Annotated in this window: 470 protein-coding genes, 9 pseudogenes, 3 riboswitches and 5 other annotated features (2 of these 487 only partly in view); of the genes and pseudogenes, 105 read left to right on the top strand and 374 right to left on the bottom strand. The window is 38.1% G+C overall.

Annotation, left to right across the window (positions count from 1 at the left end):
* Together ACH6EI_RS11620 and tlp are read right to left on the bottom strand one after the other, a co-directional pair.
* Window positions 1-1,048, bottom strand: partial view of a phospholipase D family protein gene (locus ACH6EI_RS11620; protein ID WP_098113033.1) — the 5' portion only. Its footprint begins 380 nt before the window's first position; 1,048 of the gene's 1,428 nt are visible here — the first part of the coding sequence; it begins with the start codon at window positions 1,046-1,048; its stop codon lies beyond the left edge, outside the window.
* A gap of 112 nt (window positions 1,049-1,160) precedes the next feature.
* Entirely contained in the window at window positions 1,161-1,403 is a 243-nt protein-coding gene (tlp, locus tag ACH6EI_RS11615) for a small acid-soluble spore protein Tlp (RefSeq protein WP_013057249.1), read from the bottom strand.
* Window positions 1,404-1,575: 172 nt separating this feature from the next.
* Here tlp and ACH6EI_RS11610 point away from each other — a divergent pair, with 172 nt between their 5' ends.
* Window positions 1,576-2,187 (top strand): hypothetical protein, encoded by a 612-nt coding sequence (locus ACH6EI_RS11610; RefSeq protein ID WP_108674744.1) that lies wholly within the window; start codon window positions 1,576-1,578, stop codon window positions 2,185-2,187.
* Between the two features lie 31 nt (window positions 2,188-2,218).
* Here the strand turns inward: ACH6EI_RS11610 and ACH6EI_RS11605 are convergent, their stop codons facing one another.
* The 4 genes from ACH6EI_RS11605 to acnA all read right to left on the bottom strand — a co-directional run bounded on the left by ACH6EI_RS11605 (window position 2,219) and on the right by acnA (window position 6,278).
* Window positions 2,219-2,362 (bottom strand): acid-soluble spore protein N, encoded by a 144-nt coding sequence (locus tag ACH6EI_RS11605; protein WP_014459885.1) that lies wholly within the window; start codon window positions 2,360-2,362, stop codon window positions 2,219-2,221.
* Between the two features lie 44 nt (window positions 2,363-2,406).
* Entirely contained in the window at window positions 2,407-2,550 is a 144-nt protein-coding gene (locus tag ACH6EI_RS11600; RefSeq protein ID WP_014459884.1) for an FbpB family small basic protein, read from the bottom strand.
* Between the two features lie 212 nt (window positions 2,551-2,762).
* Window positions 2,763-3,362: a TlpA disulfide reductase family protein gene (locus ACH6EI_RS11595; RefSeq protein WP_028413159.1), complete on the bottom strand. Its 600-nt coding sequence runs from the start codon at window positions 3,360-3,362 to the stop codon at window positions 2,763-2,765.
* 195 nt (window positions 3,363-3,557) lie between these two features.
* Complete coding sequence (gene acnA / locus ACH6EI_RS11590) at window positions 3,558-6,278, bottom strand: aconitate hydratase AcnA (RefSeq protein WP_033579123.1); 2,721 nt, start codon at window positions 6,276-6,278, stop codon at window positions 3,558-3,560.
* A 221-nt stretch (window positions 6,279-6,499) separates the two neighbouring features.
* Between acnA and sspO the strand changes: the two genes are divergently transcribed.
* The 4 genes from sspO (at window position 6,500) to ku (ending at window position 8,579) form a co-directional block, all read left to right on the top strand.
* Complete coding sequence (gene sspO, locus ACH6EI_RS11585; RefSeq protein WP_013083371.1) at window positions 6,500-6,649, top strand: small acid-soluble spore protein O; 150 nt, start codon at window positions 6,500-6,502, stop codon at window positions 6,647-6,649.
* Window positions 6,650-6,861: 212 nt separating this feature from the next.
* Window positions 6,862-7,002: a small acid-soluble spore protein P gene (locus ACH6EI_RS11580; protein ID WP_013057256.1), complete on the top strand. Its 141-nt coding sequence runs from the start codon at window positions 6,862-6,864 to the stop codon at window positions 7,000-7,002.
* A gap of 152 nt (window positions 7,003-7,154) precedes the next feature.
* Window positions 7,155-7,595, top strand: coding sequence for an Hsp20/alpha crystallin family protein (locus ACH6EI_RS11575; protein WP_034266496.1), 441 nt, complete (start codon window positions 7,155-7,157; stop codon window positions 7,593-7,595).
* Between the two features lie 150 nt (window positions 7,596-7,745).
* Entirely contained in the window at window positions 7,746-8,579 is an 834-nt protein-coding gene (gene ku, locus ACH6EI_RS11570; RefSeq protein WP_028413156.1) for a non-homologous end joining protein Ku, read from the top strand.
* Between the two features lie 22 nt (window positions 8,580-8,601).
* Here ku and ACH6EI_RS11565 read toward each other — a convergent pair whose 3' ends face one another.
* The 9 genes from ACH6EI_RS11565 to ACH6EI_RS11525 form a co-directional block, all read right to left on the bottom strand.
* Complete coding sequence (locus ACH6EI_RS11565; protein ID WP_014459877.1) at window positions 8,602-9,000, bottom strand: hypothetical protein; 399 nt, start codon at window positions 8,998-9,000, stop codon at window positions 8,602-8,604.
* Between the two features lie 186 nt (window positions 9,001-9,186).
* Window positions 9,187-10,899: a DUF2357 domain-containing protein gene (locus ACH6EI_RS11560; RefSeq protein ID WP_108674745.1), complete on the bottom strand. Its 1,713-nt coding sequence runs from the start codon at window positions 10,897-10,899 to the stop codon at window positions 9,187-9,189.
* Window positions 10,853-12,487 carry an MrcB family domain-containing protein gene (locus ACH6EI_RS11555; RefSeq protein ID WP_047750865.1) on the bottom strand — a complete coding sequence of 545 codons (1,635 nt, stop codon included), beginning with the start codon at window positions 12,485-12,487 and terminating at the stop codon, window positions 10,853-10,855. The genes ACH6EI_RS11560 and ACH6EI_RS11555 overlap by 47 nt, the downstream gene beginning before the upstream one ends.
* Window positions 12,488-12,917: 430 nt before the next feature.
* The gene (locus tag ACH6EI_RS11550) at window positions 12,918-13,370 is read right to left on the bottom strand and encodes a hypothetical protein (RefSeq protein WP_372454456.1); all 453 of its coding nucleotides are present in this window, start codon (window positions 13,368-13,370) and stop codon (window positions 12,918-12,920) included.
* Between the two features lie 71 nt (window positions 13,371-13,441).
* Window positions 13,442-13,921: a (2Fe-2S)-binding protein gene (locus ACH6EI_RS11545; protein ID WP_063247888.1), complete on the bottom strand. Its 480-nt coding sequence runs from the start codon at window positions 13,919-13,921 to the stop codon at window positions 13,442-13,444.
* 1 nt (window position 13,922) lies between these two features.
* Window positions 13,923-14,756 (bottom strand): FAD binding domain-containing protein, encoded by an 834-nt coding sequence (locus tag ACH6EI_RS11540; RefSeq protein ID WP_098999388.1) that lies wholly within the window; start codon window positions 14,754-14,756, stop codon window positions 13,923-13,925.
* The gene (locus ACH6EI_RS11535; RefSeq protein WP_098999389.1) at window positions 14,743-17,073 is read right to left on the bottom strand and encodes a xanthine dehydrogenase family protein molybdopterin-binding subunit; all 2,331 of its coding nucleotides are present in this window, start codon (window positions 17,071-17,073) and stop codon (window positions 14,743-14,745) included. Before ACH6EI_RS11535 ends, ACH6EI_RS11540 begins: the two co-directional genes overlap by 14 nt.
* An 18-nt stretch (window positions 17,074-17,091) precedes the next feature.
* Window positions 17,092-17,736, bottom strand: coding sequence for an NTP transferase domain-containing protein (locus ACH6EI_RS11530; protein ID WP_098999390.1), 645 nt, complete (start codon window positions 17,734-17,736; stop codon window positions 17,092-17,094).
* Window positions 17,737-17,738: 2 nt separating this feature from the next.
* Complete coding sequence (locus ACH6EI_RS11525) at window positions 17,739-18,743, bottom strand: XdhC family protein (RefSeq protein WP_098999391.1); 1,005 nt, start codon at window positions 18,741-18,743, stop codon at window positions 17,739-17,741.
* Between the two features lie 184 nt (window positions 18,744-18,927).
* Here ACH6EI_RS11525 and ACH6EI_RS11520 point away from each other — a divergent pair, with 184 nt between their 5' ends.
* Together ACH6EI_RS11520 and ACH6EI_RS11515 are read left to right on the top strand one after the other, a co-directional pair.
* A complete protein-coding gene (locus ACH6EI_RS11520; protein ID WP_098999392.1) occupies window positions 18,928-19,158 on the top strand; it encodes a hypothetical protein in 231 nt (76 codons plus the stop codon).
* Between the two features lie 12 nt (window positions 19,159-19,170).
* A complete protein-coding gene (locus tag ACH6EI_RS11515) occupies window positions 19,171-19,404 on the top strand; it encodes a hypothetical protein (protein WP_013057270.1) in 234 nt (77 codons plus the stop codon).
* A gap of 125 nt (window positions 19,405-19,529) precedes the next feature.
* Here the strand turns inward: ACH6EI_RS11515 and ACH6EI_RS11510 are convergent, their stop codons facing one another.
* Complete coding sequence (locus ACH6EI_RS11510) at window positions 19,530-19,769, bottom strand: hypothetical protein (RefSeq protein WP_033579134.1); 240 nt, start codon at window positions 19,767-19,769, stop codon at window positions 19,530-19,532.
* Window positions 19,770-19,839: 70 nt separating this feature from the next.
* On the opposite strand from ACH6EI_RS11510, the gene ACH6EI_RS11505 reads away from it, so the two are divergent.
* The 5 genes from ACH6EI_RS11505 (at window position 19,840) to ACH6EI_RS11485 (ending at window position 22,685) form a co-directional block, all read left to right on the top strand.
* Complete coding sequence (locus ACH6EI_RS11505; RefSeq protein ID WP_033579135.1) at window positions 19,840-20,313, top strand: Hsp20/alpha crystallin family protein; 474 nt, start codon at window positions 19,840-19,842, stop codon at window positions 20,311-20,313.
* A 147-nt stretch (window positions 20,314-20,460) separates the two neighbouring features.
* Complete coding sequence (locus ACH6EI_RS11500; protein ID WP_048019223.1) at window positions 20,461-21,357, top strand: dynamitin family protein; 897 nt, start codon at window positions 20,461-20,463, stop codon at window positions 21,355-21,357.
* A 92-nt stretch (window positions 21,358-21,449) separates the two neighbouring features.
* Window positions 21,450-21,581, top strand: a complete 132-nt coding sequence (locus ACH6EI_RS11495) for a hypothetical protein (protein WP_013057274.1) — start codon at window positions 21,450-21,452, stop codon at window positions 21,579-21,581.
* Window positions 21,582-21,663: 82 nt separating this feature from the next.
* Window positions 21,664-22,218: a PadR family transcriptional regulator gene (locus ACH6EI_RS11490; protein ID WP_034266508.1), complete on the top strand. Its 555-nt coding sequence runs from the start codon at window positions 21,664-21,666 to the stop codon at window positions 22,216-22,218.
* Window positions 22,215-22,685, top strand: a complete 471-nt coding sequence (locus tag ACH6EI_RS11485; protein ID WP_034266510.1) for a DUF4188 domain-containing protein — start codon at window positions 22,215-22,217, stop codon at window positions 22,683-22,685. The genes ACH6EI_RS11490 and ACH6EI_RS11485 overlap by 4 nt, the downstream gene beginning before the upstream one ends.
* On the opposite strand, the gene ACH6EI_RS11480 is transcribed toward ACH6EI_RS11485, so the two are convergent.
* From ACH6EI_RS11480 to ACH6EI_RS11465, 4 genes are all read right to left on the bottom strand, one after another.
* Window positions 22,682-22,882 (bottom strand): hypothetical protein, encoded by a 201-nt coding sequence (locus tag ACH6EI_RS11480; protein WP_108674747.1) that lies wholly within the window; start codon window positions 22,880-22,882, stop codon window positions 22,682-22,684. The genes ACH6EI_RS11485 and ACH6EI_RS11480 overlap by 4 nt on opposite strands.
* A 142-nt stretch (window positions 22,883-23,024) precedes the next feature.
* On the bottom strand, window positions 23,025-23,720 hold the full coding sequence (locus ACH6EI_RS11475; RefSeq protein WP_034269246.1) for a class I SAM-dependent methyltransferase: 696 nt from the start codon (window positions 23,718-23,720) through the stop codon (window positions 23,025-23,027).
* A gap of 67 nt (window positions 23,721-23,787) precedes the next feature.
* Window positions 23,788-24,129: a DUF3147 family protein gene (locus tag ACH6EI_RS11470; RefSeq protein WP_047750859.1), complete on the bottom strand. Its 342-nt coding sequence runs from the start codon at window positions 24,127-24,129 to the stop codon at window positions 23,788-23,790.
* Window positions 24,122-24,529: a MarR family winged helix-turn-helix transcriptional regulator gene (locus ACH6EI_RS11465; protein WP_098113042.1), complete on the bottom strand. Its 408-nt coding sequence runs from the start codon at window positions 24,527-24,529 to the stop codon at window positions 24,122-24,124. The genes ACH6EI_RS11470 and ACH6EI_RS11465 overlap by 8 nt, the downstream gene beginning before the upstream one ends.
* Window positions 24,530-24,699: 170 nt before the next feature.
* Here ACH6EI_RS11465 and pssA point away from each other — a divergent pair, with 170 nt between their 5' ends.
* Window positions 24,700-25,191: a CDP-diacylglycerol--serine O-phosphatidyltransferase gene (gene pssA / locus ACH6EI_RS11460; protein WP_176521421.1), complete on the top strand. Its 492-nt coding sequence runs from the start codon at window positions 24,700-24,702 to the stop codon at window positions 25,189-25,191.
* 32 nt (window positions 25,192-25,223) lie between these two features.
* Here pssA and ACH6EI_RS11455 read toward each other — a convergent pair whose 3' ends face one another.
* On the bottom strand, window positions 25,224-25,451 hold the full coding sequence (locus ACH6EI_RS11455) for a hypothetical protein (protein ID WP_048019218.1): 228 nt from the start codon (window positions 25,449-25,451) through the stop codon (window positions 25,224-25,226).
* A 218-nt stretch (window positions 25,452-25,669) separates the two neighbouring features.
* Here ACH6EI_RS11455 and ACH6EI_RS11450 point away from each other — a divergent pair, with 218 nt between their 5' ends.
* The 3 genes from ACH6EI_RS11450 (at window position 25,670) to ACH6EI_RS11440 (ending at window position 27,999) form a co-directional block, all read left to right on the top strand.
* On the top strand, window positions 25,670-26,428 hold the full coding sequence (locus ACH6EI_RS11450) for a TrmB family transcriptional regulator (RefSeq protein ID WP_048019217.1): 759 nt from the start codon (window positions 25,670-25,672) through the stop codon (window positions 26,426-26,428).
* Between the two features lie 104 nt (window positions 26,429-26,532).
* On the top strand, window positions 26,533-27,702 hold the full coding sequence (locus ACH6EI_RS11445) for an MFS transporter (protein ID WP_048019216.1): 1,170 nt from the start codon (window positions 26,533-26,535) through the stop codon (window positions 27,700-27,702).
* 123 nt (window positions 27,703-27,825) lie between these two features.
* Window positions 27,826-27,999 carry a hypothetical protein gene (locus tag ACH6EI_RS11440; protein ID WP_306460852.1) on the top strand — a complete coding sequence of 58 codons (174 nt, stop codon included), beginning with the start codon at window positions 27,826-27,828 and terminating at the stop codon, window positions 27,997-27,999.
* Between the two features lie 48 nt (window positions 28,000-28,047).
* Here the strand turns inward: ACH6EI_RS11440 and ACH6EI_RS11435 are convergent.
* From ACH6EI_RS11435 to ACH6EI_RS11405, 7 genes and pseudogenes are all read right to left on the bottom strand, one after another.
* Window positions 28,048-28,508: pseudogene (locus ACH6EI_RS11435) on the bottom strand (2-thiouracil desulfurase family protein).
* A gap of 83 nt (window positions 28,509-28,591) precedes the next feature.
* Window positions 28,592-29,032, bottom strand: a complete 441-nt coding sequence (locus tag ACH6EI_RS11430) for an Asp23/Gls24 family envelope stress response protein (RefSeq protein ID WP_098999393.1) — start codon at window positions 29,030-29,032, stop codon at window positions 28,592-28,594.
* 27 nt (window positions 29,033-29,059) lie between these two features.
* The gene (locus ACH6EI_RS11425; RefSeq protein ID WP_048019213.1) at window positions 29,060-29,269 is read right to left on the bottom strand and encodes a DUF2273 domain-containing protein; all 210 of its coding nucleotides are present in this window, start codon (window positions 29,267-29,269) and stop codon (window positions 29,060-29,062) included.
* Window positions 29,270-29,284: 15 nt separating this feature from the next.
* Window positions 29,285-29,827, bottom strand: a complete 543-nt coding sequence (gene amaP / locus ACH6EI_RS11420; RefSeq protein ID WP_033579150.1) for an alkaline shock response membrane anchor protein AmaP — start codon at window positions 29,825-29,827, stop codon at window positions 29,285-29,287.
* A 146-nt stretch (window positions 29,828-29,973) separates the two neighbouring features.
* A complete protein-coding gene (locus tag ACH6EI_RS11415) occupies window positions 29,974-30,804 on the bottom strand; it encodes a YihY/virulence factor BrkB family protein (protein WP_098113048.1) in 831 nt (276 codons plus the stop codon).
* A gap of 282 nt (window positions 30,805-31,086) precedes the next feature.
* The gene (locus tag ACH6EI_RS11410; protein WP_028413134.1) at window positions 31,087-31,449 is read right to left on the bottom strand and encodes a YidH family protein; all 363 of its coding nucleotides are present in this window, start codon (window positions 31,447-31,449) and stop codon (window positions 31,087-31,089) included.
* 178 nt (window positions 31,450-31,627) lie between these two features.
* Window positions 31,628-31,975, bottom strand: a complete 348-nt coding sequence (locus tag ACH6EI_RS11405; RefSeq protein WP_223546669.1) for an alanine:cation symporter family protein — start codon at window positions 31,973-31,975, stop codon at window positions 31,628-31,630.
* Window positions 31,976-32,401: 426 nt separating this feature from the next.
* On the opposite strand from ACH6EI_RS11405, the gene ACH6EI_RS11400 reads away from it, so the two are divergent.
* Entirely contained in the window at window positions 32,402-33,601 is a 1,200-nt protein-coding gene (locus tag ACH6EI_RS11400) for a multidrug efflux MFS transporter (protein WP_047751852.1), read from the top strand.
* A 32-nt stretch (window positions 33,602-33,633) separates the two neighbouring features.
* On the opposite strand, the gene ACH6EI_RS11395 is transcribed toward ACH6EI_RS11400, so the two are convergent.
* The 4 genes from ACH6EI_RS11395 to ACH6EI_RS11380 form a co-directional block, all read right to left on the bottom strand.
* On the bottom strand, window positions 33,634-33,933 hold the full coding sequence (locus ACH6EI_RS11395) for a TIGR04104 family putative zinc finger protein (protein ID WP_016764349.1): 300 nt from the start codon (window positions 33,931-33,933) through the stop codon (window positions 33,634-33,636).
* Window positions 33,934-34,086: 153 nt separating this feature from the next.
* Window positions 34,087-35,259 carry an MFS transporter gene (locus ACH6EI_RS11390; protein ID WP_098113050.1) on the bottom strand — a complete coding sequence of 391 codons (1,173 nt, stop codon included), beginning with the start codon at window positions 35,257-35,259 and terminating at the stop codon, window positions 34,087-34,089.
* Window positions 35,229-35,675 (bottom strand): MerR family transcriptional regulator, encoded by a 447-nt coding sequence (locus ACH6EI_RS11385; RefSeq protein ID WP_074680920.1) that lies wholly within the window; start codon window positions 35,673-35,675, stop codon window positions 35,229-35,231. The genes ACH6EI_RS11390 and ACH6EI_RS11385 overlap by 31 nt, the downstream gene beginning before the upstream one ends.
* Before the next feature lie 155 nt (window positions 35,676-35,830).
* The gene (locus ACH6EI_RS11380) at window positions 35,831-36,493 is read right to left on the bottom strand and encodes a hypothetical protein (RefSeq protein ID WP_108674748.1); all 663 of its coding nucleotides are present in this window, start codon (window positions 36,491-36,493) and stop codon (window positions 35,831-35,833) included.
* Window positions 36,494-36,741: 248 nt separating this feature from the next.
* On the opposite strand from ACH6EI_RS11380, the gene ACH6EI_RS11375 reads away from it, so the two are divergent.
* Together ACH6EI_RS11375 and ACH6EI_RS11370 are read left to right on the top strand one after the other, a co-directional pair.
* A complete protein-coding gene (locus ACH6EI_RS11375) occupies window positions 36,742-37,329 on the top strand; it encodes a beta-class carbonic anhydrase (protein ID WP_013057294.1) in 588 nt (195 codons plus the stop codon).
* 16 nt (window positions 37,330-37,345) lie between these two features.
* Entirely contained in the window at window positions 37,346-38,965 is a 1,620-nt protein-coding gene (locus ACH6EI_RS11370) for a SulP family inorganic anion transporter (protein ID WP_108674749.1), read from the top strand.
* A 41-nt stretch (window positions 38,966-39,006) separates the two neighbouring features.
* Here the strand turns inward: ACH6EI_RS11370 and ACH6EI_RS11365 are convergent, their stop codons facing one another.
* Both ACH6EI_RS11365 and ACH6EI_RS11360 read right to left on the bottom strand, forming a co-directional pair.
* Window positions 39,007-39,690, bottom strand: coding sequence for a response regulator transcription factor (locus ACH6EI_RS11365; protein ID WP_013057296.1), 684 nt, complete (start codon window positions 39,688-39,690; stop codon window positions 39,007-39,009).
* A complete protein-coding gene (locus tag ACH6EI_RS11360; RefSeq protein ID WP_014459843.1) occupies window positions 39,668-41,158 on the bottom strand; it encodes a sensor histidine kinase in 1,491 nt (496 codons plus the stop codon). The genes ACH6EI_RS11365 and ACH6EI_RS11360 overlap by 23 nt, the downstream gene beginning before the upstream one ends.
* Window positions 41,159-41,428: 270 nt before the next feature.
* On the opposite strand from ACH6EI_RS11360, the gene ACH6EI_RS11355 reads away from it, so the two are divergent.
* A complete protein-coding gene (locus tag ACH6EI_RS11355; RefSeq protein ID WP_014459842.1) occupies window positions 41,429-41,929 on the top strand; it encodes a GNAT family N-acetyltransferase in 501 nt (166 codons plus the stop codon).
* Between the two features lie 42 nt (window positions 41,930-41,971).
* On the opposite strand, the gene ACH6EI_RS11350 is transcribed toward ACH6EI_RS11355, so the two are convergent.
* Both ACH6EI_RS11350 and ACH6EI_RS11345 read right to left on the bottom strand, forming a co-directional pair.
* On the bottom strand, window positions 41,972-42,511 hold the full coding sequence (locus ACH6EI_RS11350; protein WP_014459841.1) for an SMI1/KNR4 family protein: 540 nt from the start codon (window positions 42,509-42,511) through the stop codon (window positions 41,972-41,974).
* 155 nt (window positions 42,512-42,666) lie between these two features.
* On the bottom strand, window positions 42,667-44,259 hold the full coding sequence (locus ACH6EI_RS11345; RefSeq protein WP_108674750.1) for an APC family permease: 1,593 nt from the start codon (window positions 44,257-44,259) through the stop codon (window positions 42,667-42,669).
* Between the two features lie 249 nt (window positions 44,260-44,508).
* On the opposite strand from ACH6EI_RS11345, the gene ACH6EI_RS11340 reads away from it, so the two are divergent.
* Together ACH6EI_RS11340 and spoIIP are read left to right on the top strand one after the other, a co-directional pair.
* Window positions 44,509-46,077 (top strand): RQC-minor-2 family DNA-binding protein, encoded by a 1,569-nt coding sequence (locus ACH6EI_RS11340; protein WP_108674751.1) that lies wholly within the window; start codon window positions 44,509-44,511, stop codon window positions 46,075-46,077.
* A 160-nt stretch (window positions 46,078-46,237) separates the two neighbouring features.
* Entirely contained in the window at window positions 46,238-47,407 is a 1,170-nt protein-coding gene (spoIIP, locus tag ACH6EI_RS11335) for a stage II sporulation protein P (protein ID WP_108674752.1), read from the top strand.
* Between the two features lie 26 nt (window positions 47,408-47,433).
* Here the strand turns inward: spoIIP and cobO are convergent, their stop codons facing one another.
* The 17 genes from cobO to ACH6EI_RS11250 all read right to left on the bottom strand — a co-directional run bounded on the left by cobO (window position 47,434) and on the right by ACH6EI_RS11250 (window position 63,672).
* Complete coding sequence (gene cobO, locus ACH6EI_RS11330; RefSeq protein ID WP_014459837.1) at window positions 47,434-47,973, bottom strand: cob(I)yrinic acid a,c-diamide adenosyltransferase; 540 nt, start codon at window positions 47,971-47,973, stop codon at window positions 47,434-47,436.
* Between the two features lie 31 nt (window positions 47,974-48,004).
* Window positions 48,005-48,574, bottom strand: coding sequence for a nitroreductase family protein (locus ACH6EI_RS11325; protein WP_014459836.1), 570 nt, complete (start codon window positions 48,572-48,574; stop codon window positions 48,005-48,007).
* 20 nt (window positions 48,575-48,594) lie between these two features.
* Window positions 48,595-49,365 (bottom strand): uroporphyrinogen-III C-methyltransferase, encoded by a 771-nt coding sequence (cobA, locus tag ACH6EI_RS11320; RefSeq protein ID WP_014459835.1) that lies wholly within the window; start codon window positions 49,363-49,365, stop codon window positions 48,595-48,597.
* On the bottom strand, window positions 49,362-50,744 hold the full coding sequence (locus ACH6EI_RS11315; protein WP_108674753.1) for a cobyrinic acid a,c-diamide synthase CobB: 1,383 nt from the start codon (window positions 50,742-50,744) through the stop codon (window positions 49,362-49,364). The genes cobA and ACH6EI_RS11315 overlap by 4 nt, the downstream gene beginning before the upstream one ends.
* Window positions 50,745-50,757: 13 nt before the next feature.
* Entirely contained in the window at window positions 50,758-51,882 is a 1,125-nt protein-coding gene (locus ACH6EI_RS11310; RefSeq protein WP_098999399.1) for a cobalt-precorrin 5A hydrolase, read from the bottom strand.
* A complete protein-coding gene (gene cobM, locus ACH6EI_RS11305; protein ID WP_033579167.1) occupies window positions 51,879-52,655 on the bottom strand; it encodes a precorrin-4 C(11)-methyltransferase in 777 nt (258 codons plus the stop codon). Before cobM ends, ACH6EI_RS11310 begins: the two co-directional genes overlap by 4 nt.
* Window positions 52,652-53,353: a precorrin-2 C(20)-methyltransferase gene (gene cobI / locus ACH6EI_RS11300; protein ID WP_033579168.1), complete on the bottom strand. Its 702-nt coding sequence runs from the start codon at window positions 53,351-53,353 to the stop codon at window positions 52,652-52,654. The genes cobM and cobI overlap by 4 nt, the downstream gene beginning before the upstream one ends.
* 2 nt (window positions 53,354-53,355) lie before the next feature.
* A complete protein-coding gene (gene cbiE / locus ACH6EI_RS11295; protein ID WP_099331065.1) occupies window positions 53,356-54,552 on the bottom strand; it encodes a precorrin-6y C5,15-methyltransferase (decarboxylating) subunit CbiE in 1,197 nt (398 codons plus the stop codon).
* Complete coding sequence (locus ACH6EI_RS11290; protein ID WP_033579170.1) at window positions 54,542-55,645, bottom strand: cobalt-precorrin-5B (C(1))-methyltransferase; 1,104 nt, start codon at window positions 55,643-55,645, stop codon at window positions 54,542-54,544. Before ACH6EI_RS11290 ends, cbiE begins: the two co-directional genes overlap by 11 nt.
* Window positions 55,646-55,648: 3 nt before the next feature.
* Window positions 55,649-56,296, bottom strand: a complete 648-nt coding sequence (locus ACH6EI_RS11285) for a precorrin-8X methylmutase (protein WP_013083415.1) — start codon at window positions 56,294-56,296, stop codon at window positions 55,649-55,651.
* 5 nt (window positions 56,297-56,301) lie between these two features.
* Entirely contained in the window at window positions 56,302-57,069 is a 768-nt protein-coding gene (gene cobK, locus ACH6EI_RS11280) for a precorrin-6A reductase (RefSeq protein WP_033579172.1), read from the bottom strand.
* Entirely contained in the window at window positions 57,066-57,986 is a 921-nt protein-coding gene (locus tag ACH6EI_RS11275; protein WP_098999417.1) for a sirohydrochlorin chelatase, read from the bottom strand. Before ACH6EI_RS11275 ends, cobK begins: the two co-directional genes overlap by 4 nt.
* A 17-nt stretch (window positions 57,987-58,003) precedes the next feature.
* On the bottom strand, window positions 58,004-59,626 hold the full coding sequence (cobJ, locus tag ACH6EI_RS11270) for a precorrin-3B C(17)-methyltransferase (protein ID WP_034269175.1): 1,623 nt from the start codon (window positions 59,624-59,626) through the stop codon (window positions 58,004-58,006).
* A 13-nt stretch (window positions 59,627-59,639) separates the two neighbouring features.
* The gene (locus ACH6EI_RS11265) at window positions 59,640-60,020 is read right to left on the bottom strand and encodes a (2Fe-2S) ferredoxin domain-containing protein (RefSeq protein WP_033579174.1); all 381 of its coding nucleotides are present in this window, start codon (window positions 60,018-60,020) and stop codon (window positions 59,640-59,642) included.
* Window positions 60,021-60,121: 101 nt separating this feature from the next.
* Window positions 60,122-60,301: riboswitch (cobalamin riboswitch) on the bottom strand.
* A 118-nt stretch (window positions 60,302-60,419) separates the two neighbouring features.
* Window positions 60,420-60,598: riboswitch (cobalamin riboswitch) on the bottom strand.
* A gap of 146 nt (window positions 60,599-60,744) precedes the next feature.
* The gene (locus tag ACH6EI_RS11260) at window positions 60,745-60,903 is read right to left on the bottom strand and encodes a hypothetical protein (RefSeq protein ID WP_014459832.1); all 159 of its coding nucleotides are present in this window, start codon (window positions 60,901-60,903) and stop codon (window positions 60,745-60,747) included.
* Window positions 60,904-61,255: 352 nt separating this feature from the next.
* Window positions 61,256-62,293, bottom strand: a complete 1,038-nt coding sequence (locus ACH6EI_RS11255) for a M42 family metallopeptidase (protein WP_047750842.1) — start codon at window positions 62,291-62,293, stop codon at window positions 61,256-61,258.
* Between the two features lie 107 nt (window positions 62,294-62,400).
* Entirely contained in the window at window positions 62,401-63,672 is a 1,272-nt protein-coding gene (locus ACH6EI_RS11250; protein ID WP_167387321.1) for a cation:dicarboxylate symporter family transporter, read from the bottom strand.
* Between the two features lie 386 nt (window positions 63,673-64,058).
* On the opposite strand from ACH6EI_RS11250, the gene brnQ reads away from it, so the two are divergent.
* On the top strand, window positions 64,059-65,414 hold the full coding sequence (gene brnQ / locus ACH6EI_RS11245; protein ID WP_099331067.1) for a branched-chain amino acid transport system II carrier protein: 1,356 nt from the start codon (window positions 64,059-64,061) through the stop codon (window positions 65,412-65,414).
* Window positions 65,415-65,453: 39 nt separating this feature from the next.
* Here brnQ and ACH6EI_RS11240 read toward each other — a convergent pair whose 3' ends face one another.
* The 4 genes from ACH6EI_RS11240 to ACH6EI_RS11225 all read right to left on the bottom strand — a co-directional run bounded on the left by ACH6EI_RS11240 (window position 65,454) and on the right by ACH6EI_RS11225 (window position 68,157).
* Window positions 65,454-65,831 (bottom strand): hypothetical protein, encoded by a 378-nt coding sequence (locus ACH6EI_RS11240; protein ID WP_047750841.1) that lies wholly within the window; start codon window positions 65,829-65,831, stop codon window positions 65,454-65,456.
* A gap of 297 nt (window positions 65,832-66,128) precedes the next feature.
* Window positions 66,129-66,326 carry an IDEAL domain-containing protein gene (locus ACH6EI_RS11235; protein WP_013057324.1) on the bottom strand — a complete coding sequence of 66 codons (198 nt, stop codon included), beginning with the start codon at window positions 66,324-66,326 and terminating at the stop codon, window positions 66,129-66,131.
* A 134-nt stretch (window positions 66,327-66,460) separates the two neighbouring features.
* A complete protein-coding gene (locus ACH6EI_RS11230) occupies window positions 66,461-67,744 on the bottom strand; it encodes an ammonium transporter (protein ID WP_099331068.1) in 1,284 nt (427 codons plus the stop codon).
* Window positions 67,741-68,157, bottom strand: a complete 417-nt coding sequence (locus ACH6EI_RS11225; RefSeq protein WP_028413111.1) for a hypothetical protein — start codon at window positions 68,155-68,157, stop codon at window positions 67,741-67,743. Before ACH6EI_RS11225 ends, ACH6EI_RS11230 begins: the two co-directional genes overlap by 4 nt.
* Window positions 68,158-68,586: 429 nt before the next feature.
* On the opposite strand from ACH6EI_RS11225, the gene ACH6EI_RS11220 reads away from it, so the two are divergent.
* Entirely contained in the window at window positions 68,587-69,039 is a 453-nt protein-coding gene (locus tag ACH6EI_RS11220; RefSeq protein WP_013057327.1) for a DUF1641 domain-containing protein, read from the top strand.
* Window positions 69,040-69,072: 33 nt separating this feature from the next.
* Window positions 69,073-70,251 carry an NAD(P)/FAD-dependent oxidoreductase gene (locus tag ACH6EI_RS11215; protein ID WP_013057328.1) on the top strand — a complete coding sequence of 393 codons (1,179 nt, stop codon included), beginning with the start codon at window positions 69,073-69,075 and terminating at the stop codon, window positions 70,249-70,251.
* 47 nt (window positions 70,252-70,298) lie between these two features.
* Here the strand turns inward: ACH6EI_RS11215 and ACH6EI_RS11210 are convergent, their stop codons facing one another.
* From ACH6EI_RS11210 to ACH6EI_RS11195, 4 genes are all read right to left on the bottom strand, one after another.
* Window positions 70,299-71,255 (bottom strand): AEC family transporter, encoded by a 957-nt coding sequence (locus tag ACH6EI_RS11210; RefSeq protein ID WP_028413110.1) that lies wholly within the window; start codon window positions 71,253-71,255, stop codon window positions 70,299-70,301.
* A 12-nt stretch (window positions 71,256-71,267) separates the two neighbouring features.
* Entirely contained in the window at window positions 71,268-72,971 is a 1,704-nt protein-coding gene (locus ACH6EI_RS11205) for an NAD-dependent malic enzyme (RefSeq protein ID WP_033579179.1), read from the bottom strand.
* Between the two features lie 238 nt (window positions 72,972-73,209).
* Window positions 73,210-74,661, bottom strand: a complete 1,452-nt coding sequence (locus ACH6EI_RS11200) for a M20 family metallopeptidase (protein ID WP_108674755.1) — start codon at window positions 74,659-74,661, stop codon at window positions 73,210-73,212.
* 23 nt (window positions 74,662-74,684) lie between these two features.
* The gene (locus ACH6EI_RS11195) at window positions 74,685-75,908 is read right to left on the bottom strand and encodes an MFS transporter (RefSeq protein ID WP_108674756.1); all 1,224 of its coding nucleotides are present in this window, start codon (window positions 75,906-75,908) and stop codon (window positions 74,685-74,687) included.
* A gap of 169 nt (window positions 75,909-76,077) precedes the next feature.
* Here ACH6EI_RS11195 and ACH6EI_RS11190 point away from each other — a divergent pair, with 169 nt between their 5' ends.
* Window positions 76,078-78,156: a helix-turn-helix domain-containing protein gene (locus ACH6EI_RS11190; RefSeq protein ID WP_108674757.1), complete on the top strand. Its 2,079-nt coding sequence runs from the start codon at window positions 76,078-76,080 to the stop codon at window positions 78,154-78,156.
* A gap of 17 nt (window positions 78,157-78,173) precedes the next feature.
* Here ACH6EI_RS11190 and ACH6EI_RS11185 read toward each other — a convergent pair whose 3' ends face one another.
* From ACH6EI_RS11185 to ACH6EI_RS11170, 4 genes are read right to left on the bottom strand one after another with little or no spacing between them, the layout of a single operon-like run.
* Window positions 78,174-78,644 carry a hypothetical protein gene (locus tag ACH6EI_RS11185; RefSeq protein WP_099331070.1) on the bottom strand — a complete coding sequence of 157 codons (471 nt, stop codon included), beginning with the start codon at window positions 78,642-78,644 and terminating at the stop codon, window positions 78,174-78,176.
* Window positions 78,645-78,665: 21 nt separating this feature from the next.
* Window positions 78,666-78,890, bottom strand: coding sequence for a non-oxidative hydroxyarylic acid decarboxylases subunit D (locus ACH6EI_RS11180; protein ID WP_028413104.1), 225 nt, complete (start codon window positions 78,888-78,890; stop codon window positions 78,666-78,668).
* 16 nt (window positions 78,891-78,906) lie between these two features.
* Window positions 78,907-80,328: a non-oxidative hydroxyarylic acid decarboxylases subunit C gene (locus tag ACH6EI_RS11175; protein WP_028413103.1), complete on the bottom strand. Its 1,422-nt coding sequence runs from the start codon at window positions 80,326-80,328 to the stop codon at window positions 78,907-78,909.
* A gap of 14 nt (window positions 80,329-80,342) precedes the next feature.
* Window positions 80,343-80,912: a non-oxidative hydroxyarylic acid decarboxylases subunit B gene (locus ACH6EI_RS11170; protein WP_033579184.1), complete on the bottom strand. Its 570-nt coding sequence runs from the start codon at window positions 80,910-80,912 to the stop codon at window positions 80,343-80,345.
* Window positions 80,913-81,025: 113 nt separating this feature from the next.
* Here ACH6EI_RS11170 and ACH6EI_RS11165 point away from each other — a divergent pair, with 113 nt between their 5' ends.
* Window positions 81,026-81,895, top strand: a complete 870-nt coding sequence (locus ACH6EI_RS11165; RefSeq protein WP_033579185.1) for a LysR family transcriptional regulator — start codon at window positions 81,026-81,028, stop codon at window positions 81,893-81,895.
* A 68-nt stretch (window positions 81,896-81,963) separates the two neighbouring features.
* Here the strand turns inward: ACH6EI_RS11165 and ACH6EI_RS11160 are convergent, their stop codons facing one another.
* The 4 genes from ACH6EI_RS11160 to ACH6EI_RS11145 form a co-directional block, all read right to left on the bottom strand.
* Window positions 81,964-82,920, bottom strand: a complete 957-nt coding sequence (locus ACH6EI_RS11160; RefSeq protein ID WP_028408284.1) for an AEC family transporter — start codon at window positions 82,918-82,920, stop codon at window positions 81,964-81,966.
* A gap of 707 nt (window positions 82,921-83,627) precedes the next feature.
* Complete coding sequence (locus ACH6EI_RS11155) at window positions 83,628-84,032, bottom strand: YkvA family protein (protein WP_028413100.1); 405 nt, start codon at window positions 84,030-84,032, stop codon at window positions 83,628-83,630.
* 99 nt (window positions 84,033-84,131) lie between these two features.
* Window positions 84,132-84,413 carry a hypothetical protein gene (locus ACH6EI_RS11150; protein ID WP_033579186.1) on the bottom strand — a complete coding sequence of 94 codons (282 nt, stop codon included), beginning with the start codon at window positions 84,411-84,413 and terminating at the stop codon, window positions 84,132-84,134.
* Between the two features lie 88 nt (window positions 84,414-84,501).
* A complete protein-coding gene (locus ACH6EI_RS11145; RefSeq protein WP_099331071.1) occupies window positions 84,502-85,137 on the bottom strand; it encodes a DUF1796 family putative cysteine peptidase in 636 nt (211 codons plus the stop codon).
* Between the two features lie 233 nt (window positions 85,138-85,370).
* Between ACH6EI_RS11145 and ACH6EI_RS11140 the strand changes: the two genes are divergently transcribed.
* Window positions 85,371-86,375, top strand: coding sequence for an LLM class flavin-dependent oxidoreductase (locus ACH6EI_RS11140; protein WP_028413099.1), 1,005 nt, complete (start codon window positions 85,371-85,373; stop codon window positions 86,373-86,375).
* A gap of 27 nt (window positions 86,376-86,402) precedes the next feature.
* On the opposite strand, the gene ACH6EI_RS11135 is transcribed toward ACH6EI_RS11140, so the two are convergent.
* The 14 genes from ACH6EI_RS11135 to ACH6EI_RS11070 form a co-directional block, all read right to left on the bottom strand.
* Complete coding sequence (locus tag ACH6EI_RS11135) at window positions 86,403-87,722, bottom strand: (Fe-S)-binding protein (protein ID WP_099331072.1); 1,320 nt, start codon at window positions 87,720-87,722, stop codon at window positions 86,403-86,405.
* Window positions 87,719-89,131: a glycolate oxidase subunit GlcD gene (glcD, locus tag ACH6EI_RS11130; RefSeq protein ID WP_048019183.1), complete on the bottom strand. Its 1,413-nt coding sequence runs from the start codon at window positions 89,129-89,131 to the stop codon at window positions 87,719-87,721. The genes ACH6EI_RS11135 and glcD overlap by 4 nt, the downstream gene beginning before the upstream one ends.
* Before the next feature lie 131 nt (window positions 89,132-89,262).
* Window positions 89,263-90,375 (bottom strand): CdaR family transcriptional regulator, encoded by a 1,113-nt coding sequence (locus tag ACH6EI_RS11125; protein WP_098113060.1) that lies wholly within the window; start codon window positions 90,373-90,375, stop codon window positions 89,263-89,265.
* Between the two features lie 71 nt (window positions 90,376-90,446).
* Window positions 90,447-91,019 carry a DJ-1/PfpI family protein gene (locus ACH6EI_RS11120; protein WP_013057347.1) on the bottom strand — a complete coding sequence of 191 codons (573 nt, stop codon included), beginning with the start codon at window positions 91,017-91,019 and terminating at the stop codon, window positions 90,447-90,449.
* Between the two features lie 119 nt (window positions 91,020-91,138).
* Window positions 91,139-91,471, bottom strand: a complete 333-nt coding sequence (locus tag ACH6EI_RS11115; protein ID WP_205689613.1) for an IDEAL domain-containing protein — start codon at window positions 91,469-91,471, stop codon at window positions 91,139-91,141.
* 207 nt (window positions 91,472-91,678) lie between these two features.
* The gene (locus ACH6EI_RS11110; protein WP_013083445.1) at window positions 91,679-93,112 is read right to left on the bottom strand and encodes a GntP family permease; all 1,434 of its coding nucleotides are present in this window, start codon (window positions 93,110-93,112) and stop codon (window positions 91,679-91,681) included.
* A gap of 34 nt (window positions 93,113-93,146) precedes the next feature.
* The gene (locus ACH6EI_RS11105) at window positions 93,147-94,337 is read right to left on the bottom strand and encodes an iron-containing alcohol dehydrogenase (protein WP_099331073.1); all 1,191 of its coding nucleotides are present in this window, start codon (window positions 94,335-94,337) and stop codon (window positions 93,147-93,149) included.
* Window positions 94,338-94,582: 245 nt separating this feature from the next.
* A complete protein-coding gene (locus tag ACH6EI_RS11100; RefSeq protein ID WP_108674758.1) occupies window positions 94,583-95,731 on the bottom strand; it encodes an ABC transporter permease in 1,149 nt (382 codons plus the stop codon).
* 1 nt (window position 95,732) lies between these two features.
* Window positions 95,733-96,839: an ABC transporter permease gene (locus ACH6EI_RS11095; protein ID WP_098999406.1), complete on the bottom strand. Its 1,107-nt coding sequence runs from the start codon at window positions 96,837-96,839 to the stop codon at window positions 95,733-95,735.
* A 19-nt stretch (window positions 96,840-96,858) separates the two neighbouring features.
* Window positions 96,859-97,797, bottom strand: a complete 939-nt coding sequence (locus tag ACH6EI_RS11090; protein ID WP_028413090.1) for an ABC transporter ATP-binding protein — start codon at window positions 97,795-97,797, stop codon at window positions 96,859-96,861.
* Between the two features lie 101 nt (window positions 97,798-97,898).
* Window positions 97,899-99,017 carry a sensor histidine kinase gene (locus ACH6EI_RS11085; RefSeq protein ID WP_048019178.1) on the bottom strand — a complete coding sequence of 373 codons (1,119 nt, stop codon included), beginning with the start codon at window positions 99,015-99,017 and terminating at the stop codon, window positions 97,899-97,901.
* Window positions 99,018-99,021: 4 nt separating this feature from the next.
* Complete coding sequence (locus ACH6EI_RS11080; RefSeq protein ID WP_028408271.1) at window positions 99,022-99,660, bottom strand: response regulator; 639 nt, start codon at window positions 99,658-99,660, stop codon at window positions 99,022-99,024.
* 167 nt (window positions 99,661-99,827) lie between these two features.
* Window positions 99,828-101,063, bottom strand: a complete 1,236-nt coding sequence (locus ACH6EI_RS11075; RefSeq protein WP_108674759.1) for a Zn-dependent hydrolase — start codon at window positions 101,061-101,063, stop codon at window positions 99,828-99,830.
* Between the two features lie 299 nt (window positions 101,064-101,362).
* Window positions 101,363-101,485, bottom strand: coding sequence for a hypothetical protein (locus tag ACH6EI_RS11070; protein ID WP_013057357.1), 123 nt, complete (start codon window positions 101,483-101,485; stop codon window positions 101,363-101,365).
* A gap of 292 nt (window positions 101,486-101,777) precedes the next feature.
* On the opposite strand from ACH6EI_RS11070, the gene ACH6EI_RS11065 reads away from it, so the two are divergent.
* Window positions 101,778-102,314, top strand: a complete 537-nt coding sequence (locus ACH6EI_RS11065; protein WP_108674760.1) for an IseA DL-endopeptidase inhibitor family protein — start codon at window positions 101,778-101,780, stop codon at window positions 102,312-102,314.
* Window positions 102,315-102,468: 154 nt separating this feature from the next.
* A complete protein-coding gene (locus ACH6EI_RS11060; RefSeq protein ID WP_108674761.1) occupies window positions 102,469-104,055 on the top strand; it encodes an MptA/MptB family glycosyltransferase in 1,587 nt (528 codons plus the stop codon).
* 40 nt (window positions 104,056-104,095) lie between these two features.
* Here the strand turns inward: ACH6EI_RS11060 and ACH6EI_RS11055 are convergent, their stop codons facing one another.
* Together ACH6EI_RS11055 and ACH6EI_RS11050 are read right to left on the bottom strand one after the other, a co-directional pair.
* Window positions 104,096-104,515 (bottom strand): GNAT family N-acetyltransferase, encoded by a 420-nt coding sequence (locus tag ACH6EI_RS11055; RefSeq protein WP_205826977.1) that lies wholly within the window; start codon window positions 104,513-104,515, stop codon window positions 104,096-104,098.
* Between the two features lie 125 nt (window positions 104,516-104,640).
* On the bottom strand, window positions 104,641-104,838 hold the full coding sequence (locus ACH6EI_RS11050) for a hypothetical protein (protein WP_034269118.1): 198 nt from the start codon (window positions 104,836-104,838) through the stop codon (window positions 104,641-104,643).
* A 92-nt stretch (window positions 104,839-104,930) separates the two neighbouring features.
* Between ACH6EI_RS11050 and ACH6EI_RS11045 the strand changes: the two genes are divergently transcribed.
* Window positions 104,931-105,848 (top strand): aminoglycoside phosphotransferase family protein, encoded by a 918-nt coding sequence (locus ACH6EI_RS11045; protein WP_034269115.1) that lies wholly within the window; start codon window positions 104,931-104,933, stop codon window positions 105,846-105,848.
* 17 nt (window positions 105,849-105,865) lie between these two features.
* Here the strand turns inward: ACH6EI_RS11045 and ACH6EI_RS11040 are convergent, their stop codons facing one another.
* From ACH6EI_RS11040 to ACH6EI_RS11025, 4 genes are all read right to left on the bottom strand, one after another.
* Entirely contained in the window at window positions 105,866-106,861 is a 996-nt protein-coding gene (locus ACH6EI_RS11040; protein WP_108674762.1) for an LLM class flavin-dependent oxidoreductase, read from the bottom strand.
* Window positions 106,862-106,875: 14 nt separating this feature from the next.
* The gene (locus tag ACH6EI_RS11035; protein ID WP_014459792.1) at window positions 106,876-107,160 is read right to left on the bottom strand and encodes a DUF3219 family protein; all 285 of its coding nucleotides are present in this window, start codon (window positions 107,158-107,160) and stop codon (window positions 106,876-106,878) included.
* Window positions 107,161-107,294: 134 nt separating this feature from the next.
* Window positions 107,295-107,888, bottom strand: coding sequence for an undecaprenyl phosphate transporter UptA (uptA, locus tag ACH6EI_RS11030; RefSeq protein WP_014459791.1), 594 nt, complete (start codon window positions 107,886-107,888; stop codon window positions 107,295-107,297).
* Between the two features lie 94 nt (window positions 107,889-107,982).
* Window positions 107,983-108,702, bottom strand: a complete 720-nt coding sequence (locus ACH6EI_RS11025; protein WP_108674763.1) for an endonuclease V — start codon at window positions 108,700-108,702, stop codon at window positions 107,983-107,985.
* Window positions 108,703-108,970: 268 nt separating this feature from the next.
* Here ACH6EI_RS11025 and ACH6EI_RS11020 point away from each other — a divergent pair, with 268 nt between their 5' ends.
* Window positions 108,971-109,846 carry a glycerophosphodiester phosphodiesterase gene (locus tag ACH6EI_RS11020; RefSeq protein WP_045291777.1) on the top strand — a complete coding sequence of 292 codons (876 nt, stop codon included), beginning with the start codon at window positions 108,971-108,973 and terminating at the stop codon, window positions 109,844-109,846.
* A gap of 34 nt (window positions 109,847-109,880) precedes the next feature.
* Here ACH6EI_RS11020 and ACH6EI_RS11015 read toward each other — a convergent pair whose 3' ends face one another.
* The 17 genes and pseudogenes from ACH6EI_RS11015 to ACH6EI_RS10935 all read right to left on the bottom strand — a co-directional run bounded on the left by ACH6EI_RS11015 (window position 109,881) and on the right by ACH6EI_RS10935 (window position 123,975).
* Window positions 109,881-110,393, bottom strand: a complete 513-nt coding sequence (locus ACH6EI_RS11015; protein ID WP_108674764.1) for a hypothetical protein — start codon at window positions 110,391-110,393, stop codon at window positions 109,881-109,883.
* A gap of 27 nt (window positions 110,394-110,420) precedes the next feature.
* Complete coding sequence (locus ACH6EI_RS11010; protein WP_108674765.1) at window positions 110,421-110,915, bottom strand: hypothetical protein; 495 nt, start codon at window positions 110,913-110,915, stop codon at window positions 110,421-110,423.
* A gap of 53 nt (window positions 110,916-110,968) precedes the next feature.
* Window positions 110,969-111,499 carry an ankyrin repeat domain-containing protein gene (locus tag ACH6EI_RS11005; protein ID WP_047750818.1) on the bottom strand — a complete coding sequence of 177 codons (531 nt, stop codon included), beginning with the start codon at window positions 111,497-111,499 and terminating at the stop codon, window positions 110,969-110,971.
* A 121-nt stretch (window positions 111,500-111,620) separates the two neighbouring features.
* A complete protein-coding gene (locus ACH6EI_RS11000; RefSeq protein WP_098600014.1) occupies window positions 111,621-112,127 on the bottom strand; it encodes an Imm6 family immunity protein in 507 nt (168 codons plus the stop codon).
* 76 nt (window positions 112,128-112,203) lie between these two features.
* Window positions 112,204-112,662, bottom strand: a complete 459-nt coding sequence (locus tag ACH6EI_RS10995; RefSeq protein ID WP_048019167.1) for an antitoxin YezG family protein — start codon at window positions 112,660-112,662, stop codon at window positions 112,204-112,206.
* On the bottom strand, window positions 112,653-113,165 hold the full coding sequence (locus tag ACH6EI_RS10990; protein WP_108674766.1) for an ankyrin repeat domain-containing protein: 513 nt from the start codon (window positions 113,163-113,165) through the stop codon (window positions 112,653-112,655). Before ACH6EI_RS10990 ends, ACH6EI_RS10995 begins: the two co-directional genes overlap by 10 nt.
* Window positions 113,166-113,271: 106 nt before the next feature.
* Window positions 113,272-113,760: pseudogene (locus tag ACH6EI_RS10985) on the bottom strand (immunity protein YezG family protein).
* A 515-nt stretch (window positions 113,761-114,275) separates the two neighbouring features.
* Window positions 114,276-114,586: pseudogene (locus ACH6EI_RS10980) on the bottom strand (DUF600 domain-containing protein); the annotation flags it as partial.
* A gap of 240 nt (window positions 114,587-114,826) precedes the next feature.
* Window positions 114,827-115,342, bottom strand: a complete 516-nt coding sequence (locus ACH6EI_RS10975) for an Imm6 family immunity protein (protein ID WP_098999559.1) — start codon at window positions 115,340-115,342, stop codon at window positions 114,827-114,829.
* Between the two features lie 11 nt (window positions 115,343-115,353).
* Complete coding sequence (locus ACH6EI_RS10970; RefSeq protein WP_224980216.1) at window positions 115,354-117,558, bottom strand: ribonuclease YeeF family protein; 2,205 nt, start codon at window positions 117,556-117,558, stop codon at window positions 115,354-115,356.
* 18 nt (window positions 117,559-117,576) lie between these two features.
* A complete protein-coding gene (locus tag ACH6EI_RS10965; protein ID WP_013083474.1) occupies window positions 117,577-117,834 on the bottom strand; it encodes a YwqI/YxiC family protein in 258 nt (85 codons plus the stop codon).
* Window positions 117,831-118,262, bottom strand: coding sequence for a YwqH-like family protein (locus ACH6EI_RS10960; RefSeq protein WP_013057382.1), 432 nt, complete (start codon window positions 118,260-118,262; stop codon window positions 117,831-117,833). The genes ACH6EI_RS10965 and ACH6EI_RS10960 overlap by 4 nt, the downstream gene beginning before the upstream one ends.
* Before the next feature lie 336 nt (window positions 118,263-118,598).
* A complete protein-coding gene (locus tag ACH6EI_RS10955) occupies window positions 118,599-119,993 on the bottom strand; it encodes an MATE family efflux transporter (RefSeq protein ID WP_099331078.1) in 1,395 nt (464 codons plus the stop codon).
* A gap of 154 nt (window positions 119,994-120,147) precedes the next feature.
* Window positions 120,148-120,780 carry an HlyD family secretion protein gene (locus tag ACH6EI_RS10950; protein ID WP_025751627.1) on the bottom strand — a complete coding sequence of 211 codons (633 nt, stop codon included), beginning with the start codon at window positions 120,778-120,780 and terminating at the stop codon, window positions 120,148-120,150.
* Window positions 120,781-120,809: 29 nt separating this feature from the next.
* Window positions 120,810-122,465, bottom strand: coding sequence for an MFS transporter (locus tag ACH6EI_RS10945; RefSeq protein WP_099331079.1), 1,656 nt, complete (start codon window positions 122,463-122,465; stop codon window positions 120,810-120,812).
* Between the two features lie 193 nt (window positions 122,466-122,658).
* Window positions 122,659-123,096, bottom strand: a complete 438-nt coding sequence (locus ACH6EI_RS10940; RefSeq protein WP_014459764.1) for a MarR family winged helix-turn-helix transcriptional regulator — start codon at window positions 123,094-123,096, stop codon at window positions 122,659-122,661.
* Between the two features lie 117 nt (window positions 123,097-123,213).
* The gene (locus tag ACH6EI_RS10935; protein WP_014459763.1) at window positions 123,214-123,975 is read right to left on the bottom strand and encodes an exodeoxyribonuclease III; all 762 of its coding nucleotides are present in this window, start codon (window positions 123,973-123,975) and stop codon (window positions 123,214-123,216) included.
* Window positions 123,976-124,144: 169 nt separating this feature from the next.
* Here ACH6EI_RS10935 and ACH6EI_RS10930 point away from each other — a divergent pair, with 169 nt between their 5' ends.
* On the top strand, window positions 124,145-124,303 hold the full coding sequence (locus ACH6EI_RS10930; RefSeq protein WP_014459762.1) for a hypothetical protein: 159 nt from the start codon (window positions 124,145-124,147) through the stop codon (window positions 124,301-124,303).
* A gap of 129 nt (window positions 124,304-124,432) precedes the next feature.
* Here ACH6EI_RS10930 and ACH6EI_RS10925 read toward each other — a convergent pair whose 3' ends face one another.
* From ACH6EI_RS10925 to ACH6EI_RS10860, 14 genes are all read right to left on the bottom strand, one after another.
* Window positions 124,433-124,906 carry a heme-degrading domain-containing protein gene (locus ACH6EI_RS10925; RefSeq protein WP_099331080.1) on the bottom strand — a complete coding sequence of 158 codons (474 nt, stop codon included), beginning with the start codon at window positions 124,904-124,906 and terminating at the stop codon, window positions 124,433-124,435.
* 13 nt (window positions 124,907-124,919) lie between these two features.
* A complete protein-coding gene (locus tag ACH6EI_RS10920; RefSeq protein WP_099331081.1) occupies window positions 124,920-125,954 on the bottom strand; it encodes an oxidoreductase in 1,035 nt (344 codons plus the stop codon).
* The gene (locus tag ACH6EI_RS10915) at window positions 125,951-126,721 is read right to left on the bottom strand and encodes a DeoR/GlpR family DNA-binding transcription regulator (protein WP_099331082.1); all 771 of its coding nucleotides are present in this window, start codon (window positions 126,719-126,721) and stop codon (window positions 125,951-125,953) included. The genes ACH6EI_RS10920 and ACH6EI_RS10915 overlap by 4 nt, the downstream gene beginning before the upstream one ends.
* A 275-nt stretch (window positions 126,722-126,996) precedes the next feature.
* Window positions 126,997-128,088: a toxic anion resistance protein gene (locus ACH6EI_RS10910; protein WP_028413052.1), complete on the bottom strand. Its 1,092-nt coding sequence runs from the start codon at window positions 128,086-128,088 to the stop codon at window positions 126,997-126,999.
* Between the two features lie 18 nt (window positions 128,089-128,106).
* A complete protein-coding gene (locus ACH6EI_RS10905) occupies window positions 128,107-129,723 on the bottom strand; it encodes a YceG family protein (protein ID WP_098627200.1) in 1,617 nt (538 codons plus the stop codon).
* 94 nt (window positions 129,724-129,817) lie between these two features.
* Window positions 129,818-130,396, bottom strand: a complete 579-nt coding sequence (locus ACH6EI_RS10900) for a TerD family protein (RefSeq protein WP_108674768.1) — start codon at window positions 130,394-130,396, stop codon at window positions 129,818-129,820.
* A 35-nt stretch (window positions 130,397-130,431) separates the two neighbouring features.
* Complete coding sequence (locus ACH6EI_RS10895) at window positions 130,432-131,010, bottom strand: TerD family protein (RefSeq protein WP_025751616.1); 579 nt, start codon at window positions 131,008-131,010, stop codon at window positions 130,432-130,434.
* A 24-nt stretch (window positions 131,011-131,034) separates the two neighbouring features.
* Window positions 131,035-131,631 carry a TerD family protein gene (locus tag ACH6EI_RS10890; protein WP_028408239.1) on the bottom strand — a complete coding sequence of 199 codons (597 nt, stop codon included), beginning with the start codon at window positions 131,629-131,631 and terminating at the stop codon, window positions 131,035-131,037.
* A 288-nt stretch (window positions 131,632-131,919) separates the two neighbouring features.
* Window positions 131,920-135,558 (bottom strand): multifunctional 2',3'-cyclic-nucleotide 2'-phosphodiesterase/3'-nucleotidase/5'-nucleotidase, encoded by a 3,639-nt coding sequence (locus ACH6EI_RS10885; protein ID WP_108674769.1) that lies wholly within the window; start codon window positions 135,556-135,558, stop codon window positions 131,920-131,922.
* A 624-nt stretch (window positions 135,559-136,182) separates the two neighbouring features.
* Window positions 136,183-136,629, bottom strand: coding sequence for a DUF6376 family protein (locus ACH6EI_RS10880; RefSeq protein WP_108674771.1), 447 nt, complete (start codon window positions 136,627-136,629; stop codon window positions 136,183-136,185).
* 397 nt (window positions 136,630-137,026) lie between these two features.
* The gene (locus ACH6EI_RS10875; RefSeq protein WP_394530324.1) at window positions 137,027-138,007 is read right to left on the bottom strand and encodes an ABC transporter permease; all 981 of its coding nucleotides are present in this window, start codon (window positions 138,005-138,007) and stop codon (window positions 137,027-137,029) included.
* Window positions 138,000-138,911, bottom strand: coding sequence for an ABC transporter ATP-binding protein (locus tag ACH6EI_RS10870; RefSeq protein ID WP_014459750.1), 912 nt, complete (start codon window positions 138,909-138,911; stop codon window positions 138,000-138,002). Before ACH6EI_RS10870 ends, ACH6EI_RS10875 begins: the two co-directional genes overlap by 8 nt.
* Before the next feature lie 13 nt (window positions 138,912-138,924).
* Entirely contained in the window at window positions 138,925-139,719 is a 795-nt protein-coding gene (locus ACH6EI_RS10865; protein WP_108674773.1) for a GDSL-type esterase/lipase family protein, read from the bottom strand.
* 23 nt (window positions 139,720-139,742) lie between these two features.
* Window positions 139,743-140,621 carry an NAD(P)-dependent oxidoreductase gene (locus ACH6EI_RS10860; RefSeq protein WP_108674774.1) on the bottom strand — a complete coding sequence of 293 codons (879 nt, stop codon included), beginning with the start codon at window positions 140,619-140,621 and terminating at the stop codon, window positions 139,743-139,745.
* 345 nt (window positions 140,622-140,966) lie between these two features.
* Here ACH6EI_RS10860 and ACH6EI_RS10855 point away from each other — a divergent pair, with 345 nt between their 5' ends.
* Window positions 140,967-141,167 carry a cold-shock protein gene (locus tag ACH6EI_RS10855; RefSeq protein WP_013057405.1) on the top strand — a complete coding sequence of 67 codons (201 nt, stop codon included), beginning with the start codon at window positions 140,967-140,969 and terminating at the stop codon, window positions 141,165-141,167.
* Between the two features lie 204 nt (window positions 141,168-141,371).
* Here ACH6EI_RS10855 and pdxR read toward each other — a convergent pair whose 3' ends face one another.
* Both pdxR and ACH6EI_RS10845 read right to left on the bottom strand, forming a co-directional pair.
* Window positions 141,372-142,805, bottom strand: coding sequence for a MocR-like pyridoxine biosynthesis transcription factor PdxR (gene pdxR / locus ACH6EI_RS10850; RefSeq protein WP_108674775.1), 1,434 nt, complete (start codon window positions 142,803-142,805; stop codon window positions 141,372-141,374).
* Window positions 142,806-143,105: 300 nt separating this feature from the next.
* Window positions 143,106-144,806 (bottom strand): pyruvate oxidase, encoded by a 1,701-nt coding sequence (locus ACH6EI_RS10845; RefSeq protein ID WP_108674776.1) that lies wholly within the window; start codon window positions 144,804-144,806, stop codon window positions 143,106-143,108.
* A gap of 282 nt (window positions 144,807-145,088) precedes the next feature.
* On the opposite strand from ACH6EI_RS10845, the gene ACH6EI_RS10840 reads away from it, so the two are divergent.
* Window positions 145,089-145,289 carry a cold-shock protein gene (locus ACH6EI_RS10840; RefSeq protein WP_013057408.1) on the top strand — a complete coding sequence of 67 codons (201 nt, stop codon included), beginning with the start codon at window positions 145,089-145,091 and terminating at the stop codon, window positions 145,287-145,289.
* Between the two features lie 196 nt (window positions 145,290-145,485).
* Here ACH6EI_RS10840 and yjcZ read toward each other — a convergent pair whose 3' ends face one another.
* The gene (gene yjcZ / locus ACH6EI_RS10835) at window positions 145,486-145,623 is read right to left on the bottom strand and encodes a sporulation protein YjcZ (RefSeq protein WP_013057409.1); all 138 of its coding nucleotides are present in this window, start codon (window positions 145,621-145,623) and stop codon (window positions 145,486-145,488) included.
* 266 nt (window positions 145,624-145,889) lie between these two features.
* On the opposite strand from yjcZ, the gene ACH6EI_RS10830 reads away from it, so the two are divergent.
* Window positions 145,890-146,126 carry a hypothetical protein gene (locus ACH6EI_RS10830; RefSeq protein WP_108674777.1) on the top strand — a complete coding sequence of 79 codons (237 nt, stop codon included), beginning with the start codon at window positions 145,890-145,892 and terminating at the stop codon, window positions 146,124-146,126.
* 28 nt (window positions 146,127-146,154) lie between these two features.
* Here ACH6EI_RS10830 and ACH6EI_RS10825 read toward each other — a convergent pair whose 3' ends face one another.
* Entirely contained in the window at window positions 146,155-146,427 is a 273-nt protein-coding gene (locus ACH6EI_RS10825) for a hypothetical protein (protein WP_045292176.1), read from the bottom strand.
* A 142-nt stretch (window positions 146,428-146,569) separates the two neighbouring features.
* On the bottom strand, window positions 146,570-146,767 hold the full coding sequence (locus tag ACH6EI_RS10820) for a hypothetical protein (protein ID WP_014459743.1): 198 nt from the start codon (window positions 146,765-146,767) through the stop codon (window positions 146,570-146,572).
* A 308-nt stretch (window positions 146,768-147,075) separates the two neighbouring features.
* On the opposite strand from ACH6EI_RS10820, the gene ACH6EI_RS10815 reads away from it, so the two are divergent.
* Entirely contained in the window at window positions 147,076-147,858 is a 783-nt protein-coding gene (locus tag ACH6EI_RS10815; RefSeq protein ID WP_048019146.1) for an SDR family oxidoreductase, read from the top strand.
* Window positions 147,859-147,874: 16 nt separating this feature from the next.
* On the opposite strand, the gene ACH6EI_RS10810 is transcribed toward ACH6EI_RS10815, so the two are convergent.
* From ACH6EI_RS10810 to ACH6EI_RS10795, 4 genes are all read right to left on the bottom strand, one after another.
* Entirely contained in the window at window positions 147,875-148,651 is a 777-nt protein-coding gene (locus tag ACH6EI_RS10810; protein WP_098999545.1) for an SDR family oxidoreductase, read from the bottom strand.
* A gap of 104 nt (window positions 148,652-148,755) precedes the next feature.
* A complete protein-coding gene (locus ACH6EI_RS10805; protein WP_098999544.1) occupies window positions 148,756-149,718 on the bottom strand; it encodes a quinone oxidoreductase family protein in 963 nt (320 codons plus the stop codon).
* A 118-nt stretch (window positions 149,719-149,836) separates the two neighbouring features.
* Complete coding sequence (gene scpC, locus ACH6EI_RS10800) at window positions 149,837-151,351, bottom strand: succinyl-CoA:acetate CoA-transferase ScpC (RefSeq protein WP_108674778.1); 1,515 nt, start codon at window positions 151,349-151,351, stop codon at window positions 149,837-149,839.
* Between the two features lie 131 nt (window positions 151,352-151,482).
* A complete protein-coding gene (locus ACH6EI_RS10795) occupies window positions 151,483-152,127 on the bottom strand; it encodes a LytTR family DNA-binding domain-containing protein (protein ID WP_014459738.1) in 645 nt (214 codons plus the stop codon).
* A 158-nt stretch (window positions 152,128-152,285) separates the two neighbouring features.
* Between ACH6EI_RS10795 and ACH6EI_RS10790 the strand changes: the two genes are divergently transcribed.
* Window positions 152,286-152,966, top strand: coding sequence for a DUF421 domain-containing protein (locus ACH6EI_RS10790; protein WP_098999542.1), 681 nt, complete (start codon window positions 152,286-152,288; stop codon window positions 152,964-152,966).
* A 33-nt stretch (window positions 152,967-152,999) separates the two neighbouring features.
* Here the strand turns inward: ACH6EI_RS10790 and ACH6EI_RS10785 are convergent, their stop codons facing one another.
* The 4 genes from ACH6EI_RS10785 to ACH6EI_RS10770 all read right to left on the bottom strand — a co-directional run bounded on the left by ACH6EI_RS10785 (window position 153,000) and on the right by ACH6EI_RS10770 (window position 157,731).
* The gene (locus ACH6EI_RS10785; protein WP_028413037.1) at window positions 153,000-154,487 is read right to left on the bottom strand and encodes a DHA2 family efflux MFS transporter permease subunit; all 1,488 of its coding nucleotides are present in this window, start codon (window positions 154,485-154,487) and stop codon (window positions 153,000-153,002) included.
* A gap of 279 nt (window positions 154,488-154,766) precedes the next feature.
* Window positions 154,767-155,324, bottom strand: a complete 558-nt coding sequence (locus ACH6EI_RS10780) for a 3D domain-containing protein (protein WP_014459735.1) — start codon at window positions 155,322-155,324, stop codon at window positions 154,767-154,769.
* Between the two features lie 552 nt (window positions 155,325-155,876).
* Window positions 155,877-156,761 carry a superoxide dismutase gene (locus ACH6EI_RS10775; protein WP_098627470.1) on the bottom strand — a complete coding sequence of 295 codons (885 nt, stop codon included), beginning with the start codon at window positions 156,759-156,761 and terminating at the stop codon, window positions 155,877-155,879.
* Window positions 156,762-156,900: 139 nt separating this feature from the next.
* A complete protein-coding gene (locus ACH6EI_RS10770; RefSeq protein WP_098999541.1) occupies window positions 156,901-157,731 on the bottom strand; it encodes a glycosyl transferase family 2 in 831 nt (276 codons plus the stop codon).
* 231 nt (window positions 157,732-157,962) lie between these two features.
* On the opposite strand from ACH6EI_RS10770, the gene ACH6EI_RS10765 reads away from it, so the two are divergent.
* Window positions 157,963-158,628, top strand: a complete 666-nt coding sequence (locus ACH6EI_RS10765) for a cupin domain-containing protein (RefSeq protein ID WP_098999540.1) — start codon at window positions 157,963-157,965, stop codon at window positions 158,626-158,628.
* Between the two features lie 57 nt (window positions 158,629-158,685).
* Here the strand turns inward: ACH6EI_RS10765 and ACH6EI_RS10760 are convergent, their stop codons facing one another.
* The 3 genes from ACH6EI_RS10760 to ACH6EI_RS10750 form a co-directional block, all read right to left on the bottom strand.
* Window positions 158,686-158,922 carry a hypothetical protein gene (locus tag ACH6EI_RS10760; protein ID WP_226313298.1) on the bottom strand — a complete coding sequence of 79 codons (237 nt, stop codon included), beginning with the start codon at window positions 158,920-158,922 and terminating at the stop codon, window positions 158,686-158,688.
* 55 nt (window positions 158,923-158,977) lie between these two features.
* Window positions 158,978-159,562 carry a hypothetical protein gene (locus ACH6EI_RS10755; RefSeq protein WP_108674779.1) on the bottom strand — a complete coding sequence of 195 codons (585 nt, stop codon included), beginning with the start codon at window positions 159,560-159,562 and terminating at the stop codon, window positions 158,978-158,980.
* Between the two features lie 84 nt (window positions 159,563-159,646).
* The gene (locus tag ACH6EI_RS10750; RefSeq protein ID WP_098999538.1) at window positions 159,647-160,354 is read right to left on the bottom strand and encodes a Type 1 glutamine amidotransferase-like domain-containing protein; all 708 of its coding nucleotides are present in this window, start codon (window positions 160,352-160,354) and stop codon (window positions 159,647-159,649) included.
* 106 nt (window positions 160,355-160,460) lie between these two features.
* Between ACH6EI_RS10750 and ACH6EI_RS10745 the strand changes: the two genes are divergently transcribed.
* The gene (locus tag ACH6EI_RS10745) at window positions 160,461-160,964 is read left to right on the top strand and encodes an immunoglobulin-like domain-containing protein (protein ID WP_098999537.1); all 504 of its coding nucleotides are present in this window, start codon (window positions 160,461-160,463) and stop codon (window positions 160,962-160,964) included.
* Window positions 160,965-161,006: 42 nt separating this feature from the next.
* Here the strand turns inward: ACH6EI_RS10745 and ileS are convergent, their stop codons facing one another.
* The 4 genes from ileS to ACH6EI_RS10725 form a co-directional block, all read right to left on the bottom strand.
* On the bottom strand, window positions 161,007-164,105 hold the full coding sequence (gene ileS / locus ACH6EI_RS10740) for an isoleucine--tRNA ligase (protein ID WP_098999536.1): 3,099 nt from the start codon (window positions 164,103-164,105) through the stop codon (window positions 161,007-161,009).
* Between the two features lie 52 nt (window positions 164,106-164,157).
* Window positions 164,158-164,399, bottom strand: a binding site (T-box leader).
* Between the two features lie 89 nt (window positions 164,400-164,488).
* Entirely contained in the window at window positions 164,489-165,475 is a 987-nt protein-coding gene (locus ACH6EI_RS10735; protein WP_098999535.1) for a GIY-YIG nuclease family protein, read from the bottom strand.
* A gap of 102 nt (window positions 165,476-165,577) precedes the next feature.
* Window positions 165,578-166,459, bottom strand: a complete 882-nt coding sequence (locus ACH6EI_RS10730) for a phosphorothioated DNA-binding restriction endonuclease (protein ID WP_014459724.1) — start codon at window positions 166,457-166,459, stop codon at window positions 165,578-165,580.
* A gap of 336 nt (window positions 166,460-166,795) precedes the next feature.
* A complete protein-coding gene (locus ACH6EI_RS10725; RefSeq protein WP_397377268.1) occupies window positions 166,796-168,142 on the bottom strand; it encodes a sunset domain-containing protein in 1,347 nt (448 codons plus the stop codon).
* A gap of 509 nt (window positions 168,143-168,651) precedes the next feature.
* Here ACH6EI_RS10725 and ACH6EI_RS10720 point away from each other — a divergent pair.
* The gene (locus tag ACH6EI_RS10720) at window positions 168,652-169,608 is read left to right on the top strand and encodes a patatin-like phospholipase family protein (RefSeq protein WP_098999534.1); all 957 of its coding nucleotides are present in this window, start codon (window positions 168,652-168,654) and stop codon (window positions 169,606-169,608) included.
* A gap of 178 nt (window positions 169,609-169,786) precedes the next feature.
* Here the strand turns inward: ACH6EI_RS10720 and ACH6EI_RS10715 are convergent, their stop codons facing one another.
* The 4 genes from ACH6EI_RS10715 to ACH6EI_RS10700 all read right to left on the bottom strand — a co-directional run bounded on the left by ACH6EI_RS10715 (window position 169,787) and on the right by ACH6EI_RS10700 (window position 174,150).
* The gene (locus ACH6EI_RS10715; RefSeq protein WP_098999533.1) at window positions 169,787-171,499 is read right to left on the bottom strand and encodes a TcaA NTF2-like domain-containing protein; all 1,713 of its coding nucleotides are present in this window, start codon (window positions 171,497-171,499) and stop codon (window positions 169,787-169,789) included.
* 79 nt (window positions 171,500-171,578) lie between these two features.
* Window positions 171,579-172,487, bottom strand: coding sequence for a phosphotransferase (locus tag ACH6EI_RS10710; protein ID WP_098999532.1), 909 nt, complete (start codon window positions 172,485-172,487; stop codon window positions 171,579-171,581).
* A 175-nt stretch (window positions 172,488-172,662) separates the two neighbouring features.
* A complete protein-coding gene (locus ACH6EI_RS10705) occupies window positions 172,663-173,169 on the bottom strand; it encodes a hypothetical protein (RefSeq protein ID WP_170836809.1) in 507 nt (168 codons plus the stop codon).
* A gap of 51 nt (window positions 173,170-173,220) precedes the next feature.
* Window positions 173,221-174,150, bottom strand: coding sequence for an ADP-ribosylglycohydrolase family protein (locus ACH6EI_RS10700; protein WP_099331093.1), 930 nt, complete (start codon window positions 174,148-174,150; stop codon window positions 173,221-173,223).
* Window positions 174,151-174,299: 149 nt separating this feature from the next.
* Between ACH6EI_RS10700 and ACH6EI_RS10695 the strand changes: the two genes are divergently transcribed.
* From ACH6EI_RS10695 to ACH6EI_RS10685, 3 genes are read left to right on the top strand one after another with little or no spacing between them, the layout of a single operon-like run.
* The gene (locus ACH6EI_RS10695) at window positions 174,300-174,812 is read left to right on the top strand and encodes a DinB family protein (RefSeq protein WP_394530328.1); all 513 of its coding nucleotides are present in this window, start codon (window positions 174,300-174,302) and stop codon (window positions 174,810-174,812) included.
* Window positions 174,813-174,834: 22 nt separating this feature from the next.
* Entirely contained in the window at window positions 174,835-175,167 is a 333-nt protein-coding gene (locus ACH6EI_RS10690; protein WP_366918758.1) for a DUF6434 domain-containing protein, read from the top strand.
* 17 nt (window positions 175,168-175,184) lie between these two features.
* A complete protein-coding gene (locus ACH6EI_RS10685) occupies window positions 175,185-175,385 on the top strand; it encodes a hypothetical protein (protein WP_265589653.1) in 201 nt (66 codons plus the stop codon).
* 114 nt (window positions 175,386-175,499) lie between these two features.
* Here ACH6EI_RS10685 and ACH6EI_RS10680 read toward each other — a convergent pair whose 3' ends face one another.
* From ACH6EI_RS10680 to ACH6EI_RS10575, 21 genes and pseudogenes are all read right to left on the bottom strand, one after another.
* Complete coding sequence (locus ACH6EI_RS10680) at window positions 175,500-177,002, bottom strand: malate:quinone oxidoreductase (protein ID WP_098999529.1); 1,503 nt, start codon at window positions 177,000-177,002, stop codon at window positions 175,500-175,502.
* 810 nt (window positions 177,003-177,812) lie between these two features.
* Entirely contained in the window at window positions 177,813-178,328 is a 516-nt protein-coding gene (locus tag ACH6EI_RS10675; RefSeq protein WP_176551726.1) for a SecY-interacting protein Syd, read from the bottom strand.
* An 87-nt stretch (window positions 178,329-178,415) separates the two neighbouring features.
* Window positions 178,416-178,798: pseudogene (locus tag ACH6EI_RS10670) on the bottom strand (SMI1/KNR4 family protein).
* A gap of 189 nt (window positions 178,799-178,987) precedes the next feature.
* On the bottom strand, window positions 178,988-179,410 hold the full coding sequence (locus ACH6EI_RS10665; RefSeq protein WP_260506539.1) for an SMI1/KNR4 family protein: 423 nt from the start codon (window positions 179,408-179,410) through the stop codon (window positions 178,988-178,990).
* A gap of 290 nt (window positions 179,411-179,700) precedes the next feature.
* Complete coding sequence (locus tag ACH6EI_RS10660; protein WP_098999526.1) at window positions 179,701-180,147, bottom strand: hypothetical protein; 447 nt, start codon at window positions 180,145-180,147, stop codon at window positions 179,701-179,703.
* 394 nt (window positions 180,148-180,541) lie between these two features.
* A complete protein-coding gene (cdiI, locus tag ACH6EI_RS10655; RefSeq protein ID WP_098999525.1) occupies window positions 180,542-180,943 on the bottom strand; it encodes a ribonuclease toxin immunity protein CdiI in 402 nt (133 codons plus the stop codon).
* A gap of 27 nt (window positions 180,944-180,970) precedes the next feature.
* On the bottom strand, window positions 180,971-181,363 hold the full coding sequence (locus ACH6EI_RS10650) for an immunity 50 family protein (protein ID WP_098999524.1): 393 nt from the start codon (window positions 181,361-181,363) through the stop codon (window positions 180,971-180,973).
* Window positions 181,364-181,489: 126 nt separating this feature from the next.
* Window positions 181,490-181,957 (bottom strand): annotated as a pseudogene (locus ACH6EI_RS10645) (DUF6985 domain-containing protein).
* An 898-nt stretch (window positions 181,958-182,855) separates the two neighbouring features.
* Window positions 182,856-183,113 carry an Imm48 family immunity protein gene (imm48, locus tag ACH6EI_RS10640; protein ID WP_108674781.1) on the bottom strand — a complete coding sequence of 86 codons (258 nt, stop codon included), beginning with the start codon at window positions 183,111-183,113 and terminating at the stop codon, window positions 182,856-182,858.
* A gap of 373 nt (window positions 183,114-183,486) precedes the next feature.
* Window positions 183,487-183,966, bottom strand: a complete 480-nt coding sequence (locus ACH6EI_RS10635; protein WP_098999522.1) for an Imm30 family immunity protein — start codon at window positions 183,964-183,966, stop codon at window positions 183,487-183,489.
* 410 nt (window positions 183,967-184,376) lie between these two features.
* The gene (locus tag ACH6EI_RS10630) at window positions 184,377-184,766 is read right to left on the bottom strand and encodes a hypothetical protein (protein WP_098113107.1); all 390 of its coding nucleotides are present in this window, start codon (window positions 184,764-184,766) and stop codon (window positions 184,377-184,379) included.
* A 381-nt stretch (window positions 184,767-185,147) separates the two neighbouring features.
* A complete protein-coding gene (locus tag ACH6EI_RS10625) occupies window positions 185,148-185,615 on the bottom strand; it encodes a DUF6985 domain-containing protein (protein WP_098999521.1) in 468 nt (155 codons plus the stop codon).
* Between the two features lie 515 nt (window positions 185,616-186,130).
* Complete coding sequence (locus ACH6EI_RS10620; protein WP_098999520.1) at window positions 186,131-186,541, bottom strand: hypothetical protein; 411 nt, start codon at window positions 186,539-186,541, stop codon at window positions 186,131-186,133.
* A gap of 13 nt (window positions 186,542-186,554) precedes the next feature.
* A complete protein-coding gene (locus ACH6EI_RS10615) occupies window positions 186,555-187,994 on the bottom strand; it encodes an EndoU domain-containing protein (RefSeq protein ID WP_141558875.1) in 1,440 nt (479 codons plus the stop codon).
* Window positions 187,995-188,547: 553 nt separating this feature from the next.
* Window positions 188,548-189,015 carry a DUF2004 domain-containing protein gene (locus ACH6EI_RS10610; RefSeq protein ID WP_098999518.1) on the bottom strand — a complete coding sequence of 156 codons (468 nt, stop codon included), beginning with the start codon at window positions 189,013-189,015 and terminating at the stop codon, window positions 188,548-188,550.
* A 212-nt stretch (window positions 189,016-189,227) separates the two neighbouring features.
* A pseudogene (locus ACH6EI_RS10605) lies at window positions 189,228-189,428 on the bottom strand (tetratricopeptide repeat protein); the annotation flags it as partial.
* Window positions 189,429-189,989: 561 nt separating this feature from the next.
* A complete protein-coding gene (locus ACH6EI_RS10595) occupies window positions 189,990-190,301 on the bottom strand; it encodes a hypothetical protein (RefSeq protein WP_098999516.1) in 312 nt (103 codons plus the stop codon).
* A gap of 269 nt (window positions 190,302-190,570) precedes the next feature.
* Window positions 190,571-190,972, bottom strand: a complete 402-nt coding sequence (gene cdiI / locus ACH6EI_RS10590) for a ribonuclease toxin immunity protein CdiI (RefSeq protein ID WP_098999515.1) — start codon at window positions 190,970-190,972, stop codon at window positions 190,571-190,573.
* A gap of 12 nt (window positions 190,973-190,984) precedes the next feature.
* On the bottom strand, window positions 190,985-193,393 hold the full coding sequence (locus ACH6EI_RS10585) for a T7SS effector LXG polymorphic toxin (RefSeq protein WP_167387323.1): 2,409 nt from the start codon (window positions 193,391-193,393) through the stop codon (window positions 190,985-190,987).
* A gap of 200 nt (window positions 193,394-193,593) precedes the next feature.
* The gene (locus ACH6EI_RS10580; RefSeq protein ID WP_028412986.1) at window positions 193,594-193,866 is read right to left on the bottom strand and encodes a DUF5344 family protein; all 273 of its coding nucleotides are present in this window, start codon (window positions 193,864-193,866) and stop codon (window positions 193,594-193,596) included.
* A gap of 6 nt (window positions 193,867-193,872) precedes the next feature.
* Window positions 193,873-194,226, bottom strand: coding sequence for a YwqH-like family protein (locus ACH6EI_RS10575; RefSeq protein WP_014459697.1), 354 nt, complete (start codon window positions 194,224-194,226; stop codon window positions 193,873-193,875).
* A gap of 336 nt (window positions 194,227-194,562) precedes the next feature.
* Between ACH6EI_RS10575 and ACH6EI_RS10570 the strand changes: the two genes are divergently transcribed.
* Window positions 194,563-196,695 (top strand): GDYXXLXY domain-containing protein, encoded by a 2,133-nt coding sequence (locus ACH6EI_RS10570; protein ID WP_098999513.1) that lies wholly within the window; start codon window positions 194,563-194,565, stop codon window positions 196,693-196,695.
* Between the two features lie 221 nt (window positions 196,696-196,916).
* Here the strand turns inward: ACH6EI_RS10570 and abc-f are convergent, their stop codons facing one another.
* The 6 genes from abc-f to ACH6EI_RS10540 all read right to left on the bottom strand — a co-directional run bounded on the left by abc-f (window position 196,917) and on the right by ACH6EI_RS10540 (window position 204,722).
* On the bottom strand, window positions 196,917-198,545 hold the full coding sequence (gene abc-f, locus ACH6EI_RS10565) for a ribosomal protection-like ABC-F family protein (protein WP_098999512.1): 1,629 nt from the start codon (window positions 198,543-198,545) through the stop codon (window positions 196,917-196,919).
* Between the two features lie 370 nt (window positions 198,546-198,915).
* Complete coding sequence (melA, locus tag ACH6EI_RS10560) at window positions 198,916-200,238, bottom strand: alpha-glucosidase/alpha-galactosidase (protein WP_014459694.1); 1,323 nt, start codon at window positions 200,236-200,238, stop codon at window positions 198,916-198,918.
* A 26-nt stretch (window positions 200,239-200,264) separates the two neighbouring features.
* A complete protein-coding gene (locus ACH6EI_RS10555; RefSeq protein WP_028412981.1) occupies window positions 200,265-201,095 on the bottom strand; it encodes a carbohydrate ABC transporter permease in 831 nt (276 codons plus the stop codon).
* The gene (locus tag ACH6EI_RS10550; RefSeq protein WP_033579310.1) at window positions 201,095-202,027 is read right to left on the bottom strand and encodes a carbohydrate ABC transporter permease; all 933 of its coding nucleotides are present in this window, start codon (window positions 202,025-202,027) and stop codon (window positions 201,095-201,097) included. Before ACH6EI_RS10550 ends, ACH6EI_RS10555 begins: the two co-directional genes overlap by 1 nt.
* A gap of 89 nt (window positions 202,028-202,116) precedes the next feature.
* On the bottom strand, window positions 202,117-203,376 hold the full coding sequence (locus tag ACH6EI_RS10545) for an ABC transporter substrate-binding protein (protein WP_025751562.1): 1,260 nt from the start codon (window positions 203,374-203,376) through the stop codon (window positions 202,117-202,119).
* A 311-nt stretch (window positions 203,377-203,687) separates the two neighbouring features.
* Window positions 203,688-204,722, bottom strand: a complete 1,035-nt coding sequence (locus ACH6EI_RS10540; protein ID WP_098999511.1) for a LacI family DNA-binding transcriptional regulator — start codon at window positions 204,720-204,722, stop codon at window positions 203,688-203,690.
* 333 nt (window positions 204,723-205,055) lie between these two features.
* On the opposite strand from ACH6EI_RS10540, the gene ACH6EI_RS10535 reads away from it, so the two are divergent.
* Window positions 205,056-205,811: a hypothetical protein gene (locus ACH6EI_RS10535; protein WP_098999510.1), complete on the top strand. Its 756-nt coding sequence runs from the start codon at window positions 205,056-205,058 to the stop codon at window positions 205,809-205,811.
* A gap of 29 nt (window positions 205,812-205,840) precedes the next feature.
* On the opposite strand, the gene ACH6EI_RS10530 is transcribed toward ACH6EI_RS10535, so the two are convergent.
* Complete coding sequence (locus ACH6EI_RS10530) at window positions 205,841-206,266, bottom strand: hypothetical protein (RefSeq protein WP_141558874.1); 426 nt, start codon at window positions 206,264-206,266, stop codon at window positions 205,841-205,843.
* Between the two features lie 117 nt (window positions 206,267-206,383).
* Between ACH6EI_RS10530 and ACH6EI_RS10525 the strand changes: the two genes are divergently transcribed.
* Window positions 206,384-207,166, top strand: a complete 783-nt coding sequence (locus tag ACH6EI_RS10525; RefSeq protein WP_098999509.1) for a class I SAM-dependent methyltransferase — start codon at window positions 206,384-206,386, stop codon at window positions 207,164-207,166.
* A 55-nt stretch (window positions 207,167-207,221) separates the two neighbouring features.
* Here the strand turns inward: ACH6EI_RS10525 and ACH6EI_RS10520 are convergent, their stop codons facing one another.
* The 8 genes from ACH6EI_RS10520 to ACH6EI_RS10485 form a co-directional block, all read right to left on the bottom strand.
* On the bottom strand, window positions 207,222-207,437 hold the full coding sequence (locus tag ACH6EI_RS10520) for a DUF3951 domain-containing protein (RefSeq protein WP_014459685.1): 216 nt from the start codon (window positions 207,435-207,437) through the stop codon (window positions 207,222-207,224).
* Window positions 207,438-207,513: 76 nt separating this feature from the next.
* Window positions 207,514-207,969, bottom strand: a complete 456-nt coding sequence (locus ACH6EI_RS10515) for a GNAT family N-acetyltransferase (protein WP_028412977.1) — start codon at window positions 207,967-207,969, stop codon at window positions 207,514-207,516.
* 16 nt (window positions 207,970-207,985) lie between these two features.
* Window positions 207,986-208,660 carry an HAD family hydrolase gene (locus tag ACH6EI_RS10510; RefSeq protein ID WP_028412976.1) on the bottom strand — a complete coding sequence of 225 codons (675 nt, stop codon included), beginning with the start codon at window positions 208,658-208,660 and terminating at the stop codon, window positions 207,986-207,988.
* A 134-nt stretch (window positions 208,661-208,794) separates the two neighbouring features.
* The gene (locus ACH6EI_RS10505; protein WP_098999508.1) at window positions 208,795-209,688 is read right to left on the bottom strand and encodes an alpha/beta fold hydrolase; all 894 of its coding nucleotides are present in this window, start codon (window positions 209,686-209,688) and stop codon (window positions 208,795-208,797) included.
* A gap of 325 nt (window positions 209,689-210,013) precedes the next feature.
* A complete protein-coding gene (locus ACH6EI_RS10500; RefSeq protein WP_098999507.1) occupies window positions 210,014-211,150 on the bottom strand; it encodes a glycerate kinase in 1,137 nt (378 codons plus the stop codon).
* 20 nt (window positions 211,151-211,170) lie between these two features.
* A complete protein-coding gene (locus ACH6EI_RS10495; RefSeq protein WP_098999506.1) occupies window positions 211,171-212,439 on the bottom strand; it encodes a GntP family permease in 1,269 nt (422 codons plus the stop codon).
* Window positions 212,440-212,565: 126 nt separating this feature from the next.
* On the bottom strand, window positions 212,566-213,663 hold the full coding sequence (locus ACH6EI_RS10490; RefSeq protein WP_098999505.1) for a sugar diacid recognition domain-containing protein: 1,098 nt from the start codon (window positions 213,661-213,663) through the stop codon (window positions 212,566-212,568).
* Window positions 213,660-215,048 (bottom strand): sigma-54 interaction domain-containing protein, encoded by a 1,389-nt coding sequence (locus tag ACH6EI_RS10485; protein ID WP_098999504.1) that lies wholly within the window; start codon window positions 215,046-215,048, stop codon window positions 213,660-213,662. Before ACH6EI_RS10485 ends, ACH6EI_RS10490 begins: the two co-directional genes overlap by 4 nt.
* Before the next feature lie 321 nt (window positions 215,049-215,369).
* Between ACH6EI_RS10485 and ahlS the strand changes: the two genes are divergently transcribed.
* The gene (ahlS, locus tag ACH6EI_RS10480; RefSeq protein WP_098999503.1) at window positions 215,370-216,218 is read left to right on the top strand and encodes an AhlS family quorum-quenching N-acyl homoserine lactonase; all 849 of its coding nucleotides are present in this window, start codon (window positions 215,370-215,372) and stop codon (window positions 216,216-216,218) included.
* Between the two features lie 54 nt (window positions 216,219-216,272).
* Window positions 216,273-217,457 carry an iron-containing alcohol dehydrogenase gene (locus ACH6EI_RS10475; RefSeq protein WP_098999502.1) on the top strand — a complete coding sequence of 395 codons (1,185 nt, stop codon included), beginning with the start codon at window positions 216,273-216,275 and terminating at the stop codon, window positions 217,455-217,457.
* Between the two features lie 32 nt (window positions 217,458-217,489).
* Here ACH6EI_RS10475 and ACH6EI_RS10470 read toward each other — a convergent pair whose 3' ends face one another.
* The 6 genes from ACH6EI_RS10470 to ACH6EI_RS10445 all read right to left on the bottom strand — a co-directional run bounded on the left by ACH6EI_RS10470 (window position 217,490) and on the right by ACH6EI_RS10445 (window position 222,511).
* A complete protein-coding gene (locus ACH6EI_RS10470; RefSeq protein ID WP_098999501.1) occupies window positions 217,490-217,837 on the bottom strand; it encodes a DUF805 domain-containing protein in 348 nt (115 codons plus the stop codon).
* A 160-nt stretch (window positions 217,838-217,997) separates the two neighbouring features.
* Window positions 217,998-218,999 (bottom strand): DUF3231 family protein, encoded by a 1,002-nt coding sequence (locus tag ACH6EI_RS10465; RefSeq protein ID WP_028412969.1) that lies wholly within the window; start codon window positions 218,997-218,999, stop codon window positions 217,998-218,000.
* A 252-nt stretch (window positions 219,000-219,251) separates the two neighbouring features.
* Window positions 219,252-219,530, bottom strand: a complete 279-nt coding sequence (locus ACH6EI_RS10460) for a hypothetical protein (protein WP_028412968.1) — start codon at window positions 219,528-219,530, stop codon at window positions 219,252-219,254.
* Window positions 219,531-219,645: 115 nt separating this feature from the next.
* Complete coding sequence (locus ACH6EI_RS10455; protein WP_028412967.1) at window positions 219,646-220,557, bottom strand: NAD(P)/FAD-dependent oxidoreductase; 912 nt, start codon at window positions 220,555-220,557, stop codon at window positions 219,646-219,648.
* Window positions 220,558-220,737: 180 nt separating this feature from the next.
* Window positions 220,738-221,547 (bottom strand): SRA domain-containing endonuclease, encoded by an 810-nt coding sequence (locus ACH6EI_RS10450; protein WP_028412966.1) that lies wholly within the window; start codon window positions 221,545-221,547, stop codon window positions 220,738-220,740.
* A 151-nt stretch (window positions 221,548-221,698) separates the two neighbouring features.
* Window positions 221,699-222,511 carry an amino acid ABC transporter substrate-binding protein gene (locus ACH6EI_RS10445; RefSeq protein WP_028412965.1) on the bottom strand — a complete coding sequence of 271 codons (813 nt, stop codon included), beginning with the start codon at window positions 222,509-222,511 and terminating at the stop codon, window positions 221,699-221,701.
* A gap of 320 nt (window positions 222,512-222,831) precedes the next feature.
* Between ACH6EI_RS10445 and ACH6EI_RS10440 the strand changes: the two genes are divergently transcribed.
* Window positions 222,832-223,902, top strand: a complete 1,071-nt coding sequence (locus tag ACH6EI_RS10440; RefSeq protein ID WP_098999500.1) for an LLM class flavin-dependent oxidoreductase — start codon at window positions 222,832-222,834, stop codon at window positions 223,900-223,902.
* 293 nt (window positions 223,903-224,195) lie between these two features.
* Here ACH6EI_RS10440 and ACH6EI_RS10435 read toward each other — a convergent pair whose 3' ends face one another.
* The 15 genes from ACH6EI_RS10435 to ACH6EI_RS10365 form a co-directional block, all read right to left on the bottom strand.
* Window positions 224,196-224,552, bottom strand: a complete 357-nt coding sequence (locus ACH6EI_RS10435; RefSeq protein WP_098999499.1) for a DUF805 domain-containing protein — start codon at window positions 224,550-224,552, stop codon at window positions 224,196-224,198.
* A gap of 51 nt (window positions 224,553-224,603) precedes the next feature.
* Window positions 224,604-224,951: a DUF805 domain-containing protein gene (locus tag ACH6EI_RS10430; RefSeq protein WP_099331098.1), complete on the bottom strand. Its 348-nt coding sequence runs from the start codon at window positions 224,949-224,951 to the stop codon at window positions 224,604-224,606.
* A gap of 273 nt (window positions 224,952-225,224) precedes the next feature.
* The gene (locus ACH6EI_RS10425) at window positions 225,225-225,641 is read right to left on the bottom strand and encodes a DUF4275 family protein (RefSeq protein ID WP_226313329.1); all 417 of its coding nucleotides are present in this window, start codon (window positions 225,639-225,641) and stop codon (window positions 225,225-225,227) included.
* Between the two features lie 84 nt (window positions 225,642-225,725).
* Window positions 225,726-226,955 carry an MFS transporter gene (locus ACH6EI_RS10420; protein ID WP_098999496.1) on the bottom strand — a complete coding sequence of 410 codons (1,230 nt, stop codon included), beginning with the start codon at window positions 226,953-226,955 and terminating at the stop codon, window positions 225,726-225,728.
* Window positions 226,956-227,022: 67 nt separating this feature from the next.
* Window positions 227,023-227,267: a binding site (T-box leader), on the bottom strand.
* A gap of 42 nt (window positions 227,268-227,309) precedes the next feature.
* Entirely contained in the window at window positions 227,310-227,924 is a 615-nt protein-coding gene (locus ACH6EI_RS10415; RefSeq protein ID WP_013057473.1) for an AmiS/UreI family transporter, read from the bottom strand.
* A 148-nt stretch (window positions 227,925-228,072) separates the two neighbouring features.
* Window positions 228,073-229,254, bottom strand: a complete 1,182-nt coding sequence (locus ACH6EI_RS10410) for a NupC/NupG family nucleoside CNT transporter (protein WP_028412960.1) — start codon at window positions 229,252-229,254, stop codon at window positions 228,073-228,075.
* A gap of 19 nt (window positions 229,255-229,273) precedes the next feature.
* Entirely contained in the window at window positions 229,274-229,672 is a 399-nt protein-coding gene (locus ACH6EI_RS10405) for a cytidine deaminase (RefSeq protein ID WP_013057475.1), read from the bottom strand.
* Between the two features lie 59 nt (window positions 229,673-229,731).
* Entirely contained in the window at window positions 229,732-230,406 is a 675-nt protein-coding gene (deoC, locus tag ACH6EI_RS10400; protein WP_014459662.1) for a deoxyribose-phosphate aldolase, read from the bottom strand.
* Between the two features lie 21 nt (window positions 230,407-230,427).
* The gene (locus tag ACH6EI_RS10395) at window positions 230,428-231,729 is read right to left on the bottom strand and encodes a pyrimidine-nucleoside phosphorylase (RefSeq protein WP_028412959.1); all 1,302 of its coding nucleotides are present in this window, start codon (window positions 231,727-231,729) and stop codon (window positions 230,428-230,430) included.
* 182 nt (window positions 231,730-231,911) lie between these two features.
* On the bottom strand, window positions 231,912-232,235 hold the full coding sequence (locus ACH6EI_RS10390) for a hypothetical protein (RefSeq protein WP_098999495.1): 324 nt from the start codon (window positions 232,233-232,235) through the stop codon (window positions 231,912-231,914).
* 5 nt (window positions 232,236-232,240) lie between these two features.
* On the bottom strand, window positions 232,241-233,191 hold the full coding sequence (locus tag ACH6EI_RS10385; RefSeq protein WP_034327688.1) for a DNA-binding transcriptional repressor DeoR: 951 nt from the start codon (window positions 233,189-233,191) through the stop codon (window positions 232,241-232,243).
* 132 nt (window positions 233,192-233,323) lie between these two features.
* Window positions 233,324-234,298 carry an HNH endonuclease gene (locus ACH6EI_RS10380; protein ID WP_028412956.1) on the bottom strand — a complete coding sequence of 325 codons (975 nt, stop codon included), beginning with the start codon at window positions 234,296-234,298 and terminating at the stop codon, window positions 233,324-233,326.
* Window positions 234,299-234,336: 38 nt separating this feature from the next.
* Entirely contained in the window at window positions 234,337-234,663 is a 327-nt protein-coding gene (locus ACH6EI_RS10375) for a nucleoside triphosphate pyrophosphohydrolase (RefSeq protein ID WP_028412955.1), read from the bottom strand.
* A 364-nt stretch (window positions 234,664-235,027) separates the two neighbouring features.
* The gene (locus tag ACH6EI_RS10370) at window positions 235,028-235,339 is read right to left on the bottom strand and encodes a hypothetical protein (RefSeq protein WP_098999494.1); all 312 of its coding nucleotides are present in this window, start codon (window positions 235,337-235,339) and stop codon (window positions 235,028-235,030) included.
* A 306-nt stretch (window positions 235,340-235,645) separates the two neighbouring features.
* Window positions 235,646-235,834 carry a hypothetical protein gene (locus tag ACH6EI_RS10365; protein ID WP_016764545.1) on the bottom strand — a complete coding sequence of 63 codons (189 nt, stop codon included), beginning with the start codon at window positions 235,832-235,834 and terminating at the stop codon, window positions 235,646-235,648.
* A 466-nt stretch (window positions 235,835-236,300) separates the two neighbouring features.
* Between ACH6EI_RS10365 and plsY the strand changes: the two genes are divergently transcribed.
* The gene (gene plsY / locus ACH6EI_RS10360; protein WP_028412953.1) at window positions 236,301-236,888 is read left to right on the top strand and encodes a glycerol-3-phosphate 1-O-acyltransferase PlsY; all 588 of its coding nucleotides are present in this window, start codon (window positions 236,301-236,303) and stop codon (window positions 236,886-236,888) included.
* Window positions 236,889-237,184: 296 nt separating this feature from the next.
* The gene (htpX, locus tag ACH6EI_RS10355; RefSeq protein ID WP_014459652.1) at window positions 237,185-238,057 is read left to right on the top strand and encodes a protease HtpX; all 873 of its coding nucleotides are present in this window, start codon (window positions 237,185-237,187) and stop codon (window positions 238,055-238,057) included.
* Between the two features lie 42 nt (window positions 238,058-238,099).
* On the opposite strand, the gene ACH6EI_RS10350 is transcribed toward htpX, so the two are convergent.
* Window positions 238,100-239,086: an MBL fold metallo-hydrolase gene (locus ACH6EI_RS10350; RefSeq protein ID WP_049165145.1), complete on the bottom strand. Its 987-nt coding sequence runs from the start codon at window positions 239,084-239,086 to the stop codon at window positions 238,100-238,102.
* Between the two features lie 307 nt (window positions 239,087-239,393).
* Between ACH6EI_RS10350 and ACH6EI_RS10345 the strand changes: the two genes are divergently transcribed.
* Window positions 239,394-239,717 (top strand): YnfA family protein, encoded by a 324-nt coding sequence (locus tag ACH6EI_RS10345; protein ID WP_014459650.1) that lies wholly within the window; start codon window positions 239,394-239,396, stop codon window positions 239,715-239,717.
* A 90-nt stretch (window positions 239,718-239,807) separates the two neighbouring features.
* Here ACH6EI_RS10345 and ACH6EI_RS10340 read toward each other — a convergent pair whose 3' ends face one another.
* From ACH6EI_RS10340 to ACH6EI_RS10325, 4 genes are all read right to left on the bottom strand, one after another.
* Complete coding sequence (locus ACH6EI_RS10340) at window positions 239,808-241,211, bottom strand: suppressor of fused domain protein (RefSeq protein WP_098999493.1); 1,404 nt, start codon at window positions 241,209-241,211, stop codon at window positions 239,808-239,810.
* Between the two features lie 219 nt (window positions 241,212-241,430).
* The gene (locus ACH6EI_RS10335) at window positions 241,431-242,714 is read right to left on the bottom strand and encodes an ABC transporter substrate-binding protein (protein WP_028412948.1); all 1,284 of its coding nucleotides are present in this window, start codon (window positions 242,712-242,714) and stop codon (window positions 241,431-241,433) included.
* Window positions 242,715-242,784: 70 nt separating this feature from the next.
* Window positions 242,785-243,612: a carbohydrate ABC transporter permease gene (locus ACH6EI_RS10330; RefSeq protein ID WP_013057493.1), complete on the bottom strand. Its 828-nt coding sequence runs from the start codon at window positions 243,610-243,612 to the stop codon at window positions 242,785-242,787.
* On the bottom strand, window positions 243,612-244,574 hold the full coding sequence (locus ACH6EI_RS10325; RefSeq protein ID WP_028412947.1) for a carbohydrate ABC transporter permease: 963 nt from the start codon (window positions 244,572-244,574) through the stop codon (window positions 243,612-243,614). Before ACH6EI_RS10325 ends, ACH6EI_RS10330 begins: the two co-directional genes overlap by 1 nt.
* Window positions 244,575-244,804: 230 nt before the next feature.
* Between ACH6EI_RS10325 and ACH6EI_RS10320 the strand changes: the two genes are divergently transcribed.
* A complete protein-coding gene (locus ACH6EI_RS10320; protein WP_098999492.1) occupies window positions 244,805-245,644 on the top strand; it encodes an SDR family oxidoreductase in 840 nt (279 codons plus the stop codon).
* A gap of 69 nt (window positions 245,645-245,713) precedes the next feature.
* Here the strand turns inward: ACH6EI_RS10320 and ACH6EI_RS10315 are convergent, their stop codons facing one another.
* From ACH6EI_RS10315 to ACH6EI_RS10285, 7 genes are all read right to left on the bottom strand, one after another.
* A complete protein-coding gene (locus ACH6EI_RS10315) occupies window positions 245,714-247,045 on the bottom strand; it encodes a TIGR00366 family protein (protein WP_014459643.1) in 1,332 nt (443 codons plus the stop codon).
* Between the two features lie 127 nt (window positions 247,046-247,172).
* Window positions 247,173-247,658: a GNAT family N-acetyltransferase gene (locus ACH6EI_RS10310; RefSeq protein ID WP_098999562.1), complete on the bottom strand. Its 486-nt coding sequence runs from the start codon at window positions 247,656-247,658 to the stop codon at window positions 247,173-247,175.
* A gap of 104 nt (window positions 247,659-247,762) precedes the next feature.
* Entirely contained in the window at window positions 247,763-247,996 is a 234-nt protein-coding gene (locus ACH6EI_RS10305) for a hypothetical protein (protein ID WP_063247778.1), read from the bottom strand.
* 100 nt (window positions 247,997-248,096) lie between these two features.
* Window positions 248,097-248,282, bottom strand: coding sequence for a DUF4083 family protein (locus ACH6EI_RS10300; RefSeq protein WP_013057499.1), 186 nt, complete (start codon window positions 248,280-248,282; stop codon window positions 248,097-248,099).
* A gap of 92 nt (window positions 248,283-248,374) precedes the next feature.
* Window positions 248,375-249,481 carry a CapA family protein gene (locus ACH6EI_RS10295; RefSeq protein WP_014459640.1) on the bottom strand — a complete coding sequence of 369 codons (1,107 nt, stop codon included), beginning with the start codon at window positions 249,479-249,481 and terminating at the stop codon, window positions 248,375-248,377.
* 313 nt (window positions 249,482-249,794) lie between these two features.
* Entirely contained in the window at window positions 249,795-251,039 is a 1,245-nt protein-coding gene (locus ACH6EI_RS10290) for a YeeE/YedE family protein (RefSeq protein ID WP_099331099.1), read from the bottom strand.
* Window positions 251,040-251,211: 172 nt separating this feature from the next.
* Window positions 251,212-252,249 (bottom strand): EAL domain-containing protein, encoded by a 1,038-nt coding sequence (locus ACH6EI_RS10285; protein WP_098999490.1) that lies wholly within the window; start codon window positions 252,247-252,249, stop codon window positions 251,212-251,214.
* Between the two features lie 199 nt (window positions 252,250-252,448).
* On the opposite strand from ACH6EI_RS10285, the gene ACH6EI_RS10280 reads away from it, so the two are divergent.
* On the top strand, window positions 252,449-252,781 hold the full coding sequence (locus tag ACH6EI_RS10280) for a hypothetical protein (protein ID WP_028412940.1): 333 nt from the start codon (window positions 252,449-252,451) through the stop codon (window positions 252,779-252,781).
* 36 nt (window positions 252,782-252,817) lie between these two features.
* Here the strand turns inward: ACH6EI_RS10280 and ACH6EI_RS10275 are convergent, their stop codons facing one another.
* Together ACH6EI_RS10275 and ACH6EI_RS10270 are read right to left on the bottom strand one after the other, a co-directional pair.
* Window positions 252,818-253,990 carry an iron-containing alcohol dehydrogenase gene (locus tag ACH6EI_RS10275; protein WP_098999489.1) on the bottom strand — a complete coding sequence of 391 codons (1,173 nt, stop codon included), beginning with the start codon at window positions 253,988-253,990 and terminating at the stop codon, window positions 252,818-252,820.
* 85 nt (window positions 253,991-254,075) lie between these two features.
* Window positions 254,076-254,966: a LysR family transcriptional regulator gene (locus ACH6EI_RS10270; RefSeq protein ID WP_098999488.1), complete on the bottom strand. Its 891-nt coding sequence runs from the start codon at window positions 254,964-254,966 to the stop codon at window positions 254,076-254,078.
* 218 nt (window positions 254,967-255,184) lie between these two features.
* On the opposite strand from ACH6EI_RS10270, the gene ACH6EI_RS10265 reads away from it, so the two are divergent.
* Complete coding sequence (locus tag ACH6EI_RS10265) at window positions 255,185-255,331, top strand: hypothetical protein (protein WP_013057506.1); 147 nt, start codon at window positions 255,185-255,187, stop codon at window positions 255,329-255,331.
* Window positions 255,332-255,498: 167 nt separating this feature from the next.
* Window positions 255,499-256,410, top strand: coding sequence for a DMT family transporter (locus tag ACH6EI_RS10260; protein ID WP_098113146.1), 912 nt, complete (start codon window positions 255,499-255,501; stop codon window positions 256,408-256,410).
* A 149-nt stretch (window positions 256,411-256,559) separates the two neighbouring features.
* On the opposite strand, the gene ACH6EI_RS10255 is transcribed toward ACH6EI_RS10260, so the two are convergent.
* From ACH6EI_RS10255 to ACH6EI_RS10245, 3 genes are all read right to left on the bottom strand, one after another.
* Entirely contained in the window at window positions 256,560-257,297 is a 738-nt protein-coding gene (locus ACH6EI_RS10255) for a hypothetical protein (protein WP_098999487.1), read from the bottom strand.
* Window positions 257,298-257,382: 85 nt separating this feature from the next.
* The gene (locus tag ACH6EI_RS10250; RefSeq protein ID WP_098999486.1) at window positions 257,383-257,832 is read right to left on the bottom strand and encodes a GNAT family N-acetyltransferase; all 450 of its coding nucleotides are present in this window, start codon (window positions 257,830-257,832) and stop codon (window positions 257,383-257,385) included.
* Window positions 257,829-259,061: an MFS transporter gene (locus ACH6EI_RS10245; RefSeq protein WP_098999485.1), complete on the bottom strand. Its 1,233-nt coding sequence runs from the start codon at window positions 259,059-259,061 to the stop codon at window positions 257,829-257,831. Before ACH6EI_RS10245 ends, ACH6EI_RS10250 begins: the two co-directional genes overlap by 4 nt.
* A gap of 128 nt (window positions 259,062-259,189) precedes the next feature.
* Here ACH6EI_RS10245 and ACH6EI_RS10240 point away from each other — a divergent pair, with 128 nt between their 5' ends.
* Both ACH6EI_RS10240 and ACH6EI_RS10235 read left to right on the top strand, forming a co-directional pair.
* The gene (locus ACH6EI_RS10240; RefSeq protein WP_098113150.1) at window positions 259,190-259,594 is read left to right on the top strand and encodes a hypothetical protein; all 405 of its coding nucleotides are present in this window, start codon (window positions 259,190-259,192) and stop codon (window positions 259,592-259,594) included.
* Between the two features lie 43 nt (window positions 259,595-259,637).
* Window positions 259,638-260,309 (top strand): glyoxalase, encoded by a 672-nt coding sequence (locus ACH6EI_RS10235; RefSeq protein WP_098113151.1) that lies wholly within the window; start codon window positions 259,638-259,640, stop codon window positions 260,307-260,309.
* Between the two features lie 77 nt (window positions 260,310-260,386).
* Here the strand turns inward: ACH6EI_RS10235 and ACH6EI_RS10230 are convergent, their stop codons facing one another.
* Window positions 260,387-260,899, bottom strand: a complete 513-nt coding sequence (locus ACH6EI_RS10230; protein WP_098113152.1) for a P-loop NTPase family protein — start codon at window positions 260,897-260,899, stop codon at window positions 260,387-260,389.
* A gap of 253 nt (window positions 260,900-261,152) precedes the next feature.
* On the opposite strand from ACH6EI_RS10230, the gene ACH6EI_RS10225 reads away from it, so the two are divergent.
* Window positions 261,153-261,383, top strand: coding sequence for a hypothetical protein (locus tag ACH6EI_RS10225; protein ID WP_013057513.1), 231 nt, complete (start codon window positions 261,153-261,155; stop codon window positions 261,381-261,383).
* Between the two features lie 42 nt (window positions 261,384-261,425).
* Here ACH6EI_RS10225 and ACH6EI_RS10220 read toward each other — a convergent pair whose 3' ends face one another.
* The 4 genes from ACH6EI_RS10220 to ACH6EI_RS10205 all read right to left on the bottom strand — a co-directional run bounded on the left by ACH6EI_RS10220 (window position 261,426) and on the right by ACH6EI_RS10205 (window position 264,351).
* Complete coding sequence (locus ACH6EI_RS10220) at window positions 261,426-261,785, bottom strand: hypothetical protein (RefSeq protein ID WP_028412931.1); 360 nt, start codon at window positions 261,783-261,785, stop codon at window positions 261,426-261,428.
* A gap of 62 nt (window positions 261,786-261,847) precedes the next feature.
* Window positions 261,848-262,609 (bottom strand): glucose 1-dehydrogenase, encoded by a 762-nt coding sequence (locus ACH6EI_RS10215; RefSeq protein WP_098113153.1) that lies wholly within the window; start codon window positions 262,607-262,609, stop codon window positions 261,848-261,850.
* Window positions 262,606-263,637: a zinc-dependent alcohol dehydrogenase gene (locus ACH6EI_RS10210; protein WP_098999484.1), complete on the bottom strand. Its 1,032-nt coding sequence runs from the start codon at window positions 263,635-263,637 to the stop codon at window positions 262,606-262,608. Before ACH6EI_RS10210 ends, ACH6EI_RS10215 begins: the two co-directional genes overlap by 4 nt.
* 81 nt (window positions 263,638-263,718) lie before the next feature.
* On the bottom strand, window positions 263,719-264,351 hold the full coding sequence (locus ACH6EI_RS10205) for a GntR family transcriptional regulator (RefSeq protein WP_223546119.1): 633 nt from the start codon (window positions 264,349-264,351) through the stop codon (window positions 263,719-263,721).
* Between the two features lie 211 nt (window positions 264,352-264,562).
* Between ACH6EI_RS10205 and ACH6EI_RS10200 the strand changes: the two genes are divergently transcribed.
* Entirely contained in the window at window positions 264,563-265,021 is a 459-nt protein-coding gene (locus ACH6EI_RS10200; RefSeq protein ID WP_033579356.1) for a hypothetical protein, read from the top strand.
* Between the two features lie 70 nt (window positions 265,022-265,091).
* On the opposite strand, the gene ACH6EI_RS10195 is transcribed toward ACH6EI_RS10200, so the two are convergent.
* Both ACH6EI_RS10195 and ACH6EI_RS10190 read right to left on the bottom strand, forming a co-directional pair.
* Entirely contained in the window at window positions 265,092-265,223 is a 132-nt protein-coding gene (locus ACH6EI_RS10195; RefSeq protein ID WP_255219796.1) for a hypothetical protein, read from the bottom strand.
* Between the two features lie 134 nt (window positions 265,224-265,357).
* A complete protein-coding gene (locus tag ACH6EI_RS10190) occupies window positions 265,358-266,239 on the bottom strand; it encodes a M23 family metallopeptidase (protein ID WP_394530333.1) in 882 nt (293 codons plus the stop codon).
* Window positions 266,240-266,502: 263 nt separating this feature from the next.
* Here ACH6EI_RS10190 and ACH6EI_RS10185 point away from each other — a divergent pair, with 263 nt between their 5' ends.
* Entirely contained in the window at window positions 266,503-267,054 is a 552-nt protein-coding gene (locus tag ACH6EI_RS10185) for a histidine phosphatase family protein (protein ID WP_028412926.1), read from the top strand.
* Window positions 267,055-267,086: 32 nt separating this feature from the next.
* On the opposite strand, the gene ACH6EI_RS10180 is transcribed toward ACH6EI_RS10185, so the two are convergent.
* Entirely contained in the window at window positions 267,087-269,120 is a 2,034-nt protein-coding gene (locus ACH6EI_RS10180; RefSeq protein WP_028412925.1) for a Na+/H+ antiporter, read from the bottom strand.
* A 269-nt stretch (window positions 269,121-269,389) separates the two neighbouring features.
* On the opposite strand from ACH6EI_RS10180, the gene ACH6EI_RS10175 reads away from it, so the two are divergent.
* A complete protein-coding gene (locus ACH6EI_RS10175) occupies window positions 269,390-270,703 on the top strand; it encodes a hemolysin family protein (protein WP_028412924.1) in 1,314 nt (437 codons plus the stop codon).
* On the opposite strand, the gene ACH6EI_RS10170 is transcribed toward ACH6EI_RS10175, so the two are convergent.
* The gene (locus tag ACH6EI_RS10170; protein WP_028412923.1) at window positions 270,704-271,150 is read right to left on the bottom strand and encodes a DUF4385 domain-containing protein; all 447 of its coding nucleotides are present in this window, start codon (window positions 271,148-271,150) and stop codon (window positions 270,704-270,706) included.
* A 104-nt stretch (window positions 271,151-271,254) separates the two neighbouring features.
* On the opposite strand from ACH6EI_RS10170, the gene ACH6EI_RS10165 reads away from it, so the two are divergent.
* Entirely contained in the window at window positions 271,255-272,643 is a 1,389-nt protein-coding gene (locus ACH6EI_RS10165; protein WP_099331101.1) for a DUF2254 domain-containing protein, read from the top strand.
* Between the two features lie 345 nt (window positions 272,644-272,988).
* Here ACH6EI_RS10165 and ACH6EI_RS10160 read toward each other — a convergent pair whose 3' ends face one another.
* Window positions 272,989-273,168: a shikimate kinase gene (locus ACH6EI_RS10160; protein ID WP_223546676.1), complete on the bottom strand. Its 180-nt coding sequence runs from the start codon at window positions 273,166-273,168 to the stop codon at window positions 272,989-272,991.
* A gap of 164 nt (window positions 273,169-273,332) precedes the next feature.
* Here ACH6EI_RS10160 and ACH6EI_RS10155 point away from each other — a divergent pair, with 164 nt between their 5' ends.
* Window positions 273,333-273,629 (top strand): hypothetical protein, encoded by a 297-nt coding sequence (locus tag ACH6EI_RS10155; RefSeq protein WP_028412920.1) that lies wholly within the window; start codon window positions 273,333-273,335, stop codon window positions 273,627-273,629.
* 65 nt (window positions 273,630-273,694) lie between these two features.
* Here the strand turns inward: ACH6EI_RS10155 and ACH6EI_RS10150 are convergent, their stop codons facing one another.
* From ACH6EI_RS10150 to ACH6EI_RS10110, 9 genes are all read right to left on the bottom strand, one after another.
* Entirely contained in the window at window positions 273,695-274,465 is a 771-nt protein-coding gene (locus ACH6EI_RS10150) for an ABC transporter ATP-binding protein (RefSeq protein WP_099331102.1), read from the bottom strand.
* A gap of 9 nt (window positions 274,466-274,474) precedes the next feature.
* Window positions 274,475-275,272, bottom strand: a complete 798-nt coding sequence (locus ACH6EI_RS10145) for an ABC transporter ATP-binding protein (RefSeq protein WP_047750653.1) — start codon at window positions 275,270-275,272, stop codon at window positions 274,475-274,477.
* A 5-nt stretch (window positions 275,273-275,277) separates the two neighbouring features.
* On the bottom strand, window positions 275,278-276,084 hold the full coding sequence (gene nikC / locus ACH6EI_RS10140) for a nickel transporter permease (RefSeq protein WP_047750651.1): 807 nt from the start codon (window positions 276,082-276,084) through the stop codon (window positions 275,278-275,280).
* The gene (gene nikB, locus ACH6EI_RS10135) at window positions 276,081-277,022 is read right to left on the bottom strand and encodes a nickel ABC transporter permease (RefSeq protein ID WP_028412916.1); all 942 of its coding nucleotides are present in this window, start codon (window positions 277,020-277,022) and stop codon (window positions 276,081-276,083) included. The genes nikC and nikB overlap by 4 nt, the downstream gene beginning before the upstream one ends.
* A 2-nt stretch (window positions 277,023-277,024) precedes the next feature.
* Window positions 277,025-278,548, bottom strand: a complete 1,524-nt coding sequence (nikA, locus tag ACH6EI_RS10130; protein WP_098113164.1) for a nickel ABC transporter substrate-binding protein — start codon at window positions 278,546-278,548, stop codon at window positions 277,025-277,027.
* Between the two features lie 242 nt (window positions 278,549-278,790).
* Entirely contained in the window at window positions 278,791-279,204 is a 414-nt protein-coding gene (locus tag ACH6EI_RS10125; protein WP_098113165.1) for a DUF4395 domain-containing protein, read from the bottom strand.
* A gap of 312 nt (window positions 279,205-279,516) precedes the next feature.
* Window positions 279,517-280,347, bottom strand: coding sequence for a YitT family protein (locus tag ACH6EI_RS10120; protein ID WP_099331103.1), 831 nt, complete (start codon window positions 280,345-280,347; stop codon window positions 279,517-279,519).
* Between the two features lie 199 nt (window positions 280,348-280,546).
* Window positions 280,547-281,107 (bottom strand): hypothetical protein, encoded by a 561-nt coding sequence (locus ACH6EI_RS10115; RefSeq protein ID WP_098113167.1) that lies wholly within the window; start codon window positions 281,105-281,107, stop codon window positions 280,547-280,549.
* A gap of 197 nt (window positions 281,108-281,304) precedes the next feature.
* Entirely contained in the window at window positions 281,305-281,859 is a 555-nt protein-coding gene (locus tag ACH6EI_RS10110; RefSeq protein ID WP_047750646.1) for a GNAT family N-acetyltransferase, read from the bottom strand.
* 159 nt (window positions 281,860-282,018) lie between these two features.
* Between ACH6EI_RS10110 and ACH6EI_RS10105 the strand changes: the two genes are divergently transcribed.
* Window positions 282,019-282,162: a hypothetical protein gene (locus ACH6EI_RS10105; protein ID WP_155017337.1), complete on the top strand. Its 144-nt coding sequence runs from the start codon at window positions 282,019-282,021 to the stop codon at window positions 282,160-282,162.
* A gap of 66 nt (window positions 282,163-282,228) precedes the next feature.
* Here the strand turns inward: ACH6EI_RS10105 and ACH6EI_RS10100 are convergent, their stop codons facing one another.
* From ACH6EI_RS10100 to ACH6EI_RS10080, 5 genes are all read right to left on the bottom strand, one after another.
* On the bottom strand, window positions 282,229-283,053 hold the full coding sequence (locus ACH6EI_RS10100) for a thermonuclease family protein (protein WP_028412910.1): 825 nt from the start codon (window positions 283,051-283,053) through the stop codon (window positions 282,229-282,231).
* Between the two features lie 400 nt (window positions 283,054-283,453).
* Window positions 283,454-284,113 (bottom strand): 2OG-Fe(II) oxygenase, encoded by a 660-nt coding sequence (locus tag ACH6EI_RS10095; RefSeq protein ID WP_028412909.1) that lies wholly within the window; start codon window positions 284,111-284,113, stop codon window positions 283,454-283,456.
* Window positions 284,114-284,364: 251 nt separating this feature from the next.
* Window positions 284,365-285,867, bottom strand: a complete 1,503-nt coding sequence (locus ACH6EI_RS10090) for a malate:quinone oxidoreductase (RefSeq protein WP_099331104.1) — start codon at window positions 285,865-285,867, stop codon at window positions 284,365-284,367.
* Window positions 285,868-285,987: 120 nt separating this feature from the next.
* Window positions 285,988-286,812, bottom strand: coding sequence for a pyruvate, water dikinase regulatory protein (locus tag ACH6EI_RS10085; protein WP_394530335.1), 825 nt, complete (start codon window positions 286,810-286,812; stop codon window positions 285,988-285,990).
* 503 nt (window positions 286,813-287,315) lie between these two features.
* Window positions 287,316-288,197 (bottom strand): HAD family hydrolase, encoded by an 882-nt coding sequence (locus ACH6EI_RS10080; protein WP_099331105.1) that lies wholly within the window; start codon window positions 288,195-288,197, stop codon window positions 287,316-287,318.
* A gap of 313 nt (window positions 288,198-288,510) precedes the next feature.
* Between ACH6EI_RS10080 and ACH6EI_RS10075 the strand changes: the two genes are divergently transcribed.
* The 3 genes from ACH6EI_RS10075 (at window position 288,511) to ACH6EI_RS10065 (ending at window position 293,406) form a co-directional block, all read left to right on the top strand.
* Window positions 288,511-289,974 (top strand): hypothetical protein, encoded by a 1,464-nt coding sequence (locus ACH6EI_RS10075; RefSeq protein ID WP_013083667.1) that lies wholly within the window; start codon window positions 288,511-288,513, stop codon window positions 289,972-289,974.
* Between the two features lie 969 nt (window positions 289,975-290,943).
* A complete protein-coding gene (locus ACH6EI_RS10070) occupies window positions 290,944-291,966 on the top strand; it encodes a hypothetical protein (protein WP_033579375.1) in 1,023 nt (340 codons plus the stop codon).
* Window positions 291,967-292,809: 843 nt separating this feature from the next.
* Window positions 292,810-293,406 (top strand): mechanosensitive ion channel family protein, encoded by a 597-nt coding sequence (locus ACH6EI_RS10065; RefSeq protein WP_028412904.1) that lies wholly within the window; start codon window positions 292,810-292,812, stop codon window positions 293,404-293,406.
* Between the two features lie 2 nt (window positions 293,407-293,408).
* Here ACH6EI_RS10065 and ACH6EI_RS10060 read toward each other — a convergent pair whose 3' ends face one another.
* From ACH6EI_RS10060 to ACH6EI_RS10050, 3 genes are all read right to left on the bottom strand, one after another.
* Window positions 293,409-293,987, bottom strand: a complete 579-nt coding sequence (locus ACH6EI_RS10060; RefSeq protein ID WP_028412903.1) for an HAD-IA family hydrolase — start codon at window positions 293,985-293,987, stop codon at window positions 293,409-293,411.
* 127 nt (window positions 293,988-294,114) lie between these two features.
* Window positions 294,115-295,128, bottom strand: a complete 1,014-nt coding sequence (locus ACH6EI_RS10055; RefSeq protein WP_028412902.1) for a glycine-rich domain-containing protein — start codon at window positions 295,126-295,128, stop codon at window positions 294,115-294,117.
* Between the two features lie 72 nt (window positions 295,129-295,200).
* Window positions 295,201-295,620: a hypothetical protein gene (locus ACH6EI_RS10050; RefSeq protein ID WP_028412901.1), complete on the bottom strand. Its 420-nt coding sequence runs from the start codon at window positions 295,618-295,620 to the stop codon at window positions 295,201-295,203.
* 407 nt (window positions 295,621-296,027) lie between these two features.
* On the opposite strand from ACH6EI_RS10050, the gene ACH6EI_RS10045 reads away from it, so the two are divergent.
* Both ACH6EI_RS10045 and ACH6EI_RS10040 read left to right on the top strand, forming a co-directional pair.
* A complete protein-coding gene (locus ACH6EI_RS10045) occupies window positions 296,028-296,519 on the top strand; it encodes a hypothetical protein (RefSeq protein WP_028409022.1) in 492 nt (163 codons plus the stop codon).
* 81 nt (window positions 296,520-296,600) lie between these two features.
* On the top strand, window positions 296,601-296,735 hold the full coding sequence (locus tag ACH6EI_RS10040) for a hypothetical protein (RefSeq protein ID WP_014459590.1): 135 nt from the start codon (window positions 296,601-296,603) through the stop codon (window positions 296,733-296,735).
* 29 nt (window positions 296,736-296,764) lie between these two features.
* On the opposite strand, the gene ACH6EI_RS10035 is transcribed toward ACH6EI_RS10040, so the two are convergent.
* The 3 genes and pseudogenes from ACH6EI_RS10035 to ACH6EI_RS10025 all read right to left on the bottom strand — a co-directional run bounded on the left by ACH6EI_RS10035 (window position 296,765) and on the right by ACH6EI_RS10025 (window position 299,051).
* The gene (locus ACH6EI_RS10035; protein WP_098999481.1) at window positions 296,765-297,601 is read right to left on the bottom strand and encodes a hypothetical protein; all 837 of its coding nucleotides are present in this window, start codon (window positions 297,599-297,601) and stop codon (window positions 296,765-296,767) included.
* A gap of 119 nt (window positions 297,602-297,720) precedes the next feature.
* A pseudogene (locus tag ACH6EI_RS10030) lies at window positions 297,721-297,837 on the bottom strand (aminopeptidase); the annotation flags it as partial.
* A gap of 134 nt (window positions 297,838-297,971) precedes the next feature.
* A complete protein-coding gene (locus tag ACH6EI_RS10025) occupies window positions 297,972-299,051 on the bottom strand; it encodes a type I restriction endonuclease (protein ID WP_397377224.1) in 1,080 nt (359 codons plus the stop codon).
* Window positions 299,052-299,091: 40 nt separating this feature from the next.
* On the opposite strand from ACH6EI_RS10025, the pseudogene ACH6EI_RS10020 reads away from it, so the two are divergent.
* A pseudogene (locus ACH6EI_RS10020) lies at window positions 299,092-299,649 on the top strand (DUF3898 domain-containing protein); the annotation flags it as partial.
* Between the two features lie 299 nt (window positions 299,650-299,948).
* On the opposite strand, the gene ACH6EI_RS10015 reads toward ACH6EI_RS10020, so the two are convergent.
* Window positions 299,949-302,690 carry an nSTAND1 domain-containing NTPase gene (locus ACH6EI_RS10015; protein WP_397377222.1) on the bottom strand — a complete coding sequence of 914 codons (2,742 nt, stop codon included), beginning with the start codon at window positions 302,688-302,690 and terminating at the stop codon, window positions 299,949-299,951.
* Between the two features lie 368 nt (window positions 302,691-303,058).
* On the opposite strand from ACH6EI_RS10015, the gene ACH6EI_RS10010 reads away from it, so the two are divergent.
* On the top strand, window positions 303,059-305,224 hold the full coding sequence (locus tag ACH6EI_RS10010; RefSeq protein ID WP_397377987.1) for a nuclease-related domain-containing DEAD/DEAH box helicase: 2,166 nt from the start codon (window positions 303,059-303,061) through the stop codon (window positions 305,222-305,224).
* A gap of 392 nt (window positions 305,225-305,616) precedes the next feature.
* On the opposite strand, the gene ACH6EI_RS10005 is transcribed toward ACH6EI_RS10010, so the two are convergent.
* The 8 genes from ACH6EI_RS10005 to ACH6EI_RS09970 all read right to left on the bottom strand — a co-directional run bounded on the left by ACH6EI_RS10005 (window position 305,617) and on the right by ACH6EI_RS09970 (window position 315,715).
* Window positions 305,617-307,518 (bottom strand): hypothetical protein, encoded by a 1,902-nt coding sequence (locus tag ACH6EI_RS10005; protein WP_397377220.1) that lies wholly within the window; start codon window positions 307,516-307,518, stop codon window positions 305,617-305,619.
* 67 nt (window positions 307,519-307,585) lie between these two features.
* Entirely contained in the window at window positions 307,586-308,380 is a 795-nt protein-coding gene (locus tag ACH6EI_RS10000; protein WP_397377218.1) for a hypothetical protein, read from the bottom strand.
* A gap of 1,122 nt (window positions 308,381-309,502) precedes the next feature.
* On the bottom strand, window positions 309,503-311,611 hold the full coding sequence (locus tag ACH6EI_RS09995) for a hypothetical protein (protein WP_397377216.1): 2,109 nt from the start codon (window positions 311,609-311,611) through the stop codon (window positions 309,503-309,505).
* 62 nt (window positions 311,612-311,673) lie between these two features.
* On the bottom strand, window positions 311,674-311,811 hold the full coding sequence (locus ACH6EI_RS09990; RefSeq protein ID WP_328575310.1) for a hypothetical protein: 138 nt from the start codon (window positions 311,809-311,811) through the stop codon (window positions 311,674-311,676).
* 390 nt (window positions 311,812-312,201) lie between these two features.
* The gene (locus ACH6EI_RS09985; protein WP_397377213.1) at window positions 312,202-312,978 is read right to left on the bottom strand and encodes a hypothetical protein; all 777 of its coding nucleotides are present in this window, start codon (window positions 312,976-312,978) and stop codon (window positions 312,202-312,204) included.
* A gap of 343 nt (window positions 312,979-313,321) precedes the next feature.
* Window positions 313,322-313,813: an HNH endonuclease gene (locus tag ACH6EI_RS09980; RefSeq protein WP_328575312.1), complete on the bottom strand. Its 492-nt coding sequence runs from the start codon at window positions 313,811-313,813 to the stop codon at window positions 313,322-313,324.
* A gap of 586 nt (window positions 313,814-314,399) precedes the next feature.
* A complete protein-coding gene (locus tag ACH6EI_RS09975) occupies window positions 314,400-314,933 on the bottom strand; it encodes a hypothetical protein (RefSeq protein WP_397377211.1) in 534 nt (177 codons plus the stop codon).
* 86 nt (window positions 314,934-315,019) lie between these two features.
* Window positions 315,020-315,715 carry a hypothetical protein gene (locus ACH6EI_RS09970; protein WP_397377209.1) on the bottom strand — a complete coding sequence of 232 codons (696 nt, stop codon included), beginning with the start codon at window positions 315,713-315,715 and terminating at the stop codon, window positions 315,020-315,022.
* Window positions 315,716-316,505: 790 nt separating this feature from the next.
* On the opposite strand from ACH6EI_RS09970, the gene ACH6EI_RS09965 reads away from it, so the two are divergent.
* Window positions 316,506-317,630 (top strand): site-specific integrase, encoded by a 1,125-nt coding sequence (locus ACH6EI_RS09965; RefSeq protein WP_098658269.1) that lies wholly within the window; start codon window positions 316,506-316,508, stop codon window positions 317,628-317,630.
* Window positions 317,631-317,690: 60 nt separating this feature from the next.
* Here the strand turns inward: ACH6EI_RS09965 and ACH6EI_RS09960 are convergent, their stop codons facing one another.
* The 7 genes from ACH6EI_RS09960 to ACH6EI_RS09930 all read right to left on the bottom strand — a co-directional run bounded on the left by ACH6EI_RS09960 (window position 317,691) and on the right by ACH6EI_RS09930 (window position 327,269).
* A complete protein-coding gene (locus ACH6EI_RS09960; RefSeq protein WP_028412899.1) occupies window positions 317,691-318,923 on the bottom strand; it encodes an aminopeptidase in 1,233 nt (410 codons plus the stop codon).
* A 143-nt stretch (window positions 318,924-319,066) separates the two neighbouring features.
* On the bottom strand, window positions 319,067-319,861 hold the full coding sequence (locus tag ACH6EI_RS09955) for an IclR family transcriptional regulator (RefSeq protein ID WP_028412898.1): 795 nt from the start codon (window positions 319,859-319,861) through the stop codon (window positions 319,067-319,069).
* Window positions 319,862-319,913: 52 nt separating this feature from the next.
* Window positions 319,914-320,690: a fumarylacetoacetate hydrolase family protein gene (locus tag ACH6EI_RS09950; protein WP_098999480.1), complete on the bottom strand. Its 777-nt coding sequence runs from the start codon at window positions 320,688-320,690 to the stop codon at window positions 319,914-319,916.
* A 107-nt stretch (window positions 320,691-320,797) separates the two neighbouring features.
* Window positions 320,798-322,975: a malate synthase G gene (locus ACH6EI_RS09945; RefSeq protein WP_098999479.1), complete on the bottom strand. Its 2,178-nt coding sequence runs from the start codon at window positions 322,973-322,975 to the stop codon at window positions 320,798-320,800.
* A gap of 171 nt (window positions 322,976-323,146) precedes the next feature.
* The gene (locus ACH6EI_RS09940; protein ID WP_098999478.1) at window positions 323,147-324,598 is read right to left on the bottom strand and encodes an FAD-linked oxidase C-terminal domain-containing protein; all 1,452 of its coding nucleotides are present in this window, start codon (window positions 324,596-324,598) and stop codon (window positions 323,147-323,149) included.
* The gene (locus tag ACH6EI_RS09935; RefSeq protein ID WP_397377205.1) at window positions 324,582-325,943 is read right to left on the bottom strand and encodes a (Fe-S)-binding protein; all 1,362 of its coding nucleotides are present in this window, start codon (window positions 325,941-325,943) and stop codon (window positions 324,582-324,584) included. Before ACH6EI_RS09935 ends, ACH6EI_RS09940 begins: the two co-directional genes overlap by 17 nt.
* On the bottom strand, window positions 325,944-327,269 hold the full coding sequence (locus ACH6EI_RS09930) for an FAD-binding oxidoreductase (protein WP_098999477.1): 1,326 nt from the start codon (window positions 327,267-327,269) through the stop codon (window positions 325,944-325,946).
* A gap of 382 nt (window positions 327,270-327,651) precedes the next feature.
* Here ACH6EI_RS09930 and ACH6EI_RS09925 point away from each other — a divergent pair, with 382 nt between their 5' ends.
* Window positions 327,652-329,352 carry an L-lactate permease gene (locus ACH6EI_RS09925; RefSeq protein ID WP_099331106.1) on the top strand — a complete coding sequence of 567 codons (1,701 nt, stop codon included), beginning with the start codon at window positions 327,652-327,654 and terminating at the stop codon, window positions 329,350-329,352.
* A gap of 57 nt (window positions 329,353-329,409) precedes the next feature.
* On the opposite strand, the gene ACH6EI_RS09920 is transcribed toward ACH6EI_RS09925, so the two are convergent.
* Together ACH6EI_RS09920 and ACH6EI_RS09915 are read right to left on the bottom strand one after the other, a co-directional pair.
* Window positions 329,410-329,682, bottom strand: a complete 273-nt coding sequence (locus ACH6EI_RS09920) for a hypothetical protein (RefSeq protein ID WP_223260190.1) — start codon at window positions 329,680-329,682, stop codon at window positions 329,410-329,412.
* Between the two features lie 135 nt (window positions 329,683-329,817).
* Complete coding sequence (locus ACH6EI_RS09915) at window positions 329,818-330,465, bottom strand: VC0807 family protein (RefSeq protein WP_013057564.1); 648 nt, start codon at window positions 330,463-330,465, stop codon at window positions 329,818-329,820.
* A 251-nt stretch (window positions 330,466-330,716) separates the two neighbouring features.
* Here ACH6EI_RS09915 and ACH6EI_RS09910 point away from each other — a divergent pair, with 251 nt between their 5' ends.
* Both ACH6EI_RS09910 and ACH6EI_RS09905 read left to right on the top strand, forming a co-directional pair.
* The gene (locus ACH6EI_RS09910; protein ID WP_014459567.1) at window positions 330,717-330,863 is read left to right on the top strand and encodes a YuzK family famiily protein; all 147 of its coding nucleotides are present in this window, start codon (window positions 330,717-330,719) and stop codon (window positions 330,861-330,863) included.
* 108 nt (window positions 330,864-330,971) lie between these two features.
* Entirely contained in the window at window positions 330,972-331,775 is an 804-nt protein-coding gene (locus ACH6EI_RS09905; RefSeq protein ID WP_098999476.1) for a lipid II flippase Amj family protein, read from the top strand.
* A 27-nt stretch (window positions 331,776-331,802) separates the two neighbouring features.
* Here ACH6EI_RS09905 and ACH6EI_RS09900 read toward each other — a convergent pair whose 3' ends face one another.
* The 15 genes from ACH6EI_RS09900 to ACH6EI_RS09830 all read right to left on the bottom strand — a co-directional run bounded on the left by ACH6EI_RS09900 (window position 331,803) and on the right by ACH6EI_RS09830 (window position 340,386).
* Window positions 331,803-332,579: an ABC transporter permease gene (locus ACH6EI_RS09900; RefSeq protein ID WP_098999475.1), complete on the bottom strand. Its 777-nt coding sequence runs from the start codon at window positions 332,577-332,579 to the stop codon at window positions 331,803-331,805.
* On the bottom strand, window positions 332,576-333,466 hold the full coding sequence (locus tag ACH6EI_RS09895; RefSeq protein WP_098999474.1) for an ABC transporter ATP-binding protein: 891 nt from the start codon (window positions 333,464-333,466) through the stop codon (window positions 332,576-332,578). The genes ACH6EI_RS09900 and ACH6EI_RS09895 overlap by 4 nt, the downstream gene beginning before the upstream one ends.
* Window positions 333,467-333,478: 12 nt before the next feature.
* The gene (locus ACH6EI_RS09890) at window positions 333,479-333,670 is read right to left on the bottom strand and encodes a PLD nuclease N-terminal domain-containing protein (protein WP_013057569.1); all 192 of its coding nucleotides are present in this window, start codon (window positions 333,668-333,670) and stop codon (window positions 333,479-333,481) included.
* Window positions 333,667-333,870 carry a transcriptional regulator gene (locus tag ACH6EI_RS09885; protein ID WP_098625794.1) on the bottom strand — a complete coding sequence of 68 codons (204 nt, stop codon included), beginning with the start codon at window positions 333,868-333,870 and terminating at the stop codon, window positions 333,667-333,669. Before ACH6EI_RS09885 ends, ACH6EI_RS09890 begins: the two co-directional genes overlap by 4 nt.
* Entirely contained in the window at window positions 333,870-334,190 is a 321-nt protein-coding gene (locus tag ACH6EI_RS09880) for a YxlC family protein (protein WP_028412884.1), read from the bottom strand. The genes ACH6EI_RS09885 and ACH6EI_RS09880 overlap by 1 nt, the downstream gene beginning before the upstream one ends.
* On the bottom strand, window positions 334,187-334,744 hold the full coding sequence (sigY, locus tag ACH6EI_RS09875) for an RNA polymerase sigma factor SigY (RefSeq protein WP_232217030.1): 558 nt from the start codon (window positions 334,742-334,744) through the stop codon (window positions 334,187-334,189). The genes ACH6EI_RS09880 and sigY overlap by 4 nt, the downstream gene beginning before the upstream one ends.
* A 70-nt stretch (window positions 334,745-334,814) precedes the next feature.
* A complete protein-coding gene (locus ACH6EI_RS09870) occupies window positions 334,815-335,156 on the bottom strand; it encodes a DUF1033 family protein (RefSeq protein ID WP_013057574.1) in 342 nt (113 codons plus the stop codon).
* Window positions 335,157-335,311: 155 nt separating this feature from the next.
* Window positions 335,312-335,545 carry a hypothetical protein gene (locus tag ACH6EI_RS09865; RefSeq protein WP_028412882.1) on the bottom strand — a complete coding sequence of 78 codons (234 nt, stop codon included), beginning with the start codon at window positions 335,543-335,545 and terminating at the stop codon, window positions 335,312-335,314.
* Window positions 335,546-335,553: 8 nt separating this feature from the next.
* The gene (locus tag ACH6EI_RS09860) at window positions 335,554-335,772 is read right to left on the bottom strand and encodes a spore germination protein (RefSeq protein WP_013083687.1); all 219 of its coding nucleotides are present in this window, start codon (window positions 335,770-335,772) and stop codon (window positions 335,554-335,556) included.
* A gap of 109 nt (window positions 335,773-335,881) precedes the next feature.
* Complete coding sequence (locus ACH6EI_RS09855; protein WP_028412881.1) at window positions 335,882-336,403, bottom strand: hypothetical protein; 522 nt, start codon at window positions 336,401-336,403, stop codon at window positions 335,882-335,884.
* Between the two features lie 124 nt (window positions 336,404-336,527).
* On the bottom strand, window positions 336,528-336,767 hold the full coding sequence (locus ACH6EI_RS09850; RefSeq protein WP_013057577.1) for a YiaA/YiaB family inner membrane protein: 240 nt from the start codon (window positions 336,765-336,767) through the stop codon (window positions 336,528-336,530).
* Window positions 336,768-337,046: 279 nt separating this feature from the next.
* Window positions 337,047-337,247, bottom strand: coding sequence for a DUF6501 family protein (locus tag ACH6EI_RS09845; protein WP_013057578.1), 201 nt, complete (start codon window positions 337,245-337,247; stop codon window positions 337,047-337,049).
* 79 nt (window positions 337,248-337,326) lie between these two features.
* Window positions 337,327-338,100 (bottom strand): alpha/beta hydrolase, encoded by a 774-nt coding sequence (locus ACH6EI_RS09840; protein WP_028412880.1) that lies wholly within the window; start codon window positions 338,098-338,100, stop codon window positions 337,327-337,329.
* Window positions 338,101-338,221: 121 nt separating this feature from the next.
* On the bottom strand, window positions 338,222-339,292 hold the full coding sequence (ssuD, locus tag ACH6EI_RS09835) for an FMNH2-dependent alkanesulfonate monooxygenase (RefSeq protein ID WP_028412879.1): 1,071 nt from the start codon (window positions 339,290-339,292) through the stop codon (window positions 338,222-338,224).
* Window positions 339,293-339,510: 218 nt separating this feature from the next.
* Window positions 339,511-340,386: an STAS domain-containing protein gene (locus tag ACH6EI_RS09830; protein WP_049165233.1), complete on the bottom strand. Its 876-nt coding sequence runs from the start codon at window positions 340,384-340,386 to the stop codon at window positions 339,511-339,513.
* A 130-nt stretch (window positions 340,387-340,516) separates the two neighbouring features.
* Between ACH6EI_RS09830 and corA the strand changes: the two genes are divergently transcribed.
* The 3 genes from corA (at window position 340,517) to ACH6EI_RS09815 (ending at window position 344,006) form a co-directional block, all read left to right on the top strand.
* The gene (gene corA, locus ACH6EI_RS09825) at window positions 340,517-341,479 is read left to right on the top strand and encodes a magnesium/cobalt transporter CorA (RefSeq protein WP_028412877.1); all 963 of its coding nucleotides are present in this window, start codon (window positions 340,517-340,519) and stop codon (window positions 341,477-341,479) included.
* Window positions 341,480-341,910: 431 nt separating this feature from the next.
* On the top strand, window positions 341,911-343,188 hold the full coding sequence (locus ACH6EI_RS09820; protein WP_028412876.1) for a polyamine aminopropyltransferase: 1,278 nt from the start codon (window positions 341,911-341,913) through the stop codon (window positions 343,186-343,188).
* An 83-nt stretch (window positions 343,189-343,271) separates the two neighbouring features.
* Complete coding sequence (locus tag ACH6EI_RS09815; protein ID WP_099000462.1) at window positions 343,272-344,006, top strand: polysaccharide deacetylase family protein; 735 nt, start codon at window positions 343,272-343,274, stop codon at window positions 344,004-344,006.
* 28 nt (window positions 344,007-344,034) lie between these two features.
* On the opposite strand, the gene ACH6EI_RS09810 is transcribed toward ACH6EI_RS09815, so the two are convergent.
* The 8 genes from ACH6EI_RS09810 to ACH6EI_RS09775 form a co-directional block, all read right to left on the bottom strand.
* A complete protein-coding gene (locus ACH6EI_RS09810) occupies window positions 344,035-344,706 on the bottom strand; it encodes a DUF421 domain-containing protein (RefSeq protein ID WP_028412875.1) in 672 nt (223 codons plus the stop codon).
* Window positions 344,707-344,821: 115 nt separating this feature from the next.
* The gene (locus tag ACH6EI_RS09805; RefSeq protein ID WP_099000463.1) at window positions 344,822-345,583 is read right to left on the bottom strand and encodes a M15 family metallopeptidase; all 762 of its coding nucleotides are present in this window, start codon (window positions 345,581-345,583) and stop codon (window positions 344,822-344,824) included.
* 156 nt (window positions 345,584-345,739) lie between these two features.
* A complete protein-coding gene (locus ACH6EI_RS09800; protein ID WP_028412873.1) occupies window positions 345,740-346,807 on the bottom strand; it encodes a TolB family protein in 1,068 nt (355 codons plus the stop codon).
* A gap of 25 nt (window positions 346,808-346,832) precedes the next feature.
* A complete protein-coding gene (locus ACH6EI_RS09795) occupies window positions 346,833-348,302 on the bottom strand; it encodes a sensor histidine kinase (protein WP_099000464.1) in 1,470 nt (489 codons plus the stop codon).
* Window positions 348,299-348,991, bottom strand: coding sequence for a response regulator transcription factor (locus tag ACH6EI_RS09790; RefSeq protein ID WP_028412871.1), 693 nt, complete (start codon window positions 348,989-348,991; stop codon window positions 348,299-348,301). Before ACH6EI_RS09790 ends, ACH6EI_RS09795 begins: the two co-directional genes overlap by 4 nt.
* Before the next feature lie 121 nt (window positions 348,992-349,112).
* Complete coding sequence (locus ACH6EI_RS09785) at window positions 349,113-349,304, bottom strand: hypothetical protein (RefSeq protein WP_167387305.1); 192 nt, start codon at window positions 349,302-349,304, stop codon at window positions 349,113-349,115.
* A 148-nt stretch (window positions 349,305-349,452) separates the two neighbouring features.
* Window positions 349,453-350,964: an FAD-dependent monooxygenase gene (locus tag ACH6EI_RS09780; protein WP_223546141.1), complete on the bottom strand. Its 1,512-nt coding sequence runs from the start codon at window positions 350,962-350,964 to the stop codon at window positions 349,453-349,455.
* A 35-nt stretch (window positions 350,965-350,999) separates the two neighbouring features.
* Window positions 351,000-352,175: a YhgE/Pip domain-containing protein gene (locus ACH6EI_RS09775; RefSeq protein WP_028412869.1), complete on the bottom strand. Its 1,176-nt coding sequence runs from the start codon at window positions 352,173-352,175 to the stop codon at window positions 351,000-351,002.
* 193 nt (window positions 352,176-352,368) lie between these two features.
* Here ACH6EI_RS09775 and ACH6EI_RS09770 point away from each other — a divergent pair, with 193 nt between their 5' ends.
* Window positions 352,369-352,977, top strand: a complete 609-nt coding sequence (locus ACH6EI_RS09770; protein WP_099331108.1) for a TetR/AcrR family transcriptional regulator — start codon at window positions 352,369-352,371, stop codon at window positions 352,975-352,977.
* 41 nt (window positions 352,978-353,018) lie between these two features.
* On the opposite strand, the gene odhB is transcribed toward ACH6EI_RS09770, so the two are convergent.
* The 6 genes from odhB to ACH6EI_RS09740 all read right to left on the bottom strand — a co-directional run bounded on the left by odhB (window position 353,019) and on the right by ACH6EI_RS09740 (window position 361,365).
* Complete coding sequence (gene odhB / locus ACH6EI_RS09765; protein WP_099000294.1) at window positions 353,019-354,320, bottom strand: 2-oxoglutarate dehydrogenase complex dihydrolipoyllysine-residue succinyltransferase; 1,302 nt, start codon at window positions 354,318-354,320, stop codon at window positions 353,019-353,021.
* Window positions 354,321-354,336: 16 nt separating this feature from the next.
* On the bottom strand, window positions 354,337-357,198 hold the full coding sequence (gene sucA / locus ACH6EI_RS09760) for a 2-oxoglutarate dehydrogenase E1 component (RefSeq protein WP_028412867.1): 2,862 nt from the start codon (window positions 357,196-357,198) through the stop codon (window positions 354,337-354,339).
* Between the two features lie 364 nt (window positions 357,199-357,562).
* Entirely contained in the window at window positions 357,563-358,150 is a 588-nt protein-coding gene (locus tag ACH6EI_RS09755; protein ID WP_099000295.1) for a PadR family transcriptional regulator, read from the bottom strand.
* 66 nt (window positions 358,151-358,216) lie between these two features.
* Window positions 358,217-359,761 (bottom strand): MDR family MFS transporter, encoded by a 1,545-nt coding sequence (locus ACH6EI_RS09750; protein WP_028412865.1) that lies wholly within the window; start codon window positions 359,759-359,761, stop codon window positions 358,217-358,219.
* Between the two features lie 139 nt (window positions 359,762-359,900).
* Window positions 359,901-360,347: an OsmC family protein gene (locus tag ACH6EI_RS09745; protein ID WP_099000296.1), complete on the bottom strand. Its 447-nt coding sequence runs from the start codon at window positions 360,345-360,347 to the stop codon at window positions 359,901-359,903.
* 121 nt (window positions 360,348-360,468) lie between these two features.
* Complete coding sequence (locus ACH6EI_RS09740) at window positions 360,469-361,365, bottom strand: NAD-dependent epimerase/dehydratase family protein (protein ID WP_028412863.1); 897 nt, start codon at window positions 361,363-361,365, stop codon at window positions 360,469-360,471.
* Between the two features lie 165 nt (window positions 361,366-361,530).
* On the opposite strand from ACH6EI_RS09740, the gene ACH6EI_RS09735 reads away from it, so the two are divergent.
* Complete coding sequence (locus ACH6EI_RS09735; protein ID WP_099000297.1) at window positions 361,531-362,751, top strand: DUF418 domain-containing protein; 1,221 nt, start codon at window positions 361,531-361,533, stop codon at window positions 362,749-362,751.
* Window positions 362,752-362,792: 41 nt separating this feature from the next.
* On the opposite strand, the gene ACH6EI_RS09730 is transcribed toward ACH6EI_RS09735, so the two are convergent.
* The 3 genes from ACH6EI_RS09730 to ACH6EI_RS09720 form a co-directional block, all read right to left on the bottom strand.
* Window positions 362,793-363,251 (bottom strand): hypothetical protein, encoded by a 459-nt coding sequence (locus ACH6EI_RS09730; protein WP_033579407.1) that lies wholly within the window; start codon window positions 363,249-363,251, stop codon window positions 362,793-362,795.
* Between the two features lie 324 nt (window positions 363,252-363,575).
* Window positions 363,576-363,866 carry a hypothetical protein gene (locus ACH6EI_RS09725; RefSeq protein ID WP_013057601.1) on the bottom strand — a complete coding sequence of 97 codons (291 nt, stop codon included), beginning with the start codon at window positions 363,864-363,866 and terminating at the stop codon, window positions 363,576-363,578.
* A 93-nt stretch (window positions 363,867-363,959) separates the two neighbouring features.
* Window positions 363,960-364,448, bottom strand: a complete 489-nt coding sequence (locus ACH6EI_RS09720) for a GyrI-like domain-containing protein (protein ID WP_028412859.1) — start codon at window positions 364,446-364,448, stop codon at window positions 363,960-363,962.
* Between the two features lie 220 nt (window positions 364,449-364,668).
* On the opposite strand from ACH6EI_RS09720, the gene ACH6EI_RS09715 reads away from it, so the two are divergent.
* The gene (locus ACH6EI_RS09715) at window positions 364,669-364,956 is read left to right on the top strand and encodes a hypothetical protein (protein WP_028412858.1); all 288 of its coding nucleotides are present in this window, start codon (window positions 364,669-364,671) and stop codon (window positions 364,954-364,956) included.
* Window positions 364,957-364,966: 10 nt separating this feature from the next.
* On the opposite strand, the gene ACH6EI_RS09710 is transcribed toward ACH6EI_RS09715, so the two are convergent.
* From ACH6EI_RS09710 to ACH6EI_RS09655, 12 genes and pseudogenes are all read right to left on the bottom strand, one after another.
* Window positions 364,967-366,241 carry an FtsW/RodA/SpoVE family cell cycle protein gene (locus tag ACH6EI_RS09710; RefSeq protein ID WP_099000298.1) on the bottom strand — a complete coding sequence of 425 codons (1,275 nt, stop codon included), beginning with the start codon at window positions 366,239-366,241 and terminating at the stop codon, window positions 364,967-364,969.
* Entirely contained in the window at window positions 366,238-366,636 is a 399-nt protein-coding gene (locus ACH6EI_RS09705; RefSeq protein ID WP_033579410.1) for a PadR family transcriptional regulator, read from the bottom strand. The genes ACH6EI_RS09710 and ACH6EI_RS09705 overlap by 4 nt, the downstream gene beginning before the upstream one ends.
* A 1-nt stretch (window position 366,637) precedes the next feature.
* Window positions 366,638-367,174, bottom strand: coding sequence for a sigma-70 family RNA polymerase sigma factor (locus ACH6EI_RS09700; RefSeq protein WP_099000299.1), 537 nt, complete (start codon window positions 367,172-367,174; stop codon window positions 366,638-366,640).
* Window positions 367,175-367,295: 121 nt separating this feature from the next.
* The gene (locus ACH6EI_RS09695) at window positions 367,296-368,393 is read right to left on the bottom strand and encodes an acyltransferase (protein ID WP_099000300.1); all 1,098 of its coding nucleotides are present in this window, start codon (window positions 368,391-368,393) and stop codon (window positions 367,296-367,298) included.
* Window positions 368,394-368,610: 217 nt separating this feature from the next.
* A complete protein-coding gene (locus ACH6EI_RS09690) occupies window positions 368,611-369,291 on the bottom strand; it encodes a hypothetical protein (protein ID WP_223546143.1) in 681 nt (226 codons plus the stop codon).
* Between the two features lie 527 nt (window positions 369,292-369,818).
* Window positions 369,819-370,007 (bottom strand): annotated as a pseudogene (locus tag ACH6EI_RS09685) (ABC transporter ATP-binding protein); the annotation flags it as partial.
* A gap of 271 nt (window positions 370,008-370,278) precedes the next feature.
* Entirely contained in the window at window positions 370,279-370,641 is a 363-nt protein-coding gene (locus ACH6EI_RS09680) for a P-II family nitrogen regulator (protein ID WP_013057611.1), read from the bottom strand.
* A 14-nt stretch (window positions 370,642-370,655) separates the two neighbouring features.
* Complete coding sequence (locus tag ACH6EI_RS09675) at window positions 370,656-371,882, bottom strand: ammonium transporter (protein ID WP_028412855.1); 1,227 nt, start codon at window positions 371,880-371,882, stop codon at window positions 370,656-370,658.
* A gap of 266 nt (window positions 371,883-372,148) precedes the next feature.
* On the bottom strand, window positions 372,149-373,687 hold the full coding sequence (locus ACH6EI_RS09670; protein WP_176551777.1) for an AbgT family transporter: 1,539 nt from the start codon (window positions 373,685-373,687) through the stop codon (window positions 372,149-372,151).
* A gap of 231 nt (window positions 373,688-373,918) precedes the next feature.
* Window positions 373,919-374,881 carry a class F sortase gene (locus ACH6EI_RS09665; RefSeq protein WP_099000301.1) on the bottom strand — a complete coding sequence of 321 codons (963 nt, stop codon included), beginning with the start codon at window positions 374,879-374,881 and terminating at the stop codon, window positions 373,919-373,921.
* Window positions 374,882-374,987: 106 nt separating this feature from the next.
* Window positions 374,988-376,331, bottom strand: coding sequence for a copper amine oxidase (locus tag ACH6EI_RS09660; RefSeq protein WP_099000302.1), 1,344 nt, complete (start codon window positions 376,329-376,331; stop codon window positions 374,988-374,990).
* A gap of 433 nt (window positions 376,332-376,764) precedes the next feature.
* Window positions 376,765-377,628 carry an alpha/beta fold hydrolase gene (locus ACH6EI_RS09655; protein WP_099000303.1) on the bottom strand — a complete coding sequence of 288 codons (864 nt, stop codon included), beginning with the start codon at window positions 377,626-377,628 and terminating at the stop codon, window positions 376,765-376,767.
* 149 nt (window positions 377,629-377,777) lie between these two features.
* Between ACH6EI_RS09655 and ACH6EI_RS09650 the strand changes: the two genes are divergently transcribed.
* Window positions 377,778-377,930: a YflJ family protein gene (locus ACH6EI_RS09650; protein ID WP_081732856.1), complete on the top strand. Its 153-nt coding sequence runs from the start codon at window positions 377,778-377,780 to the stop codon at window positions 377,928-377,930.
* 128 nt (window positions 377,931-378,058) lie between these two features.
* Here ACH6EI_RS09650 and ACH6EI_RS09645 read toward each other — a convergent pair whose 3' ends face one another.
* The 3 genes from ACH6EI_RS09645 to ACH6EI_RS09635 all read right to left on the bottom strand — a co-directional run bounded on the left by ACH6EI_RS09645 (window position 378,059) and on the right by ACH6EI_RS09635 (window position 380,797).
* Window positions 378,059-378,991: an alpha/beta hydrolase gene (locus ACH6EI_RS09645; RefSeq protein ID WP_099000304.1), complete on the bottom strand. Its 933-nt coding sequence runs from the start codon at window positions 378,989-378,991 to the stop codon at window positions 378,059-378,061.
* 15 nt (window positions 378,992-379,006) lie between these two features.
* Entirely contained in the window at window positions 379,007-379,561 is a 555-nt protein-coding gene (locus ACH6EI_RS09640) for a GrpB family protein (RefSeq protein WP_099000305.1), read from the bottom strand.
* Window positions 379,562-379,651: 90 nt separating this feature from the next.
* A complete protein-coding gene (locus tag ACH6EI_RS09635; protein WP_033579423.1) occupies window positions 379,652-380,797 on the bottom strand; it encodes an acyl-CoA dehydrogenase family protein in 1,146 nt (381 codons plus the stop codon).
* Window positions 380,798-380,995: 198 nt separating this feature from the next.
* Here ACH6EI_RS09635 and ACH6EI_RS09630 point away from each other — a divergent pair, with 198 nt between their 5' ends.
* The 7 genes from ACH6EI_RS09630 (at window position 380,996) to ACH6EI_RS09600 (ending at window position 385,832) form a co-directional block, all read left to right on the top strand.
* Entirely contained in the window at window positions 380,996-382,201 is a 1,206-nt protein-coding gene (locus ACH6EI_RS09630; RefSeq protein WP_028412847.1) for a TcaA 3rd/4th domain-containing protein, read from the top strand.
* Window positions 382,202-382,383: 182 nt separating this feature from the next.
* The gene (locus tag ACH6EI_RS09625; protein ID WP_028412846.1) at window positions 382,384-383,163 is read left to right on the top strand and encodes an STAS domain-containing protein; all 780 of its coding nucleotides are present in this window, start codon (window positions 382,384-382,386) and stop codon (window positions 383,161-383,163) included.
* Between the two features lie 143 nt (window positions 383,164-383,306).
* The gene (locus ACH6EI_RS09620; RefSeq protein WP_013057625.1) at window positions 383,307-383,549 is read left to right on the top strand and encodes a spore germination protein; all 243 of its coding nucleotides are present in this window, start codon (window positions 383,307-383,309) and stop codon (window positions 383,547-383,549) included.
* 107 nt (window positions 383,550-383,656) lie between these two features.
* Window positions 383,657-383,899: a spore germination protein gene (locus ACH6EI_RS09615; protein ID WP_013057626.1), complete on the top strand. Its 243-nt coding sequence runs from the start codon at window positions 383,657-383,659 to the stop codon at window positions 383,897-383,899.
* 51 nt (window positions 383,900-383,950) lie between these two features.
* A complete protein-coding gene (locus ACH6EI_RS09610; RefSeq protein WP_028412845.1) occupies window positions 383,951-384,454 on the top strand; it encodes an Hsp20/alpha crystallin family protein in 504 nt (167 codons plus the stop codon).
* Between the two features lie 89 nt (window positions 384,455-384,543).
* Window positions 384,544-384,969 carry an Hsp20/alpha crystallin family protein gene (locus ACH6EI_RS09605; RefSeq protein ID WP_028412844.1) on the top strand — a complete coding sequence of 142 codons (426 nt, stop codon included), beginning with the start codon at window positions 384,544-384,546 and terminating at the stop codon, window positions 384,967-384,969.
* Between the two features lie 44 nt (window positions 384,970-385,013).
* Complete coding sequence (locus tag ACH6EI_RS09600) at window positions 385,014-385,832, top strand: hypothetical protein (protein WP_028412843.1); 819 nt, start codon at window positions 385,014-385,016, stop codon at window positions 385,830-385,832.
* A gap of 17 nt (window positions 385,833-385,849) precedes the next feature.
* Here ACH6EI_RS09600 and ACH6EI_RS09595 read toward each other — a convergent pair whose 3' ends face one another.
* The 3 genes from ACH6EI_RS09595 to ACH6EI_RS09585 all read right to left on the bottom strand — a co-directional run bounded on the left by ACH6EI_RS09595 (window position 385,850) and on the right by ACH6EI_RS09585 (window position 389,920).
* On the bottom strand, window positions 385,850-387,133 hold the full coding sequence (locus ACH6EI_RS09595; protein ID WP_099000306.1) for an ABC transporter ATP-binding protein: 1,284 nt from the start codon (window positions 387,131-387,133) through the stop codon (window positions 385,850-385,852).
* The gene (locus ACH6EI_RS09590; protein ID WP_028412841.1) at window positions 387,130-388,188 is read right to left on the bottom strand and encodes a FecCD family ABC transporter permease; all 1,059 of its coding nucleotides are present in this window, start codon (window positions 388,186-388,188) and stop codon (window positions 387,130-387,132) included. The genes ACH6EI_RS09595 and ACH6EI_RS09590 overlap by 4 nt, the downstream gene beginning before the upstream one ends.
* Window positions 388,189-388,393: 205 nt before the next feature.
* Window positions 388,394-389,920 (bottom strand): cobyric acid synthase, encoded by a 1,527-nt coding sequence (locus ACH6EI_RS09585; RefSeq protein WP_098113847.1) that lies wholly within the window; start codon window positions 389,918-389,920, stop codon window positions 388,394-388,396.
* A 92-nt stretch (window positions 389,921-390,012) separates the two neighbouring features.
* Window positions 390,013-390,192, bottom strand: a riboswitch (cobalamin riboswitch).
* A 147-nt stretch (window positions 390,193-390,339) separates the two neighbouring features.
* Here ACH6EI_RS09585 and ACH6EI_RS09580 point away from each other — a divergent pair.
* On the top strand, window positions 390,340-390,903 hold the full coding sequence (locus ACH6EI_RS09580) for a YdcF family protein (RefSeq protein WP_099000307.1): 564 nt from the start codon (window positions 390,340-390,342) through the stop codon (window positions 390,901-390,903).
* A 58-nt stretch (window positions 390,904-390,961) separates the two neighbouring features.
* On the opposite strand, the gene ACH6EI_RS09575 is transcribed toward ACH6EI_RS09580, so the two are convergent.
* The 17 genes from ACH6EI_RS09575 to ACH6EI_RS09495 form a co-directional block, all read right to left on the bottom strand.
* The gene (locus ACH6EI_RS09575) at window positions 390,962-392,533 is read right to left on the bottom strand and encodes an APC family permease (RefSeq protein ID WP_014459507.1); all 1,572 of its coding nucleotides are present in this window, start codon (window positions 392,531-392,533) and stop codon (window positions 390,962-390,964) included.
* Between the two features lie 423 nt (window positions 392,534-392,956).
* Complete coding sequence (locus ACH6EI_RS09570) at window positions 392,957-393,604, bottom strand: nitroreductase family protein (protein WP_099000308.1); 648 nt, start codon at window positions 393,602-393,604, stop codon at window positions 392,957-392,959.
* A 467-nt stretch (window positions 393,605-394,071) separates the two neighbouring features.
* Window positions 394,072-394,821 (bottom strand): SDR family oxidoreductase, encoded by a 750-nt coding sequence (locus tag ACH6EI_RS09565; RefSeq protein ID WP_014459505.1) that lies wholly within the window; start codon window positions 394,819-394,821, stop codon window positions 394,072-394,074.
* Window positions 394,822-394,842: 21 nt separating this feature from the next.
* Complete coding sequence (locus ACH6EI_RS09560; protein WP_014459504.1) at window positions 394,843-395,814, bottom strand: DHH family phosphoesterase; 972 nt, start codon at window positions 395,812-395,814, stop codon at window positions 394,843-394,845.
* Window positions 395,815-396,156: 342 nt separating this feature from the next.
* Window positions 396,157-396,705 (bottom strand): 6-phospho-3-hexuloisomerase, encoded by a 549-nt coding sequence (gene hxlB / locus ACH6EI_RS09555; RefSeq protein ID WP_099000309.1) that lies wholly within the window; start codon window positions 396,703-396,705, stop codon window positions 396,157-396,159.
* Entirely contained in the window at window positions 396,705-397,340 is a 636-nt protein-coding gene (gene hxlA / locus ACH6EI_RS09550; protein WP_028412833.1) for a 3-hexulose-6-phosphate synthase, read from the bottom strand. Before hxlA ends, hxlB begins: the two co-directional genes overlap by 1 nt.
* 102 nt (window positions 397,341-397,442) lie before the next feature.
* Window positions 397,443-398,453: a LacI family DNA-binding transcriptional regulator gene (locus ACH6EI_RS09545; RefSeq protein WP_099000310.1), complete on the bottom strand. Its 1,011-nt coding sequence runs from the start codon at window positions 398,451-398,453 to the stop codon at window positions 397,443-397,445.
* A gap of 101 nt (window positions 398,454-398,554) precedes the next feature.
* Window positions 398,555-399,199, bottom strand: coding sequence for a bifunctional 4-hydroxy-2-oxoglutarate aldolase/2-dehydro-3-deoxy-phosphogluconate aldolase (locus ACH6EI_RS09540; RefSeq protein WP_014459503.1), 645 nt, complete (start codon window positions 399,197-399,199; stop codon window positions 398,555-398,557).
* A 26-nt stretch (window positions 399,200-399,225) separates the two neighbouring features.
* Complete coding sequence (locus tag ACH6EI_RS09535) at window positions 399,226-400,506, bottom strand: MFS transporter (protein WP_013083743.1); 1,281 nt, start codon at window positions 400,504-400,506, stop codon at window positions 399,226-399,228.
* Between the two features lie 2 nt (window positions 400,507-400,508).
* Window positions 400,509-401,468: a sugar kinase gene (locus ACH6EI_RS09530; RefSeq protein ID WP_099000311.1), complete on the bottom strand. Its 960-nt coding sequence runs from the start codon at window positions 401,466-401,468 to the stop codon at window positions 400,509-400,511.
* On the bottom strand, window positions 401,465-402,208 hold the full coding sequence (locus ACH6EI_RS09525; RefSeq protein ID WP_099000312.1) for a sugar phosphate isomerase/epimerase family protein: 744 nt from the start codon (window positions 402,206-402,208) through the stop codon (window positions 401,465-401,467). The genes ACH6EI_RS09530 and ACH6EI_RS09525 overlap by 4 nt, the downstream gene beginning before the upstream one ends.
* 157 nt (window positions 402,209-402,365) lie before the next feature.
* Complete coding sequence (locus ACH6EI_RS09520; protein WP_099000313.1) at window positions 402,366-403,094, bottom strand: hypothetical protein; 729 nt, start codon at window positions 403,092-403,094, stop codon at window positions 402,366-402,368.
* A gap of 132 nt (window positions 403,095-403,226) precedes the next feature.
* Window positions 403,227-404,687, bottom strand: a complete 1,461-nt coding sequence (locus ACH6EI_RS09515; RefSeq protein WP_099331109.1) for a phytoene desaturase family protein — start codon at window positions 404,685-404,687, stop codon at window positions 403,227-403,229.
* Window positions 404,684-405,790 carry a glycosyltransferase family 2 protein gene (locus ACH6EI_RS09510; RefSeq protein ID WP_048019023.1) on the bottom strand — a complete coding sequence of 369 codons (1,107 nt, stop codon included), beginning with the start codon at window positions 405,788-405,790 and terminating at the stop codon, window positions 404,684-404,686. The genes ACH6EI_RS09515 and ACH6EI_RS09510 overlap by 4 nt, the downstream gene beginning before the upstream one ends.
* A complete protein-coding gene (locus tag ACH6EI_RS09505; protein WP_034266744.1) occupies window positions 405,787-406,500 on the bottom strand; it encodes a lysophospholipid acyltransferase family protein in 714 nt (237 codons plus the stop codon). The genes ACH6EI_RS09510 and ACH6EI_RS09505 overlap by 4 nt, the downstream gene beginning before the upstream one ends.
* A complete protein-coding gene (locus ACH6EI_RS09500) occupies window positions 406,497-407,264 on the bottom strand; it encodes a carotenoid biosynthesis protein (protein ID WP_099331110.1) in 768 nt (255 codons plus the stop codon). Before ACH6EI_RS09500 ends, ACH6EI_RS09505 begins: the two co-directional genes overlap by 4 nt.
* 232 nt (window positions 407,265-407,496) lie before the next feature.
* Window positions 407,497-407,958: a hypothetical protein gene (locus ACH6EI_RS09495; RefSeq protein ID WP_033579442.1), complete on the bottom strand. Its 462-nt coding sequence runs from the start codon at window positions 407,956-407,958 to the stop codon at window positions 407,497-407,499.
* A gap of 272 nt (window positions 407,959-408,230) precedes the next feature.
* Between ACH6EI_RS09495 and ACH6EI_RS09490 the strand changes: the two genes are divergently transcribed.
* Window positions 408,231-408,869, top strand: a complete 639-nt coding sequence (locus ACH6EI_RS09490) for a HoxN/HupN/NixA family nickel/cobalt transporter (protein ID WP_033579443.1) — start codon at window positions 408,231-408,233, stop codon at window positions 408,867-408,869.
* Window positions 408,870-409,123: 254 nt separating this feature from the next.
* Here ACH6EI_RS09490 and ACH6EI_RS09485 read toward each other — a convergent pair whose 3' ends face one another.
* The 8 genes from ACH6EI_RS09485 to ACH6EI_RS09450 all read right to left on the bottom strand — a co-directional run bounded on the left by ACH6EI_RS09485 (window position 409,124) and on the right by ACH6EI_RS09450 (window position 415,275).
* The gene (locus tag ACH6EI_RS09485; protein ID WP_048019020.1) at window positions 409,124-409,933 is read right to left on the bottom strand and encodes an urease accessory protein UreD; all 810 of its coding nucleotides are present in this window, start codon (window positions 409,931-409,933) and stop codon (window positions 409,124-409,126) included.
* Window positions 409,930-410,544: an urease accessory protein UreG gene (gene ureG / locus ACH6EI_RS09480; protein ID WP_028412821.1), complete on the bottom strand. Its 615-nt coding sequence runs from the start codon at window positions 410,542-410,544 to the stop codon at window positions 409,930-409,932. Before ureG ends, ACH6EI_RS09485 begins: the two co-directional genes overlap by 4 nt.
* 39 nt (window positions 410,545-410,583) lie before the next feature.
* Window positions 410,584-411,270 carry an urease accessory protein UreF gene (locus tag ACH6EI_RS09475; RefSeq protein ID WP_099331111.1) on the bottom strand — a complete coding sequence of 229 codons (687 nt, stop codon included), beginning with the start codon at window positions 411,268-411,270 and terminating at the stop codon, window positions 410,584-410,586.
* Window positions 411,263-411,709 carry an urease accessory protein UreE gene (ureE, locus tag ACH6EI_RS09470; RefSeq protein WP_028412819.1) on the bottom strand — a complete coding sequence of 149 codons (447 nt, stop codon included), beginning with the start codon at window positions 411,707-411,709 and terminating at the stop codon, window positions 411,263-411,265. Before ureE ends, ACH6EI_RS09475 begins: the two co-directional genes overlap by 8 nt.
* Window positions 411,710-411,718: 9 nt before the next feature.
* The gene (ureC, locus tag ACH6EI_RS09465) at window positions 411,719-413,428 is read right to left on the bottom strand and encodes an urease subunit alpha (RefSeq protein WP_099331112.1); all 1,710 of its coding nucleotides are present in this window, start codon (window positions 413,426-413,428) and stop codon (window positions 411,719-411,721) included.
* Window position 413,429: 1 nt separating this feature from the next.
* Complete coding sequence (locus ACH6EI_RS09460) at window positions 413,430-413,756, bottom strand: urease subunit beta (RefSeq protein ID WP_028412817.1); 327 nt, start codon at window positions 413,754-413,756, stop codon at window positions 413,430-413,432.
* A 14-nt stretch (window positions 413,757-413,770) separates the two neighbouring features.
* Window positions 413,771-414,073 (bottom strand): urease subunit gamma, encoded by a 303-nt coding sequence (locus ACH6EI_RS09455; protein WP_013057659.1) that lies wholly within the window; start codon window positions 414,071-414,073, stop codon window positions 413,771-413,773.
* A 152-nt stretch (window positions 414,074-414,225) separates the two neighbouring features.
* Window positions 414,226-415,275: an anthranilate phosphoribosyltransferase gene (locus tag ACH6EI_RS09450; RefSeq protein WP_099000316.1), complete on the bottom strand. Its 1,050-nt coding sequence runs from the start codon at window positions 415,273-415,275 to the stop codon at window positions 414,226-414,228.
* 194 nt (window positions 415,276-415,469) lie between these two features.
* Here ACH6EI_RS09450 and ACH6EI_RS09445 point away from each other — a divergent pair, with 194 nt between their 5' ends.
* The gene (locus ACH6EI_RS09445) at window positions 415,470-416,612 is read left to right on the top strand and encodes a C40 family peptidase (protein ID WP_028412815.1); all 1,143 of its coding nucleotides are present in this window, start codon (window positions 415,470-415,472) and stop codon (window positions 416,610-416,612) included.
* Between the two features lie 80 nt (window positions 416,613-416,692).
* Here the strand turns inward: ACH6EI_RS09445 and ACH6EI_RS09440 are convergent, their stop codons facing one another.
* From ACH6EI_RS09440 to ACH6EI_RS09415, 6 genes are all read right to left on the bottom strand, one after another.
* A complete protein-coding gene (locus ACH6EI_RS09440) occupies window positions 416,693-417,697 on the bottom strand; it encodes a 3D domain-containing protein (RefSeq protein ID WP_099331113.1) in 1,005 nt (334 codons plus the stop codon).
* A gap of 429 nt (window positions 417,698-418,126) precedes the next feature.
* Complete coding sequence (gene nfsA / locus ACH6EI_RS09435) at window positions 418,127-418,876, bottom strand: oxygen-insensitive NADPH nitroreductase (RefSeq protein WP_028412813.1); 750 nt, start codon at window positions 418,874-418,876, stop codon at window positions 418,127-418,129.
* Window positions 418,877-418,968: 92 nt separating this feature from the next.
* Window positions 418,969-420,102 carry an MGDG synthase family glycosyltransferase gene (locus ACH6EI_RS09430; RefSeq protein WP_028412812.1) on the bottom strand — a complete coding sequence of 378 codons (1,134 nt, stop codon included), beginning with the start codon at window positions 420,100-420,102 and terminating at the stop codon, window positions 418,969-418,971.
* Window positions 420,099-420,692, bottom strand: coding sequence for a DedA family protein (locus ACH6EI_RS09425; RefSeq protein WP_028412811.1), 594 nt, complete (start codon window positions 420,690-420,692; stop codon window positions 420,099-420,101). Before ACH6EI_RS09425 ends, ACH6EI_RS09430 begins: the two co-directional genes overlap by 4 nt.
* 15 nt (window positions 420,693-420,707) lie before the next feature.
* Complete coding sequence (locus ACH6EI_RS09420; RefSeq protein ID WP_098625840.1) at window positions 420,708-421,418, bottom strand: polysaccharide deacetylase family protein; 711 nt, start codon at window positions 421,416-421,418, stop codon at window positions 420,708-420,710.
* A gap of 290 nt (window positions 421,419-421,708) precedes the next feature.
* Complete coding sequence (locus ACH6EI_RS09415; RefSeq protein ID WP_033579450.1) at window positions 421,709-422,311, bottom strand: alpha/beta hydrolase; 603 nt, start codon at window positions 422,309-422,311, stop codon at window positions 421,709-421,711.
* A gap of 822 nt (window positions 422,312-423,133) precedes the next feature.
* Between ACH6EI_RS09415 and ACH6EI_RS09410 the strand changes: the two genes are divergently transcribed.
* A complete protein-coding gene (locus ACH6EI_RS09410; protein WP_028412808.1) occupies window positions 423,134-424,924 on the top strand; it encodes a transglycosylase domain-containing protein in 1,791 nt (596 codons plus the stop codon).
* Between the two features lie 36 nt (window positions 424,925-424,960).
* Here the strand turns inward: ACH6EI_RS09410 and ACH6EI_RS09405 are convergent, their stop codons facing one another.
* Together ACH6EI_RS09405 and ACH6EI_RS09400 are read right to left on the bottom strand one after the other, a co-directional pair.
* On the bottom strand, window positions 424,961-426,292 hold the full coding sequence (locus tag ACH6EI_RS09405) for a polysaccharide biosynthesis protein (protein WP_013057669.1): 1,332 nt from the start codon (window positions 426,290-426,292) through the stop codon (window positions 424,961-424,963).
* 294 nt (window positions 426,293-426,586) lie between these two features.
* On the bottom strand, window positions 426,587-427,504 hold the full coding sequence (locus tag ACH6EI_RS09400; RefSeq protein ID WP_028412807.1) for a DMT family transporter: 918 nt from the start codon (window positions 427,502-427,504) through the stop codon (window positions 426,587-426,589).
* 150 nt (window positions 427,505-427,654) lie between these two features.
* Between ACH6EI_RS09400 and ACH6EI_RS09395 the strand changes: the two genes are divergently transcribed.
* Entirely contained in the window at window positions 427,655-429,031 is a 1,377-nt protein-coding gene (locus tag ACH6EI_RS09395; RefSeq protein ID WP_028412806.1) for an aminotransferase-like domain-containing protein, read from the top strand.
* A 63-nt stretch (window positions 429,032-429,094) separates the two neighbouring features.
* Here ACH6EI_RS09395 and ACH6EI_RS09390 read toward each other — a convergent pair whose 3' ends face one another.
* Window positions 429,095-429,493 (bottom strand): FixH family protein, encoded by a 399-nt coding sequence (locus tag ACH6EI_RS09390; RefSeq protein WP_028412805.1) that lies wholly within the window; start codon window positions 429,491-429,493, stop codon window positions 429,095-429,097.
* 150 nt (window positions 429,494-429,643) lie between these two features.
* On the opposite strand from ACH6EI_RS09390, the gene ACH6EI_RS09385 reads away from it, so the two are divergent.
* On the top strand, window positions 429,644-430,222 hold the full coding sequence (locus ACH6EI_RS09385; RefSeq protein ID WP_098113305.1) for a hypothetical protein: 579 nt from the start codon (window positions 429,644-429,646) through the stop codon (window positions 430,220-430,222).
* A gap of 96 nt (window positions 430,223-430,318) precedes the next feature.
* Window positions 430,319-430,984, top strand: coding sequence for a type 1 glutamine amidotransferase domain-containing protein (locus ACH6EI_RS09380; RefSeq protein ID WP_098113304.1), 666 nt, complete (start codon window positions 430,319-430,321; stop codon window positions 430,982-430,984).
* 42 nt (window positions 430,985-431,026) lie between these two features.
* Here the strand turns inward: ACH6EI_RS09380 and ACH6EI_RS09375 are convergent, their stop codons facing one another.
* Window positions 431,027-432,754: an ABC transporter ATP-binding protein gene (locus tag ACH6EI_RS09375; protein WP_099331114.1), complete on the bottom strand. Its 1,728-nt coding sequence runs from the start codon at window positions 432,752-432,754 to the stop codon at window positions 431,027-431,029.
* A gap of 219 nt (window positions 432,755-432,973) precedes the next feature.
* Here ACH6EI_RS09375 and ACH6EI_RS09370 point away from each other — a divergent pair, with 219 nt between their 5' ends.
* Complete coding sequence (locus tag ACH6EI_RS09370) at window positions 432,974-433,168, top strand: hypothetical protein (RefSeq protein ID WP_099331115.1); 195 nt, start codon at window positions 432,974-432,976, stop codon at window positions 433,166-433,168.
* A 31-nt stretch (window positions 433,169-433,199) separates the two neighbouring features.
* Here the strand turns inward: ACH6EI_RS09370 and ACH6EI_RS09365 are convergent, their stop codons facing one another.
* Complete coding sequence (locus ACH6EI_RS09365; RefSeq protein ID WP_223546155.1) at window positions 433,200-434,261, bottom strand: copper resistance D family protein; 1,062 nt, start codon at window positions 434,259-434,261, stop codon at window positions 433,200-433,202.
* A 4-nt stretch (window positions 434,262-434,265) separates the two neighbouring features.
* Complete coding sequence (locus ACH6EI_RS09360) at window positions 434,266-434,826, bottom strand: copper resistance CopC family protein (protein WP_049165347.1); 561 nt, start codon at window positions 434,824-434,826, stop codon at window positions 434,266-434,268.
* A gap of 286 nt (window positions 434,827-435,112) precedes the next feature.
* Between ACH6EI_RS09360 and ACH6EI_RS09355 the strand changes: the two genes are divergently transcribed.
* Window positions 435,113-435,382: a CPCC family cysteine-rich protein gene (locus tag ACH6EI_RS09355; RefSeq protein WP_098113301.1), complete on the top strand. Its 270-nt coding sequence runs from the start codon at window positions 435,113-435,115 to the stop codon at window positions 435,380-435,382.
* Between the two features lie 51 nt (window positions 435,383-435,433).
* On the opposite strand, the gene ACH6EI_RS09350 is transcribed toward ACH6EI_RS09355, so the two are convergent.
* The 3 genes from ACH6EI_RS09350 to ACH6EI_RS09340 form a co-directional block, all read right to left on the bottom strand.
* Window positions 435,434-436,135 carry a poly-gamma-glutamate hydrolase family protein gene (locus ACH6EI_RS09350; RefSeq protein WP_098113300.1) on the bottom strand — a complete coding sequence of 234 codons (702 nt, stop codon included), beginning with the start codon at window positions 436,133-436,135 and terminating at the stop codon, window positions 435,434-435,436.
* Between the two features lie 553 nt (window positions 436,136-436,688).
* Window positions 436,689-436,862: a hypothetical protein gene (locus tag ACH6EI_RS09345; protein WP_013057683.1), complete on the bottom strand. Its 174-nt coding sequence runs from the start codon at window positions 436,860-436,862 to the stop codon at window positions 436,689-436,691.
* A gap of 93 nt (window positions 436,863-436,955) precedes the next feature.
* The gene (locus ACH6EI_RS09340; RefSeq protein ID WP_013057684.1) at window positions 436,956-437,237 is read right to left on the bottom strand and encodes a hypothetical protein; all 282 of its coding nucleotides are present in this window, start codon (window positions 437,235-437,237) and stop codon (window positions 436,956-436,958) included.
* 192 nt (window positions 437,238-437,429) lie between these two features.
* On the opposite strand from ACH6EI_RS09340, the gene ACH6EI_RS09335 reads away from it, so the two are divergent.
* The gene (locus ACH6EI_RS09335; RefSeq protein ID WP_099331116.1) at window positions 437,430-437,882 is read left to right on the top strand and encodes a Dps family protein; all 453 of its coding nucleotides are present in this window, start codon (window positions 437,430-437,432) and stop codon (window positions 437,880-437,882) included.
* 23 nt (window positions 437,883-437,905) lie between these two features.
* On the opposite strand, the gene ACH6EI_RS09330 is transcribed toward ACH6EI_RS09335, so the two are convergent.
* A complete protein-coding gene (locus tag ACH6EI_RS09330) occupies window positions 437,906-438,457 on the bottom strand; it encodes a hypothetical protein (RefSeq protein ID WP_033579460.1) in 552 nt (183 codons plus the stop codon).
* A 208-nt stretch (window positions 438,458-438,665) separates the two neighbouring features.
* Here ACH6EI_RS09330 and ACH6EI_RS09325 point away from each other — a divergent pair, with 208 nt between their 5' ends.
* On the top strand, window positions 438,666-439,298 hold the full coding sequence (locus tag ACH6EI_RS09325; RefSeq protein ID WP_028412794.1) for a spore coat protein: 633 nt from the start codon (window positions 438,666-438,668) through the stop codon (window positions 439,296-439,298).
* A 668-nt stretch (window positions 439,299-439,966) separates the two neighbouring features.
* Window positions 439,967-441,292: a hemolysin family protein gene (locus ACH6EI_RS09320; RefSeq protein ID WP_047750563.1), complete on the top strand. Its 1,326-nt coding sequence runs from the start codon at window positions 439,967-439,969 to the stop codon at window positions 441,290-441,292.
* A gap of 29 nt (window positions 441,293-441,321) precedes the next feature.
* On the opposite strand, the gene ACH6EI_RS09315 is transcribed toward ACH6EI_RS09320, so the two are convergent.
* From ACH6EI_RS09315 to ACH6EI_RS09295, 5 genes are all read right to left on the bottom strand, one after another.
* The gene (locus ACH6EI_RS09315; RefSeq protein ID WP_099331117.1) at window positions 441,322-442,275 is read right to left on the bottom strand and encodes a sporulation protein; all 954 of its coding nucleotides are present in this window, start codon (window positions 442,273-442,275) and stop codon (window positions 441,322-441,324) included.
* Window positions 442,276-442,332: 57 nt separating this feature from the next.
* Window positions 442,333-442,701: a hypothetical protein gene (locus tag ACH6EI_RS09310; protein ID WP_167387324.1), complete on the bottom strand. Its 369-nt coding sequence runs from the start codon at window positions 442,699-442,701 to the stop codon at window positions 442,333-442,335.
* Window positions 442,702-442,964: 263 nt separating this feature from the next.
* On the bottom strand, window positions 442,965-443,384 hold the full coding sequence (locus tag ACH6EI_RS09305) for a CBS domain-containing protein (RefSeq protein ID WP_013057690.1): 420 nt from the start codon (window positions 443,382-443,384) through the stop codon (window positions 442,965-442,967).
* A 340-nt stretch (window positions 443,385-443,724) separates the two neighbouring features.
* On the bottom strand, window positions 443,725-444,696 hold the full coding sequence (locus tag ACH6EI_RS09300) for an extracellular catalytic domain type 1 short-chain-length polyhydroxyalkanoate depolymerase (protein ID WP_016764703.1): 972 nt from the start codon (window positions 444,694-444,696) through the stop codon (window positions 443,725-443,727).
* Between the two features lie 366 nt (window positions 444,697-445,062).
* Complete coding sequence (locus tag ACH6EI_RS09295; protein WP_155017373.1) at window positions 445,063-445,221, bottom strand: hypothetical protein; 159 nt, start codon at window positions 445,219-445,221, stop codon at window positions 445,063-445,065.
* Window positions 445,222-445,349: 128 nt separating this feature from the next.
* Here ACH6EI_RS09295 and ACH6EI_RS09290 point away from each other — a divergent pair, with 128 nt between their 5' ends.
* Window positions 445,350-446,894: an FAD-dependent oxidoreductase gene (locus tag ACH6EI_RS09290; protein WP_028412790.1), complete on the top strand. Its 1,545-nt coding sequence runs from the start codon at window positions 445,350-445,352 to the stop codon at window positions 446,892-446,894.
* Window positions 446,895-447,323: 429 nt separating this feature from the next.
* Here the strand turns inward: ACH6EI_RS09290 and aroA are convergent, their stop codons facing one another.
* The 10 genes from aroA to allC all read right to left on the bottom strand — a co-directional run bounded on the left by aroA (window position 447,324) and on the right by allC (window position 458,604).
* Complete coding sequence (gene aroA / locus ACH6EI_RS09285; protein ID WP_099331118.1) at window positions 447,324-448,595, bottom strand: 3-phosphoshikimate 1-carboxyvinyltransferase; 1,272 nt, start codon at window positions 448,593-448,595, stop codon at window positions 447,324-447,326.
* Window positions 448,596-448,610: 15 nt separating this feature from the next.
* Window positions 448,611-449,468, bottom strand: coding sequence for a prephenate dehydrogenase (locus tag ACH6EI_RS09280; protein ID WP_028412788.1), 858 nt, complete (start codon window positions 449,466-449,468; stop codon window positions 448,611-448,613).
* Window positions 449,469-449,488: 20 nt separating this feature from the next.
* Complete coding sequence (gene aroC, locus ACH6EI_RS09275) at window positions 449,489-450,655, bottom strand: chorismate synthase (protein ID WP_028412787.1); 1,167 nt, start codon at window positions 450,653-450,655, stop codon at window positions 449,489-449,491.
* A 48-nt stretch (window positions 450,656-450,703) separates the two neighbouring features.
* Window positions 450,704-450,904 (bottom strand) — a binding site (T-box leader).
* A 6-nt stretch (window positions 450,905-450,910) separates the two neighbouring features.
* The gene (locus ACH6EI_RS09270) at window positions 450,911-451,984 is read right to left on the bottom strand and encodes a bifunctional 3-deoxy-7-phosphoheptulonate synthase/chorismate mutase (RefSeq protein ID WP_013057698.1); all 1,074 of its coding nucleotides are present in this window, start codon (window positions 451,982-451,984) and stop codon (window positions 450,911-450,913) included.
* Between the two features lie 126 nt (window positions 451,985-452,110).
* Window positions 452,111-452,317, bottom strand: a binding site (T-box leader).
* A 70-nt stretch (window positions 452,318-452,387) separates the two neighbouring features.
* Window positions 452,388-452,593: a binding site (T-box leader), on the bottom strand.
* Between the two features lie 200 nt (window positions 452,594-452,793).
* Window positions 452,794-453,252, bottom strand: coding sequence for a GNAT family N-acetyltransferase (locus tag ACH6EI_RS09265; protein WP_028412786.1), 459 nt, complete (start codon window positions 453,250-453,252; stop codon window positions 452,794-452,796).
* Window positions 453,253-453,311: 59 nt separating this feature from the next.
* Window positions 453,312-453,842, bottom strand: a complete 531-nt coding sequence (locus tag ACH6EI_RS09260) for a chromate transporter (RefSeq protein WP_014459451.1) — start codon at window positions 453,840-453,842, stop codon at window positions 453,312-453,314.
* Window positions 453,839-454,423: a chromate transporter gene (locus ACH6EI_RS09255; protein ID WP_028412785.1), complete on the bottom strand. Its 585-nt coding sequence runs from the start codon at window positions 454,421-454,423 to the stop codon at window positions 453,839-453,841. Before ACH6EI_RS09255 ends, ACH6EI_RS09260 begins: the two co-directional genes overlap by 4 nt.
* 24 nt (window positions 454,424-454,447) lie before the next feature.
* On the bottom strand, window positions 454,448-456,058 hold the full coding sequence (gene ggt / locus ACH6EI_RS09250; protein WP_028412784.1) for a gamma-glutamyltransferase: 1,611 nt from the start codon (window positions 456,056-456,058) through the stop codon (window positions 454,448-454,450).
* A gap of 41 nt (window positions 456,059-456,099) precedes the next feature.
* A complete protein-coding gene (locus ACH6EI_RS09245) occupies window positions 456,100-457,350 on the bottom strand; it encodes a pyridoxal-phosphate-dependent aminotransferase family protein (protein ID WP_028412783.1) in 1,251 nt (416 codons plus the stop codon).
* Window positions 457,351-457,362: 12 nt separating this feature from the next.
* Window positions 457,363-458,604 carry an allantoate deiminase gene (allC, locus tag ACH6EI_RS09240; RefSeq protein ID WP_224980593.1) on the bottom strand — a complete coding sequence of 414 codons (1,242 nt, stop codon included), beginning with the start codon at window positions 458,602-458,604 and terminating at the stop codon, window positions 457,363-457,365.
* Between the two features lie 306 nt (window positions 458,605-458,910).
* Here allC and ACH6EI_RS09235 point away from each other — a divergent pair, with 306 nt between their 5' ends.
* The gene (locus tag ACH6EI_RS09235; protein ID WP_028412781.1) at window positions 458,911-460,494 is read left to right on the top strand and encodes a PucR family transcriptional regulator; all 1,584 of its coding nucleotides are present in this window, start codon (window positions 458,911-458,913) and stop codon (window positions 460,492-460,494) included.
* 64 nt (window positions 460,495-460,558) lie between these two features.
* On the opposite strand, the gene ACH6EI_RS09230 is transcribed toward ACH6EI_RS09235, so the two are convergent.
* Together ACH6EI_RS09230 and ACH6EI_RS09225 are read right to left on the bottom strand one after the other, a co-directional pair.
* Window positions 460,559-460,873 carry an MTH1187 family thiamine-binding protein gene (locus ACH6EI_RS09230; protein WP_013057706.1) on the bottom strand — a complete coding sequence of 105 codons (315 nt, stop codon included), beginning with the start codon at window positions 460,871-460,873 and terminating at the stop codon, window positions 460,559-460,561.
* A 124-nt stretch (window positions 460,874-460,997) separates the two neighbouring features.
* Window positions 460,998-461,373 carry the final stretch of a C40 family peptidase gene (locus ACH6EI_RS09225; protein WP_028412780.1) on the bottom strand. It continues 800 nt past the right edge of the window, so 376 of the gene's 1,176 nt are visible here — the last part of the coding sequence; the start codon falls outside the window, past its right edge; its stop codon occupies window positions 460,998-461,000.

Here is a 461,373-nt window from a genome sequence, read left to right as displayed (position 1 = left end):
CGAACTTTTTTCTTCCGAACGCATTTTCATTAGGGTCTAAAATTAATCGTACGTTTGCCCCTTGTTCGGAAGCTTTCAAAAGCGCCTTTATTACGTCTCGATCTCCAAGATAAAACATGCCAAGCCACACATCGTCGCCTTTTTTAGCATGACGTAAATCATGTAATACGTGCTTATAAATTTTGCCTTCTGTTAACAGCTGAACATAGAGGTCTCCCTTTTCTTTTTCTTTCTTCTTATACCGAGGTAAATCTCCTCCGTAAGAAAAATCAGACACGGCTTGTTCGCTTTTTACAACATCTCCAATGATATTCCCTTTTACTTCAAAGGCCATGTTGGAATTATAAAAGCTTGCATCATGAGGATTGGCAGAGGAGATAATAACGCTTTGATCGGTTGCTACTACTTTTCTGTGATTAGCTTTTACATTTAACAACTTAAAATAAGCACGGGCCGTCACGTTAGGCGCATTATTTCCGAAAGGATTCGTGATCCATCCAGTTCCTTTTTCACCAAACCACTGAACAAAAGTTCTCCACACTGAAGAATATAGTGGAATGGAGTCTCTGAGCTTAGATAAATTGGTTTGCACCACTTTGATTCCGTTTAGCCGCAGTGAATCTAACCACTTTGAATCATGTGAGCCGTAGGTTGTATTGATTTCATCTGTAATAAAGACGATTTCGATAGTAGGATGTTTTCGTTTCTTTTCAATCAGCTTACTTGCAAGTGTATCACTAAGGTGAGGAAACGTTTCACCTTGGTTATAGTAGCCATTAAATAGAAACATATCCATAATAATAAAAGCTTTTGCGTCATCAATCGCATTCGTAACTGCTTGAAAAATATGTTGTTCGGAAACCGACGTCTGTTGGTCTTGATACGTTAGGTCCGATAAAAGAAATACATCTTCTACTTTGTGAGGCTTACTTTCGTATGAAACTCCTTTAGGCAAGGGCTTATGCGTGTGATAAGAGCCCACAATAATCAAAACGACAAGTAAACTGACCAAAATCCTTACTATTTTCTTTTTCACGTGCTTTTTCACCTACATAAACCTCTTCGCTAGTTTATATTATTATTCACCTTACTAAAAAAATATAGAAAGAAAGCAGCTAAAACCGTTTATTTTTAGCTGCTTATTGTCGCTGTTTTACTTATTAAATCGTACCTTCGTAACCATTTTGACGAGCTTCTGATTCATCTTTTATTTCGCTGCGCATTGCTTCAATGCTTACTTCGCGATTGTGATTTTTTTGCTGAATGCGCTGACGTTCTTCTTCAGTGCTGCATGCAGCAGCTTCTTCTGCTTCTTCAATGTTTTTCATTGTATTTTGTACCATTGTTTGTAATTTTTCAACGTTATCACTGCGATCGTCTGGATTCGGTTTATTCCATGCCATTGTATCTTCCTCCTCAAAATAACTTTGTTACAATTGTAGTATGCCGGATTTGTTCATCTCTATAAGTGGAAAAAAATGATTTTAGTTTACATAATATAATTATAATTAAGTTAAAATGTATATATAAAACATACATAATATGGTAATATATACATACAAAGGGGGAATCGCTATGACCAAACGAATGATAACATTACTAAGCGTCATCTTTATTGCAGTGCTTGCCGTATTTTTTATGTCGCAAACTTCATTGGCATCCAAATTGACAATAAGTGCCTCTATCAAGCCTCACCATTACTCAAAACATGAAGAAAAAATGTTAGCCGTGACAAACTTAGACTACAAAAGTAATATCATGGCATACAATGTTAAAGCTCCTAATGGAGCAAAAGAAGCTTATGTAAAAGCTACTTATTATGAAAAGGGAAAAGCCAAACAACCTTTATTCTCAGGAGGGTTGACTGTTTCAAAAGAATTTGACATGTTTGCTATTACATATAAAATCGATGATGATACTCACAAAGTAATGTTTAATGTGGGAAGCAACGATACAAACCTAGGGATAGAAGCGGAAAAGCCAAAGAAAATGAACGGCTATTCCTTTACTGGATTAGAGAAAAAACAAAAAGTGAAAATGAATAAACCATATCCAGTTGCTGCTTTATTTGGTGACGATGGCAGTGGCATACGAGTTGCTCCGCTTTCAACCGATGACGGAGAAGTTGTTAAAGAGCTTATTTCGAGCAACCCTTACGTTTATTTATTCACAGTAGAATTCAAATAATAAAAAGTCGCTGAATTCAGCGACTTTTTATTCATTCACCTTTGGTTTGAATAACTTGAGGATGCTTGCCGGATGTATCTTGCATTTGTTTTCCGTTATTTCCACCAGCTTCTCTCGGTTGAGTGCCGATGTGATTCGGAACAAAACTTTTGCTTTGTTTTTTAGGATTTCCCATGCTTATCCCCTCCTCACCGTTACTCTAACCAACTTACTTTAAAGTTATTCAGCTCTTTCAAGCATACGATCTTCTAACCGCTTTTCAATTTCCAATTCAATGCGTTCAATTTCTGACTGATCTTTTAACAGCTGCGTTTTATTTTCTTGCACTAACTCTTCAAATGAACGTTTGCGTAATTTTCTCATGATTCCAACACCTACTTTATGTAATTTTTATGAAAAATCTGAAAAATCAAAAGAAACTGATATCATATAACTATCTATATTGTAACCAATTTGTCAGATAAGTAAACATACTTTTTGAAAAGTTGTAAGAAAGTTTGACATATTTACTGACTTATCTATATATACGATGGTAAAGTAAATAAGTTTCATTTTTAATAAAACAAGCAGCGAAGTTAATTCGCTGCTTGTTGAGCAAAGTTTTCCATTTGTTTAAGCGTCATTGGACCATTCACTCGCTGAACAATTTTCCCTTCTTCATCTATAAAGTAAGATGTCGGAATGGTGGACACCCGGTATTTTTTACTTCCCACAGTATCTTGGTCGTCCAATAATACATGAAACGTAAACTGTTTTTCTTTCAGAAACTTAGATACTGCCTGTTTACTACCTTCTGATGAAGTTAAATTAACCGCAAGCAGCTGTACGTCGTTTCCATATTTCTTATAAAACGCTTGCATATCGGGCATTTCTTTTTGACACGGCGGACACCATGTGGCCCAAAAGTTTAAAATAACTTTTTTTCCTTTAAAGTCCGATAATTGAACAGTTTTTCCGTTCGTATCTGAAAGTGTAAACGGAGGTGCTGTATCTTTTGGTTCTAACCCATAAGCTTGACCAGAAGCCTGACGAGCACTATCGCCTTTTTTAATATTTAAATCCTTGTATTCGCTTAAGTTAGAATTATCGGATGCTTCATTTGGAGAAAGCCCTTCCCAAAGTGCGTAGCTAAGAAAGCCTACTAGAAGCAAGACCGCAATTATTTTTTTAACCATATGATCGGCTCCTTTATTTCTTCTAAAAAGTGATAATCTATGTACTAATAGATATGTGCAATATCTACTAAAATAATCCTTTTATCGGGCATTTTCTTTTATAATATAGCATATTTCCCTCTCACTTTTTGTCGAAAACGGTGCGTTTGCATAAAAAAAGAGCGGCTCACGAGAACCGCTCTTTTTCTTTATACCTTACGCATGTGTTTTAGACTGTAATTTATCACGAAGCACCATTTGAAGGATACCACCGTGACGATAGTAATCAATTTCAACTTCACTATCGAAACGAACCAGTACTTCAAATTCTTTTTTGTTTCCAGCTTCATCAGTTGCTGTTACTTTTACAAGATCACGTGGTTTTACTGTTTCATCAACTGCTACTGCAATTGTTTCTTTTCCAGTTAAACCTAATGTATCCGCGCTTTCACCATCTTTAAATTGAAGAGGTAAAACACCCATTAATACTAGGTTTGAACGGTGAATACGCTCAAAGCTTTCAGCGATTACTGTTTTAATACCTAAAAGATTTGTGCCTTTTGCTGCCCAGTCACGAGAACTTCCCATGCCGTAATCTTTACCTGCAAGTACAACAAGACCTGTACCTTGCTCTTTGTATTTCATACAAGCATCATAAATGCTCATTACGTCATTTGTTGGCCAGTACGTTGTCCAGCCGCCTTCTGTACCAGGAGCTACTTGGTTTTTAATGCGGATGTTTGCAAACGTACCGCGCATCATCACTTCATGGTTACCACGACGAGAACCGTATGAGTTAAAGTCTTTTGGTTCTACACCGTTTTCTTGAAGGTAAAGACCTGCAGGTGATGTTTTTGCAATTGAACCCGCTGGTGAAATGTGATCCGTTGTCACTGAGTCACCAAATTTCGCTACTACGCGAAGATCATTTAACGGTTCTACTTCACCTGGCTCTTCTGATAAGCCTTCAAAGAACGGTGGATTTTGGATGTATGTTGAATCATTCTCCCACGTATAAAGAGCATCTTCGCTCGTTTTAATTTCATTCCAGCGCTCATTGTCATCGAATACACGCTCATACTCGTTACGGAATAATTCAGGCGTTACGGTACGGCTAACAACTTCTTTAATTTCATCTTGAGAAGGCCAGATGTCGCTAAAGAATACTTCATTGCCGTCTGTATCAATGCCGATTGGATCTTTTTGTAAATCTACATCTACCGTTCCAGCCAGTGCATATGCTACAACAAGCGGTGGAGAAGCAAGGTAGTTACCCTTTACTAATTGGTGAATACGTCCTTCAAAGTTACGGTTTCCTGAAAGAACAGACGTTACAAGCAAGTCGCTGTCTGCAATCGCTGCTTCAATTTCAGCTTCAAGTGGACCAGAGTTACCGATACAAGTCGTACAGCCATAGCCTACGATGTTAAAGCCGATTTTATCTAAATATGGAAGCAATCCTGAATTTTGAAGGTAAGCCGTTACTACTTTTGAACCTGGTGCTAAAGAAGTTTTCACGTAAGCTGGAACATCCAATCCTTTTTCTACCGCTTTTTTCGCAACTAAACCAGCTGCTACCAATACGTAAGGATTTGATGTGTTCGTACAGCTTGTGATAGCCGCAATAGCGATGGCACCTGTTTTCATTGTTGTTTCTGAACCGTCTGCAAGCTTAAACGTAACTTCTTTATCCACGTCTTTAGCATCAAGTCCGAAGCTTTGATTGCTAACAGGAGCTGTTAAAGCTTTCTTGAATTCTGTTTGCATTTGAGAAAGTGGAATTAAATCTTGCGGACGCTTTGGACCTGAAAGATTTGCTTCAATCTCAGCAAGATTAATCTCAACAACATCAGTGAAAATTGGATCTTCATTTTCTGGTGTAAAGAATAAACCGTTTGCTTTTGTATATTGTTCGACAACCTGAATGTCTTTTTCATCTCTTCCTGTTAAACGCATGTATGCTAATGCCTCTGCGTCAACTGGGAAGAACCCGCATGTTGCACCGTATTCAGGAGCCATATTAGCAATTGTTGCACGGTCAGCTAATGGAAGTTCAGCTACGCCAGGACCGAAGAATTCAACGAATTTTCCGACTACTCCTTTTTGACGAAGCACTTGCGTAACTTTTAACGCTAAGTCTGTAGCTGTAGTACCGTTTGGTAATTCACCAACAAGTTTAACACCGATTACTTCAGGAACTGGGAAATAAGAAGGTTGACCAAGCATGCCTGCTTCCGCTTCAATACCGCCAACACCCCATCCTAAAACACCGATACCATTAATCATCGTTGTATGAGAGTCAGTACCTACTAGAGAATCAGGGAAAGCTACGAATTCGCCATCTTCTTCAACAGCATGAACAACGTTTGCTAAATATTCTAAATTTACTTGATGCACGATACCAGTAGCTGGCGGAACTGCACGATAGTTATTAAATGATTTTTGAGCCCAGCTTAAGAAATTATAGCGCTCTGTATTACGTTGAAACTCAAGGTCCATATTAATTCGTAATGAGTCAGCTGTACCTGCTTTATCAACTTGTACGGAGTGGTCGACAACGAGGTCTACTGGAATTTCTGGATTGATTTTGTCAGGATCTCCTCCTAAATCAGCCATTGCTTTACGAAGTGACGCTAAGTCTACAACCGCTGGAACTCCAGTGAAATCTTGAAGAATAACACGAGATGGTTTGAAAGGAACATCGATATCTTTGATATCTTTTGTTCCCCATTTTGCAAGGTTTTCGACGTGTTCTTTTGTAATAACACGGCCATCTACCTGACGAAGAACAGATTCTAATAATACTTTAATTGAATACGGCAGCTTAGATACGTTACCTAAACCTGCTTCCTCTAAAGCTTGTAAGCGGTAATAATTATATGTGCTGCCATTAAGATCGAATGACGAACGAGCGTTAAAAACGTCTTTTTTAGTCATTGCTTTTACCCCCTTAAAATTCTATGTATAAAGGATTTACTTACCCCATCCTCTATTCCCTTCACCATCTATCTTAATATAATATTATACATAAGTAAATAAAAAGAATGTTATTAATTAACATAAGTTTCACTTATAACCTTTTTCCATCTGCCTTTTATTTTTCTAATAATTCATATTTCATTGATTTTTACGCATGCTAGAAACGGAGGTGATTCAACATGGCTAAACGCAAGTCAAACCACGTCATTCCTGGAGCTAACGCGGCTAGCGCTCAAGGAAAGGGAGCGGGTTATAATGAAGAATTTTCAAATGAACCATTAACCGAACAACAGAAACAAAATAATAAAAAACGCAAAAAAAATCAATAAAACACTCTCTTATTGGATATACTAATCACTAGTTAGAAAAGCAAAATCGTTTAACTCCATGAAATCTAACGAGAAGGCGTCATTATATATGGCGCTTTTTTTCTGTTCCCATTTCCTGTTTTTGCTAAACCTATTTTTAGAAAGGGGAATTTTTCATCGGATAAATCCCCTGTCACTATCCCACCCTAATAAATGAAAGGGAGGGTTTAACTATGAACAAAAACAGCAGCAAAGACATCAGAAGAAATGCGCCAAAAAGCAATTCTGGACAGCCCGAACCGCTAAGCGGATCTCATAAAGTAAAGAACCGTAAGCATTCTCGCCAAAAACACAATAGCGGACATGATATGTAAAACAGCGGCAAGCTCTCTACAGAGCTTGCTTTTTTATGCATAGAAAAGGCAGCTAGTACTTCAAGCTTATTCTTTGCACAGGAGTTCACTAAGTACATAAACGCGCATATGATAGTAAAGTGAAACAGTTTAAATAATGGAGGAACGTAGAAATGAAAAACAAGCGTCTGCCAGCAGACCAAATGTTTGTAAAAGGCTTTCAAGAGTTGTTAGAAGTCATGCTTTCAAATCCCTTTATGAGTTATTTAGATTATGATTCCGTTCGTATAGATTTATTTGAAACAGAACAATCATTTATTGTCGAAGCTGAATTATTAGGGTATCACCCTAAGGATATTATCGTTCAGATACAAGCTGACCACTTACAGCTCACAGCCAAAAAATACTGCCTTAGAGAATTTCATGATGAAAAGCAAGGAACGCTTGCAAGAGAACAAATGGAAGAAAGCGTTGAACGTACAATTGACTTTCCATTTTCATTGTTGAATAAAAAGATTACCGCTACATTTAGTAACGAAATCCTTGAAATTACGATTTCCAAACATGAGACAAATGAATCTAATCAGCCAATAGTTCCTATTGAGTTCCAATAAAGCTGCAGATGTTGTCTCTGCAGCTTTATTGGAACTCTTTAATTGTTTATTTAGCACATAGTTTTTTTAGAAAGTTTTCCTTTTCAAAACAATTGGATATCTCATTTGTTTTACGGCACACTACTAAAAAAGAGTAAAAGGAGAACATTTATGCTTCATACTGCTTGGAAAGGTAAAATCAGCTTTGGATTAATTGACATCCCTATTAAACTGCACGGAGCAATTGAAGAAAAAGATGTAAAGCTGCGCACACTGCACTCCGTTTGCCATACACCCATTCATCAAGAAAAACATTGCCAAACGTGTGGACGAGAAGTAGAATCCGATGAACTGGTTAAAGGATACGAAACCGCGACCGGTCAGTTTGTTGTACTTTCACAACAGGAAATTGATCGTGTCAAAGAGCCCTTTGCAGCAAACAAAGCTGTTGAATTGTTGCACTTTGTTTCGTTAGATGACATTGATCCCCTGTTTTTTGATAAGCCCTACTATATTTCTCCTGAAGAAACGAGCCTAAAAGCTTATTATACGTTATTAAATGCACTTGAAATAACGAATAAAGTCGGTATTGCCAATGTATTTTTATATTCCAAACAGCAAATCGCCATTATTCGTTCCGTGGGCGGCTCTCTCGTTCTTCACACGATGCATTTTGAAGAAGAACTTCGTTCAGTCACAGATGTGCCTAACTTATCTACTACTTCTTCTGTTAATGAAAGTGATACACAAGTGACGGTGGAATTAATTGATAAGCTATCTACTTCTTTTAATCCATCTATTTACAAAAACAACTACCGAGATGCCTTACAAAGCGTCATTCAACAAAAAATAAATCAAGGCGAAGTTACAAAAGTAAGCGGAAGCGAAGAACGAGATATTCGGCATTTAATGGAAATGTTAAAGGTGAGCATAGATCCTTCTACTTTACAGCCGACAAAATCAACAGCAGAGAAAAAAACGTCATCCTTAAAAAAGAAAGCATAAAAAAAGCTAACGAAGAAGTTCGTTAGCTTTCATTTGCAACAGAAGTCTTAGGAACAATAGCTCCATATGACGCCGGTATTTTTAAATATTGCGTTACTTGATCATTTTCCACAAAAACAATAAAGTTATCTTTTTTATCTTTTCCAATACCTTTTGCTTTTGCTTCAGACCAATTGAAGCCCAGCTTTTCATTTACCTCACTGCGGGTCGTTTCCGGTCCAAAAACATATACTTTATCCCATCTAAAATCACATAATTCATTAAAATCAAGGATGGAAGCTTCTTCTTTACTTTGATTTGTTTTTTTAATTTCATTAATTACGGTTTGCTGAAGTTGCGCTTGGTTGCGTTCGCTGTATACCCTGTCAATAAAAAAAGTTGCCAATAGCGCTACTAACGTGAATAGTAGAATCTTTTTCACTTCGTTGTCCTCCTGATACGTTCTCTGCACATGATACGACTTCTTTTCGATACGGTTTTATTCTCTACTATTCTAGAAAATTCAACAGGAAAATACAACTAAAATCTCGAAATGTCATCAAAACATAAAAAACTTAACACTATGTCAACGTATAAAAAAAGGCTTGTTCACGTTCTACCTATTTACCTAATCAGCGCTGAAAAGATTTGGTTCTTCCGTACAAATAGTTTTAATAAATTCTTCTACTAACCCTTCCTCTCCCGGCAAAAAAGGCAGCGCACCCACTCCAACACGTTCAATACTTTTATAAAAATGATGCTGCTTATAGCCTTCTGCTTTCCCTGGAAACAGCACAACCGCTGTTTGTACCGGTTTTATTCCATTTTCATCTACAATAGCGTCTCGGTAACGGTGCATGGTATTAATATCTTCTTCTCTAGGAGAGGGCGTATCGTGATTTGGTTTGATACGATACTTAGCGTCAAAAAGATATACACTTTTTTTCTCCCCTTGCTTTACTTCAAGCAGCAAGTCCGGCTTTTGGATAACAGTATGAGTATGATGGTATTCTTTTTGATACCATAGCGTTACTTCTGCTTTTCCCACCTGAAAACGATGGTAAGAGGCCTGCACCCTGACATTCAACCCTTGTTCTGTCGTTGTCATGATGTTTTGTTCTATTCGTTTGCCGTAAATTTGCAACTTCTTTAAAAGACTAACATACGTCCAGTATTCATAGAGAGTTGCGATATCTTTTAATGAAAGGTGGTAAAACTCTCCGTTAAGAGCCAACCCTCGCGTTAAGAACATAAAGTATCTGCTTGCTTCCCGGTAGCGGGGTGCCGTACGGAGTGTAGAAGGAAGAGTTGAAACTTGTATGGTCTTCACTCTTTGCCAGAACACATTGTTTAGCAGCCTTTTTAATTCGGTATGATTGGTTTCTAGAGCAGACACCGCTTCTTTTTTTACATATCTATCTTCTATCAACTTGTCAATTAGTGTAGTTAGCTTGTGATACAGCTGCGTCATCATCCATTTAACACTTTGATTTTCCAAATTATCATAGGTAGCTACATGTCTTGTGCCAATTGCTTTTGTGGGTACTACTTTTATATGCCGATTAATTTTAATTCCTCTGCTTGAAGATGCAAGATAGGTAGGGTGTGTTCGGACAAATGATATAGCCTGGCTATCTTGTTTTTTTATTTGATCTCCTCTCATGAGCTCATGTTCAAATTTTACCGATTGAAACGGCTGATTCTCAATCTGACGAACAGAATGAAGAAAGGGTTTCATATAGTGAGAGAGCACATGATAAAATTCCGTCCATGTTGCTTGTTTAGACCAAACCGATTTTGCTTCAATATACGTTTTACGGAGCATATCGTATGCCAAATCATGAATGTATCCGTTCACTTCATCAACCATGCGTACATAATCTGTCTTGTAGCTCATCTTTGATGGGAAAATTTCAAGAGTAAAAGACAGCTCTTTTTCTATTTCACTGTAGACATGAAACGTAGAATACCCTACCTCATTTTGAAAGCTTATATTTCCTGTTAAAATGTAGGGAAATCCTACGGTTTGAAAACTTTGTTCAACTGCTTTTGAGTCGTGATTAACAAACAGACTTGTTTCATTTTTTGAAACAACTGTAATTTGATAGGTTTCATTTTCAAAAAATAAAGGCTCAAGCGGCGGTTTGGAAGTCATCATGCCTTTTGTTTGATTTAGTACTTTTACATGTGTGATTCCTTTTCCCGTACAAGAAAAAAACATCACTTCTTCTGCAGATTTTATTTTTTTCTTATTCTTTCCTTTTATAACCACCGTACACGTATCGGTTTCAATTTCAACGTACGGTATTAATCCAAAATGACGTGTATCCGTATACTTCAAAACGTCTCATCATCTCCATTATTTTGCGTGCACTTTTAGGAAATCTCATCCCGTCTGCGTTGACAACAGCTGTCTCAAATTCATCATCGAGCAGCGTATTTGTACAGTAATAATAAAGATTTTTTAATAGGTCAAATGTGTAAGCATCACTTCCTGAAATACGAGGCAAAACTTTTTGCAATATCTGAAAATCAAACGCCTGATCAAATGTAAACACTCCGCTTTTCACTGCGTAAATTAGATAAAAGCATATTTCGTCGCGTACGCGGTAACCTATTTGTAAATCGACTTCTGTAAGCATCTCGTTGACGGTTAGCAGTTCATTTGTTACTTCGTGAATGAGCTCAGCATGTTCAACATACGCATCTTTTAAGTGAACGTATTGACTTTGAATTTGTACATTTTCAATACTGTGCCGAGGTGGATCTCTATCATCTAAAAAATCAAAAGAATCTAGCTGAATCTTATTCAGCTCAATCGTGTTGGTACGATCTAACAACTTTTGACTAAACCCATGAGTTGTTTCATCCATATTAATGGTACCGATAATGAGAAGGTTAGATGGCAAATAAATATCTCGGAACATCTTATGTCCAGGAAATAACGGAGCTGTTTTGATTTTCCCTTTTGACCAGCTTCTGCTTTCCATCACGCTTAAAATATCGCTAAAATAATGTTCAACTCGAGCTAAGTTCATTTCATCCAATATGGCAACATATGTGTAAGCTGGATGCTGAATGGCTTGCTGCATAATCGACAGAAACGATCCTCTGCGAAAATCTCCTCTTAAATCAATATACCCTAATAAATCTGAACTATCGTGCCAATCGGGCCGAACTGGAATAAGCACTTGTCTGCCATTTTCAATCGTGGCACCGATACTATCTGCTAAGAGCTGCGCAAGCTTTGTTTTTCCCGTCCCGCTCATTCCTGATAAAACAATAAAAGGCTTGGTCTTTAAAGCAAAGTAGGCGTTGGCTATATCTTGTCGTTCGTATGTAAATCCAGATTTCTTAATATACTCATGAATGTGGACGATGGCGTCTTTATCGCCAATCATCTCTTTGCTCATTCCGTATGTTTTTATATACTGTTCATGCATACTCAGCAGTAAATGCAAATCATCTTGAAGCTGATCATTGTTAGGTAAGTCTGCTATATTGTAAGGAAGGTAAAGAGCTACTCTATCCTCAAAGCTTTTCGCTTCCATGCTTGTACCAATGACAATATGATTATCTTTCAATACGCGGGCATGTTCAGGAGTAAAAAAACGAATGTCTTTCAGATCAGTTCCTTCCCCTGCATCTCCTTTCATCATGACTAAGTAAATGCGCTGACCGTCTTCACTGAATAAATATGCTACTATCACATCACTCTCTATATTCTTATTAGCAAGAGTCACGTAAGGAAATGTTTCAGCGTGGTGGCCCGATATACGCATTTCTTCTCGATTTATATGCTCCAATCGATAAAGAGAAATCGGAAGCCGGCGTGTAATCATATTTTCTACTTCGTGTTTTACAAGTACGTCTCCACCCATTTGTTTATAATGTTCCGCTACATAAAGCAGCCGGTCGCGCAAACTCATCGAATTCTCTCCTTTCTGCCTTCACTGCAGTTCGTAAAAATAAAAAGCATCGTCAGTTGACCACGCAAAAGTTTCGTTTCTTTTATTATAGACGCTTTCTTCGTATCGTAAGCTATTTTATAACGTTAGAAAACACTACATTATTCTTTTCTCTACTTATCTTTACGTATATATTTATGTTCATTTTAATGAAACATGACAGAAAAGAAAAGCGTTAGGGGCTTAATGAATGAAGAGGTAATGATACGAACAGAAAAATAGGCAGCTTCTGTACAAAGTGATACAATCGCCATTATGCTACATGATTATTTGATGTCTGATGCTTTTGGCTGAGTAAAGAAAAAAATAAAAATAATAAGCGGCAGCGCGATAAGAAAAATACTCGTCTCTGAAGGTCTTACTGTAGGTATATCCGTTAATGACATCTTAATCAGTCCTTTGTAAATTTTTCAACTAAGTCAGGATTTACATAAAAATGTTTTGATACGGTACGATGAAAAAACTGAGAGGATTGATTTAGTTCACTTAATGCAGGTTCTGTTTTAGGAACGCCAAAAATAGGTCCACTTACATTAATGGTAAACCTTCCAGAAGAAATAAAGGCGCCCGACACATTGATCTGGTTATTAAGCAGCAACGCCGCAAGAATCACATCAATCATATCAATAATGATATTAATTCCCGCATCTCCGTCCTTTCCTTCTATTCGGCTAGTTCCTGTAATAGGTCCCCCTACTGAAATACGAAAAGCTCCGGGTGTCACAAATACGCCTATAATTGTTATTTGGCCAGTTAATAATAATATAGCTGTTACTACATCCAGATTTCGTTGAATGGCAAAGATCAGTTCCCTTTCTTTGTCAAAGCCGCTTTTCCATTCCACATTCTCCACACCCTTAGCACATACTATTCTAAACACGTGTAAATGTTATTCTATTTTTTCTTTTTCCCGTCTCACTCCCGCTCCGAAAAGTGTAAAACAGATTTTACTGCGTCTTCAATTTCTTTATACCCTGTACATCTGCATATATTGGAAGCAAGCCACTCCTTTATAATATCGTCACTGCCTGAAGGATGGTGTTTGGAAAGCAAATGAGCATTCATGATAAAACCCGATGTGCAATAACCGCACTGAAAAGCAAAGTGTTCAATAAAAGCTTTTTGCATAGGTGAACTCTTCAGCCCTTCTATAGTCATTATTTCTTTCTCTTCTGTTTCTGCCGCTAACATGAGGCAAGATTTCATTGGCCGCTGATTTATCCCTACTGTACAAGCTCCGCAGTCCCCGTTTAAGCAGCCTGGTTTTGCTCCGGTAAGGCCCAGCTTTTCTCTTAATACGTAAAGCAACGTATCTGCTGTTCGGATATCAACCATTTTTTCTTCACCATTAACCTTTAGCTTAATTGTTATTCTATACCGTTCATCTTTTAGCATGTTACGTTCCCCCCAGCTCTGTGAAAATATCAAACAATAAATTTTTAATCACAAATTTGCGATAGCGATTCGACCCTTCCCCATCATTTAAAATTGGAGCCGGTATATAATCAAGAGCATTTTGAATTCGAGCTTCTAATGGCGTTTCTTTATGATTTAGCATTTCTTCTATTTCTGCTGAGCGAAAAGGAAACGAACAGACTCCGCTGAAAGCTACTCGAATGGCTCCTTCTATTTTTAACGCTGCTATTGTCACTAATGGATATCCTGTATCCCACTGCTGGCGTTCTTTTATACTCATATATGGCAGGGCAGCGTACTTCTTTTCAACAAACACCTGAACAAGAAGTTCTCCGTTTTCCAGCTGCAAACGCCGGTTAAAAAGGTCGTGAATCGAATAGATATTGGTTCCAGCCGGACCTGCCACTGCAAGTTGACTATCTGTTAAAAGCAGCGGCAATACCGCTTCTCGATAAAAAATATGCCCACAAATATTTCCTCCTAGCGTTATTTTATTTCGAGCCGTGTGATCAGCCACTTCGCTAGCAGACTTACTTAATAAAGGAAACAAATTTTTATCTTCCAGTTCAGTTAACGTTACTCCTGCACCAAAAATCATCCAATCTTCATTAGCTTCGGTTTGTTGAAATTCAGGTATATTTTTTATATCAATAACAGCATGGGTAACAAACAAACCCAATCTGCCTAATGTCAGAATTTCAGTGCCGCCAGCATAATACCGCGGCTGTTTGCCTTGATTCTCTAACTCTTGAAACAGGGCAACTGCTTCTGAAAAGGTAGCAGGTTTATAGTATTCAAAGTCAAACGAAATCATCAGCATTCCCTTCTTTCATTCTCCAAATCAATTCTGGAATAAGCGGAAGTTGGTTTAATTCTGTTTCTGCCGCCACCGTTAAGCTGTTTCCTAAAGAAGCCGGCATACCAAGCAGCCCGTGTTCTCCGACTCCTCTAGCTCCGTACGCCGCATCTAATTGAGGCGTATGAATAAAATCTACTACGTACTCCGGATGCTCTCCGTAGCGAAGAGGACGATATTTCCGAAGCTGAGGATTTAAAATACGGCCATTTGAATCAAACCAAAATGTTTCTCTGCCTGCAAACGATAGCCCCATACTCATCGCACCCATGACTTGCCCGCGTGCCATTTTCTCGTTTAGCACGGTTCCTATATCAATAACAGAGACAGCTTTTACAATACGATACCTATACGTTCTAGGATTATATTCCACTTCAACTCCTTCAGCTGCTACCGTCCATTCAGGCCCCGGACGCCCAGCTCCCGTTTCTTTATCCAAGTAGGTCATCCCTCTTAAAATATAGTTGCCTCTCCCTATAATTTGCCCTCCAATTGCATTTCCGTTCGGATATTTATAGCCATATACAATTTCTTTAAAGGCCAAGGATGTTTCAGGCTCATCCCGTAAAAAAACTTTTTCATTTTTTATTTCGATATCTTCCTCAGAAGCTCGAAATATACAAGAAGCTATCTTTTTTAATTGATTAATCACATCTTCAGCGGCTTCTAAAACCGCTCTTCCTGCCATAAAAGTGCCTCTGCTAGCCACCGTTTTCCAATGTTCAGGAGTCGTTTGAGTATCTACTTCCATTCGCACATGAATGCGTTCCACGCGCATCTGCAATTTTTCAGCCAGTATTTGCGCGAGCACGGTTTTCGTTCCCGTGCCTAATTCAATAACGCCAGACATTAAATTCACGCTTCCATCCGGATTGAATGTTAGAATAACACCGGAACCTGCGTTTGTTTCAATGGTAGAGGTTTTCCAGACGCAGCTAATCCCCTTAGCAGTAATAAGGCCGTTTTCATGCACCGTTCTCTGTCCTTCCTCCCATTTGATCAGCTGCTTCAAGCGACGGATACATTCTGGTAAGTTACCCACGCTGCTAGACGTTAAATGTACTTGCGTAGGCGTAGTATCGCCCGGCAAAATAGCATTTTTTTCTCTAAACTCCAAAGGATCTATACCTGCTTTTTTAGCAAGGATGTCCATCGTGCGCTCGAACGCAAATAATAGTTCTGAGTGGCTGAATCCTCGAAAAGGAGAAGCGTAAGGGTGATTTGTATATACACATAATGAATCACAAAAAATATGTTCAAGACGATAAGGTCCTGTACAGTCAGCTGCTGCAGCTTTACTCAGGTCCGTTCCTTTATCTGCATAAGCACCGCTGTCAAACAAATAAAGAATGTCAGCAGCCTGCAAGAGTCCCTCTTTAGAACAACCTAACTTGATTTTGGCATCTAGACCTATGTGAGCAGGCGAAGTGAGCATATCTTCTTCTCTTGTATTTAATATTTTAACCAGTCTTCCACCAACAGCTTTTGAAGCTATATAGGCAAGCAACTCCAGCTGGACAGCTGCTTTTCCTCCGTAGCCTCCTCCTACTAGCGGTGTTTCAACGATCACTTTTCCCGCTTCAATTTCAAAGTACTCACTGATTAATTTTTTCACCATAAAAGGAGCTTGAGAAGAAGTGATAATTTTAACTAATCCATTCGGAAGAATTTCAGCAGCGGCACTTCTTGTTTCCATTGCCGCGTGATCTGAAGGAGATAGAGAAAACGTTTCTTCAACTATTAACTCACTTTTTTGCCAACCTTCTTCCATATTGCCTTTTCGTATTTTGACTCTGTTTGCTACGTTGGTGCCGGGCTCTGGATACACCGTTTCATCATGCTTGTAGATGTGCATATGTTCATGCACTAAAGGAGAATCCGGCTCAATAGCGGCGCTAGGAGAATGAACGACAGGTAACGGCTCATATTGAATATGAACAGCACTCGCCGCACGCTCAGCGAGTGCAGGAGTCTCTGCTACTATAAGGACTACGGCTTCTCCGTGATACCGCACTTTTTCAAACGCAAGCGGTCGCCGGTCACGAACTCCCTCTCCGGTTAACGGCAAATGCTCACCCGTCACAACTGCATGAACACCGTGAGTAGCGATCGCTGCTTGAATGTCTATTGCTTGAATTCTTGCATGAGCGTAAGGACTGACTACTATTTTGGCGTGAAGGGAACCTTTAAAACTGTAATCATTCGTGTACCGAGCTGTTCCCGTCACTTTTTCTAACGCATCTTTTCGAATCACGCTTTTCCCAATAACATCCACTCTTTTCACCTCCGTCAATCAAACCCGTCTACATTTCTCTTTATATATCTTTTTAATGCGTTCATACGCTTGTTTTGTATCAACATCCATGAAAAGAGAAGCGTCGGTACATTCATAAGACATTCCATTTTCAGGTCCGTTTTGTCTTATGATTTTTCTTGCTCCTTGATCTCCTTGCAGCTTATCCAAGCTTGAAAACATTTGTTTTGAAAATAAAACCGGTGCTCTGGCAATTCCTTGATAAAAAGAAGAAATAAACGGAGCGGAGGAATGGTTCTCAAACAGAGAAACAAATGTATCTATCAGCACGATACTTATAAGAGGCTGATCTGCCAGCAGCACAATAATAGCATCAGCGCTTAATTCTTTTGCTTTTTTTAATCCGCATTTTAAAGACGCAGACTGACCTTTTAAGGCGCTACTACAAGAAGTATGACTCCACTTCTGCTGATATGCTTCTGAAAAAAGAATAGGGTCAATCCACTCAAGAGAATCTCCTTTCTTTGTGACTACTATCGTATGATTTACTTTTGAACAAACCGCTGTTCGTAAAGCTTTACTCCCTAAACATCCATTCCCTAAAGGCAGCAGCAGCTTATTGCTGCCCATCCTTTTACTAGCTCCCGCGGCAAGATAAACAGCAACAATATTTAACCCGGACATTTTCACCCCTTTTTTTCATCATACATTCGGAGGATTTCAATTAATTCAGCTACAATACTAACCGCAATTTCCTGCGGTCCTACCGCTCCTATAGAAAGTCCTACCGGGGAATGAATGCGTGAAGAAATATCAGTATTCAATAATCGAAGCGTTCGCTTTTTAGACCCTAAAACTCCTATATACTTCACAGGACTTGATTTTAATAGCGAGAGAATTTCTTGATCTCGATAAAAATTATGCGTCATAATCACAACAAAATCATCGCTTTGTATGGATAATTGTTTGTCTACTTCCTCCGGGAATCCAATCTGTATTTCCTCTGCTAGCGGAAAATGTTCCTTATTACATAAAGCCGGTCTCCAGTCGCATAAAGTAACAAAAAACCCCGTATTGGCAGCAAGTGATACTAAATATTTTGCATCAGCACCTGCTCCCCATATAATTAGACGAGGCTTCGGTTTATATAGATGAGCATATGTGAGCAGAGAGCAATTTGAAAGTTGAATACCGCTCTTTCTCCCATTCCAATCATCTGTTGCAAAAGATGATTCGTCGCTATTTGCACCAAATGTTTGGCCCGTCTTTTCTACATAAAAAGAGGTTGTTTGAATAAAGTCTTTTTCTAATTTTTTAATATGCAAAACAGGATTTCGGTTATCTAAATGGCGTTTTACCCGCAAAAGATCTTGCTTCATCTTCGCAGTTACAGGTTCTAGGAGAATATAGAGAATTCCATTGCAGCCTGCTCCTTGTCCCCACCCCGCATCACCTTCTTCTTTTAAATTGTACGTAACGGTTAATACGTGCTCAGTGTCGAACAACTCTTTTACTCGCTCAGCAAGATCTGCTTCTACACAATCAGCACTTAACATCCCAATGTTCTCCCCGTTTTCTTGAAACAGCATGGAGGTTCCTTCTTTTAAATAAGAGGATCCTTCTACATGAATAATCGTTGCCAACACGCTTTTTACTGTTGATTTTTCTACAGTATGTAAAATGTCGTGCATTTTTATTATTTCCTCCTTTTACTACTGATTTTTTAAAATCTTTTCACGTTTTGTGGAGAACTAAAATACGCTACAGTAGACTACTTCTACTCTCGGAATGAATCCATGTATTATTCATATTTTCAACGAAGCTACAATAAGCTTTTAAAGACTTAGAAGAACTGTCGTTTGAAAGGAGAATAGTATGCTATTTGACTCAACAAAAATCAACTTAGGAAAATTGAACGTTCGCAGTGCTGATCAAGCAAGCAGTATTTCTATTGGAAATACGTCACAAGTTACAAGGTATGTCACAGCAAAGAAAAATCAGGCCTTCGGACAGCAGCTCGCTGATCAATGTTTTTCAGCAGGATCTGCTTACAAAACTGTAGATAATGATTATGTGGATGCATTTGCAACAAAAAATGATAAATAAGGAGGAAACCATATGATTTTTTCACCTATGGTCATTAACTTACAAGCCTTCAAAGTGAACGTTCTGGATAATTCATCCGTTTTAAGCATAGGACCTAATCAGCAGCTTGACGTGTTCGTATCTTATAAACGTAATCAAGGACTAGGAGAATCAAACGGAGATTTTTCTCCAAACGTAACTCCGTTCTCATGGATTATAGATTCAGACGTAAACGATTCAAACTCAGTTAAAAACAGCGTAATTTAAGCTTCTACACCGCCTCTAACGAGCATGACTAGCAGCATACCTTCATCTATTCGTCTACTAGTATTCAACCTGATGCCTAATAAATATAACCTGCGTCTGAACTGGCTATATTTATTAGGCTCTTTCTATGAAATGGGTACTTTTTGAAAAGACGATGGGCTATCAATTTGATCACGATCATCAACACAGCTTCTCGTTCCTATAAACCCGCTATCATCACCGAAATTTTGCCCAAACCCCTGTGTTTTTTTATCTGAATTATTCCAGTCTGCTAGTAAATTCTGTCCGATATTTACCGCAGACGCATTTTCAAAGGAATTTATCTTTAGCATTAAAATATTAATATTTATAGATGCACCTGACATTTAAACCACCCCCTTTTCAAACTATATTCAAATTCCATCTTTTTATGATGTGTGGTAAGGAGGAAACCATATGGACTTTGATAAACTTATGCAGTGGATGGAATTCGCTAAAAAATATCAAACAAACGACTTTTGGAACGGTGTTTTTGATCAAACTGCTTTTAACGAATTTATGAAAGAAAATATGGATATGACTGCTCAGGATTCGCATCACGCTCCTCAACCTCCTAGAAGTAATTTTCCACCTATCGACATTTATGTTACTCCTCACGAGATCATTGTTATCGCTGACCTGCCTGGTTATCTAAAAGAAAACTTGCACGTTTCTGTTTCAGGCAGCCGGCTTCTATTAAAAGGCTCGCCCCACCCTCTCATTACAGGGCAGCCTGTTGTACAAGAACGACCTTCTGGAGATTTCAACCGAATTATCGAATTGCCTGAGCCTACAGATGCGCATCATCTGCGTGCAAAATTTGAAAATGGACTGCTTATTCTTTCTTATCACAGGCAGTTTTTTCAAGAAGAGCGTATTCATATTGAATAAGGTTTAGTAGTTTTACGAATGAAATGTAATGCTGCACATAAGCATTTATAAATGCAAAAAATTTAATATTAACTCCCAAACTGAATCAATATGTATTTATCTAACTGTGATTACAGAGGAAATAAGCCCAAGATGAGGAGAAGCGAAATGTCTATGAAAGGATTTTTCAACCCCAAACAGACTAACCAACATCTTCAAACTGAGCTAGCGGACTTCAAACATCAAATCAAGCGTATTAACACGCTTGAAGTTCACATGAACCGTTTTTTAAAACTCGAACCGCAAATGGGTTCTCTCATAATGTTCAAAAAAAAGCTGGAGGCTCAGCCAGTGCTTTCCAACGATTCTTCATCTTCACAAAGAGATGCTCACAAAAACACTGAACAATCATATACAAAAGACATGCAAGAGACTGCTAGGCAGCTTCATTTTTTAAAAGAAAAAGTAGCGCAATTGGAACAAATCATCTCCACGCAAAACCCTCGCGATAAAAAGAAAGAAGCTGTGCCTTATCCGGATATAGCTAGCTTAGTAGAACAATCTGTAGAGAAACAAATGGCTCCTTATCTCGAAAAAATGACCGAACTAGATAACAGAGTTTCAGCATTAGAGCGAAGCATGTCGCTTTTAACTGAAGTACAGGTGGACATGCTAAAACGAACGTCTTCTCTTCAAGAAGAAGTAAGATTGATTCATCAAAAAGCGGCACTTTTAGAAAATGCTCCTCCGCCTATTCATATTGATAAATTTTTTCTTGATAAATACGAACAAAACAACAATATTGGCCAAGTGGGCATTAAGGAGCTCGGAGGTGCTTTAAACATCGGAGCTACATACGGAAGCGGAGCTATACCAAAGGACTTCACGGACCAAATCCAAAAAGATATGGAAGAGTTAAAAAACGCTAAATCAGATATTTCTTCTGGTAAACCGAAGCCTGCACAAGAGGATAAAGAGAATTCTTCTTCCGCTTTCGAAAAAGAAGAAGCGTATACAGAAGTTCCTATTTTTGATGAAGATGATCCAAAGGAAGAGTCAGTCTAAAAAAGTTATAAAATTATATTTAGTTATGACTAGAATTTTTGCAAGCTATTCTTTACACTATAGGTAATAACTTCAAAAAAGGAGATATGCTGATGCCAAAGCTTTTATGGAGAATAGGTGCTGTCATGTTGCTAATGTGTGGAGGCTTTATCTTTTTATTTATTGCTGCTTCGCAAATGATGGTTCAGCAATACAAACCTTTTTTTAGACGCGAGAGTGCATAATTCTCGCGTTTTTTCATTGAATAATATCCTGTTTATGGTAATATATATATATATATCAAAAAGATATAGGTGAGGAAAGTAAATGAAGGAAAATCAAACAACATATGCGATTTTAGGACTGCTTACCACTGAATGCAGAACTGGTTATGAAATTAAGCGGTTAATGGATCGAAGTTTAAATCATTTTTGGAAAATTAGCTATGGTCAAATTTATCCCACTTTACAAAAGCTTGTGAATGAAGAACTAGCAACGGTAAATTCCGTTGCTCAAACTGATAAACCGGATAAAAAAGTGTACGCAATAACAACTAAAGGAAAAGAAGTTCTGCAAGATTGGCTGCGTGAACCTATTAAGCAGCTCCCCTCAGAACGAAATGAACTTTTGTTAAAACTATTTTTTAGTAGTCACCAAGAAAAGCAGCTCACAATTTCGCAGTTAAAAAACGCTCAGCAGAAACTAACTGAACGCTATCACATGTATTGCGGAATCGAAGACAGCATTTCTAAAAGCCCTTCTCCTGACAGAACGTATTGGCTTATTACCCTAGACTACGGTAAACGAACAACTCGTGCTTCGATGGAATGGTGCAAAGATACGATTAATAAATTATATGATGAGGAGGCGCAGAATTTATGATTCATTCCAATCGTGTAATGGCTAAGCCCGGTCAGGATCTGGTCGTCTTTGTTATAGGAATGCGTATTAATAAATGGACAGCCGTACACAGATGGCTCCCTGTATTTAAAGCAATGCCTCCTATGATTCGAGAGTTGTATGCAAACAAAAATCTTGGCTTTTTATCTTTGCAAGGATCGTTTAATTTAAGAACCATTACGCTGATTCAATATTGGGAGTCAGTTGATCAATTGACCTCCTATGCCAAAGGTCCTCAGCACTTAAAAGCTTGGAATTCTTTTTATAAACAGGCTTCAAAAACGAATGCAGTTGGCATTTATCATGAAACGTACGTTATTCCTGCAGGAAATTATGAATCAGTATATGTGAATATGCCTTCGTTCGGCTTAGCTAAAGCGCTTGGATGTGAAACCATAACGAAGCATACTCAAACTGCTAAAAAACGTTTGAATGTTAAAAGAGGTTAAGACATGACGAAATGAATCCAATCTAAAGACGAACAAATGGGATACATGAGCTGAACCGCTTGTGACGCCGCAGTTGATTTCCATGCAAGGCTTCGCTTTCCGGGGGCGGCCGGTGAGCCTCCTCGTCGCTTCCGCTCCTGCGGGGTCTCACCTGTTCCGCTTTTCCCGCAGGAGTCTTCGCCTTGCCCTCCAATCAACTGCTAAAAGGAATGGCGCAGATGAAACATACGTTCACCCTAACAAAAGAAAAAAAACGAACCCTTGATTAACATGTTTGATCAAGGGTTCGTTTTTCACTTGGGCTAAAATACTTTTTCCTCAGCTTCTTCATTACATTTGTTATACATATATTTTCAGCATTTGATTGGCACCTTTTTGAAATTCATACGGGACATCTGCTATTTCTGTTCCTTTTACTAGAGGCGCAATCTCTTCTAAAAGCTGCGGCAAATAGGTAGAAATCTTGCCGCTCAGGTCCGTTAAAGGAAACAAGCGCACTTCCTCTTTTGTAACGCGTATCAGTTCTTTTAAAGCCTCTAAATGAAACGTATAATCTAACCGGTCGCTGTACATAAATAAAAAGTTTGCACAAAGCGTTAAATCAAACTCGTTCTTTTGAAACGGCAAATTAGGAAGGGCTCCGTACTGATAGGCTTCCGGGTTCTTTTTCATATGAGCAATACAATCTTTTAATGCTCTTTTTCGATGTTCCGTTAAATCATCAATAGACGAAAAATACGTCCACACATATTGCTCCTGTACGTGCTGCATTTGATTCATCGTATGAATTAAATCTAAGCTTCCCTTCTTTTCAAGCTCTTCTGCCGTAAATTTATAGGCAATATCACAGCTAGTAGCCTTCGTACCTTGCTGCAAGGCATGAGCAGTAAAAGAACAGGCTCCGCTAGCACAATCTAACACTTTTTTTCCTTTTAAACGCTTGTCATTCAAATTAAACATAGCTCTATACTCTTCAAACGTTCTGCCGATAAAAACAACTCGGTCAATTCCTAACTTTTTCTCTGCTAAACTCAACTCTACTCAGCTCCTATCTTTTACTTAGACCTTTATTTTACAGAAAATTGGATTAAATTCCAATAGTTTATGTGGTAATTAGGTTAATCACCATCTTTTGAAGCACTAAAAACAAGGCCCAACACATAACTCCTATGGATAAACTCACAAACAAATGAAGGGAGTTTTTTACACAAATATAGACGACAGCAAGTAATAAAATAGTGCCTGGGAGTCCATAAAGAACGCCAAGTGTAAACTGACTGACCACTTCCTTTTTTTCTCCTTGCACTGACAACCATATAATACTTAGTAAGCTCACAATTGGAAGAGCAGCCACGATTCCACCGTATGCCGGAAATCTTTTGGCCATTTCTGTTACCCCTGCAATAATAAGAGCCGACATTAAAATTTTGATGATACTATACATGTTCTGCACGCTCGCTCAATAACTGAAAAGCCTGTTGAATCAGCTGTTTTTCAGATGCTGTCATTTCGCGTAAAATAGCTGATACTTTTTCTTCATCCAAGCTTGAATTCCGTTTTAAGATGTCTTTTCCTGCTTCTGTTAAATGCAGAATTACTTTTCTTTCATCCTGTATATCTCTATTTTTATACACATATCCTTTCTCGATGCTTCTCTTTACATGTTCAGATGCCGTATTATGTGAAATAGTTAAATAATCTGCGATTTCTCTTATTCCAACCGAAGATGATTTGTCGATATGCTGCAAAAGACGTATGGTTTGGTGCGTAATTTTCTCTTGATGCGTATAGTGCAAATGATAATAAATAGACGTCCAATAGCCGTTTAACTCCTCTACTTTCATGATCATGCTCCTTTATATCGTATTTTTAGTTATTATCGTATTATACGATATATATTACAGAAACGACAGCCAGTTTTCAATACTACCTTCTTTTTATCTTGCATCTCACATAATAATACGATTTAACAGTTACACTAATCGTACACACTGTGAAAGGCGGTTGTATGACATTGATGCTTCGACTGTTAAAATGGGTTCCGAATCTCTTTACGATTGGAAATTTGCTAAGCGGCGTATTTTCCATAGCCTTTAATATGAACAGCTACGAACGCTTAGCTGCTCTTTTTATTTTTTTAGCCGCTTTTTTCGATTTATTTGACGGAAAAATTGCCAGAAAGCTAAAAGTTAACAGTGAGTTTGGTGTAGAGCTAGATTCTTTGGCTGATATTATAAGCTTTGGCGTAGCGCCTGCAATGCTATTTCATACTCTTTCTCCCCACTCTTGGCTAACCGTACTCGCTTTTATGATTTATCCAAGCATGGGTGCATTAAGGTTAGCTAAATTTAGCGCAAATCCAACTGTAGGTTACTTTATAGGACTGCCTATTCCTTTTCCAGCTCTAATTATCGCACTGCTCGGCATGTTTTATTATGTGAATCCTTATCTTATGATTATTTTAGCCATTTTGATGGTGAGTCCTATCCGGATCATGAAAATTTAGATGCCATAAAAGACAGACAAAATGCCTGTCTTTTATAGCGCTGTCCATTCCTCACACAGCATTTTATGCTTAAATCTCAGCTCATGTTCTCTTTTTTCAAGCTGAGCTTGTAAAGAAAGCCACTCCTTATTATCAGGTGCTGAGCATAATTTTTCTTCAAGAGACAGTAAGGAATCCAGTACGTCTTCAAGCTGAGCAGCAACTTCTCTTTGCTGTTTCATGTTCATTTTTTTCAACAGTAGTTTTTCATTTTTCTTCATTTTTTTCACCTCTTTCTTTTCTTTACCCGATGATGAGTGTTTTAGTATGAAAAGCACGTGATTAAAAATAGTTTTATTGTAGTAAAGACCCTTTAATAGCCTATTTTTTATCTTTGTTGATTATTTAGAACATAGTTTAATAAGATATAGTTACAATTAGTAATACTTTTACAAACCGTGATATACTAAAAAAAAGAAAGGATGATGAATAGAGAATTATGCTGCAAAAATTTGGTTTTTCTCAGTATGAAAGTCAAGTATATGAAGCGCTGCTTGCGAATGAAGGTCCGCTGGATGCTAGTTCGATTGTCACGTATTCGCATGTTCCAAAAGCAAAGATTTATGAAGTACTTAATCGTTTAATTGATAAAGGCATTGTAGTAAATACATTGTCCGGGAAAAAGAAACTTTATTCAGCGGTAGCCCTTCAAACCGTCATTCAAAAACTTACTGCTGATTTTGAAAATGACATTAATGAATTAAAAACATATAAAATTAAAAGAACGTTTACAGATGATCATGTTTGGAGTTTAAAAGATAAATCCTCTATTTCTGCTCACATTGAACAATTGATTCACGAAGCGGAATCTTCTATTATTTTATCGGCTTGGAATGATGAGTTGGAACATTACCGCTCATTGCTAGAAGAAAAAGAGAAACAAGGCGTAAACGTCGAGGTCTTAACCATAGGAAACTTGCAGACTGCCCTCAAACATTTACATACATTAAATCCAATAGATGATCATAAAAACCTTGAGCCGTCGCAGTTGATTATTGTTGACGATGCTTACCTTTTATTTGCGGGCATTGAACATGAGACATGGAAAGCAATAAAAACCATGTCGCAGCCGCTTGTAAAAGTTTTTGCTGATTTCTTTTACCATGACGTTGCACTTACCCATATTACAAAGAAATATCAAGAGCAGCTTCTTCAGGATTCTGAGATCATGGAGCTGCTTACTCGACTGCGATATTAAAAAGGTTACTAATGAATTAGTAACCTTTTTAATATTACCTATTGAAATCCACTCTAAAAAAGGTTACTATTCTAGTTGTAACTTTTTAAAGAGGGGGTTTTTTGATGAATAAAAAAGTTTACATACTTGCGATTGCTTCTTTTGTTGTTGGAACAGTCGAATTAATTCTAGGAGGCATCTTAGACTTAATTGCCGATGCATTTCATGTATCACTAGCAAAAGCAGGTTATTTAATCTCTATTTATTCGTTTGTTTATGCCTTGTCTGCGCCGATTTTACTAAATGTGACGGCTAAGATAGAGCGTAAAAAAGTTTATATGTGGACATTATTTATTTTCTTATTGAGCAATGTATTTTCAGCCTACAGTTCGGGCTATTATATGCTATTAATCGGGCGTATCCTCGCTGCTGCGAGCGGCTCTTTTATTATTGTCCTATCTACCACAATGGCCTCTAGAATGGTAAAGCCTGAATATCAAGGCAGAGCAATTGGCGTTGTGTTTATGGGAATCAGCGGCTCACTTGTTTTGGGTATTCCTCTTGGTATTTTGATTGGAAATGCGCTTGGCTGGCGTCAAGTATTTGTTATGATTGCAATCTTAACTGCTATTATTATGATTACCGTTTGGTTTACAATGGAGCGTCTAGCTCCCGCTCCAATTGTACCGTTAAAGACTCAGATAAAAGCTTTACGCAATAAAAAAATGCTTGCTATTCACCTAGCAACATTGTTTGTACTGGCGGGCCATTTAACGCTTTATGCGTACTTCACGCCATTTTTACAAGAAACGCTAGGATTAAATACAACGATGGTAACCATTATTTATGGTATTTTCGGTCTTGCTGCAGTGGCAGGAGGAGGACTTGGAGGAGCTGTTTCTGATAGATGGAACCCTTCTTCGTCTGTTATCACCATGATTGCTCTCTTTTTTGTTAGCATGATTGCTATGCCGTTTGGCGTTCATTTGCCATTCGTTGTGTTCTTGCTTCTTATGATTATTTGGAGTGCGCTCAGCTGGGCGGTCTCACCGGCTCAAAGCAATTTAATTATTCATAGTGCACGCGACACGTCGGACATTTTAATCAGCACCAATGCAGCGATTTCACACGTAGGAATTGCGATCGGCTCCTATGTCGGAGGAATTGTCGTTAATCAATACTCTGTTATTTATAACGGCTGGGTCGGGTCTATTTTTGTATTGCTTGGTCTTTGCTTCTCTCTTTATGCGGTAACACGAACAGAAAGCACAGCAGATACGCTTCACAGTAAATAAGCTTTTACAAAAAGAGATTGGATAAAAATAATTTCATAAAAGTGAAACACGAACTATCTATCAAAAATGGATAAATAGTTCGTGTTTTTTTATAATCATGGTGAACGCAGGTACTTATAGCTGTTGGTTGGAGGACAAGGTGAAGACTCCTGCGGGAACAGCGAAACAGATGAGACCCCGCAGGAGCGAAGCGACGAGGAGGCTCATCGGCCGCCCGCGGAAAGCGAAGCCTTGCACGGAAATCAACAGCGGTCGAGCAAGCAGTCCAGATCATGCATCCAAATTGTTTGTCTTTGAGTTGGATTCATTTCGTTCTGTCCCATCCTCTTGTCATTGTGATTGCTCTTAATACATTTTAGCTGCAAATTGAGATTCGGATATAACGATAAAACCATGCTTTCTTAACAACGCAGTCGTTACCCCTTCACCGGCTATTTTAACACCTAGAAATGCTCCGTTATATATATATGTTCACTTCCGCATGAAGGACTGTTTTCTTTTAGTACAATAGCAGTAGCTTTTATTTCTTTTGCGATGTTCAGTGCCTTATAGGCCCCGTCTATGTATATATCTGTCACGTCTTTTCCCGATCGTTCAATAACTCGCGCATTTCCGTTTATTACGTCTATTCCCGTTCCTTTTATAATTTCTGCCGGTTCTCTAGGCGTGTGAAATCCACCTAACAGTTCCGGACATATCATCACCGCTTCTTTATTTTTAACGAGCGCTTCCATTTCCTTAACTAAGGCACTACTTCCATTATATCTGCAAGCTTGACCTGCTAAGCAAGAACTAACCAATATCACAGAATTCTCCCTCCCATAAAAAAACACTTCTCATTCATCATACAAAGAATATATGACGAATGGAAGTGTTTACCTTTTATATTTTATTCAAGATCACGCTTTGACTCCTGCTCTTTGTCTCGATCCGTTTTCGCTTCAAATTCAGATCGAGTCATTACGTCCTCTACATGCATATTTACTTCTACTACCTCTAATCCCGTCATATCGTGAACTGATTTTTTCACGTTATGAACAGTTTCAGAGAAAATGGATGGAACATTTTTTCCGTATTCGACAATTACTTTTAAATCAAGGGCCACTTGCTTTTCTCCTACTTCAGCGTTAATCCCTTTTGTGATATCTTCCGTGCTGCGGAAGCGATCTGTTAACCCGCTCATAAATCCGCCGCTCATTGATAAAATCCCTTTAATTTCGTTAGCTGCAATTCCAGCAATTTTTTTAATGACTTGATCTTCAAATGTTAATGTATTTTGATTTGTATTTTCCTGAGATTTTACTGCTGTATTTGTTTCATTAACTGCCATAACGAACATCTCCCTTAAAGTGATTTTCTATCTTCCTTTAGTAAAAAATCCTACCCAATTATTTAAGTCTAAATGACCATCTCGCCACTTCCCGATTACATAACCAATTCCCATAAAAGCTACAATTAGCAGCGTGGGGCCAAAACCAATTGTTAATAGTAAAATTGCCAACACTAAACCTGCCAAAATACCAAGTACTCGGCCACGGTATGGAATCAATTTATCTGGAGTACCCATTATGTCCCTCCTTCATCACACAACACGCTCTTTCTTTCGCGTTTGTGTATCTGTTAAATCGATGCGGACGGAGTGAACGGGAAGCTCAAGTAAAGCCTCTACGGCACGTTTCGTTTCAAGCTGCATCTCTTTTCCTAGTGTTGGTAGTCCATCTCGTCCAAACAGCGAACAGTTAATATATAGACTAACTCTTTCTTTACGAGAATGAATAGATGCTTGGACTTCAGGAGAGCGTATTCCCTGAAAGCCTCTAATTGCTCGCAAAGCTGTAGATTCAATCGTGGCTTTAGAAATGGTTATTTTGCCTTCGCCTGTTACAATTGCTAAATTCTTTTTAGGCGGCCTGCTAAATATGCCTGTTAAAAGAAAAATAATAAAAATAACAGCTAAAAATGCGCTTATTGACAATATTGTGTAGTAAAACCACTCCTGATGCTGCCACTTTTCTACCCAGTTCGAAAGGTGAGGAACCTTATAAACCATCAGTGCTAACATACCGGAACAAATCAGTCCTGCAATTCCAATAACTGCGATTAAAAACCGATTAAAATTATTCAATTTTCCACCTCATCTCAACGTGAACTCCTACTGTTTTTTAGTTATGTGTATAGGAAAGGCAACGAGATATTCAATAGTTACCCGCGATATTTTTTTAATAAACCTTTTAACTGTAAAACTGAATATAAAAAAACGACTAGGTTTCCCTAGTCGTTTTCCACGTCTCTATACGTTGTCTTGTGAGCTTTGATGAACTTATTACCGTTTATTAAACCGCCAATTAATAAAATAGCGGCCGTTAAATAAAACCAGACCATTAAAATAATAATACTTCCAAGCTGACCATAGATTTGCGAGTAGCTTCCAAACTGGACATAGTATCCAAATCCGGTAGATACAACTTGCCATCCTAGTGTGGAGAAAACAGCTCCTGGAAGTACATCTTTCCACGTTACTCTTGCGCTTGGCATCAGTTTGTAAAAAAGAATAAAAAAGCCTAATAAAAATAATGTCCCAATTCCCCATCTAATTGTCGTCCAGCTTTGAAACCATATGTCAGGAACATGGACTTTTGTTAACACCAAATGTCGAATGACTTCTTCAATAATTGGCACAAACAATGAAATAGCTACCACAACCATAAAGCCAAAGGTCAAAATTAAATCATTGATTAAACCGCGCAAAAACGTTTGTTTTCTTTGAATATGATACGCATCATTTAACGAGCGAACCAAAGATTGTATAGCCATAGATGCGAGCCAAAAAGTTGCTAATAAACTAAAAGACAAAACTTTTTTCCCGCTATTGTTAACTGTTTCAATTGATCTTTCAATTACGTCGTAGGCGCTTTTAGGGGTAAATGGTTCAATAAAGACGAGCAAATTGTTTGTGTCAATTGGAAAGAAACTCAGCAGTGAAAAAAGAAAAATAATAAACGGTACAAAAGATAACAAAAAATAGTAGGCTGTTTGAGCAGCCTGATCAAAGAAACGCTCCGTAAAAAAACGAGCGGCAACGGTCTTGGATGTTTGAATCATACAGCGTTCTCCTTTACTTTCGCTTCACCGTGTAGTGAAATTCATATTCAATTTTTATGTTCAACATGTATTGGATAAGTTTTGGCTTATACAGCTTTCCTTTTCCATTATCCGCGGATAACAAAGAATTTAACCTGTAAAATCACACAGCCGGTTTGTAAAAGAAGATATTATTATCATTGCCTCTGCCATTACCACCATATTAATAGATCTTCTTTTTCTTTTATAAAACCGTAAATTCTTTGGGACTGGTTTCCCTTTTTTCTTATATCTTAAACTTTTTTACGCTATGTTAAAAAAATAAAACATAAGAGCGCCGATCAGCATCAGCATAATCATTAAAACAAAAATAACCAAAGCGTGAGATGATTGATACGTTTGGCTGTTAATTTTTTTGCGGGTTGAAAAATAATGATAAGTTGAGAAAAGAAGCAACCCTGCACTTGCAGCTAAAGAAAAGATGATAACAGCAATAATAAGAGTATCGGCTGCTTCACTTAAATTTTTCCCCGAATTAAAATGCAAACCACCTGCAACAAAACCAATGCCGAGTGTAGCAATAGACGTTCGAATCCACGCTAAATACGTTCGTTCATTTGCTAAATGCTGCTGAATATAAATAGATTCATTTTCTTTTTTAGTCATGCACATACCACCGTCCTTTTATATGTCTTCTATTATAAATAAATGCTCAAACGAAAATAAATTGAGGACGCTTCATGCCACATTATACCCGAAAAAAACGAATCATTACCATTTTCAAGCGGTCGAAAAAGCTGCTTCACAAACTAAAAAAAGCCAACCCCAGTTGGCTTTTTTTAGTTTATGAAACATTTTCTTTATCTTGATTATGCTGATATTCCTCGTCCCAATAATCAGCGTTTTGAATTCCTAATTTCCCAGGAAAAAAGACAGGATCTATCCCTTGTTTTCTCTGCTCGCGATAATCTTTTAAGGTTATTAAAGCAGGCTTAGCTAAAATCAAAATTGCAATTAAATTGAACCAAACCATTATTCCAACTCCGATGTCTGCTAATGCCCATGCAGTTTCAGCTGTTCGGATAGACCCGTACAAAGTAGTGGCTAAAAGAGCTGCCTTAAGGATCATGGATACTATTTTATTTTGTTTGCCTTTCATTACGTAAGCTAAGGTCGTTTCCGCATTATGAATAATGAGAACATAGTTTTAATATAGAGTTAAAAAACAGAAAATTCACTCTTTTTGTCAGGTTGTTTTACACATTATTTGATAAATAGACAAAATTTGTGGATATAACGTATATTTTAGACAGATTATCTGACGCTTTTTTCAGTGAAGCATAAGTTCTTTACATATCCCCTACTGTTACAGCATAAGGTAATGAGTGAACTAAGGGTCACTTTATGTTCTAGGCGGAGTGTAACCGCAGCACATCTTTCTGTTTTCATTTCATGTTAATAGTTCACTAAGTGAATCATTTTATTTTTAAATATTTCTGATATGTGGTATAATTTAAGCTGATAAAAAGATGCTGCATGTATGCTAAAAGAGCAGGCCGTATGGTTTCGCTCTTTTGTTGTTTTTACGCTATGCGGCACGACGAAAGAAGGAAATAGAATGGAATTATGGAAACGAAACTTGTACATTTGCTGGTTCGGTTCTTTTTGCACCACAGCCGGGATGAGTTTAGTTATTCCGTTTTTACCGCTTTATATTGAAAAGCTGGGAGTTCACGATACAAGCTCCATCAGCAGATGGGCTGGTATTGCATTTGGAGCTACCTTTTTAATGGCCGCTATTGTTTCTCCTTTATGGGGAAGTTTGGCCGACAAATACGGTCGAAAGCTGATGCTCCTTCGCGCAAGCTTGGGTATGGCAATTGTTATGACTTCTATTGGTTTTGTACAAAATGTCTATCAGCTTGTCGGACTGCGCTTTTTAATGGGGGCCGTTTCCGGCTTCATCTCTGCAGCCATTACGTTAGTAGCGACTCAAACACCTAAAGAGCACAGCGGTAAAGCATTAGGGACGTTGTCTACAGGGGCTGTATCAGGATCTTTATTAGGACCGCTAGTAGGCGGCTACTTAGGAGATACAATTGGATTGCGTCACGTCTTTTTCGTGACAGGTGCATTTATGTTTTTGTCTTTTTTAATTGTAAATTTAATTCAAGAAGATAAAAAAGAGACGGCGAAAACCACGAAAGAATCTAACATTGGGTTACTTTCTCTTAAGAATTCAAAGGCCGTGATTGGTGTATTTGTTACAACTTTTTTACTGCAGCTTGCGGTTATGGCTATTCAGCCAATCGTTACACTGTATGTAAAACAACTGTCTACTCATACCGATCACCTTGCCCTTATTTCAGGTTTTGTCGTGGCGGCAACAGGAATATCAAATATTTTAGCTGCATCCAGACTTGGCAAAGTCAGCGATCGCGTGGGTCCTCAAAATGTGCTTCAAATATGCCTGCTCATCGTAGCGGTTATTTGCGGCTTACAGGCCTTTGTGCATAGTACTTGGCAGCTATTTTTACTACGTTTCTTACTCGGTTTTGCAATGGGAGGATTGTTACCTTCTATTAATTCTTATTTGAAGAAAATTGTGCCGGACTCGATTACAGGTAAAATGTTTGGCTATAATCAAACAGCACAATACTTCGGGAATTTAGCCGGTCCAGTTATTGGCGGACAAATTGCCGGAGCTAAAGGAATTCCTTACGTATTTTTAACAACGAGTGTTCTTCTACTGTTGAATGCTGGGTGGGTGTATTATCAGCGCCATCACAGACAGCAGCTAGACGGTAAAGCCGCATAAAAAACCTTCCGTGTTAACGGAAGGTTTTTTTATTACCACAAGGGTTCTTCTTCGCTGCTTACTTCATAAGAAAGTGGCATCATAACAACCGCTGCTATGAAGAAAATAAGCTCCGCGACAACAATGGATGGAAAGGAAAAGTCAAATAGTGAGAGAATAAGCCAAATAATAAGGGGTGCAAATGAGTAGATTGATAATCGCTTTTGGGATTTTGCAGAGATATACTGTTGTTTGTCACAGTGTGGGCATTCTAAAACGTTTCTAAATGTTAACAGTTGTTTAAAGGTTGTCCTCCAGTTCCATTTATGATTACAATTTTGACAGGTGGCCATGGGCATCACGCTCCTAAAAAGAATTTATGTACATATAAAGTATACGTACAAGTTGGTAAAGAGTTTCATTTTTATGATTAAAAACGTTTTTACTATTATAACATAAAACAAAATAAAAGGCTTTTTACAGGAAAAAGCCTTTTATTTCAACGTTTATTTAGAAACAGCTTCATTCGTTTGAGAAGTTGTTTTTACTTTTATAACCATAATAACAAAAGCGAGCAATCCAAGAATCGCTGCTACAAGAAAAGGAGCTTGAGGCGCTACGGCATTGCCGATAACTCCTGATAATAAAGGAGCAAACGCTGCGCCTAACCATCTTAAGAAATTATATCCTCCAGATGTAATTCCTCGTTCATAAGGAGATACTTCCATTACATGACTCGTAAATAATGCATTATTAAGTCCTGATACAAGACCTGCTGCCATAATTAAAACAATGCGCAACCATGTTGCATCAAAGGCAAATAAACAAATTAAAATAAGTGAAAAAACAATTAAGCTAACATGTAACACTTGTTTTGGCTGATATCTTTTTTCTAACTGATGTGCTAAAACCGCTGAGCCATAAGCTAAACATAATCCCCATCCAAAGAAAACAAAGCCAATTTGAAGAGCTCCGATCGATAGAATAAGCGGCGTATAAGCTAACACTGTAAAAAATCCGTAGTAATAAAGCATGCCTGATACAGCGCCTTGAGTAAATGGTTTTAATTTATAAAGTTTAACCATGTCTTTAAAACCTGCTGCTTTACGAGATTTAGTGCTTGTAGGCTGTTTAACAATCGTTAATACTAAAATAAAGGCGATAAAAATTAAAGCACTTGTACCGAAAAACGGCAATCTCCAAGAAGCATTTCCTAACACGCCTCCTACAAGCGGTCCTCCGGCCATCCCCAAACCAATTGCAGCTTCATATAATCCTACTGCTTTTTTCACTTCACCTGATAATGCAATAAGCAGCGTCATAGCTGTTGCAAAGAAAAACGAATTACCAAGTCCCCAACCTGCTCGGAAAATGGAAAGCTGAGGAATGTTGTTAGAAAACCCGCATAGGGCTGCAAAAATCGTCACAATGATAAGTCCTGTTACCATTAAGCGCTTGTCTCCTACACGTGACGCTAGAATGCCTGCTGGAATCATCATAATAGCCATCATCAACAAATAGGAAGTAAATAACATTTCTACTTGCCAATGAGAAGCTCCAATTTGCTTAGCAATTTCCGGTAAAATCGGATCTACTACTCCAATTCCCATAAATGCTAAAAAAGTAGCTACTACCGTAATAATTTGACCTAATCGGTTATTTGAATGCTGTCCTTCCACTCTTTCATCTCTCCTTTTGTTTTTGTTTTTTCATGTATTGCCATAGCAGATTCTCGCATTTCTTTTAATTCTGTTTTAAATGCCTGCATTTTTACGACTTTAAAATCAATCATCTTGATTTGATTTTCTAGCAAATCTTCTATTTGCGTGATCTCTTTCACTGACAATCCTTGCCGCTCACTTCTTTCTTCAATCATTCTTTTAAGCGACATAAACTGCTGCAGCTCCTGTAGAGAAAAACCGAGAACTTCTTTTGCTTCTGCTACTTTTCTTAGTTCTTTTACCTCTTCTTCGGAATAAATTCGTGCATTTCCTTTTGTGCGCTGCGGGGGTAAAATGAGTCCAATCTCTTCATAATACCGAAGAGCTCGCTTGGTCAAACCGGTCATTTTCGTCACGTCATCGATTAAATACATATGTTTCACCTCACCTCTCATTAACATTAACGTTAACGTTAATCATTTATATACTCATTATAGATTAACGTTAACGTTAATGTCAACAATATTAAGGTATTTTATGTAAATCTTAAAAATATGTGCACAAAAAAACCTATTGAAAAATCAATAGGTTACATCAATATGTCATATAGCTGCTGTGCTGTTTCTCCTGTTACTTTACCGTACACTCCTCTTTTTTTAGAAGTAAGTTCCGCACTATCGGAGGTGAATCGTACATTGTATACAGCGCCCTCATAAGTAAGCTGTACATCTGGGTCAAGAGCGACGCTGTAATCAGCTTTTTTCCATTGAATTTGTTTCATAATTGATTCTACAGTTAAAGCATCTTCTGAACTTAACGTTTTATCTCCTGCTTTTATAGGCTTGCCCTCCCTGTTTTTATTAAATTTTAGTTCCGAATGAGAAGATGAAAATTCAAGTTGGTTTTTATCATGCGCTATGAAATCTTGGGGTAGTTCTACATAGCGGACAACTTCTCCTTCGTGTACAAACACAAGCATTTGATTAGCAAAAGATATTTTTTTCATCACCTCTTCACTAATCGGTGCGTTTACAAGTCTTTCTACGTCGGCTTTCTTGCTTTTGTTTGTGAATAAATATCCTTTTTCCCATTTAAAATCACTTAACTTGGATACATCCACTGAGCTTACACCTTTTTTTGCAAATGATTCCTGAATATTTTCCGCCATTTCTTTGTCGTTGGTGACTTGGGCATTAGAACTGCACCCTACTAAACAACAGAAAATAATGCCTATTGCTATAAGAGCCTTCACTTTTGCCTTCCTCCTCTCTACCATTCTTTTAAAAAATTCCAACTTTGTACCATTTTAACATATAATTCCTATTTTTCGTGAAAACAAGCAAAGAATACGCTTACATAATTTCACGCATATAATTTCTATTTATTTATAAGTTTTTTCTGAATATTTTAAGGAAATTTTAATATTTTATTTAGTTCGTTTTTAAACTTTATCTTTAGACTAAAAAATAAGTTAAAAATAAATAACGCAGGAGGAAAACAATGACTTGTCTATCTGAAGTTTTAAAGTTTAATGAAAAATTTGTAACAAATAATCAATTTGAGGCTTTTCAAACATCTAAATTTCCTAACAAAAAAATAGTAATCTTAACTTGTATGGATACACGTTTGTTAGAATTACTTCCTAAAGCCATGGGGCTAAAAAATGGAGATGCAAAAATAGTGAAAAATGCCGGAGCTGTTATATCCCACCCCTTTGGCAGCGTCATGAGAAGTATATTAGTTGCCGTCTACGCTTTGCAAGCTGATGAAGTATGTGTCATCGGTCATCACGAATGTGGAATGACGGGCATGAAAGCTGAAGCTATTTTAGCCTCTGCTGAACAAAGAGGGATTAGCACGGAACAGATTCGTAATCTAAAATATGCTGGTATTGATTTAGAATCATGGCTGACTGGGTTTGAATGTGTAGAGGATAGTGTCGAAAACAGTGTGGATATGATTCGAAATCACCCTCTATTACCAAAAGACGTGCTTGTTTCTGGAATGGTTATTCATCCTTCAACAGGAAAACTTGACGTCGTTGTAAACGGCTATTCCCAAGACCGAGCTGAAACCGTAAGCTCATGAAGGAGGATCCTATTGAATGCTAAAAGATAACCGATTTCAAGGCTATTCAGCAGGGCATTTACAAAAAGACATTATCGCCGGTTTGGTTGTTGGGGTCGTTGCTATTCCTTTAGCGATGGCCTTTGCCATCGCTTCTGGTGTAAGACCTGAATATGGGATTTATACAACCATTATCGCAGGGATTATGGTTTCAATATTAGGCGGATCGAAATTTCAAATTGCAGGTCCAACGGGTGCATTTGTTCCGGTGCTGCTTGGAGTTGTCATGCAATATGGTTATGAGAACCTCATTATTGCCGGCTTTATGGCTGGAATTATGATTACGCTTCTCGGAGTATTTAAGCTAGGGAAATTTATAAAGTTTATTCCGCGCCCTGTGACGATTGGATTTACAGCAGGAATTGCGATTATTATTTTCTCAGGTCAGATCGCTAATTTTTTAGGATTAAAAGGAATTGCAAAACATGAGGAATTTCATTTAAATATGATTGAAATCCTACGAAAAATTGCAACGATTAACATTTACAGCGTTATCATAGCCGCTATTTGTTTAGCTATCGTGATTACAACGCCAAAGTTTTTACCTAAAATTCCAGGTGCCCTTCTAGGTCTTCTTGTCTCCACACTTGTAGCCATTACACTGTTCCCAGGAAAAGTTGCAACGATTGGCTCTACTTACGGTGCCATTCCGAGTAAACTACCATCTTTTAGCTTCCCAGATTTAACATGGGATAACATCGTGATGCTATTTCCGGCTGCCTGCGTAATCGCGATGCTTGGAGGTATTGAATCTTTACTATCGGCTGTTGTTGCTGATAATATGGCCAAAACCAAGCATAATAGCAATAAAGAACTTGTCGGTCAAGGAATTGCTAATATTGCTACCTCTCTATTTGGCGGAATTCCAGCAACTGGTGCCATTGCCAGAACAGCTACTAATATTAAAAACGGGGCGGCTTCTCCGTTATCAGGAGTCATACACGGCTTAGTTGTTTTATCGGTCCTTGTGATGCTGGCTCCTTATGCATCAAACATTCCGCTGGCAAGTATGGCACCTATTTTAATGTTTGTGGCTTGGAATATGAGTGAGCGTAAAGAATTTGCGCATATTTTAAAAACCAAGTCAGCTGATTCATTTGTACTTGTAGCTACGTTTTTATTAACAGTTTCAATCGATTTAACAACAGGTGTAGGCGTGGGTCTACTTTTAGCTATTGTCATGTTCGTGAAACGAATGAGCGGATCACTGAAGATTTCAAAGGTTTTAGCGGAAACATCTGAAAACGCTAACAAATCTGAGCTGATGGAATATACCATGCAAGGATCTCTTTTCTTTGGATCGGCTGAAGTACTGGAAGATTCTTTTGATAACATCGTCGAAGCGAAACCGAAAGTTTTATTGCTTCGAATGAGCCAAGTATCCTTTATTGATACATCTGGAGAAGCTTTACTATCAAAGGTGGTCGAACGGTTGAAAGATTCGCATAGCCAAGTCGTTATTTCTGGCTTACAGCACCAGCCGAAAGAAATGTTAAAGTCAACCGGTCTATACGATAAGATCGGTGAAAAAAATATATTTTCCTCCGAACCTCCCGTCAGTAAGATTAAAGCTCGTCATAGAATCGTTACTACGTAATAAAAAAGAGATCCGAACGATTAATCGTTCGGATCTCTTTTTTAAATATTAAACCGGTACCCCGCTCCCCAAACCGTTTCTAGGTACTGAGGATCTGCTGGGTTTTCTTCTAACTTTTCTCTTAGTTTTCGAATGTGAACTGTTACGGTTGAAATGTCTCCTGAAGAATCAAACCCCCAAATTTTTTCAAATAGATGTTCTTTACTTAATACTTGATTTGGATGAGAAACGATAAACTTCAGCAAATCGAATTCCTTCGCTGTAAAAAACACTTCTTTGTCATTCACAAATACTCTTCTAGCCAGCGTGTCAATCGCTAAGCCATGAATACGAATCATACGCTTTTCCTGCTTATCAGAGAGTCTTTCATATCTCGCTAAATGCGCTTTGACTCTTGCGACCAGCTCCCCAGGGCTGAATGGCTTGGTAATATAGTCATCTGCACCTAGCCCGAGCCCTCTAATTTTATCGATTTCTTCTTTTTTAGCTGAAACTAAAATGATTGGAATATCTTTTGCAGCTCGAATTTGCTTGCACACTTCAAATCCACTCACTTTAGGGAGCATAATATCCAAAATAACCAAATCAAAATGTTCATTTAACGCTTTTTCTAATCCCTTATCACCACTATATTGAACGTCTATTTCAAAATCGTTAATTTCTAAATAATCTCTTTGCAATTCAGCAATACTTACTTCATCTTCAATCAACAATATCTTCTTCATGTGTATCACCATTTTCATTCATTTTTTGCAAAGAAAAGAAAATACTTGTTCCTTCGCCAAGCTTACTTAGTGCCCAGATGTCTCCCCCGTGGCGTTCAACAATTTGTTTTGCAATGGCTAGTCCAAGTCCACTTCCTCCAGTATTGCTATTGCGGGACTGTTCTGCTCGATAAAACCGGTCAAAAATATGCGCTAATGCTTCCGGTGAAATACCAGAGCCGTTATCTTTCACTTCAATAATGAGTTCGCTTTCGGTAGCGGAAAGAACGATATCGATTCTTTTTCTTTCTTTATCCATAAATTTAATACTGTTGGTTGTTAAATTTATTAAAACTCTTCGCAGCTGCTCAGCATCTGCTTTTGCATACAGTGTGGTTAGAGAATTATCGGAAAATAAAACATCAATATCATGTTCGCTCATTTCAAACTGAAGCTCTTGCACATAACTTTTCATAAAAGCAGAAAGATTAAGTTTTTTAAATACAAATGGAATTTCGTGCAAATCCAATTTAGAAAATAAAAACAGCTCATCGATTAACGCATTCATGTCTTTTGCTTTCGTTGAAATCGTTAACAAATATTTAGAAAGCTTATCTGGCGTATTAGCTACGCCATCTTGAATTCCTTCTACATATCCTACAATGGAAGTAATAGGAGTTCGTAAATCGTGTGAAATACTTGAAAGTAGCTGCTTTCTGTTATCTTCATATTGAATTTGCAGTTCAACAGAAGATTTTAGTTTTTGCCTCATTTCTTCAAAAGCTTGCGTTAATTCGCCAATTTCATCTTTTGAATTAGCAGAGATCTCAAAGTGAAGATCACCTTGTTTTATTTTTTCAGCCGCTTCTTTTAATTCACGAATGGGTTTAATAATGCTTCTTGAAACAAGATAGTTTAAAAATCCAATAATCACAATCACTAAAATTAATAGTAGAAAGATTAAAAAAGGGAAAATTCGATTAATAATGCCTACATAAGGGCTGATTTTTCGCAAAACGTAAATGCTTCCTTTTTCTTGATTTGAGAAAGGAAAATCAAGGTTGATATATGTAAAGTACTGCTTGCCTATTCGCAGCATGTCCTGCTGATACGAATGATTTCCTTTACTTTTTTGATGCTTTGGCAAGTATTTACGAAGGTTTTCTCCTTTAATGGATTCTGAAGCATATACAACCTCTGTGTTTTTTTGAATCACAATATCAATATTTTCAAATTCATATTTTTTAACCGTCTCCGGCCGCAGCAGCTGTTCTGGTTTTTTTTCACTCAATAACTTTAAATCTAAGAATGCATTTTCTTCTTCTGGCGTTAACAATTTATACTCATAGGAGTGACTGTACAGTTTTCTTACAAAATCGGCGTCTCCAGTAATAGAGAAGAAAATGAGAAAGCCCGATAAAAAAAGCAAAATAATAAAGACAAACACAATACTGATATACGTTAAAACAAAACGCAGCTGAATTGACATGACTTACCCTATGCCCCTTTGGCTTTAACAAAACTATTTGATAGACTAGTAAAGGTGAATAACAAATAGATCGTTAGACATTATACATATAGCAAAAATTAAAACAACAAAACAAATGTATATTCTCACTTTACCGTGATAGAGTGAGAATGAACACCACCTTTTTTACCATTTTATGAATTGCTGGAAAATTATGATCTATTTTTCATAATATTCTTAGGCTGAAAGTTATACTATCTGTCTTAATATTTTAAAAAAGGAGACTTTTTAATGAAGATTATCAAAGCTACTTCCTCTCACATCCCTTCTGTTGCCCGTTTATACGTAGACAGCTGGCGCATTACATACAAAGGGTTAGTACCTGATGCTTATTTAAACAGCTTGTCTTATAAACAAAGTGCAGAAAAATGGTCCTTTTTTCTTACCGAGCCTTCTCATTTTATTTTGCTCGCTATCGATGAACGAGAAAAGATTGTCGGCTTTTCAGCAGGTAAGCCTCATTTGTCCGGTGCTGAAATATACGCGCTATACGTTTGCAAGGAAGTGCAAAACCAAGGAGTTGGTCATCTTCTGTTTTTTCATTCAGTAAAAGAATTTACTGATCAGCACTATACGTCTATGATTATTTGGGCTATGAAGAAAAATAAGAAAGCCGTTCAGTTTTATAAAAAATTAGGCGGCAAAAAAATCTTGAATCGCACAAGTCAATTTGGAGAAACTAAAGTTGAAGACGAAGCATACGGTTGGGAACGTCTTCCTTCTAATAAATAAACGAGCACACTAGTGTGCTCGTTTATTTATTAGAAGATAATATTATTGAGCCGTCGTCTTTTTATCCGTTGAATGAACTTTATTACAAAGCCCATTCCAGTGCCAAAAACAATTCCCTTGACTCACTATAAAACAATCCAGCCATTTCTGAAAATTCATATGTAATACATGTGCATCTTGAAACGATGCGTTCCGCTTTTTTACTATTATATATGCAGGATGCGCTGATTTTTTAGAGTCAATGATAATCTCTTCTTCTCCAACAGACCCAATTGTCATATAGAGACTCTGACTTCTATAAGTTGTTTCTCTTACATCTTCTAAGCTATAAAGATTCCCTGTTATTTGTTTGTCAGCATCAATGAACAAATTACACCCATTTGTTAGCTGCAAAAACTGCTTATAGTCTTCAGGAAGTGATACATGCATTTCTTCTTCAAAAACATTCAGTTGGTTCTTGCTTACTCCATCAAAAAAAGTACAAGTGGTTCTGTATACTTCTCCTTCATTTTTACACACTTCTATAACATTATTGTTTTCCCACAGCCGCTTTCGAAGTGAATTTATTATTTTTTCAATCATACTCTTCCTCCAAGCGTTGGATTTAAAACGGTTACATTACATTAATTAAACAATAATGTGCTAATTCCTTCTTTCCTACTAAATTATACGACAAACTTTAGAAATTCATGTTCAAATAACATAGAAAAAAGCAGCGAATATCGCTGCTTCACAGGTTATACAGGTGCTTTTTCTTCCTGTTCAGGATGGTGATCGTAATCAATAAGCGCTTTTGGAAGACCGGTATATTTAGCCCAATAATAAATCCCAATAGATACGACGGCTATGATAATTAAGTCTACAGGCGTATCGATCAAACCTTTCCCTCCGCCGAACGAACCGATATAAGAAATAAAGAGCATGATGATATAATAAGCAACTAACCACCAAGTTGACTTAATTTGCTGACGAAGACTTACTTCGTTTTTAGGCACATATTTAGCAAAAATCAAATATATAACAAACATGACCAATTGAGAAGTTAACAGCCATGAAATAGTCTTCCAGCCTGACCAGTACACAATAAAGGAAGCAAAAATAAAGGATAATGGACCAATTATACTCATTCCTCTTAATTTAAAAGGCTTTTCCAAATCTTTTGCGTTCACCATAAAGGCCGCTGATGAAATTGGTGCAATCGCGTAAGAAAGAATAAGCGCAACAGAGCATACGTTTACGAGTGCATTCCACGAAGGAAATGGCAGTGTCCAAAAAATCGAAAGCCCTAACGAAAGCCATAGAGATGATCGTGGAATCCCTGTTTTTTTATCCACGTGAGCAAACGTTTTAAATAACGTACCGTTACGAGACCAAGCATAGATAAGTCTAGATGTTGTATTCATAAAAATATTACCGTTACCACCCGGTGATAAAATAGCGTCTAAAATAACAAGTGTTGCTAGCCAGCCAAGACCAAGAACAACAGCGATATCTTTAAACGGCAGTGAAAATTTATCTTGAATGCCTGACCAACCGCCCGTGATCATATCAGATGGAATGGCCCCGATAAATAAGACTTGTAGAGCGGTATAAATAAGTGCCGCTAGAATGATACAAATCACAAGAGCAATTGGGATATTACGCTGAGGATTTTTCACCTCTCCAGCTACCGATACAATCGGATGAAGGCCTAAGTAAGCAAACATAACCCCGCCTGTAGCAATGGCGGCCTGTATACCATCAAATCCCCCGGGAGCAAACTCTCCCATCGTAAAGTTTCCTGGCTTAAAATAAAATGCCAGCGTTACGATTACCGTAAGCGGTACAAAATATTTGAAAATAGAAATAATAATATTCGATTTGGCAAATGCTTTTACACTCCAGTAATTGAGTAAAAAGAATAAGCAAAGCAACACAAATTGTAGAATCCATCCAGATATCGTCGGTGAATCAGATCCAGACTTTGTTAAACCCGGAAACCAGTAGGCCACATACTGTCTCACTGCTGTTACTTCGATAGCGATTAAACTAGTGTAAGCTACGATCGTAATAAACGAAATCATATAGCCTACAAGATGACCGTGTGAATAAACAGGATATCGAATAATTCCTCCTGTACGAGGCAAGGCAGCCCCTAGCTCAGCGTATACAAGGCCTATCAATAAAATAATAACTCCACCAATAATCCAAGAAAAACTTCCTGCAGGACCGGCTTGCGTAGCGACATTACTAACGGCAAACAGCCAAGCGGAGCCAAAAATAGCCCCTAATCCAATCAATGTTAAATCTAATAGGGATATCGTCTTTTTAAACGGACCTTTATTCTCCATAAGCTTCCTCCTTTGGATGAATCATCACTTTTGTTGTTTTTTTTGACAACATTCATATATATTCGATAATATGTGTCAAAATTTTTATTACTATACCCATTCAAAATTACTTTGAATCCCTTTTCTTGATTTCTACAGATTAATTAACAGAAAATTTTAAAAAATAACTCTTATATTCAAGACACACTAAAACTTTTTCTTCTCTTCTTTAATAGGTAGAATACTCAATAAATGAAAGGAGTTAGACAAATGACTTTACCAGAAAATTTGCCTGTTGATTTTACAGCTTACAACCACTTAACATTCCTTCCGCTCGGACGTAAGAATAAATCGATTCGATCCGTAGGAAGTAAACATACTAAAGGGCTGCTTGGACGTTTAAATGACTACTTTGAGCGAGCAATGAATGAGTTACCTAAAGAAGATATCATCCTTTTTCAAACATTCTTATATGGAAATCATAGGGGCGGTTTTCCCGTCGCAATTGACAAAAATGAAGACGTTTATCCTCACTTTTGGAAACCAACTTCATTTCTATGGAAAGAATATAATAAGAATCGCGGCATTCCTATTCATCATGATGAGTTTTATTCTCAAGATTTTACGGTTTTGACTAAAAATGAGTTGGAAAATTATCTCGGAAGCATTATGAAAGATTACATGTTTTGCGCTAGAATACATGATTCTTCAAAAGAAGAATGGATTCAACATATTAATAAGTGTTTCTTCAAACATCCGCTCATTTCCCTTTATCACCGAAATGCAAATGTGATTGAAGCAATTGAACAATCAAAAAAATCACCTTTGCTTTTTATTATGAAAAACCCTGAGCAAATTGCTTTTTGGCGCAATCGGATCGAAATCATTATGAGACCTTTTCGATCTCTTTCTTCCACCGCTTTTGAGAGAGGATTTTCAGATACGGAAGATACGGTATTAACTGTTCACGGGGAAAACGAGATCATTCGCTTAACTTCAGAAAACAGAGGTCTCGCCGTAACATATGATGTCACAGGTGATGCCATTTCACTTGATGATGAGTATAATGTAGTACTAGCAGCCAAGCGCTTAGCGACAACTCAGCGGCAGTTCGAAGAGATTATGGATGAAAATAAAGAAGTGATTCAAAAACTTCTTGTCTTTTTTAAGTGGAAAAGTCTTTTAAAGCATCATGAAGTGCACATTAAAGAGATCCAAGACAAATTGTGCAGCCTAACCACTTATCAACTTAATCAAAGACAAGTTTTACAGGAAAACGATCCCTTTCTTTCCTTCATTCAAAACGTATTACAAGTAAAAATACCGAATGTAAATCTCGAAGTTGGTTCCATTCAATGGTTTTCGCAATGGGATTTTCCAGATGTCACCCTGCTGCAGGAAACAAACAAATTTACATGTTATATGGATCCAAACGAAATAGAAAAGAAACTGACAGAAATAAGCGCTAAGATAGAAAATGAACTTCATAAGCAGCGTCAGGATCTGCTTTCGACTCCGCTAAAAATCGGTCAAATAACGTTTGATTCAAACCAAATGCTACGGTTATTAACGCTTATAGATACCTTAAAGAACACGGAAACTCAGCAGAGTTACGTGCAAATTTTAGAAGGCGTTTCTACTAACAGTATTCGTCAAAAAGAGCTTGATAAAATACCCGCATTTGGATTATTAAATTCGGTAAAGCGCAAGCGCATTGTTACGTATTTACAAGAATTACAAAACTATCAGCTGCTTAAAAAAGAGAAAAAAGGATTCAGCCTCACTCCAAAAGGCGAAGCCATCCGACGTCTATTTGAAGAAGAATCACGGAGAATATGAGATTATATCTCGCGTGATTCTTCTTTTTTGATTTTGAAGACTACTTTCTCTATTAAATGCCTATCATAATTAGAAATCTCCATTCATATAATGATTACTAGATTAGCAAAGTCCTTCATACCTATTAGCCTGATGCTGACATAGAGAGGAGATTTCGCCATTGAAATCTAGTAATCGCGCCAATTTTGTAGTGTTAACATATAAGATGGTTCTTGTTATTTTATCCATTGTTTTAATGACATCATCTATTATTGTTCTAGTAAGTTACTCAGCATTTAAAGAACAGTTCAATTCTTCTATTGTCTATCAAACGTTATCGAAGCATAAAGCGGAGAGCCTTTATTATCTGATGAGCCAAGAAAACCACCACTTTTCAACAGCTTTTGATAAAAACTACTCGCCTCCAGGTCTTTCTTCTACACTGCTAGAGTTATCAACAAGTATTCGAGCAGAAGACGCGAGAAGCTTGTTTGGTTCAGAACTTCCTGGATTCAGTATTTACGACTCCAATATTATCATCGCCGGTGAAGGTACAAATTTCACAAACTTCCCTAGAGAATCTGCACCACCGTTAGATGAAACGCTAAAAGAAAGAAATTCTACTGCAAAAGTTCAGCAGCCTAAAGAAAACGATGGTACGAACGCTCCGAATAATAATACAACTGGCGGAAAAAAGGTATTTTATATTTATCACACGCACAGCTGGGAATCTTATTTGCCTCTGTTAGGACTTGAAGGTGATCCAGATGCTAATAAAGCGGTGGATAGCAAAACAAATATCAATATGGTTGCAAATATGCTAGGAAAAGATTTAGAGGCTCAGGGAATTGGAGCAGAAGTAGATCAAACCAATATTGGACAGAAATTAAAAGAAAAAGGTTGGAACACCAATCAATCGTACGCCATGTCTCGTACAGTAATTGAAACGGCGATGACTGAAAATAGAGATTTAACTTACTTTATCGATTTGCACCGAGATTCACTTCGAAAAGATAATACAACTATTAAGATTAACAATAAATCGTATGCAAAAGTTGTGTTTGTTTTAGGGAAAGCGAATCAAAACTTTGAACAAAACTTAAAGATGGCAAAAGCGCTTCATGAAGGACTTGAAAAGAAATATCCCGGCTTAAGCCGCGGAGTTATTGGCAAAAACAAATCCAGCGGTAACGGTGTATATAACCAAGATGTTTCCAAAAATGCGATTTTAATTGAAGTGGGCGGAGTTGACAATAACTTTGATGAACTAACTAACACAACAAAAGCACTGTCTGATGTCATTAGCCAATTTTACTGGCAAGCTGAAAAAGTAGATGCCCCTGCTCAATAAAAAAAGCCCTCTTCACTGAGGGCTTTTTAAAATTCAATTCCTTTTACAGCAGGAATTCCTTCGTCGTAATAATGTTTATGAGGCTTCATTTCCGTCACAAGATCTGCTGCTTCCATCACTTCTTTTTTGGCAGAACGCCCGGTAATGACCAAATGCATATGCTCCGGGCGCTTTTGAATAAGGTCAATTACTTCGTGTAGCGGTAGCACATCATCAATAGGAAATTTCTCGATAGCCAGTGCGTTATTTAACTCGTCTAAAATAACCACATCATATTCGTTTGAGAAGACTTTTTCCTTCGTTAGCGCCCAGGCTTTTTGCAAAGCTTCACGATGTTCAGGCGGTGTTTTTGTCCACGTAAAGCCGACTCCTGTTTGAATCATTTCAATTCCTATTCTGTCAAACATCAGCTTTTCGCCATATGTACGCTGAGGAGATTTAATAAATTGAATCATTAATACTTTTTGTCCGCGTCCCGTAGCGCGCAGAGCGAGACCTAAAGCAGCGGTTGTTTTTCCTTTACCGTCTCCGGTATAAATTAACGTAAGACCCCGTTTGTCTTTCAATCTAAAAACCTCTTTTTCTTCGAATTTCAGTTTACAGCCATGTTGTTTTTTCTGTAAACGATGTTCTAGCAGGCTCTTTCATTTTTGTAAGAGACTCTTCATTTGGATAACCTAAAAAAACGTTTCCTACTACGACTTTACCTGAAGGGTTGCCAATAAACTCATACAATCTCTCGTCTCGAACAAGACCAACACCTCTTGTTCTCCAAACAAAGCCAAGTCCTAGTTCTTTAGCCGCTAACCACATGGAATGAATCGCGCATGAAACCGCATATTTGTTATCTTCTGTGGCTTCTTCGTCTCCTTCAACTATGTCAGCTGTTACGACGATATGTACGGGCGTATTTTTTACTGCTTTTAACGAACTTTCTACTAAATGAGGCTTTGTAGGAAAGCGCTCCTTTAAATATGCTTCAGCCAGTTCTTCATACTTCTTTTTTGCTTCTCCTTGAATTACGTAGAAGCTCCATGGCTCTCTCATTCGGTCATTTGGAGCCCACGTCGCTGCTTCAAGCAGCTGTTCGATTTTCTCTTGCTCCACTTCACGTGCTTCATGATCTCGTACCGCTCTTCGTTCTTTTAACTGTGAGATAATCGTCATATTGTCTCCTCCTTTTAACGTTAAAGCAGAATATTTTCCGCTCTTTCTTCGAACCATTTTATTTTTTCTCTAATTGTCACCACTTCACCTACAAGCACGATGGCAGGATGAGCAATTTCTGCTTTTTTTGCTATTTCTTCGATTGTGGCAAGCGTTCCCGTTACGGTGCGCTGATATTTTGTCGTTCCCCACTGAACAAGCGCCACTGGCGTATGTTTATCTCGTCCGTGGTCCATCAACTGTTTGCATATATGAGGTAAATTTCCAACGCCCATATAAAATGCAATCGTATCTATTCCTTGAGCGAGCGCTGACCAATTTAAATAATCTTTTCCTTTTTCTTCTCTTCCATGACCCGTTACAATCGCAAAAGAAGTGGCATGATCTCTGTGGGTAACCGGAATTCCTGCATAGGCTGGAGCTGCAATTCCTGACGTGATACCAGGCACTACTTCGTAAGGAATTCCTCGAGTAGCAAGTACTTCAGCTTCCTCTGCTCCGCGCCCGAACACAAAAGGATCGCCTCCTTTTAAGCGCGTCACTACTTTTCCTTGAAGTGCTTTTTCAACAAGAAGTTCGTGAATACGATCTTGGATGACTCCGTGCTTGCCAGGTAATTTCCCGCAAAAAATAAGCTCCGCGTCTTTTTTAGCATAGTTTAACAACTGTTCGTTGGCTAAGCGGTCATATAAAATGACATCCGCTTCTTGAATACATTCCATTCCATATACGGTTATTAGCTTCGGATCTCCTGGTCCGGCTCCTACTAAATATACTTTTCCAACTGTCACATGGCATCTCTTCTTTCTTTTTTCACCGCTTTACACTGTTCCACCCAGTTTTCTACCATTTTCGTAGAAGAGCCGAAATGAAAGTGCGTATAGCCGGCAATTAAATTATTGTTCATATAGCCTTCTTCTTTCATTCCTCGCATCCCTTTTGTATCATAGGCAGGCGAAAACTCTTTCTCTGAATGAAAGGTTGAATAATGAAATTCATGGCCTTTAGCTTGTATATCGTCTTTAAATAAAAAATTCCCCTGCTTTCCCGTCACTTCTCGGTATCCTAAAGCAGCTAATTTTGTCTGCATTCTTACTTGTCCGGGAATAAGCCCCACCATTTCATGACATGTATCATCTGTTGTGACAATACCATCTGTTAAAAACATAAAGCCTCCGCACTCCGCAAGTGTAGGAATCCCTTTTTGGATGGCTGCTCGAACAGAGTTTTTAACGTCGATTTGCTGAGCCAGCGTTTCAGCAAATTCTTCTGGAAATCCGCCTCCTATATAAAGACCGTCAGCATCTTGTGGAACTGTTTCTCCTTTTAAAGGCGAAAATTCTACAAGCTCTGCTCCGTAAGCTTTTAACAATTCGAAATTTTCTTCATAATAAAAGTTAAAAGCGGCATCTCTTGCCACAGCAATTTTCACTTGAGGTACGGACGGCTTTGTAAAGATAGGATCATTAATTTCTATTTTAGGAGCTAAAGCCAGTTCATATACTTTTTCGATATCAATTGTATCATGAACAAGCTTTCCTAACTGTTCAAAAAACGGTGTTAATTCTCCTCGTTCAATAGACGGAATGAGCCCGAGGTGACGTTCAGGAATCGTGAGCTCATCGTTTCTTTTCAAGTAGCCTACTACAGGGATATGACATTCCTGTTCAATCGCTGCCTTAACAAGCTTATAGTGCCCTTCACTTCCAACTCGGTTAGCAATTACACCGACAATGTTCGCTTCCGGTAAAAATTGCTGAAACCCTTTTACAATTGCTGCTGCACTTCTAGCCATACTAGCACAATTGACAACTAAAAGGACAGGACTATTGGTGATTAAGCTGATTTCTGCTGTTGTCCCTTCGTTCGTTAACGGATTTTTCCCATCAAAAAATCCCATAACTCCTTCCATGATGGAAATATCAGCGTCTTCACTAGCTCGAGCTACAATTTCCCTAACCATATCGTGTTCAAGCATCCAGCTGTCTATATTACGAGACGCTCGTTCTGTAACAGCCGTATGATACGTTGGATCAATATAATCGGGTCCGCATTTAAACCCTTGAACCCTATAACCAGCTTGTTTTAATGCCGCCATCAGCCCAATTGTAAGTGTTGTTTTCCCTACGCCACTTCCGGTACCGGCAATGACGAGTCTTCTGTTTGACATGTTGTTCTCTCCTTTAGTCATATGGAATAAGCGCCACTGAAATGGTGACATTCCCTGACTTTTTCTTCACAAGTTCAAGCGTATCAGCACCGCTGTATAACATAGCAGCAGGTTCACTAACGCCATATGCACCTGTATATTTAAAGACAGTATCTGAAGGCTGTTGGATACTTATGCTGTTTAGCTCTTGGGGCGAATAATAGACAAACTCCCAGCCGTACTTAGAAGCCACTTCTAGCAGCCCTTCTTCATCTTTCTTTAACTCTATTGTACATAATGCTTTTACACTTTTCATTGAAAACTGAAGTTCAGCAAGCGTTTTTTCAATAACGGTTTCAATTTCCGCTGCGCTTGTTCCTCTGTTGCACCCCATCCCAATCGCCAGTACTTTTGGACGGTAAAGAACACCGTTTTCTAAGATCGCTTCTTCTTCTTTTTTTAAATTGCGATGCGTTACGACCAAGGCTGCATTTGGCGATGCTTCTAGAGCTGTCTGAATCGATGAGTACGTTTTAATGTTAGCTGGAACAGGGTGCTCATAGTGCCACCAGCCCTTTTCACCTGATTCTTGAACCACCGCTATTGCTTCTTCGTTTACTACAGAAGCGCTGACAGGGGTTAGCTTTTCTGCTGATTCCCACACCCATCCAAAGCGCTTACCAAATAAATCAACGGGAATCGTTTTTTGAACATCGGATGCTGTTGTAATAACAGGATGAGCTTCAAGTGCTGCCGCAACTTCACGCGTAAGCTCATTTGCTCCTCCGATATGACCTGAAAGCACGCTGATGACATTTTCGCCTTTATCATCAATGACAACAACCGCAGGATCCGTTTTCTTATCTTTTAAAATAGGGGCAATCATACGCACAACTGCTCCCAGTGAAATAATAATAATAAGTCCTTTATACGATTCAAAAAGAGAAGGCAAGAGCATCCGCACGCTTCCTGAAAACAGCTGAATGTTCTGTTCTCTTTCGTCTCCTTTTTCAAACTTGCTCATGTAATACACATCGGACTGCTGAAAAGTGCGGCCTAGATTTCTTGCAATTTCTACGCCATGCTTCGTGATGGCCACGACAGCATAATCCCCGCGCTGTGTAATGAGAGCTTTTTTTCCTTCTTGGAGTTGAATCATTCCGACTTCACTCCTCTTCGAAAGCCATGGGTAAATGTTTTATCATAAAGTTTTGATCGATAATCTTTGTCATGAATGTGGGGGTCAAGGGCCCAGCCTGCCAAAATCATCGCCTGCTTACGAATGCCGTTTGTTCGCATAGCATCATCCAGGTCTTTTACCGTCGTGCGAACAATTTTTTCATCTGGCCACGTTGCTTTATAGACTACTACAACCGGCGTGTCCTCACTCCAACCGGCGCTTATAAATTCTTTCATTACTTTTTTTGTGAGCGTCGCACTTAAAAATAAAGCAATGGTACATTTATGTTTTGCTAAATCAGTTAATTTTTCAAACTCAGGTACAGGCGTTCTTCCTTCAGCACGAGTTAAAATAACCGTTTGAGTCAAATCTGGAATGGTTAATTCTGCTTCAGCCGCTGCTGCTGCAGCAAATACGGAGCTGACTCCCGGAACAATTTCAATATCAACGCCTTCTCTTTTTAAAAGCACCATTTGTTCCATAATGGCTCCGTACATAGCCGGATCTCCGGTATGAACTCTTACAACCATTTTTCCTTCACGCATGCGATCAAGCATCGTACTGACCATTTCTTCTAAATGCATACCAGCTGTTTTTAACACTTCAGCTCCTGGTTTAGACTTAGCAACTAGCTCTTCACTTACTAGTGAGTCAGCGTATAAAACAACATCTGCCTGCTGAAGTAATTTTAAGCCTTTTACGGTAATTAAATCTGGATCTCCGGGTCCAGCTCCGATTATGTATAACTTCATTTTCGCACCACCATTAGCGTTAAGTATTGTAAATCGGCTCCTTCTAGTTCTGAAGCTTTCCAAATAATTTCTTCATCTGACGTTACTTTTGTTACCACCGATGCTTTTTCAAGCAGATCAAGCTCTTTTAAAAGACCGACCATAAAATCGATGACTTTAGCCACTTTAATAAAAATAACGCAGTCGTTTTCCACCAATACTTTTTTCATTGTTTCATAATCTTCACGAGCAGGAACAATGGCCACATGTTCATCACCGTCTGCTAATGGAATGCCTAAGCGAGACGCAGCCCCGTTAATAGATGAAATACCAGGAATTACTTGAATAGGAGCTTGAGGATGACGTTCTTGCATCAGGCGCATCATGTGAATAAACGTGCTATAAAGCATAGGATCTCCCTCTGTCACAAATGCTACATCTTTTCCCTCCTGGAGCTTTTCCCATACTCGTTCCACTGTTTCGGTCCATTTTTTCTCTAAAATAGCAGGATCTTTTGTCATTGGAAACACAAGGCCTAGCATGTCTTTTTCATTTGCACTGAAATAGACATCAATAATTTTTTGGGCGTAGCTTTTGCTTCCTTTTTGCTTTTTTGGGTACGCAATAACGGGTGATTCTTTTAATTTACGAAATGCTTTTACTGTAATCAATTCTGGATCTCCTGGTCCAACTCCAAGTCCGTACAATGTTCCAATCATGTTCATTCTCCTCTTTTGGCTGTAATAATATAAATGGGGTTTAAAGCGTCAAATCGTGTTAAGTGTAAAATTGGCTTGCTTCTTGAAACTTGTGCAAGGGTAACAGCAGTCTCAAATCCTCGCTCTTTAAAAGCTTTCATCGCTTCTGCCAAATTTTCAATCGTTACGGCATTTAATACGATGCGCCCTCCTGAATTTAATCGGCTGCAGCACACGTCTAAAATGGTTTCCATGCCTCCTGCTGTCCCTCCAATAAACACCGCATCAGGATCAGCAAACTCACCTAACCCTTCCGGTGCTTTTCCGTGCACAGTATGGGCATCTACTCGAAATTTCGCTAGATTTCCCCTGCAGTTTTCCAAGTCTGCTTCGTTTTTTTCCACAGCAAAAATTTGTCCTTCACGCGCAATTTTAGCTGCTTCAATCGCGACTGAACCCGTACATGTTCCGATATCCCACACCACGCTGTCTCTCTTTAGCTGCAGGGCGCTAATACTAAGTGTACGAACTTCTTTTTTAGTAATAAGTCCCTTGTCCGGCTTGCGTTGAATAAATTCATCGTCCTCTATTCCAAGAGGCCAGACTGGGCTTTTTTCTACCTGCTTTAATATCACGACATTAAGCGGAGAAAAGAGTTGATTCGCCGCCTCTTCCAGCGAAAGCAGCTGACAGCGCTCCGCCTCTCCACCTAGATTCTCTGCCACAAACATCTTGTATTCTGTCATGCCGAATGATAACAAGTAGTTTGCCAGAGCACTAGGAGAATTTTGCTCATCGGTTAAAATCGCCACTTTTTTATAACCGTCAATGCGCTGAGCCAGCCCTTTTATACTTCTGCCGTGCACGCTTGTAAAATAAGCGTCTTGCCATCGCTCTTTTAGACGTGAGAATGCAAGCTGAATAGAACTTAAATAAGGATATATTTCAACGTCTAGCTTCGCAGAAAGATAGCTTCCAATTCCGTAAAATAACGGATCGCCTGAGGCTAACACAACCGCATTTCCTTCTTCGTTTTTTAAACGTTCAACAAGGGAAGAAAGACCTCCTTCAATGGCTACTTTTTCTCCTTCGAAATCTTGAAAAAAGTCAAGGTGACGCTTTCCTCCAATTAGCACATTGCTTTCATACACCCACTGTTCATACATAGGAAGTAGACTTAACTTCCCGTCGTCACCAATTCCAATAATTTTAATTGCCATGTTGCACCGCCTGTCCTAAAAAATCTCCTTTTAATGTGTAAAGAGACGTATCGACATCGATTCCGTCCCCTACTTCCTTTAATGCTGATAAACAGCAGTACTCGCACAGTTTTTCGAAAAACTGATGATGACCGCTTTGCGTCATTAAATCTCCCACTTGAGAAGCTGTGTTTGCGCCTTTTATTTCCTCTACCAGTTCAGCAGAAGCGCCTGACTCAGAAGCTGCTTTTGCTAAAAAATTAAAATCAATAGGTGCACTTTTTGAATGAACCATCATAACGCCTTGCGCGACTTTTGAAAACTTTCCCATCATGCCTACGAGCGACACTTTTTTCATTCCTTGCTTTTTACATTGTTTTAACGTAAATCCAACAAAATCTCCCATTTCGATAAATGCTTCTTCCGGAAGTTCTGGGAACTGTTTCATTCCATATTTTTCGCTTCGTCCCCCTGTCGTAATGACAACGTGCTCACAATTACTCGCTTTAGCAACGCTAATGGCCTGCACGATACTTGCTTTATAAGCAGCTGTTGAGAACGGAACAACAATTCCCCGCGTCCCCAGTATCGAAATGCCTCCTAAAATACCTAGACGCGCATTTAATGTCTTTTTCGCCATTTCTTCTCCTTCAGGAACCGAGATGACAATCTTAACGCCTTTTTGTATGTTGTATTGGGCTAGAAGCTGTTCAGCCGTTTCTTTCAGCATCTTTCTTGGCACAGGGTTAATGGCTGCTTCACCGACAGGAACTGGGAGACCGGGCTTTGTCACACGCCCTACTCCCACTCCTCCATCAATGATAATGTCTGCACCATTACACCACGAAACTTCAGAAATAATCAGCGCTCCGTGCGTGGCATCGGGATCATCTCCAGCATCTTTAATGATGCTGGCTACAGCGCTGCTTGTGCGATACTCGCATTCTTCAAGATGAAACGTAGCAAAGCGACCAACAGGTAAGTAAATCGTTGACTCCTCTTGCACTTCTCCTGAAATTAGCGTAAGCAGAGCTGCTCTCGTAGCTGCAGTTGCACAAGCGCCCGTCGTATAGCCTTCTCTGAGTTTCTTAGGTTCTTTTGGTACTTCCTTCATGCGTTACACCTGATCTGCAAGAATTGAAATTGCATTTAATGCAGCAACCGTTACCGTACTGCCGCCTTTTCGCCCGATGTTTGTAATAAACGGCACGTCAAGTTTGGCAAGTTCTTCTTTCGATTCAGCCGCTGAAACAAACCCTACCGGCAGACCAATAACAAGCCCAGGCTTCGCTTCTCCTTCTTTAATCAAACGAATTAACTCAAGTAACGCTGTCGGTGCGTTCCCAATTGCAAAAATCCCGCCGTCTGCTTCTTTAATTGCTTTTCGCATAGAAATAATTGCACGCGTTGTATTTAAGCGCTTTGCTTCTTCCATTACGTCCGGATCTGAAATATAAACTTTGATTTCACCGCCGTGTTTTTCAATTCGCTGCTTGTTTGTTCCTACTTGCACCATTTGTACATCTGCAACCACTTGCTTGCCGCTGCGAATGGCTTTAATTCCTGCTTGAATCGCATCTGGATGAAACAGCATGCTGCGTCCAAGCTCAAAGTCTGCAGACGCGTGAATTACCCGCTGAACAATTGGGTACTGTTCATCTGTAAACGGATGAGGTCCAAGCTCTTCTGTAATCATTTCAAAACTTTTTCCTTCAATTTGCTGAGGCTGAACAGTTAACGGTTTAAATTCTGTACGAAAATCCATCTCAATCAACTCCTAGTTTGGTTTACTAAAGCATGAACCACTTCTTCAAACGTGGAATACACGGTCCCATACTCAATTTTCGGTCGCCCAATCATAATGATATCTAAGCCTAACTCTTTAGCTGCTTCCACTTTTTCATCCACAGATCCAACTTTTCCGCTTTCTTTTGTGACCATGACCGTCACTCCGTATTGCTTATACAGTGCTTGATCAAACTCTTTTGTAAACGGACCTTGAATAGCAATAATATTTTTTTGCGGCAATCCTAACTGCTGACACTTTTCCATATTATCCAGCCTTGGAAGCATACGAGCAACAAGCCGTACATCTGAAAGAGGAAGGAGCTTTTCTGTAAAAACCTGCAGCGTCTTGCTGCCTGTTGTCAGCATAATAACTCCTTTTTTCTCAGCTGCTACTTCAGCTGCTTCTTCATACGTAGAAACCATCGTCATATTGTCGTAGGTAAAAGCCTGCGAAGCCCGCTCATAGCGTATGTAAGGAATCGATGTTTCAGCAGCCGCACCGATGGCGTTTTTAGATGCTTCTTCGGCAAAGGGGTGACTTGCATCCACAATAGCTTTTACACCATGTTCGTTTATAAAAGTCATCATATCTTCTTGTGTGAGACGTCCAATTTTCACTTTCACTTCTGCTCGCTGTAATTCGATTGCTGCATTGTCGGTTACAACCGTCGCCGTAACGTCGTAACCTTCTTTTTTCACTTGAACAGCTAATGCACGTGCATCGCTAGTTCCCGCTAACAATAAAATCATTTTAACTCGCCGACCTTATCTTCATGGTGGTGATGGTCATGATGGTGATCGTGGTGATGGTGATCGTGGTGATGGTGCCCGTGATCATGATCGTGATGATGATGGTGATCAATATGCTCCATAATGCCGAGGCGATATTGACATGTATCGCAGTTCATTTTCACTTCGCCTTCTAATCCTTCTTCAGCACGTTCTTTTAAAATTGTCTGCAGTTTTGGATGAAAACCGAAATAGCCGGCTAGCTTAAACTCAATGTTTTCATGCTGCATTTTATACTGCTTCACCATTTCTTCCAAACGCTTAATTAGTACTCCTGTAAATAAGAAATACGGGAGAATAACCACTTTTTTAGCGCCCAGTTTTAAACATCGTTCCACTCCTTCATCAATCAATGGAGCGGTCACGCCCATAAAAGAAGTTTCGACGATTTTGTAGTTTGTTTTTTCCCAAAGAAGGCGCGTAATTTTATATAAATCACTGTTTGCATCAGGATCGCTTCCTCCTCGCCCTAAGACAATAACAGCCGTGTCTTCAGCTGGAGTTTCTAAATTTTCTCCTGATTCTTGTAATCTCGTTTTTAAAATTTCAAGGGCTTCTTCATGAACGCCAATGGGACGTCCGTACACGAAGTTTACGTGTGGATATTTTTCCTTAGCTTCATCTATAGCCGCCGGAATATGTATTTTTGAGTGGCCAGCTGGCAAGAGCATAATTGGAACTACAACTACATCTGTCGCTCCTTTTGCCACACATGTATCAATGCCTTGACTTACATTCGGACGTTCAAACTCTAGAAAACACGTTTCTACTAAAATAGATGGGTCCCAATCATGCTTCATAGTCGAGATAAACTCGCGAATTTGATCGTTCCCTTCAGGATCTCTACTTCCATGACCGACAAATAAAACTGATTTCATATAATGCCCTCCCATTTTTAATCTCCACACGGAGCTGGTTCTACTTTTATTTTTGGTGTTATATCTTGATAGTCGAATCCATAAACATTCTTCACACGCTTAAAGAATTTATGAAACCGCTCATTTGGATGACCTTTTTCTTTATATTCATGGACAATGTTCTCCACTATTTCAACAATGTCATCGGGCGCTATGCCTTCCGCCACAATTTGACCTGAATGGGCGTTTCGTCCAACCGTTTTAGCCCCTAAAAATAAGTCAAACGCACCTTTTCTGTAGACAATGCCGATATCTTCTTGAACAGCACCGTAACAGGCCATACCGCATCCATTAATACCAAGCTTCAGCTCTTTTGGCATGTCCATTCCACCGAGACGCTTTTGTAATTGTTCCGTATGCGGGATGGCGTCACTTTTTTCTCCATCACAAAAATCACACGCTTTAATTGTAAACACGTCTCCGACTGGAGATAGTAAAAAGGAAGCTGATTGGAGCTTTTTAATAATCACATCTGGCTGAGCCGTTGGAATTTGCAGTTTGATTTGATGGTCAGGCGTATACTCCATCGTACCTTTTTCACCAACAACTTCTGCTAGTGTTGTCATTTGAACGGGCGTAAACTTCTTATTTGCAAGCCCTGGACTAACTGCCACTTCAAAAATAGACTCAATTGGCTGGTGTACGACCGGTGAAGTAGTTTCACCTAAAATTGCTTGAAGCGCTTCTTCTGCCAGAGCTCGTGAAGCTGCTTTTTCTTCTTTTGTGTTCTGAACATCTTCAATAGCTGAAGCCGTTTGCTTTACAGTCTCCTCTTGATCAAGAGCCCATGGTTCTGCTTCTTTTCGAAGTCGCTGATGCGGTCTTAGCGGCTGCTCTGTTTGGTTGAGGGTATATTTACGCTGATACCCGCGCGGTGTAATCATTAAGTCATCGTAAAAGAACGTAGATGAATTTCCGACAACAACGGTAGTCAGCATGCCTATTTCATGATTTAACATGTCTTTTAAATTGGTCATTACCACTTCTTCACGGTCACGATAAGCGCTTTTCACAAGACCAACAGGCGTATCGGGGGAACGGTATTTTAATAAAATCCTTTGCGCTTCCACAATTTGTCTTGTGCGTCTTCCGCTTTTCGGATTATAAAAAGCTACTACAAAATCTGCTTGTGCAGCTGCTTCGATTCGTTTTTCGATTAACTCCCAAGGCGTAAGGTGGTCACTTAAACTAATCGTACAGGCATCATGCATCACGGGCGCCCCAAGGAGGGATGCGCATGAATTAATAGCCGAAATGCCAGGAATCACTTCCAGCTCTACGCCCGTTTCTTTTTTCCATCCTTTTTCAATCAACACTTCATACACAAGGCCGGCCATTCCGTATACTCCTGCATCTCCGCTTGAAATGACCGCCACGGTTTTTCCCGCTTCAGCTTGCTTTACGGCTTCTTGTGCACGGCTTACTTCTTCGGTCATTCCTGTACTAATAATTTGCTGATTCGTTAATAGTCCTTGAATTAATTCCACATAGGTTTTATAACCAATGATCATATCACTTTCTTGAATGGCTTCTCTTGCTCGCTGTGTAATATGTTCAAAGCTTCCTGGGCCGAATCCAATAACTAACAGTTTACCTTTCATGCTAGCTCCTCCTTTATGCGTTACTTTTTACTTTGTCAATTCCTTCTATGGAGTCACTCTTTTCCGGAGAAACAAAACCGTTTTGATCATATTCATAAATAAGTGATTCCTTTATACTGCAGCCTCCTGCTAAATGTTCTTCAACAATTCGATGAGCTACGTTTTCAGTGACCTGCTTGTACCAATCTCCTGAAGGGTACACGATAGCTACAGGAGCATCTTTGCATCTTCCGTTACAGCGCGTACGGGTTGTGTGAACCGCTTCATCTAGATTCAGTTCAGTCACTTTATTTCGAATAGCTTGCGTGGCTTCTTCTCCACCTTTTCTCATACAGCTGCTTCCATTACAAATCAATACGTGATGTTTTGTTCCATTTAAGTTCCACGTCGTCACACTTATTCGCTCCTTTACTAAAAAAACGCCTCTATCAATGATAGAGGCGCAGAAAAATTCAAACTAAGTTTTTGCACTTCCACCTATATCCCGTAGGGTAAGCTTCGCATTAGAAAAAGGCTGGTTTCCTGACTTCGATTCATCACTTGATTGCGCCTTCCCGAATACAGTGGCATATGCAATCAGCTCCTCTTCACAGTGGCGGGTACCGCGCTGGCTTCACACCAGACTTCCCATTTAACGCAATGTGAACATTGCGCACCTTTTTTGCACGATATGTAGTTTTGTGCTACGAGAAAAACCCGCTTCGCTAATATGCGAGCGGGTAAAACGTCAGAATAAAAGTGTACACGAATGCCACTTTAAGCCAACGTTTCCCTTCCCGCTCCCCGGAGAAATAGAAACTTCACAATAAAGACAGGTCTCCTGACTTGTGTATCATTCTACTTGAGAACCTTCCCGTGATTTTTCCACAGTGGTTATACTCGTTCGTCCACACTTACAGTTGCGGGGGCAGTACTGGTCTTTCACCAGTTTCCCTATTAAGCCTTCTTGGCATCTTTACTGTTGCTGTTTGATATATATGAACCTTTTAAACTATCAGAATAATAGAAGTAACTACCATATCATAGCGTACATTTTTTTTTATTTCAACTCTATTCTTTTCGTAAGATACAAGAAGCTATGAAAAAACAAGAGCATAAAGTCAGCTCTTGTTTTTTCATTATATAGCTACTAATGTTAAATGAGGATCATTATAATACACGACTTCTGAAAGAACTTTACAGCCATTTGTTTTTGCAAAAGCTTCTCTCGCCTGCGTTTCAGTTTCAAATTCAAACATTTTCATTTCTTTTCCAGCATATACCGTCAGTACCCACATGAAAAGATTCGCCTCCGATTATTGTAGTGATCGCTATATCCACATTATGACGAAACCATATCCTTTTGAAAACCCATTCTACAAAACTTGTCACAAGAAACTTTTAAAAATTTAAAAACATTTTAACTTCTGTAAATGAACAAAATGTACAAAAGGTTTAAGCCGTATTATACCTCTTTAAAAAAGGTGCTTTTTTTACCAACTGTTGCTTCACCAGTAAAAAAATATATAGTATTTATTAAAAAAAGAAGCCGGACAGCCGGCTTCTTTTTTAGGAAAGGAAAGTACAGACATCACAGTCCCGTCCTGCTCTTTGTTTTGCATAAAAATACACTAATTAAATATTCCTTTCTTAAAGCAGAACCATGTTCGATTGCACATAGTGGTAAAGAAGCTTGTACGTATGGTTTAATGAATCTTGATGCGTTCTCTCAAACGCATGAGAAGAATCAATTCCTGGACCAATTAAGCCGTGTACGATGTCATGCCCGGCACGAATAGCAGCAGAAGCATCTGATCCGTAAAACGGATAAATATCTAATTTGTACTGAATATCATGCTGCTTAGCTAGCTCCACCAAATGCTTTCTCAAACCGTAATGATATGGGCCGCTTGAATCTTTTACACAAATAGACACGGTGTATTCATCAGTAGATTGTCCATCTCCCATGGCACCCATATCAACCGCTAAGTATTCTACCGTTTGAGGCGTAATATTAGAATTTCCTCCGTATCCAATTTCTTCATTATTTGAAATAAGAAAGTGCGTAGTGTATGGCAGTTCGATCTGCTCTTCTTGAATTGTTTTCATGAGCTGAAGCAATAAAGCTACGCTTGCTTTATCATCGAGATGACGAGATTTAATAAAACCGCTTTTTGTTATTTCTACACGAGGATCAAACGAAACAAAGTCGCCGACTTCAATTCCAAGACTGCGAACATCTTCTGCGCTATGTACTTTTTCATCCAATCGAATTTCTATATTATCTTGATTTCGCTCAGCTTTACCTGCATCTTTATACACATGAACAGATGTTTGATGCATAAGGATGGTCCCTGTAAATACTTCTCCTGCTGACGTTTCGATTTCACAATATTCTCCTTCAATGGAATTGTAGCGGAACCCTCCAATCAAGTCGATTTTCAGACGTCCACTCGGTTTGATTTCTTTTACCATAGCACCTAATGTATCGACATGAGCCGTCAGCATGCGGTGATGATCCGTATCTTTACCGGGAATAGTAGCGACTAAGCCTCCTTTTCGATTGCGATACGTTTGAATATTTAGCTCTTTTACATAGTCTTCGACAAATGAAATCACCTTTTCTGTATTTCCAGAAGGACTGGGAATCGAAACAAGCTTTTTAATTAACTGAACAGTTTCCGTCATTATGACACTTCCTTTGTCTCTCATTTCTTTTATTTTACCATATGTTTCAAAAAAGATAACAGGCAGCTCCAAACAAAAAAGCCAGGCAGCTGCCCGGCTTTTTTGTTTTAAGCTATGTTTGATTTCTTTAATTCATTTGTGTAATTTAATGATTTTTGCTTATCAAACTCGCCTTCAGACTTGGACATTACAATTGCAGCTAAAGCATTTCCTACTACGTTAACTGTGGTACGCATCATATCAAGAATGCGGTCAATTCCTGCAATAAATGCCATGCCTTCAAGAGGGAAGCCCATAGATTCAAGCGTAGCAAGTACAACTACAAACGATGCCCCTGGTACACCAGCCATCCCTTTTGAGGTTAACATTAGCACAAGAAGGAGCTGAATTTGATCCATAATGGAAAGGTCAATGCCGTACATTTGAGCAATAAACAGCGATGCCAGCGCCTGATAAATGGTTGAACCATCTAAATTAAACGTGTAGCCTGTTGGAATAACAAACGATGTAACCGATTTAGAACAACCGAAGTCTTCCATCTTTTTGATAAGAGATGGTAAAACGGCTTCTGAACTTGCTGTTGTAAAAGCAAGAAGCAGCTCGTCTTTTAACACTTTTATGAGCGTAAACATGCTTGTTCCAGCCATTTTAGCAATAATTCCAAGAACCACAAGCACAAAGAAAATCATGGTGAAGTAAACGGCGAACACTAATTTCCCTAATGGAATAAGTGATCCGACACCAAACTTTATAATATTAACACCAATAAGTGCAAATACACCTACTGGAGCAAATTTCATCACCAAATTAGTTACCCAAAACATTGCATCCAAGACGCCTTCAAAAAAGGCTAAAACAGGTTTTCCTCTCTGTCCAATCGAAGCTACGCCTACACCAAACAGTACGGAAAATAAAATGATTGGTAAAAGATCGCCTTCTGCTACCGACTGAAAGACGTTTGTCGGAACAATATGAAGAAGCTCCTGAGCAATCCCTGTACTTTCAGACGTTTTTGCCGTTGCCTCATATTGAGAAATATCGCTTTTTTCAATATGTCCCATATCAACCCCTGCACCAGGATGGAATAAGTTCGCGGCAATAATCCCCACTACAATCGCAATGGTTGTAACAATTTCAAAATAAAGAATTGTTTTTCCGCCAAGCTTACCTAATTTTTTGATATCGCCTACTCCTGCGACCGCTACGATTAATGCTGAAATCACGATCGGTACGACAATCATCTTAATTAAATGAATAAATATGTCTCCAACCGGCTGTAAAATAGAAATGGCTGTATCGCTTCCGTAAAAGATAGCACCTACAGCTACGCCTAAAATCAGTCCAATTAGAATCTGAGTTGCTAGACCTAACCTTTTCACTTTCTTGCTCCTTTCGCACAGTTGACTTTCATCCATCGAGCATATGCGGTTCCGCGAACCGTGTATAAATATACATCCTTACAGCACCTTATGTAAACAGTTCTTTACTAAAAGGATGTAAGGCCGCACATGCGAATTTTTAAAAGCCACGGTTCTGTTTTATCATATCAAATAATTGTTGTATATTGAGATTTTTTTGCTAAGTATTTTTCTATTTTTGCTATTTCAGCGAATTAATTAAAAAAATAAAATTTTATATTGAAATATGCATTTTAGGTTAGTATAATACGATACATGTTTATTTTTATTATTCGAATATAAAATTCTGAAAATTTTAATTATTCAACACGATAATAAAAAGCATTTATAATTTTGGAGGTTTTAATGTGTCAAACAAAGTTCCTTTTTCATTTATAGTGGTTATTGGCTTCATGCTTTTTGCCCTATTCTTCGGCGCAGGTAATTTAATTTTCCCTGCAATGTTAGGTCAGTCTGCTGGAAGCAATATTTGGTCAGCAAATGCTGGATTTTTAGTAACGGGTGTAGGTCTGCCTCTTCTAGGTGTTCTCGCATTTGGTTTTTCCGGAAAAGAGGATCTGCAGTCTTTAGCTAGTCGTGTACATCCAGCTTTCGGTATTATCTTTACTACAATTTTATACTTGGCAATTGGACCGCTTTTTGCAATGCCAAGAACGGGAAGTGTTTCGTTTGAAATTGGCGTTAAGCCTTTTTTATCAGAAAATTCAGGTCACCTTCCCCTTATCATTTTCACGGTAATTTTCTTTACTATTACGTGCTTTTTTTCGCTAAATCCTGCGAAAATTGTCGATTTAGTAGGAAAAGTTTTAACACCTATTAAATTAACGTTTATTGGAATATTGGTAGTTGTAGCCGTTGTGAACCCAATTGGAAAATTTGAAGCACCAAGCGAAGCTTATACAACGCACGCATTCTTTAAAGGCTTCCAAGAAGGTTATTTAACAATGGATACACTAGCATCATTTGTTTTTGGAATTATTATCATTAATGCAATCAAAGAAAAAGGAGCAAAAACCAATCGACAAATTATCGCAATTTGTGCAAAAGCTACGGCTATCGCTGCCGTTATTTTAGCTCTTATTTATAGCGCATTGTCCTATATGGGTGCTTCAAGCGTATCAGAGCTTGGACGTCTTGATAACGGAGGTACGGTTTTGGCTGAAGTATCGAATTACTACTTTGGCTCTTACGGAGGAATTCTTTTGGGTCTGATGATTACCGTTGCTTGTTTAACGACAAGTGTAGGCCTTGTAACATCTTGTTCATCTTTTTTCCATAAGCTGTTTCCAAAGGTCTCTTATAAGTTGATTGCTGTCATTTTATCAGCATTCAGCGCGGTTGTAGCAAACTTTGGCTTAACGGAATTAATCGCTATTTCAGTTCCAGTCTTAACAGCTATTTATCCGTTAGCTATTGTGTTAATTGCTTTGACATTCTTACATCCTTTATTTAAAGGACGTTCAGAAGTTTACCAAGTAAGCCTTCTTTTCACGTTTATCGTTAGTTTGTTTGATGGCTTAAATGCTGCTGGATTCAAAATCGCGGCAGTAAACGATCTGTTTACATCGATTCTACCTATGTATGGAGTGGGTCTCGGCTGGGTAGTTCCTGCTATTGTAGGAGGATTAATCGGTCTTGGCATTACCTTCCTTCGTACAAATGATAATACGAACAGAAACACTTCAAGAAAATTGATTAAATAAAAAGAGGATGCATTTGCATCCTCTTTTTATTGTGGCGTTTTATGAATAAGGAGTTTTTTTCTCCGTTAACTTCACTTCTTCCTTTAACACACGTTTTTCATATAGATATTTATCCGTTCGCTGAAAATGATATTTATCAGCTTTTTCTTTTTCAGATGTGGTCAAAAGCACTCGAACATCAGAAGCAGCTGACACATCAAACGTTTCATTTTGATAAGTAGCATACGGAGCTACAAAAAACACTTCTTCAACAGCATCACGAGGAACTTCTTTTGTAAAAGTCGTGTCATTGTATGGAATGAATCCATTTGCTACATCGCCTTTATCATAGCTAATCAGCTTTACACACCCATTTTCCGTTTCATAACATTCGTAGTCTCGTTCATTATATGCTGCATACAAACCTTTTCGAATCATAAAAAAACATTCCTTTACATTGGTTTAGCAACCGCTGGTACAAATCGTTTTTCTTCTGCCACGTAGATAGCTAAAAGTACTTCTTCCCCATTTACCGCTTGATATAGTTCCGCTCCGTTTGCTGGTGGATAATAGTTATCAAATTTGAACTCTGGAACGGTTTCCCCGTTTCGAGATCCTGTAAACCCATTAAGCGTACATGGAGGTCCATAATTATTACTAATTAATCCCTTTTAGTAGGTCTCAAAAATAAAACACACCATCTAAAATAGATGGTGTGTGAAGTATAGTAAGTAATTAAGAAATTTGTTTAAGTTCTGATGAGAGTTTTAAAAACTCTTCTTTATTTTTCATCAATAGCGTGCGGTCGATTTCTTCTTTTAGCTGTGCTTTACGAAATTCTGCAATCGCCTTGTCTAAAATCATCTCAGCGAATAATGCATCAAGCACCTTTCCGTTGGATTTTTGCGGTGAATTAAGTAAATTCTTTTTCATAAGAAATCAACTCCTTGGCTTTTTTATAATATAACACAAATATTCTGACTTTTCAATCATTTAAACCAAGTATTTTAAATCTATTTTTTTCCACATAAAAAGGCCGCCCTTTTGTTATAAAGGGCGGCCTTTTATTACGAATCTGTGGCTTTTTCTTTTACTTCCGCATAGTAGTTTTCATATTCAATAAATTCAGGAGCTTGATGAGCTGCCATGATACCGTGGTAGCTGATATCTAAGCCCACTTCTTCTTCTTCTTCCGTAGACCGAAGCGGAACCACCAAGGAAATAACCTTTAACCCTATCCACGTCGTAACAAATCCCCAAGCGCATAGAGCAATTAATCCAAGAAGTTGAACGCCAAGTAACGTCCAGCCCCCTCCTGTAAACACACCGCCGTCTGTAGAAAACAAGCCCACAGCCAACGTGCCCCATATTCCCGAAGCAGCGTGTACAGGAAAAGCTCCTACAGGATCGTCGATTTGACGTGCTTCGAGCCAGTTTGTAGCTGCCATCATTAATAAGCCAGATACAGCTCCAATAAAAATAGCAGATGGTGTGTTAACAAAAGCGCACCCGGCCGTAATGCCAACCAGTCCGGCAAGCGATCCATTTATTACAGAAGGTGCATCTGAACGGTTGTAGCGAAATAAAGTATAAAATAAAGTAGCTGCTCCGCCTGCTGCTGCTGATAACATTGTGACAATAGCAATGTGACCAATTCTAACGTCAGTGGCACTTAGCGTACTTCCTGCATTAAACCCAAACCATCCAAACCATAATAAAAAAGCACCCACTGAGGCAAGCGGCAAATTGCTTGGAAGAGAAACGGAACTAATTCCATTCTGCGTAAATTTCCCTTTTCTTGGTCCAATCATTATTGCAGCTGCTAAAGCTGAAAAACCGCCTAGCGCATGAATGACTGCCGAACCGGCAAAATCAAGCATTCCTAGCTTACTAATCCATCCGCCTCCCCAAATCCAGTGGCCGGCTATAGGATAAATAAATGTAGTCATTAAAATGGCATATAAAAGGTATGCACGAAAATTAATTCGTTCTGCTACCGCTCCAGAAACGATCGAGATGACTGCAATCACAAACGCACATTGAAACAGCCAAAACGTTTCAAGCCCAATTGGAATGTCAAGGTGCGATAAATTACCTGAGAGCGCAAAACCGCTTTTACCGACAACTCCGCCTAAATCATCTCCGTACATTAATCCAAACCCAATTAAATAGAAACAAAGCGTTCCTATTGTAATATCAGCGAATACTTTCATAATAATATTGACACTATTTTTATAGCGGACAAACCCTGCCTCTAGCAAGGCAAAGCCGCCTTCCATTAGCAAAATCATCGCCGCTGTTAATACAACCCACGTCGTATTTATACCTAAACTTAGTTCATTAACACTCATATCCCAACGCCTCCACTGCTTTTTAGTCGTTTTATTTCTTGTACAATAGCAGGCGAAAGCGTAATTTCACTTGTTTCTTCATTTTCCGCTTTTATTAATTCAAGAACTTCATGAAGTTCTCGCATTTGTGCTTTAAGGTGATCAATTTTTTTAAAGCGTTCCTTTACGTATACCATATACTCGACCGCTTGATGCTGACTTAAAGGACGCCCGGTAAAAAATTTACGAAACGGTGATAGTGATTGGTACCAAGCTTCTTCAGCACGTTTCTTCTCTTCGTATTTACTAATTTTCGCTTTTATATCTTCTATTTCTTGTGCTTTAGCTTCTTTTAACTTCATTATAAATTCAATTAATTTTAATTGAGGCAATGTAATGACCACATTATGATAAAGTTCATCCACTATAACCATGTTATATCTCCTTACATAAGATGTTATATTTAGATTATATGTAGAACACTATAGTAAGTCAATGTAATTTTTTGAAAACTCTTTAAATAGTAAATGCGCCCTATCTTTTTACTACTTATAGAATATTAAGTTCGTATGTGTTGAAATATGACGTTATTTGTTTTATCGTAGGAAGAGGAATTATGTTAGTTCCCTATTTTAATTTTATTTACCTAGGCAATTATTCGCTTTATTTTTTATAAACTTTTATTAAACAAAGGGTTACGAGGTTCTTCACTTATTTTTTCAACGAAATGAGTTGATTTTATCTCGTATTAAAATTAAAATAGAATTATGTGCAAGATTTCACAACTTCACAATGTAGTTTGAAAGTCTAGCAGATAACTAGGAACTACATATGCAACAGTATCCAGCAAAGGAGGACTTTTCATGTCTCAATCAACTATTCAAAAATCAGCTGCAGAGGAAAATGCTGCTGTACAAACAGAAGCGGCGGTTAACAAAGGTCAAGCGGATGTGTTAGATCAATTGTTAAAGCCTGAAGTACAAGAAGCTCTTACTGTTCTTGTAGATAATTTACCAAAATTATCTGAAATGGTAACGGTGCTTACAAAAACTTACGACGTTGCGCAATCATTATTAACTGACGACGTATTAAAAGAAGATCTACTTGGTGGAGTAAAAGAATTTATCGAGCCAGTAGAAGGAACAGTAAAAGGTCTTGCAGCTACTGCAATCGAAGCAAACGATCGTGCAGAAGCAAATGCTTCTAATTCAATCGGTTTATTCGGTTTATTACGCATGCTTAAAGATCCACAAGCTCAAAAACTATTCCGCTTTGCACAAGCGTATTTAGACATTACAAACGAAAAACAAAAATAATTTTCATTAAAAAGTGTGGACGGAGGATCGACTATGTCAAAACATATTTTAATTTTAGGCGGCGGTTACGGTGGTTTATTAACTGCAATGACAGCTCGCCAACACCTAAGTGCGGATGAAGCAAAAATTACAGTAGTGAACCGTTTTGCTACTCACCAAATCATTACAGAATTACACCGTCTAGCTGTAGGCGGCGTTTCTGAACAAGCGGTAGCTTTACCACTTGATAAATTACTTAAAAACTACAACGTTGATTTAAAAATTGCAACGGTAAAAGAAATTTCACCAGATCAACGTGAAGTATCTCTTGAAGATGGTACAAAATTAAGCTACGACTACCTTGTTACAGCTTTAGGTAGTGAAACTGCTTACTTCGGTATCCCTGGTTTAGAAGAGCACAGCTTCGTTCTTAAATCAGTAAATGATGCAAACCGTTTACGTGCACACGTAGAAGCTTGTATCGCTGAATACAGCAAAACAAAAAATAAAGCTGACGGTACAATCGTAGTTGGCGGTGGCGGATTAACAGGTATCGAACTTGTTGGTGAATACGCTGACTTAATGCCAAGCCTATGCCTAAAACACGGTGTGGATCCAAAAGAAATTTCTCTATACTGTGTAGAAGCAGCTCCTACAGTTCTTCCAGGCTTCCCTGCTGAATTAGTAGAGCGTGCTCAATCAAGCTTAACAAAACGTGGCGTTACATTTGTTACTGGTACACCTGTAACAAAAATGGATGCTACAACTGTTGAACTTAAAGACGGCAGCAAAATTGAAACAAAAACAATGGTATGGACTGGCGGAGTTCAAGGTAACTCTGTAGTTGCTAACTCAGGTATCGAAGTAAACCGCGGTCGTGCACTTGTAAATGAATTCTTACAATCTACATCTCATAAAGATGTATTCCTTGCTGGTGACTCAGCGGTTGTAATGGGTCCAGAAGGTCGCCCTTACCCACCTACTGCTCAATTAGCTTGGCAAATGGGTGAAGTTGTAGGCGTGAACTTAGCAGTAGCTATTCGCGGCGGAGCAATGGAATCATTCGTTCCTGTCTTCTCTGGTACACTAGGAAGTCTTGGACGCAAAGATGCAATTGGTACAATCGGCGGAAACAAAACGCAATTAAAAGGTTTACCAGCATCACTTATGAAAGAAGCAAGTAACGTTCGTTACTTATCTCATATCAAAGGATTATTCGCATTAGCTTATTAATCCGTCTTAAAACGAAAGAGGGAAATTCCTCTTTCGTTTTTTTTTATTTACATAAGCCAAGAAATAAGAAGCGGCAGCGTAACCAGCGATAAAATAGCACTAATAACAAAAGCAGAGGCCGTTTCGTTTTCCATGCTTTCAAACCGCAAAGCAATCATCGCAGCTACAGCAGATCCAGGAAAAGCTACCAGTAAAATAGCTTTTGTCACTTCATCTGAAGACAACCCTATCCATACTGCAATTCCAAGCATAACGATCGGTTGAACCGCTACTTTTAAGACAGCGATCCCGAGCGCGCCTTTACTGAAGTTAATTTTTCCAATTCCAATCGTTACTCCTACCGCAAACAAAGCTGCTCCGGATGTGATACTTCCAATTTGATCAAGCATATCCTGTAACAGTTTAGGTGACTGAAAGCCGCAAAGCGTTAAAATCACTCCAATTAACGGGACGCATGCCAAAGGCTCAGATAGACCATGCAAAATAGAATGAACCGTTACTTTGAATAAACTTGTTTTCTCTTCCCCTTCTTTTCGTCCCCTTTGGCCAACGGTTCCCAAAATCGTTGCCAACGGATCTAAAATCGCGTTCACCACGATTCCTGTGATGGCAATTGGAATCGCTACTGCACCTGCACCAAACAAGCCTCCAAGTACCGGAATGCCCATAAAAGCAAACGTTGGCTGAGCTGAGTTTAGAGCAAACATAGAAGAAGAAGTTAGCGTATGCTTCCCTGCATACTTCACGATGAGCAATATAATGAGATAAAACCCGACGATGCCTAAAATCAGCGCAACTAAAAACGGCCATTCATCTATGAGTGTTTTTCTTGGCGTTGTCGTCACACCTACAAATAAGTGTGCAGGAAGCGCAAACTTCGTTACTAATGTGTTAAGCCCCTTAGACGTTTGCTTGTCAAATTTTTTAAAATGCCCTGCTAAATAACCAAGCAAAATGACAAAAAAGATAGGCGCGAGAATGAGAAAAATTTGACCTATGCTCATTTATCATTCACCTCATTCATTTCTTGCCTTAACAGGTTTATAAACAGGCTGCCATACCGCTTCTTCTACAAGTTCAGCTACATTTTTTTCGGTAACAGTTGCTACGTTATCTTTTACAGCAGCATCGGCAACTGCCACAGCAACCGCCTTTGATACTTTTTGAAGATCTTTAATATTTGGAAGAAGCGTATCTCCTTTTGTATCTGTTTCTGCTATACGCGCTACTGCATTGGCTGCTTCTGCAAACATAGATTCAGTAAACTTTTGAGCGCGAACCACAATTGCACCTAAACCAAGACCTGGAAACACAAATGCATTATTAGCCTGTCCGATTTCGTAAGTGTGCCCGTTATATTCAACGGGTTCAAATGGACTTCCTGTTGCAATAAGGGCTTTTCCTTCCGTCCATTTTATAATATTTTCCGGAACAGCTTCAGCAAGTTTAGTTGGGTTTGAAAGCGGCATAATCACCGGGCGCTCTACATGCTTTGCCATTTCTTTAATAATTTCTTCGGTAAAAGCATCCGTGACGCCTGATGTTCCAATTAAAATGGTAGGTTTCACTTGTTTCACAAGCTCCAACAGTGAAATTTTATTTTCATCGCCCTTTTCCCATTCTTTAATCTCTTCATTTTGGCGAACATATGGCTGTTGAAAAGGAGCTAAATCTTCCATATCTTCCGTTAACAGACCTCTGTAATCATATGCCCAAAAACGATCATATGCTTCTTCTTCAGATAACCCTTCAAGCATCATCGCACTATGAATACGATCAGCATTCCCAATTCCAGCAGATCCCGGTCCAAATACAACAACCCGCTGATCTTTTAAAGGCGTACCTGTAATACGGACGGCTGTTAAAACGGCTGCAAGAGTAATTACTCCCGTTCCTTGAATATCATCATTAAATGTTAAAATTTTATCGCCGTATTCTTTCATAATGTGTCGCGCGTTAATATTACCAAGATCCTCCCAATGAAGAAGCGCTTTAGGAAACTTGGCCGTTATTTCTTTTACAAATTGAGCGATAAAACGATTATAGTCTTCTCCTTTTACTCGTTCATGACGATTTCCTAAATACAAAGGATCTTCAAGAAGCTTTTTATTATTGGTCCCCATGTCAAGAACAACAGGCAGTACGCGGCTTGGGTCAATTCCTGCTGCAGCTGTGTAGACCGCTAACTTTCCAACTGCGATATTGATCCCTCCTACTCCCCAGTCCCCAATTCCTAAAATACTTTCTGAATCCGTGACTACAAGCAAATCAATATCTTCGCTGTCGAGCCCTAAGTTTTCAATCGCCTCACTTAATCTGTCCGCTTCATTTACGGATAAATATAAGCCGTCAGGACGATGATATTCATGGCTGTATTCTTGAATAGATTGACCTACAGTAGGCGTGTAAATAATGGGAAGCATTTCACTTAAATGATCGGTTAATAAACGATAAAACAACACAACGTTCCGGTTATGCAGATCATTTAACGAATTATTTTTTTGAAGATCATTCGGCGCTTTTTCGAACTGCTCATATGCTCTTTTTGCCTGCTCTTTTAACGTTAAGACCGTTGGAGGAAGAAGTCCCTGCAGATGAAGCTCTTCTCTTTCTTCTTCAGTAAAAGCAGAGCCTTTATTTAAATAAGAAGTGGATAAAACTGATTTTCCTTTTAGTGAAGTTGAAATTGACCCATCTTTTTCTACTTTATATGCTCTCATGTTTTTACCTCTTTTCGTGAACAATTAGATAGGGTTAGGTTCAGCAAAGAGATATATTTTTAACCATTTATTTTTAATGAAAACAAAAAAAGAGATTGAGGCATAACTACATCAATACAATCTAAAGACGAAAAAACGGGATAAATGAAACCTGTGTTCAACCTAACAATAAAAAAATCCGAACGATTCATCGTCCGGATCTTCCTTACGCCAAAATACGTTTTTCCCGCTTCGTTTTTTATACCATGCTGTAGTCTTCCTCCTCACTTTCTGAGTAATTAGGTGGCTGTATATGTGAAGGCACAAGACATTCATAGCTTTCCCCTTCTAGTCTATCCTCCAGCTCTTGTTTAGCTTGACTAATCAGCTCTTGATTTTCTATCATTTCAATCGCCGTAGCCGCGATGGATTTTCCAGCCAATAACATCGCATCATGGGCATACTCCGTTTTCCCTTGAGCAACAGCTTGCCATGTATGAAACGGCGTAGCATAAGCCCACGTTGCGGTCACGCACTGTGCAGTGGGAACATTCCAGCTAACGTCTGCAACATCAGTTGATCCTGTCATGAAGGAAACATTTTTAGACATAGGAGCAATTTGATTGAAGACTGGATGATTTGCTAAAGCTCTGTCTAGCAGTGAACCCACTTGTTTTTTTGCTGCTTCTTTGTCTTCAGCGGATGTAGACTCGTAAATAGCTTTGGCAAAGACTATTTCTTCATGTTTCACCTCAGCCAAATTTATCTGCATCATTTGTTTATGCATCAGCTGCTCCATTGTTTGATTTGGAATTAGATTAGCGCAGGCTCCTTGAATTTCCTGTTCCATTTGTGTTTCAGTCATTAAAGCCGCTCCCTTTGCAATTTTCACAACCCGTTCATAAAGTTCTTTTACTTGAGATGGCTTCGGAGCACGAATTAAGTACATGACTTCCGCTTCTGCTTGAACAACATTAGGAGAAATGCCTCCGCTGTTTGTAATGGCATAGTGTACGCGCGCTTCACCTATCATATGTTCACGCATATAATTCACACCAATATTCATCAACTCTACAGCGTCTAAAGCGCTTCTGCCAAGGTGAGGACTAGCAGCTGCATGACTGCTTCTTCCTTTAAATTTAAAAGTTGCTTGCATAACCGCATTCGATGACGTATGCATGACACCATTAACGGTAGCCGGATGCCACGAAAACGCGATGTCTACATCTTGGAAAAATCCTTCTCGTACCATATACGTCTTTCCGTAGCCACTTTCTTCAGCTGGACATCCATAGTATCGAACGGTTCCCGGAACATTTTTTTCTTTTAAGTATTCTTTGACTGCAAGCGCAGCTGCTAGTGAGCCTACGCCAAGTAGGTTATGTCCACACCCATGGCCATTTCCATTTTTTTTGACTGGATCTGCTACTGCACACTTATCTTTTTGACTCAGCCCGGTAAGCGCATCATATTCACCAAGAATAGCGATAATCGGATAACCGTGCCCGTAACTTCCAATAAAACCTGTTTCAAGGTTAGCAATATGTGTACGAAGCGTAAACTCTTCTTTTTCTAACATGTCGCAAATTAGCTGTGCCGACTTATACTCTTCAAACCTCGTTTCTGCATATTCCCATATTTGATCACTGATTTGAGTTAGCTCGTGTCGCTTTTGTTCAATAAGTTGTTCGACTTTTTTGACAATATCCATGAGACACTCTCCTTTTTCCCTCATTATTTAACAGCATTTTGTGCGTTCACTACCACTTTTGCAGGTCGAATCGAAAACAACGAAATAGCACAGACAAGAGCGCAGATAATTAATAAAGCAAACGCTGCATTATAAGACCCGCCAAACGATTGTACTAAAAAACCAATAAGCATTGGTGTTAATACGCCGGCTGCTTGAGCCCCTGTATTAATAAAACCATTTGCTGAACCGACCACTGATTCAGGCAACATTTTTAAAGGAGCTGAAGCGATTAAAATCACATTAAATGAAAACAGTAAAGTTACTGCGCTTTGAAAAACGATAAACATGCCTACGCTAGGTGAAATAGCCATTAAGCAAAGAAAAACGCCCATCAGTAAACCAAAAACCGCTGCTATCGTCTTGTCTTTTCCTTCTGGAAGCTTGTCTAAAATAAAGCCGCTAACAAACATTCCTATAATGCCTACAAATGCTGGGATAGCGGAAAGAAAACCGATGTCCGTTAAATTCAAATGTCTTACTTCGGCTAAATATGTAGGCATCCACGACATGAGCCCCCAGTTAATAGCGTAAATACTGAAATAGGCAATAAATAAATTCCAAATCATCGGGGTTTTGATAATTTCTTTTAATGTCATCTGCTTAGCAGGAATAGCAAAAGCCTCTCTTTTTTCCCCCTGCTGCTTTTCTTTTAGTAAAAAAACAAACAGAACTGTAATAACAAGCCCGATGGCTCCTATGATATAAAAGATACTTCTCCAGCTTATTGTTTGCATCAGCTGCGTCGCCAGAATCGGTGTCACCACGCCCATAATCGTACCTGACGATAACAAAAAAGACATGGCTCTACTGCGTTCTTGCTGAGGAAACCACCCTGCGATTCCTTTTGACGCAGATGGAAAATAGCTCCCTTCCCCTAATCCAAATAAAAAGCGAATGATAATAATAGAAGCAAAAGACCAGGCCATTCCGGTAAAAACCGTAAACAAAGACCATAAAAGCACGGCGATTGTAATGACTTTTTTAAACCCAAAGCGGTCTGCTAGCCACCCACCAGGTATTTGCATCAGTGCATATCCTGCAAAAAAACTGCTTAAGATGATGCCTGTAGAAGAAGCATTAAGGTGTAGATCTTTCGAGATATCTAAAATAGCGTAATTAATAATAAAACGATCTAAGTTTCCAAGCGACCAGCCTAAAAATAATAAAAATAAAATGATGTATTTCCAGTTCGACCTTGCTAGCATAAACGCACTCATCTCCTTTTTATTCCATTTAATGTAATGTTTTGTAACAAATCGATTCGTTACATAAATATTAAAAAATTCTGACTATTTTTTCAATGTGCAATTCTATATAATAAGAACTATAACTATGTATTTTTTTACATTAAGTAGTCTATAAGGGGTTGTTAATATGAGTGATTTATTAGCTAATATGAAAGGTTATCTTACATCTATTATTAAAAACAGTTCTTATCAAATTTGGACAAGTATTGATTCTGCAAATTTTAACATGATTTTTTCCAGTTCTTTATGCTCATCCCTGACTTACACTCCTCCCACTAGCCTACATAACGGCAGTGATTCCTTTCAAAAGCATATCGCATATGAAGAGTTCGAAGAAATTTACTTATCCTTTCCAAACCGGTATGCGTTTGTTGTTCGCATATTTGCTAAGCATGACTGGACACCACAACAAATAAAGAAGCTATCCGCTAACTTTTCTCCTTATGTGCTGCAAAAAAAGCTAGAGCGGCATGAGCACATTTTGAACGTACTTATGAAAAGCATTAAGGAAATCTCGCTTTTACAAGACTCTGACTATCTATTAACAAGAATTCTAGAAAATGCTCTTTCAGTTATTTCTGTTGCGGATATGGGCGTGCTGTGGATGTTTGATTCTTCCACTGAATTTCTTTTGCCTCGCGCCTGGTCCGGGGGGCCAAACAATGAAATTCAAAACATGAAAATGAAAGTTGGCGAAGGAATTATCGGAAAGACATTTCAGCATAATAAAAGCTATATGTATACGAACTTAGAGGATATAGTACGCGATTCTTCTACTATGACTGACGATAATATTCACTATCTTAATCAGTCCTATACATTTACACACATTCAATCTATTATTTCTGTCCCAATTTGCATGGAAGAACAAACGGTATGCGTACTCATTATTTATCAAAACGGTACAACTCCTCTTTTAAATGAAGAGGATAAAGAATTGTTAGAAAGCTTTTCCGATCAAGTTTCGATTGCTCTCTTAAACTCAGCGCTTTTTGAAGATGTAAAAAAACAAAATGAACTTTTAATACGCCGCGATCAAATTCATCGCACATTCATGAACGTTTCACTTCAAAGTAAAGGAATTGAACCGATACTTACCGAATTACGCCGAATGGTTACATCTCCCGTCACCATTGTAGATTTTGTTGATAATAAGACCTATGGCTTTTTAAAATTTCTTGATGTAGACACAAAAACAGCTGAATTTCACACGCATTTTGTTTTACATACAAAAGCTTGCTTTTATACTATTGATTCACACAACCAGAAGCACAGCGTCTACATTCAACCGATACACGGCATTGATACGCTCTTAGGGTTAGTTATTCTGCAGACAAATCAAGAAGATCTTTCCTCTCTAGATCAAGTGGCACTCGAACAAAGCAGCTCTGTTATTGCACTAGAAATGCTGAAAAAACAAACGTTAGTCGATTTATTTTACAAGCGAACGCATGAACTACTTAGTGAATACTTATCATGTTATGACACCACTTTACTGTATCAAAAAGCAAATGAGCTAAACATTGATACAAAAAAGCATATTCTAGTCGCTCTTATTACCATTCGTTCACAGGCGGACCTCCAGCTCTTAAACTTACATCTTCATCGCCTTGTATCTGACATCAAATCGGTTTTCAGCTTAAAGGCGCCGGTCGTATACGGATTCGACACGAAAGTAACCATTGTATTCACGCTTGATTCTTATGAAGACCATCATGCTATTATCAAACAATTAGAAGATTCACTCTCAAAATGGCGTTACTACAATGAATGTCATGTAAAAATAGGGATTGGAAGTCGTTATTCTCACTTTACCCAAATAGAAAAAAGTTATAGTGAAGCTGAAAAAGCTGTCTCTTACCTTCTGTCTCAGCAGCAAGATGGGTGCATGTTGTATGAGGAAATAGGAATTAACCGGCTATTTATTAATCAATCGAAAGAAGAAGTAAAAACCTTTATTGATGAAGTATTTGTCCCTCTTAAAAACAATCATTTGAATGATGAACCTTTAGAGCAAACGCTAGAAGCGTATTTTGATAACAACCGTTCTGCTTCACTTACAGCTAAGCAGCTTCATATTCACGTTAATACACTCTATCAGCGGTTGAAGAAAATCGAAGATAAAATGAACATATCATTTACAAATAGTGAACATCTATTAAAAGTGCAGCTAGCGTGCTATTTGAAAAAATTTCACTACAGCTAAAAAACCGATTCTTATTTTTAAGAATCGGTTTTTTCAGTAGAAAGAACAGCCTTAATTGATTGCTTCCAGCGGCTCAGTACCTCTTTGGAATCATGAAGCTGAAATTGAATGCCCGATGTTAAAACTGCATATTTTGCGTAATCTTCTTTAACAGCGGCTACTTCTCCCGTAAATAACTCATAGCCTGATAACACAGGAGCTTCTTTTTTTAGCCAAAATTTAATGTAATAAGCTTTGCGTTCAACAACTAATGTAACGGTTGCCTTATGATTCTGTATCATGTTTTTTGAAGACGTGGTATCTTTCCATACTAACAGCTTGACGCGCGAAGAGCTAATAGCTACCAGCTCTCCTGCGCTAATCATTGCTACATGAGGAAACCCCTCGGATGTCACTGTAGATAGCAGCATCGCATCATACTGTTTCCTTTCTAGATCTTTTCCATTTAAAAATACGCGCACGGCTTTTGGTAGCTCTGCTTTATTCATTTTACTTACCACCTTTGCTGATTAAGATCGGGGTGGCACAGGAGGCACATGCGTTGCCAGCGGTACGTCTTTTGGATTGATTTTAAATGGTCGAGGGTATTTTTCAGGATTGGTGATCGTCTCAGGTTCAGAAGAACGCCAGGTAAACAAACACACGTTGCATAAGTAAATCTCCCAGGCTCCTTCAACTGGTGATTTAGATACTAAGTTCGCTTGTTTGGCTTCACATCTTGGACAAGTATGCATGTCGATTCCTCCTTGTTTATTTTTGCATCATATTCGTTAAGATTTTTTCCCATTTTTCAGTTTCAAGTGGTGTATCTAAAGGCTGCGAGTAGTGGCCTCTTGTTTCTGGTGCAACCGGTGTTGTAGCATCCAAAATCATTTTATCTGTAATACCAGCCGGATCAGATCCTGGATCAAGTGGCAGAACTGAGAGATTAGGCACTGTTATAACATCATGTTTTGGGTGCATTTTTGTCGATAGCGCCCACATGACTTGCGGTAAATTAAACGGATCCACATCTTCGTCTACTAAAATAACTAGCTTGCAATATCCTAATCCATGCGGCGTAGTCAATGCCCTCATACCAACCGCCTTAGCAAATCCTCCGTATCGGCTTTTCGTTGAAATGATAGCAACGAGACCATGAGTATACATCGCGTTCACCGCTTCAATCTCTTCAGGATATGCTTCTTTTAGCTGCTGATATAAAGGAACGCTTGTATTGATTCCAATTAAATAATCTGTTTCTGTCCAAGGCATACCGATATATAGACTTTCAAAAATAGGATCTTTGCGATGGTATACGCGATTGATTTTGATAACAGGCATGCTTCTGCCACCGGAGTAATGACCTGTAAATTCACCAAAAGGACCCTCATACTCACGTTCACCAGCTAAGATTTCTCCCTCTAAAATCACTTCTGCTCCCCAAGGTACATCTAAATCAGAAAGCTGAGACTTCACAATTCTGTACGGCTCACCTTGAATAGCTCCTGCCATTTCATACTCTGATTGATCGTAATGAAGCGGCGTAGCAGCTGCTGTGACAATCGCGGGTTCACATCCTAAAGCAATTGATACAGGGAGGTTTTCACCTTTTTCTTCGGCTTGTTTCAAGTGAATGGCAATATCATGCTGTGGCACGGGCTGAATGCCTAGACGGTCTTTCCCTTTGACCTGCATACGATATATACCTACGTTTTGTTTGCCGAAATGCGCCTTATCATGCTGATCACGAGAAATAACGCACGCTTTATCTAGATAATAGCCTCCGTCTCCTTGATTCAAGCGGAACAATGGCAAAAGGTCGAATAAGTTAATATCATCTTTAATTTCACACTCATGAAATGGCGCTGTTTCTTCTCTTTTCACTTTAACAGGAAATTTTTCATATCTCCGAGCAAACTCAAAGAACTGTTCTTTTACAGGAGTTGATTTAGGCAGTCCCATCATTAACGCGTGATTTGACCAGGAACCCATTACGTTTAGGGCTACCTTTGCGTTGTTATATCCATAAATATTTGTAAATAATAATCCCGGCGTTTGATCTCCTAAATTACTGATGGCTTGACCTGCTGAACCTAAATCCGGATCTGGCTGCACTTCATCTGTAATCGTCAGCAGCTGCCCTTCTTTATGTAGCGTATCAAGGAAATCTCTAAAGTCTTTATAAGCCATGTTTATTTTCCTCCTTATGATAAATGTTTAATTCCATTCCATCTTTTTGCCTCAGGAAGCTCAATTCCTAATTGATCTAACGTTCGAACAGCAATATGTGTGACAATATCATCAATTGTCTCAGGTTTGTTATAAAAAGCTGGCATAGGAGGCACGAGGATAGCTCCCATTTTTGAGAGATCCAGCATGTTTTCTAAATGAATCGTATTCAAAGGCGTTTCTCGAGGAAGTAGCACCAGTGGCTTTCTTTCTTTTAACATCACATCTGCCGTTCTTGCTATTAAGTTATCTGCTAGTCCCATTCGAATAGATGCTAATGTTTTCATGCTGCAAGGACTTACAATCATTCCGTCTATACGAAATGAACCGCTCGAAATTTTTGCTGCTTGGTCTTGATATGAATAACAATAATCTGCTAGCGCTTCTACTTGCCTAACGCTATACGGTGTTTCCAGCTTAATTGTGGCATGAGCCCAAGACGACATGACTAAATGCGTTTCAACAGAAGCCTTCTTCAAAAGCTCTAAAATTCGAATACCTAGAATAGCTCCTGTGGCTCCTGTTATTCCTACAGCTATTTTCATTTCTTTTCCTCCTCTCTGCTTTGGTCACACATTTAACTTTACACTTATTTTCCATACAATTAAAATATTGATAAAGTATATAATAATACCTTTAAAGTATGGAGTTGAATATAGTGGAATTAAGACAGCTGCATTATTTTATTGTCATAGCTGAAGAATTAAATGTAACTAAAGCAGCCAAGCGTCTGCACATGGCTCAGCCTCCTTTAAGCAGACAGCTAAAGCAGCTCGAAAATGAGCTGGGCCTTTTGCTTTTTGAACGAAACAATAACAAGCGCTTATTGTTAACGGCAGAAGGAGAGCTTTTTTTTAAACGAGCGAAAGAAATTGTGCAAAGGGTCGAAAAATCAGTATTGGAAGTACAGGAATGTAAAAACGTAACAAATGAAAAGCTTGAAGTCGGATGTACAATCTACTGTGCATCAACGGTTCTAGATAAGCTAGCTCTTATTCAAAAACAGTATCCAAACAGTACTTTTAATATCTATGAAAACGAACCAGCTCATTTAAACGAGTTGTTGACGGATGGAAAGATTGATGTAGCAGTCACCACTACAGACTTACCTTATCAACAGGTAAAAACAAAAACACTTGCACCAGATGTCTTTGTTGTAGCAGTTCCCAAAGAAAGTAGTTATGCAACAGAAAAGATTTCAGTCGCTGAAATCGCTTCTCTCCCTCTTATTCTTCTTCGTTCAAATCGGGAAATAAGCATATACAACCGCATTATAAAGGAATTTAAAAAGATGGATATAACACCTACCATTTTATGCGAATGCCATGACTCAGCGATGCTTCTTAATTTAGTATGTCGTGGCCTTGGTGCTGCTATTGTTCCTTATTCGATGCTATCTTCTTTTTCACTAGAACATATTAAAATTTTAAGCATAGAAGATAATCCATTTGTAATTGAGCCTTTAGTTACGTGGCGTACCGATAGTTATCTCCCCAAAATCGCTCAAGAATTTTTAAAGCTTTTTTAAGTATAGATGCACAAAAAAGGCTTTGCTAAAATAGCAAAGCCTTTTTTATTTTATATTGATATATGTGACTACATTAACCAAGAAATTAATAGCGGTAATGTAACAAGTGACATAATGGCACTAAGTACGAATGCTGAAGCTGTTTCACCAGCTAGGCTATCAAAGCGCACTGAAATCATCGCTGCTACAGCTGAACCTGGGAACGCTACTAATAACACTAATTTTACGATGTCAGCTGATGATAGACCCATTGCTGTTGCAATTCCTAACATTACAAGCGGCTGAATAGCCACTTTTAAAATCGCAATACCAAATGCCGCTGGGCTAAATTGAATTTTACGGATACCAATTGTTACCCCAACTGCGAATAGTGCCGCACCAGATGTAATTGAACCAATTTGATCTAAACTGCTTGATAGTAAATCTGGAGATTGGAATCCACATAGCACTAATACTACTGCGATTAATGGAACACAAGCTAACGGTTCAGAAAGACCGTGTAAGATTGATTTAATCGTTACTTTAAATAAGCTTTCTTCAGAATCCCCTTCACTTCTTTCGCGCTGTCCAACCGTACCAATAATAGTTGCTAAAGGATCAAGCATCGCATTTACTACGATACCCGTAATAGCGATTGGAATTGCTACTACATCCGCGCCAAACAAGCTACCTAATACGGGAATACCCATAAACGCAAACGTTGGCTGCGTAGAGTTTAAAGAGAACATAGACGCGCCTGTTAGTGAGTATTTGAATACATATTTTGCAACAAGTAAGAAAAGAACATAAAATCCAATAATACCAAGAACTAATGCTAGTAAAAACGGCCATTTTTCAATAAGCGTTTGTTTTGATGTTGTTGTAATACCAACGAATAGATGTGCAGGTAACGCAAATTTTGTTACAAGCGTATTTAACCCTTTAGATGTTGTTGCATCAAACTTTTTAAAATATCCTGCTAAATAACCTAGCAAAATAACAAAAAAGATTGGGGTTAAAATAATAAAGATTTGACTAATTTCCATTTTTGAACACTCCATTGTTTAGATTAGAATCAATCATATAAATTTGCTTTCTTAGAAAGATAATTATCTTCTAAGGCTTGTCTATGGATATTGTTTACGTCAGGCCATTCATCTCCCCTTTTGCTAAACATCTCTACAAATATGAAGTAACGTATAATGGTTCATGAAAACGCATGGACTTTGTTTTTCTACAATCATTTATTTACTTCGAAACTGTTCATTTAATCAATATCAAATCACATAAAACTTGTCATACAATACAGTAACTCTACAACCTTAGTAAAAACTTGTCATACAATCATGTTGTTGGCTTACTTAGGCTGAAAAAAAACACCTTCAAATGAAAGATGCTTAATCTTGTGACGAAAGAAAGCGACTTCTGATTGATGAGGAAGAATCTCTAAGAGTTTGAAACTCTCAGTTAAAAAGTTCCATAATTTCACAAAGTTTTTACAAACTATCTTACTTATTTGTATATTGCTTTCTGTGACGAATTTATGAACATGTTTTAACTTAACATTTGTAGGGGAATTATTCAATTACATTGCTTAAAATTTTAATGAAAAAAATATTTTAATCCTGTTTTTTTTACATAAAACGGATTAAAATAGTCATAAAGACCTATATATTATCGGTTAAAAAGAAGATGATTCATCTATCACCTTCTTTTGCTCACTTTATTTAATAATGACATTTTGATCATAACGTTACTTTATTTTAGCATCAATAATGGAAAAATTGTGTTCTTCTGAAAACCACGTTTTGATTTTTTCTTTTGCTTTCAGTTTAACATCTTCATCAATGTACATGGCAACTTGAATCAATGCAAGCCCCAGAGCTCCTAAATCATCTGTAAATCCAACTCCTGCTGCAAAGTCCGGAATTAAATCTAAAGGAAGAATAAAATAACCTAACGCTCCTATAATCACTGCTTTTGCTTTTGGAGGAATATCAGGCTTTTGCAGCGTGTAGTATAAAAGCAGTACGGCATAAACAACGTTTGCTCCCGCTTTTTTACCAAACTTTTTAAGCTTGTCCCAAAATTTTTCTTCCGAATAATATTTGGCTGTTTCCTCTGTACGAACGGGTACAATTTCTTGTTTCTCTTCCATATCGATCACCCTTTCATCACCATATGTACTTATTATAAACGATTATCTCTACCGAATTCCATTGAGAGCTTAAACTCCATAAACCTGCACAAAGCAGGCTTATGAATTTTTTAATGAGTAATGCTTCATAACGATAGTAACTAAGTCATTCAGCGCCGTTTCACTTTTAGAATGATTTTCAAACTGCTGAATGAGATCCATATGTTCAAGCAGCACTTCGTAATTACCCGTCATCTTTCTCAGAACTTCATATGCGGAACTATTCAAATCCACTTGTATTTTCAAATCCTCCAGCTGTACTAAATACTCATTCCAGCGCTGATCTTGTTCTAGCAGCAGCAACACAATTTCTTTTATCGCCTTCCGCACATTGGACTCCATCTTTTCATCTCCTTTGATACACAGATATAACAAAGTCTATGAAAAAAACGAGCTTTTTCATTCCCGTATTACACAAAAAGAGTTTCTTTTATTTTATAACAAGCCCTCTTAAGAGCTCTTCCCATACTTTATCATCGCGCAGCACGTCCATTGAAAAAATAGGTGCATGTAAAACACATGTATAAGGCAAGTCCCAGTTAGCTTCGGACAAAAGTTCTTTTTCACTGTTTGTCAGCAGCAGTATATAGAAATCGTTTTTGACCATTCCCTTTAAAACATGCTCTAATTCTTTCGCTTCTTCATACGTTCCACCCATACGAATAAACAATATACAAGAACTGGTCTCCATTGACGTTAAAAATCGCTCCGTTCTCCGTTCATATTTTTCTTTGACTTCATTATATGAAAGCCAGTTAGTCTCCGTATTAATAGACGACGGAAAATCATGAGCAGAATCAATTTGATACACCTTATCACGCAGTCTAAGCGTGGAACCATCTCCGAAAGAACTGATATAGGTTAAGTGTTCATATACAAATAAGTCTTTACAGCGATTTTTCAACAGCTGATTGACATGAGAAAGAGAAATGCTAATACACCAATCAATCACCCCGGCTTGTTTTCGCAAAGAATATTTTTTCATATATATCCCTGGAAAACAGTTATAGCCTAAACTGTATATCATATCGTACTGCTTGCTTTTTAGTTCATTTAAAGTAACCATATTCATCCTCCCTTCTTCTATAAAATATGACAGTCTTTTATAGAAAGAGGCGGCTTCTGCCTTATACCGTACAAGCTTTTTGCGTTTTAGGAGCTTGTGTAATAAAAGAGTAAGGAATTAAAAAAAACAACCGAAGCAAAATATTTTGGAACTCGAAAGATTCTTGTTAAAATACTTGTATTCCATTGAAATAACAAGGCCTATGAAGTCTTTAAAGAAAGAAGATGAAATTGATGAGTAAAGCATTAAAAGATATTCCGATTTCCGTGTTAGATCTTTCTCCTGTAGTTGAAGGAGGAACTGTATCTGACTCACTTAGAAATACATTAGATTTAGCTCAGCACGCTGAAAAATGGGGGTATAACCGCTATTGGCTAGCTGAACATCATAATATGACAGGTATCGCAAGCTCCGCTACATCTGTTGTAATTGGTCATGTCGCTGGAGGCACGTCACGCATTCGCGTAGGCTCTGGCGGCATTATGCTTCCTAACCATTCTCCGCTTGTTATTGCTGAGCATTTTGGTACGCTTGAATCACTATTTCCAGGACGTATTGATTTAGGCTTAGGAAGAGCGCCAGGGACAGATCAGCTGACAGCGCAGGCGCTGCGACGCGATCGCAGAAGCGACGGCAGTGACTTCCCAGAACAGCTGGCCGAACTGCAAGAATACTTTAAACCTGCTTCAGAAAGTCAGATGCGTGTTAAAGCTGTTCCCGGTCAAGGTTTAAATATTCCGATTTGGCTCCTTGGCTCAAGCGGTTTTAGCGCACAGCTTTCTGCACAGCTAGGCTTGCCATTTTCATTTGCAAGTCACTTTTCGCCTAATAATACAATGACAGCTCTTAACATGTACCGTCGTTATTTTAAGCCGTCCGACGTGTTAGAGAAACCATATGCAATGTTAGGTGTAAACGTAATCGCTGCTGATACAGATAGAGAAGCTGAACGCTTGGCTACTTCTATGCAACAGCAGTTTCTAAATTTAATTCGAAACACACCGGGTAAACTAAAAGCTCCTGTGGATAATATGGATGAACTATGGACTGACTTTGAAAAAGCTTCTCTTCAACAGCAGCTGGGCTCTTCTATTGTCGGAAGTCCTGAGACGATTAAAGTCAAGCTTGAACAGTTTATTGAAGAAACAGAAGCAGATGAACTGATGATTAACGCTCAAATTTACGATCACAAAGCTCGCCTTCGTTCGTACGAAATTGTTTCTCAGCTGTTCAAATAATAAAAAGGCCGGACACGTCCGGCCTTTTTATTTGCTTTCTACTGCTTCAAGAAGTAAATCTGCAAGATGAACGGCCCTTACACTTTCTTCTACTCCTTCTCTGACTACGCCTAGCTTCATTTGAATGAGACAGCCCGGGTTTGCTGTTACAATTGTATGGGCATGGGCTTCTTTCACTTTTTCCATTTTATAATCTAAAATTTGCATAGACATCTCTTGTTCCGTTAAGTTATAAATACCAGCTGAGCCGCAGCAATGATCCGCATTTTCCATTTCATTAAACACCGTTCCGTTAATCGCTTGGATCAGTTTTCTCGGTGCGCTGGACGTTTTCATCACGTTTCTTAAATGACACGAATCTTGATACGTAATAATTTGACTTGGAAGCGATAACTTTTGTCTTTCTACAAACTGCTGCTGCAATAAAATCTCTGAGAAATCTTTGACTTTTGCAGAAAAGACCGCTGCTCTTTCTTTCCATTCCGGCTCATCTTTTAATAGATGATCGTATTCCACTAACAGCGCACCGCAGCCGCCTGCATTAAGGACAATATCATCCGCTTGAATGGATTCAAACGCCATAATATTTTGTTTTGCTAACTTTTTTGCCTGATCTTTTTCTCCGCCGTGCGCATGCAGGGCGCCACAGCACGTCTGCACTTCTGGTATAACGACCTTACACCCCGCTTTTTGTAAAAGTGCAATCGTCGCGTTGTTTGTTTCCATAAACATCGTATCCATTAAACACCCTGTAAAAAAAGCAACTGTACGCTCTCTTGTTCCTTCTGCTTCAAATAAAAAAGGACGTTTCTTCATTTCTTTTTTTGTTGGCACAGGCGGAAGCGTTTTTTCCATTTGCGCTAAATTACCGGGCAGGACGTTTAATATATTTGTTTTTTGAACAGCTTTTTGCAAGCCGCTTCTTTGATAGAAAGCAAGCAGAGAATGTACATTTTTTAATCGTTCTTTATGCGGAAAAAGCTGTTCGAACACCATATGCCTGAGCGCTTTTACCGGCCATTTATGTCGTTTTTTCTGCTGAATAATATCACGCGCTTCTTCTAATAAGTGTCCGTACTTCACACCCGAAGGACAAACAGGCTCACACGCTCGGCAGCCAAGGCAAAGATTCAATTGCTTTTCAACCGATTCATCCGGTTCAATAAGCCCATCTACAACTCCTTTCATCAAAGCAATTCTTCCGCGCGGTGACGCTGCTTCATATTGATTGGTTTGGCCATACGTCGGACAGCTCGGCAAACAAAAACCGCATCTCATACAATTCATTAACTCGTCATAATCTAACCGTTCTTTAAACGCTTGCTGAATGTCTTTTGTTGCCGTCATGAACGAACCACCACTCTTTTTCTCGTGTCTTTAGCAAAAATTTTCCCTGGATTCATAATTCCTTGCGGGTCCAAAGCATACTTAATTGCTTTCATCGCAGCTACTCCTTCTCCGCCCATCTTCAATGCTAAATACGGTGCTTTCATTTCTCCGACTCCGTGTTCACCTGTAATTGTTCCTCCAAGCTCAATGGCTTTATGAAAAATTGCTTCAAAAGCTTGTTCGACTCGGTGAAGCTCCTCTTCGTCACGCGCATCTGTTAAACAAGTCGGATGCAGATTTCCGTCTCCCGCATGACCAAACGTACAGATTTTAACGTTGTATTTTACAGCAATTTCATTAATCGCTTTGACCATTTCACTAATTTTAGACCGCGGGACGGTTGCGTCTTCTAAAATCGTCGTTGGCTTCATTCGTGCTAAAGCAGAAAGAGCTGATCTTCTTGCTGTACTTAACGCTTCTGCTTCTGCTTGCGAAGCCGCTACTTTCACCGATACAGCCTTTCCTTCGCTGCAGATGCGTGAAATCATTTCAATATCGCGCTTCACCACTTCTGGCGGGCCATCTTGTTCAATCAATAAGATAGCGTTTACATCAGTTGGAAGCCCAACTTGGGCAAAATCTTCTACTACTTCACACGTCGGCTGATCTAAAAATTCAAGCGTAGCCGGAATAATCTTATTGGCGATAATTGCTGAAACCGTCTTAGCAGCTGCGTCCATGTCTTCAAACAGCGCAAGCAGAGTTTGTTTTGTTTCAGGTATTGGAATGAGCTTTAAAATGGCTTCTGTCACGACGCCAAGCGTTCCCTCAGACCCGACAAACAAGTTCGTTAAATCGTAGCCAGCTACATCTTTAGCCAGCTTGCCTCCTGTCTTAATACAATCGCCGTTTGCAAGAATTACTTCAAGACCAAGAACGTAATCTTTTGTTACTCCGTATTTTAAGCCTCGTAATCCTCCTGAGCATTCATTGATGTTTCCTCCAATGGTTGATATTTTCATAGAGCTTGGATCAGGAGGATAAAATAAACCTTTTGCCTCTACGGCATTAATTAAGTCTAACGTAATAACACCCGGCTGCACGGTAGCGGTTAAATTTTCTTCATCAATTTCCAAAATTTTATTCATTCGGTTAAAGGTAAGAACAATTCCGCCTTGCGTTGGACACGTTCCTGCGCTTAAATTTGTGCCTGAGCCTCTTGGCACAATAGGAACGTGATCTTCGTTGCATATCGTTAAAATTCTTTTCACTTGTTCTTTATTTTCAGGCATAATAACCGCATCAGGAAGCGACTGAAAGTTAGGTGTTGCGTCATAGGAATACACGAGTCTTGCTTCACTGCTATCTTGAAAATTGGCTGACCCTACAACTTCAATGAGCTTTGCTTTTGTTCGTTCATTAAGCATAACGTTCCTCCTTATATATATCTCTTACTCTTATTATAGTTGCAGAAGCAACGAGGGACTATAGATAAAAAACTAAAAAAAAGCGCTTTAAAAACTCATTTTTTGTATGTTTATCTAATGAATAGCGCACTTTATTCTAGTAGAGACAGCGCAAGGTAAAAAAGCGTGAGACCCTTTACACTTTTAGGATCAATGTCTGTTAGTTCTTTCATTTGCTTCAAGCGGTAATGAAGCGTATTGATATGAATATGTAAATCAAACGCCGTTTTTTTTAACGATTGATCATTGGCTAAATAGCATTTCAGCGTTTCGAGAAGCTCTTTTTCTTTTAAAAGAGCGGAAAGCACTCGACTTAAGAATTCCTTTTTTACAGGTTCAGAAACGTCTTCTAAAATCATGTCCATCAGCAGTTCCTCATAAAAAACAACGGCTTGACGTTTTGAAGCTACTTTAAGCGCTTTTTTTGCTTCTTCATATGAAGCATGCAAATCAAATTGCTCCGCTGGCTTCCCTACGCCAATAGTGATCATAACTTGATTATTTGCTTGAATGTACTGCTGACATTTTTTTAGTTCTTCTTTAAATCCTTGTCTTGCCTTTTCATCTACAGCTTCTTTCAGTAAAAGCAAGCGATCGTATCCCCAATTTGCGATATAATCTCCTTCACCTTTATGACTTTCAAACCAGTAGCGAATTGTTTCTTGTACCTGCTGCTGCTTCTTTTTCGAAAGAGATGAGTCAATTTGAAACAGCGTGCAGCAATAAGGACTGTCTACTTGTACTCCTAAAATATGACCTCGTTCAATAAATTCTGCATCTACCTGCTGGCTATAAATCCATTCACGAAAAAAAGCTTCTACTCCTTTATTTTCCCATTCCTTTGTTTCTATGTAGTATGCTTCGCGAATAATTAACTCTGTTAATCTTCGAATAATATCTGCAAAAGGCTCAACAGCTTCTGGGGTACCTGTAATGCCAATAACGCCAATAATGTCTCCTTGATAACTGATAGGCAAATTAATTCCTGGCTTAACTCCTTTTAAATCTGCTGCTTCTTTTTTGGAAATATATAGTTTTTGCTTTTTTTGCATCACGTTCCACGCGCCTTCATGAAAAAAACCAACCCGCTTTTCTTCTGTAGACGCAATAATAATTCCGCGTGTATCCGTTACAATTACATGTTCTTTCATCACCAGCTGTACTTCTTTTATAATTTTCTTCGACAGTTCAGACACTAGCTGCACGTTGTTTACACCTCACCTATCATCAATTAAAAGAGCTGAAAGAATGGTTTTCTCTCAGCCCGCTTTTTTTATTATGCGTTCACTTTTTCAGCTTTTTTTAGCACGTTAAAAAACTCTTTCATAAATTTAGGTAAATCCGGCCAAGCTTGTCCGGTTACTAAGTTTCTGTCTACGTGGAGCGTCTGTTCAACAAATACAGCACCCGCCGCTTCTACTTCCGGACGGCAAGCAGGATACGCTGTCACTTCTCTGTCTTGCAGATACTCTCTAACCGTCGTTAACACGAGCTGACCATGACAAATAACGCCTAAAGGTTTGTTTTCTTTTAAAAAATGAGCGGCAATTTCCTGAACTTTTGTGTTCATTCGAATATATTCAGGCGCTCGTCCTCCAGGAATAATAAGTCCGTCAAAATCAGCGGGATCCACTTCATCTACAGAAGCATGAGAATCAATTTTATATCCCGTTTTTTCTGTGAATGTTTCCATTTCTGGAAGAAAATCATGAACAACCGTTTGGAGCTTCTTTTTCACGGGAGAGGCAATGGTACACTGAATATCTTCTTCTAAACAGCGATAATACGGATAAAAAACTTCTAAAGCCTCCACGGCATCTCCTGTTAAAATCAAGACACGTTTACTCATCTTTTATCACCTTTTCTTTTAATGTCGTCATTTACTTCTTCTCGCAAGCTGCTTTCCATTCCTGCTTTTCCCCTAGGAATAATAAAAAAAGCAGGGCCTTCATTCCTTTACTAGGAATGTCAGCCTTGCTTTTTATCTTGTACTCTTTTTAATTCAGCTGTTAATTCAATAAACCAAGCTTCGTCTTTTGTTAGCAGCGCAAGATCAATCAATGAAAGAATCTGCTCTTCGTGCGCCGTTTTTTGAAGGGGCAGCTTCTCTATTTTTTCATCCATCATGCCAATGGTTGTGCCGACCATTTTTTCATCATCACTTTTCACTACATTGATTAGTGCGGCTTTTTTAGATGGATTAATCGTTTTTATATATCCGTATATAAGTTCACCGTCGCGAGACTTTCCTTTGACCCAGTCGCCTACTTTTAAATTTCCTTCAAATAGCTTCACAGTCATTCTCCTTTCTTCATAAACATGCTAAGAATTAATGTAACGGCATATAGTATTCTAGAAAGTAGTGTAATCATAATACTTACAGTTTAGAAAGTCAAAGAATCTGTTTTAGAGCAAAAGGCTCGATATACAAAATCACTGCAACAATAAAAAAATCCGAACGATTTATCGTTCGGATCTTTCTTCAACTACACTCAGCCTCTTTATTTGTTATACGAGTCCAGTTAAGCTGTAGATTCCAATGATTAAGAAACATGCAAGCGTTTTTATAACAGTGATGGCAAAAATATCTCGGTAAGACTGCTTGTGGGTTAACCCGGTAATAGCAAGCAGGGTAATAACGGCTCCGTTATGAGGAAGCGTATCCATACCGCCTGATGCCATCGCTACAACTCTGTGCATAACTTCAGGAGGAATATTGTATTGATTAATAGCTTCTACATACTTATCTCCCATCGCACTAAGCGCAATTCCCATACCTCCAGAAGCGGATCCTGTAATACCGGCTAAAATGTTTGTCGTAACGGCTCCATTGACAAGCGGATTTGTAAAGGTATGTGAAATACCATCGCGAACGGTTGCAAAGCCAGGAAGAGATGAAATAACGCCTCCAAAGCCATACTCAGCTCCCGTGTTCATCGCAGCGAGAAGCGCTCCGCCAATACTTGCGTTAAGACCCGCTTGGAAACCGGTGGTCACTCTCTTCCAGTCATACGCAATCGTCGTAATAATTCCAATAACAAGTGCTAACTCCACTGACCAAATACCAACAACTGCGGTTAAATCTACTTTTCCGAACGCTTCAAGGCCAATTTTGGCAAAATCAAAACCGTCTGGGTACCACTTTGGAATAGAAACAGTAAAAAATTTGTTTGCAACCCCTACAAGCACGAGCGGAACAAACGCTAAAATCTGTCTTGCTACGCTAGGTTCATATTTAGGTTCTGTAGAAGGTACAGACTCTTTTTCTAGCTCTGCAGCAGCTGCTAGTTCATTATTAAATCCGTAGTAGCCTTCTCCAGCTTTTCTTGCTTTTTTACTTCGGCTTTCTAAATACCAAAGACCTAAGCTAAAAACAATAACTGATCCGATAATCCCCAGTGTCGGAGCAGCATAGATGTCTGTTTTAAAAAAAGTCGTTGGAATAACATTTTGAATTTGCGGTGTACCCGGAAGTGCATCCATGGTAAACGAAATAGCTCCTAATGCAATCGTTCCCGGTACTAATCGTTTTGGAATATTCGCTTCGCGGAATAAGTTAGCCGCAAACGGATAAACTGCAAACGCAACAACGAATAAACTTACGCCGCTGTAGGTTAAGATTGCTCCCATTAAAACAATCGCCAAGATCGCACGTTTAGCCCCCACGACTTTAACAATTGTTTTCGCAATCGATTCAGCGACTCCAGACATTTCAACCATCTTCCCGAAGACTGCTCCTAATAGAAAGACAGGGAAGTAGTTTTTAATAAATCCAACCATTTTCTCCATAAAAACGTTTGAGAAAAATGGGAGTGCATAGCTTGGTTCCGTTAAAATAACGGCTAGCAGCGCACAAAGTGGAGCAAACAAAATAACTGAAAATCCGCGGTAAGCAACCAGCATCAAAAGCCCCAGAGACAGCAAAATAATCAGCAAATCCATAACGTTTCCCCTTTCATCCCTTATTCAATTTGTCTTATTTTTTATAAAGTGCAGACTCAAACTCATATTCATAGCACGTGTAATAAAGCTGAATAACTTCTTCTGCCGTCGGTACGATCGGATGATTAGCAGGACTTCCGCTTTGAATCGCATCCGCTGCCATTTTCTCAACCGCCGCGTAAAATAGCTGGCGATCAATGCCCCACGATTGAAGATTAGGAATCTCTAAGTCGATACAAAGCTGCTTGATGGCTTCAATTAACACATCTGCTCCTTCTTTTTTTGTATATGATACGTTCGGAAAAAGAGCTTGTCCTATTTCACCTAAACGATCGATTGAAGCCTCTTTTGTATAGTCCAAAACCGCAGGCAGGAGCATCGCGTTAGAAATACCGTGCGGCACATGGAATAACGCGCCAATAGGTCTTGACATACCGTGCACTAGAGCAACGGATGAATTTGAAAACGCCATCCCCGCAAGCATAGAAGCATAGGCCATTTCGTTTCTTGCTTGAACGTTTTCTCCATTTCTGTACACTAGACGAATATTTTTCATGATTAACTCAATTGCTTGAAGCGCAAGTGAATCCGTAAAAGGATGCGCTTTTTTAGATAAATACGCTTCGACCGCATGACTGAGTGCATCAATTCCTGTAGCTGCCGTTACGTGTTTTGGACATGATAGAGTTAATAACGGATCAACAATGGCTGTATCAGGCAATAATTGAGGCCTTGCGAGCATCATTTTTACATCGTACGCCGTGTCTGTAATAACCGTCGCTTTCGTCACTTCTGAGCCCGTTCCGGCAGTCGTAGGCACGGCAACCAAAGGAAGAGGACTACCTTGAAAATCTTGTTGATTTTGAAAATACGTTCGTAGATGCCCTTCATTTGTCATCATAATGGCAACCGCTTTTCCAGTATCGATACAGCTGCCTCCCCCTAAGGCAATAACCACATCGCACTGCTCCGTTTTACATATGGCAAGCGCTTCATCTAGATGAATATCTGTCGGCTCTGAATTTACGCCTGTATACACGGCACAGTCCATGCCAGCCTCTGCTAAGTAACGACGACAAGTTTCTACATTGCCTGCTTTCGCCATAACGTCATCACTTATAAGCAATGCCTTTGTCCCAAGCAGTGCAGCTTGTTCTCCAATTTTAGAAAATGATCCTTCTCCATATAAAACCGTGCGTGGTACAAGTAGTTCATAAATTCCCACTGTTTTTCCCCCTTTGTTATCTCGCTGACAATCTCTCCTTCCGTATTTTCATGCTGACTTATGTAAGCGATTTCATTTATTTGTGCAAAAAACCAACATGAACTTCGTTTTTCTCCCCTATTTATTCTCTTTTTGTATACCCCTTTCCTCTTTCATTCTAAAATTTCATCTTATATTTTTCAATCTTTTTTTGAAACTTTTTAAAAATTACAAAAAAAGCCAGAGGTATTCTCTGACTTTACCATTTAAATAAACTTTTGAACAGTATTATTTCGATTTAATTTATAAATCGATAGCAGGAAAAAAACGAGTGCAAAAGCTAGTAAAATGCTGATATTTAACCATAGGCTGCTTAATGCGGCTCCTTGTTGAACACTTTTCAACGTGCTTAATACCCACGTTTGAGGAAGAAAGTCGGCTATTTTCCGCATCACATCCGGCATAAATTCAGGAGGGAAAAAGCACCCTGACAGTAAACAAGTTGGCGTAATAATAAGCGTTTGAAGGCCGTTTGCCGCTTTTGAGCTTTCTGTAAAAGCAACGATTACAAGCGACAAGCCGATGGCTACTAGCCCAAACAAAACTAAAATAAAAAATAGCTGCCACACAGGAATGTTCATATCTACGTGAAAAAGAGTCGTAATACAAACAAGTGTAATCATTACTTGCACAGTTAATAAAATCATATTTGTCATAACATTAGATATCACGTATTGCCTTGCACTGACTGGCGAAGCTAGTAGTCTAAAATACGTGCGCTGCTCTTTTTCTTTTGTGATAAGAGCCGATAGATTTACGGCAGAAAAAAGCATAAACATAATTAAATACCCAATTGTCTGCTTGACAATGTTTTGATCGGTTCCTTTGTCTTCAAGTGCATGCGTGGAGACGTGGAATGGCGGTTTTTGATAACTCTCATACATTTGTTTAAACGCAGCGTCATTGCCGCCTGCTGCTTGATTAAGCGCAGAAACATTATCAATATATTGATACAAATAAGACTTAATAAAGCCCGTTACTTCTGCTCCTTTTATCGAAGTAATCGTAATATGATCTGGTTTGTTCGCTTTGACGCTTTCAAAAAACCCTTTTTCAAAAGTAATAACAGCATCAACTTTCTTTGACGTAATCTCATGATCCACTTCTTTGTCAGTGAGCATTTTAACATTTGTTTTATGCAGCCCTTTTAAAAACTGAACGGTGTCTTTTGAGATATCCGTTGAGTCGTGATTGACAACTCCGATATTCACCGAAGTCCCTGCTGTATTTCCATAAATAAGAACGGACATCAAAATACCTGCAATAGGCAAACCAATAACAAGCACAAGCGTCCTTTTGTTCCTAAGCAGCATATTTCTCAGCATATTTGTGACAAGCCACATGATATTTTTCATGTTATAACCCCTCTCTTTTTCTCAAAAGCACAATGGCTGTGCCCAAGAATAAAATAGAGAAGCCTACATTCAACCCGATAACTGAAAGAGAAGCGCCGATATCATTTGTATAAATCAATTTAATAAGTCCATTATTCATCCAGGTTAAAGGTGATACATTGACGAAGCCTTCTCCAGATCCATTTTGAAAATAGGTTCCTCCCACAATACACGACACTTGAATCACAACCATAATAATTGCTCTTGACGCCGCTTCCGTCTTCGTAAGGTAGCTAACTCCTAATCCAAAGCTAATGGCAAAAAGAATCTGAGATACTAACATTACGAGTACTAAGAGTAAATGATCTCCCCAATTCGCATCAAAAAAATATTTAGTCGACATAATGACCACTAATACACAAATAGCGTGAACCAAAACAGTGCCTAAAATTTTCCCGACAAAAATTTCAGCGGTTTTAATCGGTGCGGCTACTAATCGATTGGCCGTATTTCGCATACGCTCTCCTCTAATTAAATAACTCGCTGAGATAGATCCGTACAAAACAATCATGGTTGTCATTGAAATAGCGTAGTAGTCTATTGAATTTGGCTGTTTTTGAGAATGAAGGGATGTTTCTTGAATATAGTCATGCTTAGACGCACGCAGCAGGTTCTCGACTTGCTGAGGATTTACTTTGGCCACTTCCATAGCCACGTTATACTTATCAACAAATGTACTTAACATACCTTGCACCACGTTAAATTCAATGCTGTTTTCTTCATTTCCGTAGAGATTAATGCCTCCGTCTTTCACTTCTACATAAGCTGTATAATGCTGCTCTTTTACTTCTTTTTTTCCATCTTGATCTTTTTTCAGCGCTTTAAAGTGAATGCCCGATTTTTCTGCATGTGCAGCAAACTGCTTAAATGCGGCAGATTGTTCATTACTCGTATCGATTTTATAGAGAACATAGCTATCGTCTATCGTCATGTCGTTATTAAAGGCTTGGGACAAAGCTGTTCCTAAAATAAGGACAAGAGCTAGCGGAAAAAGAATCATAAAGATAAATGCACGCTTATCTCGCAGATCACTTTTCATTTCTTTCAAAGCAATTGCAATAATATTCATTCGTTATTCCTCCTTTCTTTTATAAATCTCTTAGACTGCGTCCTGTGAGCGTCAGAAAGACCGTCTCTAAATTTGGTGCTTGTTCTTTAACTGCTTTAATTTCGATATGATGCGTCATTAAATAATGAATGACCTTGTTTAAGTTATTCACTTCGGCGCTTGAATTAATTTTAATGATTCCATCTTCATACGTAACGGCTGTTACGCCTGGAATTTCCTTTAGACCGCTGCAATCTATATCGTCTGCTTCTTTTACTTCAATCCAAATATCTTTTGTATCGGTGATAATCGCTTTCAGCTGCTCTTTTGTTCCTTCAGCAATAATTTTGCCGTGATCAATAATTGCAATTTTTGTACATACCTCTTCTACTTCTTCCATATAGTGACTCGTATAAATGATTGTGCTTCCCATTTCATTTAGCTTTTTTACAGATGTTAAAATATAATTTCGCGACTGAGGATCAATGCCAACCGTCGGTTCATCCATAATGATCAGCTTAGGGCGATGAGCAATTGCGCATGCGATATTTAACCTTCTTTTCATTCCTCCTGAAAAGCTTTTCGGATACGCCTTTTGTTTATCTAAAAGCCCTACAAACGCTAAAGCTTCTTCGACTCGTTCGCTAAGAAGTGATCCTCTTAATCCGTAGAGTCCTGCAAAAAACTTCACATTTTCATAGGCTGTCAAATCTTCATAAATCGCTAAGTCCTGCGGAACAATTCCGATGTTCATCTTTGCGAAATTTCGGTGTTTCTTTATATTTTTCCCAAGTACTTCAATATCGCCGCTGTTGCTTTGAAGAAGACTAGCTACCATATGAATCGTTGTGCTTTTTCCTGCTCCGTTTGTTCCTAAAAACCCAAATATATCTCCTTCTTCTACTTGTAAAGATAAATTATCTACCGCAATAAAATCTCCAAATTTCTTTGTTAATTTTTGAATGGATAATACGTTCATCATTTCACCTCTAGTATGTTGGTATATCCTTATTTTATGAAAAAAAGGCAAACTTACGTCAGTGCATAAGTTCACCTTTTCCCCATGAGAAATCTCATTATTTACGTATGAAGTTTCTCACCTATCGGCAGCAGTGTGGTAACAGAAAATCCGTTTGCTCCGTCGACAATCACCGTTCCGTTAATGGAAGCAGCGCGCTCTTCCATTCCTGCTATGCCAAGTCCTTTTTGAAACAAGTGAGCGCCTTTTCCATTGTCTTTGACTTCTACTTTCACCATTTTATTTAGTACGTGAAGCTCAATGGCAATCATCGTTGCTTCTGCATATTTCAAAGCGTTCGTAATAGCTTCTGTTATATTTTCATGGATAATTTTCCACTGAAGAGGCGTGATAAGATCTAAATTCCCTTTGTATACAAGAGGCATTGCGATACTATGCTTAGCCTCAAATTCACCAATAAATAATTTAAGACGGCTGATTCCTATTTGCTCAGCGGGAGGCTTTATACTTTTTAACGTTAACCTAATTTCTTCAATGCCTTCTTTCGAAATCGTAATCGCATTTTGAAGAAGAGACAGCGCTTTTTCCTCGTCTTGCTTCATTACGTGCTTTGCTGCCTCCATTTGAATAAGCGCTCCTGTCATTGAATGACCAATCTTATCATGAATTTCCTGCGATAGTCGATTTCGCTCTTCTAATTTTGAAGCATATTGAGACTGTCTCACATACTCTTTATTTTCATTCACGTGCTTTTGCAGCTTTTGCATACTTACTCTCATTTCATCAAGCTTTTGTTCATAATTGTTTGTCCGCTTTTGATAGATAGCTGCTCCTGTGTAAATAAAAAAAGTAAACGCAGCGACTAACACATACAGAGCTCTAATATCAGAGGGAACTAGCAGCACTGGAAGCAATACAAGCAGCACCATCCATTTTTTTACGATTGATTCTCCAATAAGCTCACAAAGGTTTAGCGGCAAAAGAAGAAAAAACAAAGGATGAAGTTGATACGCACAATATAGAATAAGGACAATTGAAAAAGCAATAAGCATGCGCTTGAACGCGCTCTTTTTCACAATAGACGCGGCGATATTAACACAGCTGTAAAGAAGCAGTGCTAACACAATAGCTGAAATCGAGTGTACATAATTAAACTGAATGTACGTAATAGCCAAAAACAGCATGAGGATGAGCTTGGTCATCATTAATCCGACTTCCATAGTCCTACTTCCCTTTACCGGTTAAATAGTAAATAGCAATTTGAGTACGGTGCTCAAGTCCCGTTTTACTTAAAATCGAACTAATATAGTTTGCTACGGTACCTTCTGAAATAAAAAGGGTTTTAGAGATTTCTTTATTTGAAAGCCCCTTGGCAATCAGTGTCATAATGCTTGTTTCACGCTCGGTAAACTGTGTCATATCCGCTTTTGACTCGCGCTCAGTTGCAGCGTTTAAACTTGATTTAATTTTATCAAGCACAACATCTTGCAGCACCGTATGTCCGTTGAACACACTTTTGATTGCGTCTCGAATGCGCTCTGGCTCTGTATTTTTTAACAAGTAGCCTTTAGCTCCGTTTTTTACAGCATCAATAATATATTCATCGTCATCAAACGTAGTTAAAATAAGCGGCTTTGCTTTCGTTGACTCTGAAATAAGCTTTGTAGCCTCTACACCGTCCATAACAGGCATTCTTACATCTAACAATGCAATATCGACGGAGTGATTCTTGCAATATTGAACGGCTTCTTGACCATCTTTTAAAGTAGCGACAACGTCGAATTCCTCGTATGTATTTAATATAATTTTCATTCCTTCTCGAATAAACGAATTATCATCTGCAATAATAATAGTAATTTTCATTTCTGCAAGTGAGAAGATCTCACTTTTTTTCACATCCTTTTTTCACATCCATCTGGATGCTTCTCATTTATTGTAGCCATAATAAACCAAAAGTTCAATGCGATAGTTTGCAGTCTTTCTAAGCACTAAAAAAGAGCAAACCTCCGCAGGTTTACTCTTTCGTCCTGTTACTTCTGAGCTAACTTAATCACCGTCTCTAAAAGTACGTTTACACCTTTTTCGCATTCTTCCCAAGGAGTGAACTCTTCTTCACAATGACTTTTTCCGTTTACGCTCGGAATAAAAATCATAGCCGTCGGAATATAGCTAGCTAAAAACTGTGCGTCATGTCCAGCTCCGCTGACCATTCGCTTGTAGGAATACCCTAGCGAACGAACCGACTCTTCCACTTCATCACAAACCGTTTTATCAAACCACACGGTATCGCGTCCCCAAAGCTTGGTCACCCGCACTTCGCACCCTTCTAACAGCTCCGCTTGATCAGGCAGTGATTGAATAATTTTTTCCACGGATGCAATGACATCTTCATCCGTATGTCTCGCTTCAAGCGAAAAAATCACTTTATTTGGAATAACGGTATGAATATTAGGCAGTACGTTCATACGACCCATTGTATAGACTAAATTTGAATCCAATCTGCCGAGCTCATGACGAGCTTCAGCAATCAGGTTATTAGTTGCAAATAGCGCATCTTTCCGCATATCCATCGGCGTCGTCCCGGCGTGATCTGACTCCCCCGTAACTTCAATTTCATAGCATACCATTCCGAGCACGCACTCGACTACACCAATTGATTTGGCTTCTCTTTCTAAAATAGGCCCTTGCTCAATATGTAATTCTACAAATGCCGATGCTTCAGTAAGACGGTTACTTCTATCGCCTTCATATCCGCATGATTGAAGGGCTTGCTTAAACTTCACGCCGTCAACATCTGTCTTCTTCATCATAACGTCTTTTTGAAACTTGCCCGATAAAATACCTGAAGCCATCATAGAAGGCTCAAAACGCGCTCCTTCTTCATTCGTAAAGTTAACAATCATAATCGGCACCTTCGGCTTAATATTATGTTCAACCAGCGTCCTTACTAACTCTAACCCTGCAACTACACCGAGGATTCCATCAAACCTTCCGCCTTTTTTTACGCTGTCCATGTGTGAGCCAATCACAACAGGCGGCTTATCTTCTAGTCCTTCAAGCGTGGCGTAAATACATCCAAGGTCATCGATTTTAATATCCATTCCAAGATCCCGGCAGCATGAGCAAAAATAATCTCGTGCTAGGCGATCTTCTTCTGACAGCGCTAGGCGGGTTACACCGTTATTAGGTGTTCGTCCATAATCGGCAAATCGTTCAAGCGTATTTTTTAACCTTTCTCCATTCACTGCTACTTTTTGTCGTTGCAACTCAACCACTCTCCTCATTATTTGGTTATAAAGTGCGTCTAAGATGCTGTGTTAATGAATATCATTCATTATGACATAAAATAGGCGATATCACTTGAAGTCTGTTAGAACCCCTTCCATTGTTTTTGTAATGAAAGTGCGCAGCTTGCCTTATGTATCTATTAGCTTCAAAACGTAAATTTCCTGCTTTTTTCTATGAATAATGCACGCGTTATTTATGCATTTTTATTATAAAAATAGCGATAGGTTTTTTTCAAAAAAAAGAGAATTAGTTATTATACTAACTCTCCTCTACACACTTACTTTTTATTTGCTTTCTTCGCAATCGCAATCATTGTAGCCAAAACACCAACTGTAATAATCACAATAGCAATTACGGCAGTGGTAATAATAATTCCTGATGTCACTTCTGAAACACCCATTAGTTTACGTTCTCCTTTTGTGCCTGACCTATTTATCTAAATCAGCATATTGATCGATTTATTCCTATTATATACGAACTTGTAAAGCGACGAAATATGTGACACATAATTGACATACTGTTTATATGTTTTCTTTTAATTCTACGTTTTATTTAAGAAAATACGGGAATAATTCAAACATATATAAGAAATACTCTTTATTTCTTTAAAGAATTATTGTAATATAAATGTAACAATTGTAATATTAACAGCATGAATGTTACATATATTTCAATGAATGAGTAGGAGGGAAATGGAAATGAAAAAATTTGGAATAATCTTAGCATCACTTGCTCTTTTCTTTTCACTAAGCACAGGAGTTACAGCTCAAGCAACATCACAAAATCTATCAACGACTAATGCGGTAAAAATTGCAGCAAACGCAAGCAACCATTTCTGGAATGCACTTCATGGATCTAAAGGTAATTTATGTACTCAAAAAACATTTAATTATAAAGGCACTCAGTACTCATATCTTTGTCAAGATTTTAATACAAAAAGCAAACTAGTAAGCTACTTATCTGAAACGTTTACAAACAGTGCTATTCAAAAAGGATTAACAAATTATCGCTACATCACATATAACGGAAAGCTTGCTCGTCCTGTCGGTGACGGATTCAGCATGCTAGAGTGGAACAAAGCAAAAGCAAAACTAACTTATCAGCGCGCCGATGTTCGCTCTTATCAATTTACGGTTCCAACAGTTGACGGAGGAAGTGTAAAACGCACCGTTACATTTTATAAATCTGGTTCACAGTGGAAAGTAAATAAGTTTGATGCTGTACTATAAGCAATATAAAAAACAAGGTCTTCTAAGGCCTTGTTTTTTTATGCTCTCTCTTCCGCTCTTTATTAAAGAAGTTTCACTTTATTTTCACCAACTCCCCTTATAGTATGGAGACACACTACTACTTATTCGATACATTGTCATCGGAGGATTTTATATGAACATACTACAAAAAAGAACGGCTTTTATCGTAACGGCAGCTTTTCTTTTAGCATTTGTTTTCAGTATCGTTTCACTATCACACTATAAAGGAGAAGAACATTTATTTTCAATTCAAGAAAGTCATCAGTTAAAAAAGATTACGAATGGTATATCTGCTCTTGATAATAACTCAAGAGATCATCGTCTTCCTTCAGGAAACGGTCCTGCTTCACCCAGCAATTCCGGAGAACACGTAACGCCTTTTCATAATCTATCTATGGATAACGGTGCCGGAAGTCAAGGAGCTAATAAAGACTATGAAACGCCGCTAGCTCTTTATACGGTGGGCTTTTTTATAGCAGCAGCTCTCGTTTACGGATTAGTAAAGAAAAAGAAATGGCATCATTCGATAGGGCATTCTCGCGTTATTTTATGGTCATTACTTGGCACTGGTTTATTTATTCGGATTGCACTGATTCCGTGGGTAGGCTCTCATATGGATGCGTCGCTTTTCAAAAACTGGGCATCGGTTGCGGCTAATCATTTTTCAAATTTCTACGCTAAAAGCGGAAGCGATTATCCGCCGTTTTATATTTATATCTTGTTTATCGTTGGGAAAGTTGGCAGTTTACCGGATTTTCAGCAGTATTTTTCGCTGTTGATTAAAATTCCGCCTATTTTAGCAGATGTTGTCACATCTTATTTACTCTATCGTTTAGCTCGTAAATACTTGGCACCTTCTTTTGCATACCTGTTAGCAATTGGGTATTTATTTAATCCGGCCATCTTAGTTAATTCAACGTTTTGGGGACAAGTGGATTCATTTTTCACTTTACTTATTGTCCTAGCCATTGTAATGATTACGGAAAAACGAATTTACGCGTCGGCCGTTATTTTTACAGCAGCGGTCTTAATGAAGCCGCAGGCGATTATTATCCTGCCTATTTTGTTTTTCGAGCTCATTCGCCTGAAGCAAGTGAAGCATTTCTTCGGCATTGCTTTAACGGCGGCTTTCACTGCTGGGGTGATTTTATTGCCTTTTTCAGTCGGAAAAAGTCCAACGTGGATTATTGATTTATTTTCATCCACCATTGGAGAGTACCCGTATGCTTCTGTTAACGCCTACAACTTTTATAGTTTAATAGGCGCAAACTATAAAGACAGCTCTGCAACGCTGCTGTTTTTCAGCTATCATACGTGGGGACTTATTTTTATCGTCGCGACAACTATTTTTTCTTGGCTTATTTATATAAAAGGACGGAGCTTTAAATACGCCGCTCTTGCAGCGCTTATTCAAATTTCAGGGGTATTTACGTTTTCTTCAAGCATGCATGAACGCTACTTATTTCCAGCAGCAGCGCTTGCTTTAGTGGCTTATATTTATTTAAAAGACAAAAACTTGCTTTACTTATCCCTTGGATTTAGCATCAGTATTTTTATGAACACTTTTTTTGTTTTATACGGCGACAGTAATATGCAAAACAGCACGTCATACCCGTTTTCTATGTTTGCTACGTCGATGCTAAACGTTTTGCTTGTTGTTTATTTAGTAAAAGTTGCTTGGAATTTAGTCCAAAAAAGTACGGTTTTAAAAACGGCATAATACAAAAAGCTCAGTGAGTATGATTGATCACTGAGCTTTTTTACATAACAAGCGACATGCCTGGCGCGTCTTCTTCTCTTTCTTGAAATCCTAATTTTTTATAAAAATGATGCTTTCCTTTTGCTGCAAACAGCTGAATCGATTCAATTCCGCTTTCTTGGCATTTCGTCAACAGCTCTTGAATAATTTGCTTTCCAAGTCCTTTGTTTTGGTACGAGGGATCAACCATCACGTCGCAAATAAGCGCTTGGTAAATTCCGTCTGAAATCATACGACCGAATGCAATCAATTGTTCATTATCATAAATACCGACTCTAAACCAGCTGTTGGCTGCCGCTTCAAACAGCTGTTCTTTTGTATAATTGCCTTTTTTACTTTTATGTAATCCGCTCGCTTCATGCAAAGCAGCAAACTGCTCAAATAACGGAACCTCTTTTTTTATTACGTAAGACACGTTCATTCTCCTCTCAATACCGTTGCTTTCTATATTATATTTATACATCAAAAAGAATAATAATTCAACATTTTTATCTAGTTATCCTGTTACCCTTTCTCCAAATAAAAAAACTGCCAAACGGCAGTTTTTTAGGCTTGTGCTGATTTTTTTCGTTTTTTAAGATCAATTCCTGCAATAATAAGCAAAATGATTCCAAGAGCGATCATGATTTTACTCACTGTTTCTACCCATTCCGGTGCACCTTCAGCAAGTAAAAGTGAAAATCCAATGATATAAACCGGAAACCCAACGAGAGCCCAAGGGGATTTCACCTTCTTTGTCTTCATATATAGGATCTCCTCCTTCTTTACAGATTCTATGTAGGCTGTATATGATGAGTTTATCAGAAAAAATTGGAAACGACAAAGGAGATAAACGCATGCATACGTTGCCTCAAACATTTTGTGATACAATTACTCACCTTCACTCTCATAAAGGCCAAAAGTGGCTAACTGACTTTCCTCAGCTGATTCGCTACTGCGAACAGCGATGGCATATCACCATTCACAGTCACTTCCCTCTTTCTTACCACTTTGTTGCTCCTGCGCGCAAAGCAGATGGAAGCGAACTAGTTGTAAAACTCTTTGTAGAGCCTTCAGAGCTGCTTCATGAGCAAGAAGCACTGACAGCAATAGCTGGTGAGAACACGGTAAAAATAGTGGACAGCGATGCTGAAAAAGGCATTCTACTGCTTGAAAAGCTGTCTCCCGGATGCCCGCTTTCCTCTTTATCAACTAAAGAAGAGGCTGCGTTAATCGCTGCTCGGCTCATGAAATCTCTGTGGCGCATGCCTCAATCAGACTCCACTATCGAAGAAACAGCCGTTAAAAGAGAGAAGCAGCTTCGAGAGTATACACAAATGTATCCAAGCGGCATTGATTTTCTTTCTTCCGAAACGCTTCAACACGCGCTAGCCGTTTTCTCTGAATTAAACCGGACTTCTCAGCAGCTTTTTTTGCTTCACGGAGACTTGCATCATGATAACATCTTACAGTCTGGTGAAGCGTGGAAAATAATTGATCCAAAAGGGTTGATTGGAGAAAAAGAGTACGAAATTATCCCTTTTCTTTTAAATCATCTGCCTAAGACAAACGTAGCAGAGGCAATTGACCATCGAATCAATATATTTGTAAAAGAACTGAACGTAAGTAAAAAACGCATTTTACTGTGGGGATACGCTCATTCTGTATTAGGCACGTGCTGGTTAATAGAAGACCGCCAAGACGCCGCTTCTTTTTTACGTGCTATAGAAGCATTTCAGCACTTATTTGAGTACTATTACGGGCATAAAAAATAAGAGCCGACATTTGGCTCTTATTTTTTGCATTTCTCTGCGACAAGCTCATATGATTTTAATCGGTCAGCCGGATCGTGCGTAATGGTGACAAGCATGAGTTCATCCGCTCCGTAGCGTGCTTGAACTTCTTGAAGACGGACGTGTACTTCTTCCGGGTTTCCGATAATCATAGCTTCTTTCATCTTCTTCATTTTTTTCTCTTCTTCTTCTGTAAGCGGATAGCTGGCCGCTTCTTTAATAGAAGGCACACCTTTTGCTTCCATTTTATCCTGTTGAATTTTCCATAGAAGTGAGCTCGTTGCGATGCGATGCGCTTGCTCGGTTGTTTCAGCGCAAATGACCGATACAGTGACAATCGCATAGGGCTGATTCCCGCTCTGTCTTGGCTGAAAAGCCTGCTTGTACTGATCAATAATAGCTGAACCGTCTTGTTCACTCATAAACTGTCCAAACGTATAGGCCATTCCGTTTCTAGCAGCGAGCTCGGCACTTTTTTTACTTGTGCCAAGCAGCCACGGTTCTGGAGAGACAGGCGGAAGCGGCGAAGCTGAAAGCTTGGCGTACTCATGTTCAGCTGGAAATTTATCGTCTAAAAACTGCAGAAGCTCTTCAACAAGTTCAGGCATTTTAAATACTTGCTGCAAGAAGTTATCCGACAGCGCATTTGTTGCTTCAGCCGATCCACCCGGCGCGCGCCCAATCCCTAAATCAACGCGCCCTGGAAACAGCGTTGCGAGCATGTTATACGTTTCCGCTACTTTATACGGCTTGTAGTGAGGCAGCAGCACCGCTCCCGATCCAATTCGAATTCTATTAGTTTGTGCGCCGATATAGCCAAGCATCACTTCAGGAGCCGAACAGGCAAGTCCAGACAAATCATGGTGCTCTGCAATCCAGTAGCGCTCATAGCCAAGCTTGTCACCAGCCTTGGCCAGCTGCATGGATGCTTCTAACGCTTCCGCTGGAGTCTGATGGGATGAAACGGGCGATTGGTCAAGTATACTTACTTTCATCACGCATCTGCTCCTTATTCGTTCACTTCAATTAAACTTAATGAAAAATCCCCTACCTGGCCTTTTTCATATAAATTTGTAAAAGACGTAGAGTACTGATGAATCGTTCCTTGGAAATCCAGATCTTCTTCTGGGACATTTACATGAAAAGTACCTTTATATAAAAGTGTAGTAATATCATGATATTCCTCACTTGTTACCTTAAAATCAACTGAAACTTTTGTTTTGCCTTTTACAATTTCTTGTTCATAGCTGTAAATTTGAATAGGCGTATCATTTAATACAATTTCTTGTACCACGTTAAATCGTCTCCTTTTTTAGTGCGTATGAAAAATAATAGCACTTGAAGAAGTCATGAGCAAATAAAAGAGCTTCTGGTTGCGCATGCAAAAAAAGCATGGCTTTTCGCCATGCTTGTAGTCCAAAAACGATCTTATACGCGCTTTGTACGCGTGCGTTTGAATACGAAATAAAGAACAATAATCACAAATGCCGCAACTACAAACGGAAGCGTATATTTGCTTGCTACGTCTTCAATGTTCGCCCAGTTCTCGCCTAGCTTTCCGCCTAAGTAAATAAATAAAATCGACCAAGGAATCATCGCTAACACGGTTAAAGACGTAAACTTCCAAAACGGCATTTTAGCAATACCTGCAGGGATCGAAATCGCGTGTCGAACAACCGGGACAAAACGAGCGGAGAAAACCACGCCCGCGCCGTATTTATTAAACCAGTTTTCCGCAAGGTCGATATGCTTATCATGAATAAATAAGTACTTGCCGTATTTTTGAAGAAACGGACGTCCTCCGTAGGCTCCAATCCAATATAAAAACCACTGTGCAATCGTTCCGCCAATAATTCCGGCAATGACTGCTCCTGGAAAACTAATCATGCCTTGAGAAATCATATACCCCCCGTAGGCTAGTACAATTTCACTTGGAATGATTTCAATCATTAAGCCGAGCGCAATACCTAAATAGCCAAGGCTCGTTAAAAAATCCAAAATACTCGTAATAAATGAACTCACCTTTAATCACCTTACTCATTCTTTAATAATTTTACACTACTACTATATTCCAACCATCAGTATAAAAGGAAACTATGAACTCACTATGAACAGCTTACTTCCCTGTTGACTGCCGGTACCTTTTCCGCAGCTCATGCGTATGCAGATCCGCTAGGCGGACCGGAATCGGAAGCTTACTTTCTTTTGAAATAAAATGCATCATAAGCTGATATGACATGTCCAAATCGATATAGTTTCCGCACGACAGAAAAATAGGCTTTACCCCTTTGGCTGTCCTTACTACTCTACCATAAACTTCATCATCAATCACAATATCTTCATAAGCGCCCTCTGTATCTTCAGGCATAACGTAATCATGTCCCTTGATCTTTAAATAGCTTTTCCCAATTCCAACGGTAGGTTTATTGAGAAAAAACGAAGCATGTGTGGCTACTCCCATGTGCTCATAGTGCAAATATCCGTTGCCATCAAATAAAAACACGTCGGGCTCTACCTGAAGTTTTTTAACCGCTTCAAGAATTAAAGGAAGCTCTCGAAAAGCTAGAAACCCAGGAAGATAAGGAACCGTTACTTCTCCTACACTGTGCACTTTTTCCACAACGTTTTTCGTCTGATAATCAACCACTACAATGCTGCACGCTCCGTGAGATATGCCGTTTTCTTCCCAGTACGCAACATCAACACCAGCACAGTTATGTATATGCGTCATTTTGACGCGTGATGTTAAATCAATTTGTGCTTTTAGCTTTTGCTGAAGCGTCCGGCACTCCTCTTTCGTTTGCATCGTAAACGCATGTATGTACTGAATATCCATGTTCCATTCCTTTCATTGACTGACTCACCTATTATACAACTATTTTCTAAGAAATTCCTATTCTTTTTTTCACACCTTCTATTATAGCGCTGTTTCCTTAACGTTTGATTAAAATCGCTATTCGTTTACGCATTTTTTGTAAACATCATCATGAAAAAATCCCTATTTTTCTTTACGAAATGTCAACGTTTTCTACACACTTCCTCTATATCAGCATCACATTTTTTCGTTACGCTATTTCTATACCAACGCATAGGAGAGAAATGTGATGAAAAAATATTTAGCTGGTTTAAGCGCCGTCGCCTTGTTATGCTGTTCAATCGCCTCTTCTGCTTTTGCACGCACGGAAGAAAAACTCACAAATATCGCGCACCGAGGAGCCTCTGCCTACGCACCTGAAAATACAATGGCTGCTTTTCACCAAGCGTTAGAAATGAATGCGGATTACATTGAACTTGACGTGCAGCAAAGCAAAGACGGTGTACTCGTTATTATGCATGACCGTACCGTAGACCGAACGACAAACGGAAGCGGACACATTCGAGAGTTAACGTACGCGGAGCTTCAGCGCTTGGACGCAGGAAGCTGGAAAGGGGATTCTTTTACGAATGAAAAAATTCCAACTCTTTCGCAAGTATTAGATGAATTTCAAGGAAAAATCGGTATATTAATAGAGTTAAAAGCGCCGGAACTTTATCCTGGAATTGAAAAAAAAGTAGCTTTTGAAATCAACAAGCGACAGCTCGATCACGTTATCATTCAGTCTTTTAACGTTTCATCCATGAAAAAAATGCATGAGCTTCTCCCAAACGTTCCTATAGGCATACTAACTTCTTCACAGCGAGACGCAAGCCCAAATTCAATCCAGCAATTCGCCGCTTTTGCCACTTACTTTAACCCGTCTTATGACATCCTAACGCCTGCTCTTATCCACCAAGTCCATTCTGCCGGAATGAAAATATCACCGTGGTCTGGAACCAAGCGGCTTCCCGCTTCATTTTTGTGGAAAACAAAAAGTGACGGAGTGATTACAAATTATCCTGATGAAGTGAATTGGGTGCAAACATCAAGTGCTATCGGACAACAGCTCGAAAAAGGAAGCGCACGCCGAGTAATTACACTTGCCGTCACAATGTGGCCATAGTTCCTGTAATCTTTTACTAGTAACCTCGTCTTCCTTACTGCCTTTTTAACGCTTCAATACGTTTGATTTCACTGAAATACTGAAAGTTCCCTTTAAAACATCTCTCCATCGTTTTAAAAAACTGCTCCGCTCCTCCTAACACCACCATAAAAAAGTCTTGTTTTGGAAGCACTGCTTTTACGGGAGGAGATGTATGCAAGGTATACAGTACAAACTGTTCAGAAGCCGATTTTAAGGTTAATACTAACGGTTGATCTGGAAAATTCATCTCTCCATATCCGGTCTCTTTTAAATTCTCCATTGCATCCAACAAATAAAGCCACATCCCATCTATAACATCCCATGCAGATGCATCAAGAAGCGGCTCACCGTAGTATTCAAGCTTAATAGCTCCTTCAAGGCAAGTAAAATCAAACTGATTACCGTAACGAATGAGTTCTTCTTCGTTCGATATATCGATAAAATAGTGCGATTCCTTTTCATATAGAGATGATAAATCCGTAATCAAATTACCTGGACGCTTAATGAATGTTTGAACACGAAACAACATTATCCCTCCATGCCCTGTTTGCTTTCACAGCTCAAATAAATTTTCTCCGTCCTTATTTACCCAATACTTTTCTATTTTTGGAATCAAACCTGTAAAGTCTTTATACGTTCCTTTCCAATTGCTTGGAACATATTCTTCAAATGAAGCCGGCTCAGGAAACAGTGAGTAAAACGTCTTTTGATCAAAATCCACCAAAAACGAAGGGCTAAAATCTAATACGTCTTCTTCATCTACGCTTTCTATTTTATCTTCAAACAGCTTTAAAAGAGTAGTTGTGTCTGCCTGATACGACTCTATACGTTGTAAAAAAAGCTCAGCATTTTCACTGCTAAGAACTTCGATCCCTTTTCGTTCAGGTTCGATGTATTCATTAACCGCTGAATCACCTTCATTTTCAAAAGCTTGTGCAAACTTTACATAATCCAAATACCATAGCTCTCGATCGGTCACATACCATTGAAACTGCTTTTTATATACCACTCCGACAATTACGTTTTCAGCATATATAGGTTCTAGCATGAGATGGACCTCCTTGCTTTTATTAGCTTTGTGACCTGTTATATACGATTTAATTAATCTTTAAGCACTCTCTTTTGTACTTTTTCATTCAGCTTTTGCTTTAAATATTCAGCAATTTCTATTTGTCCAAATTCCTTAGCATATCGGTACGCATCCATATCCTCGATATTCTCTCCGGTATATTGAACGGAAATATCTATACCTTGATCAACTAGATGTTCAACTACTTCTTTATGACCACCGTAAATTGCTGCGAACAATGGATTTCTTTTTGCTGAGCTTACATCTAATTCTGCTCCAGATTGGATTAAGTACTGTACTATATCTACATGCCCCTCACCTGCTGCCACTCGTAAGGGAGAAGCATCAAATATATCCCCTTTTATATTTACATCGATTCCTTTATGCACTAGATACTCTACTATTTCCATCTGTCCTTTTTTTGCTGCTACGTGTAACCAACTACCAAATGGAGTCATGGTGTGTAGAATTGCTTTATTACTACCTATTAATTCTTTGACTGAGTTAATGTCACCAAGTTTAATTGCATTTCTTATTGCTTTGTTGACGCTGTTTTTCTCCAAAGCATATCCCCCTTAATTTAGTTGCCCATTATTGTCGTTTTTAATATAGACATCTTCCTCAATAATTTAGCTGTTTCTACCGTTTTTATTTTTAAATAGTTGTGGTCAGTGAACTTCACTGTCATACTCGTAGTTCTTTTAACACTTTTGTTCGCAGATCATTCACGATTTTTCTATTCGTATCATCATTTAATAAAGAAGTTAGTCTTTCTATGTAACTATCCGCATTCTCTATACATCTTTCAAAACCATTTACAAAATGCTCTACTAATGTATCATCAACTAAAGCAATGGGTTCGGGATAATATTCGACGCCTTTTCTTTCAAATGCTTTTCTACTAGTATAAGCAACTGCATAAATAATACAGTCCCAGGCTATAACATCTGTTTTATTATCTGACATCTCTTGAATTATTGTGATACCATTTTCCTCGTGATCTAATAATTCATAAAGAGTATCTCCACTATTTTCTTTGTCTTTTAACCATTCCCAGCATTTACATATAACTTTCCGGGCTGAAATTTGATCTTCCTTACGAGAAAGTACCGGTACTACTTTTTCTGAAAGTGCCAGAAAAAATATCACTTTATCATGTTCTGTTAAACTATTGAAATTAGCATTAGTCATTCTTAAACTCCGTTTCCACTTCTCTCACTATGATGAGCTTAACTCCTCCGTCTATATATCTTTTGCTTTTCTATGATTAGGAAAGAAATTTTTTTATGATCTTTTTATCATATTCATCTTCTGAAATAATCCCTAAGTACTTATACTCCCAAATCACCTGTTGTTCATACGGGTCAACAGTAAGAATATCTTCATACCCGTAGTCTATCTCAAATTTCCCATCATGATCTAAATGCAAAGTTAAACTTGTCCATATCTCCTGCTTGTTTTCTATAAATACATCTAACAACTCACGAAAGCACTCTAACTGTTTATCTAATAACACTAAGTAGCTCTGTTCTGACACCTCAAATAGTTCAGGTATATCATGACTATATATAGGTTCATCGCTTCCTTTTGGATAATAAAAGAAATACGTTGTTTGAGAACCTTCTCCTACTTCTGCATACAAATAGATTTCTCGCCAGTCTTCTTGTATCATTTCCTTTAAATTATCGGCCACCTTTTGATAAATATTATTAAGCTTTAATTCCATCTACTGTCCACCTTCTGCTTTAAATATTCAGCAATTTCTATTTGTCCTCGTTCAATCGCAAATTCACAGGCATCCATATTTTTCATCGTATCCCCCGTATACTTTACAGTAATATCAATACCACTCTGAACAAGGTATTTTACAATATCAAGATGACCACCATAAATCGCTGAAAATAAAGGATTTCTACTCGAATCGCTTACATCTAATATTGCACCTCTATCGTATAAGTACTGAACTATGCTAAATTCACCTACACTCGCTGCATGTGCAATTGGCGCTGACTTTGGTACACCTTCATTTGTGTTAATATCCATCCCATATTCAACTAGGAACTTTATCATATCAAGGCTACCAGCTCTAGCAGCCACGTGTAGCCACGTTCCAAAAGGAGTTATAAACTCAAGCAGCCTTTTATCTGTAATCAGAATCTCTTTTGCTTGTTCTGTATCACCATTCTTAATGAAATCATAAGTTTTAACTGCTCTTTCCTTATTATCCATAGAAACCTCCTAAGATATCTTTGTTTATACAGCTTCTTCATTAGTTCATAGTATCAGAGAGATCCCTTTAGTTCTCTCAAATCACTTCCAGAATTCATCTAATGATTTAAATAGGATTATGTGGATACTCTTTTAAATATTGCTCTATTAAATCTTTAGTTTTTTCATCTATTGGTACTTCATTTAAATATTTGCACTTCCAAAGTTTGAGCTGCGCTAAAAAAACATAATCTGTTTGAAACCAATTTGTATAATCAAAAGATACTGAGAATTCTCCTTCTCGATCAAGGCTCATTGTAAAGGAATACCACAAATCCTGATTATGTTCTTCAAACACTTCTCTCACTTTACTACTAAGGTCCAAAAGTTTATCTTCTTTTTCTTAGAATTCTAATTCAGAAACAACAAATCTTTCTGTAATATCTAAGCTATAATGATACGTTTTTTTATTCGAAGGCTGATTATAAAAGAAATACGTTCCTCCTCCATCTTCTGATACCTGTGCATAAAAATAAAATCTTTCCCATTCTTCGGGAATCATATTATTAACCGTTTCTGCTATTTCTTGATACAATTCCTGTAACTGGCTTTCCAATTGCATAAGTTTTATCCTCCTTTCTGGTTTTTAAGTGTTACTATCCCTAGTTCTTCACCTTCAATTTGATACTCTATTCTAAATTTGATAGGGCGTATTGAATGCCATTTTTAACAGGAAAATATTTTTACCGATATTTTTTTAGAAAAGCTTCCTTCAAAGCATTTGCCCAACCTTTATCTTTCTCCATAATAAACCAAATTCCATTAGAACGATTGTTATCTATTTTACCTGCACTAATGTTGTTCCTCAACATGTCGCGTCTGGTTATGTATTCTTTCAAGCCATTTATGGTAACAATATCGTAGATTCCTTTTTCGGTTTCCATAGATTGAGTTAATTTGTTTCACAATTTCATACTCATATAAAAAATGCAAGCACCATCCGTATTTTTACAGAGATACTTGCACTTTTATAGTCGTTATATACCAAAAAACTTCAAAAGAATATCAAATATGATGATCTATTGATTCAAACCAAAGTGAATTCTACTAAGCTCACATATCAATACGAAATTAAAGCTTATTATTTTTCACTTCTTCAAACCACTCATCAGCAATATGACTTGTTGTTTTAATATCATCATGCGTATATAAGTCATACTTGTATTCAGCTTTAAAATTGCTGATCCTTACATCATAGATTAATTTCATCTTAGTAAGCATATCTCTTTGATGCTCTTGATACAATACTTTAATTTTCCCAATATCCTCATTTAAAATATCTAATACCATAAAAATTCGTGGTGCGGATGTATCGTAGCTCTCATCCCCCTCTTCCCAAGCATCATTCAATTTATGGGGTTCTAAGAGTATTTACCATTATAGGAGTACCACCATTATGAAGTTAAATCGATACTCCTTGATGGTACTACCTTAATGGGTTATGAACTTCAATAAATCATCATTTAAGTACACAAAGTATGACTATCTCAAAAAAACAAAAACACTTGTTACCTAAAAGGCTGATTCTCTCTTATCATTTAAGGTAAAATCAGTCTTTAAAAGTATAACAAGTGTGCTTAGATTACTAAATAATTATGAATTTTTTGGGGTTGTTTAGTTATTTATTTCTCAATAGATTCATTAATAAAAATCTTTACTGAAGTTAAATCCACCTTTTTATCAGTATCTTTCGGATAATTTTCTTCCAGAAAGTGTAATAATCCATCTGACAAGCTATTATTCTCATAAACCTTCTCAAAGTTTGTTATGAAACTTTCGACAGTCTCGTAATCAACACTTTCAATAGTCTGTGGGAGATATTTACCTTGTTCATATTGATACGCCTCCCAAATTGTATATGCCAAAGCATTTCCTATACATATCCATACTTTTTCATTATCTTCATCATTATCGAGTTGCATATAAGTCATGATATCTGTTTCATCCATGTTTTCTAAATATAAATAAAGGTTAGATGCGTCAATATTCTTAAATTTTAACCATTCCCAAGCTTTTTCTAATGACTCAACAGCTACTTCAAATCCTTCAGATTTAGAAATCTTGTCAATAATCAAGTCCGATAGCGACAATAGATAAACTACTTTGGCATCCTCACTCAAATTATTAAATCGATTCATTTAACCCACTCCTAATCAATATATACACCATTTTTCACTCTAAAATTTAACCTTCCAGTGACTTTAGTACCTTCTACCGCCTGTGAGGTTACCTCAACAATTAAGTTAGGATATTTTAAACTTAATTGTTTTATTATACCTGGATCTTTTTTAGGATTTCCTAACCCACTAAGACAAGTTGGACATACCCCAGAGGGGTTAGATTGATGTAGCTTAAAAATCCCAACTACATCCTGAGGTTGTATACCTGCTTTCTCGACTGCCTCAACAAATTGATTCGCTACTCCCTCTTCAGCATGTCTTGTAGCAGATGGTATTTTCCCCGAAGATTTTATTGGTCTGTTTGGATTTGATACATCAAGGTCTGGAAGCCCAGCTTCTTTCCTAACTTTCGGTGACCCTCCTTCAAAAATCAACCCTTCAAGTTCCTTTACATCAGTTTTACCTACCGCTATTGTATCAGTTTCTGGAACATTCCACTTTTTTCTTAAAGCGTCCAAATCTGTCTTACCAAAGTGGATATTACCATTACCAGTACCCTCAGTATCCTTTTGAATTGAACGTTCACTCACATGCTCTACTTTTACAGGCTCATCAACCTTTTTGACCGTCTCTACCTTAACCGAATCACCCAGCTTCTCCACATCACGCTTGGACATAAACCTTCCATCAGCTCTGCGATAGCGATTATGAACAGGATCGTAGGTTACCTTACCAATCATCTGCATCGTCTGCTGCTTCACATTCTGCAAGGTCTCTCTCACCGTCTGCTGGGCAAGTGCTGGACCTGCAGGTGCTAGCTCCGGCCCCAGTCTTGGCATACTGCTGTCTAGGATGTTGTTATACGTTTTATGTAGCGACTGTGTCCAAGAGGCCGGTGCATTTTTGACGCTTTGGTAGGCTTGCTTTGTGACGTTGGCAACAGCGCTTGTGCGAAGCGTGTTGCGCATGTTGTTGAGCTTTTCGGTTCCTTTGGTCGCAAGGCTTTGTCCCATTTTCCCCGCTACCTTCGTAGAAAGCGCTCCAGCTCCAGCAATTCCTAATGCTTGCAGAAGACTTGCTTTACGCTGCTCTTCACTGATTTTATTCCCGAACATGTCGCGTCCGGTCATGTATTCTCCTAGTCCGTTTGCAGCCACAAGACCGTAGAGGCCTTTTTCGGTTTGCTCCAGGACTTTGAAGGATTTGGCGGATTTGTAGGCGTCTAGGGCGTGATCCGCTGCGCTTAGGCCTTTAGCCGTTTTGTAGATGGCTTTTCCACCTTTTGCGGCTCTTCCTACCCAGCCGACAACCGGAATGAAGCCGGCTGCTGCCATGGCTCCTGCTGCGACGCGCTGTGAGGTAGAAAGTTTTTCACCCGTAACAGGGTCCACGCCTTCTGCTGCTCGTTTATAATCATAATATCCGCTGACCTCTCCTGTAAAGGTAGAAACCGCGTCCCACGTTTTTTCGTACCACGGCTTGTTTGCTTCTTCTTCTTGCTTTTTTTCCAGCTCGTATACTTCTTCTTGCTGCTTGTTGTAGTCAACATATGAAGTTGCATAGTCGTTTAGCTTTGTTTGAACTTTATACAGTTCGCTGTCGTGATAGGCTTTTTCGTCAAAGGCAAGCTGATAGACACTTCCTCCTTGACTCGTAGCAAGCTCTAAGCCGCTTACTAGCGTATCCACTACCGCATAGAAGTCATCCATTTCGCTGTATTCTTTTGACCATTCAGCGTCAAGCTGGTTCACTGCTTCAATTGTATCGGTGCGTTTTTTCTCTGCTTCTTCTATTTTATCGTTAAACTCACTCGTTGAAAACGCTGAAATAGAGACGATATCATCGATGCCGTTTAAAATACTCTGCAGATCGTCGTGCTGCTGCGCAACCATTTCTTTAGCATTGCTATTGGCGTTTTTTAGCTCTGTTTCTAAAAATGATTCAGTTACAATCGTGCTTCCTGATAGCTTTGCTTTTTCAGCTTTAACGTGAAGCGTTGAAAAATAGCTTTGCTGCATTTTAATTAAGTTTTCCCACTGTCCGGCCGTATCGGCGTGCTGCTTATAAAAAGATTTTATATTGTCAGCGCCTTTTCCTTCTAAGCTGCCATCTAAGTCCGCTACGCCCTGCAGCGCTTTTTTCAGTTCACCCAGCTGGCTTAGTAACTCATCGTAGGCTTTTTCCCTGTCTTTTGCTACATCAAACAGCGCTTTTGCATCGTATACCTTTCCCACAGTCATCCCCCTTTGCTGCTACGAATGGATAATAGATTCGTCTTGTTCTTTTAGTAAGTCTACATTAGATTTTGTATCTTTTACGTTTTTGTTTAGTGCTTTTATATAAGTAGAAATAAGCGTTTGAATTTCTTCTTCGCGCGCTTCCCATTTCTCTGTAGTATCAAGGCTGTTTTTTCCAAGGTCAGGCATTTTGCTAATGGATAAATTTCCAATCGCTGTGCTGACTGCTTCAAGCTTTTTGATAACGTCAGCGTGATCAAGCTTAATTGTCATGAAAACAGCCCCCTTCTAATTTCACTAATCTTGTTTTCTACTGCGTCATAGGCTTCTTCACCTTTAGCTAATAAAGAATCCGCTTCTCCAATAACGGCGTTCAAGCCACTCAAAGCTCCTTTTTCAGCTTCTAGCGCCCATATCTTTGTTTCAATTTCACGAATGTATCCATCGTAATCACCGTCTAAAATGCCTTTTATGTTGTCGTAGGCTGCCGTACGTTTTTCGTCAAAATCATCCGATAACGTACCCGTCCATTTGTCTCCCAGCTCAGGCTTTTTGATGTGTTCAATTTCTTTTAATGAAACAGCTTGTTCATGCTCAATTTTACTTTTAGCCGTTCTTAGCTTAGAAATTTTCCCTTCTACATCTGAGACTCTTCCAGATACTTCACCCAGCAGTCCGTCTAATACGCTTCCTAACCCCATATCGTTCCTCCTGTTCCGCACATTTCGAGTTTAATCCAATAATTATAAGTATAAAATTTGTCTCATTATAGCTAAATAGGAAAAAACTCTCTTTTTTATGCTTCTAGTTTCATGAATTGAGATAAAAATGGAAAATCAGAGAAAAAAGACTCATGTCTAAATACGTCATCCAACCATATACCGTTATCTAAAACAAAGAATAAGTAGAATAAAACCATTTCTTTGTACCCATACCCGTTTTTTCCCACAAATTAAAGCTTTTTGCGTAAAAAGACCAACTTTACTTCGTTTTTTTACACAGCAAAAAACCTCTGCACATTCTGCAGAGGTTTTGTTTTATACTTGAACCGGCGTTGGTTCTTCAGCTGTTTGTTCGTGCTGTATAAGTCCGTAGTTTTCCCATGCTCGGCTTTTCCAGCGAAAAAACATAATAACTGCGCGCGTCCATTCATCGGCTGCGATGGCAAGCCAAATGCCAGCGAGCCCCATGTCTAAATGGAAAACGAAGAAATAACCGAGCGGCAAGCTCATCATGACCATCGACATCGCACCAATTAACACCGGATATTTGGCATCTCCCGCTGCCCGCAGCGAGTTAATCAGCACAATGTTCATCGTTCTTCCCGTTTCAAGCACAATGCTCAGAAGCAGCACCGTCGCCCCAAGCTCAATGATATGCGGATTGTCTGTAAACACGCTGATCAGCTGTGTTCTGAATGTCATCACAAGAACAACCATCATCATCGTTACGGCACTGGCCCATTTGACGCTTTTCCATACGCGATGGTACGCTTCATCTTTTTCGTTTCCGCCTACTAAACGGCCGACAATAATCGCTGTACCCATTCCAATTGCAATGGCAAATAAGTAAATGAACATTGAAATATTCATTGCGTACTGTCTCGCAGCAAGTGATTCTGCTCCTAGGTAGGTTGCATAGTATAAAAAGACAATTTGACAGCCTTGATACATCACTTGTTCAAAAGCCGACGGAATACCAATTTTTAAAATTTTACCGATATATTCTTTTGAAAGCGTAATGTAGTATTGAAATTTCACTCTATATTCCATCACTTGATACAGCAGCCAAAAGAACACAATAAGGGCAACGAATCGGCTGAACGCAGATGAAATTGCTGCTCCTTGTACGCCCATTTCCGGAAAGCCGAACTTCCCGAAGATTAAAGCATAGTTTCCTGCAATATGAAAAATGTTCATTCCAAGTGAAACAAACATTGCCTGCTTCGTAAAGCCATGTACGCGAATAATCGCTGCAAGAGAGTTAATAATCGCTTGAAGAAAAATAGCTCCTCCAACGATGGATAAATAGCTTTGTGCATACAACAGCACGTCACCTTGTAAGTTCATCGCTTCCATCATATGTCTTGAAAACAAAAGAAAACCCGCGCTAATGACTAGCCCGACTCCTAAATTTAACGTAACGGCCAAAGCAGAAATCTTTGACGCTTCCATATACCGTTTTGATCCTAAATACTGAGAGACAACAATTGCCGCTCCGTTACCAATGACCTCTAACACCAAAATCGCAATGTGAAGGTATTGATTGGCTGCTCCGACTCCTGATACGGCATCATCCGACAGCGCGCTTAGCATAAAGGTATCAGCAATCCCCATTAACATAAAAAGAAACACTTCTAAAAAGATCGGCCACGTTAAGAAAAACAAATTCAGCTTTTCTTTTGGCCCTTTTTTTGTTTCGACCGCGGTCATCCCATCACCTTCTTTACCGATATCCAATTTCAAACAAGAAGTATCTTACCACACATTTCCTTTGTATACATCCTCTTTTTAGCACATTTTTTATTTTATTTGTTTAGGCATAAAAAAAGCCGCTCCCTTAGAGGAAGCAGCTTTTTTTCCGTTATTAAATTGAAATTTTCACTTCTGCGTTCATACCTGGAAGAACTTTATCTGATGCATCATCAATTGAAATTTTCACCGGTACTTTTTGCGTTACTTTTGTATAGTTTCCTGTATTTTGAGCAGGAAGCATAGAAGACACTGAGTTTGTTGCGCGACCGATTGCTTCAACATGGCCTTTAAAGACTTTACCTGAATCTCCGTCCACTGTAATGTCGACGCTGTCTCCTTCTTCTAAGTCACCTAGGTCTGTTTCTTTAATGTTTGCATTGATGTAGATTTTAGATAAATCAGCTGTTTGTGCTAACACATCGCCAGCTTTTACTAATTGATTTTGAGATGCGTTGTTTTTAATAATTGTTCCGTCAATCATAGACGTTACGTCTGTTGATTTTTCGCCTTCTTTTAAGCTTCCAACAGAATCACCTTGTGAAACGCTATCTCCTTCTTTTACATTCCATTCGCTTAACTGACCGTTAGCTGAAGCGATGACTTGTGAAAGCGGTGCTTCTACCTGCGCTTCATCTGTTTTAACGTAATTTGCTTTTTCGTAGAAATAATATCCACCAAAGCCTACTAGTAATAAAATCACAATGATTCCAACAATGTTAGTAACCAATAAACGACTTTTACTCATCGGAATTCCTTCTTTCTATAGTTAGTATATTATACAGAGGTTTCTTCTGTTTGAGGTGCCGGCAGCATTTTTCTTTCTTCTTGCGGATCAGCTTCTTCTTGAACCTCTTCTTTTTGAACAAGAATTCTATTTTCACCGCTCCACGCTTTACTTAGTGAAGCAATGAGCATAATTACGCCTAAAATACCAAGCATGAAAAATAAGTTGTGATACGCATGTAAAATTGACGCTTTTTTAGCGCCTGCTACAACAGCCGTCACAGCCGATGTTTTTGCATCTGCTTGACTCATTCCCATACCCATATAGCGTTTAATCATTTCAGACAGCTGCATCTTCACCTGAGGATCTACTGAGCTAATTTGTCCTCGGAAATCTTCATAATAAATCGCGTTTTGTCGAACAACAAACCACCCAATCACAGGTGCCACGATGGCTCCTAATAAATTTCGAATGGAGTGCAGTGAAATGGAACGCATCGAAGCTTGATGTAAATCTCCGGCTAGTGCCGCTCCTAGCGCACCGGATACCAGTGCCATACTAACACCCATACCAAAGAGCATGATGTGAACATATAAACTTACTAGTGATGTATCAGCTGATACATTCACCCAGCTAAATCCTACAATGACAATAAGAAGTGATCCAATTGCTCCAAGGTAACCTGGACCAAATTTGTCATATAAGAATGTCGTTGCAAATGCTGAAATCAGTACCCCAACAAAAAAGTATAAATAAAAATAAGAAAGCGTGGTGTACGATGCATTTTGCACATTTTGCATGACGCCATTAATACCTGCAATGGCTAGAATATAAGCCATATGACCTCCAATTGCCATAATTGTACCCGCAACTGGTTTTACGGCTAGCAGCGATTTTAATGGTACTAGCGGATTTTCAGCCGCTAAATCAACTAAGACAAAAATGACAACTAATCCTGCTGCAGCCAGTAAGAACGGCCACACTTGAATAGAAGCAAATCCTTCGTATCTTAGTTCATACAGTGGATACACTAATAAAATCATAATAAGACTAAGAATAAAGATACTTTTCTTATCCACTGGTCGATCTTCTTGCTGAGTTGGATCATGAGCAGGTAATACCTTATATCCGATAAACAGAGAGACAAGAGAAGCAAGTATTCCTAAAACAAAAACCCAGCGCCAATTATCCATGCTAAGAGATACAGCACCTAAAAAGGCTCCAATCGCCGTTGAACCGAAGAGTCCACCGATTGCTAACACTAAAAAGAAGTTTCGGATTTTATTCGGAAACGAAATCAGCGCGGCTGGAATAATGGTTAAAAACAGCATTCCTGAGCTTAAGCCTTGAATCAGACGACCAAGGGATAAAAACGCCACATTTTCAGAAAAAACGTTGATAATCGAACCTGCTAAAAAGACTAAAACGAACGTTAAGTATGCTTTACGTACGCCATATTTTTTCGCAAGCATCGGACCAATTGGTACCCCAAGTCCAAATGCCAAGTTAGAAATAATAGATGGCAATAGTAAGCTTTGTGTACTCGCATCAAATCGATTTTGAATTAATACTTGATTGACCGTGTAAGATAAATTCAAAAAATACTGAGGGCCAATTGAAAATAGCGTTAAAATCGCCATAATTAAGTATTTAGGTACGCTTAAACCTTGTTTGTCGGAGGCTACTGCTGGATTATTCTGACTCATATTTATTCCTCCTTTTATTAAATTCTTTTCATAAGACTAACAATTCCTTACATATTTTATTGTACAAGTTGTATCATGCAAGTTATAGCAGCACTACATATTATACATCTTTTAAAGAAGAAATCAACTTCTTTGTTTCAACTTAAAAAGACTATTTTTCAATAGCCTTTTTGTTCATCTATATGTATTCGCTTTAACATCCATTACTGCGCCATCTTTTAAAATCGAGATTCAAGCGTGATAAACTTTTTTCCAGTGCCAAAACCTCTTCTTCCGACCAATTTTCTAACACTTCAGCATAGGCTTGTTTACGCTTGCTTTGTACATGCTGCAAAATATCTTTCCCTGCATCCGTCATTTCAATTAAACTAATCCGTCCATTTTCCGGACTTGGAAAGCGACGAACAAACTGTTTAGTCTCAAGCGCAGATACTTGCCGGCTAGCTGTAGATAAGCTCAGCTTTAAATTTTCAGCTAATGCATTAATCCCGAGCGGACTGCGCTGATCTAGCTCGCTTAACAGTAAATATTCAGAACGGTCCAAGCTTCCAAGCTTCGGACTGTGCGTCGTTGTTAGACGAACAAGCAGCGCAATTTCGTGTTCAATGGTTTGCAGCGAGTCTCGCTTCACCTCTGTCTCCCCCTTTATCTCATGAAACATTCTGTACTTTTTAATATGTTTACTATACCGCAACCGTTCGCGTGAACCAACCTTTTTTCCGTTTTTCTTCTATTATATAGAAAGATATCATAGATGAGGTACATTTAATTCTAGCATCACAGGACAGTGATCGCTTCCCATTACATGCGGATGAATAGTAGCTTCTTGAATAACGTCTTTGATTCTCTCGGATACGATAAAATAATCAATGCGCCACCCGATATTTCGTTCTCTCACTTTGTTCATATACGACCACCACGTATAGGCTTCTTCTTGATTCGGATACAAATAACGAAATGTATCAAGAAATCCGCTAGCAAGAAGCGTCGTCATTTTTCCTCGCTCTTCTATTGTAAAACCAGAATTTCCTCGGTTTGGCTTCGGATTACGCAAGTCAATTTCTGCGTGTGCTACGTTTAAGTCTCCGCACAAAATCACCGCTTTACGGCTATTTAATTTGTTTAAGTACACGAGCAGATCGTCTTCCCATTGAAGCCTTTCTTCAAGCCTTGCTAAATCTCTTTTAGAATTTGGCGTATACACATTTACTACATAGCATTGTTCAAACTCAAGCGTGATAATACGCCCTTCGTCTTCCGATTCTTTATCTACACCGTATGAAACGGATAAAGGCTTTTGCTTTGTAAAAACAGCCGTTCCGGAATAGCCTTTTTTCACGGCGTAATTCCAATACTGATAATACCCTTCTAGCTGCAAATCAATTTGGCCTTCCTGCAGCTTCGTTTCTTGAATACAAAATACATCCGCATTCACTTCTTGAAAATAATCTAAAAATCCTTTTCGCACACACGCACGAATGCCATTTACGTTCCAGGAAATCAACTTCATAAACTGTCCACGTTCTCCTCACTTGATTTATGTATCAGTGTTTAGTGTAGACAATTTTTTGCATAAGTTCAAATAATTTAAAGGGTACCCTTCTTTTTAAGGTATTCCTGATATTTCTTCTTATTTTATTTTCTGTACCTCAAACACTAGATACAAGAGGTGAAACATAATGTCAACAAACTACACGTATGAAAATAACGAAGAAGTTTCTACTGTTTCTAAAAAAGAAGAGCATCCTACTAAAGAATGCGAAACACAGAATCAAACGGCGCTTACTAAAGAAGATTTTTCTTTAAATGATTCTGCCATTAAGCACTTCAGCAGATAGTGGCTCCGCAAAAATAGAGCTTGAGACATAGTTAAGTAGGCGCAACCTTCGTTTACCAAACCAATAAAAAGATCCGAACGATTCATCGTTCGGATCTTCCTTAAACTATTCCTACCCTAAGTTCTTTCTTTACGAAATAAAGCTGCGAATCGTATCTGCCACAAGTGCATGATCTTCTTCTTGCGACATGCCTGATACGGTAATGGTTCCAATTACGCCGACGTTTTTAACCGAAATTGGAAATGACCCTCCTACTGCTTCGAATTCCTGAGGATTCGCTGCGTAAAACTGCGCGTAAGAACGATCTTTTAACTCGCAGTACAGCTTCATATAGTACGAGCTGTGATGGTGACGAAGAACGGTGTTTGATTTTCGTTTAATCCATTCTTCATGATCGGGAATAGCCCCTTCCATCGCATGTTGAAAGAGAGTTTGACCATTTCGTTTAATACTGACAGTTACTGCCTTACCTTTGCTTTTCGCTTCATTAATAATGGCCGTTCCGATCTGTAAAGCCTGGTCATTTGTAAATTGATGAAAGATCAGTTCTTTTTCCTGTTGAACTACTTTTTCAAGCAGCGTCTCTACCGAATGATTACTCACTGTTTCTCGCTCCTTAGTTAAAATAAACCGCTCGTTTTTCTTTGCTGCTTTCAAATGCCGCTTCGATAACTTTAACCACGTCACGAGCTTCTTCTGCTGAAACCGGAAGCTCTTCTCCTCGAAGCAGGCTGTCGGCGATTTTTTGATAATACGTCACATAAGAACCGTGCAGCGTTTCAATTTCTGTTGTTTCGCCTTCGCCCGTTGTCAGCTTACCGTAGTGTTCAGGGCTGTCGGCTCCCCACGTATCATCCACAGGCTTCTTGCCGGCTCTTAGCATATCTTCTTGGCCGTCAATTCCGTATTTGATATAGCTTGCTTTTGTTCCATGAACTTGAAAGCGAGGCCCGTTGCTTGGCACAATGGCGCTTGAATGTAAAATAACACGAAGAGAACCGTATCCAAGCACTAAGTGGACGTAATCATCCGTGCGTGCATGATCTCGCTGCCCAAACACATCAGCTTGAACAAAGTCAGGCATTCCAAAAAGGTGTAAGGCCTGGTCAATTAAATGAGATCCTAAATCGTAAAGCGCTCCTGAACCAGGTCCTTCATTTTCTCTCCAGCGGTCTCGAACAGCTGGACGATAGCGGTCAAAATGCGCTTCATACATTTTAACGTCGCCTAATTTCCCTTCTTCAATCAGCTGTTTCACCGTCAAATAATCATTATCCCATCTGCGGTTATGATAGACGCTTAGTTGAACACCTTGTTCTTTTGCTAATTGAATTAATTCATTTGCTTCTTTTTCTGATACGACCATCGGCTTTTCAACAATTACGTGCTTACCTGCGCGTAGTGCGTCTTTCACCATTTCATAGTGCATGCCGCTAGGCGTTGTAATAATAACTAAATCAATGCTGTCATCTTCTAGAAGTTCAGATAAAGTACTCACTACTTCAACGTCTTCTAAGTCGCTCGTCACCTTTTCAGGATTTGAACTCATTACTTTTGAAATATGAAATTCGTCTAACACGCTTAAAAGCGGCGTGTGAAAGACCGTTGCTGAAAATCCGTACCCTACTAATCCTACTTTTATTTTCTTCATTGTGTTTCCTCTCCTTTATCAAAATCTGTGACGATAAGCCGCACTTGATTTTGCTCTATTTTTTCTTTTACATCCGCTTCTGGTTCTTTGTTTGTGATTAAGATATCAATGTCGCTCATATCACATACTCGATGTAAAAATTCACGTTCAAACTTCGTATGATCTGCAAGCATAATCACTTGTCTTGCACATTGAATCATCTGTCTTTTTAAAAACGCTTCTTCTTCACTTGGAGATGTAATGCCATCTGCACCAACGCCGCACGTCCCTAAAAACAGCTGATCTACTTTGTATTCCTGCAACGTAGAAATCGTTCTTGGTCCGGTGACGTTACGGTTTTTCCCGTTAAACTTGCCCGGCAGCAAAAACGTATCACACGGGGTATATTGATCGAGCAAATCCACATTATCGATGGAATTCGTAATAACGGTTACATGCTTTACATCCATATACTTCGCCATCAGTGCGATGGTAGAAGACGTATCTAAAAGCACGTCATACCCCTCCGACATTAACGAAGCTGCTTCTTTAGCAATTTGTTCTTTCGCTTTGGTAGGCGTTCGCTCACTGTAATCGATGATATGACTTGACGATAGCGTCGCTCCGCCTTTGATTCTCATAACCTCACCGTGTTCTTCAAGCTTGACTAAATCGCGTCTCGCCGTATCTTTTGAAACGGTGAACATATCGCAAATTTCGTCTAATGTAATCGTGCAGTGTGTGTGAAGGTATTCAATAATCGCACTCATGCGCTGCTCTTGATACACCCGAATACCCTCCTTTTTTACTTTGATATGAGCTAATTGTAGCGCAAAGAAAAGTTAAAAACCAGCAAAAAAACTTAAAATAATTAAGTTTTTTGCATTTTTAACTTAAATTATAAAAGTACACAAACGTCTTCTGGAAATAACTATCTTATTTTGGATAATACTTCTTTTATATCTGATACCCTTTCACGCTTTTCACTAATCGCTTATGGTTTAGGCTTCTAGCAAACGTATATGCAAAAAAAGCGAGAATCGTAAAGATTCCCGCTTTTTCGTTACATCTTATGTTCAAGCGCTTTGAAGTTTTCTTGAAATTGCTCCAATCGAACAAGTCCTTCTTCACGAAGGCGTTTATTTTCTTCTTCAATTGCTTTTGTTTCCTGCATTCCTTTCATAATAATATTCCACGTTTGTTCCATCGTTTCTACTTTTACGCTAGGGGCACCGGACATTTTGGCGATTTTAACGCTTTGCTGTGAAATATTTTCTGCATTTCGAATGAGCAGTTCATTTGTGCGTTTGTCTAATTCGTTCATAGACTCCGCTACTAAATTTTGACGCTTTGCTGCGATTGCGTTAATGAGTCCATTTTTAAAAATAGGAATCGTTGTAATAAACGCCGAATTGATTTTCCCGATCAGCTTTGTATTTCCTCGCTGCAGCATACGGATTTGAGGAGCGGATTGATAAGATACTTGTTTTGCCATTTCTAAATCATATAATCGCTGCTCCATCAGCTCAACTGCATTTTTTAAGGTTTGAAGCTCCATTGCCGCCAGCTGATTTCCACTCGACGCTCTTTCTTCAAGCACCTTTAGCTCTTGTTTTAACTCTTCTACTTTCACTTCGCCCGCTACAATGTATTTTTCAAGCTCCATATAATACTGATAGTTTTGCTCGTAAAGCTGTTCAAGCGTTGTGGTTGAATGCTTCATTTCGGTTTCATATTTTGTGATTTCAACATATACTTTATCAATTTCAGAGCCCATCGTCTCATATTTTTGAAAGAGCTTGTCCACTATTTTTTGACCGCGTTTAAAAAGCTTAGAGAAAAACCCTTTATCTTCAACAAAATCCTTTGCATCAAATTTGTCCATAATCTTTCCAAGCTGCTTTAATAATTGACTTGACTCTTCCATGCTAGACGATTTAATTGTACTAAGCACTTTTCCGGAAAAAGAGGAAATTTCATTGGCTGTTTCTTTCCCATACTCAAGTAAAGCCAGCTGATTTTTATAATCAATTTGTTCTGCTAAGCGACGTACTTCCGGCTCTTCTCGCAGTTTTGCTTTTACTTCGTTAGGCTTTGTTTCTAAAACTTCTTCGGCTTCGTTTACATCTAAAGGCTGTAATTCGTTTGTTGCCATTTAAAAACCCTTCTTTCTTTAAAAGATTCGTTTTAACCATTTTTGAATGAGCGACGGCTCTTTGAATTCTTCATTAAAGCTAATATCTTCTAGCCAGTGCATATCGAAATACTTTTCTTCGACGAACGCTTCTATATCCAGTTGACCCGTCGGATTAAAGAGAACAATATCAACGCCGAATTCATTTAATAGAAGCAGTAAAGCTGCATCTTCACGCGTAAACGCTTCTCGTTCATTTCCATGATAAATAATGAGACGGGGTACATGCTGCGTATAATCAAACTTTTGAAGCATGCGAAGCACGTTGTTTGGAAGCTTCAAAGACTGATTAAACAAATACATTTGATGCTGATACGCATCTTCATGATCCAAGCGAAGGAGCTTTGAATGTGCACAATACCTAGAAATAGCTGCAGCGAGCCCTTTCTGAAGCCCGATAGGCAGCTCTTTATAGCGCCACCAGTTGCTTTCAATCATTCTATCAGGACTGAGCGTGCCATCACTTCCGAGAGCTCCTTGATAGTGAAAGTGATTATTTCCTTCTATTTTTTTAGCAAAAGGAACAGAATCAATCGTCAGAGCTAACTCATCTTCCGTTTGCATGAGCTCATGAACTTTACTCCAGTACTCTTTTCGGTTTTTAGAGATACCAAGTACTTTTGAAAACAAGACCGGCACGTGTACATATGGCTTGGACACTTGAAAATTAGGACGAATAAACGCCCGTTCTCTCATTAATAAAAAGATTTCATCATACGTCGTTTTAAGAGTAACTGAAGTTGGAAAATACGAACGAAATTGCCAAGGTTTATACAGCATAGACTCCTCTGAATGAAGCACTTGCTCAATTTCTTGAGAAGCTCGAAATGCTACCGTACCTTTTCGAACCGGTTTATCCGTTGGAAAAGGTACAAGAGAGCTAGTAGAAGGAAACGTATAAACCGTTGTTAAGTGCTGATTCTTATCTACTTCTTTTAAATGATCCTTTCCTTCTGGATGAAAGGTAAGGACGTCAAAACCTAGTAAAATTAAATAATGGAGAAAATACTGCTCGCTTTTATTTGCATCCCCATACCACATGATGCGAGGCGCGTGCTCAGGAAATGCTTTATCGACCATCCAAGGTTTTACATGATTCCACTGCCACTTTATTAAATCGATTAATACGCGTTGAAAATGCCCGTCCATAAAGCCCTCTGCGTGCTGTTCTTTAAAACACGTTAACGTTTCAATAAATTTTTCACGTACTCTTCTATGTATAGCGGGATTTTCCGACTTCACGATCAGCTTTTTCCCTTCTAAAAAAGCAAATAGCCGATTGACAGAAAGGCCGCGTTCTTCTTGATTAATTTTAAGGATCGTTTGTACTTCTTTTAATCTATCATTAGAAATGGACTTATCAAGCTTATCGTGCAGGACAAGGATCGATGGCGATGAATGCGCAAGTTCATAAAGAAAATCTGCGTACTCGTCCGCATCAAGATGAGTGCCTACATATCTGCCTGCCACTTGTTTATAGGTAGTTTGCTGCTCATTTTGTATAAAGTCACCTCGCAGAGAAACATCTTTAGAAAAAAGAGAAGTTCCATCCTCCTCGTTAAGATTAATCATATGAGGATCAATTAATTTACTCACACCTTACAGCTCCTTTCTTTTCAGACATATACATGCTAAAAAGAAAGGGTACTCGTTAAAGCACCCTTTCTTTTTCATTTATCGCATGCCTTTTTTATACGGATAGTCCGTAGTTGCGGCAAAGATCGGCCAATCCGCCAGAAAAACCGCTGCCAATGGCATTAAACTTCCATTCTCCGCCGTGCTTGTATAGCTCGCATACAACGACAGCTGTTTCAATCGAAAAATCTTCTCCTAAGTCATATCGAAGCACTTCTTCATTTGTTTCAGCGTCAATCAAACGAACAAACGCGTTGGATACTTGTCCAAAGTTTTGTCCTCGAGCATCCGCGTCGTGAATCGTGACGCTAATTCCGATTTTTTCAACGTGGTCAGGAAGAAGAGAAAAATCAACGGCGATTTGCTCATCGTCTCCATCTCCTGCACCTGTACGGTTGTCACCGGTATGCTCCACAGCTCCGTTTGGACTTTTTAAATTGTTGTAAAAAACAAACTCTTCGTCATTTACAACTTGGCTTGATTTATTGGCTAAAAATGCACATGCATCTAAATCGAAGTCCTGAGACCCAGCATATTTATTTGTATCCCACCCAAGACCTACTATTACTTTTGTTAAGCCTGGGTTCGTTTTGGTTAGGTCAATGCGCTGACCTTTTGATAAAGAAATTGACATAAAAACATCCTCCGTACATTTTCTTACTTTAATGATTAGGCATTTAAGCCGAAGTCGTTTACAAGTGCCGCCAAGCCGCCTTGATAGCCGCTGCCAATGGCATTGAACTTCCATTCTCCACCGTGTCGATACAGCTCGCCTACCACGACCGCTGTTTCAATCGAGAAGTCTTCACCTAAATCATAACGAATTAACTCTTCGTCATTTGTTGCATTTAAAATACGAACGTAGGCGTTGCTTACTTGGCCAAAGTTTTGACCGCGTGCTTCCCCTTCATGGATCGTAATGGTGAACGCAATACGTTCAATAGATTGAGGCACATTTTTCAAATCTACTTGAACCTGCTCATCGTCTCCTTCACCTACGCCTGTACGGTTATCTCCAGTATGTTCAACCGCTCCGTTTGCACCCGTCGTATTGTTGTAAAAAATAAAATCAGATTCTGAAGCGCATTTTCCCGCTCCGTTTAATAAAAAGACAGATGAATCTAAATCAAAATCGTTTCCACCGTCATACTTATTTACATCCCACCCAAGACCTACTACTACGTTTGTTAATCCTGGATTCGTTTTTGTTAAATCTACTTTTTGTCCTTTTGAAAGATTAATAGCCATTTCGTTTCCCTCTTTTCTAGTTGTTTATTTTGTATATTTGTTTGCAATTTCAGCCAATCCAGTATCTCTCGTTGCATCTCCAGTTGCTGAAAACTTCCACTCTTTTCCGTCTCGATAAATTTCACCTGCAAATAAAGCTGTTGCTCCTGAATGATCTTCAGATAGATTAAAGTGTACAAGCTCTTCGTTTTTAGCACTGTCCACAACACGGATAAAAGCATTTTTAATCATACCGAAATCTTGGTTTCGCTCAACACACTGATAGATGTTGACTACAAACACAAGTTTATGTACGTTTCCAGGAACATTTTTTAAATTAACAAAAATTTGTTCATCGTCCCCTTCACCTGCTCCGGTAAGATTATCGCCTGAATGCTTGACGCTTCCACAGTTACTATGACGATTTCCAAAATACACAACGGCTGAGTTACTTACAAGTTTATCGTTCGAATTGAGCATAAGAACAGATGCATCGCAGTCAATCTCTGGGCCGCTTCCTCCAAAACCAAAAAAGCTGCGTTTTTTTACAGGATCCCATCCTAATCCAACCGTAATAGAAGATAACCCTTCTCTTCCCTTTGTTAAATCAATTTTCTGCCCTTTTTGTAGATTAATAGCCACGTTTATTTACTCCTTTACTATAGCGAACACATTCTTTTTCAGACTCTATATAGCTCTATATCATAGCGCAAATAAATGAAAAAATAGTGAAATCTTTTATACCACTTTTAACGTTTACGTAAATCTTCTTTCCATGGAAAGAATACCACAATCTGGTGATTGTTTCAAAAATTAAGCGGGCTGTTGTGACATAAATTAGTTGATTTAAAGTTTAAAAGGTAAGTCAGCCTACTAAAAAAAGACTGTCTCTAAACCGGAAATCCGGGTTATGAGACAGCCTTTTTTGGCTTATTGAGCTATTTTTAAAGTCGGTTCTTGCTGTTCAGCTGTTTTAGCAGCTGCCACGTTTTGAATACGGCCTTCAGCTTTGTATTCAAACGGGCTCTGAAGTGTTTTAATATAGTTTACCGTTGCTTGTAAATCTTCTGGTCCCACTTCCATATCTGACGAAAGTGCACCAATACCATACTTTTCATTTCCGTACATGTAGTTATTCACTACTACCGTATATTCTTTTTCTTTGTCGATTTTACTTCCATCTGGTAGCGTAATATCGACTACTTTATTTGTGCTTCCATTCCACGTATAGTTAAAGCCTGCAATATGGAAATCTAGTCCAGATGATGTAATTTGATTATTTAACACCGTTTCTAAATCCGCTCCGCTTAGCTTTACTTTATTTAAGACGTTGCCAAACGGCTGAATCGCAAACAAATCACCGTATGTCACATCACCAGCATCAAGCTGTGAACGAACGCCTCCGCCATTCATTAAAGCAAAGTCAGCGTTCATTTCTGCTTTCATACCGTCAGCAATTAAGTTTCCAAGCGCGATATCCCCTGTTGCTCCGCTAGAAGGATAGCCTTTTGCCAAATCTGTAGATGAATTCCCAACCACTTGTGCTTTAATAGGCGCTGCTAAATCTTCGTACTTTTTCATAATGCTTGAAACTTCAGGATCTGGCGTATAGTCTTTTTGGTATACGGTCACAATTTTTGCATCTTTTTTCACGATGTCACCCGTGTTATCAATTTCAACGTCTACGTCAGAAAACGCTGAGCCGTATGAATAAGCTTGAACGATTAGTTTGTTATCTACTACTTTGTTGTTGTATACGTGATTGTGAGCTGAAAAGATCACGTCAACTTCATCATCAATTTTTTTAGCGATATCTGCTGCATCAAACTCGGTAGACGTTCCATTTTGATTAGATGGATTATGAGCAAGTACCACAATGGCTTTAATACCTTGCTTTTTCAACTCTGCCGTGTATTTATCAATTGCTTCTGCTTCGTCCGTAATTTTTAAGTTTTCATTTCCTTTACGAACAATCATGCTTGGCGTTTCTTGTGTTACAACGCCGATGAAGCCGATTTTTTTACCGCCTACTTCTTTTATTGCATAAGGTTCTGTAATTAATTTATTCGTTGAAGTATCATAAGCATTTGCCGCTACTACTGGGAAATTCATGCCGTCGTATCCTTTTGTGCCTTTTGGATGGTCTCCGCCTTCAATCATACGGTGAAGCTCAGCAATACCTTCATCAAACTCATGGTTTCCAAGCGTCCCTACATCAAATCCAAGCGATTCCATCACTTCAACCGTTGGCTCGTCTTGAAACAGCGCTGAAACTAGCGGACTTCCGCCAATCATGTCTCCTGCATGAACTAAAAGCGTATTCGGATTTTCAGCTTCTTGTTTACGAATAGCTGCTGCTGTATACTTCATATTTCCAGCTAACAACGATTGGCCATTTGACGTAATTTTTGTATCTGTATCGAGCTGACCGTGCAGGTCGTTCATGCCTAAAAGCTGTACCTTTGTATTATCTTTTGATTCACCGTTTAGGTTGATTTTGTAAATGCCAAATCCTTTGTCATCCGTTTTATTTGTATACGTAATGTTACTTCCTTCAGTTAAATAGCTTTCTCCGCGCGGTGAGCTTGTGAACGTCACGTTAGCCGTTCCGTTAATTGGTGCAATGGACCAGTTATCATCAGCTGTCGGCGTAATTTCTTTTTGTTCGGTGATGTAGTCCATTAGAATTTGACGGTTTTCATCCGCTGAATCCACCACAAGCTCGCTTCCTTTTAGACCAGGGAAGTTTCCGCCTCCGCCAGCTCGGTAGTTATTTGTCACAACGATAAACTCTTGATTCGGGTCAACTGGTTTACCGTTATACGTTAAGTTAACAACTCGGCTTGAATCTGCGTGAATCACGTTTCCATTCACATCGTATTTTGCTGGTTTTGTCACGTCGATTTGGTATTGAACGCCGTCAATGACGTCAAAATTATAAACAGGGAAGCTTGGGTTTAATAATTCCTGCTCTTCTGTTTTGTTCGGTGTAATTTGATTAAATTTACCGGCAGACATATCAATCCAGTCTTTTACAACAGAACCTTTTACTTTAACCGCTTTTAACGTGTTGTCATATAGATACAGGTCGCCAGCGCTTCGGATCGTTAAGTCACCTTTTTTAATTTCCGTATATTCATCAACGCCGTTTCTTCCTGCTTTAAAAGGCGCTCCCACTGATAAAATCGGAAGGTCTTTATATTCCGGCTTGTTTTGAGAAACGTACTTTTCTACGTAATCTTTTTGTGCATTTGTTACCACTTGAATAGATGGATCATCTTTTACAAGAGAAAAATAGCTGTGAATATCATCCGTCGTTTTACCGATTGGTGTGTTCACATATTTAACCGTTGCATCGTGATCTTTTTGAACTGCTTTAACAACACCTTTATCCGGTTCTACCGTACTTTGCGTAACCGTTTTCCCTGACGCATCTTTTACGTCTTTATACGTTTCACGCGTGGACGATTGAGAGTTTACTACTTTCCATTTTCCTTTTTCTTCTTTTAACGTTAAGTCAATTAAGCCAAGTGATCCTCCGCCGTAACCTGCTTGGACAGCCGGAACGCCGTTGATTGTTCCTTTTGCATTATCGACGCCAGGAAGAGGCTTTTTATCTACTCCGAGGAACAAACCGTCTAGCGCAGCTTCCGTTTTAGCAGGGAAGACTTTATGCGTGTGTGAAAACGTAATAGCATCAATGCCTTTTACTTCACTTAATGAGTAAATCACATCTTCCGTGTTTTGCTTATTGCTGCTAAACCCAGAGTGAGCCATCGCGACAACTACGTCCGCACCTTTTTTCTTCATTTCTGGAATATACTTGTTGGCTGTTTCTACAATACCTTTAGTAATGACTTTTCCGTCAAGGTTTGCTTTGTCCCAATCGTTAATTTGAGGCGGCACAAAGCCAATGAAACCGACTTTAATCGTTCGTTTTTTACCGTTTTCATCAACGACTTTTTTATTCATAATTTTATAAGGCGTAAATTTATTTTTGTCATTTTTCGGGTTGCTGTCATGATCGTCAACATAGACATTGGCATTTATGTAAGGGAAGTTCGCATCGTTGTACGCTTCTTTTAGAAAGTCTAATCCGTAGTTGAACTCATGATTTCCAAGCGTTGCAATATCATAATCTAGCTGATTCATCGCTTTAAATACAGGATGAACTTCGCCTTTTTTCAGCGGATTAATCTTGGCTTTATACGTTCCTAGAGGCGTTCCTTGAATGAGGTCTCCGTTATCTACTAATAAGCTATTTTTTACTTCTTTTCGAGCATTTTTGATTAAAGTAGCCGTTTTAGCTAAACCTACTTTTTCATAAGAAGCGTCTTTGAAATAATCATAGTTTAATAGATTCGTATGAACGTCGGTTGTTTCCATCAGGCGTATGTTCACAAGCGCATCTTTTTTATTGTGGCCTTGATGCTTGCTTTGCTGTGAGCTTTGTCCAGGGTGACGCTCTTCTGCTCCTGCCTGTGTAGTTAGAAGCGGCATTGATAATAAAGAAAGTGCCAGTGATGTAGTTAGTATTTTCTTCGTTTTGCTGCGTTTGTTCTTTTTCATCTACCATTCACCTTTCAAGTAAGTTATCATCGCTATAAATCTAGCAACTGTTCAAAAATAGTATAGCAGAAAAGATTTATAAAGGATGTAAATTTTTTGATTTTTTAGTAAACCATTTGTATGCGTTTTATTAACTTTTTGTAAACCGAAAAATTTTTTTTAGTTTCTCTCTTTAAAACAAAGGACTATAGTTTTTATTAATTGGATGAACCCTCCTTTTTAAATGAGTCTTATTACCTAATACATCGACGTTCCCACGTTCTCTTTTCATTCAAAAAAAATTTATTTCAAGCGGTGTGTATATATGTACTATACATAGGATATGAAAAGCAGACATTAAGTTTGTCAAAGTTTCTAACAAAATTTCGTAGATATAAAAAAGAAAGAGAAGGTTTTGTCTTCTAATAAATAGATATATTTATATAATTTTACATTTATAATAGGAAAACGAGGTTGAGTCATAAGACATAGCTACATCAACCCAATCTAAATCATCTATACACATGAAACCTACGTTCACCCTACAAATAAAAAAATCCGAACGAAGTTGATTCTCCATCAAGAATCGTGATTCATCGTTCGGATTTTCTTCAGCTAACACACTTTTGTCCCAGGTTCGTTTTTTTACTGACCTAATTCTTTAATTTGTTTCATAATACTTGATACATCTTGAATTGATTGAAACAATTCACTGTTTTTTAGTGCTTCTGGATTAAAGCTGCCATCCTTTATATTGGCTTCATACGCTTCAATTCCACTAATGATTTTTTCGTTTTGCTGAACAAGCTGATCGTGCACATCAGAAGCGATGTCAGGAGCTTTGATTTGATTAAATTCTTCAGCTTTCCCTTTCATTTCCTGCAGCTTTTGCTCGAGCTTTTTTATTGCCTCATCGTCATTAACAGCTTTTTCCGCTAGAGGCGGTATTTCTTCAGCAAACTTTTGGGCTTCACTCACGTAATCTTTTGCATCGTTTGCGTAGTTCAGCGTACTGCTTGTATCTTCAAGAAAAGAACAGCCGCTGACCATCAAAAGAACAGCAGTTGATATGACTAGCATCCATTTTTTCACTTAGCACTCAACCTTTCTTGTTTTCTTTTCTGCTATCTTCTTTTCGATTTTCGTTTCTTTAACTCTTTCATAATAATGGGTACAGCTTTTTTTATTCCTTTTTTTACAGCGGGGCTTTTTAACAGTCTCGATAGTTTTGACATTTTTAAGCTCCTCTCTTCTTTTGAAATAACAAAAAACACCTTTACCACATGTGGTAAAGGTGTTTGTATCCAGACCTTTACCAATGGCAACATTGGCAAAGGTCTCGCTAACAATTTGCATTGTCAATAAAGCCGGAGATAATAATCTCGAAATGACGACTTTACTGCAAGAGCTACTCCCCTTTGAGCAAAACAGCATTTTTTGTTAACACAATCATAACGTATGTTCCTGATTATCGTCAACTTATATGGAATTAGTACACATCTTTTTTGGTAAATACCAGAAACGACACGAGCAGCCCGGCAAGCCCCCAAATGGTTAAAACACCTAAGGAAAATCCTAGTGTCATTCCTTCAGTCGGAGGAGCTGTGCCTTGCAGGTAAGAAGTTAAATTTAAATTGACCATAAACAAGTACTTGGCTGAATTCCACGAAGAAACCATACTGCTTAAAATCGTACCTGCAATCAAACAAGCAAGCATCACACCCATACCAGCAGCCGTACTTTTAATTAAAACGGACAGCATAAAAGCAAGCGTTCCAACCACCAGGGATACAAACCAAGCAAGGCCAAATTCCATTAAAATATATCTCCACTGCGAAATTAAATGAACGTCCGCTGTATTCAAATCATTGCCCTGCACGCTAAATCCCGTAAGAATAGGCGCTGTCCAGCCTTTAAATCCAAATACAACGCCAGAAATGAGATACGACAAAACGCCAAACATTAAAATTAAAAACGAGACGGACATGACGAGCGTGATGTATTTACTAAGCAGGATTTTCCACCGTTTCACAGGCCTCGTCAACAGTACCTTGATGGATCCCAAGCTGTATTCTGAAGACACTAAATCCGCTGCAATAATCATAATCATTAGCGGCAGCAAAAGCTGAATGGCGTTTTCAATGAACCCTCGCACAAACGTTGGGGCTCCTGGTTCCGAAGGATTAATATCGTTATCTAAGTAATACTGCTGCTGCGCCACGCGAATTTCAAGCTGCTTGCGCCAATCATCTGAAATTTGGCTTCCGCTCAGCCGGTTTTGCGTATCGATAATTTCTTGCTGCAGCGTACTGCGCCAATCGGTCGTTTCTAGCTTTTCTTGAAGGCGCTGCGTTTCGCGAAGCTGAGCATAGGTAAACATTGAAATCAAAACGCCCATAATAAGGGTAACGATTAACAGGCGCTTTTTTCGAACGAGCTTGATCATTTCATTTTGAACCAAACTAATCAATCGATTCGCCTCCCGTCATTTCGATAAATAAATCTTCAAGAGTTGGAAGCTTTCGATTCATTTCTTTTACCGTTACTCCTGCTTGAATGAGCTGTTTGTTCCACTCTCCCACTTCCGCTTCTTCATAAAACGTCGTAACATATTCTCCCTGCACTTGCACAAAGTCCGTCACTTGTTTTAAGACGTCTATTCCCGCAGGCTGCGGATCTAGCTTCCACAGTAATCGCTCTTGCTGAGTTAACAGGGTCTTCACCGATTCTGTGTGAATAACTTCGCCTTTTGCAATAATCGCTACTCGGTCACACATCAGCTGAATCTCACTCAGCAAATGACTCGATACTAAGACGCTTAGGCCTTCACTTTCAGCTAAAAAGCGAATAAATTTACGCATATCCCGAATCCCAGAGGGATCGAGTCCGTTCGTTGGCTCATCTAAAATGAGCACTTTGGGTTTTCCGAGAAGCGCTTGCGCAATTCCTAAACGCTGCCTCATACCTAACGAATACGTGCGAACTAAGTCGTGGATACGCTCTTGTAAGCCAACTAATGCCACAACTTCATGAATGCGTTCTTCCGTCATAGAAGGAATCATACGTGAAAAGTGCTGCAGATTTTCCCAGCCGCTTAAGTATGGATACAGCTCAGGATTTTCAACAATACAGCCGATATGCTCCATCGCTTTTGTAAACTGCTTCGATACGCTGTATCCACAGATAGAAATCGAACCAGCCGTCGGGCGAATCAAGCCTACAAGCATTCGGATCGTTGTTGTTTTACCAGCTCCATTTGGCCCTAAAAAACCAAATACTTCGCCTCTTTTTAGTTCAAAATCAATATTTTTGATGATTTCACGTTTTCCTATTACTTTTCTCAGTCCTTTTACTGAAAGTGTTACTTCACTCATATCATTCCCTCCCTTACCACGTAATAAGCGATGCTACACGCTCGGCGATCAGCTTATAGCCTTTTGCATTCGGATGAAACTTATCAGTATATAAGTAGTCATCTACCTTTAGCTGAAACAAATCAAAGGTCGGAACAAAAACAGTTTGCTTATAATTAGCGCTTAATTCACTGCTTTTATAATTCCATTCTCGTACAATAGCCGTTGTCGTTTTTGCATCTTGCAGGTTACTAAACGGATTATATAAACCAATTAAAAAAATCGTCGCGTCTTTATTTGCCGAACGGATGCTTTTTAAGATGCTGTCTACGTTTTTTAAATAGTCATTTTCTAGCTTTTGAATATTGTTTTTATTTAAGTTCTGCAGCGTTTGTCCGCCTTGAAATAAGTCATTTCCTCCAATCGTAATCAACACGGTATCTGCAGACTTAATCTGCCGCTGAATTTGCTGCTGCTTTACTTGACTTGCCAGCTGCGAAGACGTTTGACCTTTTATTCCAAAGTTACTTAAGAGAATTTTTTTCTTCGTTTTTTCTTCAAGATTATCTTTTAAATACCCAACGTATCCTTTTCCCGCTGCGTCTCCTGTTCCTCTTGTCAGTGAATCTCCTAAAGCAACAATCGTATAATTTTTGGTACTTTTGTTACTGCTGCTTGTTTCTTGCTTCGACTTTGGCATTTCTTTTACAGTAGCTTTTGAGGCGCTAACATAATCATAAATAGACATTCCAAGCCCTGCTGCAAACAGCAGACACGAAATAATCGAAATAAAGGATACGATCCATACCCACTTTCCTTTCGCTTTCACTGGCTGCACTCCTTTTCGTCTTTTTAGTTATCTTTTTTTAGAGCTTCAACTGTTTTTAGTAACGCCGACCAGTCTAAATGACCCCAGCCATTTTCAATTCCTTGTTCATAATGACCTTTCACAAGCTCTCCTAACGGAAGCGGAGCGGACACTTTTTTGGCTGCATCAATAGCCAAGTTTACATCTTTTAGTCCAAGCTCCAGCTTGAATCCGGCTGGATCAAAGTCTCTTTTAGCAATTAAATTGCCGTAATTTTTATACACAGGAGATGCAAATAAGCTGTTAACCACTTCAAGAAACTGCTCCGCTTCCATGCCATACTGCTCTACCATGACTACTGCTTCAGAAATGGCTTCTAACATCGATACTAATAAAAAATTATTGCCAAGCTTAGCTACATTTGATAAGTAAGGCTCGTCTCCTACAGTAAAAATAGTTTGACCAATCGCTTCAAACAGCGGCCAAACGTGCTCTCTTGCTTCTTTATTACCTGCCACTATTACTTTGAGAGCCGCAGCTGCTGCTGCGTCAGGGCGACCTAAAACAGTCGCTGCAACAAAATGCTGTCCTGATGCAGCATGTGCGCTTGTTAATTTTTCGGACAAATCTACGCTAATGGTACTCACAGAAACGTGAATACCGCCTTCTTGGAGGCCTGCAAGTATACCGTCTTGTGACATCGTTACTTCTTCTAAAGCCTCGTCATTGGAAAGAATCGTAAAGACAAGATTCGCTTCTTGCGCTGCTTGAGCGGGTGTCTCCACTACCTTTGCTCCTTTTTTCACAAGACTTTCTGCTTTTGAAGCTGTGCGGTTATAAATCACAAGTTCATGACCCGCTTTTATCATATTTTCCGCCATCGGTAATCCCATGTTCCCTAAACCAATTAAACCTACCTTCATCTTTACCACTCCATTTCAGCACTCAGTATGTACATTTATACTTGTTTTCTACCTTTAGAAAAACCATATTTTCATTATTATATAACTACAGTAAAAGCGAATACAAAGAATAGCCTTTCTAAAATGTTCAAAATGTGACATTTTTTAGACGCGCCTTATGAAAAACTTGTCAAAAAAACACGGATGGTTTTTAAATAAAGCGCTTGCAAGTATAGGAAATTTCTGCTAAGATGTAAGAGAATTATTTTTGTTCGGTGGGGATGTATGAGTATTGTCACTTTTCGTCTTTAGATTTGAGCAAGAATAGTACCACAATGTGCGAGTCCGCACGAGGAGGCAACAATTATGGAACAAGGTAAAGTAAAATGGTTTAACGCAGAAAAAGGTTTTGGATTCATCGAGCGCGAAGGTGGAGACGATGTATTCGTACACTTCTCAGCAATCCAAAGCGAAGGCTTCAAATCTTTAGACGAAGGTCAAGCTGTAACATTTGACGTAGAACAAGGTCAACGCGGACCTCAAGCTGCTAACGTTCAAAAAGCATAAGAAACACAACATATCAGAAACAGATCCTTTAAAGGATCTGTTTTTTTGTGTACAAACATAAAAAAGCCCTGTTTTTCAACAGGGCCAGTCGGTACAAATACAGAAGTAAAGTTAATGGTACTCTTAGTATAGCACAAGATCATAACAATCTATACGAAATAATAAAATAAAACTTTCATCCGGTACGTTTACCTATGTTTATAGCTATTCCAGACTCTCTAGGGCGCTCGCAAATCGTTTAATTCCTTCTCGAATGACCTCTTCTTCCCCTCTGCCGAACGTAAAGCGAATAGCTCCGCTTTGAGAACTCAGCACGCTTCCTGGGACAAAGGCTACTCCTTTTTTAAGCGATTCTTCCAATAGACGATAGTCATCGACCGGCTGATTCACTTTGCACCATAAGTGAATCCCGCCTTGAGGTGAATCGAAAGATACTTTTGATCCGAGCAATTCGTTCAGACTCGACGACAGGGCATACTCTTGCTTTTTGAGCTCTTGTCTAAGCTTTTCAATATGCGAAGAAAACGTAGGAGAATCTAAGAATTGATAAGCAATCCACTGCGGAAAGATGCTGTGCCCAAAGTCGATTTGCTGCTTAGCGTCTGCCAGGCGCTGAATCACTTGCTCTGGCCCCACTATCCAGCCAATTCGAAGCCCCGATGCCACGATTTTAGAAAGCGAGCTGATATAGAGGACATTTCCGTTCTCGTCCATCGATTTCAGCGTTTGATGTACATTTCCGTCAAATGCCGTGAGTGAATAAGGATCATCTTCAATAAGCGGAATGCCGTATTCTGAAGAAAGCTCTAAAAACCGCTTTCGGCGCGCTTCTGATAACACAATACCAGTCGGGTTTTGATAATACGGATTTAAAAAAACCATACGAATGCGATGCTTTTTATGTAATTCTACTAAGTCCTCCGGGTTGGCTCCATTTTTATCTACAGGCAGCAAAAACGTTCGTAAACCTGCTGATTGAAAAAGCGGCAGTGAATAGCTATAGGACGGATCTTCAATCGCTACTGCATCTCCTGGTTTTAACAAACACTGAACAATCAAATGAAGTGCTTGCTGTGCACCTGATGTGATTAAAATGGAATTAGCATCGGTGGAGATTTTCCGGTACTCATGAACATGAGCAGCAATAGCGTCACGCAAACGTTCATTACCGTGAGGATGATCATAGCCTAAATGCTCATTAAACGGCATGCCCGCTAATATTCGCTGAAAATCTTCACTTGGAAATAAGCTAGGCGCTAATTCTCCGCTGGCTAAGTTCACAAAATCTGTTCGCAAAGCCTCGCTTCTGATTCGCTGTACGAGCGGCAAATTAGGCAGAAATGAACCGTCTTCTACATATCTCCCCCAGTTTGGAATACGTTTTCGGGAAATTCCCCAGATGCTCGAACTAACTCGCGTGCCGCTTCCTTTTTTACGTTCTACGATTCCAAGTGCCTGCAGCTCTTCATAAGCAGCTACTACCGTACTCCTGTTCACGTTTAGCTCAGCGGCAAGCGTTCGTTCTGATGGCAGCATAGAATCCGGCGGAAACGCTCCCGATGAAATACAGCTTTCAATATATTCTGCAATTTGTTTATAAATCGCTTTTTTGCTAGCGCGATCTGGTTTCCAGTTCATGCGGCGTCAGTCCTTACATTTAAACTTTCTTATTAGTAGTTTATCCTTTATCTCTCTTATCTTAAAGAAGTTTTATAAAAAAAGACCATCCAATTCAGCGTTTTTTTGCTCATCCACTTTACAAAAAATATGATATCATTACTTTTCATTTGCTAGCACTTAAGTTTACATAATAATTTTATTGTTAATTAAATTATATTCACCATCACAATAAAAAATCCGAACGAAGTTGATTCTCCATTAAGAATCTCGGTTCATCGTTCGGATCTTTACTAAAATACTTTTGTCACAGCCTCTTTTTTATAGAGGAGGCAAATCTAGCTTGCCTTCTTGAAACAATTCTTTCACCATGTGCTTGGCATACCCTGTTGCTTGCCCTAGCGTAATCTTTGCTGGCATAGGCGCTTCATTTGCATCGACGATTACATCGATAATGCACGGTTTATTCTGTCTAACTGCACTTTCAAAAGCCGGAAGCAGCTCGTCTTCCTTTTCTACTCGGTAGCCAACACCTCCGCAGATATCTGCATACCTAGCAAAATTCGGGTTTGTTAAATCCGTCCCAAATTCAGCATTTCCCATTACTTCTTGTTCAAATTTAATCATGCCGATTTTATGATTATTAAATAGCACTACGACTAGCGGAAGATTGTATTTAACGGCTGTAATAAAATCTGCCATTGTCATAGCAAAGCCGCCGTCTCCACATATCGCAAACACCTGCTTCTCGGGATAAGCAATTTTTCCAGCAATTGCGCCCGGTAGCCCGCAGCCGAGAGTTGCTAGCCAGCTTGAAATTACAAACTGCTGATTTGTCATACGAAAATGACGCGCCATCCATACTGTGACGTTTCCTACATCTACAGACAAGACCGAGTTATCATCCGCTACGTGCTGAAGCGCTCGAATCACTCGCTGAGGCTTGATAGGTACACTTTCTTTGGCTTCTTGGGTATCAAGCTGATTCCACCACTTTTTCATACGTTCTTGACTTTGCTCTAAAAACTGGCGATGCTCTGAGCGGCCAACGTTTTCTAAAAACCACTGAACCGTTGCTTTCGCTTCTCCTGCAAGCCCTGCATCTACAGGATATCTTTTGCCAATTTGTGCAGGATCAATATCAATATGAATCGTTTTTGCATGGTCTGGCAAAAAGCCTGTAAACGGATAGGACGTCCCAATCATGATAAGCGTATCCGCTTCTTGCATTGCTTCATACGCTGGCTTTGTCCCGATTAATCCAAGTCCTCCAAGACAATATGGATGCTCATCCGGTATTGCGCCTTTTCCAGGAAGCGTAAGGACAATAGGTGCTGCGATTTTTTCTGCAAATGCAAGCAGCTCTTCTCTCATTTCATGTGTGCCTCGACCGGCTAGGATAACCGGACTTTCCGCTTTACCAATCAAATCTTTTGCTTTTTCAAGATCTTCTCTATGGGGGAAAATGTCTTGCTTGACAATGATGCTTGATGTTTCTCGTGCTTCTGATCCAACTTCAAAACGAGGAATATCATCGGGAATGGTTAACACAGCCACACCTTTTTTAGCATAAGCTGTTCGAATCGCTTGATTAACAACAGTCGGAAGCTGCTCAGCGGACATGACTCGCTGGTTATATACAGCCACGTCATCGAACATTCTCTCTAAATTAATTTCTTGAAACGCATCGCTGCCGATGAGATCTGATTCTACTTGCCCCGTAAGTGCTAAAACGGGCGCTTTGTCTAATTTGGCATCATATAAACCATTTAGTAAATGAATTGCTCCCGGTCCGGCAATAGCCGTGCATACACCGATTTTACCCGTTAGCTTCGCATATGCAGCTGCTGCGAGAGCTCCCGCTTCTTCATGCCTTACTTGAATAAATTTAATTTTATCCTGGGCTTTGCGAAGCGGTTCAATAATTGAATTAATGGAGTCTCCTGGCATGCCGTAAATATGATCAACGCCCCATTCAATTAGCAGTTCAATCAGTTTTTCTCCAGCTTTTTGTTTAAACATATGACTACCCCTTTCTTCTTATATATAGAGATAGTGTGACCTGATACGCTCTTTCTTACTTATTTTCAGCCGTATAATTTTCGTTTTCTTTCGTTAAAGGAAGACAACATCTTCGTTAAATTTTCTTCATTCCTTGCAATTATCATTATCTTTTGCTATTCTATAAGAAGAATTATTTTTGTTCGGCAACAATCGATAGGTGAATACTTTCGTCTTAAAGATTTTGATCATGAGCAAGGATAGTAATACAATGTGTGCATAGCACACGAGGAGGCAACATTCATGGAAAAAGGTACAGTAAAATGGTTTAACGCAGAAAAAGGTTTCGGATTTATCGAGCGCGAAAACGGCGACGATGTATTCGTACATTTCTCAGCAATCCAAAGCGAAGGATTCAAATCTTTAGACGAAGGTCAAGCTGTAACATTCGACGTTGAAGAAGGTCAACGCGGACCTCAAGCTGCTAACGTTCAAAAAGCATAAGTAGTAAAAAGACTCTGATTTCAGTCAGAGTCTTTTTTTTATGTAGAGCTACGCATAAATTTTTTTAACATGTAGTTTATACACGTTATTATAAATAGTAAACTAAAAGAGTCTCTTCATTCCGAAGAGACCTTTTGTGGAAGAAATAGTTGAAGAAATAAAGTGTGGATGTTGCATCGTCCTCATTTTTTAATAATTAGCACCAGCCGCCGCCGAAGCAAGAAGCGCCGATGATGATTAATAAGATGAAAAGTACAATGATTAAAGCGAAACCGCCGCCGCAGCCACCGCCGCCATAACCACAACCGTATCCGTAACCTCCGTAGTATCCCATGTGTTTCACCTCCATTTGCTATACTTTAAGATATGTGGATTTAGTTAAATTGCTCCTAATAATTCCATAGAACTTTTGAAAATGTTTGTCATACACTAAAATACTGAGCTTCTCAAACAAGTTCCACAAAGTGATAAAATATCTGATTTTATGGGCATTTACTCCTCTTTTCTTTATCTTTTAAAAATGTAATCGCTCCCTTTTTCATGAATGTACAATGCGCTGAATACCTTTAGTTATGTACACTCACACAGGAGGGATTCAATATGTTAACACTCGAAATTTCAAAGCAAATCGTTAAAAACGTCTACCCTATTGTCTTATCGAACCGCAGTAAAATCTTTCAAGAGGAAGTGAGCGTCGCCGCCTTGCAAGACTACTTTGGTCTTGATCATGCCTTTAGCGTATATGCAGCTGCCACCATTATTTATCAGCTAGAAGCTGACGGATATGTATCCAAACCTCTGAAACGCAACGAATACAAGCGAATTTTTCTCAAATAAAAACAAGCATCCCACAAGGATGCTTGTCTTATTTATAGCTATACCTGTCGAATAATTGCTCGACTCTTTTGTGATAGTCCGCAAGGTAATCAGAGAGCTCCGTTTTGCTCAAATTATTGGCCTGCTCCTCAAATAGTGACAGCAGAGAAATTTTAATCATTTCCATTTCCGTTTCCGAACGATTTTCATTTCGCAAATCTTTTCTTAAATTCCACAGGCTTTGCTCCATTTCATGCTTTAATTGTTCTAGTGAGTGTGGTTCTTCAAATCCGGCACGAATGTCTTTTTTAAATCCACTCATCTTATCACTCCTCGCATTTGCACCTGCTAGATAGTATCTAATGTATACTATACCATAAATAACTATACGAGGCTTAAGCATGCATTTTAAGCAATTGGTCACAAAATAAAAAACATCTCTTTGGATGTCTTTACGTTACTTTTTATCTTACTTCGTCTTCTTCACCTTTTACATATTTAAAAAATGAATCAATCATTTCATTTAAAAAATCATTTCGATCTTCAAAATTCATAATTTCTAAAAACTCCACAATATCCTTATCTAAGCTAATAGAAGCGGGAACATAAGCAGCTGCTTCCCTTCTTTGCGGGAATGGAATCACATTATCTTTCTTCTTCATAAAACACCGTCCTTTTTCTGTGCTTTACTAGTGTAAGCTTTCAAGGAACGATTTGCAAGTCCCTCTGATGTAAAATTTTATATAAACATTCTTCTGAAAAGACAGAGTATATCTTTAGCTACTCAAGTAAGCCTATTTGAGATTAGCCTTTTTCGTGTTCTGGCGTCATATTAATAATTCGCCGCTGTTTTCTCTTTTCCTTTTGGCATCTTTTAGCAAATTTAAACACAAATAGTTTAAAAGAGGTTTTTATTTCCTTCTTATAGGTTAAAGAAAGGAAACAACATTTTTATATGGAGGGGTTACAAATGATTGCATTAACTGGAAAAGTTGCGCTTGTGACGGGAGCGGCATCTGGAATTGGACGCGCTTCAGCCATCACCTTAGCTGAACAAGGAGCGCGCGTTGCTCTTTTAGACTTAGAGGAAGAAAAATTACAAGAAGTAAAAGAGACCATCATGGCGAGCGGTGGAGAGTGTATAGCCATTAAAACAGACGTATCTGACTCTGAAAGTATAAAAGAAAGTATCGAAACGATTAGCAGCTTATGGAGTCAATTACATATTGTTTCTATTAACGCAGGCATCAACGGTACGTTTTCTTCTATTGAAGAACTATCACCAGAAGATTGGACAAAAACAATTGATACAAATTTAACGAGTACTTTTTTAACCGTGAAGCATTCTATTCCTTATTTAAAAGCTCAGGGAGGAAGCGTTATTATTACTAGCTCGATTAACGGCAACCGTACATTTTCAAACATCGGCATGAGCGCATACAGTTCCTCAAAGGCTGGCCAAATGGCCTTCGGCAAAATGGCAGCTCTTGAACTTTCTACATACGGAATACGCGTTAACGTTATTTGTCCAGGAGCAGTTGATACAAATATTGAAAGCAATACATTCCGTCAAGAAGACAAATTAAAAGAAGTCGCGATTCCAATTGAATATCCAAACGGCAATCAGCCGCTTGCTAAACGCTCGGCTAAGCCTGAAGAAGTAGCAGATTTAATTTCCTTTTTAGCTTCTGACGCGTCCAAACATATTACCGGAAGTGAAATGTTTATTGACGGCGGAGAATCGCTGCTGTAACGTACAAGCCCCTGCATTATCTGCCAGGGGCTTGTTTTTTGCTTTTATGAACAACGTCTACTCCACCCGAAGCAGATATAATGCTGCCTGTAATCATATCTGAGTTTTCATCACAAAGAAACTCAATAATACGCGCAATGTCTTCTCCCGTACCTGATCGGCCCACAGGCGTTTCCTTGTCTTCTAGTAATCTTGCTTTTATGATATCACTTTCTTTCATGTCTCCTACAATATCTCCGGGACAGACCATATTGGCCGTAATCCCGTATTCGGCTACTTCTAGAGCAAGCGATTTGGTCAGAGAAGCCAGCCCTGACTTAGCGGCACTAAAAGCCGCGCGGTCCATCCATCCAGGGGTATGCTCTACATCTTGAAAACCGTATGTAATAATCCTTCCAAACTGCTGCTTTTGCATAATAGGAACAACAGCTTTGACAAAGTGAAAAACAGAGCTTAAATTCCCTTCCACCATTTCATACCATTCACTGTCTGTGTACTCCATTAATTTTTTTCTTTCAAATACATACGGACCTGCATTATTAATTAAAACATCAATACGTCCAAACCGCTCCATGGCCTGCGCAACGACATGTTCAATATCTTCTTTATTTGTTATATCTCCTTCTACAAACTGTACGTTATCGCTATATTGATGCCATTCTTCTTGCAGTTCTCGCACTTTATTTTTATCACTGCGAAAATGGACAGTGACGGAATACTGCTTTTTCAGAAACTGTTCTGTTACTTTTTTGCCGATACCTTTATGACCTGCCGTAATTAATGCATGTTTCATCGACCTTCACCTCTTTTACTCTACTTCTCTACTATATATATTAGACAGCTCCTTGATTTCTCCTTTACTAACAGAAAAAAGCCCTTGACGAAAGGGCCTTTCTTTTACGGTCTTAACAAAATTTTCCCTGTACTTTTCCGGCTTTCAAGTAGCTCATGTGCTTTTGCTCCGTCTTTTAAGTCAAATACCACAGGATCGGTTAGCACAAGCTGACCTTTGCTGATCCACTCAAACAGCTGCTGTGCTCGTACTTTGCGTTCTTCATAAGATACAAGTACGTTCCAAAGATCTCCGCCTGTAAGCGTTTTAGAGGTATCCATCAACATACGCGGATCCACTGGATCCGGATCGCCTCCTGCCATTCCGTAAAATACCACGGTTCCTCCTGTTTTTACGGCTTCAAAGCTTTTTTCTAGCGTAACCCCTACAGATTCGTAGGCAACATCTGCGCCTCGCTTCGTTACTTCTTTCACTTGTTCCACCCAGTTATCTTCGTATAAAAAGACATAGTCAGCCCCTGCTTGAGCCGCTGCTTTTGCTTTTTCAGAAGATGACGTTAAGCCAATAACCTGTCCGCCTAACAGCTTGGCAATTTGAACTAAAAGCTGCCCTACACCTCCAGCAGCTGCGTGAACAAGTACATAATCACCCGGCTGAATGCTGTAGCTGTCTTGTGTTAAATAGTGAGCCGTTAACCCTTGCAAAAGCACAGAAGCAGCTGCATCAAACGAAATATCGTCAGGTACAGCAATTATTTTATCCTGTGGCACGGCAACAAGCTCTGCATTTGCAAAAGGAACGTCAGCAAACGCAATGCGGTCTCCTACGTTAACGTGACTTACTTCTGCTCCTACTTCTTCTACCACACCTGCTCCTTCATATCCTAAAATATACGGAGGTGTACCCGTTAAATGGTAGTTCCCTTTTCTTCGGTACACATCCGCAAAATTAAGTCCAATTGCTTTTGTTCTTACTAGTACATCTGTTGGTCCAATAGAAGGATTCGGTATATCTTGATAGTGAAGAACGTCAGGTCCTCCAAATCTTTCAAATACTAATGCTTTCATATATAAGTTACCTCGTTTTCTTTATGTATTCCCTTTCATCGTAATTCAAAGAGATAACAAACACAAGTTTCTTACTCAGCAAAAAACGCTTTGTCTCCTCATGAGACAAAGCGTTTTTTTAATTTGTTTGCCCTACAACTTCTCGCATCGTTCCATTTTTTTGATAAGACGTATGAAAAGAAAAGGCTTTTTCAAGAACGTGCGGTGTTTGGCCGCCTCGCGTGAGCGCTTCTTTGTAATACGCCATAAGCTGGTCGCGGTACATTGGATGTGCACAATTTTCAATGATTCGTTTTGCTCGTTCTCTTGGAGCGAGTCCGCGTAAGTCTGCGTACCCTTGCTCTGTTACAATGACATCCACATCGTGTTCCGTATGATCAACGTGCGAAACAAACGGCACTATGCTTGAAATATCACCGTTTTTAGCAATGGATTTTGTTACAAAAATGCCGAGACGCGCATTTCGGGCAAAATCCCCTGAACCTCCGATGCCATTCATCATTTTTGTTCCCATCACATGCGTTGAATTAACATTTCCGTAAATGTCTAGCTCTAGCGCAGTGTTAATGGAAATTAGTCCTAAGCGACGAATAATCTCTGGGTGGTTTGAAATTTCCTGCGGGCGAAGAATAAGTTTATCTCGATAGGCTTCAAAATTAGAGAAAACTTGTTTCATTTTATCCGCTGAAAGCGTAATCGAGCAGCAGGAAGCAAACGTAACTTTTCCTGCGTCAAATAAATCAAACACGGCGTCCTGCAATACTTCGGAATATACTTCTAAATCATGAAACTCAGAATCTAACAAACCGTGGAAAACGGCATTTGCCACGGATCCAATTCCAGATTGTAAAGGAGCAAGCGATTCAGTTAATCGCCCTTCTGTAATTTCTTGGCGTAAAAATGAAATCAAATTTTGAGCCATCACAACCGTTTCTTCGTCAGGTGCTACAATTGTAGACGGTGAATCTAGCTGATTTGTAAACACAATACCCTTTACTTTATCTAAATCAATTGGTATGCCTAACGAACCAATACGATCATCGGATTTTTTCAAAGGAATTGCATCTCGCTTTCCTTGAGCGCCCGGATCATACAGATCGTGAATACCTTCTAACAGCTCTGGCTGCGCTGTGTTTATTTCAATAATAATTGATTTTGCATGCTCGGCAAACACCATTGAATTGCCGATTGACGTTGTTGGAATCATCATTCCGTCATCTGTGATAGAAACCGCTTCCAAAATAGCGAAATCTATTGAATCTAACACGCCTGAACGCACCCATTCAGAAGTATGCGATAAATGCTGGTCAATAAACTGAAATTCACCTTCATTAATTTTTTTACGCATCGTCGGATCCGCTTGAAACGGCAGGCGTTTGTTTAACATGCCTTTTTCTGCAAATAGCTTATCCACATCTGACCCAAGTGAAGCACCGGTATACACGCTGACTTTTATTGCCTCAGTTTCCGCTCGTTTCGCTAGCGCAAACGGCACAGCTTTGACATCGCCCGCGCGTGTAAAACCGCTTAGACCAAGCGTCATTCCATCTTGAATCCAAGACGCTGCTTCTTCAGCAGAGACAACGCGATTCTGTAATGCTTCATGCTTAATTCGATTACGTACGTTTTCCATTCTCTTCACTCCTTGTTTTTGCTCTTTTTACCATTTTACTGTAAAGAAAGCGTCCACAAGAGTTTTTGGAATGAAATGGACAAAAATAGCGACAAAACAGCATATTTGATGATAATGAAGCTAAATGACGGTTAAAACCCAAGCAGCTTTCGAAAATAACTGGCGTACGACTGACTGACCGGAATTTTTTCTCCATTGTTCATCACTAATAAAAAGGTTGAATGTGTATCAGGATAAATTTCTTGAATTTGCGTCACATTGACGATAAAGGAACGATGACAGCGCACAAACTCTTCTTTTGGAAGCACATAATCAAATTCATTTAACGTGTATTTATGCGTACCCGTATACTTCTGTGCGTACACATAGGTTTTTCGGTCACGCGCTTCTACGTAGATGATTTTTGAGAAAGGAACCGGTATCCATCCTTCGTTCACCTTTAACGTCACAACTGACTTTCCGCTCGTTAACGCAGGAAAAATCGCCGTTACGCATCCTTGAACATCTCCTTCATCTAAAAAAGGCACGGCCATGCCGTAGTAAGGTGTGCCGAACACGTCTCGGTGAATAAATTCCGATACTTTTTGCTTTCGTTCTAATGCTTTATATGTAATCGTTCCTTTTTTTATTTGATCTCCAGGGCTGATTTTCAAATTAATTCGTTTGCTTGCTCGGTAATACACGTACGTTTCTAGATCTGAAACGGCAATCGACGCTTCATCGGAGAACAATTCACTGATAACATCTAGTAGGGCTGAGGCTTTAAATGGTTTCATGGTTTCACCTTCTTTTGTCTAGTTAAACACGTTGCTTCTTTATTGTAGCGCAAAAGCAAAAGCGATTGGGAGACAAGCATGGAATTTATCCTTTTAACTGCATAAAATTTCTATTTTTTCACAACATAAAACAATGAAATGAAGGAAGGGTGAAATGTATGGGCTATGCTGAATCGACGTTTCGAATCGCCTGTTCATTTTTTGTGCTGCTTCTTTTAACGCGGCTCATGGGGAAAACAGAAATTAGCCAGTTAAATGTATTTACATTTATTACAGCAATTACGATTGGTAATATCGCTTCTTCCCTCTCCACCGATGAGCGAGTGGAGATTGATAAAGGGGTTTATTCACTGCTAGGTTGGACATTTTTAACGATCGCTATGGGCTATATTGGAATGAAATCGAAAAAAGCGCGGCATCTTATTACCGGTGAGCCTAAAATTGTAATTAAGCAAGGGAAAGTGATGGAAAAGGCATTAAAACAAGTGCGGCTAGATATTGAATCTCTTTTAGGCATGCTGAGGCAGCAAAACGTATTTTCCATAAAAGATGTAGAATACGCCATATTAGAAATCAACGGAAACCTTTCCGTTATGCAAAAACAAGATAAAAAGCCGAACTCATGGTCAAAAACGCTTTTATTTCCCACTTCAACCGGCGTTATTTACGATGGAAAAGCGAATGAAGATGCGTTGAAGGACCTGCATGTAGATAATAATTGGCTGCATAAGCAGCTCGAAAAAGCGGGAGTCAAATCAATTGATGACGTCTTTTACGCTGAGGTTCAGTCAGACGGATCGCTTTACATTGACTATAAAAAAGACAAATTTAACTCATAAAAAAAATCCGTACCAAAAGGCACGGATTTTTTATTAGCTTGCTTTTTTTACACGATTTGTAATGGTATCTTCTTTTGGTGATGTTTTACGAATAAAGAAGGCTAACACAAACGCGATCACACTTAAAATCGTTGCAATCATAAACGCATCGTTAATACCCATTGCCGTACCTTGATTCACAGCTTCAGCCATACTGCCTTTATCTGTCGGCAAAATTTGCTGATTCGTTACGATGTTTTTCACGTGTTTTTCACCTTGATTCATCATAATGGATACAAAGAACGCCATTCCTACAGCTCCAGCAACCATTCGAAGCGTATTAACCATCGCCGTGCCGTATTTATTTAAGCTAAGCGCAAGCTCATTTAATCCTGCTGTAAAGATTGGCATCATAAGCAGCGACATACCAAACATACGAACAGTATAAACAATCATCACATACATAAATGTTGTGGTCGTTTCAAGTTTTGTTAATTCATATGTTGTCACAACGGTAATTGCTAAACCAATAACAGCAAGCCATCTTGCGCCGAACTTATCAAACAGTCGTCCTGTAATCGGAGACATAATCCCCATTACAATTCCCCCTGGCAGTAACAGCAGGCCTGAAAGAAACGGTGAGAAGCCCCGTACGTTTTGCATATAAATCGGCATTAAAATCATACCTGAAAACATTGCCATTGTCACAATCACGTTAATAATTGTTGTTAATGTGAACATACGGTAACGGAAAATACGGAATTCAAGAAGCGGCTGATCAATTTTTAACTGACGGAAAATAAAGAACAGAATTGAAATACCGCCTACAATGAACATGGCTAATACTTCAGTGCTGGTCCAGCCCTTTGTACCGCCCGTAGCGAACGCATACAGTAAGCCGCCAAATCCAATTGTTGATAAAATAACGCCAAGCACGTCTAGCTTAGGTCGGCTTGTTTCCGTAACGTTTTTCACTAAAATAATTGCCGCAATTACGTTAATAAGTGCAATTGGAAACATCATAAAAAATAAAACACGCCATGAGTAGTGCTCAACGATTAAACCAGAAAGCGTCGGACCTACTGCCGGTGCAAAGTTCATCGCTACTCCAAAAATCCCCATCGCAAAACCGCGGCGGTCAGGCGGGAATAACGTAAAAATAACGTTTGTAATTAACGGAAATAAAATTCCTGCTCCTGCAGCTTGCACGACGCGTCCCACTAAAATAACGGAAAATGTCGGTGCAATACCGCAAAGCAGTGTTCCTACTGTAAACAGCCCCATTGCTGTAATATACAGCTGCCTCGTCGTAAATCGATTCATTAAAAATGCTGTAATTGGAATAACAATTCCGTTTACTAACATAAAGATGGTTGTTAACCAGTTGCCCGTAGCCGCCGTTACATGGAAATGATCCATCATTTGCGGAAGCGCAATGTTAATCAGCGTTTGATTTAAAAAAGCGACGAGCGCTCCCATTATCATTACGCCAAAAATAGACCGAGTTCGGGCTTGATCGGACTGTTGTGTTTGTGTATTCATTTTAACAAGACCTTTCCCTTTAAAATTATCTGTATGTAAATCTTCAGATGACAAACAGGTTAAGAATATAGTTTATGTGTTCATTCTATTAATTTATGTCACGAATATTTAATGAACTTAATTATATACCGAATAAATATATCCGTTTCCGAAATATTTGTCAACAAATATGATCATTTTCGTAAAACTTTTCCATCAGTATATATAAAGTAGCATGCCCTTTAATGAAGAAAAAAATGAGAGCCCTTCAACGAAGGCTCTCATTTCCTTAAGAAATACTTATTTTAAGATTTGAACTTTTACTGTTTTTCTTCCCCATTTTAACGCTTCTTTTTGAGAAGGAAGAAGAACGTCAATTTTATTTCCTTTAATCGCACCGCCTGTATCAGCTGCGATTGCCGTGCCATAACCTTCTACGTATACTTTTGAACCAAGCTTGATCACTTTTGGATCGACAGAAATCACTTTTTGATTTGGATTCTTTTTCAAATCGATTCCAATCGCCGTTTTTCCGCTGCAGCCTTTGCAGTTCGCTGTGTACGCTGTTGCTGTTACTTTAAATTCTTTCACAACGTTTGAAGACTTCGCAGGCGCTGCTTTAGCAGGCGTGCTTGATTTTACTTGTGATACTTTTAATACTTGTTTCGGATGAATGCTGTCTGACTTTAAGTTATTCCACTGTTTCAGCTGACTAACCGATACTTTGTATGTCTTTGCAATTTTGTATAGCGAATCTCCGCTTTTTACTGTATATGTATTTGTTGCAGCTGATGCACCACTTGCCACACCGAACAGTGACATTAGAACTAAACTGAACGTAATCATTGTCTTTTTCATGTAATTGATTTCCCCTTTATCTACCAATACATAAAAAATAACACATGAATATTACAGTTATATTTCAGTAACATGTCAATAGTTTGATAGTTTAGTTACAGTAAAAATAAATATTCTTCCTTTTAAACTAGTAAATTAATCACCTTAGCATTTTAAAAACATACATATTTAGGCATATAACGGTGCTTTTACACACATTTATATTAGATTATTTCATTTGTAACATTTAACTGGTTCTAGAGGCTTATACTTTATTTTAAATTGGTTATTTAGAACATAGTTTATTTAAAATTAATAAATGCGTTAAAGGATCTTAATATAAATCACTTTTTACACCGCAGTTGATTTCCGTGCAAGACTTCGCTTTCCGCGGGAGTCTTGCCCTCCAATCAACTGCTAGAAGCGTATACATATATCACCGCGATAACAATAAAAAATCCGAACGAGTTGGATTCTCCATCAAGAATCTCAATTCACCGTTCGGATTTCCCTTCAACTAAAATGCTTTTATCATAGCCTTTTTATTTGAAATTAAAATACCTGCAATACTTGTTAATACGGCTGCCACTGAAGCATTCTAGCTGCCTCAAACCTTTTTTCTACATTCGGCCAATAAACGATTTTCCACCAATTATCAACGTAGGGATCACGTTCATTTTTGTACTGTAAATAATATGCGTGTTCCCATACGTCTAATACAAGCAGCGGAATCGTATCCCACTGCGTGAGAAGCTGATGGCGCTCAGCTTGCAGAACTTCAAGCTTTCGCGAACGCGGCGACCATACTAAGATTGCCCAGCCAACACCTTCTACTTTTTTAGCGGCTTGAGAAAAGTGCATCATAAACTTCTCATAGCTGCCAAAGTCTTTTTGAAGCTGCTGCAGCAGCTGGCGCCTCGGTCGTCCTCCTCCTTCTGGACTCATAATCTCCCAAAAGATTGTGTGTAAGTAATGACCGGAGCCATGAAAAGAAGCTTCCCGTTCCCAATGTTTTATGAGGTCAAAATTGTTTGTGTTACGGGCTTGCTGCAGCATGAGCTCTGCTTTATTTAATCCATCGACATAGCTTTGGTGATGCTTGCTGTGATGAAGACGCATAATTTCCCGGTTAATATACGGTTCAAGAGCTGAATAGCTATAGCCAAGCGGCGGCAGCTCATGCTGCCCCGGAGCTATCGATTCCCTCTCCCTGCCGTCGTCTCCAAGCCGCTCTTTTAAGATTTTATCAATGTGCCGTACCGCATTATTGATTTCTTCTAACGTATATTCGTTCACATCTTCTTCACTTAAATATTCAAGAACGTCTTCTTGCGTGCGCGTGATATATGACGTTATATCTACTTCTGTAAAGGCTTCTTCAAATACAGGATCACATACTTGTTCAAGCCAGGTCTGAACTTCCATCAAGTATCTTTTTCTCTCATCTTGATCGGCCATACTTCCCCTCCTTACACCTCATCTTCACTATCATATTCAAAAGAAAAAGCAACATAACTTCCTACTTGTATCTATTGAGGTAGAAAATTCGACATAAAAAAGCAAGAGCTCCTTAAAGGATAAACTCTTGCCTTTTTTCTTATATCTTCTTCGCCATATTCACATAATCAATCGTTTCTTGCTTACTAACAGCTGCGTGCTTCAGCTTCGGGTTATAATAGAGCTCCACTTTTATATTATTAATTTCACAGTCGTCTGGCATATCCTGCAAATCCGTTAGAAACGGCAACAAGTGATTGTTCATATCGTATTCAAACGCCCCATTTTGCAAGTAATACACCTTTGGCACATAGTTAATATGGCGAAAAAACTTCACTACGTTAATTCGCTCACCGTATGAGGCGATCACTTCATCTTCTGTCAAGTTCGGATAAGATAAATTAAACACTTGTCGAACCGGCGTTTTCAGCCACTTGGTCAAGCAAGTCTGCGGATTATTGACAAGCGCTTTTGCTCCTTTTACGTACCCCGCTAAAAACATTGACATAAAGCCGCCGCCCGAAGATCCGTAAAATAGCACATTAGACGGACTCACCTGTACTTTTTTCATGAACTTTTCAATTAAAACCGCAATGTCTTTTAAATAAAAACGGTCGCTTGTCCCTTGCCCCCACGCAAGCGATACCTTTCCTAAATAAAGCGTAGGATCGTTATAATAAATAATTGAATCTTGGAATTCATTCATCCACGAATGGCGCTGAAAATATGGAGGACCTGCCGGCATTTCTTGACTTGCTCCTCCTCCTGAACCAAACACAAGCAAATGAGAAGACTCTTTTTTTAATCTCACCAAAAACTCAAACAGCACTCCGTTCCACTCGACTCCTACTAAAATGGGCTTATCAAACGGCAGCTGAAGTTCATCCAGCTTTTCATACGTACTATTTATCTTTTCATATTGATCAAGCAACAGCTCTGCAACTCACTTTCCTTAAAATGATCCGTCTTATGCGTCTGACATTGATCATGGCTCTGTAAAAAAAGAACCTGTTACAGTGTATGAAAATCAGTGGACAAATGTTTGTACACGTTATCAAAAATAGGCCTTACCTACATATCCTCCTAGGCTTCTGTCACGAAATAAAACTCTCTACATACGATACAGCATCATAAAAAATTCAAGGATAGGAGCTGGAGACCCTTGTCAACGCCCTATATGGATTACAATAATCCAAACGTACAATACTTTTCTGATGTGAACAAAAACAGACTTAATACGCGAAACGATCAAAATTACATTAACCGATTGGGCCGGGATGTGCTCAACACATTAGGAAATGTATCATTACTTGATATTTACTTAAGCAAAAGCCGCGTAGTCGAACCGCATTATCACCAAAATGCCGCTGAGCTTGTCTACTGCATTTCAGGCTCAGCCGTCGTTTCATTAATCAATCCGTTTAACAACGAAGTCACAAATATTCCGATTACTCCCGGTCAAGTAGCCAATATCCCTCAAGGCTGGTGGCACTGGGAAATTGCGTCTGAAGACAATACGCATTTACTTGCCATTTTTGACGCCCCTTACCCGGAATATATTTTTGGATCGGACATTTTAAATAAAACGCCTATTGAAGTCCTTGCTCACACGTACTGCTTAGATCCGGAGCAGCTAAAGAAAACGCTGGCTCCGCTAAAAAATCAAACCATCGTGATTGGACCAACGGACGAATGCGGAGAAAAAGAACACTATAAAAAGAAAAAACAAGTAGGCCCTGTACACCACCAGCAGCCTACTTATACGTATCCTCCGCCTCAAAATCCTTATTACTCTCCTCAAAATCCCTATCACTATCGATATTGGTAGAGACAAAAAAACCCCGCTGCCAGTGCAACGGGGTTTTTTAACGAATACATAACGTTATTAATCTGTATATGTACTGTGAAAAGCGGCTTCAATATATGCAACTTGGAAATGATAATGTCCAATTAAATATTTCACAATATCCACTTGATCGATTTTGCCAGGCTTATCGACCATCGCTTCTTTCACCATTTTTTCAAATGTACCTTGATCAAATTGTTCTTCATGAATAACAATTGTTTCAGAGTACGTTTCGCCTTGCCCTTCTGAAATACGGTAGTAATACAATTTCTTCACCTCAATTTATCTTAAATGTATGTATACCCTTAACTACTCATTTTAAAACATTTTTTCAGCGTTCTTTTTCTACTTTATGATAGGCTGCGGCTTTTGCTTTTACGAGCAGCCTTGTAACCCAATACGCTACTAACGTTATTCCTATATCAATCAGAAAAATATAAAACAAGCTCATTCCTTTTCCTGAATCAATAAATTTAAAATGGTGTTCAAGAGGGGCTAGCCCAAATGAAAAAACAGCGCTCAGCAGAATTGTATACAGATAAAAATTCTTTTGGTGATTCGTACAATATTGATAAAGCAGCAGAAAGCCTACCGGCAAAATAGAAGCGGTAATATTCGTTGCGTTCGGAAGCAGCGGCGTTAAAAAAAACGTGTGCGTTAAATGACCGCTTCTCCCAAGTGCAATATCAATATATGCCCAGAGCATGTGCACTGTGTAACCGAAGAAAAACACCTCAAAGATCCTCGTCCGATCTACGGTAAAATACAACAACACAAGAGGAAGAACGAGCGAAGCAACCACCACCCAAAACTGCCAGTTTCCGAAATCTGAGTACTGATGCCAATACGACGATAATAACTCCTGGAGCTTATCGCTTTGTTCATGTATGTTTCCCCAGTATTGTTTATAACTCACTGAAGCACCCTCCTATATAGAATCTCTGCTTATGTATGTACGAATAAGCTCCATTTTATACAGAGAAACATGAAAAGCGGCCATTTATTGCTTGTGATTACCCAAATTGGTCACCGGGAGTTCACGTTCAATTACTTCTTCCTCTTTTCGATCAACAGCGTACGCTTTTGCTGTTGCCCTTGAGCTAACTGACGTGGATAGCTTCTCATCTTTAAAATGCAGCGCGACTCCGTCATCTACAGCGTAGCCTTCTTTCATTTCCCCGCTTGCCATTAACTCATGATACGAAGGTCTTCGATTGCTTTCTCCGTCGTAGTGAGGACAGTTGCTTCCCGTTAAAAATCCTAAACAGTCGATTTTAGACAGTTTATTGTTCATTGAATCGGTGACGCCTTCTTCAAACCAGCAAATCGAACCTGCGCTTATTCCCGCTAAGATCACTCCTTTTTCATAAGCCTCTTTTAAAATCGTATCCAGTTCCCATTCTTTCCATAAAGAAAGCATATTCCTTGTATTACCGCCGCCTACATACAAAATATCGTGCTGCAGCACATATGCTTTTAAATCTATAAAGTTTGGTGAAAACAGCGATAAATGAGACGGTGTACATACCAACTTCTCAAACGCTTCATAAAACCTTTCTATATAATTATCGGCATCTCCGCTGGCTGTAGGGATAAAACAGATTTTCGGCACATCTATATGAGCTTGTGAAAGTATGTATTGATCCAGAAGCAAGTTATCCGGCTCCATCGAAAAACCTCCGCCGCCCATGGCTATAATTTGTCTCATTTCAATTCTTCCTTTCAAAAAAGTGATATAGAAAATGTAAATTCATACTATTTCAAACAAGAAGTTTTCCGTATAATGGAAGAGTAAAAAAGGTGGTGCAAAGCTTTTGAAAATAGTACGAACACTTTTACTAATACTAGGTATTTTTATTATCTTGTTTTGTATCTTTGGCTATATCGATTATAACGGTCAAAAAATGGATTTAGGAGCCAAACAAGAAAAAAACATCCCATCTTCCATAAGCATTGACGGGAGAACTATTACGCTATCTGCTGTAAGCGAAAAGTACGATAAAACGCAGTTTGGCTTTTTTGTTATTCAAAACAATTCGACGCATACCTTAACGATTCCTTATGAAAATACGGCGGATCACTTAAAAGACGGAAAGTGGTACGAAGTTGTGCTAAACGGATTGGAGTTTCCTGATAAAACTGTCACGCTGAAGCCAGGGAAATCACTCAAATTAGATATCGCAACTCCTAACTACAAAGTAGGAAAATATCGTTTTGTTCAACACTTTAAAGATGAAAACGGAAAAGAGTATGTACTAGCGGCTCCTTTTGAAATCGTTTGGCCGAGTCTTAAAAATGTTCTCGGACAGTTTGATTAAAGGTAAAAAAGCACTTACCTGCTATGAGGTAAGTGCTTTTTATCAGCTCTGATTTAAAACGCTAAGCGTAACTTGCTTTGTTCCGACTTTTACCGTCTCTCCGTTTTCGGTAGCTTCTGTCACATGAAGACTGTGTAGCAAAAGATTTTCTTGAAGCAGCGTTTCAAACTTCTCGACAGCTTTCTGCACTTCTTCGTCTCCGCTAAGCTCCAAATCGATACGTAAATTCACGGGTAAATCCAGCTTTTTACGATAGTCTTGAACCGCTCGAATTACTTCACGAGCGACTCCTTCCTGCACAAGTTCTTCGGTTAACGCCGTATCCAACACCGCAGTATACATGCCGTTTGAAGCAACCGCAAAACCTTCTTTTGGCACTTTTTCAACAAGTACGTCTGCCGTTTCAAGCGTTAGGTTTTCTCCTGAAGCAAGCGTAACACTTAGCTTGCCTTGTTCAACAAACTCTTTTCCTTTCTCTTCTGAAAGGTTTTTCAGCGCTTGGTTGACCTCATTAACTTGTTTCCCGAACTTTGGTCCAGCCTGTTTAAAATCAAGTTTTAATACGTATGAAACAAGTTTGTCGTCGTCTTGCTCCACGTTAAAGTTCTTTACATTAAGCTCATCTTTGATGACATCACGATATGCTTTCCACTCTACATCTTCTTCCGTTACCACAAGCGAAAGACTTTGCAGAGGCTGCTTTACTTTTAACGAATGCGTATTTCGGATGCTTCGGCCTAGTTCCACCACTTGAAGCACCGCTGCCATTTCTTTTTCCAGCTTTTCATTCACTTTGGTTTGATCACACACAGGATAGTCTGCCAAATGAACGCTTTTTCCTGTCAGATTTTCATGAATATCATCCGCAACAAACGGCGTAAACGGCGCTAACAGCTGACTAAGCGTGACTAACACTTTATGAAGCGTATCGTAAGCCGCTGCTTTTTCGCCGTCCATCCCTTCTGACCAAAAACGATCGCGAGAACGTCGTACATACCAGTTGCTTAGCTCTTCAATGAATGCTGCGATTTCACGAGCGGCATTTGTAAATCCGTAATCTTCAAGATGTGCTGTTGCTCGCTTAACCGTACTATGCAAACGCGAAAGAATCCATTCATCCAATTTTGTTTTTTTCAATTCATACGTTTGCTCAGGGTCATAGCCGTCAAGCTTGGCGTACAGAACGTAAAAGCCGTACACGTTCACAAGCGTATCAATAACTTTTGATTTCGCTTCTTGCACGACCCGCTCTGAAAACTTCTTCGGATTCCAAGGTGCACTGTCTGCTAAAAGCGCCCATCTAAGCGCATCCGCACCAAATGTATGAATAAGATCAACAGGGTCTAGCGCATTTCCTTTACTTTTAGACATCTTTTGACCGTTTTCATCTAACACGTGGCCAAGAGACAAAACGCGCTTATAAGGCGCTTTTCCAGTAAACAGCGTTGAAACTGCCATCAAGCTGTAAAACCAGCCGCGCGTTTGATCAATTCCTTCTGCGATAACGTCTGCCGGGAACTGCTTTTGAAACAGTTCGCTGTTTTCAAACGGATAGTGATACTGCGCAAACGACATCGATCCGCTGTCAAACCAAACGTCAATCACTTCCGGCGTTCGCTTCATTTCTCCGCTGCAGACCGGACACGTCAGCCGCACGTCATCTACATAAGGCTTATGAAGTTCAATGCTGTCATCAACGGAATGAGACGCATGATTTTGAAGCTCTTTGATACTTTTCGGAGCTACTTGATGCGCACATTCCCCGCATTCCCATACGTTCAGCGGCGTTCCCCAGTAGCGCTTTCTGCTGATGTTCCAGTCCACCATATTTTCTAAAAAGTTGCCAAAGCGACCGTGCTTGATATGATTCGGGTACCACGTCACGCTTTCATTGTTTTTCAAAAACTGTTCCTTCAACGCCGTCGTTTGGATAAACCAGCTTTCATTTGCGTAATAAAGAAGCGGCGAGTCGCATCGCCAGCAAAACGGATAGCTGTGCTCATGCTTTTCTTTATGATACAGCACGCCTTCATTTGCTAAATGACGAACGATATCAACGTCGCAGTCTTTCACGAAACGTCCTTGAAAAGGCGGCACTTCAGACGTGTACTGTCCTTTTTCATCCACTACGTTCACAAACGAAAAGCCGTTTTCTTTTACGACTCTGTAATCATCTTCACCATATGCAGGTGCTAAATGAACAACACCCGTTCCGCTTTGATCCGTTACGTAATCAGCCGTTACGACTTCATGCCCTTTTTCCACTTTCACAAAATCAAACGGCGGCTCATATGACATCCCTTTTAACTCATTTCCTTTATGATGAGATAAAACCGTATACTCTCCTTTTAACACTTTGTCTGCAAGTGCTTCTGCCACTATATACACGCTGTCGCCTTGCTCAGCGCGAACGTAGTTCATCTCTTCATGCACCGCAAGCGCCACGTTTGACGGAAGCGTCCAAGGCGTTGTCGTCCACCCTAAAAAATACTCATTATCGCGGTTTTTCACTTTAAATTTCACCGTTACCGTTAAATCTTTTACATCTTTATACCCTTGCGCTACTTCATGCGAACTTAGCGACGTTTGACAGCTCGGGCAGTAAGGTGATACGCGGTGGCCTTTATAAAGAAGTCCTTTGTGATGAATCGTGCCAAGCACGTTCCATACGCTTTCAATGTAGGAATTCTCTAAGGTGATGTAAGGGTCTTCCATATCAACCCAATAGCCAAGCTGCTCCGTGAACGTGCGCCATTGTTTTTCATACACAAACACACTTTCCTTACACTTGTTGATAAAAGCTTCTACGCCGTATTTTTCAATGTCATGCTTCCCCGATATCCCGAGCTGCTTTTCGACACCGAGCTCTACCGGCAGTCCGTGCGTATCCCAGCCTGCTTTTCGGATCACTTGATGCCCTGTCATCGTTTTATAACGAGCCACCACGTCTTTAATCGTCCGGCCTAGCGCATGCCCCACGTGAGGCAAACCGTTGGCTGTTGGAGGCCCTTCATAAAATACAAACGAAGGATGCCCTTCTCGATTTTGAACCGACTGCTGAAACACATTTCCTTTTTGCCACTGCTGCTGGATACGCTGTTCGCGCTCTTGCGAAGACTCCCTTACATTCACTTCTTTCATGTGATACCACTCCTTTTAAAGTTAAAAGCACACAAAGAAACCCGTCCCTATGACTAGGGACGGGTTTTAACCGCGGTACCACCCTGGCTTCTATTGATCCGTTCATCAATAGCACTCAGCAACGTACAATCATACGCGTTCTTTTTAACGGTAGACTACCGTTCAAACTTACTTATCGTTCAGTTTGACTTCTCAGAGAGGATATTCCCCTGCAGCTTGAACACTGGCTTTCAGCTATCACCAGCTCTCTGTGGAACAAACTTGCAGCGTACTGATTCTCTTCAACGAATTTGTGTGCTTTTATTAGTAGTTATTTTATGCGCTTTGGAAGGGAATGTCAATGTTTTAAAATCCTTATTGAAATCCAAAGGTTTAGATCTAAGTTATTTTGTTTCTGCACTTAACATTTGATCGATTTTATTACGCGCTGTTATCCCGTTCTTATCTTTCCATTCAGAAGTTCCACTGCTTCTTCGCTGTGTCACAAACACTGCCGCAGCTGAGATAGAAGAAAAAATTTGATCTTGTACCAGCATGTATCTACCATCTTTTATTTCTAGTACACCGTTTTCTAGAAAAGTATTAATATGGTCTTGCTGCCTTTTAAGTTTAGCTCCTTCTAGCTGTTGTTCGCTCGCAAGCAAAGCTCCTTTATAGACAAGAAATCCATCGCTAACATATTTCCCGGTCGCATACGCATCTCGGCGCTTACAATATAGAACGTCCTCTACTATTACTGATTTTATATCTTTTGACAAATGTGTCTCAACTTGAACAACCTCTTCTATCGCTTGCTCTGCTTCAATCTTTGGTATGTCACCAGACTGTACAGCTTCGCTTTCATATTCTATTCCATTTGAAGCATCCGCAAAAATGGAAAAGCCTAACCCACCAAGTAAAACTTTAATAACATTAAAAATATCTGTCAGGTCGTCTCGTCTAAATTCACGCACAAACGGTTTTGTGGGAACGGTTTGATTAATATCATATGTACCAGAGCGCATGGCTGCTAGATAAGAAATATGTTCTAAGTATTTTACATCAACTTTATCTAATTGATCTTGAGAAGCATTAGAGACAATTAACACGGCCACATCCCAAAAACTTTTACCTGTTGATGGACTAGCATGCTGTCTTAAACGTTCATATCCCACTTCTGCCTCTCCAATATATGCCTCTTTATCTTCTCCAAATAAAAAATAAATGCCGGGCTTTTCTACTTCGCTTTCACCCTTTAAATCTTTCAAACTATTTCTGGGAATGAATACAGCCTGTATCGTTGTATTCGGCACCTCAGATACTTTAATCCCATTTGGATCTTCATCGTAAAACCAAGTCTGTATTCGTTTCGCACCGCTTTTTCGTAGCATCTTTCTTCCTCCGTCTATATCTTCTTGAACGTATTTTAACTGACATTACAATATGTAAATCACTTCCTAATTATAGACGCAGCAATCTATCATTCACAAAAATTAATTTATATCACCTGCTTGATATCTAGCAGGTCCCCTAAATACTTCTCTAACATGCCACCCAAGAAAATCTTCACTCGGCTGATACGCCGGATGAATAGGATCTCTAAGCTTTTGCCCGTGAAACTTCATAAGCCATTCTTCAAATCCATTCGTCCCGTGCGCTTGAGTTGCCACTAACAGCTCATTATGATCTGAAAAAGTAAAAACTCCTCGATCAAATAATTTATGATGCATTGAACATAACGCGATTCCGTTACTTTCAATATCTGGCCCTCCCGCTTGATGCCACTTAATATGAGCGGCCTCTACACCAACTAAATTATGTCCAAGACGAACGTTAAACCCACAAACAGCGCAGCTATATCCGTAAGCTTGCAGAATTTTCTCTCGAAACTTTGGATCTCTTCTTCGCTTTAACTGTGTTTCAAAATCCAAGCCTACGGCTCTTAATATATCTTCATGGATCGTATCCGGAAAATGTTCATTTAATAAAAATTGCGCGACGTCTTGAAGCAGCGTAGGATCATTTGCAAAAAGGTTATAAACATCCTGTCTAAAACCGCCTACTATATTTGTACTTAGTAAATATTTATCTGTAAAGCTACGCTTATCCACTGCTTCGCTTAGCTCCCATATTCCATCTCCTGTCAAACGAACAAAAGGATGCTCTGGATGGTAGGAACTCCGAGAAGGTCCAAACTCCATAAGCAGCTCTTTTAAAGGGATTTTCACCTCCCTATACGGCAGGTGCATTCGTTGCTTGGCCTGTAGCTGACCTAGGGCATACAGTATCAACAATGGTTTGTGCGGAGCTCGTTGATCCCTTTTTTTCCAGATGTTTAAGTTCTTTATTTTTTGTAGTACTTCTTCTCTGTTCATAAGCTTGCTTTAACTCCCATCTATAAAACTATTTAAAACCTTAGAGCTAAGACCGTTTTTGAAAAAGTATTAATAAATGTAAGTATAATAGCTAATTCTATTATATGACAGCATTAGATGGGCCAGTGAACTTTATTTACAGACGCGTTTACAAAACTCTACTTTAAGCTTTCTTACCCAAATTATTTTGTTCAAAGTATTCTTTTTTCATATCTTTTCTGCTTTTAAAACTTACTCGTCCTGTGCCTTTAATACATACGTTATATTAATCCTCTCATAAAGAAAAAAGCTCTCCAAGAAACATATAGGAGAGCTTTTAAAGGTTGCATACATTTTTTATCGTTGGGATTCTCTATATCCAGCTGCTTGTGCATCCGCTTCTGAACAAAACCAAACAATGTTATCTTGAGTTCTGTCATAATAAGCTCCGCCAGGTACGTGGTAAATTTTCGAGTTTTTGTTACCTTTGATTTGACCCGAACAAGACATATTAGACTGTTGATCATCACTCGGATCATTTTCAAATGGCTTATAATTTCCACTGCTGCTAGTAGAACTGCTTGTTGTAGCCTGTTGACTAGCTGCTTGTTGTTGAGCTTTACGCTCTGCTTCTTCTTTTGCCGCTTGCTCCTGAGCTTTTTGTTCTGCCTTTTCTTTTGCTGCTTGTTCTTCAGCTTTTTGTTTTGCTTCTTCTTTTGCTGCTTGCTCCTGAGCTTTTTGTTCTGCCTTTTCTTTTGCTGCTTGTTCTTCAGCTTTTTGTTTTGCTTCTTCTTTTGCCGCTTGCTCTTCAGCTTTTTGTCTTGCTTCTTCTTTTGCCGCTTGCTCCTCAGCTTTTTGTCTTTTCTCTTCTTTTACTGCTTTATCACTATCATTCTTTTCAACTTTTTGCTTGCTGCTATCAGCAACATCTTTTTTAGATGCAACAGTGACGCTGTTTTGCGAAGAACTTACTTGAGTTGAAGCAGGAGTAGATGTTGATTCTTCATCACTAAAGATTCCAACAATAAATAAACAACTAAGAATTAAATATAGATAAGAAAATAATACACGTTTTCTTGTTTTGACTTTAAATTTAGGCAATACCCATTTTGGCTTTATTAATCCAACAAGGAAACCTATGATGCTTAGAAGGAAAAGGAATAAAGATAGTCCCGTAATAAAATTATGAGTAGATGCTGGTAACAAAGCATTTAAAATAAATAAAAGAATTAATGTATAAACAGTCGAAGCCATAAACATTTTCCAAGTTGTCTGTGAACGATATCCTAATACCTTAGTCCAGACAGGTCTTTTTACTACGTTAACTTCCATAGAAGAGTGGTTACGAATAACTTGCTCTACTTCCTTTCCTTTTACCTCTATTGTAATATCCCTATTTTCACCATGACCTACAAATGTAAATACTGATTTTGCAATGCTATGGTCAATTGTAACGCTAGAGAAATCAGCCCATTCATACCGCTCAATTAACATTAAATTCTGTTCAGCGTTGTTGTTAAATTCATAAAAATTCATACCTTTATCGTCTACTGACGAGTAGCATAGATTTGAACTTTTTTTCCTGTAATTAGCTTTTGATACTAGCAACAGCTTATTTTGACTATTTGTATAATCGTTCTCTATATAAGCTTTTGCAATTGCTTCATTGGATTCTTTTTGGTTCTTATACCTTGTCTTAGACATTTTGACCTTTCCCTCACTCTTTCTTGATTCCTTACACTAATAATAGGTAAGTTAGTGTGAACCTACTAATATTCGATTCATATGCAACTAATCTATCTTACAATAAAATGTTGTATAAACGGGCACTATATTTCCTTTAATTTCTTTAAAAGGGCTATTTTAGATTTGGCCTGCACTTATAAAGGGAGCGAAAAGATTAAAAGAAGGAACGAAATGTTATGAGTATAATATTTTCAGCTTCATCTCCATTTTCATACTCTTTCTTGTTCTTATTTTTGTAATTAAGCAAGGAAATGTTCCTTATTAACAACATCTACTCAAATAAAACCATCGGCTAAGATTTAGCCGATGGTTTGGTTCGTTAGAGTCTTTATTTATTTCTAAGAATGTTCATCTGCATAACCTGGCTTCTAAAGGAGGGGTAAAAGAGATACTCATACCTCTGCAACACATCAAATAAACATATACAGAATGATACCTCTGATGGGATTCGAAAGGAGAAATCACCTTTGACAAAATATCGGATTATGACCTTTGATGGAGGCGGCACTTTAGGTGCTTTAAGTTTACAACTTTTGAATAGATTGGCTTATCAAAACCCTAAGTTAATTAGTGAAACCAATGTTTTTTCAGGAAATTCGATTGGTTCATTTACTGCTCTTGCGTTAGCAAGCGGAAGATCACCAGAAGAAACGTTTGATTTTTTTAAAGATCAAATCTTACCGGCATTCAGCGTTTCCCGACCGGGCGGACCTGTTTTTAACCAACAAGTACCCTATTCTGGTTTTATTAAAGCCATACGAACATTTTTCCCCCGAGACCTTCGCCTTAGAGACTTAAAGAAACGAATTGTTGTGCCATCCTTTCACTTATTTTCACCGGAGCTGAATCGTTGGAATCCTGTGTTATTTCATAATTTTCCTGGTTCTCCCTATCTTAATGAAAAAGCAAGTGACGTAATACTTAGGAGCAGCGCTGCACCTGCAACGCAAAGAGCTTATCAAAACTATGTGGATGGGTATACAGTAGCAACTAACACCAGTACAGCTAGTATCGCGTTTGCAGTCGGAAAAGCAAAGCAGCCGTTAGATCAAATTGCCGTATTATCTATTGGAACAGGTGAACAGCCAACTCAATTAAGAAGAGATACAAAGGGATGGGGAATGGTGAGTGCCGATAACATACGCCCCGAAGATATAGAGGACCTTCCGCCGAATTGGGGGGTGCTTTTAGACCGATCTCCAAATGAACCGTTGCTGCCGTTTCTTCAGATTATCTCTGGTGGATCGAGCTACTATGAATCAATGGTTAGCTCTGAACTTTTAGGCGATCAGTTTTTCAGGTTGAATCCACGGATTCCTAATTTCTCTAAAACAGATCCTTCGGTGGTGCCCGCTCTTATTTCAATTGCTAATAAAACAAATTTACGGCCTGCATTTCATTTCATTGAAAAAAACTGGAATTAATATGACTGTACTTTAGACTAATTTCTTGCTTCTATATGGAAAGATTTAAAAGTTTATATAACAAGATATCCACGCTGGCAGCGTAGAAATCACCCTAACCTCAATCACACCACCCAACCACAACAACCGCTAGCCCCCAAAAGGAACTAGCGGTTGTTCATAATCTCTCAGAAACCGTTCACTCTTCCACCGGCTTCTGTTCATCTGTTAGTGTATCAATTTTAGTAATTTGAAGTTTGTCTTTGCCAGCAGCTTTCACATGATAAATTCGTTCTTTTTTAAACTGCGTGCTTGCATCATATGAGTCGGTGAACGTGTACACTTCGTTTGTATAAATGTCGTAGGTTCCGTCATCATGTGACTCTGTTTTTGTCACAAGAAACTGATCGTTAGCAAACGATACGTTTTTTCCAGCGAGGGATGTAATATAGCTTTTTAACTGTTTATACACTGGCTGATTCGAGTCAATATAAGGCGCCATCCCACTAAAGTCTCCACTGTTTAAACTTGAAAAGTAAGCGGCTTTATAGGAAATAAAAAAGTTTTCAAGATCCGTTTTGCTTACGTCAGCTGGCTTAGGTTCTTCATTTTTTAACGGCTTGGTGTTGGCCGTAGCTTGTACGTCTGCGTCTGTTTCTGCCGTTTGATTGTCACGATTCATATATACAATCGCCAGTAATAAGACAAGGACGATAGCGCCTCCTATTAAAATAGGAAAAGTGCGCCGTGATGATTGCTGCTTTTTGAGCACGGGAAAGTCTGCGTAGGCTGGCAGCGTAACAGGTTCTATATCTACCTTTAACCGAGCTAATGGCTTTGGTATTTCCATGCTTTTTACACTCTCAAGCGGCTGAAGTGCTAAAAATTCTTCATATGTAACCATAAATTCATTTACTGCTATTCCTTTATACATGCCGTAAATTCGATTCCACAGTTCTCGACACCGAGTATCCTTTATATCTTCACTCAGTTCGTTAAAAAATGGTCGTGATTTTTTAATAAAAGCCGCTAACCACGTTTGATGAACGTCGACTTTGTGGACTGCATGTAGGTCGTTAAGTGATCTCTTTAACTTGGCGTGTTCATTTGCATCGTTTTGGCTAATGACTTCCATACTGCGTTGCGTTTCTCCCAGCACAGTAGAAAGACTCTTACTCATTTTTTCTTGTAGCGCATCAAACTGACTGCGAACATCAGGCCAGTGAAGTTCGAGTAATTGTTTTTGTGCAGTCGTGGCTTTTCGAATGCTTTCATTTAGCTTATGCTGCTTTGTGCGAAAGGCGGTCGCTTTTGGTTTGGTCACTAATTTGGTTTTGCTTAGCTGATGCCACTCTTGCTTTAAGCTCTTGTCTTCTTCGAGTACTGTGGCGGTCGCTTGTTTTACATGTTCATGCTTTTTTTGAAAGTCAACGAACGCGGGCAAATACGTATTCCAGTTTTCCTTCATTTCTTTTAACGATGACGCGTTAGCATGTTTTTCTGTTAGTTGAAAAAAGTCGTTTCTAAACGCTACCATATCCGCTTCAGAAAAAAGTTCTTTTCCGAAAAGCTCTGTCATATTCCTATGTATGCTTGTTAACTGTTCAATCTGTCTCGTATTGCTTTGACGCTTGTTTATGTACTCCGGATAGTCGCTTGAAAGAAACGTCATCATTGTATATTCACTGTTGTTCATGTTGTACTCTGTCCGTTCTTTTTCCAGTTCGTCATACACTTTCTGCAGATGACGTTCTACTATGGAGAGAAATTTTTCTTTATCCATCCCTTCTACTTCCTCTTTTAGCATGTTTAAAGAATCCGTTTCTCCAATAAGAAATTCCTTTTCTTTATATAGCTGTATCCATGCTTCTAGCAGCTGCGCTGCTGATTCATTCCAGTGGCTTGTATTCATCGTTTGCTTCACCTGTTGTTTTTATTTTTATCCTTTTTTAACTATACAGGAATTTAACAGAAATTCTATTACAGTTTTATTACTCTTGAAAAATCAGGTTCAAGCTTTCTAGAGCCGCTTCTAGCGTTTGTTTGTCTCCTTGATCGTAGCTGTGTGCCACAAGTACTACGGTTGTAAATACGGCTTTCCATTTTGCCAGCCTGTGCGTTTCTTCATCTACTTTTCCGTATTCTTTAAAAAAACGTGCTCTTCCTTTAGGAGGTAAAAAGCTGTAGGCAATCGCTATGTCAACTGCCGGGTGACCAATATGAACATCTCCCCAGTCAATAATGCCTGAAACCATATTGGTTTGATCAACAATCATGTTTTTAATATGAAGATCTCCGTGAACTAGTACGCTTTTTTCTTGATAGTGAATTTCTTGTATGTCATTTACATAGTCTTCGAGAATCTCTTGTTTTGAATAAAGACTACGCTCTTTCATTTGCTTGACATATTTCTCTAGCGCCGGCTTTCGTTTCATCGTATCAAGTCGATTCAACTCATCAAATGGCACGCCGAGCTCTTGGGCTTTTAAATGAGGATAGTGATGCAGCGTACGAAGAAATCTTGCTAGTACAGAAGCAGATTTTATGCGCTCTTCTTCTGTTAATCTCGCAGGCGAAGTTCCTTGCACGTAGTGATAGCCCGTAAACGGCCAAGGATAGCCTGCATTCGGCTTACCGAAAAAAATGGGCTCTGCAATCGATAGAGGCAATTGAGAAGCAAGACTTGGTAAAAGCTGATTTTCTGTTTTTAATAGTCCTACTGCGAGTTCTCTTCTTGGAAACCGAAACACAAAGCGGTCGTTTACTTGATAAACCGTATTGTCAAAGCCGTAGCCAAGCAGTGAAACTTTAGCGGGCGCAAGTTCTGGAAACTGCGTCTCGATTAGCGTTTTGGAAAGCGCTGCTGATACGATTTGTTCTGCATCCCATGCATTTGGCACTGTGATCACCTTTCTTTAACATGAAGTTTGTATGTAAAGTATACTATAAATAATTTTGACCATAAAAACCCTCTGACGCAAAGCCAGAGGGTTTCAGTGAGTATATAAATAAGATAGAATGCCTTAGAACGGCACACTACGCCTCTAAGTTAGTAGCCTACGGTACGTTTACTACTTAATACGTACACCAAAATACCTCATTGGCTGTTTCTTCAACATGCTCCATCTTAATAAAGTTCAATAAAAGATCCGTTTGGTCATTTCCTGTATACTCATCTTGATCAACATTATAAAATTGAATAAGCTCGACCTTGTACATACCGTTTTTAATATCAATTCTATACTTAGAACAGTTTTGATCAGGCACAGACTGATCTTCAAACTGGGCGGCCATCGTAAGGCAGTCATAATCTACGAGATAAAGCTGATGATTGGTTACATTTATATAACCTGTTGCTTTTCTAAAGTATGTACCTATATCCGACTCTGTTCCAATCTTCACTTCTACGTTCCAGGAGTGTTCAATTCCTTCTTCTGTCATTTGACATACTAGGATATTTCTCTTTTTCATTTCACTGCCAAAATGGTTCAAAAGCTGATCTAGCTCCCAATCCTCATCGACAAATGATTGATATTCTTTTGCATTGGCCACTCCGATAAAATTGGTATCGCCAAAATCCATAGAAAATTTCATTTTATCTCCTCTGCTCTTTAAAGTAATTTTTATTATCCATTAACATATATCCGCAAACTTCTTACACGCTTTCTCTAACTCTTCTTTTTTAGCAAGCTGACAAATCCACTCTTTAGGAATGCCATCCAGCTCATAATATACTCCTGCCATAGTACCCGTAATAAAGCCTATTGTGTCCGTGTCTTCTCCTAAATTCACAGCAGTAAGTACAGCTTCTTCGTAGTCATCACTTTGCAGAAAAGACCAAAGCGATGCTTCTAGCGAGCTGACGACGTATCCGGTTGACCCGATTTCATTTCTCGCTGCGTTCGGCAAGCTTAGGTTTAACACTCGTTCATACGCAGAAAACTCTGCTTCATACTCCGTACCTGTTAACTGCTTTTGACAGAGATTTACCGCGTTTTCATATGCTTCAAAAGGCTCGTTGCCGTCAAGAAGACGAATAAGCAGCTCCACGTATATAATGCAACCAAGCGTAGAGCGCACATGGCGGTGCGTGACGTGAGCAATTCTTTCTATTTCTTCTTTTCTTTTTGTAAAGCTAGGTTCATCACATAGTGTAAACGCAAGCGGAGCAATACGCATAAGCGCTCCGTTTCCGTTGTCATACTCACCTTTTCCTCCCCACTCTTCTTTAGGAAGCCCGCTTTTATAGCGGCGAATCGCTTCGCTTGTTGCGATGCCAATATCAAACATTTCTCCGTACGGCGTCCAGTAGCCATTCGACCAATAGTTCGCAAACTTTTGCATCAAATCATATTCATCTTGTTTGTCTATTAAATTATCAATCAAGCACATCGTTAAAGACGTATCATCGGACCACGTTCCTTTAGGCTGGTTGTATGTACCGTAGCCGGTCATAGTTGTAATTCGAAATGAATCGCGCTTTTTAAACTCAACTGGAACGCCTAAAGCGTCTCCGACAGCTCCTCCTAGAATCGTAGAAAGGACTTTTTTATGTAGCGTCATGTGATCAACTCCTTTCTATTATTGTAATTGTTTGATTTTGGAATTTGCAAGAGATCTCTTGCCTAGACGTTTTTTCTTCTTTTTACAAAGGAATTTACAAGCCTTAATCTAATTTAGTAAGAGGTAAAAAAACATGTGAGGTGTGGTAGATGATTCATTTTTTTGAATATAATTGGCAAGTGAGAGATGAATGGTTTAGCTGGTGTTATCAACTTTCTAGAGAAGAACTGTTGAAGAAGCGGACTGGAGGAACGGGCAGCATTTTACAAACTCTGTTTCATATTATTGATGTGGAAGACAGTTGGATACGCGCCATCCAAGGTAAACCAGATATCGTTCTTTCTTTTGAAGAACACGATACGCTCGAAAAGCTTCAAGCACTCTCTTCCGCACATAGACCCGAAATTGCCGACTTTCTAAGTCATTTGAATTTTTCCAACAAAAGGTACGTAACAGTCCCTTGGGATTCTACTTCTTACACGGAAGCTGACATTTTGCATCACATCATCATTCATGAAATCCATCACATCGGCCAGCTTTCTATTTGGGCAAGAGAAGTGAATAAACGGCCTATTTCTTCTCACTATGTAGGAAGAAACATAAAAGACATTCCTTCGTACTTCTCTAAAAACAATCGATCAATAAGAACAAACGTTCTATAACGAATATATGGAGGTGAAAACAATGAGACCTGAACTTACAAAAGACTTTACCGATTTATATTGGCTTAAAACCGAGTTGCAGCAACTTTGCCGTGAAAACAACATGAGCCCGTCTGGATCTAAAATGGAACTTTCAAAAAGAATTGAAGTGTTTTTAACAACCGGTGACACTCAACAATCAAAATTACCTTCTAAAAGACGCTCATTCTCTAAAACGAAAGCGCCGCTAACATTAGATACCGTCATTGGGGAAAATCACCGCTGCAGTCAAGAAGTACGGGCTTTTTTAAAGAAGCCATTCATCCCACGTTTCATTTTTCCACGTATATTCAAAACTACTTTAAAGAAAATGTAGGGAAAACCTATCGAGATGTGGCAGAAGCGTGGTATGAGGAAAAAGAACGAAAAAAGCAGCCTTCTTATCAAAAAGAAATTGCGCCTCAGTTTGAGTACAACCGCTTTATTCGCGATTTTTTTAACGATTCGAAAAACAATGGAAAAAGCCGCGATGATGCAATTGCGGCATGGAAGCATTTGAAACTTCAGCCTGGAAGCAATCAATACCGCTCTTAAATCAAACTCTACATATAAAGACCATTAAAACACCACCTCAAGAAAAGGTGGTGTTTGTGCACGCCTGTAGATTTCTTCACATACACATGTACTGTTTGTTGCGGCGTAAAATGTTTAGCTATAAACAGACTCTTTTTTAATTAAACCAAGCGTCTGTGAAGTAGACGCATGAATTTCGTTAAAGAAGTCTGGATGATCAACTAACGACATGCCATAGGAAGGAATCATTTCTTTTATTTTTGGCTCCCACTTGTTCATGTTTTCTGGGAAGCATTTTTCCAATACTTCAAGCATAACGTGAACCGCCGTTGATGCACCAGGCGAAGCGCCAAGAAGTGCAGCAACAGAACCATCACCGGCACTTACAACTTCTGTACCAAACTGAAGCGTTCCTTTTCCTCCGGCTTCCGTGTCTTTGATTACCTGCACACGCTGGCCTGCTACAACGATATCCCAGTCTTCGCTTTTCGCGTTCGGGATAAACTCACGCAGTTCTTCGACACGTTTTTCATTTGATAACAGCACTTGCTGAATTAAATATTTTGTTAACGCCATTTCTTTGACGCCTGCTGCTAGCATGGTTAAAATATTATTCGGCTTTACAGAACTGATTAAGTCCAGGTTTGAACCTGTTTTTAAGAACTTCGGTGAAAAGCCGGCAAACGGACCAAACAACAGCGTCTTTTTGTTGTCAATATAGCGTGTATCAAGGTGCGGAACTGACATTGGCGGAGCTCCGACTTTGGCTTTTCCGTATACTTTCCCGTGGTGCTGCGCAATCACTTCAGGGTTATTGCATACCATAAATAATCCGCTTACCGGGAAGCCTCCAATATGCTTGGATTCAGGAATACCTGTTTTTTGAAGTAAAGGCAAGCTTCCGCCTCCACCACCGATAAAGATGAACTTTGCCGTGTGGTACTCAACTTTGCCGCTGTCTACATCTGCGACTTTTACTTCCCACATACCGTCACTTTTACGTTTAATATCTTTTACACTTCGTTTGTAATGAACGTGAACCCCTTTATTCTTCAGATGATCAAACAACATGCGTGTTAAAGCACCGAAGTTTACGTCTGTCCCCGAATCAATTTTAGTTGCGGCAATTGGTTCATTTGACGTGCGCCCCTTCATGATTAGCGGAATCCATTCTTTTAGTTTGTCAGGACTGTCGGAATACTCCATTCCTTGAAACAACGGATTGTTTGACAGCGCTTCAAAACGCTTTTTCAGAAACGATACATTTTTTTCCCCTTGTACCAAACTCATATGCGGAATTGGCATGATAAAATCTTGCGGATTGCGAATCAACTTGCTGCTTACCAGATAAGACCAAAACTGTCTTGATAGCTGAAACTGCTCGTTAATTCGGATCGCTTTTGTTATATCTATAGATCCATCAGCTTTTTCTGATGTATAGTTTAGTTCGCACAGCGCAGAATGGCCCGTCCCTGCATTATTCCATTCGTTCGAGCTTTCTTCCCCTGCGTCTGCGAGTTTTTCAAATACTTTAATGTCCCATTCAGGTGCTAACTCTTTGAGTAATGATCCCAAAGTTGCGCTCATGACTCCGGCACCAATTAAGATAACGTCTGTTTTTTTCTGTACGTTGCTCATTATAACCTTCCTCATCCCCTATATTTGTAAAAAGATGTAGGCGCTCCTGCTTACGTAGTAAAAAAATTCAGGTGCGACCTAAGAACACACCTTTTTCTGTCTCACTTATAACTATATCACAGTATAATTGTCTGATGATTATAAACTATTCAAAAATGATAAAAAAGTGAGAAAATCGCCCACAAATTCCAAAAAACTTATTAAATTCCGTCTGCATTTTCTTTTATTAGTAAACTTTTATACCTACTTCTAAGTGGCAAAGCATCGATCAATAAAATAACAAACTATTCCAAAAATTCAGCTTAAAAACCAAAATAACTGCCTTGAAAGTTTCACCTACTATAACTATACTCATTTGAAAGAACAAACAGCACTATAATTAGAAATGCCTTCATTCTTTTGACTAGTTATACGTAGATGTATTCATATATGTATAGAGCACCAGCTTATCCAGGTGCATTTTTAGAAAAATAAGTATATATTGCAATGGCTAATTTCCAGCCCATATTGCAAGTTACAATATCTATGTCATATAACATACCATGAAATAAGTGAATAAGTAAATGATTATTCAGAAATTTATGTTATAAAACCTAACATGTATGTTGACTTTTACATAGACTATATTTGAATATTTAAAAGAAAACCCTCCAAATTTGGACGAGTGACATATTGTTATACGCTCGAGCATTTTTTCGATGAAGCATTTCCACAAAAATACCCCTTGGAGACTTTAGCAAATCAACGTGCACTTACAAAAAGCTTTTCAATCATGTAATTTACTTAAAAAATCCATAAAAGTATCTTTTGTTATCTTTGTAAACGCAGGCTAGAAATTAAATCTTCTAAGGAGTTTGCAATTTCTTTAAAGCAACCTCGTTCAAAATCTTCTAATTCTACTCTGCCGCTGAGGTTATCAATCACAACTACCAAACCATTGCCTTCTATACCTATAGGAACCTTATCAAGCTTATCGCGATTTTTTTTATATCCCTTTAAGTTCCTTTCAAACGTATCCAATTCAATATTTGGTAATACAGCTTCTAACGTGATGTAATGGCTATCCAGAAAACCATCTAACTCCGCAAACCAGTAGGAATTAAAATAGCAGTCAATTGAAGAATGAAATTCAATATGAAACCTTTCTTCAAGTGGTTTTATATCGCTATGATTATTTTTTTGAACAGGGTTCCATAAAATTTCTTCGTCTTCATCCACTTCCCCTTGATAAATCATTGATTGAACATTTTCGTTGTAGGATGTTTTAAATAGGAAATCCAAACCTTTTTCAAAATATTCTCTTCTTACCTTAAAATAGTTGCTCATAGCATCTTTCATTACCAATAACATCACCTTCACTTAAGACTTTTTCTAATCGTTCAGCATATGTTAGTTCTGTTTCTTCACGCCCTGTTATCTCGGATGAATTAATTCGTTTAAAAAATCCTTAAAACTATGGGCTACTTTATATGTATTTTCTTCTTCACGAGATTGGGGGAAAGAAAGAGAGTGGTCCCAGTAATACACACCGTGCCTTTCCGTATCAGTAATAAGTACAATAAGTCCCGAACCAGGATCATCTCCTATTACCAAGTTACACCTATCCCATACAAAACATCTAAAGGAATTTCTTGCTTTAATTCTTCAACAAAAAATTTACTATATCTTACTTTCGAAGTTCCTCCGTTATATTCACCTAAAAATTTTTTATAATCTTCGGGAAGTAAAAACCCCAAAAGTTCTTCTAATTTGCCAATTGATTCTTCCGTTGCTTGACCAAAAGCATTTACATTCATTTGATAACTATCTGGCAAGTTTACGTTGATCGTATCTTCTCTCTTTTTTATTTCATCAATACTGACTCCATCAGTCAAAAAGACAGAATCATTATATTCGTTTGTAACCTCTATGTTTTTTTCTTTTTTCATGTTACTTCTCCTTTCGTGTCACCTGTTACAACCGTTCTTTTTTTATATGTAAAATGATCAGTCCTCATATAAACAATTAAGAAAATCGTTGAAGCTATTTGACAAAAAATATATATTTTCCATTTCTTCAGTTTCCTCACCATGAGCCCAATGATAGACTTGTCCGAAATACTGGTTGCTGATCCCAATACATATTTGATTCCCGCTTGGGTCATCTGCTATTGGCATAAACCCCGCTTCTACAATCTCGTCGAAAAGATCAAACTTTTTCTCTAAATTGTCATACATGGTTCCAATTCCATAAAAAATGTTTACTATACTTTCACCCAGCTTTTCAGATATCTTATAAACACTTGGATTTGGATAACCACCGTTATATTCCAGTAAAAAATCTCTATACTCTCTTGGAATTGTAATAGAATGACTATGCTCAAATCGTTCTAAATCTTCAATGGATAAACTTTCATGCATTCTTTCCATTTTCACTAAAACTCACTCCTTATTGATTAGCTTCTTCACCATTTCATTGCTATTTCTACTATATAGATAGTTTAAAATAACATTTACTAATAGGTAACTGAACGTTTAAAGGACAACGTTTTTAACCTTGTCCTTTGATTACTGATTTATTTTATTAAACTAGTAATTTAGAAAAACCGGAGCCTTAAAACCAGCACTAACAGTTTTTCAACAATAGCTTGATTTGCTGAGTTTGAGTAGCATTCACCCATTGTGGTTTCAGGCTTTAGTACACTTCACACTTCTTATGGCTAAGTGATGGATTCCATTTTTTCCTCAATCCAATTCATAGCTATTTCTGCATCTTCTTGAGAAATGACTCTTTTTTGGCTTTTATACTTATATGTTTCATAAGCCCAAACCAATATGATTTTAACAAACTCAACTGTTTCTAATTTACATACTGGTTCAACCTCATCTTCCTCTTCGTCGTAAAATGGATCTTCAATGATAGTGAAATCTTTATAGGCTACTATGCTAGAAGCATTTCCTCCGTGTTTATAGTGAGGTATGTTCCCTTTTAATAAATCAATAAAATGTTCAATATCATTTTTTAACTCGCTTAACCTCCAAGGTATATCAGATCCTAAAGGATCATTTATCATATTAGCAAATTCTAGAGACTTTTCTTCATCAAAATCCATTACCACCACATTAAATTCCTCTATATACTTAAATCTATAGTTATATTTAATCATCGCTACCTTTCCATCCACCTCAATGTTTGTACGATTATTCATACCTTTATTAACCCAATCAATAACCCATAAAAGCTGTAGACCAAATTACCGTTTTCATCACCATGACTCTATTTTGTTTTAACAGCTTCTTTTATTTGCTCAACTACTTCATAGAGCCACTGAAGTGGTTCTAATCCAAGAGCAGGAAAGTACACATCAAGCCAATTTTTCTCCTCCTTTGGGGGATACAAGAAACAGGGATATTGAGTGGTTTTATAATATAAGCTCCGCAACTCATTTTTTCTATCGTTAGCATAATTTATCACGAAACAACTTATTATTTTAAAGTTACAAAGCAAGAATAAAAATTCCTCCCTCTGCTTATAATGGCCCGTAAAAAAGCCTTTTCGAATTATTCTAAAGGGCTGTTACTATGATTATATTTGTCTTTTATTTGCAATAATAATTCTTTAATAATCTTTTCCTTTTCAAGGTGTTTCCTTATGTAAAATTCACATGCAGCACTGATATACGGATACAACTCCTCATCATTCACAATATCATAGTCTTCATCACCATTTCCTGAATAAAATAAAACGTGATGTTGTCCAAAATACCCATCATCATCTTGTTCATATTCATCGGAATAAATTACTCCACTATACTCCCGACGCTCTCCTTCTTTATTTTTAAAATCTTCTAAGCGTTGTAAAAAATCATGTCCATTTACATATCTATTCAAAACATCAATAACTGCTTCTTTATTCAAGTTATTCTGTTTCATAACCTCAATAAATTCTTCATATACATTCATACCAATCCACCCACTCTACCATCGTTCTTATGGTGTACCTATTAAACCAGGATTTATTTTCTCAACCCTTGCCCAGTCAAATAAACACGCAATAGACATTTTATTACTACACTGAATTTTTATAGATCCCTCTTCCCCAATGTCTTCCATTGCGAACTGTTTTATTTCATTCATAGTTCCAAATGAATTGATTTCTAAGTCTCTTACACCAAAAAACGACATCTCAACATATACTATGTCCCATTCATTCCATCGTTTAGGCTTATTTTTGACCATCTCTTTAGTAGATAATTCAATGAATAGTGTTGGACCATCTCTTTTTATTTGGACATTTAATAATTCAGAACCATTAAACGTTAGCATCCTTCCAAAAATGCCAGTAATGGCTTGAGCATTCATTATCCTACTTGAATTAATCATGCATACACTCCTTTAAGTCACAAAAGGATACTATTGTGTTGTTTTTGTTTTGGATGTATCAAATTTTTAATGTTGCATCAAAGCTTGATTTAATAACCTTATCATCTATACTTTCAAGAGCCTACTTTAGATGGCAACATCTTGATAACCTACTTCTTCTACTTTTTCATCTATAAGACGAATTCCTAAACCATTTTCCTGATTCCATGAACAATCAAATGAGATTCCTATATCACGTCCATCGCGAAGGAATTCATAGGGAACCGAAATGCCTACTAGTGTTATATGTTCTATTAATTGATCAACGGTTTCAATTAATGGATAGTCTTGGCTAAATGAAACATCTTAACCGAGCTCATGCCTTTTTTGCTTATAGTACTTTAGAATTCGCTGCAATATATTATGTTGGACATTGTTCCAATTATCCATTAACGAGCTGTATGCCACGTATTGACCTTCATCGAAGCTTCCATCATCTTCTCCACCTATTAATAATGCTACCTTCGTATCCTTTCCTAAAAATTTTATAGTTCTATACCCTACCCATTTATACTGGTAGTCAAGTTCTCCAAAAACTTTATCGTTTATTGTCATTTTATAATCCCCCCATTTTTCACAAAAACCCCTGGCATTTCTTTCTGTTGACACAAATTGCGTAGTAACTACCTTATCTGACTCATACTGTGTTAATTTATTTTTCTATTTCTAGTATCAAAGGTTCCAATTTCAAAATATCTTTATTATTTTCATGATTTAACGCTTTTAATTCTTTAATATATAAATTCGTTTTATCTTATATTTATTTCTGTAAAAATAGCTTCTAACAAAACTTCTATTCCTTCATACTCTTCCACCAATTTGTATTCCGTATCTTTCTCCTTTGTTGGAAACAGGATAAAAACGTTCTAATTCTTTTCTTATGAGATATTAAATAATATAAAACGTTGATTCTTGTATACACCTTAGGGAGCCCTTGTTTTTAAAAGCCCACCTAAAAGCACTACCATTTGTTAATATGACAGAGCGTAAATTCTATCGGTATTAGTATCTAACACGAAGTCAACCTTAATATCCTTCGAATAGGGGATTTGCTCAAAGTTGTGGAGCCTGCAAAATACGTTAGAAAAGTCTTTTGACTCAATGGTTATCTCTTTGGCTTGAAGATACATTTGCTTCAATTGTTGTTTTGAACACTTTTTACCCGTAAGTAGAACTTGATGAAAGAAACCGTCAATTTCAATAATCATAATCATCACCACTGTTTGCTCATTAGTCTAAGCTCGGCACCTAGCCTTGGCATATAATAGCCATCTTCACTAAATTTAAAAGCATATCCCATTTTCATTTCCGTCTCATATTTTTATTTTTGATAAAGGGGAAAAAGTTTCACAAGTCCACTACCGAACAGCAAGACTGTACGCCCTTCTCTTTTAATAATGCAGCCTGAAATTTAACTTCAACAAAGCGTACGAACAGCTTTTTACGTTGACTATTATTTCTTGTAACAAAGTTTAGCATTATCAGACTCTAAAGAACACTTTAGTTTTTCATTTGCAACCTGAATCATAGCACCCTGTATCTCAACAGGTGTACTATTTTTTTCATGCCCCAACCCATTAAACATTCCAAAAAGGTACGCACCCAAGATTTGCTTTTCTTGTTCATCATTGCTGTCTATTTTAAAAACCTTATCTATAGTAGTGTTTGTAATACTTATACATTCATTGAGGAAATCTTTATTTTCTTCCAAAAATTTCACTCCTTATCATATAATTTTTATATCTCTTTTAGGATATTCTCCAGTTCATCCACATGGAATATAATCATCTATTAATTATACTTTCTGTAAACATTTCTTCCGTAAACACCGATTGTAAAATAATGAGGTTTCATTTAAATCCCCCTTAGTATCAAAAAGAATGCAGATGATTTATTCTCAAGTTGTATTTCTCCTAGTTTCTCTTAACACCAATTAATCATAACAGCCGTATGATGCTCCTTATGTAAATCTACTCCTACATATAACCCCGCTACCTTAACATCTTCAAGATCTTGCTGCTTTTGTGCTGATGACAGGTCCGATATCAAGTAATATTTTAGTTGCTTTATGTACAGATTCTGTTTTATTGATTTTCATTTAATTTCTCTAAGATTGAATTAACTTTTTCTGAATATACATCTGGATTGTCCTCTCTTATCTCAAGAAGAATTCCTTTAATTATTTGTTTTGTTGAGCTATCTACATCTTCTAACGCGTTAATATAAGATGCTACTAAACCTTCCGAATTTAAAAGTCTCCGATGAATTCTTTCCGCCCAGAATTCTGCATGAGGTAACATTTTAGGAATACCAATAGCCAAGTTGTATAGTCCTTCCTCCGTCCCAGAACGGTCAGCAATATAAAATATCGTTTCAATAAGGTAATCGCCAGCTGATGGCTCAGCAATATCTTCCTCAAAAACTGTACAAAGGTCAGGGATTATATCATTTGTTCCTCTGTGCGATAATTCATTAAGAATATTTTCAAACTCTTCAATGTTATCTCCTTCATTATCTAGAAAACGCATTTTGTATAAAATAGAAATATCCTCTTGAAATTTCATGGTGCTTTTCTCCCTTTCTATCCATTGGTAATTTAACTTGCCAAATATCTTCAAACCATTATGCCCATACTATTTATAGGAATAAATATATTCTTTACCTCTTATGTAAGGTGATGTTTGTTCAAGCATGTGAATGGCTTGTAACTGTTCAACAGGCGTCATTATCTGAAGTCGCATTAGTTTTTCAAGACCTGTTTCCTTTAACAGACACTACTACGATTTATGTTTTCAAAATATGGTGCTTGATCGCTGTGCTTCAATTGCTTTACTATATATTCAGGGGATCGTTACCAGTTTATAAAAGCTAGATTTTTATCATATATCCAAAACTCAGTAGTGAGTTTACAACGCTTTGTCACTTAATTCCCCATTCAGGTGATAGAGTGCCTTTTTAGGTAATGATAAAAAAATTATATACATAAACTACGTTTCACTTCTGCCAATAAATCTATCAGCTCAGTTTTCTCTGGTTTTTTCTCCATTTCCTTATGTACATTTATATCTAAATAATCATAAAATGTTTTAAAATCTAAAAAAGCTATTTGTTCAATTTTAACAGCTGGATACCCCAACTCTATCAAAACATGTTTTTCATCTAGTAGTCTAGGCAGTTGCGCCATATCATATTCATCTAAATCAGACTGAAAAAGAGCAAAGACAATCTCTTGTCCATAACCTTTTCTTTCAGCAAAGCTTTTTAATGCTTTTTCTAGATATTTTCCATTTATGAAATTAAAATAGATTACCATCAATTTATCAATCTCTTCTTTACTTTCATTTACTTGATATTCTCTACTCATTTTCGCCCTCCCGTAACATTATATCTTTAATTAATAATAGGGAATTCTTCTTCATAGGGTGAGACAATCTCCACTATGTCTTCTGGTCATAAATCTTCTTCATTAACAAAAATTGATTCAATAAGGGCTGGACAGGGAACATTCCATTCTAGAATTTCTATATATTCACTTTTCAAAAAAACTTTGAAAAGAGTATATCAAGTTTTTTGTAATCGTTCGTCTTCTTCCTTTACAAATTATCACCATCTTCATTGTGTCTATTCATCACCCAGTAAAATGTCATCTCACCTAAGCTCGTACTCCGTTTTTCTATTTTATCATTACACACAGTACTCCCTGACCGTACAACCATCATGAGTTTTTACTTTTTAACACCCTATTTCAAATTGCAACATCCTGGTAACCTACTTCAGCTACTTTTTCATTTAATAAACGAATCCCTAGCCCATTTTCTATATCCCATGTACAATTAAATGTAAGTCCAATATCCCGACCGTCAAAAGAACCTACATAGGGAACAACTATTCCATCTAAACGTATCATCTCTGCTATTTCATCAGTTGTTTCAACGAATGGATAGTGTTCATTTACTTCAATATCATAACCTAGATCCTGACGCTCTTGTTTGTAGTAGTCTAATATTGATTGCAAAAGGCTTTGTTGTAACTGCTCCCAATTTTGCATAAGTGAAGTATATGCTGCATATTGTCCCTTATCAAACTTGCTATCCTCAGCACCTTTTACCATTAACGCTATCTCAACTTCATGGCCTAAAAAGACAATGCTAGTATCCTTAGACCACACCAAATCATATTCAAGCTCACCAAAAACCGCATCATTTATTTTCATCTTATTTCTCCTTTTTATTTATTAGCAAATCCTCCCGGCTTAAACGCTGCCACATTTATCTCTCCTACTCCACCACTAATTGTGATTTCCACAACGTACTTTAAACGAATAGCAAGTATTAAATTAAAACTCCTTAATGGTATTACTCATGAGCTCTCGATTCTCAAACTAACCATTTTCTTATTGTCTCACCACATTATAAACGAATACCTTCTCATCACATCCAACTTTATAAAAAAACCCTGAAAGGCATTTATCCAATCAAGGTTTAAGAATGAAGAATGGTATTAAGATTTATTGACTAATATACTAGTCACCTAAGTCTATTTTTTCATAATGCTTATCAATTAATTTCACTAAATAATCATCTAATTTTTCAATACTATACTTTGACTTTTTAGCTTTCACAAGATTTGAGACATTTCACCATAAGTTTACTATATCAACTCAGTCCAAATTTTAGGGAATCAAGTGATTTCGTACATTTTTTAATGTTTAATATTATTTGCAAATTTTTATAATTTGTTTTGTTGTAAAAATGCTCCTAAAATCCTTTCAATAGGTAAACGAGCATTTTTTAATAATTTCTCTACTTTGTCCTTTATTTGCTTATTAGAAGCAATTATTTTTTTATACTCTTCTCCATAAAAAGAACGTAAAGAATCTATTGCATATTCAGCCACTTCATCACTCTCATTAAGTAAATCTAATAATAAATTAAATCCATATACTCCGTTATCTTCATCTATACAGTAGGCCAATCTAATTTTATATTTATCATCTTTATCTTTTAATCCTCGAATTAAATTCTCCCAATCAATATTAGTAAACTCACTCATCAATTCTTGCACATACATAAATTCATCGTCATAAAAATAATTATCTGCGCTATTTTCAGATAATACTGCATCTACTTTTTCGTACATTCACTTTCCTCCTCTATTTACTAAAACCACCTGGTAATGGAGCATTAATTTGTCCTGTTGGATAGCCGCTAACTACCGTATCACCTATTTTAATAACATCAATTTCTACACCCTCAACAATTCCCCTATGGAAAGTTGCTCCATCTCTACCTCTAATACTTATTGGAGGAGAATTACCAATATCAGTTATACTATCTAAGATTTTAATATCACTCCAACCTTCGGGAAATATTGTACTATTTTTTATTTTTGAAAGATTCCCATCCGGAAATTGAGTTATATATTTAATATCTTTTGTACCATCAGGGTTGATTTTAATAGCTTCCGTAACATAGTTAGAATGGCTATTATTAATGTTTGATGAATGCCCTCCAATAATTTCATTTTTATTAGGGTTCTTTCTCTGTCCCAAAAGGATTTTTCCCTCCATTTCAGGTGTGATAATTGATTTGGCTCCGCTGACCGGCTTACTATTATTACCCGTACCCTTGGAAACATCTTTAACCTTATGCTTGGTTACGGTCTTTTCTGCTTTGTTTACGCGAAGTACGTATTCTGCTCCTTCGCTTCCGTATTTCACCACTTTCCCTGGCACTCTCGTAAAGCCGCCAAAAACAATTCCTGCTCCAGAAACAGAACGGTCAAAACTAGATAGTTCATTCCCCGTAATAGGATCGTATCCTACACTTGCTTCCCATCCACCTTTTACATTGGAAACTACAGGCACCATATCCGCTACAAAAGAAACAGCTGCTAGACCATCCTGTTGTTGCTTTTTGGCTTCTTCCTCATATACACTTCTTGCGATTTCAGGCTTTTTGTAATTCTCATATAGATACGGATACTTTTTCAACTCTTTTTCTAATTTTGCTTTAGAATGAGCAAGCGCCGCAAGATCCCTCTGAACCTTTGGACTGTTTTCCTTTTGAATATGTTTAAAAACTTCTTTAACATGGGGAGCTTTTTTTTCAAGCTGTTCGAGCTTCTTTTTTTGATCCAGTGGATGCATCATTTCCAGCTCTTTTAGCTGTTTTAGTCCAACTGTTTTAATAACTTGCTTTTCTTTTTGTTGAATAGTCAGCTTTTTAGGACTTGTAGTTTCTTTTTTAGTCCCAACACTCCTAACCTGCAACTGACGCATCACTGATTGCATAAGCATTCCCTCAACGCCCGTAGCGTTTTGAAGAATCTGTTGAGACGTTAGCATGCCTACAGTTGAAGAATCGTTGAGTGCCTGCAGGTATGGGCTTTTTTCAAGTTCCACTGCTTGCTCTGCAGGTGACAGTTCCGCTAGTTTTTTCATGTTAGCAGGTGCCGTATCCTGCTGAACTTGCGTTAGCACTTCTCTTATGTAAGGCGAGGTTTTTTCAAGCCTATGAATTTCTTTTAACTGTTCAGTAGGCGTCATTGCCTGAAGTTGAATCAGTTTTTCAAGACCTACTTCCTTTATCACGTTCTCTTGTTTTTCTTTTCGTGTCAAGACTTTTCAAATATAGCCTTACCCCTCATTACCTACTGTCATTAATTCTTGATTACTATCTCTACTCTTCCTTGAATACCTTCTCATCACATGCAACTTTATAAAAAACCCTTGAAAGGCATTTAGCCAATCAAGGAATAAATAATATATTCGTTAAATTTCCAATCTACTAATAAATCAAGGTAATACTTATCATTTTCTTCTATTTTCTTCAAAAATCAGCAACCTTACCTATAAATTTAAAGCTAACATAGAAATTTAGAAAACATATGTACTTAAAGCACTTGATTGTCTACGGTAGGCAACACATGCTTTTATTATTAGATTACATACAATATAGGATATAAATTTCGTAACGTTATAAAAACAGGATGGCACCTTTTGTATATCGGCCATGTGTCTATATTCATCACCCAGTAAAATGTCATCTCGCCTAAGCTCGTACTCCGTTTTTCTATTCTATCATTACGCTCAGTACTCCCTGACGGTACAACCATCATGAGTTTTTACTTTTTAACAGCCTATTTCAAATTGCAACATCCTGGTAACCCACTTCAGTTACTTTTTCATTTAATAGACGAAGCCCTAGTCCATTTTCTGTGTCCCATGTACAATCGAAGGTTATCCCAATATCTCGATCTTCATTAATATCTCCATACGGAACAACAATTCCAACTAAAGTTATCATCTCAAGTAATTGATTAGTCGTTTCGATTTGCGGATAATTTTCATTAACTTCAATGTCATACCCTAGTTCTTGGCGCTCTAGTTTGTAATAGTCTAATATTGCTTGTAAAAAACCTTGCTGTAATTGTTCCCAATTTTGCACTAATGAGTTATAAGCACTATATTGTTCTTCATCAAACTTACCGTCTTCTTCACCTTTAACCCTTAATGCTATTCCAGCTTCTTTTCCACAAAATTCAATGGTAGTGTACTTAACCCATCCATAATTATATTCAAGCTCACCAAAAACCGCATCATTTATTTTCATCTTATCTCTCCTACTCCACCACTAATTGTCATTTCCACAACGTACTTTAAACAAATAGCAAGTATTATAAAACTGTCTCTTGTAAAAATACAAAACGTCACCTCTCCTATTCTTGCTCTTATTACATTAGTATTAAAATAGCATCTCTTAATGGCTTTCCTTAATGAGCTATTAATTCAAATTCAAGGATATCTTTAACTGTAAACCAGTCACTCATACTTAGAAAAATAAGTATCTCCTAATGCTGTATAAATCCATGTACTTGTTTCCAAATTGTTCTTCGGTAACGAAACTAAATCTAGAGCAGCTATATAGCTCTCTATTGCTTTATTATCTTTTCCTTTTTCAACAAAAGCATTTCCTTCACTACATAACTTTACAATTTGGTCATACACTTGATCATTGAGTGCCAATACAAATCCCTCCCAATAATTATTTACCATCCACCTCAAATTGATATGGTAATACCACTGAACCATTAGTAGTACACTCTACATCTCCGATTAACGCTTAAAGGACAAAGTTTTTCAACCTTGTTCTTTAAATGACTAGCTTATTTTATTTAAACGCCAAACCCCATAAGGGTTATAAAAAGGGTCATCACTTTCAAACAGCACACACGATTCTTCCCTTAATTGAAAAACCGGAGCTTTAGGATCAACACTAAATGTTTCTCCACTATTAAATACAGGATTTTCGATCAACGTATATAGGCAAAAGGTTTGAAACAACTCTACTGTTTCAGCTGGATTGGTATTAGATGTAGATGTTAGTAAATCTTTATAGCCAAAAATTATGCATACCACAGGTGTAAAACACATCTTCTTCTCTAGACATTTGAACGAAAGCAGCAAATGCTCTGTTCTCTGTACCATTGTTAACGTATTCTAACCAATTATCTTTGGTAGTGGCCTTTCCAGATGACTCAACGTTCACTGCTAAACCGCCCGATTGAAGGACTGCCTTCCCGACACTTATAATTTCAAAAACTTGCTCAAGTGATCACCTTCTGCAATAATATATGCCATACTACGGTGATTTTGAAGGGTTTCAATATCATCTTTAGTAAATGTCCCATTTCCACAAAGCTCAAACGCTTCAGCTACATGAGGAATATGTTCATTAACAAATTCCACTTGATAAAAATATTCAGGCGTCTGTAATTTGCCTATATGTTCCCCTAGGTATACAAACTCTTGTTGACTTTCGTTAAATTTGTCTTTAAATGCTTGTCTATCTTTCCATGTGCCCGGTATTCCCAAAATAATTTTCGGATTATTTTCCACGCTCTCACCCACTTATAATAAATTAATTTATTGCTAGCTGTTCTTCAAAAATAGCTCAATTCGCTTAATTTGAATAGCATGCATAGATTCTTCTTTGAGTTTTTCAAAATTTTTTTGTAATTTGTCTAATGGTTTTTATAGTTTTCAAGAAAAAAGCACTTCTGGATTTATTCAGAAGTGCTTTTACTATCCCTTATTTAATAAGCATATTTGCCTTTAGTTTTCATCAACAACTCTTCAATAATCTCTTTTTTAAAGAGAGGAATCAATTAACCTTTTATATTATATTTATCTTTTATCTTAAAAAGAAGTTCTTTCACGTTTTCAGTACGCTCAGGATGTTTTTTAATGTAAAATTGGCATGCAGTTTGAAGATATTTACATAACTCTTCATAATCTACAATATTTTCTATTTCTTCATCTACACCATAGTAGAATAGAACTCTATTTTCTCCAAAAAATTCTTCATCATCTCTATCAAATTCATCTGAATATACTACACCCATATAATCCCGTCTTTCGACATATTCCTCCAAAAAGCCTTCTAGTATCCTAACAAAGTCATACTCCATTACAAAATCACCAAGCACATCAATAACTGAACCTTTATGGAGCCCTTGCTCCTCATACATTCGAATCAACTTATTTTTATCATCAAAAACAGTACTCATTGTATTATCTCCTTAGTTCTGTCCAAATTTCAATACTGGATAAAAATTTTCTATTTCCCCGGTATCAGTATTTTTAAATCCTTCAAACTTCAATCCATTACTTGAAACTCCCCGAATCATTTGTTTATTTGTCTGGCCTTTTAATTGTTTAACTCTTGACGATTCAATACCTTCCTCCATTGCTTCATTCCCCAATCGAACAATTTCGTCACTGGATATTAAAGCAGGGTCATAAACCGTTTTCTTATGAGGAGGTTTATCTTCCTTTGGTACAAATTTAAATTCTCCGGTTCCTTGTCCTCTATAATCTTTTATCTCAACTTTTAATCTATACTCTATATCGTATACCCCTTTAACATCTGGATGCTCATCCTTCTTAACTTCATCTAATTTATATTGATCACTATTATCAAAGTATTTTTTAAATTCATCATAGTTATGTCCGCCACTTACACCGTGACGTTTTGTACACTTTTCTACTTTCCCAGTTAAATGCTCAATATAGTAGCCTTCTTTATATCTTATATTCCCCTTAACCACCGCATCCTGATCATAAACCCCTTCAACATCCGCTTTACCACCAGGTTTTTCCACTTTCTCCAACGCTTTGGACTGACCTTTCGAAACATTCCCCATCTTATACGTCGTTAATCCATTTAACGCTTCACCAACGGTCTTTCCAGGTAACGCCTCTCCTATTCCTACCAGTTGAGGTCGAGGACGTAAAGTAGGTATCTCAGCATCTAATAAAGGTTGAAGCTTCTTCTGAACAGGTTCATATACCTTCTTCGACCAATTGCTTGCTGCTTTTGGGCTGACGACATTTCGCATATTGCTTAATGTTTTGGTTGCTTTATGTGCAGGTACACGCGGAACGTTTGTTACTTTTGGAACGGATTTTACGGCTCCTGCGGGTTTCGCTCCTCCAATTACGCTCGCAAACAGAAACATGCTGTTTTCCCAGTGCTCTTTTGAAAGAGGTTTGTCCGGATTAAGTGCCTGCTGCCCTACATCTAAAAGTCCCATCGTTGCGTGATTGACGAAGTCATACGGTGAATCAAACGATTTTTCTCCTCGCTCAATTAAGCCTTCTTTGAAGGAAACAGCGCCATCAAATCCGCCCATCGTTATATAGTTTCCAAAGTCATACAAGGAGTTGTACCGTTTATCTGCTCTCTCTCCCATACCGGCCCAAACGTCTTGTACTACGCCTTTAGTACCCGTAACTGTACCTTTTGCTAAAGTTATAGCACCTTCTCCTACGTCCTTGACTACAGCTTTTATACCAGTTTCTTCTTTTTTAGCTTTAGGATTTTCACAGATTTCTGTAAAGTCAAAGGATTCAGCTGTTTTTTTAGTCCCGACACTCCTAATCTGCCCCTGACTCATCACCGACTGCATAAGCATTCCCTCAACGCCCGTAGCGTTTTGAAGAACCTGTTGAGACGCTAGCATGCCTACAGTTGAAGAATCGTTGAGTGCCTGCAGGTATGGGCTTTTTTCAAGTTCCACTGCTTGCTCTGCAGGTGACAGTTCCGCTAGTTTTTTCATGTTAGCAGGTGCCGTATCCTGCTGAATTTGCGTTAGCACTTCTCTTATGTAAGGCGAGGTTTTTTCAAGCTTGTGAATTTCTTTTAACTGTTCAGCAGGCGTCATTGCCTGAAGTTGAATCAGTTTTTTAAGGCCTACTTCCTTTATCACTTTCTCTTGTTTTTCTTTTCTTGTCAAGGTTGTTGGAATACCTTCTTCAAAAACCGACACGCCTCCTGAATCGGTCATCGCTTTTTTCGCCAACGCGCTCAGCTCACTTACATTGCCCGGCTGAATGGAACCATTTTGAAACCCAGCTTTCACTTTAGAAAGCAGCGAATTTAAAGACGTCAGCTGATCTTGAATGGCTGAAAGGCTTTGCGTTTGCTGTTCGTCAAAACGGACTAAATCATTCATCGTTTTGTCCGCTTTGTTTTTTGCTTGTTCTACTTCTGTTAAAAAACCTTGATCGTTAAGCGCTGAAACAGAAGCAAGATGACTGACTTTTTGAATTGCTGCATTCGCTTGATCGACAAGCGAAACTGTTGTATTTCTTGTTTGATTTAAATGCGCGGGAATAGTGTCTTGCAGAAACGGCTGCGTGATGTAGCCGTCTTCGCTCGGTTCAAATGAGCGCAGCGCATGTGTGATTTGAGTTAGTCGAGCTTCATAGGAAGTGAGTAATGAATGATACAGCGTTAAAAAAGAAGCATGTCCCGTTTCGTAAAAAGACCGAATCGCTTCTCCTCCTTTTCCTTTAAACGCATCATCTAAGCTTGAAAATGCCTGAACCTGTGAAACCAGGCCCTGAATTTGTTCTTTTTGACTTTTAATAGAGTCTAAGATAGCTTGAATATTTTCGTGAAAAGCATCGACATCAAGTGTTTTCAATAATCTGTAACCTCCTAGCTGTATCGATGTAGAAAAACAACGAACGGTTAACGAACAACCGCCCGTCATTTTTCTAAACCTAAGCGGACGCTCCTCTTTACAAGGCTTGCATCATCCGCTAGATAAAACCTTTTTATTTGAATGCCACATCTATGCTGGTTGAAAGGTTGTTTTTGATAGCTTTATATAAAATATGAACATTATTTAGCGGCGTTTGCAGCTTTTTCATCTGCTTCTTTTATGGACTGCACGGATTTTTTGGTGGCGTTCAAATCATCGAGGAGCGTTTGCTTGTAGTCCACAATTAACGTTTGCAGCTGCTGGTTCAGCTGGTTTAATTCATCGAGCACCTCTAGTTCTTGTCCGCTTCCGACGTGAAACGGAAAAAGCGGCTGAAACTGCTGCGCAGCAGCGCTTAGGTCACTAAGCGTTCTATTAATTTCACCATCTATTACTTTAATTTCGTCTGCCATATTGCATCACACCTTATCTTTTGCTTCGTCTTCTTGCATTTTAATGGCGCGTTCCATCCCTTGTATATCTGATTGAAGCGCCGTAATTTTTGCATCAATTGTCGTGATGGCGTCCGTCAGCTGACGGGTCAGCAAATCATCGTATTCGTCTAACATAGCGGTGCGGATGTCTTCAAACCCAACAGCAAGGCTGCCTGACCAAGTGGCGGAAGTAAGCTCTGGTTCTTTTACCTTTTCCTTTGCACGTTCAAGCTCTCCTTTGACTTCCGTTAACGTGTTTTTACTAGCGGTAAGCTGCTGGATATCTTCATGTGCCTGCTTCACTTGGGTATACAGATGAGCAACAAACATCTCATTCATATGATGACACTTCCTTTATATCTATCTCTTGGTTTCTCTAACAGTAATTCCCTTTTATAGCTTATCAAATAAAGAAAGAGAGCACATCGGCATGTTTTCTTATATTTTTTGGGAATAATGTAGGTTTTTAGTTCAATACCCACTCTTCAGGATAAAATAACCAAAACTATCTTACTATTGACAATTTATCAAGATTTTCGGACTACTTTGCTTGTTATTTCCGCGCCACTAAAAGGCCTTTTTACACAATTTTTTTGTTAAAACGCATTCATTCTTTCTATTTCCAAATATTTAAACATGCGCTAGTATATACATAATATAAAGAGGAGGTTGAGTATGAGAGAAAAGCTCGTAAGACTCGGTTATTTACTGGGATTGGCTCTTGTTTTGTCCGGCATTTTATATTTTTTCGCATCGAACTGGCAAGGCTTTGACCGCTACATTAAAATTGCGCTGAGCGTGGGGCTGATGCTGCTGTTTTACGGAAGTGCGTTTGTAGTGCGAAAGCTGCTTCCTCAGCAGGCGTTTTTAAGTCACTGGACGCTTTTGGCCGGCGCTCTTTCATTTGGATTAAGCATCGCGCTTCTTTCTCAAATTTACAACACGCACGCTGAATCGTACTGGCTGTTTTTAATTTGGCTTGTGCCGGTTATTTTGTTTAGCTTTTTTACAAAGTATCAGCCGTTTTATGTGTTATCGTTTGTTTTATTTCAATTCACCATGGCTTTTTTTATTTCACCAACAGGCGCAGTTTCACAGCGAGGTGAACACGAGACGCTCTTACTTTACGCAGGAATGGCGCTTGTGAACTTACTCATCTTTTGGATCATAAAAAAGAAACAGCGCTCGTCTCCTGTGATCATATATGCAGCGTTTTGTTTGTTTCACTACATTTTTTTAACTGTTTCCCTGCCGGATTTCACAGGCAGCTCTAGCTTACGGATTGGTCTTATTATTTTTTATTTGCTGTTTCTACTAAGCTCCTTTTTTTATTTTTCAAAAGTGAAGCCGCAAAGGTCGTTTTTAGGGATTTCCATTGTGGCATTTGCTTTATTTGTTATTGAACAGTTTTTCTCTTTTATTTTTAAACACTACGCTGAATGGTCGCTGTTTTTAGCTTTAGGGTTCGTGATTTTGTTTATTGGTGCAAGCGTATGGTTTGTCAAATGGCTCACTGCTAACACGTCAGCACAAAAAACCTCGCTCCGCGTAATCAAACGAATAGCGGTGATTGGGATTACGGCCATTGCATCGGTCATCGGCAGCAGCTCTTTAGGAGGACTTGTCACACTTATTACAGGAACGTACCCAACAAACGGAATGCTTGTGATTGGCGTTTTGCTGATTGTGGCATGTTATTTGATTAAAGCAGATATTCCAACCGTGAAATATACGCTTTTAATGATGGGCGTATTAATTAGCGGCGGCGCTTCTTTTTTTGTGAACGACATTCTGTTTTTTATCTACGTCATCGCACTTGTAGCGCTTTTAGTATTCACAAAGCATACGCCCGTTCGCCTGCTGCTTTTTGTGCTAGTGCAAGGGCTTCTGTTAATAAAGGTTCCGACTGCTTACTATGACACTATCAAAATAGATTATGTGCTGCTCGCTTTGTTTCTATTAAATGCCGCTGTGTACGCGATAAACGTGCACCACGCGTTTAAAAAAGCAGCGCTGCTTCTTGCTTTTATCTTTTTACTGTCGCTGACTGAATTAAGCGAACCGTCTTTTTTAAATATCATTTACTGCACGGTGTTTTTTGTGATTTCGACCGTCTTTTTATTTGTGACGGTACGAAAAGAGCCAAAGTATGATTTTATTGTTGGCATGATTTTCTGGTTTGTTTTTTTAGCGATGAAATATTACGACTTTGTGTGGGATTTATTTAATAAATCACTTGTGCTCGTTATTTTAGGTCTTATCTTTCTTTTCCTAAGCAGGAAATGGGACCTGTCAACGCCTGATCAGCCGCAGCCGTCGTTTCTTGATCGCAGCCGAACCGCTGTATGGATCATCATTCTTGTTCAGCTTATTATGCTGGGCGGCATTTTCACTAAAAACGAAGTGCTTCTTCAAAACGGAAAAGAAATTAAGCTCGCTTTACAGCCGATCGATCCGCGCTCGCTGCTGCAAGGCGATTACGTTGAGCTGAATTACGACATTGCGCACGTTACCTTACCTCATGTAAAAGACGGTGAAAAAGTGAAGCTCGTTCTTCGCCCTGACAAACAAGGCGTGTATAAATACGCAAAAATCTACCAAGCGGATGATGACTGGAATAAGCCGTATACTTCTAAAGAAAAAGACGTTGTCATTACGGGCAGCTATCACGACTGGGGAATTCAGTACGGAATTGAACATTATTTTATTCCAGAAGGAACCGGCAGCAAAGTGGAAAGCGAAGCTCGTTTTGCTACTGTACGAGTTGGAAAAAATGGAGATGCGATCGTTACCAAAGTAGGAAAATAAAAAAGCAGCCGCTTCAACATTGAAGCGGCTGCTTTTTGTTTTAATTGATAAATACGCCGATGGTCATCGTTAGAATAAGAATCACAAAGAAAATAATGATTCCATAGCCAATCCATTTTATTCTTTTGGGCGTTCCTTTTACATTCATATCCGTTAATTTTCCTTCAATACGCTTTTGATGTTCAGTAACATCATTGTATTCATTGTTAGGTGAAGTGATATTACCCTTCCTTTCTATTTAATCGTTTTCTTTCTTCTAAAAGCTCTTCGTATCTTTTTTCAAGACGCTGCTTGTCTTTTCCTTCTGGCGTGATAGAAAGCTCGCTAATCACTTTTGTTAATTCTAGTTGAAGCGCAAGTTTCTCGGCTTCATTTTGCTGCTGTGACGCTTTTTTGCTTTTACCCGTGTCTTCAATCGCCGCGAGCTCCGCTTTGGACTGTTTTAACGTCAAAACATGCGTCGCAAGCTTTTTAACAAAATAGCGGTCGTGCGTCACAAATAAAATCGTCCCTGGATAAGCTTTTAACACTTCTTGAAGCGCTTCTTTTGTATGAAGATCAAGATAGTTGGTCGGTTCATCTAAAAGAAGAACGTTATAGTTTCCTAAAAAGACTTTTGCTAATGCCGTTTTGACTCGTTCTCCTCCGCTTAGCATCTCTACTTTTTTATACACGTCTTCACGTTTAAAAAGTAAGCGCGATAGCACCGTACGAATAAACTGTTCAGTGTACGGGCTGTCTTCTTTAATGTTTTCTAAAATGGTTTTAGCGGGATCTAGATTTTCAAGGCGCTGATGGAAAAAGCCGAGTTTTACAGGCTTCGCAACCGTAATCCCTTCTGTTCGCTGCTCAATCATATTCAGCAGCGTAGATTTTCCGGCGCCGTTTTTGCCGACAATCGCTACTTTCGCTCCTGGCTTCACACCGCCTTTTAGGTTTTGAAACAAGATATGATTACCAGCTGATGCTGAGACTTTGTCAAAGCTTAGTACCTGCTTGCTGTGCACTTGGTGAAACTGCGATAGGTCAAAATGAATTTCTTCCATTTCTTTTGGCTTTTCTTTTTTCTCCAGCTTTTCAATTCTTGTTTCAATCGCTTTTGCGCTTCTGTCTAGCTTCGCTTTTTGTTTTCCGACCGCTCGCTTATGAAGTCTCGCTTCAGAGTTGCCCATGCGGCTCGGCGCTTTTTTAAGCGACTTTGATTTTTGGCTTTTTTCTTCAGACGCCAGTTCAAGACGCTGCTTTTCTTTTACATACTGTTCATATTCAAACTGCTGTCTTTCAACCGCGTGTTTTTTTTGCGTCACATATTCTTGATAATTGCCTTCATAACAGTGAATTTTGCCGCCTTCTACTTCCCAAATAGACGTACAAAGGCGGTTTAATAATTCTCGGTCATGTGAAATCAGCAGCAGACTGCCTGTAAAAGACTTCATTTCTTCTTCAAATTTTTCTACGCCTTTTACATCTAAGTGGCTCGTTGGCTCATCGGCTGCAAGCAGTTCCGCGCCGGATGAAAGAGCAGATGCAATTTTCTTTCTTGTTTCTTCTCCTCCGCTAAGAAAGTCCGCTTCAGTTGGCACACTCCACTGACTTTTCATCTCAGGAGAAACGTCTCCTGTAGGTTGAATATCAAGCTGTGGAATCAGTGAGGAACGGCCATATGTTTGCACAATCCCTTGATCTGGACTCATTTTCTTCATTAAAATATGAAGCAACGTCGATTTGCCTTCTCCGTTTTTCCCAACAATTCCAATTCGCTCTCCGCGATGTACTTGAAGCTTCTCCGCTTGAAACAGCAGGCGATCTCCATAGCTTTTTTCAATATTTATAGCTTCTAACAATAACATAAAAAAACCTCCCTAGGATTTCTAGAGAGGATTAGAGGTCATAATTAGGCATACGCAAATATGCACCCTTTTATAGAGTAAAAAAAGGGAGAAATCACTTCATATAAGACATATAGAAATGGCACCTAAAAATGTACAGACTAATCCTATCTAGACAAATGTTCATTTAAAATAAAGTTTTAAAAGAATGTCTAAAAAAATAGGATTACTTATCCATTGTCTACGGTACCTTTCCTTTCTTAGTATAAAATGACTTACTTCTTACAGTGTATGATGAACATTTTTAAATGTCAATATCCATTTGGATGATATTCCCTTCTTTTCCTAAGTACAAAAAATCCTCAGCTGATCTCAGCCGAGGATTCTTTTCTTACACGTATTGATTCACTTTCCCTGTAAAATCAGGCAGCCACTCACCGTGTGCTTCAATTAAATCATCGCACATACGAATGATGTCATCCATGGATAATTCCGCATTTGTATGAGGATCTAGCATCGCTGCTTGATAGATGTGCTCTCTTTTTCTAGTGACAGCTGCTTCAATAGTTAATAATTGCGTATTAATATTCGTGCGATTTAACGCCGCAAGCTGCTCTGGTAAGTCTCCTACATAAGTCGGCATAATACCGCTTCGGTCTACAACACATGGAACTTCTACGCACGCTTTTGTCGGCAGGTTACTAATTAAGCCTCCGGTATTTAATACGTTACCCGCAAATTTAAACGGCACGTTTGTCTCCATTGCTTCAATGATTCTAGAGCCGTACTCATGTGAACGTGTATGAGTTAACTGACTGTTGTTAACCATTTCTTCTCTCATGGATTCCCAATTGCTGATTTGCTCTTCGCATCGGCGCGGATATTCATCAAGAGGGATGTTAAACTGATCAACAAGATTTGGATATTTATGTTTAATAAAGTATGGATGATATTCTGCGTTATGCTCAGACGATTCGGTAATATAATAACCGAACTTATCCATTAGCTCAAAACGCACCATATCATGATGCTTTGTTCTTTGTTTTTCTTTTGCCAGACGCTTGATTTCTGGGTATAAGTCTTGTCCATCTCTTTTTACTTCTAGCAGCCATGCCATATGGTTAATGCCTGCGATTTTCTCTTGTATTCCTTCATGATCCATTCCGAGAGAATCAAATAAATCTTTTGTACATACTTGAACACTGTGACAAAGGCCTACCGTCTTTACATTTGTATAGCGCAGCATTGCACCCGTTAGTGTTGCCATTGGATTGGTGTAATTTAAAAACAGCGCATCCGGACATACTTCTTCAATATCTTTTGCAAAATCAAACAGCACTGGAATCGTGCGCAGTGATCTGAAGATTCCTCCAATTCCTACTGTATCTCCAATCGTCTGACGCAAGCCGTATTTTTTAGGAATTTCAAAATCAATGACGGTGCTTGGTTTGTATCCGCCTACTTGAATCGCGTTAATCACATACTTTGCTCCTGTTAAAGCTTCTCTGCGGTTCAAATAGGCTTTAACCGTAATATTCACTTTGTAGTTTTCTTTTAGATTGTTTAGCATATTTTCCGAATCTCTTAAACGCTCAGCATCTATATCGTAAAGTGCAAACTCAAAGCCAGCTAAAGCAGGCACAAACATGCAGTCTCCTAAAATATTTTTTGCAAAAACTGTACTTCCCGCTCCGATAAATGTGATTTTAGACATCGTCATCTTCCTTCCTCGTATTGGTTTTATCCTTTTACAGATCCTGATGAAAGCCCTGCAATAAAGTATTTTTGTAGCACTAAAAATAAAATGGTCATTGGAAGCATCGCAATGATTGCAGCTGCTCCTACTAAGCTAAGATTATTTTGATTTTCGGCAAAAAAGCTCGCTAACGTAACGGTTAATGTATGCATTTCCTTATCTTGAAGGAAGAAAATTGCAAACTGATAGTCGTTCCAAATATAGACGCTTGCAATAATTAAAATAGACGCAGTGACAGGCTTTAGCAGCGGAAATACGATTTTAAAGAAAATCGTTAACGTGCCGGCCCCGTCGATTCTTGCTGCTTCCTCGAGCTCTTTAGAAATAGTGGAGCGAATGAAGCTCGCATATAAAAAGATCGTTAGCGGCAAAAATGCTGCGACATTATTTAAAATAGCAATTTGATACGTGTTCATCATCCCCATATTCACAACCATTTTGTACAGCGGAACTAGTGCTGTTAAAGGCGGTATTACCATCACGGCGATAAAGATAAAATAGACGTACTTATTTAGTTTCGTTTGGCGTCGCGCTAAAGGATACGCAGCCATTGATCCTAAAAAAATAAGCAGAATCGCCGAAACGAATGTAATGATAAATGTATTAACAAAAGAATTTCCTAAGTTCGCTTGCTCCCAAGCCGCTGTGAAATTTTCAAGGTGTATACTTTTTGGAAATACCCATTTTGAACTAAAATCCCCGGTTGCCTTTAAAGAAGTCGTAACTAGAATATAAAAAGGGACAATATGAACGAGCGTTATACAAAGCGCTAGAAAGGTAAAAAATCGTTTTTTCCGTTTATTTGTATAGTCCATCACGCTTCTGTCTCCTTTCGCTTAAAGTACACAAGTGCTGATAAGCTAATGACTAAGATAATGAGCGCCATGCACACACCTTGAGTTGCAGCATAGCCGGCGTCTTGTCTTCTAAAATATAAATCATACATAAAAGTAGACATTGACTGCGATGCATCTCCAGGCCCTCCTCCTGTCAGCGCAACAATGACGTCAAACAGTTTTAAACCTCCGATAATATTTAAAACGACGTTAATTGTAATCGAAGGCATAAGCAGTGGAAGCGTGATGTTTTTAAACTGCTGAAGAGCCGATGCTCCGTCAAGCTGTGCCGCCTCGTAATAATCTTTTGAAATACTTTGCAGCCCCGCTAAATAAATAATCATCGCAATTCCAACGAATTGATACGTATTGACGAACACAATAATCCAAGAGTTAAGCTCCGGAGTCCCCAAAGCATTAATCTTCTCAAAGCCTAAAAATACAAGAAGGTCATTTAAAGCGCCTCCTTGGTAGGCAAAAAAGAAGTACCAGATATACCCCATAATAATTGGGCTGATAATAACTGGAAGGTAGACAATTGTTCTTGTTACAGCTTTCATTTTAATGCTTTGATTGAGAAGCAAAGCATACAACAAGCCAATAATGTTTTGGAAAATTGTACTGCCTATTCCGTAGAGCAGCGTATTTTTTATCACAAGCCAAGTCGTTGGGTCTGCAAGCAAACGTTTATACTGCTGGAGCCCAATCCAATCGTATGTTTGTGAAAATCCATTCCAATTAGTAAAGGAAAGTCTAATTCCGTTAATAAAAGGATAGATAATAAAAACGGTGATAATTACTAAGCCGGGAAGGTACATCCACCATAAAGAAGACTCTGTTTTTAATTTTTTCTTTCGTTTTTCCGTATCTCTTACTACGGAAACCGACTCTTTCCTGACTATTTCATTCATCGTGTTCACTCCTATTTCAGCTTGTGTTGAAAAGAAGCAGAAGACTATCTCCCTGCTTCTTAGCGAACAAGGAACTTTTGCACACTATTTTATTGTTTACTGAGACGCTTGTACTCTTTTTCCATCTCTTTTGATAATTGCTTTGGCGTTAAACTTCCCGCTAGCAATTCTTGACCTGTAGAAGACATCACTGCCCACATACCGCTCGGTAAATACTTTCGGTCGAAGTATGGCTCAACTTTAATATCGCTATACTTATCGTAGTATTCAGAGTAGTAGTTTTGGGTTTTATTGTTTGTCAGAGCCGATGCTGAAGACGTTCCTTCGGCAATCTTTTTGGCAACTTCCGGCTGTGACACAAATTCAATAAATTTTTTCGCTTCTTTAAGGTGCTTAGAATCCTTCCACGCAGCAAGGGTAAAGCGCTCTCCGCCAATCCAGCTTTGCGTGCCCCCTTTATGAATAGCAGGCACCGGTACCGTTCCTACTTTTACTTCGGGATTTAATTCTGTTGCATCCGGTCCAAGAGATCCGCCCACAAATGTAAAAGCAATTTTATTTTGAGCCATTAATTCCGTTGCTTGAGATACTTTTGCGGTTAATACATCTTCATTCAGCAGCCCTTTTTTCTTCATTTCTGCCATTGTTTCCGCTAGAGGCGTATAGTTTGACCAATTGAATGTTCCTTTTTCTAACTGCTTAGCATAGTTCTTATTTTTTGCTGTAATAAGCTGAGGTGTAGCCAGCTGATCAAACACTTGAGCAATATTGCCATTTTCCCCTCCTGGAATCCATAGAGGCGCTACTTCTCCTTTGCTTTTCTTTTTTACTGTTTCTAACGCTGTTATAAATTCATCCATTGTGTTAGGAGGCTTTATTCCGTATTTTTCTAACAGCGTCGCATTATAGCTAATTCCGTCTTTTGCTTGATTTAAAGGATACGCATACACTTTGCCGCTTTTATCTTTTAAAATTTGATTTAGCGCCGGATCCAAATGCTGAACCCAATCCATATCTTTTAAATCTGCTACATACTCCCCGTAGCGAAGCTGAGACCAGCCGTGCGTATCAAATAAATCCGGCATATCATTTGCACCCATTTTCACACGAAGCATATCTTCATAGCCGTTACCCGGAAAATTTGCATCAATTTTAATATCTGGATTTTGTTTTTCAAATTCTGCAATCGCGTTTTGAAGCGCTTTTCTCTCGCCTTTATTACTCATCGTAGAAAAAAGCGTTAACGTTGTTTTCCCATTTCCGCCTGTTGCTGCTTCTTTATTTCCGCAGCCTGCTGCCACAACAGAAAAGACTAGTAATAGAACGAAAAGATACGTAAGCTTTTTCATTTATCTTTTTTCCCCCTTATACTCTATCAAGACATAAATAACTGAATATTCAGTTATTTATACATAGACAAATTCATTGCACAACGAAATAAAGTCACTTATAATTTAATCCTATACTTTTACAAAGGTTCAAAGAGTCCTAGAGATGAAAAAGCTTTTTCATTTACATACTTATCTGCCAATAAGTATGTAGTTTCTAGGGCTTTTTAACCTGCCTTTTTTATGTTTTTTTCTATTTTTCTTCCCCCTTATCACTCTTTATGTATGAATTCTTCTTTTCTATCACCCCCTTTCGAGTTATAGCTTTTAGGTTACTGCTTCTTGAGTAAAGCTCCGCAGCTTTCACGATAAATTAATTTAGTCGGCACCATGACTTTTAAAGGAACGGATCTGCCGCTTAACCGATCTACTAGCAGTTTAACAGCCTGCCTTCCCATTTCTTCGGTATATACTTTAACTGTGGTGAGCGGCGTGCTCGCAAATGCTGCGACATCCACATCATCAAAGCTTACAATCGCTACGTCTTCAGGAACCTTTATAGTTGATTGCTGCAAGGCACGCATCGCCCCTATCGCCATTGCATCACTTGCGATAAAAAATGCCTGAGGAAGATTTCCTTGCTTAATCGCTTGTGCCATCAGCTCGTAGCCTTCAGTCATTGAGTACTCCCCTATATAAACTTTCTCGGAATCAAGCAGGCCTTTTTCATGCATAACGCGTTCAAAAACTGTTTGACGCTGATCTTCAATAATAGAACTTCCATTTATATAGTGTTCTCTTTCTGTCCCTCCGATATAGCCAATTCTTTTATAACCGAGGTCAAATAAATGATTTAATGCATGTTTAGTAGCTTTCTCAAAATCAATCATGACCGAATCGTACAAATCCTCATCCGCTTTGTGATTGATAAAAACAATAGTATCTAAATGATTGCTCACTTCTTGAACCGTTTCTGGACTAACTCTTCCCACTACAATTACTCCATCAAGATCCTGCAGCAGCTCTTCTTGCTTCATGCCTTTTAGTCTAAATGACTTTACTGTAAAAATTTCTTTTTCTGCGCATTCACTCTCTATTCCATGGCGAATAGAAGAGAAAAAAGGGTCTACTAACTCTTCTTCAAGGGATTGAGCAAAAATAATACCTATCCTTGGAGCTTCTATGTCTTTTCCGTTTGCCGTTCCTTTTCGTATCTTCACAGGCGTATATTGCAGCTCCTTGGCTGCATGAAGAATGCGCTCACGGGTAACCTCAGATACAGAAAGCGTATGATCATTATTTAGTACTCTGGATACGGTTGAACTGGAAACATTAGCGTACGCCGCTATATCTTTTAAAGTTGCCATCTTTTTACCTCTCTATTATAATCTTCTATTTTTACTAAATATTTATCTCTTATATTGGAAGAATAGCACATTAATAAAACGCTTTCAATAAATAATTTTAAAATTTCAGTAAATTTATTAAAATATTCTCCAAAATTCTTCATTTCTTTTGTTAGTTTCGCCGTTAAAGTGACAAAAAAGCCGCTACCACTGCCTTGTTTTTATCAAACCGCACTAAAACTTAAGTAAACTTTTAGTAAATATTAATTTTTATAAGAATTTGTTCATATTTGATATAAAACGGTTTGTTGGGGAAAATAAAAGAAGAAATACTGATAAGGAAAGAGAGCGCATATGATTAGCAAACATTCTTATTTTCAACAATGTCTGCCTGCCCTTCAACAATTGCATAACATGAATTTCACGAAAGAACAGCTGTTGCAAAAAGACTTTTTAATCGGTCAAGAAAAGGAACTAAGCATGTACTACTCACCCCATAACGATTACATAAATCCAGACGCTCATATTATTATTGCCGGCATCACACCAGGCTGGTTTCAAATGAAAACCGCTTTTAAACAATGCGTTTCCAGCCTGTCCCATCATCATCCGCTTGAACAAGTACTGTACGAAACAAAAAAATCCGCTAGCTTTAGCGGAACGATGAGAGTAAATTTAATAGACATGTTAGATCGATGCGGCGTTCAAAAAGCGATCGATATAGACAGTGCCGCTGAGTTATTTGCTTCACAGCGAGATATGCTGCATACCACGTCCGTATTAAAGTATCCTGTGTTTTACAAAGGAAAAAACTATACGGGTCATCAGCCGCCAATTGAACGATCAGCGCTTCTTTCACACTATGCTTTTGAAGTGTTCACGCATGAATTGAGCGAAATAAAGAATCCATGTTTAATCATTCCGCTAGGAAAAGCAGTTGAAAATGTTTTAAGAAAACTTTCGCGTGAACCTTCGTTTTCTCGGCATACGTATTTATTTGGCTTTCCTCATCCATCCGGAGCAAACGGACATCGAAAACGGATATTTGAAGAACACCTAGATGAATTCACGGAAATTGTGGAGGATTGGGCTGTAAAAAGAAAGAGCTGAAACTAGTTTTGCCTCTTTCTTTTTGTAATTTAAGCCTCTTTATTTCGGGCGATATTTGATGCTTTATTACGCAGCCCTGCCCTCATAAAAATTCGTTCTGAAATAAAAGCAGCAATAAAAAATAAAGCGACTAGTCTTCCTAACGTGAACACCAATGAGCATACAGCAATTAAATGGTAGAGCGCTGAAAACATAGGTTCACGTTTTTTACTTGTTTTTTTAATTGAAACGTTCACGGCTAATTCAATTACAGCGGAAAGCAAAATGAGCAGTGCTATTACTTTACCCATCCAACTAAAATCACCAAATCGAGTAGGAATATCAAATACTGGCAGGTTAAGATCCAAATGCAGCCACCGATCTATATAGCTGAAAATAATAGATACAGCAGCTAAGAATACGCATAAAGTCCAAACCTTCACGACGACAAATCCCACCGCTATTTTTCTAATCATAAAAGAATATAGATACTCCAAATTATTTACCACTCCATTTCTCTATGTTTGTAAGAACATTAGGAACCTTATTTGCTATAATTATGTAAAAATACGCCTACACGGAGGCCAGCCTTTATGTTAACAAATTTAGACGAATATAATAACCCTCTTTTATACGATGATGAAAATGAGCAGTATACAGAAGACATTGCTTTTTTACTAACAGAAGCAGCTAACAAACGCGGAATGATCCTTGACTTAGCCTGTGGTACAGGGCGCGCAACTATTCCATTAGCACAAGCGGGACATTCACTGATTGGAGTAGATATTCATCCACCTATGCTGCAAGAAGCGCAGAAGAAAGCCGAGGCTTTGAAGCTATCTGTTAAATGGGTGGAACAAGACTGTACTAAACTCGACTTAAAAGTAAAAAGCGACTTTATTTATATCGTAGGAAATTCATTTCAGCATTTTCTAACAAATGAAGAGCAGCACGCCTTTTTAAGAAGCGTTCATACGCATTTGAACGAAGGTGGAACCTTTATTGTTGGAATACGTTTTCCTTCTATAGAAGAGCTAACGTCAACAGACGCCGAAGAGTATTGGAAAAGCTATCAAGATTCCGACACCGGATATACAACAGACGTCTACATAAACAGCCACTATGACGCCATCAAGCAAATTCAGCATAACCTCACCACTAGAAAGATAAGAGATTACGATAAAACAATCATAAAAGAAATAACAACGAAAATAGATTTACGCTACACGTTCCCGCAAGAAATGGCGCATCTTTTAACACGTAGCGGATTTATGATTACGAGCGTCTACGGAGATTGGAAAAAGAGCGCTTTGACCAACCAAAGCACCCAAATGATTTACGTTTGTAAAAAACAAAGAGTCAATTCCACTCCTTAACACGGTTTATAGCCTGTTTATTTCTAGTATTACAAAGAAGGATACACATATCACCTTAGCTTTTTCTTCTTTTGGCATCTCCTTCTTTTTCTTCTATTTCTCGTTCATTTTGCGCTTCGTGAAACTCTTCTTCTGTTTGTGCAGCAAGATAATCAAACGGCGTATAGTAATTACGGGGAAGCTTTCGATGCCACACCGTTTTAATCATAATAATCATCAACGGAATACTCACCATTAAAATAGCGGCTAAAACTAGTAGCGAAAAAATCATAAATTATTTCCTCCTGCTTTATAAACCGTTCCTCCTGGAACAACAAAACGGATACCTTACACCCATTCACTTATATTCAATCTACATTTACCGCCATCAGTATACGAGATTCATCAGTTGCAAAACCGTTTTTTTCAAAGAAACGTTCTGGTTTGCCTTGGCCTCTTTCAGTAGACACATAGACTTCTTTCACTTCTTTTTGTATAAGTAGCTCTTTAAGGAAAGATAAAAGACTCGTTCCTATGCCAGTTTGCTGAGTGCTGCTTAACACACAAATTTCATTTACATAAAACGTCTTATAGTTCGCCCACTGTTCTTCATTTCCTACTATAAATCCTATGAGTTTATTATTTTCACTGTGAGAGTAACCTATCCCTATGTAACCTGGAGTTTTACTGATATCGTATAAACGAGCATAAGCAGTGTTTATACTCCAAGGCTCATTCCACGGTGACCCACTAAAAACATTTGTATAGATGATTGCTGCTTCTTCTAATTCTTTATCGGTTAGTAAACGAACTTGACTTTTCATCATTGCTCCCCTTTTCTCAACAGGTCTCTTGAAACTCATTCATAACGTTCAATAGTTCTTTTAAATCCTCTATTATATATGAATCTGTAAAACTTCCGTCAAAGAAAGCGCCTTTTTTCCATACAGCATGCATGCCCGCGCCTCTTGCGCCAAGCACATCATTTTCTGGATGATCCCCGATGTATACACTTTCTTCAGCCGACACATCAAGCGCTTTTAATGCTCGCAAAAAGATATCTTTATGCGGTTTTTTAATGCCTTCTTGTTCGGAAACAAGTATGGTATCAAAATAGTGATCAATTCCAAGCGCCTTAATATTCATCCACTGAAAGTCCGTAAAACCATTTGTGATCATGCCTAGTAACAACCCTTTTTTCTTTAGCTCTTTTAGTACATCCTCCATATGTAAAAACGGAACGCAGTGAGCTGGAAAATAGTGAAGGTAATCATCTAGCATCTCCTCCCACGTCAGATTCGAAAGATCATATTCGTTCAAAAGCTGCTCATATACTTTATCTTTCCATACGTAGCCTTTTTGATCTAACTCAATAAATCTAGATGTGTACTCTTGCTTCGGTATGAGTGCTAGTTCTTCACTATATCTCTCGTACTGATCTTGAATAAAAAGCTTTAGTGAACTGTCTCGGTCTAATAATGTCCCATCTAAATCAAAAATGACGGCTTTAATCATGATTTTCCTCCTTTATATATAAATCATTCCAGCGATTGGTTAATTATAACATTTATAGCTAGACAGCTAACTAGATTTAATTCTTTCCTATAAAAAAGGAGACCTCTTGTTTGGACTCCTTTTTCTTATATCCTTTATTTCTTTGTACTTGAATTAATAGATGTATCTATAAAATCATTCACATATTTGCTTATTTCTCTGTACTTCGTCCAGTGTAAATAGTGATGACCTTGTAAAACAACTAGTTTTTGCGACGATACGTGACTTAATTGATTTTGGTAAAACGTAATATTTGATTTTCCTTCTTTTGCTTCTTTATCTATTTTTCTAGTAAAAATCATTACGAGCATTTTTGAAGGAAACGACATATCGAGAGTTTTATTTATATTGTTGTTCAGCTCTTTTGCTTCATCAATGACGTTTTTGTTGTAGCCTTTCCAGCTGGAGATTGCTTTTGTCATTTTTAAATTTTTTGCTGTATACGTTCCTTCTTCGGCTAGCGGTAGATACTGATTAGGACTAGTAAGCAGGGCTAAGCGCGCAAGTCCACTTGGCGCTAAAACACTCATCAAACTTGGTATATTCGGCGTTTCTTCTTTAAAATAATCCGGCGCTTTTGGCAACGTAGGGTCTATTCCAATAATTGCTTTTACTTCATCTGGATATTTATTAGCGTAATACATGCTGTACACGCCAGAAACTGAATGCGGCATTAATATATACGGACCCTTTATATTCGATTTTTGCAAAGCTTCTCTCATTTCGCTTACACTATTTTCTACCGTACGTTTTTTATTCGTAGTGTCACTCCATCCGTATCCAAATGGTTCTACTACCACAACTTTATTATCCTTCGACAGTTCATTTACTAAAGGTTCAAAATCCAGTGCAGGCGCAGTCGTTCCTAGGCCGGTTAGTAGTACAATCGTATTTTCCCCTTTACCTTTTGTATATACATGAATATCTCTGCCATTAACCTCTACTAATTGACCAATAGGCGGGTACTTTTTCTTTTCCACTGCCGTCATTACTTGATTCGTTACACTCCATATGATGCATACCCCCAATATAGCTACTATCACGTTTCGTAGAATCCTCAAGAACCTAAACTTTTTTTGCACGTTTACTTCTCCTTTCCGTAAGTAGCAGTTAGTAAGCTGACGAGAATGCTAGCGAATCTTTGTAACTGCTTACTTACTATGACGCTTTAGAAAATGTTTAGTTCTATTTCCTATATAAAATTTAAAAGAATGATAGCAGCTTACTTCAGCACTAAACGAAAAAAAGGCCTCTTCTTATGGAAGAGACCTTTTACTATTTATTAAAAAGAGAACAATAAAAACTGTAACTTCTTCACTTGATGCCTAAGCGTATAACTGACGCTACGTTTTTAGCCGTTCTTTCAATGTTTTCACTCGCTTTTTCCAGCGCTTCTGACAGATCGACCGCTCCGGGCACGACGCTGAATAACGCAGAAATACCATGTTCATATACAGCTTCGCTTCCCGTTCCAATGCTCCCTGCTATCGCTATCACCGGAACGCTATGCTTTTTTGCTGTTTTGGCTACGCCAATGGGTGTTTTTCCGTAAATGGTTTGTCCATCTATTTTTCCTTCACCGGTAATGACAAGATCGGCATTTTTAATATAGCTTTCTAGCTGAGTTGCTTTAATGACGATGTCTACACCTGGCTTTAACTCCGCAGATAAAAATGCCAGCAGGCCGCCTCCTAGTCCTCCTGCCGCTCCGGCACCAGGAATACTTTGAATATGAATACCCATTTCTTTTCCAACAATCGCTGCGTAATGAGCTAAATTACGGTCAAGCTGTTTAACCATATCAGGAGTCGCACCTTTTTGAGGACCAAACACAGCGGATGCTCCGGTTTCACCCGTTAACGGATTGTCTACGTCGCACGCCACTTCTACTTTGACTTCAGCAAGCCGAGAATCCAAGTTTGTCAGATCGATAGAGGCTAACTGAGCTAAACTGCCTCCTCCTTCTTTTATTTCTGCTCCGTTAGCATCAAGAAGCTTTGCCCCTAAAGCTTTTGCCATACCGGTTCCTCCATCATTTGTAGCACTTCCTCCAATGCCAATGATGATATGCTTTACTTTGTGATCTAACGCTTTAAGAATGAGCTCGCCGGTTCCTCGCGTTGTTGTGATAAGCGGGTTTCGTTTATCGACAGGGACATGATGAAGACCTGAAGCGGCTGCCATTTCAATAACAGCCGTGTTGCCGTCTCCAAGAATTCCGTAAAAAGCTTCAACCTCTTTACCTAAAGGTCCGGTTACTCGCGCTTGTATAATATCTCCACCCGTTGCGTCTACAAGCGACTGAACAGTTCCTTCTCCTCCATCTGCCATAGGTACTTTACTAATCTCCGCGTCTGGAAAATGAGATTTTATTCCTTTTTCAACCGCTTCACAAACATGCAGAGCCGTTAAGCTTTCTTTAAATGAATCCGGTGCAATCACAATTTTCATAGAAACACTCCTTTTTGTTTTTACCCGTATAGCTTTAATACACCAAATATAAGCGTGGATACAATTGCCATAATGAGTCCAATCAGCGATTCATAAGGGATTAATTTTAAACGTTCTTTTATTTTCATATTTACACTTCCGCCCGTTGCGTGGAAAAAGCTTCCGTGCGGAAGGTGATCAAGTACGGTCGCTCCGGCATGAACCATAGCAGCTCCGGCTAAAGCAGAAACGCCTAGCTCTAAAATCGTCGATCCAAAAACTTGGCTTGCGACTGCTGTTCCTGCCGTTGTCGAAGCCGTTGCGGCTGACATAAAAATACCTGAAACCGGTGCTAAAACATAAGCAGGCAACCCAATGGCAGACAAGCCTTGAATGATCACGTCTTTTAGCTGAGAGTTAGCAATGATTCCTGCTAATGTCCCCGTTCCAAGCAGCATAATGGCTACACCTGACATTTTCCCTAACCCTGAAATAGCGTATGTATTAAGCTGTTTTCCTTTTTTCATCACAATGGCACCAACAATCCCTCCTGCAGGAAGAGCAACCATCGGATCAACATTAAGATCAAAAAGCGGACGCAGCGCCAGCAGCACGATGGTAACAATAGGTGCTATGATAGCCGTTAAAAACAGCGGTAAGCTGCTTGCATCCACTGTATCTATTTCTTCAGCTTGAACCATTGTTCCTTTTTTCACTAATCGTTTGGCTACTACATAAGTAGCTGCTACGCCGAATATAGCGGGAATGATTCCTGCAGCCATCACGGATGTAAGCGGAATATTAAATGCATCTGAAGCAGCAATGGCGTTAGGATTAGGAGACATTAAATTTCCTGCCTTTCCTCCTCCAATCATCGCTAATAAAATAGCTGGCTTTGACATACCCGTACGTTTCGCAATCGCTAAAGCAATAGGGGCTACTGTGATCACAGCCACATCAACAAACACGCCTACTGTGGTTAGAATAAGTGTGGCTAGCGCTAGAGCTAAAAGTGCTTTTGTTTCCCCGAGTTTTTTCACAATGGTTTCTGCTATAACCGCTGCAGCACCTGATTCTATTAATACGCCGGCTAATACCCCAGCTGCAAGAATCCGCAGCACTGCAGGAATGATGCCTTGCGCTCCTTCAATCATTAAAGTAACGGTATCAGCAATATTAACTCCGCCAATCAGTCCTCCTATTAAAGCTCCGGCTATCATTCCATATGCAGGAGCCACTTTCTTTAGAATTAATATAATGGCAATTACTAATGCACAAATCGCGCCTAATGCGCTTACTTGAACGTCCATAAAGCATCCCCTTTCTTATTTCTTCTATCCCCAGTGCTAATTGTAAGCGCTACCTTTAATTCTTTCATTAGTCACTTCAACAAAAAGAGACCTTGCTATCGCAAGATCTTTTATGCACGTGCACAATTATGAAATTTTAGATAGCAGTAGCGCTACATACAGTTCGAGAAGGTCTTTTACTTTCCTTGGATCTTTTCCCGTAATATCTTGAATTTTATCTAGACGGTAGCTTAGCGTATTCCGATGAATAAAAAGCTTTTTAGCTGCCGTGCTTCCTTCGCCATTTTCTTCTATGTAGATCGTTAACGTTTCGATAAGCTCTTTTTTCTTATCATATTCCTTAAGCTTTTCATAGTATTGCAACAGATCATGATTTTCTTGAAAACCGGCGCGTTGACGTAACAGTACGGGAATTTGATAATCCGAATAGCAGTAGAAATCAGCTTCTGGATGAAGCTTTGAACCAACCGAAAGCGTATCTTTCGCCTGCTGATACGATGTATGAAGGCCTTTAAAATCAGCTTGAACAGATCCTGCAGATAATTTATAAAGGCAATCAGACGCACGAAGCTGCTTTTCCAGCTGTTCAGCATAGCTGCTAGCGCTGCCGGCTTCTATAGATTTTAATAGAACCACTCCGTCTGGAAGCATAGCGTATAGATCATTATTAGCTATGTATTTCTTTACAACCTTCATAACTTCATGGCGATTTTCAGCTTTAATAATTAGTGCCATTCTTGGAAGGTATAAGTTAATATTAAACCGATTCGCTCGTTCAAAAAATAAGGAATCCAGCGGCTCTTCTTGTTGAAGAAGCTGATGAACCAGCTCTTCTTTTAATCGTTCATCCCACTGAATTTCCTCTATTAAAATCATTTCTTGAAAAATCATTTCAGCAGCCATACGCACGAGCTTTCCGTAATTACGAATCTGCTCTGGCAGTCCTGTTAATCCCACGACTCCAACAATTTCTCCGTTAAAGAAAATAGGCAAATTCACGCCCGGTTTGGCTCCGCGCAGCGTGTCAGCCTCCTGCTGAGTAATTTCGTAAGAACTGCCGCTTTTTAATACCATTAGCGCTCCTTCGTGAATTTGGTCCATTCGCTTTTTGTCACCAGAACCAATAATGACTCCTTTTTCGTTCATCACGTTAATGTTGCAATCAATAATCTCCATTGTTCTATACACAATTTTCTGAGCTAATTCTTTTGTTACGTATCTCAAGCCTGCTCCTCTCTTTCTTTACATTCCCATCTTTTTAGTTTCTTTATTAAAGTAGAATGATCGATACCTAATTCTTTCGCTGCCTGCCGGAGTGATGGACAATGTTGAATAGTCTCTTTAACGAGTCGCTGTTCAAACTGCTCCACTTTCTTTTTTAGAGGTAAATAATCACATTTTTCATCTTCATGATAAGTATGAAAAGGTAAATGATGGGCTTCGATTGTTTCTCCAGGAATAGACACAATCATATTCTCCACCATATTTCGAAGCTCTCTTACATTTCCTGGCCATTGGTAAGCTTCTAATACTTGCTTCGCTTTATTTGATATGCGCTTTTGGACGTAATACAAGCTGCAAAAGTAGGAAACATAATGATCAACCAGTAAACTGATATCCTCTTTACGTTGAGATAGAGGCGGAAGGCTGATTTCGACTACCTTTAAACGGTAGTATAAATCTTCACGAAACCTCCCCTTTTTAATAAGCTCTCCTAGATGTTGATTTGTTGCCGAAATGATTCGTATATCGATACTTTTTGTTTTAGTTCCTCCAATTTTCTGTACCTGCTTTTCCTGTAACACTCGAAGCAGTTTCACTTGCAAGGAAATCGGCATTTCACCAATTTCATCAAGCATCAAGGTTCCGCCATCAGCGAGTTCTAACAGTCCTATTTTCCCTTCTGTTCGAGCGCCAGTAAAAGCTCCCTTTTCATAGCCGAACAACTCCGATTCTAGCAACGGCTCAGGAATGGCTCCGCAGTTCACTTTAATAAATGGCTGATTGTTTCTATCGCTTGAATCGTGAATAAGGTTAGCGACTACTTCTTTTCCGGATCCTGAGGGACCTGATAGAAGAATACTTGTAGGAAACGGAGCTACTCGTTTGGCTTGCTGATAAACCAAGTTCATCCTATTGCTTTGAAACACTAGGGGCTGTTCCGAGCCATTCACTTTCACAGCGTATTTATTTGCATTCATATGCGAAAACTCTTTTACCTTTAACAGCTCTTTTTTAACTGCGTTTAACTGTGTAATATCCTGTACAGTGGTCACAACGAGCTCTATTTCACCTTGTTTGTTAAACACTGGATTTCCTGTTACCATAACGTCTCTTTCGCTTGAAATGGTTTGCATAATAGAGCGCTGCTGTTTTTCTACTAACACAAGTAGGGAAACAGATTGATCAATATATCCTTCATCGATAACGGTTTGCATATGCTTTCCTAATACGTCTCGTTTATTTGTTCCCGTGATTTTTTCATAAGCTTCATTTACATATATCGTTATTCCCTTTTTATTTACTACATATATTCCGTCCGTAGAGAATTCAATGATGGCCTGTAACGTTTCGTTCGTCAAATCTTTTTTCCCTTTAAAAGAAGTCATTGTTTCGCATTCCTTTCTTATGGTGAATTCCCGCCAACATATGTTGAAACTTTTCACCACTAACCATTCAATGCACAATAGCCTTTTTCCTTCTAAAAGCGGTGAATTTTTTCAGCACTTGGTTATAAGAACCGAGGAAAACGGCGCTAATATTTACTTTTCAAATACTGGCATAAAAATTGCAGTTTAGTATGTTGAAAGAATAGGAAAGAGTCTATCCATTTTAAAAAGGATTATTCTCTCCAGCATATAGGGTAAATGTAGTATAAAGCTATTTTGAAAGCGCAAACAAAAATCCAACTACGTTTAGGAGGCTATTATATGTGTAATATTATCAAACCTAACCCAAAGCTTTATGTGATGGACAACGGCTCGATGCAAATGGATAAAAACTGGATGCTTGCAATGCATAACCCAGCAACTGTTAAGAACCCTCAGGCACCTACGGAATTTGTAGAGTTTCCAATTTATACTGTATTAATTGATCATCCTGAAGGGAAAATTCTGTTTGATACAGCCTGCAACCCTGAATCAATGGGACCACAAGGGCGTTGGACTGAAACAACTCAACAAATGTTTCCTTACTCCGCTACAGAAGAATGTTATTTACCAAATCGATTAGAACAATTAGGGGTTGACCCTAAAGAAATTAAATTTGTTGTTGCCTCCCACCTTCATCTTGATCATGCCGGCTGCTTAGAATTGTTCACTAACGCCACTGTTATCGTTCATGAAGATGAGTTAAACGGCACTCTTCAGTCTTATGCACGCAATCAAAAAGAAGGTGCTTACATTTGGGCTGACATTGACGCCTGGATAAAAAATGACCTTCGTTGGAAAACGATTAAACGAAACGAAGATACCATCAAACTGGCAGAAGGAATTAATGTCTTGAATTTTGGAAGCGGACATGCTTGGGGTATGCTTGGTCTTCATGTTCATTTGCCTGAAACAGGTGGCATTATCTTAGCATCCGATACAATCTATACAGCTGAGAGCTATGGTCCTCCTGTTAAACCACCCGGTATTATCTATGACTCTCTTGGATATGCAAACACGGTTGAACGTATACGCCGTCTAGCCTACGAAACTAATTCGCAAGTTTGGTTTGGTCACGATGCAAATCAATTTCAGCAGTTCCGCAAATCTACTGAAGGTTATTACGAATGAAATCAAGCAGCTGCTTAATATAAAAAAATTTTCTATAAATCGGAGGGCAAACAAATGACCATTTCAAAACTAGTTTTCACCCCTCTCAGCTACACAGGATGGGGATCACTTCAGCAACTGCTTCCGGAAGTAAAAAAATATGACCCTGCTCATATTTTAATCGTCACAGATCCAGTGTTAAAAGACATTGGACTTGTAGATAAAGTGAGTGCTCCTCTTATCCAAAATGGATACGAAGTAGATGTATATGCAGATACGGCACCAGAGCCGCCCTTAGCGCTTGGTGAAAAACTCGTATCTTACGCAAAAAGCCGAAAATTTGATTTAGTCATTGGAGTTGGCGGCGGCAGCGCGTTAGATTTAGCAAAACTTACGGCCGTTTTAGCCGTTCATGACGGAGCTGTAGAAGAATATTTGAACTTAACTGGCACGAAACAAATTACGGAAAAAGGGCTTCCAAAAATTTTAATTCCCACGACCTCCGGCACGGGCTCAGAAGTAACGAATATTTCTGTATTATCTCTTGAAAGCAGCAAAGACGTTGTGACCCACGATCATTTGCTTGCGGACGCCGCCATTGTAGATCCCGAGCTTACGCTGAGCGTTCCTTCTAAAGTAACAGCGGCTACAGGGATTGATGCATTAACTCATGCCGTTGAGGCTTATGTATCGGTAAATGCAAATCCAGCAACGGACGCCTTAGCCCTACAGGCTATACGCATGATCAGCTCTTCTTTAAGAGCAGCTGTAGAAGATGGCGAAGATAAAGAAGCGCGAACTCAGATGAGCTACGGAAGCTATTTAGCAGGTCTTGCTTTTTTTAACGCCGGTGTTGCTGGGGTTCATGCACTTGCATATCCGTTAGGCGGACAGTTTCATATTTCTCACGGTGAATCAAACGCCGTACTGCTTCCATACGTTATGGGCTATATCCGCAGCAGCTGCGTGACAAAGATGCGGGATATTTTTGAAGCACTAGGCGGAAACGCTACTTCTTTATCAGAAGAGAAAGCTTCTTATCAGTGTGTAAAACAACTGCAGTCACTTGTTAAAGACGTCGGCATTCCTCAAACCCTTCGCGGATTTGATATTCCAGAAAGTGCCCTTCAAAGGCTGACAGAAGATGGCGTCCAGCAAAAACGAATTCTTGCTCGCAGTCCTTTACCTCTTCATGAAAAAGACATACGAGCCATTTACCAATCGGCTTATGATGGAGCTATAGTGGAACCTGTGCACTAAAAAACTCCCCCTTACCTAAGGGGGAGTTCTATTTATGCTGCTTTGGCCGTTGTACCAAAACGATTTTCTTTTGGATCGCTAGGCTGGCAGAATAACACAATTAGCCAAATACCGCCGATAAGTGGAACCAATGTAATAAGCTGCCACCATCCGCTTTTTCCCGTATCGTGGAGTCTTCTTGCTCCTACCGCTAACGATGGGACTGCAACCAATAACGAATAGATAACCGGCAGAAAAAGAGGCTTATCAATAACGAACTGAAGGAACGAAAGAATACACGAAATAACAAAGTTAACTAACACAAACATCCAGTATTCAGTTCGGCTTGCTCGACCAGAAAATACCCCGTAATTTTTTAACACCTTTATGTACCATTTCATCTGCAACATCCTCCTTTTTTATCATATAATTGTAAATTTATAGTTTATATATCCTTTTTATTCAAAAAACAAACCGTTAAACGAACAAATAACGACATTTTTATCCAAAAGAAAAAACTTCTTTTAAAAAAAGAAGTTTTCTTGATGTATTATGATCTTTCTATTTAATCAAATCATTTCGGTCTTCCATACTTGGCGGTTCCTCAAGCCATCCGTTTTTGGCCATGATTTTTCCCCCGTCTTGCCCGTATGTTAAAATGTCTTTGGCCGTACTGACAAGAGTAAGGGGAAGATCTCCACGCAAACTAAACGCAGTGCCTAAAGCGTTGCTCCCCAGCCCGAAACTGCAGAATAAACTCACGCAGTACATCATTAGTTTATCTGAAAAAGGTGCTACTTTTGACTCGGTCGCTTTCGCACCCCACGTCGCAGGCGTCTGAATATCACTTTCCAGAAGAATTTTACTATAATCACTTACAACTTTTTTAGCCAGCTCTTTTCCTTTTACAAAATACTTCTTCACTTCAGGTTCATTTGCTACTTGAGCAAACCCTGTGATCATTTGCATGCCCAAAATGTTGCTTTCAATTGCATAATAAATATGTGCTACCTCTACAGTATTTAATGCCCGTTTACTCGAAAACAAATGGATTCCATTCATATAATCTGTGCCTTCAGCAAACTTCGCTGTTTTAGGTACTGAAACAGCTGGAGGTCTTGGAAGCACGTTTTTTTCCTGAAGATAATCTACACATTTGTCATAGCCACTTTGCGTGAAAGCGGTAAGCTCTTTATATAGTGAAATCATGTCTTTTCTGTAGGACATGGTTAAATGAAGCGTATGTAGCCCCATGCTAATTTCTTTTAAAAGGCGAAGAAACATAATATCAAACATCTTATCATAAAGCTTAGGAACACCGACATTTACGTCTTTTTCTGTGTATCCTACCGGTATGGCTGCCCCTTCATTTTTTAGAATCGTTTTGATATCTTCAATATAGTTCACCACTTGCATATGCGTATCTTGCATAATTTCTTTTGCCCCGTCATCTTCTGCGTGCGCAATAAAATATTCTAAAATTCTTCGGATCATTGTCTTTTGCTGATAGGTCATCCAAAGAGTAGCAATTTCACTTGAACTTAAGGGTATTTCTTGACTCATACACTAAACCTCCTGCTAGGGATACATAGAGCTCTATTTATTCAAAAGTCGGCATCTGTACAAGTGAAGATTGTATTCTACTTTAACGTTCATTCACGTAATCAGATACAAAACTCTGTCTCTTCCTCAATTAATTCTGCTTCATTTACTATGCGCAAACTGGAAGAATTCTATGTATTTCCCCTTGCTTTTAAATGGAGGAAACAAAAAAAGCCCCTTTCCATTCAAGGCGCTTTTTCAAAGAAAACGGTTTTATTCCGTCGTATCAGAAATTCTTTTGTAACTTCCGCACTTTTTTAGATATTGAATAATATCTTGATCTTTTACACGCTGGATAGCTGTTCCGAACAGTTCTGCTGCTACCTGCATGCGTTCATGTTTATGTTCAATGGTCATAATATATCGAAGCGCATCCACAACCGGTGCATTGTGACGTGTACGACGAGTTATGTACTCGTGAATGGCTTCATTTAACCCTTCCGATTCCGCTTGTTGAAACTCAGGTTTTCTTACTGCTTGACTATATACCACTTTTTTGCCACTCCTTCTTCTCATTTTTAATCATTTTTTATCTCTCTTTTATTTCCAGTTCCCTAACAAAAAGGAAACAAAACATGCAATCTTAACTTTTTTTATAAAAAAACAATTATTTTTCATAAAGCTCTAACAAGCGTTTGTGTATCCAAATAGCGGCTTGTAAACCTTCTCCCATCGCTACTGTCACTTGTTCAGAATGAGCCACAATGTCTCCTGCTGCCCACACACTTGAAACATTTGTTTCTTTTGTACGCGGATTTACGATAATGTGCTGATTTTCTAGAAGTTCTACTCCCAGCTCATGCGCTAATTCTGTTCGAACTTTATTTCCTCCGAACGCTAAAAAACCTCTTTCTCCATAAATAAATTCATTGTTTTCGAGGATGACTCCTTTTAACATTTCTGCTTCAGTTATGACTTTTTTTATTGCCCCTTCTTTATAGGTAATTCCCTTTTGCATCAAAGTATCTGCTAAAGATCCAATCTCTTTTTTGTCATGATTAATGTACGTAATGTCATTTGTCCAATATGTTAACGTAAGAGATAAACTGGCTCCTGTTTTTCCCGACCCTAGTACTAATACCCTTCTATTATTTACTTCGTACCCATCGCAGTCGGGACATACATATACCGTTTTTCCCATACAGTGATGTAGCTCTTGCTGAAGTTCAGAAGGAATCCGGTCTACGACTCCGGTCGCAAACAATAAAGTAGCTGCTTCGTAATTAGCAGATTTTGTGATGACGTTAAACCCTTCTATTTCTTTTTGACACTGTATGACACGATCTTCTGTAAATTGAATGCCGTAGCTTGTTGCTTGCTGCCTTCCCATTTCTCTTAGAGTTTGCCCGCTTATTCCCTCAGGCCATCCCAATATATTTTGATAATTTTTGCAGAGATTGGAACGTCCATCGTTTGAATCAATAACCAATACACTGCGCTTATATCTTCCAAGCTGAATAGCGGCTTGAAGTCCTGCAATTCCTCCACCTATAATGACGCAGTCATACTTGTCTGCCACAGCACATCACCCCAGCTTTTACTATTTTCTAAACGAAAGCTTCAGTTTTTCATTATCTGTTTTTCTATTATTTTTATACGCTTTATTGTCTTTATTTTTTGAAGTCATTCTACATACAAAAAACCGCCTCGGCAGCTGGCCTGCCTAGAGACGGTTTTTTATAAAATGAAAAAGACGCTATTACTCATTTTTCTTTCCTGCTTCTTTTTCATTAATTTTAGTAATCAAATCTTCTTTATATACTTCACTATCTTTCCCGTAGCGTAGACGACTATGACAGTTGGGACATAGTGCCGCAGCGTCCTTTGGTTTAGCGAGTCCGCTCTCTGAAAGCTTTGAAAGATAGTACATTTGCAAAAAGGAGCTTCCATCTTTTGCGATAAACGGCGCGCTTTCTCCGCAGGCTTCACAAATACCCGCTGCGCGTTTGTGAACATATTGTCCAAGAGCTGCCGTTTGTTCATAAATACTTGTCTTTTTTTCTTTCCCTAACGCCATATGACGAAGCTGTTCAGTTGAATAAGCTGAAACATCCAGCTGTGCTGCTTTTTCCTCAATCACGGAATTTCGTTCAAGTTCAAAAATAATGGCTTCACGCAGCTCTCCGTCTGAATCCCACATAATTTCTAATTGATGATTGATATACGTCACTTCATCAACAAACTCGACCACTCCTGGCTCCACGTAGTGAAACAAATAAACGGCTTTTCCTGATAAAAAATGTTCACGAAGCGCTTTATTGCCTTTAATGAGCTGCATCGATCCTCTTTGGCCTTCCCCCGTATAGAAAAAAGCGGTTTTATCTTTGTTCCATCCGTGCCCTGTACCGTATTCACTTCCGCTTTCTTTTGTAAAAATAAAAATATATGGATGCGCTTTTGGCGTTGATATTTCGCTTTGTTCCTGTCCTTTATAAAGCTTATGAATTTGTTTTCTGCGATAACGATGTCCTTTTTGAAAGAAATCTCCGCGCTGTAAATCCGTAATCAATGAATGGCCTCCTACTGCGGTCCTGCTTTTATAGTACTTATAGCTCTACTATACACTAATTTTTGTTTTCTTTGCAGATCGTTTCTTCTATCTATTGGATTTATATCATGCAAAAAAAGCAGCTGTATGGACAGCTGCTTTTTTGCTATAGTCAATTTTGCACCGTGTAGTCTTCTCCTAGCCATTTTGTGCTGAGTTTTTTTAACGTCCCGTCTTTTTTCAGCTTTTTAATCGCTTGGTCAACTTCCGACTTTAACTTTTCGTCTTTTTTGTTAAACATAAAATACACTTTTGAATTAATCACAATATCTCCAACCGTTTTTTGCTGAAATTTTAGCGCTTGATTGCTAAAATCGATGGAAAATGGTGTCGCAAGCGTAGCATCTGCTCGGCCTGTTTTTAATTGAGTGGTAGCATCATCCGCACCTTGACCGGCGTAAACTACATCGATTTTATTGCCGTGTTTTTGATTGTATTTGTCTAGATAGACAGCCGCATTGCTTGTAGCTCCTACAATCATTTTTTTCCCTTCTAAATCTTTTAATGAATGAATATCATTTCGAGTTTTAGGAACTGTTACATAAAGCGGAGAATAATTATATGTTTCATCATTAAATAAAAACTTTTTCTTTCGCTCAGCGTTCTGAGCCATGTTATGAGCAATCATATCAATTTTATTACTTTCTAAGCTAAGAAGCAGATTGGAAAATTCCATCGTTTTAAATTCAAATTTATAATCCTTTAACTCTTTGTCGATCGCTCTTACTACTTCTACATCATAACCGGTCAGTTTGCCTTTATCATCAATAAAGCAAATGTTAGGAAACTGAGTGCCCGTTCCAACAACAATCGTTTGAACATCTTTTTCTTTCTTTTCTCCCGCACTTGAAGATGCGTTTGTTCCGCATCCTGCCACGCTCACAGCTACTACAATTGAAAGTAAAAACAGCCAATATTTTTTCATACGTTCCTCCCCTGAATCCCTCTATTATGTAATAAAAAGAGGCTCTTGATAAAGCATCTGCTTCATCAAGAGCCTCTGGTTAACCAGTGGGCTTACTTCGTGTAAGATTATTCACATCATAATACTAGTTAACCGATAAATCAAGTAGGTTTTAGAAAAAAGATTATCTTGACAGCTCAGTGTCTACCGCTTAAGATACAACTAACAAAACAATGAAACTGCATATCTACCAGTCAACTGGAGGCAAATGGACACGGCAATGCGTGTACGTTTGCTTTTTTTATTGTCGTCCAGCATTTTATCTTTTGGAGGTAAAACGTATGAAATTTGCTTTATTTAGTCTTATTCAAAATATCCCGAACCCGGTTACTGGAGAAACATTAACTGCTCAAGAAAAGTTTCAGCATGTGTTAAATCAAGCAGTGCTGGCAGAAAAATTAGGTTTTGATGCTTACGGAGTCGGCGAAAGACACGGAGCTCCCTTTTTGTCTTCTTCTCCTCCCGTTGTTTTAAGTGCAATCGCTGCTAAAACGTCGCACATTCGTCTTCTTACTACCGTTACCGTTCTAAGCATTTTAGATCCTGTACGAGTAGCTGAAGATTATGCAACGCTTGATCACCTATCGGGTGGACGCCTTGAACTGATTATCGGAAAAGGCAATGATCCGCGTCATTATCCGCTTTTTGGCATTACGGAAGAAGAACAATGGGAATCTCTTGCTGAAAGATATACTCTTTTGAAACAGCTTTGGACAGAAGAAAATGTCACGTGGAGCGGCCGTTATCGTCCGCCTTTAACTAACGTTACGACTCAGCCTCGACCGTTTCAGCCTTCTATTCCCGTTTGGCATGGAAGCGCGTCAAGCCCGCTGTCTACAGAACTTGCGGCTAAATACGGAGAGCCTCTATTTTCATCTAACTCCTTTCACCCTCAAGCTAAATATAAAGCGCTGATTGACCATTACCGCGAACGTTTCGCTTATTATGGTCATGACCCAAGCAAGGCTATCGTCGGTTCAGGGGCAAGCAGCCTATATATTTCTGATACAACGGAAGAAGCGATTCGCCGCTATCGTCCATACTATAACGCATTTAGCAATACAGAAGCAGCGAAGCATAATCAATCGCCATTCACGTCACTAGAAGACATTGTTCAACACGGCCCTGCTTTAGTAGGAAGCCCAGAGCAAATCATTGAAAAAATAATAGACTATCACCATGCTTATGGAAACGAAGTGCTGAGCATCAGCGTAGACGGTCTAAGCGAAGCAGAGCAGCGCGAACAGCTAGAGCGCTTTGCAAGTGATATTGCACCTGTTCTTCGAAAAGAAATTCCCGGCAGCGTGTGGGAAAATGAAAAAAGAGGCCAAGGCCAAGATATAACGAAATGAATCCAACCTAAAGACGAACAAATGAGATAAATGAGCTGAACCGCTTATGACACCGCCGTTGATTTCCGTGCAAGGCTTCGCTTTCCGCGGGCGGCGCTAGAAGAACCTATACACATAAAATTCACGTTCACCATCACACTATGAAAAAATCCGAACTAATTGGATTCTCTATCAAGAATCTCAATTAGTTCGGATTTCCCTTCAACTAAATTACTTTTGTCCCAACCTCTTTTTAATTAGAAACAATTCGCACGTTTAGTTTACTAACTTTTTAAACTAATAAACTACTCTGGTTAAGAAGCCTGCGTGTCTGTGTCGTAAATATTGGCCGTTACTTCGCTTCTTTGACAAAGTAAGATGAGCAGCCAAATGCCTCCGATAACTGGAACAAAGTTAATTAAATACCACCAGCCGCTTCTTCCTGTATCATGCAGTCGGCGAACAGTAACTGCAAGTGAAGGCAGAATCATTGCTGCTCCGTAAAGTAATACTAAAATAACTCCAAATACTGCAAGTGAATCGATAAAAACCAAGATATATGGAATGATCATAAAGATATAAGCAAATAATGTAAACAGCCAATACTCCGTACGCGTTGCTCTTCCTTGAAACGTCGCATAATTTTTTAACGCTTTTATATACCAGTACATTTTTAAACCCTCTCTTTGTTTATTAAATTAAACTACCTAACCGTTTAAGTCCTACGCAACTTTATTAGGTACATCAAAACGATTTAACTGCGACTCACTTCGTAGACAAAGAAGAATTAATAGAAAAATACTTCCGGCAATCGGAATAATAGTAATGAGCTGCCACCACCCGCTTCTTCCTATGTCATGCAGTCGACGTGCCGTCACAGCAAGAGATGGAATGAAGACTGCAACAAGATAAACTATACGCAAAAACGGAGGCATATCTGTTATAAGTTCAATAACTGAAAGCACACACCATATAATAAAATTAAATAAGACAAACATCCAATACTCTTTACGTGTTGCTCTTCCTCGAAACGTTGCATAATTTTTTAGCACATGTAAATACCATTTCATACAAAAACCTCCTTTTTAAACCGAATTTTGTAAGACAAGCTTACTAGCAGTAATTACCTTAGCATACAAAAAATTATTTTTATATCCTATTTTTTTAAAAAATCCCAAATGGTAATATAGATATAGGGGAGAGATGGATAATAGTTAGTAATAAATACCCAAAATTTTTAGACTGAAAACCATTTTATACCTATAATTACTTTTAATTAATAAAATGTTCTTTTATAACAAAAAAACTGCCGTGTCAATAAACACGGCAGACGCTATCTTTACTTATGTTCGGTAAAAGTAAGGTCCACATGAACTTTCATGCGTGATCACATAAGTCCACGTAAAATCTTTATCCACCACATATAAATCTTCTAAATACATATTTGTATTTCCACTCAAATCAGCGTTTGTTAATTGCCTACACTTAGATAGCTTCAGCACTTCTTCCTCATGCTCAAAAAACAAATAACAGTCGTACTTTGCTTGCTGCTCAAAAGCTTGAACCGCTTGTTCTCCTTGCAAGCAAGGAAGCTTTTCATAGCTAAACGCATGCCACAAAAATTCATCCATATAAATTTTCTTTTTTTGCGATGCGCTTAAAGCATCTGCAAATTCATGTTCCCACTGCTTTCGGAAGAGCTCACCTTGATTCGGTAATTTTTTAACAAACATTCCTTTTTTCTTTAACGCATCTTTCATTTTCACTGTGCTTTCTCATCCTTTATTCTGTATTCATTTCTTTTTATCGGCTTCTTAGCTTATTTGTCCATTAGTACCTATGCGTTAGATTCCTTGTTTTTTGACTAAACTTATTTTATAAAACGCCGGCTTTAACGTGCACAAAAACAGTACAACCGTACTTAAAAGCATAACCAGGCTTCCACCAATTACAGCTCCTTGAATTGAAACAATGTGTGCAGCCATTCCGCATAGGAAGGTCATCATAATAATTAGCAGTGACTCAAGCAGTCCATAGATACTTCCTACTCTCCCCATCATGTCAACGGGAATGCTGTTTTGATAAAAGGTTTGAAAACCAGCACTTGCAAAAGCTAACGCAAAGGATAAGCTAAAAAATCCCGCTCCAATAGTTTGAAAAGAAGACGAACACGCATACAGCAAATAGCCAAGCGATACTCCTACACTGCCGGCGCCTATGAGAAAGTTCGTCGACAGCTTCTGAGCAAACAGTGTATTCACAACTGCGCCAATCATAATGCCAGCACCTGCTACGCTTACTAAAAATCCGTATTCGCTTTCGGATAAATGAATGACTCTTGTTGCAAATGAAACTTCAAGAGAATCAATTGCCGTGGCCATGACCATTAAGAAACTGAACAATACATAAATGGTGATAATGTATCTGTTGGCTCTACTGAAACGAAACACCGCTTTCCAATCTTCTCGAATGGTGTTTACAGAGAGTTTATTTTCTTTAGTTTTTGTTTTTATATCTAAGTTCGGCATTAATAAAGTAACCATTCCTGACAACACGAGCGCTGCAGCATTGGCATAGATAGCAAACGCGGGCGTTCCAACCATAAATAACGCACCTGCTGCGGCCGGACCAAGAAGAAAGCCTCCTGAGTCAATCAAACTGCGCAGCGAATTAAATCTTTTTCGCTTTTCAGTTGGAATAAGCTTTGTAATATAGACCATTGATGCCGGACGAAACATCGAACTTGCCATACTGATGATAAATACCAGCACATAAATGATCAGTATGGATGAGAAGAGCGGAAGGCAAGCAATGACCCCGGCGCGCATCCAATCTAAAACCATCATAAGCTTCCGTTTGTTCATGCGGTCAATTAAGCTTCCAGACCATATATTTGTACATAGCGCAGCAAGCGGCTTTATCATGTATAGTCCTGAAACCGCAAGCGGCGAATTCGTTATATCAAGCATCATGACATTTAAAGCGATCAAATAAATCCAGTCGCCAATATTGCTAGTGCCAATTCCAAACAGCAATAAACACGGGTATTTCCAAGACAACAGCTTACTTTTCATAAAAGAAAGGCCTCCGCTTCACTATTGATTTCGATCAATAAAAAAATCCCACCCCCAAGACATCTGTCTTAGGGGCGAGATTATAAATCGCGGTGCCACCCTAGTTTGTTCATATGTCGCCATATAAACCTTGTCGAGTACGGCTTTCGCTTATACTCTAGCTCTGTAACGGAAGCAGCCGTCGCACTATCACGTTAGATCCAATGCGCTGCTCAGAGGCTTGCTTCAACAGCGTTTTTCTTGCTCCTTTTCAGCTTCCGGAGCTCTCTGCTAAGAATACGCGCTGTCTACTTTTCTCTTCACGGCATTTAATTTCTAACATCTTACCATTATTATCTATTTTTTGTAAATACTTTATTTCAAAATCATTTTTTTCGGCTGAGAAAAGAATAGTCGGTATCCTACGTATACAAAATAAATGATGGAAGCTACCAGCACGATTCCCCACATATTGTACATATCTTTATTTCCCCATACGCCCGTTAGCGAAAACAGCGCTGGAATTGTTAAGGTAACCCACGACTGTACAATCGCCACTTTCCCTACATATGCAGATACATCTTTTTTGCTCGTATTAAGCACATAAAATAAAAACCATAAAAACGACCAAAGAATCCATGTAATGGCGTTTACGACGTCATGATAGTGAACAAGAGAAACCGTCACGTACACTAAAGCGATAATCGATACCCAAAGTGAATAATAGCCCAGCCCCGTTCCCTGCATTCCTTTTAATACCGTCACGCCTACATATAAATACGTAAGGCCAAATAAAAAGATTGCCGTTCTTTCATATAAAATCCAGTTGCTTTGGTCTGACGTAATAATTAAATAAAACGGAACAATAACTTGAAAAGCTCCAACAAATAAGTTAAATACGCCTACGTTTTTTTCATCTGCTTTTCCAAGCAGCATGAGTCCGTTTAAAAATAAAGCTGCTCCTGACAGCAATAGTCCAATTTGATCCATTTTTCAGTAAGAAAAGCCCCCAGCTTTTCTTGTCCTCCTCTGTGTCGATGTTTTTCTTTAGGATGTGCGGAGTTACGGTTTACATGTAAAAAAGAAAAAGCACTTCCTTTTGAAAAGGAAACTGCTTTTCTTTCTGTTTCTATTACATTTATAAAATGAAGCTGACAACAATCGCTGACAGTACGCTTACAAGCGTAGCTCCGTACAGTAAACGAAGACCAAAGCGCGCTACTGTATTTCCTTGCTTTTCACTTAAGCCTTTAACCGCTCCTGACACGATTCCAATTGATGAGAAGTTAGCAAATGATACTAAGAATACGGATACAATTCCAAGCGTTTTAGCACTGAATGTTGAAGCCATATCTGAAAGACTCATCATTGCCACAAATTCATTTGTTACAAGTTTTGTTGCCATAATTCCACCCGCTGCCACAACTTCTGAAGCAGGAACACCCATGATGAATGCAAACGGTGCAAACACATATCCAAGGAGATGCTGGAACGATAGACCAAATAACATTTCAAACACGTTATCAATCGCAGCCATCAGCGCAACGAAACCAATCAGCATCGCACCTACGATAATCGCTACTTTAAATCCGTCCATAATATATTCGCCAAGCATTTCGAAGAACGTTTGCTTATGACCTGTTTGTACCTCTAAAATATCTTCTTGATCCGTTACTGTGTAAGGGTTAATGATAGAAGAAATAATAAATCCGCCAAATAAGTTAATCACAATTGCTGTTACTACGTATTTTGGTTCAATCATTGTCATATAAGCACCAACAATGGACATTGAAACAGTCGACATAGCTGATGCACAAAGCGTATATAAACGGTTTGGCGGCAGTTTGTCTAATTGCTTTTTAACGGTAATAAATACTTCTGACTGACCTACAATGGCAGAAGCTACTGCGTTATAAGACTCTAATTTTCCCATTCCGTTAATCTTACTGAGAACCAACCCAATCCATTTCATAATGAAAGGAAGAATTTTAAAGTGCTGTAAAATCCCGATTAAGACAGAGATAAAAACGATTGGAAGCAGCACGTTTAAGAAAAACGGCATTGATCCTTTATTCGCGATTCCGCCAAATACGAACTCTACGCCTTCATTTGCGTATGAAAGCAGCTTTCCAAAAACGCTGGCAATCGCATTAATAATAATCAAGCCAAACTTCGTGTTTAGAAGTAAAGCTGATAAAAGAAGCTGAATCACAACCATAATAACGATTGGTCTATATTTGATTTCTTTACGGTTATTACTTGCAAGATACGCTAATCCAAAGACAACGAGTAATCCTAAGATGCCAATTAAATATTTCATAGTATCCTCCACTGCTTACTTATTTTTGTAAGTCTTTTGATGAAAAATAGCCTGGTAAGATTTCGTTAATGTTTGTAATCACAAAATCTCCTTTTAAGTTTGCTAAGATAATTTGTGTGTGATCATCACAGAACTCAGCTAATACTTGTCTGCATGCGCCGCAAGGAGAAATTGGGCCGTCCGTATCTCCTACAACTGCAATAGCTGAAAACTGCTTGTCCCCTTCTGAAACAGCTTTAAAAATAGCCGTTCGCTCAGCACAGTTCGTCAATCCATAGGAAGCGTTTTCAATATTACATCCACGATAAATCTTCCCATCGGTTGTTAAAAGAGCTGCACCAACATGGAAGTGAGAATACGGTACATGTGCTTGTTTGCTTGCTGCGATTGCTTCATCTATTAATTGTTTTGGCTCCACAGTCATCATCCTTTGCTTAGTTTACAGCAGGTTAGTTAGTACTAACCTGCTGTCATTTATTAATAATCAGAGTTGCTTAATTGACCTTTTGCAATTGATACGCCAGAGCTTGCACCAATACGTGTTGCACCAGCTTCAATCATTGCTTTTGCATCTTCTAAGCCGCGAACGCCGCCAGAAGCTTTTACACCTACATCTGGTCCAACCGTTTTTCTCATAAGCGCTACGTCTTCTACCGTTGCGCCTCCTGTAGAGAAGCCCGTTGACGTTTTAACAAAATCAGCTCCAGCTTTTACAGCTAGCTCAGAAACTTTTGCTTTTTCTTCGTCTGTTAAAAGAGCTGTTTCAATAATTACTTTTACTAGCGCTTTTCCTTTTGCAGCATCCACTACTGCTTGAATGTCGCTTTGCACTAAGTCATAGTTTTTATCTTTTAACGCGCCGATGTTGATTACCATATCTACTTCATCTGCACCGTTTTCGATTGCATTTGTTGTTTCGAATGCTTTTACTGCTGAAGTCGTAGCTCCAAGAGGGAAACCGATTACCGTACACACTTTTACTTCTGGAGCATCTTTTAATAATTCAGCTGCTTTTTTTACCCACGTTGGATTTACGCAAACTGAAGCGAATGAATATTCTTTTGCTTCTTGTGCTAAAACCGTAACTTGCTCTTCTGTTGCATCTGCTTTTAATAATGTATGATCAATAATACCCGTAATGTTTTGACTCATTTTGTTCTTCCTCTCTCTTTCTTAATGAATTTCTTTATAAATTAACGTTGGAGCTTCCACTTTTTCAGCGACCGTGCTGTAAGAATCATAAACGATATCCATCACTTCCTGTACATCTTCGCTGTTGCTGTGGATTGTAACAAGAGCGTCGCCTTTTTTCACTGAATCTCCAACTTTTTTATTAAGCATGATACCAACTGCTAAGTCGATTTCAGATTCTTTTGTTGCACGTCCTGCACCTAGCTTCATTGCCGCTACGCCGATTTTTTCTGCAACGATTTCTGAAATGTAGCCATCTTCTTTTGCTGGTACTTCAATTTTGTGCGCTGCATCCGGTAATTTAGACGGATCGTCTGCCACAGAAGCGTCTCCGCCTTGTGCGCTTAAGAATGTTTTAAATGATTCTAATGCTTTTCCGTTTTTAATTACTTCTTGAAGCATTGCACGCGCTTCGTCTAGGCTGCTTGCTTTTTCAGCAAGTACAACCATATGACTTCCTAATGTTAAGCAAAGCTCCGTTAAATCTTCAGGGCCTTCGCCTTTTAACGTGTCGATTGCTTCTTTCACTTCAAGCGCATTACCAACCGCAAAACCTAGAGGCTGGCTCATATCTGAAATGATTGCTTTTGTGTTTCGGCCTACGCCTTTTCCGATTTCAACCATTGCTTTTGCTAATTCTTCAGCGTCTTCAAGCTTCTTCATGAATGCGCCGTTCCCCGTTTTTACGTCCAAGCAAATGGCATCTGCTCCAGCCGCAATTTTCTTACTCATAATTGAGCTTGCAATTAACGGAATCGAATCAACCGTTGCGGTTACATCACGAAGTGCATAAAGCTTTTTATCCGCTGGCGTTAAGTCTCCGCTTTGACCGATAACGGCAATTTTATTTGTATTTACTAAACGAATGAATTCTTCGTTTGTAATTTCAACGTGGAAGCCAGGCACTGCTTCAAGTTTATCAATCGTACCGCCAGTATGTCCTAAGCCGCGGCCAGACATTTTAGCAACTGGTACATCAACCGCAGCTACTAAAGGTCCTAATACAAGTGTTGTTGTATCACCTACGCCGCCTGTGCTGTGTTTGTCTACTTTAATACCTTCAATTTTTGATAAGTCAATTTGATCGCCTGATTCAACCATTGCTTGCGTTAAATTTACGCGTTCTTCCTGCGTCATTCCTTGAAAGTAAATCGCCATCGCAAATGCCGATAACTGATAATCAGGTAAATCCCCTTTTGTATAACCTTCGATAATAAAATCGATTTCTGCTTTATTTAATTCATGTCCATTACGTTTTTTTTCAATTAAGTCAACCATTCTCATGACGTTTTCCCCCTAAAAGTATCTGCATATTGTGCATCCACTAAAACGTTTTCAACAACTTACACCCTTACTATATAATAGCTTTGAACAATTGTAAACAGATATATTTACATTTGTTCAAAAATATTTATAGCCGCTGTTTTAGTGAATAAAAAAAGACTTCCGCACTCGGAAGTCTTCCCTTATTTTTCAGCTTTTATCACAAATGACAACATGATTTGGTACTTATTCTTTACCTTTTTATAAGGAATTAATACATATGGCTGATCAGGCGGCGTAAATCGTTCAATTCCTTTTTGATTAGCATCAGGAGAAAAGTACATTCTTCCCCACCGTTTAATGATGTAGCCCGTCGTTCCCTTGGCAATCACTCCATCTTTTGAAGCGCCTGCTTGAAAAGGATACCGGTTTCTTTGTCCCTGCAGAGATGATGCAGAATAAGATACAATATCTTCTACTACTTCAATTCGATGAAGCTTTTGCTCTTGAAAAAACAGCGCCTTCATCTCCCTTACTCTTGTTTATCTAACAAAAAGCGCGCCGTGAACTGATCAGTAACGAGCACATTTGCAAATTTCCCTTGCAGCGCTCCGTAAATGCTGTCGATTTTCTGATCCCCGCCAGCTACTAAAATGGCGTACTCTTTCTTCTTAAGCTCCTCCAAATCAAGTCCAAGCGTCCGTTCATCCAGGCTTTCATTGCAAATTTGTCCATCTTTATCAAAAAAGCGTGAACAAATGTCTCCTACCGCTCGGGAGGAAATCATCTCTACATCTTGTTCGGAAAAGTAGCCAAGCTGAAAAAGCAGCGAATCCGTTTTGATGGGGCCCGTAGTAAACACAGCAATGTTGGCTTGTTTGCCTAAATCTAAAATGCGCTTAATATGACGATCCGTTTCCATTGCTTTTTTAACTACCACGTGATCGACAATCACAGGCAGAGGAAGATGCATAGGAGGCGTATTGTATGCCTTTCCAAATAAGTACATAATTTCAGAAGCATATGTGCTCGTTTCCGAATGGCTTACTCCGCCTTTTAACTGCACAACCTGAACGTCATTCACATACTTTTGTTTTAAATCGATGGCCACTTGATAAAGAGTTGTTCCCCACGTCACCCCAATAATATCTCCATTTTTTACGATGTCATAGAGATAGTCAGCTGCTGCTACGCCTAGATGACTTTTAATAATGTGATTTTCATATTGAGGCACCGGTGTGACGATTGCTTTTTTTAGATTGAATTTTTGTTCAAGCTGAGAAGACAATTTTTCACTATTGATAGATGAATCCACAATTTTAATTTGAACAATGCCTTCTTCTTTTGCTGTCTGCAGCAATCGAGAAACCGTAGGCCTTGATACACCAAGCTTTTTTGCAATTTCACTTTGATTATAATCAAGAATATAATACATCCTTGCCGCTTCAATCACCTTATTAAATTTCTCTTGATCCATCTCCATCGACTTGTTCTCCCTTACCTCATGAATTTCTTATCCCAATTTTACCAAACTTATGTCTTTAGTTTACTTGTTTGGTGAACAAAATTTCAAGAGGGGATTTTGTAACTGAGATGAAAAGAGAAATACTCGGGTTTAAGGAGACCAGTTTTCTACGTATCCATTCATTCCAGCATACTCATAAAGAGCTTCTAACTTACGCTCCGAATAATAGTTAAAATCATTGTGAACTGCTGTTAATTTAAGATTCTCATTACGAACAAACATCTTCTCAAGATATAAGCTCTTAGCAAGTTTATTGCTCTTTTTTGTGTTGCAGCTTTGACAGCTTAGCACCAAATTCCACATATTATCTGATTGGATATAACTCCATGGAATAAAATGATCTACATGAGTAGCGATGCGTTTATCAGAAAGAACTTTCCCACAATAAAAACATTCTTTTGTTTCATATTTCCAAAGGATGTTATAGAATGCATGCAGCGATTCGCGTTTTGATATATTTTCCACTTTCAACAAGACATCTTCCAACTTATTTTTGTCATTGTGCTTTTCTAAAAATTTCGCCAAATGATAATTGGTTAAATGAGTAACAATTTGTCTATATTTTTGTAAAAAAATATATATACTGCTATTAAACTTTATGTATTCTGTTCTTTTATCAAACTCATAAACAGAACCTTCCATATCTCCATATAACGCCCCTACTACATACCTTGCCCCCACTTTTTTAGTTCTTTCTACTAATTGCAATTGAAGATTACTTGGTAAATGATCAAATACTACTTTATTGGGGACACCATGCATTAACTGAAATTCCTTTAACTCTTTTTGAATTCCAGCTTGTCTGTTGGACGTATTTAATTGATTTAAATCATGGTGAATAACCAAGTTCCAATATATTTTAGCAAATGAAAAATACACTTGATCAAAAGTGAGGACTAACCGATTGTCAACATTATATAGGTTTTCAATTAAAGCTTTCATCAATCCATATTTATATGTTGTGGTAAAGTGACCATTAGCGAAAAATTGATTAATGATCTTCCAAATTTCTTGTTCTGTTAAATAAGTTTTTTTTATTTCTCCTACTTTTAAATTAAAACTCACCTGCCACCGCTCGCTCCTTCCACTATTGCACCACCAAACTACGCTTCTTCTGTTTCCACTAAATAAATCCGATCATCAAACTTCCCGCGCTCCTTGGCCTTCTCCTCACGCACTTTCTCAAGCTGTTCTGGCGTGGCTCCGTGCACAGTTGCTAACGCGTGCATCACTTCCAGTAAATCTGCGAGTTCTTCAATAGCATCTTGATGGGTTTGGGCTTCTATGTATTCTTGAAGCTCTTCTTTTGCCTTTTCCTTCAGCTCATTTTGATACTCCTCTCGCTGCAGCACGCGTGATTTGAAGGTGTTTCCACTTTGCTCAATCATTGTTGGAATTTTATCTCGCACTAGCTTGTTATAAGTAGGCATTATTTTTTCCTCCATCTCTTACCTTTCTAGTAAACTAGTATCTTTCAAATTCTGCTTTGTTTCCGTTAAACACATTTAAATCAATAAACGTTTCTTTACCTTTATAGCCGCTGGCACTCATTGCATTTGGAATTACCCAGCCTATACTCCATAGTAGAAATATAAAACTTACAAGAGCGGCTAATATAACTCCTACGGCAAGAAATCTGTTCTTCTTTTGATTTTCTTTATCTATTGTGTTTACCCCCTTTTTTAGAAAATACTTCTAATATTCTAACATAAAAAGGATTTTTCAAAGCAAAAGAGCCTACCAGTCTTTATTTGGAAATATAAAAAAACCACCTAAAATCAGGCGGCTCTTCTTTTATGCTGCGTCTTCAGATGGTTCATTATCTTTGGCTGCTTCTACAAGTAAGAAAATAGCCGTTAAGATGTGCATGATCATGCCGACAATTGGAATCCACGCAATAGCAGAACAGACAATTCCCATGATATGCCCTGTCCGAACTTTGTTTGTTTTAATCGCAAATACTAAACCTACAATATGCAATGCGAGCATTAAAATAAGCGGCGTGTAGGCTAGGCCAATAACCAAGGTCCCGCCTAGAATTGGAATCCCCCAAAGAGCCTCTAATCCTCCGCTGACCCATTTCAATATACGACTTGTTTTTCCCAATGTATCCTCCCCCTTTGTCTTCAATGTATGCACAGAAGTTTTGTTTCTGAACGGTTGTATATGAAAAAAGTGGTAAAAATACGTGTACTAAAAATAAATCGATAGTCCCATATAAAGATACGTTTTTATACGGGACTAGTGTAGTAGTGGAAAATGAATGAGAGGAAAAGGCTTTGTTTTACATGTAATAACGAGGAGCTCTTCGTCGAGAGAATGAAGTAAACATCAACAAAGAAGCCGAACTCAAAATGTAAGCTCGGCTTTTTCTTATATGATAAATAGAAGTATTATAAAATGTTTTTTGTATTAGTGTTCTCGACTCTTCTCAAATTTTTCAACAGCCTCAAAATCAAGTTCGGCTGATATCCAATCGCCTTTTTCCGGGAATTCTAGATTTCGAACGACTATTTTATTCGGCCCTTTTTTTTCTAAAATTTTCGCCTGGCAGTTTTTGTACATAACTACTTCTCGTTCTTTGATATCTGTCCACAACAAGTGCAGAACCCCTTTCAATTTTAAGAAGTTAATATTTCGAAACACTGTTTTACATTTTATTATATTTTTTTGGATTTGTTAATTTTTTTGTCTTGTTTTTCATAAAAAATGATCAAAATGCTTTTTTCCACTACAATATACCCAAAATATCTTTTAACCTTTAAATATTTATGGTATATTTTTAAAATTGTATTACAAGTTTTTTGTTTTTGCCCTTTCGTTTCTCCTCTTTTCTTCTTTTTACATATTCATAATAGACATCTCAATCTATACTAATACGTATCAAGGTTTAAAAGTTAAAAAATATCTTAACATACTAAAAAAGCATTGGGTTGTCCCACTAGAAAGCCAATCGAATTTACAAAAACTCCACCGAAAAAACTAGAAGCCTTTAGCCATACAAAAGACTGCTTTTACCGCATTTATATTTTAATGAATACTAACAACACAATTTGAGGTGCCAACAATGAACGTACTAACAAACGCTATAATTATCTTATTAGCTTATTTAATTGGGTCAATTCCTTTTGCTTTAGTGATTGGAAAGGGCTTTTACAAAACCGATGTTCGTAAGCACGGAAGCGGTAACTTAGGAGCTACTAATACCTTTCGCACTTTAGGAAAGAAAGCAGGTATTATAGTATTGATCGGCGATATAGCAAAAGGCTCGCTAGCCGTCTGTTTACCGCTTATGATGAATAGTCACTTGCATATGCTTGTCCCTGGATTTATTGCTATTCTTGGACATAGCTATCCGATTTTTGCAAAGTTTAAAGGAGGAAAATCTGTAGCGACTGCCGCTGGTGTATTCCTTGCATTTTCACCATTAGCTTTCATTCTAGGGATTCTTGCTTTTTTAATTTCTCTCAAAATTTCTAAATACGTATCCTTATCTTCACCTATTGGCGCATTGGTTGCCTTTTTAGCATCAATTTATGTAGGTGATGTTGTACTAATCGTATTTGCAGCCGTTATTTTTGTTTTCATTACATGGAAGCATATTAAAAACTTCAAACGAATTAAATTGGGTACAGAGCCTAAGGTTAATTTTTAAACGTCATGAAGTTATTGACTAGTAATCTTTAAATATGTTTACCAAAAAGGTGTTCATGAGTTGAACACCTTTTTTTATTATTTTAGTACGCCTTGTCCCAAGATAGACGTAAATTATGAAATTTATTTTTAAAAAACGCTCTGGATTATAGAGTAAACAATGCATTCCATTTGATATTTACAATTTAACTACTTAACATAGTAATCTTTTTAGTAAATTTGAATAAATAAATGAAACCTTTCCTCTCTACTAACCGTATACCTATCATGCACGTATTAGTTAAAGGAGGAAGACTTGTGCTAAAACGAATTTCACTGTTTATTTTCGTTAATATTTTAGTATTAATTACAATCACAACGATTACATCTTTATTAGGTGTTCAAAGCTATATGGGAAGCGGCGGTTACGGCGGCCTGCTGGCATTTAGCGTCATTGCCGGCTTCAGCGGCGCGATTATTTCTCTTATGATGTCACGCTTAATGGCAAAGTGGATGATGGGTGTTCAAGTTATTGATGAACGTTCCCCTCAAGGTGAATACGAGCGATTTGTTTTAGAAGAAACGCACCGACTTGCATCTGTGGCAGGATTAAGAAAAATGCCTCAGGTCGGAATTTATCACTCAGCCGAAGTTAACGCGTTTGCAACAGGGCCAAGTAAAAGACGCTCGCTTGTTGCCGTTTCAAGCGGAATGCTGGAACGAATGGACCGCGATGCGATCAGCGGCGTTATCGCTCACGAAATAGCGCATATTAAAAGCGGTGATATGGTCACAACTACGCTTCTGCAAGGAGTATTAAATACATTCGTTATTTTCTTCTCTCGTTTAGTAGCCAAAGCGGTGTCAAACTTTGTGCGAGAAGAGTTTGCGATGGTTGTTTATTTCCTTACATCGATTGTATTTGAGATTCTCTTTAGTATCTTAAGCAGCCCAATTATTTTCTGGCATTCAAGAAGACGTGAATTCAAAGCTGATGAGCTTGCAGCTAAACTCGGCGGCAAGGAAAAAATGATTTATGCATTAGAATCGCTTCGTCATACTACTTCATTAGTAGATGACCGTCAAAAATCAATTGCCGCTTTTAAAATTAGCGGTAAAGAAAAATTCTCACGCTTATTTTCTACTCATCCACCGCTTGAAAAACGCATTGAGCGCTTGCATTCACTATAAGCAGACAAAACCAGCTTCTTTAAAGAAGCTGGTTTTTTTATGTTATGACTGAGAAGCAAGTACGCGTGCAGCTTCCCACAGTAAGACGCCGTCTTTATTTTTTGTTAATTCCACGTAGCCTTCTTTTTCAAGATACGTAAGCTGGCCGTACACTTCTGAGAAAATAAAGTCAGGTGCTTTTTGATACATATCCGGGAAAAATGCAGCGCTGACTTCAAGCGTTGTTTTCTTTCCTTCCCCCATCGCTTGTAACACGCGCAGCGCCCATTTATGCTGCTTTTGAATGCGTTCCATAATTAAAGAGTGAATGTCACTAAGCGGTTCACCATGTCCGCTATAAATCAAATCAATGTCGTAGTTCAACGTTTTTTCTAGAGACGCTAAGTAGTCCAGTAGCGGCGTTGGCTTGGGATTTTGAATGGTTGGCTCTAAATACGGGTTTGACGGTACTTTTGGCAAAATATGATCTCCGCCAAACGCAACTTTTTCTTTGCGATTGTAAAACATCAGCTGACTTAACGAATGTCCCGGTGCTTCAATTACTTCCCACTCACTCGCATACGGAAGTGTATCTCCTTCTTTTAAATAACCCGTTAGCTTCTGCCCTTTAGGTGAATATACTTGAATTGCAGCCGTTGCTTTACGAAGCCATTCTTCCATTACATCATCACTGACTCCAAACTCCATAAGGAAATTACGATATAGCTCATTATGCTGCTGAACAAACTCTTCATCTTGGTAAATCCAAGGCTCCACAAGCTTATGACCGTAAACAGGTATATCACTCGGCAGCCATTCTAAAAATCCAGTGTGATCCGGATGCTGATGAGTCAGAATAACTTGTTCAATATCCGTTACTTTATATCCTTCTTTACGAAGCGCCTCTTCAAAAACGCTCCACGCTTCTTTGGTTTTCATACCTGCATCAATTAACGTTACCTTGTCTGCTTTTAATAAAAACACATTCACTGGTCCAATTGGAAATGGCGTAGGCAGTTCAATGCGTATCACTTTATGATCTAAACTCATTTTACCAAACCCCTATATCTGCATTCTTTTTACTTTTTTATACTGTTAAACGTCTTATTCTTTTAATTAGTCAATTTCCTGCTAACGTCTACCTGTAAAAGTACTCTGAGGAGCAGTCATTACATAGCTCTTTGCACTCGTACAAACAGTCACATAAACTCATACTATTAATAGTTTAGCAGGTTTGAAGACAAATTGATAAAGGAATGCTTTCCAGTGCGCTTATTTAAAGCAAACGAATGGTTCATCAAACGAAAAAAGTAAGATAGAATAAAGAGACGAAATGATGATATAAGGAGTATAGGTTATGATTAAAGCGATTTTTCTTTTTATCTTAGCAGGTCTTGCTGAAATTGGCGGAGGCTATTTGATTTGGCAGTGGCTGCGCGAAGGAGCTTCGAGCTGGTTAGGACTTCTGGGCGGTATTGCTTTGGTGCTGTACGGCGTCATTGCTACGTGGCAGTCGTTCCCTGACTTTGGACGTGTATATGCAGCTTACGGCGGTATTTTTATTGTTTTAAGCCTGTTTTGGGCGTGGTGGGTTGATAAAAAAATGCCCGATACATACGATTGGATTGGCGGACTTGTGTGTCTGATTGGCGTAGCGGTTATGCTTTGGCCAAGAAGTTAAGTAATCACACAGGAAAGAGCGCGCTTTTTCCCCTTTTGTTCAGAGGAACCAAAATAAAAAGTAGCCTATATATTGGCTACTTTTTATTTATCACTTATTAAATCTGCCGAAAAAGCCTTTTCTTTTTTCCTTAAACGTATTAGGTCTATGTAAGTTAAATAAGTGTTCGATGCCATTTTCCATCATCTTTTCTAGCAACGCTTCTTGTCCATGCTGGAAATAGTACTCCATTTCTTCTTCGTACAAAGGGAGAAGCGTATGGAAATAGACTGGCCACTCTCCGTGGGTTTCTTTTCCGTTTTCAAGATACGGCATCATAAATGCCTCTTGGCACTGCGGCAGAGGCGGCACGACCATAACACCACAAAAGCCGCTTTCTGGTGAATACGGTTGAACCTGTAATGGCAGCTTCACTTTTTCACCTGTTAACGTTCGTTCATAGGTATCCACGTAGCGATCCAGCTCTTGATTTGGAAATACCATCCACTGACCAATCCAATTCATATGGTTTACTGCAAAGCTTCCTACTTGATGCATGACTTGTGGAATCCAGCTGTACCTTTTATCTTCAAACGGATCTTGATCTGCATGCATCACCAGTTCAACGTACGCGCTGTCTAATCCAGGGGGTGTCGGCAGGCGAAGCGTACTATAACCATGTGTTGCGACCGTATAAAACGGCACTGATTCTGTAGGAGCCATTTCATAAAAACCTGCCTCTGTCACCTCAGCTGATTCTGCTTCGACACGGCGGATAATCGGCCCATAATATGCTTGTAAGTGAGCTTCCACATCCTCATCGAGCGATTCCCGAACAAATGGATTTAACTCTTCAACTGAAGCTTCTGCTTCCTGTGATGACCATACTTCATAGAAAGTAAAACCGGTTAAATCACTTTGAAGGATATAATCGCGTACGTCATCTGATACATAAATTTCTTGAGAGATTATTGGAAAATCTCCGAAACGATGCTTGGTTGATTTTGTACGGAAAATATGACTCTTTTTCAATTCGTTTTCTATAAATGCTATTTGTTCAAAACCACCAAACTTATTAGGTATCGAATTTTCATAATCAATACATTCTAAAATATTTGTAATATTAATTGCATAATAATTATCATCATTATGAACTACCTGTAGTATTTCAGCACTGTCTGTTAAATAACGGTCTAAATGCTGAGTAGCCTTTTGTGAGAAAATAGGGGGATTCGAACGCCCTTTATATGTTATATAGTCCTTATACTCTCCTTCTTGAAAAGTTTCCATTACAATAGATTCCCAGCTGTGCTGAAGAGACTCTCCCATAAGTCCCCTATCAAAAAAATCTTCATTCTTTTGTTTATTCTTTGCTGTCAGTTGAACAGCTTCGTCGGTGCAATACATTTTCCATATTTTCATCAGATCACCTAGTTCTTCATTAAGCTTTTTATATGTACTTACACGCTCTTTTGCATAAGCAAGCAGCGAACTTGCTTCATACACTTTACCCATTAAATTCCCTCTTTTATCACTGTAATTAGAAAACCATCAAACTTTTTGTATTTAATCAAATTTTTCCCTATATTATCCATTATAAAGTTTCAGCTAACCTATCTAAATAGGAATATCTAACCTTTTATACACAATTAATTTCTATAAAAAGGATAAAGATACAAAAATATTACATTTTTGATTCCACAAAAAAAGACAACCCAAAGGTTGTCTTTTCCATTACTTCAACTCAGCCCATCTTTTATCTAATGATTTTAACAGCTCATCTTCAGACGTTTGGCCACCGATGTATTCTTGTACATCTGCTCCAAATTTTTGCGTTACGCCTTCAGGGAACTTTGTCCATTCCCAAGGAATCGTTTTTTGATCTTTAGAATATTTAAGAAGCTCGTCACCTAAAGGTCCGATGTCTTTTGCTTCAATTGACTTAAAGGCTGGAATGTACTTGAAGTCTTCTACTAGCGCTTTTTGACCTTCTTTAGATGTAACCATCCAGTTTAAGAAGTCTTTGGCTGCTTTTTTATCTGCCGCTGGTGCTTGTTTGTGAATAACCCAGTTGCTTGGAACGTCAATTGCAAGCTTGTCAGATACAGCTGCATCATCGCTTAACGGCATAGGTAGAATACCTACATCCATGTTCGGCGTAATTTTATCAAGCATTGGCTGAATCCAGTTTCCTTGCTGAATCATCGCTGCTTCACCGGTCGCAAATTTCGTTACTTGCGTGTTGTAGTCCGTCGTTAACGGATTTTTGTTTCCATATTTCACTGTTAAATCAAGCAGCTTTACATACTGTTTGAACTGCTCGTTTCCTGCGATTTTCGTACTGCCGTCATTTAATCCTTTAATAAATGCATCCGGATCTTTTTGACTGGCAAATGGAATGTTTAAGCCGTGGTTTCCAAGCACCCACCACTCTCCGTAGCCGATAGAAAATGGCGTAATGCCGGCTGCTTTTAGCTTTTTAGCCGCTGCTTCTAATTCTGAATATGTTTTTGGAAGTTCTTTGATGCCTGCTTTTTTGAACAGTTTTTTGTTATATGTAAATCCATAGCCTTCAAGACTGATTGGCTGTCCATATACTTTACCGTCCATCGTCATTGGTGTAAGTGTGTTTTCATATGCGTCATCAACCCAAGGCTGATCTGATAAATCTTCTAATTTATTTTTCCACGTTTTCGCCTCTTGATATCCGCCGTTTGTGAAAAGGTCGGGTGCATTGCCCGACGCAAACTGCGCTTTTAAGGCTGCTGCACCGTCAGCTCCTCCACCAACCGTTTGGATATTGAACTTCACGTTTGGATGTTCTTTTGTATATTGATCAGTTAGAGCTTTTAGCTGATCTGCAATTTCTACTTTTCCTTGAAATACGTCTACTACTACTTGATCTCCGCCGCTTTTTTTATTACCAGATGCGCTTTCGTTTGAACATGCGGTTGAAAATAAAAGCGTAGCCGATAAAACACCTACTGCTAAAGGCCATTTTTTCATTTTGAATGCCATTTTCTGTTCCTCCCTATTTGCTGCTGGTTTTGATGCCTCAGCCTCAAAACCAGCCCTGTTGCCGCTTCTATTATTTAATTGAACCGCTTGTAATTCCTTTAACAATGTGTTTTTGCATTGCAAAGAAGAAGATTAATAGCGGGATAATACTGATTACAAGTGCTGCTAGTGCTAAATCCCACTGCTTTGTATACTGACCAAAGAAGAAGAATGTCGCAAGCGGAATCGTTCTTAGCTCAGGATCTTGCAAAACAAGAGACGGAAGTAAGAAGTCATTCCAAATCCATAGGCTGTTTAAGATGACGACAGTTACTGTAATTGGCTTTAATAATGGGAACACAATTCTCCAAAATACGCCTAGACGTGAGCATCCGTCAATGATTGCAGCTTCTTCTAGCTCAACTGGAATTCCTTTAATAAATCCGTGGTATAAGAAAATCGTCATACCTGAACCGAAGCCTAAGTACATGATCACAATACCCCAAATGCTGTTTAACAGATTTAAGTTTCCTGCTACTTTTACAAGTGGAATCATGATGGATTGAAATGGAATAACCATTGCCGCTACGAATGCCATAAAGATAATGCTGCTGATTTTTTTCTTTGTTCGAACCAGCATGTAAGCTGCCATTGAACAGAAGATGACTAGAACTGCGTTACTGATGACTGTAATGATTAGCGAGTTGCTAAGCACTTTTAAGTAGTTCATTTGGTTAAATGCATTAACAAAGTTTTGAAACTGAATCGTTGTTGGCAGTGCCGATGTGTTTGATAAAATTTCTGCAAATGACTTCAGCGAGTTTGAAAGCACGTAATAAAAGGGAACCAAGAACACCAGTCCAAGCAGGACCGCTAAAATTTCAACAATAAAGGTTTTGCTCGTATATTTGTTTCCCATTACGATTCAACCTCCTTCTTCTTCGTGTATGTTACTTGAATAATCGTAATCGCTGCTACGACGATGAAGAAAATTAAGGCTTTTGCTTCACCTAGACCGTATCTGTTATTCACAAATGCTTCTGTATAAATGTTAAGCGCTAACATCTCTGTTGATTTGAATGGACCACCGTTTGTTAATGATAAGTTGACATCAAATACTTTAAATGACCATGAAATCGTTAAGAATAAACAAACCGTTACTGCCGGCGCTACCATTGGAATTGTAATGTGACGAAGAATTTGCCATCTGCTTGCTCCGTCAATTTTTGCTGCTTCAATCAGCTCTTGCGGTACGTTTTGCAGTGCTGCTGTGTAAATAAGCATGATATAACCTGCTCCTTGCCATACACTTACAATCACGATGCCCCAAAATGCTGTTTTTGCGTCTCCTAACCAAGGAAGTTCAAAAAGCGAGATTCCCGTGATTTGTCCGATAGATGCAAATCCTTTTACGAAAATGAACTGCCATACAAATCCTAGTAAAAGTCCGCCAATTAAATTCGGCATAAAGAAAACCGTACGTAAAATATTTCGTGTTTTTAACATTTGAGTAACAAGGATTGCTAACACGAACCCAACCACATTCGTTAAGATAATCGCAACGACCGTATATTTTGTTGTGATCCAAAACGACTGCTGAAACTGCTTATCTTCGGTGAACAAGTACTTGAAGTTATCAAGCCCCACCCAGTTAATCGTGCCGTTTACTCCGTTCCAGTCTGTAAATGAGTAATAAATCCCTGTAAAAAATGGTATAAGTACAATCACACAAAACGCTAAAAGTGCGGGCCCTACAAATAGAGCAAATAAACCTGCATTTTTCAAATTTTTACGTTTTTTCGTATTAACTGATGGTTCTCTTTTAAGTTCTTGCTCTAAAGGAACATATTCTGTCTCCTGTAATTTACTTTGGCTATTCATCTTACTAGCACCTCCCTATGTCTTATTTTAGCGAAATCCGCTATTTATGAAACCGCTTTAATTGACGAGTAGGGTGTAAAATATTGACCTTTGTGCAACATTTTCTCCCCTGTGCACATTTTACATACTTTTCTAAAGCATGAAAGAAATATAAGAAAAAGCTAGAAGTGGACGACATATCTTCTTATCTTATACACTAGAAAAAAGATGTAGTTGGGAGGAACATACTCATGACAGCAAAACGAGCGCTAATTACAGGTGCCAATTCAGGAATGGGGCTGGCCACAACGATTGAACTAGCTAAAAAAGGATTCGAAGTCATTATGGTATGCCGAAATGAAGAAAGAGGAAATGCCGCTTTAGAAGAAGCGAAACGCCAAAGCGGATCGGATTCCATATCTCTTATGACCTGTGACCTAGGTTCTCTTGACAGTATCCGGGCTTTCAGTGAAGACTTTACGTCTCGCTACAGTGTACTTGATGTGCTGATTAACAACGCGGGCGTCGTGACAATTAAGCGGGAAACAACACAAGACGGATTTGAAATGATGCTTGGTGTCAATCATTTGGGTCACTTTTTATTAACTAATTTACTTTTAGATCCGCTGAAAAAATCTCAACAGGGACGCATTATAAACGTTGGATCCGGTGCTCATAAAGCGGGAAAAATAGACCTCAACAACCCTCACTTAACAACAGGATTCGGAATATGGCGAGGATACTCTCAGTCTAAATTAGCAAATAACTTATTTACGGTTCATTTAAGTAAAAAGTTAAAAGACACCTCTGTAACCGTAAATTGCCTTCACCCCGGAGCCGTTTCTACCGCTATCGGCGTTAATCGTCAAACAGGTTTTGGAAAAAGCATTCACGCCGTGCTTCGCCCTTTCTTTTTAACACCTCTTCAAGGTGCCGAAACAGCTATTTATTTAGCTGACAGTCCTGAAGTGACGCATATTAGCGGCGCTTATTTTTATAAAAAACGCGTGACTCCTCCTTCTTCAAGAGCAAAAAATGAACGGCTTGCAGAAGAATTTTGGGACTGGAGTGCGCGCGAAGTTGGTTTATAAAGTAGATAGATACGCTTGGGAAAGAAAAAAGTAATGAAAAAGGTCAGCTTTTCAGCTGACCTTTTCGTATTAAAAAAACGTTAGTCCTATAGCAAAAATAAAGCCTGATACAATTAAGGTCGTCACGCAGTAGCCCATTATATCGCGTGCTCCGAGCCCTGCGATAGCTAGTGCAGGTAGTGCCCAAAACGGCTGCGCCATATTCATCCATGCTTCTCCGTAAGCAATGGCCATCGCAGCGACTCCCGGATCTACGCCGAGCTGTTCAGCTGCCGGCATAATAAAAGGTCCTTGTACAACCCAGTGTCCTCCTCCTGACGGAACAAAAAAGTTCACAACGCCAGAACTTAAAAACGCAAGAAACGGAAATGTCGTTTCATTTGAAATCGAGATAAATGCGTTCGTTAGCTTCCCACCTAAGCCTGATAGCTCCATCATGCCTTGAATACCTGCGTAGAATGGAAACTGAATCACAATCCCAGCGGTTCCTTTCGCAGCATTGGAAACGGCATTCATATAGGATAAAGGTGTGCGGTGAAGTAAAATACCCGTCGTAAAAAACAATAAATTCACTGTGTTGATATCCATTTTAAAACCGTTTGTAGCAAAATAATAAATTAAATATGAATACCCAAGAAGTGCAATTGTTAGACTTAAAAACCTGCTGTTCTCCATGCGTACAGCAAATGTTGGCTTAGAAGAAGTTGTCTCAACAACTGTAGCCGGCGCCATTTCATCTTCTGCCAATAGTCTTGGATCGATTTCTACCACTTCTTTTCCCGTCGGCATCATCAGTCTTGTCATAATAGGAAGGACAATTAATAATCCGAGGGTAATAAATAAGTTGTAGCCTGTAAAAATCGTGTCTGACAGCGGAATAAGTCCAGCCGTTTTTTCCATTGGATTTCCAGGTGTAGCAGCGACAAGAGGAATCGAACCTGACAAGCCTCCGTGCCATGTTAAAAACCCTATGTAAGCACAGGCAATTAAAAACCGATAATCAGATCCCGGCACGCGTTTCGCTACTTCTTTCGCAAACAGCGCACCTACAATTAAGCCAAACCCCCAGTTAATCATACAAGCCATGGCTGCGCCTAGCGTGACCAGAATAACCCCTTGCGCCGGAGTTTTGGCTAACAGTGCTATGTTTACAAGCCACTTCTTTACAAGCGGCGAGCTAGCAAGCGCATGCCCTGTGACAAGCACCAAGCTCATTTGCATCGCAAATGCAAGAAGGTTCCAAAAGCCGCTTCCCCAAAACTGAACCATCTCAATCGGCCCGTGAGGAGTAAAAACAATACCTGATACAAATAAAATCAGCGTCAGGATTAAAGCAAATACAAACGGATCAGGTAAAAAACGCTGAACAAGCGCCGTGAAGAAATTAGATAACGCTTTCATTTTACTCCTCCTTTACAGGAATGCTCCTGTGAATAAATGTCGACAAGCATCTTTAATTATACATAATTTGTTGAAAATTGTTAATATTTAGTTTAATAAAAAACCCCTTCTGCTTTCCAGAAGGGGTTTACACACTAAACGTTTGAATAAGAGTTGGCTCTCCGTCAAGTTCAATTTTCTTTTCTTGAAAGGAAATATGTAAGCTTTCATAAATATGTTTCCAAAATGAAATAGCCCGCTTATTGCCTGCAAGCTCAATAATCATATACGTTCCTTTTCGATGAGAGAAAATGTCTTTTACCGTTTCAGAAGCAATGCCCTGCTTTCGGTATTTGTTTAAGATAAAAAAATCATTGATGCAGTAATCTGCTTCTTGCTGAAGTGCGGGCTGTTCAAGAAGTAAAAAAAAGCCCGTCAGCTTATCATCTACTTTAATAAAGTATGGCGAGAGGCCTTCTACTTTCCAAAACAAGGGCAGCTCTTCAAAATGAAAAGCTCCATCTTCGCGAATATCTAAAGAAGGTGTATACGCAGATAAATCATGGAGATAAAGAGAATACAAATTTTGCAAAACGCCCGCTTGGCTTTTAAGTACTTTTTCAATCGTAAGCATTCTTAGTTCATCTCCTTCTTTTCCTATCATAAGGGTTTTTTGTGAAAGTTTACAGTAAAAATGTTTGAGGCAAAGTGAAGACGGATAGTCAAAAAGCTCTTTTTTCATTTTGTAGATGTATGAAACGCAATAAAAAAACGATCATCTCCGGTACTGTACGCTCCGTCTGATAATCGTTTTTTATGTTTTGTGTGCTGATGCTGAAGTTTTTCCTTCTTTGTTTTGGTTTTGCGCGTTTCCATGTCTGCAAATATAAACAGGCTGCGGTTTAATTCTGGATTTCGCTTTCCTTCACGCGTCATTTTATCACGCATTTTTTTTGCTTTTGACTTTGCCATGTAACTTCCTCCCTATATAAACGATGTATACATATCTTACTGCTTTTTTATAAAATGTCAAGTTCAGAAGCACTGATGTGTTAACAGTGCTTCTGTATAGTCATGACTCTTTATTTTTCAGCATATCATCTAATTTTTGTTCCATTCTCTGAAGCCTTTTTTCATTTGCCCCCTGCTTTTGAATCAACCTTTTTAAGCCTATAATAAATGCAATTATTACTCCTGCTATTCCTATCAGGATAAGCAGCATAAGAATTTGGAAAATAATATCACCTATATTAACCATAGTTCCACCTTTTATCTATTTTTTTACATTATATCATTTTTTTAGTTATTTCTGCTTTATTTTATAAAAAAAAGCTCTCAGTGCTGAGAGCTTCATTTACTATCTTCATCGTAAACCGTCCACTTTTCCTGTTTGATTTGATTGGAAACATCAATCAGTTTATTTTTTACCCGGTCCTTTTCTGCTCCTGTTAAAGGCGTAGGTCGGTAGTCGTTTCGCGCCGTTGTGGAAGAAATACGGAATGGAATGACGTTGATGTCTTTATTAGTCGTTAGCTTTCCATCTTTAATCGTAAACGTCTGCTGAAATACAAATGTGTCCTTATCACTTGGGTTTTTATTTCCGCCAAACATAAAGTTTCCTAAGCTGTAGACAATAAATTTATTTTTGTATTCTTCAATTCCTTGAACAACGTGAGGGTGATGACCTAAAATCAAATCTGCTCCGTTATCAATTGTATACTTCGCCAGTGCCTGCTGCGCTGTATCAGGAACATAGTGTCGTTCAGATCCCCAGTGGAAATGCACAATGATAATTTTGGCGCCTTTTTCTTTTAAAGACTTAATTCCGTCTTTAATCTGACTTCTTACTTCTTTTGTGTCATCCCAGCCCGGATATCCAAGCAATCCTACTTTGACTCCTTTTACCGTTGTGATATATGTATCTTCATAGCCAAAATAGCCTATTCCGCTTTTCTTTAAGTTTTCTCGTGTATCATCATATCCTTGCTGTAAATAATCATGCGTATGATTATTAGCCAAGTTAACGGTTTCAATACTTCCCTGTTTTAAAATATTTACAAACGAAGGATCACCTTTAAAACGAAATGTTTTACTTGCTTTTTCCGTCGCAGTTGTCAGCGTTGTTTCTAAATTAACCGTTGTTAAGTCATCTTGCTCAAAGATCGATTTTACATTTTGCGTAAAATACGGCAGGCCATTTCTTGCTGCTACGTCGTTAAAAGTAGAATCGTACCCAAAGCTTTCATCGTTTCCTAAGGTAAAATCTCCTGCTGCGCTAACTTTAATGGTTGTATTGATTGCGTCTTTTTTCTCTTTTTTACTCGCTTCTTCTTTAGACTTTACTGTTTCTTCTTTTTTCTGCGGCTCAGAAGAGGTTTGTTCTCCTGCTCCTCCGCACGCTCCCAGTAAAAAACACAAACTTCCATAAATAACAGCTTTTTTTAAATACTTGTTCATGTAACGTTAAAACCCCTTTTTACGTTTTGATAACTGTGTCTGGACTTGGTGTTTACTGCTTATTTCGCCAAATACATACAATTCTCCTGTTATATCGGCAAAATAAGTGAAATTTTTATAAAAAAAGGAAGTTTTTATATTCTTTTTGGGTTAGGACAAGAGGATTTGGCTAAGAGAAAAGTCGCGCAAACGCTGCGGAGAAAACTGATGAGCTGTACTAAACTTCAAGTGATTCACAAAATAGCAGAGCGATTCCAAACATCACCTAAAATAAAAACCTCCTTTGCTCATGCAAAGAAGGTTTTATTTAAACTTAACAAATCGAATCATTAGATTTAGGGTTTTTGAGTCCAAATAACGGGCGGATAAATAGTGCTAAGCCTGTGCCAAGCATTGCCATAACCATCCATACCCATCCATGAAGACTAAATGAAGCAATGCCGCCAAAGTAAGCGCCAATGTTACAGCCAAAGGCAAGTCGCGCACCATATCCCATTAAAAGGCCCCCCACAACAGCTGCTCCTGCAACCCCGGGTTTAATCTTTCCTGGTTTGAACGTTCCTTGCGCCGTCGCTGAAATGAAAGCGCCTAGTATGATCCCAAAATTCAATACGCTGGTAGAGTCTGCTAGCACACTTTGCGTTAGCGCTTCTCCATTTGCACCTTGGAAAAATCCCCAGCTTGATACATCTATTCCAGCTGCCATCATTGCTTTTCCGCCCCATAAAGCAAAGGCAGAAGTAATACCCCAAGGATTTCCTCTTACAGCCAGCGTTAATGCATTTAATACAGCCAGCACAATCGCTGCAGTGAATAGAGGCCAAGAGCCGCGAATGATCTTTTTCCACCCTTTTGTCGTAGGAAGCTGCTTCATCATAGGCGGATTTTTCTTTTTGGCAATTTGAATCGTAATCCAGTAAATCGCTGCAAACGCGATAAGCTGTACAATCCAAGCACCAAAATAACCAAGGCCTGTCGATTCAGCTAATGAAATAGGAGGAAGCGAAGGTTGTTTTTGCCAAAATGGCAAATGATACGCCCCGAACATAGAGCCTACAATAAAGGCTAAAAGCGTTAAAATCATGGAAGAAGAGCCACCGCCTAACGAATACAGCGTTCCTGAGGCACATCCATTTCCTAGCTGCATGCCAATTCCAAACATAAATGAACCAACTATCACGCTGACTCCTACAGGTGAAACATATCCTTTTGGCGTTACCCCTGTAAAGCTAAAGCCTGTACTTAAAATAATAGCAAACAGCGTTGACGCAATCGCTAGCATAAGCATATGCGCTTGCAAGCCTTGAACGTTGCCGACAGATACGAGTCGGCGAAATGCTGATGTAAAGCCAAAACGTGCGTACAGAAGCGTCATTCCTAGTGCTAGACCGATAATAAATAACACACCTTGCGTCCAATCAGTCATTAGCACAATCGCTAGAAGTAAAATAACCGCTGCTATAACCCCTCCTGCAAATAACGGCTTTTGCATAGGGCTTAATTCTGTTACAACAGTAGTTGGCTTTGATTTATATGATGAGTGCAACGTTTGTGCCAAATCATCCACTCCTTTTCTGATAGAAATACTAAGAATTAATATTTATCATCTTATAGCACTTCCCTTTCTCTGTAAACTATTTAGCAAAATGAAAGTGAATTGTTTATTTTTTGAGTATTCTTACTTTCGTTCATACAAAAAGCAGAAGTTTCTGTTCTTCTGCTTTTGGCTGCTAAACGTAAATAGAATGAATCTCTTTTAACGGTTTAGGATTAGGCTTTGCAAAATAATACCCTTGAAACAAATCATAACCCATCTCTATCAGGCATTTTAAATCTTCTTCTGTTTCTACCCCTTCTGCAAGAGCCTGTGCCCCCATTTTATGGGTGATAGCTAACATCTCTTGGGCCACTTTTTTCTGTTTCTCATTCTTACTGACTCCGTTTGTGAATTCAAATGCCAATTTCACGACGTCAGGCTCCACTTCTAAAAGCCGATTCAGCGTATTATAGCCAACTCCTACGTCATCTAAAGCATATTTAAATCCGTGGGAGCGATAATAATTCAAAATGTTTTTTAAATGCTCAATATCTTGAACATCCTCCGTTTCAATCACTTCAAACACAATTTGCTCGGGCTTTATATTCAATTCTTTAATTAATGTAAATGTAGATGCTAAGCAATGCTCAGGGTTATATATTGCTGTAGGAATAAAGTTAATAAAAATCAGCTGATGATCAATAATACTAGCATTTTTTACAGCTTCTAAGCGGCAGGCTCGGTCAAGAGCGAAGGTTTTATTTCTTATTTGAGCAGCTTCAAACATTTTAAAAGGAGGGATAATACTTCCGTCTTCTTCTAATCCTCTTGATAAAATTTCGTGGCCAACGATATGCACGCGTTCATGATCAACCGATACAATCGGCTGATAATACGAGCAAATTCGCTTGTCTTCAATCAGCTCATCAATCCACAAGGCATCTTTCATTTTTTGGAAAGCGGTGATTGGCTCCATACGCCGCAGGTTTTCAAACGGGCTCCGCTGCTTGGCTTCTACAGCCCACACATGCCGAGGGTCTAGATGCTGATGAACATAATCCATAAAACTCCAAAAGATATCTTCCCTCATCCAGATCATATCTTCTCCAAGAGTCTTCCATTGGTTTTGAGAAATATCTTTAAAGTATTTTTCCAATTTCTTCACATCCCTTGATTGCTGAAAAGAAACCGTATATCCTGTCCTAATTGGCAGACACGCGTCGCACCCCATAGCTCATCTTCTCCCTCATTTATCATCAGTTTTTTGTATGTATACACGGATAGTTCTTAGGAACTATACCACTTTTAAGAAACTTGCAAACCCTATTTTTTCGCTAAAATAGAATGTACCAAAAAGTTTTGGTAAAATGATAGACGTGTTTTATTGTCTACATCATAAGACGCACTTGATAAAAGGAAGTGAACCATACATGAGCAAAAACCGTTTTACGAAGTGGTTTTTATTTTCTTTACTACTCTTTGCCTTAAGTACTGGAGCAATGTATTATACGCTCTATATATCGTACTGGGCGTATTCTATTAAGCTGTTTTTAATTGTGGTGCCGCTCTTTACATTATTATCGGTTGCTTTTGGTTCGTTGGTAATCGTTCATGAGCGCAAAAGAAAACGCGTATTTCAGCTACAAAATGAAGGAGGCATTTCCAAAAATACGTTTATTCAAGGTTTTTCCGAAATAACGGTAGGAGCAGGCTGCATCTTACTGTGCTTTTTTCTCTTTCTTTATTTTCTAATGGATTATTAAGTACATATAAAAAAGACGAGCAGGCAGCTCGTCTTTTTATTTGGATCTTTCTAGAATATCTCGAACGCTTGCATAATCAAGCTCTTTATAAGTACCAACACCTGGTTTTACAAAGGTCTTTTCAACAATCGCATCAAATTCAGAGTCATCAATATCATAGTCACGCAAGCTGTTCGGGGCTCCTAAGTCATTCCAGAAAGTGCGAAGCGCTTTTGCACCTTCCATTGCTGTTTCTTCATCGCTTTTTCCTTCTGGGTTGATGCCAAATACGTTTACAGCCAGTTGTTTTACACGAGAAGGATCTTCTTTTAGCACATGCTCCAGCCAATTAGGGAACAAGATAGCAAGGCCGCCTCCGTGGGGAATATCATACACGGCCGACAGAGCATGTTCAATACGATGAGTAGCCCAGTCTCCTCCATCCGTTCCGTTTGCTAAGCTTCCGTTAAAAGCCGTCGTGCTGATATACATCATTGTTTCACGATACTGATAAGAAGTCAGGTTTGTAAGAAGCTTAGGACCTTCTTGTACAGCTGTTCTTAGCAATGATTCAATAAAGCCGTCGATCATCGGCGTATTTTCTGTGCGGTGAAAATAGTGTTCAAGCGCATGCGACATACTATCAACAATTCCATAGACTGTTTGGTCGCGCGGCACTGAAAACGTGTACGCCGGATCTAAGATAGAAAAGACGGGAAATACATGAGAAGACGTCCAACCTAGCTTTTCTTTTGTTTCCCAATTTGTAATAACAGAAGTTGAATTCATTTCAGATCCTGTTGCCGCAAGTGTTAAGACCGTTCCAAAAGGAAGAGCACCTGTAATCTCTACTTTGCGTGTAATTAAGTCCCATGTATTCCCTTCATACACGGCTCCAGCTGCGATAGCTTTTGTACAATCGATCACGCTTCCCCCCCCAACGGCTAAGAGAAAATCAATGTTTTCTTTTTTACATATGTCAACGCCTTTAGCTACCGTAGTCAAACGAGGGTTCGGTTCTACACCAGACAGCTCGTGAACAACCGCGTCAATAGACTGAAGTTCAGCTTTCACTTCGTCGTATACGCCATTTTGTTTGATGCTTCCTCCTCCGTATACTAACAGAACGTTTACTTGTTTAGTGTAAGAAGCAAGCTCTTGCGATAGCTTCGTAATTTGATTTTTTCCAAAGTATAATTTGGTAGGATTGTGCTGCAAAAATATATTCATGTTCTACACCTCTAGTTTTCTTTTCTTGTAAAAAGTGTATCACGAAAGCAGCTTCATCATTATTGAAGATTCTCTATATCTATTATCAATATTTTTGATAACCTTCTTGTACAAGTGAAATGAAGTGTTGAATGGGTGCCGTCAGCCATTTTTTCTTTTTGAATATGAGCTGTGAATAAAGATAAAATTCTTCATGGTCAAACGGGATTTTAATCAGTTTTCCATTTTCAATCTCTTGTTTTACCGCTATTTCTGGCACAAGAGCAATACCTAAATTATCCGCTACGCACTGTTTAATTGCTTCAAGACTGCTAAATGAAATCACCGATTGCATATGAATACCCCTGCTGCGCATCATCTCTTCTAAAAGCGTACGATAAGGGCAGCCGCTCTCGGTTAAAATGATGGTTTCTCCTTCAAACTCTTCCATTACAACGTTGTTTTTTTCACTAAAAAAATGAGAAGGCGAAGCAATCATAACCATGTTTTCTTTTCGAATAGGAATCACTTGTAAGCTTGAAGATGTTTGAAGGCGATCAAGCAAAACGGCTACGTCATACTTTCCGTCAATAATCCCTTGTGTTAAATTTGGACATAAACCCGCTTCTAGCATAATCTTTAGAGAAGGGTGCTGCTTTTTTAATTCACGAATATACGGTGTAATAAAATAAGCGGCCAGCGACTCCACGGTTCCTATTGAAACTGTTCCTCTAGCATCTTCATTCGTAGTAAGGCGCTCTTTTGCTTCATTTAATAACTCGGTTACTTGATTCACATAATAAAGCAATTCTTCACCAGGCTGAGTCAGCTTCATTTTTTGTCCTGTTCGTTCAAATAGTTTTTGACCGTAATGATCCTCTAATTTTTTTATATGAGTGGTAACGCTTGACTGAGCATACCCTAATTCCTCGCCCGTTCGTGTATAGCTCCCCCACTTCGCTACTTCTTTAAATGTATATAAATAGTTAATATCCATGTGCTGCTCCTTATGTACTGCTGTTTTGTTTCGTTATCCATATGCTAAAGCTGTTCTTAATCAGAACCTATACGTAAATAGAATCACAGTACAGTATAAGCGAACTTGTTTTGCCAAGCAATTTTATCAACCTTAAAAATTCTTTTTATATTAGGCAATTACGTCGTTTTTTGTTCATAGAATGAAAAACAAACTTATGAAAAGAAAGGGTGTATCTCGTGACAGCCTACAAAGAAGTGCTATATAAAGGAAAACGCTTTGTACTGATTCACGTATATGATTCAGGATACTGTGAAATTCGACCGATTGATCATGCTTTTAAAGTCGAACTTGTGCGATTAGATGAGATAGAACAATGTGGATAACAGTCATGAACGCAGCCATTGCAGCTGCGTTTTTGTTTGTATTATAAACAAGTGGATGAGATAAAAATACCTGAATTGGCTGGCCTTTTACATAATTTCTTCCTGTATACTTTGTAACTAAGGATATCCGCACTTATTTACTTTTTATACTTACACGAGGTGATGACATGAAAAAAGGCTGGCTGGAATGGATATTATTATCCGTTGCGTTAATTTGGGGAGCCAATTATACAATCGGAAAATTTGGAGTTGCTCATATGTCTTCCATTCAATTTAGCGCGCTGCGTTTTATAATGGTTGCTCCTATTCTTTTACTTATTACAGGAATAGTAGAGCGAGGCATTCGGATCGAAAAAAAAGACTGGGGACGTTTAATAGCGGTCAGCATAGTAGGCGTTACACTCTATCAAACGCTGTTTATGGTATCCGTTAAGTATACGACAGCTACAAATGCTTCTTTACTTATTTCGATGTCTCCTATTTTCACAGGAATCTTAGCTATCTTATATAAGCATGAAGCTTTTTCATTAAAAACACAGCTAGGCTCTGTGCTTGCTTTTTTCGGGGCTGCGTTTGTACTGCTGTTTGGTCACTCTAGTCATGCGCTGTCGCAGCTTGCATGGTTCGGAAATATCATGGGGATTGTAGCGGCCGTTGCGTGGGGCTGGTATCCGATTTTAGCAAAACCTTTAGTCGTAAAATATTCTGCTTTGCGCGTGACTGCCTGGTCTGCTTTGATCGGAGCTATTCCGCTTACTGTCTACTGTCTTTTCACCTATCAAACACTTGTATGGCCAACAGATATAGGCAGCTGGAGCTCTTTGGCATACTCTGTTTTGTTCGTGACGGTGTACGGACTAGTAATGTGGTATGTAGGAATTGGAAAAATTGGATCTACAAAAGTAATGGTTTACATGTATGTTATTCCTTTATTTGCCGTTGTTTTTGCTGCTGTAGCCATTGGAGAAACCATCAATTCCATGCAGCTGCTTGGAGGACTTATTATTTTTAGCGGTTTGTATATTGTTAAAAAAAGCCCTGCTCCTAAAACAGCTCTCAAACTTAAAAAAGCAAACTAACAAGAGTAACGGATGCGGAGAAATTGCTAAAAGCTATTTTACTAGTAAATCCACACTATAGATGACAACGACTAACGCTCAGGTTTTTCCTGAGCGTTAGTCGTATGAAATTTTACTGATCTAATTGAATAAAACGATTGTTAGTTTCATTAATGAACCTTCATTATATTAATTAATTCTATGATTTTTTTATCCTCACCTGGGTCAACGTGAACCAGTTTTGTATTTTGAATAATATCCTCTGTGTAATTTTTCATAAAACCCTTATCTACCTGAGCAGAACTAGGCCAATGTGAAGGAACATCGTACACATTAATTGTACCATTTCCGTTACTACTATAAGTCACTGAACCATCAACAGAACGAGAACCCTCTAATGTAACAACATCTTTTGGATAGCTAGCACTAGTATCGTCATAAATATTGACTAATTCTCCGGCTGAAATGTAGCGAACATTTAGCTCATCTATCTCTTGGTTTGGTCCTAGCTGTAACCAAATCCGAGCATATTCGATTTGTTTGCTTGTATAATCGAATAGTATTTTTGGGTCTTCCTTCTGACTAACCTTTGAATTACTATTTCCAGACGAAATGCTATCGGAATTTTCATCAACAGCTTTGTCTGAAGAGGCGTCATTTTTATCAGCTTTGTCTGATTGCTTCGACTCACTGCTTGAGGAACTTTCATCTGTTTTACTCGCAGCTTCTTTTGTTGAGGGGCTTCCATCCGTTTTGCCTGTAGCTTCTTTTACTGAGGAATTTATATTCATTTCACTTGTGGTTTCTTCTATGGATTTTTCGTCCTTGTTTCCAGCACACCCTACTAACGTTCCCACCAGCATAAATATAGCAGCATGAAAATAAACACGCTCGGTTCGTTTTTTCATTCGTCAAATCATTCCTTTCGTTTATTTGTTAATTTAAGCGAATGACAATATTTTCGTTTTATATCCAAACCTGTATAAAAAGCAGCTAGACTCTTTTTAAACTGTATTCATGAGTAATTTTATAATGATTATATACGCGTTTAAAACCGGTTCGTTCATAAAATAACGTCGCTTCCTCAGTATCTGTATAAAGAACGAGGCTGTCGTAGTAGTTCTCTGCATAGTGAATAATTTCTTTTAAAAGTCGTTTACCTATACCCTTTCTCCGAAACTGAGCTGAAACATAAAACCTTCTTACTCTTCCAACGTTAGCACACTTACTGTAAGGGTCTTGATTAAGGGCCGCTACGGCTATTAATTCGTTTTGTTCACCGTAAACTCCCCACAGTCTTTCGCCTGTTTTATTAAATACGTTTTGCCCGTTTTTATACTCCGCTATTAGCTTGGTAAGAAAGAAAAAGCCTTCCTCCTGGCTTTCTATTAACAGCTCTTTTATATCATGCTCCATAAGATACGTTAGCGTGATGATCTTCATATATTCTCTCCCCGTTCAACAGGTGATGTTGTTTCCACAGACTGCTTGTTATGGACTAATACTGCAATACCTATGAGAGACGTTACCAGCAATAGGAAGCTTGCAAATAGATATACAATCCTCACCCCAAAGAAGTCCGCTACTGTACCTACAAACGCGATAGAAAGAATAAACGCACCCTGTACAAGAGTTGATTTTGCCGCTATTACTTTAGAAAGAACCCCACTCCTGCAGGCATTTTGATAAATGGTTTCCTGCGCTGCGTCTCGAAGCTGATAGGCAGGACCCATCATTACCAAAAGTGCTAAAGCTAAATACGGGTTCGTTACTAAGCCGTAAAAACCGGTTAAAACAGCATAACCAATTGAGCCCGCGAACATAAGAAGCAAAAGCCTTCCTTTTACCATAGAAGACATTCGGTACACAATAATTCCTCCGACTATGCTTCCAAAATAATACGCACCGTTTATATATCCCCACCATACTTCCCCTTTTCCAAGCACTTCTTTCACAAAAGAAAGAGTAATAGCCCCAATCCAAATGGTTCCAACGAGTGATTCAGTTATGTCCATTATAACGAGTGCTCTGATGCGTTTATGTACCCATAAAAAGCGCCATCCTTCCATTAGCTTTGCCACGCTTCGCTTTTCTGGCTGCTTGTATCTATGAGCTTCTTTTATAAACAGCAAACAAACAAACGAGAACAATAAAAGACCTGCCGTTATACATAAAGAATAAGTGAATCCTGTTAAAGACAAAACGAAACCACCAAGGGACCACCCTGCAAATAGAAAGGTTTGGTCAATTGTTGAAAGCAAACTATTCGCCTGCATTCTTTGACTATCACTTACTAAGCTGCGGACAACCGACGTTTTAAAAATAGTAAAAAAACCGTTAAAAAAAGAAATGATCCCAACAATGACAAAACACATCGCTAGTACTGTGACTGTAAATTTTTGTGTGAGTAGCATATACAATCCAGCGAGCATTCCTATTTGCATAACCTGTACAGCCCGCATAATATGAATAGATTTATATGTATCGGCTAGTAAAGGTACGCTAAGACCACTAAGGAGGCGAGCAAGTAAGCTCGTCATCGTAATCATTGATGCAAGAGCTGTTGAACCGGTGTTTTGATTTATATAGGAAGTGAGGGCCATTGTATAAAGAACAAAACCTAAATTTGTGGTTACTTGACTTGCTGCTAAAAAATAAAAACGCTGAGTCAATTTTTTCTCCTTTCCGTTAGGCGTAACATACAAAGGGATAATATTTTTTGTTAATTTTTCCCTTTTTAAACTATAACACTATTTGACGAAATCCAAAACTATCTATAATTTAGTAGATGGAGGTTTTTATGTTTAAATATAGTTTTCTTATTGTTCTTATTGCTTTTTTACTTATTAACTTTAACGGCCAGGAAAATCAAATTGTAGGTGGGAGAATAAAAAAAGAGCGAAGTGAGGTTTTCTTTGGAGAATATGACAGCTTTACAGGCCGCTACTCTCGGAGCATTAAACTCAAAAAAGGCGTAACCTACGTTTTCAGGCTATCTAAACACACTAAAAGTGGAGACCTTTCTCTATATGTAGAAGATCCAAGACGTACACGTTTCTTTGAGATGACTAATAACTCTCTTTATCTAACACCCGAAAGAACGAGAAGATATCGTATTAACTTTATAGGCTCTGAGCATAAAGGATCTTTTCAGCTTCACTGGAAAAGCAGCGTTCAAAGGGATGATAATGAAACATCTGTTTAATGCCATGTGATTTAGACAACGTTTAAACGAGGAGGAATGGTTTATGATGATTAATCAAGCTGTCCTGTACACTCATCTACTGGACGAAATGAAGGCTTTTTATGTAAATTCCCTCAATTTCCCATTAACTGCCGCTTCACCGCGTTCTTTTTCCATTAAAGTTGGTGAAAGTGAGCTCATTTTTAAAGAAAGTGCTCTACATACAAAGCCCTTTTACCATTTTGCTTTTAATGTTCCAGCAAACCGCTTTATGGAAGCGAAACAATGGGCTACTCAAAGAGTCTTCCTCAATACAGAAGAGAAGAAAGATGAGATTTATTTTGAAGCATTTGATGCTCATTCGTTTTATTTTGAAGATCCTGCTCATAATATTGTTGAATACATTTCAAGACATTCAGACTGCCCACCATCCAACGACCCCTTTTCTTCTAAGTCGCTTTTAAGCATAGGAGAAATCAACTTGACAACGCCTCATGTCCGCTCTGTAGGGACACAGCTTATTAACTCGGGTATCACCGTGCGCAACAACAGGCCATTAAACGAGAACTTTAACTTTTTAGGAAGCGACAGTGCGTTTTTTCTTGTAGGGGCGCCTAAAAGACGGTGGTTTTTTTCGGACCGAGACTCTGAAGTTCATCCATTAACGGTGAAGGTTAATCATTCTCTAGCAGTTGCGTTAGATAAAAAAGGAATGCTGAAGATTACGCAAGAATGATTGTTTTTTCAATAAAGCCATGTAACAAGCGAACTTGTTACGTGGCTGTTTTTGTTCAAAATTCAGCTCTACTCCACCTATAGGTTTTGTATATAGTTCTCGATGTCCTTTCTGTTCATCAGCATAAAAACCTTGCAATCCTCATCATTTTTAAGCTTTTTAAACCGGTTTCTCATCTTTTTTTGCCGTTCTCGATACGTCGTAAGAATAAATGTAAAAAATGACCAATCTACTTTCTCAGGGCAGCCTTTTGCCATATCTTCACGCGTTTTTCTTGCATATACAATCCTCCTCTTTATCACTCGGTACACACAAACGATTAGAGGCAGCTCTAAATAAATGATGGTATCTGCACGCTTCACTCGAATATCATACGAATTGCTGTAGTTCCCGTCGATAATCCAGCTGTCTTTTTTTACAATGTGCTCCTGCAATTCTCTAAAACTATCATTGTCTCTTTCCGTCCAGCCCGGCTGCCAATACAGGCTGTCTAAATGATGTACTTCTAGATCAAGCTTTTTCCCTAATTTCTTGGCAAATGTGGACTTTCCTACTCCTGGAGAAACGCCCATTACCAGCACTCTTTTCATCTCATCACCTTACCTTTTTAGAAAATAAAGCTAATTGAAGAGAAGGCAACTGTTTATACTGACTCGGTGTACTAAAAGCAGACTGCTGTATAAAGAAGCTTCATGTTAGCAATTTTATTCACATAATTTTCAGATAACATATAAACATTCATCATAAATTTCTGTATTCCTTCTTGCTTTGTAGTAAATAGGTTGCTTTTATTAATCGTTTCCTTTACCTTAAATGTGAGTATATAAAAGTAAGGTGAAAAAAATGAATGCATCTATGCTAAAGAGATTTTTACGAAACCTCGGGATTTTTATTTATATTGTCATCGCAGCTATTAATATTTACTTAACGAGAAATGACTTGGGCGATATGCTTACTCGCCTTGTGCTGTTGACTATTTTACTTCCTTTGTTTTTTAGTTTTGTGTATGCGTTAGGAAAATCACATTTTAAAAGACAAGAAGAGCTCGCTGAACAAGAGAAGAAAAAAGAGTAAAAAAAGCCTTTTATAGAGGGGATTCCCCTTTCTAAAAGGCTTTTACTTTTTTTCATATAACTGAACATTAACTACATCAGGATTAACGTGATACTGCTTGGCAAGTTGATTTACGACTTGCTGAATCTCCTTCTTTTTATAGGAAGAAAGTTGTTCGGCGGGCAGAAGAACGAGAACTTGAGCTTCCGCATAGTCATTCAGCACTCTAACCTCTTGAAAACCATACTGCGTCAAAGCTGATTTTAACTCTTTTTCAAAGTCGCTGCTTTCTTTTGGGACGGCTATGGAGAACCGATTGTAAGAAACTAGCGAAACCTCTTTCTCTTCAGGCTTTGTATACACCGCCCAAGCAGTTGTCAGCACTGTGACAGCAATACCAACATTCAATACCCACACTTTCATACCATGAACGCCCCTTTTAATCGAGTTTGTTCATGATATGAAAAAATTTATTGGTTCATGCGTTATCTTCCTAGCCATCCTCCGTCTACGGCAAGCAAGTGCCCGTGAATATAAGCAGACGCATCAGATGCTAAAAAGACGACCGCTCCCTTAAAATCATCTGCTTGTCCCCATCTTCCTGCGGGAATACGTTCAATAATTTGTCTGCTGCGCGTTTCATCGTTAATAAGTGCTTCATTCATATCAGTGGCAATGTATCCTGGTACAATTCCATTAACATTTACGCCTTTTGCTGCCCATTCATTAGATAAAGCCTTTGTAAGCTGAGCAACTCCGCCTTTTGCTGCGGCATAAGCTGGAACGGTAATACCTCCTTGGTAAGAAAGCAAAGATGCCATATTAATGATTTTTCCGCTTCCTTGTTTAAGCATTTGGCGGCCCGCCTGCTGACATAACAACCATACGGTTTTTAAATTAACGTTCATAACAGCGTCCCAATCTTCTTCTGCAAAGTCTACAGCGGGTGAACGTCTTTGAATGCCCGCGTTGTTCACTAAAATATCGAGCTTGCCAAAATAAGCAACAACCGATGAGATCGCTTCGCTTACTTGAGAAGCATTTTCTAAATCACAATTAACAATAAAACATTTTCTTCCGAGCCGTTCGATTTCTTCTTTTACTCCAAGAAACTCCTTTGAACGCTGCAAAAGAGCGATATCCGAACCTGCTTCTGCCAAAGCAATCGCCATTGATCTTCCAATTCCTCTTGTTGCTCCTGTAATTGCTGATACTTTACCATCTAAAGAAAACAAATCTACTGTCATTGTTCATTCTCCTCTCCGTTTGGTGCAAATAAAACCTTAAGTGATTCATCAGGCCGCTGCATAAACTCAAACCCCGCTTGAATATCTTCAAGCTGCAGTTTATGAGAAATTAAAGAATCTGCTGCTATTTCACCGTTTGCCAGTAAATCAATAGCCGTCTGAAAATCTTCCCTTGTGTAACATCTCGTTGTAGTTAATGAAATTTCCTTAAAGTGCATTGCTGCTAAATCTACTTCTGGAGCGCTTTTGTATACGCTCACCACCACAATCTCTCCTTGAATACGGCTTGTTTCAACCATTTGTTTTGCTGTAATTTGATTTCCGGCTACTTCAAATACAACGTCTGCACCGACTTCATTCGTAAGCAAACGCACTTCTTTTACTACGTCTCTTTTCGCTGCATCAATTGGTATAAAGCCAAGTTCTTTCGCTTTAGTTAAGCGATAAGAACTAATATCTGAGATCATTACTTTTTTTGCTCCTGCTCGTTTCGCAATCATCCCGATCAGCAGTCCAATAGGTCCTGCCCCTAAAATGACAGCTTGGTCTCCTACTTTCAACCGCGAGCGTCGCACTGTATGTACGGCAACCGCTACAGGTTCTGCAAGAGCTGCATGCTCGCTAGACAGTTTCTCTGGCAAGAGGTGAAGGCGGTTCACAGGAACAGCCACGTGCTGCGCAAACCCTCCATCTTGATCGATGCCGATTAGTTTTAACTGTTTACAAACGTGAAACTGTCCTTTTACACAGGCTTCGCACGTTCCGCAGCTAAGCGTAGGTTCAACTGCTACGCGGTCACCTAAAGAAAATTCCGTTTCCCCTCGGATCTCCTCTATCACTCCGCTGAATTCATGTCCCATAGTGAGTGGCGCCTGTGCTCTAGGGTGTTTTCCAAAATAAATCATCATATCCGTTCCGCAAATTCCAGCATGAGATACCTTTACAAGCGCTTCTCCTTTTTTTATAACCGGTTTCGCTTTTTGCTGCATAACGGCTTTTGTTTCTGAAACGTAGACACCTGCTTTCATTTCTCCATCCCCCTTTGTATACTTGTCGACAAGTTGAAGAGAAAAAATATTCAAAAATATTTCGAATATTTTATCCCTTTTTTATGCTTCATTCAAAAGTGAAGCTGTTATGGTATTTCGCGTGTCTTCAAAGTGACGTTTCACTTCATCTTGAATACGTTCTGTATTTTGAGACTTTAATGCCTTAATCATTTCATGATGCTGCTTAATCAGTGGGAGCACAGCTGCTTTATCATCTCGAAATCTTTTTTCAGTCGTAATTAAAAGAGCAGCTAAAATAATTTCACGGATGCTTTCCCACAATTTTAATATCCGCTTGTGGTCTGCTTCGATAATCACGAGCTCATGAAACCGCAAATCTTGATAAGCAAACTCTACATAGTCATCGTATTTAGCTGCCATCTTCATTTGATCAATGCTTTGCTCCAGCTTTTTAATAAGCGAATCATGGTTGACTTCAGATAAACGTTCTAAGACAAAGTGTTCTAAAAGCAGACGAACATCGTACAGCTCGTTTAAATCCCTAGTTGTTAAACCAATAACAACTGCTCCCATTCGCTGTAAATCAATGAGCCCTTCGTTTGAAAGGATCCGCAGAGCTTCTCTGATAGGAGATCGACTCATTCCAAACTCTGACGAGAGCTGATTTTCTGATAGTATGGTTCCTTTTTTCAGCTCGCCGCTCATAATTTGAATTCTTAATTTGTTTACCACTTGTTCTCCCAGCGAGGCTCCGCGAAACCATCTTTCCGGGTAGGTTACCTTTTTAATGTGTCATCACTTCCTTAACCAACTTGTATACAAGTATTCAAGATTTAGTATATAGATAAGAAATCTGACTGTAAACGTTTTCTTTGCGAAATGTATATTTTTACAATTCTTTCTTACACTAAGAACTACTGATAAATAAAAGGTGGGAAGATGGATGAATCAAATTATATTATGGGGAATTCTTGTTATTCCATGGTTTTTACTGCTGCTGCTTGATAAACAGCGGGTTAAACGATTTTTTACTGTAGGGTTGTTTGCTGCATTAATGATGACAATCGCCTATCAAGTAGCGGAAAAAATGCACTGGTGGACGGTTCAAGAAAACGTATTTTTTCTTACCAGCATGGGAGCAACGATTTATTGCCTTCATATTGTGATTACGATCTTTGTCTTTTACCTTACGTATCCCGGGTTTATCTTGTACATAATGGTTAACATTATTTTGGATTTGATTCATGGTTATGTTATAGTTCCTTTTCTCGCTAAAATTGGGCTTTATAATCTGTATGAAATTAGTCATTTTGGACTTTTCCTTGTCATGACTACCGTAGCCATTATCCTTTACTTGTTTCAGCGGCTTCTTGACTTTATATTTGAAGAAAATCATGCATAAAAAGAGGCTGGGACATAACGAAATGAAGCCCACCTAAAGACGAATAAATGAGATACATGAGCTGAACCGCTTATGACACCGCAGTTGATTTTCGTGCAAGGCTTCGCTTTCCGCGGGCGGCCGCTGAGCCTCCTCGTCGCTTGCGCTCCTGCGGGGTCTTCTGTCCCGCTTTTCCCGCAGGAGTCTTCGCCTTGCCCTTCAATCAACTGCTAGAAGGAACGAAACCCATGAAGCTATATTCACCATAACCAAAAGAACGAACCACTCATCAAACATGTTGATCAATGGTTCGTTTTTCACTTGGGCTAAAATACTTTTGTCCTAGTCTCTTTTTAATCAATAGAAAAATGGAATAACCGTATCTCCGCGAATCGGTTCAACAGCTGCATGAAACTGAATTCGCAAACTTTTTGACGTTTCGATGTCAGAGGCATCCATGACGTGAAAATGAATGTGAGGTTCGGATGAATTCCCGGAATTTCCACACCTTCCGAGCAGCGTTCCTTTACGAACCACGTCTCCTTTTTTCACAGAAACCGACCCTTGCTTCAAATGTGCAAGCACACTGTATTCTTTCCCTTCATGTTCAATGATAACGTGATTTCCTAAAGGATTTTTTTTATTCGTGTGTCCAATTTCATTATCTTCTTGGCCATCAGCTGCTGCGATAACGACTCCTTCAAGCGGAGCTACAACCTTTTTTCCATAAGCATAGTAATCTTCGTTTTTCATTCCATCATTTTTATAGCTTTGCTTTCCTTTTCGCACGACTAAATCATATGCATACCTTTGGCTTTCGACTGGATGGTGATAGTTCAACACCTCATGCTTTCCACCCCAATAGACAAACCATTCACTTTGAATCGGCATCGTATATTTGTTTGTACTCCATCTCTCTCTCTCTGAAAATGATTCTATAGGAGCAAGCACAAGTGCTTGTATAATATTATGTTCATCAAACATAACGCTGATGGCTTTTCTCTGCGTAGAATTTATCCAAATAAACTGCTCAATTTGAGGGGTTAAATAAAGATTTGTTTCTAGTCTGTAGAACTGTTCTCCTTGATTAAACAATTTGCTCTGCTTCAAAAATTGCTGAAGGGAAACTTGACGTTTAAATTCTTCGCTTACACAATCATAAAGCTTCTTAAAATCCCCTTCTGCAAATAAAGTTCCAAACTCTTCTCTGATATTCACTTTTCTCTCTGTATCCATCATTGTAATCCACCCTTTTATATGTATTTCAATTTGTTTGAATTATCTATAAGTAATACGTTTTATCTTATAAAAAGGTTTCATTTTCCAATTATTCTATCTCAAAATCTTCTCCTATACCTTATTTACAATTTTCTCAATCCATTTTATACTTATTTTACAAATATTTGAAAGGAGGTGCAGCATGATGAAAATAACGTTAAATAAAAAAATCAAGCTGCGCCGAGTAAGTATTTTTGGCGCTTAAATTTTAAGGAGATTTCACAATGAAAGTAGCATTAGTACGTCATTACAAAGTAAACAAAGGGCTTCCAGAAAACCACCGCTTATCCACCGATGAACTAGTGGCTTGGTTTCAGGAATATGATGAATCAGATATTACGTATGGAGAGACTGATTTAAATAATATTGAATGGAAACGCTGTTTTTCAAGCGATATGCCGCGAGCACACAAAACGGCAAAGCATATTTATAAACAAGAGATCACTCTTCTTCCGGAACTTAGAGAAATACCCATGCCTATTATTCCAGTAAAATTTAAACTTCCTTTTATCCTCTGGGCATTACTGTTTCGCATGTCCGGACTCATCAACAAACAAGCTCGTACAGATATGGCTGAGACTAAGAGAAAAGTAGCAGCAGTGCTAGATCGCGCTATTTCCGAGTCAGAAGACGATTTGCTGATTGTCAGCCACGGAGGCATTATGAAATTTATGCGTAAAGAACTTATAAAACGCGGCTTTAAAGGGCCACGGTTTGATATTGCTGTTAACGGAAAGCTTTATCTTTTTGAAAAGCAAGAGAATGAAACTTATTAGAAAAAGTCGCAGAGACTATTCTCTGCGACTTTTTAATAACCATTTTCTTCAATTGTTAATGCTTCACGCAAAGCGATATCTTTTCGGATATTATGAGCGATTTCACGCGTGATTTCTCCTTTTTCATAAAGTTCTTGCACCGTTTCCCGCTCGGTATGAAACGCTTTATAACATAAATCTCTCGTTGCTTTTTTACGTTTGCCTGAATTATACTCCGTACTCTCTTTTCTAAGTCTTGCCATGGATCTATGGTATTCACTAATGATAGCAAGTGAAATCATTCGATTTTCTTCGTTCATGTTTTCTTTAATGACCTTTATCGCTTCTTCAATCATTTGAATACGTACTTTGTTCACTTTACTTCTTCTGCGCAGGCTTTGTTTTCTTAAAGCCTGCTTATTCGGTGAAAAAATTCGGACTAGTAATAGTAAAACTTTTTTAAACCTCATCCAGCTCACCAATAATTTGTACCTTACACGATTGGTTACAGCCATTTCAAGCTTGTGCGTATGTTCCAAACAAATATACGCTGTCTCACGGTCTATTTTTTCCTCTTTTAATAGCTTTTCCACCAATTTCCCCTTGGCCTGAAGAGCCAGCAATCGAATTTCTTCTTCATACTGTTTGTTTTCAGAGGCTTCTAAAGGATGCGTTTTAACAATGATGTTATTAATCGTTGTATTATACGTTGAAATTAACGAAAGCGCTGCTCCACGATTTTCCTCGGTCATTTCTCTTTTTAACCGCTGAATAGCAGCTTTGTGCACTTTAATGCGTGCTTTAACCTCTTTTGTATTGCGCTCAGGCTTCTTCGGCGCCTTTTCTGTTTTCGCAATAACAGGTAAAAGAATGCTTGCCGCAACTAAGGTTAACAATATAACGCCTGCTGCTAGAAAAATAATCAGAGAGCGTTCCGGGAAATCACTGCCGTTATCAAGCGTATAAGGAATCGAAAACGCTCCGGCTAACGTAACAGCTCCTCGTACACCTGAAACCGTAATAATACCAATAGACCGAGGCTCAGGTTTTAGATGCTTGTTGTTTTTGTAATACCAGCCTACTGACCATGATACCATCACCCAAATAAATCGTAGTACAAGCAAAAAGACAGTAATAATCAAAATATAAAGAAGCACTTGTCCATTATTAAAGTTTGGATCTTGAATAATTGCTTTCGCCACTTTTGGTATTTGCAGACCAAGCAGCACAAAAACCAAGCCATTTAACAAATATAAAATCACCGTCCAAGTACTTTTTGATACCACTTTAAGCTGCTGGTTAGGTGATTCCTCTCGGTCGCGCTCAATCGCATGCACAATGCCGCCTGCTACAACTGCCAAGATTCCCGATAAATGAAAGTGTTCAGCAATGTAGAAGACAACAAATGGAGTTAGAATTTGTATTAACATATGAATTGTAATATCTTCCATTCCTAAACGTCGAACAAGTACACGCAGTCTGATAATCAGAAAAGCGATAAATGCTCCTACAAACAAACCGCCCAACGCTACCCAAAGGAACTGAAATGTAGCATCTACGATTGAAAAAACGCCCGTTACGGTAGCAGCTACTGCTACTTGAAACGCTACAAGACCAGAGGCATCATTCATCAGTCCTTCCCCTTCAAGCAAATGCATAATTCGCTTAGGCAGCTTTACTCGGCTCGCCATAGCTCCAACTGCCACTACATCTGTTGGGGACAAAATAGCGGCTAGTGCAAATGCCGCCGGTAACGGAATGGAAGGGATAAGCCAATTGATTAGATATCCCCCTACTGCCACCGTTACAAAAACCAGTCCCAGCGCTAGTAATAAAATAGGTGTACGAAGCTTCCAAAGAGCAGCTCTTGACACGTTTTTCCCATCATTAAATAATAGCGGGGCAATAAATAAAATAAAAAATAATTCAGGTTCCAAATGGACATCTCCGCCAAATGGCAATATAGCAAGCCCTGCTCCCAAAGCTATTTGAACTAACGGAACAGGAATAAATGGCACAAAATGATTAATGATATTAGATAGACCAATCAAAGCCAATAAGACTAATATCGTCAGAAAAAATTCCATAAAAACAATCGACTCCTACTTCTATTTACATCTCTTTAAAGGTATCACGTTGTCTCTTTTCGTTCATTTTATAATGTTTAGTTTACGCTTTTTCTGCCAAAAAATGTTGCGGGTTATTAAAAAGTGTTCTTTCTTTTCGATAAGTTTATTTCTACGGAGATTAAGGGAACAGTATACATGATATTCTTTATTTACCATATAAATCAGCTCATCAAACTTTTATAAAGGAGGTGTTCCCTTATCCGTTTCAACGGGGTAAGGAGATAAATTTGGAAACAGTAAATGTCATCTTATTCATCGTATTAATCATATTAACAGCCTTTTTTGTTGCAACGGAATTTGCCGTCATTAGGGTACGGTCGACTAGAATCGATCAGTTAATTGAAGAAGGAAACCGGAACGCTTTAGCAGCAAAAAAAGTAGTATCAAATTTAGATGGTTATCTTTCAGCCACACAGCTGGGCATTACGGTTACCGCATTGGGTCTAGGCTGGATAGGTGAACCTACTGTAGGTCATTTATTAGAGCCGCTTATTGACATGCTGCCTTTTGCTACATCACTTTCGCATGTCATATCTTTTGTTCTTGCTTTTTCGATTGTCACATTTTTAAATGTGGTAGCTGGAGAACTTGCGCCCAAAACGGTGGCGATTCAAAAAGCCGAACAAGTGACGCTGTTATTTTCCCGTCCTCTTATTCTTTTTTCTAAGTTACTTTATCCGTTTATTTGGCTTTTAAACCACTCAGCAAGAGGCGTTGTCGGATTATTCGGCCTGAAGCCAGCTTCTGAAAATGAAGTAGCTCATAGTGAAGAAGAACTTAGAATTATTTTATCTGAAAGCTATCAGAGCGGTGAAATTAATCAATCGGAATTTAAGTTCATGAATAATATCTTTGAATTTGATAATCGTACGGCTAAAGAAATCATGGTGCCTCGTACAGAAATTGTTAGCGTATCAGCAGATGAAACGATAGAAGAATTCTTAAAAATGGCTAGAGTAGAGCAATATACTCGCTATCCAGTAGTTATAGATGGAAACAAAGATCAAGTGGTGGGATTAGTTAATATTAAAGAAATATTAGCGGATTACATAAAAGAAGATGATATCAAACCACGTCCCGTGCAAACGTATATGAAACCCATCATTCAAGTCATTGATTCCATCGCCATTTACGACTTATTGCTTAAAATTCAAAGGGACAGAATTCACATGGCCATCTTAATAGACGAGTATGGAGGAACAACCGGGCTTGTAACGGTAGAAGACATTTTAGAAGAAATTGTTGGTGAAATTCGTGATGAATTTGATGATGATGAAATACCGGACGTACACAAAATTAATGAAAATCACTACGTACTAGATGCGAAGGTGTTGATTGAAGAAGTAAATGATTTACTCGGAACAACTATTGAACAAGAAGACGTTGATACCATTGGCGGCTGGATGCTGACCGAAAAGTTTGATCTTGCTAAAGGTGATAGCATCAAAAACGAAGGTTTTTCATTTAAAGTCATTGATATTGAACATCACCATATTAAACGAATCGAAATAACAAAGGAAAAAAGTACGGATCCCAGCTGATTATCCGTACTTTTTTTGATGCTCTTTTTTCATTTTCAAGTACTCTTTATTCTCTCGTACCTCTTTCCATTTTTCCATAAAAATAGATGCCGATTCTGCTTTTTGTTCATCAATTTGCCGTTCGTTACGCTCGCCGTCTTTATTGTATTTCTTTCCGCCTTTGTAGTTCGCGTAGCGCCTCGATCGCGTGTATCCCATTTGGAGAAATTTCCGGGCCATGTCCATTCCAACAAAATCGCTTTTTTCTTTGTAGGTTAAAAAAAGCTGATAGATGGCGGCGGCGGATTCCTCAGCAATGTCAGGTGTACGAAAACGCCAGTGAGGAAGAATTTCACTTTTGTATGGCTCAACAAGGAGAACTCCTTGTTCTCCTTTTCCTACTCTATACTTTTCAGGATGCTTTCTAAAATCGATATGTTCAAAGTCAAGTGAATAATCAAATGCCACGGTTCTTCCCTCCTTTTTGATCTCTACCCTTTACAAATGAATGATAAAACTTTTCTTAAAGAAGTTTTTCACATGCAGGTGAGGGTAATAATAGGTGGATAAGTATGGTTAACTTTTTTCTTCATACTAAAAGAAGTCCGAACTTATTAAATCATGATACGGGAGAGTTCGCTATGTCAATAAAGCTACAGCAAAATCGAATAAAAGCTAATTTTTGGATTACTCCTTCTATATACGGAATTGTTGCTTTTGTTTTAGCCACTATTAGTACATTTTTAGATCGATATTTGACAGCTCACAAACAGTGGTTAAAGTTAGTTCCTTCCGTGTTTCTAACGGATAAAGAGCTTGCTCATACTATTTTAAGTTCAGTATCAAATTCCTTATTAACGATGACGACAATTACGTTTTCTTCTGTGTTAGTGGTACTGACTACGTTTGTAGGTCAGTTTTCTCCTAGAACGATTCAGAACTTTAATACAGATGCCAAAACTCAGCGCGTGCTTGGCACTTTTATCGGTGGATACGTATACGTGCTTGTACTGCTCATTCAAGTTCGCAGCAACCAAGTCAGCAATACTTTTATTGTTCCTTCATTAGCCATCGTGGTAGCATTCATTTGCTTAGGGATGTTTGTGTTTTTGATTCACCACGTCATCAACTGGATTAAAGTCGGAAATTTAATTTCAAACATTGCAAAAAAAACGATGCTTACCATTGAAGAGAGACGGCTAGAACAACAAAAGCACCCCGAATCAAAGAATGAAATACAGGTTGATTTTGATAATGAAAACACACTGCAAATTAAAAGTAACAGACAAGGATATATTCAATATATCGAACTCAACCATTTAACAGCACTAGCATCTAAATTAAATGTCATTGTTAAACTCGAAAAAGCACCCGGAGAGTATGTAGAAGCAGACACACCGTTATTAACTGTAATCACTCACAATCAATCGTTAGAACGTGAAAAATTTCTTCATTGCTTGTTTATTACAAATGACCAAGAATCGATCCAAGACGTAAAATTAGGTATTCAAAAACTAAGTGAAATTGCATTAAGAGCTATTTCACCAGCTATTAATGACCCTGAAACAGCTATTAACTGCATTGAACAGCTCACGCAAGTGTTTATCAAACTCGGACAAAGCTATTCTTCCTCTCCTTATTATTGCGATGAAGAAGGACGTATTCGAGTGCTGCTAGAAAAACCTTCTTTTACGGATTATTTGTACAAAGCGTTCTATCAAATTCGCCATTATGGAAAAGAAGATGTTTCCGTGATGTCTGCTGTCATTAAGGCATTAACTGTAATCGCTGAAACAAATCGCTCTGCCATCAAAAACGACGTGTGGGTTTTTTCTTCCTATATCGTAGAAGGACTGCAAAAAGAAGAGTGGCTTAAAATGGACAAAGAGTTTCTTAATCAGCTTCTCAAAAACCTTGCAAAAGCTTGTGAAAAAAAATGCGGGTCTATGTTGATAGAATAAAAACCAAAAAACGCCGCTCATCAACTGAGCGGCGTTTTCTTACGATATAAAGTGCTCTATCTCTTCTCTCTTTTTCACTATTATAAGTTTATCGTTATATGACGTACGAAGGATATGCAAAATTTCAGGTTTACTTTGCTTTTTGAAATCTGAATTCCACTGAAACATTTTAATAAAAATAGAAAACGTGGGTGCATAATTCGCTTTTTCGATTTTAGCTTTTTGCAGAACATACCTTTTGATAATCAACCATATTCTTTTTAGGTAATGGGTATCAAGAAAAATAATAAGGTCAGCTTCATTAAAGCTTTCATTCACCCACGTATAGTGTACACCTTCTACGATCTATTCCTTTGAAGCTGCAATATGATGTAAACACTTTTTTCTATCCGCTTCACTTCTTCTTTTATCTCCTTCATGTGTTCGTTCCCACATAATATTATCAAGTTCGTAGTGAGGAACTTCTAATCTATGGGATAACAAACGGGCTAGAGTCGTTTTTCCACTTCCAACGGATCCAACGATATGTATTTTTTTACATGAAGCGCTTTGAATACTTCATCTCCTCCTACTTCAAACCTGTTCTTTTACACATATTGTATCATTCACGTTCTTTTTCTCTAATGCAAACCAAAACGTTTTATGCTAGTATTTTATGGTACTTGACTGACAAAAGGAGTGAAAACACAGTGCCTAAAACCCTTTTTGGAAAACTTACGCTGTTTTGGATTGGACTATTTTTATTAATTACAGGTCTATTTTTTTATTATAAATATACAAACCAAGGGTTTACAGCTGCAGATTTATTCTTTCGCGCCTCTCCTCCTTTAGCTACTATTGGCTTTCTTTTAAGCGCAGCCGGACTATATGAAGAACGAGGAAAAAACAAGCTAATTCCTCTCGTTGTACTCACCATTAGTTTTATCATGCTCTGCCAAGCAGGCTATCACTTTATCCATATGCATACTCCACCGCCGCGTCCCTGACTTTGTCTCATTCTCATTTATAAAAAAGCTCTTCGTTTAGTATATTAAACGAAGAGCTTTATTTTCTATTCAAATAAACGCACAAGCTTTTTTGTATAGGGATGCCTGTTTTTATCAAATAGCTTTGCACGGTCAAATTGATCGATAACCTCGCCTTGCTGCATAACCATCATGCGACTGCTCATAAATTTTACTGCTGCTAAATCATGCGAAATAAAAAGATAAGACAACTGAAAAGTCTCCTGCAAATCTTTTAATAAATTTAAAATCTTTGCTTGTACCGTAACATCAAGGCTCGCTGTTGGTTCGTCTAACAGTACCAGAGACGGACCTACGCTAATGGCACGCGCAATCGCTACACGCTGAAGCTGTCCTCCGCTGAGTTCATGGGGATAATTCAACGCATATTCTGCGTTAATTCCGACTTTTTCTAACAAATAAAAAGCGATTTCTTTTTCATTTCTGCTCACATGAGATAAAAATGAAGGAACGGTTCGCTGCTGTCGCAAAGGCTCGAGCAAAGAATCGATGATTTTTACTTTTGGATTAAAAGAAGCCGCGGGGTTTTGAAATACCACTTGCATGCCTAGACGAGCTTGCTGCAGTTTTTTCCCTTTTAACCGGTGAAGAGGTTTCTCTGCAAACCATACTTCTCCCTGCTGAGTCTCTGTTAACCTTAGCACGCTTTTTACAAGCGTACTTTTTCCGCTTCCACTTTCTCCGACAATCCCTACACATTCCCCTTTATCGATATGCAGGGAAACATTATTTAGCGCTTTAACGTCTTTATACTGTTTCACAAGCTGCGTGACGCGTAATATATTTTTTTCTTTCATATCTCACTCCTATATCAACACTTTTTTCTGCGTATCTAACAATCGATCAGGCGTTTTCCGTAAAGAAGGAATGGCGTTAAACAGTTTTTTTGTGTAAAAATGACGCGGAGTGTGAAGCAGAGATTCGATACTGTTTTCTTCCACGATTTCTCCTGCTAGCATAATGGCTCCCCGGTCCGCATATTTCCGCACATGACGCAAATCATGAGTAATAAACAGAATGGCACAGCCAGCTTCTTCTTTCAGCTTATACAGCAGCTGAAGAACTTCAGCTGCTGCCACGCTATCTAAAGCCGTAGTTGGTTCATCTGCGATAATCAAGGCAGGCTTCATCACCAGCGCTAAAGCAATCGCTGCTCGCTGAAGCTGTCCTCCGCTCAGCTGAGCAGCATAGCTTTTATACACGCGTTCATTAGGTAAATTCACCGCTTTTAAAGCCTGAAAAATGGCGGCTTTCCTGTCTTTTTTAGACAGCTCACTATGAGTACGAACCGTTTCATCAAACTGCTTTCCAATTGTTAAAAAAGGCGTAAAAGCGCTTCGATAATCTTGAAAGATATACGAAATATCTTTTCCAAGGATAGGAGCCTCTCCTTTCTGTTTAAAGGTGATAGAGCCTTCTTTAAGCGTTACACCGGAAGGCAGCAGTCCTCCTATCGAAGAAGCAGTGATGCTTTTCCCGCTTCCGCTTTCTCCAACGAGCGCCATCCACTGTCCTTGTTCGATTGTGAAAGAAACGTCTTTTATGATTTGTTTTGTTTTATTATAAATGGCTAGATGCTTTACTTCTAAAACGATGACGATCACCTCTTTTATCGATTAACTTGATATTTCCCTCGAATATATTCACCTAAAGCTGTAAACGTCAGCACAAATAAAATAATGGCCACACCTGGTATCAACATTAGCTGCGGAGCATTGTAAAAGTAAGCCCTGCCTTCATTTAGCATCGTTCCCCATTCCGGAGTAGGCGGCTGAGTCCCTAGTCCAATATAGGATAATGAGGCCATCATTAAAATAATTTTCCCTATATCCAGCGTAGCAAGAACAAGAATATGTCCCCCGACGTGAGGAAGAAAATGGCGAAGGATTAAAGGTAGTGTTCCCACTCCGTTTAATTTAGCAATCAGCACATATTCTTTTGACTTCTCTTGAAGCACAATACTCCGCACTACCCTTGCATAACTAACCCACTTTACAATAACCATCGCAGCAATTAAGTTAAATAATCCAGGCCCTAACAGTCCGCTTAAGACAATGGCTGCAATATAATCAGGAAAAGCTAAAAAAGCATCTACAATTCTCATTAAAAAGCGATCTATCTTTCCTCCAATATACCCTGAAACTAAACCAACCGGGACTCCAATCAAAAGAGAGAGCGCTAAGACAAGAAAACTAGTTCCAATCGTAGTCTGAGCTCCAGCTATGATTCGTGAAAAAAGATCTCTGCCTAAGTGATCAGTCCCTAGCCAGTGATCACTGTTGGCTTTTTGAAGCCGGTCTTGCATATTGACTTGTGTGGGGTCCATTGGTATTAGCTGACTTCCAAACAGACAAAATAAAATAAGCACAATACCACACATGCTTATTACTACAAAAAGAAGCTGCGGCTTTTTCACGTTTTATCCCCTCCCTTTACATAGAGCTGGGGATTTACATATTTGTAGCTCAAATCCACAAGTGAATTGATTAAAACAACAAACAGGCCCATCCACAAAATATACCCTTGAATCACAGGATAATCACGATTCATAATCGCATCAATAACTAATTTTCCAATTCCAGGATAAGCAAAAAGCACTTCAATAATAACCGTTCCTCCAAGTAAACTCCCTAAGCTTGTCCCTAAAATGGTAAGAATGGGTGTTAAGCTATACCGAAACGCATGGAAAATAAAAATGCGGCTTTCACTTATTCCTCTTGCTCGAGCAGATCGTACAAAATCTTGTTTCAATCCTTCTAGCAGACTAGCTCTAATCATTCGCATATACACAGCGGACATGGCAAAACCAAGTGTTAAAGAAGGCAGCACAAGATGGGCTGCTGTGCCTGTACCCATTGAAGGAAGCCATTGAAGACGTACAGAGAACAGCTGTATAAACAAAAGACCGAGCCAAAAGCTTGGAATAGACGCTCCAATTAAAGAAATACTTCTGCTGAGATAATCAATCCACTTATTTGGATATAGTGCTGACAGCGTTCCGAGTGGCACAGCTATTAACAGCATCACAACCAAAGATGCAACCGTCAAGCGCAGCGTAGCCGGAAACTTCTCTACCAATTCATCAATGACGGGCTCTTTTGTCATATACGAAGATCCTAAATCAAACTGAAAAAAACGCGTCAGCCATTTTCCATATTGAATATATACAGGTTCGTTAAACCCTAGCTCTGTTCTCAAACTATTTATTTGTTCCTCAGACACTGCCACGTCATCTACGCGAAGCATTTGCTTAACCGGATCTCCTGGAGCTAGCTTCATTAAAACAAAGCTGAGAAACGATAGTATAACTAAAAAGATGAGTAATTCTATTATTCTTTTACCAATTAATTTCATATCTACTTCACATCTAAATCCTTTGTTATCACATAGTATTCACTTTTGGCTGTAACCCAATTTTTCACATTGTCTCTATAGGCTACAAAATTGTTCGGGTGAACAATCGAAGAATGCAGCGTTTCCTTTTCTGCTATTTCTCCGGCTTGTCTTGCTAACTTATTGCGCTGTTTTTGATCAACGGTTTTATTAAGCTCATCAATAATGGAAGCTAATGCTGGTTCATGAAAATGTCCAACATTAAATGCCCCTCCCTCCGTATAAAGAGCATTAAAGAAATATCCTGCATCTCCTCGCGGCGCGGTTACTAGGCTGTATGTAACGATTCCCCAATCATCTTTTGTTGTCATATACTCATCCATATTTTCCACTTGTTGAATGTTTATTTTTACACCAATCTTTTTGGCTTCTGACTGAAGCATTTGTGACATTAAAGGCAGTTCTGGACGATAAGGGTATGTAACAAGCTTAAAAGAAAGTTGTTTTCCATTTTTTATTGCTTTTCCATCCTTGAGTATATAACCGGCTTTTTCTAAATGTTTTTGAGCCTCACTTGGTCCGTAGGTTTTCGTTTTTTGATCGTTCGAAAAATCCAAACTATCTAAAAATGGACCTGCTGCTGGTGAACCTTGACCTGCGAGCGCTGTGTTGACAACATCCGTGGGATTTAATAATACATCAAACGCTTTTCTCACATTTTTATCTTTAAACGCTTCTTGCCTTGAATTATAGAAAAGCATTTGATTTCTGAGGCTCGGCTGTATATCTACTACAATAGATGAATCTTGTTTTAAAGTATTTAAGCTTTCAATTGCCGGACGATATACAATATCAGCTTCACCTGATTGTAAAGCAGACGTGCGTGCATTTTCATCATCATTAAATGTTAACACAACTTCATCCAATTTTGGTTCCCCGTCCCAGTATTCTTTATATTTTTTTACTTTCATTTCACTATCCGGTTTAAACGAAGCTACTTTAAATGGTCCCGTTCCCACTGGTTTACTTTTTATATCTGAAGTATCTACATCAATAATTGCCGTGTTTGGATGAACAAGTTCAGAAGGCAGCGTAGCAAGCGGCTCTGTTGTTGTAATGGTCAAGATTTGGCCACTGGCTTTCATTTCTTTAATTTTAAGTGCACTTTTCATTGCTTCACTTTCTTTTATCGTTCTTTCTAACGAATGTTTCACGGCTTCAGCATTCAAATCCTTGCCATTTTGAAACGTAATTCCGTCTCTAATCTCAAATATCCAGGTCGTCCCATTATCTTCTGTTTTCCATTTCTTTGCGAGCCACGGTTCAATCTGTAATTGCTCATTCACTTTGACTAGCGTCTCAGCAATTCCCGCTCTTACAGTTGTATAATTTAGCTGCGGATCGAGCGTGTCGCTTGGAAAATTTGATACAAAAGTAAGTGATTTCTTTCCACTCTTTTGTTCGGTACTCGCGGAGTTATCCGAACATGCAGCCAGCAGACCTATCGTAACAAGCATTGAGCATAGCAGACTTATCTTTTTTCTCATATAAACCCTTCCTTTATTAAAAACTATCCTTCTTTTATGTACTGCCTCTAAATATAATCCTCCTTTAAATCGTAACGATTATTATTATCATAAAAAGTTTAATTTGTTTACCTTACTTTGTCAACAAAGGTTTTTAAAGGATACAGGTGCTCTAGCACCTGCTTTCACTCGTTGTGATGATTGAATTTATTGATAACGTATACAAGTGAGCATAAAAAAACAAAGCCTTCTCGAGGCTTTGTTTATACAGCATGTTTTTTTCTTTTATATTTCCACATCATATATCGATAACGAATCGTGCAGCCTATACAATATCCCATCAGCGCTACACCCGCAGCAAGAATCACCATTATACTAAATACATAGCCAACAAACGTATAACTAAGTAAAAATGAAATGAAAGCAATCCCAATGCATATCGTTGCAATCCATTGATTAAAAAGCTGCTGATCACGGTCTTCCATCTGATACGAAGAAATAGGTTTCTTGAGAAGCTTTTTACCTGCCATAATTACAGGATTACGCTTTGTTACAAGTGTGACTACTCCAACGAGAAAAGGCAAAAGTAAAAGCCACTTTGCCGCAAGTAAAGCGAGCAAAACCGTTATAACGATAAAGAGTTGATTAAGCTGAACTAATGGTTTGGGAATGCTCATGGAACTCCTCCTTCTTAAAACCTATTATACAAATTGGTTTACTAATTTAAAAGAAAAAGCACTCCAAATGAGCGATAAGACTCATATAAAAAAGTTACATAATTTCACTAACGTACTTTAAAATCAGTATCGTAAATAAAATCAAGACAACGTATCGTAAAGAACGGATTCGACGTTGAAGAAGACGTTTTACATGCCTTTTATTACGCATATGGGTTCTTCCTTTCGTATATTGAATTGTCTTTAGACACACTTATATCATACTTTTTCGGAAAACACCAACGTCAGAAAAAATTGCCAAGAACCACAGCTTTATGCGCTTAAAAAGCCTTTTCCAATTACGTCTCGTACATCGTGTACAATCACAAATGCTTCATCATCAATTTTTTTAATTAACTTTTTAAGTTTAAGAAGCTCTTGTTTATTAATGACAACGTACAAAATTTCTTTTGATTCTTTTGTATAGTTCCCTCGACCGTTTAGAATCGTTACCCCGCGATCAAGCTGTTCATTGATTTGGTCCGCTACCTCGTTTTTGTTGCTTGAAATAACGGTAACGGCCTTTTTGGCATCAAATCCTTCAATAACGAAGTCAATTACTTTTGTTGTAATGTAAAGCATGACGATCGTAAATAGTAACTTTTCGATTCCAATAATAAAATAAGAAGCCAATACCACTAGTAAATCAACAATTAAAAGTGCATGACTGACTTTCCAGTTTAAAAACTTATTTAGAATTCGAGCAATAATGGCTGACCCTGCTGTTGTTCCACCAACTCGCAAAATCATCCCAATTCCAACGCCTAGCAGTACACCGGCAAAAACCATGCCAATGAGCTCTTCGTGAAGATGAAGACCCCAGCCTTCAGTTACGTGAAGAAAAATAGATGTAGTGATAATCGTAATCATTGTATAGACCATAGTTTTTTTCTCTAAAAATTTATACCCTACGATAAGCAAGATACCGTTTAGAATAAAGTTAGTGACGCCTGTTGAAAGATGCGTTGTATAATATAAAATAATGGATATACCCGTAACGCCGCCTTCACCCAGTCCTATTGGAATGACGAACATGTTAACTGCAAGTGAAAATACAAACGAACCTATTAATAAAAAGATGACATCTTTTACTATTTTACTCATCGATTAAACCCTCCTCGGCATAAAAATTCACATAAAAAAGCCCCTTCTCCAAAAGAGAAGAGACGCTTATGTTTAGTTTTTATATTACGTATTCTTAAATTGCCATGTATGACTATAATATGTTCACATACGTTTGTCAAACGGAAAGTTTATGCATTATGTGTAACCAAGGCTATGAGTCATTTATCTTTTATGTATACTAGGAGTGTTTTAATTTATTTAAGCAAAGACGGATGCAGGAATTAGTCGACTCAATTAATTCTTTATCGCCTTTTTTCAATCGAATTTCTAACGCGCGTTGAAAATAGTGATGTGCTCTGGAAACAACCCGCTGATCAAGTAAACATTTTCCATAATGCTGATAGACAAAGTCTTCATATATGTGAAGGTCTTCATCTGCTTTTAATTGTTCGATGAGTAGCTGAAACGTTTCATTCGCCTTATCCCACTGTTCTTGCCAGTGATATGTATGTCCAAGTCGGATTGTATTCAAAAATTCACCTATTGTATCAGCATGTCGGTCATATAGATAAATGGCCAGCTGCAAGTGTCTTTCACTGCTCGTTAATTCTCCAAGTATGCGCTCATATACACCAATATGTCCATATGTTTTAGCAGCGGCACACTCATCCTCTTCTTCAAGAGCTCGTTTCTTTAAATAGATGATTCCCTGCTTCATTTGGTTTGGGTTAACCGGAACTTCTCGAAGCTTTTCATTAAATCGATAACTCATATTAAACGGAAGATCTCTGATGTTCATGCACGCTCCTTTCATGTGGCACATCAGCAAACATACTTTCATGACCGCTTGCTTATGGTCCATTGGATGTAGGATTCTTTCCATTTTGATACGTTTACGCGATTTACAGGAAAGCTCAGCAAAAGTGCTGAGCTGTTGGTTCTTATTATTTTACTTATATATCCATTTTATCACAAAAAATACTACCGTAAAGATGATCAGGCAGTCTTCATATAAAAAAATGGTTTTTTATCAATAAAAATGGTTTTATGCTCTTGAAAGCCTATACGCTGATACAATTTTTTGGCTTCTATGTTATTGTATTCAACGTTTAACGATAAAAACATCTTACGCTTTTTGGCTTCTTGCTTGGCTACATTTAAAAGAGCCGTTCCTATCCCTTTTCCGCGGTAATCTTCGTCTACACATAGAGAATCAATATAATAATCTCCATGTTCAGTTTCTATATCAATTTCCCACGCTGGATTATTAAGTTTCGCACGCACAAAACGCTTAACTGGTTCATAAAGCGTTTGTAACATACTTCCTTCGTAGCAAAGCATAAGTCCAACTACCTTCTCATCGACTTCTGCGACTGTAATATGATGATAGCTATAGCGATTCTTCTCAGACAGAATAAACGCTTTAAGTCTTAAAAGCGCTTCTTCATTCGTTGTAGCCGCCGTATGAGAGCGTGCAATACTCCCAAGCATGTCATAAAGTAATTCCGTTACAGCAGAAGCATCTTCTTTTCTTGCTTTCCTTATTTTCACGATTTTCAAACTCCCTTTATTCTCTTCGCTTGCGTTATTTGTAGCAAAACTTCTTACCTATCTACTTTAACACGAAAAAGAAAAGAAAGAAAAAATTAACTCCTAATCTTCCTTTCATTGTATAATTAATGTATATTTTCAAATGAATGGATGATGACTATGAAAAAACGCTGCCAGCAGAAAGATAATACGATGAGCGGGAGAGAACTTATAGCGGAGGTTCTTTTACAAGTGCCTCAGCTGCTCATATGGCCCCTGCGTCTTCTTATACGAATTGGTCGTTCTTTGTTGGACGGTATTTAGCCAATCCTATACACATACTTACGGAACTCACAAAAAAAGAAACTCAGCAGCTACTGAATTTCTTTGTTAGTTTTTTGCTTTTTTGTATCCTGCTTCTTGTGCATCTTTTTCAGTACAGAACCAAATGACGTTGTTCATTGTTTGATTGTAGTGTGCCCCTGTTGGCACGTGATAAATTTTAGAGTTTTGATTTCCTTTTATTTTACCTTCGCAGCTTGTGGCAGATTGAGTATCTTTTTGATTAGAAGAGGACTGATTTTTTACAGCATCCGTATTATATCCTTTTTCTTGGGCATAGTTTTCAATACTCCAGATGCCTTTTTCGCTTTTTCGAGCCTGCTCCTGTATTTTCTTAAATTCGTCTACGTACTTTGTGTTAGGAGGAAATACCGCTACGCGGGCTAGCCCTTTTGCTAGCAGCTCTTCATTGTATAGCTCATTGTCTATCCATATATACGCAAGTAACCGTCCATATTGATCACGTTCTTGCACATCAAATTCAAGAGTGATTTCCTGCCCTTCTAGCCTTTTTTTCGTGTAAGCAGATGCTTCTGGACCAAAGGGCTGTACGCCTAGTTTGGGATGCTTTGTTTCTGGGGTATCGACAAGAAGTAGTCGTACGCGATCCGTCTTTCCGTTCAGCATTTTTACTTTAAGCGTATCGCCATCCACCACTCTTTCTACCGTAGCTGCCTCACCTACTACGTCTTCACGACTTGCTTTAGAAGGACTATGGTCTTCTTCTTGATCTGATGAACCTTCTACTTGAACTTCTTGTTTTGTATCCGTAGAAGGTGTGCTTGAATGACTTGCCTGCTCATCACTGCATCCAGTAAGAAGCAGCATAAACATCGCGATCATGATGTAAATAATTGCTTTTATTTCTTTCAAAACCCGGGTCCTCCTTTAACACATTCCCTATCTACTATATAAAAGTAAAATGATTTTATAAATAGTGTAAATCACCTAAAAACAAAAACTCGTGAAAATACCTTTCACGAGTTTTTCGCGCAGCTTGTTTTAAAGTCATTATTTTAAATAGCATTTATTTTATTTTTATTTCACAAACACATTTTTCGTTTTTGTGTATCCAGATTTTTAATCATGAGGATATTTTACACTACAAATACATTTATCGTCTACCGGCTTATAAAAATAAGGAATAGCCGCACAAATAGAATAAGTGTGAATATTTCAATATCATAACTGACTACCATAATGACTATTTTTTTGTAACATAAATAAGAGCCCTTACTAACAATAGCTAATAGGGCTCTTCAAACCTTTGTTTTTACGATCGAATTTTTTGTTTGCGCATCCACTGGGTAGCGACCCACTTTTCTCCTTTTATAACAGGAGCTCCCCCGTGGAGAGTACGGTCATTAAGTTCAGCATCACTATAAAAATATTCAAAGTACACGGCCATTCCCTTTGTCGGAGATACGGAAAGACCCAGCTTAGGAAAATAAGTTTCTCCTCCTTCTTCCACATCATTTAAGTACATAACCAATGTACTAATACGGTTATTTTTAGATGCTTTACTTGCAGAAGTGAAATAGTCGTGATGCGCTTTGTATTCTTGATCAGGCAAGTATTTTAAAACTTGAAGGCCTTCAGCATATTCAATAGACGGTCCCATTATCTTAGAAAGTCTCTTTTCAATTTGATGTACAAGCTCGTTTTCACTTTCTTCAAAAAACATGCCGCTGCTCGTTCGAATACTGTTTACTTCACGTTCAGCTCCAATTTTTGATCGCTGCATTTTATCTTTGGATAGCTGTACAAGTTCGTCACATTCTTCGGTACTTAGGACATTTCCTAAAACTAGAACAAGAGGCTCTTCAAATCGAGCAACAATATTAATCTCTCTGTCTTCTAATTTAATTTTATTCCCTGAATGGCTAAAAATCGTTTGTTCTTTCGTTAGTAAAGATGTATTAGTTGTAATCATCTTTTATCGGCTCCTCAAAATAGCTATTTTCCAATTCTTCACTCCATTATATGTAAACGCTTACTAATGAGAATTATATCATGTATACGAAGTAAATTCTGCTAGCAAAGGAAATAAATAAAAAGAAGCCCGTTATATAACGGAGCTCCTTCATTTTTTCTTATAGATTTCACTTATATTTTAAACACTTTATAAAGCAGCCTAAAAAAATTCTTTTAATCTAAAGCATACGTGCCAAAGGCCGCCTAAAATCAGCGGTACGCAAGTTCTTTTTTACTTAAATTCAGCGTTTGTGCTGTAGAAACATGAATTTCGTTAAAAAGCGCTGGATTTTCTACCAGTGACAAGCCGTAAGAAGGAATCATTTCTTTTATTTTTGGTTCCCATTTCTTCATATGCTGGGGGAAACACTTTTCTAGCACTTCAAGCATAACATGAACGGCAGTCGAAGCGCCTGGCGAAGCCCCGAGCAATGCAGCAACGGAACCATCCGCTGAACTCACAACTTCTGTACCAAATTGAAGAGTTCCTTTACCTCCGGCTTCCGTATCTTTGATTACTTGTACACGCTGACCCGCTACGACGATATCCCAGTCTTCGCTTTTTGCGTTTGGAATAAACTCGCGAAGTTCTTCCATACGCTTTTCATTGGACAACAGCACCTGCTGAATCAAGTATTTCGTTAAGCCCATCTCTTTGACGCCTGCTGCTAACATCGTTAAGATATTATTCGGTTTTACAGAATTGATTAAGTCCAAATTTGAACCCGTTTTTAAGAACTTTGGTGAAAATCCGGCAAAAGGTCCAAACAGCAGTGTTTTTTTGCGGTCGATATAGCGTGTATCAAGGTGTGGAACCGACATCGGTGGAGCGCCAACCTTTGCTTTTCCGTACACTTTCCCGTGATGCTGCGCCACAACTTCGGGATTAGTGCATACCATAAATAATCCGCTTACCGGGAACCCTCCAATATGTTTGGACTCAGGAATACCCGTTTTTTGGAGTAAAGACAGACTTCCGCCTCCTCCTCCGATAAAAACAAAGTTCGCCGTGTGATATTCCTGTTTGCCGCTATGAATATCATGTACTTTTACTTCCCACGAGCCGTCTGCGTTACGTGTCAGATTTTCAACGCTGTGGTTATAGTTTATTTCTACGCTTTTACTTTTTAAATGTGTAAACAACATACGAGTTAAAGCTCCAAAGTTCACGTCCGTCCCTGAGTCAATTTTGGTTGCCGCAATTGCTTCAGTCGATGTACGCCCTTTCATAACAAGCGGCATCCATTCTTTTAACTTTTCAGGACGATCCGAATACTCCATCCCTTGAAACAACAGATTATTTGATAGCGCTTCAAAACGTTTTTTCAAAAAGGATACGTTCTTTTCTCCTTGTACGAAACTCATGTGAGGGATTGGCATAATAAACTCTTGCGGATGATGAATTAAATTACTGCTTACAAGGTACGACCAAAACTGTCTTGAAAGCTGAAACTGTTCATTAATTCGCACGGCTTTCGTAATATCTATGGATCCGTCAGCTTGTTCAGATGTATAGTTCAACTCGCACAGTGCAGCATGGCCCGTCCCTGCATTATTCCATTCATTGGAGCTTTCTTCTCCTGCATCTGCGAGTTTCTCAAATACTTTGATTTCCCATTCCGGCGCTAACTCTTTTAGTAAAGATCCCAACGTTGCGCTCATCACTCCGGCCCCAATTAAGATAACGTCTGTTTTTTTATATACATTGCTCATCACAATCTTCCTTATCTTTTATATTTTAAAAAAGCACCTTTTAGCAACACGCCTGTTCTACCTGACTCTCTATAGATTAAGTATGTCTGACAAGTTGTCTGTCTTACATAATGGGAGTTTTTATACATACCCTTTCATCTTGTCCTTTTTTAACATGCTCAATATCACTTCAGCGGTTTCTTCAACTGCTTTACCTGAGACATTAACAATAGGAAAACCAATGCGCTTCATAATTTTCTCAGCATAGTCCAGCTCTTCAAGGATTCGATCTACATTGGCATAATTGGCTTGAGACGCTAAACCTAAATTTTTTAATCGTTCTTTTCGGATTTCATTGAGCTTATCCGGTGTAATAACTAAACCAATACATTTATTTTTTGGAATAGTAAAAAGTTCATCAGGAGGCGTCACTTCTGGAACTAACGGTATATTCGCTACTTTAAGACTTTTATGAGCTAAATACATAGAAAGTGGCGTCTTAGATGTTCTCGAAACACCAATCAACACTAGATCAGCTCGCTTGATGCCTCTGAAGTCTTGTCCATCATCATATTTAACAGCGAATTCAACTGCTTCTACTCTTCGAAAATAATTATCGTCTAATTTTCTTGTTAATCTCGGTTGAAGATTAGGTTCTTTATTAAAAGTTTGGCTAAAGGCACTCATAAGAGGGGTCATCAAATCAATGGCTACAATTCCTTCTTCTTGTGCCGTTTGGTCAAGATACTGCTTTAAAGGTGGGATGACGATAGTATACGCAATGATGGCTTCGTTACACCTTGCTTCGGCAATGATATTATCAATATTTTCCTCATTTTCTACGTAAGAAGTATTTTGAATTTCAATATCTTCTCCACTAAATTGAGTTAAAACTGCTTTTACCATCAGCTCAGCCGTTTCACCTACTGAGTCGGAAACTATATAGACAATTTTTCTTTTATTCACATTAAATCTTCCTATTCTTTGATTTTGATAGTTTAATAACGCTAATATTTTTATTTAGCAGCTTACAAGATACACAATTTAATAGTAATGAATAAATAAATATGCTGGTCACTGTGATTATAAACACTTTAACAAAACAATTAGATTAAGAATTTATGTCATACTAATTATGAAATAAAGATAAATATGTTATACTATTTTCATTAAATGTTATATTAGCATTAAATATACGGAGATACAATCCCTTTTCTGCGCATTTTATAAAAAGTTTGAAGAAAGAAAAAGTTTAGATTTTAAAATGTTTTATGCTTTGGCATGGTGCACTCATCAGGGCTGAGAGGTGTTTTGCAGGGATAGGTACGAGGATAGTTATATAATTATGTTGTTTATAAATAAAAATAATGAACGGTTTACTTTTCACCTTATGTATACTAAAAACATCGCCTAAAAGACGATGTTTTGAAGAGCTGGTTATAATGCATTGTCGTGAAATAGATTCATTTTTATAAAACGGGATTACTTCTAGTAGATTTTTGTAATAAAAATTTAGAAAGATAATGAGATACGCCGTTTTCGTCACAGTTAAATTCCGTTATGTCATCGACAATTTCTTTAATATGATCCGGCGCGTTTTTCATAGCTACAGCGTAGCTGGCAAACTGAAACATTGGTAAATCATTGTTGCTGTCGCCAATTGCTAGAATGTCTTGCTCGGGCAAATTAAAATGTTTTAGCATTTGCTGAATTCCCGTTGCTTTATTTACGTTTGCCACCATCACTTCGACATTGTGTTTAGATGAAGTAGAAGTTGTAAAGTCTGTTTCTTGCTTGAGTTTTTCAAGCTCTTCTTTCCATTTATCGATATGCTCGTGCGTTCTTGCAAAGAAATAGAACTTTGAAAATTCACTTCCTTCTACGGAATCTTTCCAGTCAATTTCTTCTTTAATTGCTTGTTTACGAGAAAGCCATTCGTTAATTTCCACACTGTCTGGCTTTGGCTCTTTAATTTCATTTTCAACATACGGCTGATCTTGTTTTAACGTCACGCGAGGTGTGCCATACGGGAAAAGCTCGTAGTATACCTTGTTCGCTCTTGCTTTTTCAATAATAGTTTCCACCAATTGAAGTGAAAGCGAATGCTGAAAGACTGATTCTTTTCCTACGTATCCTGCCATACCATTTGATGTGATAAATCCATCTACTTGAAAGCCTTCAGGAACTAACTCTTCTATTTCATCAAACGCTCTTCCCGTAGCAATAAAAACAAAAATTCCCTGTTTTCGTAATTCGTCAATGGTTTCTTTTGTTTGAATACTTACTTTGTTGGAGCGATTTAATATCGTACCGTCCATATCTAAAAAAATTGCTTTAGGTTTTAACAACATATTTATTCCCCCTATTTGTAAAAAGATTGTACTTGGCAAGTATAAACTTTTCCATTTTCAAACTCAATGAATGTACTTTGCTTTTCTCTTTTATAAAGCTACTATAATACTCTCCTTACATCTAAAATTGTACAAGCGCTATAAAGAAAGAATTTTATATTTGCAATAAGCCTTTATATACTAATAGCTGGTTAGGCTAATTTGATATAAAACAGCATTCACAAAAACGAATTTTCCTTTTAGCCTTTAGAGTATCGTTCAAAAAAGATATAATAAGAGTGTTACAGATTAAATACATGCAGAGGAGGTCAACATGAACGAACCATCCAATTTTTCTCCTTACCTTATTAAACAAATCAGCGATGCGATCGATGACAATATCAAAGCAAAGTGTATAGACTTTTTATATGATTCTCATTCGTTTTTTTCGAATGAAAAAGATTTTATAGAAGACTACATTTTAAATATATTGCAAGATACGTTTGTTTTAGAGAATAAATTAATAAATCCTAAGGAAATACGAAACCCAGCCTACAAAAGAAGACAATCAAATAAGAAAAACTGGCTGCAAACATTAAAAAAAGATATTAAAGCAGAAAAGCCTAATCCTATTTTTGAAGACATTGAATTAGCCAAAAAAGTGATGGATAAAAAAGTAGATACCGAACACTTAAAAAAGCTGTTTGGCGTGGAAAAACCTGAAGATATTTTAAAGATAAAGTTAAAAGAAGTAGAGGCATGGGCTAAAAGCAAAAAAACAAACATTACCGATTTTCCTTATTTAGATTCAAAAATGAATTATCAAATAGAGAAAGCATTTCACACGGACTTTACTTTTTTAATTGCGGAAATCATCTTAGAAAAATACAATGGAAATTTAAGCAACTGGATTGATAAACGATTAAATTCGTGGGTAGAGGCGCCTATCTTCTCAAACGAAAGTCATTCTCTTAAAACCAATATGGAAGTTAAAACAAACTCCCAAGAAGTCGTTTTATATAATGACTATAAAGTTGATGAAGAATATTTCATTCGCACCATTATCCCTGTGAATGATAATCAAACGGTTCTTTCCAAACGAAATATGGTTTTAGACCCAAAAGATTCCCAAATTATCCAGTTTGCTCTTTCACAGCGCGACGAGATGTTTTATAAAGAAAAAACGGTGACTCTTGATTTAGCGGATATCGTGAAAGAAATTTATAATTCAAAAGGTGTAAAAAACTATGAAGCCGTTGAAGCCCGCATTATGAAAATTGCCAGGTATCACGTAGAAGGTGTAGCAAAGAAGAAAAATTCCAGAGATACAAAATTTGCGATCAACTTCTTTCAAAAGGCTGTTATTGAAACCGATGAAGTAACGGGCAGACGATATGCAACGATTGTATTTAGCGATGATACGCATCAAGGCTTTTTAAATCAGCAGTTTGTACAAATATACAGTGATGTTATTAAAAAGTTTAAAGATAACTCGCTGTCTTCTTTACTGCTTTATGCATTTCAAAAAGAGCGTTTAGACTGTTATTTACAAGAAAAGTCTTACACTCATTTTTACCCGTATCAATATTTTGCTTCAAAAGTTCGTTTTCGTTCAAAGAAAATTGATGTAAACCTAAAATTAATTAATGAATCTCTAGCAGAATTTGTTAGCAATCAAGTACTGATCCAAAGTTATCAGCAAAAACTTCAAGGATTTGAAATCTCTTTTATTCCTCTTCAAAATTATGAAATTCAAGACTATTTTGGAGGAGAACATAGAGAAACATTGGAAGGGTAAATCATTCCCTTCCTTTTTTATTTGACATTTTGCCATTTTCGTCTTTTTGATACAAAATTCCCCTCTATTTTCATTTCATAGTTTGGAAGTTTTGTCATTTTTAACGTACTACACAAAAGCTTTTGCCGTTTTTGACGTACTACTCCGCTACTTTTGCCGTTTTCTGCGTACTAATTACTGTCTTTTGCTGTTTTTGACGTACTACTTTGCTTCTTTTGCTGTTTTTGACGTACTAAATTCATTTTATTTACTCGTCATCACTTATTAATTGTTAATTATTCTCTTTTTTTCGTAAAACAATCCTACCTTTTGCCATTTTTGACGTACTCCTTCACTACTTTTGCCGTTTTCTGCGTACTAAACATTGCTTTTCCCTTTGTTATGTCCTTTTCAAACCCTATTTTTTATTTTTTTCGCAGCATATATAAAGCTTTTGCCATTTTTGACGTACCAAACGATAACTTTTGCTGTTTTTAGCGTACTACCAGGTCGTTTTTGACGTTTTTCACGTACTAAAAATAGCTTTTGCCATTTTTGACGTACTATTGAAATTCATTGTGTTATTTACAGCGATCAGAGAAGTGATTTTTTTCCCTTTTTTTAGGTGAATCGAGATCACTTTTGCTGTTTTTGGCGTACCACTCTTCACTTTTGCTATTTTCGGCGTACTATATTGAGCCTTTTGCTGTTTTTTACGTACTAAAACGCATAAAGTTTTTTTTGATTTTTACTGATCGTAACAAACACTGTTCTACCGGCGCTTGCTTGCTTTTGCCGTTTTTGTCGTACTAAAAAACCTATACGCTGAATCCCTTGCTATGACAGCATTCTTTGAGCCTTTTGCCGTTTTTCGCGTACTACTCGTTCGTTTGCGATTCTGTTTCTTATTGATATAATTTTCACAAGGTATTCTTTGTTATTTTACCCTAATAAATTATTGTTGATATGAAATAGATTGGAGGGATTCTCATGATAAAAAAAGAATTTGCGAAAATTGGAAAACAAATTATTCGCCAATTGTCTAGCACCGTAGAAAAATATAAAGATATTGAAGATCACATGGACCTAGACGCTCATGGGAACCCTACAATCAAAACAGTGGCAGAACATCACCGTTTATCTAAATCTCAAATTTCACAATTAATTTTTTATCACTTCCTTCACGTTGATGAAAGAGGTATTATTTGTGATGTTTCTGAAAAAGAGATTGCAGCCGCTTTGAATTGTACAGTTCGAACAGTTCGCAACAACAATGTAGTATTAGCAGAAACAGAATTAATTTCCTATTCTCGCAGCGGCAAAGGAATCAATATTTGTATTGTTCCCTACCCCCAATATTTTGAAGAACACGGCTTTGGGTTTATGGAATTAGAATATACTCGCTTTGAAGAACTTATTCTAATTGAAAACGTAAATGCCCTTCGCTTAGAGCTGCGCAAAGAATTGGTTTATGACAACGATACGATTAAGCGTCAGTTTAATCCTGGAGAAAACACTTCAAAAATTAGCTTTAATGACTATAAAATTTTTACGCCGAAATATACTCACTACAAGGGTATGATGCAAAAAATAGCTGAAACGCAGGCGAGCGCATTTAAAACCGTTGTCCAAGGATCTACTATTTTCTTTGTTTTAAAAGACGGAGCTAAAAATGGCAAGATGTCAAAACAAGAAAAGAGAGATCAATACGATGCGGCGATTCGACGTACTATTGAAGAGACTTTTGTAAAATTATCTGGACACAGCACAGATTCTACAGGAATTGTTATGTCTTCATTCCAAAACGAAGACATCGCTGATTTGGTTCAGCTTTCTTTTGAATATGGTATTGAACGAGTGAAGTCTGCCCTTTATACATTGATTGAACAGGCCTTCTTCAGCCATGATGCTCAAGTCGTTGAAAATTACGGTGGGAAAATCCGTACGCTCATTCGAAAAGAGCTTTCAAAAAATCTTCAAGATCAAGTCCCTGCCGAACTTACAGCTTCATAAGGGGCTTCTTTGGCATGCCTTTTTTTTATTTTCTATCCCTTCTCCTCTCTTTTTGATACAAATAGTACAAACAAACACCCATTTTTTCAGCTCTCAAATTTCATTATCCTATCTATATAAACGTAATGAGTTTAAATAAATGATATTTCTTGTGTATAACTATGGAATATTACTAAAAAAACACCTTCATACTTATCCACAAAAGAAAGAAAACATATTCAATGACTGTTATATCATCCTCTTTATTAATAAAAACATCCCTTTTATTTTTTTATTAACGATAATTTCCAGGTTATTTACTCTTTAATATAACTACTTTTATCCACAGTGGAAATAATTCATACTTTTAACAGCAATCTTCATACTATTGATTTTAAAATCCATCTATTGTAGAAGAAAAAACATAGTAAATAAAATAGCTTCCATATCTACTACGATAAAAAACATCCTTTAGCCAAAGGATGCTGTTCACAAAAAAGGGCTATTTTCCACACAGTTATTTATTGAAAAGCTATTTTCTTTCTAACCCTTGATATCATTAGGTTTTTAGAGGATTTTTCTTTCTTTAATATCTATATATAATGTTTGCTAATAAGATCTATACTAATCTCTGCTATAAGATTTTATTTAATATTTGTGTAAAGAAATGTTTTAAAAATATCTATACCTGAGGATTTTCACTTTTTCTAAATTAAGGAGTTTTCATTACATATACCAAATACAAATAAATTAAAATAAAACAATAGTTCAAACGCCTCTTAATAAATTCTAGTAGTATATTTTTTAAAATAAATTATACTATTCAGTAGAGAAAAATTTATAAAGCAAGAAAGGGACTTAGTCATGAAATACATACAGTGGGTACAGCAAACTTTATTTAATACCGGTAGGTGGATTGACATTAGTGAAGTAATCATAAAGATTATCCTCATTTTTATCATTGCTCAAATTGTCATCCGGTTTGCTCGCAGTGTCATTAATAAAATCTTTGATTTCAGATTTAAAACTAAACTGCTGAGGTACAACGAACGAAAAGAAATAACGCTGAAAAAACTTTGTCTGAGCATTGTCATGTACGTTGTGTATTTTATTGCACTTATTACGTCTTTAGAGGCAATCGGAATTAATATGAAAGCACTTTTAGCTGGTATTAGCGTAGCAGGGTTTATTACAGGCTTAGGTGCACAGAATTTGATTAAAGATATTTTAAATGGGTTTTTTATTCTATTTGAAGATCAATTCTCAGTAGGAGATCACGTATCTATAAATGATACGAAAGGAACTGTTGAAGAAATTGGATTGCGCACGACAAAAATTCGCGGAGTCGACGGAGAGTTTTATTTTTTTGCTAATAGTAACATTACAAAAGTAGCGAACTACACGCTCGGTGAAATCCCCGAAATACATACACCTGAACAAATAAAAACTCGTGAAGAATAGCTTCACGAGTTTTTATTTACGACCGTTGTAAAGAATTGATCATATGATGTAAGGTGATAATCTGCTTCAATATCGTTATTTTGAAATGCACATGTTTTAATTCCCAGTTCACGGGCAGGTTTTAAGTCGAGTTCGCGATCCCCAATTACTAAATCGAGCTGATACTTATCGTGAAGATAGGCATAAGCTCCGCTATCAGGCTTTCGTTTGTAGCCATCATCCTTTGTAATAATCTCCGTGAAGTAGTGCTTCATATTAAAAAATGCCAGGATATCAAGCGTAGATTGTCTAGACTTGTGCGTAACAATTACATTTGTATCCGCAAAGCTCAGTACGTCTTCTACGTGAGAAAAAGCAGGCTTATCTTTAGGATTGATTTTTTGTTCGAGCACATGGAAGTGTTTATCAAACAAAGACTTTTCAATATCAAAATGCTTGATTGCTACGTCAGAAGATATTTTCATTTGTTTTAAAATATCATCTTCTGAAATCGTTTGATCTGTTAGTAATTCTTTGAATGCTTTCACGATAGTCGGATAGGTATCAAAGATGGTTCCATCAAAGTCCCATAAAATATTCATTTTCGCTGTCTCTCCTTTTTAAAAACGTAACGATTATACCAAATTTTTCACTGCTTGTCAGTGAATCATTTTGTCGTCGTTGCATTTAAAGTAAAAAAACTCGTATAAAACGAGTTTTTTTACTTTATTAGCTGCTGCTGCACCCGCTCCCGCAGCTAGAGCTTGAACAGCTTGAGCTGCTGCAGTTTGAACTCGAACAGCTGCTGCCGCTGTCATGATGGTGGTGACCTCCGTCGTGGTGATGATGACGGTTGTCTTCCCATGGACTTGAACAGCTATAGCCGCTGTACGAGGCTGTATCTCCCGCATAGATTGTCTTTTTGTATAGCAGCAGTTCATTCATATGGCTTGAAAAGTTGGTGGCTTTGTAGAGAGAATAAAAAACAAAGCCTTGAAGAAGAAGTTCGTTTGATACATTTCCTTTTTTAGCCGCTTTTTTAAAATAAGTTGATCCGCCCGTTTTTTTTCTTGTTCGTGCAGCAGTGACTTCTTCTTTTAATGTTTGAATCAAATGCCTCTGTTGTGTTTCCCATTTGCCGTTTCTTAAGAAATAGCGATCTAGTAATTCATCTTCTGATAACCTTTGAAAATCTTGAAGCGTACTTTTATCAAGCGGATGCTGAAAAAATTTCCCCCAAAGCAGTCGGCTGTTACCCGTTATGTCAAACAAATGAGCATACATCCAATCGAAGAACGCTCGCATATCCGGCTGTGGGGATGGAGCTGTTTCTACATTTGGCTGGTGATGCAAAAAGCGGTTGAAAAAGTGTTCTGTAAAACGCTCATAATCTACTGTAAACATAATCATTTCATGCCATACTTCATCCACTTTTGCACTAAACATCGGTACGTCTTTGATGACTGCATTTAATAAAAAGTAGCGCTTCATCTCAAAAAACGTCCATTCCACTTCATCGTCTTTTGTATTTTTTCCTTTCATGCGCTGTTTCACTTGCTGAACATAGGCTGCCGGTAAAGAATCTTCTAGTGAATGAACAATATCTTCAAACCCTTGATTTTTATGTATTCCGAGATCATCTGGAAGCTCCTCTTTATACAAGCGAAATCTTCTCGATTTTACAATCCCTTTAATAATCAAAGCTAAAAGAATTACCGCTCCTACTATAATGGCTGCTATCATCTTCTTCCCCCTGTATCGTATCTATATATTCAATATTTTACCACATTCGTAAAACACAAAAAAAGAGCTCAATTAACTTGAGCTCTCGTCATCATCTGGTATCTCGTCTACCTTTTCTACTTTGACTAGACCTTTCGTGCTATATTCAAGATCAAAGTATGCTTTGACGATATCCCCTTTTTTCAAATTGCTTGGAATCGGTTCATTTAAATTTTTATCGGAAAATTTAATGCCCGTTCCTTCTTTTGTTGTTCCGCTGTATGTACCATTTTCGATTTTTTCAATAGTAATATAATACACTCGATATTTGTGCGCTTCCTCGTCGCCTTTCGCTTTTTCTTTAACGGTTTCTTGTTCAGGAAGCTTACTCAGTGTTTCTTGGGCCTGTCCAGAAGTCGGCTCTGCTGATCGATTTATGAATTGCATCACAACTAACACTAAACATATAACTACTAAAACTAATAATAATATCTTTTTTGCTGATAAAGACAATGAACTGTGCCTCCTTACACCTTTATGTATATCATGCTGCACACAAGAGATTATACACGATAAAGGATTAGAAATTGGAATAAATTCTATAAAAATAGTAAAAATATGAGAAAGTACCTAGAATTTTTTACGCTTTTCTGCACTTTTTTGAGATAGAAAAGAAATTTGGTACCTTATCCTTAAATTGTAACTGATTCACTTCATTTTCGGAAAGAGTTTTGCCCATTTTGTCGTAAAAAAGTCATAATAAGAAGGAATATCACACCATATTGTCGAACGTATGTATATACTTATAATGAACTGCCGAACTGCTTTTCTCTATCCTCATTGTTGAGGCAATATGGCAACTGAAACAGCTTGCTGTTAAATTCAGATTACACATCTATACTCAGGAGGTGGAATGCAAAATGATGTTTGCACTTATTGTTGTGGTTGGTATCGTAGCACTTGGCGTAGCTAGCTTCTACGTCATTAAGCGACCTCAAGGCGCTGTTGATCCTGAGGATCGCAAACCGCTTGTTTCTGTAAACGGGCATGTTAAATTTGCAGAAGGAATTAATCAAATTTCCATATCTAAAATTGACATGTACGATCAGCGTCTTGTTATCAATCAAGTAGCTATTATTCCATTTAACCGTATTCAACGAGCAGAATTTTCAAAGGTTGTCAAAAATGAAAAAGGCCTTCACGGAGCTCCTGTTCAACGCTATTTCGGTGAGTTAACCATTCATTTCACAGACAAGAACGGGCAAGAAACATACATTCGCTGTGAAACACCGAAAAAAAATCAATTTCACCTCATCTACCAGTACGATTTAATGAAAAGACAATTAAATAAGCGTCTTGGTCTTGAAGATCAGCAGCCTTACCTTACTCTCCAAGAACCATACGAACTATAAGAGAAAACCTCCCTTTTTTCACATATTATTTCACTTCCCTGTACATACTAGAAGCGAAACTGAAAATGGGAGGTCATTCCAATGGATTTCGTCCGTTTTTTGCAATATTTTTGTTCGATTGCCGGCGCTCTATGCTTAGGGTTTACCTACTATCACATGTTCAAGCGTGACGCTCCGGTAAAAAAAGAAGAATCACAGCAAGGTGGAACTGAGTGAAGTTCGCCTGCCGTGATTCTTCTTTTTATTTATATATTATTTATTTTTAGCCCAACAATAATTTTTGGTAAGTACATTTTTAATAATATTCCGTAGCATACAAATAGAATTGTAGGAATAATAATGAATTTTGAAAAAAGTAAAAATGCAGTAATAGACAAAGTTATAAAAATAATAAGAAAAATAACTAAGTGTTTCATGCTAGACACCTTTTGGTTATTAATAATATCAGCGATACCAACTAATATCATTAAGAAACATATGTAATCTATTACACCTTGTATCAAATAATATTGTTTGACAACAGATTCAACAGTTGACATAGCAGACGTGAGATATAATAGCATAAATGAAACCACTACAGTTAATAAAGTCAACAGGAAAGGTATAAGCACAGGTGAAAGCATTGTTCTAAATAAGTGACCAAATGACCGAGATATACTTCTTTCACTTAAATAAGAGAAAGCATTAGGTTGGTTATATTTAAGGTTATTTCTCTCTGCACTCAATCTTTCGACGAATTCCTCGACTTTTTTCTTTTCTATTCCAGTACTAAAGCTTCCAACCTCCTTACTTAGATCATAAGATAAATACGGATAAGCAGCCTTTAAATTCTCTTCTAATTGACTAAACTCTACTTCATTTATTAAGAATCTATTTAGTGCATACTCCAATTCTAGTAAAATTGTTAATACCTCACTGTACTTTTCTCTTTTATAGTTTTCACTATTTAGTAATTGAGTTCTGAACTCTTTGTACAACCATGTTCCAATTAATGCTATTAATAAATAAGTAATTAATTGCACATAATTTTTGCCAAATAATTGGTCTACACTATTTAAAACAATTTTTACTAATTCATTCATTTAACGTATTACTCTCCTCTTTACATTAAAAAAACTTATAGCCACTTCTATAAATCGAGAAGTGGCTAATTCATTTATTACCTTGATTATTGTAGAGACTTCATAGATTAAACTGTTTATTAAAACGCCCAGTTCCCTTTTCTAAACACAGGCTCGCTTGTACCGTCAGCTTTGATGCCGTCGATGTCCATTTCAGCTGAGCCAATCATGAAGTCAACGTGGGTGATGCTGTCGTTTTAGAGTGGAAAATTAGGGTTCTGTGACCAATCCGTGACCACTGTGTGACCAAAAAATTTAGGCTCTTAAGCTTTTTGTTAAAGGTTTCCTCAAATATTTCATTTACAAGCAAAGTATTTTAATTTTTATTTTTCTACTGAAATTGCTTTGCTACTTCGATTATTTCATCTTTGTATAACGAAATCTCATTTACATCATTTAGTTTATACATGGTTTTTTCTTCATTGTTTAGTTGTATATATTTATTAGCTGTATTGAACCCTAACCTGCAAATCCATTTTCGAATGCTGTTGTCTAATAGCACATTAAAATAGCTTTTATTATCTCGGTAATGAACTCTACTTGAATCAACCTCATCTTTTAATAGCAACTTTACAAAAACATATCCTTCTATTTCTTCTTCTGTTGTAACAATGGTTTCGATAGTAACTTTATCTTCAGCAACATGTTCATCTTTTAAAGCCTCATCTTTTTCTACTATATGTTCCTCATTGTCAGTTGAAGAGTTCAAGGCTTTTTGAAGCTTGTCATTTACTTTCTCATTTACAAATTGTGCTAAAGATTTTTGTACAGTTTCTCTAAAATTATCTATCACTTTTTTTGTTTTTACACCTTGGTATACATCGCTCAACACAAATTTTATAAATTCATCATTTGGTTCTTCCCATTGTTGACTTAAGAAATGTTTAATCTCATTTGTATATTTTAATTCCGAAGCCGTAGTAAGAACATTTTCAACGTTAAATACATTCTTTCTAAACTTTGCTATCTCATATATATCGTTATCTCTAAAATCAAGCAAATTAAAAATAAAGAAAGGCTTGGTATCCATTTTATTTGGTTCTTCTAAGTCAGTATAAAATCTATATTCAATACCATTCGTTAGAATAGCAAATTTAGCTTTAGTTGTACCAAAATACCTGAATAGCTGAGAATTATGTTTAGGAAGTTTTTCATGCACACTTTTTGCTTCAATTAATATTACTGGACTTCCACTATCCATAATTGCATAGTCAATCTTTTCTCCTTTTTTTATACCAACGTCTGCTATAAATTCAGGCACAAATTCTTCTGGATTAAAAACATCGTATCCTAATGTTTGTATCAAAGGCATAATTAAAGATGTTTTTGTTGCTTCTTCAGTCTTAATGTTATCTTTAATCCTTTCAAATCTATTAGAAAGAACCTTAATTTGTTGAATGAAACTTTCCATCTCATCTCCTCCTTATGTACTATTACTATGCTTGAAAAGGAAAACTATGAAATCATTTCAATACCCGTACACACCTGAAGAAGGCATGGTGGAAGAAAGCGAACTCGTTATCCACCAAGCGTCTCATGCCCGTTACTTTGAAGACTTTTTGAAATTCATTGACTACAACGAGCCGATGCCTGAAATTATGAAAACACAAGTGATGGATATGGTGCGTGAACACGTCAGCGAAACGTTTGAAGCAGAAAGCGTAGAGCTTGAACAGTTTGAATCGGACATGGAACTGTGGGCAACAAGTGAAAAGCGTGAGCTTTAAGAACGTTTGGATACCCACCAAGTCATGGAAGCTGCTGCTCATATCGTCGAGCATACGCCTGATGCAGAACTTAAAATGAAGCTTGGCGAAACAGAGATTAAAGGACTGTTAGCTGATTTCGAGGAAAATATTCACTTAGCGAAAGTGAACGGACGCTACGTGGCTATAATTGAAGCGGAATCGATTCTGCTTGAAAAAGGCGCGTCTCCCATTGAGTTTCATAAGCCTGGTGATTTGCACGGGATTATTGAGAAAATCAACAGTAAGAAATGGGAAGAATAAATAAAAGACAGAGAGTAATAAGAATTCTTAAAACATTAGTGACCAAAAACGTGACCATTTTATCATTTTAAACACATTGTCACATCAATCTTTATTATTACTTCTAGTAATTATATTAGTGACCAAAAAATAACCCTAAGGCTGTGAACAAAGGTTTCCTTACTTATACTTATCACAAATAAAAAGGAGAGCAATTTGTTTTGCTCTCCTTTTTGTTCATGACAAATTTTTAGTACCCTATAAAAACTTACCAGCATAACTTCCCCAACTTAAAGCTCCAATTACAATATTTCCAATTTTCAAATCATAGTTGCAGAATTTTTTTCTTTAATAACTTCTGTAGCCCACTTATGCCATTTCAATAAAGCTAGTCCAGTACGAGTTTTAGAAGCGTCTTTCCACTCCTTATTTAAGAGTTTTGCTACCATTGTTCCTACTTCACCTGAGCTAGGTGCAGTCCTTTGTTCTTTAATATAGTGTACAATTAGTTGTATCGTTTGAGTTTCAATTACCTTTTCTGCTATAGTTAATTTATAGTCATCGTCTAAGTTCACTAATTTTATTGTGTCAATTTGTTTTATTGCTATTCCAAGTGACTTTAGAACAGTAACTGCATTTCTTAAGCCCAGATTTTTTAATTCCTCTTCATTATCTGTACCATGTTCAATTTTTGTAATTAACTCTAAAATTCTTTCTGGAGGGGCAGCCCCTAAAAACGGCTGTATTCGAGCGCTAACAGCTATTCTACCATTAGGTATCAATATTTGTTTAGGCATAGGAATCTTCTCTGACAAGTAAGTGATTTGTCCATGGCTAACTCTTATAATATTCAATCCTAAAAACCAGTTTATAACTCTATTTATATATACACCAAATGTTTTTTGTGAAAATTGAGATTCTTTATACAAATTAATAAATGTCTTTTCAAACTCTTGGAAAGTTACTCCAAAACCATCACCATACTGTGTTACTAAGGTTTTTAATAAAATATGGCTATTAAAAAAGGAATAGACTTTATTTATTGCCTCATTTTCTGTCTCTTGAAGAAGTATTATTCTCTCTCCCTGCCTGGTGACATTTCCGAACATAACCATATCCCTAATAAGGTTTTCCGAGGCTTTTATACTAATCTTCAAATTCTTTGCTATGTCTGATAAATTCATTTCTTTTTGGTTTAACAGCAATTGTAAAAGGTTATTATATTTATTTAAATTCCCTTGAGGGATGTACGTTATGGTTATTCGAGGTACAGAACCTGTTAAAACATAATCTTTAAAAATATCCCAATATAATATTAGTTTGTGTGCTTTACGAATTATCAACCTTCTATTAAGTAAAGCATGAACAGTTTCGCTTCCAAAATCCTGGTCAACTTTAAAGAAATCTGCAGGAGACTCATTAGCAATTTTCCTTAAACATGCCTGCTCGGATGAAGATAATTCACTTAAATCTCTTTCAAATAAAGATTCGATATCTAGTCCTTTTCCCATTATTTCATTTTGTTCGATACCATTCTTGATTAAAGAATGAACATGAATACACAGTTTCTTTAATAACCACGGATAACCTTGACAGTGGTCTATAAGATATTTCTTCAAGCTAGGATTTAAAGATTGCCCCAATTCCTTTGAAAATATGCTTAGAGCCTTGTTTATTTCTTTAGGTGTGAATGTAGGGAGTTGAAATTCCCTCCTTCTATCAGATAGACTTTGCCACATATAATAAGCTGGATGGTCTGTAGGTGTAGTTCCATCCGTTTTCCAAGCAAACCCAAGGATAATGTTTTCTCTAGCTGAATCTATAGCAATTGCTAATTTTCTAATACTTTCAAATAAATCAGCTAATTCATTTTTAGAAAATATCTCTTCAAATTGGTCAAAACATAAGATTAAAACTTTGTTTTCGTCTCTTAGCGACTGTAATATTTCAGCCAAACCTTTACTAGATAAGGGATTAGTAACACTGTTTATAATGATTTCTTCTGAAGGTTTGGCGATGAATCCTTTTTCCACTGCAGAATTAATACATGATAATAGTGATAACTCTCCATACCTACGTGAAGTTGCTGCCCGCACATCTACTGCATGAACAAAGAACTTAGTTTTATATCTCTTACTTTTTGATTTTGAAACTAATTTTAGTAATGCTGAACTCTTTCCCCATCCTGAAGGAGCTTTAATAGCCAAAAGTCTTGTATTAGTTTCATTTTCTACTACAGAATTAAAATACTTAAATATGTCACGGAGTAAATCCTCTCTCCCTATGAAATCTCTAGGCCTAGAGGGTCTGTAATCCGCCCATTGGTCTCCACCTGTAACTATTGCAATATTGCTAAGTTCTTCTGTAAGCTCCTCTGTAAGTAATTTACTTTCATCGTTCAGCTCAGTCACGATAAATTCGAGGTCGTTTAATGAAGTCTGCAATTTTGAGACAGAATTAATTACATCTTTATCAATTATTAACTTAGAATTTTCAGCATCATATAAAATCACTCCATATGGTACACCCGCAGAAACATGTAATACTTTAATAGCCCAAAACCTTCCATACTCAGAAATTATAAGGGTATTTTCCTCTGCATAAGTGTATTTTTTATCTTTTGGTAACGCTATAGGATTACATATCTTACCTGAACTAATTAATAAGTCTACTAACTTATCAGATGTATAAATATTCAATTTCCTTCTGTCTTCTGGAACTTTTTGGGACCATTCCTCTCTAAAACCTTTTGCGTCTTTGCCCAGCGGTCCAGTTGTGAACAACCATCCTGAAGAAACACCTTTAAAAAAAACATTTCCTAATAGTTTAGTAAGTACATCTGCCGATAAATTATTTTGGTGAGCTTTACATTCTACAAAGATTGTTTCTCCACTAATGAGATGTTTTGCTAGCAAATCAACTTCCATAGCTGTAATTCTCACTTCTTCTAATACATCATACTGTAGGATAGATAATAACTCTTTCCCTAAATTTTCTAGAAGTCTCCCCTTTTGAGTGTTAGTGGCATTGTCAGACACAACAATTTCTATAAAATTTCCCATTTACAATATCTCCTTGTTATGCTTAATAGTAATAACCAAAAAATACATAAATCTACTTTTATATCAAAATTATACCACCAAAGTCTCTTAATAGTTATATAGTATTGATTTAATATTAAATAAATTAGCCTAGGTCCTTATCGTATAAAGTATCGAAAAAATTTATCTACCTCTTCATCTAGATACTTAATATTGCTTTTTTATTTTATCAGTTTCACATATTAAGTATTGCAAATTCTTCTTTAACCTCTAAGTATACCCCTACTTCATCCGCTCAATAGTCAATAATTATAATGAAATTAGAGCGTATAATATGTTATAAATTATATATAGAAAATTCAGTGAAAGTGGTGGTTCTTTTGGCTCAAATGTATCCTAATTATTTTTCAAACGATATCAGTAATGGGGAGAAAGAAGTATTTAAAAAATTTTCTGATGATAAATCTTATACTAAAGACTGGATAGTACTTCATTCTTTTAATATCAGTCAACATAATAGGCATAATCATAATGGAGAAGCAGATTTTGTTATACTAATACCAAACAAAGGAATTTTGATTCTCGAAGTAAAAGCACATAAAAGTGTTACTTACGACCAGACAGGATGGACTCTGGGATTGCAAAGAGATAAAAGAGACCCTATTTCTCAAGCAAAAGATAATATGTTTAGTATAAAGAAATCCTATATAAATGGGTATGACTCCACTATATTTATGGATTGGGCTATAGTATTTACTTATGTCGACAAATTTTCTGATGGTAAAGGTCAATCAAAGCAGGCTACTAATTTCCATTCGTATCCAATAGTTGGTTCAGAAATATTTTGGTCAGAAAAATTCTTTTCTCATCTTGAGAGCCTTATGGATAAAACTAAGCAAGAGGGGCGTCCCCACGATAGAGGGATAACCATCCAAGCTGATTTTGATAATCTTATACAGTTATTACGACCATCAATCTGTGGCGTAGAATCACCCAAAGGATATTATGAGAGAACTAAATGTGAAGTCGCTCATTTAGATAATATCCAATACCAATTTCTTGATTTTATACATACACATCAAAGAATCATCTTTGATAGTCATGCTGGAACAGGCAAAACCATTTTAGCGCTTGAAGCTGCACGAAGAACTTTAGAAAAAAAAGAAAAAAGGATATTATTTGTTACTTTTAACAGACTAATAAATAAGTATCTAGAAAGTCAATTTCATCCAAATGAAAATCTTCTTGTTACAACTATAAAGACTTTAAATTCCCAAAAAATTCTTAAATCGCATAATCAATTTGATATTCTAATAATAGATGAGGCTCAGGATATTATTTTTAAAAAAGAATTCTTGGAAAAATTAGATAGCGTTTTAAAAGGCGGTTTAATAGAAGGTAATTGGATTTGGTTTGGAGACTTTAAGCTACAAAATATTTTTAATATAGATAATCAAATAAATATTCAACGTCTTCAAACTGAATATAATGCTTCTTGTTTTAGTTATAGAAAAAATTATAGAAATCCTAACCAGATTATTTCCGCATGTAATGCAATATTTAATACTGAGTACGAGAGTGTTAGAAAAGATAACCAACAATCAATTCAAATACATTACTATAAAGATAAAGATTATAATAAAGAGCATGAAATAATAAATGACATCATAGAAGAAGTTAAAAAACTAGGATTTTCTAATAAAGATATAATAATATTAAGCGCAAAGTCGACCGGTGTTGCACAACTCGTAGCCAACAACGTTAATGATAAGTATGCCCAAAATATAATGGTTTTCGATTTAACTATGTTAAAAAACATAAGATTTAGTTCAATTAGTGCTTTTAAAGGATTGGAATCGCCAATTGTTATATTAACAAGTATTGAGAAAGGTATAGCTGATGAATTTATTTATATCGGTTTAACTCGAGCATCTAATCGCGTCTATATACTAGGTAATGCGGAAAACAAAACTGTTACCAAAATTGATTCCTTTCTCTCTTTAAAACCTTGTAAACATAAAGACTGTGTAATTAAAGACCTAATTAATAAATATGAAGATGGTCCCTCTCAAACCACTATAAAGCAAATAATAAATTTAGATTTCAAGAAAATAGATTATATGGACAAAGCTTTTATACAGTCATACTATAGAATACACAAAATAGAAATTGATAGAATGTTCGCGGAATTAATTCAGGATATGGTTTTCGAGGAGGAGATGTTAGAAAATCATATTAACTCATATACTACACAGAATAGCGGAGACATTATAAATACTCTTGAGACTGAAGGTTCTCTTACAGTTCAAAGGGATTATGAAATACCCGAACGACTACAAATAGAAATAGGAACTATTATACAAATATTCTGTGAGTTTTCGAATTTCGATTTCAAAGGGTTTGTTAATTATTTTAATGAAGATTTTTCCATTAAGTACAGACATGATATCACTATAGATTTTAATTTTTTTGATGGAGACTCAGAAAAATACATAGACTTTGAACTAGAATACAGACTTAGCCCATACCCTATTGATTACTTTTCTGAGCGTTAATAAAAACTTAATTGTTACAAACTTTTATTATTGTTCCGTCATATAACTTACATTTGTTCTGTGTGCATAAAAGTATTGTTAATTCTAAATCAATGTTCGTTCTAATATAAAAAAAGTTTCATTATGGGACTCTCTTGTCACAACTACTTTTTTAATCAACGATTACTTACTACTATAAACCTAGTTATAAAAAAGAAGGTTTCTGAATGTTGCTAAAGGATTAATCTTTTTTAATTCTTTAGGGACTTCAAATTTAACTTCACCAATTTCAACTGTAATAGAATCTTTAACCTTTTCTATAGACAAATTTAATCCTATACTACAGCACGCTGATAGTAGTAAGCAATAAAACAAGACCTATCTAGTAATTAGGCAGGTCTTTGCTTTTTAATTTATTCACCTCTATTGCTTTTGATACACAAATCATCGTTGATTTTAATAACTATTATGACAAATAGTTTAAGAATCAAGTAATAATCTAACTCGTATTGTGTCTCATCATTAACATTTGTTCCATGTAAATATTTATTTCGGATATCATGACCGTTAGTAAACTTTGATTTATTGAGATAATAATCAAGATAATCTTGTTCATTTCTTGAAAGCAGGCTGTTTTCAAAATCAACAAGGTTGTGAGTACCTAACTCATCTATTAATACTTGTATACTCTCAGGACAATGCCAATAACTAATTACTTCTTCATAATACAGTTGCTTAAGAACATATATTACTCTTTGGTCTACAAATTCTAAGTAGCCCATGTTGCTTTCATGAATTAAGTTATTATCAAATAACCATTGCATTGTTAACTGTTGATGTTTTAGAAAATCACTTCTATTTAATTTTCTAGAAGTTATCAAGTCAGAAAAATTCTTATACCTCTCCTCTTTGTGGGGCAAATAAAATATGCCACTCTGGTCAGAAAACAATAAGAATGATGCTGTTTTATACCAGTCACTAGAAGAGTATACATATTTCTTTTCATTAAATGATTTAATATCTTTATTCTTAAAACTAGAAGATGACATTTGAATTAATTCCTGGTCTATTATTCTATCTTCAATTAGGATATTATACTGTTTAAAAATCCTATCTATTTCAGGAAGAATAGTTCTACACTTTTCAAAATATGTTGCTTCAGTCGAAGGCATTTTAACGATGAAATTGCTAATTTGAAATTCTTCTTTTATATACACATCAAAAAACCATTCAATCATTTCTTCCAATCTCACATCAAGAACATTTAACACATTGACATAGCTATATATCTCAGCATCAGCCAACATTTCTTTGAAACGAAAAGAGGATGACTGATAATATAGGTATTCTGCTTGTGGACTAATTACTGACTCTAAAGCACTACTTTCACTTTTTTTAGAGTCAAGTTCTAATCTCATTTTTTCATCAACAAATTCAAATAGATAAATAAAATTATTCCAAAGTGTAGGATAATCAGTATTTTTTTCTAGCCATTTTCTACTTATCTTAATGTCCGCTGTTCTATCGTCCATAGTCACCAATATAGCTTCATCTTGTTCATTTGGATAAGAAATCTGTACTCCTCTTTCAATACCTGCTCCATTATTAAAGATTTTTTCCGCCTCTATTTTTTCTTTCCTCTTAGCACGTAACTTAATTTTATCAGGTATACTTAAACCTTTACTTGCTGGGAAAGTAATGATTTCCCTCAATATATTTATATTAACTTGTGGTGAATCAATATATTCATCAATCAAGCTTAATATATCTGTCTCATCTAAAGATTTGGGTAAGAATAAAACATTTTCTTTTAAATACTTTGAGATAATTTCCTCTGCGTTCATAGAGTCAGATAGTAGCACATCTTTAACCGCTTCATCGAAATACTCAACCAATTTCTTAAACTTGAGTATTGTATCGATATGTACATTTTCCTTTTCAAGAAATCTTCTAAAATCATCTATTTCAATTCTTTGATATATTTTGTAATCTTTAAGCACTTCAAAGAAATCATCTGTGGCATCAAAGTCAATTTCATCATATAGATTGATAAATCCATCTTTGTGACACCCCATGAATATACCAATTTTTTGTCTTATTCTTTTCTCATAATCTTTTATATCAATATTTGTCTCTTGTACAATATGGTCACTAACTCTTTTAATGTTTATGTATTTTAAAATATTATGAAATTCTAATAAATCAACGATTCCCCATTCAGAATTAATATCTTCATCATTAATTTTTTTCACTATTTTTTTTACTTCTTCACCAAAAGCTATGTCATAATCAGAATAGAATTTAATCCCTAACATACGCTCTCCTTTCGTAATCATCCTCTTTATATAATTCTTTAAGCATATTGTTCCTTATAATCCTTATTCAGCCCATCATATTAGATACGACTGCTCCTACAATTGCTCCTAAAAGTAGCGTAATGATAGCGTAAAGCCAATGGTCCTTAATAGCTTCATAAACGCCTTGGGGAGATAGTCCATAGGGTTCATGCCATTTAGCATTTGTTTTCAGATTTCCTGATGCTACCTTATCTAGAATGGAATGAAAAACATCGACTTTCTTTAGAGTTGACATGTGCAGTTTTACATATTCTTTATTAGTAAATGCTGCAGCTTCGGATTGTCCATCTAAAAAATCCCTATGTGAGATTTTATTTTTTTCAATTAGTTTTTCTAACCTCGGATGACCAATGTAACCTACACCATAAATATCAATAAGCAATCTTGCTAAGTCATATTTTTTTTCATCGTCTATTGTTTCAGGTCTTCCTCCTAAAACCCTATATCTATTTTCAATTGCTTCAAATCCAAAATTCAAATCCCTCATATTCCAATGAATCCAAGTATAGGACTTATGCTTCTTAACAAATTGAAAAAACTCTTTTAACATTTCTCTTTCAAGTTCATCATAGTTATTTTCAATATCTTCAAATGGTGTTTTTTTCATTTCGGCTACCTTATGAATACCGAACGATTTCGTTTGTGCTGTATTATAATACCTTACTGCTATCGTAGTAACCCTCGGTGTATAACCACTGGGAACATTATAAAAACTTTCACATGAATAATGGATTAACAACAAATGTGAAGCATTGTTCACAAGTTCATTGATAGTCTCAAGAGCCTTTTTTCTTTTTTTAATTTTATGATTAAGGTTCATGCTATTACCATCCTCGTATGACATAATATATAAATACTATTAATCTATTAATTATAACAGATTTTTAACAATATATTACATCAGCAATATATCTTAATTCAACCATCTAGAAGGAATCGTAGAAAATTGTGTTATGTATGTGTAGCAACATAGGTTTCCTTGCCTTAGAAAGCACTAAGAAAATGTTTTGTATACTCCTACACTACCGTATTTAGTTGAAGTGTAGTTATGCAAACCTCTTTCAGAGAGTCAAATGAAAAAAGAGACCTTTAAAGTTGTTTTGCTTCTAATTCGGTCTTTCTCTTAATTAGAGTTCTCTTATTAATGCCTATCATTTCTTAAGCTTCCTTATATGTAAGATTATCAACCGCTTGCAACTTATCCACTAATCTCTTAAATTGTAGTCTATCTATTTTCATCCCTGTAAAATTCCACTTTGAAGATGACTTCCCACCATTCTTTCCTTAGTTCTTCATTTTATACAGCTAAATCTTACGTAACTGTACTCACACGTGCATATCCACATTTCATATTGTTTTCCGCTCTTATTTGTGTCACTATATTTTGTCACCTTTAGATACCTTGATAATACTGGACTGGAACAATGGTGATATACTATTAAGTTTTGTCACCATAAAATCTGTATATATAATAATTTTCCTTATGTCCCCAATAAAAAAAGATGGCAATTAACATTGCCACCATCTAATTCCAATTACTCCTATTTTTATTTGTGTTCTTTATAATTCTTGTTCACTTTCTATGTTTCTTAATAAGAGAATCAAACCCTTTATCGGAGAGGTTTGCAACGATTTTCACTTCTTCTTGTAGTTCTCCACAATTTCCAATTTACAGATGTATACCTCTATCATGTATTTGACGCTTTTACTCACTAAGAAGTATCATTAAGTATCCATGAATTTAAATCGCAGATATTCCAGGATTTAATATATAACATTTGATTCCAAAATTAAATGGGAATCTCAGTGCGCGAGAATTACTTAAACTACTTTAATACTAATGCTCAATGATATCTGGCACTTTCTATTGTAGAGTAGTGGTTATAATATAAAGTAGAAATTGTAATTTGCGAATACAAATTACAATTTCTTTTTTAAGACTTTAACGCTTGCTTTCTCCAGCTGGCTCTCCTAAAACTTCTCTCATCTCATCTTCATTTGGGAAGAGGATAGAATATTTATATTTTTCCTTTTCCAAATCGGGTAAATCTGGCGAAACAAAAAGTTCTTTGCTTGACATCTGCATCGTATTTGCCACATACAGCATAGGAGCATAGCAACCATTTAGTCCATAAAAATATGGTTCTTCTAAAAAGTTTATTAAGTCAGTAGTAGTCATTTTAGCGTTCCTTATCGGAACTTTAGCCAAAATATCTTCACCTGCTTGGATTGTTAGTTCTCCATCCTCAATAAATTTCTCTAGACTATTATAATCTGTTATAGGTATACCATTTATCTTTTCTCCCGACCTATAATAGCCACTAATAACTATAAAAGGAACTATTTTAAGCCTATTTAATTCCTCAATATTTATTCCTACTCTCTCGCAAAACTCATCCGTTTTTTCCTCAATATATCTCAAAATTTTGCTAATTTGACTATTAGCCTTTTTAATTACTTTATTTCCACTTCTATAATCTTCAGGTTCGACAGGGTCTAAATGATTCTTCACTTCAGCTATAAAAAGATGTGAGCCTTTATGAGCTATAATATCTATATCTCCTTTTACTTCTTGTCCACAAGAAGTAGAGTAATAATTAAATGTATAGTTATCCCCATAGGTTACAAAGCCAGAATTAATAAACAATCTCCTAACAGCTTGTTCGAAAAGTGTACCTTTATTAGACAAATTTATTTGTAACATTTGCAAGTGACGAGTAAAAGTCATATACATATTATTCATTAAAAAAAGACTTGGTATTATAATAATAGACTCTTTATTTTTTATTAAAGGCTTATAATACAGGTCATTTATTTTATCTTCCCCAAAACTAAAAAATCTCACCCACTTATTTATATCATCCAGTTCAATATTTCGCTTAAATACTTTTGATAGCATATATGACAATTGTTCATGTAAACTTTTTATCGATACACATAGAAAAGGAGCTTTGGGAAATTTACCATATTTCTTAATAAAGTACTCAGTCGCTTCATAATAAATAGTTGCCATATTTCTTAAACAGTAGTAAAAGATAAATGCTTCTTCAATATTTACGTTATTATATTCCAGTTCTGAATAACCCTGAACCTTTAATAATGTCGCTATTTTTATGTATTCTGAGTATCCAACGTTTATAGAATTTTCCATATTTTCATAAATTATTTGAGGAGTTAACCTTAAAGAAAAATGCTCACCTCCCCTTTTTAATTCAAGCACTTTTCCGTAATCTATTTGCTTTGCATTTTTTTTCTTGTTCATTAAATTATACGTGAATTTCTTATTTAAAAATGATTCTCTTATGAATGGTAAACGATACCTAATATATTCATCTTTATCTGTGTAAATAAACCTTACTTTATTTTCTTCTCTTTTAACTACCATCTTATTTAATGTAACTTCGTTAATTAGCCAATATAAAAACTTTAGACTTACATTTTTTTGCCACATTTTTTCGTTAATTGATAACGGCTTTAATTTTTCTATATCTTTTTCTTTATGTGCTTTTTTACTAAATAAACCTTCTTCGCACATTGAAGCCCACTTTTCAATTAAAATGTTTAAAGCTTCTATATTATTTTCATAGAGTGCTTCACTCTCACTACCAACATGGTTAAAGATTATGTAAGGATTCTTTTTTTCATTATTTAATATTGTATGATTTATATTCTCAAACGTACTTAAAATTTTGAATAGAGCTATAGTCTGGTTATCCTTTTTTAGCCTTGTAAGAAAATCATTTATGTCCAAATTTAATGACTCAAATTCACCATTTATATATTCACATTGCTCTAAATACTCATTTAAATTATGCAAATTTTTAAGCTTTAAGTAGTTTATTAAAGGCGTACAAAATAATCTTTTTCTTTTTGCATCGTTAGTAGTGTTAATTAAAATTTTCTTTCCTTTAACTTCCTGTAAAAAATTCTTTTCCGAAAAACCGCTATTTACAATCAACTTCTCCATGTACAGTTTCATCATCAAGAAAGCTTGTTCATACTTTTTTTTACTTAACAGTTGCTCAACATTAGTATATATATCTAAATCCATTTTTAAAATCTCCTGCCCTATATTTTTTATTACTAACCTCATTTGGTTCTCTAACAAAATCTTTAAGACTTTTGAAATAGTAAATAATAAAGTCTCACTTCACTTTCGTTTAGCTCTAACTCATAACCTTTTGTTTTTTCATTATCTTTTCCTTTTGAATTACTATTTTGTATATTTTTATAAACAAAAGCTTGTAACACACCGAGTAAACCCCCGTAGTTTTTATAAAAATAAGGAGAAATATTTTAAAAAATAATCTTTTTGTATTCTATACTTACATCATTTTGAAGAATACAATACAAGACGGATTTTATTAGTCACAACTAAGGGTTTGATTTCTCACCATCCCTACTTTTCAATCTTTTTTATTGAAGTATCTTCCAAGCGAGATTTTTAAATGATAAAAGCACATGAGTTTTTATCATTTGTCACTTTAAGACAGTTAACTAATCACCTTGATAGAAAGAGTAATACTTTCTACATACCAACAGGAAAATCATACCACATATGTATGGAACAAGCATTATCTTTTAAATCTGATTTATATTTATATAAAATAAAAAAAGAGAACCTCTATTATGAGATTCTCTTTACTCTTCTGATACTCCAATCCCTCCACCTTTGAACTTATCCTTTTCTAGTTTGTAATGGTACTGGGCGAATGGTATAGCCCACTTAGCAGTATGTTCTTTGTGAATCCACCTTGTGCAGTAGTTCTTTGTAGTAGAATTATTAATATGAAAGTGTACAAAATATAAGATTTCTTCTTTAACTAATACTTTAAGGTATTCTACAACAGAATTTCTATTTATTCCTGTATTCTTTCTAATTGTATCAATAGCTATAAATGATATCGGTACATTTTTATTTGTACCTGTGTTATCGTAAAACATGTTACTAATTATATTGAGATAGGCAGCGAATATCTTGGGCTTATAATCACTCTTCATACTAATAATTTTTTGAATATCTTTGTAAAATACCTTAGCAAAACCACATTCTTCATCTTTTCCTGTGGGTTTAATAAAGTAGTTATTGGCTGGCTTTAAGTCGTTAGCCATACTTTGCATTTCTCTATCTTCATAAATCTCAATATGTCCCATTTCTTGTAGACTAAGTAGGGATTTTTTTGTTCTTGCCTTTGTTTTACTCTGTTCTGTACTCATGCCAATAAATCTCATGATATGGTTAATACCAGTATAAGCCACGCCTTCAAAGTTATTTGCCAATGATTTAATAATTGTTAAATGATAAACGTCTAGTTCACAATTTTCGCCTAATTTTTTTGTTTCAGTTAATGACTTGGAAATTTTAATAAATGATTCTAGTCTTTCTTGTTGTGTTGTTGATATTTTTTCATTTTTCATCTTTCTTATTCCTTTCAATTTAAATTCTTTATTTTATTAAATAAGCTTGTTTGAGAGGGATACAGTCGGCTTTGCCGACTCTCGCCCATACATTTGTATCTATTATATTGTCTTCTATCTAGTAATCTTCTATCTATTCCCTTTCTGGAATGCACAAAAAGTCTTGACAGATACTAGCGTATCTAGGGGTGAAGGGTCACCCACTTTTTGGGTCTAGTTTAGGAGATGGTTACCTGATTTTTAGGTGTACTTTTTTACCCTGTCTTTAAACTACACCTATTTTTTAGTTACTTAGTGTTTTAAGCTCGAAGATATTATATGAAGTTTAGAATATACTTATAATTTACTTAAGATGAACTTGAACTTCGGTAAACTGTTTCCCATTAATTGTTACTGGCACTTTCTTGAATAGCTGTTGTACAATTGCTTGTGCGTATTCTTTAATTAGCATATTTCCTAGTATTTTCTTTGGTACTTTCTCAATGAAGTCTATTATCATTCGCTTACCTTTTTTGATGTTACAACTAGAACATAGAACCCACGCATTTTCTTGCACACTAGCTGTATTCGGCTTACAAATAATCTGTGGCATTAAATGGTCTACTTGTAATTCTTCTTTATTACTGTTTTCACATATTTGACAGCAATATCCATACTGCATAAATGCTTTTTCTTTTTGTTTCTGAGTAAAGTTACCACCATTTCTATTCCGCTTCTTTTTTCTCTCTGATGAACACTTCTTACAGTAAGGCTCTAATCCATCCTTTCTAGATTTATTTTTATGAAACTCTGTTGCTGATTTAAACTCTTTGCAGTTGCTACATCTCTTTTGCACTGCTTTTTCACCCTTTCTTTAATTTGATGAACGTAACAATATAATCTTTGTTATCTAATTCTCATTATACATATTGAGGTTTTTGCTAGTTTTAACAGCAAAAACCTATCCAATCTCGCTTTTTTCGCGAAATCTATGTCAATACTTTTTGTTTATTTGTAATTTAATTGTAATAAAAAATCCAAATAAAACCAAAAAGAGCACTTTGTAAAAAGTACTCTTTCAACTTATGTTCTATATAATCTAATAGGCAGCTTTATAATTATTGATGCATTAATTTGCTTTATCGGATGATGTTTCGAAAAGAGTAACATTAATTCTAGTAATTAAAGCCTTTTATGATTGTAAAAATAATTAAATATACATCTCGTATCGGATTTTTGAGAAGAAGTGATGTGTAGTTTAAGCAACTATAGCCTTCTCGGAACTGTAGTAATGCAAAAAAATTGTAAATCCTCCCCTTCACCTTGTATCTTAATTTCTACTAAAAAAAATTTTATTACGTTTAAGCTGTTTGGATGTACTTATATTATTAGTTCAATTGAAGTGTAAGATTTCATCTAGTTGATAATTTACAATAGGTATTCTAAAAATTTATAGAAAAGAAAGTTTTAGCTCTATTACTAAAATGCTCATCTTTTAATTTTTCTATGATGAAATTCCCTAATTCGTTATCTTTTAATTCTGAATACTCTATTTCTTCTACTCCTATGAAGTTTAAAAAAATTTCAGGTAATAACCTATATTTGAAACGAATTAGGTCGCCTAACGTGATTGGTTGATTCTCATTGAAAAGTAATTCAAGTTCTTCCATTTCCTCAATATCAAATTCCCTAAACATTTCCTCAAGTTCATAACGCCATATCATTATTTCTTCCATAGCCTTTATCCTAGCTAAATAGCGTGTTCTATCACCTCTATACATATTATCTGAAAAGCAGGTCTGACAGTAACAAACTGTAAAATAAGCTTTAAGTAAGTTTATAAACCTTTCACTGTCTAAGTTCTCATTGTGAAGGTTTTCTTGTGTATTATTTAGACTATATCTAATTATTTCTTCTAAACCATTGAATGTTTTCCCCGTATATCTAGTAATTTGTTTACCTATATCATCAATCATTCTTAAAATTTCCTCAGACAGTATCATTTTAAATCTCAGCTCTTTTCACTTGAATATTTTACAAATATAGAACTTTTTAAATATTGTTAGTTCTCATCCCTTTTTTGTACGTTTAGTTCTTCACTTATCTTCACAATAGTGTCTTTATATACTCTTATCTTTTTTTCTTTTAGTTGATAGGTTCTAAAATCAGATTCTATTTCAATAATATCGGCTAACGAAATTGTATTGTTCAAATTTATTTGTGCTTCGTGAAACGTAGCGGAGGGGGTATTATGTACTTTTCTATATTCATCTAAAACTGATTGCTGCATGAAATAATCTTTATACGTTTCTAGTGCCTGATAGTACTTACGATTAACTTTAGAAATTGGGGTGGATAAGATAAATTCTTCTCCATAACATACCTTGTGAGCAACATTACGTGTTCGGGTTATTAGTTGAGTTCGAACCTGCAACTTTTCAAGGACTTTATATACGCCCTTTGACAAATATCTACGTTTTTTGTTCCTCCTTCTTTTTTTAACCTTATTATTATTTTTCCACTCTTTTTTCAGTTGAGCTTTTACTCCATTAGAATCCAAAAGTATAGTACCTTTCTTTAAATTGTAATACTTGAGAAAAGCAAGCAGTTCAGATAATGCCATGGCTTCAGCAACGTTGTTATCACGTTCATGTACGACTATCCTTCTCCTTATTTCACTTTTATCCTCGAAAACAATAAAGAAACCTAACGAAGTTTCTTCATCCCTTACTGAGGCATCTGAGTATGCAATAAACATAGTTTGAAATCACCTCCTAATTAAACTGCATCCCGCTTTATTCAACATGATATTACTTTATAAATGATATTTCAATAGTTTTTAGAAAAATACAAAAAATAAATAAATGCTTTAATATCAATACTTTTGTTTAAGAAAAACACTAAAAATCGTTAAACAAAATTATTGCAATATATTTGTTATCTCACAAAAGCTTTATATATATTAGGTACTCAAAGCTGTTTTATATCCTATATATGTCGGGATAATATGGGAAAACCTCTAATTTCAATAGTTTAAGAATGATACAGAAGGAGACTCTTAATATGTTATCTGTTCAATTTATAAAAATTATAGCCTTAATTTAAACATTACCAAGATAATGAACTTGTAACTATGTTTTTCCTGATTATAGAATTATATGGTGAACAAACTTTTTAAAACTAAAGGTAATAAAAGCAATATTTTATTAATCAACTATCGTTTCGGAACGATTGTGACGTGTATCTATACCTACTATAGGTTATGCTTGCAGAAAGAAGCCTGTAATATGTGGAAAATCCCCCCCTCTTGCTTACTTTTTACTTTAAAACCAAGGAGAGCATTCATATTGGACTCTCCTTCATCGTTGCTTATCCTACAGAGAATTAGCTTCGTATCAATATTCAAAACTTTCTCAGGTCAGGATAAAACATTAGCTAAATAGGATTCATTGAACCTTTACGTATTTTCTTTAATCCCTATATGTTAAAATTACCTAAGGAAGCCTTTAACTACTAATAGCTTAAGAGCAATACAGGAGGCTCTTAAGATGCAAGGAAGTATAAAAAAAGATAAAACAACAGGTAAATATTATTTCATAGTAGATATTGGTAGAGACGAACTAACAGGTAAACGAAGACAAAAGAAGAAACGTGGTTTTACAACGAAGAAAGAAGCGGAAAAAGCTTTAGCAGTTGTACTAAATGAGTTAAACTTAGGTACTTTTATAGAACCACAGCTTATTGATTTAGACAGTTTTATAAAGGAATGGTTTGTAGAAAGACAGACACAGTTAGCTAAAAGTACACTAAAGAACCATCAGTGCTTATATAGAAATCACCTTAAACCTAAGTTAGGTCATTATAAGCTACAAGATTTAAATCCAATCGTTCTTCAAAAGTTCACTAACAGTTTGGTAGCAGATTCTTCTCTTAGTCACAATTCTATTCGGAAGCTTTTATTTTTAATGAATCAGCTTATGAAGAAGGCACATGGTTTAAAGCTCATCTCTGAGAATCCATTAATGCATGTGAATATACCAAGAGAAGTAAAGTCTGAAATGAGCATTTGGGACTTGAAGCAGGTAAATTACTACATTGCTAATGCTAAACAAAATAGATATTATACAATTGTTCTTATGGCTCTGCTTACTGGGATGCGAAAAGGAGAAATCCTAGGTCTACGATGGCGAGATATTGATTTTGAAAAACAAGTTATCTACATTAGACAAATCTATGACGGGTATGCAAAAGAACTTAAGGTAGGGGCTAAAACAGCGTCTGGTGTACGTTCTATTCATATTCCTGATATGCTCGTTAATCAATTGAAAAAAGAGCGTAAGAAAGTATTATCTAACAAACTTAAACAAGGTACGGCTTATAACGATTATGACTTAGTAAACTGTACAAAGTTCGGTAATCCTTTAGATTCATCTACTTTATCAAAGAGATTTAAGAATCATGCTAAAAAACTTGGACTACCTGTGATACGATTTCATGATTTACGTCACACGCATGTAACCATGTTGATTCAGCAAAATGTGAATGTGAAAGTTATCTCTGAACGTGTTGGACACTCTTCCATTCAAATCACACTAAATCAATACAGCCACGTCTTGCCGAGTATGCAACAAGAAGTGGCTGATAAATTAAATACTTTATTCGTTAATATGTGACCAGCTTGTGACCAATTAAAAGGTTAAGGTAGTTAGAACCCTGTTACATCAAGGTTTAATTCAAAACGCCCAGTTCCCTTTTCTAAACACAGGCTCGTTTGTACCGTCAGCTTTGATGCCATCGATATCCATTTCAGCTGAGCCAATCATGAAGTCAACGTGGGTGATGCTGTCGTTTGCTCCGTTTTGTGATAGCTCTTCTTTAGACATCGTTTTTCCGCCTTCTAAACAGAAGGAATACGAGCTGCCGATGGCTAAATGGTTGGATGCATTTTCGTCAAACAGCGTGTTATAGAAAATGATGTTTGACTGAGAGATTGGCGATTGATGCGGTACTAAGGCTACTTCTCCTAAGTATTTGGCACCTTCATCTGTTTCAATTAGGTGCTTTAACGTTTCTTCGCCTTCTTCTGCTTTTACATCCACAATTTTTCCGTTTTCAAATGTTAGCGTGAAGTTTTCAATTAAGTTTCCTGCGTAGCTAAGCGGTTTTGTGCTTGTTACTTGACCATTTACGCCGTCTTTTTTTGGAAGTGTAAATACTTCTTCTGTTGGCATATTGGCCATGAACGAGTTACCCTCTTCATTAACACTGCCTGCGCCCACCCAAATATGTTTGTCAGGAAGTTCAATTGTTAAATCTGTTCCTGGCGCTTTATAGTGAAGCTTAGAAAATCTCTTTTCATTTAAAATGTCTACTTTTGTATGTAATGAAGCATTATGCTCTTCCCATGCGGCCACTGGATCTTCTTGGTCTACGCGCACAGATTTAAAAATAGCTTCCCATAGTTTTTCTTGCTGCCGTTCTTCTGGAACGTCAGGAAATACTTTAGCTGCCCAGTCTTTCGAAGGAACAGCTACGATGGACCAGCTAATTTTATCAGATTGGATCGCTTCACGGAATTTTTTCATTGCTTTTCCGCTTACTTTTTGGAACGCAGCAATACGTTTGCCGTCTACTCCTTTTAGTAAGTCAGGACCGCTTGAAATTACAGATAAAACAGCGCCTCCGTTTTTCACAAGCTCTTCTCTTGCCTGAGCTTTCCAAGCAGGAAATTCATTAAATACAGATTCATCCGCTTTTTCATATTTCAAACGAACTAAATGATCGTCATGCCAGTCTACATCAACAGACTTTGCTCCGGCTTCGTACGCTTTTTTCGCAATCTCACGAACAAAATCAGCGGAAGAAATATCAGCATTAATGTTTAATACTTGCCCTTTTTGAATGTTTACACCGACTTTTACAGCTAGCTCGGCGTACTTTTCAATATTGCGCTCAAACTGTTCCATAATTTATCTCCTTTACGTATATATTCTAACAACTTTATTGTATCATGAATAAAACATCAATTAAAAATCCTAGCCTATAGTTTACATAATATAATTACGTTATTTTACAGATTATTATATAGAAAAAGTTTGTTCTCTAAGAATCATAACAAACTTTTGTCTTTCACAGATTCTGTTTTGTAGCCGAGCCGCTCCGAAATGTTCTTGCCTATATCAACCATGCGTTCTTGAAGGTACGTTAATCGCTCATTGGTCATACGCATCGTAGCACCGGAAATGCTGACTGCAGCAACGACTTGACCAAGGTGATCAAAAATAGGGGCTGCGATGCAAGTAATTCCGTATTCATTTTCTTCTAAATCCAGCGCATATCCCTTTTGCTTCACTTCTGAAAGTTCCCGGAGAAAGCTTTCTTCATCTGTAATGGTGTGATCGGTATGAGCTGGTAAGCCTTTTCTTTCAAGAATGCTTGTTACCGTGTTAAGCGGTAAAAAAGCTAGGATAGCTTTACCGACAGACGTACAGTGCATAGGCGCTCTTTTCCCCACTTTTGAGTGCATGCGCAGCGTCTGATTTCCTTCTAGCTTTTCAATATACACTACTTCACCTTGATCGTAGACAACAAGATGAATAACTTCATTTGTCTCACTTTCAAGTTCTTGCAAAAACGGCTTTGCTTCCGTTCGTAGATCAATAGAATCTAAAAGCTTTGAACTTACTTCTAAAAACTTATACCCAAGCTTGTACCGCCCGGTTTCTTGATCTTGTTCAATATAGCCATACTGAGCAAGAGTAGTTAGAATACGGTATACGGAGCTTTTATTAATGTCCATTTGCTTTGCAATTTCTGTGACTCCTACCCCTTCTCTTTCCATGCTGACAATTGTGACAATATCCAATGCCCGGCTTACAGACTTCACCATATTTTCTCGCTCCATTTTTCCTCTCTCCTCTATGTGTCGTTTTACTGCCGGGCATTTTTTATCACTTTTATACGTTTACACGTTCTTTCTCTGCAACAAACGGATTTTGGAGGGTCCCAATTTCTCGGATGGTGCATTCAATAATATCGTTTGCGCTCACCAGCTCCGCGCCGACCGGACTTCCTGTTAAAACCACATCTCCCGGCTTAAGGGTCATAACAGTAGAAAGGTAAGCAATCATTTCTCCAACGGAAATAATCATTAAATCTGTTGAGCTGTTTTGTTTTTCAACGCCATTTAAAAACGCTTTTACATGAATGGACTTAAAATCAAGCTCTGTTTCGATTACGGGGCCAAGAGGCGTAAATGAATCAAAGGATTTTCCAATGGTCCAGTGCCCGTCTTCATGAAAATAATCCGGAGCCGTTACATCGTTTCCAATTGTATACCCAAATATATAATCCAGTACGTCTTCTTTCGCGATGTTCTTTGCTTCTTTTCCAATAACAACTGCAAGCTCAGATTCAAACTTAACGTGCTTAATAGCAGTTGGAATAACAATGTCTTCGTTTGGGCCAATCACAGAAGATGTGGGCTTAAAAAAGAAGACAGGAATAGAAGGCATTTCTTTTGGAAGCTCCGATTTTGCAGCTGCATAATTTGCGCCTATTCCAATAATTTGATTCGGCTCTAAAGGAGCCAAAAGCTTTACTTCATTTACTAAAAAAGTCTGTCCTGTATAGTTCCATTTCTCAAATATATTTCCTTCAATAACGCTGATCGTATCTTCTTTTAGTACACCTGTATGACGGCTATCTTGTACAGCGAACCTTACAAATTTCATGACATAGCTCCTTTTCCCATCTGCTTTGTTTTAATAAGGATCATAGGTAGTCAGGTTCTTAAGATGTAAGTACAGCCTGCCATTTCTATGCTGACAGGCCGTTTTTTTTACTGTTTTATAGCTGCTTTTGCCTTTGCTTCGATACGACGGCGGTGTAAAATGGGCTCCGTATAGCCGTTTGGCTGATCATAGCCTTGAAATACTAAATCGCAGGCTGCCTGAAAAGCAATGGATGCGCTGTAGTTCGATGACATTGGCTGATACAGAGGATCATTTTCATTTTGTTGATCCACTACTTTTGCCATTCGCTTTAGCGTTTCCGTTACTTGTTCTTTTGTACAAATCCCATGATGAAGCCAGTTGGCTACGTGCTGACTGGAAATACGAAGCGTTGCCCGGTCTTCCATTAGCCCTACATTATTAATATCCGGTACTTTTGAGCACCCTACTCCTTGGTCGACCCATCTTACTACATAGCCGAGTATTCCTTGAGCGTTGTTGTCTAGCTCCTGCTGGATTTCATCTTTGCTCCAATTTGGTTTTTCGGCCACAGGAATTTGCAAAATGTCATCTTGTAAATCAGTGGACTTAGTAAGCAATTCGTTTTGAACATCTCTTACATCAATTTGATGATAGTGAAGAGCATGAAGCGTTGCTGCGGTTGGTGAAGGCACCCATGCCGTATTCGCTCCTGCTTTTAAATGCCCCACTTTTTGCTTCAGCATTTCGGCCATCATATCCGGCATTGCCCACATTCCTTTTCCGATTTGAGCGCGGCCTTGGAACCCGCTTGCTAACCCTACATTTACATTAGACTGCTCGTAGCCTTGAAGCCATTTAGACGCCTTCATATCATTTTTACGAATAACAGCTCCTGCTTCCATAGAAGTGTGAATTTCGTCACCTGTTCGATCCAAAAATCCAGTATTAATAAACGCCACTCGGTCTTTTACTTCTTTGATGCACGCTTTTAAATTAAGCGTTGTGCGGCGCTCTTCGTCCATTACGCCAATTTTAATCGTATGACGCTCAAGCCCTAGCATATCTTCAATTGAATTAAATAACGTGTTGGCAAAAGCCACTTCTTTGGAGCCGTGCATTTTCGGTTTAACGATATAGATAGAGCTCTTTTTAGAATTTTGATACGTACCGTTTTTAAGCAAGGTGTGTTTGGCAATTAAACTAGTAATCACGCTGTCTAAAATACCTTCATAGATTTCGTTGCCATTTCGATCTAAAACAGCGCTGTTTGTCATTAAATGCCCAACGTTTCGAACAAACATAAGCGAACGGCCAGACAGTGAAATCTTTTCCTTGTGGGGAGAAATATAGGTACGGTCTGGATTTAAACGCCTTGTCATGTTTTGACTTCCTTTTTTAAAAGTAGACGTCAAATCACCTTTCATTAATCCCAGCCAGTTGCGGTAAACGTCTACTTTGTCTTCTGCGTCTACTGCCGCTACTGAATCTTCACAGTCCATAATCGTCGTAAGAGCTGCTTCCATTAAAATATCTTTTACACCCGCATCGTCTGTTTTACCAATCGAATCCGTACGATCAATTTGAACTTCAAAATGCAGGCCGTTGTTTTTGAATAAAAGAGCATCAGGGCTTTCTTCTTCCCCTTGATACCCTACAAATTTATCTTCTTCCTGTAACTCTGTTAAACTGCCATCGTTTAATTGAGCAACAAGCTTTCCATTTTCAAGACTGTACTGAACCACTTCTGCATGAGAAGACTGAACGAGCGGAATAACTTCATCAAGAAAATTCTTTGCAAACGCAATAACTTTTTCTCCTCGAATTGGATTATAAGAACTCGTGCGCGAAGCTCCATTTTCTTCACTGATTGCATCAGTGCCGTAAAGTGCATCATAGAGACTACCCCAGCGTGCATTAGCAGCGTTAATAGCATACCGAGCGTTATTCACTGGTACCACAAGCTGTGGTCCCGCTTGATAGGCAATTTCGCTGTCTACTCCTTCTGTACCAATAAGAAAATCTTCTGCCTTGTCTTCTAAATAGCCAATTCTCGTTAAAAACGATTTGTATTCGTTAAAGTCACCGTCAGGATTTTCTTGATGCCATGCATTAATTTGAGCTTGAAGCTGATCACGCTTTTCTAACAAACGTTTATTTACGGGTGTTAACTCAGTTACTAACGCTTCAAAATCAGACCAAAATTTTTCTGTACTTAGGCCGCTGCCCGGGAGAGCTTCCTCATTAATAAATTGATAGAGAACTGGAGCTACTTTCAGATTTCCAACTTGTTTGTAGTTTGTCACCGTCTGTTTCCTCCTCTTACTTCTTTACATTTTTAAATTTGGACGCGCTTTCAATTCTTTTTGCCAAAATGGTTAAGACGAACATATGTGGTACTGTTTCTTATTACAAAACAGCGTTTTATTTTTGTTAAAAAAATCATATCATCGAGCGAATGTATTTTCAAGAATTTTCTAAAAATAACCCACTTTTTTCTTTTCTTTTTTGACTTCAGCGCAGCGGCTCGGACTTGGAAAAAGCTTTCCTGCATTTAATAGATTTTTAGGATTAAATACTTCTCGTATATTCGTTTGTGCTTGAATTTCATCTTCATTAAAAACAAATCGCATTTCTTCTTTTTTTTCAATGCCCACACCGTGTTCGCCGGTAATCGTTCCTCCTACTTCTGCACATACTTGCAAACATGCGCTTCCGGCGTCGAGTGCTTTTTCAGTTTCCCCCGGCTTTCTAGCATCAAATAATACAAGCGGATGCAAGTTCCCGTCTCCAGCGTGAAAAATATTGGCAATGCGAAGGCCAGATTCTTCGCTAATTTTGTTGATTCGCTTCAGCACTTGAGGCAGTTTACTTCTTGGAATAACGCCGTCTTGTACGAGGTAGTCAGGGGATATAGCTCCCATCGCTCCAAATCCTGTTTTGCGATTTGCCCACCACCTGGCGCGCTCTTCTTCACTTTCAGCTACTTTCACTTCCCGTACGTTTTGTTTTTTGCATACGTCTAAAATACGTAGGATTTGCTCTTCGATACCGGCTGAAATGCCGTCTACTTCAATTAATAAAAGAGCTTCAATATCTCTAGGGTGTCCGACTGGAAACGCAGCAGCTTCCACTCCTTCAATGGCGGTTTTATCCATCATTTCAAGCGCAGCGGGCACAATGCCGGCTGATATAATGTCGGATACCGCTTGACTGCCGTCTTCTACGCGGTCGAAATAGGCAAGTACCGTTTGTTTGGCTTCGGGGTTTTTCAAAATGCGCACCGTAATTTTTGTAACGATTCCTAACGTCCCTTCTGATCCTGTTAAAAGTCCTAATAAATCATATCCCGGTTCATCCGGAATACCTTGCTTGCCAAGTTCAATCACATCTCCATTTGGAAGCACCACCTCTAGCCCTAAAATATGGTTGGTAGTTACACCATATTTTAGACAGTGTGCCCCTCCAGCGTTTTCCGCTACATTTCCACCAATGGTGCAGCAATACTGACTCGAAGGATCGGGTGCATAATAATATCCTTTTTCAGAGATTGAATTAGTTAACTTAAGATTAATAAATCCGGGCTCTACAACAACACGTCTGTTTTCATAGTCGACGCTAAGCAGCCGCTTCATTTTTACTAAACTAATAATCACTTCGTTATTAAGCGGAATCGCTCCTCCGCTCAGTCCTGTGCCTGCTCCTCTTGCAAGAAAAGGCAAGTCATGTTCATTGCAGTATTTAACAATGCTAGAAACTTCTTTCGTATTTTTAGGAAATAACACCGCTTTAGGCAAGTGTCTGTGAATAGTAAACCCATCGCAGTCGTACGCAAGTAAATCTTCTTTGTGATACAAAATAGAATGAGCATCTACTAGTTGAGAAAGATTTTTCACGTGAAGATCTTTTATTCTATTTTTCTTCAACACGATGCGCTTCCTCCTCTTCTTTTTGATAGGCCCACTCCAAAAGCTGTACCGTGTGAACAATTTGCTGACTTCGTCCATATTTTTTCACTCCTACTGCCATCTGCAGCATACATCCTGGGTTTCCCATTGAAATCATTTCTACGTCAGGGGGCACATTTTCCATTTTACTTTGAAGCACGGCTCCCGCCATGTCAGGGGTTGTTAAATTATAAATTCCTGCGCTTCCACAGCATCTGTCTGCGTTAGCCATATGAACCATTTCAACTCCCGGAATAGAAAGCAAAATATCTCTTGGCTCTTCTCTAACTCCTTGACCATGAGCTAAATGACAAGCGTCGTGATACGTAATGCGCGTATGCAGCTTCGCCTGCGGAGGGCGATATCCCGTATCGTGAAGGTATTTTGAAATATCCTGGACTTTTTTAGCAAAGACTTCGGCTTTTTCAAGCCACTCTTGCTCTTCTTCTCTAAATAGTTCAGGATACTCTTTTAACATGCAGCCGCATCCCGCAGCGTTTACAATAATGGTATCGGCATGCTGAAACGCCTCTATATTTTTTTTGGCAAGCTGCCTTCCCATGTCTCGGTCTCCTGTATGAACGTGCAAAGCACCACAGCACGTCTGAGAATGAGGAATAACAACGTCATTTCCGTTTCTTCTTAATACATTAAGAGTCGCTTCGTTAATATCACTGAACATGACGTCCATAATGCAGCCCGTTAAAAAAGCAACTTCGGCTTTTCTTTCGGCTTTTGCTTTTAGAACGCGTTCTTTTTTATATTTTTTTCGAACAGAACGGGTAATTTTAGGCATTACATGTTCCATTTCTGCTAGATGTGTTGGCATCATATTTAACATGCCTGTTGTGCGAACCATTTTTTGCATCCCGCTTTTTTGATACAACTTTAATAGACTTCCTGCAGCTTCTAAGCGATGGGAATGAGGAAAAAGTTCCTTTAGAAAAAACTTGCTGATCATTCCTTTCCATCCCGTCAAAGGCATCGCCTGACGAATTTGGCCGCGAGCTTCTTCAATGAGTCCGCCAACGTCTACATTTGCAGGACAAGCAGTTGTACAGGCACGGCAGTCCAAACAAGCAAATACAGGATCTGTAAACTGTTCATTCACGCTTATCTTTCCTTCTGCTACCGATTTGATAAGGTGCACGCGTCCTCTTGGTGAATGCTGTTCTTGCCCCGTTATTTCGTAAGTAGGACAAGACTCCAAGCACATTCCGCAGTGTACACAATCCGCCCATTTTTTTTCGTCTGGCGCGTCTTTCCACAAATAATTGCTAACGCTTTGACATGGAGCATCTTTGATATCCGCTTTCGCTGAATTCACTTAGATTCCTCCTATAAATCGTTTATAGTTAAGCACATTTTTAGCGTCCACCTTTGCTTTAATTCCTGCTAGTAACGGAAAATGAGAAGGTTTTTCTCCCCACACATTTACTTTTTGACGCAGTATAAAAGGCAAATGTTTAACGACCACATATCCTCCGTACGTTTTAGCCGTTTCAGTAAATGAAGTGATAACGGAAAGAATGGCTTGTTCTGAGCCCTTTATGTAGACTGAGCAAAGACCGTGTCCAACTCCTCCATGTGCTTTTACCAGCATGGGAAGGGATGTTTTTAAAGCAGTACTTTTGTTTATCACGTCAAGTACATTCATATTTGGTACACCGACTTTTAAAGTGGCTTCCGTTTCCTCTTCGGAAGAACAGCATGCACCATTTGGACTAATGTTACTAAAAAATCCCCAAAATACCTCGGCTTCTTTTTCATGAAGCACTTTTAAAATCGTATCAGACGGCTGAATGCTTTTGATGTAATTCTCTTGATAATGAACGGAACTTTCCACATCTTCAAAGCTGATTACAAGCGTAAACAGATGCTGCCCTATTACATCTTCAGCTAGAGAAGGATTTAATAATTCCAAGGAAACGGGCTCTATCATGGAGTCTAAGACTTTGCTAACAAACGCATGAATTTCTTCGATATTGCCTGTTGAAAAAGAAAGAAAAAGAACGCTTTGATACTTGGGCAGCGGACGCAGCTTTAACGTTATTTCGGATATAACGCCGAGCGTTCCCATTGAACCAATAAACAGCTTATTCATATCATAGCCAGCCACGTTCTTGACGACTTTTCCCCCTGAACGAACAATGGTTCCATCTGAATATACGACTCTCATACCGATTACTGCATCTCGAGCTGATCCATAAGACAAGCGCTTTGGGCCACTTTCATTCGCTGCAATAACTCCGCCGATTGTAGCGTAGTCTCCTAGAGCTGGATCAAGTGAAACTTGCTGATTGTACGTTTTTAAATACGTTTGCAGCTCTCCAAACGGCGTACCAGCTTTTACAGTAACCGTCATATCGCCTACTGTATGTTCAACAATTCCGCTGTATTCAGTCAGCGAAAGCAAAAGATCTGCTGTGTCTATAAGCCCGCCAAAGCCTTTTTTGGTACCGTTCCCTTCAATGACGACTTTTTTTCCGTGTTCCGCCGCATACCTTAAAACGGCTGCTATTTCTTGTTCTGAAGTTGGCTTAACATGCACGGACCCGTTATTTCCAAGGAAGTGATTCATATGCTGTTCTTCAAGTGTGGAAGGATGAGATAAAATGGATTTTAAATGACCTGGAAGTTCTAACGTACTCAATAAATTGACTCCTCTCGTTTTGTAATAGCAAACAACGTTTCACTAATAACATACAGAAGTGCCATGTATAATACGACTGAAAGTAGTAGATTAATAAGAAGAATAATTAGTAGAATAGATGAAAAGATATATTTTAAGCGCTTACAATCATTTAATCACCTATTCTTGGGATTTTCAACCAGTATTTTCTTCTTATCAACAAAAAAATGTCCGTTCTTTAGAAAAAAAGTTTCTTTTAGTACTTGCCTATCACGAAAGTATTAGAATATAATGTAAGCGAATTCATTTTTACATAAGTCATCAGATGACCTTATCATCGTAGTTTTAATGGTTTCGTTTTACTAAATTCGTAGTTCACTAATTTGAAAATGAGGTGTTAGTTATGACATGGACACAGCAGTTCACTCCTGTAGGAAACAGCGTCATTTGGTCTTCATTAATCGCTTTGATTCCTATTCTTTACTTCTTTTGGGCTCTGGCTATTAAACGAATGAAAGGTTATATGGCTGGGATTACAACCTTACTGGTCGCACTTGCCGTTGCGATGCTTGCCTATAAAATGCCGGCTAGCATGGCTTTTATGTCAGCTAGTCAAGGAGCTGTATACGGTATACTGCCGATTGGATGGATTATCATTACATCCGTTTTTCTTTACAAACTAACTGTAAAAACCGGTCAGTTTGATATTATTCGTACCTCTGTCGTATCTATTACAGAAGATCGCAGACTTCAAGCTTTGTTGGTTGCTTTTTCGTTTGGGGCTTTTCTTGAAGGTGCTGCTGGTTTTGGTGCACCTGTTGCGATTTCAGCAGCTTTGCTGGTAGGCCTAGGTTTTAATCCGCTGTATGCCGCGGGCTTATGTTTATTAGCAAATACAGCACCCGTTGCTTTTGGTGCAATCGGTATTCCTATCACGGCTATGGAGGGTCCTACTGGAGTAGCGGCAATGGAAATCTCTAAAATGGTAGGCCGCCAGCTTCCTTTTATTTCTGTATTTATTCCGCTATATTTGGTTTTTGTAATGGCTGGATTTAAGAAAACAGTAGAAGTACTCCCTGCTATTTTAGTATCCGGCGTCTCTTTTGCTCTTACACAGTTTGTCAGCTCTAACTTTTTAGGACCTGAACTTCCCGATATTTTATCGGCACTCGTTTCACTTTTTGCGCTCGCTATTTTCTTAAAATTCTGGAAACCGAAAACAACGTTTCGCTTTCAATCTGAAAAAGCAGCACATGAAGTAGCTTCCGCTTCGGCTGAGCCAAGAGAAACTCAAGGTCAGCCCGCATTCACGGGGGCTCAAATTGCAAAGGCGTGGTCACCTTTTTTAATTTTAACGATCTTTATTTCCATATGGGGAATTCCTCAAATTAAAACCGCTCTGACGGGACATTATGAAGGAACTAACGCTTTTTTGAGCGCTATCAATTCCGTCGGACATTATTTAACGTTTATGCCAGAAGTACCTTGGTTAAATAATTTAATTTTAAATGGAAATGGAGAACCAATTGCGGCAGTGTATAAGTTAGAATTACTAGGCGCTGCGGGCACAGCTATCCTGTTGTCTGCTGTTGTCACAAAATTTATCGTCAACATCTCTTGGAAAGAATGGTTTATTACGTTTAACGAGACGTGCAAAGAATTAGCGTTGCCGCTGCTTACCATTATGTCCGTTGTAGCATTTGCTTACGTGACAAATGCTTCTGGAATGAGTACAACCTTAGGACTGCTGCTAGCTAAAACAGGCGCGTTATTTCCCTTTTTCTCTCCTGTACTCGGCTGGCTTGGTGTTTTTATTACAGGATCAGATACATCAGCCAACTTATTGTTCGGCAACTTGCAAAAAATCACGGCTACGTCTATTGGAATGGATCCGCTTCTTGCGCTTGCAGCAAACTCTTCTGGTGGAGTAACCGGTAAAATGATTTCACCGCAGTCCATCGCTGTTGCCTGTGCTGCGGTTGGGTTGGCTGGAAAAGAGTCCGATTTGCTTCGTTTTACGGTGAAGCACAGCTTATTTTTACTGCTGATTGTCTGCGTATTAACATTTTTACAATCTAGTGTATTATCGTGGATGATTCCTTAATCAAAAAAGCTTCCGCAGCTAGAGGTGAACCTCTGCACGGAAGCATTTTTCTTTTAGTTAAGATCGATTGATGGCATATACAACAAATAAAACTATATCTAGCAAAATCATGACAACACCGACAAGTAGCCAGATGTTTCCTTGAGTCTTTTTCTCTCCTTCTTGCATTTCAAACGCTCGAATAGCAAATACAATTCCAAGCGTAAACACAAGGAAAAAAAGCTGACGGTAATCAAAAAACGACAGTACGACAAAAATTAAGGTAAAAAACACCATAATCATTTCTAAAATTCGATAAGGCTGCTTTTGACATGCTAATAATAGTTTCATTTCTTGACCTACTTTCATCCCGTTTCTAATAGCGTTATTTTACTATTAATTTTAAATGAGATGTTAGTGTTTCGGGCACTGTTCACTGTTTTGTAACAAAAAAAGCGTACGTTAGCTAAACGCACGCTTCTCCTTTTATTCATTTACATTTGGATTCATTGGATTATCCATCCCTGTTTTATCTTGAATTTTTTTATAGATAAAATACGTGTAGACGGCAATTAAAATGGAGAATGCCCACGTAACGGCTTGACGGAATACAATCATGTTCCCGTACCCTTCTACTCCGTACTTTTGAATCAATACGTATTTTACAATTGCTAAAAATACATAGCGACCTGCGAACAGTACTGTAAGCCAGTTCATCATCTTGAATAAATCAGGCTGGTGGAAGAGCTTAAGAGAATCTTCTCGCTTATAGCCCATTAAGTACGCCGTATCTACAAAAAAGTACAAACCAATTGGCTTTTTTATCACAATGGTAAAAAGGACAACTACAGCCAGTCCAATCATAAAGTATACTTGATTGTTTAACATCGTCGCTGCGTTTCCTGAAATTAAATCAATAATGGTACGTGCCAGCAGCGTAATGACAATAAACAATCCTGTTACGTTAAACTGGCGATCTTTAATAAATGTATAAATGGTATACACAAACGCTGGTGCTGTTGAAAGCAAAATGGCATAGTAATCACCAATAATATCTTTTCCCTGATTCCATATTAGGTAAGGAATAGCGATATAAAAAAGTAAATCAAACCATACTCGTTTTGTATTGTTCATATATAACTCCTTTAAAAACGTTGTTCCTGCTATTATATGGGATACTACGCAAGAAAAAAAGGCTTTTACCTGGAATGTTATGAAATTTTAATCATTTATGTTTAGATCCAAAGCGACAGGGAAAACGATTTCTAGAAAGACTTCAAGAATTATAAACATCGAAACACTTGAGCAGCAATACATGTGCCACAAGTGAAAAATGCTGAAAGGATTGATTCATTATCGCACTTCACCTAACGTACACGTCAGAAATGGAAAAGGCCATGCAGCTTTCTCACGGCGTGGGGTATGCTGAATATAGCCGTAAACTAGACAAACGTCTACAGGTGGAAAAAGAACGGGAAAAAGATTATCAGGCTAGCAAAGATATACTTCGTGATATTAACCAGCATCGATAATAAAAAGCCGCTTGCTACTCTTGGTAGCAAGCGGCTTTTTATTTACAAATGAACCAAAATTATACATAATAAGGAAGTGCGTGTATCAAAGAAAGGAACTTACTTATTATGATGGAAAAATTACTGATTATTTGTGTATTTGTAGGAATTATTCACATGATTGAAACACTAGCCTACTCTGTGAGACTCGCGGGCTTGAAAACTGGAAAACTAGTCGTGGCCCTATCTCTTTTTAATATTATTGTCATTGTTTCAAGAACAGCTAATATGGTGCAAGCTCCGCTGACCGGCAAATTAGGAGATGCGGTCCAGTCTAAAGAAGATTTGTCCCTTCTACTTCATCAGCTTCAAACTATCTTGGTCGCGGCCTCTATTGGGACAATCGCAGGTGCTCTTTTAATTCCTAGCTTTGTATCAATCTTCTCTCGCATGATTTCACACTTAGAAGTAGCAGGATCTGTACCCAAAATGATGAAAAACATTACTTCCATACATACGCTGGAAAAAGCAAAAAAACACGTGAAGCGTCCTAGGTGGATTATGCTGTCTCAGCTGCGAATAGGCGGAGTGCCCAAGCGATTGCTTCTTTTAAATTTAATGGCTACGACCATTTATACAGTAGGTGTTCTTTCCACTCTTTATGCTTCTACGCTCGAGCCTACTCTTTCTAAATCGATTCTGATGTCTTCTGGTCTTATTAACGGACTAGCGATGATTACCCTTGCAGTGTTTGTAGATCCGCAAGTAGCCATTCTAACTGAAAAGGTAATGAAAGGTGAATCGACTAAGCAATCTATGAATAAAATGGTTGGTACACTCGTCATCTCTCGTTTATGCGGGACAGTATGTGCCCAGATTCTCTTAGTCCCCGCTGCTCTTTATATCGCGTGGATTTGCAAATTAATTCCCTAGAAAAAAGACTTCGTTTCAGAAGTCTTTTTATACATATTCTACTTTTTTGTATCTATAAACAGCAGCAATTAAAAGAAGAAAACAGCTCACTAATGTAACAACTACGGTATAGGTGACACTTTGTGACCAGTGCAATTTTTCAAGTATACGACCGGCGTATTGTGACAGCGCTGCAGGACTCCACTTTAATTGATTCGTAAACAAATTACTTAAAAATGAAAGTGACGCAATAATCAAAATGCTTACTCCAGCAATGCCTCCGCTTTGTAAAAGAAAGGTTCCAGCTGCCACTAGCACGGACAAGATAAAAATCAGCCACAGGCTGTATAAAAGAAAGCTAACTATCATATGAGTCCAATCCACATGTGAAAATAAAAGATTTGTATAATACCACGCTGCTATATAGCTTATAAACGTTGAGCCAATAACCAGTACGATTTGCGCAGCCCATTTACTCATAATGTATTGAATGACGCTCACCGGTCTCATCATAACAAGTACAGCCGCATGATTTTGTCGTTCATTTGAAATCATATTCATGCTTGCTAGTACAATCAGTAAGATTCCTATTGTGCTGTATTGTGAAAGGACACCTTGCAATACTTCTTGACCGGTGGGCGTAGGAAGTTGAATAATGGCTCCTTTTGGTAAGTTTCCTGCGATGTCAATGATTTGTGGCATATAATAATTCGTTAAAGGCTGTGTGATGCCTAGCAAAATCAGAGAAATTGGCAGCCAAATTCCTTTGCCGTTCGCAAATAATTCATGCAGTTCCTTTTTAAATAAGACTCCAAATGTGTTCATTTGTTCATCACCTCTAGATACACATCTTCGAGAGAATGCTGTTTTCGTTCAAATAAAACAAGATTTGCTTGTTGATCAACAAGCAGTTGAAGCAGTTGCTGCTGCTGAGATGTATCTTTTACACTTACAGTGGCTTTATAAGGAGAATGAAACAGCACCTGTTCAATTGGTAGACTGCTAAATGATGCAGGGAGCCTTTCTTCTGTTTCAATCGTAAAACCAGGATCCGCAAACTCTTGGCGCAGCGAACTCTTTGTTCCATTCCATTTCATGCGTCCGTTTTTAATCATAATCATGTTATCGCATATTTGTTCTGCATCATGCAAAATGTGAGTTGAAAAAAGGATGGTCGTATCTTTTTTTAATGTTTCGATAATGAGTAGGACATCTTTTCTGCCTTCAGGATCCAAAGCCGAAACGGGTTCATCTAAAATTAGCAGTTCAGGTTTATGTAACAAGGCTTGTGCTAAGCCCAAACGTTGTTTCATTCCTCCAGAAAAGCCTGCAATTTTCTGCTTTTCCTTTCCTTTTAAACCTACCGTTTCAAGTACTTCATCTATTCGTTGAGAAAGCACATTTTTTGAAATGTTAGATAAAAGGCCTAAAAAAGTTAAATACTGCTGAGGCGTCATCCAATTAAAAAACGTAGGATGCTGCGGCAGAAAGCCAATAAATGATCGTACGTCTTGATGCTGTTTATCTTCAAAAGAAATTTTCCCTTTATTAGGTGCAGTAAGACCTGCAATCATATGCAAAGTAGTCGTCTTACCTGCACCATTAGGGCCTAACAATGCTGCACATTTTCCTTTATCGAGATTAAATGAAAGGTTATCTACAACGGTTATATTACGGTACGTTTTTGTCAGTCCTTCTACTTGCATAAACATCTTCGCTCCACCTCACTGTTTTTTACGTCCTAAAACAAAATATAAAACGGGACCGACTGTACTTACACATAAAATGATGAGTCCCCATAACCATTTTGGTCCGTTTGTCTCTTCTTGCTTTATGCAGCTTATTAACGCTGGAATCATTAAAAGCAATTGTAAGAATAGAATTGGAGCAATTAACAACCAGTTAATGTCCTTCATTTACATCCCCCTTTTTTTCGTGCTGGAAGCCAAATAATAAAAAACCAATAAAAAAGCGTTGGCATTGGAATTTGAATCAGTCCCCATATTCCCCAAAACCATGGATGGGCGCCGCGTTTTTTTGCATTGATAAAAAGTAGAAAGCTTTGAAGAAGGAGAAATGGTGAAATAAACAGCACAATAATCCATTTTTCATTCATTATAAAAACATCTCCTTTTTTCGTTTATAGTGAAAAACGATAAAAGAAAGAGGCGCAACAATGATGCCAATTACCTCAATGGCGATAAATAAGGCAGGTATTTGTAAAATAGCCGTTGCCATTACCGTTAAAATAACAAGTGCTGTTAATGTAAATAAGCATAACTCTTTCCGGAAAGCTTTTTTCTGCTTTTGTTTTTGAATGAGAAGCTGTTCTTGAATTGTATGAAGAGAAATACGTTCATGACTTGCTAAACTCTCTAGCTGCTCCCAATCTTTTTTTAAAGAATGTAAGGACTGATTGTCATTTTCTTCCCTCATTCTTTCCACTCCTTTCTCAGTATATTTACTCCTTTATTTACTCTTGATTTGACCGTTCCTGCTCGCATATTCAGCATATGGGCAATCTCATCGTATGTATATCCGTAATAATGTCGAAGCAAGACAGGAATTCGAAAGCGTGAATCGAGTTCATTAAAATCGGAAAACATCTCGCTCCACTCCACTCCTTTGTATTTAGCTTTCCACTGAAGCTGATGCGATAAAGCCTGCTTTATTCGCTGAAGACTGCTTTTTTCACGTTTTTGCTTACGCAAATAATCCATGTACAGTCTTGAAGCAATGGATATCATCCAAGTCGAAAACTTTGCTTCATTTTTGTATGAAGAAAGATTCACGTAACACTTCATCATTGCTTCCTGACACAATTCACTGCATAAGTCCTCATCTAATGTCAGCTTTAAAAGGTATTTATATAAAAATGAATGATAGCGCTGAAATAATAATGAAAAGGCATCATCATCACCTTGTAATGCTTTTTGGACAAGGATGAAATCATCTTGTTCCAAAGCGGTCACCCCTCCTTTTTGTTTCATCACCTATATGACGCTTGAGCGATTGAAATCGTTCATTTTTTATATAAAAAAAACGCCCCGCAGGACGTTTTTATTTAGTACGAAGCATTTTTAATCCTTCTTCATCTTCTTCTAATGAATAGACTTCATCGTTTTTAGCAAATAAAACACCGTGGAAGATTTGAAGATCATCATCACAGGCCTCGCAAAATTCCTTTTCGCCTTCGTTCCAAAAGCTAAAGAGAGCTAGTTCATCACTTCGCACGCTTGCATATTTTTGATGAAATTCATAAATCATCATCGCGTAGTAGCGAAGCGCTTCTTCTTTTTTTTCAAATTCAATGGTTTCAATAATATCTTTTTCCCAGCCTTCTAAAAACAGCCAAGGTTCACAATCACTTTTTATTTTATGAACTCTCCATTTATCTGTCATGATTGAACATCTCCTTACTTACAGCTTACTTCTAAAAATTCTCTTTTCTTTATTATTCAGCAAAAATAACTTTGAATCAAGTAAAACGGAAAAAAACGCCTATTTTTAGGAAATAGGCGCTAACAAGTTGGCTTAATCTGAACTTCTTTTTTATATTAGTAATAGCCCCTTAAACTATAAGGAACTAAACTGCCCGTATAATACTGGGTAACAGGAGGGAAAACGCCGGCTGAAGGCGTGATTTTCCCCCACCAAGATGGTTTTTTGCCCCACCAGTTATCCATCGCTCCATCAGGTGACACGACAAATCCAATTGGACGTGCAAAAGAAGGCATAAAATACGGATAAAACGAATACTGAAAAGGCGTGTAGAAAGAAGAGTAAAACATCTCTTTCCTTATCCGTTTCCGAAGCCGTTTTGGTCAGAACCATCCGGATCGAGCGTATTTGTATTAGAAAGTCCCGAATTTGTATTTACACAAATTCCTGTATTTGAAGACCCTGAACCTTGCGCAGTTTTACTGTTACTTTTTGGAGAAACATAGTACGTGTCGCCAAATGTAACGACTCCTCCTGTAACATTTGGAATCACTACATGATTAATAACAATCGGCATTATCCTCACCCTTTTTATTTTCATCGTGATGTAATATATGAATAATTTATCAAAAGGGTTATAAATTAATGGATATAAATAAAAAATCCCCCTGCAGAGTGGGGTATTTTTACGCTTTTACCTCTTTTTTAGAATGACTTAATTCATCTCGAAGAATATCAAAATCTCGTTCTGCTACTTCTTCAATTTTAGTATACAACTCATTCTCTGTTAGAAGTCCTTTTTCTTCAAGTATTTCGACAAGAGCCTTAAACTTTATTCTAGATAAAAGCATTTCGTTGACCGTGCTCTCTGTTGGACGTTCATTTTTCACTTGTTCTTTTTCTTTAACAGGTTCTTGCTGCAGCTTCACTCTGAAAACAATATTTGTATGATCTGTAATTTCAGGTGACTGATAAAATGTGCTATGCGAAATGTTTTTTAGTGTTAGCGTTTCTTTTGTCTCCATATTTGTTACTTCAAAGTACGGATCCTCAAAAAATGCATCATATTTATCATAAGCTGCTTTGCCTACAACCGAAAAAGAAAAGTTTAGCCTTTTCAACTCTTCACCTGTATTCGCATCAGTAATCATTTTTTCTTCAAACATATCAACGTGAAAATTTACGTTATTAATCATTAGTTGTGTCAATTCAATCGCCTCCTTCTTTATTAATACGACATGGAGTGACAAGTTCCCTGTTTTTTTATATAAAAAAACATCTCCCAAAAATGGGGATGTTTTTCAAAGAGCTAGAAAAATGCTTTTTTTAGCTCTACAATTCTTCTTCTGCTTTGTCATATTTGCGTTCGTGCGCCGTATCTTCTTCGTTATCACGAATGGTTTTTTGGAGCACAAAAGCGGACATCGTTAAGTATAATGTTCCAACAGCATAATAACCTTTTACCGGTAATGATGCATCTAAGGTATAAATTCCTATAAACATAGCTAATAGTGCTGTAATAAAAGCTGTCCATGCTAAAAATGTAAAAGCTGCTGTATTACGCTTTTTCATCGTATGACCTCCTCTTTTCCTTTTTCTGTTAAGCGTCGCTTTCATTTTACATTGTAAAATAATTGTTGTCATGGGTATTTATAGTCAGTTACCCTTTTAATCAGAACAAGAAACGGAAGAATTTAGGTCTTACATCCTATTTTTATCATAAAGCTTTTTTTCGAAATGATGAGATATATGGAATTTCTCTTTAAAAGTATGTTCATTCGTTTTCATTAAGAAAAGCTCCATTTAATTATTGCAATAAAAAAATCATCGCCGAGACGATGATTTTTTTGTTTAGCCTTCAAAGTATTCTTTATAAAAGCCGCCGACTTGGCCAGTGTTATCAACAACAAAATAAAATTCTTCTGTTTCGTTTTTTACATCATATGTTTTTCCTGCTGTTAAAACATTTTCAACCACGAATTTTTTTGCATCTGTATGTATGCATTTTACTTGTTTAATTGTTGGACGATCGTTCCATTCTAAATGAATCATGTATGTACACTCCTTTGTTTTCATTCAAGATTCATTTTATCTTACTTGAAGTAAAAAAGAAACGGAGCGAATTTAAAAATTAAAAAATTCGCTCATGCACTTTTTTTTTGGCAACTGTTGCTTGTACAAACTGTGCCGTTTGTGCAACAATTGTGTCTTTATCAAAATCCATCGACGCAACATGGTAAGAGTTTCGAAGCATGTGCTGTCTTTTTTCTGCTGATTGAATATGGTTTAAGATATAAGCTGAATTCTCAGGCGGTACTACGTTATCAACGGTTGATGTTAGTACTAAAGCCGGGCATGTTACATAAGATAAGCGTTCTTTTGTTTCGTCCATTAAAGAAAGCAGCTCACGCATAGAGCGCACTGGTACTTTGTCGTACGTAATTTCATGTACGTTTGGATCCTTAATATCAGGATGGTCTTCTTTTAAATAACGAGGCGTATGACGAGAGCGGTAAGGCTCCATTGAAGGAATGGACGTCATAGCCGGATTGATTGCAATAACTCCGTCAAGATCTAATCCTTGGCTTGCTGTATGAAAGGTGAGAGTGCCTCCCATGGACTGACCTAAGATAAATACATGACGGCATTCTTGCTTCAAACGCTGATACCCATTTAAAAAGTCTTGCTTCCATTCCTCGTACGTTGTTTGTTCAATATCATAGTAGTGAGTACCATGTCCCGTTAGTCGCAAACCGTACACAGTAAAACCTTTTTTAGCTAATTCTTTTCCGATATATTCCATACTTTGAGGAGTCCCCATAAATCCATGAGAAACAAGTATACCAATGTCGCTGCCTTTATAATAAAAAGATTCTGCGCCTTGAATTACGTCATAACGTTCCATTTTCTTCACCCTTTATCACAAATTTTCTGACTAAATGAACTACCTTTATAATACACCTATAATTCCTATAAGTCAACTAGGTTATTTATTTTTTTACGATTCAAAAAGAACGAAGCAAGAATTATCTCTTGCTTCGTTCTTTTTGAATATGTGGAAATACTAGCTCAGCAAACGTATATGCTTCTTCTAGATGCGGGTATCCTGATAAAATAAACGTATCAATTCCTAGCTCTTTGTACTCTTTTAAACGATCCGCTACAATTTCAGGACTTCCAACAAGAGCGGTTCCAGCTCCTTCTCGTGCTAAGCCGATTCCAGCCCATAGATTCGGAGCAATCTCCAGCGCACCTCGATCTTTTGTGCCGCTGTGCAAACTTGACTGTGTTTTTTGGGCAGTGGAGTCAAATGACGCAAACTTATCTTGAAACGCTTTGATCGTATCATCATTAACATGTTTAATTAATTTATCTGCAGATTCCCACGCTTCGTCTTCCGATTCTCTTACAATAACGTGCAGTCGAATACCAAAGCGAATGTCCCTGCCTTCATTTGCAGCTTTTTCTTTCATCTCATCAATTTTCGTCTTGATCACTGCAGGAGGTTCTCCCCATAACAAATATACATCTGCATGCTTTGCGCCTACTTCTTTGCCCGCTGGAGAAGACCCGCCAAAGTACAGCGGAGGATACGGTTTTTGGACAGGAGGCGACGGAATGTACGCACCTGTTACATCAAGATGTTCTCCTTTATAGTCCACTTTTTTTCCTTCCATTACATCTCGCCAAATCGTTAAAAATTCATCTGTTAACTCGTAGCGTTTATCATGGCTTAAATAGTTACCGTACGTTGCTTGCTCCACGGGATCTCCTCCCGTCACAATATTTAACATAAGTCGGCCGTTTGATATTTGATCGAATGTCGAAGCCATCCGTGCTGAAAGTGTGGGAGACATGACACCCGGGCGAAGTGCAATCAAAAACTTCAGTCGGTTTGTAACGGAAGCAAGTGCCGATGCAATCACCCACGAATCTTCACAATTTGAACCAGTAGGCAACAAAGCACCGTCATATCCTAGATAATCCAGCCCGTGTGCGATTTGCTTTAAGTAGTGAATATCACTTGTTCTACTTCCTTCGGTTGTGCCTAGATAATGTCCGTCGCCTGCTGTAGGGAAAAACCATAAGATGTTCATTTCCATTTCCTCCTAAATATTCTCGTATTCTATATAAAGCGTTTTCATATTATTTGTTCAATTCTTGTCCGCTAATTACAGAGATGCATTTGTATATTAGCGTATGTAATACGACTCTTTTTATTTATTAAATTAGTAAAATCATAATACCTGTTTAACCTATATGTCAAGTATGAATTGAAATAAAAAAACAAGAATTAAAAATAATTCTTGTTTTTTTATTTCCTCATACGTGAAGCCATCGCATTAGCAAGAGTTGATTTTGTTGATATATTTTCAAACGATAAACCTAAATGAGAAGCGGTAATTGCGATTTCAGGACGTACCCCAGAGATCGTTGATTCTACGCCTATTAATTTTAAGGCATCAATCAGCTGGAAAATCTGATGAGCAACCATCGTATCAACAATAACTACTCCTGAAATATCAATATAAAGGTGATTCACTTGCTGTTCAGCACAGCGAGTTAACGTATTCTCTAAAATTCGTCGCGCTCTTGCTGTGTCGATATCCCCAACAAGCGGAAGAATCGCAATATGATCGCTCAATGGAATAACTGGGGAACTCAGTTCGTTAATCAGCTCTTTGTGTGCTTCAAGCAACCGTCTTGAATGCTGATGGTGCTCTTCAACAAATTTATAAACGGTGATATCAAACACGCGTACAATCAATTCGTTCCATTCGTCTAGTTCTTCTTGCGTAATATCTTGGTCATACGCTTCTACAAATTGATTTAAATATGTTAAATACTGTTTTCTAACTCGGAAAAATTCTCGAATAATATAATGAATAGGCGTTCTTACATGCTCTCCGTCTTCCGCAATCTTTAAAATCCACGTTTCAAATGAATCAAAAAATTCTTTTTCACTTTTTATAAATACATCGGCTATGTATAAATGAAATTCATTATTTTGACCTTTTAATACTGAAATGACTTCCGGATGAGTAGATGCATAAACCGATTCTGGGTCATTGTCTTCAAGGCTTTCATACCATTCTTCCGTTAGTTGATCTGCATGTTTTAAGAAAAACATTCGAAGTGCTTCGTTTTTATTCAAAACAATTCCCCTTTCCATACGAGCTACTACTATCATTATAATTCAACTTTTTCCCCCTTACTAGTTTTATAAAAAGAGGAGAAAGAAAATTTTTAAAAAAATACGTTTAGTTTATTGATTTTATGCTACATTGAAAATGGCTATAAAAACACGAAGGAGTTTTCAAATGATACGAACGTTAGCTCTTATGAACGATAACAAACTTGTGAAACATATACAATTAGATCAGATTCACGACCCCTCTATTCAGTACTATTGGATTGACTTTAACTGCCCTTCTGAAGAAGAAGCGCTGCTGCTTCAATCATCCTTTCACTTTCATCCGTTAGCGATTGAAGATTGCTTTCATTTTCTGCAGCGTCCAAAACTCGATTATTATGAAGGATACAGTTTTTTTGTCCTTCATTCGTTAAATCGGCAAACGTTAGAAGCTGAAGAAGTTGATCTTTTTATCGGCGATAATTATATGGTTACTTTTCATTTTCACCCGTCAGCTGCAATTGATAAAGTATGGGAAAAGCTGCTTCATACACCTTCGATTCAAGAAAAAGGAATAAGCTACCTTGCGTATTCTGTGATGGATAAAGTGGTAGATGAATATTTTCCCACTGTATATCAAATTGAAGATGAGCTGAATGATATAGAAAACATAGACGCAAAAAAATCCATCTCTGTTTTAATGGAAGATGTATTTAAACTTCGAAGTGATTTGCTAAAAATCAGAAGAACCATTTTGCCTATGCGCGATTTATTGTACCGTGTTATAAATTCTGAACGCTTAGATGTTCATCCTGAACAAAAAAGGTATTTTAAAGATGTCTATGACCACTTATTAAAATTAGCCGATATGATTGAATCAAACCGGGAAATGACGTCTGATATGCGCGATAATTATCTTTCTCTTAATTCAAACCGGATGAATTCAATTATGATGACACTGACTGTTATTTCATCTATCTTTATTCCCCTTACCTTTATCGTTGGCGTATACGGAATGAATTTTGAAAATATGCCTGAGCTAAAGTGGCACTATGGCTATTTCTTTGTGCTTGGCTTCATGGGATTGATAACGCTTGGTTTAATTCTATGGTTCAAGCGAAAAGGCTGGTTTAATGCTGATAAAGAGTAGAAAGATTGAGACATACCGAAATCAATCCAATGTAAAGATGAATAAATTGGATAAGTGAGCTAGTGCTATCAATTTCCGCGGGCGGCCGATGAGTCTCCTCGTCGCTTACGCTCCTGTGGGGTCTCCCCTGTTCCGCTTTTCCTGCAGGAGTCTTCGCCTTGCTCTCCAATCAACCGCTAGAAATCCTGCCTACATGAAGCCTACGTTCATCCTATCAATGAAAAAATTCGAAAGGTTTCGATTTCTACTAAGAGTATGGATTCATTGTTCGGCTCTTCCTTCAACGAAAATATGTTTGCCTCAACCGCCTTTCTATGCGATGATAACTAGTTATTTCCCAAAAATATTTATAAACTAACGTGCTTGCGTTTCCTTTTTCTAAAAAATTTCATAAGATAGTGAAAATAATGCTCAGAAAGGAGGCTGAAGTAGTGGATATTAAAGGCGAACACTTGCTAATGGATGCGTTCGAATGCGATGAAGTGATATTAAATGATCCCTCACTTTTAAGGCAAATTCTTATTGAAGCTGCACTAGATGCAGAGATGGAAGTTTTGCACTGTTATTTTCACCAGTTTACGCCCCACGGCATTACAGGCATTCTCGTATTAGCTACCTCTCACTTGTCTATTCATACTTGGCCGGAGGAAAACTACGCTTCATTAGATTTTTATACGTGCGGAGACAAAGAAATAATTGAAATTGGTTATGCGTTGCTGAAGCAATTAGCTTCAAAAAAAGCTGTTGTATATTCAATTTCTCGCGGAATTCAACACGTCGAAACGCCAACAAAAAATCGTCAGCATGCTGAAAGCACTCGTCTTCTCGATCGTGGAGATGACTCAGATCACGTTAGTCTACAGCAGATCTTATCAGGCCAGCATGACATTTTGTTTCATCAGAAAAACAGTATTCAAGATATTCAGCTGATTAAAGCATCTGATATTCGAATGTATTTGGATGAACAGCTGCAATTTAGTTCATTGGATGAACATGCGTACCATGAAGCTCTTGTACACCCTATCTTTGCAGCTTCCTTAAGTCCTCGCCGCATTCTTATTCTGGGCGGTGGAGATGGTTTAGCTTTACGAGAAGTCCTTAAATATAAGAAAGTTAAAGAAATAGACCTTGTGGAAATAGATGCTGACGTTGTAAATGCTGCGATGAATATAAAAGAATTAAAGAAGTTAAATCAACGCTCATTTGAAGATTCTCGTGTCACCGTTCATATTCAAGATGCTGTTGACTACCTCTCTTTGAATTCAGCGTTTTATGATATTATCATTGTCGACTTTCCAGATCCTACTAACAAAAAAATAAGTGCTCTTTATACAAAAGAATTTTACGAACTTCTCCAACGTTCACTATCGCGCAGCGGCTTGGTCGTGTGTCAGTCAAATTCTCCTAGAGACACACCTATCGTTTTTTGGAGCATTAATAAGACGATGAAAGCTTCTCAGTTTTATACGTTGAGCTACCACACCATTATTCCCTCTTTTGGAGATTGGGGTTTTCACATCGGCTCGAAAACATCTTTGTCTGCCCCTATACTCTCTACTGATGTTTCATCTACTACGCTGCCATCAGACTTTACTAAGTTAATGCGTTTTTCTCCTCATTCTCTTTCTAAAAAACAGTTTGCCGTTGTGAACTCTGCTGAGCACTTGGTTCTGCATAAAATATTTAAAAAAGAAGGCTTATATTTGTAAAAAAGAAAGCTTGGCTTATACATTCCTTTTCTTTTGACATACTAAGATAGTCTCGTCATCACTGCGCGTTAGAAAGGATTGTTATGAGAAAAATTTCGGTTTTTGTTATCTTATTGCTAACTGTTATTTTCCCTTCCCCCGCTTTTAGCCAAGTGAAAGTACCTATACTGATTTACCACTCTATTGATTCCTACACAGGCCACGGGGAAAAAGAACTGTATGTGACACCTGAAAATTTTGAGAAACAGCTTCTTTATCTTAAAAAGCAAGGATATACGCCGCTAACATTTGAAAAATGGCAGGAGCTGAAGCGTGTAAAAAAGCCTATATTTATCACATTTGACGATGGATATAAAAATAATCTTACTATCTTGCCTATTTTTCAAAGAGCAGCCAGCCCTCAGTTTCATCCAGCGGCTACAATTTTTGTGATTTCAGATTTTATTGGCCGTCCCAACCGTTTGTCTCCAGCGGATCTAAAAAAATTTGTTGATTCAGGATTTTTTTCTATTCAGTCTCATACCGCTACTCATCCGGATTTAACTAAGACGAAAAATTTATCCTATGAGCTAGCTGAATCAAAGCTGAAAATTGAAGCCATCACGAGCCAGCCCGTTATTGCTCTTGCTTACCCTTACGGAAAGGTCAATAGCCGCGTAGTCGAAGAAACAAAAAAGAATTATACATTTGGTCTTTCAACGATTCCAAAATTTTTTACTGAAAGTGGACAAAAAAATGAAAACTATCTTATTCCCCGTCTGTACGTCACGTATTCTACAACGATTGAGGATTTTGCTAAGCTATTAAAAGAAAGCTAAAAACCCTTTCCTTAAAAGGAAAGGGTTTTTAGAATTTTGTTATTTCTAGTCCTCGCTCTTGCTGCCATTCAGCATAAAAAACTTCGCTGTATTCCTTTATTTTCTTGATTGCCAGCTGTTTTTTTAACCACTTTTCATCTACGTTTGCTTCTTTCAAATTGCCAGGCACTACTTTTCCATCCATGATTAAAGCAATAGGTAAATTAGTTTGAGAATAAGGGATGTTTAAATCATTTTTCGTCGGAGGGCCGAATTCATGTTTAGGAGCGACGCTCACCTCTCCATTCGTTTCTAAAATGACATATTCTGCTTCATACAGTGAAAAATACCCTTGCTGTCTCATTAGATGCTGAAGCTGATTCAAATCCAAGTTGTTTTTCTTAAGCTCTTTATAATGAATTTTCCCTTTATAAATAATCATTGAAGGCTTGCCTTCAAGAACTCCCCTAAATCCTGTAAAGGTTTGAGATAGCTTTGTCACTGCGTAGATCAGAAGCCCCCAAATCAAAACGCTATAAAGAATTTCAGTTAACTCTACTCCTTTTTCAAGAGCTGCATCCCCTACAATATTTCCCAGGACAAGCGTTGTAATAAAGTCAAACGGAGTGATTTGAGCAAACTGCGTCTTACCTAAAAGCTTCAGCATAATAAATAGCGCTAAAAATCCACATATCAGTTCAATCGCAATATCTTTATACATTGATACCCTTCCTCTATAGCAAGCATGTTATAGTATCAGTTTGTATCATATGTGAGAGTGATAAACCTGACTTTTCATTTTTCTTTCCTTCGTTTTCCAGCTATAGAACTTTTGATTAAGCTTTTGTCTTACTTGCATAGGTTTCTAACGTTATATATTGATTAAAAATGGATGCGGCTGCTTTTTTTCCTACATATCTAAGGTGCCATGGTTCGTATTTATAACCGGTAACTTCTTCTTCACCTTGAGGATATCGAATAACGAATCCGTATTGATACGCATGTTTTGAAAGCCAATGAGCTTCTAGTGTATCAGCAAAGCAGTCTGCCGCAGCACATATTCCCTTTCCTCCTGTGACATCGATTGCTAGTCCCGTTTCGTGTTCACTCGTTCCTGGGTAGGCGCTATAGGTGCGTGCTTGTTCTTCACCGTCTCGCTTTGCGTAAAATGCAAAAAGCTCTTTTTGCCGCTCGTGAGATCGATAACCAGATACGCCAAGTAAGCTGATCCCCTCTTTTTCAGCATCTCGGAAAAGTTCTTCAAGCGCTTGTGCCGCAGGCTTTCTAAGCATTCGTTTTTCTATTTTTTCGTTAAAGATAAACGGAACGTCGGCATAGACTAAATCGGAAGGCTGGTAAGATTCAGGAAGCTGATGCTTCTTATTAACTAAAGCCGTAACCGATTCTGGATTGGCTATTACCACTGTTTCGTCTACATTAGATTTCGTTAAAGATGAAGAAGCTGATGAGCTTTCTAGTTTTTGAGCCTGTCCATTTTTTGTGAATTCTCCGACAGGCTTTGATGAAGAATTGCTTGTGCCGCACCCTGCTATCATCAGCGCAAAAGCTAAAGAACAAATAAATAAAAAGTATTTCATGATGTCTTACTCCTTTCACATGGCTTTTGATACGCTATAAAAGCCTGTAAAGAAAGAATAAAACATAAATGTTTCTGTCTTTTATTCAGTTGTTTCAAACTTGTAAACACTCTTAAAGAAGTTTAGTATGCGTAAAAAAAAGACTGCCTAAGCAGTCTATTTCAAAAAGATAATATACGTATGAACTTGATTTTGCGTAAAGCTCGATGCAACTAGTTTATTTCCTGATTGACTCCAAGCAAGCTGATCAGCGGCATAGTCTAAATTTACGTTTAAGTGTGTAACATCTCCTGTTAATCCATCTGCTATGAATATCCCTTTATCTCCCTCTTTTTCAGAAATAAAATTATAAGCTAATTTCGAACCGTCGGGAGACCAGCTGACACCAAAAATTTGAGTGGACAGAGCAAGCTGAAAGGCCTCTGATCCTTTTAAATCTGTGATAGACAGCGTTCTCGTTTGGGCATCTTTTTGCTGAACGAGCGCTAATTGCTTTCCATTTGGAGACGGGATAATAGAAACCACATTATCTCGGATTTTTTCAGGGTCCGTCTGTTCGTTATGAAGAAAAAAAAGCTGGTTGTTTACACCAATATAATAAATGCCACCTATCCCTTTAACTGCATCTAAGATTCGATCGTCTCTGTGCAATAGAGGTTCTGCTTTTCCTTTTACATTTGCTTTAGAAAGCTTTCCTTCCATTGTAATAAACATTACTTCTGAATTATTAAGCCACTCTCCGCTTGATGGGTAGAGAAGAACATTCTTGATTTCAACTGTTTTTTTTGTTTGAACGTTCATTATATAACCAAATGTATCTTCGCCTTTTGCAACTTTATAAAAAAGATATTTGCCATTTGGAGAAAGCTTCGCCGCATGTTGAATTTCATTGCTTGGATGCAACACAAAAGTAGACTTGTTTTTTAGATTATAAGTAGCTAAATTCTGCGCATATACCTCTTTGGGACCGAAATCGTGCGACCGAAATTGTTTATTTTCTTGACTAACAATCACTGTGTTTTCATTCAAAAATTGAAACGCTCTTACTCCGTTAATATCTTGAACGTCTTTCACTTCTATTTTTCCATCTTGATCTACGTGGTCCAATACAGTAATTTTCTTGTCTGGTTTTTCAACCGTTTCTCTATGACCTTCTCCTTGGCCGCATGATGCTAAAATAAGAAAAGTGCTTGCGATATATATCATTAATCTATACCGTTTCAATAACGGTTCACTCCTTTTAGCTAACTCAGTTCTCGTTTTTTAAAGGAAACGACACTTTAAAAGTTGTCCATGTAGAGTCAGAATGATGCAGCTTGATAACACCGTTTTGTTTTTCAGTTAAATCTTTGGCTAATGCTAAGCCAAGACCTGTTCCTCCGGATAAACGCGACCGATCTTTATTTACGGTGAAAAATGGTTGGAATAATTTCTCTTCTGCTTCGGGTGGAATTCCTATTCCAGTGTTGGCTACATCTACAATGATAGAATTCTCTAAAGTATAAGATGCTACTTCCACTTTTCCTCCGGGTTCATTATATTTAATAGCATTGTCAATTAAATTAATAAAAATGTGTATTAAGCTTTCGCGATCAGCCCAAACAACCGCTTCTTTTATATTTGTATGAAGAGTCAAATCAAATTTAGCAGCTTTTCCTTTCATACGATCGCATATGTCTTCTAGAAGCCGTTTCAATTCAACTTGCTCTGGTCGCTGCTCGAAATCATATTTCTCAAGTGCTGAAAGCTTTAAGATTTTATCCACCATTTCATGGAGGCGATTCGTTTCTTTACGAATGTTTTGCACACCGTCTTCCATAAGCTGAGGATCATCTCGATACATATCAAGTAAGTCAACATAAGCTTTGATCGATGTTAAAGGCGTCTTAAATTCGTGGCTAATGTTACCGATAAACTGCTTTTGCTGCTGTTCGAGAGACTGCAGTTTCGAAATGGCGAACTCAAGCTTTCTTTTTTCGTTATTCATTTGATCGATGTTTTTTTCAATCGACGTACTCATAAAAAACAAGCCTTGACTGAGCTCTCCGAGTTCATCGCGCCGTTTGAAGGGCACATGAGTTAAATAATGGCCTTTTCGAATCTGCTGTGAAGTTTTTTGAAGCGTAGCGATGAGAGAAGCAATGCGATAAAAATAAGCATAGCCAATTAAAAAAGCTGCTGCCGCTGCAATCGTTCCCCCCATACGAAATAAGTGCCTAATGTCAGCTATAAACTGCTGATTATTTTTTAGGGAATGGTCAAAACGAAGGACTCCAATAAATTGATTCTCGATTGACACAGGTGCAAAGTAAATAAGGGAAGAACCCGAGATTTGATAGGCTATTTTTCCTTTCAAAGCATAGCTAAGCGTATCAGAAACATCCACATCTTTTTGGCCGATGGGAATAGAGCTTCCTGCTTCCTGTCCTTTTTGATTATATAGGACTGTTTGCATTCCGCTTTGTGATGCAATTGAAGATGCAAGGCGCTGTCCTTTTTGCTGAAGAAAGGAATCTTTATTCAGAGACGGGTCACCTGTTACATAACTTTGATGAATCGTTTGCTCCGCTGCTTTGCTTTTTTGAATAAGTTCACTTTCTAGCTGATCACGCTGATTGGTCTCAATTCCTTTTAATACGAGTACGCTCAGTACGGTTACTGTTAAAATAATTAAAAAAGCAAGAACGAGTCCCATCTTAGCTTTTAGGCTGATTTTCATTCATTGATCCCTGCAGTCGCTTTATATCCAACCCCGTATACCGTTTGAAGCAAATAAGGCTCTGCTTCTCCTACTTTTTTTCGAAGGCGCTGCATGTGAATATCTACCGTACGTGTACCGCCTGCATAATCCATTCCCCAGACAAGATCTAGTAAATCTTCTCGTGTGTACACTCTCTCTAAATTGGCAAGCAATAAAGCAATAAGATCAAACTCCTTTGGTGTAAGCTTAACTAACTCATTGGCAACATGTAACGTGCGCTGAATTAAGTTCACTTTCACTTTTCCCACCGTGATTTCTCCCACAGCTTCAGGAGCTTCATTTTTTTCTATTCGCCGAACAAGTGCTTTAGCTCTAGCTACAAGTTCTCTTACATCAAATGGCTTGGTCATGTAATCATCAGCGCCTAACTCTAAACCTAGAACTTTATCGACGATATCATTTTTAACCGTTAACAAGATAATCCCCATTCCTCTTCGATTCTCAAGTTTTCGGCATACTTCATAGCCGGTTAGTTTTGGCATCATCACATCTAATATCATCACGTCAGGTCGAAAGCTTTTTACTTTTTCAAGTGCTTCTTCACCGTCAGATGCTGTGTCTACAATATATCCTTCGCGCTTGAAAGCATAAGATACCGCTGTGGCAATACTTTTTTCATCATCTACTACTAAAATCCTTTTATTCAATGTATCACGTACTTTCATTTGATATTTCTCTTCGTCTATCTTATCAAACAGCTTTAGCAAAAACATCTCCAAGTTGTTTCGAAATTGTAAACAAAAATAAAGAGATTGAGACATAACAAAATCAATTCAATCTAAAGATGCACAAATGAGATAAAGGAGGCTTAGTATGGAGCGCTTTTGACACCGCGGTTGATTTCCGTGCAAGGCTTCGCTTTCCGCGGGCGGCCGCTGAGCCTCCTCGTCGCTTGCGCTCCTGCGGGGTCTCACCTGTTCTGCTTTTCCTGCAGGAGTCTGCGCCTTGCCCTCCAATCAACCGCTTGAGTAAACTAAACAGATGAAATCTACGTTTACATGACCATAAAAAAATCCGAATAAAGTTGATTTTCCTTGAAGAGTCTCGATTCATCGATCCAATTTTCTTTTAGCTAAAATCATGTTGTCTTAGCTTTTTATTAGCGTTATTATTCATTTGTAAAAGGAAGGATTTTATGAGTATTCAAATATTGATAAAGAAGCTCTATACGCTGTTCGCTGCTAATAAAACCGATATACCCGTCCGGTCTAATAACATACAGTGCATCTTTTTGAAGCCCTGCTTTCTTCATATAGGGGTTCCAAGAAAACTCATGCAAAGAGAAGCCTTTTTCTCTCATGCTCTTTTTTAGCTTCTGTGCTGCTGTTCCATAGACGTGTATTTGCCAGTTTAAGGACTGTAAAGATTCAAAATTCCCTTCCACATAAGGTAACCGATCACCACTTTGCACATTTGTCCCTTGTCCGCTGCTTAGGTTACTATTTCGATATTTAATGCGGATTTGAGATAAAATTGTAAATGCTTTGTGACGGGGATAAGGAAAGCGAAATAAAAAGGATAGTACAGGCGGAAAGATATGCTTTCTAAAAAATTGACTCGTTTTATCTCTTGCCACCATTCGCTTAAAAGCGCGATCAGTTGTATTTACAAGCAGCTCTGCAAAAGGTAACCTTTCTTCTTCGTATGTATCTAATATGGAAAGTGCCGCTTTGTGTTGAAGGACAGCTGCTAATTTCCATGAAAGGTTGATTGCATCTCCAATTCCTGTGTTCATTCCTTGGCCGCCTGCAGGACTATGAATATGGGCTGCATCTCCACTTAGAAAAATACGCCCTTGTCGGAAACGACTTGCTACTCTGTGATGGATATTGTATGTTGAGAACCAATTTATATTTTCAATCTCAGCACCAAATGTTTGTTGAAGAAAAGTTTGAATATTTTCAGCTTTTATATCGTTTTGATCCAAAAGAGCTGAAGGAATAATGCCGATCATTCGATACGTTCCTTTACTTCTAACAGGCATACAAATCAAAAATTCTTCATTGCTAAATGAAATACTGATTTTTTGATCCTTCATCACTTCACCAGAGCCGTGAACATCCATCACATAAAAATGCTGTTTATATTTTTCTCCTTTAAACTCTATATTCATTTGTTTACGAACTGTACTGTGTGCTCCGTCACATCCACAAATATACTTAAAATAAGCGGTTTCCTCTTGCTGGGCTTTTAATAAAGTTTTTATCCCTTCTCCGTGTTCAGCTAGAGATAGTAACTCCGTCTTCCATTCTACTTCAATCCCAAGATTTTTTAATTTTTCAAGCAGAAACCGCTCGTGGTCGTCCTGTGGAAATGTAAGAACAAAAGGAAAAGGACTTAATCCTTCTCCTAAAGATCCTAGATGAACTTTTGCTTTTATTTTATTCTTTACTCGGACGTATACATCTTCCATCTTAATCCCGCGGTCTATGACTTCATCTGCAAAACCGAACTGCTGATAAAATTCAAGGGTTCGCGGTAAAATAGCCATTGCCCGGGAGGCTTGCCCAGGCCCTTCGTTTCTATCAATAATTCGAAAAGAAATGTTATGTCTTGCTAAATTATAGGCCATCACAAGGCCAGTAGGTCCGGCACCAACGATTAGGATTTGTGGCTTCATCATTATCTCTCCTTCTCATTCAGTTGCAGTATCTTTTATATTGAGCGAGACTTCTCTTTTTTTACAGAAGATGCAGGTAAAGCAGAAGCAAACAGAGCACACAAACTTATTAAAGAGATAAGAGCTAGAGCAGATACAGAATGATTCCATGTCAGATGTTCTCCAAAGAAAAATAGTTCTCTTACGCCATCTACCATAAACCTCATTGGCAGCCATGGATAAATCCACTCTCGATAAAAATCAGGCATAATTTCTGGGGCCATTGGAAGCAGCGGTGCGCCAAAAAATAGAATAATAACGAAAATCGGAAGTCCCTTTAGTCCTAACCATGAAAGTGCGGCTGATATCAAGGTGAAAAAACTGAAGTAAGCAATAGCTAAGAATAGTGCTGTATCCAAAAATGAAGGAACGCTTATTCCAACTACTTCAGCTAGCCACGCTAGCCCGAAACCTGCAGCTAAAGCAAGTGTAGCACCAATGATTACGAACCCTACTTGGTTAACAATTTTCTCTTTGCGAGAAGAAAACGTGATTTTGTGGATGCTGAGGAAGACAACTGCTGCCCCTGCTATGCTTGCCATCCACAGCGGCTGAAATAATGAAACGGGGGCATTTCCGTTGACACTATGAGTCCCTGTTTTATTGACGTTTATCACTGTCTTTTGAATCGGTACAGCGAGTGCTAATGCTTGGTTTGCACTTAGTTGCGTTCCGCTTTGTTCAAATCTTTTCACTAGCTGCAAGCGCATATTTTCATTCATCTGATCAACTGCTCCGTTTAGCACCTGACTGGCTAGTGTTGAAGCAGCTGTATTCATTCCTTGATTCACTAACAATCTAATAGCAGGTGCCTCAGGCTGAGCCGTCTGAAGAGTCACCTGTTTTTTGGTGAAATCTTTTGGAATGATAAGCGCTCCGTAGTATTTTTGATTATTTAACCCTTTTTCAACTTCTTTAGTAGTTGATACAAAAATCCATTTAACCGAAGACTGTTCAGCGCTTGAACTCTTCATATTTTGTTTTATATGATCTCCTATATTTACCTTACCCTTTGCTGGAACTGTCATTCCTTCGTCGGCATTTACAAATGCGATTGGCAAATTCTTAGGTGCTTGGCTTACTGAAGGAATTAACGTTAGGGTAAAAATGAAAATAACTGCTACCACTATAATTGGTGAAAGATATATAAGCTTTTGGTTACTTAATTTCATATAGATATTCCCTTCTTTAAGCATATACACGTTGACGGAAAGATAATGTACATGCTGTTGATTAGTGATCACTATGTAAATTATAATAAATTTACCTGCATTCTCAATATGCAATAATCATGGGAATGTCGCTTACTTAACACAAAACACATAACTGTTCATTATTAAAGAAAAAAGTAGGTGTTTAAAAACTGTGGGGAATTCAAAAACAGATCGTAGAATTATTCGAACGAAGAAATTTATCCGAGATGCTTTAACAGAATTAATGGAAGAGAAAGGATTTGAAGGCGTAACGGTCAGAAATCTGACGAAAAAAGCCGATATTAATCGAGGAACTTTTTATTTACACTACCAAGACAAATACGATTTGCTTGAAAAAAGTGAAAATGAAGTCATTCAAGAAATAAAAGAATTTATCAAAAAAGCAAATCCAAATGAGATTGTATCTGCTAATTTGAAAGAACAGCCTTTGCCGTTTATTATTGCGCTTTTTGAATATATTCAAGAGAATGCGCGTTTTATGCAGGTTATGCTTGGTCCAAAAGGCAACCCTGGCTTTCATCTTAAAATTAAAGAAGTTATGAAAACCAATATACTGGAAAAATTAGAGCTCATGGATAGTAAAACGCCTCCGCTTGTTCCACTTGAACATTTAATGTCTTATGTAACGTCAGCCCATCTTGGCGTCATTCAGCACTGGCTAGAACAAGATATGAAGCAGTCACCTAGAGAAATGGCTCTGACACTCGCTAGCATGACTTTTTTGGGTCCTGCTTATGTTGCAGGCATTAAGCGAACATAAAAGAACCTGCTATTCTCTCGGAGAATAGCAGGTTCTTTTTATTAACCTTCTAGTAATAAAGATTCTGGATCTTCTAATAGTTCTTTAACAGTAGCTAGGAAGCTTACGGCTTCTTTGCCGTCAACGATACGGTGATCGTAAGAAAGTGCAATGTACATCATCGGACGATTTTCGATACGCTCTTCATCAATTGCTACCGGACGAAGCTGAACTTTGTGCATTCCTAAAATACCAACTTGAGGCCCGTTTAAAATTGGTGTAGACATTAATGAACCGAATACACCGCCGTTTGTAATTGTGAACGTTCCACCTTGTAAATCTTTTAATGCTAATTTGTTGTCGCGCGCTTTTTTCGCTAAATCAACGATAGATCCTTCGATACCAGCGAATGTTTTACGGTCAGCATCACGTACAACTGGAACAACAAGACCGTCTGGAGCTGACACAGCAATACCAATATCGTAGAATTTTTTAATTAATAACTCGTTGCCTTGAATTTCAGCATTTAATAATGGGTATTTTTTAAGTGCTGCTACTACTGCTTTTGTGAAGAATGACATAAAGCCAAGTCTTACGTCGTGCTGTTCAAAGAATTTGTCTTTGCGTCGTTTACGAAGAGCCATAACAGCCGTCATGTCTACTTCGTTAAACGTTGTCAACATAGCCGCTGTTTGCTGAACTTCAACGAGACGTTTGGCAATTGTTTGACGACGACGTGACATACGTTCGCGTTCAACAGGTTTGTCGCTATTTTCACTTGCCGCTGGAGACGGAGATACCGGGTTAGCTGGCTTACTTGCTTGTGCCTGCTGTTTTTGCTCATTTGATTTTTGATCTGCATATGAATCAATATCATGTTTACGCACACGGCCAAGAGGATCAGTAGTTGGTACTTGATCTAGCTTGATTCCACGTTCTCTTGCTGCTTTGCGAGCTGCAGGAGAAGCAATCAGCCATTGTTTTTGATTTCCTTGTTGAGGCGCTTCAGCTGCTGGCGCTACTTCTTCAACTGTTTTTTGCTGAGCTGGAGCAGCTTCTTGTTTTGGTGCTTCTTCTGCTGGTTTTTCTTCAGCTTTTGGTGCTGCTGGTGCTGGTGCTGAAGCTCCTTCTTTCGCTTCAAGACGTGCAATTGTTTCACCAACTTGCACTGTGTCGCCTTCGCCAGCAAGAAGTTCTGTTAGCACACCAGAGTCTTCAGCTGTAATTTCAACGTTAACTTTATCTGTTTCAAGTTCAACGATATAATCGCCTTTTTCAACGAAATCTCCTACTTGTTTTAGCCACTGTGCAACTGTTCCTTCAGAAATTGATTCTGCTAATTCCGGTACTTTAATCTCTCCCATGATTCATTCCCCTTCCTTATCGTGTAACAACGTCGTTAGCAATTTCATTTTTAGTTAATGCATCTTGTAAAATACGTTCTTGTTCTTGTCTGTGAACTGTTGGATCTCCTTCAGCTGGACTTGAGCGTCTTGTGCGGCCGATGTAGTCAACAGTAGCTCCTTCTGGTGCTACTTCACGCAGTCGATCTTCTACATAGTTCCATGCGCCCATGTTTTCAGGCTCTTCTTGTAACCAGACAATCTCTTTTAAATTTTTATAGCGAGCAAAGATTTCAGCAATTACGCGTCTTGGGAACGGATAAATTTGTTCTAGACGAAGAACGTGTAGCCAATCTTTATCATCTTCTGCTTTGTTTAAGCGTTCCGTTAACTCACTGCTGATTTTTCCGCTGCACAGAACGATTCGTTCAACTGCATCTTCTTTTTTGCCTAATCCAGGCTGTTCTACTACTAAGCGGAAAGAGCCTTTTGTAAACTCTTCAAGGTTTGACACACTAAAAGCATTACGAAGCAAACTTTTTGGTGTCATAACTACTAGCGGTCTTACTTCTTCGCGCTGTAAAATGGCAGCTTGTCGTCGAAGTAAGTGGAAATATTGCGCAGCGCTTGTTACGTTTGCGATTGTCCAGTTGTTTTCTCCAGCTAGCTGTAAATAACGTTCTAGACGAGCGCTTGAGTGTTCTGGCCCTTGACCTTCATGGCCATGTGGCAGCAATAAGACCATTCCAGATTTTTGTCCCCACTTAGCACGACCTGCTGCAATAAACTGGTCAATAATAACTTGACCTGCATTGGCAAAATCACCGAATTGTGCTTCCCAAAGAACAAGCGTTTCAGGAGCAAATACATTATAGCCGTATTCAAATCCAAGCACTGAACCTTCAGATAATGGACTGTTACGAATATCAAAGGAAGCGCTTACGTTCTTCATTGCGTGTAGTGGTGAGTAAACATCCCCTGTCTTATGATCATGAAGAACAAGATGTCTATGTGCAAACGTACCACGTTCAGAATCTTGGCCTGTAATACGAATTGGCGTGCCGTCTCTTAAAATCGTAGCAAATGCAAATGCCTCACCCAATGACCAATCCACGCTTTCATTTTCTTCAAACGCTTTGGCACGTTTAGATAAGATGCGATCAAGTTTTGGAAATACGTTAAATCCTTCAGGGTATTTCACTAGCTCTTGATTCACTTCAAACAGCTCTTCTTTTGTAACAGATGTATCAATATCTGAAATTCCTTTGAAGACTGCTTGTGGCATTTCCATAATTCTATGTTGTTTTTCAGCTTTTGGCGGTACTTTCTCATAAGCTGCTTTTAACTTCGCTTGTAACTCTTCATTAATTTGATCTGCTTGACCGCTTTGAATAACGTTTTGTTCTTCGAGCTGCTTTGCATACATAGCACGAACGGTTGGACGTTTTGTCACAATTTCATACATCTTCGGCTGCGTTACAGACGGTTCATCCATTTCATTGTGGCCAAATCGACGGTATCCAATTAAATCAATCAAGAAATCTTTGTTAAAACGTCTGCGATACTCATAAGCAAAATAAGCAGCCGCTAAACAGGCTTCCGGATCATCCGCGTTTACGTGAACGATTGGAATTTCAAACCCTTTTGCTAAGTCACTTGCATATTTTGTTGAACGAGAATCGACGCTTTCTGTTGTAAATCCAATCATGTTGTTAGCAATAATGTGGATTGTTCCACCTGTTTGATAACCAGTCAATTGATTTAAGTTCAGCGTTTCTTGTACAATACCTTCACCAGGGAACGCAGCATCTCCGTGAATTAAAATCGCGAACGATTTTTTTACATCTTGTTTCGGGTATCCATTCACATCACGCTCATCTTGAGCCGCTCTTGTAAACCCTTCCACAACCGGATTAACAAACTCCAAGTGACTAGGGTTACTAGCCAATGTCAAACGAGCTCGAACTGTGTTCTCTGCTTTAATTTGTTTGTCGGCACCCAGGTGATATTTTACGTCTCCCGTCCAGCCGTAGTTGATACCGATTGAACCTTCTGAAGGAACTAATTCCTTGTTAGGCGCATGCTGGAATTCCGCAAAAATCATTTCATACGGCTTGCCTAATACGTGTGCTAATACATTTAAACGTCCACGGTGAGCCATACCGATATTAACCGTTTTTGGGCTTGTTTCCACTGAGCGTGCAATCAGTTCATCTACAAGTGGAATTAACATATCTACGCCTTCAATAGAAAAGCGTTTTTGTCCGACAAATGTACGATGTAAAAATTGTTCAAAGCCTTCTACTTCTGTTAAACGCTTTAATACAGAAGTTCTTTTCTCATTTGAAAGAGGTTGGAAAATAGCACCTGACTCGACCATATCAGTCAGCCACTTATTCTCTTCCATGTTATGTACGTGATGGAATTCAAACGCAATGGTTTTTGTGTAGACATCTGTTAAATAGTTAATTGCGTCTAAACCATTTTTGACGTGTGATGGCGCATTCGTACATAAAATATCAACCGGAATTGATTTTAAATCTTCTTGCGTTAAATTGTAATCTTCCAAGTGAAGCAAGACAGGATCTTTCTTCTCGCTTTCAAGAGGCTTAATTGACGCGTATAGATGACCATAAGCACGGATGTTTTCCGCTAGCTTAATAGCCGATGCAATTTTAGATGTGTTAGCTGAAGGTGCAGTCTGTGCGTATTCAGCTTGCTGAACCTGCTCACTTTCGTTTAATGGAGGAGCACCCCAATAATCAAATAATTCTTTTAAGTCTGGATCTACTAGATCTGACTGCTCTTCATATAACTCATACTGTTCTAATACATAGCCGTAGTTCGGACCCAAAAATCCTTGCCAAGGCTCCCCTCTATTCGACGTTTCGTTACCCATGATAAAACCCCCAACGAGTTATAATAATTGTCGTACTCAACAATCTTTCCATTTTGAATGTCGATTACCTTATCGTCTGACATCTTTACAACGAGTGATAAATCTCACTGCGTGTGTATCTGATATCTGCTTATATTTTACCACTCTTTTACTCGTCAATCAAAATGAAATCGCTATATTTCTTTAATTTTTTTTACTTTTTTAATAGTCTTACTACTTTTTGAAAGCGTTTTATAAGTAAAGCTGATTAAAGGTCGAATCAGGTGTTAATTAATTGTTATTGACCTAGCTTTTGGCAAAATTAAATTGCTTAAAATATATTTTATGACTATTTAAAAAAAGAAGCAGTGTTTTGCTTCTTTTTTTAAAACTCATCTACGATTTTTTCAACGTCTTTAAAATAACCATCATCTACTTCTGTAAGCTTGCTGCTTTTCGCCGCTTTGAGTAAATGAGTGAACCAAGTTAGTTCTACTTTCAAATGCATAATCGTGCGCATAATGATCGACAGATTTGCAATGGAATGATCGACCTTTTTAACTTGGTACAAATTTTGCATTTTTTCTAAATAAGCTGCCGTTTCCTCAATCTTTTTTTCTAAAGCAGAAGCCACTTTTTTTTGATCCACGTAAGAAGTAAATGAAAGAGCAGCATAAACAGGTCTATGCATATGCTCTTTTTTTAACAGCTGTTCAAAATAAAGGCGTTCAAATTCTTCTCTTCCTGCATCCGTGATAGAATAAACGGTCTTTTCAGGTCTGTTCGTCTCTCGAATCACATCGACTACTTTCACCAACTGATCTTTTTCGAGCGTATCAAAAGCGTAATATAAAGAACCGCTTGCAAGTTTAATATAGTGCTTCATTTGTCTTTCATTAATGGTTTGCTGAATTTCATAAGGGTGCTTATTTCCTTCCATTAATAAGCCCAGTATGACTAATTTAACACTCATAACACCTTTCACCTCTTGACATGCATCTTATTTAGTAAAAAAAGCACGAATAAATTCGTGCCTTTTCTATTTTTGAGCTGCCGGTTCCTTAGCTTCTACCCGCTTTTTAGGGGGAACTTCCACTCGTTCATTTCCCATTAAAAAGACAGTAATAATAGCTACTGCAATTGGAATAAGAGCAAGCATAAATGCATACGTGATCGATGTAGACATAGCATCAACAATCTTATCTAATATTTGAGGCGGAATGCTGTTTCGGGCACTTGATTGAAAAACTGCACTCGGATCTCCTATTTGAGAAAATGCTCCTTGTGATCCATTTCCCATACCTTGAAAATTGCGCTGCAGCTCATTTGTAAATGTATTGCTTTGAATCGTTCCAAAAATCGTAACTCCCAGCGTCATTCCTAAAGAACGAGCAAATGAGTTTGTTGAGTTGGCAGAACCTCTAAACTGTGGATCTAGCTTATGAGTTGACGACGTTGGTAAAAGAGAAAAGCTAAACCCTACGCCAAATCCAGTCAAAATCATAAATACCGTGAGCATCCAACGAGGTGTATCAGGTTCCATTGTTCCTAACAAGAACATTCCTACTGCAAATGAAAAAACGGACATAATCATCAAGTTTCGGAAGCTTGTTTTTGTGAGAAAAATCCCGCCGATCGCACTTCCTGCTACTGAGCCTAACATCATCGGAGTTAAAATTAAACCTGCATTTGTAGCAGAACCTCCGTAGACAGCTTGAACGAAAATAGGAATAAATACCGTTAAAATAATAAACGTTGCTCCGTATAAGAAAGCGAGAATCTGTGATGTTGCAAATAAACGGCGCTTGAACATCCAAAATGAAATAATCGGCTCTTGCGCGCGCTTTTCCACAAAAAAGAAGAGTGACAGCGCCACAGCAAAGATAGCAAAAAGAGATAAAATTTGCGGAGAAGACCACTCATACTCTTTTCCTCCAAGTTCAAGAGCAAACATTAAACTTACTACTGAAATGACAAGAGTGGCTGCACCAGCCCAGTCAATTTTTTGCTTTTTATGACTTTTTGACTCTTTATAAAAGCGCATAATAAAAAATAACGATAAAAGTCCAATTGGCACGTTCACGTAAAACACCCAGTGCCAGCTGATGTATTCCGTAATGTAAGCACCGAGAAGTGGACCAAATACGCTTGCTGAGCCAAAAACGGCACCTAATAATCCCGTCATTTTCCCGCGTTTTTCAGGAGGGAAAATATCAAATACGATGGTAAAAGCAATCGGAAGAAGCGCTCCTCCTCCAATTCCTTGAATCGCTCGGTAAATACTTAGCTGCACAATGCTTTGTGCTAAACCACACAATGCGGATCCAAGTAAGAATACGGTTAACCCAAAAATAAAAAACCGTTTACGGCCGTACATATCAGATAGTTTACCAAATATCGGCATACCTGCCATCACGGCAACCATATAAGCGGACGTAACCCAAACAAACTTATCTAATCCGCCTAGATCAGAAATGATTTTCCCCATAGCCGTCGCTACGATGGTATTATCCATGGCTGACATAAAAATACCGAGCAGCAATCCTGCTACGATAAAACGAATATGTTTTTCTGATGAAACCATTTCAGTTCCTCCTTTCGCGTCATCTTTTTGATGAACAGAAATGATAGCTACTTAAATTATTATATTCAAATTTGAGTATTTTACAATCTTAAATGTGCTATTTTTTAGAAATAAACATAACAAAAGCGTAATGGATTCATTACGCTTTTACTGTGAGCTGAGGTTCTAATTCGATCTCTACATTTCCTTGAATGGCTCTTGAAATCATACAGGACGTTTCTGCTTTTTTTATAAGTCGATTGATTTTCTCTTCTTGGGCCGCAAATTTAGGTGTGACGATCACGTGAGGTTTATGAATGATTTTTTCGTACGTAAACACACCATTCGTTACGTCCACGATAGCTTCTGATTCCATCGTTAAAGCCTCCTGATGGATTCCACTTCTTTCTAGCATCGCTGCAAGCGTGATAATGTAGCAGGTGGCTGCTGCTCCTAGCAGCATTTCATCTGGATTTGTCCCGGCTCCTGGCCCGTCCATTTCTGGTGGAATAGAAATGCTTGTTTTTAATTGCCCTGCTTCAATTGTTCCCACTTCATTTCGGCCTCCTGGCCAATTTGCTTGCAAATGAAAGTGATGTTTTGCCATAGTGTATCCTTCTTTCTTCTATATAATGATGTATACTTAGCGTACCTTTTTTGCTCATAAAATAAAAATGTTCTGCTTGTAACAGCAAAAAGACTGCTAAACGTGCAGTCTTTGTTGTTCTCTAACTTAAAGGTACTTTCTTTTCGCTTTCAACGACAGTTTTGATTAATGAAGGCAGCCAGTCCTGCAGGTTCGTAAATGAATATCCCCAAAAGCTAGCTTTTTCATTGCTCATCGTCCAAGAATGATCTACTCCGTACGGAGAACTATTTTCATCCGTTAAACGAGAGGTTGTTCTTGCTGTTTTATCCGCTGCTTGTTCAATATATGAAAATAAATTTTTGAGTGAAATGGTACCATTTGAACAAGCGTTAATCGGCCCTTTTAGCTTCTGTTCTGCACACCAAACTAAAAATTCACCTGCTTCTTCCTGTGAAATGAAGTTCATTTCTGCTTCAATAGCCGGTACACCAATTTCTTCTCCATGCATAATTTTTTCTATGTGAAAACGCAAGCGGTCCGTATAATCATCTTTTCCCATAACAATTGGAAAACGGACAGCTGTTACCGAAAACGGTGCTTTTTGAAAGAATACTGCCTCGGCTTGGCGTTTTCCTTCTTGATAGGAAATATTTTCACGGCGTGTATATGAAATAGGATACTTGTATGGATCAAAATCTTCTTCATAACACGTTTTTTCTAAAGAACCATATACTGAAAGAGTCGAGGTAAGTACATAGTGACTCGTACTATGACGAAAAGCTTCAACAGCAACAGCTGCGCCGTGTGAAGAATAGCATATTTGATCGAAGATAACATCCCATTTTCTTCCTCTTGTTGTTTCGATTACAGAATCTTTTTCTACACGATCAAGAAAAATTCGCTCAACTCGGTCGCCGAAATCATCCGGTGTTTTACCTCGCGTTGCTAACGTAACCTGTACTCCTTTAGAAAGCAATGTCTGAACTAAATTTTTTCCGAAAAAACGCGTTCCACCTAACACAAGTGCTGTTTTCATCTTTTTCTCCACCTTTCATATTTGATATGGGTGACCATACCATTATTATCCAAATTTTTCATCCATAAAGCTATGAATCTTTCCGCTTATTTTTTTGTACTTCCACCTATTTTTTCGCCACTGCCGTGTTAAGATGTACATATCTAACCAAAAGGAGCGACAGCGATGAATCCTTCTCCACTTCCCCTTAACGAACGTCTTGTTGTTCTTGATATTATTCGGGGCATTGCTTTGCTGGGCATTTTTTTAGTGAATATACCGGCTTTTACTTCTCCGATATTTATTTTTCAGCTGTACAATGTTTCTTATAAGTATGAAGGAATAGATGCTTATATTGATTTGTTCTTGCAGCTGTTTGTGCAAGGGAAGTTTTTTACCATTTTTTCTTTTTTGTTTGGACTTGGATGCGGAATTTTTTTGCATAGAGCTGAAGAAAAGCAGTACTTTGCCGCTGCTTTATGGTCAAGAAGAATGGCTGCTTTGCTATTAATCGGGCTTTTTCATCTTGTCTTTTTCTGGTATGGAGACATTTTGCATGTGTATGCTATTGGCGGTTTTTTATTATTCTTTTTTTACAATCGAAAAGCTAAGACGATTTTGCTGTGGGCAATAGGCTTGCTATGCTTTTTTTATCTTTTGGCTTGTATGCAGTTTTTTATTCCAGCACACGTCTTGCAGGAGGCTCAGTGGGAGTATAAAGCTTTACATGAACATGTCTTAACCCAATATTTATCCACCTACAGGCAAGCAGACTATTTATCTTGGCTGTTTTATCGTTTGAATGTTGAAGTGGTGCCTATGCTATTAAATCTACCGTTTTCTATCTTTCCCGTATTTTCTATGTTGTTATTTGGCTTATATACTGCTAAAAAAGGATTGGTACATAATATCGAACAAAATCGTTCTTTTTTCAAGAAAATTCAGTCAATAACAGGCGCAGCAGGTTTCACTTTAACTATTATTCTGGCCATGCTAAAAACAGAGATTTTAAGATACGAACTCTATCAGCAGGCGGCCATTCACCTTTTTACAAGTTTGAGCGGCATTTTTCTATGTTTTTTTTATCTTACCACCTTACTGTTATTCCTGCAATTTTCTCCTTATGCTTCAATGCTGGGTCTTTTTAAGTATAGTGGAACAATGGCATTAACAACTTACCTTAGCCAAACTTTAATTTGCCTGTGGATGGTTCGAGTCTTTGGTTTATACGGAACTCTTACCTTAACGGAAAGCACGGTTATTTGTCTCATCATCTATACACTCCAGCTTTTTCTTAATAAGTGGTGGCTTTATTATTTCTATTACGGTCCGTGTGAATGGTTATGGCGGAGCTTTACATACCGATCTCTCCCGCCTCTTAGGCGGAATAGAAAAGCTTCAGCTTAACAGCAAATCGGCCTTCAAGGTTGAAAGCCGATTTGTCTCCTTTACTGCAAAGGCGGTATAGTTATTCGTTTAATTCCATTTGTCTCAAACTCTCGTATATAATCCATTTCTCGATGAAAAATTTGCATAAAAACTTCATTTTTTATTTCTTTAGTGGGTCCTATTTGCTCTATCACATCTCGTTTAGCCATGCGATAGGCTAGCGCTTCCCAAAACACTTCGTTATCGTATTCTCCAATAATATCTTGAAGAGAATCTTCATGTTCTTCTGTAAACATAACCTCACTGTTTAGCGTGTGAAAAGGTCCTTTTTCAAGGAAAGGCTCTGCGTGTGAAAACATTTGTTTTTCTACATCCGTATATTCCTGTGCATGCTCATCTTCCACTCCAGAACATGCTGTGACCATCCAGTTACCTAAATAAATTAAATCAAGCAGTTGAAAAAAGTGCGTTTCAGATAGTTGAAGTTCAATATCGTTTTTTACAGGAGCTTTTGACATAAGCGCGGATCTCTCCTTTAATTTTGAGGGTAGTTGCTACTAAATAAAATAGCTAAAAGGGTTAATATGCAGGCTAGCAGGAAAACTGAAGAAATGGCTTCACCTCTTTTCTGTAGTGTAAAAATAGAGGTACTGACATCCAAAGAAGTGAATACGAAGGGTGTAAACTTATCATAATCGAAATAAAGACAAGATACAAGACTTTTTTACTAAATTTTCTGACTATCTTCGTCATAAATACCTATTTTTGTTTTGTTTATACTAGAAAGGTCCGGAATTTGTGTGCTGAGCTGTTCAAAATAAAAAAGCGCTGAACCAGGCGCTTTAACGGTGTAAAAAAATAGATAAACCAATAAAAAAAGCAGCTAAAATAAAATCAAAAATCCATTGCCACTTCTCACGTTTTAACAATACGTGCTCTACCCCTGATAACAGCGAACTTATACTAACCAAAACAAAAATAAAGCTCAATTGGTTAAACGAAAATTTAGTGACAAAATTTGATACAAGTATGACTGCTACGGTGATGAACAGTGCCATTTGACTTATAAGTACCCATTTAATTCTCTGTTTATATCCGTCTTTTAAAGCTTGTAATAAATCGTTGCTGATCACTCTCACTAAACCCCTTTTGTATTCCTATCGTCAAAAGTAAGAACGCAGCAAAAAACGCTTCTCTGCATCTTAACTACTTAGCAAAACTAGCTATTAAATCGAAACATAAATATCAACTTGACTGTACTCAGGATCAATACAGCGTTCATCATATAGTTCAAAATCTATTTTATAGGCACGATGATTTTTTTTAGCCCACTCGCGAATATAAGCCCAAGCCTCTACGACTACCTGTCTAGCTGGCCCAACAGCTGTTGTAAACACCATATATTCACCTTCTGGGATGATGAACTCTCTCATATCCTCTTTCAGTTCGCCGCCGGGTAAAACTTCGTAGCCGAGAGCAAATGTAAAATCCATTTTTTGATTATATTCAAATTCTGTATAAAGAGCAAATGTATTACCATTTACTTTATTGGCGATTTTATTAGCTAACTGTTGTTTATAAAAAGTCTGCCAGTGCTCAGGAATAAGACCTGTGCCCGTTTCTTCCACAGGTTCATCTGTTCGAATAGGCACTCCTACAACAGTGAATTCATTTACCTTGACTACTTTTTGACTTACGACTAAGTCAGTCAACATATTGAGCCCCCTTAATTCTTCTTTTTCTGTAGTTACAATGAGGGAAATACTTCTTAATATGCATTTTATTTGTATTCAAAGAAAACGTCAACCTTTTATGCAAATCCCTTAACGAAGGGGCTGAAGATCCTTCTTCTAAACTATAAAAAACGATTCTATTTTCTTTGTACACATCATACGTATAAGATACCCCTAATTTACAATAGAGTGAGGTAAAAAAATGAAGATCATTGAACTTGCCGAATTCATTAAAACAAGTAAAAAAACAACTAAACTTGCTCTCTCCTCTTCTACAGTACAGTATACATTAGAAACAGATGATTTGAAAATTGAATTAAAAACAGGCGGCACGAATAAGCGAATCGTGTTTTTTCGCATCTTCTTAAAAGGAACGTACAAGGATTGGATTTGTTATCACCGGAACGAACATCATATTTACGAATTGTATCAAAATATTCCTTTATCTCCTAAAATGCAAAAGCAGCTTTTGTATGCTATTGCATCATAAAAGAGCTGGCTTAGTTAGCCAGCTCTTTTATCGGTATATCTTTTGTTTTATATATACTAAGCACAATGCCAATGAACACCGCATTTGCAATTGTGGGACCCATACCATAACTTATAAATGGCAACCATACACCCATAATTGGAAGGAGATTAAACGACATACCTAAATTATAAAGCAACTGAAATGCATACACGCTTACGCTTCCGGAAACAAGCATTTTTCCAAACGGATCGCGAATCTGTTTAATTAACAGTATCATTTTTACTAATAAAGCACTCAACACTAGCATAATAAAAATTGAAATTCCCCAGCCGTAGGCATAGGTCAAACCTGCATATACAAATTCTGTGTCGATTCCACCTATTCGGTATCCCTCTGATGGATTAGCTTGAGGAAGCCACTCAGCTTGATGGAACAGGCGAGAAAGATGTACAGGGACGTAGCCTGCCCCTGCTGGATCTTTCCCTAGATGCAGCACAATTGATAGACGACTTAAGTAATAAGAGCTTCCTGAAAGGAGCAGCATAACGGCTATAATTATAAACAGTGTGAGCAGAAACAACAAAGTGATCTTTTTAGCATGTTTACGAGCACTAAATATAAACATAGAAGCGATCATGATGATGTACATCATCACATTAGGAATACTAGTTAAACGCCCGTATAAGACTATGGTTAAAATAAATAGTACTGCTATAATGGGAACGTTACATGACCTACGTTGTAAAATATATCCCCAACCTATTAAATAAAATATTAAAATGAAATTTAAATCTAGGCTAAAAAAAGATAGGTTTACTACGGTTGTACCTTGAACGTTTGGTTGAATCCTTTCTGGCAATATATGCAGATTAAATACTACAAGGAGGAGTGTAGGAGCTATAAATGCTACCCACCCCCACTCTCTCCACTTGCGGTAGTTTTGAAAAGCACATACTGCTGTCAGGGCTAGTCCAATTAATGCAGTAATAAGTTTGGTTTCCATTGATATAGATGAACCTAGCTTAATTGTCAACATTCCTAAGCCTAACGCTGCAACAAATAATGAAACTAAGATCCAATCAATCTTTGTGCGGTATAGCTTTTGAAAGCGTCTGCTTAGTTCCGCTGAACTGCCCATTTGTTCAACAGCTTTTTTTTCAGCTTCCTCTTGAGAAACACCGCGCTGAATAGATTCTCGTTCTAAGTTTTTAATATGGGCATCAAGCTCTTGATACACTGCTTCTTTTGCTTCTTTATGTTTTATTTCTTGAGTAATTGACTGTAAAAATTCTTCTTTTTTCATTGTCCTCCTCCTAATAACCCTTGAAGGACAAAAGCTGATCGTTGACTTCCATTTTCTAAGCTTTTCATTACCTTTTTACCTTTACTATTCAGCTGATAGTATTTCTTCTGATCTTCTTTCCAGCGGCTTGTTACGTATGATTTTTGCTCAAGCTGATGCAGCAGAATGTACACAAACCCTTCTTGTTCATCAAACTCTTGAATTCCTCTACTCCGTAGTTTTTGAACAAGTTCTATTCCATTTTTTTCAACTGACAGAAGCTGTAGCGCTGGCAGTAAAATGTTTTCTTGTTTTATTTTTCGCTTAATAGCTTGCTTGTGCTTGTCAGTAAACTGCAGGTTTTGGAATACAGATTGCTTCATTGAGCCTTTTAGATGACGTAATCTTTCATCCATATTAGCCCTCCTCTATCATTTGTTTTAACAATTCTTTTCCACGCCGTAATCGTGTTTTAATCGTATTAGAATTAATAGATAAAAGCTCAGCTATTTCTTTAATTGTGTATTCTTCGAAATAATGCAGATAAATGAGTTCTCTATACTTTAATGGAAGACTCATTACAGTTTGAACCAATTCTTCAGACTCCTCTTTTTTTACCATTTCTTCTTCGATCATTTCTTTGCTTGATTCAAAAATCATATGTATATGTTCTGTAAATTGCATTTTTCGCACGTACCAACTTTTTAAATAATCTTTGCAGTGATTAATAGCAATGCGCCATAACCAAGTTTTCAAACTAGATTGCTTAGAATACGTAGAAAGAGAATTATAAAACTTCACAAAAATTTCTTGTGTCAAATCCTCACTAACAGTAGAATTTCGCACGTAAGAATATACAAGCTGCAAGATGGATTGACCATATTCATTCATAGCCTCTTCTAAAAGAATTTCATACTCTTCTTGCTCTACTAATGCAAATAGCAAATCGTTCACTTCACTCACCTCTTTTTCAATACGTTAGACGAAGCTCAAGCCAATTAGGTTTTAAATTACTCATTTTTTATCAAAAAAACACCGGAAGCTTTGGGGTCAGTCCCTTGCTCCGGTGCTTTTCTTATTTATGCTGTAGCTTTGTAAACGAATGTTTGTGCGGCTTTGCATGTAACTTTCCCTTTGTCCATTGAATCCCTCTGTATAAATAGTACGAGCACCAAAAAACTGCTGGGACGATAAGTACATATGCGACGATACTATTTGTAAAGAAAGAAGAATCTATGGAACGAAGCAATCGATAGGTCTCATTTAATATACATATATGCACGACATAAATGCCAACTGAATTTTTCCCAACCTTTGAAAAAAACGAGTTTTTGCCAAGACTTGGACTGCTTAATACGAATAAAAACAATGATGCCGATAAAAAAATCGTAGAAATAAAATAGTCTCCGGGCTTGCTGTGCTGGATATTGACCAACCAGTAGCGCTCGGCGATCTCTAACGCTGAAAACACAAAAAAGCTGGCTAAATAAATCATGGGCCTTACGTTTAATACTGACAGAATTTGCTTACCATAAAGGGCAAACATAGCTCCTAATACTGTATAGAATAAACCAAAGAACAGGGCATCTCTCGTTTGAAAAGAAAGTGGAAAAAATAAAGAATAAGACTGTCCAAATAACCCAGTTACATATAATACGGTGCTGATAATCATTAATAAACCGATCTTTTTCCATCTTTGAAATAAGAAAACGATAACAACAGCCCAAATTAACGCAATCAAGTACCAAAGCTGAAATCCGCTTGTGTCACTTCCATAATAAAAGATATCTTTGAATGTGATGGATGATGTTAAATAATCAGCTACTGCATCTTTTCGCTCTGCTAATGTTCCGTGGTTTTGAAATAAGCGCAGAACTACACCAAACAATAAATAAAAGATGAACCAACATGCATAAAGCTTTGAAATATTCCACGTGTATTTTTTTAAGTATGCAGAAGGTTTTGGATGTTTTTGAATTTTATTCATAAACAAATACCCTGATACAATAAAGAAAAAAGGAACCGCGAATCGTGCAAATGTGTCAACAATGACATCTAGCACATTTTCCTGGTTCCCTAAAAAGAAATCGTCATGTGATGGATTAACATGAATACAAACCACAAACACTGTAGCAAAAAACTTAATAAAATCAATTGAATAATTACGTTCCATCTTGTTGTCAGCTCCTTAAAATAAACTCGAGCTCTATTTTAGCATAATTATCCAAACGAAAAAGACATTTTGGTAAAATTAACCTTATAGTCATGGAAAAATTTTCTTAACTTCCAATATTCTAGTCTTGTTTACTTGTATGATGTCTTTCAATATTCCAAATAAATGATTCTAAAGAACTACAAAACAAAAAAACAGATTACCGGTAACCTGTTTTTTAAATTAACATTTTCCATGCAAACTTATTATCTTGTTTAATATCGATTTCTTTTTCATGCAAAGCCTGCACATGCTGTTTAATTTGTTTGAGAAACAGCATTACTTCTCCGCTTGATACGGCAGCTGAGTTGAGAGATAACGAATGTTTTTTAGCAATTTTTAATTCCTCTGTTTCCACTGAAATACTCACGTGGCGAAATAAGTGCCAAGGGTAATAAACTGTTTTAAAAGATTTTGAGAAATAAATTCCTTTAGAACAAACGGTAATCCCCTCGGTTTTTTGAAGAGGATATGTATTTAAATGAGCTACAATTTTTTCTTTTGCAGGTAAATAGAGCCTGTTTCGCATCTCTTTTTCAACTTCTTCACATAGTTGTCCTGCTACCGACAACACATCTTTTGGATCAGGTGTTTGATGAATTTGAAAAGATGAACAAATAGAAGTTAATTCTTTTGAGGATACACATGGATATATATAGTCTTGACACATATATTCATGGGAATGAGTGCGAATAAATTTCTTGATTTTTTTTAATAGAGATACTAGCTTTCTAGCTGAGTAATCGTTTTGATTGACTTGAAATTTCTCCACGTCATTAAAACAAATCATTTCTTCTTTTCGAATGGTAATGGATTGAATGTTAGCGAAATCTTCCCATAACATTTTTCCTTTTTTCATCCCTCTGCTTTTCCAGTAAATCCCCTTATTTGTAAAGCAAATTCCCCTTTTATCTAGGCCCGCTATAAAAGAGCTGTGTAAATACGCAATTATTTTTTCTTGGGGCTGAAACTGAAAGTATTTGCTAGCCATTTTTTTGTAGAAACTAGGTATTTGCATTACATAAAATTGACTTTCTCTATAGATTAAGCATAAGTCAGTCAAATAATTAGTTTTCAGCGTCGCCACGCTCTCACTTCCTTTTTGAGTGTAAATAACCGTACCCATTTTTTTCTATTACTTTATAAACGTTTTTTGATGAAAAAAGTTTCAACTTTTTTTGTTTTTTATGAAAAAGCTTTAAATTGAAGCATTCCTTTCATCTAGGAGGTTATCTAATTACTCACTTATTCAATAATCTTATTTTAAACGTTCCCTACTTAATTAAGAAACTAAACCAGATAATAGCAATGCTTACCTGCTTTATCCAAATCATCCCCTGTGAACAAAAATAAACCGCAGCGTTAAAACGCGATGCGGTTTGTTTTTTAAGCTAAATAAGCTTCTTTTATTTTTTCATTGTGAATTAATTCCGGTCCTTTTCCTTGCAAAATAATTCCTCCCGTTTGAATCACGTAGCCTCGGTGCGCGATTTGCAGTGCTTGATAAGCGTTTTGTTCAACGAGCAAAATGGTCATTCCGCTTTTATTTAATTCCATAATAATCTCGAATATCTTTGTAAAAAATGTTATTTCTGGAAACGATGAAAAAGATTACTGTTTATGTACCCCTTTTTTCTCGCAATCTTTCATAATAGATTCAATCTCATATACAAAGAGAAGCTGAAAAAATAAAAATATAGTTATTTTCTACAATATACTCTTTGGCTGTATATATAACAAAAAAGCATGTCACCATAAAGAAACATGCCTTGTAACTATTCAACCTAAAAAAAGGTGCATATTATGCACCTTTTTATGACCCTTTGTTTTCCGCTTCTCCCCGAGTTTAACTATTGTTTCGTAATGCCTGTGATCCCTCTTCCCCTGTTCGGATCTTAATCGCATTTTTTAATTCATAGATAAATATTTTCCCATCTCCAGGCTGACCTGTATTTAGTACTTTTCTTGCTTTATCAACAACGTCGGATACGGGAACTTCGCAGACCACAATTTCCACTTTAATTCGGGCGTGCATATTGTCTTGTTTTTTGACCCCCCTGTAAAGTTCCGTAATGCCTTTTTGCAATCCGCATCCTAACGCATCTGTAACCGTAATACCGCTCACGCCAATTTTTGCTAGTTCTTGCTTAAGCTCTTCAAACTTTGAAGGGCGCGTAATAATTTCAATTTTTGTTAAAACATCACTCACTGTGCCCACCCCTTTTACATATTCGATTCGTGATACGCTCTTTCACCGTGCAGCGTAATATCAAGCCCGAGCGTTTCTTCTTCTTGTGTTGCGCGTAGAGATACTACCAACCCAACCACTTTAACAATAATGAAGGTAGCGATGCCGACAAACAGATACGTTGCTACGATAGCCACCAGCTGTTTCCATAGTAGACTTGGGTCTCCGTAGAATAAACCATTCGCGCCGGCATCATTTACAGAAGTTGTGGCAAATAAACCCGTTGCGATACCTCCCCATGTTCCCCCAATACCGTGAAGACCAAATGCATCTAACGCATCGTCGTAACCGATTTTCTTTTTAAGTGAGAAGATACCCCAGAAACAAACTGCTCCGCCGATAAAACCAATTACAATAGAAGCAAACGGTGTAACGAATCCACAAGCTGGTGTAATAGCTACAAGTCCAGCAATCGCTCCCGAAACGGCTCCAAGCAGCGTAGGCTTTTTATTAATAATCCACTCTACTACAAGCCAGCCGATAATTCCTGTTGCTGCCGCTGTATTCGTGTTAATGAAAGCCGTCATTGCAACGCTGTTAATAGTTAAGGAACTTCCAACGTTAAATCCAAACCACCCGAACCAAATCAGCATTCCGCCTAAAAGAGTTAGCGGTAAATTGTGAGGTGCTGCAGCATCGGCATTTTTTCGTTTTCCAACAACAAGAGCTAGAATTAATCCTGCTACACCTGATGAAATGTGAACGACGTTTCCGCCAGCAAAGTCAATAGCTCCTAGTTCACGAAGCCATCCGCCAACTCCCCAAACCCAGTGTGCAACGGGTGCATATACAAATAATGACCATAGGATAGCAAATAAGATAAATGCTGAAAACTTCATGCGCTCTGCAAAAGCACCCGAGATAATAGCTACTGTTAACACAGCAAATGTTAGTTGAAACATCATAAACATGTTATGCGGGATCGTTGCGCTGTAGTCCCCGTTTGGAGTGAATCCAACGCCTTTTAATCCCACCCAGTCCAAGTTTCCAATAAAAGCATTGCCACCGGTCGAAAATGCTAACGAATAGCCAGCTACTATCCAAAGAACAGATATGACAGCTAATGAACCTACGCTATACATCGCGGTACTTAACATGTTTTTACTTCGAACCATGCCTCCGTAAAACAATGCAATAGCTGGTGTCATAATCCAAACCAATAATGCTGAAAAAAACATAAATACTGAATCGCCCATTTGCATGATGATTTCCCCCTTAAGTACGAATAAATAACCCCTAAATTTAATGTTAGATTATATAACATGTTTTGTTATGTTTACTATCATATTTGATTTATATGTATTTAGCAACTACTTTTTGCAAATTTATTCAGAAAATTTTTGTTTTTTTATCCTCTTTTCTTTTTGTTATTTATTCTCCTATGTACACATAAGCTGAAATATCATTTATAAGTGTTAGAATTTCTAACATAAAAAATCCTCTTCTTGGAGTAGAAGAGGATTTTTCTTTACAAATACATATATACACCTGGTCCTAGAGGAATACCGAATACAGCAAAAACAATCAACATTATAATCCAAATTCCTAAGAAGGCTAAAGTATAAGGAAGCATAAGTGAAATGATGGTTCCAAGCCCTGCTTTTGGCTCGTATTCTTTCATAAAGGCTAAAATGACAATCATGTAAGGATTTAAAGGAGTGATTACATTGGTAGACGAATCTGCTATTCGGTAAGCTGCTTGAATAAATCCAGGGTTGTACCCTAACAGCATGAACAATGGAATAAAAATAGGTGCTTCTAGTGCCCATTGAGCAGAGCCGCTGAAAATAAGAAGATTCAGCAGAGCTGTTAAAAATACAAAACCAATTACAACGGGAAAGCCTGTTAGATGTAATGCATTCAATATATCCGCTCCTTCTACTGCGATCCACGTTCCAAGATTCGTCCAATTAAAGTAGGCAATAAATTGAGCAGCCGCAAAAATAAGGACGATGTAGCTTGCCATATCTTTCATCGAATCAGTCATATAAGCAGGTATATCTCTAGAACTTTTGATTTTCCCTACTGTTATTCCATAAACAGAGCCAACTACCACAAAAAACAGCAGCGTAATCGGAATGATACCATCTAAAAAAGGAGATGGAACAATTCCGCCGTCTTCATTTCGTAGAGGAGAGTTGGGCCAAAATAAGAAAACAGCTAGTACAACGACATAAATACATGCAGCAACGATACTGTTTTTTAAGCCTCTTGCTTCTGCCTCACTAATTTCACCAAAATCATTGCGTTTTTTTCCTTTATAATTACCCAGTCTAGGTTCTACAATCTTTTCAGTGACGATCGCTCCTATAATAGTTAAAACAAATACAGAAGCCGCCATGAAGTACCAGTTCGCTGCAGGACTGACAGCAGCGCTTGGGTCAATTGTTTTAGCAGCTTCAGTAGAAATGCCCGATAACAATCCATCGGTTCCGGATATAATAAGATTCGCTGTAAAGCCTGAACCCACCCCAGCAAATCCTGCCGCTAATCCAGCAAGCGGGTGCCTTCCTACTGTATAAAATATCATTGCTGCAAGCGGAGGAACGATGACAAAAGCAGCATCTGCCGCTAAGTTGGCCATAATTCCTGTAAAAATGATGGCGTATGTAATAAGAGCTTTTGGAGCATTTAAAATCGTTTTCTTTATGGCCACTTCAAGCAGACCTACTTTTTCTGCAAGTCCGACTCCAAGCATCATAGCAAGTACAAGTCCTAGGGGCTTAAATTCAGTGAAATTGGTCAGCATCGATGTTAAGATATACTGAATGCCTTCATGCGACAACAAACTTTTAATTGGAAGAGTCTTATTAGTACCAGGATGGACCACTGTTACTCCCATACTATTAATAGCAACAGACGCTAATACGATAATAAGCGCTAAGCATACAAACAAAATAAAAGGATCAGGTAGTTTGTTTCCGAATGCTTCTACTCTTCCTAATAGTTTGTCTAGAAAGGTTGTTAGATGTGGTTTTTGCTCTGTTTGCAAATTAGGTTGTGCCATACTTTCTCTCCCTTTTCTTTTAGATTCTTTTTGTTTTTTTTCCTTTTAATTACCAAAAAGACTATTAGTACATAATAATCTGAATATTTATATTATTCAAGTATTATTTTTAAGGAATTTTTATTTATCTATTAAAACTAATAGCATTTAGATAAATAGAAAGCCAGAAGAGATCTTTTGAATCGACAATCAAAAATAACAAAAAGCTCTCCGTTTGAAGAGAGCTTTTTGTTATTTCGCTATACTAGATGGGGCAGACTCTTTTCCTGACTCGTTAACAGCTGTTACATAATAACGAGACTGAGATGCGTCGGAGTCGGCAAAGCTTTTTCGCTCAAATTCCGAAACGCTGCCAATATGGACAAATGTTCCGCCTGGGTTCTTTTTATAAATTCGGTAACCGATAATATTGCCTTCTCGTACCGCGTACCACGTAAGCAAATTACCGCTCATCTTTACATGTGTAGGAGGTTGTGGTGCAGTTGCTTCACGCTCCAATTCTTTTGCTTGGTCAGCTTTTAGTTCTGTATATACAACTAACCTCTCTTGATGGGTTCCTTCTGCACGGTCAAACGTGCCTGTACACGTAATTAGATTTAAATTACGTTTGTTGCTGTACCCAAAAATTTCGTTTAAAGGTGCCTTATCTCGCGGATAGCTTTTTGTACGTTTAACAACAAAGGTAAGCGTGGTCCCCTGTGCATCTCTTACGGTAATTTCATCGTCTTTTTTTAAGTTTTTTAGATTGTAAAAGACGGCAGGACCGGTTTTACTGTCTACGTGTCCTGCTAGTACAGCATTTCCTTTTACGCCAGGTTTAGCTCCTGGTTCAAACCAAGCAACTCCATTTTCTGTAGATGGCGCTGCCATTTCACCGCTGTCTAATAACCCTACTTGTTCAATTGAAGCCTCCACATGAATAGCTGGAATGGACACTTTTGCAGGAATGATTCCTTTGAATTCTTTGTTTAACTGTTTGGCTTCTGTTTTATGCTGTTTTAATACAGCAAATTCCTCTTCAAGCGTTACCCGGCTTTTTAAATCCTTTGATTGTGATTCTTTTTCTTTTTGCTTAGCTGCATTCTGTTGCTTCATTTCTTTTGCTTCTACCATTTGTTCTTTAAAATATAGTCCGCCGCTAACAAGCAGGACTAAACTTAATATACAGTAGGCGAGAACAATCGCTTTTTTCACATCGTCACCTCGTTTCACAGCTGTTTATAAAAAAGAAGAGAGAACAACCTCTCTTCTTTTTTTAGGACTCTTGACTTGTAATTCATAAGGAAAAGGAGAAAAAATATTATTTGCTTACTGGTTTCTTGCGTAAAATAACTCCAGCTGTTAATACAGCTAACGAACCTAGTGCAATATAGATCGCTGTTAGTGGGTTCATCGTTGATTCAGATGCCCCGCCCATACCTGTTTTCGGCATATCTGTTGGCATAGCTGTCTCAGCAAACTTATCGGGATTTTGTTTTACAATCGCTTCACCTAAAGCTTGGCCGACACCAAACATTAATTTATACCCTTCACGGTACGTATCATAACTTCCAGCGTAGTCGCCGGATGCATATTGCTCAAATGTTTTAATAACCGTATCTTCATGTGCTTTTATAGCTGCCTGTGCGTCTGCAGTTGGAAGGTTTCCATCTGTTGCTGTTCCTAAGAATGTACCAAATTCTTGCGCGAATTTATGGAGCTTGTCTTTAGCAGCTTTTTCTCCTGCTTCATCGCCTTTTACTTGTGCACTTACTAGTTCAGCTTGGGCATTGATGTGATCTCCTTGCCAAATTTTTTCGAATTGTGCAGCCCCTTCATCGCCATATACTGAACCGATTGCAGCTTTAAAATCTGCTGTGTTAGCATTTTCTAACCAGCTAACATAGTCGTAATCTTTTGAACCGTTGAACCCTTTTTCCATTCCCATTGTTGCTAAAGCAAAATGTTCTGCTGCTAAGCTGTTTAATGAAGAACGTAAATCTGCTGCTGGTGTATCTACTTTGGTATTATCGAATTTATCGGGCATTTGCGTTACGATTGCATTTGATAACGCTTTACTAATGGCAAACATTTGCTGATATCCTTCGCGGTATGTTTTAGCGGCCGCTTCGTAGTCACCTGCTACATAATCTTCAAATGTTTCTTTTACTTGGTCTTCATGTACGCGAAGCGCTTCTTTTGCTGCATCTTCAGGTAGTTTGCCTTCCGTAGCAGTACTTAAGAACTTAGCAAATTCATTTACGAATTGATTTACTTCTTTATCTACTTCAGCCATGGCTTCTTTGTCATTTTCTTTTGTTGCTTTTACAAAATCATCTGTGTAACTATTATGTTCTCTGAAAATTCTTTCAAATTCAGCTGCTCCTTTATCACCATAGACAGACGCAATAGCAGGCTCCATGTCAACGGCATTTTGGTCCAATGCTTTAAACGCAGCGTCAGCGTCTTTAGAACCGTCATAGGCTGTTGTCATAGCGGCAACGGCAAGCGTAAAGTGTTCAGATAATAAGTAGTCTAAGTTCGCTCGTAAATCTGCAGCTTTTGTTACTGCCGTTGGTTGTGCTTCCTCTGCGTTTGCAATTGTGGGCATCAATAGTGAAGCTCCTAGTACAGGGATCATTAACTTTTTGCTTAATTTCATCATTTTCCACTCTCCTCATTTTTAGTTGATGTACGCTACTTTTTTCATTCTTACTACATCTTAAATCATTAAACAGATTGAACATTTTGAATATTCTTTATATTTTACCTTCATGTTCTCCCGTATTTAATGACTCTTTTTAGGAAGTATTCTCTTTCTATCTACTAAACGATTGGCGAATGACCTTGGATCACTTTTTTAAAACTTTTTTAAGATGTCATTTTCGTCAAGAATTCCTTCCCTTTCTACTTATCTAACGAACGCTTTGTTCAGCTAGATCACTTTTTTTGAAAAAGTTTTTAACCGCTTTTTTCAAGAAGTACTTCCTTTTCTACTTACCTAACGATCACCTTATTCTGTTGGATCACTTTTTTTAAAATTATTTTAAATTCAAAAGAAAAAGAAAGGTTTCTAAAGGAAACCTTTCTTTTTCTCTTTACTTATTTAAAAAATTCCACATCACGTTGTTTACTTCTTGAGGCTTTTCATGCTGAGGGGCATGAGATGCTTCAGCTAATCGGTGAACAGATATGTTTGGCACATATTCTTCAATACCATCTAAGTTTTCAGGCATAAAAGTAGGATCTTGATTTCCCCAAATAATTTGTACCGGGATGTTTAACACTTCTTCTTCTAACGGAAACAAAGATTTTCTTCGAAGGTCTTCTTCCGTGAAAATCTTTAAATTGCGGTAATAACTTAGCATGGACAGCACAGAGCCATTTTCCCAAGAGTTCATGTATGCTTGAACATCATCAGCTGTTAGGTATCCTTTTTTTACACCTGGGTCGATCACAAGCTTACGCAAACCTGAGAAGTTGTCTCGTTCCATATAGTCCTGTGCTTCTTGTTTTTGAAACCATTTCATATACTCGCTTGCTTTTTGCTGATTTTTATTTGTTCTAAGCTCACGCATAAATGTATAAGGGTGCGGACCGTTAAAAGCAATTAATTTTTGTACATATTCCGGGTAGCGATAAGCGAATGTCCATCCGATTCCTGCTCCCCAGTCGTGTACAACTAGCGTGCAGGAGCTATATCCTAGGCCTTCAATCACTTGGCGAATATCTTCTACTAATACATCAATCTCGTATGATTTTAGTCCGCTTGGCTTTTCAGATAAGTTATATCCTCTTAAGTCCAGAGCAACTGTGTGAAAATCACTAGAAAATTCATCTATCTGGTGTCGCCAAATATGCGAAAAGTCAGGAAACCCATGAAGAAATAGCATAAGCTCTCCTTGTCCCTTGCTTATGTAGTGCAAATTAACGCCATTTACGTTTATATACTGTTTGCTCATTGTTCATTTCCTCCTTTTATGTAGCTGTAGAGCAGTATAACGCTGTAAAAAATGAACGTCAATTCATTTGCTTCGTTCACTTCTTTTTAGTTCTTTTTATGAATATAGTTAATTATTTAGAGTGGATTTTTTTGAAGGAGTGATTAACAATGGCTCATATCTATTCAAAGGGCTGGTTTGTTCAGCAGTTAAAAGCGGCCAATATATCTAAAATCGATGGAAGAAAGCTAGAAAGTTATAAAACCTACATTCTTCGTAATTTACATGCTGAGCTTATAGAACAAGGTAAAACCAACGGCTAAAAGAGGTTGAGACATAACGAAATGAAACCTACGTTTGTCCTAATAAAAAAACGAACCACTAATCAAAAGTCTTGATTAATGGTTCGTTTTTCATTTCGTCTAAAATATTTTTGTCCCATCCACTTTTTTTACAGCGATTGCTCAATAAAAGATAATACGCGCTTTACATATTCTTTTTTGTATACATGATAATTTTGAACGTGTTCTGCTTTATCAGTTTTCCAGAAGGAAAAAGCATCCGGGTGTGTTTTAGCCATTTTTTCACTTTCAGTGTAAGGGATTTTTGTATCTCCTGTGCTGTGTATAAATAAAATTGGTCGAGGGTAAATATGCTCGACTGCTTTAATAGGACTAGCTTCAGCAGGATTTACATCTGCAATAACAGGAAGAATAGCAATGGTTAGCGGTGTAAATGGAAAATTTGGTAAATGAGACCATACAGATAGATTTTCTTTTAAATAAGAGGTTAAATCACTAAAAGGACTATCGGCTACCACTGCTTTTACGTCGTCATCTTGAGAGGCTGCTAATAAAGAAGTGGCTGCTCCCATTGAAATGCCGTAGAGCACAATTGGCTCTTTTGTTGTTTCTTTCATTTTCTGAATAACGCCTAATAAATCGAGCTGTTCTTTTACACCAATCGTCGTTTGATTTCCTTCTGAGTCTCCTGAATCTCTAAAGTCAAACATGACTACTCGATATCCCGCTTTTACAAATTCTTTACTCAGCGGCAGAAAGCCAGCTCCTTGTGCTTCACGGTTATTTCCGTATCCATGTGACATAATAACGGTCGCTTTTGGCTGTTCCGTTGGTTCAATCATCCATCCTTTTAAATGGGTTATTCCGTCTTTGCTCAAAAATACTTGATTGCTATAGTGCATGCCGTAATCACTAGGATTTTTCACAGCAGGATTTTTATCTAGTTTTGTCAGGCTTATGCCTACATAAAGAGAAATGGCCGTACAAAGTACAAAACAAAGAATAACAAAGGATATCAGGCTGATCCATATTGTTTTTTTCTTTTTACCTGTATTTGTCTGTCGATTTAGAACTGGAGTCAAGCTCGTTCCTCCTTTTTATCTAAGATCATCTTTCCTATTCTTATTGCTGCTTCCCTTTCTCCATTTTAAAGCTAGCCCATCTATTTTATGAATAAAATTCGTTTTATTTTCCACATATTTTTCCGGTTCAAAGCGATAGCGATGCGCTAGTTCTGTTTTCAACGCTTCGTATTCTTTCGCTGCATCAAGGTTAGCACGCAGATAATCTCGAAACCATATATGCCGATTAATTTCTGGATGGCCTTTTTCATAAATATGAACATGATGGGTTCTTTCATTTCCGCCTTTTTGGAAGTATCGTCTTCCTTTTATGCCGTTTTCACCTCTCGCTTCGTAACCAAGCTGTTCCATCTTCTGATTATATGTATCTACTTTTTTTATATCTTTTACTTCAATAAGTAAATCAATAATCGGTTTTGCGCTTAAGCCGGGAACAGCAGTGCTTCCGATATGATGAACCTCTAAAACTTGAGCTGACATTATAGTTGTTAAGGTGGCAGCTTCTTTTGAAAATTCCTTTTCCCACGCGATATTATGAGGTGTCAGCTGAATTTCTCTTACGGACTTCATCTTCAATTCCTCCTTTTGTAACGAAAAAACTGCTTACTATAGAATAGCCTATAATAAGCAGTTTTTCATCATTTAACATGTTATTAAGTTTTATCTAGCAAACGCCTGCTTCGCTAAATTAACAACCGTCATATCATCCATTGGAGGGTTGTGGAGCCCAGCACGCACGTCTCTATAATAGCGCTGCAGCGGATTACTGCGCTGCAAGCTACGCGCTCCTACTATGCGCATGGCTTTGTCAACAACCGTACAGGCACTATTGGTCACTACGTGTTTGACAGCTGCTAATTCTCCCGCTAATGCTGCTCGGTCGCTTGTTTCATCCCATTTATTTGCCACGCTGTACATAAAGTGACGCGCCTGCATGAGTTCAAGTTCCATCTCTCCGACTAAACGCTGCACATTTGGCAACTCGCTAATCGTTCCTTCAATACTATTAGGCGAATATTCTGTAGCAAATGCGACAGCATAATCTCTTGCTGCGATGGCTGTACCCATGTAGCAAGCTGGTATATGAAGCAACCAGCCGCTTGGCTCATTCTTTTTAAAGCCACCTAGGCGTTCAACAAGAAAGTCTTGCTCAATATCGACATTTTCTAGCACAAGATCGTGACTTCCTGTCCCGCGCATTGCAATCATATCCCATGTTTCTTCTATTGAAAGTCCGCTTGTTTCACGAGGAATTAAAAATAAGCCGATCTCTTCTTCACCTTCAATGCTTGCTTTTACTAAGAAGTAATTTAACACTGGAGACATCGTGGTGAATGTTTTTCGGCCATTGATTCGCCAGCCTTTTTTTGTTTTTACAGCTAGCGTTTCCGGTTTGCCTCCTCGAGTAGGACTTCCTGTCTTCGGTTCAGTAGCGGCGGTATTAATAAGTGCACCTTTTTCTATTTCTTTAAAAATAAAATCGAGCATTTGCTGACTCCAAGGCTGTTTTTCACGCAAGTCCATTGTAATCCCCATATGCCATCCAATACTAAGAGCCGTAGAAGCGTCCCCTTGAGCAATTAATTCTTGAAATAATAAAAAATCATAAAGGCGTAATTCATCTCCTCCATAGTTGCTTTCTAGAGAAAGACGTGTATAGCCAGCTTCTTTTAACTCTTGAATATTTTCAAACGGAAACGTACCTTCTTCATCTATTTTAAAAGCTCGTTTCTTAAATTTTTCGACTAGAGGTAGCAGTTTTTCGTACGTAGACTTTTGATTTTTATTTACAAATGAAACACTCATTTGCTTCATCTCCTTTTTATATGACAGAGTGTCCCTATCGGATTAATATATAGTTCTTATCATAGCATACCTCATCTTTTCTGTGCATGTTTGGTGTGTTTATCTTTCTCGTTAAATCTATTCTTTTTCCAATTTAATGGTCTGTTTTACCTATACGTTCCATACATTTAATGGAACAAAAAGAAGGGAATGGTGTGAATGAATCAATGTCCAAAATGCGGTGCCAGTGCAAGCACAGATCAATTATTTTGCAATAACTGCGGCTTTTCTTTCACCGTGTCGCCAGCTGCAGCTAAGCATAAAAAGAGCTGGTATATTGGCGGGGGTATTGTGCTTATACTTCTTTTAACTTTTGTATTTTATTTCTTTTTCTCTGGTTCAGAAGAAAAAACGGCTGACCGCTTTATTGAGGCATTGGAATCGAAAGATACAGCTGTGTTAAGAGAGTTATTAGACTCTTCGCAGTCTACTATAGTTATTAATGACACATCTATTCAAGCTCTGTTGGATGCAACTTCCGATGGTTCTATTTTACGAGACGTTGAAAATGATTTGAAAAATAAATCGAGTATCTACTTTACAATAAAAGAACAGAAACATTCACCACTCTTCAAAAAACAGTACGTGGTTGTGCCGTCATCATATTATATCTCCCTCACCACGCCAGAGGATGCAACAGTTACAGTCAATGATACAAAACAATCCATATCCAAAAATCAAACGCAAAAAATAGGGCCTTTTATGATTGGAAATTACCCGCTTACAGCTTCTTATGAAAGCTCTTACGGAAAGCTTACAGACCAAACCACTGTAAATTTTTACCGTCAAAAAGAAGAAAATATATCTGTTGTATTTAAAGGGGCTTATGTTACAATCTCATCGAATAGAGATGACGCTATTTTATTCGTAAACGGAAAAAGCACGGGGCTTCAGGTGAATAGCTCATCACAAATAGGGCCTGTTGCCACGGATGGAAGCGTCACTGTTCATGCAGAAGTGCAAAAAGGCGGCACCACGTTCAAAAGCAGTCCTTACACCATTCAAAATGAAGAAAGTATTATATTAAATATACAAACGCCGCCCGTTGAAAAGGAAAAAACCGTCATAAAAGAACGAGAAGTAATCGTGCCTGGGCCGCGCTCTTATGCTACTTCAAGCTCTTATATTCTTCCGGGTTCGGATTCTTACAAATTAAGTTATGGTGATATTAGCAGTTTGAGCTCGAGTGAACGAAGGCTAGCTCGAAATGAAATCTATGCGCGGCATGGGTATGTATTTAAATCGAAAGATCTTCAAGCCTATTTTTATGAAAAGTCATGGTATACGCCTGATTCATCATTTAGAGACTCCTACTTATCAAGCGTTGAAAAATATAACGTTGATTTTATTAAATCATATGAATAAAGTGAACTCCCCTTTACCCAGGGGAGTTTTTTGATTGAAGCGAGTGCTTACTCCTACGTTTTTTTACATACCATGATCCCTACATACGTTAATAAATTTTTTATAGCCTTCTTCATTCTTTTCACTGTAAAATATAAAGTAGATGTACATAAACTTACTACACGCATAAGGAGAGATGGAGAATGAATGGAATTGGACGACTTCCACAAAAGCTTAATGGACATTTGATTTTAGAAAATATTCAAGAAACCATGATCATTGCAGATCAAGACTATCGTGTGCAGTGGATGAATGCAAGAGCAATTGAAACACTTCAGCCAGTACTCCCAATCTACCAGTTATCTCATATCGAAGAGTTAATTGGAAAGCATATGGACTTCTTTCATTCCAATTCTGAAGAAGCGGAAAATTTACTCACCTCTCTTCATACAACCTACAGAACGCGTATAACGATTGGCAGTCAATACGTAGCAGAAGCTGTGATTCACCCCATTGATACAAAAGACGGCGAGCGTTATGGCTACTTGCTTATGCTATTAGACTTTACAGATCAAGCCGAAGCAGAGCTTGAAAAAGAACGGTTAATCGAGGATTTGTCCACTCCTTTATTAAAGATATGGGACGAGGTTTTAGCTGTGCCCATTACCGGTAAGATGGATATAGAACGTGGAAAGAAGCTAACTGAAACGGTATTGGAGGCAGTTGTAAAAGAACAGGCGCGCTATTTGCTTATTGATTTATCTTCCCTTCATTCATTAGATGAAGAACACGGTTATTATATTAACACGCTCCACGATGCTTTGCGTTTGATTGGTACCACTTGCCTTATTGTTGGTCTTTCTTCAAAAATGGCTCTGTCGCTTGTAGATTCTCAGTTTAATTGGCGAACATTTTCCACTGTCCAACAAAGCATCTCTTACATTTTAGAAAAAAAGAATTGTCGTATTGCACCCATTTCATAAGCCCATCATATCATTAAGTAATCCTCTCTCAATCGCTTTTTCCTTCAATCGGAAAAGGCGATTTTAGTTATGAGGAATTGTGAACGTTTAGGCACTTATCATCATAGGATACATTAATCAACCATAGAAAAGGGTGAGAGCCTATGCCAAGTGTTATTAACATTTATAATTTAAAGATCAACAGTATCTCAAGCAACGGTTCTGTCAACATTGGCGAAGCACTCCATAACAGTCACACGGCTCATTCAAAATCCACTGGTACGAACTCTTCTTATGGCGATGTCTCACCTGCTTCCTCGAAAATGCGAAACATTTATATCGATCCTGATACAAATGACCAAACAGATATTGCAAACGTTGATCATGTCAATGGTTATCAGCAGTGATATAGGGCAATGCTTGTCAATAGCATGACGACAAACGGTGAATACATTCTCTCTGAACGCAATAGGCCGTTGGAGTAGAATGAATAAAAACAGTAAGGAGTCTCTTTATGCCTCTTCAAATTAACGTTTTTAATATCGTAACAAACGGTGTCACGCAAAATGCAAATATCGATTTCGGTTCCACCATTCAAAACAGTCACACGGCGAACTCAAAGTTTAACGGCGCAAATTTCTCTTTAGGTAACTTCTCTCCTACTTGCTCTCAAATGAATACGGGCGTGTTAGATCCTGACGTAAGTGATCAAGATCAAATTGCAAACCCTTCAGCTCCAATTGGAAATCAAATTTAGATTTAACGATTTTGTCGTTTTACTTGGCACATTACAAGGAGGTGTGTAAATATGTTTCCATTTGGAAAGTCTCCGTTTAAAGGAATGATGGAAAATATCCCAAAAGGAATGGCATCTAAAGACATGAATAAATATATTCAGCAAATGATTTCTTCTACGATGTCCCATTCTTTTCCGGATTTTATGCAAGGAAATGAATTCTTTAAGCAAGCCCAAGACATGATGAAAGAACAGCAGGATGTGGGAAATGAAGGTCATGGACAACAGCTAAGAAGATTTGATTCAAACGTCATTAATACATTAGACGAATGCATTGTTCAGTTAAAAATTCCTAACCGCGATATTGTATCAAGCATTAAAGTCTATCATACTCCATACGTGTGTACGATTGAAGGAATAGATGGAGAAGAATCCTTCAAAGAAGAAATTCAGCTTCCTTGTTCGGTTCGCAAAAAAGGTACACGCGCCGTATATCGTTCCGGGGTGTTGGAAATCCGGATGCCTAAACATGTTAATATTCCTATGTCTCAAATAGACGTCCACGATTTAGATTAAAGTGGACGTTTTTTTCTGTTTTCATGCATACATATAAAATAGAAAGCGGCAAAAGGCCTTGTTTTATTTTTTTAAAGAAGGTGACAAATATGAATCATGGAAAGTTTAAAAAGTGGGCAGAAACGTTACAAGAAGAAAACCATACAAAATTTTGGGAAAAGATTTTTGATGATGATCCTGAAGAAAAGAATGATACGGAAGCAGATGCTTCTCCTCAAATTGTAAATGAGTATCGAGATTATCCTTTAATTGATGTATACGAATGGGCAAATCAACTGTTAGTTGTGATTGAAATACCCGGTGCTAAACGAACGGACGTCGAATTGACCATGCATGAAAATACTTTACACATATCCGGTTCATCTCTTTTAACGATGAAGGATGCAAATGTTCTTCACAAAGAAAGACGTGAAGGAACGTTTCAACGATCAATCATCCTTCCACCTGCTGTAGGGGAAGCGCCGTGTCACGCATCATTTAAAGATGGTCTATTGCACGTGAAATTTGATTTGTAATTTATTGTGCAGAACTATACGTAGCATGAAAGGCAGGGAATTTCATGTTTTCTAAGTGGTTTAAACAATCGCCTAAAATTGAAACAGTCCGCAAAATAAATCCGTCTTCCCTTCCAACCAAAAAAAAAGTAAGTCCCATAGACCAAAGCTCTAATCAAAAGCGGAAAGAATTACCCGAAAAGATGAAAACTAAAAAACAGTCTAATCTAAAGAAACCCCCTCAGCAGCCAAAGAAGTTGCCGAGCCAAACGGAGCCTAAGACATCTGATGAAGTTGAATTCACAAAACCTGTTCATTCGTCAGATTCAGCGCTGAACCTGCAGGGAATTATTGATCAAGTGACGCGTTTAACCGACGCGATTCCTAAAATAGAAGAGCTTCATCAGCAATTACATGAATCAGCTCATCTTATTCAATCATTGTCTCAACTGCACGAGCAAACAGCTCATTTACTTTCGGCTATGCAGTCAGCTCCTAATTTCGAAGACATTCAGAATCAGCTCTCTGCGTTAAAGGAAGAATCGTCCAATACAGCTTTATATGAGATGGTGAAAACTCTTGACAAAAAGATTGATGAAGTAACTCAGCCAAAGCAGTCCATTGTTGTTGAAAAAATTATGGTGGAAAAAGTATTGTTAGACAAAATTGACCTTAGTAATAATTTTGGCCAGCTAGGCATTAAAGATTTGACCGGCCACTTAAACATTGGTACAACTTACAGCGCTGACTCCGATCAAGTGGATGAAGAAGTCAAAGACTTATTTTCTGTTAAGCTAAAAGAAAAAAAGATTGATGAACATACAACTGAGACAACGATGAGTTCAGGAGGTGAAACAGAAAAGCCTGATCACTCCGAAGAATAAAAAATGACCGCTACTGCTTATTTAAAGCAATTGTCGGTCATTTTTGTTTCCATAAATAGTTGTAATTCTTTCTGTAGGCGTTCCATTAAGAACGCTGAAATTTCTTCTTGATTTTCTTCTTTATGATGAGATGATGCTACAACAATACGGCCTGTTTTTCCTAAGAAAGCCCGGTATTCAATTACCTTCATCGCAGCATGAAGTAAGTTCGCGTCCGAAAGCGGTGTATTTGTTAGTAGAACAATATTCATTTCATTCTCTTTTTGTCCATGTGTCAGTACAGTCAGCCACGAGTAACCTTTATCGTCTTTTAAGCGAACTTCATGACTAGATAAAGACGCAGATTTCCACGCCGTGTTAGAACTGCTTTGCTGTTGAACAATTTCTTGACACCAGTCTAGACCTGTTTCATTGGAACCCAGTGAAACAGTTCTCAAAGGACGAGCAAAGGATAAACATAGCTTGCCCGGTTCCTTTTGCAACTGATACAACTCATGGAAGTCCGTCTCTGGATATTGATACGGCGGCACAAAAGCAATTTGCCGCTTGTTCACAGCGGGATGGTGAAATACATGCAAATCAACGCCATATACTCTTTTTAACGTAGCTGCATCCTGAAAAATGGCATCCATCCCCGTTTCTTCTACTCTTCCATCTTTCAATAATACGGCATTATCTGCAAACAGCGAGGCAATGTTGAGATCATGCAAAATGGCCAGAACCGTCAAGCTCATTTCCTGCTGTAACGTTTTTAACAGCTGAAGCAGTTCCATCGTATGTTTTACATCTAAGTGATTCGTTGGTTCATCAAGAAGTAAGTAGTCAGGTTCTTGCGCCAGTGCTTTAGCAAGTAAAACCCGCTGTTTTTCTCCACCGCTCAGCGATTGAAAGGTATGATTTCGATAGTGCCAGACGTTTGTTAATTTCATCACGCTTTCTACCACTTCTTCATCCTGTGCTGATACAGTGCTAAACAAACCTTTTGCCTGATAAGGATAACGTCCCAGTGAAACAATTTCTTGAACCGTAAATTCTAATCCAATTTGATTTTCTTGCGTCATGACTGCAACTTTTTGCGCCAGTTGTTTTGGTGAATAAGCCTTCACTGACTTCCCTTCTACCTTCACTTCTCCTGATTGAGTGGTTAATACATTCATAATTAAGCGAATAAGCGTTGTTTTTCCGCTTCCATTTGGTCCTAGTAAAGCAACAAAAGAACCTTTGTCTACGGTGAACGTGATGTCACGAACGGTCGGTTTCTGTTTATCGTATCCTCCCGTCACATTATATAGTTCAATCATGATATTCCTCTTTTCCGCATACGTTCTTTTACAAGCAGCAGCGTAAAAATTGGCGAACCAATTAAGGCGGTTACGACTCCAATCGGCAGTTCACGAGGTTCTAATATCGTTCTTGCTAATAAATCGGCTAAAACCAAATAACTTCCTCCGATTAAAATAGAAAGCGGCAGTACATGCTTATGATTAGCTCCCGCTACGAGACGCACTACGTGGGGAATAACTAAGCCAACAAATCCAATTGCCCCAGATACTGATACCGCAGCCCCGGTTAATACGGATGCACCTATTAAAATCATTCTTTTTTTCTTCTTTACGTCTATCCCCATAAATTGAGCGGATTGATCGCCAAATGCTAAGCCGTTCAGCTCTTTCACATGTAACAGCAGCATAATCGTACCGACTAAAAAGAACGGCCCTAAAATTTGAATATGCGACCATCCTCTCATTGATACGCTTCCCATTAGCCAATATAAAACCTGCCTTACATCTTCTTCAGGAGAAAGAGCTACAATTAATGAAATAAGCGCGCTCATAAAGGATGATAAAATAATCCCCGCTAAGATGATGGTTTCATTGGCCAAATTGCCGCTTGCGAGTTTCGTAATACCAAAAACTAAAAGAAGAGTAATAAAACCAGATACGATGCCGACTACAGGCAGCGTGAAGATAGACAAACCAAAAATACTCCAGTGAAAATAAATTGCCATGACAGAGCCAAGGGTTGCACCTGAGGAAACTCCGATCGTGTAAGGATCCGCAAGAGAGTTTCTTAATAGCCCTTGAAAGGCAGCCCCTGCTATTGAAAGCGAAGCTCCTACTAAAAATGCCACCAGTACTCTTGGAAAACGAATTTGCCAAATGATTAAATCCATGTTTTCCGGACCATGATATAAGGATAGTCCGGTAAGGTGGCCAATAATAATTTTGATTGTATCTCCTACGGTTAACGAAACTGTACCAATAAATACTCCCATAATCACCGAAGTACATACAATAAATAAACTGACTATGTATAAAATAGATGCTTTGTTTAAAAAAATACGTTTAAAAATCAATACTTTCAGCTCCTCTAGGAAACGAGGCGTGATGTTTTACATTACATTAACCATTCATTTTCCTGTCCATAAACCATGTTTCCATCCTACATAGTATTGGAAACAATCATCTTTTATTTGTTACGAGTGCTAGACTGTTGAACTAGGCAACGTAGAATAGCGTACTAAAGTTCTCGGTGAAAAAACAAGCGAAAACCTCTACAAGCTACACTTTTTGTGCTTGCTCCGGGCTTTTATAGTTGTCTATTAAATGATACAGCTTTTCCATATCTACAGCTTCTCTCACATATGCTGCTGCTTTTGAAAAAGACTCCTCTTTTTGCAGGCGACTGTTGAATGTATCCGTAATAGGCGGCAATTTTTTATGTTTACGAATTTGATTAAGCAAAGCTCTGCGCAAAGCATCGTTATGAAACACATCATGAACATACGTGCCAATGATGTTGTCTTTAACCGTTCCTTCTTTTTGATCATCTACCACCGCAAAGGCTTCCGTCATGCTTTTAGAAATCGTCTTTCCCATATGAATTTCATAGCCTTCAATTGAAACCTTCTCACTCTCTAACTGAACATATCCAGAAACTCTTTCTGTTTTTTTGCTGGTTGTCATAACGGTTTCCACTGGAAGCAAACACAGCCCTTTAATAGATTCAATCCGGGACTCTACTGCATCGGGGTCCGTAATTGTCTCGCCTAACATTTGATATCCCCCGCAGATGCCAATAACGTGAGCGTTCGTTGCGTTCAAGACTTGATTAATGGCTAGATCCAGGCCGCTTTCTTGTAAAAACTGCGCATCTTCAATCGTATTTTTGCTTCCTGGTAAAACAATTAAATCAGGCGTACCTAGTTGTGATGGCTTGGTTACAAGTCTCACATGACAGTCTTCTTCTAAGCTTAGAGGATCAATGTCCGTAAAATTTGAGATGCGAGGATACGAGATAACCGCAATATCGATTTCTTTTAACGGATTCACAAGCGTTGAGTAATTTCTGAGTGATAGCGAATCTTCAGCGTCAATTTCCACGTCGTGCATATAAGGAATCACTCCTAGTACCGGAACTCCCGTGTATTCTTCAAACCACTTCAACCCCGGTTTTAAAAGCTCTAAGTCTCCTCGGAATTTATTGATTAACACTCCAATTACTCTAGGTTTATGTTCATCTGGAAGCAATTGAAGAGTACCCACCAGACTCGCAAAAACCCCTCCTTTATCAATATCTCCTACTAACACAACAGGCGCTTGGGCTATCTTTGCTACGCGCATATTTACCAGTTCCCGATCGTTCAAATTGACTTCAGCAGGACTTCCAGCACCTTCAATCACAATTCGATCATAATGACTGGCAAGCTCTTTATAAGACTCAGTGATAACGTTCAAACCTTCATTAAAAAATTCTTGCCGATACTGAAAAGCAAACATATTACGAAGCGGCTTTCCATGAACGACAATTTGAGATTCATGATCACGAGTTGGTTTAATTAAAATAGGGTTCATATTAGTTGTTGCTTCTACTCCAGCAGCTTCTGCTTGAATTCCCTGCGCTCTGCCAATTTCTTTTCCATCCATTGTAATGTATGAATTGAGCGCCATGTTTTGCGATTTAAACGGTGCAGTTTGATAGCCGTCTTCTTTAAAAATACGGCAAAATGCTGTAGCAATCATGCTTTTTCCAGCGTCTGAATGCGTTCCTTGAATCATAAGAGGTTTTCCTTTTTTCACTTTATCCACTCCCTACCACATAAAAAAACCTTAACTGTAAAAGTCAAGGTTTGGTCATGCGCTCATTAACACATTGTCTTGACTTATTTCTCCCACCGAAAAATAAGGGGTTTTTAAAAGCAGGTCTCCTGGCTTATGCTTCATTTTACTTCTGCACCCTTCCTAGTTTGACTAGTGGGTCTTTGCAGGTTCATCCACATTTACAGTAGCGGGGGCTGCACCGGATTCTCACCGATTTCCCTATTATCCTCCTTAGAGGCACTTTTAAAATCATTTATTCTTTATTGTAACGAATTTTATAGCCATTCACAATAACGATTTTCTTCTATTATTATATATTACTGTGTTTATACTTATTTGGGTCTCGTATGCTATAATAACAATTATTTTCCAAACATCTTATGAAATAGCTAGGAAGGTGCTCACAGTTGAAGAAAAAAATGATTTATACCTTTATTGGTTCGCTTGTTCTTTATATAGTAATTATATCTTTTTGTATGTATCAAACTGCTCACAAGTCTGTTCCACAAAACGCAGATTATGTCCTCGTTTTAGGTTCTAAAGTAGATGGTGATCAAATGTCTCCTAGTTTAAAAGAGCGAGCAAAAACAGCTTTATCTTATTTAAAGACTCATAAACAAACAAAAGTTATCGTAACGGGTGGAAAAGGATCTGATGAAGAAATTTCTGAAGCAGAGGCAGCCTACCGTTTTCTACGAAAAGCAGGAATTAAAAAGAATCGAATTATAAAAGAGGGTCAGTCAACTTCTACTTTTGAGAATTTTACTTTCACCAAAAAGAAAGTTGATATTCAAGATAAACGAATCGTGCTTGTTAGCAGTGATTTTCATCTGTTTCGCGCTTCTATTATTGCAAAGCGCCAAGGTTTTGATGTTTATCCTTTAGGCGCAAAGACACCAAATTCAATTAAACTTCAAGCCTACTTTCGTGAGTATGCTGCTATATTAAAAACATGGCTGTTTGATAAATAAATAGAGTACACGCCTATACAAACGAAAAACACGGCATGAATTCATGCCGTGTTTTTTATTAATCATCTGTATCGATAACTGCTTTTGGTAAACCTGTGTATTTCGCCCAGTAGAAAATACCGAGTGAAACAAGAGCAATTAAAATTAAGTCAAGTGGGTTGCTTAACACACCTTGTCCTCCACCAAATGAACCTAGATAAGAGATAACAAGCATAATAATATAATAAGCAACTAGCCACCAAGCAGATTTAAGCTGCTGTGCAAATTTCACAACGTCAGTTGGTACGTATTTCTTAAACGCTACGTAGATAACAACCATTAGAAGCTGTGATCCTAGCAGCCAAGAAATTGTTGTCCATCCTGACCAGTATACGATGTATGAACAGAAGATAAATGAAACAGGAGCAATAATGCTCATGCCTTTTAATTTGAAAGGTTTTTTAAGATCTTTTGCATTTACTCTGAATGCTGCAGCTGAAATTGGTGCGATAGCATAAGACAGAATAAGTGCTACTGAACATACGTTTACTAGCGCTTCCCAAGAAGGAAATGGCAGTGTCCAGAATACGGACATTCCAAATGATAGCCATAGTGACGCACGTGGAATTCCTGTTTTCTTATCTACTTTTGAGAAACGTTTAAATAGTGTTCCATTACGAGACCAAGCATAAACTAGACGAGAAGTTGTATTCATAAAGATGTTTCCGTTACCGCCTGGTGATAAAATAGCATCAAAAATAACAAGCGTTACTAACCAGCCAAGGCCTAAAATAAGTGCAATATCTTTAAATGGTAAAGAGAATTGCTCTTGAATTGTTCCCCATCCTCCTGATAGCATATCAGCCGGGATGTTACCGATGAACAATACTTGCAGTGCTGTGTAAATAATCGCTGAAAGTACAATACAGATAATTAGCGCGATTGGAATATTACGCTGCGGATTTTTAACTTCACTGGCTACCGAAACAATAGGGTGAAGTCCTAAGTAAGCAAACATAACGCCACCTGTTGAAATGGCTGCTTGAATACCATTAAAACCAAACGGAGCAAAATCGCCAGTTGTAAAGTTAGCTGATTTGAAGTGATAAGCTAACACGACGATAATTGTAAGAGGAACCGCATATTTAAACACAGATATAATGACATTTGACTTAGCAAATGCTTTTACACTTACGTAGTTAATAATGAAAAATAGTGTTAATAACGCGAACTGGAATAGCCATCCAATCGTTGTAGGCGATTCAGAACCATGTTTAGTTAGACCAGGAATCCATACAGCAACATACTGACGTACAGCTGTTACCTCAATGGCAATTAAACTTGTATAAGCAATAATGGTAATGAATGAAATTAAGTAACCTACTAAATGACCATGTGAATAAACCGGATAACGGATAATTCCACCGGTACGCGGCAGCGCTGCTCCAAGTTCAGCATACACTAAGCCGATAAGTAAAATAATGACTCCGCCAATCAGCCACGAAAAACTTCCGGCTGGACCAGCCTTTGACGCCACGTTACTAACCGCAAATAACCAGGCGGAACCAAAAATAGCTCCCATCCCAATTAACGTTAGGTCAAGTAACGATATTGATTTTTTAAATTTTCCTTGATTTCCTTGATCAGACATAAAATCCTCCTTTAAAATTCCCACTCCACATATCTACGCCCTTGCGTCCGATATGGGATTCTTTACATCATCCTCCTCTTACTAAGACCTCACAAGTGGATATGTTAACAAATATTCTCTAAAAAACCAAGTTAAAAACTTTATTTTTTTACAAAACATCATTGAATTGCTTATGTATAGCGCATAAATTCCACCGAAGATTTGAGGACTACTCCTCTTATTTAACCGCATTTTTCTTAGATTAAACATAAAAGAATATTCAAACTATTTATCATAACAAAAGGGCTGAGGCATAACGAGATCAACCGCTAGAAGCAGCTACATACGCAAAACCTACGCTTGCCATCCCAATAAAAAAACCCGAACGATGAATCGTTCGGATCTTGCTTCAAATAAAATAATTTTGTCCGTGCCTTTTTTTGCTTATTTAAATACTTTTACACGTTCAGTTAGCGGTTGAAATTCTTTTTCTCCCGCAGGTGACACAGGATTACCAAATGGCATTTGAGCAATTAATTTCCATGAGCTTGGAATATTCCAAGTTGCTTTTACTTCATCGTCAATCAATGGATTGTAATGTTGTAAAGTTGCTCCTAGGCCTTCTAGCTCAAGTGCTGTCCAGATCACATGCTGCAGCATGCCTGATGATTGGTTAGACCAAACCGGGAAGTTTTCGCTATAAGATGCGAACTGCTTTTGCAATCCTTCAATTACTTCTTGATCTTCAAAGAAAAGAACTGTTCCATAGCCGCTTCCGAATAAGTTCATTTTTTGATCCGTATCTGAAAAATTTTCAGCTGGAACAATTTTACGAAGCGTTTCTCTCGTAATATCCCATACTTTATCATGCTGTTCACCAAATAAAACAACTACGCGTGCGCTTTGAGAATTAAATGATGAAGGAGTATGTTTTACCGAAAAATTAATAATTTCTTCAATTTTTTCTTCTGATATTTTTACATTTTTATCAATTGCATAAATAGAACGTCGGTTTTTAATTGCTTCATAAAAATCTTTTCCAACCTGTTGTTGATCACTTGATTTATCAAATAATTTATCTAAAAAACCCATTTTCCACACTCCTAATTGTTTGTTTTTTTAAGCTTAAATTGCATGTTTATACCCTTCCCCCTGATAAAAGGAGATAAACAAGATATAATGAATTCTTATATCTCTAATTCGAGATATTAAACTAAAAAAATATTAATTGAAATTTAATTACTTTATGTAACTTACTTTACAATGATTATTATTATCTGTCAACAGAAAAATTATTATTTCTTCTGTTGATTATCAAAAGAGGTTGAGACATAACGAAATGAATCCAATCTAAAATGAACAAATGGGATATATGAGCTGAACCGCTTTTTCCGCCGGAGTCTTCGTCGTGCCCTTCAATCAACTGCTAGAAGGAACGAAACAGGTGAAACCTACGTTTACCGTAACAAAAAAATGAACCACTAATCAAAAATTTGATCAATGGTTCATTTTTTCACTTCGTCTAAAATACTTTTGTCTTAGCTTTTTTTTATAGATGCTTAATGTTCATAAATCATCTTTCGCGTCATTCCCCCGTCTACTACGAGGTTAGCTCCTGTGACAAAATCATTTTCAACGTTTGTTAAGTACATACACGCTCTTGAGATATCGGCTGGCGTCCCCACCCGATTAGACGGATGCTGCGTATGATCGATTTCACGAAGGCCATCGTAATCAGATGTCTCAATCCATCCTGGAGAAATAGCATTTACTGTGATGTTGTCATCACCAAGTGAAATGGCAAGTGCATGAGTTAAAGCAACGATTCCTCCTTTTGTAGCCGCATAGGCTTCTGTGTGAGGTTCAGACATTGTAGCTCTCGTAGAAGCTAAGTTTACAATGGAGCCTCCGCTTTCGTTTTTTCTCATCACTTTAGCTGCTTCGCGAGAGCATAGAAACACGCTGCGCAAGTTCGTATTGATAATGTCATCCCATTCATCAATGGTTAGCTCATACGGTGATTTCCAGCGGGAAACGCCTGCATTATTAATCAAAATATGTATCGTTCCATACGTACTGACCGTTTTCTCAACGAGATTTAAAATGTCGTCTTCTTTTCGGACGTCTGTTTTCACAAAAATGGCTTCTCCGCCTTGTCTTTGAATAGCTTCTGCGTGACGCTCTCCTTCGGTTTCGTCCACATCTGCCAATACCACTTTTGCTCCTTGTTTCGCGTATGCGCGGGATACATCTTTACCTATTCCGTTCGCAGCTCCAGTAACAATAACAACTAAATCTTTAAACGACATATCATCTCCTCCTTATACGCTTTATTCACTTTTTTCTTCGTCTTTAAACAAGTGATCCGTGACGAAAAGAGCAAACGTTTCAGCCGTTAACTTGCATCCAGAAGCTTTTGGGTGACCTCCTCCTCCAAGGTGCCCAACAATTTCTGCTAAGTTGATTTCGTCTTTTACTGCACGGAACCCAATCTTTTGCCGTCCCATGTCCACCATAACGGAAAAGTCGATATCTTCGTTTTCTAGACACAGTGCATTTCCTAACTCAGACTGATATGTATCTGCAAATACAATCCCTGCGTTGTACGCTGTTTTATCAATTTCAACACTTTCTTTTATGATTTGTTTTTGTTTGTCATAAATATATTTTTCAATCTTTTTTTCTTCTGCTTCTAGTAAAATTTCGTGTTTGTCCGTAAACGTAAATTCTTGATTTTCAGAATGATAAGATTCACGAAGCGTTTCTAGAATGGTTTCTTTAAATTCCTCATGCGGGATTAGATAATATAGGTGATTAAGGCGCTTTGCTTTCAAGTTATTTTCATGGAACCAGTCCCACGTATCAAATAAACGCACAAGTTCTACGTACTCATCAAGCAACACCGTTTTTTGGAGCATGTTGTGGCGCACTAAGTAGTCATAGAAAAGAGATGTAGCTGCGGTCTTTTTACCGTTTTCATCTTCTGCAATAACATGAACCCAATCGTATTTCTCAGCTAGTGGAAGAGCAGAGATATGATGGTCAATAAGAGTGATTTGCTGGCCTTTTTTTACCAGTTCATTTAATTTTTCCGCTACTTCCTCATTTACGCTAATATCCGTTATGTATAAAGCTGTGTCTCCATCGTTTTCTTCTTCAATAAAATGCGTCACTGTATCATTGATGCGGCCAATGCTTACCGTGCTGTAATCAAAGTTGTCGTCGCCAAACGCTAACCGACCCAATAGTGCTGGACTTACCCCGTCTAAATCGTTATGTGAAATTAATTTTATTTTTGTCATTAATCAAAACTCCTTTATTTTCAGTCGCCTTAGTATATGTACCGGCTTGTATATTATAGCAATTTCAGCATAAAAATGCTGTCATTTACTTTGAAGAGAAGGAATATATTCGCAATAAACAAAAGCGAAGTAAACGTTTAGACTTAGACTTGCCTGTATCAAAAGAGAGTGAGACATAACTACATCGATTCAATCAACAGCTAGAAGCAACTACACACATGAAACCTACGCTCACCCATACCAATGAAAAAATCCGAACGAATGTGATTCTTCATCAAGAATCTCGATTCATCGTTCGGATTTTCTTTTAAATAACCTACTTTTGTTCTAGCCTCTTTCCACTTACTCTAAATTGCTATGCTGCTTAAACGCTTGTTCATGATCGGTGTGATTCAAATTCCCGTATTCTAAGCAAATGGTATCAAATACAACGTGAGCACATTGATCAAATAACGAGCCAAGTGGCTGAATGGAAGCTGCTTCATTTTCGCTTCGATATTTAGTTGCAGCGGGAATGTGCAGCAGCTCATCGGTATGAGCAGCTAATGGTGATTCTGTACTAGCTGAAATGCCGATAACTGAACATCCTACTTCTTTGACTTTTTTAGCTACACTCACCACCTGCTGTGTTTTTCCTGAACCCGATACGGCCACCAACACGTCACCTGCTGCAATCGAAGGAGTAATGGTCTCTCCTACAACATATACTGTCGCACCTAAATGCATCAGTCTCATCGCAAATGATTTGCCCATTAGCCCAGAGCGGCCTTCGCCTATAACAAAAATTCGTTTCGCTTGGTAAAGTGAAAACGCTACTTCTTCTATTTGCGGTTCTTTTATGTGATTCATTACGGCCGTAATTTCGTCTAAAATCGTTTGTGTTTTTGTCATTATACGTTCCCCCTGCTCATAAATAAGTCTTGAAATTCAGCAGATGCCTTTGCCACATCCGCACTTTTTGTAATCGCTGATCCAATAATCGCGACGTCCGCTTTCATTTGAAGTAATGATGCTGCTGAGGTTGGATTAATTCCCCCTGCTACTGCTATTTGGGCATCTGAATGAAAATACTGCCGCAAATTTATTTGACTCAGCGATTTCCCTTCTTTTTCTTGCTCGTCTTTGCTGATATGATGGCAAAAAATAGCGTTTCTATAAGTACCTACTTGTTTTTGAGAGCTGCTTGACGTGTTTAATAAATCCACCATCATTTTTTTATTCCATTTTTCGCTGACATTTGCGCAAGTCTCTATCGTGGGTAAAGGTGATACGCCCATGACTGTTGCTATATCTGCTCCTGCTTGATAGCACATGGTAAATTCATACTCTGCGTTATCAATCGTTTTGATATCTGCTACAATCGTCTTGTGCGGAAATGCCTGTTTGATTTTATAAATACTTTCAACTCCATACTCTTTTATAAGAGATGTACCTACTTCAATCCAATCAACAGAGGGTTCTGCCAGCTTGGCAAGGATAATAGCTTCTTCAATTGTGACGCGATCTAATGCTAATTGTATCTTCATATTTTTTCTCCTCACTTTCTACTAAATCGGTTTAGTAACAGCGTAAAAAAAACCAATATTTTGATGAGCTAAAAAGAGCACGCCATAGGCGCTCTTTTTAGCTTAATGGGATAAAGTTGTTTCTCGAATAATTAATTCACAATCATACTGGTACTCTTCATAAGCTATCTTTTCTTTCAAAATTTGTTTAATAAGTAAATCTGCTGCTTTTGTTCCCATATCAAAAGCGGGCTGCGAAATCGTGGTAACGGCAGGCGTTGCTACATCTGCGTAAGGAATATTATCATAAACAATTAAAGATAAATCATTTGGGATATTAAATCCGTGTTGTTTAATAAATTTCTGCACTTCAATGAACACTAAATCGTTTCCAGCAAGCAGCGCTGTCGGCGGATTATCGGCTGCAAATAGCTTCTCCAGCGCTTTTTGCATGTCCGCTTTTTTGCAGTTGATAATCATGGATTCATTTACAGGCATATTGGCTGATGTTAACGCTTCTTTGTAACCTTCTACACGTTCAATCCGGGGTGTAATAGTTAAGGGTTCTGTAATGATCGCTATATGCTTATGTCCAAGCTCGAGGAGATGCAAAATAGCCTGTTTTGTGGCTTCTTGATTGTTTGCCACTACGGATGGAATTTTCCCTTTTACATCATGAATTTTACGGTCCATAATAACAACCGGATATTCTTCTTTGATCATCTGCTCATAAAGAGAAGTATTCGCACCCGTTGGAAATAAAATAAGGCCATCTACTTGCTTTGCTTTTAACATATTAATATATTTCTTTTCTTTATCAGGGTCATCATCTGCGTTGCAAATGATGGCATGTATATCTTGCGAATGGCAATAGTCTTCAATGGCACGAATGACTTCCGTAGAAAATCTGTGCATAATATTGGCGACAATAATCCCAATCATCGACGTTCGCTTTTGTTTTAAGCTTCGTGCTAGATAGTTGGGCTGATAGCCCAGTGTATCAATCGCTTCTTTAATTTTCTTTCGCGTTTCTTCGCCCATATATTCGTATCGCTTGTTAATGTATTGTGATACGGTGCTTTTGGAGACATTTGCTGCTTTTGCAACGTCCAGCATAGTAACTTTTTGCATCATGATCCGTCCTTTTCATTCAATCCCTAAAATTATGCTACTCCTAGTGTAAACGAAAAAAACGAAAAAGGAAAAGCCTTCTTGCTAGCAGAAGACTTTATTTATTAAGCGTACGCAAGCCTAGCTTCTTGAATTTCATGAGTAAAACGTTTCGCTTCCCTTGTTACTTGAAGTAAGTATTCAGGAGTTGGAAGCTGCTTGCCATCTACTAATGTGCTTCCTGCTCCAATAGCAGCTGCTCCAGCTTTAATATAAGCTCCCGCATTCTCAGCCGTAACGCCGCCCGTTGGCATTAACGGAATATGAGGAAGCGGTCCTGCTATATTTTTAAAATAAGCGGGGCCTACTACGCTTGCCGGGAAGACTTTAATCATATCTGCGCCGCATTCATACGCTGTTAGTATTTCAGTAGGTGTAAAAGCGCCCGGAACGCTAATGACTCCGTATCTTTTAGCCGTTTTAATTGTTCGTTCGTTCACCGTAGGGGAAAAAATAAATGACGCTCCTGCCATAATGGCAATTCGTGCTGTTTCTTCGTCTAGAACAGTTCCTGCTCCAATAAACATTGAATCGTCAAATTCATTTTTCAATTCTTTAATAACCTCTACGGCAGCAGGGTTTTCCATTGTGATTTCTAGATTTGTTACTCCGCCTTCTTTTAACGCGTAGGCAAGCGGAATAATTCGCTCAGCGCTTGCTCCTCGAATGACCGCTACAATACCGCTACTTGTAATTTTCTCAATATGCATCTCAATTCTCCTTTTCTATCATTACATTAAGCCGTTGTTTCAACTGGCTTCACACTCTGAACTTCTCTTGGCTTTTTCGTTGCGACAATGGTTAAAACTGCCGCAAGGAATAATGATCCAGCCATAAAGATATAGGAAGCGCCAAACCCTCCTGTTGATCCATTTAAAAATCCTACAATATAAGAACCGGCAAATGAACCAAGTGCCCCCATGCTATTGATTAAAGCCATCGCTCCTCCGGCAACATTACGCGGTAAAATTTCAGGAATAATCGCAAAGAACGGTCCGTACGGAGCATACATCGTTCCTCCGGCGATAACGAGTAAAGTAAAAGAAAGCCAGAAGTTGCTTGTGCCAACTAAATAAGATCCGTAAAAGGCAAGAGCTCCTACTAATAAGAACGGCCATACAAATGCGCTTCGTTTTAAAAACTTATCTGATAGATATGAAACCGTTAACATTAATACGACTGCTAATACGTAAGGAACGGACGCTAACCACCCTGTCTTCACTATACTCATGTTAGGCGCTGCTTTAATAATAGACGGCAGCCACATAACAAATCCGTAGACACCAATACTCCATAAAGCATATTGAATGCTTAATAAAATGACAGTACGATTTTTGAAAGCTTCTTTATAGCCTTTAACAGGTTTGATTCCTTCTTGTTCTTTTTGCAGCGCATCGTGTAAATCTGCTTTTTCTTTTTTCGACAGCCAGCCTGCATCTTTTGGCTCGTCGTTTACTAGTTTCCACCATAAAAACGCCCAAATAACAGCCGGAAAACCTTCTAAAATAAACATCCATCTCCAGCCAAATGATTCTAGTAAATATCCAGAAACAATTGACATCCAAAGAACGGTTGCCGGGTTTCCTAAAATTAAGAACGTGTTGGCTCTAGAACGTTCTGCTTTTGTAAACCAGTGGCTTAAAAAAACGAGCATAGCGGGCATGACGGCACTTTCCACTACTCCTAAAGCAAATCGAATAACAAACAAAAATCCGACGTGGCTTACCATACCCGTAGCTGTAGCAAGTGCTCCCCATAAAATCAGAGACCAAAAAATCAGCTTTTTGGCGCTTTTATTTTCAGCATAGTGAGCGCCTGGAATTTGGAAAAAGAAATAACCTAAGAAAAAGAGCGATCCTAATAAAGACGAAATACCTGGCGTAATATGAAGATCTTCTGCCAGCCCTGCCGCTGCTCCAAACCCGTAGTTTGCACGGTCTAAATATGCAAGGCTATACGTAATAAATACGATAGGAATTAACCGAAGCCATCTTTTTTTTGCTAGCTGCTGTTTCATTATCACTTCACTCCTTGTTTTTGGGATTCCATATATTTTTGCAACTGCTGTTCAGTTGGATATCCGTCGTTATCTCCAGGGCTTTGTACAGCTAATGACCCAATAGCATTTGCTCTCATGACAGATTGAGTAAGAGAATCATGTTGAAGAAGTCCGCTTAACAGCCCTACTGCAAAGCCGTCTCCTGCACCGACTGTATCCACTATTTGTTTGACTTTTATTCCTTCAACCATTCCTTGCTCTTTAGCCGTCTTAAAAAAGGCTCCTTGTTCACCTAGTTTAATAACGACAAGCTCTACGCCTGCATCTAAATAGTAAGAAGCGATGTCTTCTGGGTTTTCGTATCCGGTTAAAATTTTCCCTTCTTCAATGCCTGGCAGAACGTAGTTTGCTTGTTTAGCAGCTTCGTTGATTGTAAAAATCATTTCTTCCTTCGATGTCCAAAGAGTCGGTCGCAGGTTCGGGTCAAAGGAAACCGTTCTGCCAGCTGCTTTCATCGAGGTAAGCGCGTGTAGAGCAAATTCACGCATGCTTGCTGACACAGCAAGCGGTATTCCTGTCATATGCATGTGTTTTGCCGCTAAAAAATAGTTTCGATTAAAATCGCGTGGGTGCAAGTGACTGGCTGCCGAATTTTTTCGGAAGTAACAAACTTCCGGATCTCCCACTTCCACTTTTGATTTAATTTGAAAGCCTGTTGAATGTTCGCTATCTACTAGTACACAATCGGTGTTGACCGACTCCTCTTGTAGCCGTTTCATAATAAACGTACCGAAAGGATCATTGCCGACTTTGCTCACCCACCCTGCGTGCAGACCGAGACGAGCGAGACCAATTGCTACATTTGTTTCTGCTCCGGCTAGCTCTTTTGTATAATGCTTAATCTCATACAGCGGTCCTGGTTGTTCTGCCATGAACATCGCCATTGCTTCTCCGAAGGTAATAACGTCTAATGAATTCATTGCACTTCCTCCTGTTCTGCTGCTTGCACCAATGAAATGAAGCGGGGGATTTGTTCCGGTTCATCGATTGGAAACTCTAAAGCTTTAAAAATCGAATGAGAAAACCCTTTCAAAATATCTTTCCACATTTCATTTGAATCGTTTGATATAGAGGTTGTTACTAGCTTTCCGCTATTTTTTATTACGTGTTTAATATGAATATAGCCTACAAAGGACCTTAGCTTTTTGATTGCTTCCTGGGGTCGTTCCTGTACATAAAGCCAGTTACCAATATCAAACGTCATGGAAACAGGAATTTCGTAAGCGTTATCAAAAAATGCGTGCAAAGATGCTATGTTGCCTCCATAACTGGTTTGATCGTTTTCCACAAATAGATGTAAAGTTGGAAATGCCTGCAATAGCTCCTGCAATTCCCCTATAGGTGATTGTGGTTGATAAAAACCAAGAGAAACTTTTACCCACTGAGCGCCAAGTGATACGGCTTCTTCAAGAATAGATTTTAATTCTTGTTTGTTTAACTCTCCACTTTCTTTCCACAGTTCGATTGGAGCCGAATATACTGTAAAAAGCGGATATCTTTTTAATTCTTCGGCAATAAGCTCAATCTCTTGATCTACTTTTTTCATTAACTCTCTTCGAATTTCCACTCCATGTACTTGCTGTTCATATATTTTCCCAATCATGGTGTGCTGAGAGCTTGTCGTTTCAAATGCATTTAAAGGAATAATGATATGATTCATAAATCGACCTACCTTTCTTATTATACTAGCTAACCACTTACTAAACCGGTTTAGTAAATCGATTTATCTAAATTATAAGACTATTGAAAGCGCTTTTCAAGCTTTTTTTATAAATTATAAAAAAAAGAAACAACACGGCGTTATGCCGTGTTGTTTCTTAGTGATTTTCTGTGCTTTTTACTAAATTGCGATCTTGTTGATAAATATCATAGATTAAGAAACTAAAACCATAGTACAAGACCATGATTACAACTGACTTTGTCATGATAAATAAAGCGCCTAGCCCGATACCAACTAACAGCGTCTGGACACTCAAACGGTCACGCTGAAAAGCTAGCTGTGATAGGAAATAACCAATACCAATTAAAATAGCCAACACCCATGTATTTTGAATGGCTAATACATAGTGACTATATAAATAAAAGCTAGGAAAATAGACGGTGCTTTCTACGAAGCTGGAAATACCGCTGTATGCAAGCCACCACTTTTGCTCTCTTTCTGTTTTAGGAACGGTTGCCTCAATTGACGTGGGCATCTCCTGTTCCACAAAAACCGTTTCTCCATGATCTTTCATCCATTGGATCATAATGGAAATAATAATAAAACCTGCAAAGATTAAAAGCAGCAGATATTCAATCCACGCTGGATACGGAGCCGTCCGGTGAATCGTATCTAGATATACTCCCTGCAATCCTAACATAGAAAGTGGAACCGCATGGTATACCATCACCGCAATATAAAATAGTAAAATTAGCACATAAAAAAAGAACTGTTCTTTGTAGTAGCGAATTTTTTTGCCTTCTGAAGCAATTCGCTTAACAGTCACGCTCTCCAAGTACGGACGAATAATGCTTATGATAATAATAAGACACGTAAATACAATCATATAGTTATGTAATCACCTTTTCAACTTCATTATGTAACATTTTTTTCCATCCGCGAGAACAGGTGGTTAACAGCCTCTGTCCTTTCTTATAGTACCAAAAAACTAAACTTTTTGACAATCCTGATTTATCAATTAGGAAGATGAAATAAGCATAGCTACATTGATACCGCTAATTGTGACCATAGGAGATCCCCCGCCTGGGTGAGTCGTTCCTCCTACAAAATATAAGTTTTTAACATCTTTTGAGACGTTGCTTGGACGAAGAAAACTATCCATTTTCCGATTTGAACTCACTCCATACAAAGCGCCTTTAAATGCACCAAAGGTTTGTTCAATTTCACATGGAGTAACAATTCGTTCATGTACAAGCGAGGGCTCAATATCTAAACCAAACTGAGAAAGCTTGCGATAGACAACCTCTCTGTAAGATTTCATTTTTTCTTGATTCGCTTCTTTTACAGCAGGGGCATTCACTAAAATAAATAAATTATCACCCGGAGCTACCGTGTTATCGGTATACGAAGAATTACAAACGTAAATGGTAGGGTCGGTTGGAAGCGTTTTTTGCTGAAATAGTTCATAGAATTCCTGCTTGTAATCCTGAGAAAAGTACACTTGATGATGAATCAGCTGAGAAAAGCGCTTTTTAACTGCTGCCATAATTACATAGGCTGATATGGAAGGCTCAAACTCAGCTGCTTTTTTGTTTTTAAAATGAGGTCTATCCTGCTCTTTTACGAGTGCCGGATAGGCTTTTAGCAAGTCCCCGTTTACAATAACGATATCCGCGTCTATCTTTTCTTCTCCATTCACTTCCACTCCGACAGCCCGCTTATTTTTTACTACTATTTCAGTCACGCTGCAGTTTGTGTACAGCTTTCCTCCAGCTTTTTGGAACACATGCCCCAGCCCTTTTGCAATTCTAGTATTTCCTCCTTTTACATAGTACACCCCGTCATTCATTTCTAAGTGTCCAATCAGTGAAAAGGTAGCGGGCGATGTATAAGGTGAAGATCCAATATAGGTTGCGTATCGATTAAATGCATTTCGAATGTTTTCATTTCGAAAAAAGCGCTGATGAAACGTATCTACTGTTTCAAACGGCCTTACTTGCAGCAGTGCTTTTAATAGAGAAGGGTTTGTGTAATCTTTCCATGACGAAAATGTCCGGTAGAAAAATTGACTTTTTGCAATGTCATATATTCTTTTTACTTCTTTTAAATAGGCCGGGTATTGTTTAGCAGCAAAGGGGTCGAGACGTTCAAGCTGCTCAATCATTTTTCGTTCGTCGATAGACATGGAAAATTGTGAACCGTCGGTGAAGAAATTATTTGTATGATTCGTTAGTTTAACAAGAGGCATATAGTCTTCTGCACGTTCGCCCGCTTGCTCAAATAACCACTGAAAAACTTCTGGCATTGTAATGGTATTAGGCCCGAAATCAAAAGAATATTCTCCTAGCTGCACAGGCATCATTTTTCCGCCTACGTGCTCGTTTTTTTCAACGATTGTGACATCGAACCCTTTTGTTTGAAGAAGAACTCCTGCAGCTAATCCGCCTAATCCTGCCCCGACAATTAGTACTTTTTTCATTGATAATGCCTTCCTTTCCATTCATATCCCTGCTTTTTTCGTTCACGCTTCATAGAATGGTTCATGAGCAGCATCAGCACAATTGCCGACGCCGGCATAGTAAGAAACAAAAGCCCTTTTTGCTGAGCCGACCGGTCAATTAAAAACCGCTGAAAAAGCATAATGCAAAAAGGAAGAATCCAAAGTATGTTGCCTGTGAATATTCCTGCTATAAACAAAGGAAGCGGCAGCACATAGTAACAGGTAAAAAAAACGCTCAGTATCCAAACTGCTTTAGCGGATCGGCCTAGACCAACAAAGATATTTTTAGCAAACCCATTCCATACTTCTTCAGTTGTTTCATACATATAACAGCTAACGTGAGACGTAATATTGGCTAAAATAACGCGCTGTTTCTTTTTCTTAAAAAGCTGAGCTAGATGCACATCTTCTACTAGTGAAGTTTTAACAGCTTCATGTCCTCCTGCGATCTCATAAGCTTCTTTTTTTATAAACATAAAAGCACCGTGAGCTGCTGAAGCTTTGCTCACCTTGTTACGGTTCGCTACCACAACCGGTAAATAGCTAAAAACAACCACATGCTGAAGCGGAACAACCAATGCTTCTAACCACGTTTTTACGGGAAAACGAGGAAATCCTGTTAAAAGAGCTGCTTTTGTCGCTTGTGCGGTGGCTAAAGTATGTTCTAGCGTGCGTTCTTTGAGCTGTACATCGGCATCTACAAACAATAAATAGTCTCCATTTGCAGCTTGTGACAGCTGGTGACAGGCATGAACTTTTCCTACCCACCCTTCTTTCAGCTCTTTTCCTTCTATGATGGTAAACCTTGAATCCCCGTGAATTTCTTTCCACAGCTGTGTTCGTGTTTCATCTGTGGACTGATCGTCTAGTATGACACATTCTAGATTGCTGTACGTTAATCCTTTAACAGAAGAAATGATTCGCTTTACATTTCGTTCTTCGTTTCGCATTGGAATCAAAATAGAAATGAGAGGCTGAGGTGTTTTTGAATTCAACTTGTATCTATTTAATTTAGGCATTGCTTGAATATTTACAATGGTTAGAAGCAGCATCAAAATAAATAAAAGCATGTAGTAAATCATTCTTTCACCTTCGCTTTCCACCACGTTAACCACTCGCTAAGCGTCTTTCGTCCTTTTAATAAAACCGTAAATTCCTCATCGTTTTCTTGAATGATGTTTTGTTTTTGATGATCGAGCTGAGCAGTGACTGCAGCGGCTAGCGTTTTGGTTATATCTTCTCTTGCATTGGCTAAGTCGTAAAAAACAGCTTGCCCTACCCAGATAAAAAGCTCAGGTCGCTGATCATGGCGAAACGTATAATAATATGTAATGGGAATAACTTCAACGTCAGATTGCTTTTTTAGAAGAAAAGCAGGTCCTTCAGAAAAAGCTAACGGTCTTTTCTCAAGATGCTCTTCTTTTCCTTGAGGAAAAACAAGCACCGCTTTTTTATCTTCTAACAGCCTACTGGCAAACCTTAACGATTCCACCGTATGCTTCGGAGACGCTGCATTTACTGAAAAAGCCCCAATTCGTTGAAAAAAAGGAAAATCCTTCATTCCTTGTTCAGACATCATAGCGTATAGATCTGTTTTCAATACCGCGTTATTTAAATAAAATGTCACTAAACCGTCCCACCAGCTGGAATGATTAGCAATTAATAACATTTTTTTATCTTTTGGGAGCTCTTCTATATGTAAATGAATACGATAAAACTGTTTTTTGAGCTGATATGTGACAAACAGTTGAAAAAAGCGCTCAAATATTGAGTTTTTCTTCGGATAAATCATAAGCGAGTCTCCTTTTTATACACAATATAAAGAATAAAAAAAGGAATCATCGTCAGCCATACCACAAGCCACAGGCCATTTACTAATGCTACAATTACAAACATCATGACGACTGCACTATACAAAAACACCATTCTTCTTTCCCATACCGGCTCTTCTTCTTTAGGAACCTTAGCTAAAAAGAAATATACGACCAGCTGAATGAAGAAAGACAGTAAAAACCAGCCGGAGAAATTGGATAAAGGAATATTATAATAAAAGCTGTCCCCTTCCCACACCCAATATTGTTTAACAACATAGGCAACGGGATCAATAGCCAAATCCATAATAACAGCAAATAGCGAACTAATGACCGCATAGGCAATTCCATGGACAATAAACGGCAGCTCCATGCGCTTCATAATTCCGAGAGCTAATATTCTGCTTGTGATTACGACCATAAACCAAGCCGATCCAATGGTCAGAGGAACTCCTAAGATTTTAGCGCCAAAATCTTTTTCATAATCGTAGGATCCAAACAAAAACCCATGTTTAACACCTAGACTTTCGACATAAATAGATGCGCCTGTCACAAATACGGCAACGACCAGTGCCCGCCTTACTCCATAGGCTTTAGCTAGATAAATAAGAGCAAGAAGACTGCTCAAGTGTAAAAAAACAGCATTTGCCCATTCTAACCATGAAGGCAGCAAATCAAATGAAAGCAAAACGACTCCGCATACGTACCAAATAAGAAAAAAACGATAAATACCATTTGTGATCATCGATTCACCTTCTCTCCAGCTTCTTTTTATCAAATTGCTATTATATAAGCTTGTACACATTCTCTCCATTTTCAATGTGCTCTTTTCTATGAGTAGAACACACTCTCTTAAGATTATGTGAAAATAGCCACTGTTAGTACGTTCCCTAAATAAGAGACTTTATTACTTATTTATAAACAAAAATAAAATAAACGTCCATTAAAATCTACGGATGTATAGATTGAAATGACGTTTATTTTTTCTTATGTATATACACTTCTAATAGCTTTTTGGCAATGAGTCCAATAACCAGTCCCGGTACAACAGACAGCATAGGGAGCCAAATTGGGCCTATAAAAACACCGTTGATGGTTGTCACTGAGGAATACATAATGCCTACTGTAACAAAATAAGCACAGGAGACAAAAGGAATAAATGTAAATCTCGATGCGCCGTTTTCTGCTTCTTTAACAGCATCCCAAATTGCAAAAAAATATAAACATGGATAAAACATTAACCACTGCATGTTCATTACCTCGAGGGATTGCTTTGTTTCCCCCAAAAAGCTTAAGCGAATGCCTTCATTAAAATTTGCGCCCATATTAATGAGAAATTCAAGTACAATAAACAAAATTCCTTTTATATGTTTTTTGTTTAGTAATTGTCCAAAGCCTGGCAACGCAATGCTCCATAAAAGAGCTTCTAGTCTAGTCACGTTCTATCCCAACATTTTGACGTATAAAAGAACTCCACAGCATGATATCAGTAGAAATTTTGTCCATAGTTATCAACCTCACAATAATTTACTTATAGTTTTTGTAAATGTAAAATTTTTATACTACATCTCCTTTAATATTTGTAACTTATTGTAAATTGATAAATGTTTTAGCTATTCAACCAGACATTTTCGTTTAGAATTTTCTGTTTATTAAAACAAAAGCGTGCGATATACTAGTTTTATACGTACGAAAGGATGAGAAAGCTGACATGGAAACAAGTTTTTTTTCAATTTTAATACTAGGATTTTTTTTAGGAATCAAGCATGCTCTAGAACCAGATCACATTATCGCTGTATCAACCATTGCTTCAAAAAGTAAAAAGCTGTGGCGCTCTTCGCTTGCAGGAGTATACTGGGGGATTGGTCATACGCTTACGCTGTTTATTTTTGGCATGATTTTAATAGTGTTAAAAAGCAGTATTTCTGAACGTATGAGCATGTCACTTGAATTTTTAGTGGGCATTATGCTCGTTTATCTCGGTTTTACGTCGTTTCTGTCTTACAAAAAACAAGTGCATACGCATCACGAAAAAACGTCTTACTTAAAGTCATTAGGCATTGGCTTTGTTCATGGACTGGCCGGAAGCGCAGCGATGGTTGTAGTAACGATGAGCACCGTTACTCACGTATGGCAAGGTGCACTGTACATTATCATTTTTGGAATCGGCACTTGTCTTGGCATGCTGTTATTTACGACGGTTATTGGAATTCCATTCGTTACAACTAAAAAGCAAGTGACGTTAAACCGCTGTTTGATGCAGGTAACAGGTGCTGTCAGCATTATATTTGGCCTCTATTATATGTATAATTTAGGTGTAAGCGACGGATTATTTAGTCTGTGGTTCTAACAGAGAATAAAACATAATGAAAATAATTCAATCTAAAGACGAATAAGTAGGATAAATGATCTGGACTGCTTGTTCCACAGCTGTTGATTTCTGTGCAAGATTTCGCTTTGTCCTCTAATCAACGGCTAGAACGAACTACATACGGGAAACCTACGTTCACCCTACCAATAAAAAATCCGAACGAATTTGATTCTCTATCAAGAGTTCAGCTCGTTCGGATTTTTCTTTAACTACTATACTTTTGTACAGGCACTTTAATACTTACGCAAAAGTGATACTTCAGCTTTTAATAACTCCTGCCGGAACAATCCGTATACTTTGACGATTATCTCTTCCACTTCTTGTGTACTAGCAGCTAGTATTCGAATAGCACATCCGGAAATCGGAAGTGCGGAAGCTCCTGCTTTACAGCCTGCCTCTTCGCACAGCTGATGTACTTTCGCTATAAATGCGTCGTCGGCGTTTGGATGAACAATAATAATTGATCCAAAATGAGTATACCCTTCCATTTTCATCATGCCGCGCAGATGGTTTTCTGGCTTCAAGTATAAGTGATCGTATACCTTCAGCTGCTTGTTTACATACAGTTTCAGCTTGGAACGCATAGAGGTATATTGAAACAGCTGCCCATCCGGCGACCACCCCGGGGTGATGCTGTCACACATAAACAAAGCAGCGTTTTCTGCCATATGAACCGTTATTTCTTGGACAAATGCAGCATTTTCATACAAAATAAGCGGGTCTGGTATATATTCCATGATGGATTGTTCTTCAAGGGTTATGCACGTTTCTTGTAAAACAGCTGCGTTCGGTGTTTTGTACACCTTTGTCGCAGATTGAGTAGTAGCAGTCAGCTGAGCATTTTTCTCGACCGTTATCATCGTTTTGTATTTGTCTCCGCTCACGTATCCCCCGCCTACGTGAAGCATATAAACAAAAGGTGATTCAGGAGTCATGTAAATAGGTCTGGCAACTTTGAAAGCCCCGTAATGATAAGTATCTTTAATAACCGTTCGCTCACTGTTTCTTTCTGCACGAAGCTCTAAATAACCCGTGTAGCTCATGATTCAAGGCCGATTAAAAAGGCCTCTTTTTTGATCCATTCTATCACTTGATTGAGCCCTTTATCTTCTTTTAAATTGGTGAAAACAAAAGGCTTGTGCCCTCTCGCTTGGATTGTATCTTTTTCCATTACTTCTAAACTGGCTCCTACATATGGGGCTAAATCTGTTTTGTTGATAATGAATAAATCAGATTTAATCATTCCTTGACCGCCTTTACGCGGGATTTTTTCTCCTTGTGCTACATCGATGATATAAATTGAAAAATCAACGAGCTCTGGGCTAAACGTTGCGGCTAAATTATCTCCTCCGCTTTCTACAAAAATAAGTTCAACATCGGGGTGACGTTCCACTAACTCATCAATTGCAGCAAAGTTCATGGATGCATCTTCTCGAATAGCTGTATGAGGACATCCTCCTGTTTCTACTCCTACGATACGATTTTCTGGCAAAATACTGTTTTTTACTAGAAACTGTGCATCTTCTTTTGTATAAATATCGTTTGTAATGACTGCCATACTGAGCTGCCCTTCTAGCGCACGCGTTAATCGTTCTACTAACATTGTTTTTCCTGCACCAACAGGTCCACCAATTCCAATTTTAATTGCATCCATTTTTTATGCCTTCATCATTCGAAGGCCTTCCCTCCTTTTTTATGACATGAACAATCGAACATGCAGTTGTTCATGCTGCATTTGAGCAATTTCTAACCCTGGTGTCACGGCACCAAATTCCTCTTGATCTGCTTGCAAAATATGCTGAAGCGCTTGCTGCAGCAGCGGCTGAAAAAGAACGAGCGTTTTTTGCCCATCGGTTTGGCCGATTGGTATGCCGCGAACAGCATTTTGAATTAATGAAGAGATGCTAGCGTACAAATGACTTAAAATTGCCTCTTCTTTTGTAATGTTTAATTGCAGGCTGGCTAATGCAAATACAACAGCAGGATGTCCGTACGCCTTCTTTGCTTTTACTTCACTCATATACTTTTCTAAATAAGAGCCTTGAAATAACTCTAAGCAAAGCTTTAACATGCGCTGGCCCACCCGTCTTGTCCCTTCTCTTGTTTCTTTTGACAAAGCAAGAGCGTATAGTTCATGATCAATTCTCATAATTTCGTTAAACTGGTCACGAACAGCATACTCATAAGCCAGTCTGCATGCTAAGCCGTCCGTATACGTCAGCTGAACATCAAGGTATGTACGAAGCGCTTCTTGAAAGGTTTCTGTGTCGCAAATTTGATTTCGCTGAATATACGTTTCAAAACCAAACGAATGCGAAAATGCACCCGATGGGAAATTTGAATCACATAGTTGAATCAGCGAAAGCAATGAATTAGTCATGACTATGTCCGATATGCTTAAAAGCTTGTTTTACTTTTCTTTTTTCGCGCTTATAGGGAATGTTGAGCTGCTGAAGCAATTCTTCGACTAAATAATCGTACTGTACAAGCATGTCTCCACCTTCAAACTGCGCCGGCAAATGGCGGTTCCCAAGCTGATGAGCAATTTCTCCCATCTGCTGAATATCAATCGGCTGAATGGTCAAAATATCGTCTGCCAGAACTTGCACAACAATCATATTGCTTTCATCCATAAATAGTACATCGCCATCAACTAACTCGCGGTTTTCTTTCAGACGAATTCCGAGTTCCTTACCGTGATCTGTTACAACGCGCTGAACGCGTTTTACTAAGTGATCACTTTCGATATATACCTTTTCTATATGTGGAGCTCGTTTTTCTAATGTTGCTATATTTCCGATAATTTTTTCGATTACCATTTTTTCACCTCAAAATAAAAAGTATCGCTGCGCCATAGGCACAACTTCTGCCGCTTCACATGTAATCATTTGTCCATCTATTTTTACTTCGTACGTTTGGGGATCAACTTCAATCTTAGGCATTTCTCCATTTAACTTCATATCTGTTTTTTTTAACTGACGAATATCTTTTACTGGTTTAAGCAGCTTTTGTAACCCTAGTTTTTCGCCCACTTTGTTCTCATACGCTGCTTTTGACACAAACGTAACGGAGGTTTTAGCTCTTGCTTTTCCATAAGAAGCAAACATCGGACGATATAAGACCGGCTGTGGGGTTGGAATTGAAGCGTTAGGGTCTCCCATTAAGCTGTGAGCAATTAAACCGCCTTTTACAATCAAGTCAGGCTTTATTCCAAAAAACGCTGGCTCCCATAGGACTAAGTCAGCTATTTTCCCTGTTTCTACCGATCCTACGTATTCGGAAATTCCATGAGCGATAGCTGGATTAATCGTATATTTAGCTACATAGCGTTTGACACGTGCGTTATCGCCGACTTCGCTGTCACCATCAATTTTTCCTCGCTGCTTTTTCATCTTATCAGCTGTTTGCCACGTTCGTGTAATCACTTCTCCTACACGTCCCATTGCTTGAGAATCTGAAGAAATCATACTGAATACACCTAAATCGTGTAAAATATCTTCAGCTGCAATCGTTTCTTTGCGAATGCGGGAATCAGCAAAAGCGATGTCTTCTGGTACAGCAGGATCAAGATGATGACATACCATGAGCATATCTAAATGCTCTTCAAGCGTGTTGACCGTATAGGGTCTTGTTGGATTAGTTGATGACGGAAGCACGTTTGGAAAGCTTGCCATTTCCATAATATCAGGTGCATGCCCGCCTCCAGCTCCTTCAGTATGGTAGGTATGAATGACTCGATCACCAATTGCTGCAATCGTATCTTCAACAAAGCCGCCTTCATTTAAAGTATCTGTATGAATCGCAATTTGAACATCGTACTCGTCTGCTACTTGCAGGCTTGTGTCGATGGCAGATGCCGTGGTTCCCCAGTCTTCGTGAAGCTTTAGTCCAATTGCTCCTGCTTTAATTTGTTCAATTAAAGGCTCTTTCGCACTTGCATTTCCTTTTCCTAAAAAGCCAATATTCATCGGAAATGCTTCAGCGGCTTCAAGCATTCGTTCGATATGCCACGCTCCGGGTGTACAAGTGGTAGCCTTTGTTCCTGTAGCAGGTCCTGTTCCTCCTCCAATCATCGTTGTCACGCCAGAGGCAAGGGCGGTTTCAATTTGCTGCGGACAAATGAAATGAATATGCGCATCAATACCGCCGGCGGTTACAATTTTCCCTTCAGCTGCAATTACTTCCGTACTCGCACCAATGATGATGTCTACTTCATCCATCAACAGCGGATTACCCGCTTTTCCAATAGTTTGAATGAGTCCATCTTTTATTCCAATATTTGCTTTATATATGCCTGTATAATCAACGATAATGGCATTTGTCAACACTAAGTCCGCTGCTTCACTTCGCGTTGCAAGAGGGTGCTGCCCCATTCCGTCACGAATCACTTTTCCTCCGCCAAACTTCACTTCATCTCCGTAGGTTGTGAAATCTTTTTCAATTTCAATAAATAGCTCTGTGTCTGCTAAACGAACAGCATCTCCAACGGTTGGTCCAAACATATCTGCATACTGACGTCGCGACATTTGAAAACTCATCTTATGCATCTTCCTTTCTATCAGAAAGCGATCTGTTTGTTTTATTGTTCAGACCGTAAATTTCTCTTGTTCCGGAAAAAGCAACCAGCTCTACTTCTTTTGCATCACCTGGCTCAAAGCGAACGGCTGTACCGGCTGGAATATTTAAATGATAGCCAAGCGCAGCTTCGCGGGGGAATTCGAGCGCGGCATTCACTTCAAAAAAATGAAAATGTGAACCTACTTGAACGGGGCGGTCGCCTCTATTGATTACAGTCACGCTAATCGATTGCTTTCTGTTATTACATGTGATGGGTTCTTTTTTTAAGACGTATTCCCCTGGAATCATATTTTTCCCTCCTCTTAACGAATTGGATCGTGAACAGTGACGAGCTTGGTTCCGTCTGGAAAGGTAGCTTCTACTTGAATATCATGAATCATTTCAGGAATACCTTCCATTACATCTTCTCGTTTTAAAATCTTGGTACCTTCTCGCATTAGCTGTGCTACCGTCTTGCCATCGCGAGCTCCTTCCATAATTTCATATGTAATGATCGCTACTGCCTCGGGATAGTTAAGTTTTAATCCTCTTGTCTGACGGCGTCTTGCTAAGTCTGCAGCTACGACAATCATTAATTTTTCTTGTTCTCTCGACGTAAGTTTCAATGAAAGCTTCCTTTCTGCTAATCTATTTTCTTGTTAACATCAAATGTGATATTTTCTAACACAAATACACAACTAATTATATTAAATTTTCTGATAAAAAACAAAGGATTTATATCTTTCGATAAAAAAAGATGAGCATATTTGCTCACCTTTTACTCTTCTGAAATCACTTGTGTTTTCCATTTCTGCAGGTGTTTCCAACCTAGACCTTCAGCTAGCTGACGTTTTGCATAGTCTACTCCTTCTTCAATAGAAGTTTCATAGCCAAATAAATAATAGCGCAAGCCGGCGTTTAATACTACTTGATTATAGACATAAGTCAGTTCGGAAGAAGATTCACCCTCCAAAATGCGCGTCACATATGCCGCTTGTTTTTCAACACTTATTTTCTTTTCAAAGTGTTCTTCTTCCACAAACAGTCCGTATTCTTTTGGATTGACAATAAACGACTCCATCTCTCCTTCTGAGATAGTAAAAACAAAGCTGCTTCTATGTACAGGTACATCTTCAGATCCTTCTATACCTTGCACCACGTATACATGTTTAAACGGGAGCGAAGCAAAAATGGGCACAATTTTGTTAATGGCCGTGCGGTGAAAAGCGCCCATCATTAAAGAAGAAGCATTTGATAAATTTAATAGTTTTTCAACCGTATTAATTAGTGTTCTTACGCCAATTTCATGACGAATTTGTTTGATGCGACTAAGAGGATAAGAGATTGTTTCAGCATTTACAAAGCCAATTTTTAATGTTTCAAACGTATGACCGATGTCTTCAATCGTTTGAGCTTGAGGGATCTGTAATGAATGAAGTACATCTTCAATCGTTGTTCCAAACTTTGGAGGAAGCGCTTCTGTACAGTGTAAAAAAGCTGGCACACCTCTTTCAGCTAATAAAATCGATACAGGAATGGTCGCAAAAAATGAATTTCTCCCTGCATAAGGGCTTGCAAAATCAATTGATTTATCTTTTAACGGCTGAGACAGCGGTATCTCTTTTGTTTTTTCGCGAAAAGCATGAACGAATCCCAATAGTTCATCTGCATTTTCGGTTTTAATACGTTCCGCAATAAAAAAAGCAGCGACCTGAGCATCCGTAGCTTGTCCAGAAGCGATTAAGCGAGCTGCTTCTTTTGCTTGTTCATACGTTAAGTCAGTTGATCCTCTTTTTCCGCGCGCTATTTCTTTGATAAATTGTTGCATATCGTACACTTCCTTTTTAACTGAATATTTGTACATTGTATCACATATTTCCTTTGCTCCTTAGATTATCTTCTATCAGGTACGCAAACTGCTAAAAAATATGAAATTAAAGGAAAAGTACTAGTTCTTTTATAACCTAATATAGTATAATCTATCTGCTATACTATTATTTGGATATTTGGGGGACTTTACAAATGAAAAAAGAGAAACTACTTGTACCATTTATAGCAGCATCCGTTTTAGTAGGAGCATCGGTGACAACGCCTGTTTTTAGCCACTCTGCTTATGCTGCTTCTTCTGTGAGCGTTTATCAAAAAGACGTTAATTCGCTAGCAGATTATTACGCACCATTTTATAAAACCGTAGAAAAAAAGCTAAAAGAAATTGAAGGAATAAAAGATGACGAAAAAGCGTTAGCGGCATATGATCAGCTTGCGGATCAAATTGACCAGTTTCTAACAAAGACTGATAAAAATTACGCGATGAATCATCTTAATTCAGAAGCTGATCAGCTTCAAGGGTATTTATATGACAGCTTAATTGCTCTTTACAATTACATTGTAGATCTTGAAGACTATGCGTATGGAGATGTAAGTGACGCGGAATTTAATAAGATCTCTGCAAATTTTGAAAAAGAAATCAACGCATACAATACGCAATTTCAGCAAAAAGCGAAGAGCTATAAAACGAAGCGAAAAGTAACGTTTAGCGCAAATATGAGTTATTTGCTTGATGAAGATATTCAACCTTCACCAACAGCTCCATCTACACCGGCTGATAACAATGGCACCTACACGGTGAAAAAGGGAGACACGCTGACAGCAGTCGCTAAAAAGTACGGCATGACGGTAGCTGAATTAAAAAAATTAAACAATTTAAAAACAGATGCGCTAAAAGTTGGACAAGTGCTGAAAGTGAAAAGTACAAGCGCACCTGCGCCGGCTCCAGCACCCCAAACTTCTGTTAGTGCAAAACAGCAGCAAATCGTATCGTATGCCAAAACGCTAATTGGAAAGCCATATAAATATGGAGGCACGACACCAAAAGGTTTTGATGTATCAGGGTACACACAGTATGTATATAAAAACGCGGGTTCAACTATTTCTATCCCCCGTACAGTAGCAGATCAGTATAAAAGCGGAACGGACGTAAAGCAAAACAGTCTGCAGGCTGGAGATTTAGTTTTCTTTAAAAACGGCAAATCCGTTTCAGTCGTAGGAATTTACCTAGACAAACAAGAATTCATTTATGTCAGCAGCAAAGGCGTTAAAACACAATCACTTTCAACAGCGTACTGGAAAAACAGCTATGCGGGCGCAAAGCGTATTATAAAGTAAAAAGAGGTGCCATAAGGCACCTCTTTTGTTTTACTAGCTATGTATTTCTATACTAGACTAGCAATTTTATAAAAAACTTCTTAGTTCATAACCGTGATTTTAACAGATTTTCTTCCGAACTGTTGAGCATCACCTTCAGAAGGAACGAATACATCAATTCGATTGCCTTTAATTGCTCCACCTGTATCGGCAGCTACAGCTTCACCATAGCCTTCTACATAAACTTTCGAACCTAACGGAATAACACTAGGGTCAACAGCGATTACTTTTTGGTTTGGATTTGCTTTTAAATCCACTCCTGTAGCAGTTGTACCGCTACATCCAGCACAATTAGCCGTATAGGCAGTTGCTTCAACTGTCATTGATTTGCCGCTGGCTTGTTGTGACGATTCAGCAGGTTGTTGTTGTTCTTTTTGAGCTTGTTCAGCTTGAGCTTGCTGCTGCTCTTTTTGAGCCTGTTCAGCTTGAGCTTGCTGCTGCTCTTTTTGAGCCTGTTCAGCTTGAGCTTGCTGCTGTTCTTTTTGAGCCTGTTCAGCTTGAGCTTGCTGCTGTTCTTTTTGAGCCTGTTCAGCTTGAGCTTGCTGCTGTTCTTCTTGAGCCTGTTCAGCTTGAGCTTGCTGCTGTTCTTCTTGAGTTTGTTCAGCCGGCGCTTGAGCTTGCTGAGCTTCTGGAGCAGCTTGGGCTACTGAAGGACTTGATTGCTGAGCTTGGCCGTTTGGAGACTGAATTTTTAGTTGTTCGCCAGGATAAATTAAATCTGACTTCAGTCCGTTCCATTCTTTAATTTGATCTACCGTCACGCCGTATTGCTGACTGATGGACCATAATGTATTTCCTTGCTGAACTTTGTGCGTCATTTCTTTTATAGTAGCTACGTTTAATTCTTGATTTGGATAAATAATATTAGATGTTAAGTTATTTGCATCTTTTAGCTCGTCTACGCTCACGCTGTGCTTTTGAGCGACTTTCCATAACGTATCACCTTTTTCTACGTGATACGTTCCGCTTGTAGAAGCAGAAGCTGCACCTACAAATCCCGCTGAAAGGATTGCTGTTGTTCCTAGAGTAAATATAAATTTTTTCATTACGAATACCTCCTTATTTACTCAATGATTGAATGATATCATCCTCACATTTCACAGCCGTTACAGAGCCATGCTACTTTTATTACAAAACTTAACAAAAAGGAACGTTTAAACGTAATATTTCTGATAATTTGGCTATATGATGAAACGTTTCTACTTTTTACTGCTTTTTATTGTTGTTTTAACCAAAATAGTTAAATTTCTCTATCATTGCTGGCTATGCCTCTTCTTTTTTATTGACCATTTAACGGGTATATTAAGTTTTTTTCGTAACAAAAAAGAGGTTGGAAATGAATCCAGTCAACTGCTAGAAGGAACTACATAAATGAAACCTATGTTCACCATAACAAAAAAAGCGAACCGCTCATCAAAGATTCTGATGAGCGGTTCGCTTTTCAATTCGGCTAAACTACTTTTGTCCCAGCCTTTTTATTTCTTATTAAATCCTTGCTTTTCAACAAATTCTTTCATGTACATACGCTTAGGATTGGAAAGCATTTCAGCCATTTGACCAGTCCATGTGTCTTGACGTTTGCCATTTGTTCGTTCGTTGTAATAAGCAGAAATTTCTTCGTTATACGTCGTTAATTCTTTTTTCGTCTGCTCATGGTTTGGCTCATATGTTTCTTCATGATACACATGTTTAAATGGTAAGCGCGGCTTTTTATCCGTCATACCCGCTGGATGTCCAACCGTTAGACCAAATAACGGGATTACATGATGAGGCAGTTTTAACAATTTGCTTACTTCTTCTAATTCGTTACGCAAACCGCCAATATAACAAGCTCCAAGTCCCATTGATTCAGCAGCAAGCGTTGCATTTTGCGCAGCAAGGGCAACGTCAATAATAGCTACCATGAACTGCTCTGTGCTTTCGAGCGCTGTCGATAAATCTTTTTTCTCCATTTCTGCAATGACATCATGACGATGAAAGTCAGCGCAAAATACAAAGAAGTGTCCATTTGTTTCTACGTAAGGCTGATTTCCTGCTAATTGGGCAAGCTTTCGCTTCGTTTCTTTATCTTTTACTCCAATAATGGAGTACGCTTGAATATAGCTTGATGTGGAAGCTGCCTGTGCGCTTTCTACAATCGTCTGAATTTGCTCTTCCGACAATGGTTTGTCTTCATATTTGCGAATAGAACGATGATTTAAAATCGTTTCAATAACTGAGTTCATATTATAATCTCCTTTTACTTCATTTAACCTTCTACAGATGTTATATCTACAGTTAGTTTATCGAATGTAAAAAGAAATAACCAATGTTCTGCTTAAAATTGATTTTGACTTGTCTCATATCGATACAGCTTAAAGTGATCTGCAAGCACGCGATCTACTTTTACTTCTAAGCTGTCTACATATTCGTCCATTCGTTTTATCAACCGGTTTCGTTTCACATCATTTTCTAAAATGTTCTTAAGCTGCTGTTCAAAGGCTTCAGCATCATTAAGCGGTATCAGCAGCTCTTTTTCTTTTAGATATTCAATGTTAATTTGTTCTTGACCGGGAAGAGATGAATGAATAAAAATAGGTAGTCTCTTATGAAGGGCTTCGCTAATTGTAACGCCTCCTGCTTTTGTGACAATGGCATCTGCTCCTTCATATAAATCATTCATTTTCTCTCTTGATTTTACATACGGGACCGCTTTAACTTTCGGGTGGTTTAGTTTCACTAGTTCTTGATACAACTTTTTATTTTTTCCACACAGCACATAATACATATACGTACAGTTTTGCGGAAGCTGCTGAAGCATTTTGCGTACATTCCCAAGGCCCGAATTTCCGCCGGCAATCAGGATATGCTTCTGTGGCATGAGATGGTCAATCCGTCTTTTTAAAAACGCTTTATGAACGGGAATGCCCGTTACATAAATAGAAGACTCTTTTACACCGTGAACGTTTTGTAGAAATGCTTTCGTATCCTGATCAGGCACGCAGTGAAGCTCGATTCCATTTTTCCCCCATACGTCGCTTACTAAGAAGTCGGTGTATACGTTTATAATAGGAAGATCAATGATTCCTTTTTCTTTTAAGCCGCTTAATACACAGGAAGGAAAGCTGTGTGTGCAAACAATGACGTCGGGCTGCTCTGCATCAATTAATTTCTTCATATGATATTCGATAATCGGCCACTTTTTCACGACAAAATCATCCATCGTATGGTCGTTTTTTTTGTATACATGCCCGTAATAAAATTTTTCAAACTGCTTTGGAAAAACAGAAATCCATTTCATGTATATCGATGAAATCATTTGTTCAAGCGGTTTGCTCCAATAGCTTAAACAATCAATTTTTTGACAAATAACGTGAGAAAAACGTTCCATGATGGCATCCATAACGGCGTCTGCTACTTGGTGATGACCAGATGGCATCTGAAAAAGCGGCAAGAACAGAACCTTCCTCATTGACCATCCCTCCTCTCAAGACGTTTTCGGTTTCTTTTTCTTTTTATAAGTAAATAAATAACAAAAAAAGCTACAGCTCCCATAATGATATACGAAATATGAATCCGGTCTCCTACATAGTAACCTAGAACGAGAAAAGAAAGGACCCATACTAGACTGCCTACCACCGATAACAGCAAATAAAGCAAAAACGGATAGCGACTTATTCCTGCCATATATGGGCTAATTTGACGTAAGCCTGGAATATATAAACCAAATAAAATGGTCCATATCCCATATTTATGGTAGCTGCCGCTTGCCGCTTCAATTTTCTCTTTGGTTAACCCTACGTATTTTCCGTATTTATCAAAAAATGGGGTTCCTGCATACCTTCCTAGCCCGTAAGCAGTAAGCATTCCAGTTATAACACCTAAAAAAGCAAAAAGAGATGATTCGTATAAGTTCAGCTGATGTTTGGCAATAAACATGCCTAATAATATTAAAAATGATTCTTCAGGCGCTGGAATTCCAACGATCCCACAAAAAAGTACAAGTAAAATAACAATATAACCATAGGAATGTATATACTGAGAAATAATTGTTAAGTCCACTGCTCGCTCCTCTATTTACGATTGATTCATCAATTGCTGCATGGTTATACTTTCATACCCTTGCTGTTTTAAGTAAGGTAAAAATTCTTCTAACGCCGCAATCGTCATTTCAGGTGCTTTTTCATCTGCTCCCGGGGTATCTCCATTATCGTGTAAAACAAAAATGGCTCCATCTTCTACTTTACGCATTAGTTTTTGAACTAATGCCGTTTTCGTTGTTTTTAGTGTCCAATCCTGAAAGATTCCTGTCCAAATCACGAGGTGATATGGCTTGGCCATTAATAAACTGCTCATATTTAAATGTCCCCACGGCGGACGATAAAAAAGCGGCTTTTGATTTGTTACTTTCTCTATAACCTGTGCACATTGATGAATGTGTCTTTTTAATTGCCAAGGTGTTTGCGTCCATGCACTCACGTGACGATGATGATGTATAGCTACTTCATGTCCTTCATCAATCATCCTGTTTAAAATAGACGGGTGTTTTTCCCCTAGTTCTCCCACAATAAAAAAAGTAGCTTTCATTTCATGCAGTTTGAACAAGTCCAAAATTTTTGGCGTATAAACAGGATGAGGCCCATCGTCAAATGTTATAGCTATTTTATGCTTTTTTGCCCCTTTTATTATGACTGATGAATGATAGCGACGGTAAAGGGTTTGCGAAATAATGGTATATACACATATAACCATTAGAACGAAAAGTAAAACAATAAAAAAACGAGTCATATGCTTTTAACCATCCTTTTGAATTTAAATCCTGCATTTATTATAACGGTTTACTCAGACTTTGGTTTCATTTTTTTGTGATAGAACCCAGGAATTTTAAAATAATTTGATACTTTACATAAAAATAGCTGTTCTGCAAGGATATACCGGAAATAAAATGATATCATAAAATTTCCCTTCATTCAGTAAAAAAAGTACTTTTTACCATTTATATCTATCTTTTGTATGATAACTGTCCTTGTTTTTTGAAAATAAAAAAACTTCCCGCACGAGTGCGGAAAGTTTTGAAATTAAAATTTTGACCGATACCATTTTTCAGCTGCTTCAATTTCTGTTCGTGTTAACTGATGTCCAAATGATTCCCAATGGACCTGTACGTCCGCTCCGGCTTTTTCTAAAAGAGCAGAAAGTTCTTCCGTTTCTGATGCTGGGCAAATAGGATCGTTTGTACCTGCGCCGATAAAGATAGAGGCGTCGGTCTTAGGCACTTCAATTCCTCTTCTTGGAACCATCGGATGAAGAAGAGCCGCCCCTTTTAAAGAATTCTCATAATGAAACAGCAAACTTCCTGCAATATTGGCACCATTTGAGTAGCCTACAGCTACGATATTGTGTCGGTCGAATGAATATGTTTCAGCCGCTTCATCTAAAAATTGATGAAGTTCTTTTGTACGTTCAATTAAATCTTCTATATCAAATATTCCTTCTTGTAAACGTCTAAAGAAACGGGGCATTCCGTTTTCTAGTACATTTCCTCTTACAGATAATACGGAGCAAGAGGAATCAATCATATCTGCAACAGGGAGCAGATCTTGTTCTGTACCTCCTGTACCATGCAACAGCAATAAAGTCGGTTTCGTCTCGTCCGTTCCTTTTTTAAAAATATGTTTCACGTATATCCACTCCTTTTAAATATCTCGAATTAAAGATAATTTTATTATAAGAACTTTCGAAGCATTTGTAAAGGAACTACTGTCAAAGAAATACCTGTATGTTTTGCTGGCAGTATCACATAATACTGAATAACTTCATATGGCCATTGCTCATATGCAGCTAGGTATTTAATTCGTTTGACTTACAGCGGGTAAAGAAATATTCCACTTTTATCTAAGTGCTCCCGTCAAAAGGTGGATAATAATTAAAACTCGCCCGTCCTCCTTCGTATAAAAAGTGCCCTAGTCTGATAAATTAGTTAATTTTTGCTTTATTTCGTTACTTTCAACAGATATCAGCATTTATACCCGAGCGTACTAAATCGTATTTCTTATACGTGTTATAACAACTTTTTTCTATGAGAAACAGAACGTAAAATACCCCCTTGGTTTTTCATAAAGGGGAACAAAGCCCCGAATGGTGCTTTATACGACTTTATTTGACAAACACAAATTTATGGGTAAACTAAGTTCAGATGATTGTATTTCACTTTGTTTCAGTTTAATAAAAAAACGAAGCATCTGCGAGTAAGCAAAAAATAACTGCGTAAAGAGCTATTTATGTCAATCGTCTTATACCCTAAAAACTTACCTGCACTTGAATAATAGCCTTTATTAAACTTAGCGCGTCAGCTTGTAAACGTTAATACTTTATCACCCATCTCTTTGTTAAAAGATTGAATGGGTCAACAAACTTCAGCATTCTTTACATAACGACCTTGTAAAGACGAAGAATGTAGCTATGTGTGAACATGGAATTATTACTTAGTGGAGTGAACCAACATGAGGAAATTTATTTTAGCCTTTTTAGTCGTTGTTTTAATTGTAATGCTAGGAGTTACCTATGTATTAAAGCAATTTCAGCAAACGGCTGATTTATCTTACTCGAAACTGCAGTCGGTTCAAAGTACGGTAGTCTATGACAAAAATGACCGTAAGATTGACGAATTGTATAAAACTGTTCCCCGTCAAAATGTTTCGAGCAATGAAATTCCCGATTATGTAAAAATGGCGTTTGTTGCAACGGAAGACCGTCGCTTTTACAAGCATTTTGGGATTGATTTACAAGGTATTGGCCGCGCCCTTTTTAAGAACATTGTAACAATGAGTAAAGCTGAAGGCGCAAGTACCATTACACAGCAGTTAGCAAGAAATCTTTACTTATCTAGTGATAAGACCATTAAACGTAAAGTAGATGAAATGTTTCTATCACTAGGCTTAGAAAGACAATTTACAAAAGATCAAATTTTGGAATTATATTTAAATCAAATTTATTTCGGAAGCGGTGTATACGGTATTGGTGCAGCTTCTCAGATTTATTTTAATAAGCCTGTATCAGATTTAACCGTAGGCGAAGCTGCGCTTTTAGCAGGACTCCCAAAAGCGCCGAGTACGTATTCACCAAGCAATAGTACAGAAAAAGCAACAGCCCGACGAAACGTTGTATTGAAACTGATGCATGACCAAAACGTTATTAGCGATACTCAGTATCAGCAAGCGTTAAATGAACGTGTAGTCGAGCCTAGTATTCCGGTTAAAAAACCGAACTCAAATCAAGCATTTATTGATTATGTAATTAAAGAAGCTGCTCAACAATATGGCGTATCTGCTGATGACCTTTATAAGGGTGGTTATGCCATCTATACAGATTTAGATCCTAATTTACAGGAATCGATTAATAACTCTGTAGCAAATCATACGTTCCGAGATGATGCCATCAACAGTAAAGTAGAGGTTGGGATTTCAGCTGTCAACCCTAAAACAGGTGGGATTTCAGCGATGTATGGAGGACGCAGCTATGAGCGAAACGGCTTAAACCGTGCTACAAGCGGCTATCAGCTTGGTTCAGCTATTAAGCCTTTAGCCGTATATGGTCCAGCCTTAGAAACTGGAGATTATACACCAACTTCACTCTTAAGTGACGAACGACAAGACTTTGGCGGTGGATATAGCCCTAAAAACGCAGAAGGTGAATATCAAAAGCATGTGACAATGCGTGAAGCACTTACTCGTTCACTTAACGTTCCAGCTGTTTGGCTTTTAAAACAAATTGGTATTGATACAAGCGCAAAATTCATGGAAAAAGCTGGACTTCCTCTTGAAGATGACGATAAGTCAAAATTAGGGCTTGCTCTTGGAGGAACGACGACAACGTTCTCTCCCCTTCAGTTAGCACAAGGATATACAACCTTCGCTAACAAAGGCGTCATGACTAAGCCGTACGCAATTCGAAAAATTGAGATGCGCGACGGTGAAGTGAAAAAGCCAGACATTCAGACAGAGCGAGTAATGAGTGAAGAAAATGCGGATACAATGACATCCATGCTGCAAGACGTAATTGAAAAAAGCTATGGAACAGGTGTTAACGCTCGTTCTTCACGAGATGCTGCAGGTAAAACCGGTACAACCAACGACGTCAAAGATGCTTGGTTTGTCGGGTATACCGATGATGCAGTCGTTTCTATCCACGCTGGCTTTGATAATGCTAATTCTACGCAAACAACGAAATACTTATCAGGCGGCGGCGGACAAGACCCTGCTACACTGTTTAGCTCAATTATGAATAACTGGTAACCAAAAAACCTCCAACTTCACTGTTGGAGGTTTTTTTTAAGATAAATGCGTTTTATGCTTAAGTGAAAAAAAGGAAACGTTAATGACTTTGCAAATCGTTACATAATGCAGAACGGTCAAAACAACCACGCCACAGTTCATCCCGATAATAATTCCCTGCATGCCAATATTTGTTTGTGATCCTAAGAAAAACATCAGGGAAAAAGAGACAATATGAGACCAAATCGTATGATAAAAAGCATCTTTTACATAGCCGAGTCCAATTAAATAAGCTTGAAGCGGGACGGCAAAGAAGTGAAAAAGAAAATACGGCCATAAAGCCTTTAGATAGTACACGGCTTCTGTAGAATGAAAAAACAAGTTAGTAAGCGGCTCAGCAAAGAAATACATCGCCACTATAGACGGAATCCCATATAAAAATGTCATTTGCATACTTTGAGTCAAAAGTCTTTGAAGCTGTTCTTCCTGATTTTTCGCATGAGCTTCAGATACAGCAGGTATGAGTGCTACTAAAAGAGAGTGAGCAAAGAAAGCCGGAAAAAAGCCGATCGACATCGCTACCCCTGTTAGCATACCAAAATGCTGCGTTGCCCCGGTTAACGTCATGCCCGATAAAACGAGCGCGTGTTTGATTAAAAACGGCTGAATAGCATTACATACCGCATTAAATAAACGCAGTCCCGTGGTCGGAAGTGAGACGCCTAACAGCTTTTTCCGAATCTCACTTGGAGAAAGCAGAGGCCTGTGCCCTCTTGATAAAACACTTAACTGAGTAACATACGTGATAAAAAAATAAAGCAAAATAACAGCTTCGGTTCCAATCAGTGTACAAATCGCAATAAACAGAGACATTTTAACATCTGTGAAAGCGAACATTTGAAAAACAACAAATAAAATAGTTAGCTGAAAGGCTTTGCGAATAAAATTAGACACAGCGATGGTCGTCATATTATTTTTACCCGTAAAATATCCACGAAGCACCGCTGAAAATGAAACAACCGGAATGAAACATAGTACAACCCATTTCAAGTAAGGATGATAGTGACTGAAAAATGGAAAGGCTGCTAATACGGCCAGTGTAATAAAAAAGATCCCCAAGCTCACAGCAGTCGCAAAAATGGTGGCATGCTTCATCATATGCTGATGTTCTTTGCGATGATGTTCAGCAAGAAATTTAGAAATAGAAATAGGCAGTTCTAAGTTGGCTACGGTGGCAATAAGAAAAATGATAGGAAGAACAGTCATGTACATGCCCATGCCTTCCCTTCCTAATTCTCTAGCAAGTACCATATTTACAAGAAATTCAATTAACTCTCCTGCAAAGGCAGCACCTGCTAGAATAAACGTTCCTTTTAAAAAAGTGTTCATCTCGTTATCTCCTCTATCTCCCGTCCTTTTTCATCACTACCTCTTCTCTCTATGTATATGACAAGCCCAATACGAATTATTTGTCTAATTGTATTTTTTCGGTGTACAAGTTCTTGTATAATGTTCAACCTATGTGAAAAAAAACCGTTATATACCTTTTTTACATAGGAAATTCATTCATTTCTTATCTTTTGGCTCTTGAAACTTACATAGAAAAACAGGAGACTGAATGAACCTGCCGATTGCTAACGGAAATAGAGCATGCTGTTTTAATGTAACAAATTTACATATTAGTTAAGCGTCTTTATTCATCATTTTCTGGGGATGCACTTCTTTTTTTGATACCGAGGCGTTTTTGCCTAGTACAACCGAAAAGACAACAATTATTGCTATAGCAAGAGTAAAAAGTGTAATTGATTCGCCTAGAAATAGAGCTGCAAACAGAATCATTAAAAACGGCTGCAAATATTGAACCTGGCTAACTCTGGCTATTCCCCCCATAGCCATCCCGCTGTACCAAGCAACGTATGCTAAAAATTGACTCACGACTGATAGATAAATCAAACTAACCCACGCTTTTAAAGGCGCATGAAGCATTTCAGCTGTAATGCTTAGTCCCACTGGAATCATAAAAAATGGCGCACCGATGATAATGGCCCAAGCAATTACCTGCCAGCTGCCTAATTCTCTTGCTAACACCCCTCCTTCTGCGTAGCTCAGTCCAAGTATCAGCACCGCTGCTAGTAGAGCGGCATCGGCAAACTGCAGTTGACCAAATCCGAGGTGAAGAGCATACACGATAACAGCTGCAGAACCAATCATGCTTGATATCCAGAATTTGAAAGAAGGACGTTCACCTCCTCTAAACATCGCAAAACCGGCTGTGGCTAATGGTAAAAGAGCGAGTTCAACCGCTCCGTGAGAAACAGGCAATGATTTCATTGCCCAGGAAGTGAGCAGAGGAAACCCTAAAACTGCGCCTAAAGCAACGATCAGCAGACTTTTAAATTGGCGAAGAGAAGGAAATTTTTCTTTTCGTACAATCAATATCACAGCTACTAAGATAGCAGCTATAGCTGTTCTTCCTAAACCGGCGACTGTCGTTCCGAAATACTCGACTGCAACACTTGTAGAAGGAAGGGTTAAGCTAAAACAGATAACGCCTACTACCCCTAACAATAAGCCGATTTTCTCTCTCGTTTCTTTTTGCATCTTACCCTACCCCTGTCTTTTTATTTTTCAGAACTGTACCATTTTTCTAAAAAAAGTTCTGATATAATTAAAAGGATAGCGCAGGACAACTAGTAAAATAAATCATTCTTTTACCTAACTGTACGGGTACAAATTAAAGGAGTAGGACCTATGAGTTTGAAATATCTAAAAATCATGGAAGAAATTAAGCTTGGCCTAGCAAATGGATCGCTTATTGCAGGTGGTAAACTCCCTTCTGTTCGCCGACTCTCCCACCATTTTTCGTGCAGCAAGAATACCGTTATTAAAGCGTACAGCGAATTAGAAAAAGAGCATTTAATTTATTCTGTTCCTAAAAGCGGCTACTACGTTGTGGCAGAATTTCAACATAGGACGAATGAAAACGAAGTGATTGATTTCTTGTCTGCTGGTCCAGATAAAAACGTTATGCCTTATCTTGAATTTCAGCATTGTATAAACCAAGCAATTGAACACTACAAAGAAGAGCTTTTTACATACTCTGATCAACAAGGCTCTTACTCATTGCGGGTACAGTTAGTGAAACACTTGCAGAGCCTACAGGTGTTCACTCAAGCTGAAAGGTTAGTTGTTGTATCTGGGTCTCAGCAAGCTCTTCACTTATTAGTTTCTATGCCATTTCCAAATGGAAAAAATAATATCCTGATTGAACAGCCCACTTATTTCGGTTTTATCGAGTCTCTTACCCTGCACCAAACTACTACTTTTGGGATCGAGCTATCGATGGAAGGGATTGATCTTGATCGTTTGGAGTACATTTTTCGAAATAATGACATAAAATTTTTCTATATTATTCCAAGATTCCATAATCCTCTTGGACATTGTTATACAAATTTCGAGAAGAAAAAAATCGTGGAGCTGGCCGAAAAATACGATGTATATATAGTCGAGGATGACTTTTTGGGCGACCTTGATCCCGATGCAAAATCAGATCCTTTATTTTCTTTTAATCCTTCTGGACGAGTCATTTATATTAAAAGCTTTTCGAAAATTTTTCTTCCTGGGTTACGCATTGCTGCTATCGTGCTTCCTTCGTTAATGAATAGCAACTTTTTACGCTATAAATTCAGTTCAGATTTTAATAGTTCAGCGCTTTCCCAAGGTGCTCTTGAAATTTATTTAAAAAGCGGCATGTTTACTAGTCATCTTAAAAAGATAAAAGAGGTATACCATACCAAAATGCAAACTCTTGTAGAAGCATGTGATTCACTGCTGCCCGCTCATACACATTTTTCTAAGCCACCTTCAGGATTCTATTTATCCATTAGTTTGCCTGAGCATGTGAAAGCAAAACAGATTGTCCACATGCTAAACGAGCAGCACATATATGTTGATGATGCTTCTAGATTTTTTTTACCAGAATATAAACGAGACACTCTTATCCGATTAAGCATCTCACAAGTAAATAAGAATACGATCAAACGAGGGATTGAACAGCTGGCTCAGTGTATTACTTTAATTGATGATAGAAAACATCATCCTATTCCAAATAACCTTTTCCCCTTGTAGAATGGGAATTTAACGGACATACTAAGCGAAAAGAAGCCAAGGAATTAGCATCCTTGACTTCTTTTATTTAACCGTAACGGTTATAAGAGGCATGTTATGCGTCCCTTTTGCAGAAACATGTGACTGCACGGTATATGTGCCAGGCTCAGAGAAAGATGTTTGTATCTCATATACACCTTTTCCTATTTGTTTCGGCTTTAACATCTTCCCTTTCCCTTCGCCATCTTTTTTCTCTATTTCAAATTCAATCATCTCAACGTCATCATTTTTTACTTTTTCGTCTCCATATGTAACTTCGGCTTTGTAGATACCGCTTTCATTTTTCTGTAACGCCTCTGGGCCTTGAAGGTTTACGTCCAACGGTTTTGGCTGCTCAGCATTTGTGCTTTGAGCAGGTTCCTGACCACAGGCTGTTAAAAGTAAACAAAGACTGATTATAGATATACTTATTCTTTTTTTCATGTATTCATCTCCTTTTTAAACCCTTTGTTTAACTATAACGCGTATTGCAAAGAAAAAAATGAATTTTTTTAAAAAAGAAGGATTTTTAAAGATTTTTTAAGAAAAAAAGTTCATACTGATACTAACTAGTTTTTTCCAAGGAGGAAGAAAATGAATTCCGCTAAATCTCCAGCTAAAAAATCATGGCTACAGACGTTAATCAAAAATAAAAGTGAGCGTAAAAAAGTGATCTTTATCTTTACTATCTCTTTTTTACTAGTTGTAGCAGGGCTTATTTACGTCCCTATTTATAAACATTCCCTTCCGCTTGATTCTAAAATATACGAAGGGAATTTTAAAGAGCTTGGTTCTATCGCACGAATTGGTTTCTTTGCAGCTTTAGCTATTTATCCTATCTTTTTATTATTAAAATGGAAACCGATATCGCAAATTAAAAAAGGAAAGTTTGAGTTAAAACCGCTTATTCAGTTTTTAGCCAAGTACGTTCGTCAGTGGCACGTTCCCGTTGCCCTTATATCAACTGCTTTGATTATTTTACATGGTTATATGGCTTTGATAAAAGGATTTCAAGCAAATTTTACGTACTTTTCAGGAATTATCACGATGGCTGTTCTAGCTTGTCTGCTTGTGATGGGTGTGAAGCGCTATAAACGTACAGATAAAAAGTGGCATCTTAAATTTGCTATCTCTTTTTTGGTTTTGTTTATGGTTCATGCTACGTTTTCATAACTTGCCATTGTTTAACCTTTTTTATATAGGGTACAGTTCACAATAAGTACATGATATGTATCACTATACGTTTTACATCATTTAGGAGGTATAAACATGGCAAGAGTGTTAGCTGTATTATCAAGCGGATACGAAGAAAAAGATTATCACACAGGTTGGTGGGCAGAAGAATTATTTGCTCCGCTGCAGAAGCTTGAGAACGCAGGACACACCGTTGATTTAGCCTCACCTTTTGGAGGTAAGCCGGAAGTAGACGTTCGAAGTATTTCAGAAGACTTTGATCCAAATGGAACATATAAGAAATTATATGAATCAGGAAGAGCGGATCAGACAATGAAGCTTGAAGAAGTAGATGCTGAGAACTATGACGTTATCTTAGTAGTAGGCGGCCACGGCGCTATGTTTGACTTAGCAAAAAATGTGGACTTGCATGCACTTATGAACAAAGTGTACGACAACGGAGGTATTTTAGCAGCTGAGTGTCACGGACCTTCTGTGTTTGCTTTCTTGAAAGGATCCGATGATGAACTGTTAATTAAAGGACTAGACGTAACCGGTTATCCTGATGAAATTGAACCGGAAGAAGTACTTCCCTTTTTACCATACAGTTTAGAACAAGAACTTCGTGAAGTGGCTAATTACATCCCTGAGATGGATAAAAAAGCATATGCTGTTTGGGCAAATGATCAAATTGTCACAAGCCGAGATCCTTTTTCTTCTGAGTTAATGGGTGATGAATTAGTTAAAAAGCTAAATAAATAAACTAAAAAAAGACTGCTCGAAAGCAGTCTTTTTTTGTTTGTTCTATAGGGATGTTTGAAACTGCTGCTCTACCAAACGCCGGTAAAAAGAATGAGAGGCTAACAGCTCTTTATGCGTTCCGCTTCCTGTAACTTGCCCTTCTTCTATTACAACAATTTGGTCCGCATTAATGACCGTAGATAGACGATGAGCAATGACGAGTGATGTGCGTTCTTTCATTACCGTTTCCAATGACTCTTGCACAAGCTTTTCTGATTCGGAGTCCAAGCTAGCTGTCGCTTCGTCCAGTAGTAAAAACTGGGGATTGCGTAACAGTGCTCGGGCAATTGCAATACGCTGTCGCTGTCCTCCTGAGAGATTAATACCTCTTTCTCCAATCATTGTTTCGTATTGAGCTTCAAAGGACTGAATGAAATGATGAGCATTCGCTAACTTCGCTGCTTCTTCTATTTCTTCATCCGTCACATGCCTCTCTAACCCGTAAATGAGATTTTCTCGAATTGTTCCTGCTAAAATCGGAGAATCCTGCTGAACATAGCTAAACAGGTGACGCCACGAACGTAAGTTGACGTTTTGACTGTCTGTTCCATCCAAGAATATGTGCCCCGATGAAGGCTCATAAAAGCGTTCGATAAGCGAAAAAACAGTAGATTTCCCAGCTCCGCTAGGTCCAACAAAAGCGGTAACTTCTCCTTTTTTAGCAGAAAATGAAACTTCCTGCAATACGGGTTTATCTTCATATTGAAAAGCAACTTTATCGAACCTTAAACTCCCTACCTGTTCAAGAACTTCTCCATTTTCATAGTTCTCTTCTTTCTCAGCTAATATATCAAAAATTCTTTCTGAAGCTCCTTTAGTTTGCTGAAAGCTCGTAACAAATCGGGTAAGTGAACCAACCGGAACCATAATTTGAAAAAGGTAAAGAACAAAAGCCACCAGCTCTCCTGCAGTGATAAATCCCTCGCTCACCCGGTACGCACCAAACCCGACGATGGCAATCATAACAGCAGTCATTACCGTGCTAATAATCGGTGTAATGATGGCTTCAATTTTAGCTCTTTTAACACCGAAGAGGTAGAGTGACTGAAACGATTGTAAGCCCGAATCAACTTCTTTTTTCTCTGAACCGGATACTTTAATCAAGCGGATTTCACTCAGCATTTGAGCTAAAAAAGCTGTAAGCTTGGACATTTTATCCTGCTGCTCACGTGAAATTTTATGTATTTTTCTCGCTAGCGGCATAACCAGTACAAACATAACGGGAATAACCGCTAATAAAATGAGCGTCATGGGTACATCAAGCGTAAATAAAATAACAATGGCAACGATAATAGATAAAATATTTTTAACAAAGTCAATCATTTCTGTTGACAATAAGTTCATCACAATGGTTGTATCATTTGTAATGCGGCTTACCATTTCACCGGAACGATTTTGGTCGTAAAATGAAACCGGAAGCTTTATGAGCTTGTTCCACACTTTATGTCTGAGTTCTTTTACAACACCTTGCCCTACTTGAGCAAGGAGATAAAGAGACAGTGCGCTTGTTACCATTTGAGCAGCAAATAAGCCAAGAAGTCCTGTCACAAGCTGTGGTGAGACGCCTGTTGAAATTTTCTCCATCACTTCTTTAATAACAAGAGGAATGGAAAGAGAAGCTCCCGTATTGATTAAGGCCAGTATAAACGAAATGACTAACTTCCCTGTCGGAGGGTTTGTTAACAACCACAATTTTTTAAATGAAAAATGAATTCCTTTTTGCGTATTCATCTTAGTTCCTTTCTACTTCTTTTAATAGGTGGTGTACACACTTTAGGCAGACACCGCACACTTTACCTTCAAAGTTCTATCTTATTTTACACTATTTCCTTTCTCAACCTGAACTTCTAAGCTTTTACCTATTTTTTGAACTCGTCTATACAAAAATGACAAGCTGGTCATATACTATGGTACACTGAATTTCTTTACTAGATGAGAGGTTGAATAAGAATGTCTGTTTATATTAAATCTATTTCAATTGGAACCATTTCTGGCGGGATCGTTATTTTTGGAAACGCAGGAAATATATCGCCTCCAAGCGGCTCTACGTCCAGCTCTGGTTCTGCTTCTAGTTCTAATTCTCAAATGCCGATGCCTCCCTCTATGGGAAAAGGCCCGAGAGATAACACAGCTTTTAATGGCTAATAAAAAAACAGTGAGATATTTCTCACTGTTTTTAGAATTGAATACTTGTCATCATCGCAATATAAAACGCAAAAACACACAAACCTGCACTTAATAAGCTAAGCCATACTGTCTTTTTGTAAAAACAAATAAGTACATACACAAAAAACAGCAGTGCGACAAATAAGAATAGGATACCTACAACCGTTACGTGAAACGTTAGAGGGAGCGTCACTTGTTTCCCATAAATAAACGGAAGAATCGATGAATCCATTGCCATATGACTTATATTAGTTGGCGGCGATTGCGTTACCATGATAGCTGTAAATAAAAAAATGATCAGCAAAACAATGCTTTCTGCTCGAATCCACATCACGGGCTTATATTCTGGATGTTTTATCGCTTTTTTCATAAGAAAGCCATTGATGACGGCAAATGCAAGCAGCGGAATAATCGTAATATGCTTTAACAAAAGAGATTGCCCGTAATCTGTAGCCCATGAATTTACATAGTTGGACAGCCCCATGATAATAACCATCGAAATGAACCCACTTAATGAAAGAAGCACAAAACAAGCGATCGCAAAAGGAGTAAACCAGCTTAAGAAACTTTTCCAATTGGAGGTTTCTTTTGAAAAAGCGGCAACAATCAGAACCACTCCTCCCCACAGTCCAACTGCTAAAATATGAAGGGAATGAGACAACATGCCGCTAAGCACAGAAGCGGATGCTGCGTGACTTGCGTAGGCGATTCCTCCCACTAAGGCTACAGTCAGTAATGTATACATATGAGGGTGGCTCTCTATTGAAACAGCAACGATACATAAAATAGCAATCAGTACAACAAAAATCCAAGCGTGTCCTGTTCGTGTTTCCAATAATACAAGACGAACTGTTTCACCTAACCCTCTTATTTTTGAAAAAGATAAAATAATCTCAAGCGAATTTCCAACCGAAAAAAGAGCGACAGCCGCTGCACTTGCAAGTAGCCATCGCTTTGATAATAAAATTGTTGGCTTTTTTGTAAGGGGTACATATTGCAGTACGGCAAATCCTAATAATAAGGAAAGAGCTACGTATGTGAACCACTCAAAAACAGGCAACAAAACACTCATCTTTTTAAGCCTTTTTCTTTCTGAAGATTAAGAGTAATGCTCCAACCACCACTACAATAGCAATAATCACGATAACAAAAAACGATGAAGAATCATTGTTCTCCGTTTTTTCATCATTTGCTGCTGCACTTTTTTGGTGCTGTTCGGATTGCGTGGCGCCCTGCTTTTTTTCACTATCTTTTCCGGCTGCTTGAGTATTCTCTTCTTTTGCTTCATCTTTCACATCTACTTTAAAAGCAATCGAATCTTTTATTACGTGCCCATCTTCCCCTACAATTTCCCAGTTTACTGCGTAAGATCCGTTTTCAAGAGGCTGATCAACAGAAGCTATTAAATCATGACCCTCTACTTTTTGCGATGCAAGTGAAATGTTTTGTCCATCTTTTGCAACGGTCATTGTACTAATTTTCTCAATCGGTGTTTCAAAGGTTAATTTAATTTCTTTTAGAGGAGCTGTAACAGTTGCACCATTTTCCGGTACTGTTGTTTGCACATGTGTATGAGCAAAACTAACTGTCGGGACAGCTAAAAAGCATGCTAAAAGTAAACCTATTATTTTTTTCATATTTATGACTCCCTATCTCTTTTTTCTTTTTTCATTCATCATATCCAAAAATGTTTTTATGTAGACGTTTCCGAACACGATCTATTTTCCTAGTAAGTGTACTCCTTTTTCACTCAATCTCACAAGAACTATCACCAATTCGTTATAAAATGTTCACAAATCCTAGGTAAGGTGCCGCGTAATTTTTTGAATATTCTTTCAGACTATCCTTGAATATAGTAAAATAGTTAAATAAGATGGCTGACTTTTTTCTAGCTTAAAATCCCATACAGAAAGGATAGGAACAATGAAAAAGTATACGTGCCCTTGCTGCGGTTATCAATCGTTAGACAGTGATGGTGACTATGATATTTGTGAGATATGTTTTTGGGAAGACGATCCGTATCAAAAGCTGAATGCCAATGAACTAGGAGCTAACTCTATTTCTTTAATAGAAGCTCAGCAAAATTTTACAGTTTATGGAGCATGTAATAAAGAAAGCTTACAGCACGTGAGAAAGCCTTCTGTTCAAGATGTAAAAGATTTTAACTGGAAACCTATTATAAGTCACGAATAGCAAAACTAGTTTATAAAAAAAGAATGCTTGCGAAAGCATTCTTTTTTGGATTCAGTAAGAAGTGGAAACAAATGTAGAAAGCACATTTGTAAACTTATAAAAAGTTTGAGTTTTAGACGAATCTCTTCCTTGTGAAGTGAATGAATGAAACATAGCACTTCGCAGCGGTTGGCTAATCTCTAATTGAATACTTTTGCCGGTACGATTTTTATTTGCAATATTTTTAGAGTTAATGCCTGCAATCTCATCGTGCCCTTTTGTAATCAGTTCCGCGGGAAATCCATTTTGATTTAATAATTGCGTTAATTTTTTTGCACGTTCCCGATCAGTTCCCCCCACAAAAATATGTTTTTTATTCCCGGAATATCCGTGAAGAGATAAAACATTATCATACATGCTTACCATCTTACGCGCTGTGGGCTCATCAAAATGAGTGCTTGTGAGGTGCAGATCTCGCGAGCCTTTCGATTTTAACGATTCGAATAGGTAAAGAGCATTTTGTTTGCTAAGCTCTTTGGCAATTTCGCTTGTCCCGCCTTCAATTCCTCCACCGTGTGGAGCAAAGATAAGGACAGGGCTTTTCGCTTCTTTAGTCGTCACTTTATAGCTAGCTGAAGACTCGTGCTGTGAGAGCTGCTTGAAATTTTGATATTTATCAGTTGATGCACTAGATGTGTCTTGAAAAGGTGAAATGAATAAAACGAATAGACAGATACATAAGGTAGAGAAACTTACTAAACGATAGCTTTTCAATTTGTACTCCCGCTTTCTATTATGTAATAAGACCTAAAACATTAGAATCCTAAAAAATCCAAAAATAATATTTTAGTAGTCTTATTTACTTATCGTTTGAAAATACAATTTATTCAATAGTTCTTAATACCTATTTATACTATTTAAAAAAACTTCAGCGCATATCCACTGAAGTTTTTTACTTTTTTGTTTTTATTTATTTAAAGCAAGCGCCAAACTAATTTTATCCAGCCAAAGAAGGCGATCCATAAAGGTATGCTCAAAGATGTTCCCCACGCTAAACCAATTAAGAAGTTTCCTCTTTCAATCATACAAACCACTCCTTATGAACATTGTAGGTGAACAAGTACAATTCTATACCTTCACTATAACAGAAAGCGCTTTCATTTAACAGTCACTTACACGTTTTTAGTGCTATATTCATACAGAAAACCGAATTTCAAATAGATAAAGGGCGATATATAAGAAAATGAATAATTACAAGGTGTAAAAGTATAATAATCTACTAAAAAAAAAAGAAACCTTCTTTGAAGGCTTCTTTTCTAGGTGTTTTTTATTGTTCGCCGCTGCGCTGCAAGCGATTCTCAATAAATAGGCGCTCAACAAATTTATTTAGCTGGGCTTGATACAAACGGCGCTCATCTAGCGTTTTTGCGTCTTGTATTTGCTGTTTAAAGCGTTTGATTTGCTGTCTTTGTTCAACCGTTACATGATGAGAAAGAAGCATAGGTCCCCCTCCATTTCACTAACGTTTGAATTAAGTAAACCAAGGTTTACCAAAACAAACAACAAACCTGTTAGCTTCTCTTACATAAATTTTTTACTCAGCTTCTTTAGCTCCAACTAACGCTAAACCTGGGCCGTACGGCGTTGTATGGACATCTAACATTAATTCATTTGTATAAGGCACAATAGAAGCTTCCATTGCTACTTGTACTCCGTCGACTTCATACATTTCATCATTTTCAAAAGGCTCTTCAAAAGCTAACCCAATGTTAGGGATTTCACAGCTAATTCCTTTGAAATACAAGCGAATTCCTGTTATCTCCTGCTCTTCAAGTATATTGTTAATTAATTGTTTTGCTTCTGGTGTAATATGCATGACTACCCCTTCTTCCTTTCAATACTCTTGCTCTATCCTATCATATCTTTAGAGTTTTTAAAGAGAATAACTGCAATTTAAAAGCATTCTGATTATTATTTAATAATAATTATAAATAAGTATTGATTTTAATTTGATATTTGATATAATATAAACATAAGATAACAACAACTCATTAGGAGGCTATTAACTATGAATTTAGAAAACGTATTGAACCAACAAATTGCCGATTTTAACGTATTATATACAAAGCTACATCGCTTTCACTGGTATGTAAAAGGGCCTCAATTTTTTACGCTTCATGAAAAATTTGAAGAATTCTATAATGAGACGGCGGACTATATAGATGAATATGCAGAACGATTACTAGCCATTGGAGCAAGCCCAATTGCTACGATGAAGCAATTTTTACAAGCAGCTACTCTTTCTGAAGATGGGAATGAGCAAACGAGTGAAGAAATGGTAGAAACCTTAATTAATGATTATATGCTACTTGTTAAAAACTTAAAAAACGCAGTTGAAAAAGCTGAAGCAGCACACGATCACGTAACAGCTGACTTATTCATTGGAACAATCGGCAACATTGAAAAACATATTTGGATGCTAAAAGCTGCTCTACCTGTAAAAACATCCGTACATGCATAAAAAGAGCCCAGTCGGCTCTTTTTTTACGTTTGTTGATTTCCTTTTTTTTGTTTTTGCAGCCACATAAAAAAAGACATATCATCGTAAATGTCATCTTCTAGCACAGCCTTATAGACATGATCACTCGTATAGTAGCGATTATATCCGCTTTGCTGCTTGAAAAATAAAATACATTCCCGCTTCTTTTCAGTGAGAAGTGATTTTAATAATACTTGTTTCTCAACTTTGCCCTTCACGATATTTTCTGGAAGCACGGAAATATCAAGCTTCCACTCTTCACCCTTCTGAATCATATACACACTCCACTGATACTTACCTTTTTCATTAGCAAATATCATCTTATAAGGTTGAAAACGCTTTGTAAGCTGATACCCCATGTGAAAAATAGATTCTTCATCCATTTCATCATTTCCTACGTAAAAATTAATGATGCGATTTGTCATGACATTTAACTCAAAACTCTCCCCTGAGAGCGGGCAACCGTACTCTCTTAACAAATTAAATAAACGGTTGGATACCACCAGTTGATTTGCTTCATGTTTTAATTCACTTGAGTATGACAGCAGCTCATTCATGTTTTTTGATTCCCCTATCTATAGATCGTGAATTGTTATTGATATTCGCTTTTTTTTTATAAAACCCTTTCACTTTTACCCTTTAATTAACTAACTAGAGGTAAATTAAGTTATGTAGAGCAACATTTTATGAATAAATCAAGTTTGAGTATAAAACTTGAAGAAGTTTAAAGACTATAGTCGATACCGATTTTAAGGAGGACTTAGTATGAATAATCACGAACTTCCTACAAACATGCAAACTGGAGCTGTCCCCCCTCAATTGAACCATGGAGGGCATGAGCTATTTGACGTTCATGAAACACTTGCCGGCTCGATCAATGTAATGGATCAGTTTATGATGTTTAGGCAATATGTAAAAGAACAAGAGCTGCTTGATATTATTGATCGGCAATATCAGTTTATTTTAAATGAATATAATTTAATCGTAGAAGCTTTTTCTACTGGCCAAAAGCCGGCCGGTTCTACACATGTATATAACATGAAGCAGTCTCATACCTTTGTTTATGGCTTAAAGCCTTCGCAGCCTAAAAAGCCGAATCAGTCCGTTGAGGAAATTAATGAAAAAGGAATTTCAGGTCATATGCTGGGTCTAGTCAAGTCTCAAGCATCTCTTTTAACTATGACAGCTTTAGAAATAACTAATCCTGTTGTTCGCCGAATATTCGGAGACAGTGTTCCTAATTGGATTGAAATGGCTTATGAAATTTCTCTTTATCAAAACAAACATCATTATTATCAAGTGCCGCAGCTTGCAAAAGAAGATATGCAGCAAATGATCACAAGTTTCGCAAAAGCTACTGCCTCTCCTCAGATGCCTAATAACCATAAGCTGCATTAATTACAAAGAGGCTGGGGCAAACGTATTTTAATTAAAGGAAGATCCGAACGATTCATCGTTCGGATCTTTTCATTAGTATGATGAATATAGGTTATGTTTAGAGTTGATTCTAGCTGTTGATTGGAGGGAAAGGCGAAGACTTCTGCGGGAAGTGAAGTCATGCACGGAAATCAACAGCGGTGGAACAAGCGATCCATACTCGACCATTTATCCAATTTGTTCCCCTTTAGATTCGATTGATATAGTTGTGTCTCAATCTCTTTTGCGCATATATTTCAGAAAATGACAAAAAACTATGCATTTTGGATTATTTTCTGAATATTTGTAGTATTTTGATTAATTATGTATTATAATACAGTTAACTAATAGAGAGGAGTGAGAGATGCATCATATATACTCGGATTACAGTTAAAGGAGGTGTCATAACACGCTCGCAATACGTTTGCTAAAAGTCAGTTGAACTGTAGAACCGATATGTGATAGACCATGATGGTAAAGTTAAGATTAATTCCCCTAAATGAACATGTAACATAATAAACTGCTTCTTTTTCTTTTTAAAGATAGAAGCAGTTTTTTTATGTGCGTTTTTCTTTTCCCGATTTAATACATGTTTTCTCCACTTTGGCTAACACTTAAGATATACATTTACGTACAAGGTGGTGACTTTGATGATCGCCGTAAAATTACTATTAGTCGCAGTTTTGATTGCATTAACTGCTTTTTTTGTAGCGACAGAATTCGCTATTGTAAAAGTAAGGAGTTCAAAAATCAACCAGCTTCTAGAAGAAGGAAACAAAAAAGCCGTATCTGCCAAACACGTTATTACGCATCTAGATGAATATCTATCGGCTTGTCAGCTTGGTATCACCATCACGGCTCTCGGGCTTGGTTGGCTTGGTGAACCGACGCTAGATCGGTTGCTTCATCCTCTTTTTACTACCTTCCATACGAACGAGCCGCTTGCTGGTATTTTATCTTTTGTCATTGCATTTGTTGTTATTACCTTTTTACATGTTGTCTTAGGAGAATTAGCTCCTAAAACGTTTGCTATTCAAATGGCTGAACAAATTACGCTGAACTTTGCAAAACCGATTATCGTGTTTTACAAACTTATGTATCCGTTCATTAAAATATTAAACGGCTCAGCTCGTATGTTGACCAAGATGTTTGGTATAACGATGATTTCGGAAAATGAAGCTGCTCATAGTGAAGAAGAACTTCGCATTTTGTTATCTGAAAGCTTTGAAGGCGGTGAAATTAATCAGTCCGAATATCGATATATGAGCAAAATTTTTGATTTTGATGACCGTTTAGCTAAAGAAGTAATGGTCCCACGAACGGAAATTGTAAGTGCTTCTAAAGATGACGTGGTAGAGGTTTTTTTGCAAATTGCAAATGTCGAAAAATATACCCGCTATCCAATTGTTGAAGATGGGGATAAAGATAAGATAATTGGTCTCGTTAATATTAAAGAAATTTATAATGATATTGTATTTAACGAAAAAGACGGAACTAATACGTTAGAATCATATGTCAAGCCTATTTTTAAAGTGATTGAAACCGTACCTATTCATGACTTGCTTGTAAAGATGCAAAAAGAACGCATTCAAATGGCTATTCTTTTTGATGAGTATGGTGGAACGGCGGGGCTTGTGACAGTAGAAGACATTATTGAAGAAATTGTGGGAGAAATTCGAGATGAGTTTGACACGGACGAAATTCCTTATGTACAAAAAATTAAAGACGATCATTACATTCTTGACGGAAAAATGCTCATTAGTCAAGTAAATGATTTACTTGGTACGGATATTAGCGACGAAGAAGTAGATACCATTGCCGGATGGGTGTTAACCGAAAAGTTTGATGTGACCAAAAATGATATCATTCAGCATGAGCAATTTTACTTTAAAGTTTTGATTATAGAAGATTTTCACATTAAGTATATAGAAGTAAAAAAAAGAAAGAAGAAAGAAAAAAAGGATGATCATCATTAATCATCCTTTTTAGTTATTTAAAATCCCTTTTACCAATCGTCTCCTCCATCAAAAAAGTCTCCATCCAACAGATCCTCCCCGGCTTCTTCAATATCTTCTCCAATTTCACCAAGCGCCGAGTCTTCAAACATATCATCGATCAAATTCTCAATGAGCAGCCCGCCTAACATACCGGCTGCAAAGCCTCCCATTGCTCCTCCTAACCCGCTCATACGTGGATGATGTGAATGCTGATCATAGTGAGAAGGCTTATAGTATTCATAGTCTCGAGGATTTTCCATCATCTCTTCCATCGCTTCTTCCAGCAAACGAGCGATAGTGGATGGATGGCTTAGTTCATCATTTGTAAAAAAGAGTTCGTTTTTTATTTCCCTCTCCCGGCCGAAAGAAGGCAAATCTAGCTCCAATAGCATTCGGATACCTTCTCGTTCAATGGCTACCTCAAACTCAACTTCATTTACATATCCCTTTAAGAAGTCTGTAGGAAAAAATGCAAATTCTTGTTTGTATCCGTTAAATTTTCCTGAATGATGTTTTTCTCTAAACCCAAGTGTTTCAAAGCCCTCTACTAGCTGATATAAGCTTTTTGGAGCTTTAATGCGCACAGGGTCCCGGTCTGTTGAGTCAACTCCCCCTTCAATATCTAAGTGTGTCTTAAAGAAATAGCTAACGTTGCTCGCAGAGATTGGAAGATCCAAAGGTAAATGATATGTAAATGGAATTTCCTTTTTCTCACCTTCATTAATTGTAAATGCAGAAGCTGCGCGCAGGCTTTCCACACGATGTGTATGCATTTGACCGCTTTTCATTTGAACTTCAAGCCAAAATTCAACATCAATTAAATTAATATGTTGCTGAACGTTTCCGCCTTGGATGACAATAGCTCCTTCAATGACATGACCGAGCGTATAGGCTGTTTCATTTAATCGTAAATCTACTTTGGCAGCTCCAACTCCCATTTTAGCAAACATTTTTTTAAACATTTTTTTCCTCCTCCAAAATGCTCTTACTATATATACGAAGTATACCGTTTATAAGTTTCAACTTACAAAAAAAGAACTCAATTTCTTGAGTTCTTTCTGTTGCTTTAAAGCTCCTGTATTAAAAAACCCAGCCCCAGCAGCAGTTACGTCTTTTGCAGCAATGACGTTTTTTACAACCGCCGTGATGTCCGCCGTGATGACAGCCACTGTGGTTACCATCGTGATGCCCTCCATCGTGGTTACCGCCGTGGTTGCCGCCATGACCCCCACCGTGGTTACCGCCGTGATCGCCACCGTGGTTACCGCCGTGATCGCCACCGTGACCCCCGCCATGATGACATTTTTTATGACCTGAACGATGATCATCATCATGTTTAGGACAATGATCGTTATGCTTATAATCGTTATGACAGCATTTTCCTTCATGGCTACTTCTTGGATCATAACCAGAAGTTTTGTAATAATACTGATTAGAACACCAGCAACAGTTCTTTTTGTTGTTGTAACTCACATAAACCATCCTTATCTATAAATAAGATTTATATAGGCAATTTTATACCTATATATAAATAGATTATGTAAACTAGTACAAGGAAGTGCATTGCTGTGGGCCATGACCTAAGCCTGTTTTTAGGAGTATATGCGGGGCAGCTAAGACAAGAAAAAAAGCCATCTAAAGATGGCCTTTTTTATATTTGATTTTTCACTTTACTTGCGCTTTCTGCATAAAACTCCAGAATTTCTCTTCTTCTCACAATTCCAATAAATACACCTTGATCATCCGTTACAGGAACAAAATTTTGGTCAATTGCTTTTGAAAGGATGTTTTGAACTTCATCATATATAGCAACTGGGTTATAATCTTGATAGCGGTCAATCTCTGTTAATTTAATATTTTCCGTATCTTGAAAGCGATAGTCTCCTAGGCTTTTTAACTTCCAAAGAAGATCTCCTTCAGTAAGAACGCCTACATATTTACCATCATCGTCAACCAGCGGAACTGTAGAATAGCGATGATACTCCATTTTTTCAAGAGCCTGTCTTAATGTGGATTGAATATTTAGTGTTACAACATCACTTTTTGGTACTAAGAAAAATGCAATATTCATTTTTTAATCTCCTTTTCCTTACCCGCTCATCTTACGATTTCTATTTATTTTTTCAGTTTTCGGCTTATTTTAATGTTTTAATCATACAAAATGCAGCTCGCAGTTATCTTACATTTACAACTATAAGCTGTCAATCCTAAGCTATGTAATTTCGGCTTCTTATTTTCTTTATTACAGTACCCGTTTTCTAAATAATCAAATCCTAATTTTTAGAAAAACACGTCTAGTTAAAATGATGGTTCCTACAGCTGCTTTTTTATACTAATAAGGGCCGGAAGAGCTACTTTCAGCTCTTCTTCTCTGCGATAAGAACGCAACTGAACCTCATTATATGCTCTGTTTATACTTTTTGACTCATGAAAAAGTCCCACATGATTCGGCTAGCGTTGGGGCCTTTAGGGTCTGTATAGCTGCCCGCTGAATTCCCTCCGGACCATGCATGCCCCATTCCATTGATAATATATTTATCAATAGCCAATTCTCCCTTACTGCTTTCGTAGCGATATGTGGTATAATCACGTCCAAAGAGAATTTTTTCTTCTCTCGTTTTAACCGGGCTATCTTGAATCCATCCATCTATTCTTCCGTTATAAGCAAGATTATTCGTTGTAATCCACTGGTGAACCACTTGATCTGCATTGGCTACATTTACCGTAGAATCAGCGTTACCATGAAATACAATGAGCGGCAGTGGCTTTGCCCGTTTTCCCATTTGTTGATAAGCAATTCTCCCTTGTTTAACGGGGGAAGGACCTTTACTGGCCATGACAGAATACGCATTAAATACGTTAAGAGCCGCCTGATATTCGATACCTGCTGACACACCTATTCCAGCAAATAGTTCTGGATACGTTACCCCCATAACGATGCTCATTGCTCCTCCTGCCGACAGACCGGCAATAAACACTTTATTTTTCTGAATAAAGTGCATGTTTTGGACTTTTTTTACAATTCCTGCGATAATAGCTGGTTCGCCAAACCCTCTAATTTGATGGAGCGGTTCAAACCAGTTCCAGCATTTATTCATATTTGAGTTAGAAGACTGCTGTGGGTATACGACAATAAATTCCTTTTCATCGGCGAGCTCATTCATTTGCGTGCCTATCGCAAAATCATCTGCATTTTGTGTACATCCATGCAGCATAACCATTAGTGGGTAAGATTTTAAAATATGATAAGATTTAGGTAAATAGACCTTGAATTTTTTTCCTTTATGAGTATATGTTTTAAATGATTCAGATGACGCTTCTTGTTGTTCACTTGAAGACACAAGCGTTGACGTATTTATAACATTAGGTAGTGAACCCAACATGGTACCCCTCCTCTTTTTGTCAACGTTTTCATTTTTCTTCCCAATTACGTCCTGTATTACAATACTACATATTATTTCGTTTTTTTGCACGTTCTACATACTCTGAGAGTACAACTTGTTTTGGTTTTAAGCCGTTTTTTATATTCTTGAAATTTGGGATTTTTTTGCTATATATATACTTTATTACTATATATGAAAATTGTCACTATAATCATGAAAAAAGGACAAACATGCCGTTTGCCCTTTTATTTGGACCTTGATGTTTCAATGCCCTTTGCCGAATTCAGCCTCTATACTTTTATTATATGATACTCCCTATCATTTATATGAATTTATTGCTCTTCATGTTTAAATCTGTAACCTTTACTATTTCATACTTTGCTTTTTATTCACCAATTCTTTCGTAGCAGACGGCAAGGTGCAGGTGCGGAAGCCACGTTGAAAAAGAAGAATCTTGAAGACCAAATATTTTCGTTTAACCTCTTCTTTGTTCGCAACATTCATACAAAGGCTGATTGTAATCACTCTTTTCCCCTCCTTTTCTTTAAATAGGTATAGCCAAGAGGTGCTATTAGAGTAGATTCCTTTATTTTGCATACATTTTTTTAGAAAACTATGGTAAAAATAAGACTTATCATATGGAGGTGAATAAATTGGCAAATATCCCAAAGGATACTGAGCCCTACTGGCGCGATCATTTAAAGTTTCCAACATACCCATCTCTTTCAGAAAATCGAAAAGTTGATGTTGTAGTAGTAGGAGGCGGTATTAGCGGTATTACAACGGCTTATTTATTACAAAAAGAAGGACTGAACGTGGCGTTAATTGAAGCTGATAATATTTTAAATGGTACAACCGGTCACACAACAGCAAAGATTACAGCTCAGCATGACGTTATCTACGATGAACTGCTTTCACACATTGGCGAAGAAAAAACGCTGCTGTATTATAAAGCAAACGAACAAGCTCTGCAGTTTATGAAAAACTTAATTCAAACGGAAAACATTGACTGTGATTTTTCAGTACAAGATGCTTACTTATACGGAGAAACGCTGGAGTTTGACCATCGAGTTCGTAAAGAATTTCGAGCCTATCAGCGATTACATATTCCATGTGAATTTGCAACAGAGCTTCCTTTTAGTTTTGATATTAGAGCAGCAGCTATTATGAAAGATCAAGCTCAGTTTCATCCGTTAAAATATCTGCTTCATTTAGTAAAAAAATTCACAGAAAGCGGCGGATTGATTTTTGAAAACACCGTAGCAACGGATGTAGAAGAAAGCACGTCGCCCACCGTTGTCACAAGAGACGGACATCGCATTTCTTGCAAATATGTAGTGGCGTGTTCACACTTTCCATTTTATGATGGAGCGGGCTTTTACTATACGCGTATGTATGCCAAACGTTCGTATGTGTTAGCAGCAAAAGTTGAACAAGCTTACCCTGGAGGCATGTATTTAAGTGCTGATCAGCCTACTCATTCGCTGCGTTCAACAAAAGTTGACGGAGAAGAACTCATCTTAATTGGCGGAGAAGGCCACAAAGCTGGACAAGGAATTAATACTATGTTTCACTATGAGTCCCTTCAGAGGTTCGCCGAAGAAAATTTTACTGTCCAACATTTTCGTTATAAATGGTCTGCACAAGATTTATTTACGCTTGATAAAATTCCATATATCGGGCCCCTTAAAGAAAGCAAGCCAAATATCTTTATTGCTACCGGATTTAAAAAATGGGGCATGACTCATAGCACCATTGCAGCACATATTATCCGAGATGCAATAACCGGGAAAGACAACCCATATGCAGAGTTGTATAATCCGTCTCGTTTTTATGCGGACCCTAGCCTTAAGCATTTCTTTCGTCAAAATCTTGATGTGGCTGAACACTTTATTACCGGTAAGTTTTCAATGCCTGAAAAAGGACTCGATCAGCTTCAAAATGATGAAGGGTCGGTCGTATATGTAAACAGCAAACGTACGGGGGCGTATAAAGATCCTCAAGGGAAGCTTCACTGCGTCGATACTACATGCACGCACTTAGGATGTGAAGTAAATTGGAACGCCGGTGACCGCACGTGGGACTGTCCTTGTCACGGTTCTCGTTTTTCTTACGACGGATCTGTGGTAGAAGGCCCTGCTAAAAAGCCGCTTACACCAGTGGATGTCAATTCAAGCGATAAAAAAAGCACGCCGTAGGGCATGCTTTTTTTATCATTATCAATGGATTCACATTTGAGTTTACTCTTTACATCCTTCTTTTCTAAAGTATCGATTATACACCAAAACCATTGCATAAATGACTAGAAAAGAAAAAGTAAAGATAATTAACCTTCCAGATTCAGGGACATGATCCAGGTAGTCTGTTTCAAAAAACATAACAAACATCAAAAATGGTAATAGAAACAAAAACCAAATAAAATCTCGATCCATAAACATTTTTATAAAAAATAAAATGGCCCCGATGTAGACAATCATCAAAAACATAATCATTCACCAAATTCTATTTAATACTAGAGGTGTTGTAATGATTATATCGGATTTCTCCGGCGAAATATAGAGTCATTGGTTTTAATTTTATAAATTCCTTACAACTTTCAAACTGCTATTTTAACATAATAAGGGAATTTACTGCTGTAAAGACTCTAAGTGAGCAAAAAACTGCGGGTAAGACACGGATACCGCGTCACGATTTTCAATAATTGTTTCCCCTTTTGCAATACAAGAGGCAACAGCGAGCATCATACCAATGCGGTGATCTCCGTGGCTGTTTACATTTGCCCCGTGAAGTTTTGTGCCTCCGTGAATAATCATTCCATCTTCCGTGGCCTCAATATTAGCACCCATTTTTGTTAACTCATTTACTACCGTATCAATACGGTTTGTTTCTTTGACTTTTAACTCTGCAGCATCTTTAATAACGGTAATCCCTTCTGCTTGTGTGGCAGCTAGTGCAATAATTGGAATTTCGTCGATTAAACGTGGAATTAAATCGCCGCCTACTTCTGTGCCTTTTAAATGAGAAGCTTCTACAACTAAATCTGCATAGGGTTCCGCCGTTTCTTTTGTTTCTTTGACTGTCTCGATCGAAGCCCCCATATTTGAAAGCACCTCTAAAATACCCGTTCGAGTCGGATTCATCCCCACTTTTTGAATTTTAATGCGACTGTTTGCAATAATAGCCCCCGCTACTAAAAAGAATGCAGCTGACGAAATATCACCAGGCACTTCTACATGCGTTCCTCTTAACGTTTGACCGCCTTCAATTGAAACGGTTAATCCTTCTTCTTTCACTTTAACTCCAAACGCCTCTAGCATACGTTCTGTATGATCACGCGATTTCGCCGGTTCCGTTACAGAAGTTGTTCCTTCCGCCTGCAGTCCAGCAAGTAAAATAGCTGATTTTACTTGTGCGCTTGCAACAGGAGATGTATAGTGTATACCTTTTGCTTTCCCACCTCGAATAACAAGCGGTGTAAAATTAGCGTCTTTTCGGCCGTCTAAATGAATATTCATATCACGAAGCGGACCAGTCACACGCTTCATAGGGCGTTTGGCAATAGATTCGTCTCCAATTAACGTTGAATGAAAGGGTGTATTTGCTAAAATCCCCATCATGAGGCGAATCGTAGTGCCCGAATTTCCGACATCTAAAATATCAGATGGCTCTTTTAGCGCTTGTATACCTTTTCCTTTTACCACGACGCTTTGTTCATCAATCATTTGAATATCTACACCTAGTTTTTGAAAGCAGGAAATGGTGCTAAGGCAATCATCTCCCGGCAAAAATCCGTTAATTGTTGTTGTTCCTTCTGCAATTGAACCAAACATGACGGAACGGTGAGAAATGGATTTATCTCCTGGAATTTGAATCGTTCCTCGTAAAGCTTTTACTGTCACAATCTGTCTCTCCTTTTATGCGTGAAGCGAATCACGAAATTCTTTAGCATCTGAAAAGTAATCAAATAACTCGTGTCCGTCACCTTTTTCTACTAATAGTTTTACTTGTTCCATTTCTTTCATCCAGTCATCTAGCAATGTTAAAAGCATAGAACGGTTTTGCTTTAATATGTCTCTCCACATATGAGGGTTGCTTGAAGCAATTCTCGTAATATCTCGAAAACCGCCTGCCGCCATTTCTGTAACAAGATGATTATTTGCTGAATAGCCTTTGACTTGTCTTACTAGACTGGTTGCAATCACATGTGGTAAATGACTGACAACTCCGGTGATTTGGTCATGAGTAGCTGCATCAAGCGGTACAAATTGTGCACTTGTAGGCTCTAGCAAATGCATAAGCGCATCTATTTTTTCTTTTTGCTCATTTTCAAACGGCGTTAAAATATAGCGCGCCGAACAAAATAAATCCGCTCGTGCATTGACTGCACCGCTCGTATGAGAACCAGCCATCGGATGCCCCCCAATAAATGAAATACGTTTTTTATTCAGCGCTTGGGCTGCTTTCATAATTTCACCTTTTGTACTTCCGACATCCGTTACGATAACCGTTTCTTTAAGCTTCCAAGTAGAAAGGTCGTGTATCCATGCTGTCGTATACTCTACTGGAGTAGCAAGCACGATATAATCTGCTTGGGCTGCTTCTGTTTTTATATCTTCAGCTACATAATCAATGATACCTAGCTGGTTGGCTACTTGTACTTCATTTGTGTTGATATCAGCTCCAACGACTGTTACGTGACGATGCTTCTTCATAGCTAGCGCTAATGATCCTCCAATAAGGCCAACGCCAATAAGTAATACACGTGTTTTCACCTTTCATTCTCCTCTATTCTTTAAAATTGCTTTGCGTATTCTTCGTGTTTTTTTACATTTTCTTGAATTAACTGAATTCGATCTGCCCCAAATTGATCGATAATAGCAGATGCTAGTTCCCAAGCAATCACGGATTCTGCTACAACCGCCGCCGCCGGTACTGCACAGCTGTCTGATCGTTCAATACTTGCAGCAAACGCCTCTTTTGTATCAATATCTATACTTTGCAGCGGCTTGTATAAGGTAGGAATAGGTTTCATGACGCCTCGCACCACAATCGGCATCCCTGTTGTCATGCCTCCTTCTAAACCTCCTGCATTATTCGTTTTACGCGTATAGCCGTTTTGTTCATCCCATAGAATTTCATCATGGACTTCACTTCCCGGTCTGCGAGCTGCTTCAAAGCCTACGCCGATTTCAACGCCTTTAAACGCGTTAATGCTCATAATAGCAGCAGCTAGCTTTGAATCTAACTTACGATCATAGTGCACGTAACTGCCTACTGCAGTAGGCATTCCTTCTACTACTACTTCCACTACGCCACCAATGCTGTCTCCATTTTCTTTTGCATCATCGATTGCTTTCATCATTTTCTGTCCCGCTTCTTCATCTAAGCAGCGAACAGGTGACGCTTCAGTTTTTTCCTGAAGTTCTGTTAGCGACTCATATGCCGTTTTTTCAGCTTTCACACCGCCGATTTCAAGTACGTGACATGCAATATTTACACCTACAGCTTTTAATACTTGTTTGGCAACTGCGCCTGTGGCTACTCGTACCGTCGTTTCACGAGCAGATGAACGTTCTAATACGTTTCGCATATCTCTGTGGCCGTATTTAATCGCTCCATTTAAATCCGCGTGACCTGGACGAGGTTTTGTAATTTGTCTCTTTACTTCTTCATCATGATCAACTGGATCAGCACCCATAATATTTCTCCAGTGCGTAAAATCTTTGTTTTCAACGACTAAAGCAATTGGTGAACCAAGCGTCTCACCGTGGCGAACACCGCCTTTAATCTGAACTTGGTCTTTTTCAATCTGCATGCGGCGTCCGCGCCCATGTCCCTTTTGTCTTCTTGCTAAGTCTTCATTAATATGTTCGGCTGTTAACTCAAGTCCTGCTGGTACTCCTTCAATAATCGCTGTTAATTGAGGTCCGTGCGATTCTCCTGCTGTTAAATATCTCATATTATCGATTCCTTTCTGTTATAAAAAATAAAAAACTCGCCCCTACGTCATAGGGACGAGTTTTTCTCGCGATACCACCCTAGTTGCAAACATTACTTGCCACCTCGAATTGTTAACGATCCGCTGACCGCTCTGTAAAAGAGTACTCAAAGAGTGTAATTCGCTCACATTTTTGTACTGACTTCCACCAACCGTCAGCTCTCTGAGACAGGGAAATGTTTGCTACTAGTTTCTTATCACTGTATCACTATGAAATTAAGATAATTTTACTGCTGCACCTTTTAATTCTTCCATGAATTTGTGGAATTCAGGAATGTTCATTTGCTGTGCTGAATCTGATAGTGCTACTGCTGGGTCTGGATGAACTTCTGCCATTACAGCATCTGCGCCGATAGCAATCGCTGCTTTTGCACATGGTAATAGTAAGTCTTTGCGTCCTGTCGAATGCGTTACGTCTACTACAACTGGTAAATGCGTTTCTTTTTTCAAGATTGGAACAGCTGAGATATCTAATGTGTTGCGTGTTGCACGCTCATATGTGCGGATACCGCGTTCACAAAGAATAATGTTTCCATTTCCGCGAGACATAATGTATTCAGCAGCGTTAATGAATTCTTCAATTGTTGCTGCCAATCCACGTTTTAAAAGAATTGGTTTGTCTACAGAACCTGCAGCTTTTAATAGCTCGAAGTTTTGCATGTTACGTGCACCAATTTGAATCACATCTACGTAGTCTAGAGCCGTTTCAATATCTTGAGGAGAAACAATTTCACTGATAATTGATAGACCTAGCTCATCTCCTACTTGACGTAAGATTTTTAATCCTTCCACTCCAAGACCTTGGAAATCGTAAGGTGATGTACGTGGTTTGAACGCTCCGCCGCGCATTAATGTAATGCCCTGTTCTTTAAGCGCTAAGCCCACTTCTTTTACTTGTTCGTAGCTTTCTACTGCACATGGTCCCATTACGAATTCTAAGTTTCCAGGTCCTACTTTTGTGCCGTTGATGTCAACGATTGTATCTTCTGATTTCTTTTTACGAGATACAAGAAGTGCTTTACGGTGATCGTCTTCTTGAAGTTCTAAGCTTGCTTTGAAAATTTCTTTGAAAATATGCTGAATTGTTGAAGCTTCGAATGGACCATTATGGTTAGCTAAGATTTGATCTAATGATTTACGTTCACGAACTGGATCAAAGCGATTCACACCTTGTGTACCTTTTACTTTTCCAATTTCTTGTGCGATTTCACCGCGTTTATTTAATAATTCTAAAATTTCTAAATTTATTTCGTCGATTTGTCCTCGTAATTGTTCTAGTGATTTTGTCATTTTAAAAATCCTCCTTTGATTTTACAACCTTGAACGGATCTTTTCGTTTAGTTTGTATTTAAAAATCCGTTTTACACCTACACAGCCGCTTATGCGGATATACAAAAAGTCCCTACTGATTGTATCAGTAGGGACGAATTGATCGCGGTACCACCCTAATTGCAAGCATTGCTTGCCTCTTCATTAAGATAACGGCTATTGCCGCTTTTGACTATTGCCAAAAGAAAGCTCCAAGAATGTAATTCGCAATCTCTTTTGTACTGATTCGCACCAACCATCAGCTCTCTGAATACAGGGAAGATTTTGCTACTATGCTCTTTTCATCGCTTGTAATGGATATAAAATTATAATGGACCGAAATACAAAAAGTCCCTACTCACTCTTAAGATTGTTCTTAAGAGTCAGTAGGGACGAAAATTCGCGGTACCACCCTAGTTGCAAGCATTTTGCTTGCCTCTTCATTAAAATAACGGCCAGGCCGTCTTTTCCTGCTCGGAAAAGATGCTCAAGGAATGTACTTCGAAAAAATTTTTGTTCTGACTCGCAGCAACCGTCAGCTCTCTGATACAGGGAAATTTTTTCTACTCGTGCTCCTATCAACGCTCAGTATTGACTATGTATGCGTACTTGGATAATCAGTTCCGATCGTTTGAAACTGTTTGTCGCTTCCAAGTTGTGTGTAATGTTGTGTGATGTTGATTTGTATTATGAATGGTTTTTTTATCTTCGTCAACACTTTTTATTAATTTTTTTTATTTTTTAAAAACCAATGCCCCTTCAAACCTATCTCTATCAAGAGTTTTGTCACTTTAATTTTTTTCAACCACGTATTCCATTTCAGAGTCATATTCAATAAATCCATGTTTTTGATACAAGCTTTTTCCAGCGGCAGAAGCATTTAACCATATTCGATTTACACCACTTTTTTGGCCGTACTGCATCAAGTGCTTTAAAATAGCGGAAGAATAGCCGTGCTTTCGGTGATCAAAAGCTGTATACATGTTCATAACATATGCTTCTTTTCCTTGAAGGTTACCCGGTGAAGGCGGACGTATAAAAAAGACGAGGCTTCCTGCTGATACAACTTTTCCATCGACTTTTAAAATAGCCGTATAATTATTTGGGCTATTTATATTCGCAGTAAAATATTCTTCTGTCGCTTTTCGAAACAGCTTCTCACTCCCATTTAGTTCTCCCAGTTCTTTCATGAGCAGCATTCGCAGGTTAACCAGGTCCTGCACGTCTTCTAATAGTGCTTTTTCAACCATTGTTCTCCCTCTTTTCGTCTCTTTTACAAAAAAAAACTCTCAGCATTTGAGAGCTTCATTTAAGCAAGAAAAACAGCTCCGTATACGAGTGCTCCGACAATAACGAACGCTGGATGCACACGTAATTTTTCCAATAAAAGAAAGCTGGCTGCTACTAAAAATAGAGTTTGCCATATACCTGAATCACCGTATGAATTCATAAAAAATTCATACGCCATTAAGCCAAGTAAAATAGCGATTACGGGACGAATGTAGTTGGTCATTTTCTTAACATTTGGTGAATCTTTATACTTAAATAATATTCGAAGTAAAATGACTAAAAGCAAAACCGACGGAGCAATCGTTGCAAAAAGAGCAATCACCGAGCCTAAAATCCCTGCCTGCTGATATCCGATAAATCCCGCCATTTTTGTCGCAATTGGACCTGGAAGCGCATTTCCAATTGCCAGCATTTCACTAAACTCTTTAACGGTAAGCCAATGGTAGCGGTCTACAACTTCTTTTTGAATGAGCGGAATCGACGCAGGTCCGCCTCCATAGCCTAAAATATTTGAAACAAAAAACGCCATAAATAGCTGAATATAAATCATACCGATTCCCTCTTTTGCTTGTGCTCATCACTTTCGCCTTTTTTTCCTTTTCGTTTTAGCGGAATCCAAGCTGCTGCCATAAGTACAATAATAATAACTGCTGGATGAATATGGGCAAATTCCATTAGTCCTAAACTAATAATGAGTAAGATAATAGCTGGCGTCCAGCCTAAACCAGACGTTGATTTTTTAAAAAAATCCCATGTCATAACCGCGAGCATCACTCCCACTACAGGAACGACTGCTTTGGTCATCCCCATAACCCAGGGCTGATCTTTAAATTGCGTTAAAGTGGTCAACAGTAATACCATTAAAAAAACGGTTGGAATAACGGCTGCAAATAAAGCTGTACCGAGACCTAAGATACCGCCGACTCGATAGCCGATGTATCCAGCCAGCTTTGTCGCAATAGGCCCAGGCAGCGTATTGGCAATTGCTAACAAATCGCCAAATTCATCGTCATCCATCCACTTGTACGTATCGACTACTTCTTTTTTTACAAGTGGAATAGCTGAAGGTCCTCCTCCGTAGCCGAGCATACCTGAGCGAAAAAACGCTATAAAAATATCCAATTGTCGCATTTCTCGCGCTCCTTTCTCTGTGATTTAATAAGCAACGACGGCTCCGTCTGTTCGCGCTTCTGTGCCGCCGTATAATACACCGGTTTGTTCATCTCTTAAAATAATCTGCCCTCTTCCAAACGTATGTCTGCTCGTAGCCACATGAATATCATGCCCTTTGCGTTCTAATGCTTCTACAATATGTGAAGGCATTTCTTTTTCCACAAGAACCTTTTTATGTTCAATCCACTGCCATCTTGGTGCATCTAAAGCTGCCTGAGGATTTAGATGAAAATCAATCATATTCATGATGACTTGCACATGTCCTTGCGGCTGCATAAATTTACCCATTACACCAAATGAACCTACAGCACTTTTATTCTTTGTTAAAAATCCAGGAATAATGGTATGATAGGTTCGTTTTCCAGGCTCTAACCGGTTATGGTGCTGTGGGTCTAACGAAAAATTGTGCCCGCGGTTTTGCAGGCATATGCCCGTATTAGGTACGACAAGTCCTGAGCCAAAATCCATGTAATTACTTTGAATGAATGATACCATGTTTCCTTCTCCATCAGCTGTAGCCAAATAGATCGTGCCGCTATGAGACGGCTGTCCGGCTTCGGGAATAAGCGCTTTTTCACCAATCAGCCCTCTGCGCTTGTTTGCATAAGAATCATTCAACAAATCTTCAACTGCTACTGTCATTTTATCAGCATCTGTAATAAATTTTTGTCCATCTGCAAACGCTAGCTTCATAGCTTCAATTTGCTTGTGGTATGTATCGACAGAATCTTTGGCATCAAAAGAAAAACCTTTTAGCGTATTTAAAGCTAAAAGCGCAATAAGACCTTGGCCGTTAGGGGGTATTTCCCACACATCGTATCCTCGGTAAGAAGTTGAAATCGGCTTTACCCACTCTGCTTTAAAAGCTGCTAAATCCTCTTTTGCTAAAAATCCGCCGTGTTTTTTCGAAAAAGCTGCTATTTTATCAGCTAAATCCCCTCTGTAAAAAGATTCTCCATTCGTTTCGGCAATTTCAAGCAGCGTAGCAGCATGGTCTGGTGATCGCCACATTTCCCCTACCTTAGGAGCAGATCCATTGTTAGTAAATGTCTCAAACCAGTGTTTATATTCGTCACCTTTTAACGCGTGTGTAAATCGTTCAAACGCTCGTTCCCAATTGTACCCTAAAATTGGGGAGATTGGGAACCCTTCTTGCGCATAAGAAATAGCCGGCTGCAGCACTTCTTTTAACGGTAGCCGGCCAAAGCGTTTTGACAGCTCCACCCACGCACTCGGGGCACCTGGGACCGTAACAGGAACAAAACCGCGAGCCGGCATCTCTTTTATCCCCATGGCGCGCAGAGTCTCAATAGAGATAGAAGCAGGAGCAGGACCGCTCGCGTTGAGTCCATATAGTTCTTCATTTATCCACACAAGAGCAAATGCATCTCCGCCAATTCCATTTGAAGTAGGTTCTACCACCGTTAAACAAGCTGCGGAGGCAATAGCAGCATCTACTGCATTGCCTCCTTTTTTCAACATTTCAAGACCCGCCTGAGCGGCAAGAGGCTGACTAGTTGCTACCATTCCGTTTTTTCCAAACGTGCACGTACGCTGCGATGCATATGGGTGTGTGAAAAAGTATTCGCTCATAGAAAATCTCCTCTTTTCTTTATATGGTGAATAACGAATCTTTACAGACTAGACAACGCTACTTCTTCCTCATAAACTTCTAAAGCTGCTTGCAGAGCAGAACCTGCATTTACGCTTGCCCCGTTTCGAATAAGCACTGCTTCAAGACCGGCTAATGTAAAGAGAACGTTGTCTTTACGGCAGCTGTATCCCATGGTGCCGATACGCCATATTTTTCCGTGCATCGGCCCAAAAGAACTTGCGATTTCAATTCCAAATTGTTCAAGAAGCGTAGAACGAACTGCTTCCCCGTCAATTCCTAATGGAATTAAGACGCACGTAACGGTTGGAACTTTTGAGTGCTCATCGCCAAATAAAGATAATCCCATTGCTTTAATTCCGGCTACGAGTGCTTTTTCGTGGAGACGATGCCTTGCAAATCTTTCTTCTAACCCTTCTTCTAAAATAACGCGCAGTCCTTCTCTTAAAGCATAGAGCATGGACGTTGCTTCCGTGTGATGATTTAGCCTGCGCTCACTCCAATAGTCTTGAAGCTGACTCAAATCAAAATAGTTGCTGATAATATTTGGACGCAGACGAACAGTTTGAGCATCTGCTTTTGTCGCAATTCCTTTTTCAACTTTTTTACGTTCCATGATAATTTTTTCAATACGATCATTGTACGTAATAGGTGCCATACCCGACGGAACAGATAAACACTTTTGTGTACCTGCAATCAATGCGTCAATGTTCCACTCGTCTACTTTTACATCCGTACCGCCGATAGTAGCTACTGCGTCGACAATAAATAAAACATCTTGGTCGCGACATGCAGCACCAATTTCTTTAAGAGGCTGCATTCTTCCTGTAGACGTTTCGCCATGAACCATTGCAACGATTTTTGGGTTTACTTTTTTTATTTCCTGGATTACGGTCTCAGGGTCAAACACTTCTCCCCATTCGCATTCAATATTGTGTACCTCAGCTCCGTAGCGCTCGGCAATTTCCGTTAATAAATAGCCGAAGCGGCCGAAAATCGGGACGAATACTTTATCGCCCGGTTCAACTACACTTGCAAGAACTGCTTCAATCCCAGCTCTAGACGTTCCATCAACGGGAAAAGCCCATTTGTTTTTGGTTTGAAATAGCTCACGAAGCATTTCCATCGTTTCGTTCATAATGCGCGTAAATGCGGGGTCGAACTGACCTAAAATAGGTGTTCCTAATGCTCTTAATACGCGTGGATCTGCTTCTACGGGGCCTGGTGTCATAATCGTACGCGGCGGTGTATGAAGCTGTTTTGTTATAGTCATGTCAAATTCCTCCTAGTAGGCAAGTTTATATAATAGTTCTATTAATACCTTTACTCCTTTTTCTAACTGTTCTCCTTTGGTGAATTCCTTTGGGGAATGGCTGATTCCATCTTGGCTCGGGACGAATAACAAACATGTGGGAACTCTTCGCCCGAATACCTGCGAGTCGTGTCCTGCACCGCTTACTAATTCTCGGGAGGAGATATTCTTTTCCGAGGAAATAATTTTGGAAAGTTCAGATAATTGTTCGCTCATGGCAACAGGTTTTTCATCCATCCAGCAGTTGAGATTCACTTCTAAATCCCCTGCTGTTCGCTTGATAATTTCCTTCATTTCTCGTTCTGCTTCTTGTAAAACCTTATACTCATGATGTCTTATATCGACCGTGAATTCTACATATCCTGGTATTACATTCGGTGCATTTGGAGAAAGTGTAATTTTTCCAACCGTTACGTATAAAGCGTTATGATATTTTTCGCTCAATTCAATAAATGCCTTAGCGAGTTTGCAGCTCACATAAAATGCATCTTTCCGGATGTTCATCGGGGTTGTGCCCGCATGGTTACTTTCACCTTTAACAGATACTGTAAATCGTTTCTGCCCGACGATACTAGAAACAATTCCGATATCGCAATGAGACATTTCAAGCTGCTTTCCTTGCTCGATATGCAGTTCAATAAAAGAAGCGATGTCCGTGCGGTATGGCTCGCTGTGGAGGCCTTCTCCGAAATTGAGTTGTTTCATTGCGTCATCCAGCTTAACCCCTTCTTTATTTATAACATGTTTTGCATCACTTTTGCTGTGTAATCCATTCATATTACCTGATCCCCAATACGTAAGAGGAAATCTGCTACCTTCTTCTTCACAAAGTGATACGACCTCTAAGGTTTTTGTAGGGGAGCCATAATGCGCATATAGGTACTGCAGAGCAATGATACCTGCCACAACACCAAAAGCCCCGTCATATTTTCCTCCGTTTATCACGGTGTCGATATGGGATCCTGTTAAAATAACTTGTTGTTCTGGACCCGTTCCTTGCAACCGTCCAAATAAATTTCCTACATCATCGTAATACGTTTTGAGGTGAAGTCCCTTCATTTTTTCTTCCAATGCCTTTTGAGCTGCATTCCACTGTTCCGTATATAAAAGCCTCGTGACACCTTCTTTTTCATCTAACCCAAACTGTGACAACCAGCTAATGTTTTCTTCGATTTGCTGACAAAGCTTAGATTTTCCCGTCATATCTGCAACCATTGCTATCCCTCCTGCTATCTTCATTTTAAGAAAATGACTGATTGTTTTCATTAACACTTCCTACAATGATTTAGTGTTTTTTTGGCTATTATCACTAAATACACAAAGTCTTATATACGTTACTTTTTCTAACGTTATATGTTATTTATTTTATCTTACAGAATTAAATAAACTTCTTCATTAACAATTTATACATTTTTTTCTGAAAATTTTATTTATTTTAACTAAACTTTCTTATAAAATAGAAGGTAGATAAAAATACGCGCAGGGAAATGTGAGAATTTTTAACAAAAGGAGTAATGAATAATGGAACTACAAACTCTTTTACGCATTCCGATTTATGAGAAAGCATCTGTAGTAGCCGGACAAAAAGGGGTCACCCGCAAAGTACATAACGTCAATATGATGGACGCACCCGATATTTTATCTTTTTTAAAAGAAGGAGAATTTTTAATTACAACGGGTTATCACTTCAAAGAACATGAAGAAAGCTTAGCAAAACTTGTAGAAGGAATGGCTAAAAAGAAATGTGCAGGATTGGCCATAAAAACGAAGCGTTTTTTCGAACACGTGCCTGTTTCTATTTGTCAGCTAGCTGATGAACTTCACTTTCCAATCATTGATTTCCAAACGGACGAAACGTTAGGCGCGGTTATTAATGAATCTCTCAGCTTTATTTTAGATAAAAAAACAGCCGAGCTTCAGCAAGCGATGGTCACACATCAGCTATTTTCCTCATACATCTTACAAGGAAAAGGCATTGAGAAAATTATGCAATCCATTCAAACGTTATGCAATGCTCACGTTGCCCTTTTTGATACCCATGGCCATGAACTCTTTTACACAAACAAACGCGAACCTTTTTCGCTCCCAATGGAAGAAGCGGTAGCGGGCGCTAAGCAGCTGTTTTTACGAACGTCAAAATATACAACCTTTTCCTTTTTGAACACAAAAAAAACCGTTACGCTTTTTCCGATTGCTACTCATACGAGAAAGTACAGTTATTTATTTATTGAACACCAAGTTTCTTTATCCGATTCAGCGCTCCTAACGATCGAACAAGCGACAAACGTTTTATCCTTCGAAATGATGAGACAGCAGGCTTTGTATGAAGCTGAAAGGCGACGAAAAAACGATTTTTTCAATCAGCTTGTTAACAATTATTATAAAACGCCTGAGGATGCTTCCTTTCAAGCACAGATGATGGGCTTATCAGCAGGAAACAGCTATATTTGCGCCGTTGGGAAAATTCATTCTACATTCACGCCTTACAGCGATGATGATATGATCTATGAGCTCCTTCAATATGAGTTATCAGCAGGTCCTACAGAGGCCGTTTTGTTTTTCTATGACAATCTTTACATTCTCTTGTTTACACCTCATTCTCAACCTATGATTATAGAATGCTTGCATCGCTTGCAGGAAGCTGTTTACCGTCACTATGATAAGCGAATGTCATTTGGAATTGGAAACCAAAGCCAATCCCTACTTACAATCGCTGACTCATATAAAGAAGCTGTTGAAGCTCTTGAAACCATCCATTTTAAAGATCAGTCAAAGCTTATTCAATTTTATCAGCCAAAACAGTTCAAAGAGCTGCTGAGGTTGCTTCCAGCAAACGATTTACAGGATTACTATTCTCAAACATTAGAAGGTTTGCTGCAGTACGATAAGAAAGATCGCTCCATCTTACTTGACACGCTTGAAACATATCTAAATTCCAATTGCCAAATCTCAGAGACTGCTAAGCAGTTATTCGTTCACCGGAACACGGTAATCTATCGAATCGAAAAATGCGAAGAGTTACTAAAAAGACCTATTCACACGTCAGAGGAAACCCTTCGGCTGCGCGTAGCTTTTCAAATTTTTTCTCTTGTGCATGCCAATTAAGTATAACTACAATAAAAAACGCCTGAGTAGATACTCAAGCGTTTTTTATTGTAGTGCATATTATTTATTTCGCTTTTAATTTAGACTGTACTGATTGTAATTTCCCAGCCATCGTATGATTTTCTTTATCACGGCGATCATCAATTCGTAAATTTGTACACACGCGCTGAATACCATTTTCAAAAGGTACTTCATGCATCTCTTGAACAATTTTTAGCAGCGTGCTTAATTCCCCTTCAATCAATGTATTCATAGGGGTTAATTGATATGTAATTTCATCTTCATGCTTGGCCAGCACTTTTTGAATATCAGCTACGTACTGACTCACGCTTGGCGTTTCCGTACCTACCGGAATAATGGTTACATCTACAATAGCCATGTTATACACTCCTTTTGTTTATTCTCCAATTATCATACCAAACGACACAAAAATTTCCTACTTTTACGTTTACGGTGCATAGAAAAAAGGAATAGTTATGCAACTACTCCTTTTTGTTACACTCTTATAGGTAACGCTTTGCTCCTAAGTAACGTTTTGACCAGTAAGAGTTGCTTAATGATGTGATTGTTACGCCTGTTGAAGAACCTGCATGCATGAATTGACCGTTTCCGATATAAATTCCAGCATGGCTAGCTCCTGGTTGGTACGTTTCAAAGAAAACGATATCTCCAGGCTGAGGTGAACTTACACGCGTACCAGTTTGATAGATACTAGCAACTGTACGAGGAAGACTTACACCTACTGCATTGCGATATACATAGTTAAGGTAACCACTGCAATCAAATCCTCCAGGCGCAGCTCCGCCCCAAACATAAGGTGTTCCCATAAAACGTTTACCGTATGAAATAACTTTTGAAGCTGAGCTTGAGCTTGTGCTG

The sequence above is a fragment of the Priestia sp. JSM ZJ58 genome (assembly GCF_044383985.1).
Classification (GTDB): domain Bacteria; phylum Bacillota; class Bacilli; order Bacillales; family Bacillaceae_H; genus Priestia; species Priestia zanthoxyli.
This window is presented reverse-complemented; position numbering and strand designations above follow the sequence as displayed.

Bases quoted from the DNA above. Each gene is read 5' to 3' on its own strand.
- tlp (WP_013057249.1), bottom strand. From the start codon at position 1,403: ATGGCATGGAATAAACCGAATCCAGACGATCGCAGTGATAACGTTGAA.
- ACH6EI_RS11610 (WP_108674744.1), top strand. From the start codon at position 1,576: ATGACCAAACGAATGATAACATTACTAAGCGTCATCTTTATTGCAGTG.
- ACH6EI_RS11605 (WP_014459885.1), bottom strand. From the start codon at position 2,362: ATGGGAAATCCTAAAAAACAAAGCAAAAGTTTTGTTCCGAATCACATC.
- ACH6EI_RS11600 (WP_014459884.1), bottom strand. From the start codon at position 2,550: ATGAGAAAATTACGCAAACGTTCATTTGAAGAGTTAGTGCAAGAAAAT.
- ACH6EI_RS11595 (WP_028413159.1), bottom strand. From the start codon at position 3,362: ATGGTTAAAAAAATAATTGCGGTCTTGCTTCTAGTAGGCTTTCTTAGC.
- acnA (WP_033579123.1), bottom strand. From the start codon at position 6,278: ATGACTAAAAAAGACGTTTTTAACGCTCGTTCGTCATTCGATCTTAAT.
- sspO (WP_013083371.1), top strand. From the start codon at position 6,500: ATGGCTAAACGCAAGTCAAACCACGTCATTCCTGGAGCTAACGCGGCT.
- ACH6EI_RS11580 (WP_013057256.1), top strand. From the start codon at position 6,862: ATGAACAAAAACAGCAGCAAAGACATCAGAAGAAATGCGCCAAAAAGC.
- ACH6EI_RS11575 (WP_034266496.1), top strand. From the start codon at position 7,155: ATGAAAAACAAGCGTCTGCCAGCAGACCAAATGTTTGTAAAAGGCTTT.
- ku (WP_028413156.1), top strand. From the start codon at position 7,746: ATGCTTCATACTGCTTGGAAAGGTAAAATCAGCTTTGGATTAATTGAC.
- ACH6EI_RS11555 (WP_047750865.1), bottom strand. From the start codon at position 12,487: ATGAGTTTGCGCGACCGGCTGCTTTATGTAGCGGAACATTATAAACAA.
- ACH6EI_RS11545 (WP_063247888.1), bottom strand. From the start codon at position 13,921: ATGCTAAAAGATGAACGGTATAGAATAACAATTAAGCTAAAGGTTAAT.
- ACH6EI_RS11540 (WP_098999388.1), bottom strand. From the start codon at position 14,756: ATGATTTCGTTTGACTTTGAATACTATAAACCTGCTACCTTTTCAGAA.
- ACH6EI_RS11530 (WP_098999390.1), bottom strand. From the start codon at position 17,736: ATGTCCGGGTTAAATATTGTTGCTGTTTATCTTGCCGCGGGAGCTAGT.
- ACH6EI_RS11525 (WP_098999391.1), bottom strand. From the start codon at position 18,743: ATGCACGACATTTTACATACTGTAGAAAAATCAACAGTAAAAAGCGTG.
- ACH6EI_RS11520 (WP_098999392.1), top strand. From the start codon at position 18,928: ATGCTATTTGACTCAACAAAAATCAACTTAGGAAAATTGAACGTTCGC.
- ACH6EI_RS11515 (WP_013057270.1), top strand. From the start codon at position 19,171: ATGATTTTTTCACCTATGGTCATTAACTTACAAGCCTTCAAAGTGAAC.
- ACH6EI_RS11510 (WP_033579134.1), bottom strand. From the start codon at position 19,769: ATGTCAGGTGCATCTATAAATATTAATATTTTAATGCTAAAGATAAAT.
- ACH6EI_RS11505 (WP_033579135.1), top strand. From the start codon at position 19,840: ATGGACTTTGATAAACTTATGCAGTGGATGGAATTCGCTAAAAAATAT.
- ACH6EI_RS11500 (WP_048019223.1), top strand. From the start codon at position 20,461: ATGTCTATGAAAGGATTTTTCAACCCCAAACAGACTAACCAACATCTT.
- ACH6EI_RS11495 (WP_013057274.1), top strand. From the start codon at position 21,450: ATGCCAAAGCTTTTATGGAGAATAGGTGCTGTCATGTTGCTAATGTGT.
- ACH6EI_RS11490 (WP_034266508.1), top strand. From the start codon at position 21,664: ATGAAGGAAAATCAAACAACATATGCGATTTTAGGACTGCTTACCACT.
- ACH6EI_RS11485 (WP_034266510.1), top strand. From the start codon at position 22,215: ATGATTCATTCCAATCGTGTAATGGCTAAGCCCGGTCAGGATCTGGTC.
- ACH6EI_RS11470 (WP_047750859.1), bottom strand. From the start codon at position 24,129: ATGTATAGTATCATCAAAATTTTAATGTCGGCTCTTATTATTGCAGGG.
- ACH6EI_RS11465 (WP_098113042.1), bottom strand. From the start codon at position 24,529: ATGAAAGTAGAGGAGTTAAACGGCTATTGGACGTCTATTTATTATCAT.
- ACH6EI_RS11455 (WP_048019218.1), bottom strand. From the start codon at position 25,451: ATGAAGAAAAATGAAAAACTACTGTTGAAAAAAATGAACATGAAACAG.
- ACH6EI_RS11450 (WP_048019217.1), top strand. From the start codon at position 25,670: ATGCTGCAAAAATTTGGTTTTTCTCAGTATGAAAGTCAAGTATATGAA.
- ACH6EI_RS11445 (WP_048019216.1), top strand. From the start codon at position 26,533: ATGAATAAAAAAGTTTACATACTTGCGATTGCTTCTTTTGTTGTTGGA.
- ACH6EI_RS11430 (WP_098999393.1), bottom strand. From the start codon at position 29,032: ATGGCAGTTAATGAAACAAATACAGCAGTAAAATCTCAGGAAAATACA.
- ACH6EI_RS11425 (WP_048019213.1), bottom strand. From the start codon at position 29,269: ATGGGTACTCCAGATAAATTGATTCCATACCGTGGCCGAGTACTTGGT.
- ACH6EI_RS11415 (WP_098113048.1), bottom strand. From the start codon at position 30,804: ATGATTCAAACATCCAAGACCGTTGCCGCTCGTTTTTTTACGGAGCGT.
- ACH6EI_RS11410 (WP_028413134.1), bottom strand. From the start codon at position 31,449: ATGACTAAAAAAGAAAATGAATCTATTTATATTCAGCAGCATTTAGCA.
- ACH6EI_RS11400 (WP_047751852.1), top strand. From the start codon at position 32,402: ATGGAATTATGGAAACGAAACTTGTACATTTGCTGGTTCGGTTCTTTT.
- ACH6EI_RS11395 (WP_016764349.1), bottom strand. From the start codon at position 33,933: ATGGCCACCTGTCAAAATTGTAATCATAAATGGAACTGGAGGACAACC.
- ACH6EI_RS11385 (WP_074680920.1), bottom strand. From the start codon at position 35,675: ATGTATTTAATCGATGACGTGACGAAAATGACCGGTTTGACCAAGCGA.
- ACH6EI_RS11375 (WP_013057294.1), top strand. From the start codon at position 36,742: ATGACTTGTCTATCTGAAGTTTTAAAGTTTAATGAAAAATTTGTAACA.
- ACH6EI_RS11370 (WP_108674749.1), top strand. From the start codon at position 37,346: ATGCTAAAAGATAACCGATTTCAAGGCTATTCAGCAGGGCATTTACAA.
- ACH6EI_RS11365 (WP_013057296.1), bottom strand. From the start codon at position 39,690: ATGAAGAAGATATTGTTGATTGAAGATGAAGTAAGTATTGCTGAATTG.
- ACH6EI_RS11360 (WP_014459843.1), bottom strand. From the start codon at position 41,158: ATGTCAATTCAGCTGCGTTTTGTTTTAACGTATATCAGTATTGTGTTT.
- ACH6EI_RS11355 (WP_014459842.1), top strand. From the start codon at position 41,429: ATGAAGATTATCAAAGCTACTTCCTCTCACATCCCTTCTGTTGCCCGT.
- ACH6EI_RS11350 (WP_014459841.1), bottom strand. From the start codon at position 42,511: ATGATTGAAAAAATAATAAATTCACTTCGAAAGCGGCTGTGGGAAAAC.
- ACH6EI_RS11345 (WP_108674750.1), bottom strand. From the start codon at position 44,259: ATGGAGAATAAAGGTCCGTTTAAAAAGACGATATCCCTATTAGATTTA.
- ACH6EI_RS11340 (WP_108674751.1), top strand. From the start codon at position 44,509: ATGACTTTACCAGAAAATTTGCCTGTTGATTTTACAGCTTACAACCAC.
- ACH6EI_RS11325 (WP_014459836.1), bottom strand. From the start codon at position 48,574: ATGACGATTATCTCACAGTTAAAAGAACGAAGAGCGGTACGAGATCAT.
- ACH6EI_RS11315 (WP_108674753.1), bottom strand. From the start codon at position 50,744: ATGTCAAACAGAAGACTCGTCATTGCCGGTACCGGAAGTGGCGTAGGG.
- ACH6EI_RS11310 (WP_098999399.1), bottom strand. From the start codon at position 51,882: ATGATTCAACTCCAAGAAGGAAAAAAAGCTCTCATTACACAGCGCGGG.
- cobM (WP_033579167.1), bottom strand. From the start codon at position 52,655: ATGAAGTTATACATAATCGGAGCTGGACCCGGAGATCCAGATTTAATT.
- cobI (WP_033579168.1), bottom strand. From the start codon at position 53,353: ATGATTGGAACATTGTACGGACTTGGAGTTGGACCAGGAGATCCAGAA.
- cbiE (WP_099331065.1), bottom strand. From the start codon at position 54,552: ATGGCAATTAAAATTATTGGAATTGGTGACGACGGGAAGTTAAGTCTA.
- ACH6EI_RS11290 (WP_033579170.1), bottom strand. From the start codon at position 55,645: ATGAAGGAAGTACCAAAAGAACCTAAGAAACTCAGAGAAGGCTATACG.
- ACH6EI_RS11285 (WP_013083415.1), bottom strand. From the start codon at position 56,296: ATGGATTTTCGTACAGAATTTAAACCGTTAACTGTTCAGCCTCAGCAA.
- cobK (WP_033579172.1), bottom strand. From the start codon at position 57,069: ATGATTTTATTGTTAGCGGGAACTAGCGATGCACGTGCATTAGCTGTT.
- ACH6EI_RS11275 (WP_098999417.1), bottom strand. From the start codon at position 57,986: ATGAAATCAGTTTTATTTGTCGGTCATGGAAGTAGAGATCCTGAAGGG.
- cobJ (WP_034269175.1), bottom strand. From the start codon at position 59,626: ATGAAAGGTAAACTGTTAGTTATTGGATTCGGCCCAGGAAGCTTTGAA.
- ACH6EI_RS11260 (WP_014459832.1), bottom strand. From the start codon at position 60,903: ATGTGGGTACTGACGGTATATGCTGGAAAAGAAATGAAAATGTTTGAA.
- ACH6EI_RS11255 (WP_047750842.1), bottom strand. From the start codon at position 62,293: ATGACGGAAACTGTTCAGTTAATTAAAAAGCTTGTTTCGATTCCCAGT.
- ACH6EI_RS11240 (WP_047750841.1), bottom strand. From the start codon at position 65,831: ATGATTCGAAAAGGTTTGTATGCAGCATATAATGAACGAGACTACGAA.
- ACH6EI_RS11235 (WP_013057324.1), bottom strand. From the start codon at position 66,326: ATGAAAAAGAATTTACTTAATTCACCGCAAAAATCCAACGGAAAGGTG.
- ACH6EI_RS11230 (WP_099331068.1), bottom strand. From the start codon at position 67,744: ATGAGTGTTAATGAACTAAGTTTAGGTATAAATACGACGTGGGTTGTA.
- ACH6EI_RS11225 (WP_028413111.1), bottom strand. From the start codon at position 68,157: ATGGTTATAGTGGATGAACTTTATCATAATGTGGTCATTACATTGCCT.
- ACH6EI_RS11220 (WP_013057327.1), top strand. From the start codon at position 68,587: ATGTCTCAATCAACTATTCAAAAATCAGCTGCAGAGGAAAATGCTGCT.
- ACH6EI_RS11215 (WP_013057328.1), top strand. From the start codon at position 69,073: ATGTCAAAACATATTTTAATTTTAGGCGGCGGTTACGGTGGTTTATTA.
- ACH6EI_RS11210 (WP_028413110.1), bottom strand. From the start codon at position 71,255: ATGAGCATAGGTCAAATTTTTCTCATTCTCGCGCCTATCTTTTTTGTC.
- ACH6EI_RS11205 (WP_033579179.1), bottom strand. From the start codon at position 72,971: ATGAGAGCATATAAAGTAGAAAAAGATGGGTCAATTTCAACTTCACTA.
- ACH6EI_RS11200 (WP_108674755.1), bottom strand. From the start codon at position 74,661: ATGGATATTGTCAAAAAAGTCGAACAACTTATTGAACAAAAGCGACAC.
- ACH6EI_RS11195 (WP_108674756.1), bottom strand. From the start codon at position 75,908: ATGCTAGCAAGGTCGAACTGGAAATACATCATTTTATTTTTATTATTT.
- ACH6EI_RS11190 (WP_108674757.1), top strand. From the start codon at position 76,078: ATGAGTGATTTATTAGCTAATATGAAAGGTTATCTTACATCTATTATT.
- ACH6EI_RS11185 (WP_099331070.1), bottom strand. From the start codon at position 78,644: ATGAATAAAGCAGAGCTACCAAAAGCCGTGCGCGTATTTTTAAATGGA.
- ACH6EI_RS11180 (WP_028413104.1), bottom strand. From the start codon at position 78,890: ATGCATACTTGTCCAAGATGTGAAGCCAAACAAGCGAACTTAGTATCT.
- ACH6EI_RS11175 (WP_028413103.1), bottom strand. From the start codon at position 80,328: ATGGCTTATAAAGACTTTAGAGATTTCCTTGATACGCTACATAAAGAA.
- ACH6EI_RS11170 (WP_033579184.1), bottom strand. From the start codon at position 80,912: ATGAAAATAGCTGTAGGAATAACAGGAGCCACAGGAGCTATTCTAGGT.
- ACH6EI_RS11160 (WP_028408284.1), bottom strand. From the start codon at position 82,920: ATGGAAATTAGTCAAATCTTTATTATTTTAACCCCAATCTTTTTTGTT.
- ACH6EI_RS11155 (WP_028413100.1), bottom strand. From the start codon at position 84,032: ATGGAAGAGAAACAAGAAATTGTACCCGTTCGTACAGAGGAAACAGCC.
- ACH6EI_RS11150 (WP_033579186.1), bottom strand. From the start codon at position 84,413: ATGGAGTCCAATGTGCGGAAGGCGATAAAAGAAATTGTGTTGCTGCTG.
- ACH6EI_RS11145 (WP_099331071.1), bottom strand. From the start codon at position 85,137: ATGGTTACTTTAAATGAACTAAAAAGCAAGCAGTACGATATGATATAC.
- ACH6EI_RS11140 (WP_028413099.1), top strand. From the start codon at position 85,371: ATGAGTAAAGCATTAAAAGATATTCCGATTTCCGTGTTAGATCTTTCT.
- ACH6EI_RS11135 (WP_099331072.1), bottom strand. From the start codon at position 87,722: ATGACGGCAACAAAAGACATTCAGCAAGCGTTTAAAGAACGGTTAGAT.
- glcD (WP_048019183.1), bottom strand. From the start codon at position 89,131: ATGCTTAATGAACGAACAAAAGCAAAGCTCATTGAAGTTGTAGGGTCA.
- ACH6EI_RS11120 (WP_013057347.1), bottom strand. From the start codon at position 91,019: ATGAGTAAACGTGTCTTGATTTTAACAGGAGATGCCGTGGAGGCTTTA.
- ACH6EI_RS11115 (WP_205689613.1), bottom strand. From the start codon at position 91,471: ATGACTGTGAAGCTATTTGAAGGAAATTTAAAAGTAGGCGACTGGGTC.
- ACH6EI_RS11110 (WP_013083445.1), bottom strand. From the start codon at position 93,112: ATGGATTTGCTGATTATTTTGCTGTCTCTGGGGCTTTTGATGCTGGTT.
- ACH6EI_RS11100 (WP_108674758.1), bottom strand. From the start codon at position 95,731: ATGAAAAATATCATGTGGCTTGTCACAAATATGCTGAGAAATATGCTG.
- ACH6EI_RS11095 (WP_098999406.1), bottom strand. From the start codon at position 96,839: ATGAATATTATTGCAATTGCTTTGAAAGAAATGAAAAGTGATCTGCGA.
- ACH6EI_RS11090 (WP_028413090.1), bottom strand. From the start codon at position 97,797: ATGAACGTATTATCCATTCAAAAATTAACAAAGAAATTTGGAGATTTT.
- ACH6EI_RS11085 (WP_048019178.1), bottom strand. From the start codon at position 99,017: ATGGAAGTCGGATTAATGATGACCAAGCTCATCCTCATGCTGTTTTTG.
- ACH6EI_RS11080 (WP_028408271.1), bottom strand. From the start codon at position 99,660: ATGAAAATTACTATTATTATTGCAGATGATAATTCGTTTATTCGAGAA.
- ACH6EI_RS11070 (WP_013057357.1), bottom strand. From the start codon at position 101,485: ATGGGTGTTTCAGAAGTGACATCAGGAATTATTATTACCACTGCCGTA.
- ACH6EI_RS11065 (WP_108674760.1), top strand. From the start codon at position 101,778: ATGGAAATGAAAAAATTTGGAATAATCTTAGCATCACTTGCTCTTTTC.
- ACH6EI_RS11060 (WP_108674761.1), top strand. From the start codon at position 102,469: ATGAACATACTACAAAAAAGAACGGCTTTTATCGTAACGGCAGCTTTT.
- ACH6EI_RS11055 (WP_205826977.1), bottom strand. From the start codon at position 104,515: ATGAACGTGTCTTACGTAATAAAAAAAGAGGTTCCGTTATTTGAGCAG.
- ACH6EI_RS11050 (WP_034269118.1), bottom strand. From the start codon at position 104,838: ATGAAGACAAAGAAGGTGAAATCCCCTTGGGCTCTCGTTGGGTTTCCG.
- ACH6EI_RS11045 (WP_034269115.1), top strand. From the start codon at position 104,931: ATGCATACGTTGCCTCAAACATTTTGTGATACAATTACTCACCTTCAC.
- ACH6EI_RS11040 (WP_108674762.1), bottom strand. From the start codon at position 106,861: ATGAAAGTAAGTATACTTGACCAATCGCCCGTTTCATCCCATCAGACT.
- ACH6EI_RS11025 (WP_108674763.1), bottom strand. From the start codon at position 108,702: ATGGATATTCAGTACATACATGCGTTTACGATGCAAACGAAAGAGGAG.
- ACH6EI_RS11020 (WP_045291777.1), top strand. From the start codon at position 108,971: ATGAAAAAATATTTAGCTGGTTTAAGCGCCGTCGCCTTGTTATGCTGT.
- ACH6EI_RS11010 (WP_108674765.1), bottom strand. From the start codon at position 110,915: ATGCTAGAACCTATATATGCTGAAAACGTAATTGTCGGAGTGGTATAT.
- ACH6EI_RS11000 (WP_098600014.1), bottom strand. From the start codon at position 112,127: ATGACTAATGCTAATTTCAATAGTTTAACAGAACATGATAAAGTGATA.
- ACH6EI_RS10995 (WP_048019167.1), bottom strand. From the start codon at position 112,662: ATGGAATTAAAGCTTAATAATATTTATCAAAAGGTGGCCGATAATTTA.
- ACH6EI_RS10990 (WP_108674766.1), bottom strand. From the start codon at position 113,165: ATGGATAATAAGGAAAGAGCAGTTAAAACTTATGATTTCATTAAGAAT.
- ACH6EI_RS10975 (WP_098999559.1), bottom strand. From the start codon at position 115,342: ATGAATCGATTTAATAATTTGAGTGAGGATGCCAAAGTAGTTTATCTA.
- ACH6EI_RS10965 (WP_013083474.1), bottom strand. From the start codon at position 117,834: ATGACAATTAAGCTTGATCACGCTGACGTTATCAAAAAGCTTGAAGCA.
- ACH6EI_RS10960 (WP_013057382.1), bottom strand. From the start codon at position 118,262: ATGGGGTTAGGAAGCGTATTAGACGGACTGCTGGGTGAAGTATCTGGA.
- ACH6EI_RS10955 (WP_099331078.1), bottom strand. From the start codon at position 119,993: ATGACCGCGGTCGAAACAAAAAAAGGGCCAAAAGAAAAGCTGAATTTG.
- ACH6EI_RS10950 (WP_025751627.1), bottom strand. From the start codon at position 120,780: ATGAGTAAAAGTCGTTTATTGGTTACTAACATTGTTGGAATCATTGTG.
- ACH6EI_RS10945 (WP_099331079.1), bottom strand. From the start codon at position 122,465: ATGAGTCAGAATAATCCAGCAGTAGCCTCCGACAAACAAGGTTTAAGC.
- ACH6EI_RS10935 (WP_014459763.1), bottom strand. From the start codon at position 123,975: ATGAAGTTGATTTCCTGGAACGTAAATGGCATTCGTGCGTGTGTGCGA.
- ACH6EI_RS10930 (WP_014459762.1), top strand. From the start codon at position 124,145: ATGTCAACAAACTACACGTATGAAAATAACGAAGAAGTTTCTACTGTT.
- ACH6EI_RS10920 (WP_099331081.1), bottom strand. From the start codon at position 125,954: ATGAAGAAAATAAAAGTAGGATTAGTAGGGTACGGATTTTCAGCAACG.
- ACH6EI_RS10910 (WP_028413052.1), bottom strand. From the start codon at position 128,088: ATGGCAACAAACGAATTACAGCCTTTAGATGTAAACGAAGCCGAAGAA.
- ACH6EI_RS10900 (WP_108674768.1), bottom strand. From the start codon at position 130,396: ATGTCAATTTCTTTATCAAAAGGTCAGCGCATTGACCTAACCAAAACG.
- ACH6EI_RS10895 (WP_025751616.1), bottom strand. From the start codon at position 131,010: ATGGCTATTAATCTTTCAAAAGGACAAAAAGTAGATTTAACAAAAACG.
- ACH6EI_RS10885 (WP_108674769.1), bottom strand. From the start codon at position 135,558: ATGAAAAAGAACAAACGCAGCAAAACGAAGAAAATACTAACTACATCA.
- ACH6EI_RS10870 (WP_014459750.1), bottom strand. From the start codon at position 138,911: ATGAGTGAAGTAACACTTTCAGTAAAAGGACTGAGAAAAGTAATAGGA.
- ACH6EI_RS10860 (WP_108674774.1), bottom strand. From the start codon at position 140,621: ATGAAGGTAGGTTTAATTGGTTTAGGGAACATGGGATTACCGATGGCG.
- ACH6EI_RS10855 (WP_013057405.1), top strand. From the start codon at position 140,967: ATGGAACAAGGTAAAGTAAAATGGTTTAACGCAGAAAAAGGTTTTGGA.
- pdxR (WP_108674775.1), bottom strand. From the start codon at position 142,805: ATGAACTGGAAACCAGATCGCGCTAGCAAAAAAGCGATTTATAAACAA.
- ACH6EI_RS10845 (WP_108674776.1), bottom strand. From the start codon at position 144,806: ATGTTTAAACAAAAAGCTGGAGAAAAACTGATTGAACTGCTAATTGAA.
- ACH6EI_RS10840 (WP_013057408.1), top strand. From the start codon at position 145,089: ATGGAAAAAGGTACAGTAAAATGGTTTAACGCAGAAAAAGGTTTCGGA.
- yjcZ (WP_013057409.1), bottom strand. From the start codon at position 145,623: ATGGGATACTACGGAGGTTACGGATACGGTTGTGGTTATGGCGGCGGT.
- ACH6EI_RS10830 (WP_108674777.1), top strand. From the start codon at position 145,890: ATGTTAACACTCGAAATTTCAAAGCAAATCGTTAAAAACGTCTACCCT.
- ACH6EI_RS10825 (WP_045292176.1), bottom strand. From the start codon at position 146,427: ATGAGTGGATTTAAAAAAGACATTCGTGCCGGATTTGAAGAACCACAC.
- ACH6EI_RS10820 (WP_014459743.1), bottom strand. From the start codon at position 146,767: ATGAAGAAGAAAGATAATGTGATTCCATTCCCGCAAAGAAGGGAAGCA.
- ACH6EI_RS10815 (WP_048019146.1), top strand. From the start codon at position 147,076: ATGATTGCATTAACTGGAAAAGTTGCGCTTGTGACGGGAGCGGCATCT.
- ACH6EI_RS10810 (WP_098999545.1), bottom strand. From the start codon at position 148,651: ATGAAACATGCATTAATTACGGCAGGTCATAAAGGTATCGGCAAAAAA.
- ACH6EI_RS10805 (WP_098999544.1), bottom strand. From the start codon at position 149,718: ATGAAAGCATTAGTATTTGAAAGATTTGGAGGACCTGACGTTCTTCAC.
- scpC (WP_108674778.1), bottom strand. From the start codon at position 151,351: ATGGAAAACGTACGTAATCGAATTAAGCATGAAGCATTACAGAATCGC.
- ACH6EI_RS10795 (WP_014459738.1), bottom strand. From the start codon at position 152,127: ATGAAACCATTTAAAGCCTCAGCCCTACTAGATGTTATCAGTGAATTG.
- ACH6EI_RS10790 (WP_098999542.1), top strand. From the start codon at position 152,286: ATGGGCTATGCTGAATCGACGTTTCGAATCGCCTGTTCATTTTTTGTG.
- ACH6EI_RS10785 (WP_028413037.1), bottom strand. From the start codon at position 154,487: ATGAATACACAAACACAACAGTCCGATCAAGCCCGAACTCGGTCTATT.
- ACH6EI_RS10780 (WP_014459735.1), bottom strand. From the start codon at position 155,324: ATGAAAAAGACAATGATTACGTTCAGTTTAGTTCTAATGTCACTGTTC.
- ACH6EI_RS10775 (WP_098627470.1), bottom strand. From the start codon at position 156,761: ATGGCCGATCAAGATGAGAGAAAAAGATACTTGATGGAAGTTCAGACC.
- ACH6EI_RS10750 (WP_098999538.1), bottom strand. From the start codon at position 160,354: ATGAGACAAATTATAGCCATGGGCGGCGGAGGTTTTTCGATGGAGCCG.
- ileS (WP_098999536.1), bottom strand. From the start codon at position 164,105: ATGAAAGAAGTGAATGTAAGGGAGTCTTCGCAAGAGCGCGAACAGCGT.
- ACH6EI_RS10735 (WP_098999535.1), bottom strand. From the start codon at position 165,475: ATGCTACGAAAAAGCGGTGCGAAACGAATACAGACTTGGTTTTACGAT.
- ACH6EI_RS10730 (WP_014459724.1), bottom strand. From the start codon at position 166,459: ATGAACAGAGAAGAAGTACTACAAAAAATAAAGAACTTAAACATCTGG.
- ACH6EI_RS10725 (WP_397377268.1), bottom strand. From the start codon at position 168,142: ATGTCTAAGACAAGGTATAAGAACCAAAAAGAATCCAATGAAGCAATT.
- ACH6EI_RS10715 (WP_098999533.1), bottom strand. From the start codon at position 171,499: ATGAATACAAGCCACTGGAATGAATCAGCAGCGCAGCTGCTAGAAGCA.
- ACH6EI_RS10705 (WP_170836809.1), bottom strand. From the start codon at position 173,169: ATGGATTTTGGCGATACCAATTTTATCGGAGTGGCCAATGCAAAAGAA.
- ACH6EI_RS10700 (WP_099331093.1), bottom strand. From the start codon at position 174,150: ATGACGCTACATAAAAAAGTCCTTTCTACGATTCTAGGAGGAGCTGTC.
- ACH6EI_RS10695 (WP_394530328.1), top strand. From the start codon at position 174,300: ATGATTCATTTTTTTGAATATAATTGGCAAGTGAGAGATGAATGGTTT.
- ACH6EI_RS10690 (WP_366918758.1), top strand. From the start codon at position 174,835: ATGAGACCTGAACTTACAAAAGACTTTACCGATTTATATTGGCTTAAA.
- ACH6EI_RS10680 (WP_098999529.1), bottom strand. From the start codon at position 177,002: ATGAGCAACGTACAGAAAAAAACAGACGTTATCTTAATTGGTGCCGGA.
- ACH6EI_RS10675 (WP_176551726.1), bottom strand. From the start codon at position 178,328: ATGAGCAACTATTTTAAGGTAAGAAGAGAATATTTTGAAAAAGGTTTG.
- ACH6EI_RS10665 (WP_260506539.1), bottom strand. From the start codon at position 179,410: ATGGAAAGAATGCATGAAAGTTTATCCATTGAAGATTTAGAACGATTT.
- ACH6EI_RS10660 (WP_098999526.1), bottom strand. From the start codon at position 180,147: ATGATTAAATATAACTATAGATTTAAGTATATAGAGGAATTTAATGTG.
- cdiI (WP_098999525.1), bottom strand. From the start codon at position 180,943: ATGAATGTATATGAAGAATTTATTGAGGTTATGAAACAGAATAACTTG.
- ACH6EI_RS10650 (WP_098999524.1), bottom strand. From the start codon at position 181,363: ATGATTAATTCAAGTAGGATAATGAATGCTCAAGCCATTACTGGCATT.
- ACH6EI_RS10635 (WP_098999522.1), bottom strand. From the start codon at position 183,966: ATGAAATTTCAAGAGGATATTTCTATTTTATACAAAATGCGTTTTCTA.
- ACH6EI_RS10630 (WP_098113107.1), bottom strand. From the start codon at position 184,766: ATGAGTAGAGAATATCAAGTAAATGAAAGTAAAGAAGAGATTGATAAA.
- ACH6EI_RS10625 (WP_098999521.1), bottom strand. From the start codon at position 185,615: ATGAAAATAAATGATGCGGTTTTTGGTGAGCTTGAATATGATTTGGTG.
- ACH6EI_RS10620 (WP_098999520.1), bottom strand. From the start codon at position 186,541: ATGTACGAAAAAGTAGATGCAGTATTATCTGAAAATAGCGCAGATAAT.
- ACH6EI_RS10610 (WP_098999518.1), bottom strand. From the start codon at position 189,015: ATGAAAATAAATGATGCGGTTTTTGGTGAGCTTGAATATAATTATGGA.
- cdiI (WP_098999515.1), bottom strand. From the start codon at position 190,972: ATGAGTACTGTTTTTGATGATAAAAATAAGTTGATTCGAATGTATGAG.
- ACH6EI_RS10580 (WP_028412986.1), bottom strand. From the start codon at position 193,866: ATGGCAGACGAAATTAAAGTAATAGATGGTGAAATTAATAGAACGCTT.
- ACH6EI_RS10575 (WP_014459697.1), bottom strand. From the start codon at position 194,226: ATGAATGAGATGTTTGTTGCTCATCTGTATACCCAAGTGAAGCAGGCA.
- ACH6EI_RS10570 (WP_098999513.1), top strand. From the start codon at position 194,563: ATGAGAGAAAAGCTCGTAAGACTCGGTTATTTACTGGGATTGGCTCTT.
- abc-f (WP_098999512.1), bottom strand. From the start codon at position 198,545: ATGTTATTGTTAGAAGCTATAAATATTGAAAAAAGCTATGGAGATCGC.
- melA (WP_014459694.1), bottom strand. From the start codon at position 200,238: ATGTCTAAAATCACATTTATCGGAGCGGGAAGTACAGTTTTTGCAAAA.
- ACH6EI_RS10555 (WP_028412981.1), bottom strand. From the start codon at position 201,095: ATGGACTATACAAATAAACGGAAAAAACGATTTTTTACCTTTCTAGCG.
- ACH6EI_RS10550 (WP_033579310.1), bottom strand. From the start codon at position 202,027: ATGAATGAAATAGTCAGGAAAGAGTCGGTTTCCGTAGTAAGAGATACG.
- ACH6EI_RS10545 (WP_025751562.1), bottom strand. From the start codon at position 203,376: ATGAAAAAGCTTACGTATCTTTTCGTTCTATTACTAGTCTTTTCTGTT.
- ACH6EI_RS10540 (WP_098999511.1), bottom strand. From the start codon at position 204,722: ATGGCAACTTTAAAAGATATAGCGGCGTACGCTAATGTTTCCAGTTCA.
- ACH6EI_RS10535 (WP_098999510.1), top strand. From the start codon at position 205,056: ATGATTAGCAAACATTCTTATTTTCAACAATGTCTGCCTGCCCTTCAA.
- ACH6EI_RS10530 (WP_141558874.1), bottom strand. From the start codon at position 206,266: ATGATTAGAAAAATAGCGGTGGGATTTGTCGTCGTGAAGGTTTGGACT.
- ACH6EI_RS10525 (WP_098999509.1), top strand. From the start codon at position 206,384: ATGTTAACAAATTTAGACGAATATAATAACCCTCTTTTATACGATGAT.
- ACH6EI_RS10520 (WP_014459685.1), bottom strand. From the start codon at position 207,437: ATGATTTTTTCGCTACTAGTTTTAGCCGCTATTTTAATGGTGAGTATT.
- ACH6EI_RS10515 (WP_028412977.1), bottom strand. From the start codon at position 207,969: ATGAAAAGTCAAGTTCGTTTACTAACCGATAAAGAATTAGAAGAAGCA.
- ACH6EI_RS10510 (WP_028412976.1), bottom strand. From the start codon at position 208,660: ATGATTAAAGCCGTCATTTTTGATTTAGATGGGACATTATTAGACCGA.
- ACH6EI_RS10505 (WP_098999508.1), bottom strand. From the start codon at position 209,688: ATGACGGCAGTGGAAAAGAAAAAGTACCCGCCTATTGGTCAATTAGTA.
- ACH6EI_RS10500 (WP_098999507.1), bottom strand. From the start codon at position 211,150: ATGAAAATTGTGATTGCACCGGATTCATTTAAAGAAAGCTTAACGGCT.
- ACH6EI_RS10495 (WP_098999506.1), bottom strand. From the start codon at position 212,439: ATGGACGTTCAAGTAAGCGCATTAGGCGCGATTTGTGCATTAGTAATT.
- ACH6EI_RS10485 (WP_098999504.1), bottom strand. From the start codon at position 215,048: ATGACTTCTTTTAAAGGGAAAAAAGATTTGACGAACGAAACGTTACAG.
- ahlS (WP_098999503.1), top strand. From the start codon at position 215,370: ATGTGTAATATTATCAAACCTAACCCAAAGCTTTATGTGATGGACAAC.
- ACH6EI_RS10475 (WP_098999502.1), top strand. From the start codon at position 216,273: ATGACCATTTCAAAACTAGTTTTCACCCCTCTCAGCTACACAGGATGG.
- ACH6EI_RS10470 (WP_098999501.1), bottom strand. From the start codon at position 217,837: ATGAAATGGTACATAAAGGTGTTAAAAAATTACGGGGTATTTTCTGGT.
- ACH6EI_RS10465 (WP_028412969.1), bottom strand. From the start codon at position 218,999: ATGAGTCAAGAAATACCCTTAAGTTCAAGTGAAATTGCTACTCTTTGG.
- ACH6EI_RS10445 (WP_028412965.1), bottom strand. From the start codon at position 222,511: ATGAAAAAATATTGGCTGTTTTTACTTTCAATTGTAGTAGCTGTGAGC.
- ACH6EI_RS10440 (WP_098999500.1), top strand. From the start codon at position 222,832: ATGAAATTTGCTTTATTTAGTCTTATTCAAAATATCCCGAACCCGGTT.
- ACH6EI_RS10435 (WP_098999499.1), bottom strand. From the start codon at position 224,552: ATGTACTGGTATATAAAAGCGTTAAAAAATTATGCGACGTTTCAAGGA.
- ACH6EI_RS10430 (WP_099331098.1), bottom strand. From the start codon at position 224,951: ATGAAATGGTATTTACATGTGCTAAAAAATTATGCAACGTTTCGAGGA.
- ACH6EI_RS10425 (WP_226313329.1), bottom strand. From the start codon at position 225,641: ATGAAAGATGCGTTAAAGAAAAAAGGAATGTTTGTTAAAAAATTACCG.
- ACH6EI_RS10420 (WP_098999496.1), bottom strand. From the start codon at position 226,955: ATGAAAAGTAAGCTGTTGTCTTGGAAATACCCGTGTTTATTGCTGTTT.
- ACH6EI_RS10415 (WP_013057473.1), bottom strand. From the start codon at position 227,924: ATGGATCAAATTGGACTATTGCTGTCAGGAGCAGCTTTATTTTTAAAC.
- ACH6EI_RS10410 (WP_028412960.1), bottom strand. From the start codon at position 229,254: ATGAAATATTTAATTGGCATCTTAGGATTACTCGTTGTCTTTGGATTA.
- deoC (WP_014459662.1), bottom strand. From the start codon at position 230,406: ATGAGTCAAAACATTACGGGTATTATTGATCATACATTATTAAAAGCA.
- ACH6EI_RS10395 (WP_028412959.1), bottom strand. From the start codon at position 231,729: ATGAGAATGGTTGACTTAATTGAAAAAAAACGTAATGGACATGAATTA.
- ACH6EI_RS10390 (WP_098999495.1), bottom strand. From the start codon at position 232,235: ATGAAGGCGCTGTTTTTTCAAGAGCAAAAGCTTCATCGAATTGAAGTA.
- ACH6EI_RS10385 (WP_034327688.1), bottom strand. From the start codon at position 233,191: ATGGAGATGGATCAAGAGAAATTTAATAAGGTGATTGAAGCGGCAAGG.
- ACH6EI_RS10375 (WP_028412955.1), bottom strand. From the start codon at position 234,663: ATGCCTACTTATAACAAGCTAGTGCGAGATAAAATTCCAACAATGATT.
- plsY (WP_028412953.1), top strand. From the start codon at position 236,301: ATGAACGTACTAACAAACGCTATAATTATCTTATTAGCTTATTTAATT.
- ACH6EI_RS10350 (WP_049165145.1), bottom strand. From the start codon at position 239,086: ATGAGTTTAGATCATAAAGTGATACGCATTGAACTGCCTACGCCATTT.
- ACH6EI_RS10345 (WP_014459650.1), top strand. From the start codon at position 239,394: ATGATTAAAGCGATTTTTCTTTTTATCTTAGCAGGTCTTGCTGAAATT.
- ACH6EI_RS10340 (WP_098999493.1), bottom strand. From the start codon at position 241,211: ATGGGTAAAGTGTATGAAGCAAGTTCGCTGCTTGCTTATGCAAAAGAG.
- ACH6EI_RS10335 (WP_028412948.1), bottom strand. From the start codon at position 242,714: ATGGCATTCAAAATGAAAAAATGGCCTTTAGCAGTAGGTGTTTTATCG.
- ACH6EI_RS10330 (WP_013057493.1), bottom strand. From the start codon at position 243,612: ATGGGAAACAAATATACGAGCAAAACCTTTATTGTTGAAATTTTAGCG.
- ACH6EI_RS10325 (WP_028412947.1), bottom strand. From the start codon at position 244,574: ATGAATAGCCAAAGTAAATTACAGGAGACAGAATATGTTCCTTTAGAG.
- ACH6EI_RS10320 (WP_098999492.1), top strand. From the start codon at position 244,805: ATGACAGCAAAACGAGCGCTAATTACAGGTGCCAATTCAGGAATGGGG.
- ACH6EI_RS10315 (WP_014459643.1), bottom strand. From the start codon at position 247,045: ATGAAAGCGTTATCTAATTTCTTCACGGCGCTTGTTCAGCGTTTTTTA.
- ACH6EI_RS10310 (WP_098999562.1), bottom strand. From the start codon at position 247,658: ATGCTTACGATTGAAAAAGTACTTAAAAGCCAAGCGGGCGTTTTGCAA.
- ACH6EI_RS10305 (WP_063247778.1), bottom strand. From the start codon at position 247,996: ATGGCAAAGTCAAAAGCAAAAAAAATGCGTGATAAAATGACGCGTGAA.
- ACH6EI_RS10300 (WP_013057499.1), bottom strand. From the start codon at position 248,282: ATGGTTAATATAGGTGATATTATTTTCCAAATTCTTATGCTGCTTATC.
- ACH6EI_RS10295 (WP_014459640.1), bottom strand. From the start codon at position 249,481: ATGAACAAGTATTTAAAAAAAGCTGTTATTTATGGAAGTTTGTGTTTT.
- ACH6EI_RS10285 (WP_098999490.1), bottom strand. From the start codon at position 252,249: ATGGGGTGCGACGCGTGTCTGCCAATTAGGACAGGATATACGGTTTCT.
- ACH6EI_RS10280 (WP_028412940.1), top strand. From the start codon at position 252,449: ATGAGCAAAAACCGTTTTACGAAGTGGTTTTTATTTTCTTTACTACTC.
- ACH6EI_RS10275 (WP_098999489.1), bottom strand. From the start codon at position 253,990: ATGAATATATTTTTGCAGCACAATCCTACCAAATTATACTTTGGAAAA.
- ACH6EI_RS10270 (WP_098999488.1), bottom strand. From the start codon at position 254,966: ATGGATATTAACTATTTATATACATTTAAAGAAGTAGCGAAGTGGGGG.
- ACH6EI_RS10260 (WP_098113146.1), top strand. From the start codon at position 255,499: ATGAAAAAAGGCTGGCTGGAATGGATATTATTATCCGTTGCGTTAATT.
- ACH6EI_RS10255 (WP_098999487.1), bottom strand. From the start codon at position 257,297: ATGAAAAAACGAACCGAGCGTGTTTATTTTCATGCTGCTATATTTATG.
- ACH6EI_RS10250 (WP_098999486.1), bottom strand. From the start codon at position 257,832: ATGAAGATCATCACGCTAACGTATCTTATGGAGCATGATATAAAAGAG.
- ACH6EI_RS10240 (WP_098113150.1), top strand. From the start codon at position 259,190: ATGTTTAAATATAGTTTTCTTATTGTTCTTATTGCTTTTTTACTTATT.
- ACH6EI_RS10235 (WP_098113151.1), top strand. From the start codon at position 259,638: ATGATGATTAATCAAGCTGTCCTGTACACTCATCTACTGGACGAAATG.
- ACH6EI_RS10230 (WP_098113152.1), bottom strand. From the start codon at position 260,899: ATGAAAAGAGTGCTGGTAATGGGCGTTTCTCCAGGAGTAGGAAAGTCC.
- ACH6EI_RS10225 (WP_013057513.1), top strand. From the start codon at position 261,153: ATGAATGCATCTATGCTAAAGAGATTTTTACGAAACCTCGGGATTTTT.
- ACH6EI_RS10220 (WP_028412931.1), bottom strand. From the start codon at position 261,785: ATGAAAGTGTGGGTATTGAATGTTGGTATTGCTGTCACAGTGCTGACA.
- ACH6EI_RS10215 (WP_098113153.1), bottom strand. From the start codon at position 262,609: ATGACAGTAGATTTGTTTTCTTTAGATGGTAAAGTATCAGCAATTACA.
- ACH6EI_RS10210 (WP_098999484.1), bottom strand. From the start codon at position 263,637: ATGAAAGCAGGTGTCTACGTTTCAGAAACAAAAGCCGTTATGCAGCAA.
- ACH6EI_RS10200 (WP_033579356.1), top strand. From the start codon at position 264,563: ATGAATCAAATTATATTATGGGGAATTCTTGTTATTCCATGGTTTTTA.
- ACH6EI_RS10190 (WP_394530333.1), bottom strand. From the start codon at position 266,239: ATGATGGATACAGAGAGAAAAGTGAATATCAGAGAAGAGTTTGGAACT.
- ACH6EI_RS10185 (WP_028412926.1), top strand. From the start codon at position 266,503: ATGAAAGTAGCATTAGTACGTCATTACAAAGTAAACAAAGGGCTTCCA.
- ACH6EI_RS10180 (WP_028412925.1), bottom strand. From the start codon at position 269,120: ATGGAATTTTTTCTGACGATATTAGTCTTATTGGCTTTGATTGGTCTA.
- ACH6EI_RS10165 (WP_099331101.1), top strand. From the start codon at position 271,255: ATGGTTAACTTTTTTCTTCATACTAAAAGAAGTCCGAACTTATTAAAT.
- ACH6EI_RS10150 (WP_099331102.1), bottom strand. From the start codon at position 274,465: ATGAAAGAAAAAAATATATTACGCGTCACGCAGCTTGTGAAACAGTAT.
- nikB (WP_028412916.1), bottom strand. From the start codon at position 277,022: ATGAAATTAATTGGTAAAAGAATAATAGAATTACTCATCTTTTTAGTT.
- nikA (WP_098113164.1), bottom strand. From the start codon at position 278,548: ATGAGAAAAAAGATAAGTCTGCTATGCTCAATGCTTGTTACGATAGGT.
- ACH6EI_RS10125 (WP_098113165.1), bottom strand. From the start codon at position 279,204: ATGAGCATTCCCAAACCATTAGTTCAGCTTAATCAACTCTTTATCGTT.
- ACH6EI_RS10120 (WP_099331103.1), bottom strand. From the start codon at position 280,347: ATGAGTAAAATAGTAAAAGATGTCATCTTTTTATTAATAGGTTCGTTT.
- ACH6EI_RS10115 (WP_098113167.1), bottom strand. From the start codon at position 281,107: ATGAACATCAGAGATCTTCCGTTTAATATGAGTTATCGATTTAATGAA.
- ACH6EI_RS10105 (WP_155017337.1), top strand. From the start codon at position 282,019: ATGAAAAAACGCTGCCAGCAGAAAGATAATACGATGAGCGGGAGAGAA.
- ACH6EI_RS10095 (WP_028412909.1), bottom strand. From the start codon at position 284,113: ATGATTACAACTAATACATCTTTACTAACGAAAGAACAAACGATTTTT.
- ACH6EI_RS10090 (WP_099331104.1), bottom strand. From the start codon at position 285,867: ATGAGCAATGTATATAAAAAAACAGACGTTATCTTAATTGGGGCCGGA.
- ACH6EI_RS10080 (WP_099331105.1), bottom strand. From the start codon at position 288,197: ATGTTGTTAAAACCTAAAGCAATTTTTTTAGATATGGACGGTACGATA.
- ACH6EI_RS10075 (WP_013083667.1), top strand. From the start codon at position 288,511: ATGAACGAACCATCCAATTTTTCTCCTTACCTTATTAAACAAATCAGC.
- ACH6EI_RS10070 (WP_033579375.1), top strand. From the start codon at position 290,944: ATGATAAAAAAAGAATTTGCGAAAATTGGAAAACAAATTATTCGCCAA.
- ACH6EI_RS10065 (WP_028412904.1), top strand. From the start codon at position 292,810: ATGAAATACATACAGTGGGTACAGCAAACTTTATTTAATACCGGTAGG.
- ACH6EI_RS10060 (WP_028412903.1), bottom strand. From the start codon at position 293,987: ATGAATATTTTATGGGACTTTGATGGAACCATCTTTGATACCTATCCG.
- ACH6EI_RS10055 (WP_028412902.1), bottom strand. From the start codon at position 295,128: ATGATAGCAGCCATTATAGTAGGAGCGGTAATTCTTTTAGCTTTGATT.
- ACH6EI_RS10045 (WP_028409022.1), top strand. From the start codon at position 296,028: ATGATGTTTGCACTTATTGTTGTGGTTGGTATCGTAGCACTTGGCGTA.
- ACH6EI_RS10040 (WP_014459590.1), top strand. From the start codon at position 296,601: ATGGATTTCGTCCGTTTTTTGCAATATTTTTGTTCGATTGCCGGCGCT.
- ACH6EI_RS10035 (WP_098999481.1), bottom strand. From the start codon at position 297,601: ATGAATGAATTAGTAAAAATTGTTTTAAATAGTGTAGACCAATTATTT.
- ACH6EI_RS10025 (WP_397377224.1), bottom strand. From the start codon at position 299,051: ATGGAAAGTTTCATTCAACAAATTAAGGTTCTTTCTAATAGATTTGAA.
- ACH6EI_RS10015 (WP_397377222.1), bottom strand. From the start codon at position 302,690: ATGGGAAATTTTATAGAAATTGTTGTGTCTGACAATGCCACTAACACT.
- ACH6EI_RS10010 (WP_397377987.1), top strand. From the start codon at position 303,059: ATGTATCCTAATTATTTTTCAAACGATATCAGTAATGGGGAGAAAGAA.
- ACH6EI_RS10005 (WP_397377220.1), bottom strand. From the start codon at position 307,518: ATGTTAGGGATTAAATTCTATTCTGATTATGACATAGCTTTTGGTGAA.
- ACH6EI_RS10000 (WP_397377218.1), bottom strand. From the start codon at position 308,380: ATGAACCTTAATCATAAAATTAAAAAAAGAAAAAAGGCTCTTGAGACT.
- ACH6EI_RS09995 (WP_397377216.1), bottom strand. From the start codon at position 311,611: ATGGATTTAGATATATATACTAATGTTGAGCAACTGTTAAGTAAAAAA.
- ACH6EI_RS09985 (WP_397377213.1), bottom strand. From the start codon at position 312,978: ATGAAAAATGAAAAAATATCAACAACACAACAAGAAAGACTAGAATCA.
- ACH6EI_RS09975 (WP_397377211.1), bottom strand. From the start codon at position 314,933: ATGATTGATGATATAGGTAAACAAATTACTAGATATACGGGGAAAACA.
- ACH6EI_RS09970 (WP_397377209.1), bottom strand. From the start codon at position 315,715: ATGTTTATTGCATACTCAGATGCCTCAGTAAGGGATGAAGAAACTTCG.
- ACH6EI_RS09965 (WP_098658269.1), top strand. From the start codon at position 316,506: ATGCAAGGAAGTATAAAAAAAGATAAAACAACAGGTAAATATTATTTC.
- ACH6EI_RS09960 (WP_028412899.1), bottom strand. From the start codon at position 318,923: ATGGAACAGTTTGAGCGCAATATTGAAAAGTACGCCGAGCTAGCTGTA.
- ACH6EI_RS09955 (WP_028412898.1), bottom strand. From the start codon at position 319,861: ATGGAGCGAGAAAATATGGTGAAGTCTGTAAGCCGGGCATTGGATATT.
- ACH6EI_RS09950 (WP_098999480.1), bottom strand. From the start codon at position 320,690: ATGAAATTTGTAAGGTTCGCTGTACAAGATAGCCGTCATACAGGTGTA.
- ACH6EI_RS09925 (WP_099331106.1), top strand. From the start codon at position 327,652: ATGACATGGACACAGCAGTTCACTCCTGTAGGAAACAGCGTCATTTGG.
- ACH6EI_RS09920 (WP_223260190.1), bottom strand. From the start codon at position 329,682: ATGAAACTATTATTAGCATGTCAAAAGCAGCCTTATCGAATTTTAGAA.
- ACH6EI_RS09915 (WP_013057564.1), bottom strand. From the start codon at position 330,465: ATGAACAATACAAAACGAGTATGGTTTGATTTACTTTTTTATATCGCT.
- ACH6EI_RS09910 (WP_014459567.1), top strand. From the start codon at position 330,717: ATGGAAAAGGCCATGCAGCTTTCTCACGGCGTGGGGTATGCTGAATAT.
- ACH6EI_RS09905 (WP_098999476.1), top strand. From the start codon at position 330,972: ATGATGGAAAAATTACTGATTATTTGTGTATTTGTAGGAATTATTCAC.
- ACH6EI_RS09900 (WP_098999475.1), bottom strand. From the start codon at position 332,579: ATGAACACATTTGGAGTCTTATTTAAAAAGGAACTGCATGAATTATTT.
- ACH6EI_RS09895 (WP_098999474.1), bottom strand. From the start codon at position 333,466: ATGTTTATGCAAGTAGAAGGACTGACAAAAACGTACCGTAATATAACC.
- ACH6EI_RS09890 (WP_013057569.1), bottom strand. From the start codon at position 333,670: ATGAAGGACATTAACTGGTTGTTAATTGCTCCAATTCTATTCTTACAA.
- ACH6EI_RS09885 (WP_098625794.1), bottom strand. From the start codon at position 333,870: ATGAATGAAAAATGGATTATTGTGCTGTTTATTTCACCATTTCTCCTT.
- ACH6EI_RS09880 (WP_028412884.1), bottom strand. From the start codon at position 334,190: ATGAGGGAAGAAAATGACAATCAGTCCTTACATTCTTTAAAAAAAGAT.
- sigY (WP_232217030.1), bottom strand. From the start codon at position 334,744: ATGAAACAAAAAGGAGGGGTGACCGCTTTGGAACAAGATGATTTCATC.
- ACH6EI_RS09870 (WP_013057574.1), bottom strand. From the start codon at position 335,156: ATGACAGATAAATGGAGAGTTCATAAAATAAAAAGTGATTGTGAACCT.
- ACH6EI_RS09865 (WP_028412882.1), bottom strand. From the start codon at position 335,545: ATGTTTTACTCTTCTTTCTACACGCCTTTTCAGTATTCGTTTTATCCG.
- ACH6EI_RS09860 (WP_013083687.1), bottom strand. From the start codon at position 335,772: ATGCCGATTGTTATTAATCATGTAGTGATTCCAAATGTTACAGGAGGA.
- ACH6EI_RS09850 (WP_013057577.1), bottom strand. From the start codon at position 336,767: ATGAAAAAGCGTAATACAGCAGCTTTTACATTTTTAGCATGGACAGCT.
- ACH6EI_RS09845 (WP_013057578.1), bottom strand. From the start codon at position 337,247: ATGATTCATTTAGAATGGAACGATCGTCCAACAATTAAACAAGTAAAA.
- ACH6EI_RS09840 (WP_028412880.1), bottom strand. From the start codon at position 338,100: ATGGAACGTTATGACGTAATTCAAGGCGCAGAATCTTTTTATTATAAA.
- ssuD (WP_028412879.1), bottom strand. From the start codon at position 339,292: ATGAACATCTTATGGTTTTTCCCTACAGCAGGCGACGGACATTATCTA.
- ACH6EI_RS09830 (WP_049165233.1), bottom strand. From the start codon at position 340,386: ATGATAGTAGTAGCTCGTATGGAAAGGGGAATTGTTTTGAATAAAAAC.
- corA (WP_028412877.1), top strand. From the start codon at position 340,517: ATGATACGAACGTTAGCTCTTATGAACGATAACAAACTTGTGAAACAT.
- ACH6EI_RS09815 (WP_099000462.1), top strand. From the start codon at position 343,272: ATGAGAAAAATTTCGGTTTTTGTTATCTTATTGCTAACTGTTATTTTC.
- ACH6EI_RS09810 (WP_028412875.1), bottom strand. From the start codon at position 344,706: ATGTATAAAGATATTGCGATTGAACTGATATGTGGATTTTTAGCGCTA.
- ACH6EI_RS09805 (WP_099000463.1), bottom strand. From the start codon at position 345,583: ATGAAATACTTTTTATTTATTTGTTCTTTAGCTTTTGCGCTGATGATA.
- ACH6EI_RS09795 (WP_099000464.1), bottom strand. From the start codon at position 348,302: ATGAAAATCAGCCTAAAAGCTAAGATGGGACTCGTTCTTGCTTTTTTA.
- ACH6EI_RS09780 (WP_223546141.1), bottom strand. From the start codon at position 350,964: ATGAAGCCACAAATCCTAATCGTTGGTGCCGGACCTACTGGCCTTGTG.
- ACH6EI_RS09775 (WP_028412869.1), bottom strand. From the start codon at position 352,175: ATGAAATTAAGTAACCAAAAGCTTATATATCTTTCACCAATTATAGTG.
- odhB (WP_099000294.1), bottom strand. From the start codon at position 354,320: ATGGGAGAGATTAAAGTACCGGAATTAGCAGAATCAATTTCTGAAGGA.
- sucA (WP_028412867.1), bottom strand. From the start codon at position 357,198: ATGGGTAACGAAACGTCGAATAGAGGGGAGCCTTGGCAAGGATTTTTG.
- ACH6EI_RS09755 (WP_099000295.1), bottom strand. From the start codon at position 358,150: ATGAGTGTTAAATTAGTCATACTGGGCTTATTAATGGAAGGAAATAAG.
- ACH6EI_RS09750 (WP_028412865.1), bottom strand. From the start codon at position 359,761: ATGGTTTCATCAGAAAAACATATTCGTTTTATCGTAGCAGGATTGCTG.
- ACH6EI_RS09745 (WP_099000296.1), bottom strand. From the start codon at position 360,347: ATGGCAAAACATCACTTTCATTTGCAAGCAAATTGGCCAGGAGGCCGA.
- ACH6EI_RS09740 (WP_028412863.1), bottom strand. From the start codon at position 361,365: ATGAAAACAGCACTTGTGTTAGGTGGAACGCGTTTTTTCGGAAAAAAT.
- ACH6EI_RS09735 (WP_099000297.1), top strand. From the start codon at position 361,531: ATGAATCCTTCTCCACTTCCCCTTAACGAACGTCTTGTTGTTCTTGAT.
- ACH6EI_RS09730 (WP_033579407.1), bottom strand. From the start codon at position 363,251: ATGTCAAAAGCTCCTGTAAAAAACGATATTGAACTTCAACTATCTGAA.
- ACH6EI_RS09720 (WP_028412859.1), bottom strand. From the start codon at position 364,448: ATGTTGACTGACTTAGTCGTAAGTCAAAAAGTAGTCAAGGTAAATGAA.
- ACH6EI_RS09715 (WP_028412858.1), top strand. From the start codon at position 364,669: ATGAAGATCATTGAACTTGCCGAATTCATTAAAACAAGTAAAAAAACA.
- ACH6EI_RS09710 (WP_099000298.1), bottom strand. From the start codon at position 366,241: ATGAAAAAAGAAGAATTTTTACAGTCAATTACTCAAGAAATAAAACAT.
- ACH6EI_RS09705 (WP_033579410.1), bottom strand. From the start codon at position 366,636: ATGGATGAAAGATTACGTCATCTAAAAGGCTCAATGAAGCAATCTGTA.
- ACH6EI_RS09695 (WP_099000300.1), bottom strand. From the start codon at position 368,393: ATGGAACGTAATTATTCAATTGATTTTATTAAGTTTTTTGCTACAGTG.
- ACH6EI_RS09690 (WP_223546143.1), bottom strand. From the start codon at position 369,291: ATGAAAAAAGGAAAAATGTTATGGGAAGATTTCGCTAACATTCAATCC.
- ACH6EI_RS09675 (WP_028412855.1), bottom strand. From the start codon at position 371,882: ATGCAAATGGGCGATTCAGTATTTATGTTTTTTTCAGCATTATTGGTT.
- ACH6EI_RS09670 (WP_176551777.1), bottom strand. From the start codon at position 373,687: ATGGCACAACCTAATTTGCAAACAGAGCAAAAACCACATCTAACAACC.
- ACH6EI_RS09660 (WP_099000302.1), bottom strand. From the start codon at position 376,331: ATGATGAAATTAAGCAAAAAGTTAATGATCCCTGTACTAGGAGCTTCA.
- ACH6EI_RS09655 (WP_099000303.1), bottom strand. From the start codon at position 377,628: ATGAGCAAACAGTATATAAACGTAAATGGCGTTAATTTGCACTACATA.
- ACH6EI_RS09650 (WP_081732856.1), top strand. From the start codon at position 377,778: ATGGCTCATATCTATTCAAAGGGCTGGTTTGTTCAGCAGTTAAAAGCG.
- ACH6EI_RS09640 (WP_099000305.1), bottom strand. From the start codon at position 379,561: ATGAAGTCCGTAAGAGAAATTCAGCTGACACCTCATAATATCGCGTGG.
- ACH6EI_RS09635 (WP_033579423.1), bottom strand. From the start codon at position 380,797: ATGAGTGTTTCATTTGTAAATAAAAATCAAAAGTCTACGTACGAAAAA.
- ACH6EI_RS09630 (WP_028412847.1), top strand. From the start codon at position 380,996: ATGAATCAATGTCCAAAATGCGGTGCCAGTGCAAGCACAGATCAATTA.
- ACH6EI_RS09625 (WP_028412846.1), top strand. From the start codon at position 382,384: ATGAATGGAATTGGACGACTTCCACAAAAGCTTAATGGACATTTGATT.
- ACH6EI_RS09620 (WP_013057625.1), top strand. From the start codon at position 383,307: ATGCCAAGTGTTATTAACATTTATAATTTAAAGATCAACAGTATCTCA.
- ACH6EI_RS09615 (WP_013057626.1), top strand. From the start codon at position 383,657: ATGCCTCTTCAAATTAACGTTTTTAATATCGTAACAAACGGTGTCACG.
- ACH6EI_RS09610 (WP_028412845.1), top strand. From the start codon at position 383,951: ATGTTTCCATTTGGAAAGTCTCCGTTTAAAGGAATGATGGAAAATATC.
- ACH6EI_RS09605 (WP_028412844.1), top strand. From the start codon at position 384,544: ATGAATCATGGAAAGTTTAAAAAGTGGGCAGAAACGTTACAAGAAGAA.
- ACH6EI_RS09600 (WP_028412843.1), top strand. From the start codon at position 385,014: ATGTTTTCTAAGTGGTTTAAACAATCGCCTAAAATTGAAACAGTCCGC.
- ACH6EI_RS09595 (WP_099000306.1), bottom strand. From the start codon at position 387,133: ATGATTGAACTATATAATGTGACGGGAGGATACGATAAACAGAAACCG.
- ACH6EI_RS09575 (WP_014459507.1), bottom strand. From the start codon at position 392,533: ATGTCTGATCAAGGAAATCAAGGAAAATTTAAAAAATCAATATCGTTA.
- ACH6EI_RS09570 (WP_099000308.1), bottom strand. From the start codon at position 393,604: ATGGGTTTTTTAGATAAATTATTTGATAAATCAAGTGATCAACAACAG.
- ACH6EI_RS09565 (WP_014459505.1), bottom strand. From the start codon at position 394,821: ATGTCGTTTAAAGATTTAGTTGTTATTGTTACTGGAGCTGCGAACGGA.
- ACH6EI_RS09560 (WP_014459504.1), bottom strand. From the start codon at position 395,814: ATGACAAAAATAAAATTAATTTCACATAACGATTTAGACGGGGTAAGT.
- hxlB (WP_099000309.1), bottom strand. From the start codon at position 396,705: ATGACAAAAACACAAACGATTTTAGACGAAATTACGGCCGTAATGAAT.
- hxlA (WP_028412833.1), bottom strand. From the start codon at position 397,340: ATGAAGATACAATTAGCATTAGATCGCGTCACAATTGAAGAAGCTATT.
- ACH6EI_RS09545 (WP_099000310.1), bottom strand. From the start codon at position 398,453: ATGATGCAAAAAGTTACTATGCTGGACGTTGCAAAAGCAGCAAATGTC.
- ACH6EI_RS09540 (WP_014459503.1), bottom strand. From the start codon at position 399,199: ATGCATATTGAGAAAATTACAAGTAGCGGTATTGTAGCGGTCATTCGA.
- ACH6EI_RS09535 (WP_013083743.1), bottom strand. From the start codon at position 400,506: ATGAAACAGCAGCTAGCAAAAAAAAGATGGCTTCGGTTAATTCCTATC.
- ACH6EI_RS09530 (WP_099000311.1), bottom strand. From the start codon at position 401,468: ATGAATTCATTAGACGTTATTACCTTCGGAGAAGCAATGGCGATGTTC.
- ACH6EI_RS09525 (WP_099000312.1), bottom strand. From the start codon at position 402,208: ATGAATCATATCATTATTCCTTTAAATGCATTTGAAACGACAAGCTCT.
- ACH6EI_RS09520 (WP_099000313.1), bottom strand. From the start codon at position 403,094: ATGATTGTATTTACGTGTCTTATTATTATCATAAGCATTATTCGTCCG.
- ACH6EI_RS09515 (WP_099331109.1), bottom strand. From the start codon at position 404,687: ATGAAAAAAGTACTAATTGTCGGGGCAGGATTAGGCGGATTAGCTGCA.
- ACH6EI_RS09510 (WP_048019023.1), bottom strand. From the start codon at position 405,790: ATGATTTACTACATGCTTTTATTTATTTTGATGCTGCTTCTAACCATT.
- ACH6EI_RS09505 (WP_034266744.1), bottom strand. From the start codon at position 406,500: ATGATTTATCCGAAGAAAAACTCAATATTTGAGCGCTTTTTTCAACTG.
- ACH6EI_RS09500 (WP_099331110.1), bottom strand. From the start codon at position 407,264: ATGATCACAAATGGTATTTATCGTTTTTTTCTTATTTGGTACGTATGC.
- ACH6EI_RS09490 (WP_033579443.1), top strand. From the start codon at position 408,231: ATGGAAACAAGTTTTTTTTCAATTTTAATACTAGGATTTTTTTTAGGA.
- ACH6EI_RS09485 (WP_048019020.1), bottom strand. From the start codon at position 409,933: ATGAGCTACACGGGTTATTTAGAGCTTCGTGCAGAAAGAAACAGTGAG.
- ureG (WP_028412821.1), bottom strand. From the start codon at position 410,544: ATGGATGCAATTAAAATTGGAATTGGTGGACCTGTTGGTGCAGGAAAA.
- ACH6EI_RS09475 (WP_099331111.1), bottom strand. From the start codon at position 411,270: ATGACTAATTCATTGCTTTCGCTGATTCAACTATGTGATTCAAATTTC.
- ureE (WP_028412819.1), bottom strand. From the start codon at position 411,709: ATGGTAATCGAAAAAATTATCGGAAATATAGCAACATTAGAAAAACGA.
- ureC (WP_099331112.1), bottom strand. From the start codon at position 413,428: ATGAGTTTTCAAATGTCGCGACGTCAGTATGCAGATATGTTTGGACCA.
- ACH6EI_RS09460 (WP_028412817.1), bottom strand. From the start codon at position 413,756: ATGATTCCAGGGGAATACGTCTTAAAAAAAGAACCCATCACATGTAAT.
- ACH6EI_RS09450 (WP_099000316.1), bottom strand. From the start codon at position 415,275: ATGCAACAATTTATCAAAGAAATAGCGCGCGGAAAAAGAGGATCAACT.
- ACH6EI_RS09445 (WP_028412815.1), top strand. From the start codon at position 415,470: ATGAAAAAAGAGAAACTACTTGTACCATTTATAGCAGCATCCGTTTTA.
- ACH6EI_RS09440 (WP_099331113.1), bottom strand. From the start codon at position 417,697: ATGAAAAAATTTATATTTACTCTAGGAACAACAGCAATCCTTTCAGCG.
- nfsA (WP_028412813.1), bottom strand. From the start codon at position 418,876: ATGAACTCAGTTATTGAAACGATTTTAAATCATCGTTCTATTCGCAAA.
- ACH6EI_RS09430 (WP_028412812.1), bottom strand. From the start codon at position 420,102: ATGAGGAAGGTTCTGTTCTTGCCGCTTTTTCAGATGCCATCTGGTCAT.
- ACH6EI_RS09420 (WP_098625840.1), bottom strand. From the start codon at position 421,418: ATGACTCGTTTTTTTATTGTTTTACTTTTCGTTCTAATGGTTATATGT.
- ACH6EI_RS09410 (WP_028412808.1), top strand. From the start codon at position 423,134: ATGAGGAAATTTATTTTAGCCTTTTTAGTCGTTGTTTTAATTGTAATG.
- ACH6EI_RS09405 (WP_013057669.1), bottom strand. From the start codon at position 426,292: ATGAACACTTTTTTAAAAGGAACGTTTATTCTAGCAGGTGCTGCCTTT.
- ACH6EI_RS09400 (WP_028412807.1), bottom strand. From the start codon at position 427,504: ATGCAAAAAGAAACGAGAGAGAAAATCGGCTTATTGTTAGGGGTAGTA.
- ACH6EI_RS09395 (WP_028412806.1), top strand. From the start codon at position 427,655: ATGAGTTTGAAATATCTAAAAATCATGGAAGAAATTAAGCTTGGCCTA.
- ACH6EI_RS09390 (WP_028412805.1), bottom strand. From the start codon at position 429,493: ATGAAAAAAAGAATAAGTATATCTATAATCAGTCTTTGTTTACTTTTA.
- ACH6EI_RS09385 (WP_098113305.1), top strand. From the start codon at position 429,644: ATGAATTCCGCTAAATCTCCAGCTAAAAAATCATGGCTACAGACGTTA.
- ACH6EI_RS09380 (WP_098113304.1), top strand. From the start codon at position 430,319: ATGGCAAGAGTGTTAGCTGTATTATCAAGCGGATACGAAGAAAAAGAT.
- ACH6EI_RS09375 (WP_099331114.1), bottom strand. From the start codon at position 432,754: ATGAATACGCAAAAAGGAATTCATTTTTCATTTAAAAAATTGTGGTTG.
- ACH6EI_RS09370 (WP_099331115.1), top strand. From the start codon at position 432,974: ATGTCTGTTTATATTAAATCTATTTCAATTGGAACCATTTCTGGCGGG.
- ACH6EI_RS09365 (WP_223546155.1), bottom strand. From the start codon at position 434,261: ATGAGTGTTTTGTTGCCTGTTTTTGAGTGGTTCACATACGTAGCTCTT.
- ACH6EI_RS09360 (WP_049165347.1), bottom strand. From the start codon at position 434,826: ATGAAAAAAATAATAGGTTTACTTTTAGCATGCTTTTTAGCTGTCCCG.
- ACH6EI_RS09355 (WP_098113301.1), top strand. From the start codon at position 435,113: ATGAAAAAGTATACGTGCCCTTGCTGCGGTTATCAATCGTTAGACAGT.
- ACH6EI_RS09345 (WP_013057683.1), bottom strand. From the start codon at position 436,862: ATGCTTCTTTCTCATCATGTAACGGTTGAACAAAGACAGCAAATCAAA.
- ACH6EI_RS09340 (WP_013057684.1), bottom strand. From the start codon at position 437,237: ATGCATATTACACCAGAAGCAAAACAATTAATTAACAATATACTTGAA.
- ACH6EI_RS09335 (WP_099331116.1), top strand. From the start codon at position 437,430: ATGAATTTAGAAAACGTATTGAACCAACAAATTGCCGATTTTAACGTA.
- ACH6EI_RS09330 (WP_033579460.1), bottom strand. From the start codon at position 438,457: ATGAATGAGCTGCTGTCATACTCAAGTGAATTAAAACATGAAGCAAAT.
- ACH6EI_RS09325 (WP_028412794.1), top strand. From the start codon at position 438,666: ATGAATAATCACGAACTTCCTACAAACATGCAAACTGGAGCTGTCCCC.
- ACH6EI_RS09320 (WP_047750563.1), top strand. From the start codon at position 439,967: ATGATCGCCGTAAAATTACTATTAGTCGCAGTTTTGATTGCATTAACT.
- ACH6EI_RS09315 (WP_099331117.1), bottom strand. From the start codon at position 442,275: ATGTTTAAAAAAATGTTTGCTAAAATGGGAGTTGGAGCTGCCAAAGTA.
- ACH6EI_RS09310 (WP_167387324.1), bottom strand. From the start codon at position 442,701: ATGAAGGAAAATGCTGTCATAACGATTATAAGCATAACGATCATTGTC.
- ACH6EI_RS09305 (WP_013057690.1), bottom strand. From the start codon at position 443,384: ATGAATATTGCATTTTTCTTAGTACCAAAAAGTGATGTTGTAACACTA.
- ACH6EI_RS09300 (WP_016764703.1), bottom strand. From the start codon at position 444,696: ATGTTGGGTTCACTACCTAATGTTATAAATACGTCAACGCTTGTGTCT.
- aroC (WP_028412787.1), bottom strand. From the start codon at position 450,655: ATGAGATATTTAACAGCAGGAGAATCGCACGGACCTCAATTAACAGCG.
- ACH6EI_RS09270 (WP_013057698.1), bottom strand. From the start codon at position 451,984: ATGACAAAATCACTAGAACAATTACGAGGACAAATCGACGAAATAAAT.
- ACH6EI_RS09265 (WP_028412786.1), bottom strand. From the start codon at position 453,252: ATGGTTGAAAAAGCACTATTAGAAGACGTGCAGGACCTGGTTAACCTG.
- ACH6EI_RS09260 (WP_014459451.1), bottom strand. From the start codon at position 453,842: ATGATTTATATTCAGCTATTTATGGCGTTTTTTGTTTCAAATATTTTA.
- ACH6EI_RS09255 (WP_028412785.1), bottom strand. From the start codon at position 454,423: ATGCGACAATTGGATATTTTTATAGCGTTTTTTCGCTCAGGTATGCTC.
- ggt (WP_028412784.1), bottom strand. From the start codon at position 456,058: ATGAGCGAATACTTTTTCACACACCCATATGCATCGCAGCGTACGTGC.
- ACH6EI_RS09245 (WP_028412783.1), bottom strand. From the start codon at position 457,350: ATGACTATAACAAAACAGCTTCATACACCGCCGCGTACGATTATGACA.
- allC (WP_224980593.1), bottom strand. From the start codon at position 458,604: ATGGTTGCAGATATGACGGGAAAATCTAAGCTTTGTCAGCAAATCGAA.
- ACH6EI_RS09235 (WP_028412781.1), top strand. From the start codon at position 458,911: ATGGAACTACAAACTCTTTTACGCATTCCGATTTATGAGAAAGCATCT.
- ACH6EI_RS09230 (WP_013057706.1), bottom strand. From the start codon at position 460,873: ATGGCTATTGTAGATGTAACCATTATTCCGGTAGGTACGGAAACGCCA.